Below are 381,919 nucleotides of genomic sequence, written 5' to 3'. Positions count from 1 at the left end.
TAAATAGGCTTTCGCTTTGTCATTACCGCGCAGATACAGCACGGCGATTTCACCGAAGGCCCACTTCAGGTGGGCATTGCCAATTTTATTACCTTGAGTGCCATAGCTTTTACCTGCCGATTCGGCTTTGCATTTAATCAACCGGCTATAGGATGCAAAGTCCTGTACCGTGCTAAAGCGTGCGATGTCGCCGACTTCATAGAGGATCGTCAGCGCCAGAATTCGACAAAGAGCGGGCATGCAAATCAATTCCACAATAGTACGGATGTTGTGTAGTATAAAATCTCATTGGGTCTTCTCCTTTTTGGTTTCGTCGCCTTCCAGCTTAGCCAAATTGGTAAAGCTGGGGGAGAAGGCTCAATGATTATCAAACGCTTCAAGAGGGACTTCCAACGCGTGGCATTTTTATTATGCGTTGGTTTCGGTGGCTTCAGTATTATGCGGAAACTTGGTAGTCGCGTTGTCAGCCCCTTAAGCGGGCGTTGCCGTTTGAAAACTTGCCATGCTCAGAGTGATAGAATAGTATCACTTTAGTGTTTCTTTGGAGCAGCTCAAATGAAAGTAGAACTTGTGACGTCACTAAAACGGCAGGCCACTAAGATCCTTGCCGATCTTCATGATACGAAAGAGCCAGTATTGATAACTGAGCACGGAAAGCCGTCAGCTTACCTTATTGATGTAGACGATTATGAATTTATGCAAAATCGTTTAGCGATCCTCGAAGGCATTGCTCGTGGCGAGCGAGCTTTAGCGGATGGCAAAGTGGTCAGCCATCAAGATGCTAAGGACAGAATGTCAAAATGGTTGAAATAATTTGGACGGAGCCGGCTCTATCCGATCTGAATGATATTGCTGAATACATCGCACTTGAAAATGTCGTGGCTGCTAAACAACTGGTGCAAACCGTTTTTACAAAAGTTGAACGTTTGGCCGATTTTCCAGAGTCTGGGCGCGTCCCACCAGAACTAGAACACCTTAATTATCGTGAAGTAGTTGTAAATCCATGTCGTGTTTTCTACAAGTATGATGATGAAAAGGTTCGTATTCTTTTTGTTATGCGTGCGGAGCGAGATTTGCGTCGGTTAATGCTAACGAAACAGTAGGTTTGGTAAAAACGGCTAACGCATATGAGCCCACTCGGAGTCAATAGGTAAAACCGCTCTTCTGGCCGCGGTAGCGGCCAGGCCTTTGTCCATCAGCAAGATAGACTGCTTCATCTGTCATCATGGTTGCAGGCGATAGCCTGCAACAAACACATATCGGGGCTCTCTTATCTCATGCTCAATGAGTGCCTGCTCATTTCAGCTGGCCGGCCCAGAAAAGATAGGGTTTAGTTTTCATCTGTCCCGAATTGAAGCTGGGATAATCACATAAACATAAATGACAGGACTGCCGCGCCCAATATCAGATAAAAACAAATTATAATAGCTAACCAAATCAAACTGGCCTTAGCAAAATTTGCTTTACTGCGCTTTGTACCACCACCAAAAGCCCACACAAAAAGCAGAACGATTCCGACTATCGGAATCATTAACAAAAAAATTGTCAGCATCCAATCGCCAGTACTAACTTCATCATTGTTGATGAATTGGTTACTAGCTGCTTGCAGACTTTGATTTTCCATGGGTAGTTCCTTGTTGTTATTATCACATCTACAGAATATGTAACTTGCTATAGCAAGATTACGGTTCTGTCAAACCATACAAACGCTAACCAACTGTGTCAAACAGTATTTCTTGCGAATCTGCAGTCTAAATTCGGGTGGAAAATAAAATAGGCAAAGCTATGGGCAGGACGCTTTGAATCGTGCCTGATGCAGCAAGAGTACTATAGACTAACGCCGTAACCGGGCATTCATTCGCTAACCTTCGGGGCCAGCTCCCTAAGGTGAGGCAAACGCCAAGCCTTACAAGCAGCCAGCAGTAAAAAACAACCACTGACCAGCACGGAACTTGTTATACTGCCATCTTGTCTATACAGCAATAAGTGACCCAGCAACGCAGCTTTAGCGTAAAGTCACTACTACATACATAGACCCAATTTTCAGGCCAAGGAGGCCCTATGATTAAACGTAAAAAACCAGTGCAACTACGCAAACGACGCATTGTAAACGTCAGCTCTACCCGTCGTCGTATCAACCGCAGTATTGAAACCTTAAAGATGCATCGCCGCCGCCGCAACTTCCAGGCACAAAGCAATGCCCTTCAATCCGGCTCACCAGCCTGCTGCGACGCCTGATCCGCAGCCTGCTGCCGGGCTGCTTTTTTTTCCTGCCTTCTTTTTTGAAAAAACGCCGATAGCTGGGCGCTGCACGCTTCTGCCAGCACACCGCCAGTTACCTCCAACTGATGATTGAGCTGTGGATGACGCACCAAATCCATCACGGAGCCAGCAGCACCGGTCTTGTAATCGCTGGCCCCAAACACCAGGCGCTTGATACGGCTATGTACCAGCATGCCAGCGCACATGCTGCAGGGCTCCAGCGTGACGTACAGGGTGGTATCGAGCAGCCGATAATTGCCAAGGGCAGTAGCCGCCTCACGCACGGCCTGCATTTCGGCATGGGCAGAAGGATCGCTTTGGCTGATCATCTGATTCCAGCCTTCACCCAGAATCTGTCCATCCTGCACCAGCACAGCCCCTACCGGCACCTCACCTTGTTGCTCGGCACGCTCAGCCAGCAGCATCGCATGCCGCATCCAGTCTTCGTCGGTCATCTTTGTTTACATTTTGCGGTGATTTTACGCTTTAGTTTATCATCAGCAGGTGGTAAAACAGACTAAAATATTGCGATATCGACGAACTCACACTAACGCAAAGTGTAGCAGGACATTGATTTTATTATATTTTCAGTTCTGGTATCTTTTTTGCTTTACTTGTAAGTATACAGATTCGTCGAATTAAACAACATGGAGCAACACAGATGGGACCTTTTGAAATTGCAGCCATTGCCATCATTGGCGGCCTGGCTTACTCGGCCTATGAAACCTACAGCAAAAACAAACACCGCACCAACAAAGCCGATGTACAAGCATTGGAAGACGAAATTAAGCGGCTGAAAGAGCGGGTCAGCACGTTAGAAAGCATTGTTACCGACAAATCCTACCAATTAAAAGAGCAAATCAACCGGCTATAACGCCGGTTTGCTGCGCTGGTAGCGGTTTAAAATGGTATCCAGTTCGGCAGCGAATGCTTTGCGATCGCTTTGACTTAAGCTGGCCGGCCCACCGGTATGAATGCCGCTGCTGCGCATGGTGTCCATAAAATCACGCATGGTCAGCTTTTGCGCGATGGTGTCCTGCCGGTACAACTCGCCACGCGGATTCAGCGCCTGCCCCTGTTTTGCCAGCACTTCAGCGGCCAGTGGAATATCGCCGGTGATCACCAGATCGCCAGGCGAGACCCGCCGCACAATTTCATTGTCGGCCACATCAAAGCCCTGCTCTACCCGCAACGAACGAATATAAGGCGACGCCGGTACCCGCAGCGATTGATTGGCCACCAGCGTCAGCTGGATTTTGGTGCGCTCCGCCGCCCGGTACAAAATATCTTTAATGACCGCAGGGCAAGCGTCGGCATCGACCCAAATCTGCATGGTTACTCCTCGTTTAGGCACATCAGTGCTGGCTAATTTGACAGCACGGACTGGCTGATGCAGCATTTTAGCTCAATTTGCCTTGCTACAGGAAATCCAGGTGCCAACCCCATCGCTGGAGCAATTGTATCAACAACAGGCCCGGCAGGTGCTGGCCACCTTAATCCGCTTGCTCGGCGAGTTTGAGCTGGCCGAAGAAGCCACGCAGGAGGCATTTTATGCCGCCATGCAGCAATGGCCGACCGACGGCTGGCCGGATAACCCTGTAGCCTGGCTGATTACCACCGGCAGGCGCAAGGGCATCGACCAGATCCGCCGCCGCCAGACCGCCCGCCAGTTTGCCGCGGCCCAGCAGCCCTTGCTGGAGGAAGCAGAGCCTAAGCTGGAAAGTAACGATATCCAGGACGACCAATTGCGGCTGATGTTCACCTGCTGCCACCCGGCGTTATCTGCCGATGCCAGGCTGGCGTTAACCTTGCGAGAGCTGTGCGGCCTGACCACCGAGCAAGTGGCCGCGGCTTTGCTGCAACAACCAACCACCCTGGCGCAGCGGATTGTGCGGGCCAAACAGAAAATTAAAGCCGCCGCCATCCCCTATGAAATTCCAACCGCCAAAGAACTGCCAGCCCGGCTGCAGTCGGTGTTGCAGGTGATTTACCTGATTTTTAATGAAGGTTACTCCAGCAGCAGCGGCGATCAGCTGCTCGATAGCCGGCTGGCCGATGAAGCCATCCGGCTCGGCCGTCAGTTGGCCCAGTTGTTGCCAGAGCCGGAGGTGCATGGCCTGTTGGCACTGATGCTGCTGCAACATGCCCGGCAGCATGCGCGGCAAGATAGCCATGGCGACTTGATTACGTTGGAGCAGCAGGATCGATCGCTTTGGTTAGAGCCGCTGATCAGCGAAGGTCTGCATTGGTTGCAACTGGCTTTACGCCAAGGTCCGGCTGGCATCTATGGCTTGCAGGCAGCCATTGCCGCAGTGCATGCCGAAGCAAAAAGCTTTGCCAGCACCGACTGGCAACAAATTCAGGGACTGTACCAGTTGCTGTATCAGCAATGGCCCTCCCCGGTGGTGGCGTTAAACCGGGCGGTCGCCATCGCCATGTGTCAGGGGCCTGAGGCTGGTCTGCGCGAACTCGACGCCCTGAGCAGCCACAAAGCCATCCAGAATTACCATCTGTACCATGCCGCCCAAGCCGACTTGCACCGCCGTGCCGGCCACATGGCGGCTGCCCGCACCGCCTATCAGCGTGCCCTGGCCCTGGTGCAGCAGGAACCTGAACGGCGCTTTTTGCAGCAACAACTCAAAACCCTGACGGACGAATAATTTTTTGCATCGCCTGTCGAAATCGGTGGTATCGGCACGACTTAGGGGTAAGTCCACCACTTAAAGCCTGACAGGAGTTGTTATGCACTACATCATTATCCGCAAAGCCGATACCGCCACCGAGCGTGGCGAGCTGCCCTCCAATGACGTCTTAAGCGCCATGGCCGATTACAACAACCATTTGCTAAAAGCCGGCGTCTTTGTCTCCGGCCAGGGGCTGCGCCCGAGCAGCGAAGGCTGTCGTCTGCATATCCAGCCAGAGGATGTCGTGCTAAGCGACGGCCCCTTTACTGAAAGCAAGGAGCTGATCGCCGGTTTTACCGTTATTAAAGCCAATAGCCTGGAAGAAGCACGGGCCTGGGCCAGCCAATGGCCAAAAGAAGACGCAGGTGCCCAACTGGAAGTGCGCCGCTTTTTCGAGCTCAGCGATTTTGAGCCTGGCAGCGGCCTGGCCAAGCATCAACAGATGGCAGCACAGATGGAGCGCCTGCCAGTAAGCATGGCCAGCTACTTAACCTTCCCCGGCACCTGCCGGGAGGCCATGCAGCGCTATGCCGAGCTGCTGGGTGGTGAAATCGAGCTGTTGCTGCCGTTTAAAGACAGCCCGATGGCAGGCGATGTGCCTGTCGACTGGCAAGACAACATCATGCACGCCCGGCTCAACATCGGCGGACGCATCCTGATGGGCTCGGATGCGACCCCTGGCCAGTACCAGGCCCCCCAGGGGATCTCCGTCCAGCTGGAATTTGATACGGTAGCAAAAGCACAAACGCTGTTTCAGGCACTGGCACAAAGCGGCCAGGTATTAATGCCATTCGGCCCGACCTTCTGGGCCAAAGGCTTTGGCATGCTGACCGATCGCTTTGGCATCGGCTGGATCATCAATTGCGACCAAGGAGACTAAGATGAACTACCTGGCACTGGTGTATTACCAGGAGCAACAAATCGAAGCCATGACCGAACAGGAGTGGCATGACTTAAACCAAAAGTGCATTCGCTGCGTGGAAGGACTGAGCCAAAGCGGCCACTTTATCGCCGGCCAGGCGCTGCAGCCTACCCGCCAGGCCACCACGATACGGGTGCGCGATGGTGAAACCCTGATCACCGATGGCCCTTTTGCTGAAACCAAAGAGCAACTGGCGGGCTTTTATTTGCTGGAAGCCCGGGATCTGAATGAAGCCATTCAACTGGCCAGCAAGATCCCGCCGGCACAACTTGGCAGTGTGGAGATCCGACCCATCCGCCAACTCCCCCCTAAAGATGAAGGAGCTTTGTCATGAACTACGTAGATGGTTTTGCTGCAGCAATCCCTGCAGCCAATAAAGAACAGTACATTCAACACGCCCGTGCGGCTGCCCAGGTCTTCAAAGAACACGGCGCTTTGAGACTGGTGGAGTGCTGGGGCGATGATGTGCCGGAAGGGGTGCTGACATCTTTTCCCAAAGCCGTGCAATGCAAAGAGGACGAAGTGGTGGCCTTTTCCTGGATCCTCTGGCCTTCCAAGGAAGTACGCAACAGCGCCATGCCAAAAGTGATGGCCGACCCACGGCTGCAGCAAGACACCAATCCGATGCCCTTTGACGGCAAACGGCTGATTTACGGTGGCTTTCAAATGGTGGTGGATGAGTAATAAGACCAGGCCAGCCTTGGCTGGCCTACCCTAACCAGACTAGACCTTCACTTTGTAACCAGTTTTAAAAATCCAGCCAATCACCAGCAAAAAGCTCAGCATAAACAGCAGAATCATGCTTAAACTAACAACCACATTCACATCCGATACGCCGTAAAAACTCCAGCGAAAACCACTGACCAGATAGACCACCGGATTAAACAAGGTGACCTTCTGCCAGAACTCCGGCAGCATGCTGATGGAGTAAAAGGTACCTCCTAAAAAGGCCAACGGGGTTACCACCATCAACGGCACCACCTGCAGCTTTTCAAAGCCATCGGCCAGCAAGCCAATAATAAAACCAAGCAAACTAAAGGTAATGCAGGTGAGCAGCAAAAACAGCAGCATCCAGCCAGGGTGCATAATGCTGTAATCGACAAAAAACCGGGCGGTCAGCAGAATAATGCCGCCTAAGATCATCGATTTGGTGGCAGCCGCTCCGACATAGCCGAGCACAATTTCCACCGCCGATACCGGCGCTGACAGCACTTCATAAATCGACCCCGACCATTTGGGCATGTAAATACCAAACGAAGCGTTCGAGGTGCTTTCAGTCAGTACCGTCAGCATAATCAGGCCAGGAATAATGAAGGCGCCATAGCTCACCCCATCGATCGACACCATGGCCGAGCCAATGGCCGCGCCAAACACAATGAAATAGAGCGACGTTGAAAGCACCGGGGAGGCAATGCTTTGCAAGGGCGTACGCCAGGTGCGTGCCAGCTCAGATAAATAAATGGCTTTCACCGCATACCAATTCATAGCGCTTCCTCCAATAAACTGACAAAAATTTGCTCCAGCGTGCGTTGTTTGGTGTGGACATCTCTTAGCTCCAACCGGGCCCGCTCGATGGCGCCGAGCATTTCGGTGACATGGTTGTGATCGCTGCCCCCATCGTAGGTGTAGGTCAGCATCAGGCCATCTTCCGATAAATCCAGCTGGTAGGCCGCCAGGCTATCGGGTACTTGCGGCAACGGCTGTTGCAGTTGCAGCATCAGCTGTTTTTGCCCAAGCCGGGTCATCAGTTGCTGTTTTTCTTCCACCAGCAGCACCTCGCCACGGCTGATAATGCCGATCCGATCGGCTATCTCTTCGGCTTCCTCAATGTAGTGGGTGGTTAGAATGATGGTCACCCCCTGCTGGCGCAGCTGTTCTACCAAACGCCACATATCGCGCCGCAGCTCCACATCCACCCCTGCGGTTGGCTCATCCAGAAACAGTACCTCCGGCTCGTGCGCCAGCGCCTTGGCAATCAGCAAACGCCGCTTCATGCCACCGGACAGTTCCATCACCTTGCTGTCGCGCTTCTCCCACAGCGACAGTGACTGCAGCACCGATTGCAGATAGGCATCGTTGCGGGCTTTGCCGAACATACCCCGGCTGAACACCACCGAATTCCAGACGGTTTCAAACATGCTGACCACCAGCTCCTGCGGCACCAGACCAATGCGTTGCCGGCTTTGCCGGTAGTCTTTGATCACATCAAATCCCGCGACCCGCACCGAGCCGGAGCCCGGATTGACCAAACCACAAATGATGCTGATTAAAGTGGTTTTGCCCGCGCCATTCGGCCCCAGTAAAGCCAGGATTTCTCCCTGTTTGATCTGCAGATTTACGTCTTTCAGTGCTTGATGGCCAGATTTGTAGGCCTTATTGAGGTTCTCTACCTCGACAATGTAGTGACTCACGCTGCTTCCTTTTTCGTCATGGTGGATGGTATTTACTCAGTCGTTTGGACGCTAAGCCATTCGACAAGGGTGGCGAATGGCTCAGCATCGCACTGTAAAACCTCAAGTTAGATTGAGGTCAAGCACTTTTTACTACTTAAGACGCTGAACGGAACTGCCTAGCGCTGTTATCGCGGTGGGATCCTGGCGTAAAAACTAATGGCGATGCGATTCCAGCCATTTATCTCTATCGTCAGCGCCGTCAGACTGGCCAGCTCTTCGGCAGAAAACTGCTGGTTTGCCTGTTGATAGACAGCTTCAGAGACTTCCTTTGCATCGGCCAGCAAGGTCAGGCTTTCCGCCCAGTTCAATGCGGCTTGTTCCCGCATGCTAAATAACTCTGTTTCACGCCAGGCAGCCAGCAAGTCCAGACGCAACTGGGCTTCACCTTCCTTTCTGGCTTCTGCTGCATGCAGCTGCATGCAAAAAGCACAGCCATTGAGCTGGGACACCCTCAGCTTAACCAGATGCACCAGGGGGGCTTCCAGCGCCTGGGCCGCCGCTTCACCCAGCGCCAGCAGGCTTTTCATCAGCTGTGGTTGCAGTTGATACAGTTGTGCGGTTGATAACCGGCTTGCAGATGCAGACATAGCATGTTCTCCTTAGTTTTTTATGCCGCTGCAGCTTAGCCCGTCTGACTTAGTCAGCCTTGTATAATTGCGACAACTTACGCTGCCGGTACTGACCAGGGCTTTGACCGCTGTACCGGCGAAACTGATGGACAAAATGGGCCTGGTCGTAATAGCCCAGCCCCACAGCGATATCGGTTAGGTTCTGCTCTGGGCAGCTCCTGAGCAGATAGCGCGCTCGCTTTAGCCGCTGCCATTGGTAAAACTGGCCGGGTGATACCCCCACTTGCAGCTGGAACTGGCGCTCCAACGTGCGGCGCCCTACCCCTTGTTGTTGCAGCAAGCTGCGAATTTCCTGCTGCGCTTGCAAGCCGGCCTGCTGCCAAAGTTGCACCACGCCAATCTGCGGTGCCCGGAGCCGCCATTGCTGCAAGAAAAAGCGATCCAGTGCCGACGCATAATGAGGAGTACTTTCTGCCAGTTGGGCACACAAAGTGGCAAAGACTGGCTCCTTGGTGAGCCAGGCACTGCTTTGCTGCCCAAGCTCCTGCATGGAAAAGCCAAATAAAGCGTAAAAACCACCGGGGGTGAAGCGGATCCCAAAACACTCACCAGGCTGCCAGGCTGGACGGCTCTGCGCTGTGTGATAACTTAAAGCACAAGCCTGAATGCTGCCTTGCTGCAGCGGCAAAGTCAGTGTTGTGCCGCCATCCGGATAGATGCGGTGCAATTGTGGCCCGCTTTGGGGGTGCAACAGGTAATAACACTCCAGCCAGGGACGAAGAGGAATTGCTGGCAACCAGCTGCGCCAGCCAAGTTGGGCTTGTTGTGCCTGACTAAATCCAAATGGATGAAAGGACATTGCGCGCTCCCGGGTGAATAAAGCAGCGAGGTGCTTTCAAACAACGCTGACGAAAATCTTAGCACAGGCAGACAAGACACAGTTGTTACGGCTTGTTACCCAATTGCAAACTTTTCCAACGCTGCACAATACGAGGCGGCAGCCAGTACCAGCTGAGCAACAGCAACAGAAAGAACAGCGAGTAGCCCAGGGTAAAGATCCAGCCGGGTGCATCGTAGTAAATCAGGTTGGAGACCCAGTACTCGATGAAGGAAACATCAAAACCTTCTTGCCCGGCTGCCCGGCGCAAGTCAACCTCCCAGTAGGTCAGCGGGCAATAACGGCCGCGCAGGCTTTGCACCAGCACTACGGCCACCACCGCCAGTTGCATCAGGCGAAAAGTACTATTGCGCACCCAGCCCCAGCCGCGCCAACCGCCGATCAAAGTGAGCAGCAAGCCGCCCAGCACAAAAAGCACGATCAAGCCGTGCACCACCAGGACAATATCTACCAGCAAGGCCGGGGCTGGCACCCGTTCATACCAGGGGTTCATTGGATAAAGTGTATCACAACAGTACTAAAATCCGTCCGAAGCCAACACAGCTGCGACCAGTGTCGGCTAAGCACAGTGTCTGTGCTAGTATACTTGGCGATGCAAAATAATACCTATACCAAGATCAACCAAGGAGACAAACCTGTGAGAAAACTAGGTATCCTGCTGCTGTGCTGGTTGCTGCCGCTGTCGGCAGTGTTAGCTGAGCAAAAACTACTCAGTGCCGAGCTCATCTGGGAGCTGAAGCGAATTGGTGCCCCGGTGATTTCGCCCAAGGGTGAGCACATTGTTGCACCAGTGACCAGTTTTGATGTGCCGGCCGATCAAGGCAACACCCAACTGTGGTGGTTCGCTGCTGATGGCTCCAGCAAGCGACCCATTACCGCTGAAGGCTTGCGTGTTAGCGAAGCCACCTTTTCACCGGATGGCAGCACCCTGGCCTTTATCAGCCAACGCCATAAAGACGATGCCGGCCAGATTTACCTGCTGCCAATGAATCGTCCGGGTGAGGCCCAGCGCCTGACCGAAGTACCCACTGGTGTTTATGGCATCAAATGGGTTGGCCAGCATCTGTATTTCATCAGCCGTATCTTTCCGGAGCAGAGCTGGGATGAAATAAGCGCTCAGCTTAAAGCCGATAAAGACAATAAAACCTCGGCCCGTCAGTGGAATGCGCTGCCTTACTCGCATTTTGACCACTGGCTGGATGAGCGCCGTCAGGCCCATGTGTTTCGTATTCCTGCCGCCGGTGGCGAAGTAGAAGCCATCACCCAACCGCTGGGAATTGAGTTACCACGCTCCAGCCAGGGATCGGGCAGCTACGACATTGACCCATCCGAGCGTTACATCGCCTTTACCGCCAACGGCTGGGACAACCAGGTCGATGCCAAAATCGATATTTTCCTGGCCCGGATTGGCGGCAGCGAAGCCGAAAACCTGACCGCTGGCAACGAAGCACCGGATGCCAACCCGCAGTTTAGCCCGGATGGCAAAACCCTGGCCTTTGCCCGCCAGCGCATTCACGGTTTTTATGCCGATACTGCCAACCTGGTGTTGCTGGATCTGGCCCGTCGCAATGAGCGCGAAATTACCACCAACTGGGATCGCTCGGTGTCCAACTTCAGCTGGACTCATGACAGCCGTGGTTTCTATGCCGCCATTGATGATGCCGGTACCTCACGGATTTACCACATCAATGCCCGTAATGGTAATGTCCGCGCTGTGACGGCAGCTACCAACTTTGGTCGTCCGGCCATAGCCAGCAATGGTACCTTGGTGGCCACCAACGAAAGCTTCCTGTACCCGGCACGCCTGGTGCGGATCAACCCACGCAACGGCAACCTGACCCGACTGGACAGCTTTAACGATGAGGTGCTGGCCGATGTCGATATGGGTACCTATGAGTCCGTCACTTACCAGGGCCACAACGGTCAAGACATTCAAATGTGGGTGCATTACCCGCCTGGTTTTGACCGCAGCAAAAAATACCCGCTGTTTTTGCTGATCCACGGTGGTCCGCACAACGCCATTACCGATGGTTTCCATTACCGCTGGAATGCCCAGACGTTCTCTTCCTGGGGCTATGTCACCGCCTGGCCTAACTTCCACGGCTCCAGCGGCTTTGGCCAGGACTTTGCCGACAGCATCAACCCGGATTGGAAAACAGCCCCACTGTACGATGTACTGCGCGCTGCCGACTGGTTCAAAGAAAAAGACTGGATCGACAACGAGCGTATGGTGGCCGGTGGCGCCAGCTATGGCGGTTACTTAAGCTCCATCATTCTGGGCCAGGAGCATCCGTTTAATGCGCTGCTGATCCATGCTGCGGTCTACAACATGTACTCACAGATGTCGGCCGACTTTGCCGTGCACTCCACCCGCTTTGGCCATTACTGGGACAACCCGGAGATTTACAAGTCCATTTCACCGCACTACTTTGCCGGTAACTTCAACACCCCCACCCTGGTGATCCACGGTCAGCTTGACTATCGTGTGCCGGTGGGTCAGGGCTTTGAGTTGTTCCGTACCCTGCAAAGCCGTGGTGTCGAGTCGCGGATGATCTACTTCCCGGATGAAAACCACTGGATCTTAAAGCCAAACAATTCCATTTACTGGTACAATCAGGTCAAAGACTGGATGACGCGTTTTGCCGAGCCAGGCCCGCGTTAATGCGATATAAGTAATGAAGGCGGCCTGGTGCCGCCTTTTTTACAGAGACAGGGCTAAAAACCATGCAACTAAAAACCATCAATAAAGAGCGCTACCGCAGCCGTCTGCACCGTATTATGCTAGCCAGTATTCTGGCACTGGCGGGCATTAGCCTGGGCAGCTCGACCTTGCTAATTCAGCTCTTTTCAGAGCCTGGTGCTGGCAACTTCTGGCTCAATGCCACTGGTGTGCTGATTGGCTGCCTGGTGGTTGGAGCTGCGCTAAAGCAGCTAAAGAGCCACCCTTACTTTTTTGAAGTCGCCTACATCTGGGATCTGAAACACGAACTGAATCTAATCCAACGCAAGCTAAAACACATTAGCAGAGCGGCAGACCAGCTTGATCCTACAGCCTTGACCATACTGGCTTTCAGTTACGCTGGCTCTCGGCTGATTTGGCAGTTGGATGATAATACGCTGGTATTATCGGAGCTGAATCAGACCGACAATGCGCTGCAACAACAAATAGCAGAAGCGGGCCTGCAGATTGAGCCCTCGCATTATCAGCGGCAGATGCTGGATAAATTTTGAGCTGCCAGGCCTTGTTATCACTGGAAGGTTTTCAGATACAGTTGCTCTACTTCAGCTCTGGCCCAAGGTGTCTTACGTAAGAATTTCAGGCTGGACTTTACCGATGGATCTTGCTTAAAGCAGTTGATCCGTACATAGCTTGCCAACTGTTCCCAGCCGTAATGCTCAACCAGCCGCACTAAGATGCTTTCTAAAGTAAGTCCATGCAGTGGATTATTGGCTTGTGTTGTATTCATACCCTGTGTCCTCGATTGCAAAAACTGGCTGCATGGTACAGCAAGGGAGCCTGAGCTGCCATCAACCATTGAGTGCATGCATCAGCAATAGCGCATTAACCGGGATCTTCGCCAGGAAAGCAAACTAACGCGGCTTATCCTCTGGCCGGCCGAAATGCTGCCCTAGCAGTGCGAACACCAAACCTATTGCCAGCCCAATCAAGTTCCAGGGATAAGGATCCCCGGCAAAGTAATCACCCAGTATAGTGCCCATGATAAAACCGATAAAACTTGCAACCATTCTATGGCGACGCAGTCGCCACTTTTGCCGGTTGGCCTGTTTACGTGCCAACTGCTGACGCTTACTCTTCAGCAGTGCCTCAGCAGCAACCTCCGCTTGTTCACGGCTAAGCACCCAAGACCTCCATATTAAAACATCCAAAATTACAATGACTTAAGTCGATACTTGGCACATACATGAATGCTGATACAGACCAAAACATAGTGCTATGCCTGATGCACTTTCAGTGTGGACCATTGCAGCTTTAACCCCACCAAATAACCAGCAGCAAGGACTAAACAGATGCCCGAACTAACCAGCCAAAACATCAGGCTATTGTCAGGAAACTGTGGCATCAGCACTACAAAACCAAGGCCTCGCATCAGCAGTACAGCACCTATCAACAGCAAACCAGTGCGCAGCAGCGGTAAACGACGAATGACGCCAGCTCCGGAAAGCGCATAAGCGCTCCAAATCAGTAATACCAACACAATACCGGAGGTAACTACCGCGGGTTGCCAATGGCCGGCCTCTGCCATAAGTGCCATTTGCTCGCCGGCACCGAAAAATCGGTACCAGTCACCACCAAATACAATACACCCCAGATGCGCAAGTGCAGCCAAAAATGAGCCTGCAGCCGCCATAAGCAGCCAATAGTTTGTTGCTTTCAAGATTAAGTTCCTTTTATACATCGCTGCTAAGTCAGCGTGCTTTATTATCCAGAGTCACGGGTTTCACCACCCTGATAGTACGCCCATTGGCAAACCAGCTCTACCAGAACCTAAGCTCCAATTCTGGGACATCTATTTGTCGCCTTCTAAGACATTAATTCGCTCACCAGACGATGCTTCCAGCACAATGACTCTATCAAGGTACCATTCACCCGCAGCTCTGGTGGCATAGGCATACACTGTGCCAGAGGATTCAGGCCCTCTTATGTTATATTCCAGTGAGGCCGAACCGTCCGGGCCGCTGATATTCACACTGCCTAGTACAAACCAGCTGGGGCTGACCGGCTCCCCGAATACAGCAATGACTTGCGGATGGGCAGACACCGACTTGAGCGAAAGCTCGTATGCGTCGCCTTTCAACATATTCATCACGAACAGGATCACTGCACCTATAAAAGCCAGCAAAGCCATACCACCTGCCAGGCCAAGCCCAACCCACAGAAATGTTTTCTTCATAGTATTAAACGTACATCCCTTTGCAAAACCAGTGCGCAATGATTAAATCGCTCAGCGAAACTCGCTGACAATACAAACACCTTTGCAGTTAAAACTCACTCAGGCGCATTACTTTCAAAAACGAGATAATTTACACACCGAGCAATTCATTGCTAAGTAACCAATTTAACTGACTTTTTACGTATGAACAAGCTGTAACTTTTACTCTCTAAATTTACCTTTATTAAACCATCTTATGCTGTACAGATAAAAAAACCCCGGTATCCGTACCGGGGTTTGAGGTATTAGCTACTAAGGCTTATTCCCATTCAATGGTCGCCGGTGGCTTGCCGCTGATGTCGTAGACTACGCGGGAGATGCCGTCGATTTCATTGATGATGCGGTTAGACACCTTGCCCAGCATATCGTATGGCAGGTGAGCCCAATGGGCGGTCATAAAGTCGATGGTTTCGACCGCACGCAGTGAAATCACCCAGTCGTACTTGCGGGCATCGCCCATTACCCCGACCGAGCGCACCGGCAGGAATACGGCAAAGGCCTGGCTGACTTTGTGGTACAGGTCCGCTTTATGCAGCTCTTCGATAAAAATGGCATCGGCGCGGCGCAGCAAGTCGCAGTACTCTTTTTTCACTTCGCCAAGCACCCGCACACCAAGGCCTGGCCCCGGGAACGGGTGGCGGTACAGCATGTCGTACGGCAAACCCAGCTCTAAGCCGATTTTGCGCACTTCGTCTTTAAACAGCTCGCGTAGTGGCTCGACCAGGCCCATTTTCATATGCTCTGGCAGGCCGCCAACATTGTGGTGCGATTTAATCACATGGGCTTTGCCGGTGGCCGAACCTGCCGACTCAATTACATCCGGATAGATGGTGCCTTGCGCCAGCCAGCGGGCATTTTTCAGTTTCTGCGACTCTTCGTCGAACACATCGACAAAGACCCGGCCAATGGTTTTGCGCTTTTGCTCCGGATCGTTCTGGCCGGCCAGCGCATCCAGGAAGCGATCTTCAGCGCTGACATGGACGATGTTCAGACCAAAGTGGTTGCCAAACATATCCATCACCTGCTTGGCTTCGTTTAAGCGCAGCAGACCGTTATCGACAAAAACGCAGGTCAGTTGTGCGCCGATAGCACGGTGCAGCAACATGGCGGTGACCGAGCTGTCGACACCACCGGATAAACCCAGAATCACTTCGTCCTCGCCAACCTGCTCACGAATGCGCAGGATGGCATCTTCGATAATGGATGCAGGGGTCCAGAGTTTTTCGCAGCAGCAGATATCGACCACGAAATGCTCCAGCATCCGCAGGCCCTGACGGGTGTGAGTCACTTCCGGGTGGAACTGCACGCCGTAAAACTGACGTGCTTCATCGACCATACCAGCATGCGGGCAGGTATCGGTGCGGGCCACGGTTTCAAAACCTGGTGGAATTTCGATAACTTTATCGCCATGGCTCATCCAGACATCCACCAATGCGGTATTGCTGGCACTGATGTGATCTTCGATGTTGGCAAATAAGCGGTTTTTAGCAATCACTTCCACCTGAGCATAGCCAAACTCACGCATATCGGAGCAGGATACTTTACCGCCCAGTTGCTCGGCCATGGTTTGCATGCCGTAGCAGATGCCAAGCACAGGCACGCCTGCCTCGAATACATACTGTGGTGCCCGCGGCGAATCAGCAGCAGCCACACTCTCCGGGCCACCGGATAAAATGATACCGGTTGGGTTGAAGTCGCGGATTTGCTCCTCGGTAACGTCCCAGGCCCAGAGTTCACAGTAAACCCCAATCTCGCGGATGCGACGAGCAATCAGCTGGGTGTACTGAGATCCGAAATCCAGGATCAGAATGCGGTGCAGATGAATGTTTTTGCTCATAGTGACCTTTTTAAATCCAATCGTTGTGAAAGCAAACGGCTGGCAAGTGCCAGCCGCTGTGAAACGCAGCCTTTACCCCATGCGGTAATTCGGCGCTTCCTTGGTAATTTGCACATCGTGCACATGCGACTCGCCCATACCGGCAGAGGTCACTTTGACAAATTGTGGCTTGGTGCGCAGCACCTCAATGGACTCACTGCCCGTCAGCCCCATGGCCGAGCGCAGACCGCCCATTTGCTGGTGAATGATGTTCTCGATCGGGCCTTTGTACGCCACCCGGCCTTCAATGCCTTCCGGCACCAGCTTTTCGGCATTATCGCTGCCCTGGAAATAACGGTCGGACGAGCCATGTCGTTGCGCCATGGCCCCCAGCGAACCCATACCACGGTAGGATTTGTAATAACGGCCCTGATACAGCTCCACTTCGCCCGGCGACTCTTCGGTACCGGCAAACATGGAGCCCACCATCACGCAATGGGCACCAGCCACCAGGGCTTTAGCGACATCGCCGGAGAAACGGATACCGCCATCGGCAATGATTTTTACCTTGGTGCCCTTCACCCCTTCGACTGCATCGGCAATTGCTGTGATTTGTGGTACACCACAGCCGGTCACAATACGGGTGGTACAAATCGAGCCAGGGCCGATGCCTACTTTGACGGCATTAGCACCGGCTTCCGCCAGCGCTTTGGCGCCTTCAGTAGTCGCGACGTTGCCCGCAACAATTTGCAAGTCCGGGTACTGAGCACGGGTTTGTTTCACCCGGTCAATCACCCCCTGCGAATGGCCATGCGAAGTATCAATCAGCAGAATATCGACGCCAGCTTCGACCAAAGCGGCGATGCGCTCGTCGGTGCCGGCCCCCACGCCAACCGCAGCACCCACCCGCAACCGGCCCAATTCGTCTTTACAGGCATTTGGCTTGCTGGCGGCTTTGTAGTAATCCCGCACCGTGATTAGGCCTTTTAATTTAAAGGCATCGTCCACCACCAGCACTTTTTCAATGCGGTGCTGGTGCATTAACTTAAAGGCTTCTTCACGGGAAGCATTTTCGTTCACTGTCACCAGGCGATCTTTCGGTGTCATCAGTTCAGAAACTTTGGTGCCGGCACTGGCTTCAAAGCTCATATCACGGCCGGTGACAATACCGACCAGATTGTGGTTGGCATCCACCACCGGGAAACCTGAAAAACCATGTTGCTGCGCCAGCGCCTGCACTTCACGGACTGTCATTTGCGGCGATACCGTGACCGGATCAGACACCACACCGCTTTCGTATTTTTTTACCCGGCGAACATGCGACGCCTGCTCTTCAATGGTCATGTTTTTGTGGATAAAACCAAGGCCGCCTTCTTGTGCCAGTGCAATGGCCAAACGGGCTTCGGTCACGGTATCCATCGAAGCGGACACCATCGGAATGTTCAGATGAATGCTGTCGGTCAGCTGAGTGCGTAAATCGGCAGTATGGGGTAGTACGGTGGAGTGCGCCGGAACCAGTAACACGTCGTCAAAGGTAAGGGCTTCTTTCATGATCCTGAGCATCGCAACAATCTCGCTTCTTGGGAAAAACCAAAGGAATGTTGCGGCGCAATTTTAGCGCTTTTTCGCCTTCGGAACAAACGATTTTTTACTTTTGTGGTAGAGTAAGCCACTTCTGCCGGGAAACTTCTGATATCAGCATGCAAAACAAAGACATTTACACCGTATCCCGCTTAAACAGCGAAGTCCGCATGGTGCTGGAGCAACAATTTCAGCGCATCTGGCTGCAAGGAGAAGTGTCTAACTTTGTCGCTGCAGCCTCTGGTCACTGGTATTTTTCATTAAAAGACAGCGGTGCCCAGGTCAAAGTGGCGATGTTTCGCCAAAACAATCGCATGGCCAGCATCAAACCGCAAAATGGCCAGCAGGTACTGATCAAGGCCCGCATCAGTGTGTACGAACCACGGGGCGAGTACCAGTTGCTGGCCGAGTTGCTGGAAGATGCCGGCAGTGGTGCCCTGCAATTGCAGTTTGAACAAGTCAAAGCACGCTTACTGGCCGAGGGCCTGCTGGCCAGTGAACGCAAGCGGCCGTTGCCGGCCATGATTCAGCGCTTAGGCGTAGTGACCTCGCCGACCGGTGCGGCCATCCGCGATATTCTGACGGTGCTCAAACGCCGGGCGCCAGGCATGCAGGTGATTATTTACCCTAGCCTGGTGCAGGGCAGCAGTGCGGTCGCTCAGCTGTGTCAGGCGCTTAGCCTGGCCTATCAGCGCAACGAGGTGGATGCCATTATTATTGGCCGTGGCGGCGGTTCGCTGGAAGATCTCTGGTGTTTTAACGACGAACAACTGGCCCGGCTGATTGCAAAAAGCCCGGTGCCTATTGTCAGCGCCGTTGGCCATGAGATTGATGTCACCATCAGTGATTTTGTCGCCGATATCCGCGCCGCCACGCCATCGGCCGCCGCTGAGCTGGTTTCCAGCGATCAGCTGCATCTGCTGGAGCGGGTGCAGCGGCTGCAGCGGGCTTTGCTGCAGGCGCAGCGCCAGCAGCTGCAGCGCTTTGCGCCCAAAGTAGCACAACTGACCCAGCGACTGCAGGCCAGACACCCTTCGAGGCAACTGCAACAGCAACAACAGCGGCTGGACGAGCTTGGCAGCCAACTGCTGCGCCGGTTACAGCAGCGCTTGCAGCAATTCAAGCAGCAACAGGCCAGCCTGAGCCGTCAGCTCAGTGCACTGTCACCGGCCAAAAAGCTGCAGCAGCATCAACAACAACTGAACCAGCAGCAGCGGTTATTGCACCGGGCCATGCAGCAACAACTGCAGCAACATCAGCAACGCTGGCAATTGCTCCTTGCCCGGCTGGATACCGTCAGTCCATTGGCTACTCTGGCACGGGGCTACAGCATCAGTTTTGATGAACAAAATAAAGTGCTGACCGATAGCAACCAGTTAAAAAAAGGCCAGTCGGTTCGCACCAAACTGGCCCAGGGAGCTTTTGTCGCAGAAGTGACTGCTATCGAACGCTAACCGTTACTGACCTGCTGCGCCGACCGCAGGAGTCCCAAACAAGCGTCGCTTTAGTGCCCTGAAGGGGCGTTTCACATCTTCCAGAATTAAGTACAGGCAAGGTACCAGTACCAGGGTGATTAAGGTAGCAAAGAGCACCGCAAAGCTTAAGGACACCGCCATCGGAATGACAAACTGTGCCTGCAGGCTGGTTTCAAACATAATCGGTACCAGACCAAAGAAGGTGGTCAGGGAGGTCAGTAAAATAGCCCGAAAACGCATTTTACCAGCCCGCATCACCGAGTCGGCCACCGATAAGCCTTCCCGTCGCGACTGGTTGACGTAATCAGTGAGTACCAGGCTGTCGTTGATCACCACCCCGGCAGCCGCAATCATGCCAAAGAAAGAAAACAGCGACAGATTCATACCCAGCACAAAGTGCGCCAGTACAGCACCTATCATGCCGAACGGGATCACTGACATCACAATCAATGGCTGACTGTAGCTTTTTAGCGGAATGGCCAGCAAGATATAGACCATCAGTAAGCCAGCAATCATGTACAGGAACATCTGATCGCGCTGACGTTGCTGCTCTTCAATCTGACCACCCAGCTCGGTACGCACCCCAGGGAAACGCTCCAGCAGCTCCGGCATCACTTCAGCGCGAACCAGCCGCACTACTTCAGAGGTGGTGACCTGAGCCTGATCGACATTGGCGGATACCCGCACCGTACGGAAACCATTCTCGCGGTTTATACGGGAGATGCCGGGAGTTTCTACCAGCTCGGCTACATCACCTAGCAGCACAAAATCACCGGATGGCAAGCGAACTTTGCTGTAATCCAGCGCGCCGATTTGCTCACGTTGCAAACGAGGGTAACGCACCATCACCCGCACTTCGTCACCATCACGGATCATCCGCTGCGCTTCCAGACCATAAAAGCCGGAACCTACCTGGCTGGCTACATCAGCCGGTGTTAACCCCAACTGGTACGCTACCGGTTTTAGCTGTAAATTCAATTCCTTGCCGGCAGAGTCAATAGTAGAACTTAAATCAAACACACCGGGAATTTTGGCCAGATCAGCAATCAGGGCAAGGCCTGCCTGGTTCAGTTGATCAATATCACGGCCAAACAAACGATACTCCAGATTATTTTGCCCGCCCATACTCATCACATCATCCTGCACCCGGATCAAACGGACACCGGGCAATTCCGGCATAGCTTCACGCCAGCGTCTGGATAAGGTGAAGGCGTTGAATGGCCGATCATCTTCAGCCACCAGCGTCACCACTACCTGGCCACTGGTTTGACTGTTTAAAAAGGCAAACACATCACTGATTAATGGCTGACCGGTTTCTTCCCGTACCCGCTCTTCCTGCTGGTAAATCATGGCTTCAATCGCCAGCAGGCTTTCCAGCGTTTGCTGCTCAGAGGCATTTTGATGCATCTCAAAACTAATGGTTGGGTAATCGTGTGGCACCGGTGGCATCATCACCACCCGCAGATGATTAGAAGCCATCAAGGCAATGCTGGCCATCAATAAGACCAAAAAGGCTGCCAGCGTTGCATAGCGTTGATTGATGCAGCGCTGTAAAAATGGCTGGTAACGCTGCTCAATAAACTGCTGGAAGTTTTGCTGGAAACGGCTGCGCCAGTGTTCTTTTGCCAACGGCTTAATTTTGCTGTGTGCCAGGTGAGCCGGCAAAATCAGCTTGGATTCGATCAAGCTGAAAATCAGACAGAGCACCACCACGATGGAAATATTACGAAATTCATTCGCTTCAATACCCTGCCCAAACATAAAGGGGGCAAACACTGCGATGGTGGTCAAGACACCAAAGGTCGCCGGTGTGGCTACCCGGCGGGCCCCACGTACGATGTTATCGACACTGTGGCCCTTTTGTTCTGTCTCGTGATAAGCACTCTCCCCTATCACAATGGCATCATCGACCACTATCCCCAGCACCATGATAAAGGCAAACAAGGTAACGATGTTGATGGTAACGCCAGCAAATGGCATCATCCAAATGGCGCCTAAGAAAGCAATGGGTAGGCCCAGCATCACCCAGAACGCCACTTTTACCCGCAAGAACAGCATCAGCATCAAAAACACCAACACCGAGCCTTGCAACAGATTGCTCCACATCATGTTCAGGCGGCCATTCAGGTAATAGGTCATATCGACCAGCGCATCCAACTGATAACCATCCGGCAACTGCTCATTTTTATAGGCCAGATATTGATGCACACTGCGGGCAACATCCGGTAAGGATTGGGTACTGGATGCTTCTACCTGTAAAAAGGCCGCATTACGGCCATTGCTGCGCATGTAATTGACCCGTTCTTCAAAGCCATCATGAATGCTGGCAATATCGCCGAGCAAGACCCGCTCTCCCTGAGGGCCCAGAATAACCGGAATACGGGCAAACTCATCTGCCCGGTAAGCGCGCTGCTCCGAGCGGATAGTGATCATGCCGGATTCACTGCGGATCATACCGGCCGACAAATTATCGGAGTAGTTACGAATGGCGCGGCTCACATCCTGCAAACTGAGGTTATAGCGTTGCAGTGTTTCCGGCGCGATTTCCACTGCCACTTCCCAGGCTGGCATGGTGTTAAAGTTGACAAAGTTGATTTGTTCCAGCAACAACAGTTCGTTTTGGATCTCCCGACCCATGGCTTTTAACTCCAGCGAGTCCTCACTGCCGGTCAATACCAACTCAACCGCCTGCTGACGCCACTCGAGCTGATAAATCGTTAAGGGCTCCATACCAGCCGGGAAAGTGCCGATGGAATCGACCCGCAGCTTGATTTGATCCAAACGACTGCTGATATCTTCACCGACCTCCAGCTCAATACTTAGACGGCCACCACCACGCCAGGCAAAGCTGCGCACGCGTTTAATGCCTTCAATATCCTGCAAGGCTTCTTCAATCTTAATCAGGATCCCTTCTTCAATTTCCTGTGGTGCTGCACCGCGAAAAGTGGTGTTAATATGAACATAGTTCACTTCCACTTGCGGAAACATCTGCCGTTGAATGCTGTTGTAGGTGACAAAACCCATCACCAGAATAAACACCATCATCAGATTGGCAGCTACCGGATTGTTGGCGAACCAGGAAATAATGCCTCTTTTCGGATCGATGTGGTCCATGCCTTACTCCACCTTCGCCAGTTCGCTGCCATCGCTTTCAGTGCGCACCTGCATGCCTGGCTGAGGAAAACTGGGAGCCAGCAACACCAGCTTGTCACCGGCTTGCAGGCCTTGCTCAATCAGCACACTTTTGCCTTCCTGCCGCACGACTTGGATGGGTTGACGCCGCAAGGTACTGTCTTCGTTCAGCAGCCAAACATGTTGGTTTTGCACCGCATCCTGCGGCACTTCAAACACATCCTGCTGCGTGCGACCAGCTAGTATGACCTCAACGTACTGGCCAAAGCGCAGCATCGGCTGATCAAGATTCAGGCTGTACGGGTTTTCCACTTCTACCACCAGATGGCCCATTCTGGTTTGACCATGGATCACCCCCAAATCACGCACCACCTCTGCCTGACGATAATGACCATCAAACTGCACCTGGGCAGGTATACCTGCCACCGGCTGAGGTAAAAAACGTGTGTCAAAGCCAGCAATAGGCACGTGGATTTCAGCCTGTTCCACACTGTAAATTTCACCCAGAGCCGTGGCTGCCGACACAACCTGACCCAAACCAACACTGCGATTAATCACCAATGCATCGTAAGGAGCAACAATTTGAGTCCGCTCCAAGTCACGCTGGGCTTTTTGTAACGCTGCCAGCGCTGATTTCACTCCCGCTTCCGCGCTATGCAACTGTGGCTTGCGCAGCCCCAGGGCTGAAACCTCTCCAGGCGATAGATGGCGCAGCTCCTGTTCAGCTACCCGCGCCAGGGCTTTTTCCTGCTCCAGTGCTGCATGGGCGGCTGCCACAGCAGCCTCTGCTGACAGCATGGCAGCCTGGTAATCGGCAGCATCCAGTTGCGCCATGACTTCCCCTTTGGCTATGACGCCACCAGCAACAAAATTGGGGTGAATGCGAATAACGCGACCAGAGACTTCGGGGGTTAAACGGGTTTTTTCTTTGGGTTGCACTTCGCCAAAGACCCGAACTTCAAAGCGATGTGCCCGGGGTTGCAAAGTCTGAGTATGCACCAAAGGTGCTTGCGCCCTGCTGGTATCGGCTTCAAGAGACTTTGGAGCCGTACTGACAATAGCCACGACCACAAAAATGCCAAGCAACAACACACCCACCGCAATGGCAGCTTTCAACCAAGCGCTCATCATAGCTTCCTTTATTCGAGCAAAAATTACCCTTTAAAGTAGCAGATGCAGCCGGGTGGGGATAATTAAGAAGTGTTAACTTTTATGTAGACTGAAACACTTTGTTGCAACTGCCTGAGTTGCAACAAAGTCTGGCGGGAAAAAATGCTAGCTTTTTTTCAGCTTCTGCCGGGCTTTGAGCAACCGATCCCGTTTGTATTGCTGATTCGGCGTCATACTGACCCGCTTTTTCTCTGTCGCAAAAGGATTATCGCCTTCACGGAACTCTATGCGAATAGGCGTACCCATGATTTGCAAAGCTTTGCGGTAGTAGTTCATCAGATAACGTTTGTAGGAATCTGGCAAGGCACTGACCTGATTGCCATGGATCACTACGATCGGTGGGTTATACCCTCCGGCATGGGCATACTTGAGCTTGACACGGCGGCCATTCACCAGAGGCGGCTGGTGATCATCCTGCGCCATTTTCATAATCTGGGTCAAAATGGAGGTATTGATCCGCTTGGTGGCCGATTGGTAGGCTTCTTCTACCGACTCAAACAGGTTACCCACCCCCGAACCATGCAAGGCTGAGATAAAATGCAAACGGGCAAAATCAATAAAACCAAGCCGGCGATCCAGCTCACGCTTCACTTCATCCTTAACGCCTTCGTTTAAGCCATCCCATTTATTCACCGCAATTACTAGCGAGCGCCCGGCATTGAGTGCAAAGCCCAGCAAACTAAGATCTTGATCCGCAATACCCTGACGGGCATCCAGTACCAGCAGTACCACATTGGCCTCTTCAATGGCCTGCAGTGTTTTAATCACCGAAAACTTTTCGACTTTATCGTCAATCTTACCGCGCCGCCGCACCCCGGCCGTATCAATCAAAATATAATCACGCTCGTTACGCTGCATCGGAATATAGATGGAGTCACGGGTGGTACCTGGCATGTCGAACACCACCACCCGCTCCTCGCCCAGGATCCGGTTGGTCAGGGTGGATTTACCAACATTAGGCCGACCAATAATGGCCAGCTTGATTGGCTTGTCTTCCAACGCCTCGGCTTCAGCCGCCAACTGCTCATCGTCTGACACTGGATCGGCCAGTTCAGTTCCATCCTGCTCAGGCGCTTCAGGCAACTCAAGCAGTGGGCGTAACGCTTCGTTTAATAGCACCGATAAACCACGACCATGGGCTGCTGCAATCGGCCAGACCTGACCCAGGCCCAGGCTGTAAAACTCAGCAATGGCACTGTCGGCATCCAGACCATCGGTTTTATTAGCAACCAGAAATACCTGTTTTTGTGCTTTACGCAAATAATCCGCAATGCCAATATCCCCGGCAGTAAGGCCAGCTCTTGCATCCAGCATAAAAAGCACCACATCAGCCTCGTCAATCGCCCGCAGCGATTGATCAGCCATTTCCACTTCGATGCCTTCGGCATCGCCATCGATACCGCCGGTGTCCACCACGATAAAGGACAATTCTTCGAACTCGACAGAGCCGTATTTCCGATCACGGGTCAGACCAGGAAAGTCAGCGACCAGCGCATCCCGTGTACGGGTTAAACGATTGAATAAGGTTGATTTACCAACATTGGCACGACCAACCAGAGCGACGACCGGTAACATGAGCTCACCTCAAAATAAAAATAACAGGCTCACTAGAGCCTGTTATAGCTTAACGCATAACATTCGGTTTGGTACTGCTTTAGGGTTGCTGCAATACCACCAGCTCGCCATTGCGACTTTGCAGCACCAAATAATTCCCATTGGTTACAGGTGCCACATAAAAACCTGAACGATGGAATTGATGGCGCGCCACCATATCGCCAGTGCGCCGATCCAACCAGTGCAAGTAACCTTTGCTGTCACCAAACACCAGATAATCGCCAAAAATGGTTGGTGCTGTCAGGAAATGACGCTCCAGTGCATTCTGTGACCACAGCTCCTGGCCATTACGGCGATCCACTGCATAGACACGGCCAACAGAGTCTACGATATACAACACCGTATCAGCCAGTGCCATATTGCGGAAGCTGGCATAGTCACGTTTCCACAGAGTGCGCCCTGAGTTAAGTTCCATTGCCAACAGTTCGCCGTTGTATGCAATGGCATAAATGGTGTTGCCCACAACAATGGGTCTGGCATCCACATCCACCAGGCGGGCCAGATCAGTGGCGCCTTGCGGGGTTGCCACCACTTCTTCCCAGGCTGGTAAACCATGCTCAGAAATCAACACACCCACTTTGCCTGCGCCAGAACCAAACACCACCCCACCTGGCACGATCACCGGCTCGGCAACACCACGAATGGTTAGAGCCGGCAACTCTTGCTCGTACGCCCAACGACGGGAGCCGTCGGCCGGATTCAGTGCGACGATCGTTCCGGAGCCTGTGTTGACCACAATCATGCCATCTCCGGCCGCAGGGGCAGCCAGCACTTCACCAGGCACTTTACTTAACCAGCGCCGCTCTCCTGTTGCCGGATCAAGGGCAATAACTTCTCCATTTTCGGTACCAAACAACAGATGGCCAAAGCCGTGTGACAAGCCTCCGGATACCCGAGCGGTGTCTTTCGAACGGTATGCCAGTAAGCGCCAAAACCCAATCACGCTGTCGCTACGGGTATCGTAAGTCCATACTCGGTTACCGGTTTCCAGTTCAAACGCTGTGATCACACCGGTCCGGCTTGCCGCGAACAACTTGCCATCCAATATCAGCGGCCGCAAACTCGAATCAAAATGCTGTACACCATCTGCTGCAGTATGATCCCACAGCAGCACAGGTTGAAACTGGTTGGTGACAGCCGGCAAAACCAACTTTTCTTTTTTGGATGAACAACCTGCAACCAATGTCAACAGCACGGTCAGGACACAAAGAGTCCGCATCGAAATACAATTCACAGCATGCCCTCGACTTGGATATGAGCCAATTCATCCAGCTTGATTTTCAGCAGTTGGTTGGCTTCAGCACCAACCGTACTTTTCGCCAACTGGTAGGCTTGCTTTGCGGCTGACGCATCGCCCTGAGCCAGGAAGATATCTCCCTTTAACTCTTGCTGTTGCAGTTGGAAGCTCTCTGGCATGGCCGTTTGTAACTGAGCCAGTGCCTGGCTGTATTGCTGTTGCTGCAGATGAACCCGCGCTAAACGCAGCCTGGCAATAGCATCAATAACCGGGTCTCCGGTCTGCGTGATCACCCAGGCCAGTTGTTGCTCGGCAAGACTGTAATCTCCCGACAGCACAGCATCACGGGCCTTCAACATTGCAGCAAAAGTAGCATAGGCCGTCTTTTCATGGTTGCTAATGTAACGCTCTGCATCATCATACCAGGCTTCCGTTTGCTGCTCTTGTGCGACCAACAATTGCTCAAAGCCTGCCGACGCCTGCTCCGCCTGACTCAATTGCTGTCCTTGATAATAGCGAAAGCCATAAAGCCCGCCCAAGCCCAGGATGGTACCAGCTACAATGGTCATGCCGTACTCTTTCCAAAATCGCTTGATCGCTTCAACCTGTTGTTCTTCACTGCTGTAAACGTCCATAACTGCTCCGTTATTCTTTCGCTAAATCGTTTGCAAAAAGCCAACCAGCTCGGTTAGCGCAATACGTTGCTGTGGCCGCTCTTGCCGCAGCCACTTAAGGGTAATGCTGTTTGAAGCCAGCTCATCACTGCCAAGCACTAAAGCCAGCTCAGCCCCTGATTTATCTGCTTTCTTAAATTGTTTTTTCATGGCTCCACCACCACAATGCTGCATAATGCGTCGCTGTGGAAAAGCGGTGCGTAGCTGTTCGGCAATCGGAACCATAGCAAGTTCCGTAGCCGGATCGGTTGCCATCAAATACCAGTCGGCTTGCGCTGGTGCGACTGGCGCCAAATCCAGTGTTTGCAGCAACAATACCAGTCGTTCAATACCCAGAGCAAACCCGACGGCAGGACAGGATTTCCCTCCTAACTGCTCAACCAGGCCATCGTAGCGCCCACCAGCACAGACAGTGCCTTGTGCTCCTAGACTATCCGTTACCCATTCAAACACAGTTTTGTTGTAATAATCCAGCCCCCGCACCAGTCGTGGATTCAGCTCATAACGCACACCAGCCGCAGTCAATCGTTGTTGTACTTCAGCAAAATGTTCGACCGACTCCGAATCCAGATAGTCAGCCAGCTTTGGAGCTGCCGCCAACAGCTCTGCAAGTGCAGGATTTTTACTATCCAGAATGCGCAATGGATTGCTGTGCAGACGACGCTTACTGTCCTCATCCAGCAATTCCAGATGTCCGGATAAATAATCCACCAGTGCTGTCCGATAACGTTGCCGTGCTTCCGGGCTACCCAGTGTATTGAGCTGCAAGCGCACATGCTGCGTTAAGCCAAGCTGCTGCCAAAGTCTGGCGCTGAGCAGGATCACTTCCGCATCCATATCTGCCGTTGCTACCCCAAAAGACTCCAGACCAAACTGATGAAACTGCCGGTAACGGCCTTTTTGTGGCCGCTCATGCCGAAACATCGGGCCCATGTACCAAAGACGCTGTTCTTGGTTATACAGCAGTCCATGCTCGTTACCAGCCCGAACACAACAAGCAGTCCCTTCAGGCCGTAACGTCAGACTATCGCCATTTCGGTCGCTAAAGGTATACATTTCTTTTTCGACAATATCGGTCACTTCACCGATGGAGCGTTTAAACAGCTCCGTCATTTCGACGATAGGAAAACGGATTTCCTGATACCCATAACTGGTCACAGTCTGGCGTAGCAATTGCTCCAGATACTGCCATAGTCCACTATCTTGCGGCAGACAATCATTCATGCCACGAATGGCTTGTACTTGTTTCGACACAATCTTCCACTCGGATTGACTAAAAAATAGAGGCGATTATAGGAGCTTCAGCAGCAAACACCAAGCTTTCCCGAAGCTTTCTCACTGTTCCAACTGCGTGACCGCGATCTGCTGCTGTTTTCGCAACAAATAATCCCGCACCTGCTGTTCCAGTTGCTCTGCGATATGTGCATTGTGCAATCGCAGCTTCTGCCGCTCACCATTGATGTAAAAACCACTCATTCGATTGGCACCGGCTACGGCCAGATCGGATACCAGGGCTTCTCCCGGGCCATTGACCACACAACCAATGACAGACACCGTCAACGGCTCTACCACATCTTCCAGCCGTTGCTCCAGCTCATTCATGGTTTTGATCACATCGAATTCCTGCCGTGAACAACTGGGACAGGCAATGAAATTAATGCCCCGTGAGCGGATCCGCAATGATTTTAAAATATCAAAACCTACTTTTACTTCTTCCACCGGATCGGCGGCTAACGACACACGCAAGGTGTCACCGATGCCCTCAGACAACAGCATACCAAGACCAATTGCTGATTTCACGGCTCCGGCACGGGCACCACCAGCTTCAGTGATTCCCAAATGCAGGGGCTGTTTTATCTGCTGGGCCAGCAAGCGGTAGGCACCGACAGCCAGAAATACATCCGATGCTTTGACGCTGACTTTAAACTGTTCAAAGTTTAACCGGTCCAGAATATCAACATGCCGCATGGCTGATTCCACCAAAGCCGCAGCAGTAGGCTCACCGTATTTTTGCTGAATATCCGCTTCCAAAGAGCCGCCATTAACACCAATGCGAATAGGAATATTGTGATCTCTGGCACAATCTACCACAGCCCGGATCCGATCTTCCCGGCCAATATTGCCTGGATTAATCCGCAGACAATCCACACCGTACTCTGCTACCTTCAACGCAATGCGGTAATCAAAATGAATATCCGCAATCAACGGGATGGGGGATTGCTGTTTAATCAATCGAAATGCTTCTGCGGCTTCCATCGTCGGTACAGACACCCGGACAATATCAGCCCCGGCAGCCGCAATCGCATTAATCTGCGCTACAGTTGCGGCCACATCGGTGGTTTTGGTATTGGTCATCGACTGAACAGCAATAGGAGCATCTCCCCCCACAGCAACAGAACCAACATGAATTTGGGTACTTTTACGACGCTTAATCGGATTTTCTGCAAACATAATTTATTCTTGTATCGGAACGGAAAATTTCGCAACCCGGCCACTGGCAAAACCGGACAAATCAACAGGCTCATGATCGAGCTCTATCTCAACCACGGTAGGGTTCCCTAAAGTCACAGTAAAAGGCGCTTTGCCTTGTACCTGCATCAGATAACCTGCCCGCTTGGTACCAAAGGCTACTCTGGAGCCATTATCATCCACCACATCAATCCAGCAATCATCGGCAAAACGCATCGTTAACTGATTGCTCGACAGCACAGTCTCAGCGACCGGCTGCGTGCTTATCACGCTTACCTCTGCCGGCACTTCAGAGCTACTTTCAGGAGCAAAGACTTCATCATCCTCAGGCCCGGTGTCAAGCATGGACTCCTGATATTCTACCTGTTCAGGCCCGGTATCGGCTTCACTGAATGTTAACTCTGAAAGTTGCGCTGCTGTGCTGACGGGTGACGTGTTGGCTGTTACCTCATCACTCAGCCAATGAGTTTGCCACCACCAAAGCAACAGCAGCCCAATCAGCACAGCTCCCACCAGATAAGTGAGCAGCATAAAACGATTTTCAGTCGCCTCTTTTTCGGTACGGTTTGAAAAGCTGTGCATAGCTCTGGTTTCGGCTTGTTGCCCACCATGATGACGCTCGTACGCACTTAACACATCCTGCTCGGAAATCTTCAGTAGCCTGGCGTAAGAGCGTAAGTAGCCCCGAATAAAGGTTGGCAGCAGATTGGCGTCGTATTGATCCCTCTCCATGCTTTCGATCAGCGACAGTTTAAGGTTCAGCTGACTGGCAGCTTCTTTCACTGACCATTGCTTGCGCTCACGAGCCAGGCGTAATAACTCACCTGCCCGGACCTGTTGTACTTCTGTTGAGGTGCTTTCAGTTGTCATGGTTGAGATCAGCCGGGTTTATCAAATAGATGTGTTGTCCTACGTAAACCCGACTTTCCTTAGTCAAATTATTCCAATGCAATAACTGGGCAAGGCGCACATTGTAATGCATTGAGATACTAAAAAGTGTATCTCCGCGCTCTACCACATGAAAATCCGGCCGCTCCACAGCAACAACCTCCGTCACCGGCGCTGGCGCAGGTTCTGCCAGCCAAATTTTCTGACCAGTTCGAATGGTAGCTGCCGGCGACAGTTGGTTCCATAACTGCAGCTTTTCCAGCCGAATATTATACTGCATGGAAATAGCAAACAGCGACTCACCTTGTTGCACTAAATGATACGCCACTCCGTCGGATGAGTACTCTTGCATCGCTTGGTCGTCGTCCCGCTGTGCTGTTGGCAGACTGTGGAGATCTTTTGGCTCCGAGTCATGGACAGCAGACCTGGCAAGGAGTTCATTGACTGGGTCATGCCCATTAATGGCTGGCGCACTCTCGTTTTCTTTTGCTGGTATCGTGGCATCACTCAGAGCTTCTGATGGCTCAAACAGCTGCAACGATCGGGTTAAACTTGTGAGCTCAAAGGCTGCGGTTTCAGCTATCGAATGCTGCATGGAAGACATCTCCGATAGCACATCGGGTTGCGGCTCAGGTTGCAGCCTGGTCACCGATGGTTCTGTAACCCTTGGCTGAGTGCCCGAAAATGACGATAAAGAATCAGCAATCAGACTGGTTTCGTTGCTTGTGACAGCAACAGAAGACGCAGCGGCTTGCGGTGACAGAGACACTGACGATGCCCCCTCTGTAGCCTGAGTTGCCGTTTGCTCCCGCCGTACAATACGGATCTGAGGCTGCGACACCGGCGCTTCTGCAACCACAGCAGCAGGTATTTCTACCGATGACAGCAGGTAGGTCTTGTATCGCTCACGGAGCTGTTCAAACTCAGTATCCTGTACCCGCCCCTCGCGAAGTAAACGGGCAGCCCGGCTATCCGGATAAACCTGCAACAACAGCTCACGGGCATTCTTTTGTGTTTCACTGTCCAATTCTTTATCGGCCAGTAGAAAACTCAATAACGCCGTATCGGCCGAAACATGACCAAGACGCTGAATGCGGGTAAGATGCTGACGGGCACGTTGATGCCTTCCCATGGCGTAATCGAGCGCGGCCAGGTTTAGCAAGCTACTGATACGGTTACTACTGTGGAGTACAGCAGACTCCAGATAGTGTTGCGCACGACTGAAATTATTTTGCTGCAACTGACATAACGCCAGATTTTCATAACTTTCCGAAACGCGTATATAACCCGGCCGACGAATGGCCGTTAGCAAGAGTACTTCCGCCTCATCGTACTTTTCTTGTTGGCACAAAAAAGCACCGTAATTGTTGTAGGTATCCGGGTTATCGGCATCACGTGCCAAAGCCTGTTTGTAAGCAGCCTCTGCTTGTTCTGCCTCATTTACGCTTTGATAGTAGTAAGCAAGCGCATTGTAAACTTCAGGCAGGTTAGGCGCCAGGATCCTGGCACGCTCCAGATTGAAGATTGCTTGGGCATTTTCTCCGCGCTGCAAGTAATTAAGACCCAGCGACATTCGGGTTCGTGCGGCTTCGGTGTTATCAACCTGTCGTTGCTGCACGGGTCGCTCTGAGCCGACATAAGTACTCTCAGATACACAAGCTGATAATACCAATGCACTCACAACGAACATGCTAACCGACAGTTTCTGCATAACTTTTACCCTGAGCAAAGCCCTTACGATGTCATTCTGACGGAAATTGATTGCCCTTTCATTTGTTTTTTCAACAGGCGCTTGGTGCGATCAACTACATCACCGACCAACTGCCCACAAGCGGCATCAATATCATCGCCTCTGGTTTTACGTACCATGACGGTAAAACCATGTTGTTGCAAGACTTTATTAAAACGATCAATGCGTGAATTGCTCGATCGTGCATAAGGAGAGCCTGGGTAAGGATTAAAGGGGATCAGATTGATCTTAGCCGGTGTATCCCGCAACGCATGAGCCAACTCATGGGCCTGCTCCATGCTGTCGTTAATGCCTTCCAGCATCACATATTCTACCGTGACTTTATCATTGGCCTTGGACCACTCTACATAACGCCGGGATGAGGCCAGAAAATCTTCCATCGGGTATTTCTTATTGACCGGTACCAACTCGTTACGCAGCTGATTATTGGGGGCGTGCAGTGAGATAGCCAGAGCCACATCAATTTTCCCCAGCATGGCATCCAAGGCAGGCACAACGCCTGAAGTACTCAGCGTGACACGGCGTTTGGACAGACCAAAGCCATAGTCTTCCATCATCAGCTCCATCGCCGGGATTACATTGTTCATATTGAGCAACGGCTCCCCCATGCCCATCATCACCACATTGGTCACCGGCTTTTCTCCGGTATCACCATAGCTGCCAATCAACTGGCCAACCCGCCACACCTGGCCAATGATTTCAGCCACAGTCAGGTTACGATTAAAGCCTTGTTGAGCCGTTGAGCAAAATGAGCAGTCCAGCGCACAACCAACCTGGGAGGAGACACAAAGTGTACGGCGATCCTTTTCCGGGATCCAAACGGTTTCGACTTCCTGACCACCATCCAGCCGCATCACAAACTTAATGGTTCCATCGTTGCTGTCCTGACGACTGGCTACTTCCGGAGCACGGATTTCAGCACACTGCTTTAATTTCTCCCGCAGCACCTTGTTCACATTGGTCATTTTGTCGAAATCATCGACACAGTAATGATAGATCCATTTCATCACCTGATCGGCACGAAATGGTTTTTCGCCCAAATCAGCAAAAAACGACTTCATTTGCTCGCGGGTTAAATTCAGCAAATTTGTTTTTGCAATGAATGTTGTCATGCTATCAATTCCTGTCTAACCATGGCGTTTACTGTGTTCACCAAAGACGCAACAAGGGGGCCAGGCCCCCTTGATTCAGTACTGCTTTAACCGATTAACGGGTACGTGAGCAGACTTCTGCATCGGTGAAGAAATAAGCGATTTCACGAGCAGCAGACTCGGCAGCATCTGAGCCATGAACCGCATTTTCGTCGATGCTATCGGCGTAGTCAGCACGCAAAGTTCCAGCCAAAGCATCTTTCGGATTGGTTGCACCCATGATTTCACGGTTTTTACGCACCGCATCTTCACCTTCCAATACTTGCACCATCACTGGGCCTGAGGTCATAAATGCAACCAGGGCGCCAAAGAAAGGACGCTCTTTGTGCTCGGCATAGAAACCTTCTGCCTGCTCTTTGCTCAAGTGTAGCATTTTCGATGCCACAATACGTAATCCTGCTGCTTCAAAGCGCTGGTAAATAGCACCGATCAGATTTTTAGCAACAGCATCCGGCTTTACAATAGAGAAAGTACGTTCTAAGGCCATGAAAGGACTCCTTGAGTAAATGGGTTAAATTTTAAAGGCGCGAAATTATACGTGATTCAGCAGAGAAAACCTATTTTCCGTAGAAAAAACTTTTCTGCTGACATAAAAAAAGCTTCCGGTGTTGGAAGCTTTGTTATGTCGTGAATGCAACTCAGAAAGTAGCAACCACTTTCACACTATCATCCACATCAGCAGCGGCAATATAACCGATAGCCGATGGATCGGCAGCTACTGCAGCTTTCATCGCTGCGGCTGTGGGATGCTCAGCGGGAGGCGTTCCTTTACCGGTAAACACCAAGCGGGACCAGTAGGCTTTTAACTGAGCCGATGAGCGATTCAATACCTTGGTATCAAAACTATCCCGTGCTGGTAAACCTTCTGCCAAATTCATCGGCGTGGCCCGACTGCCATCACTGAAGGTGCTACCCCGCCCCAGAAACAGCCGATTCAACTCAGCCTGATCAACACTGGCGTTATTGGATGGATGCACTATTACCGCAATGTCTGCAAACAAGGCACCCGAGAACAGCATCAATGCGCCACATACCGCTTTTAATAATGTCATAGTATTCTCCCCTTAGAAGACCAGATCCACACCAAAAGTAATGGATTTGCTGTCACCTGCCACCTCCCAGAATGGTTCACTTTTATCTTTGACATCATCGTATTGGAATTTAAAAGCGGCATTGGAGTGAAAATCCCAGCGCAGCCCTAAGCTGGTGGTATTGTGCTTTTCGTTTGCACTGTCAAAATCGGCGTACGAAATGTAAGGGGTAAACTGATTGATACGATACCCCGCAGAAACCATATAGGTGTCAAACTTCCCTCCATCCAGATCGAGCCGGTTCAGCTCAGATAAAAAAATCCAGCTGCCAAAATCCATATTCACTGAGACCCCGGCAAATTTTCCGCGCCTTGTTAAGGAATCTCCCCAGGTCACCCGTTCAACCACGCCATCAATGGTACGGTAACGTTCATTAATATAGGTCATGTATGTAAGGCGGATATCCAGCCAGTCTCTATTCAGGTTCAACACCCCACCTACTATGTTTTTCCAGATCTCACGGGTAGGTTGCCTTGGCGGAAAGTATTCTGATAGTAATTTATTCTGGCTATCATCCTCCCGGCCAGTATAAATATTGCCGCTAATGTCCCAATCACCGACAAAATAGTTAAACATGGCGTTCACGCCGGTGTAGTTAAAAATTTGCCAGGTGTAATTATCGGCCGGCGGTCGGATCCATAAATAGGCATAGCCCACATCAAAAAAATCCGAGTAATAATACAAAGGTAAGCGTTTTTTACCGGCTTGCAGTGTCCAGTGATCATTCAAATCATAGGATAAATAAGCCCATTCAAAGCGGGCATCAAAGTCATCGGCCCCCCTGGCAACCACCTGAGCAGTAGCCGATAAACCGTCGGTTAGATTCGCTCTGAACTGCAAACCAAAGCGGGTGTCGGGCTTAAAGCTCCAATCTTTCTCGTACACACCAACCAAGGGATAATTCGCTAGAAAAGAAGGGGGAATGCCCTCACTTTCCACACCAGTTCCGCTTAAAACCCGTCCTCCAATCACGGAAGCGTAACCAGACACATCAACATTGGCATAAGCGACCGGCTGTAACAGCAGTAACCCGGTTGCAGTGGCTATTAGTGTTTTCTTCATGGTGCTCTCCTGTGCCAACTAATCAAGTTGAATCGCAATACGAACCCGTTCATCCGCTGCTGATGCAGGGACATAGCCTATGATGCTGGGATTGGTGGCCACCAGTTTCAGCACCTCTTCGTGTGAATCCACTTCTTGTGGCGGTGTGCCTTTACCGGTAAACACCAGCTTTGACCAATAAGCCTTGAGCTGTGCAGAACTGCGGCTTAAAGCGCGTTGGTCAAAACTTTCCCTTGCCAACATGCCTTCCGCCAGATTAATGGGCACCGCCGACTCACCATTCGGGAAGGTTCTGGCCCGCCCCAGATAAAGCCTTGATACATCCTCTGTGGTTAAATCGGTAGCATTCGCCGGGTGAACGACAATAGCCAGTGACTCAGCCAGCACTGATGCGCTAAGCGCCAGACTGGCGACCATTATAGAAATGCATCTAAAGTTCATAGTCCGCTCCTTAAAACACAATGTCGACACCAACAGCAAAAGCGTCATTGCGGTTGTCGGTGAGGGTATTTTTTTCGTTGCTGTACTGTGCTTTCAATGCTGCTGCCGGATGGAAATCGTAGCGCAAGCCAAGATTCCAGGTTTTAGTATCTACCGACTGACTTTCCACCACGGCAATCAAGGGTTGTAATAATTGCGGCGGCAGTACAGTGGTGTATGGCTGGTATATTGCTGATTTGCTGCGGTGATCTTCCCGCTCAAAGGAGACAAAGGGGGTGATGCTGTCAAAGCGATAGCCCAATGACAGGTAGTAATTTTCACGCTTGGCAAAGAAAGAGTTTTTAACATTGATTCGATTGTACTCAGAAATCAGTACCCAATCGCCCTGATCCAGAGTAATCCCGAGACCAATAAACTCACTTTGATCGTCATTAAAATCAAGTGCAGCAACCAGGCCAGGTAAACCGGCTTGTGTTAACCCAGTAAATAGTGGTGCAAGTGCCGGGGCATCGATGCTGACTTTCCCGCTTAAGTAGGCAGTCCGCACCGACCACCAGCCTCGCTCCAGCTCCCAGGTCACACCGGCAATGTTTTTGATATCCGCACTCGCTGGGTTACCAGCCAGACTGATATCGCCACTGTAGGAGCCAAGCAACAGTTGCAAGGTGGAATCAAACTCCCCCAGATGCGCCGTATGATAGAGCGACAGCCCTTCAAGATTATTAAAGCCCAGACCATAGACGCCTTGAGGTACACGCAGCCAATCGTAGGCAAACCCTACATCCATAAAGTCGGAATACCGGTAAAAAGGGGTACGCAACCGGCCAGCATTAATCCGCATACTTTCGGTCAATTCATAGGTTAAAAAAGCCCACTCAAAGCGGGCATCAAAATCATTACTACCACGTCCCATCACCTGAGCGGTGACGGATAGCTTGTCACCCAGATCGGAGCGGACCTGAATAGCAAATAAGCTTTCATTTTTAAAATCAATCGTATCGGTATAACCATACAGGGTTTTGTCACTACCAGTGGACGTACCCGCTTTGATGGAGGCAAAGCCATTGATTTGGATATCAGCCAGGCAGGTCATGCTGACGGTAAGGGATAAAGCACTGAGTACGAGCAAAGGTTTTCTCATGGATTCCTCTCCGAAAAAAATAATGGTTTTTACGGGGAACTTTTTTAGCCTAGTTGAACGTAGAGAAAATGCCAGTGACCACGCAACAAAAAAGCCAGAGCAAATCAATGCTCTGGCTCATTTTTAGGGAATTAAGTAAGTGCTTATTGAGTAAGCCACTCCACTGAGTTTACATCGCGGCCATCTTGGTACATATCCCAGAGTGGGGACGTCGCTCTTAGCCGGGTTGTGGCTTCTTTGACAACCTTAACGGTATGCGCGATATCTGCCTCGGTAGTAAAACGGCCAATGCTAAAACGTATGGAGCTATGAGCCAGTACATCACTCAGGCCAAGCGCCCTGAGCACATACGAAGGCTCCAGACTGGCCGAAGTACAGGCCGAACCTGATGAGACGGCGATGTCTTTTAACGCCATAATCAACGACTCGCCTTCTACATAGTTAAAGCTGATGTTGCTGATCCCCGGCACACGAGGAGCATCATCGCCATTTAAAAATACCTGCTCAATATCTTTCAAACCATGCAACAACTGCTGACACAAGGCATCACAGCGCTGACGCTCTGCCGCCATTTCTGCTTTGGCAATACGAAAAGCTTCGCCCATACCCACCAGTTGATGAGTCGCCAGAGTACCAGAGCGCATGCCCCGCTCATGACCACCACCATGGGTTTGCGCTTCTAACCAGATACGTGGCTTGCGCCGAACGTACAGAGCTCCCACCCCCTTCGGACCATACACTTTATGGGCAGAAAACGACATCAGGTCCACTTTTAACAGCTGCAAATCAATAGCCACTTTACCAGCAGCCTGTGCGGCATCCACATGGAACACGATGCCTTTTTCCCGGCACAGCTCACCGATAGCCGGAATATCCTGAATCACACCAATCTCATTGTTCACGAACATCACGCTGATCAAGATGGTGTCGGGCCGGATCGCCGCTTGCAGCGCCGCAAGATCCAGCATACCGTTCGCAGCCACATCCAGATAAGTGACCTCGTAACCTTGCCGCTCCAAGGCTTGCATGGTGTCCAGCACGGCTTTATGCTCGGTTTTCACGGTAATTAAGTGCTTGCCTTTCTTATGGTAGAAACCAGCGATCCCTTTAATAGCCAGGTTATTGGATTCAGTAGCACCCGAAGTCCAGACAATTTCCCGCGGATCGGCATTGACCAACTCAGCAACCTGACTGCGGGCCAGTTCAACCGCTTCTTCTGCTTGCCAGCCAAAACGGTGTGAACGTGATGCCGGATTGCCATACTGGCCATCCATGGTCAAATACTGCATCATTTTGTCAGCCACCCGCTTATCTACAGGGGTTGTTGCCGCATAATCCAAATAAATGGGTAGCTTCATCGTTGGCTCCGGTTAGGCTGCCTACAGCTGGCAACTTACTTCAATACTGTTTACCGAGGATGCTTTACCAGGCTTATCCTGGCGTTGCGCCACTCCTTGCACATCACTTTGCTCAACCAGCTCGGCCAGCGAAATGCTGGCCAGAAAATCTTCAATACGCTGACTGAGATCACTCCACAAACTGTGTGTCAGGCAACGCACACCGCTCTGGCAATCCGATTTTCCCTGGCAACGAGTCGCATCAATGGATTCATCAACCGCACTAATCACTTCAGCCACCGCAATGCTAGCAGCCTCACGTCCCAGTTGGTAACCACCTCCGGGCCCGCGCACACTGCTGACTAGACCACGCTTGCGCAAACGGGCAAACAGCTGCTCCAGATAGGACAGCGAAATGCCCTGCCGCTCAGAAATATCGGCCAAGGACACAGGCCCACCGCTATGATGCAAAGCCACATCAAGCATGGCAGTTACTGCGTAGCGTCCCTTTGATGTCAATCTCATGCTAACCCCCGAATGGCTATGCCATCACCCTCTGCGTTGATAGCTGACATTGTACATTCCCGACTATTTTAGTCAAGTATAAGACCCAGTAGCTTAGTCAGGTATTCCTACAGCATTAACGCTGGTTCTGGTCGGTGTTCCCAATGCGCTTTTGTACCGAGGTCAAAATACCCCGCAAAATATTGTACTCGGCCTCTTCCGGCCTGGCACGATTGAACAAGCGTCGCAACTTCGTCATTACCAGACCTGGGTGTTGCCGAATAATAAATCCCGTTTGATCCAATGTTTGCTGCAGATGCTGATAAAAGTTTTCCATTTGGCTTGAGCTGGGGTAAGCCGTATCATCACTTGCTTCCACCTGACTTTGCGCAGCCAGAGCCGCAACCCGCACTTCGTAAGCAACAATCTGGACAGCCATCGCCAGGTTCAGTGAGCTGTACTCAGGATTAGCCGGAATGCAGACGTGGTAATTGCACAACTGCAACTCATCATTGCTTAAGCCACTGCTTTCCCGGCCAAATACCAGAGCCACCGAATGGGTGGCAGCTTCTTTCACCGCCAACTCAGCACAGGCCCTTGGTTCCAGCATTGGCCAGGACAACGTTCGGGAGCGAGCACTGGCTCCTACGACTAAACCACAATCGGCCACAGCTGACCCTAAAGCATCAAACTGCTCCGCCTGGCTTAACAGCTCGCTGGCGCCGGCTGACAGCGCATACGCATGGCCATCCAGTTCAGCTTTTGGCTGCACCAAACAAAGCCGGCTCAGGCCCATGGTTTTCATCGCCCTGGCTACAGAGCCAATGTTGCCACTATGGGTGGTTCCCACCAGTACAATTTTAATGTGTTCGAGCATAAGATACCTTTTTTGCCAAGGCGCATTCTACCACAGCCTGTCTCCGCTACGACAGCATCTACGCCAGCAGGTGGTCACTGTGGCTACGAGTGATAGAGCAATGGAAGTCCGGGTTGCTATTTTAACAGTTGCTGAAAGCGCTGTTAATCGCTGCTTTTTTTGCCGGCCTTTGCTACACTAACGGCCCAAGGCGGTGTGCGTGGTGTCCGGCCCATTGGGGTATGGGCGCACCGGGTAAACAACAACGCAACAAGACTTGAAAGGATACCTCATGACTCCTACTCAAAAAAAATCTATCTGCTGGGCTTTACCGGCCCTGCTGCTCAGCATCTCATTATCAGCTTCTGAAACAGCTATCCAGGCAGCAGTCGATCACCCAAGCCGAACCCCAGCCAACACCCTGCGCGATCAATACCGCAATCCAGTCAGTACCCTGGCTTTTTTCGAAGTGCAGCCAGACAGTACTGTCGTTGAAATCTCACCCGGCGCCGGCTGGTACACCGAAATCCTGGCCCCGCTGCTACACGAGCGGGGCACATTGTACGCGGCTCACTTTCCGGCCAACAGCAGTTCCGAGTATGCCCAACGTACGCTGGCCAGCTTTCAGCAAAAAATGGCCGCTCACCCCATTTACAGCAAAGTAGAGCTTACCGAGTTTGCAGCCAGCGCAGGCGTGCAAGTTGCTCCGGATGGCAGTGCCGATGTGGTACTCACCTTTCGCAACCTGCACAACTGGTACATGCAAGGCGGTGACGATGCCATGCGCATTGCCTTCAACCATTTTTACCGGGCATTAAAACCAGGTGGAGTCCTGGGTGTGGTTGAGCACCGTTTACCCGAAGCTCAGCTTGATAGTGACTGGACGCGAAGTGGTTATTTCCCGCAAAGCCTGGCCATTGAGCTGGCCGAGCAAGCCGGCTTTGTGTTTGAAGCCAGCAGTGACATCAATGCCAACCCAAAGGATACCGCGGATCACCCTCGCGGCGTCTGGACCCTGCCACCAAGCCTGCGTCTTGGCGAACAAGACAGAGATCGCTATCTGGCCATCGGTGAAAGCGACCGAATGACTTTGAAATTTCGTAAACCTCAACAGTAATAATCGGACAATTGAATGAACGTACTGGTAGTCGGCGGCGGTGGCCGCGAACATGCACTGGCCTGGAAAGCGGCCCAATCCCCTCTGGTCACAAAGGTTTTTGTGGCACCCGGCAATGCCGGTACGGCGCTGGAGCCCGCTTTACATAATGTTGCCATTGCAGCGGATGATGTACCCGCTTTACTGGCTTTTGCCAAAGAACAACAGGTTGCACTGACCATTGTTGGGCCAGAAGCCCCACTGGCCAAAGGCATTGTCGATGCGTTTCGTGCTGACGGTCTGGCCATCTTTGGCCCAACGCAGGCAGCAGCGCAACTGGAAAGCTCCAAAGCCTTTGCCAAAGACTTTCTGGCCCGCCACCAGATCCCAACCGCTGCCTACCAGACTTTCACCGAAATAGCCCCGGCCAAAGCCTATGTGCAACAACTTGGCACCCCTATCGTAATTAAAGCTGATGGCTTAGCGGCTGGTAAAGGCGTCATTATTGCCCAAACCGAGACAGAAGCTTTTGCCGCCATCGATGATATGCTGGCTGGTAACAAGTTTGGTGATGCTGGCAGCCGGGTGGTGGTCGAAGAGTTTCTGACCGGTGAAGAAGCCTCTTTTATTGTGATGGTGGATGGTAGCCATGCGCTGCCCTTTGCCTCATCGCAGGATCACAAAGCCAGAGATGAAGGCGACCAAGGGCCTAATACTGGGGGCATGGGTGCCTATTCCCCTGCCCCAGTGGTCACAGCCGCAGTGCATGATTGGGTAATGCAGCAAGTGATTGAACCGACAGTGCGCGGTATGGCCGCAGAAGGCAATGTATTTACTGGCTTTTTGTATGCAGGCCTGATGATAGCAGCAGATGGCACAGCCAAAGTTCTGGAATTCAATTGCCGCTTTGGTGATCCAGAAACCCAGCCCATCATGATGCGGCTTGAATCTGATCTGGTCGCTCTTTGTCAGGCCGCAGTAGAAGGCAAGCTGGCACAAAACGACATTCAATTTAGTTCCGATGCAGCTGTTGGCGTGGTGTTAGCCGCTGGTGGTTACCCGGACAACTATGCCAAGGGTGCAGAAATTCACGGCCTTGAGGGAGCGGATTCAGCCAAAGCCAAGGTGTTCCATGCAGGTACCGAACTCAAAGATGGCAAGGTTGTGACCAATGGTGGCCGGGTGCTGTGCGCTACCGCTTTGGGTGAAAATGTCACTACAGCCCAGCAAGCAGCTTATCAACTGGTGCAGCAAATCAGTTGGCAGGACATGTTCTGCCGCAAAGACATTGGCTACCGTGCAGTCAATCGCGAATCCGCTGGTAACAAATAGCATCTACCACCAACAACTCAAACCCGCTTTGGCGGGTTTTTTCTAGCCAGGAAGACAGGACTTGTTATGCACAAGATCGGGTATTTTTTCTGCATTTTAGCTGCCGGCTTCACGCTCAATGGTTGTCAACAGCAGCAACCGCTTTCTTGCGACAGCTCGGTGACACCGATAACAGCCATTCAGGGTACCGCTGAACACAGCCCTAAACTTGGCCAAACCCTGCTGACTCAGGGGGTGTTAACTGCTTACATTTACCCTGGCTCAGCCCGGGCAGGTTGGCTGCTGCAACAACCAGGCGAGCCTGCGCTGCAACCCAGCTCGCAAGCAATTTTTTTGCCCGATGATGGCCACCTGGCCGAACTGAAGCCTGGCCAATTACTGGCGGTGCAAGGACGGGTAGCTGAAGTAGAGCAGTTAACCAGCCTGATTGATGTGCAATTTCAAAGCTGTGGTCAAAGCCAGACCACTCCTTTGGCTGTGACCTTACCTTTGCCTGAGCATCTGAGCTGGGAGTCACTGGAAGGCATGTGGCTATCCTTCGAGCAACCATTGGTGGTAAACAGTACTTTTGGGCTAGGGCGTCATGGCGAGCTGACCCTGGCCGACAAGCGCTTATGGAGCCCCACCCAGATCCACCTGCCCGGTGACGCAGCACAGGCTCACGCAGTTTTGCAAGATAGACGAACTTTAGTGCTGGACGACGGTAGCCTGCAACAAAATCCAGAACCCCTGCCTTACCCGCCAACGGGCTTGCATGCTGCACAAAGCTTGCGGCTGGGTGATACACTCACTCAGGTAGAGGGCGTGCTGTTTCAGGATCAACGCGGCTACCGGCTGGTCCCTACCCGCCAACCTGATTGGCAGCCACAAAACCTCCGACCCGAACCACCAGCAGCACGACAAGCAAATGAACTGAGAGTCGCCAGCTTCAATGTCTTGAACTTCTTTACCGGAGCCGATCAGGATCCGTCCTTTCCAACCCGGCGTGGTGCCAGCAGCCAGGCAGAGTTTGAACGCCAAACGGCGAAGCTGACGGCTGCCATCCTGGCAATGGATGCTGACATCATTGGCTTGATTGAACTGGAAAATAACGGCTATGGGGCAGGCAGCGCCATTGCTACCTTGGTATCGGCGTTAAATGCCGTGACCGAGCGGCCTTATGCGATGGTGGAAACCGCACAGCAACCCGGCAACGATGTCATTAAGGTCGGCTTGATTTACCGGCCCGATGCGGTGCAGCAAGCCGGTACTGCGGCAACCCAGCCACAAGCTCCCTTTCATCAACTGCACCGGGCACCCGTCGCCCAAAGCTTTATGGATCTGAGCTCTAGGCAAGTGCTGACCGTCAGTGTCAACCATTTTAAATCCAAAGGCGGCTGTCCACGGCAGGAGCACCCACAATTTGACCTGATGCGCGATCAAGGCGATGGCCAGGCATGCTGGAATGCTGCCCGGCTGGAAGCAGCAAGCGCTTTGCACAACTGGCTACAACAACAGCCGACCGGGGTGGAGACCCCCTACCAGTTATTGATGGGAGATCTCAATGCCTACCGGATGGAAGACCCGGTTCGCCTGCTGGAGCAACAGGGCTGGCAGTATCTGGATGCCAAAGCGGATCAGCCGTCCTACTCCTTTGTCTTTCGCGGCAAAAGTGGCTCGCTCGATCACGCCCTTGCCAGCCAGGCTTTTGCCAGCCTGGAACCTACAGTGACACACTGGGCGATTAACGCTGATGAACCTGTATTGTTTGAATACAGCCTGCAATACAAGAGCCAGGCGCAACAGCAAAGCTTGTATGCACCCGATCCATATCGCTCATCGGATCATGATCCCATCATCATCACGGTTCGTTTTAACAAGTAGGCCTGAGCCTGCTGGGATAACCTTATCCCGGCAGGCTAACCTCCCCAGACAGCCAGGCCAGCCATCGTAAAAGCAGCAACCATGCCAAGTAGCCATACCAGTGAGCGCATGCTGGAAAAATCGTACCAGTAACACACTAAATACAGTAACCGGCTCAGCACAAAAAGCCACCCAAGGCCAAGCACCCAGGCCCCCGTCTGGCCACTTAAACCGACTGCCAGAACAGCACAACCATAGATCACCAAAGCTTCAAAACTATTGTAATGCGCCGCATTGGCGCGCTGACCAAAGCCAGTCAGCCTGGCTTGCTGCTGGCGCGGATTATGGTTATCGTAGCCCTCAGGCTCACGATTCATCGCCAACACCAAAGGCGCTTTAGCCAGGTAAGGCAGCAGCATCACGATAAATAAGGTGAGCAATAAACTGGACATAGCTTGACTCCCGCATTTGAAAAACAAGGACTTAAACATGCTGGCACGTGCCACGATGGCCAAATGGCTGGAACCATCCACTGAACACGACAAGCGCTACCTGTGGGTGGATATTGCGCTGATCCTGCTGATTGGTTTAAACATTATTGCGCTGATCCTGCAATCCATCGAAAGCCTGGATCAAGCCTACCATGCTTACTTTTTTTACTTCGAGCTTTTTTCCATCACAGTCTTTACGCTGGAATACGGCACCCGGATCTGGAGCATTGTCGATGCGCCGGAGTACCAGCAGCAAGCCGGCAGCAACTGGCAAAAGCGCTGGCGTTACATCGGCTCACCAATGGCCATCATCGACTTGCTGGCCATACTGCCATTTTACCTTGGCTTCTTTATCCAGCTCGACTTACGCTACCTGCGGGTATTCCGCTTGCTACGGGTGTTCAAACTCACCCGCTACTCACGCGCCATGCAATTATTAATGAATGTGTTTAAAGAAGAGCGTTTTTCACTCTTTGCCGCTTTTGCCGTGCTCTTTATCATTATGCTGGTGGCAGCCTGCGCCATGTATTCGCTGGAAAAAGACATCCAGCCCGAACATTTTAGCTCCATCCCCCAAGCCATGTGGTGGGCCCTGGTGACGTTAACTACCGTCGGTTACGGCGATGTCACTCCGGTGACCGACCTCGGCAAATTGTTTGGTGGCCTGATTACCATTGTTGGTATTGGCATGGTGGCCTTGCCGGCCGGCATTCTGGCCTCCGGTTTTTCCGAGCAGCTATCACGTCGTCGCCAGTTTTACCAACTGGCATTGGATCAAGCTTACCAAGATGGTGTTTTGCTACCTGATGCAGCGCCCATGCTGGAAAAGCTGCGCTCAGAGCTGGGTGTCAGCCACACTGAAGCCCGTATTATGCAGCAATTGATGGAAAAGCGTTATCAGGCGATGCATGCGGCGGATAGGGATTAAATGAAAGCAACTTGCCTGAAAGCGACAGGTCTTATAAGGTATGGATCCAATACCATAGGGTGGGCTTGTAGTGTCCGATAAAAATCCAATCATTGCCATTACCGGCTCCTCGGGTGCAGGTACCAGCACCACCAGCAATGCCTTTCAGCATATTTTCCGCACCCTGGGCGTTGATGCGGCCTTTATTGAAGGCGATTGTTTTCACCGCTACAGCCGCCCCGAAATGGATTTGGCGGTGCGTAAAGCGATGGAGCAAGGCAAGCACATCAGCTACTTTGGGCCGGAAGCCAACGATTTTGGCGCGCTGGAAGACTTTTTTGCCAGCTACGGCAGCAATGGCAGTGGCCGCTACCGCAAATACCTGCATACCTTTGAAGAGGCAGTGCCATACAACCAGTTGCCTGGTACTTTTACCCCCTGGCAGGAGCTACGCCCCAATACCGATTTGCTGTTTTACGAAGGCCTGCATGGCGGTGTCGTCACCGACCAGCACAACGTGGCCCAGCATGTCGACTTGCTGATTGGCATGGTGCCAATAGTGAACCTGGAGTGGATCCAGAAAATCATCCGCGATACCCATGACCGTGGTCACAGTCGTGAAGCGGTGATGTCGAGCATAGTGCGCAGCATGGATGATTACATCAACTTTATAACGCCGCAATTCTCCCGCACCCACATCAACTTCCAGCGGGTGCCTACCGTGGATACCTCCAACCCTTTTAGCGCCAAAGACATCCCTTCATTGGATGAAAGCTTTGTAGTGGTTCGTTTTCGCGGCATCAAGCATGTGGATTTTCCCTACTACCTGCAGATGATCCACGGCTCTTTTATGTCGCGGGTTAATACGCTGGTGGTGCCAGGTGGCAAAATGGGTCTGGCGATGGAGCTCATCTTAACGCCATTGATTGAAAATCTGATGAAAAAGCGCGCCAACACCCGCGGGCAGTTGGATTGGTTGGGACGTTGAACAAAAAAACCGCTCAGCTGAGCGGTTTTTTTAAAGCATGAAACCAAGTATCACTTCACATCCGGCAAGTTGCGGCCATAGAAGATTTCACGGATTTCCTTAAAGACCTTTTTACTGATTTCAGTCACTTGCTCTTTGCTCATCGAATCGGTGCCAACCCCAAACAGGTAGTTGTCCAGATCGCCTTCTTTGAGCATCATCTTAGTATGAAACAGGTTTTCCTGGTACACATTCACATCAATCATTTGAAACGCATTCTTGGTTTCTTCATCCATAAAGTTCTGGATGGAGCTGATCGGGTGATCGATGTAGTGCTTGGTACCACTGACATCACGGGTAAAACCACGCACCCGGTAGTCTATGGTGACCACATCGGATTCAAAGCTGTGGATCAGGAAGTTCAGCGCTTTTAATGGCGAAATAATGCCACAGGTCGATACCTCGATATCGGCACGAAAGGTGCAAATACCATCGTGTGGATGCACTTCCGGGTAGGTATGCACACAAATATGGCTTTTATCCAGGTGCGCCACCACGGTCTCCGGCAAGGGGCCCGGGTTCTCCGAGTTATCCGGGTTTTCCAGCACTGGCTCTTCACTTACCAGTATAGTCACACTGGCACCTTGCGGATCGTAATCCTGGCGGGCAATGTTCAGTACATTGGCGCCGATGATATCTACTACTTCACACAGAATATCGGTTAAACGGTCGGCATTGTACTGCTCGTCGATGTACTCAATGTACTCTTGGCGGTGCTGTTCCGTTTTGGCGTAACAGATATCGTAGATGCTAAAGCTTAAGCTTTTGGTCAAATTATTAAAGCCATGCAGCTTTATTTTCTCAAACGGATTGATCACTTAGTGTGCTCTCCACTCCTGTTGCTCTGCGGCACCAGTTGTTTGATGACAGGAAGTTAGTCGGCGCTGGCCAACCCTTCCGCGGCTTTTACACTGTAGGAATGCGAGACCTGGACACTTTTAGCCAGCATCAGCGACACCGAACAGTACTTATCGGCGGATAGCTCTACCGCCCTGGCCACCTGCTTTTCATTGAGGGACACACCGGTGACCTCAAAATGCAGATGCATTTTGGTAAAAACCCGTGGAATGCTGTCAGCCCGCTCTGCGGTTAGCTTTACTTCACAATGCAGCACCTGCTGCCGGGCTTTTTGTAAAATACTGACTACATCTACCGAAGAACAGGCTCCGGCTGACATCAGCAACATCTCCATAGGGCTTGGTGCCGTACTTTGCTCTTTATTGGCATCAAACACCACCTGGTGACCGCTGCCGGACTGACCGACAAAAGTCATCGAGTCCAGCCATTTTACGGATGCTTCCATCGCAAAAAACCTCGGTATGATCACAAAGGGGGCATATTCTAGCGAAAACTTTGCCAAGCCGCCAGAGTATGACTAAAGGGAATTGCGCTAATCAAGCAGATCAACGACCGCATTATCGAACAGGTTCTTAATCAACAAAGCAACTTCGCTAATAATTTCAGCTTGTTCCTCAGTCACGGGCTTCTCCAGTACGCTGGACAGCACTTCCTGAAAGTCGTACATAATGCCATCGACCTCCCGGATAATGACACTGCGGTGGTTCACTTCCAGCTCAGTGTGTTGAGTACAAAGCTGAATAATTTGCTCCGCGATGCACTCTTCTAAAAACTCCCCCACACTTTTGTTGCCTGCGGCCGGCGTGCCTGATTGCTCAAACAACGACAGGTTTTCTGCCAGAAACTGGATCAAGTGTTCGTAGCCGGGTTTATCGATCACCATGGTCGTGATACTGCCTTAAAGAGTGCTGTAGTTGCCTAACAGTTAAGCAAAATTTGGCCCAGAAAACAAATCGGGGCTTAAGCCCCGATCAAATTTATCGTTGTCTTTATTCTTTTGGCTTAGAACTTCAGGCCTGGCGACAACTGCTCAGGCAGCTGCACTTTATCCAGCTCGACCGAAGCAACCGGGTAAGCGCAATAATCAGCCGCATAATAAGCACTGGCACGATGGTTGCCACTTTTACCAATGCCACCAAAAGGTGCTGCTGAACTGGCGCCGGTAATAGGACGGTTCCAGTTGACGATACCAGCACGAATACGACGGAAAAAGTGCTCATACAATTCTGCACTGTCACTAAGCAAACCGGCCGATAGGCCAAAACTGGTCCGGTTAGCCGCATCAATAGCCGCATCAAAATCAGTAAAGCGGAACACTTTCAATAATGGGCCAAAATGCTCATCATCCGGAAAATCCTGAATGTTGCTGCAATCGATGATGCCCGGAGACACCAGGCCAGTATCTGCTTGCAGATGCTTCATCTCCAGCAGCGAGCGCCCGCCCATTTTTTGCAGCTGGCTTTGTACATCCAACATGCCTTTGGCGGCTGCCACCGAAATCATCGACCCCATAAATGGCTGCTCGTCATCGTCGTACAAACCGACCTTGATGTTGGCGGTGACATCCAGCAAACGGGCCAAAATACGATCGCCCTGCTCGGTCGCCGGCAAAAACAGTTTGCGGGCGCAGGTACAACGCTGGCCAGAGGAGATAAACGCCGACTGGACGATATCGTGTACAGCAGCATCAATATCCGCCACATCCTGCACCAACAATGGGTTGTTGCCGCCCATCTCCAGTGCCAGAATTTTTTCCGGCCGACCTGCAAATTGCTGATGCAAAATATGGCCGGTACGGGAGCTACCGGTAAAGAACAAGCCATCGATATCGTCATGGCTGGCTAACGCTTTGCCGGTTTCCACTTCACCTTGCAGCAAACTCAGCACACCAGCCGGCAAGCCAGCCTGTTGCCACAACTTCACTGTTAACTCGGCTACCTTGGGTGTCAGCTCACTTGGTTTGAACAGCACGGTATTACCAGCCAGCAAGGCCGGTACGATATGACCATTGGGTAAGTGGCCTGGGAAGTTGTAAGGGCCAAACACCGCCACTACGCCATGCGGCTTGTGCCGCAGGAAAGCTTTGCCTTGTGGCATGGGGTTTTCTTTGCTGCCGGTACGCTCCTGGTAAGCACGCACTGAGATGTCAATTTTGCCGATCATGGCCGCCACTTCAGTGCGGGTTTCCCACAAGGGTTTACCCGTTTCTTCCGCGATACAAGCTGCCAGCACTTCCTTTTTTGCGGTCAGTTGCTCACCAAAAGCTTTCACAAAGCCTAAACGCTCGTCAAAGCTGAGCTGACCCCAGCTGTACTGGGCTGCACGGGCTGAAGCGACTGCAGCGTTAACCTGAGCAACGGACGCCGCCTTTCCCTGCCATAGTTGTTGGTTCTTAGCTGGATCAATGGATACAAACGAATGGCCTTCGCCCTCCAGCCACTCCCCCTGAATAAATTGTACAGGACTTGTCATACTACTCCCCTTAATTAGTTCCATCCCCAAACTGATGTTGCAGGATGACAGGACTTAAATCCTGGTTAAACGAACCCAGTCGCCAGCTTGCACCAGCAACCCTTCGGCACAGGATGCAGGCAGCACCACTTCATCGCTGTCTTCTGGCACGGATAACTCCAGCCAGGTGGCGCGGAAACTCTGCAGCTTGGTGTTGCATACCATATAGGGCTGACCTTTGCTCACGTCACCAATACGCACCTGCCGCTTTTCACTATCACGCGCCGAACGGATATGCTCCAGATTGGCCTCGACGGTTGGGCCTGCATCGAAAATATCAACATAGCCGCGATGTGAGAACCCCTCCGACTGCAGCAATGAAATAGCCGGCCGGGTTTTTCCATGTACCTGCCCAATCACCGCTTGCGCTTCTTTACTCAGCAAGCTGACATAAATTGGATACTTTGGCATCAATTCAGCAATAAAGACTTTCTGTCCAATGCCGGTCAGATAATCTGCTGTCGGGAAGTCTACTGAAAAAAAGTGTTCCTGTAACCACTGCCAGAATGGTGAGTTGCCATTTTCATCAGAAACCCCGCGCATTTCGGCAATAATCCGATCCGAGAAACGCTCACTGAATTCTTTTAAAAATAAAAAGCGGAACTTGGACAGCAACTTGCCGTTGTTTTTCTGACGGCAATTTTCCCGTAAAAACAAGGTACAAAGTTCACTGGCACCCGTGTAGTCGTTGCACAAAGTGAGAATATCCACCGTTTTGTAGACATTCAGTGAGCGTGAGCTGTGCACCACCTTGCCCAGATGATAGTGGTAGAAAGCATCATCCAGCCCTACCGCAGCTTCCAGCGCGCTGGTGCCCATCACCTGACCAGTTTGGGTATCTTCCAGTACAAACAGATAGCCTTCATCGCCAGGCGATGTCACGGCTTTTTGAAACGATCGTTCTGAGCGGCTGATTTTACGCATCAGCAGCTCATCATTCACCGGTAAGGAGGTAAAGCCATGGCCAGACTCCACGGCAATGTCGTACAGTGCTGCGTAGTCATCGGCACGGATTGGGCGAATCACAATCATTGTCGCTTTCTCCAGTTGCATCCCCCAGGCTTTGCAGCAACTAGCAACAGTGCCGTTTGCAAGCCAGCGGGATTGAGATAAAAGAGGCAGCCAGGCCGCCTCAGTGCTTCATTTACGACGCTGTAGCGCCTTATTGCTTTTATAGGTTAAGCCGCACTTACCACTTGAGCGACGGCTTTTTCAAAACATTCCATGCCAGCCAGAATATCCTGCTCGGTAATCACCAGCGATGGTGCAAAGCGCACCACATTCACACCAGCAACCAACACCATCAGGCCATGCTCGGCTGCTGCCAGCAAGAAGTCACGTGCCCGCCCCTGGTAGCGCTCATTCAGCACAGCGCCAAGCAACATGCCCTGCCCGCGTACCTCACTGAATACCTGATACTGCTCGTTAATAGCAGCCAGTCGCTGCCGGAACAGCTGCTCTTTGGCCAAGACCCCTGCCAGTACGGCTGGTGTATTGACGGTATCCAGCACCGCTTCAGCTACGGCACACGCCAAAGGGTTACCACCATAGGTGCTGCCGTGCGTTCCTACTTTCAAATGCTGAGCAATTTCGCTGGTGGTTAGCATGGCACCTATCGGGAAGCCACCCCCCAGGGATTTAGCAGTGGTCAGAATATCCGGTTGTACTTGATAGTTCATATAGGCATACAACTGGCCGGTACGACCTACACCGGTTTGTACTTCATCCATCACCAGTAAGGCCTGGTGCTGATCACACAAAGCCCGCAGGCCTTGCAAGAACTCCTGAGTGGCAGGAATAATTCCTCCCTCCCCCTGAATGGGTTCCAGCACCACGGCGCAGGTGCGCTCACTGATCAAAGCTTTAACGCTGTCGAGGTTATTAAACTCGGCATGCAGCACAGCACCAGGCTTGGGGCCAAAACCATCGGAGTAACTGGCCTGACCGCCAACAGTGACAGTAAAGAAAGTACGGCCATGAAAACTTTTACTAAAGGAGATGATGTCTTGTTTGTGTTCGCCATGCACATCCAGTGCCCAGCGACGCGCCAGCTTGAAGGCAGCCTCATTGGCTTCGGCACCGGAGTTGGCAAAATACACTTTTTCAGCAAAGGTATGCTGTACCAGCTTAGCCGCCAACCGCAGTGCAGGCTCGTTGGTCAGCACATTGCTCAGGTGCCATAGCTTGTCGGCCTGATCTTTTAACGCCGAGACTAAAGCAGGGTGGCAATGGCCTAAGCTGCTCACCGCAATGCCTCCGGCAAAATCGACGTACTCACGGCCGTCCTGATCCCATACGCGGGAGCCCTGGCCTTTGACCGGGATCATAGCGGCAGGCGCGTAGTTTGGCACCATAACTTCATCAAACAGACTGCGTGTGACCTGAATTTGTTCTGCCATTTCTCGATTACCTCTTTATGCTGTCGGCTTGGAGCAGGCGTCTGCGGCGCCTGCATCCCTTGTCGGATTGCAGCATTATTGCAGAATATTTCAGCGCTGTCTGCACTTCAAAAGTCAGCAAAGCCAATAAAAACAAGGGCTGCAGATAGATTTGCACGGGGAATGAATAAGTACGCAGCGGCTATTCAGCGAAAATTCAGCCAGCAACCGGAACAGCCAAGCAGGCGTCCTTGCTGGCTGCAAAGCTGCTGACAAAGCAACCAGTCCATCAAGGTTGCATGTTTATCGGAAAAAAAATTATCCATCCATATCGAGTTTCAGTAAATTGGTTTGCAACAACAGCTGTAAAGCATCTTTGCTCATCCCTACCGATTTAAGCATGCTTTGCATTTCGTCTGCACTGAGTCGATTGCGCTTTTTTAATTGTTGCCATTGCACAAAGGTTTGCGCTTGTTGCACCACCCTGGCCATTGGCGAAGCGCCACTATAACCAACTCCTTCTGCCAGCTGATCCAGGGTTTGGCACAGCGGCAACCGCTGTAAGCCCCATAGTGAGGTTAAATCTGCACTTAACACTGCCGCATGGGCGGTAAACTGTTCACTAAGAAACTCTGCCTCTGGCTCCAGTACATCCAGTGCATCAATCAGCCCTATATCACGTGCTTCTCTGGCTTTAAGCAGTTCCTCGCGCTTTACCTGCTGGTAGGTTTTTAAGTAGCTCCGGACCACCGCAACATGACCCAGCGTATGGAACAAGCCGCTACAAAAAGCAGTGTATCTGTGCTCACGGTACAAATCTGCCAGCGCCCTGGCGGCATTGGCAGTGGCCAGGCTGTATTCCCAGAGGACCGTTTTCAAACCATGGAATGGCTCCGTCGAATGCGGCATGCAGCGTTTCATGCCATACAGCGGGATGAGCAACTGCAGTGCCTCCAGACCAAGAAAGCGCAATCCTGTCTTCACATCTTTGATCAACGCACCTGACGCCGTCCGGTTACGATACTTCGGCTGATTAATAAGCTTCAGCAAGTCTTCTACCAACCAGGGGACTTTTTTAATCGCCGGATCCAGCTGATTCAATGTCACCGCCTTGGCACTTAATAAATCCAGCAGCGCGTAATATGCTGGCGTTAATTCAAACAAGCTTGCTTTCACGTCATCCAGCGAGGTAAGACGCTCAGCCAGCAAGTCAGCCACCTGATCATGCAGGTGCGCCTGAGCAAACTCACCAAATTGAGCTTTGGCTTTGGCATCGGCTAATCGCGCCTGGCGTGCTGCAGCTTCTACTGCAAGTAAGGTGCGCTCCTGAACCGGCAGTTGCTGCCGATGGAGGTGTTGTTGACGTTTTTCAGGATCAACGCCTATCAGGACATCAAAAAAGCGTAATGTAACGTCGGGTCCTACCGTTGGAGCATTCATCACTGAATTCAGGCCTTGTACTTTAATTTAGGAAAACATTATTTGCATACTGCTTAGGCTGACTGCAGCTGTCAAGCTTGATTATCAAGCTGTTTATTTTGCAGCAAAAACTGCTGCAGCAATGCCAAACCTGCATCCGATAAGATGGCTTCAGGATGAAACTGCACACCATATAACGGCAAATCACGATGCTGTAACGCCATCAATTCACCAGCCTGTACTTCTGTCGCTTCCGTCCAGGCCAACGGCATCAGGCTGCTGGGTATACTGGCACTATCCACCAACAGGGAATGATACCGGGTAATGCTAAGCGGATTTGGTAAGCCCCGGAAAATCGACTGATTGTTATGCCGGATCCAGGAGTTTTTTCCATGCATCACCTGACGCGCCCGCACCACGTTAGCCCCAAACGCCTGAGCTATCGTCTGATGCCCCAGGCACACCCCCAGTATCGGTATGTTACCGGCAAAGTGCTGCACCGCAGCCAACGAAATCCCCGCCTGCTCCGGTGTACCGGGCCCGGGTGAAATCACCAGATAATCCGGCGCCAGCTGTGCAATACCAGCCAAATCAATGGCGTCGTTCCGCCGCACTACCACCTGCTGGCCCAGTTGCTGGAAATACTGCACCAGATTCCAGGTAAAGGAATCGTAGTTGTCGATCATTAGCAGCATAACACATCCGCGTTAAGTGGCTTGCTGCCTTTCGCTCCAGGTCAAGTGGCACAAGCATACTAAAGAATGGCCGCTATTCTATGCAAGCACCCGGTTTCGGCCAAGCGATTTTGCCTGATAAAGTTTTCCATCCGCTTGGGCCAGCATGGACTCCGCATCGTCAAACCCTTCGCTACTGCAAGCAATACCGGCTGAAAAGCTGCATGCAAAGTCTTGTGCACTGCTGTGAAAAACGATGGTATTAAAGCTGTCTAAGATGCTCTGCATCAGCTGCAAAGCATCCTCAGATGCACACTCCGGCAACACCAGCAGAAATTCTTCACCGCCGTATCGCCCAGCCTTATCCGTGCGCCGAATACGCTTTTGCAGCAAGGTAGCCAGGGTGGTAATCACCAGGTCGCCCATGGCATGACCAAAGCGATCGTTCACGCTTTTAAAATGATCAATATCCACCATTACCAGACAAAAGGTGTTGCCACTGCGTTTGGCGCGCTGGTACTCCAGCACCGCCGCTTCTTTGATGGCACTGTGTTTCATTAAACCGGTGAGGCTGTCTTTAACAATCAGGTTTTTCAGCTCCCGACTGCGTCGCAGGCGCACCTGTACCGCCTTGACCAGCTGTGCATCACTTATGGGTTTGGTTAAAAAGTCATCGGCACCAAAGGCCATGGCTTTCAGTTGCTGCGCTTTATCCTGCTCGGCCGACAAGTAAACGATGGGCAAGCTTTTCAATGTATCGTATTGGCGGATCACGCCGGCGAGCTCAGGCCCGCTGTAGGTTGGCATATGCAAATCCAACAACACCAGATCAGGCTGATACTGCAGAATATCGGCAATGATGTTTTCAGGGTTCGTCAAAATTTGACAATCAATACCGGCCGTTTGCAGGGTCAGCACAAAGTGCTCCGCCAAAAGGACATCATCGTCCATAACACAGACACGACCGCCTGACTCAGCCTGCTGCTCCGCTAAGTCCGAAATTCGCCCCAACATGGCAGGCACATCCAGCGGTGAGACATAAAATGCCTGCGCCTGATACCGCGCCGCCTGCGCCCGCAGCGAAAAGTTATCTTGGTCGCTGAACAGCATCCAGGGGATCTGCCTATCTTGCAACACCTTTAACAGTTGCTGTTGCTCGAACAGCTGGCTTACCCCATCATTCAGGCTGGCAGAGCAGTACAACAAGGCTGGAGTCTGGTTGGTCAAGCTTTGCAAACAATCCTGATAGGAAGTAAACACCTGCAGCGGATAGTCAAAGGCGCTCAGTTGGCTCGTCAATTCAGCGGCGAGGTTGTGATCATCAAGTAGCAACCATATCTGCTCAGGCGCCGGCCTGGCGATGGCCTGACTTTCTGAGACACCGCCCCCTGCCGCCAGCACATGTTGCATTTGATGATGAAAGGCAGCCACAGCCTTCTCAAGCCCGGATAACCGAGCTGCCTCAAGCCTTTGTTCTTGCTGAATACTCAGCGCCAGCTGCTCAACCTCTCGTGCCAGCTGGCCCAGCTCCGGCAGGTGAAAGGTTCCGCAAGATCCACTGAGCTGGTGGCTGATAGCAATCAGCTCTGTGAAAGCAGTATGCTCACCTGCAGCCAGCTTCTGATATTGCTCCAGCATCAACGCTGTCTTTGACGGTAACGTCTCAAAAAAGCGCTGCTGCAAGGCAGCAAAACGCTGTTGGTGTTTATCGTTTTTATCCACGGAACTCACAGCTACTCCCTACAACCAAGCTCAAGACACAAGTGAAAACCAGATACAAAAACGAGCCCCTTGCTGGTAACCGGTATCGAGCGAAATACGCCCTCCCATGCCCTCGACCAACTCTTTGCACAAGGCTAAACCTAAACCTGTGCCGCCTTTTTCTCTGGCGCTGCTGGCATCGGCCTGAGAAAAGCGCTCAAACAAATGGTCATGAAATGCCAGCGGAATGCCCGGCCCCTGATCCTGAATAGCAATCTCAAGCCCAGAGCCAGCAAGTCTGGCTTGAACGGTCACCACCCCTTGCTGTGGCGAATACTTCATCGCATTGGACAGCAGATTGGCCAGAATTTGCTGCAAGCGGTGCTCATCCAGCACCACTTTAGCCTGATCTGCCGGCGGCGTTATATCCAGCTTCAGCTGCAATCCAGCTTTTTCGAGAAAGGTCGAGTGATCCGAGATGGCTTGCTGCAATAAGGGCAAGATCGGCTGTGTTTTCAGCTCAAAATTCATTTTACCGGCAATCAGTTTTTCAATGTCCAGTAAATCGTTAATGAGGTGCTGCAAGCGGCTGCTGTTGCTGCTAGCGACCTGCAGCAGCTTTTGTCCTTTTTCAGTCATGGAACTGCTTTGGGTTGCCAACAACAGCTTTAAAGCACCATTGATGGAGGTCAGCGGCGTTCGCAGCTCATGGCTGACGGTGGAAATAAACTCATCTTTCATCTGTTGCAAGCGCATGCGCTCGGTGACATCCTGCACCGAGCCAATCATCATCAACTCTAGATTATCAGTACCTGGCAGCATTTGCGCCAATTCATGCACCCAACGGATTTCACCATCCGGGCGGATAATGCGGTGCACCACATCGTGCAAACCGGTAAACTTGGCTTTTTCCTCACTGGCCTCGACCAAAGGCAAATCGTCCGGATGCACAGTGCTTTTAAACAAAGCCACACTGGGATCGGTGCAGCTAGCATCAAAACCAAAGACATCATAAATCATTGGCGACCACCACAAATAACCGGTTTTAAGAGATGCCTGCCAATAGCCAATTTGTGCCTGCTGGCTGGATAGCTCCAGCCGTTGCTGCGCTAGGTGCAGCTGCTCGTTGGCCTGCTCCAGTGCCAGATAATGCTGCTTGGTTTCGGTAATATCGTAAATGTACCCATGCCAGAGCACACTGCCATCCGGCATGGGTTCTGGCATCGCCCGACCAGATACCCAGGCCATCCGGCCATTTTCTCTTTGAATGCGGTATTCGTGCTGCCACAGCGACAACTCCCGGGCAGAGCGTTCAATGCTAGCAGCCAATGCAGGCAAGTCGTCTGGTTCGATAACAGCAAACACCTTGCTGGCATCCTCTTTCACCTCATCCGGCATCACCCCATAAATCAGCTTTAAATGGCTGCTGGCATAGGGAAATGCCATTCGCCCATCCGGCCATTGCTGGAACTGATACACCACACCCGGCAGTTGCTCAGTTAACTTCAGCAACTGACGTTTCAATGCTTTTTCGCTGGTCACATCCAGAATAAACCCATCCAGGTAACGCAGGCTGCCGTCATCAAGGTACTCGCCCATGCCGCGTTCTTCAACATAGCGAATGCTGCCATCTTTGTGGATAACCCGGTAATGCAGCAACCAACTGGTTTTTTCGGCAACGGCTTTGGCTATGGCCTGCTCCAGGTAATCGTTGTCATCCGGGTGGATGACACTGGCATAGCTACGCACCTTGTTTTGGATAAAGTCACTGGCCGGGTAGCCGGATAGCGGATCGATGCTGCCGCTCATGTACACCATGGTCCAGTGTTCATCGGCCAGACAGCGGTAGGTGATACCCGGAATATTGGCGACCAGGGTCTGGAATTGATCGCGGCTTTGTTGCAAGGCTTCTCTGACTTGCATCTCTTGGGTCAAATCTACATGACTACCTACCATTCGGATCGGCTTGTTGTCCTCTGACCACTCAATCACTTTACCAAGACAACGAACCCAAACGGTAGAGCCATTTTTATGCCGATAGCGCACCACATTATCAAAGGGTTTCTCCCCTTGGCTCGCTATATGCTGCTCAAAAGAAATCAGAACTTTGGTCAGGTCATCCGGAAAAATAATTTTCTGCCATGCTTCTGGTGAGTTTTCCATTTCATCATCATGATACCCAAACATCATTTTGAAGGATGGGCTAAGATACTCGGTGTTGTCCTGGATGTGCCAATCCCAATATCCAGCCATGGTTTGTTCAAGAATATGCTCATACAGGCTTCGCTGCTCAGACAGCTCCACCTCGGCCTGGTCTTGCAAGCGATCCTGGATCTCCTGCTGCACGGCATTGGCAAACTCACGCAAAATGGCTTGCTCGCCTGCATCCAGGGTGCGGGGTTTGGCGTCAATCAGACACAAAGTGCCAATAGCCTGCCCGTCGACCTGCAGCGGTGCCCCGGCATAAAAACGAATGTGAGGCGCGCCTGTCACCAGAGGGTTATCGGCAAAGCGGGGATCCAGGCTGGCATCTGTTACCTGGAAAATATCCGTCCCCAAAATAGAGTGACCACAAAAAGAGATGTCCCGGCCGGTTTCGCAGGCGTCCAACCCCTGTTTCGACTTAAACCATTGCCGGTCTGCATCCACCAACGAAATCAACACAATCTCTGTTTGCAAACACTGCTGCACCAGCCGGGTCAAACGATCAAAGCGGGGCTCGCCTGGGGTATCCAGCAGCCCGGTGTGCTGCAAGGACTGCAAGCGCTCGGCTTCGCATTCAGGTATCATTGGTGGCTGCATGCAGTCAATGCTCCTAAGCCTGGCTGGCTTGATGATAGAGCGCGCGCAAGGTATCGCCAAGCTCCATCGGTTCAAAGGGTTTTTCCACCACCGCAATCGCCCCTGCCTCCAGGTACTGCTGTTTTTCCGCTTGCTGTATTTTGGCTGTCATAAATACCACAGGGGTAGAGACCAACGATGGCAGCTTACGTAGCTCTGCCAATGTTTGCAGACCATCCATTTTGGGCATCATCACATCCAGCAAAACCAACTCTGGCCCAAAGGCTTCGGCTTGCTCCAGCGCTGACTGACCGCCATCACAACTGAGTAGCTCGAAGCCTGCCACATCCACCAGCGCCATTTCTGCTACCATGCGAATGGACTCATCGTCTTCAACATGCATGATACGGGTTAAGGTCATTGCACTCTCCTTCTTATCTGCACTAGCCACTGGGTGCACCGCTTATTCATTACTGAGTATAGCTTTGATACGCTTTACCAACTCGGCTGGCTCTACTTTGGATTTAGCGAAGGTCGCCTCCACCTTGCCATGCTGATGTACCGATAAGTCTTGTGCCGAGAAAACCACCACAGGAATATCGCCTTGCAATGTCTGCACCTCAGGCAATAGATCCCAGCCTAGCCCATCTGGTAAGCCAATATCCAGCAATAGCAGATCAAACCGGTGCTGGCGCAGCAGTATTCGTGCTTTATTCAGGCTTGAGGCTCGGTAGTAGCGGCAATTGGTTTCCAGGTGAGCTTGCACTATGGTGGTAATATCATCGTCATCTTCGACATGCAAGACTCTGGCATCCTGTTGCCAGGGGGTACTTTCGAGCAACTGGGTTAGCTTTACCATTAGCACCTCTTGCTGCACCGGTTTCTCCAGCCAGTCTATAGCCTGTGCCATACTAGCCAGCTGTAACTTCCCCTCTTGCAGATAAGCAGAAATAATCAGTACCGGCAGGTCGCGGGTTGCCAGGTTATCACGCAAGCGCAAAAAGAAATCACTGCCATGTTCGTTTTGCAGCCTAAGATCCAAAGTCAGTAAACGATAATGGTGTTTTGCTAGCAACTGCCAGGCAGTGGCAGTATCCGGCGCCCAGTCGGCTTCAAAGCCTTCTTGCTGCAACATGGCAGAGAGCATTGTAGCAATATCGGCATCGTCTTCGACTACCAGCACTTTTTCCAGACCGCTGTGCTCACTATCAATTTTTGCAAGTGGCAACTCAAACCAGAAACAAGCCCCTTGCCCGGGCACACTTTCCACACCAATGCTACCACCCGACTGATGAATGATTTCCCGGCAAATAGCAAGCCCCAGGCCTGTGCCACCTTGTTGTTTGGTCGTGCCGTTGTTCAGTTGCGAGAAGCGCTGAAATAACGAGCTGATTTCCTCCTGACTCAGTCCTGGTCCTTCGTCCTGAATGCCAATCCGCACTTTATCCTTGGCAGTCTCTGCCTGAATAAGAACCTGACTACCGGCTGGCGAAAACTTCACTGCATTAGAAATAAGATTAGCCAGCACTTGCTGGATCCGGGATGGATCGGCATGAATAGTTGCAGTCGTTGCATTGACCAGCAACAACTGAATTTGATGCTTATCGGCATAGGGCTTGTTTTGCTCCATCGCATCCTGCAACAAAGTCTGCAGCGGGATAATTTCCGGAAAAAAGGCAACTTTACCGGCCGCCAGCTTTTCCATATCCAGCAAGTCGTTCACCAGCAAGGTCAGTCGCTTGCTGTTGCGCTCGGCAATGCTGAGCATCTTACGGCTTTTCTCGGTCAGCTCACCGGCTGCTCCGGCCAGCACCAGTGATAAAGAGCCTGCAATGGAGGTGAGTGGCGTGCGAAGCTCGTGACTCACCGTAGCAATAAACTCATCTTTCATTTTATCGAGCTTGTTGCGCTCAGTCAGATCCATCACTATGGTCCAAATCATCGACTCGCCTGCCGGGTTTTCAAAGCGCACGCCGTTGAGCTCAATATCAATTAAATGCCCATCCTTGTGACGGTACTGTTTGCGATAAGGCCCATAGCGGCCTTTACTTTGCAAAGATTCCAGTTGCTTTTTCTCAGCATTCGCGTAAATTTCAGGCGTTAGATCCCAATAACTTAACGCGGCCAACTCTTGCTGATTGTAGCCAACCAGTTGCTCCATCGCGTGGTTGGCCTCGATAAAAGCACCATCCGCCATGCGATTAAGTAAAATAGGCAGGGGGGACAGGCTAAACAATGCTTTTAAACGCTGCTCAGACCAGCGCAGTGCCTGCTGTTGTTTTTGCAACGAGTGCGCGGTGGCTTTTTGTAATCGTTTGACCAGAAAAAACAGCGCCAGTACACTGATGACAATGGCTCCAAGCCAAAGACCCCAAATTTGTCTGTTTTGCGCTTGGTGCGCTGCAATCATGGCGCTGATATCCTGCCAGCTCACCAACACCACAGCGGCAGACTCCTCCATCTGCTGGCCATAACTGTGCCAGGGCACCAGGCTCAGTGCATAGTGGTGTTTATTGTGCATTAAATGCAGCGACTGCGGACTCGCTACCCGAGAAGGAAAAAGCTGCTGCTGCAACCAGCCGGACATACGGTTGCCACTTTCAACATCAATCAACCAATCCGAATGCTCACCGAACATCGGAAAAACAAACTGCTCACCTAAACGGGCACTGACCAGCACCGAAATACCGACCTCATGCCCACCCGTCAAGCCCAACTGGTGCTGACGTTGACCAATCAAATCATTTAATGCAAAGCCGGTTTCCATGCTGGCAATCACACTACCATCACTGGATTTAATGGGGAGTACAGCACGTACGCCCAGGCCAAAACGACCTACCTCCAGCCCTGCCATGGCCTGCCCTTGCTGCTGAACCTCAAGCACCATCGGCCGGATATCCGCCAGGCTGTCGCTGTGGTGCTGAGGTTGGTGCACCCGCAATAACGAGACAACATCAGGTACCAGATGAAACTGCAATTGCCGAATGGCAAAGGGCTGCAGGGCCTGCCAGCTGGGCGCGAGTTCAGCCATCAGCTGACTACGGATATCATCAAAGCTGGCCGGGTCCTGTTGCTGCTGGTAGCGCTCAGCCGCTTCAGCCACCAATGTACGCACCGTGCTGTTGGCGTACACCAGATCGGCGGCAATCAGGGCATCTTGCTGCAACTGAAATTGCAGTTGCTGCATCGACTGCACCTGCAATTGATGCACCCTATCCAGATCGGCCATCAACACAGCGTCACGCTGCTGCTGCGCCAACCAGGCGGCAGAAAGCATAATGATGATGAGCAACAGGGCGATACTGAACAACCAGAAATTGGTATGGCGGGTGCTAAGCATCAACTGTAAGTTCCCTGAAAAGAAGCGCTTTTTTAGCAGTTTAGACCATTGAGCAGCGCTTAGCCAACTTGTAGCCAGCAAACACTGCAATCATCCAAGTGAGCAACGACAGCCCCCCATAACTGACTGCCAACCCGGGGTAACCTGCTTGCTGCAACCACAGGCATTCCAAACTAAACACCGAAAAGGTGGTAAAGCCACCGCACAAGCCGGCCAGCACAAACTGCTTTTGCGCTTCACTGACTTGCCAGGTGCCCTGCTCACTTACCATGGTGGCATAAAAACCCATGGCCATGGAGCCGACGCAATTGGCCAACAAGGTCGCCCAGGGCCAGAGTGTTTCCGGCTGGTACAGTCCCACAGACAGCAGCAAGCGCAGGCTGGCCCCAAGCCCCGAGCCCAGCCCAACCAGCAAGTAGATGTGTGGACGAATGCTCACCCTTGCCCCCAGTAAAAACCAAAGGCGACCGCGATAATGCCTAGCAGCAGGGTCAGCATAACATTGGCCATGGCTCGGGCTGTTCTACCCGAATGCCAGAAGCTGAAGCTTTGCCAGCTAAAACTTGAAACAGTGGTGTAAGCGCCTAAGAAGCCAATACCAACAATCAGCCAGAGGGAGGAGTTGGCCCCGGCCAGCAACAGTGCTACCAGGTAGCCAATAGCAAAGGCCCCGCTGACATTCACCGCCAGGGTGCCCCAGGGCAAAGCCATACCAAGCCAGCGACTCAGCTGATTGCTGAGCCAAAAACGCAACATGCCGCCACCGGCCGCTGCCAGGAAAAACAATAAGCCCTCTAAAGCAGTCAGCGACAGTGGCGTATTCACTCAAGCACTCATTAAGGTAAGACAAAGCCGACGGCGTCGTACACTTTGCGTAAGGTATCGGCAGCACGATGCCGCGCTTGCTCAGCCCCCTGATGCAGTACTTGATGCATCAGATTTTGATCGGCCCGGATTTCTTTAAAACGCTGCTGCAAGGGTTCAAGCAAGGCGACCACGGCATCAGCCACATCGGTTTTTAAGTGGCCATACATCTTGCCTTCGTAGTCGGCTTCCAGCTCAGCCACCGTTTTGCCGGTGACGCCACTTAAAATACTCAGCAAATTGGCAACCCCGGGCTTAGCCTCCAGATCAAAAGTCACCCGTGGTGGATCGTCCGAGTCAGTCACGGCCCGCTTGATTTTTTTGGCAATGACTTTGGGATCTTCCAATAAACCAATAAAGTTTTGCGGGTTGTCGTCGGATTTTGACATTTTTTTCGTCGGATCCTGCAAACTCATTACCCGGGCTGCGACTTTAGGAATGAAAGGCTCAGGCACCGTAAACACATCCCCATGCACCGCATTAAAGCGCATTGCCACATCACGAGCCAACTCCAGGTGTTGCTTTTGGTCCTGACCAACCGGAATTTGATTGGCCTGGTACAGTAAAATATCGGCTGCCATTAGTACCGGATAGGTAAAGAGGCCGGCATTGATGTTGTTGTTGTGGCGCTCGGATTTATCTTTAAATTGTGTCATCCGCCCCAATTCACCAAACTGGGTGTAGCAATTGAGCACCCAGGCCAGTTGGCTGTGCTCAGCAACATGGGACTGCATAAAGATACTGGAGCGCTCAGGATCAATACCACAGGCCAAATACAACGCCAGACTATCCAGGGAAGCATTTCTAAGTGCTGTAGGGTCTTGCCGCACGGTAATGGCATGCAAATCGACGATGCAATACAAGCAGTTGTAATCGTCCTGCATCTGATCCCATTGCCGCAGTGCGCCCAGGTAATTGCCTATGGTCAGTTGTCCTGAGGGTTGCGCTCCACTTAGCACAATCGGCTTGCTTGTCATAAATCTTTCCGTCTTAAGAGAGTAAAAATATTGCTGGAGTATAACCGCTTCGCATAGTGCGACGCAGCAGGAAACAACGTTTTAGCTGACTTTAGCCAACTCTGCCCGCATCGCATCAATGGTATCGCGGTAGCTGCTGCTGTTAAAAATGGCTGAACCGGCGACAAACATATCAGCACCAGCCGCCGCAATCTCAGCAATGTTGTCGGTTTTGACGCCCCCATCGACTTCCAGCCGGATGGGCCGACCTGATTGTTCGATCAACTGCCTAACCTGTTTTAGCTTGTGCAAGGTAGAAGGAATAAAGCTTTGTCCACCAAAACCGGGATTCACCGACATCAGTAAGATCAAATCAACTTTATCCAGCAGATAATCCAGCACCGAAAGTGGTGTAGCCGGGTTGAGCACCACCCCAGCCTCACAGCCATGTTGTTTAATCAACTGCACAGTGCGGTCAACATGACGGCTGGCTTCCGGGTGGAAGCTGATGATACTGGCTCCGGCCTCCGCAAATTGCGGTACCAGTGCATCCACCGGCTCTACCATTAAATGCACATCAATCGGTGCTTTGATGCCATAATCCCGCAATGCCTGGCATAGCATAGGACCAAAAGTCAGATTAGGCACATAGTGATTGTCCATCACATCAAAATGCACCACATCAGCACCAGCGGCCAACACCAGATCCACATCCTCACCTAAACGGGCGAAATCGGCAGATAAAATAGAGGGCGCAATTAAATAAGGTTGCATGACTGAGTTCTCCCACCAGTTAAGAGTGGCTACTTTACTGAATTTACATCTGAAAAGCACTCGCCTTCATTGCACAAAAAGCAGGCAGCACTGCACCAGCACAGCCCATTTAGCCTAAGTTCAAAACCGCAAACTAATCTCAAAACATTGATTTTAAAAATTAAAACTTAGTGGCACGTATTTTGGAATCTGGGTGTGATAACCAAAACATAAGGACAACTACCATGAAGAAAACAATGTTAGCCAGCGCACTGGTCTTGGCTCTGGGCAGCCTGCCGGCGGCTCAGGCGGATGAAGTTGGTATTAGCGCTGAAGTCAGCGGTATGACCAAATACGTATTCCGGGGTTACAAACTCACCAATCACTTTCATATTCAAGGTTCCATCGAAGCGGACTACAAAGGTTTTTACGCTGGTTTTTGGGGTACGACCGACCAGGAGGTTGGTTCGGAAACCAATCTGTATCTTGGGTACGGTTTTGATGTCAGCGAGAGTCTGGCACTGGATTTTGGGGTACTGCAATACCGCTTCGATGGCATTGATGAAGATTACCTGGAATACCATATCGGCCTCGACTTTGGTTTTGCAGGGCTGGTTTTCTACTACGACGAATTTGATAATATCTACATTGAAGCCAGTACCGAGTTTGCCTTGAACGACCAATGGAGTATTGGTTTGCATGCCGGCTGGGAAGACTCGGACGAGTCCCTGTACGATATCGGCATCAGCCTGAATTACGCCATTACTGATACCTTAACTGCCTCGGCCTTTGCTACCAAAAAAGAAAGTGGTGATCGGGCTGTGTTCTTTGGTCTGACAGCCTCATTCTGAGCAACAGATCAACACAAAAGTAAATAACTTGTATCCCGGACGAATTTTTGCTATGGTATGCCCCATAGTTAGGATGCTCCGGGATTTTCACTGATGAAAGGACTTTTACAGCATAAAACACGCACTTTAGTGCTGGCAGCTGCGCTGTTGGCAGCGGCTGGTTTTAGCTTATTGCACTCTCATCATCCAGCCTTGACTTGCCAGAATACTGCGGAGTGCCAACAGCAATTCAACTGGCTTAGCTGGTTACAAGGCCAGAGCCGTTCCGCACAGTTCCACTTTGTCGATTTGCTGGAGCTACTGGACCGTATGCTCCCAGCCAGCCATGACAGCAAATAGTCCAGCTTCCTGGAGGCAAGTTCTGAAGGCCGTTGCAGGCGCTTTTATCGGTGTTCAATCTGAGCAACAACGTCAACAGGATTTTGCCGCCCGCAGTCCTTTGCCTTATATTCTGGTAGGTGTCGTCATGGCGGTGTTATTCGTTATTACCGTGCTGCTTGTCGTATCCTGGGTACTACGCTGACTACCTTGGGATCTGCTATAGCGGCAGCCTGATACAAAGCAAATATTTCCGCAACTTTTTTCCTGCTATGCCCTTTTTGGCTAATAGAGCGACCCACCTGAATAGGATGCAACTGCGCCTGCTGATATATTTTGCGAGTCAGGGTGGTGTCATGGTTACTAATCAACACGGTGACCCCCTGCAAGCAAGCAACTTCAGCCAAATTCGCCAGCTGAGCTTGATCGTCCAGGTTAAACCCTTCCCGCGCATAGCTGGTGAAGCTGGCGGTTTTACTAAGGGGCACATAAGGTGGGTCGCAATAAACCACTGAACCAGGCGACAAGTCTGCAAAGACTTGCTGGTAACTGCTGCAACTGAAAGTTGCCAGTTGGGCTTTTTCTGCAAAGAAATTCAGCTCAGCTTCCGGAAAGTAGGGTTTCTTATAACTGCCGAAAGGCACATTAAACATGCCTTTCATATTGTAGCGGCATAAACCATTGTAACCATGGCGATTGAGGTACAAAAAAAGCACAGCTCGCTCATAGCTATCGGTACTTTGATTAAAACGTTGCCGGATACTCAGATAGCTCTCTTTCTGGTTGCTTGACTCCACAAAGCAAGCCCGTGCATCGGCAATGTATTGCTCGGTTTGGTCCCGTACAATACCATACAGGCTGATCAAATCCTGATTGATGTCATTTAGCTGATAGCGCGCGTAATTGGTATTCAGGAATACGGAGCCTGCACCGACAAATGGTTCGACCAACGTGTCGCCTTCAGGTAAAAAGCGGCTCAGCGACTCCACCAGGTTGTACTTACCACCTGCCCATTTCAGAAATGCCCGTTGCTTGGTTTTCATTCGAAGCGGTTACCTTGCATTTGCTGAAAGTCTTCAATTTCTTGCCAGATCTGCGCTATCGTCTTAATAAACGGAGTTTCAGCCTGGATGGCCGCAGGAAGGGTCGCACGTATGGCCCGCGCTTCGCTGGCTGCGGCATAGGAAGCAAGCACCAAAACCCACTGCGGTAGCTGATTGGTCGACTGACGCTGATAAATCATGACCGGCAATTCAGGATAGCTTAGCTGCATACGCTCTGCCGCCGCAACGCTGGCAAAGACACCCAACTGCAGCGCATAATGGGCTTTGTCCATCGAAAGCAGCTCTGCTTCATCATGTAAAAAGGATGACCGCCGGGTTTCAGCGTCCGTCAAGGCCACATCAACTGGCGCATCCAACTCGGGAGTAACGATGGGCAGGTTTATCTCCAGAGAAACATCCACTTCAGCCTCAACCGCATCAAGCCCTAACTCTGCCGCCGGCATCTCAAGCATAGAAACCGCCCCGGACTGTTCTGAGTGTTCAGGGCCGGAAGATAAACCAGGCTGAGTTTGCGCTGTCGGGTCAGGCGATGAGGTAGATTGTGCCTGCTGTACCGGGCTCCACGCTGAAACCGGTGACCGCAGCTGATTATCCGCCTCGACAACCTGATGTTCATCGGCTTGGTACAGCCACCAAAAAACCAGCCCTCCGGTACAAAGCAGCAATGCCAGCACCAATGCAAGGGTACTATAGATTTGTGCCGGGCTTCGGGGGAGCACGGAGCTCTGCTGGTTTGCAGCTATGCGATCAGGTTCCAGCAACAGGTGCAAATTACCAGCCGCAGCCTGTAAGCGCTGTGCAGCCGGTATACTGCGTAGCATATCTGCGGGAAGCAAGGACTCGGCTTCCGCGACAGTGATTGCCGGAATGGCCAAATTTAAATCGGCCTCAGGCAGCACCTCAGGGCCTGTGGTAATAATGTGCACTGGATGGGCACGCAGCAACGACAGGCAGGCTGCCGGCAAAGGACCCTGACCATCCAGGATCCACAACAATGGTTGAGGTTGAGGTTGCTCGAGCTGCTGCATCAGCGTCCCCTCATGATCACTCAAACCAAACCATTGCTGCAGTAAAAGCTGCTGACACTGGCTGGTAGACATATCGGGTTGAGCCGAAAAGTAGGCCAGGTTCATCGAATCAGAGAACAGCTCAGCCAGAACCAATCCTAAGGTAGTCTTGCCGGTACCGGCAGCACCCACCAGATGAATATGCTGAAACCCATTAAACTCGATTTGGAATAATACCCGCTCTAACAGTTCTCGCTGCGAGGGCAAGATGGTGGCATGAGCTTGCAACTTGGTTGCCAGAGTAGATGGTAGCATTCAGGCGAAAACACTCACTAATTCAGTATCATCCACATCATCAATGACTTCACTATAGCCAAAGGATGTCGGCAGTACAAATCGCATCTTACCCGCCCGTACTTTTTTATCGGTTTTCATGTAAGGCAAAAAGTGCTCAATCATCATACCTTCCGGCGGAGCCACCGGTAACGAACAGCGTTGTAACAACTGTTTAATGCGTAAAACCTCGGCCTCAGTCAGCCAGCCGCGATGCTGCGACAGCTGTGCAGCCATTACCATACCGGCTGCAACAGCTTCACCATGCAGCCAGTTGCCATAGCCAAGCCATGCCTCAATAGCATGCCCAAAGGTATGACCAAGATTAAGCAGAGCCCTGTTGCCCTGCTCTGTTTCATCGGCAGCAACAATTGATGCTTTCATCTGACAACAATGACGGATCACGGCAGCCAAAGCATCTGGCTCCAGTTGTTGCAGCGCTGCACTGTGCTGCTCCAGATAAGCAAAAAAAGCGGCATCCGCAATCAGTGCGTACTTGATCACTTCAGCCATACCTGCTGCAAACTCTCTGGCAGGCAAGGTAGTGAGCACTAAGGTATCAATCAACACCTGCTGTGGCTGCTTAAAGGCGCCAATCATGTTCTTACCAAGCGGGTGATTGACGGCCGTTTTTCCGCCAACAGATGAGTCAACTTGCGCCAGCAAAGTCGTTGGGATCTGCAGAAAGTCCACCCCTCGCTGGTAACTGGCAGCAACAAAGCCGGTGATATCGCCAACGACACCACCGCCCAGAGCCACCAATAAACCATCACGCGGGAATTTTTGCTGCAGCAGGAAGCTGAGAATGCGCTCGTATTGTTCCAGTGTTTTATAAGCTTCGCCGTCCGGCAACAAAAAATGCTGCAACTGACTATGCGCAAACAGCTGGCTGGCCTGATCCAGGTACAACGGAGCCACGGTATCATTGCTAATAATCACGACATGTGAGTAGTGGTTTAACAGCCGTTGCGGCTGTTGCAATAAACCCGGGCCAATATCTATCGGGTAGCTGCGTTCACCCAGTTCGACCTGAACACGATGCATAAGCAGCTCCCCTTACAATACGAAATCAGAAACCCAGTTGCTCAACTATTTGGCTGGCAACAGCACGTGCGCTTTGCTCATCCGTACGAACCGTCAGATCAGCAATCTCCTCATACAACGGGTTGCGCTCTGCCGCTAAACGGGTCAATACCTCTTCAGAATCCTCTTCCGTTTGCAGCAAAGGACGACGCTTATCACGTTGAGTACGAGCGACCTGCTTCTCGATCGGAGTTTCCAGATAGACCACAATACCACGTGCAGAAAGGCGATTGCGGGTTTCTTTGCTGGAAACAGAACCACCACCGGTAGCCAAAACGATACCCTGCATTTCGGTCAGATCCTGGATAACGTTTTCCTCACGTACCCGGAAGCCCGCTTCGCCTTCCAGGTCAAATACCCAGGCGATATCGGCACCAGTTCTGCGTTCGATTTCCTGATCAGAGTCATAGAAATCCAGATGCAGCATGTCTGCCAGATGACGGCCAATTGTGCTTTTACCAGCACCCATAGGACCTACAAGGAAAATATTACGTTTTTCTGCCATATGTCGTCGTGCTAATTCGTTATCTTGGTGAATTAAAAGTCAGGAACAAAGGCTCCCACGGAGAATTGAAGCGCTGAATTATGTCAGCAATGGCGTTGGCTTGGCAAGCTTATTTAAAAAATATTAGTACTCTGGCTTACAGCTAACGGAAACAGGCCGGCAATTGCCGGCCTGTGTATAACATAACGGTTCCTTGTCATAGGCTGGTGGAGTTAACCTCACCGCAACTTGAGCAAACTCAAGCTTAGCATCAACTCTAAAACTCCCGGTTTTAAATTTAAACGTCGATAAACTGGGAGATTCAGAACAAGGCACATAAAAATAAATCATATTATGCCAATAACTCAAACACCAACACAGCAGTTAAAGATAGCGAATCCGCCTGAAATTGCCATTGGTCTGGACTACAACCCATCCATTAGGAATAGGCGAACCTAAATATATAGTTTGTTCATCACCTCGACGTGCCCCCGCTAGATTCATAATAGTCCTTGTACTACCAATCACATTTGTAAGAACCCAGTCATTTGGGATTGGTGACCCAATAGTGACGTTCATCGTATGCCGATATCCATATCCATTCGTGTTTTGAATATTCCTAAAAGAGCCGGCTAGTGATGTGATAACCCAACCAGCTGGCATCGGGGAACCATTTAACACACGCCTTGTTGCACCTGTTGGCGCACCGGTAAGAAATTCAATATTATTGAAGCTGCCTGAGTTATTAAGAATGACCCAGCCATCAGGAATAGGTGAACCAATGATCACCCGAAGTGAGTTCCCATAGCTAGCTCCATTAGCATTCGAAATGATCCGCTCACTGGGCCCCCCTTGGGTGAGAACCCATCCCTCTGGTATTGGTGAATTTGTACTGACTCTGAAGGTATGAAAAGTCGGAGCTCCAACTGCATAAGTCAAAACCCTAGGGTTTTCTCGAGTTATAATCCAGCCTGTAGGAATTGGAGAGCTTACTATGACTGATACGGTCTGATTAAAAGTAGCTCCAGCTACACACATTAAAGTCCAGCTGTTATGAAATTCATTTGTAATTACCCAGCCAGCGGGAACAGGAGAATACTTTGCAACACTGACAGTTTGACCAAAACATGTCTGTTGCGCTTCGATAAGTCCTGCTGGGAGTTTTTCTGTTGCTTGTAACTCATACATTGGAGCTATCAAGAGCAAAGCGGATAAATACCATGCACAATGTTTCATATTAATCACCTCAACAAAAAGCAAACACAAAGCTACCACAAAAAACATCAATCACACAATCTTTAATTTACTGAAGGGTGACGATTGAAAAATTAAAATTAGGCTGCCGTTCAAAGTTGTAAACAACGAAGCAGTTATTATTTTGTGAGTGATTGTGGAAGTACTGATCGAAGAGCAGCCCTTTTACTGTAATAAAAGCGCAGTATGGCGCAGCTGAGCTGAACCATGACCCCCTGTCATTGCCATAAACAAATGGTTTATTGGGGCATATGTGCCCAACAACACATAGGTGACACATGCTGTATTTAATGCAAGAGACAGCTCTCACGACCATAAACAAACAGGCCGGCAATTGCCGGCCTGTGCTTACTTCGCAATGGCTAAGACTTAGACATTACAATCCATCCGTTAAGATCCTGGGCGTAACAAAAATCAACAGCTCAGTTTTTTCATTAAACTCACTGGTATTCTTGAATAAACGTCCAATATAGGGGATATCACCAAACAGAGGGACTTTAGAGATAGCAGAAATAGCTTGTTGCTGATAAATCCCACCTAGCACTATGGTCTCACCGTTATCAACCAGCACCTGAGTTTGAATGCGCTGAGTATCGATGGCGGTCGCAGGGCCAATGGGCGTCTGCACGGTATCGCCACGTGTATCCTGAGTAATAATCAAATCAAGAATAATGCGATTGTCCGGAGTAATCTGCGGAGTAACCTCCAGGCTTAGTACCGCTTTTTTGAAGGTCACGGTAGTAGCACCACTGGAAGAAGCCTGCACATACGGAATCTCCGTGCCTTGCTCAATACGCGCCATTTTCTGGTTGGAAGTTGTTACCCGCGGGCTGGCAATAATCTCGGCTTTATTTTCTTGCTCCAACGCAGATAGCTCCAGATCAAGAATGGTGCCATCCGATAGTTTTGCAACATGAAAAGCAATATTACCCGCTGGATTGGTGACTGGTAAATTGACATTCCAGCGTTGATCCAAAGCAGGGATCACCCCTCCTGCAATGGCATTGGCACCAGCTGCGGTTCCAGAAGTGCCTTTGGTGCGTTGCTGATCAGAGAATCCCCAGCGGATCCCCAAATCTTCTTTTACATTGTCTTTGACTGTTACCATCCGCGATTCAATCAATACCTGCCGAACAGGGATATCGAGTCGCTCAACCAAGCGACGTGCATTCTCGATGGAGCGACTGGTATCCCGGATTAAAATAGTGTTGGTACGATCGTCCACCGTCACAGCGCCCCGCTCAGTCAGCAAGCTGGTATCCTGATTGCGCAATAGTGAGGCAATATCAGTGGCTTTAGCATAGTTAATGACTAAGAAGTCGGAGTACAAAGGTTCCAGATTTTCAACATCAATCCGCGCTTGCATCTCTCTGGCTTCACGGCTTGCCAACTCATCAGTCGGCGCTACCATCAGGATATTGCCATCCATCCGTTTATCCAGCCCCCGCACTCGTAACACAATATCCAGTGCCTGATCCCAGGGCACGCCATCCAGTCGTAAAGTCACATTGCCAGTCACTGAGTCGCTGGTGACCAGGTTAAACCCATTGTAATCGGCTATTATCTGCAGCACTGTTCTAACCGGAATATCCTGAAAGTTCAGTGAAATAGGCTGCCCCTGATAGTCACGGCTACCCAAAATACTGCGCTGCGTCTCATCGCGCTGCACATCCAGGGTAAAAATATTATCGATTTGTTGATAGCTGTGGGTAAAAGCGTGCGTAGGCTCAATCACCAGACGACTGATGCCATCTTCGTAAAAGGTTTCAATTTGGCGCACTATGGTGCCAAAGTCCATCACATCCAAAATGTACAGCATGTCTTCCGGAATGCTGGTGTTATGAAAATCCACATGCAACTTGCCCGCTTTTTCCTGTACATTGACAGCCGCAGCATTATTGCGCAAAAAGACCAGCACCCGGCCTTCCCCACGCTCACCACGACGAAAATCAATGGCCTGTACCGCGTTAAGCGATTGCACCTGAATTTCATTCCGATAGCCAGGAGCTCTGACCGCATTGTGAGTACTCAAATGCAGGTAAAAACTGCTGCCATCCTGTCGTGTTTTATATGGGTTTAACTGCTCCAGATACACCACAACCCGGCTGCCCTGCTCATCGGTATAAGCATTGATATTTCGAATTCCGGCACGGTTCACTTCAATCTGTGACAGGCTGCGATCAACCTCAATGCCGGCAAAGCTCAATTCAATTCGTGCCGGTTGGCTCAATACCTGGATCTCAGGTTCGCTCCTGAGCCGATCATCAAACACAAACTCCAGCTCAGTCTCACCACTCATCAGAGGGCTGTAACGCACATCATGCAATAATGGCCTGGCACTGGCTGGCAGACTAACTAACAGCAACAGCACCGCAGCTTGGTACATGGCGTATTTGACATGGTTTTTCATTGTTTTCGTCATCTTATCCATCATGCATTACACACCTGTTAATGAGCAGACCCTGCCATCTGCAATATGGTTGTTCTTTCTTGCCAGCAGCCGGTGCCATCAGGGATAAGCTCCAGCAATTCTATCTGGGCAGGCGTCACAGAGAGTACACGTCCATGATGCAAACCAAGATAATGATTGACCGTAATCCGGTGCAAGGTCTGATCGCCCGCCTGAATCAATGCCCAAAGCTGGCTGCTATCTCCTAATGTGCCGCGCATCACCAAGTTATCCAGCGCAAAGCTTTCCAAAGGCTCTCGCGAGCGATTAGGATCCGGGTGCGGGCAATCCTGTACTTGGACAAAACGTTCCTGCAACGCTTCCCGTCTTGGCATAGCAAAAGGGCTTCTTGCCTGACTGCCCTGGTAAGCAATATGGCGAAACTCTTTCATCTCAGGTAAAGGCTCAACCCGGGTGCGGGTATTGGCTTTTACTTCCGCCTCAAATTCATGGATATCGGCCATGTCGTTAAAGCAAGCTGTCAACAGCAACATCAAAGGAACCAGCCCAATCCACCTCATTGGTCTGCCTCCTTGTAACGATAGGTTTTCGCAACCACGTTAAAGCGCAGCTTGCCATTTTGCTCTGCTGCAATGGTAAAGTCATGCAAACTGACAATACGGGGCAAACGGGCAACTTCACTGACAAAGTTACCAAACTGGTGGTAGTCCCCAATCACATCAATACGAATAGGCAGCTCAGTATAAAACTCTTTTTCAATCTCAGGCATCCAGTTTATCCGCACAAAGCTTAAGCCACTCGTGGTACCAACGTAAGTAATATCATCCAGCAGGCCCGGAGTTTCATGAGTCGCCGGCAACTGCTTTAATAAAAACGAAAAGCTTCGCTCCATTTCGGCCATTTGCTGCTTGTAGGGCTCAAGATTGACGGCTGAAGCATACTTGGTACGGTACTCCTGGCGTAGCTGAAGCTCCTGGCGCTGAGCTGCATTGAGCGCTTCGATTTTATTACTTACCATCAGATAATAACTTAAAGCAGCAATGGCTAACGCAACGACCACAGCAAAAATCAATTTCACTACTGGCGGCCAAGTGCCCATATTATCTAATGTAAGTTCATTCACATCCACTTCGGAGAAATCAAAATTCCAGTTCATTTTCATGGAGTTTCTCCTTGCATCATGTCAAAGCCCTTCACCTGCATATGCATTCTGAAATCACTGAGCAGTTGGTTGCTGCGACCTGTTTCGATGAACTCCAGTAAAGGCTCAGATAAAAGCTCCGAGTCTTCGACTTGCCGGATCATATTGGCCAGCCGGTTATTGGACTCGCTTCTGCCATTAATAAGCAATGAGCTGCCTTTTTTCTCCAGGCTAACCAGATACACACCAGAGGGAACCACACGGACAATTTCATCCATAATCTGGGTACCCAAATTACGACTGCCCTGTAACTGAGCAATCAGCGCCATCCGTTGCTGCAGGCTGGTCTTGGTTTCATTCAAATCTCTGATTTCAGTAATTTGTCGATTCAGCTTGGTGATTTCTGCCTGCAAATATTGATTGCGCTGATGCTGGCTATCTAAACGCGCACTGTAGATAGAGCTGATAGCAAATACCAATATAAAACTGAATAGCGCAACAGCAGTGATCAGCGTAAGATACTGCTTTTGTTGCTCTTTGCGTGCCGCTTCACGCCAAGGCAGAAGATTTATATGTGCCATGGCGAAAAGCTCCTTAATGCTAAACCGGTGGCCACCATCATCTGAGCGCCCTGCGACGCCATTAATTCTGGGTCCAATGCGCTTGAAATCGTCATGCCAGCAAAAGGTTTTGCAATCACCGTATGAATGCCTAACTCATCGGTCAGTAACTTATCAATACCCTCCAACAAGGCCGTACCACCGGAGATAATCAGGTAATCCACACTTTCTTTGCCGCTGGTGGTTAGGTACATTTGCACCCCGCGCCGCACTTGCTGAAGCAGCATAGTCTGAAAAGGTGCCAGCACTTCGAAGGTGTAATTGGGTGGTAAATCACCGCTGACTTTTGCCAGCTCTGCTTCCTCGTAACTTTTGTTGTAGTAAGAGAGAATGCTGCGGGTATACTGCTCACCACCAAACACCTGATCGCGGGTATAAAGGGTTTTTCCTTTTTCAATAATGGAAAGCAATGTCATGGTGGCACCAATGTCGACCATAGCAACCACTTTCTGTTTGGCATCATCAGGCAACTGGGCCATACAGAGCTCAGCTGAACGGCTAAGCGCGTAACTTTCTACATCAATCACTTTACCGGTAAAACCACCTAGCTCCAAGGCCGCTACCCGACTTTCAACACTTTCGGTACGGGCAGCACTCAGCAACACATTGACTTTGGATGGGTCTGACTCGTTAATATCCAGCTTTTCAAAATCCAGACTGACTTCATTCAGGGGGTATGGGATCAGACTATCCGCCTCTACTTCAATCTGGCTTTCAAGTTCAGCATCCGTTAAGGCGACATCCATAAAAATGACTTTGCTGATAACGGTGGAACCGGAAACGGCTGCGGCGGCAAATTTAACAGCACGGGGAATTTTTTTACGAATTTTATTCAGGACATTGCCAACAGCCTCAATATCCTGAATTTCACGCTCAGAAATAGCACCTTTGGCCATTGGCTCAATAGCAAAGGCCTCAAGATGAAACTGCTCTTGCTGTTTACTAAGTAACACGGCTTTCACCGAATGAGAGCCGATATCAATACCGACCATCATGGGAGATTGCTTTGTGAAGAGTGGTTTTATCATAGCAAAAGGCAACCGTAGTTATTACAATTGTTATTGTTATACTTTGTAGCTTAGATCTTTTTTTAAGGAATAAAAAGAGTTTATTCAAAAAGAAACAACTATATACTAGTACTCTTTTGTAGTTTTTGGCAGTTGTATGTAGAGGCGGATGGGTGTCCTGGCTAAAAAAAATTCTGGTTTTGTGCCTGATTGGGCTTTTGCTGGCAATATTTAGCATTGCAGCGGCGTACTGGTATGTCAAAGATGATCTGCCGGATGTTCGTCTGCTCCAAGACGTTCGGCTGCAGACTCCGATGCGGGTGTTCACTGCCGACGGCGAATTGATGTCGCAATTTGGCGAACAACGTCGTATCCCATTGACGCTTGAACAGATGCCACCGCAATTGATTCAGGCTTTTCTTGCCACCGAAGACAGCCGCTTTTACGAACACCCAGGTTTTGATGTGATTGGTATGATGCGTGCTGCTCTGGTGGTTGCCAGTACCCGGGACGCCTCTCAGGGTGCCAGTACCATTACTCAGCAGTTAGCAAGAAACTTTTTCCTGACGCGGGAAAAGAAAATTATCCGCAAAATTAAAGAAATTTTCCTTGCCGTTAAAATTGAGCAGGTACTTAGCAAAGACGAAATTTTGGAGCTCTACCTCAACAAAATCGAGCTGGGTCACCGTGCCTTTGGGGTCGGCGCTGCCGCTCAGGTGTATTTTGGTAAAAGTGTGGATGAACTAAGCCTGGACGAAATCGCTATTATTGCCGGCCTGCCACAGGCCCCTTCGGTATTAAACCCGGTGCGCTCACCTGCCAATGCCCGTAACCGCCGCAATATCGTACTTGGTCGGATGCTGACCATGAACTACATTAGCGAGCAGGAATACCAGGCTGCAGTGCAAGCTCCGGTAACCAGCCGCCGCCATGGTGCGCAAATTACCGCTTCAGCCCCTTACATTGCCGAAATGGTTCGACAGCAAGTGGTCGATATGTACGGCGAAGATTTTGCTTACAGTGCAGGCCTGCAAGTCTACACCACCATTCATAAACCTATTCAGGATGCGGCCCGTCGCTCGTTGCAGCAGAACCTGTACGATTACGATGAACGACATGGCTATCGTGGCCCCGAAGCTGAACTTTGGTCTGCCGAGGCCGGCGACTCGGATCCTGCCTGGTCAACGGATGAGATCCTTAGCTACCTGGCCAGCCAGCAGAGCCTGGAAGATTTACATCATGCGGTGGTACTAGCGGTTGAGGAGCAAGATGCTACCGTAATTTTGGCCGATGGTCAGCAGCAAACACTAAGCTGGGACGCTTTGAAATGGGCCCGACGCTTTATTAATGATCAGCGCCAGGGCCATGCTCCCAAACTGGCAGCAGATATATTGCAACCAGGCATGCACATCCGGGTACGCCACAATGGTGACTACTGGCAGCTCAGCCAACTCCCTGAGGCCAGCAGTGCTCTGGTATCGCTGGACCCAGCCACTGGCGCTATTCAAGCCTTGGTTGGCGGCTTTAGCTTTGCTCAAAGCCAGTTCAACCGCGCCACTCAAGCCAAACGTCAGGTTGGTTCCACCATCAAACCATTTATTTATTCTGCTGCCCTGGAGCATGGCTATACTTTGGCATCCATTGTCAATGATGCTCCTATTCACCACTGGGATCAGGGCGCTGGTATTGCCTGGCGGCCGCGAAATTCTCCGGCAGTGTACGATGGTCCGATACGGGTGCGGGAAGCCCTGGCAAAATCCAAAAACGTGGTGTCTGTGCGGTTACTCCGGGGCGTGGGCATAGATGCCTCTATTCAACACCTGCGCAATTTTGGCTTTGCTGAAACGGATTTACCACGCAATGAAACCTTGTCGCTGGGCTCTGCCTCACTGACGCCCCTGGAATTAACGGCCGGTTATGCTGTTTTTGCCAATGGTGGCTTTTTAGTTGATCCCTACGTTATTGATCGGATTTATAACGAGCAAGGGGAGCTGATTTATCAGCATCAACCTAAAGTGGCTTGCAAAGAGTGCCAGGAAAACTCAACGGAACCCCAATCAGAGCTGGATGCAGAAGCTCAATTAGCCCAACTCTTTGCCAACCTGGAGCCAAACCCGACAGAAAAACAACCGGCTGGGCTAAAGCAGGCACCACGAGTGCTGTCTGAACAGAATGCCTTTTTAATTCGCGAAGCCCTCAAATCCAGCGTTTGGGGTGGGGGTAACTGGAATCGTGGCACTGGTTGGAATGGCACCGCCTGGCGGGTTCAGAGCTTGCAGCGGCGTGATATTTCCGGCAAAACCGGTACCACCAATGATTCCAAAGATACCTGGTTTGCCGGCTTTAACAGCCAACTGGTGGGCGTTGCCTGGGTTGGTTTCGACGATGCCAATCGCAGTCTGGGCCGGGCGACCTGGAATGCAAACCTGGGGCGTGATCAGAGCAGTGGTGTTGAAGCTGGTGCCCGCACGGCCCTGCCGGCCTGGCTGGAGTTTATGCGGGTTGCCATGCAGGATATACCGGTAGATCAGCCTGAAACACCATCTGGCATCTCATCGGTGCGCATCGACTTGGAAAGCGGTTTGTTAAGCAGGGCCAATGATCACACCAGCAGCTTTGAGTTTTTCCTGCGTGGCACCGAGCCAAGCCAATACGCCCAGCCCGGCGCTCCGGCCTTCTCCTTTGATGACGATGAGCCGGCCACTGAGCTGCTGGAGCTGTTTGATTAACCCTTTGCTTGAACTTTCCCCGCTTAAATAAAACGGCCAGCAAGATGCTGGCCTTTTTATTTAAGCGGGGAGAGAACTTTATTACTGAGCTGCCAACCAGGCTTTGGCCTGTGCCAAAGCTGGCAGTACCTGCTCCGGGCTGGTGCCCCCAAGCGCATTGCGACGCGCCATACCGGCTTCTAAAGTGAGCGCCGGATAGACATCCTCGCTAATGACGGCGCTTACCTTTTGCATCTCAGCCAGTGACAGTTGCTCCAGCGGCAGTTGCTGCTTGGAGGCAATCAGCACCAACTGACCTGATAAGTGATGTGCATCACGAAACGGGATCCCTTTGCTTACCAGATAGTCGGCCAGATCGGTGGCGTTGCTGTAGCCAAGCTCAGCTGCCTGACGGCAAACATCCACTTTCACGCTTAAATGCGGCAGCACAGTCGCCAACACCTGCAAGGATTGTTGCCACTGCTGCATCAAGTCAAAGAAGCCCTGTTTGTCTTCCTGCATGTCTTTGTTGTAGGCCAGCGGCAAGCCCTTCAGCACATGCAAAATAGCCACCAGCTGGCCCAGAATGCGGCCACTTTTGCCGCGTAGCAGTTCGAATACATCCGGATTCTTTTTCTGCGGCATCAGCGATGAACCACTGCTGATGGCATCGCCCAACTTGAAAAAGCCAGCTTCACCCGAGCAAAAGAAGATCACATCTTCCGACAAACGCGAAACATGGGTCATGCACAAACTGGCCGCAGCAGACAGCTCCACCACAAAGTCGCGATCAGACACTGCATCCAGGCTGTTGGCTGCGGCTGCATCAAAGCCCAATTGCTGTGCCAGCCAGCTGCGATCCACCGGTACTCCAGTGCCTGCCAAAGCACCGGCACCAAGCGGGCAGACATTCAGGCGCTTACTGGCATCGTCCAAACGACCGAGATCACGTTTCAACATCTCCACATAGGCCAGCGCCCAATGCGCAACCATCACTGGCTGGGCGCGCTGCAAATGGGTATAGCCTGGCATGACAGCAGTACCAGCTGCATCGGCAAAGTTCAGCAGTGCCTGAATACTGCCAAGCAAACTGCTGCGTACCGCTGCTGCAGCGGCCCTGGTCCATAACCGCAGATCAGTTGCAACCAAATCATTGCGGCTGCGGCCGGTATGCAATTTACGGGCAACGGCGCCAAGGCGTTCGGTCAGTTGGCTTTCTACCCAGCTATGAATGTCTTCCTCACCGCTTTCAACTGGCAAACGGGGATCCTGCAGCAGCTCCTCTGCCAGTTGTTGCAACGCCTGTTGCAACTGCTGAGCTTCCTCCGCCGCAATCAGGCCGGCTTCAGCCAGACCGGCCGCCCAGACTTTGGATGCTGCGATATCCTGTTGTGCCAACTGGTAGTCAAAGCTGATAGAGTCATTAAAGGCTTTGAATTCATCCAGGGTTGCCTCGGTAAAACGCCCGCCCCACATCGCCATAATCAGGACTCCTGTGTTGTTTTATCAGCCGCATGCATGGCGCGAATACGGCTGGCCAGACTGTACAGACGAATAAAACCGGCCGCGTCCTGCTGGTTATACACTTCATCATCTTCAAAGGTGGCGAAAGCTTCCGAGTAGAGGCTGTTAACAGAGCGGCGCTTGGCAACGGTGGCACGGCCTTTATAGAGTTTGACTACCACATCTCCGGTCAGATCCTGCGCCAGACTGGTTGCAGCCGCCAATAAAGCATCTTTGAGCGGGGTGAACCAGCGGCCATCGTACACCAACTGAGCAAACTTCAGGCCAATCTCTTCGCGGTAGTTCAACGCCGTACGATCATACACCAGCGCCTCAAGTCCCTGTAAAGCTGCCAGTAAAATGGTGCCCCCTGGAGTTTCATAGCAACCGCGGGACTTCATGCCAACCAAACGGTTTTCGACGATATCAATCCGCCCGACACCGTGCTCGGCACCAATGGCATTTAGTAAGGTTAATGCTTCTACCGGTGCCAGTACCTGGCCATTTACACTGCGCAGTTCACCGGCCACAAAAGACAATTCTACATAGGCGGGCTGATCGGGTGCCTGCTCTGGCGATTTGGTCCAGGTCCACACTTGCTCACTTGGCTCACACCAGGGGTCTTCCAGCTCGCCACCCTCATGCGAAATATGCCAGAGATTGGCATCCCGGCTGTAGATTTTGGTGGCAGACGAGGTGGTTGGGATCTTCTTTTCAGCCAGATAATCCAATAACGACTGGCGCGAACTGAACTCCCACTCACGCCAGGGAGCAATCACTTTGAGTTGTGGCGCCAGCGCCGCAAAAGCACTTTCAAAACGAACCTGATCATTGCCTTTGCCGGTACAGCCATGGCTAAGGGCATCGGCACCCACTTTTAATGCCAATTCAACCTGAGCCCTGGCAATTACCGGCCGTGCCATCGAGGTACCAAGCAGGTACTGGCCTTCATACACAGCACCGGTTTTTAGTGTTGGATAGACCACCTCATGCATCAGTTGCTCACGTAAGTCCACCACATAACAACTGGAAGCACCGGAGGCAATGGCTTTTTCTTCCACCCCGGCCAGCTCTTCATCGCCCTGACCAACATTAGCAACAAAAGCCACCACTTCGCAGCCATAATTGTCTTTTAACCAAGGCACGATGGCCGAAGTATCCAAACCACCTGAGTAGGCCAACACGACTTTTTTTACACTCATCTCGCACCTCATGCTAAAAGTTGAACCAGCACCGCATTTTGCGCGTGCATTCTGTTTTCTGCTTGCTGTAATACCAGAGCTGCTTTGCTGTCCAGCAGTTCACTGGTCACCTCCTGCCCGCGATGGGCTGGCAGGCAGTGCATCAAATACTTACTACCTAAACGCTCCAAGACCGCACTGCTTAATTGGTAATCACCAAAGCGACGCAATTGCTCTGCTGCATCCATTGAATCGCCCATCGACACCCAGGTGTCGGTATAAATAGCCTGACAGCCGTGCGCCTCGGATACATGATGGCTCAAGTGCAGCGAAGCGCCAGTTTTTGCCGCTATCGCCTGGGCCTGTTGCAACACATGGCCATCCGGACCATGATTAGGTGGGGTGATCACCACCAAGCTCATACCAGAGAGCGCGGCTCCCAGCATCAGCGAATGACAAACATTGTTCCCATCCCCGACATAAGCCAATTTCACCTGTTGTAAATCACCAAAGGTTTCATGCAGCGTCAGCAAATCTGCCAGCGCCTGACACGGATGATACAAATCACTGAGTGCATTAATCACGGGCAAGCCGCTGCTGGCGGCCAGCTTCTCCAGTGTACTTTGCGTAAACACCCGAGCAACGATAGCGTCGGTCCAGCACGCCAGATTACGGCCAAAATCTTCCACGGTTTCACGTTGGCCTAAAGCACCGTTTTGTTGATCCAGATAGATGCTATGACCTCCGAGTTTCTGAATGCCAACATCAAAGCTCACCCGGGTGCGCAGCGATGGCTTCTCAAACAGCAAGGCGATACTCTTGCCGGCCAGAGCCTGCTGATACATTGCGGGTTGATGCTTGATTTGCAGTGCTAATTGCAACAACTGGTGCAATTGCTCTGGCTGCAGTTCATGCAACGACAGTAATTGGTGGAATGATTTCATAGCTTTACTCGCGTCATGTCGTATTAAACTGAAGGGTGAATGCAGGTGCCTACTGCCTGGCCTGCCAACAGGGCCAGCAATAAATCCGGTTGCTGCCAACCAGCCACCACGATACTGCGCTGAAGCGCCTGGGCGGTTTCCAGCGCGGCATCCAGCTTCACTTTCATGCCCCCCTGAATCACACCGGCAGCAACCAGACTGGCTGCCTCTGTCGCATGCAAATCTGCAATCAGGCTGCCATCGGCCTGTAAAATGCCCGGAACATCCGTTAATAACAATAGATCTCCCTGCAGCAACTGGCAAAGTGCAGCCGCAGCCAAGTCGGCATTGATATTCAGCAGTTCACCATCAAGATGGCCAATGGAACTAAGCACCGGGGTGAAGTCTTGCGCCAGCAGCACTTGCAATAACTCTGGTTTGCCTGGCAAGGCCTTAGCAACTGCTCCCAGCCGAGCGATACGCTCAAAACAACAGCTGCCACCGGCTCCCAGAGTAAGACCCACCGGCTTTAAGGCAGCACCATCAGCCAGGGCCACCAGCTCCGCATTCACAGCGCCTGCCAGAGCGCCAGCGATCACCGGCATCTGCTCTTTTGGCGACAGCCGCTGACCATCGATTTTTTCGGTCACAAAGCCAAACGTTTGCAACCAGCTTTCAACCTGGGCTCCGCCACCATGCACCAGCAGCAATGGCCGCTGCTGCTTGATGTGCTGGCAAACCGTTAACAAGGCAGAGATAGCGGCAGGCTCCTGCAACAAGCGACCGCCCAGCTTAACAACAAGTGGCCGAGACTTAGTCACGATAACCTCCTCCCTGCAAACCGGCTTGCTCCGGATAGCCATACTTTAGGTTGGCCAATTGCACTGCCTGGGCAGCAGCCCCTTTAAGCAAATTATCGATAGCAGAAACCACCAACAGTTGCTCCCCATCTTGCTGCCAGTGCAGATCGCAAAAACAAGTCCCCGCTACATCGGCTACATTCGGCGGCCGAGACAATAAGCGTACCATTGGTTTGTGCTGGTAATACTGCTGATAGACTGCATCAACCTCTGCTTTGTGGATGCCAGCTTTTAAACGGACACTGATGGTCGTCAAAATACCACGCTTAAAATTGCCCAGGTGCGGCGTAAACACCACTGGGCAGCCCAGCGTCTGCTCGATCTCCGGCCGGTGCCTGTGCTTAAAAAAGCCGTAAGGAGCCAAGCCTACTTCGCAAAAAGAAGTCCCCAGCGCTGCCTTTCGACCTGCGCCAGACACACCACTGATTGCATTAATCACCGGCACAGCGCCCTCTGCCAGTAACCCTGCTTGTACCAATGGCAATAAAGCCAGGCTGGAAGCCGTAGGATAACAGCCGGCAACAGCGAATAAAGATTGTTCCAGCTCAGATGCGCTGATCCACTCTGCCAGACCATAAGGTGCTTGCGCTAATAACAGCGGATGCTGATGGCTGTAGCCATAAAACTCCGGGTACAAGGCCGCGTCTTTTAAGCGAAAAGCACCGGATAGATCGAACACTACCAGACCGGCAGCCAGCAATTGCGGCGCCAGCGCTTCACTGGCCTCGTGCGGCAGCGCTAAAAAAGCAATATCGGCTCGTGTGGCAAGATCGGTCAGCTCTTCCGGTTGCCAGGGCAATACCGTAAGCTCCAACAGTCCGCTATAACGCGGGTACAGCGAAGCAAAAGATTCCGGTTCACGGTTTGCTGATGCATAAGCAGCCACCAACTCGATAGCGGGATGCTGACTGAGTAACTGCACCAGCTCCGCACCACTGTAACCAGCAGCACCCAGCACAATAGCACGCTTTTTCGACAGGACAACAGATTGAGATTGCGACATCGACGACTTTCCTCAGACGGATAAGTCGCTAGTCTACGCAGAGGAACCGCAAAAAACAAGAATTATTATGCTGATTTTATGAATTTATATCCAAAAAAGGCCAGGATAAACGGTTAGTCTGCCGGTAGCATTTTACCGGCAGATGACAAAAATACAGCTCGCTTCAGACACCTTCTTTGACCAGCGGACGCACGCCCAGCAGATGACAAATAGCATAGCTGAGTTCACTGCGGTTTAGGGTATAAAAGTGAAAATGATCCACCCCTTCCCGGCTCAGTACCTTGACCATTTCCATCGCAATATTGGCCGCCACCAGGTTACGGGTCGTCGCATCCTGCTCTAACCCTTCATAGGCTTTGTGCATCCAGCCAGGAACCGCCACATTGGTTAGTGCTGCAAATTTGATCAGCTGCTGAAAATTGGTCACCGGCAAAATACCAGGGATGATGTCGACATCAATGCCAATGGCAGCACAACGGTCACGGTAACGCAGAAATTTTTCTACATCAAAAAAGAACTGCGTGATGGCTCGGGAAGCACCGGCATCCACTTTGCGCTTTAAATTCAGTAGATCAAACTGGGTATTGGGGGCTTCAGGATGTACTTCTGGATAAGCCGCCACCGAAATATCGAAATCAGCCACTGAACGCAGGATCTCCACCAAATCGGCAGCATAAAGAGCCGGCTTTTCAACCGTTCCTGGCGGTAAGTCGCCCCGAAGTGCAACGATATGGCGGATGCCGTTGTCCCAGTAATCACGGGCAATTTGCTTTAATTCATCGACACTGGCATCTACGCAGGTAAGATGCGGCGCAGCAATGAGGCCTGTGCGTTGCTTGATGGATTTTATGATGTCGTGGGTGCGATCACGCTCCCCCGAATTGGCACCATAGGTTACGGACACAAAGCTGGGTGCCAATGGCGCTAAACGCTCAATCGACTGCCAGAGCGTTTGCTCCATCTGTTCAGTTTTCGGCGGAAAAAACTCAAAACTGACTTTTGCTTTGCCTTGCACATCGTGCAGGTTGCGGTTAATGGCTTCTAGAAATTGAGCATTAGCAAATGACATTTACGACGACCTCTGCAAATTGGCGGCAGATTGAGTAAGCAACTGATGTGCCAGCTGAGCAAGATCAGCATGGACGCCACCCGCGGTAACAGTGCGACCTGCACCAGGGCCTTTGATCACCAGAGGCAATTCCTGATACCAGTCGGATTCAATAACAAAAACATTATCACATGGCTGAATAGCCGCCAGAGGGTCACTGGCCGCTACGCTCACCAGCCGAACCCTGGCCTGCACGCCAGAATCACGGATGCTCAGCTCACCAATAAAGCGCAGCTGCAACTGATCCGCCCTGGCTTGCTGCAGATGCTGGGCCATTAAGGCATCAAAATCCGCGCGTTGCTGCCAAAACGCGTCCCAGCTATCCCCTGCCAGCGCGACGGGCAGCAAGGGCTCCAGTTCGATATCAGCCAGATCCAACGAACAACCCAGCTCACGCGCCAGTACCAATAATTTGCGTTGTACATCACGGCCGGACAAATCTTCACGTGGATCCGGCTCGGTATACCCCAGCTCTTTGGCTTGCAGCAACAACTCAGAAAATGCAGTGCTGCCATCATACTGACACAACAACCAGGACAAGGTGCCAGAGAAAATGCCACTAATGCGCCATACCGTATCGCCTGCCGCCTGCAAATCATGCAGGGCACGCTGCACCGGCAAGCCCGCACCTACGGTGGTGTTGCTAAGCCAGCTGAGCTTCTCTGCAGTCAGTTGGGCTAAAATGGCCTGATACTGGGTTTGAGGCAAAGTAACGCCTTGCTTATTGGCACTGATAATATGACAACCCGCAGCAATAAAGTCCGGGTATTGCTCAGCCAAAGTCATGCTTGGCGTTAAGTCAATCAATACCTTGGGAGCAGGTAACTGTGCAATTTGCGCCAGCAAACGCTGCTGATGCAAGGGCTCGGCCTGTTGCAACAACGCTGGCAGCTCCGTGGCGGCAACCGGCTGCAATACCATTTGACGTGAATTAAACACCGCAGCTAACTGCAAACCATGCTGGTGCTGGCAGCGGGCCTGATGCCCGGGCAGTAAGCGCAGAAACTCAGAACCCACATTGCCGGTACCCGCGACAATCAACTGAATATCTGTCCGCGGCTGGGTACAGCATTGATGAAGATCGGCAAAACTCACGGCAGATAACTCCTGTTCAAACAGCCAAACGGCCAGTTCTTTACTTTGGTAACTGTGGACCGGCTGCAACCGCTGAAGGCAAGCCGCTACATCGGCTGGCAAGACCTCCTGCTGAACAGGGGCCGGTTTCAGCCAGGCGACAGCATAGTAAGGCGTGGTGTCATGCACAGCATGCACCTGACGCTCAGCCAGCAATTGCACAGCTTGCTCCGCGACCTTAGCTGGCAACAGCCACAGATGAGCATCCGGCAACTGCGGCAAGGCAATCACGGGCTGTTGTAACTCATTGGCCAACCAGTTGGCATCGTACCCATTGAGCTCATGCATGCTAAGTAACACCATGCTGCTCAGATCGGTGACAAAACTAGCCTGGCAGCTTTCAGCAGGCACAATCTGACAACCTGAACGATGGGGCTCAAAGCTGGAGCGCACCTGCAACTGGGTGTCGCTGTTTTGCAATGGTGCCAGAGTACGGGCATGCAGTACCGGGTTGCCCAACTGGGCCAGCAGACAGGCCTGGCGCCAGCTGACCCGATGATAAGGAACCGCGGCCGATAGCCGGCGGGGGTCGCCGCTGTAAATTGCATCCACATCGGTCCAGATATGCACCTGTGCTGCCTGCACCAAACGGCCTAGAATGGTGGCTGAGTAGTCACTGCCATTGCGGCCGAGCGTCAGGCTTTTCCCGGCAGGATCACGCGCAATAAAGCCTGTTACTACCTGAATCCCCTCACAACGCACCGCTTGCAATCGTTGCTCCGATTCATCCCAACGAATTTGGTGCCGATCGACGGTTAAAAAGTCCCGGCTGTCCAACCAGTCGGCTGTAAGACCATACTGCCGCAGTAAGCGGCTAAGCAACAAAGCAGACAGAGACTCCCCCAGAGCCAGCACATCCGCGTCCTGACCGGCAATCACCAACGCAGGCAACAGTTGCAACCACTGCTGCAGTTGCTGCAAGACATCACTCTGGCGCTGCTCAGTCAGAACCTGACGAACCAAGGCCGTTAAATGTTCTGCCAGTGCAGCCACAGCCTGTTCAAGTAACTCCGGCTGCTGAGCAAGCTCCAGCAACTGATACAATTGATCGGTGGTTTTGCCGGGTGCAGAAACCACTACCCAGCACCCACTTATCGGGTGTTGCTGTGTCTGTTGCTGCCGTATAATGCTGGCTACAGCATGAAAACGGTTGGCATCGGCCAAACTGGTGCCACCGAACTTATGTACCTGGCTACCCTGTGGCCAGCTCTGGGCTGATAAAGCTTGATTCGTCATAATCTCACCATAATGCGTTCAGTGCCGGACTCAGCCGGCATGACTGCGATAACGCTGTGTTGTCCCCCACTGCCGAGCTGTCAGCCGCTTTGTCATCGCTTGCTGTAGCCTGACTGGCTCGTGCCAGGGCGCTAAAACCCTGAGCCAAATCCGCCAGCAAGTCTTCGATCGCTTCTATGCCAACAGACAAGCGCAACAGGGTTGGGCCTATGCCCGCTGTTTTTTGGGCTTCCGCACTCATCGATGCATGCGTCATGCTTCCCGGATGGCAAATCAGGCTTTCAATACCCCCCAAAGATTGGGCCAGGGTAAAACAATGCAGTGCATCCAGAAAATGCTGCAACAAGCCTGGCTCAACCGCCAAATCAAAGCTAAGCATGGCTCCAAAGCCTTGCTGTTGTGCTTTCGCTATGGCATGGCCCGGATGATCCTCCAGGCCTGGATAATAGACTTTGCTGACTAACGGCTGCTGCTGTAAAAAAGCCACGATACATTCGGCATTGATTTGATGCTGTTGCATCCGTGGTGCCAGGGTTCGTAAGCCACGCAGCGTCATATAGGCGTCAAAAGCTGCTCCGGTAATGCCAAGACAATTGGCCCACCACTTAAGTTCATCGCCAGTGGCCTGATCGGCGCAAATCAAAGCACCGGCCACCACATCGCTATGACCATTGATGTATTTGGTGGTGGAGTGCACCACCAGATCAGCTCCCAGCGCCAAAGGTTGCTGCAAGACCGGTGATAAGAAGGTGTTATCTACCACCACTTTGGCACCAAGCGCTTTGGCCAGGTGACACACCGCAGAAATATCTGTAATTTGCAGCAAAGGATTGCTGGGCGTTTCCAGCCAGATCATCGCCGGCCTGGCCGCACGGATCTGTTCTGCCCAATCCGCTTGCTGAAAATTCACAATCACCAGCTTAAAGCTCTGCTTACGCTCAGCCAGATTAGTAAAGAGACGATAACTACCACCATAGCAATCGTGTGGGATCACCAGGGTATCAGCCGGTGTTAACAGCTGCAGAGCCAACAGGCAAGCCGACATCCCAGTGTTGGTGACAATGGCTTTGGCTCCCCCTTCTAACGCTGCCAACGCCTCTGCCAGCACGTCACGGGTTGGGTTGTTGGAGCGGCTATAGTCGTATGGCCCGGCCTGGCCCAAAGCCTTTAACCGATAGGTTGTGGTCAGATAGAGTGGTGGCGTCACTGCTTCGTGGGCAGGATCCTGAGCAATACCAGCTCGTGCGGCAATGGTAGCAAAGTGACCGTGGCTCATAACATGGCTCCCGCAACTATTTAGATGTTTAGACGTCTAAAAGTATAACCAGATAAATGGCGATGTCAAAACTTTTCTCTGCTAAGATAAAGCAAATTGCCAGCTGGCTATTTGACTGGAACAGCAAAAGAGTTAAAATTTCGGCACTTGCTGACACCAGCCATCAAGATGGATCCATTGCACTGGTGATCAAGCCCCCGATTACGACAACTACAAGGTATTGTTATGGCTAAATGGAATGGTGAATACATTCACCCCTATGCGGAACACGGTAAAAAATCCGAACAAGTCAAAAAGATTACGGTGTCCATTCCGCTGAATGTATTAAAAGTTTTAACCGATGAGCGCACCCGCCGCCAGGTCAATAACCTGCGCCATGCCACCAATAGCGAATTGCTGTGCGAAGCTTTTTTACATGCCTTCACTGGCCAGCCACTGCCAGGCGATGACGACCTGCGTAAAGACAGCCCGCATCAGATCCCACAAGAAGTGCGTGATATTCTAACCAGCATGGGCAAGCCAATCCCGGAAATCATCGAAGCTGAAGACGCTGAAGATTAATGCCGCTTACCAGCCATAAAAAACCGCAGCCCAAGCTGCGGTTTTTTTATGAAAATCTACCTACAATAAAACAGTTAAGGCACCAGTCTTGCGACACCGGAGGCGACAGCTGCCTCGGATACGGCTTTGGAAACCCGATCCAGCAGGCGTGGGTCCATCGGTTTTGGGATGATGTACTCAGGGCCAAACTCCAGGGCTGTAACCTCGGCAGCTTTTAGTACCGCCTCTGGTACGGGCTCTTTTGCTATGTTGCGAATAGCATGCACCGCTGCAATCTTCATCTCATCATTGATGACACTGGCCCGGACATCCAAAGCGCCACGGAAAATAAACGGAAAGCAAAGTACATTGTTCACCTGGTTCGGGTAATCTGAGCGCCCTGTCGCCATGATGATATCGCTGCGGCTGGCATGAGCCAGTTCAGGCTTAATCTCCGGATCCGGGTTAGAGCAGGCAAAAATCACCGGCTTATCTGCCATCAGTTTCAAGGCTTCAGCTGGCAGTACATCCGGGCCGGATACCCCGACAAACACATCGGCGCCTTCGAGTGCATCTTCCAGTGTGCGCTTGTCGGTATTATTGGCAAACAGCTTTTTGTACTCGTTCAGATCATCCCGGCGGGTATGGATCACCCCTTTGGTATCCAGCATGTAGATGTATTCACGCTTTGCCCCACATTTGATCAGCAGCTCCATGCAGGCAATGGCGGCAGCACCAGCGCCCATGCAAACGATGGTAGCATCACCGATATCTTTCCCCTGAATTTCCAACGCATTCAGCATGCCAGCAGCGGTGACAATGGCGGTACCGTGTTGATCGTCGTGAAACACCGGAATATTGCAGCGCTTAATCAGCTCTTTTTCAATTTCAAAGCACTCCGGAGCCTTGATATCTTCCAGGTTGATGCCACCAAAGGTGTCAGCTATGTTGGCCACGGTATTGATAAACTCTTCGGTGGTGCGGTGGCTCACTTCAATATCAATGGAATCAAGGTTAGCAAAACGTTTGAATAACAGGGCCTTCCCTTCCATCACTGGCTTGGATGCCATCGGGCCAAGATTACCCAGCCCCAGGATGGCCGAGCCATTGGAAATTACCGCAACCAGATTACCCTTGGCGGTGTACTTGTAAACATCGTCCGGGGTCTCGGCAATGCAGCGCACTGGTTCAGCTACTCCCGGACTGTAAGCGAGCGCCAGGTCGCGCACGGTTTCGGCCGGTTTGCTGATTTCGATACTGATTTTGCCAGGTGTCGGCTCGGCGTGATACTTCAGTGCTTGTGCTTTAAAATCGGACATGATGTTTTCCTGAATAGATTTGTAGGGTGCAGTTTGGTCACGGAGCATGACCATTCGTGACGGGCTTCTTGCTTGACACTGCATTGTTATTTTATCTGTTGAGCGCTTGGAAAAGAATCCTTGTTCCGCACCTCGTACCAGTTGCCATGCCTACCAAAGATTAGTGCATTTACTCTGGAAGTAAAGCCGTCTGGAATGATTTATAGCAAGTTTTTTTAGTCACGCCAAGCAGCAACGTAAAAGTGCCAGTCAAGCTATAACGATGGATGCAACAGAGGTGAATGATGATGCAGCAGCTAAAGGAGAAAGCCAGAATCAAGCAGCTTTGGATTCTGGCTGTATTGCATAAAATTTTTTCTGCGGCTTACGACTGACCTTCTTCTACCCGGAAAAAGCGAATCGCTAAAGGGTAATTTTTGACAATGCCGTCCTTTGCCCGCAGTGCCCCCATAATCGCAAAGACGATATTGCACACCACCAAAGCAATCATCAATGGAATACCTATTAATACCACCATCAACAACAAGGAAACAAAACCATATATGACCGCGCTGATGATCCAGTTAAATACCACCTTGCCCTGCTGGTCAATGTACTGATCTTCCTTGCGCGTTAACCACATCACCAAAGGCACAACCCAGCCCAGCAATGGCAGAATAAAAGCACAAAGCTGAGCCAGGTGCATCAACATGCTGTAACTGCGAACATCATTGAAATCCAGGCCAGCCGAGGCGGCAGCAGCTGGCTGGTTCAGTATTTTTTCTTTTTGCTGTTGGAACTCTTCTTCAGTAATCACTCCCTGAGCTTTTAGCTCATTGAGTTTTTCCAGTTTGTCCAAATCCATGTTGCTTCCCCCATTAAGATTCGCAACTTACTATAAACGAATGAAAATCCAAAAGTACAGCACTAAAAAAAAGTTAACGCTCCCAGTAAGCTTCTTCCAGGCTATCTTCCCGCTCCGGTAAACCTTTACTTAGCCTGGAGGCATACTGCACCAGAATTTCATAACTAACGCGGTTGGCGTACTTGCAGATTTGCGCAAAGGACGAATAGGCCAGATAAGGTTGCTCATGTTTGCTCGACATTGGCTGCAGCTGACGGTGATGATGATTGGCCGCCATATCATGCAATACCGCCGCTAAAGCACCATCACCGGCGCCATTGGTGTTGGCGATGCGCTCCGGTCCGCCAAGGTAAGGATCGATATGCGAATACACTTTCAGGGGTTGGCGGCAGTCCCGCCGTAACATCGGCCGGCTGAATTCGTAACGGTTAAAATCGGCCAGGCTGCCTGATTTAATCGGATGGCTGGTTTCCCGCTTGAACGTCTCATCGGTATAGCCACAGAGATACAGGCCATCTGCTCCTGCCGTAATCAGCACCATATCGACCCACTCCAGTATGGCCTCTGCCGCCAATAACGGATCCGCCAGGCCAGTCAGCGCTTCAGCCTCCTGCTCATTCATGGCCAGGATCTGTACATGCTGCTCTGCAGTATGCTGAATCGTTGTCCGCAGCTCTTCAACCAGATGCCGCGTTCCCAGGCTCATTACCACAGGAACCTGCTTGTCATTCGCCAGTTGCAGGGTATGCTGCATTGCATCAATAATCGGCTGGCCGCTAGCGCGCAGAGGGTATGCACTGAGCACCAGCGCAGAGGCATTGCTTACCAGTTGGGCTGGTATGCCTGCCGCCGTAAGCTGATCCATATCCCCCGGATCAATCACAAAGGTGCGCTCACCATCCGGCGTGATCAAAGTAATGCCCCGGCCAATGTCGCCCTGCACCCCCTGCAAATGATTTAAATCCACCTTACTGCTGGTATGACACAGATAATGGTAGGCGGGTGACCCCAGAGTAATATTGGCAGACATCACACCAAGCAACACGGATTTATCATCCGCCAGTACCGAGTAGTTGTGCACGGTATTGCCAATGGTGCCGCCGGCAAAATGATCGGATATTGCGCCAGAGCTAAGTAATTGCTGGTAGATCGTATTGGCTTTGGCATGCTCTACCAGATTGGACAATCCTTTGCCAATACCATGCTGCTGCAGGAAAGCATCTTCCACTTTGGCGACGACATCGACAATGACCTGATCCAGACCAATCACATAGGTATCCCGCCCCGGCACAACCTCGAAACGAGGTAACTCTGGTTTAGGTGCCGACACCGGAAAATAGTGTTTTATCTTACGATGACCAGGGAACTTCATATGTGTACCAGCCTTTGCCGCGAAAAAAGGGGCGACAGTGTACTTGATTGTTCAGCTTCAGGCTACTTCGTCGCGCAGGAAAACCAGCTCATTGTTGCTGGATCCTTCAGCACTGTAGTAATAACCAGCACTGTTAAAGGCTTTTAATTGCTCAGCCGAGCGAATACGCTGCTCAATAACATAACGCGCCATCAAACCTCTGGCTTTTTTGGCATAAAAACTGATTACTTTATACTGGCCATTTTTCCAATCTTTAAATTGCACATTCAGCACCCTGGCCTGCAAGGCTTTTGGCCGCACTGCCTTAAAGTACTCCTGTGAAGCCAGATTCAGCAGCAGATCCGAGCCTAACTCAGCCAACTGCTGGTTCAACTGTGCGGTAATTCGCTCTTGCCAGAAGGCATAGAGTGTTTCTCCAGCAGCTGTTTTTAATCGGGTGCCCATCTCCAGCCGGTAGGCCTGCATCAGATCAAGGGGGCGTAATACCCCATAAAGGCCACTTAAGATACGTAAATGCTGCTGAGCATAGCGTAAATCATCAGGCGACAAGCTGCTGGCATCCAGCCCCTGGTAAACATCGCCATTAAAAGCAAACACAGCCGGGCTGGCATTGTCTGCGGTAAATGGCAACTGCCAATCAGCAAAACGGGCGGCGTTGAGCCCGGCCAGCTTATCGCTCAATTTCATCAGCCTGGCAATATCTACCGGCGTTAATTGCCGGCATACATCAATCAATTGCTCAGCATCGGCTAACATCGCAGGTTGTGTTAGCGTATCTACAGGCGCTTTGCGCTGCATGGCCAGGTCTTTGGCTGGAGAAATTACCATTAACATCATTTAAGCTTCCACTAGTGATTCAGTGCCAGTTTCAGGCTGATCGTTCTGACGAATCGTCCTGAACCGGCAGGGTATAATGAACGGAGAGTTTCTGGTACAACGCATCGAATCGGCGTTGACCGGCAGCCTCCAGCTCACTTTGTTGTAAAGTCCGGCACACCAACTGCAGCATAGGCTGTACTTTGGCCGCCGGCGGCAAGCTGGCCAGACTTTGCCATAAACTCAAGGCCAGATTGCTGTTGCCTGGCATAAACAAAAAAGCTTGCCACAGCCGGCTTACTGCATGCTGAAATGATTGCTGGCGGTAGTATTGCTGGCCTTGCTGCATCCAGCCACGTACGTCCTGGCACAACTGTGCAAGTTGCTGCTGCCAGAACTCGCTGCTGGCCGCCTCAACAGCAGCCACCAGATCTGAGCCATAACGGCGCTGCGGTAGTTGCGCAGCCAGAATATCGGCAGCTTTGCTATCTCCCAGCGCCAGGGCCAGTAAAGCAAAGTCAACCACTGCTGCCACCGGCAACTGTTGCCAGTTCAATGACGCCAGCTCAGTATACAATGCTCTTGCTATGAGCACATCACCCTGCAGTATCGCTATACGGGCTTGCAACAGCTGCAGTTCAGGCTGTAAATTGTCGCTCTGAAAACGTTTTGGAATAGCTTGCAGGCACTCTTCTGCCTTACTGAGTAATAAAGCTGGTTGCGCGGGTTTGCTGTGCTGCAGCTTCCACAACAACAACCGGGCTGGATTCAGGTAATGCTGTGGTGAGTCCAGCGCACTGTAGCGAAACTGCTGAGCAACTTTTTGCCACAACCGAATAGCGTCATCCCACTGCAACGAGATAGCCGTAATCGTTGCGAACACCCTTGCCGCATCAACGCTTTGTGGCAATACCCGTGTCAACTCTTGACTCAGGCTCAATGCCTGCTCTGGCTGTTGTTTCAGAGTCAGCCGGATCAGCCAGTCCAATGCTTCAGGCCTGGTTTCTTCTGTTTTGCTTAACTCTAACAGTTGCGCCTGTGCTGCAGCGATTTGTCCATGTTGCAACCAGGCGATCGCCTGCCCTAAGGCAGCCCAACTAAATGCCCGGGTTTGCAACAACTGCTGATACAAGGTGGCAGCCAATTCTGCCTGCCCGTTGAGCAACAACAGTTCCGCTTTTAATCGCAGCGCATAGAGGGCATGCTGTGGAGCATCCTTCACCACCCGATCGCACTCTAACAGTGCTTGCGGGACCGATGCATTGAGTGCCTGAAACACCTTACGCACAGCCATGCGCTGTTGAATGGCCCGCGCCAGTCGTTTTTCCAGCGTCAGGTAGGTAAAAGGCTTCTGAATGTAACAATCGGGTTGCCGCTCAATAAGACCAAACAATGGTTGTCGCATTGACTCGGCACTGGTCAGCACCACGCAACATCCTGGTTTGAGTTGCTCCCGCTTTTTTAACGCTTCAAACAATTGATACCCATTCAAGCCATCTCCTAACTGAAAGTCGGCTAGAATAAAGTCAAAGCTGTATAGCTCCGCTTTTTCCAGCGCTGCCTGAGCATCCGGAACGGCGGTAATGTGTTCGAAACCAATCTGCTGTAGCATACCCCGAATGGATGCGCGGATTGGCTCGCAATCATCGACCAGCAAAATACGCTTTGTTTGATAAAAACTGCTTTGGAAAATCATGGACATCCTGTGGTAAGTTTCCAGGCACGGGTAAGGATTGTTACCCTGTCACGGCACTATAGTAATAACAGCTGGTCTGCGCAATCGCTTTTGCCGCTGAAGTACGGCTAACAACGCAGGGAACGCAACAGCGTGTTGTAATTTTCCTACATTAATTTATGATAAACGCTGAAAAAAGAATTTTTCGGCCAAAATGATGGTAATAAAACAATATGAGTACGCTACTTGAACAGCTAAAAGCCGTAACCACCGTTGTGGCAGACACTGGCGATTTAGAGTCCATCGCGCAGTTTACACCGGTCGATGCCACCACCAACCCATCCTTATTGCTCAATGCCAGCCAGCAAGCTGCCAGCCAGGAGCTACTTGCCAGCGCCATCCGCTATGCCAAAGCCAAGTGTACGGATACAGCGGGTCAGGTGCAACTGGCCTGCGACAAGTTTGCCGTTGAGGTCGGCACAGCAATCAGTAAACTGGTCCCTGGCCGGGTCTCCACCGAAGTAGACGCCCGGCTGTCGTTTGACAGCCAAGCCACCATAGATAAAGCCAGGCAATGCTTAGCGCTTTACCGTGAAAATGGCATCGGGCCTGAGCGGGTGCTCATTAAAATAGCATCAACCTGGGAAGGTATTCAGGCCGCACGGGTACTGGAGCAAGAAGGTATCCAATGCAACCTGACCCTGTTATTTCATCAAGCCCAGGCCATCGCTTGCGCTGAAGCAGGTGTGTTTCTGATCTCACCTTTTGTTGGCCGTATTCTGGACTGGTACAAAGCAGCAACCGGCATGGATTACACCGCAGAAACAGATCCTGGCGTGCTATCGGTTCGCGACATTTACCACTATTACAAGTTGCATGGCTATAACACCATCGTCATGGGCGCGAGCTTCCGCAACACTGGGGAAGTACTGGCTTTGGCAGGCTGCGATCGTTTGACCATCAGCCCGGCACTATTAAAAGAGCTGGAGCAACAACAAGGCGAGCTTAAGATTCACTTAAAAGATGATGGTAAGCGTCAACAACCACCGACGCCTTTGTCTGAAGCAGCCTTCCGCTGGGCCTTGAATGAAGATGCCATGGCTACTGAAAAATTAGCCGAAGGGATCCGGAAGTTTGCTGCCGACCAGCGTAAACTGGAACAACTGGTGCAGCACCAATTAACTCAGTAACTATATCAGAAGGATTGAATTATGAGCGCCCCCTGGTCTGCCCTGCAGCAATTAGCATCCGAGCCTTTTTCTTTGCGGCAGGCATTTCAGCACGATCCTGAACGAGCCAGCCGTTATCGCTTATCTGCCTGTGGTATTGAGCTGGATTATTCAAAAAACCTGATCGATGCCAAGCGCTGGCAAAGCCTGCTGGCTTTAGCGCAGACAAGTGATATTGCTGCCTTGCGCGATCGCATGGTTTCCGGCGAGTCCATCAATCATACCGAGCAGCGTAGCGTTGGCCATATGCGCTTACGCTTGCCTGATGCAGCCTTATCGGAGCTAAAAGACCCGACACTGGCAGCTGAGATCCGCCAGTGCCGTCAGCAGATGACAGCGCTGGTCAGTCAATTGCACCAACAACGGTACCTGGGCTATACCGGCAAACCCATCCGTGATGTGATCTGGGTTGGTATTGGTGGCTCATTATTAGGCCCGCAAATGGCTTGTGAAGCCCTTAGCCCCTATCATCAAAGCCCGGTAAAACTACACTTTGCCGGTAACATTGATGGCGCTGTCGTCCATGATATTTGCCGTCAGCTAGAGCCGGACACTTGCCTGGTGGTGGTCGCCTCCAAGTCGTTTGGTACCGAGGAGACCCGTGAGAATGCGTTGAGCTTGCGGCAATGGTTCCTCGACAAGGGCGCCGATCAGGCAGCCATTGCCCGCCACTTTTGGGCAACCAGCTCCAATATCCAGGCTGCCGCTGATTTTGGCATAGTGCCTGAACACATTCTTCCGATGTGGGACTGGGTGGGTGGCCGTTACTCCATTTGGTCGGCCATTGGCCTGCCTTTAGCACTGTTGCTCGGTAATGAGCAATTTGAAGACTTCCTGGCCGGTGCTCATGCCATGGACCAGCACTTTTTGCAGGCCGATTTTGCCAGCAATATGCCCGTAACCCTGGCGTTGCTCGGGATCTGGTACATCAATGGCATGGGCTGCCAAAGCCAGGCGTTGCTACCGTACAACCATTACCTGCGCCTGCTGCCTTCCTATGTGCAACAATTGGATATGGAGAGCAATGGCAAGCAGGTGGATCATCAGGGGCATACTCTGCCATATGCCACAGCACCTGTCATTTGGGGGGATGCCGGAACCAACGGTCAACATGCTTACCACCAATTGCTGCATCAAAGCCAGTTAACCATACCTGCCGATTTTATTCTTGCTGCCAAACCGAAGCATGCGCTGGCTGATCACCATCTGCGCCTGGCTGCCCACTGTTTTGCGCAAACTCAGGCCTTAATGCAAGGGAAAACCATTGAAGAAGCCAAGGATGAGTGCCTGGCCCAAGGCATGACAGAACAGCAGGCCAGCAAGCTGGCACCACACAAGGCTTCACCGGGCAACAAACCGAGTAATACCTTACTGTTACCTGAACTTTCGCCATATTACCTGGGCGCTTTGCTGGCCTTGTATGAGCATAAAGTGTTTTGTCAGGGCGCCATCTGGCAACTGAACTCCTTTGATCAGTGGGGGGTAGAGTTAGGTAAACAGCTCTCAGGCCCGATTTATCAGGCGCTCAATGGCAAAGCAGCCCAGTTCGATAGCTCGACCGCTGGCTTACTCGCCAGCCTGCAGAGACATCTGACCAGCTAATAAAATGCAGAAAATGTCATCATACTGTCACTCTGGTGCTTTATTTTTAACGCTGTCTATGGTACACCTTTGTTGAAAATAACAACAACATCAGAGAGGCAGCTGAATGGAAAGCTTCGAAGACTTACTGAATATGTTGGAACGACCCGCGCAAAAAGCGCGCGGTGCCGGGAAGCGCAAATGGCGGGAAATTGAAGCCATGAAAGAGCGGCAGCGATTGAAGCGCGAACTAGCCGACATGGACTGGACCATTGAACCTGAGCTGGATGACATCGAGTTATTTTAATAAAAACGCCCACATCGCACGATGTGGGCGTTTTTATTTATAGCCTGCTGTTACCACTCTACCTGCATGGGCAACTGCCAATCTATTGGCTGCTGTCCATGTGCCTGCAACGCTTGGTTGGTTTGTACAAAGTGATTGCAGCCAAAAAAGCCACGGTAAGCCGATAACGGTGACGGATGCGGTGCCGTTAACACGGTATGCTGCTGACGCTGTATCAATGCCGATTTGCGAATAGCATGAGATCCCCACAGCAAAAACACCACATGCCGGGCCCGAGCACTGATGGTTGCAATCACCTGATCAGTAAACTGCTCCCAGCCCAGGTCCCGATGTGAATTGGCCTGATTCGCCACCACAGTCAGCGCCGTGTTCAGCAACAAAACGCCTTGCTCTGCCCATGCTTTCAGGTAGCCATGTGTTGGGATTTGATAGTCCGGATACTCCAGCGCCAGCTCTTTGTACATATTCCGTAACGATGGCGGCACGGCCACCCCGGGACGAACTGAAAATGCCAACCCATGCGCCTGATTCGGACCATGGTAAGGATCTTGCCCCAGGATCACAACTTTCAAATCACGAAAGGGCGTCAGCTTAAAAGCACTGAATACGTCTTTTTCCGGTGGATAAATCACCTGACCGGCAGCACGTGCCTGCTGCACTTGCTGTATGATCTGTTGAAAATAGGGCTGATTTTTCTCAGCCCCTATCACATCAGCCCACTCAGGCATTGGCTGTCACCTCGTTTAGTAATCGCTCCAAAGCTGCAAAATCTGCCGACAGCTCCAGGCTCAGACTTGGCTCCGCCTGACACTTTGCCAGCACAGGCGGTAAGGCTATGGGGCAGCCCAGAATATTTTCCACCTGCTCTTTAAACTTGGCCGGATGCGCTGTTCCCAGAAAAATACCGATTTCACCAGGCTGCAACGAACGCTTCAGTGCTTTGTAAGCCACCGCAGCATGCGGCTCACTGATGTAACCATCAGCAGCCAGCTGGCGCATTCCTAATTGAGTATCGTCTTCATCCACGGCTACGGCTTCGAGCTCCTCACGCCGGATCATACCTTGCTCCAGCAAGGCTTCAACCCGGGGCCAATTGTTTGGCGCGCTGATATCCATGGCATTAGACAAGGTTGCCTGAGTGGTTTTTGGCAACCACTGACCGTCCCGCCAGTACCGGGGGACCGTATCGTTGATGTTGGTAGCAGCCACCATACGCTTAAATGGCAGCCCCATGGCTTTCGCAATCAGGCCTGCCGTCACATTGCCAAAATTACCACTGGGGACCGCGAAGACCACATCCTGACGCCGCTCTGCCGGCACCTGTGCCAGGGCTTCGAAGTAGTAACAGACCTGCGCTAACAAGCGACTGATGTTGATCGAGTTGGCAGAGTTGATATTCAGCCGCTGTACCAGTTCCTTGTGATCGAATACCTGTTTTACCAGCGCCTGACACTGATCAAAGTCCCCTTCAATCGCAACACTGGTGATATTCTCCCCCAGAGTAGAGAACAGCTTTTCCTGCAAACTGCTGATTTTTCCCTTCGGGTACAAAATCACCACCTGCACACCTGGCTGACGATAAAAAGCCTGCGCTACCGCAGCACCGGTATCACCGGATGTTGCCGTCACTATGGTTACTTTTTGCTGTTGCTGCGCTTTTGCCAATGCCTGCGCCATAAAACGGCCACCAAAGTCTTTAAATGCCAGGGTCGGACCATGAAACAGCTCGAGACAATAGAGTTCCTCTTTCACCAACTGCAAAGGCGCCGGGAAAGTGAATGCCTGTTGCACCATGTGCTGGATTTCGTCCGGTGAAAGCTCATCACCGAACAAAGCTTGCATGATGTGACTGCTGCGCTCGACCAGAGGGAGCTCCAACAAAGCCTCACAATCCAGTGTTGGCCACTCGGTTGGGAAAAACAGTCCTTGTTGCTGACCAAGGCCAGTTCGCACGGCCTGTAAAAAGCTCACTTGCTCGCTGGCAACTTTCAAATTAACTAACTGCATTGCGTTGGATCCTTCAGTGTGCGGGCGCCTTGCGGCGCAAGTCGACAAATATGCGTCATTGCATCCTGATTCTTTTCATAATGAGCCGCCAGATAAGCGGCAGCCTGCTCTGCTATCTGCTCTGACGAACAAAGGGCAAATACCGTTGGACCAGCGCCGGATATCCCCAGATGTGCTACACCAAGCCCGGTTAATGCCTGTCGTAATGCTGGCAACTCCGGCATCAATAAAGCGCGGGCAGGCTCGGCCACCACATCCTGCAAGGCTGCCAGTGCCTCGGCTTCATCCTGAACGTACATTGCCGAAATAAAACGGCTGAGCCCAGCTGCAAAGTCGATGCAGGTGGCAAGTGGCAACTGCGGTGGAATGGCCTCTCTCGCTGCTTTGGTCGACAAGGTGGTACCAGGATAACAAAGCACTACCCGCCAATGGTCAAACCAGGGTAAAGCTCGACTCAGGCGGCTACTGCCCGGTAGCATCAGTTGCAGCCCGCCAAGGTATGATGGCGCTACATTGTCATAATGCACCGAACCACTGACACCACCTTCGGCCTCGGCCATGAGCTGTAATAAATCAGGCTTAGACAATGGTTCGCCAAAATAATGATTAAAAGCGTAGCAGGCCACTACTATAGAGCAGGCACTGGAACCAAGTCCACTGCCAACCGGCAACTCTTTATGTAAGTGCAGCTCCAGCCCCGGCAGCTCTTTACCTAATCGCTGTTGAAACAACTGATAACAACGCAAAATAAGGTTGTGGTCGGTATCTGTTGGCAGTTGATGGTGATAACGGCCACTGAGGCTAAGGTGGCTCTGAGCACACTCGGCACGAATTTCCAGCACATCCCCCAGCAATTGCCCATTGACAGGCTCAAAAGCAGCCCCTAATAAATCAAAGCCCACGCTGAAATTGCCGGTCGAAGCCGGTGCATAATAATACTGTGTCATGCGATGTAGCTCCGTCTTAAACTTCTTGCTGCCAGGACAACGTACGTAAAATGTCGCTGAACACCCCAGCCGAAGTCACCGCTGCACCAGCCCCATAACCACGCAGCACAAAGGGGATCGGTTGGTAGTAGCGGCTATGAATTGCCAGGGCATTCTCGCCATCTTTCACTTTAGCCAGAGGATGATCATCAGTCAGGGCTTTGATAGCGACCTGGCACTTGCCATCCCGGATTTCACCGACATAACGCAGTACCTTGCCTTCAGCCTGAGCCACCGCAACCCGTTTGGCAAAGCTGGCATCCGCCTGCGGCAGCCGGGCCAGAAAGTCATCAATGGAACCAGAGGCATCAAAATCAGCCGGCAACACGGACTCCACCGCTACCTGATCCAATTCCAGCTCTAGCCCCGATTCACGCGCCATGATCAGTAACTTACGCGCTACATCCATGCCGGATAAGTCATCACGCGGATCAGGCTCCGTAAAGCCCATCGCCTTCGCTTTCATGGTCACTTCTGACAAGCTCAGTCCCTGCTCCAGCATGCCAAAAATATACGACAAAGAGCCGGACAAAATACCTTCAAAGGCCAGTAACTCATCACCGGCATTCAGTAATCCCTGCAAGGTATCTATCACCGGCAGACCAGCTCCAACGGTGGTTTCATATAAAAAACGTCGCCGGTGTTGTTGTGCCGTCTGGCGTAACTGACGGTAGTAGCCCATGCTGGCAGTATTGGCTTTTTTATTGGGGGTAACCACATGAAAGCCGGCTGCCAGAAAATCTGCATATTGCCCGGAGATGGCTTCTGCACTGGTGCAATCTACCAATACAGGATTGATCAAGTGCTGCTCCTGCACAAACTGACAAAGTGCCTGCAATGAAAATTTCTGCTTGCTGCCAGCAAGCTGTGTTTGCCAGCCGCTTAAGTCGACCCCATCCGGCTGCAGCAACAACTGCTGGCTGTTGGCGATCCCATAGACTTTTAGCTTGACATGGCGTTGCTGAAGAAAAGCCTGTTGCCGCTTGATTTGTGCCAACAGTTCAGCGCCCACCACACCACAGCCAACAATAAACACGTCAATGCTGGGAATATGACTGAAAAAGTTTTCATGACACACTTTCACCGCATCCTGACAGGATGATTGCGCCACTACCGCCGAAATAGAACGCTCACTGCTGTCCTGCGCGATAGCGACCACGTTGACTCTGGCTTGTGCCAGCGAGGCAAAGAACTTGGCGGCAACCCCTTTATGCTGGCGCATACCGTCACCAACCAGACTGACAATGGCCATATCAGCGGCGATATCCAAAGGCCGCAACAGGCTGTTTTGCAGCTCCAGCTCAAATTCACTTTCCAGCGCTTTTTGCGCTGCCGTCAGATGCAGTTGCGGCACACAGAAGCTGATGCTGAATTCTGATGAGGACTGCGTGATTAGATTCACGGATATATTCGCTCTGGCCATGGTGGCAAAGACCCGACTGGCCATCCCCACCACCCCTTTCAACCCGGGGCCTGACACAGTGATCAGGGCTAAGTGTTGCAAGCTGGAAATGCCTTTTACCAGAGACTCGCCATCGCCCTGACTGGCGATGCAGGTACCCGCTGCTGTTGGATTCAGTGTGTTTTTGATGTAGCAAGGGATACCATAACGGGCCAATGGGCCAATGGTTTTGGGGTGCAGTACCTTGGCACCAAAATAAGACAACTCCATGGCTTCATCGTATGAGAGACGCTCAATCAGCTGCGTTTGTTTCACCTGACGGGGATCGGCACTGTACACCCCATCGACATCGGTCCAAATTTCACAGGCTTTGGCCTGAATACTGGCCGCAACAATTGCTGCCGAGTAGTCAGAGCCGTTGCGCCCAAGCAAACAGGTTTCCCCTTGTGCATTGCTGGATACGAAGCCAGCCAGCAGATATACCTGCGCCGGCTGAGCGGCCATGGCAGCTTTTAAAGCCAACTCAGAGCCTTTAATATCAGCCGTGGCATTCAGATAATCACCTTCACTGCGTACACAGTCAACGGCTGATAACAAAGCCACTTTAATGCCTTGTCCCTGCAATAAAGCCTGCATCAATACCACACTGAACTGCTCACCTAAACCCAGTAATTGTGCTTTGATGTGATCGGGGCAATGGCGCAGCAATTGGACTCCCTGCAGTCGCTGCGTGAGCATGCTTAATTGCTCTGCTATTACAGCATGCACCGGGCTGAGCACTGCATGTCCAACCACAGCTTCAGCTTCATTAAGTAATTGTTGATAGCGCTGTTGCAGACTAAGCAGCAAGTCCTGATAGTCTGCCCCCATGTACGCCAGATCGGTCAGCTCCACCAACAGATTGGTCACGCCCTGAGGTGCAGATAAGACCAGACACAGCTCAGTCTGCTGAGCAGTCTCCGCCACAATGGCTGCCACCCCCTGAAAGCGCGCTACTGAGGCCAGCGAAGACCCACCAAATTTAAGCACTCGCATGTTTTACTCCTGAATCATTCCACTTGTTGGTCTCTATTCATACTTGGTTGCAGCAACGGGTCTTAGCGCCCTTAAACAAAAAAACCCGTGACGGGTGAGGTCACGGGTTTTTTGGCGACAAAGCACCACCGACCTCCTACCCCGACAGGGTGGTGGTAATAATAATGGTGGTGGTGAGTGTCAGTAATTTTTTCATAGAGCCCATAATGCCCAGACTTTCAGACGTCTGTCAATAGTAAATCACCAGGGGTAACAGCTTACTTTTGCCGGTACTCTGGCATCGCTTGCTGATAACAAGTACTGCGATTACGTCCCTGACGCTTTGAGCTGTACAAAGCAACATCGGCACAACGTAGTAAATCCTGAGGCTCCTGCAGCTCTTGCTGCCCCAACTCGGCCACCCCCAGGCTGATGGTGGCACGAATGATATTCTGGTTAAACAACAACTGATGTTCTGCCACTCGCTGGCATATCCGTTCGGCTACCTCTGCCGCTCCTTGCAAAGCAGTATTTGGCAGGATGATACCAAACTCTTCGCCACCATAACGCCCCAAAAAATCCGACTCACGCAGCAAGCTTTGAATGTAGGCAGCCAACTCGATCAGCACAAAGTCTCCCCCGAGATGGCCATAGTGATCATTCAGTAACTTGAATTTATCCAGATCAAATAAAATAAGTGATAAAGGCTGATGGTAGCGTTTGGCACGCAGAAACTCAGACTGCAGCAACTGCTCCCAGTAGCTACGGTTGTAAACCTTGGTTAAACCGTCAAAGCGATTGGCTTGCTGCAAAATATGCATGTTCCGTTGCAACTCTTGCTGATAAATACTGACATCAGTCGCGTCCTCAATCAACAGACAGACATAGGTCTCGCCTGTTTTTGGGTGATTGAGTGGCAACATGGAACAGTTTTGTATCATGTAATCACTGCCACTACTCACTGGCCGCATGTGGGGTAATTTGAGCACATAGGGACGCTGCTCCCAGGAGCTAAAACTTGGCGCATTCAAAGCTACTACGCTATCCAGCTTCCGTTTCAACCAGGCTTCCGGCAGATCCGTGAACACATTGAACACAGACTGATTGCGCACTTCGGACAGGGGAACGCCAAGCCGTCGCTCAATAAACTGGTTGTAAAAGCTGATGCAATAATCCGTCGTTAATACCAGCACGCCACTGTTTAACTGGTTGAGAATTGGCATTGCCAGCCAATGGGTGTCCATCCGTTCTCCTCGCTCAGCCATAGTCTTGCAAAATAGCGTCCAGTTGCTGCTGCAAAGCCAGCAAGGCTGTTCCGGGGATCAGCAAAATCATATCGCACTGAAACGCATAGTCAGTGACCTGATAGTGAATATTGACTTGAAGTGCCACCTTCCAGCGTTTTGCCAGTTGATTTACCTGCTCAGATAAATCGCTGTTATGGCAGTGCAGTTGCAGGGGAGCGCTGTAAGACAAACTACTGCCAAGCTGACGGGCCAGGCCATTTAAAAACGTAGTCGTCAGAATAGCACTGATGTCACTGAGCATTTCGGCCTCATTTGCATCCTGATGCTGATAGCCCAAAATAGTCGCCAATTGCTGGGTACTGTCCAGATTATAGAGCAACATGGCCTCACCCTGGATACCTGCTCCCCCGATAAACCCTTGGCTGATCAGATGCATGGTTTTATCTGCATAGAGTTGACTAAGCTGAACAGGTGCCTCACTGGCACGAATCACCTGGATAGCAGGTACCTGCAAATGCACCAGCGTATTCAAGTGACGCGCCAGTTGGTTGCTGGCCTGGCCCATCGCAACATTCATCAACTCTTGCAACGCGTCTTGTTGCTCGGCCGACAGCATCGCCATCAAATTAACCCATAATTTTGCAAGATGGTTGCCAGCTTATCGCTACTTACCGGCTTGTGAATAAATGCCAAAGCCCCCAGCTCTAACACCCGCCTTTGCATTTCGGGCTGAATATCCGCTGAGATAACAATAACAAAACATTTCAGTTGTCGAGCCTTGATTTCCTCCAGCACACCAATGCCATCCAGCTCCGGCATGGTCAGATCCAGAAAAACCAGGCCAATCTCCTGGGAACTCAATACCTCCAGCGCTTCCCGGCCATTGGCTGCGGTTAAAATTTCAGCATCAAACTCTGCCGGTAAACTCTTTTTTACCTGTTTACGAGCCAGCACAGAATCATCACAAATCAACGCAGTTAAGCTCATGCAGTAAGATCTCTATTATTTTCTATACTTTGTAGTGTTAAATGGAGCGATTGACTATATCAGAAGCTAAATTCAATGCAAGCCAGTGGCGACTCTGCTAATTTATACCCAAACAACCGCAAACAGCGAGAAACCAATGTAGGTGTTCGCGGCAAATAATTTTGAAAAATAAGCTATATTCAAATGGCTAGCCACATGCATTGTCACCAGACACCGCTCTGGCAGCAAGCCTGCCACAATCGGCCAATGATCAGAGTACGAAGCCACACCAGGGAAGTAACCTATGCAGCACTGTTATAAAAGGGCGACATAATGCATCAACGAAGTTTATCCAGAACTCTGCTGACCAAAGTATTGTCGGTTTATTTTATTCTGACTTTTATCGTTACCCTGGCACAGATCGGCGCGGAATACTTCAATACCAAGCGATATATCAACAGTGAACTTGCAACCTTACAACAAACTTTCTCCGGCAGCCTGACCCGGGCCATCTGGGAGCTCAATACGCAACAGGCGCTGGTCATTGCCGATGGTCTGCTCGCTATCCCTGCCGTCGAAGGCATTATAGTGCGGGATGATACCGGCACAGTGATTACACAGCTGGGCAGGCACGTTGATATCAGTCAGCGCCATGGTTCGGAGTTGGTTCGCGAAGGCATTCAATTAACAGAGCAGCAATCAGGGCTCTTTGGTTACACCTTTCCACTCATCTTTGAGTTTTCTGGCCGGGCAACTCAAGTAGGCGATGTTACGCTTTTCTCCAGCCGGGCTATCGTGATTGATCGCATCAAAATAGGTATTTTCTTCCTGATAGGGAATGCCATGCTCAAAACTACCTTTCTGATTATGTTATTCCTGGTAGCCTTTCGAAATTATCTGACAGAACCATTGAATGAGCTAACACAGCAAATTGAAACCCTGGAAATGGATCACCTCGAAGGCATCCGCATTGCTTCCAACCAAAGCAAAAGGAGCACGGAACTAAGTGTCATGGCCACAGCCTTTAACCGTCTGATCCGCCGGGTACAAGATTATAAATCAGAGCTTGAGAGTACCCAAAAAGAACTGCTGCTAAGTAATGAGAAACTGGATCAACATAATTTAGTGCTGGAACAGGAAGTAGCACGCAAGACCTCAGGCCTGAGCAAGGCGATGATGGATTTACAACAACAAAAGCAACAGTTAGAAATCAAGCAGCAAAGCTTAAAAGAAGAAATAGAGCGCCGCCGCCATATTGAGGACGCGCTGCGTAATAAACAATCCGAACTGGAAAGTCTGGTGGATGATTTAAAGCAGACACAGGATCGGTTAGTCCAATCGGAAAAAATGGCCGCACTGGGTGGTCTGGTAGCCGGTATCACCCACGAAGTAAATACCCCGGTGGGTATTGGCGTGACTGCAACCAGCTTTTTATCTGAGAAAATTCAGGCGTTGCAAAAAGCGTATCAGGACAAAACCTTGTCGCCTAGAAATCTGGAACAATTTATTGCCGAAGCCAGTGAAACAGCCTGCCTGCTGGAATCCAATTTGAACCGCGCTTCTGATCTTATCGCCAGCTTTAAACAAATCGCCGTCGACCAGACCAGTGAAGCCATCCGTACCATCCAGTTAAGCACTTACTTACAGGAAATCATTCGTTCTTTATTGCCACACTTCAAAAAAACCAAGCATCAGATCGAAGTTAACTGCCCCAAGGATTTACAACTAACCTGTCCGGCAGGCGCCATCTCGCAGATTTTTACCAATTTACTGATGAACTCACTGATCCATGGTTTTGAGGATATGGAGCAAGGGGAGATACGCATTACCGTTCTGGATGAAGGTGACGATATTGATATTCGATTCAGTGACAATGGCAAAGGCCTGAACGATGAACAGCTGGAAAAACTATTTCATCCATTTTTTACCACCAAACGCGGAGCTGGCGGCAGTGGCTTAGGAACCCATATCACCTACAACCTGGTACGACAAACCCTGAAGGGAAGTATTGATGTCAACAGCGAGCCAGGGAAAGGTCTGCACTACCATATCCGCTTTCCTAAAAAGCTCGATACTTAACCAAACCGCAGCCGGCAGGTTTCATCCTGGCTGCGACACAGGCTATACTGACTGCTTTGTGGTAGTTCAGAGTATGCTATGTGGTTTAAAAATCTTCGCGTCTATCAATTAAGTTCCCCCTTATCCCTGGAGTTACCGGCTCTTGAGCAAGCGTTGGCAGAGTTCAGCTTTACACCTTGCAGCGGCCAGCAACAATCCAGCCAGGGTTTTACCTTCCCATTTGAATCAGCTCAAAGCTATTGCTACCAGAATCAGCATTATCTGTTTTTTGCGGTCAAACGCCAGGATAAAATCTTGCCTGCAGCCGTGGTACAAGAAGAGATGCAACCCAGACTGGCAGCATTGGAAGCTGAAAAAGCCCGGGCTCTGAGCCGTAAAGAAAAAGACAGTGTAAAAGAGGATGTTACTTTTGAGCTGCTGCCTCGTGCTTTTAGTAAAAGCCAGGTCGTGCTGGCTTGCTTTGATCAAAGCAAACAACGCATTCTGATCAATACCAGCAGCAGTAGCCGGGCCGAAGATGTCCTGGCCCTGCTGCGCAAAGCAATCGGCTCCTTACCAGCACTGCCCTGGCTGGATCCATACCACCTGGGCAGTTGCCTGCAGCAATGGCTGCAAGCAGAGCAGTTGCCACACTCTTTTCAACTGGGTAATGAGGTAGAGCTTAAAGCTCCGGATGAAGAAGGAGCCAAAGTACGCTTTAGCAACCACCTGCTGACAACTGAAGAGGTGTTAAGTCATTTGGAAGACAAACAGGTTACCCGCCTCGAACTGCAGCAGGAAGAAGGGCTCAGCCTAAAAATCTGTGACGACGGCAGCCTGAAAAGTATCCGTTACCACGACAGCATTAGTGGTAAAAATGACGAGCTCGGTTGGGAAGATGCAGACGTACGATTGGCAGCCGATACCTTACTGATGGCGTCTACCTTAACAGCCATGCTGGACCAGATTGCCCAGGTTGTCAGCAGCAAGCAAGGCTAAACTGCCAGCCCCACATAGCCACTGCATCAGGAAAAAATTGAGCGTACATCCTGATAGACAGTGGCAATGGCGGGCTCTTGCATAAAATCGGCATCCGGTAATATACCTTGCTGAATGTAGTGATCCAGCAGCTTATGTTGTAACTCTGGTCGCGGATAGCCCCCCTGAGCAATGGTCGCGATTCGTACAAAGTCGATATAATCCGGCTGAGCTGAGATAGTTGCCTGCTGCCAGCCAGTGATCACGCCTTGGTAGGTGTCATCAAAGCCCCAGGCTTTCATGATCGCCAAACCAATGTGCGGTGACAGCTTTAGCATTAAATGTTTTAGAAACCCTGGATGGCCAAATACATCCTGATGTCTTTCAGCTTCCGCCAGAATTGGCAGCAAACCAATGTGGTGCAATAAAGCCGCCAATGTCATTACATCCAGGCTTAAACGGCATTGCTTTTGCTGCATCCGATAATAACTCAAACAAGCTACAGCAATACTGGTAACCTGGACAGTATCCCGCCAGGCTTTATCGAGCATGCTCTGAATATGGCTACTTTGGCTAATAAATAACTGCTCCATGGCCATGGCTGTAGCAATGGTTTTGATCTGGCTTAGGCCAATACGTGTCACGGCCTGATTCAATGTAGCGACTTTGATCGCGCGCCCCAAAAATGCACTGTTGGCTACCCGAATCACACGGGTGGCCAGTGCTGGATCCAAGCTGATAACTTCCGCCATGGCTGCCAAACTAACCTCCGGGCAATCAGCAATGTTGCGCACCCGAAGTGCTATTTCAGGCAAGGTAGGCAACAACAAGGTGTCAGTATGCAGCTTTTCAATCAGGATACTGGCCAGGGCATGTTCAGTGGACATAACGACCTCACTTGGGCAATGGATTGTGTTAGCACCATCTTGGCAGGCTAAGCAACCAAAGCGTAATCTGTTGTTGCAACTGTTCATCCGTATATGGTTGCATCTTTGCTACTCCCCACACTGGCGCAGGCCAGGCGGCATCGGTCCGGAAGCGGGCAATATGATGAATATGCAATTGCGGGACTAGATTTCCCAGGGCAGCAATATTTAATTTATCAGGTCGAAAGGTCTCTTGCAGCCACAGGCTCAACTGCCGGCTTTCCTGCTGGTACTGCAGGTAGTCGTGCTCCGGCAGATCAGTCAACTCTTTAAGTCCATTGCGTCGTGGTACCAGCAAAAACCAGGGGTATTGCTGATCGTTTATAACCCGTAACTGGCACAAAGGCCAATCAACGATAAAACAACTGTCTTGCTGCAAAGGACTAGCCAACAGAAAGCCTTGTGGCTCAGACATTGCTTAACTCCTCCAATAAAATAACCTGCATCTGCTGCACAAGGCGAAGACAGCTCTCCGCCGCTTGCTGTTGGGCCATAAGCTCCAACTCAGATGCCAGCTCGGTTAGGTTGGCAAAACCCATGCTGCCGGCACTGCCTTTTAAGCTGTGCGCTTCAAATGCCAATTTTGTCCAGTCAGACTCCAGACATGCAGTTTCCAGTATCGCGATGAGCTCTGGTAGCTTGCTACGGAAACTCTCCTGCAACGCCTGAATCGCCGGATCCTCCGCCAGCCTCCGCTCAAACTCCTGGTAGGAGTCACTTGCTTTTGTATCACAGCGATACGTTTGTATTAGCTGCAAAAACTGTTTTTGATTAATGGGTTTGGATAATACCGCCTGGCAACCCGACCGCTTATAACGCTCAATATCCTCGCTCATAACATTGGCCGTGACAGCAATAATGGGCGTTTGAATACCAGCATGACGAATAAGCTCTGTGGCCTCCTCCCCCCCCATTTCCGGCATTTGCATATCCATAAAAATTAAATCAAAGTCCTGGCTCAGTACCTGCTCAACTGCCTGGTAGCCATTTTCTACCATCACATAAGTGGCTTGTACCTGTTGCAGCAGCAAGCCAAGCAACAACTGATTGTCCGCATTATCTTCTGCCACCAGAATATGCAATGGACACTGATCATGCACCAAAGGCTCAAGCTTGGTAGTTAGCGGGGGCTGGTATTCATTGACCAGCTGCACATCCATACCGCTGCAATCCAACTCAATCTCAAAGTTACTGCCGATCCCTTTAACGCTATCAACCCGGATATCCCCCCCCATCTGCTGGATCAACTTCTTCGAAATACACAGACCAAGGCCAGTACCACCAAAATGGCGTGTCACGGTGGAGTCTGCCTGAACAAAGGGCTGAAATAGCCTGGATAGTTCGCCAGCAGCAATACCAATACCGGTATCTTTGACCGCAATCCTGAGCTTCTGTGTCATTAACTCAAAGTCTACCCGAATGATGATCTTGCCTTGCTGAGTAAACTTGACTGCGTTGCTGGTAAGATTCAGCAGCACCTGACGAAACCGAACCTCATCGGTCACCAGGAACTCGGGCAGTGGGTAGCGCAATTGCAGCTCGCAATCCAGATCCTTGGCGTTAGCCTGTGTCAGCGTAAGCTGATAGACATCATCAATAATTTCGAGGCAATGAAAGCGCTCTGCCATCAGTTCCAGTTTATCCGCCTCAATCTTTGACAAATCAAGAATATCATTAATCAGATTTAATAAGTGCTGGCTGCTTTTCAATACCCGCAGTTGATAGTCCTGGATCCGCTGCAGGTTGTCTTCCTGCACACTCTGCTCACTGAAGCCGATAATTGCAGTCAAAGGTGTACGTATTTCATGGCTCATATTGGCCAGAAATACGCTTTTTAACCGACTTGCCTGTTCAGCAGTTTCCCGGGCAATAATGAGTTCGTGGTTAGCGGCAGCTAAATCATCGTTGGCACGCGCCAAGTCCTGTGTGCGTTTTAATACTTTCTCTTCCAATTGCTGCTTGTAGGCACGCTCACGCTCACGGTAGACCCGGAGTTGCCGCACCATCACATTAAAAGCGGCAAACATATCTCCCAACTCGTCCTGCTTTTGCACCGGTAATAAAGTCGATAAATCGCCCCGACCAACAGCCGTTTTGGCTAAGGTTAACTGCCGGATAGGTGCAAACACATGACGGATCAACAGCCAGTAGATGCTAAAAGGCAGCAGCAGTATGATAAACAGCAATAAGCCTGCAATCACCCAGGGAAATTTAACTCTATCGGCCATCAACTCATGTTGATTTATCCCTAATAAAAGCTGGAAGCCCCCAGGCAGCTCTGCACCTGACAGCAACATCCGCTGCCCCAGTAAATTGCCATGAATCATTTCAGCTTGTTGCATGCTCTGTTGAATGGTACGAAAGTGGCTTGGCGCAAAAGTGCTACCAATCAGTTGGGTACGATCAGAAAAAGCAATAATTGCGGCAGGGCTTATTATCAAAGAAATACTGCCAGGTGTTAGTTGCTGAGCTAAGATCCTGGTAAGTTCCAATGGCTCCAGGCTCAATACCAGATAACCCCATAGCTGCCTCGAATCCACAGCAGATTGCTGACTCAAATAGACCTTACGGGCCAGATAAAGCCGTTGTTGGTTGGTTTCAGGCTCGATAGCAAAAAAAAAGCTTTCATCGCGGATCATGCTTTGCAATCGGGTTAGATGCCTTTGCCGCCCGCTGCTCTGCTGTTTGATCCGCTCATCCGCCGACAGCATTAACTCCGTCATGCCATTCAGCCGCAACAGCTTAATCGAATACCCAGACTGCGGTTGCCGCTGCAGAAACTCTTGCCACTCTTGCAATAAAGGTTGATCACTGTTGCCTGACTGGCCGATATACTCTTGCAAGGCCTTGCTATGAATAAGCTCAGTCATGCGGTGACTCAGCGCTTGCAAATCATTGCTAATCGCCAACTGCTGTTGATGAAGAAAGGTAGATGCTTGTAAATTTGCCTGCTGCCAATAATACGATTGGCTGTATTTGATCGCAAGCACACCAAAAAAAAGAGCTGGCAATAACAGCAAAGGGATCAGGTAAACCAGAAGTGTTTGTCGTAATCTCATTGCCAGGTAGTCTACCGCTACTAGTGTCCTTGTCAGTAAATAGCATACTCAGCATTGCCGGGCAGAACAAGCTTTGTGCAGCACCAGGCTACACAAAGCCAAGCTAGCGGTGTCTTTAACTACTGAGGGTACTGGCAAGCAAAGCCAGTATAGGGGCTGCAGAGGGTTTACCGTGGATCCAGTCCCCCCCATCAACACCACTACCGGCAATGTCCAGATGCAGATAGGGTATGGGTTTAGCCTGATGCTGGCCGTGCGCTGACAAACCTGAAGCCTCCACCAAAAATGCCATCGGGAACTGGTGTCCCCGCACCGTGACCGATGAAGCCGCATTGTTACAGCTCAAAACATCTTCGGCAGCAGATTTGGCCTGAATAAACTGAAAGTCCTCACGCCGGCTACGGGAAATTTCGCAAGGATCACCCCAGATATCTCCCTGCTGTTGCAGGGTCGAAGCCAACTGCAGTAAACGGGCGGGCCCATTCTCAACCAGGGCGGTATAAGGCCCGACTGCACGGGCTGCATGACCGGTTAAGGTGGCAATCGAAAAGATCTGTGGTGTCACTTCATTCAGTGCCTGTTCCCGCAAATGCGACAGCAAATCGGCCAGCACCAGACGTCCTTCAGCGTCGGTATTGCCAATGCGGACCCGCACCCCGGCATGACTGGTAAGTACCTCATCCGGCACAAAAGCATCGGAGCCAATGCTATTACGCACGGCACCAATTTCGGCCACCACCTTGATGCCTTGTGGCTTTAAACCGGCAATCGCCAGCATAAAGCCAGCCACAGCAGCACCACCACCTTTATCCCGGCTCATGCCTGCCATACTGCCGCCCACTTTAAGATCAGCGCCACCGGTGTCGTACACCAGGCCTTTACCTGCCAACAGTAATGTTTGTGCCACAGCCCCGTCCGGGTTGTAGCTCAGACGGATCACAGCAGGGTGATGACGCTTCACAGCCAGCGAGCTGCGTGCGACAGCCATCATCAGCGGATAGTCCCGTTGCAAAGTGGCTATATCCGTCACCACTTCCACCTGCACAGCACTGCCTGCAAAGGCTTCCTGACAGTAGGCGGCAAAGTTGAGTGCACTCATCCGCTCTGGTTCAGTACCGGCCAGATCACGGGCCAACCTTCTGCCTGCTTCAATCGCCATCAACTCCTCTGCCTGCTCAGCAGCAATGCCACACAAACCAATGCGCTGAACCGGTTCAAGCTTTTCTTCCCCCACCACTTCACGACCTTCCAACGGTTGCCATAAGGCCTGGCACATTGCCAGGTAGCTGACAGCCGCGGCTTGTTGGTACAAAGGACTTTGCTGTGGTTCAACCCAAAGCAGTGGCGCTTTCGCCCCCATGTCTTTGGCAACTTGTATTGCTTGTTTGGCTGCATCGGCATAACTGCGGACATCATCGTAGTCACGATCCAAAGTCCCAATAGGCGCCAAAATCAATCGCTGGCCAGGCACCAGGCTACAGGGGAGGCTTGCCAGCTGTTGGCCTATGCGTTGATCGACTTGAGCGGCCGTCTGGAGCACTACGGCCAAAGTACTAAGCTCTGGGTGATTAAAGTCGCTGGCAAGCACTATCAGTGCATCGAACTCTGTTTCAGTTAGCGCGGATTGCAGTGATGCTACCGCGGTGAGGTGTGGATAAGACATAATGGCTTCCATCGTGATAAAAAGTCATTATTTCTGAAAACAAAAAGCAGAACAAGCCAAATGCAGCCTTTGTGGCAGTACAACTGGCAGTTCTGCTTTACGATAACAAGCTCAAATAATTTTATTGTCTTGCCAGAACTGTTCTTTCTTCATTCTGGCCTGGCGTTTCTCACAAGGATTGTCGCAGTCACAGGCTTTCTCAACCCCAATAGCACCCAGCCCACCACAGCTGCCGCTGATGGTTTTGCGTTGAACCAGATACCCTACGGCCATAGCAACGACTACCAGCAACAAAATAACAAAAGTCAGTAAAAAAGTACTCATCGTGACGTCGCTCCACCTGACTGCACAAAAGATTCAAACGTATCGCTGACACGTTCAACAAAGCCATCATCCGTCTTCACAATCAGTATCGCAGCCAGACCAATGCGGTTGGCAAAAGCCAATGCCTCATCAGCATCCATAATCAGCAATGCTGTGGAATAACCATCCGCCACCATACAGGACTCGTGCAATACGGTACTGGATACCACCCGTCCCTGCGTAGGTCTGCCGGTTCGTGGATCCAATATATGTGAATAACGCACCCCATCCTGCTCGAAGTAGTTGCGGTAATCACCCGCCGTGGCCAATGCCAAATCACCAGGCTCAATAATGCGTTGTACCGCCCGCCCATCAGCATCGGGCTTTTCAATGGCAATGCGCCAAGGCGTGCCATCGGGCTTTGGACCACGCGCGCGGATCTCACCACCAACCTCAACCAGATACGCAGCAAAGCCTTTGCTATCCAGTAAATCAGCTACTCTGTCAACGCCATACCCTTTCGCTATGGTGGAAAGGTCCACCGAAACACGGGGGTCGGCTTTACTAAGCCAAAGCCCATCCAGAGTCAACTTATCAATGCCAACATAAGGCAGTATAGCCTGATACTGCTCACTCTCAGGTGCTCTGGTAATACGGCCTTCAGCACCAAAGCCCCAGAGCTCAACCAGAGGGCGGATAGTAACATCCAGCAAGCCCCCGGTTTCCAGGCCAACACGGATCGACTCGGCTATGACCTCGGCTGTAGGCTCTGACAATAAAAATGGCTGCGTACTATGCCAGCGGTTAAAGCGCATCAGTTCCGAGTCTGGAATATAAGTCGACATCAGTTGATTGACTAACTCCAACTCGGCATCGATCTCCACTTGCAAAGCGGCATAATCAACATCTTGCTCACCTGCAAAAATTGACACCACATAATAGGTACCCATGGTTTGACCATGCAAACGCTCAGGTGTTATCCGGCTGTCAGTTTGAACAGGGCTGCAAGAAACGAAAATGGCCAGCCCGATAAGGGCCAGCCAGAGTTTGTAGTGTACTTTCAACATAAGAAAGAATTAACCACCGAAGTCATCAAGCATGATGTTGTCGTCTTCAACACCCAAATCTTTCAGCATGTTGATCACGGCTTTGTTCATCATTGGCGGACCACACATGTAAAACTCACAATCTTCTGGTGCTTTGTGGTTCTTCAGGTAGTTCTCGTACAAGACATTGTGGATAAAGCCGGTGTAGCCTTCCCAGTTGTCTTCCGGTTGTGGATCCGATAAGGCCACATGCCAGGTAAAATTGTCGTTCTCGGCAGCCAGCATATCGAAATCTTCCACATAGAACATTTCACGGCTGGAACGAGCGCCATACCAGAACGACATTTTACGCTTGGATTTCAGGCGACGCAGCTGGTCAAAGATGTGCGAACGCATCGGTGCCATACCTGCACCACCACCGACGAATACCATTTCTGCTTCGGTTTCTTTGGCAAAGAACTCACCAAACGGACCAGAAATCGTCACTTTATCGCCTTCTTTCAGACTCCAGATAAAGGAAGACATCTTACCGCAAGGCAGGGACAGGTTGTTTGGTGGCGGTGTAGCTATCCGCACGTTCAACATGATAATGCCTTCTTCTTCCGGGTAGTTCGCCATGGAATAGGCACGGATGGTTTCATCATCCACTTTGGATTCCAGGCTAAAGAAGTTAAAGCGGTCCCAATCGCCACGATATTCTTCTGGAATATCGAAGTCTTTGTACTTCACATGATGCGGTGGTGCTTCAATCTGAATGTAACCACCGGCACGGAAAGGTACCGATTCACCATCAGGAATGCGCAGTACCAGCTCTTTGATAAAGGTCGCTTTGTTGTCATTGGAGATGACTTCGCAATCCCATTTACGGATGCCGAAAACTTCATCTTCCACTTCGATTTCCATGTCACCTTTCACTGCAACCTGACAGGACAACCGACAACCTTCACGGGCTTCTTTTTTAGTAATGTGATCCAGTTCCGTTGGCAGAATTTCACCACCACCTGAGTGGACATGAACAGTACACTGCCCACAGGAACCACCACCACCACAAGCTGATGACAGGAAAATGCCTTTATCAGCCAGAACCCCCAGCAGTTTACTGCCAGGCTTGGTTTTGATGGCTTTTTCCGGATCACCATTGATCAGAATAGTGACTTCACCACTGGCAACCAGTTTGGATTTGGCGGCTAGAATGATGAAAACCAGGGCCACTACGACCACTGTAAACATCACTACGCCAAGAATTATCTCTTGCATCGTGTTTTCCTTCTACTGCTTACAATGAAACGCCGGAGAACGACATAAAGCCAAGACCCATCAGACCTACAATCAGGAACGTAGAGCCAAGGCCACGAATGCCGTGAGGCATATCAGCGTATTTCAGTTTCTCACGCACAGCGGCCAGCAAGGTAATCGCCAGCGCCCAGCCAACACCACTGCCCAGACCAAAAACCACGCTTTCTGCAAAGTTGTAATCCCGCTCTACCATGAAAGCAACACCACCGAAGATGGCGCAGTTTACTGTGATTAAAGGCAGGAAGATCCCCAGCGCGTTGTAAAGTGCCGGGAAAAACTTATCCAGTGTCATTTCCAGGATTTGCACCATGGCCGCGATAACGCCAATGTAAGTGATGAAACCCAGGAAGCTAAGATCAGCATCCGGGAAACCAGCCCAGGCTAAAGCACCAGGTGCCAACAGATTGTGGTATACCACGTTGTTGATTGGTACGGCTAAGCCTAGTACCACGATCACCGCGACACCCAAGCCAAAGGCAGTAGTGACTTTCTTGGACACTGCCAGGAAAGTACACATGCCAAGGAAAAACGCCAACGCCAGGTTTTCAATAAAGACAGCGCGGACAAATAAACCTAAATAATGTTCTAAACCCACTTGTCAGCTCCTTATGCCTGCTCAACCTGCTCTGGACGGAAAGTCCGCAGCACCCAAATAAAGAAGGCAATAATGATGAAAGCACTAGGTGCCAACAACAACATACCCATTGGCTGGTACCAGCCGCCTTCGCTTACCAGAGGCAGAATTTCCACACCAAACACTGAGCCGGCACCACCAAGTTCGCGGATAAAAGCAACCACCAGCAAGACCAGGCTGTAACCCAAGGCATTACCAAGGCCGTCCAGGAAACTCATGCCAGGCGAGCTTTTCATTGCATAGGCTTCAGCACGCCCCATCACAATACAGTTGGTAATAATCAGACCAACAAATACCGACAGCTCTTTGGATACATCGTAAGCAAAGGCTTTTAGCAATTGGTCAACGATAATTACCAGGGAGGCAATGATGGTCATTTGCACAATGATCCGTACGCTGGACGGAATGTGATTACGGATAATCGAAATAAACAAGTTCGATAACGTCAGTACAAAGGTCAGTGCAAAGCACATCACCAGTGCTGTGGCCATCTGTGTTGTAACCGCCAGTGCAGAACAGACACCCAGCACCTGCAGTGCAATAGGGTTATTTGCAAAGACTGGGCCAAACAGGACGGTTTTAATTTCTTTTGCATTAGCCATTATTCAATGCTCCCTGATGAACTTTGCTCAGGAAAGGACCAAAGCCTTTCTCACCCATCCAGAAGGTAAAGGTATTTTGCACACCATTGGCCGTCAGGGTTGCGCCAGATAAGCCATCAATTTCATGGTTTGGATCTGAAGCATTGCCAGGACGCACAACGGTCAAAGCCAAGTTGCCTTGCTCATCAAACAGCTTTTTACCCTCAAACTGCCCAATCCAGCGTGGATTTTCAATTTCACCACCCAGGCCAGGTGTTTCACCCTGCTCGTAGTAGTTCATACCAATAATGGTATTGCCGTCTGTTTCCAGTGCGATAAAAGCATGCATGGTGGACCACAGACCATAGCCATGAACTGGCAACACAATGGATTTCAGCTCATTTGCATCATCACTTACCAGATAAACCGGTGCATAATGCGGCGCGCGGCGGATAGAAGCTACATCCTGCTGCTTGCTAAGCTGTGTGCTGAGTTCAGGATCTCGCCACGAAGCGCGGTAATCAAACTGCATCGGATCTTTCGTTGTGAACTCACCAGTTTCTAGATTAACAATCCGCGTTTCAACTCTATCCTTAAACAGCTGCTGGATTTGAGCGGTAGTTTCGCCACCTTTTAACACTTTGGCACTGCGCAAAATATTAGTCTGCGCATCCAACAACATATTGGCCTGCTGCAAAGGGCGCAGCTGCACTGCCGCTGTGGAAACCACAAAAGCACACACCAGGCATAAGGATATGACGACGATCAGTGTTTTGCTGATGGTATCGTTTTTACTAGACATTGCGTGCCAGCCTCCGTTTGATATTGGCCTGAGCCACGAAGAAATCAAATAATGGCGCGAACAGGTTCGCAAACAGGATCGCCAGCATCATGCCTTCCGGATACGCCGGGTTTACCACACGAATCATCACCACCATAAAGCCAATCAGAATACCGTAAGCCCATTTGCCCTGATTGGTGAATGATGCAGACACCGGATCGGTTGCCATAAAGAACATGCCGATTGCAAAGCCGCCAATCACTAAGTGCCAGTGCCAAGGCATGGCAAACAAGTGATTACTCTCTGAGCCAATGGCATTGAATAGCAAGGCAGTCAACACCATACCAACCATAACACCCAGCACAATACGCCAGGAGGCAATACGGAAGTAGATCAACGCCAAGCCACCAATCAATAGCGCCAGCGTCGAGGTTTCGCCGACAGAACCCGGAATAAAGCCATAGAAGGAATCCCACCACAGCTGCATATCACTGTAATCAAGGGTAGCATTTTGTCCCTGGCTGAGCAGAGTTGCTCCTGAATAACCATCGGCCACAGTCCAAACCGCATCACCGGAAATCTGCGCCGGATAGGCGAAGAACAGGAACGCTCGGCCAGCCAGCGCCGGGTTCAGGAAGTTACGGCCAGTACCACCAAAGACTTCTTTCGCAACCACCACACCAAAGGTAATACCCAGGGCCGCTTGCCACAGCGGAATGGTTGCAGGCAGGATCAGCGCAAACAAGATAGAAGTAACGAAGAAGCCTTCATTCACCTCGTGCTTACGCACCGAGGCAAACAGCACTTCCCAGAAACCACCCACCACAAAAACCGTGGCGTAAATTGGCAGGAACCAGCAAGCACCGTAGAGCATCTTCATGCCCCAACCAGAACTTTCCGTCAGACTACCACCAAGTAGATGGAAGATAGCGACCTGCCAGGTATCCGGCGTGCCAAAACCTTCCGCCAATGCTGCAACAGCCTGGTGTCCAACATTGAACATGCCAAAGAACAGGGCTGGAAACAAAGCCAGCCAAACAAAGATCATAATTCGCTTCAGGTCAATGCTATCGCGAACATGGGTCTTATTTTTGGTGACATAGCCCGGCGTATAAAGGACAGTAGCAATGGCCTCGTACAGCGCATACCACTTCTCGTATTTGCCGCCTTTTTCAAACTGCGGTTCAATGCGTTCTAAATAATGCTTTAAACTCATGATTAGCCTTCCTTCTGGATCGTCATCAGGCAGCTACGCAGAATGGAACCGTAGTCATACTTGCCTGGGCACACAAAGGTACACAGTGCCAAGTCTTCTTCGTCCAGTTCAAGGCAGCCAAGTGCCTGGGCACTGTCGGTATCACCGGAGCACAGATCACGCAACAACAAAGTGGGCAGAATATCCAATGGCATGACCCGCTCGTAATTACCGATCGGTACCATGGCACGGGCTGAGCCGTTGGTGGTAGTGGTCATGTTAAACAGCTTTTTAGAGCTCAGATGTCCTAAATAAGCACGGGTAACGGAAAACTTCTCGCTGCCCGGAGCAATCCAGCCTAAAAAGTGTTTCTCGCTGCCATCAGCTAACACCGACACTTGACTGTGGAAACGGCCCAGATAACCGTGCACACCATGCGCGGTAGTACCGGCCAGTACCGATCCTGAAATAATACGGTGTTCACCATCGGTAAGTTCACCGGCGGTCAATTCCTCGACAGAAGCACCCAGCACTGTTTTCAACAAGCGTGGAGATTTCACTACAGGACCGGCTAATGAAATAACACGTTCAGCAGGCAAATCGCCACTGGTAAACAACTTACCAATCGCAATCACATCCTGGTAACCAATGTGCCAGACCACTTTCTGAATGGAAGCACCTTCCAGAAAGTGAATGTGAGTCCCTGGCAAACCAGCAGGATGCGGCCCGGCGAACTCAGCAACCTCTACGCCTGTCACTGACGACACATCAGCACCTGCCTTTTTGCACAAGTACACTTTGCCATCGGTTAAATGCCGCAACACTGTCAGGCCATGCTGAAAGGAACTAGCCTGCGCCTTGATCACCACAGCAGGATCGGCAGCCAGCGGATGCGTATCCATCGCGGTGACAAAGATCGCTTTTGCGGTACTATCAATGGCTGGTGTCTGGCTAAATGGCCGGGTACGGAATGCAACCCATAAACCGGACTCAACCAGGTTTTTACGCACCTGTTCTGAGCTAAGGCTTACCAGTTGCTCTGGACTGTATTTCTCGAATTGCACAGCATCACTGCCCTGCACTTCAATCACTACAGACTGCAATACCCGTTTAGCACCACGGTTGATTTCAACCACTTTGCCCGCAGCCGGAGCCGTAAAAATAACACCAGGGGTTTTCTTGTCTTCAAACAAGCCCTGGCCTTTTTTTACGGTATCACCAACTTCGACCAACATGGTCGGACGCATACCATGAAACTCTTCGCCGAGCACGGCGACGCGTTTTATAGCAGGCCCGTCGGTTATCTCTTGTTTAGGACTGCCCGCGAGGGGAATGTCCAAGCCTTTTTTGAGTTTTATCATACGTACTTGCACTACTAGTTTGGGAAGAAACAGGTTTAGTTATTTCAGCTGCAGGCCTCGCAGCGCACCCGGCAGTTAGGGAACTTCCACGAAAATGGTGGCTCCTAAGTCGGATACACGTAGTAAAGGCGCGGATTTTACCATCAAACGCTACAGCTATCTATGTGATCCTAAAAATTTATCACGCTCGCATCCAATGCATTCTAGTCTAGTCAATTTGCGCAATTTTTCACCAAAATCCTGTTATTTTACTTGGTTAGACATGGCATCGCCATGCCAACTTTGGTCGTACTCACATTGCACACTGCGAACACAGCTGTAAAAAAGCCACCCGCAGGTGGCTGATACCAGGTATTAATCAAGCAATTGCTGCAAAGGTACTTCCGGGTTTACATCGGCTTCGTAATCCACCCCATCCACACCAAAACCAAACAGCTGTAAGAAGTCTTGATGGTAGCCGGCATAATCGGTCAGGGTATCAATGTTATCGGTCTCTACCTGCTGCCACAGAGCTTTTACTTCCGCTTGCACATGCTCAGCCAGTTCCTTAGCGTCCTGACGCAAGCGGCCAGCTTCATCCAACTGCGGTGAAGTTGCATACAATCCCTGACGGAACAAAGCATCAATTTGCTCAATACAGCCCTCATGGCTACCCTCTGCCTTCATCACCCGGTACAGCAAGGAGATATAGAGCGGCATAATCGGAATGGCAGAACTGGCCTGAGTCACCACCGCTTTGAGCGAGGCAACATAGGCTTTGCCTTTCTTATCGGCCAGCTTAGCTGTCAAAGCCGCTGCGGCACGATCCAGATCCTCTTTCGCTTTCCCGATGGTGGCCTTGCCATAAATAGGCCAGGTCAGTTCCTTGCCGATATAGGTATAAGCGACTGTCTGGCAGTTCTCGGCCAGCACACCTGCTGCATTCAATTGATCCAGCCAGCGCTCCCAGTCTTCCCCCCCCATCACTTTGACCGTATTGAAAATTTCATCGTCGTTGGCTGGCTCAACACTGACTTCTTCTATCACTCGCTTGCTGGTATTGAGGTTTTTTTCTGTGTAGGCTTTACCGATAGGTTTCAGTACCGAGCTGTATATTTCACCGGATACCGGATCTTTGCGCCGAGGGGCTGCCAAACTGTACACCACCAAATCAATTTTGCCCATTTCCTGCCGGATCACATCAATGGTTGTGGCTTTCAGTTCATCAGTAAAAGCATCCCCATTGATGTGCTTGCACCACAGGCCCGCTTTGCTGGCTTCCTGCTCGAAAGCAGCGGTGTTGTACCAGCCAGCCGAGGCTGTTTTGCTGGCCGTTGGTTCCTTTTCAAAGAAAATCCCCAGGGTTTTGGCACCCGAGCCAAAAGCTGCTGCAATACGAGATGCCAGACCATAGCCAGTAGAAGCGCCAATCACCAGCACATTTTTAGGCCCATTGCTGATAGCACCCTGCTGCTGTACGTACTCGATTTGTTGTTTTACATGGGCTGCACAGCCGGTTGGGTGGGCATTGGTACAGATAAAACCACGGATTTTTGGTTGAATTACCATCATTCAGTCCTGTTATTCAGTGAGGAAATTGCGACTAGTGTAAGACTTTAGCAGACAAAGCTGGTCGGATCAGGCAATTTTAACAGGCTGGCTGCCAGGTAGCGAGAAAAGCCCGACTACTATCGCTGCCACCCAAGCATGGAATACTCAGGTGGCAGCGAGCAGAGGTCAGACTGGGACTTTTTTCTCTCCTCCCATGCATTTGGGCGATGCCGGAGGTTTTTCTGCATAGTATTCATACCATTCACCTGGAGTGTAGGTATGCAGAGCCAAAGCGTGGATATCTTGTGCCAATTCTTCAGCAACAATAGCATTGACGGAACGATGGCGCTGTAATAAACGCATACCATCAAACTGAGGGGTCACAATCACCACTTTGAAATGAGATTCTGAACCGGGCGGTACATTGTGCATGTGGCTCTCATTGGTTACTTCCAACACCACAGGATCAAATGCATCCAGTAATTTCTGCTCAATACGCGTGTGGATTAACATAGACTTCATCCTTTATTGGTCCTTCTCTTTTACTCTAGTTAAGTCCACCGGACTTGCCAGTGCCTTTTTACTGTCAAGCATTTTGTTGACAGCTAACCGGCTGGTGGCTCATGAAAAAATAAATTGGTCTAAACAAAGGGCACAATATAACGAAACGTCAAATTTAGTCGTCCAGCCGTTAGACGGCTTTGTTTAGGAATTCGGTGTAGCCAGTATTGCTGGGTGCTGCCGGACATGAACAAGAGATCCCCATGCCCCAGTTCCAGTTGCAACTGCCAGGGTTGATAGCGATGCTTTAAATCAAAACGCCGGGCCTGCCCCAGGCTTAGCGAAGCAATACCGGGTTCAGGCCCCAGCTCAGGCTCATTATCGGCATGCCATCCCATATGGTCAGTCCCCGCTCGGTACCAGTTTAGCAACACCGAGTTAAAGGGCCGCTCCAACTGCTGTGATAGTTGCTGTTGCCACATGGCAACCAGGGGGTGCCATGGTTCTGGTGCAAAGGAGGTTCCTGAATAACGATAGTGGGCAGTGCTGTCCCCCATCCAGACCTGACGTCTCGGGATCGGATGTTCACGGCCAAATAGCCGGATAGAGGGCTGCTGCCATGCCAGCTGCTGCACCAGTTGCTGATAACCGGCACAAGCCTCAGGCTCTGCCAACCAGCCGCGCCAAAGCAGCAAATGAGCATCAGGTAGTTGCCAGCACTCTGGCTTGAGCTGCCTATCCACACGTGTCAAAATAGCTGTCACTCTTTTTAAGCTGAATTTGCATGAATACGCATTTTACGTTGGCAGAAATCCATCTGCAATTAAAGCGCTGGCCAGCCGAGACTAATTTCATCAATCTGCAAGCCTGGGATGCTGTGGATGAGCTGCTACTGACTGAAGCATTCCGTCAATTGGAAATGCTATCAGTTTCTGAGCGAAGCGCTTTGCCGGTGCTACTGCTGAACGATCAGTTTGGTGCTTTAACCTGTGCCCTGATTGCTCGGTACCCGGAATTAACCTTGGTACACAGCAGCGACTCCTATATCAGCCAACAAGCCTGCCTGGCTAATCTCCAACTAAACCAGCTAGCTACCAAGCAGTTAACTTTTATAGATAGCCTGGCACCACTGCCAGACTCTGCAGCACTCACCCTGTTAAGGGTTCCGCGCGATCACGGTTTTCTCGGCTTTCAGCTGCAGCAATTAGCCCCACTTATCACCAACAGCCAACAACTGATTGTGGCGGCCAGGGCCCGTGATATCCATAAAAACCTGCTGCAATTATTCAGCCAGCATATCGGGCCTAGCAAGGCCTCACTAGCTATTCGAAAGTGCCGCTACCTGCACTGCCAACCCGCAGCAGTACAACAAAAACCGCAATCATTATGGCCAAAGATCTGGCCATTGACAGGCACAGGCCTGCAACTGGTCAATCATGCTAATGTGTTCAGCGGAGAAAAGCTTGATGTTGGTGCCCGCTTCTTTTTACAACACCTGCCAGAGACCCAGGCCGGCGAACAACTGGTCGATTTAGGTTGTGGCAATGGAGTGCTGGGTTTATCGGCACTGGCGGCTAACACTGAGCTCGTTGTCACCTTTTGTGATGAGTCTGCTATGGCAGTAGCTTCAGCACAGCAAAGCGTGCAACTCAGCCTGCCGAAGCTGCTGCCGAATTGCACTTTTTTACAGGATGATGGTCTGAGCAAACTGGCCGATCAGAGTATGAATTGGGTGCTATGCAATCCACCGTTCCACCAACAGGATACAGTGACAACCCATCTGGCCCGCCAAATGTTCACGGATGCATTTCGGGCACTAAAACCCGGCGGTAAACTGCGGATCGTAGCGAACCGCCACCTACCTTATGCACAAGAGCTAACACAGCTGTTTGGTGGGGTACGTTGTCTGGCCAGTCACCCCAAGTTTGTTATTCTTGAATCGGAGCGAAGAAGATGAAGTTGCCATTAATCGTGCTGTTGGGGTTGGTGTTGTCTGGTTGTGCCAGCCCACTCCGCCCTTTGTTTGTCAGTCCGGGTATTGAAACGACACCTCAGTTGCACTTAAATGCAACCAGCTTCCATTGGCAATTGCAGGATAAGCGCGCTAAACCGGCGATGCTAAGCATCCAAAAAGCAGAGCAGACAGTCAGCCTACAAAACAAAACCGATTGGCGTAACACGCTGCAACAACAACTGCGACAACATTTTATAGCCGCCGGAGCTCGGCTGGATCCAGCAGCACAAACAACCTTGCAATTTAATGTGCTGACCCTGGAGGCCAAAGCGAAACAACACCCACTCGATCATGAAGTCCATTCCGAGGTAGTCATTGAGGTTGCCATCAGCTCAAAAGCCGGGCATTACCGCAAGCGCTTTCATGGCAACAGTAGTTATACTGCACCATTTAAAGTAGATCCGGCCTCAGTCGAACGAGAACTGAGCCAACTGACAGAACGGGTGCTGCAGGATATCCTCTCGGATATACACTGGCAGCAGTATTTAAGGAGACATGCATGAAAACTCTTGTGATTAGCTTATTTGCAGGACTGTTCTGGCTCAGCCAAGCGGCAACAGCAGGTGAAAGCTTGCAACCGGACAACCTCTTTCCCAAGGTGATACTGCACACCTCGTTAGGGGATATTACCGTGGAACTGGATCGCAGCAGAGCACCAATCGCTGTCAATAATTTTTTAAGTTATGTCAAAACCCAGCGCTACAACAACACAGTTTTTCACCGCCTGATTCGTGACTTTGTGCTGCAAGGCGGTGGTTATAATCAAGATTTTGAGCCTATTACTACGCTTGATGCTATTTTTAACGAATCCGGCAATGGCCTGCGTAATGAGATGGGTACCATTGCCATGGCCCGCACCAGCAATCCACATAGCGCTACCAGCCAGTTTTATTTCAACTTATCCGACAACGATAATCTGAACCCGGGTGCCCGCTGGGGCTATACCGTTTTTGGCCGCGTCATGGCTGGTATGGATGCGTTGCAGCAGGCGAATGCGTGGGAAACAGCACAACATAAAGTTACTGGCTGGCCAGATGTGCCAGTGGAGCCCATTGTGCTGCATCGCATCAGCCTGGTTCCTGAAGGCTAAATAAAACAGCGGCTATTTTTCCCGACAGCAGCATACCGGCCAGCTATACTTGCAATAGCAGCAATCTATTTTGCAAGCATCACAAGTACAGAGGTCGGTGTATGCTGGAACAATTTATAGAACTCAAGACGCGCCAACTGATATTTTACACCGCCCGCTACTTTCGGGGCAGGATCCCATATCAGGAGCTACATCTCTTTATCTGGGACACACTGGAAGAGTGGGCGCAGTTTGGCATTCAATTAAAAACACCACAAAATCATCAGGAGCAGGTATTCTGGCATCTGCTGCATCAGTTGGAGTTTTGGCCAGAGCAACAACTAAAAACCGATCAGGTACTGCAGCAAAACATTCAACACTGCCTTAGCTATCTGCGTGGCAAAGGCAATATACCTTTGGATTGTGTTGGAATTCGTCCCTGACCTTTATAATGGCAACAGCTTGACCCTCTCTACGAGCAAGGTAAGCTAGTATCTTAGTAACCCAGAAAAGTGAGCCTGTTTTGTCTCTAATATCCTCTTTCGCATCCGCTGCTCAGCTGTACTGCCAACGCCGGGTTGCCATCATTTTCTTACTTGGCTTTTCTTCCGCTTTGCCCATGATGCTGGTTTTTGGCGTCTTGTCTTTTTGGCTACGGGAAGCGGAAGTATCGCGTGCTGAAATCGGTTACTTCAGTTGGGTCGCTCTGGCCTATAGTATTAAATGGCTTTGGTCGCCGCTGGCTGATCACCTGGCATTGCCCAAACTGCATCGATGGCTGGGTAGACGACGAAGCTGGTTGCTGCTGTCACAAACATTGGTAATGCTTGCAATTTTTGGCATGGCCAGCAGCGATCCTCAACAAAACCTAGCAATGATGGCAGGCTTTGCGGTGCTTCTTGCTTTTGCTTCGGCCACTCAAGATATCAATGTGGATGCCTTTCGCATCGAAAGTGGTCCCAAAGAGGTCCAGGCCGCTCTGGCGGCGGCCTATCTGACCGGCTACCGGCTCGCCATGATTTTTGCCTCTGCCGGCACCCTGTGGCTAGCTGCTGTATTTTCCGGTGGTAGCCGTGATTATCAGTTGCATGGCTGGCAACAAGCTTATGGGGTGATGGCTCTTTGTATGCTCTTAGGTATTCTGGCCACCTTCTTCAGCAAAGAGCCAAGCAGCCAACTCATTCAGGCGCAGCGCAGTGAAGGCAGCCCGCTGCATCGTTTCGCTCTCTGGTTACAACAAGCTGCTGTGGCACCTTTTATCGACTTTTTCCAGCGTTATAAATGGCAAGCTTTGCTTATCCTGGCGCTGATTGCCTGCTATCGATTATCCGATATCGTCATGGGTGTGATGGCAAATGCATTTTACGTGGATATGGGGTTCAGCAAAGAGGAAGTTGCCACTGTTTCTAAAGTTTATGGCGTGATCATGACCCTGTTAGGTGCTGCACTCGGAGGCTACCTGATCACCCGTTTCGGCATTCTCCGCATTCTTTTACTTGGTGCTATCCTCAGTGCGGTGACCAATGTATTGTTTTCTGTACTCAGCCATATTGGCCATGATCTTGTGTGGCTTACGGTGGTGATCTCAGCAGACAACCTCAGTGCAGGCATCGCCACCAGTGCTTTTATTGCCTATTTGTCGTCACTGGTAAACCTGGCCTTCACGGCAACCCAATACGCCATGTTTAGCTCACTGATGTTATTGTTACCAAAGTTTACCGGTGGATTTGCAGGTGTGTGGGTGGATATGATGGGATACAGTCAATTTTTTATCTTCTCGGCCTTACTGGGCGCTCCTGCTGTGCTACTTATTTTGCTTATCCAGAAAAAAACTGTCTTTGCGGAGCCTGTCTTGCAATCTGCATCGGATAAGCCTGCGTCATGAAAAAAGGGATACCGGCTGGTATCCCTTTGTAATTGAATAGCTTGTTAATTCAAAGCCTGTTTCAACCCTTCTGCAGGATCAACATCCAATGCCTGGCAGTAGCGAATAAATTCAACCACATCCAGCCGACGCTCCTGATTTTCCACCTTACCAATAAAGGAATGCGGAGTTCCCAGCAATTCAGACAAACTGCGCATTGTATGCCCTTTTTCCTGGCGCTGACGCTTTAACCAAACACAAAGCCGCTTATTCTCTTCAGAAATAACGCTTTTACCACCTTTCATTTTATGATGTACTCCCAGCGTTTAAGACGCTTTTATTATGAAGTCCTGAGGATTTATGCCCACATTCATGACGTCGGCAGAAACCAAGCGTCATGAAAACACCCCCATTAAAGCATAGGATGCGACAAGCGTACAGTTACAGGAGTTAAAAAACAGGGTTTGCCTTGACAGTTTGAGCAGTAACCGTTAGGAAAAACCTATAATAGGGAAAGCATCCACCTGATGAGCAACATAGTCATATGTGAATTCGTCAGCGAGGTTGTTTTCTTCTATACTGGCAATCAATGAACACATGAAGTCTGGGAGTATCATGATTCGGTTGATTTTTTTGCTGCCCTTACTGATGTTTGCAGCCTGGTTTTGGTTTTTGCAAAGCCAGGGGCTTAGCATGCAGCAAGGCAAGAAAGGTTTTATTTATATTGCCATTTTTAATCTGGCGATTGGCGTTTTGCTAGCAGGGATCATCTGGCTAACACAGCGGTAAATAACATCTTTACCGCTTATCAGCATTAAACAGAGAAAGATGAACCACAGCCACAAGTTGTCGTAGCATTCGGGTTACTGACAATAAAACGGCTGCCCTGCAAACCATCGGTGTAGTCGACAGTTCCTCCCATCAGGTACTGCAGACTCATTGGATCTACCACCATGCTGACCCCCTGCTTTTCCAGCACGAAATCCCCTTCATTCACTTTTTCGTCGAAGGTAAAACCATACTGAAAGCCTGAGCAGCCCCCACCTGTGATATAGACACGCAGTTTCAGTTCCGGATTTTCTTCTTCAGTTACCAGCGCCAGTACTTTTTCGGCGGCAGCATCGGTAAATTCCAGTGGTACCTGAAAATCTGACATACATACTCCAAGAGCAAAACTAAGGTGCGAATTATCCAATACCTGACTGTTTTATTCAAGTATTGTACAAATACCAGGATGAAGGAAAAAATTTCTGCTTTTACACCAGTCTGTTACACTATAGGAAGTTGAGTCCAATGCCGCCTTACAATGAAACGATGGTCCCAGAGCCTGCAATGGCTGCACCAAACATTGCCTGGCTTGCGCAAACAACTTGCCCTGCCACAAACTTCGTTGCAACTCTGCCTGCTAGGAGCACTAGGGGGCTTACTGGCTGCAGTGCTGATTGTGTTATTTCGGCTGGCAATCATAGCACTGCAAAGTCTTTATCTGGATAAATTCGACGATTTCTCAACTGCAGCCCAGGAACTTCGCTGGCTATTGCCTTTTATCGGTGCTTTTTGTATCGGCCTGATTGCGTTACTCACTGGCTATAAGCATTATCGGCTGGGCATTCCATTTGTGATTCACCGTATGAAAACCATGTACGGCCTGATGCCATTTCGTAACACCTTTAATCAGTTTTTCGGCGGTGTGGCCGCTCTGGCCAGTGGTTTTTCCGTTGGACGGGAAGGCCCATCGGTACACCTTGGTGCTTATGGTGCCAGCTTTGTTGGCAAGAAATTAAAGCTGCCCTACAACAGCATTCGCACCCTGGTTGGTTGTGGTATTGCCGCTGGTATTGCCGCCTCGTTTAATACCCCGCTGGCCGCTGTGATCTTCGTAATGGAAGTAGTGCTCCGGGAATACCGTATCCATGTGTTTATCCCAGTTATGCTGGCCGCTGTAGTGGGTGCACTGATCACCCGGCAGGTCTTTGGCATGGAGCGCGAGCTGGCCATTTTACAAATCAGCACTCTGCCTGGCTGGCATTTCCCCTACCTCATCTTGTGTGGTGTGCTTATTGGTATGGTCGCTTTTGTGTTTAACACCAATATGATGCGTATTATCCGCTGGTTTAAAAACTGGCCCTTACCAGTCCGTTTATTACTGGCAGCAACTATCACAGCCGCCGTAGGCATGTTGATACCGCAAGCCATGGGTGCTGAAACCGGTGCCATTCAATACGCCGTGGAAGCACCAACCGATGTGCAACTGTTACTGGCGCTCTTTGTCGGCAAAATGATTTTAACCATTTTTGCCCTTGGTCTTGGCGTTCCTGGCGGTGTAGTTGGTCCTATCTTCGGTATCGGTATCGTCTTTGGCACTTTGCTGGCGCTGCTTCCCGGCCTACTGCATGGCCACAGTGATCATGCCGGTACCTATGCCGTGCTTGGGATGGCAGGTTTGATGGCGGCCTGCCTGCATGCCCCACTGGCAGCTTTGGTGGCTGTGATGGAGCTGGCTTCCAACCCGGATATTATCTTGCCTGCCATGCTGGTGATTGCGACTGCTTATGTCACCGGGGTGCAGTTCTGTCACACCAAATCGCTGTTTTTGATGCAGTTGGATTTCCTGCAATTGCCTTATAAAGTATCGCCGGCGGCTGATCTGCTGCAAAAAGTTGGCGTACTGGCGCAGCTTGATCATCGTTACCACTTGATGATTGAGGCCGATGAAGCAAGCACTCGCCAGCAACTGGATCGCTTAGCGGCCGATGAACTGCTGCTGCTTAAAAGCACGAAGGATGACGAACCTCAGTATCAATTGGCCAGTTACGATGTTAGCTTGTCACTGACAGGACAGGATGCTATCCACTATCTGCCGGTGCCGGTAGTTAGCCAGCAAGCCACCATGGCTGAAGTACACCACTTGCTGGAAGCAAGTCGTGAAGGGGCCGTTTGCGTTATCGACGATACCCGGCAACACCCAGAGCCTGTAGGTTTGGTACGCTGGGATCAGGTCCAAAGCTTATTGGTAAAACAGAATAACTTACTATGACATTACTACTGATTTATAAAGCGCTGCACCTGATTTTTATGGTGGCCTGGTTTGCCGGTATCTTTTACCTGCCGCGGCTTTTTGTCTACCATGCCGAAACCAACAACCCGGATATTCAGGCGCAATTCAAAGTGATGGAGCGTCGCTTGCTGTTTTTTGTGACGCCCTTTGCCATCCTGACGCTGGTGTTTGGTCTCTTACTGATCCAGGCTTACGGCATGGACTGGTTTCGTGCCAGCCGCTGGCTGCATTACAAGTTGCTGCTGGTGACCATCCTCTATGGCTACCATGGCTACTGCTTTAAATTGCTGGCCGATTTTAAAGCTGACCGGAATAACCGCACAGGTCGTTTTTACCGCTGGTTTAATGAAATGCCGGTGCTGATTTTGTTCGCCACCATCTTACTGGCGGTGCTAAAGCCTTAGATTCAGCTTAGTAACCAAAGCAGCAGCACCACGGCCAGCAAGGTGCTGCTGCCAAGCGGTAACAACGCGTGTTGGTTGAGCCAGCGGTTGGCACGACGCTCCTGCCGCCGCCACTTTGGCAGTTGCAGCCCAAACTCACGATTGCTTTTGGTCTGATAGCAGGATTTTAACCACAAAGACCAGCCCAGCGCCGGGCTAAGTGGATCCTGCCAGCCTGTTGGAAGCGGCCGGCCTTGTTTTAGCCAATACCCGTACAACAAAGCTGCCAATACGACTGGCCAAAGCGCAGCGAACAAAGCGCCAGGCTGTAGCGCCTGCCACCAGAGCGGCTGCAGCGCTGTCAGCCACCAGGGCATGCTCAGCGAAGCCAGCGCCAGTAGCAGCCAGCCAAGGCTGGCAGTGACCGGCAGTCTTGGATTTGCTGGCTGATGCTGCTGACGCAACAACACCAATAAATGCCAGGCCAACAAGGCCGTGCTAAACGCCCCCAAGATCAGTACAGCAGGCAGCAGCGGCCAATCCACAAAACTGCTCTGCCCGAGCCCTTCCTTTAAACCATACTTGACCGCAGCACCGGAGCTCAGTGGTAACGCAGTAAGGCTGACTAACGGCCATAGCAGCGCCAGCCAGTGCCAGCCCTGCAACCGGTAGCTGCTCACAGCCCCTGACGCCAGGAATAATGCCGATTTCAGCAAGGCATGATGACAGCCATACCACACCAGCAACCAGGCCGCCTGAACCTGGTAATCGGCCGGGCTACTCCAGTACAACACCAGTGCTAATAGTAAATAGCCCATCTGGCTGACCGAAGAATAGGCCAGTACCACCTTGGGTTTGCGATGCAGCAATGCCAGCCAGGCACCGAACAAAGCCGAACTAAAGCACAGCACCAGCAACCAGGGCAGCCAGTGCATTAACAGCGCATCACCAGCCGGAATAAACTGCCAGAGCCCAAACAAACCGGCTTTGATCATGGCGCCGGATAACACCGCACTGGCTGGTGCCGGTGCCGCCGGGTGCGCTTGTGGTAACCAGATATGCAGCGGGAAAAACCCGGCTTTCAAACCAAAACCCAGCAACAGCAGCGCCAGAGTGAGCGGTGTTAATGCAGCGGAGCTTAAGTCCGCTATCACCAAGGCCCCCCCGGCAGCATCCACCCGCAACAACAAAGCCGCAAACAGCAACAGCTCACCTAAGATAGCCAACTGCAGGTACAAACGTCCGGCGCGCCGGGCTGCACTTTGACCACTGTGGATCACCAGGCCATAAGCCGACAGACTCATCAGGGCAAAGCCGAGATAGAAACCCAGCACATCCTGCGCAAGTAACAGCAGCAGGTTGCCAGCCATGGCAAGACTAAAGCTGCTCCAGTACAGAGTTTTGCGCTTGCTGATGGTACTAAGGCTATACAGACCGGCACAGAGCCAAAGCAGCAAGGTAAAGCCAAACCAGAGTGCCACAGGCCCCTGCGGCATCGAAAAGTCGGCTCCAGGCCATAGCAAGGCTTGTAGCTCAGTCATAACTAAACTCCCGCTCCACAATCAGCTTGCTCCAGCTGAGCGGGCTAATCTCAGTACCTGCGAGCAGTCCCATCAGCACAATCAACAATGCCGTGACCACAGGTGGCAACAGCAGCATCCAGTGAGTTTCAAAACGCTTTGACAGCGGCTTCGGAGCTGGAAAGTTGCCGGTAGGAAGGCACCAGATGCGATAAATCAGCGGCAGAAAATACATCGCATTGAGCGCACTGGAGGTCAGCAGCACCAACAGTACCAGCGGATACCCCGCCTCCAACGCGCCGCTGGCCAGATACCACTTGCTGATCATGCCAGCGGTTGCCGGTAGCCCTATCATACCGCAGGCCCCCAGCGTAAAAGCCATGCTGCTAAGCGGCATGCGCCGCCCTACGCCATTTAGCTCACGAATTTTATGAATGCCCAAAGTTTCGGCAAAGTTACCGGCACAGAAAAACAGTGTGATTTTCATCACGCCCTGATGCACCAGATGCACCAGGCCGCCCACAGCCGCTACCGGCCCGAGCATCGCCACACCCAGCGTGACATAAGACACCTGACTGACGGTCGAGTACGCCAACCGACGCTTGAGATCCTGCTGCTGCAAAGCGCGCCAGGAGCCATATAAAATAGTGGCAGAGGCCAGCAACACCAGTGGCCAGGTTAGATCCAGCTGCTGCATCACCTCGACGCCAAAGACATCGTACACCACCCGCACAATGCCAAAAGCACCGGCCTTGACCACAGCGACCGCATGCAGCAGGGCACTGACCGGCGCAGGTGCTACCATGGCCTCAGGCAGCCAGCCATGCAAGGGCAACAAGGCTGCTTTTACCCCAAGCCCAGTGATCAGCAACACAAAGGCCAGCATCAACAAGCCACTGTGCTCAGCCAGTAAAGGGCTTAAATACCCCCCAGGCATAAATACCGGGCTACCAGTCAGGCTATGCAATAATGCAGCCCCCAGCATCAGCACCACGCCACCACTGATGGTGTAGGCCAGGTAACGCCTGCCAGCTCGAAGCGACGCTACCGTGCCGCGATGCACCACCAACGGGAAGGTGGCCAAGGTCAGTAGCTCGTAAAACAGCACAAAACTGATCAGATTGCCCGACAACGCCAGCCCGACGGTAGCACTGACGCACAAACTAAAGTAACCAAAGAAACGCGAACGCAGTGGTGAACCTTCCAGGTAACCAATGGCATACAAGGTCGTCACCAGCCAAAGCACCGAGGACAAGAGCACAAACTGCAGCGATAATGCATCGCCATGCAGGATAAAAGATCCACCGGGTAAAAACGGCAACTCAAAGTAATAATCTTCGCCGGCTTTGACCCCTTGCCACATCCAGGCCACCAACAGCAGTTTCACCAGCACACCGCCCAGGTTCAGCGCGGTGCGCAGGGCAAAACGATGCTCCGCCAGGCTAAAAATCAATAGGCCTGGCAACAACGAGCTCAGCACAATCAACAGCGGCAACCAGCTATTCCAGTCCATCTCAGCCTCCCAGCCAGCTCAGCAGTGACCCACTGGCAAAAGCCAGCATCCAGACCAGCAAGGCAGGCAACAGTGCCAACCACTGCGGCAACAAGGCAGGGGCAAAATCTGGACTGACCGGCCTGGCCCGGTTAAAAGCCAGCACCACCAAACGAAAGATATAAGCCGCAGAAAGCAAGGTACCGGCCAGAATAACCGGCAACAGCCACCACAATTGGCTGTGGTGCCATAGCGGCAGCAGCATGTGCCATTTCGCCACAAAGCCACCACTTGGTGGCAGACCAATCAGACTACCGCCCGCCACCGCCACGGCAAACATGGCCAACGGCATGGTCTGGCTCGCACCGCGGAAGGTGCTAAGCCGTTTACCACCCAACCGCAGCTGCATTTCCCCCACAGCCAAGAAGGTGGATGTTTTGGCCAGGGCATGCGCCAGTACAAAGAGAAAGAGTGCCTGGGTAAAGGCCGGATCGTTAAGCTGCAGTATCAAGCCAAGTGCCAGCAAACCATAGCCCAACTGGGCCACGGTCGAATAAGCCACCATCACCTTGGCGTAAGGGGTCCGAAGCGCCGACCAACCACCGGCCAACAGTGCCATACTGCCAGTGAGCAGGAACAGCCAGCTGCCAGTGACAGCCAGCTCAGGGCCGGCCAACTGACTCCAGATCATATAGAGCATAAAGAGCGGCCCTTTCACCACCAGCGCCGACAACAACGCACTGACCGGAGCCGGAGCAGCCGCATGGGCGTCGGGTAGCCAGATATGCAGAGGCCATAGCGCTGCTTTGAGCATCAGGCCTGCCGTGATCAACCAGAGCGCCAGCCGATGATCGACCGGCTGCTCGCTGATTGCAACAGCAAGTTGCGGTACATCCAACCAGCCATAGTGACCATAGAGCAGGGCAACGCCGAGTAAATAGCATAGTGAGGCAGCCAGCGACAACAGCAGATAGCGCATGGCGGCTTGCAACGCCTTTTTGCCACTGAGTAACACCAGAGCCACGGCCGCCAGCCCAAGCAACTCCAGTGTGACATACCAGTTAAACAAATCGACCGACAAGAACAAGGACGATAACGCCGCCTGCAACAAGGCAGACAACGGCCAGAAATCGGCCGATAAGCCAGCATCGCGCCACTGACTTAGGCTGTAACTGGCGACCAGGCTATGGATCAGCGCCGTCATCAACAACAGCAGCGCCGAGAGTTCATTCAACTGCCAGCGAATGGCAAGGCCCGTCTGCCAGCCACCCAGCTGCATTGTAGCAGGTCCTGCAGTCACCACCTGCCACAGAGCGGCAGCTGCCAACAACAAACTAAGCAAGCCACTTAGCCAAACCAGCCCAGCGGCCTGACGACGCCAGCACAAGGCCAGTACAGCCGCAAGCAATGGCAGTAACACAGCCGCCAGCGCGAAGCTCATGCTGACTCCGACAACGTTCGGGCCACCAGGGCCAGGGCAAAAGCGGTAGCACTCACAGCCACCACCAGTCCGGTCAGTACCAGCGCATGCAAGACGCCATCCGCCGGCTCGGTGCGGGCAGACAGCGTCACCATGACCAGAAAAACGGCGGCGCCCATCAGGTTCAGCGCAATAATCCGCCTTAGCAATTCAGGACCACGAATCAGGCCATAGCAACCAATGCCCCAGAGCGCTGCCGCTATCAACAGATACCAATGCACCAGACTCATGCGGTCAACTCCTTCCGCTCACCGACCACCAACAAGGTCAGGGTCAGGCCAATAGCCAGGGTGGCACACAGTTCAATCAGCAAAATCAGTCCTTTGGCGAGTGGCAGTGGCCAACGCAGCCACTGCACTGCTTGCTCTGGCTGCCAATTCAGCCACACACTGAGCAAGCCAGCCAGCAAAAACGCCAGTACACCAGCTAAAATCAAGGCCCGCACCCACCACATATCGAAACGAAGCGCCGGCAGTTGACCATTTAGCCGCAGCACTACCAGCGCAGCGGCCAGCAAAGCACCGGCCTGAAAAGCGCCACCAGGCGCAGTGGCGCCACGCCAGAGCACAAAAAAAGCCACCAGCACCAACAACGGTAACAGGCGAATACTCCACTGTCTGGCTAAAGGCCAGTGCTGCAATGCGGCCGGCTCTGGCGCTGCCACTAAGCGGCTGCCAAGCAATGCCAACAGCAACACCAGCAATTCCAGTAAGGTATCCCAGGCGCGAAAGTTCAGCAGCACCGCCGTAACCAGATGCTCGGTACCACTGCTACCCAACTGCTCCAGCGCTGCCGGCAACTGACTGTGTGCTGGTTGCAGCGGCAGTTGCCACAGGGTCCAGCCAAGCACTGCGCTCATCGCTATACACAGCACCAAAGCAGGTAGTCGCTCCATCCTGCTGATGCGTACCGGTGGTGTGATTGATTTTGGCTGCCTCGCTAAGGCTGAAAACAACAAAGCACCGGTCAGGCCAGCGCCTATGGCCGCCTCTGCCAGTGCCAAATCGGCGGCTCCCAATCGGGCCCAGGCCAGAGCCAGCATCAAACCAAACACCACATAAAGCATGACCGCCGCAGCCAACTGCCGGGCCAGTATCGTCGCCAGCGCCAACACCAGCAGCAAGACACCAAGCAAAGCATCGAACCAGAAATCACCGCTCATTCTGCCGGCTCCTCTTGGTCCGTTGTCTGCTCTCGGCCATACTGACCAAGCAACTGACAGGAAATGGTGCCAGATAGCATCACCAGCCCCCAGATCAGCAGCATCAATAAAAATCGTTGCCAATCTTGCTGCAGCACACCAAGACCAAGCACGATAAAACCCAGCCCCAGCGTATCGGCTTTCGTCACCGCATGCAGCCGACAAAAAACATCCGGAAAACGCAGTACCCCAAGGCTACCTGCCAGAAAAAACAGCAACCCCAGGATCAACAACACAGCACCCAGCCAGGCCATCATTTGCGCTGCTCCTGCTTTAACCGCTGCACAAAAGCAGCTGGCACCACAGCAGCCAGTAACGCAATGATCAAAGCCACCTCCAGCAAGGCAGGCTGTGCCAACGCTTGAGATAACAACAGTAAAATGGCCACCCCTCCGCTGCCCAACAACTGAATGGCCAAAAGACGATTGACCAGATCAGGTCCGCGCCAGACACGCCACAGTCCCAATAGCACCGTCAGTAAAATCGCAGCAGCCATTGCCATCAACATAGTGGTTGCTCCGCAGCCAGCAACAGGCTTAACCGCTGCTCCAACCTGGCAACGCTCTGCTGCCAGTCATTATTGTCAGTTAACAGATGCAACTCCAGCCAGGCAGTCTCCACCCTGCTCTCACCGGACAAACAACTGCGGCAGACAGTGGTTCCGGGCAATAAACTAATCAGGCATGCCAGCATCCGCTGGGAACTTGTTTGTTGCAGGCGAACGGGATAACGCTGCCAATTAGGTGTAATAGCTGATATAGGTTGTAGTGCACGCCAGGCAACATCAAAGCCACCCCGCCACATTTCTATCAGAAAATAGCCGGTAAAAGCTGGCAGATGACGCCATCGTAATCGGAGTAAAGGGGCGGGCCAGCGCTCCGATAACCAAAGCAGCAGTGGCAATATCATGGCAAAAAACCACCAACCTTCACCGCCGCCTAACACAAACCAGAGCAATGCATAGAGCACAGCACGGCACGCCAGACGCTGTAGGCGACTGGCCAAGGCGGAACTTGCTGGCTGTGCTGATGCTGGCTGCATAACGGTCCTTAAAACGATTGCTTTAGCTTTACTGTTTGAAATAAAAAACAAAACATCATTTATACTATGGGCAAACCCTTAAAAATTCAAACCACCCACACCAAAGTGACTGCAACTGCATTCGCCTTTCCCCCATGCTATGACGTATAATCTGCAGCCAGCAGCAGACTGTCCGGCAAACCTGCATTGCCGCAGTCACCCTTCAACCCGTCAAGTCACAGGCAGCAGCATATGAGCTTTAAAGGCCAGCATATTCTTTCCGTCAGTCAGTTTGACCGCGATCGCATTCAACAGGTGTTTCAGGTAGCCCGTGGCATGGAGCCCTATGCCAGCCGGAAAAAGCGTACCAAGGTGCTGGACGGTGCTATTTTGGGCAATTTATTTTTTGAACCCAGCACCCGGACCCGGGTTAGTTTTGGCTGTGCTTTTAATTTGCTGGGTGGTGAAGTGCGGGAAACCACCGGCATGGAAAGCTCGGCATTGGCCAAAGGCGAGTCACTGTATGATACCGCCCGGGTGCTTAGCAGCTACAGCGATGTGATTGCGATGCGTCACCCGCAGTCCGGCTCGGTGGCTGAATTTGCCGAAGGCAGCCGTGTGCCGGTGTTAAATGGTGGCGATGGTGCCAATGAGCACCCAACCCAGGCCCTGCTCGACCTCTTTACCATCGAAAAAGAACTGGCCGCCAGTGGCCAGAGCATTGATGGCATGCACATTGCGATGGTGGGCGATCTCAAATTTGGCCGCACCGTGCACTCACTGGCCAAACTATTGTGCCTGTACAAAAACATTCGTTTCACCTTGATTTCCCCGACCGAGCTGGCGATGCCTGATAGCGTGGTTAGTGCCATCGAAAATGCTGGTCACAGCATTGAATTCAGCGATGCACTGGAAGGCAAGCTGGCCGCCGATATTGTCTACCAAACCCGGGTGCAGGAAGAGCGCTTTGCCAGCAAAGACGAAGCCAATTTGTACCGTGGCAAGTTCCGGCTGAATCAGGATATTTACACCAGGCATTGCAAATCCAACACCGTCATTATGCATCCGCTGCCACGCGACTCGCGGCTGGATGCCAATGAGCTTGATAACGATCTGAATCTGAACCCTAATCTGGCCATTTTCCGCCAGGCCGATAATGGCGTGGTGATCCGGATGGCGCTTTTTGCCTTAACACTCGGTGTTGAACACATGGTTAGCAAGTACGAGTGCGATGTACCCTGGTACAGCAACAAATCCTCCCTTTCTCCGCTTTAATGTCCAAGGACCCAGCATGAACAACTCAAAGCAATTGTTTGAACGCGCCCAACACACCATTCCCGGCGGTGTTAACTCACCGGTACGGGCTTTTAAAAGTGTGGGCGGCACCCCGGTTTTTATTGAAAAAGCCGATGGTCCCTATATTTTTGATGTCGATGGCAAACGTTACATCGATTACATTGGCTCCTGGGGCCCAATGTTACTAGGCCACAATCACCCGGCCATTCGCCAGGCAGTGCAGCAGGCGGCTGAAAATGGTTTAAGCTTCGGCGCGCCCTGTCCGGCAGAAGTCGACATGGCCGAGCTGGTCAGTCAATTAGTGCCCAGCATGGAGATGGTCCGTTTTGTCAGCTCTGGCACCGAAGCCACCATGAGCGCCATCCGACTGGCACGTGGCTATACCGGCCGCGATACCATTTTAAAATTTGAAGGCTGCTACCACGGCCATGCCGACTCCTTGCTGGTCAAAGCCGGCTCTGGCGCTTTGACGCTGGGGGTACCCAACTCACCCGGTGTTCCTGCCGACTTTGCCAAATATACCCTCACCGCTGAGTTTAATAATTTACCGCAGCTTGAAGCCATTTTTGCCGAGCGTGGACAAGACATCGCCTGCATCATCGTCGAGCCGGTGGCAGGCAATATGAACTGCATTCCACCAGCACCAGGCTTTTTAGAAGGCTTAAGAGCGCTGTGCGATCAGTACGGCAGCGTGCTGATTTTTGATGAAGTCATGACGGGCTTCCGGGTAGCCTTAGGGGGGGCTCAGGCGGTGTATGGCGTGCAACCGGATTTAACTACTTTAGGTAAAATCATCGGTGGCGGCATGCCCGTGGGTGCTTTTGGCGGCAAGCGCGCCATTATGCAACACATAGCACCAACCGGGCCGGTGTATCAAGCGGGGACTTTATCGGGTAACCCGCTGGCCATGGCTGCCGGTTTGGCTGCCCTTAACGCCATCCGCCAGCCGGGGGTGTATGAAGCGTTGACGGAGAAAACCAGCCAGTTGATCGCCGGTATCAAGGCCGCCGCCGACAAACATGGCGTGCCCTTGGCGACCACTCAGGTTGGCGGCATGTTTGGCCTGTTTTTTACCAAAGAGCAAGCCATCAGTAATTTCGCTCAGGCCACCCAGTGCAATATCGAAGCGTTCAAGCAGTTCTTTCATCTGATGCTGAACGAAGGTGTTTACCTGGCACCTTCAGCCTATGAGGCAGGCTTCTTATCACTGGCGCACAGCGAGGCCGATCTGGCCGCGACCATAGCTGCAGCCGATCGCAGCTTTGCCAAACTAGCAGCGAGCTAAGGCGCTCGCTCTGGCAGCAAGCGGACAATATCGCTGTCTTGCTGCCGGTTTTGTTGCAAAAGCCAGTTTCGTCCAGACTTATCGCTATAGATGGCGGTAGGGTTTTGCGCTGCTGGCAATAAGAATTGCTCCAACTGCCCATGCCAGTGCCAAACAACCAAAAGCATCCTGGAGCTATCCAGCCAGGCAATGCCCTGGTCATTGGTTAACCAAAGGCCTGCCTGGCTGATATCGACCGGAAAACCTGGCAGTTCAAGTGACCTCAGCCCCCCCTCTTGATGCCATAACTGCAACAAAGGTGAGCTGTCCCGCCGTAACACCAGCCCATCCTCAGCGCAGCGCACATCAATGACATCATCCAACAGGTGCTCTACACTGTTTGAAGCCATGCGGTACAGTTGCCACCCCTGTTCACCAAACTCTGTCCAGTACAGCTGTTGCCTGCAGACTTCAATCTGAGCCGGCTTAATTCCATGAGGCAATAAGGTATGCAAATTGCCAGTTGTAACATCAACCTGGAACAATTGATTATTGATGAGAGCCAACAACTGCTGACGATACCAAAGTAACTGCTGAACTTGTTGAGCTTCGGTAAGTTGGGTTAGCTGTTGGAGCTGCTGACGTCTGGCCAGCCAGATTTGCTCATGGCCAGAGCGTTTCGACACAAAAGCAGTTTGTTGCTCGGAAATTGCAGCCAAGCGCTCACTTCGATTGGAAGCAAACCAACGTTGCAGCGACAAATCTGTATCACCAACCGCTAGTTGCCATAAGTCACTAACTGGCTCAGCACCTGCCACTGCCAGGACCTGCTCATTCGCAAAAACAACATCCGTCAAATCGGCAGACAAAGGTCCCAAGGAATCACCAGGTTTGCCACTGGCTGCGACTTTCTGCAAAGGCTGCTGCGGCAAGCCTAACCAAAGCTGTCTTTGATCTTTAAAGAGTTCAGTGAATACTTGCGGGTAATGCGCCAGTACAACCCAACTGCCATCATCTGGCTGGATCTGGATTAATTTTGTCTGCGAAAAACTCACCTGTACCAAAGCATACAAATACTGCTGATGCCGCACCAACCGATGAACTTGCAAGGCCTTGATAGGCTCTGACAATACGGCCTCTTTCGTATAACGGGCCTGTGCAGTATCCCGGCTACGCCACAGCTGGAATTGCGCCTGATGCCCTGGTTGAAGATCCAGCCAGTACAAGACGTTATCCACCACAGCTAAACCATGACGGATCCAGCGTTCACAGGGCATAAACCCGTCAGGCTCTCCAAAGTCAGGAAAGACCTGTTGTTGATAAATAACACACTTTGCATCCGTCACTGCACTGAAAAAAATACTGTCGTTGCGCCAAGCTGCTTTTCCTAAGGCATTATAACTGTATGGTGAATAAAGCAGACTGCTGCGCTGCTCAGACTGAATCACCCAGCGCCAATTCTTCTGATCAACAGGCTGATGCTGGTACAACAAAAAACTGTGCTGTGGATGCCATTTTGGCAGTTGCTCGCGTCCATTCAATGCACTTACTGGCTCTAAGCGGGTATACACTGTCTGGCCAGCCCCAAGCGTCAAGTAAGTGAGGCCATACGCGATTATGCCGCAACTCAGCAGCAAGGAGAGCACCGCAACCAACAGAAAATTACGATGGCGCGGCCGGCCTGCTTCTGCAAATCTATCGTCGTTCGAGTAGATAGTGTCCAGCCGATACCCCGCACCAGAGCGCCTCGCCCGCGAGCTGGTCAGCGGCTCCACATCAGCCAACCAACAATAGCCTTTTTTGGGAATGGTAGAAATAAACTGTGGTGACTGGGTGGTATCTGCCAACTCTTTACGCAAAGCACCCACAGCCCGCATCACTGCAGCATCGGTGCCTTCACCGGCGGGCCAGACATCAGCGATCAACTGGTTTTTGGATAACAACTGGCCAGGATGCAGTAAAAAATAATTCAGCAGCTTTTGCAGCCGAGGCTCCAGCGTGATGGCTTCTGATTCATCCGCAGCCGCAAGCCAAAGCTTGCCAAGAGTGGCGCGGTAGTGCCAGGGTCCAAATTGAACCAGCGGTTCCAGATTTGACAAAACTATCCGTCCTTACGCATGGGTATGGACGGATTATAACGGAAACCGGCAAAATTTCAGGTACCTAATTGTTACAGAGTTATGCAACAGCGGCAGATCCGGCAGGCTGATCAGGATCTTTGCACACTGGGAACCACAAGCAAGCATAGAGTGAGTCTTGATCAAACTCATTCACAGCAGGCTCTTCCAACTGAACAGGCTGCTTATAATCAGGATCTTTGCAGACAGGGAACCACAAACATGCAAGCATTGTATCTGCTTCAGGTTGTGCAAACTTAACCAGATCAATATGACTGGCGATAGTAGAAGTACCTAGGATGACAGTAGCGGCAGCAATAGTAGTTAATAGGTGTTTCATGGGTAAGCCCTCAGTAGTAATTGATGATCCAACACCTTCAGGCTGACAGAAAAAACATGAAATAACTCGATGAAATTCTTATAAAAAACCTATAAATTTTGCTGCTTTACAGAAATTTCGGCAATATCCGTGTCTCCTCCCGCCATGGATGGCACATAAAAGTAACGGCCATCGGCACTTAAACTAAATTGATCAAAATACAGTGTGTCTACAGTTGTTGCTGGCTGTATTTCAGTATTGGAGAAATCCAGGTAATACAACTGATATTTGTTGTCCTCCAGATAACTGGAGAAATAAAGCCCCTGATTGGTAATAATAAAGCGCAGCGGTAATCGCCCTGGTTCGGCTAACTCCAGCTTTATTGCCGGCTCAGCATCTACTGCCAGAAAATAACCATGATCCACACTGTTACGCCAGAACTGATAACGTCCATTTGGGCTTTCCAGATAGAGTTCACGCTCTGGGTGAAAGAGTTGTACCGGAAGCGAGGCATTCAGATCGGCTTGCATCATTTGCCATTGCCCTTGCCTTGCCACCGCAAAAAAAACGTGCTGGCCATCCCTGCTCCAACTGGGGTTAGCAATGGTATCAAAGCCTTTCGTTGGTATACGTCGGGGTTCAGCTCCTTCAGCAAGTATCCATAACTGCTGGCTAATCAAGGCCAACAGGTTACGCCCGTCGGGTGAAAAACGTAAATCACTGAAACGTTCATTTTCGGTAAAGTGCGTCAGTTGCTCCTGACTACCATCGGCTTTAAATAACCAGACCTGGGATACACCAGAGCGACGTGACACCACAGCCACTGGACCATCCTGTAAAGGGCTGGCCTCGGCAAAGGATTCGCTACGGTTGGAGCTAAAAACAATTTGACGACTTTGCTCCGCTTGGGGGCGAATAACTTCATTAGGCACTTTGACAATATTTAGCTGCGAAAAAGCACCGACGCTTGCCAGTAGCCTGCCTGAAGCACTGATTTGAAGTTCGCGTGCATTATTATCGGTATAGGCCAGCAAACGGGTCTGGCCAGTCGCAACATCCACAGCCCCTAACGAAGCCCGTCCGGTTGGATAAATAATCTCCTGATCGTTTAAACTCCAATCTATGTTGCCTGGCAAAAAATCCTGCAAGCGAACCAACATTCGGGTAGAGCGGCTGGATAAATCCAATACCCAGAGCTCAGCCGAGCCGGAGGCATAGCGCAAAAACGCCAACCGGCTACCATCACGTGAAAAGCGTGCCGCGTAATCACCAAAACCAGAAGCGGGCGGTGCTGTTAATATCTGGGGCTGCCCCCCCTGCACCGGGTACAACACCAGTGCCATCTGTCCCTGCCCTTCTTCTCTGGATGGGTACACCAGAAAGCGGCCATCGGGGGACCAGCTCAGCCGTGCTGAGATAGATTGAGCTCCACATCGGGTGAGCAACTCATCGGCAAGGACCTGATCACGTCCGGCAGTTAAGGTGAGTAAGCGAATTTCACATAAACGGCCGGATAACACTCTTTGATAAGCCAACTGCATCCCATCCGGGCTCCAGGCAGCGCCAAAGCTACTGTATGGTGCATCGGTTAAAGTGGTAACCTGATGATTTTGTAAGTTCTGTATTTTTAGCTTCACTACATTATCGCTTGGACTACTGGCATAACTAAAAGCCAACAGCTTTTCATCCGGAGAAATGCTGTGATAAAACTCAATGCCATCAAGAAAAGTCACCGGCTCGTAGCGCCATAACGGTGTTGCCGCCAGTTCATCATGCTCTGGATTGCTTGCCCACCAAAAATAGCCTGCCAGCAACAACGGCAATAAGATAAAACCAGCAAGATAGATGCGCGCCCGCCAGGCTGCGTAGGTGTTTGTCGGCGGTGATGCCTGTTGTGCAGCGGGCCTGGCTGCTGCATGGCTGCTTATTAATGGCTCTGCAGAGACTTGTTCAATAGCTGCCACCAATCGATAACCACGCTTAGGCACAGTTTCGATGTAGGTTGGTGTGCGGCTATCATCACCCAATGCCACGCGTAAAACCCGAATCACCCGGGTAATGCGACCATCCGATACTGCCCGAATACCCCAGACCTTTTCCAGTAGCTCGTCCTTGCTGACCAGTTCACCGGCATGCACCATCAGATAATTCATCACATTCTGACAAAGATTATCCAGTTCGGCTGTTTCCAGTAACTGACCAGTGGCATCCAGTTTCACCAGTTTATCGCGCTCTGGTAAGTACCACCAGTCGCCAACTTTCATTCGATGTTCTGGTTTTATTGACATGGTCGGTTCACAAACTCTCTGCTGCTAACGTCAAAGTTGAAGCAACATTATCAGCTGAAAACTCTAAGAATAACAAGTATCTTACACAATCAGTATCATCACGGCCTCCAGCCCCTTGTAAATCAGGGGCTCGCAGCCTTCTGCAAGCGATAAAAGTGCCGGGTGAGCTGCAAAGCCCCGGAACCTCCTGTCAAACCAGTAGAGATATTATCATCCCGCCCCAGCCATACTGTGATCACATTAGCGTCATCCATAGCCACAAACCAGCTATCACGGTAATCACTGGAAGTACCGGTTTTCCCGGCCAGATGCGGAAAATGTTGCCCCAACGAGCGGGCGGTCCCCCGTTGCACGCTTTGCTGCATCGCATCGTACAGTAACGAGGTAGCCTCTTCACTGTAGCGCCTGATCGGTGCTGGCTGGTGTTGATACAACACAGTGCCTTGCTGGTCGGTTACCACCGCAATACTGGCCAACGTTTGATGTACGCCATGATTGGCCAGTGTTTGATAAAGTTGTGTGACTTCCAGCGGCGATAGCTCAATGGCGCCTAGCAGAGCCGCCGGGTGCAAGGTAATACGGCGCTGCAGGCCCAGCCTGCTAAGGGCAGCCGCGACTTGCGGCATGCCAAGTTGCAGACCCAACCGTACCATGGGCACATTGTAGGAGTACACCAGGGTATCCAGTAAGGTCACTTCACCACGAAACGTCTGATCAAAGTTCTGTGGCTGCCAATCCTGTTGATTGCTGCGCAGTTGAATGGGCGCATCCAGCAAAGTAGTCTGTAAATCAAAACGCTCCGGCTGCGCCAGGGCTTCGATCGCAATCACCGGCTTAATCAGGCTGCCGATTTGCCGTCTGGCATCAAGCGCTCTGTTGTAACCGGCGTAGCGCGGATCGCGCCCTCCCACCATGGCTGTTAAGCCTCCTTGCTGGTAATTTGCCAGCACCACCGCCGTTTCAATGGCAGGATCCAATCCCTGCATCCTGCTGGCAACCGCTTGTTCTGCCTGTTGCTGCAGCACAGGGTCAAAATACGTGAAGATCCGCAAACCACTTTGTTGCAGGGTTTTATCCTGCAACTGACTGCGAAGCTCCTGCCGCACCTTCGCTAAGTAAGCAGGATAACGATCCGACTGGTGCTGACCGCGGGCTACTAAAGCTATCGGCTCTTCCAAAGCCTCACGATAGGCTTGCTGATCCAGCATATGCTGTTCGAACATCAACCGCAGCACCAGATCGCGCCTCCGCTGTGCCCGCTCCGGATTGCGCCTGGGATCGTAAAAAGACGGCCCTTTGATCAAACCAACCAGGAGTGCGGTTTCGGCCGCTGTCAGTTCATTCAGCGGTTTGGCAAAATAAAAGCGACTGCCCAGACCAAAGCCATGCACCGGATGGGCAAAGTTCTGCCCGATGTACACTTCGTTGATGTAGGCTTCTAAGATCTCATCTTTACTGAAACGCAGCTCCAGAATCAGTGCCATCAGGGCTTCATTGATTTTGCGCCATAAGGTTCTGTCCTGGGTCAGGTACATGTTCTTCGCCAACTGCTGGGTTAAGGTGGAGCCGCCCTGCACCGTACGCCCAGCCGTCAGATTTACCAAAAAAGCACGCAGAATAGCCAGTGGAGCCACACCGCGATGGCGGTAAAAATCACGATCTTCCACCAGCAGCAGCGTATCACGCAACAAAGGTGAGACTTGCTCCAGCCGCAGTAGCTCACGATCTTCCTGCTGTGCAGAAATCAGGTGCTCAATCAACGGGGCTTCCAACCGGGCTATGCCAGGCGCTGCTGCATTTGCCGGGCTCGACCACTGAATACGCTCGATCCGCTGCTGGCGGAACTGCACCACAAAGCGCTCGGCTGGCGCATAGCCATCGGCGAAATAAAATTCACGCCGGTAAATATCCACCGCTTGATTGGCTAGGCGGAACTGGCCCGGGCCAGTGATTTCTGACACCCGACGGTACTGCAGTAGCTCCAGCTCCTGTACCAGAGCACCCAGGGTCAGTGGCTGTCCTTGCTGCAGTTGCAGGCTGCGGCCAAATACCTGGGCCGGTACCTGCCACTTCTGGCCCTGGAAACTTTGGGTTACTTTGCTGTCCAGATACAGCAAGTAAATAGCTGCTACGGCAAGCAGGGCCAGGCCCAGCTTTAACAAGGTCCAGCCCAGATAGCGCAGCATCTTTGCTGGCGGTGGTAACTTCTGCTTCAGAGCATTCATTTTTTGGCTGCTAGCTTTTTGGGAACTGGTTTTTTTTGGACTTGGCCGCGTCATAAACTCATCGCTTTGGTGGTTCTGGTGGTGGGCATCGCTTGCGCCGGATCCTCCGGCCAGTAATGTTTTGGATAGCGCCCTTTCATTTCTTTACGCACTTCCCGGTACGCATTTTGCCAAAAGCTGGCCAAATCGGCGGTACGCTGCAAAGGCCGACGCGCTGGGGATAATAACTCCAGTGTCAGTGGCAGCTTGCCATTGGCCAGTACCGGCGTTTGCAACTGACCAAAGACTTCCTGCATGCGCACGGCAACCAAAGGTCCACCATCGGCCAGATAATCAATCGCCAGGCGACTGCCGGTCGGTGCCTGCCAATGGGTTGGCACAAAGCTGGCCAATTGCTGCTGCGCCGTATAATCCAGCCGGCTTTGCAGCGCTTGCAGCACTGGTAGCTGCTTGAGTTGCTGCAGGCTCTGACAATCTTGCAGCCAGGGCCCCAGCCATTCATCCAGATTGGCCAGCAACTCATCCGCTTGCCAGCCCGGCGCGCCATGCTCGGGGGCCAGTTGCTGCCAAAGACGAAGCCGAGCCAGCCATTGCTCACTGGCTGCACTCCAGGGCAATACCGCTAAACCACGCTGTTGGATGTAATCCAGCCAGGCCTCACGTCGCTGCTCGCTGCTCAATGCCTGCGGCGCAGGTTTGCGCTCTATAATGCAGGCACCAAAACGGCGTTGCTGCTCGCTGATGAAGCGGCCGCTTTGTGCATCAAAGGCACTGTGCAACTGCCAGTTGAGCTCATCGGCAAAGTACTGTTGCAAGGTCTGCAGAGACAAGCGCTCTGCCTGGCGAATAAGCAGGCCCTGGCTAGTAAGCTGTATACTTGCCACCAGCAGCAAAGGCTCTGTGGCTAAAGCATGCTCTGGCGGCAGCACCGCCCCGGCGCCATTGGCCAGCAAATAGCCTTTACCGCGCTTGACCGCCACCCGATCCGGATAGGCAAAGCACAACAACGGCACCAGTAAGTCCTGGGGCAGAGCGCCGCCAGGCTGACCTTTAAGCTGGCGGCACCACTGCTCTGCCTGCAGATAAGCCGCCGATTTTTTTTGCTGTTGCAGCCGCTGTAACTGCCCCCAAAGCGGGCTATCGTCCCGGCTTTGTTCCAGCAGCACAGCCAATAGCGCCGCCAACCAGAGTGCGCGCTGCTCACCTTGTCGCTCCAGCTCTTCAGCCCGGCACATCATGGCCGCCAGCCGTGGCTCGGTGCCGAGGCTAAGCATACGCTGTCCCAGTGGCGTGATTTTAAGAGCGCCTGATAAAGCACCCAGTTGTTGCAATAGGGCCTCCGCCACTGCCAGATGCGCCTTAGGCGGCGGGTCCAGCCAAAATAACTCATCAGCTTGCACACCCCAACCGGCCAGCTCCAGCCGCAATGCTGTCAGCTCGGCTTCCAGTACATCCGGCGGGGTAAAACTGGCGCGGCGCTGCCACTGGCTCTCGCTATCCAGCCGTACGCAAAGGCCGGGCGATAATCGCCCGGCCCGGCCGGCCCGCTGAATGGCCGAGGCTTTGCTAATGGCTGCGGTTTCCAGTTTCATCACCCCATGTTTCGGATAAAAACGCACCTTGCGGTACAGGCCACTGTCCACCACCAGACGGATGCCATCGATGGTTAAACTGGTTTCCGCGACATTGGTGGCCAGCACCACTTTGCGCTGACCTTGCGGGCAAGCGGCAATCGCCGCCTGCTGCTGTTGCAGCGTTAAACTGCCAAGCAGTGGGTGAACCTGCACTGAATCCGGCAGGCCTTGCTGCAGCAACCAGTCATGCGCTAACCGGATCTCGGCTTGGCCTGGCAAAAACGCCAACAAGCTTCCTTCTTCCTGCTGCAGCAATTGAAAGCAAAGCCGTGCCAGTTGCTGCCAGATAGGCTGGCGATCCGGGGTCTGGTAGCGAATGCTGACCGGATAACTGCGGCCTTCACTTTGTAGCACGGGCGCATTCAGTGCTTTGGCCAACTGCCCGGTATCCAGCGTGGCTGACATGATTAACAGCTTTAGATCCTCACGCAGTTGCTGCGCTTCCAAGCTGAGCGCCAGCGCCAGATCGGCCTGCAAGGAGCGTTCGTGAAATTCATCAAAAATGACCAAGTCCCAAGCGGTTAGCTCAGGATCCTGCTGAATAAAGCGGGTCAGCAGACCTTCGGTCACGATCAATAAGCGGGTGGCAGGACTGCTTTTGCATTCTAACCGGACCTGATAACCAACCGTTTGACCAACGGCTTCGCCCAGTTGCGATGCCATGTAACTGGCAATACTTTTCGCAGCCAGCCGCCGTGGCTCCAGCAACAAAATGTTTTTACCGCTAAACTCAGGTTGCTGCAACAGATAAAGCGGCAGCCAGGTAGACTTGCCGGCACCCGGCGGCGCCGACAGGATCACCCGCTGCTGCTGACGCAGTGCAGTCACAAGTTCACCGGCTATAGCAGCAACAGGGAGTTCCATCGCAGTTCGGGTCTCATCGGGGTTAGGGTCTCATCGGGGTTAGGGTCCCTGCCACTCGCTGTGACAGGGACATCTTAAAGCGCTGGCTGACAGCACTCAGGCTTTACCGGCTTCCTGACGCAGGGTTTCTGCAATGGCGCGGATCCCCATACCGGTGGCACCGGCAGCCCACAGGCCGGTATTGCTGCTGTTAAAGGCAGCGGCTAAATCAAAGTGCAACCAGCCTTTGCCACCTTCGGGTACAAAACGGCTTAAAAAACCGGCTGCATTGCTGGCACCACCAGTGCCACCGCCTTTCATCGGCCGGCTGTTGGCGGTATCGGCATAAGGCGACGGGCACTGTCCCTGATGCCAGGGAGCCAGTGGCAAGGGCCAGGTTGGCTCCTGTACCTGCTCCGCATAACCAAGCGCCCGCTGCTGCAGAGCAGTATCGAGGGCAAAAAGTGCATTGTAATCATTACCCAGCGCCACCATAGCGGCTCCGGTCAAGGTAGCGGCATCAATAATTAAAGGAGCACCGGTCTCAGAGGCGTACAAGAGGCCATCGGCCAGCACCAGACGACCTTCCGCATCGGTGTTCAGAATCTCCACCGTGGTGCCATTTTTATAGGTCAGAATATCGCCCAGTTTGTAAGCATGACCGCTGATCAGATTTTCCGCGCAGCACAGCACCAACTGCACCCGGCGCGACAAGCCTTTTTGAATAGCCAGGCCGAGCGCCGCCGCGACCGTTGCCGCCCCACCCATATCGCATTTCATATAGGACATCGACTCGCTGGGTTTGATGGAATAACCACCACTGTCAAAGGTAATGCCTTTGCCAACCAGCACAGCATCAACAGGTGCATCGACCTTGCCGGTCGGATTGTAATCCAGTACCAGCATCACCGGCGGTCGCTCACTGCCACGGCCAACGCCATGAATACCAACCCAGCCTTCAGCCAGCAACTCATCGCCGCGAATGATGCGATGGCTAATCGCATCCGGGGCCAGCGGCGTTAAAAATGCGATGGCTTCATTGGCCAGAGCTTCAGGCGATAATTGCTCCGGTGTTTGATTGGTAACCTGACGGGCCCAACCAAAACAACTGGCCAGTTGCTGCAATTGGGTAGCATCCGCGCCTTGCCATTGCACGCCGGTCAGTTTTTTTGCCGAGGTAAAGCCCAGATAAAAAGCCCACTGCAGCTCCAGTGTCCAGCCTTCACCGCTTAGCTCTACCTGTTCAACACCCAGGCCATCAAGCTGGCGGGCGGCTTTTTGAATGCTTCGGGCCGGGAATTTGGCATCCAGATGAATCTGAAAACCTTCAGCCGTTGGCGTCAGGCTGACTTTTTTGCCCCACTTCTCAGCAGCGGCATCGGGTTGCAACGTAACACGAATCATATCCGTCATAAAAACTATCCTGTATCAGCGGAAGGGATAAAGTAACCAAGATTGTACCATGCTGCGACCAAAAGTCAGATCCATCAACATCGGTCCAGTTTCGGCAACGAAAACAGATGACGGGCGGATGTTCACTCTGTATACTTCTGCGTCTTTAATTTGCGATGTGCCTGATATTCTGTTATGAATATCCGCCATTTTTGCTTGGCTGTATTGTACAGGAGATGACTATGCCAGAGGGCAAAGCAAACAAACCGTTGGGGCTGCTCGCCTTAGCCGGAGTGGAGCCTTATCAGGAGGCTGTGGGCGAAGAGTACATGAACTCCAAGCAACGGGAGCATTTTCGGAAAATTCTGGATGCCTGGCGTCAGCAGTTGCGCGAAGAAGTGGATCGTACCAAGACCCACATGGCCGACGAAGCCGCCAACTTTCCGGATCCGGTTGACCGTGCTGCTCAGGAAGAAGAGTTCAGTCTGGAACTGCGCGCCCGCGATCGTGAGCGCAAGCTGCTGAAGAAAATTGAGAAAACACTGCAAAAAATCGAAGACGACGATTTTGGCTACTGCGACACCTGCGGTATTGAAATCGGTATCAAACGGCTGGAAGCGCGCCCAACCGCCGATATGTGCATCGATTGCAAAACCTTAGCAGAAATCAAGGAAAAGCAACTCGGCGGCTAAGATGCCAACGCTTGCCTCTCCTCCTGTGGGCCGGTTTGCTCCATCCCCGTCCGGCCCGCTGCATTTTGGTTCACTGGTAGCAGCACTTGCCAGTTACCTGCAGGTTAAATCCAATCAGGGTCAGTGGCTGGTTCGGATGGAAGATATTGATGAGCCACGCAGCCAGGCTGGTGCCGCCGACAGCATTTTGCGCAGTCTGGAGCAGTTTGGTTTGCTGTGGGATGGTCCTATCTGGTACCAAAGCCAGCGCAAGGCCCGTTATCAGGCAGTTTTTGACCAGCTGTACCAGCAGGGTTTGCTCTATGGCTGTGATTGCCCGCGCAAAGCCATTGCTGCCAAGGGTGGCCTCTACAATGGCCATTGCCGTCAGCGCCAGCTTCATCCCAAACATCCAAAACCACTGGCCTGGCGCTTGTGCGGCTCCTCGATAGCTACTGAGTTTGACGATCTGGTGCTGGGTAAACAGCGACTGGAACCGCAGTTTTGCCAGGAAGACTACATCATCAAACGCCGGGATGGCCTCTTTGCCTACCAGTTGGTGGTGGTGGTCGATGATATGGATCAGGGCGTGACAGAAGTGATCCGTGGCGCTGATTTACTCAACATGACCACGCGCCAGCAACGGTTGTTTGCCCAGCTTGGCGCCGCAGCCCCCGTTTATGGCCATATCCCACTGGCCAGCAGCAGCCCTGGCCATAAGCTCAGTAAGCAAAATCATGCGCCGGCACTGGATGCCAGCCAGGCGGTGCCCTTATTGCTGCAGGCCCTGCAGTATCTGGGGCAGCCGACACCCGCTGAGCTGGAATCCGCTTCCGTAGCTGAGCTGATTGCCTTTGCCGTCAATCACTGGCGCTTGGAACAGGTGCCCAAACAGACAGAAATCCTGCTCAATTGATAGAGTTGATGCGTTTTTATTGCACGGTTTGGAAAAAAATGCGGTAAAATAACAGCCTAAATGACTCAATGCTGCCAAGGCAGCCTTTAACACGATTCAGGAGCTTGCCATTATTTCCCGTGTGCTCGATTTTTGCCGGCGCAATCTGCGCAAAGGCGCAAAAGCTGAAAAACAAGCTGCTTTGGTCACCCATAGCGTTTTGCCTCCGCTTAAGCGGCTTAGCCGCGACCAACACCCGATTTCCCGCAAGCAAATCAGCCCCAATGCGCTGAAAGTATTGTACCGCTTAAAAGATGCCGGCTTTGAAGCCTATTTGGTTGGTGGTTGCATTCGCGACTTGATGCTGGGGCTGGAACCTAAAGATTTTGATGTGGCCACCAATGCCAAACCGGAAGAAGTCCGGCAGGTGTTTCGCAATTGCCGGCTGATTGGCCGGCGTTTCCGACTAGCGCATGTATTGTTTGGCCGCGAGGTGATTGAAGTTGCGACCTTCCGTGGTCATCACAGCCAGCCGGATGAAAATGAAGAAGGCCAGCATCAGTTGTCCAAAGCCAGCGAAGAAGGCCTGATCCTGCGTGATAATGTCTACGGCACCATCGAAGAAGATGCCGAGCGCCGCGATTTCACCATCAATGCGCTGTACTACTCGATCAACCACTTTGAAGTGCTGGATTTCGCCAATGGCATCGAGGCCATTGCCGAGCGTAAAATTGAGCTGATTGGCGACCCGGAAACCCGTTACCGGGAAGATCCGGTACGGATCCTGCGTGCCATCCGTTTTGCCACCAAACTCAATATGCAGATAGCGCCAGCGACCGCCGAGCCTATTCCGCAGCTGGCGTCCTTGCTAAAAAGCATACCACCAGCCCGTTTATTTGAAGAGTTCCTGAAACTATTTATGGCCGGCAAGGCCTTCGACAACTTTATGCTGATGAAGCAATACGGCATCATCAAGCAATTGCTGCCATCCTTGCACAAAGCCATTGCCCAGGAGCCAGAAGGCAAAGTCTTCCAGTTGGTTAGCCAGGCGCTGCAGGATACCGATCAACGGGTGGCCGATGATAAACCGGTCACCCCGGCATTCCTATTTGCCGCCTTCTTGTGGTATCCGGTCGAGATCCGCAGCCAAACCCTGCAGCTGGAAAGCGGCCTGCCACCGGTGGATGCACTTAATATTGCCATGGCTGAGATCTTAAGTGACTTGCAGCAACGCATTGCGCTGCCAAAACGCTTTAGCCTGGTGACTCGGGATATCTGGTCGCTACAAAGCCGGTTGGCCCGTAGTCGCGGCAAGCGGGCACTGACTTTACTGCAACTGCCAAAATTCCGTGCCGGTTACGATTTCCTGCTGCTGCGGGCCAAAGCCGAAGGCGGCGACTTGCAACAACATGCCGACTGGTGGCAACGTTTTCAGCAGGAAAACGAGAGCGGCCAGCAGCAAATGCTGCAACAAGCCGGCCCCGCCGCTGGCGAGAACAAACCGCGGCGCCGTCGCAATTACAAACGCAAGCGCAGCAGTCAGCCGAAACCATGAATGCTTTGGGTAAGCAACGTTGCTTTATTGGCCTGGGTGCCAATCTTAACAACCCTATGGGTCAGGTTCGTGCGGCCATCAGCGCGCTGGCTGGCGTGCCGGACAGTACCCTTGGCCGGGTATCCTCGCTTTATGGCTCCAAGCCCATGGGGCCGCAGGATCAGCCCGATTATGTCAATGCGGTGGCTGAACTCTATACGGAGCTGTCCCCATTGCAGTTGCTGGATGCCTTGCAGCAGATTGAACAGCAGCAAGGCCGGGTTCGCAAAGACGAGCGTTGGGGGCCCCGCACGCTGGACTTGGATCTGTTACTCTATGGCAATGAACAATGGCAATGCGAACGTCTGACGGTACCCCATTACGGCCTGGCCGAACGCGAGTTTGTGCTCTACCCTTTGCAGGAGATAGCCGCCGACTTGCAGTTACCGGATGGCCGCAGCATTAACAGCTTGTGTCAACAGGTACCGCACCGTGGGTTAGCGGTGGTGGCTCCGGCCCCCTGTTAAAACAGACTTGCAGCGCACCCCGCTTTATGACAAGGTGCGCAGCGGATTGATTGAAAGAGGTCAGAGCAGATAAATGGCTAAAATTACCACCGCCGTACTGCAAAAAATGAAACAGCAAGGCGATAAAATTACCTCCTTAACCGCCTACGATGCCAGCTTTGCCAAGCTGTTTGCCGATGAAGGCGTTGAAGTGCTGTTGATTGGCGACTCACTGGGTATGGTGCTGCAAGGCCATCGTGACACCCTGCCGGTCACGGTGCAGGACATCGCTTACCATACCCGCTGTGTGCGCGCTGGTGCACCCGATGCCTTTGTCATTGCCGATCTGCCCTTTATGAGTTACGCCAGCACCGAGCAGGCCTTTGCTTCCGTTACCCCGCTGATGCAGGCCGGTGCCAATATGGTCAAACTCGAAGGCGGTGACTTTTTACTGCCTACCGTCAAAGCCCTGACCGAGCGCGGTGTGCCGGTGTGTGGTCACTTGGGTTTAACGCCGCAATCGGTGCACATATTCGGTGGTTACAAGGTGCAAGGCCGCAGCAACGAGCAAGCCGATGCCATGCTGCGTCAAGCCAAAGCACTGCAAGAGGCCGGAGCACAGTTGCTGGTCCTTGAATGCATCCCGGTCGAGCTGGCCAATCGCATTACCGCAGCACTTAGTATTCCGGTGATTGGTATTGGTGCAGGCTCAGGTACCGATGGTCAGGTGCTGGTGATGCACGACTTGCTTGGTATCAGCAGTGGCTACATACCAAAATTTTCGAAAAATTTTTTGCAGCAAACCGGTGAAATCCGCTCAGCCATCCGCCAGTTCGTGGCCGATGTCAAAAGCCAAAGCTTCCCAGCTGCCGAGCATACTTTCCAATAAACTATGAAGATCCTAACCACCATCGACAGCCTGCGGGCTGAGATTGCCAGCTGGCGTAAGGCTGGTGAGCGCATCGCCTTTGTCCCCACCATGGGCAACCTCCATCAGGGCCATTTGCGCCTGGTCGAAGTAGCGAAACAGCATGCTGAGCGGGTCATCGTTAGTATTTTCGTCAATCCAATGCAGTTTGGGGCCAATGAAGACCTGGACAGCTACCCACGTACGCTGGACGACGACTGCCAGGCACTGCAGCAGCTGCAGACCGATGCGGTCTTTACCCCAACACCAGAGCTGATTTACCCGCGCGGCTTAAGCGAGCAAACCTTTGTTGAAGTCCCCAAACTGGGCGATCATCACTGCGGTGCCAGCCGGCCCGGGCACTTCCGTGGTGTGTCCACTGTGGTCTGCAAGCTGTTTAATCTGGTGCAACCGGATATCGCCTGCTTTGGGCAAAAAGATTACCAGCAACTGGCGATTATCCGTCAGATGGTGGAGGATTTGTCCTTTCCTATCAAGATTATTGGTGTGCCAACCGAGCGCGCAGCCGATGGTTTGGCGCTGAGCTCCCGCAATGGCTATCTAAGCGCAGAGCAACGCGCTCAGGCGCCGGTTATGCAACAGGTGCTGCAACAGGTGGCAACACGGATCAAAACGACCGATGCCGATTTTCGCAGCATCGAAACCGCGGCCAAGGCCCAGCTTAAAGCCGCCGGCTTTCAACCGGACTACCTGACCATCAGCGATCGCAGCAGCTTATTGCCAGCGGAACACCGGCAGCAACCCCTGGTGATCCTGGCCGCCGCCTGGCTCGGCAAAACCAAACTGCTGGACAATCTGGAGGTGTAAGTGGCTGAGTACTGCCTGGTGATGACAACCTGCCCTAATCAGCAGGAAGCCGATCAAATCACCGCAGCACTGCTGCAGCAACAGCTGGCGGCCTGCATTCAGCAGCAAGCCGTCAGCAGTCACTACGTCTGGCAAGGAAAGCTGGAACAAAGCAGCGAGATTCTGCTGCTGATCAAAACCACCCGCCACTGCTACCCGGCGCTGCAAGCCGAAATCTGTAAGCTGCACAGCTATGATACCCCAGAGATAATCCAACTGCCGATAGAAGCTGGCTTTGCCGATTACTTACAGTGGGTAAAAGATAGCTGCCGCTAAGTTTCCAATTGCGCCCAGCTCTAAATCTACTTATGCTGAGCAATTGACAAAATTGTTACCACTGGATGGTTGTCGATGGAATTGTTGTTGGTGCTGTTATCCTTGGGTCTGTTGGCAGGCTCGGTCTTTGGCTGGGTGGCTTTTATTCAATTACAGACGGTTCGCCGGCAGTTGCAGCAGTTAATACAGCAACTTAAAAATCAGCCGGCCAGCGGGCAAGCGCTATCCGCTACTCCAACTGCGGCACCATCATCCCAACCACAGCCAACCGTTCACAACACTGCCATCCAACCAGCTTCGCCAGCAGCAGCCATACCAGGCAAGCCAGCAACCGAAGCATCGGTTACCAAAGCTGCAGTCAGCCCCACAATCACAAAAGCTGCCAGCGCTACGCCAGCGTCAGGCAACAACCAATGGCTGGCAACAAGCCTGAACTGGCTGGAGCAACAATTAATTCAACGCGGTATGGTCTGGCTGGGTGGCATTGCCATGGCGCTGGGGGGCGTGTTTCTGGTGCGTCATTCGCTCGATGCCGGCTGGTTTACCGCTGAGCTGCGTTTAATTGCTGCAGCCTTGCTTGGCTTTGCCTTAATAGCACTCAGCGAATGGCTGCACCAGCAAGACCAAAGGCGCTCCAGTCTGCAGCACTATGCACCAGCCGCGTTGGCTGGCGCTGGTTTTATTACGTTGTACGCCTGTATTTTAACGGCGGCGCAGTATTATCAGTTGCTGCCGCTGTGGCTGGCTTTTGTGCTGCTGGCCGGGGTGGCCTTGGCTGCCAGCTGGTTTGCTTTGCGCCAGGGGCCGGTGTTGGCGGTGCTTGGCATTGTCGGTGCCTACGCAGTGCCTGCTCTGGTCGCACAGGACACCGGTAATACCATTGCCCTACTGCTCTATATTGCCCTGGTCACCGTCTCATCCGTGCTGGTGGAACAGCGGGTCAAGCGCCCCTGGCTCTGGTATTTGCCGATGGCAGGCCATGGCTTCTGGCTGGCGGTTAGCTTTGTTGCGGCCACCAGCAGTACCCTCTGGTTCAGCTGGCTGGTGCTGGGGCTCAGCTTTGCACTGCTGGTATGGTGGCCGCAACTGGGGTATCGCGCACGCAGCCTGCAACTGGCTCACTTGCCTTTGGCCGAGTGGCTGCCGCTGCGCCGTGAAGATGTATTGGGCGGCCTTTTACTGCTACTGGCACTCTTGGTGCTGTTATTGACCTCGGCAGCGGTGAATTTCAGTGCCCTGTTGCTGCTGATGCTGCTGTTGTCTGCCGCCGCCTTTAGTCATAGCCGGACGGACTTTTGGCTGTGGAGTACATTGCTGCTGGCATCAGGCTATCTGCTGCGCCAGCCGGTGCATGCGCTGGTGGATACCACTCTGCCACTTCTGCTAAGCCCGGAGCTTCTGCCAGCACAGATCTTAGTGCTGTGGTGTAGTATCCTCCCCTTACTGGGTGGCAGTCTGCGCGCAGATCGTTTGCACTGGCACAGTGTGCTGGCCGTGGCACCGGTGCTGATGCTGGGTATCAGTTATGCTATTGCTGCCCCGGAGGTGCAAGCGCAGCTGCAACCACTATGGTTGGGGTATGCAGCTGTGCTAAGCATTGTGCAAGCCCTGCTTGGCCGCCGCAGCAGGCTGCCGCTGCGGGCTTTTATCCATAGTGCCGGCGCCAATTTTGCGCTGACCTTCTGTTTGGTGTTGCTGCTCAGCACAGCAGCGCTCACCATCGCCATCGCAGTGCAGTTGGTGCTAATCACCCTACTGAGTCGCAAGCAGCAATTACCGGTCCCGCTTTGGCTGATCAAACTGCTGGTTGGTCTGCTGCTGCTGCGCCTGACCGGCGCCGCCGTGCTCGATAGCTATCAGCAACTGACCCTGCTGGGGCTGCACTGGTCCTTTGTGCTCTACCCGGTGGTGCTGATGTGCTTTGTTGTAGCGCGCATCCTGTGGCAAAACAACGAACTGATCCCCTGGCTGGAAGGGGCCTGTCTGCATGTGCTGGTGCTCTTTGTGACGGTGCAAACCCAGTACTGGCTGGCTGCAGGCTCACCGCTTTCTGTGTTGTTTGAGCCTGCCAGCTTATCCCCCCTGACACTGGCTGTACATGCTTGCAACTGGTTGCTACTGGCCAACCTTTATTTGTGGCGTAGTAGTCTGGCCGGCTCTTTGCAGCAACTGTATCAAATTGCAGCTATGGTGTTGCTGGGTTTTGCTGCCTTAACACATGGCTATCTGAGCCTGGATGCCAACCCCCTGATTACCAATGCTGCCTTAGGTAACTGGCCTTTGTGGAATCAGTTGTTGCCGCTGTGGGGCATACCTGCCCTGCTATGCTTCCAGGCCGCCCGCCTGGTTCCAGCCGAGCTGCGAAAGCTGATGCTGGTGGTGGCCACCGGCTGTGCACTGCTGTTTATCAGCGCCAGCATCCGGCATTTCTGGCAAGACGGCAGCATTGGCATCGAGCTCTCGACCTCAATGGCCGAGCATTTCAGCTATTCCCTGGTGTATTTGCTGCTGGCTATTGCCACAGTGCTCAGCGCCCAAAGAATGCGCTGGCATCAGATCCGCAAAGCAGGCTTTGTGTTGCTCAGTCTGGTGACGCTGAAGGTGTTCCTGTTCGATCTGGCGGGTTTGTCCGGTGTGCTACGTGCACTGTCCTTTATTGGTCTTGGCTTTAGTCTGGTGCTGCTTAGCTGGTGGTTTCAGCGCAGCAGCGCCGCGCTTAGCGAAACTGAGGCTCAATCCATTCAGGGCTAACAGGGAATGGGATGGATCCGAGACTGCAGCCGATCATGCAACACGGCTGCCGGTCTTTAATCTTTGCTGTACTTGCCTGCAGGCTCACGCACTTTGCTGGCAACCACATCGGTTAAACCGCCGGAAACATACTTATGAAGTACGCTGGCAACCAGGGTCTGATAGGGCATGCCTTCTTGCAACGCCCTGCGTTGAATCGCTTCTAAATCCCGGGCAGAAATACGGATATTGATACGCTTGTCTTTTCGAACCGTACGCTCTGCCGCAGCAGACAATTCCGCTCGCCGTTCGGGCGTCAAAACCGACTTGAAGTCGTCACTTTCAAGGTCGAGCAACAGCTCGGCGTCGTCTTGATCCAGTTTTAGGTGGCTCATTTGGCCCTCCTTAGCTACTGCTTCGTGGCTTTGCGACTGGGATAGGTTGCACTCAACCTAATCAGCTTTTATCTGAAAGTCTTTGGGTAAATTTCGCCAGTGCTCTTTTAGCTGACGCTGGTGCTCGCCATTCATTGGCAGATCCTTGATGGCTTCTGGCCACAAGGCTCTAGCCTTTGTTATCACATCATCCAGGTGTGGTTTGATAGCCCGCCATGGGATCCCTGCTCGGTCTGCCCACCATTGAAAATTCGCCAGAGAAACGTCGTACCAGGCTTTGGTTTTGCCTAAATTAAGCGCAAACTGCTTTTCACCATCCATATAAACACTGGTGGTTAGGATATCGTAGGCCGGGGAAAGCCTTGGCGTGACTTGATCGCTATAGAGCAAGCTCCAGTTTTTCAGATGCGCATCACCATTAGCAAGCAGAATATTCACCAACAATCGTCTGGCAAACTGTTGTGTATCAGCCAGTCCGTCGCCGGAAAAGTCATAAAGAATCTTGCCGATTTGCTCATAACTTGCCGAGTTGTATTTTTCGTGAGGATACTTCACCAATACCTGGGCGAAATCTTCCATGTGAATACGCCGATCCTGCTCGCGGTCAAAACGCTTGATCGCAAAAGCCAGCTTTTCCCCCGGCAGGTTTATTTGCGGCAGATTATCCAGTTTATTCAGTTCAACCAGTTTGGTTTCAGGGATATGAATACCAACCAATGCTGCTAATTGCATCGCTGTATACTCGTTCAAGGGGACATCTTTGTGTCGGGTCGATGGAGTCTTTACAATCCAATCCCCCAGAATATCTCCATTGGCAAGCGTGTATCGCCCGTCCCTTTCCTTCATGGAAAACTTCATCTGAACCCCGGCCAGCGAAAACTTGTTTTCCTTTGCGCTGAGGTCAAATTTTACCGCTCTTACCTTACCATGCGCATTAAGCACCGTCGCTGGCACCTCTTCTGGCTCCATAGGCTCAGCAACTAAAGCACCAGGCAAATCGGCTCCCAAATAGGTAAGGAGCTGGAACTCCTGATCGGTATGAACCTTAAATCCTTGCGCAATCAACTCCCGCAGAGCTCCTTCTGGTAGCAAATTAGACAGGGTAGGATGCAACCTTTGGTTTCTCAACCAGGGTTCTGACATCAACTTTTCAGCTTTAGGAAAAACGGGGTGGGTAATCAAGCTAAATGTTGGTCGATGAATATCGTGCTTAAACGACTCAGCAAAACTTAAACTATTTCTGCCGCCCTGATAACCAACCAAGTAGCCTACCAAGCGGTTATGCAAGCTCAGCCTGAGTACCTTGACCTCCTCTGCTTGACTGGCGTTCACTGGCCATCCCTCAATATATCCTGCCATGGGTCATCAGCGAGACTTTTCTTGATCTGCTCGTGCTCTGGTGTTGAAGTGCTTAGACCAAATGCTGAAGGCTCTTGCTCCAACACCGCCAGTACGGCACTTAGCTTATCTTTTGGGATCAGCAGAAGCTCACTGTTCAAGCCCTTCGCGATTAGCTCCAACGTATCCAACCTGGGGTTTCCCTTGGATTCGAGTCGTTGGTATTGCTGGCGTGATATACCAACACGCAGCAGCATATCGTTCTGCTTAAGACCAAGCGTTACCCGGCGCTGCTTTATCTGCTGAAGTAAAGATGCCATCTAAGTAGTCATATAAGTTGCTTTTACACTATAAGAAACATATTAGTTGCCAAAAACAAAAAAAGCAACGAATAAGTTGCTTTTTAGGGTCAACAAAAATGGCCACAAGAGTGGCAATCACCCGCTATCTTTGCAATAGCTGCTCCAGCACATGCTGCAGAATGCCGCCGCTGCGGAAGTACTGCAGCTCGTTGTCGGTGTCGATGCGGCATTTGACCTGAAAGCGTTTTACTTTGCCATCGGCCCGTTTGGCTTCGACGGTGAGCAACTGGCCAACCGCCAGATCGTCGCCCAGCTCTGGCAGGCTGAAGCGCTCTTCACCGGTCAGTTGCAACACCTCAACGTTTTCGCCGTCGCTAAACTGCAGCGGCAGCACGCCCATGCCCACCAGATTGGAGCGGTGAATGCGCTCAAAGCTCTCAGCGATGACAGCTTTTACCCCGAGCAAACGGGTACCTTTGGCCGCCCAGTCGCGGCTGGAGCCGGTGCCATATTCCTTGCCGGCAAGAACAATCAACGGTTGTTTGTCATGCTGGTAGCGCATGGCCGCATCGTAAATCGCCAGTTGCTCGCCGGATGGAAAGTGTTTGGTCTCGCCACCTTCCACCCCCAGCAGCAACTGATTGCGGATGCGGATATTGGCAAAGGTGCCGCGCATCATCACCTCATGGTTGCCGCGGCGCGAGCCATAGGAGTTAAAATCCGCCTCAGCCACCCCCTGCTCACTCAGATAACGGCCGGCCGGCGAACTGGCTTTGATGGCCCCGGCCGGGGAAATATGATCAGTGGTGATGGTGTCGCCAAAGAGCGCCAGCACATAGGCATCGGTGATCGGCTCAATCTGCACCTTTTCACCAAAATCAGCAAAAAATGGCGGCTGCTGAATGTAGGTCGAGCGGTTATCCCAATGGTAGGTGCGTCCTTCAGTCACCGGCAATTCTTTCCAATGAGTATCGCCGCTAAACACATCGGCGTATTGTTTGCGGAACATAGCGCCATCCACCAGAGCCACCGCCTCGGCGATTTCTTTTTGGCTCGGCCAGATGTCTTTTAAATAAACCGGGCCATTTTTACCCTGCCCAATCGGATCCTCCGCCAAATCGATCAGCATGGTGCCGGCCAGGGCATAGGCCACTACCAAAGGCGGCGATCCCAGCCAGTTGGCTTTGACCTGCGGGTGAATACGGCCTTCAAAGTTGCGGTTGCCGGACAGCACCGAAGCCACGGTCAGATTGCCCTGTTCGACGGCATCGCTGATGGCATCCGGCAAAGGGCCGGAGTTGCCGATGCAGGTGGTGCAGCCATAGCCGACCAGGTGAAAGCCCAACTGCTCCAGCGATTTGGTTAAGCCGGCTTTATCCAGGTAATCGGTCACCACCTTGGAGCCCGGCGCTAAGGATGTTTTCACCCAGGGTTTTACCTCTAAGCCATGCTCAATGGCTTTTTTGGCAACCAAACCAGCGGCCATCATCACACTGGGGTTAGAGGTATTGGTGCAGGAGGTAATGGCGGCAATCACCAGATCACCGTGCTTCAGCGCATGCTCCATGCCGTCTATGGCAACCGCAGCCTGTTTGTTCTTCAGTTGCTCGATTTCCAGTTGCATCACCCCTTTGATATCAGGCAGGGCAACTTTATCCTGCGGCCGCTTTGGCCCCGCCAGCGCTGGTTTTACCGTGGCAAGATCCAGCTCCAGCACAGCACTGAAGACCGGCTCCTTGCTAACATCGTGCCACAAGCCCTGCGCCTGGCAGTAGGCTTTCACCAGGGCAATCTGCTGCTCGGAGCGGCCGGACAGCTCTAGATACTTCAGCGTTTCTTCATCCACCGGGAAGAAACCGCAGGTGGCACCAAACTCCGGAGACATATTGGCGATGGTGGCGCGATCGGCCAGCGGCAGGTGCGCCAAGCCCTCGCCAAAAAACTCGACAAATTTCCCCACCACCCCCTTGGCCCGCAGCATCTGAGTAACGGTGAGCACCAGATCAGTAGCCGTCGTGCCTTCCGGCATCTTGCCGGTGAGTTTAAAACCAACCACTTCCGGCAGCAGCATCGACACCGGCTGCCCCAGCATGGCGGCTTCGGCTTCAATGCCGCCCACGCCCCAGCCGAGCACGCCCAGGCCATTGATCATGGTGGTGTGGGAGTCGGTGCCCACCAGCGTATCCGGGTAGACCCAGGTATCGCCGTCTTTGTCTTCGGTCCAGGCCACTTTGGCCAGGTATTCCAGATTAACCTGGTGGCAAATGCCGGTGCCAGGCGGCACCACCCGGAAATTGCGAAAGGCTTTCTGGCCCCAGCGTAAAAAGGCATAGCGCTCGCGGTTGCGCTCGACCTCCAGCGCCACGTTATCGGCAAAAGCGTTCGCATTGGCGAACTTGTCCACCATCACCGAGTGATCGATCACCAGGTCCACCGCCGATAATGGGTTGATCAGTTCCGGATCGCCACCAGCTTTGGTCACCGCATCGCGCATTGAAGCCAAATCCACCACAGCAGGCACCCCGGTAAAATCCTGCATCAATACCCGGGCTGGCCGGTACTGAATTTCCCGACTGGAACTTTTATCCTGTAGCCAGGCCGGCATTGCCGTCAGATCATCGTACTGCACCGTCACCCCATCCTGATGGCGCAGCAGGTTTTCCAGCAGAACTTTCAACGACAAAGGCAACCGGCTGATATCCCCCAGGGTTTCAGTGGCTTTAGCCAGCGAGCAGTAATGGTACTCTTTGCCCGCTACGGTAAGACGGGCATCGCATTGGATTTTTTTTGAAGTCATCATGGTGCTCCTGCATCGTTGTTGTCATCAGCTTAGCGGACAGACGGCCAAGCAGCCACCTTGGCTCCGCTGCATACAGAATTCTCACTGCAGTAGGAAAGCATGGGGTCAGTTCCAGTATTGTTCAACCGTAATATGACCTGGCGTACGGCGCAGATTTTTGCGCAGGCCCAAGATTTCCAGCTCGGCCCGTACTGCTTTAATCATCTCCGGATTACCGCACAGCATCACTTGGCTGGTTAAATCAAATTGCGCCGCAGCAGCCTGTTGCAACTGCCGGTTTTGAATCAGCTGCGGTAAGCGCGCTTGCAGCGCATCGGGGTGTGATTCCCGGGTGACCACCGGCTGATAATGAAATTGGTCGGAGTAGTGCTGCTGCCAACTGGCGATCCGCTCACGATAGACCAGATCCTGCACCTGCCGTACGCCATGCACCAACACGATGCGTCCAAAGCGCTGCCAGGGCTCGTTGGTGGCCAGCATGGACAAATAAGGCCCGATGCCGGTACCGGTAGCAATCAGCCAGAGCGTATCGCCTGCGGGCACCTCATCCAGGGTAAAGAAGCCGGTTGCAGGCTGACTTACCCAAAGCCGGTCACCGGCTTGCAGTGCATGCAACCTTGGCGACACCTTGCCATCGGCTACCGGTGTCAGTAGAAAGTCCAGCTGAGAATCGCCAGGGGCATTGACCAGTGAATAAGCACGTTGCAGGCGCCCTTCTGCCGTTTCCACCGCCAGCCGGACAAACTGGCCGGCGATAAAATCAAAGCCGGGTACATTCACCCGCAAGCTGCATAAATCTGAGTGCCAGGCGTAATTCTCTGTGACTTCAGCCTCTACCCACTGCGCCATCAATGCCTCCTGTACTTGAGAATACCAGCTCAAAATAGCCGGTTAAATCAATCCACTACTTGGCAATAGCAATTTCTCCAGGGTTTATGTGTTAAGCTTGGGCTGGATCAAGAGCTGTCACGATTCATTGCTATACTCTAGCAGAATCATTCAGGAGGGATCTGTGTTTAAAATTTTCTTTGGTGTTGCCCGGTTACCGTTTTTAACTCTGACCGTCCTTTGCATCGCACTGGCTGCGGCTGGCAGCTGGTATCAGCAGGGTAGCTTCTCCATTGGCTTGCTGCTGTTGGTGCTGTTGATGGCACTGGCAGCACATATCAGCGTGAATGCCTTTAACGAATACTTTGATTTTCGCTCCGGGCTGGATTTTCTGACCCGACGCACGCCTTTTAGTGGCGGCAGCGGCACTCTGGTCGCAGCGCCAGAGCAAGCTCAGCTCGCGCTCTGGCTGGCGATTGGCAGTTTGCTACTGGTCAGTACCATTGGCCTTACGCTCAGTGCACTGATCGATTGGCGTCTGTTGTTGCTGGGTCTACCCGGGGTTTTGCTTATCTACAGCTACACCGATTACATCAACAAATCACCACTGCTTTGCCTGCTGGCACCTGGTATTGGCTTTGGTGCTTTGATGACACTCGGCGCTTACTGGGTGCTGACCGGCCAGCCCGATGCGCTGGCCTTAAGTTTATCAGCCTTGCTGGCACTGCTGATTAGCAACTTGTTGTTGCTGAATCAATTTCCGGATATCGAAGCCGATCGCCAGGTTGGCCGCCGTCATCTGCCCATTGTGTTGGGCCAGGCCAAAGCCGCCCGGGTGTTCAGTGCTTTGCTGCTGGCGTGTTATCTGCTGCTCGGCATTGCCGCCTGGCAAGGCTGGCTGCCTGCTGCCGCTTTACTGGGCCTGCTATCACTCCCATTGGCAGTACGTGTGATCCGATCGCTGCATCATGCGATCAATACAAGCCACCACAGTCAGGGCAAAGGCCAGGATCAACTGGCAGCCGTGCTCGGACACAATGTGCTGTTAACCCATGCCCTGCCCGCTCTGGTGTTATTGGGACTGGTGCTGGCGAAACTGCAAGGGGTAGCCTGATGCCTGAAATTGTCAAAACACTCAGCACCGATGTGCTGGTTGTCGGCGGTGGTGGTGCTGGCCTGCGCAGTGCTATCGCTGCCAGCGCAGCCAACCCTAAGCTGTCGGTGACCCTGCTGTCCAAGGTATACCCGATGCGCTCGCATACCGTAGCCGCCGAAGGCGGTGCTGCAGCGGTAACACTGGGCCACGACAGCCTGCAAGCACACTTTGACGATACCGTGGCTGGCAGCGACTGGCTGGCCGAGCAAGGGGTGGTGGATTATTTTGTCAAACACGCCTTTGAAGAGCTGGTGCAGCTGGAGCACTGGGGCTGCCCCTGGAGCCGGCAACAAAGCGGTGAGGTGCAGGTGCGGCGCTTTGGCGGCATGAAAACCGAGCGCACCTGGTTTGCCGCCGATAAAACCGGCTTTCATATCCTGCACACCCTGTTTCAAACCTCGCTGAAGTACCCACAAATTAACCGGCTGGATGAGTACTTTCTGCTGGATTTGTTGGTGCATGAACAGCGCTGCTATGGCGTGCTGGCGATTGAGATTGCCAGCGGCGAACTGGTGCAAATTAAAGCTGCCAGCGTGATTCTGGCCACCGGCGGCGCTGGCCGGGTCTATCAGTTTAATACCAATGGCGGCATTGTCACCGGCGATGGCATGGCGCTGGCCTACCGTCATGGCGTGGCACTGCGCGATATGGAGTTTGTGCAGTACCACCCAACCGGCTTACCGGGTTCCGGCATCCTGATCACCGAGGCCTGCCGGGGCGAAGGTGGCATCCTGCTAAATAAAGAGGGCTACCGCTACTTGCAGGATTATGGCCTGGGGCCGGAAACACCGCTGGGCAAGCCGCAGAATAAAACCATGGAGCTGGGGCCTCGCGACAAGTTATCTCAGGCTTTCTGGCACGAGCAGCAACAAGGCCGCACCATTTCACACCCGCAAGGCGAAGTAGTGCATTTGGATCTACGCCACTTGGGTCAGCGCTACCTGCTGGAGCGACTGCCTTTTATCTGCGAGCTGGCCAAAGCCTATGTCAATGTCGATCCGGTTAAAAGCCCTATTCCGATCCGCCCGGCGGTGCATTACACCATGGGCGGTATTTTAACCGATGCGAACTGCGCCACCAGCATTGCAGGTCTTTATGCGGTTGGCGAATGCGCCTCAATCGGGCTGCATGGTGCCAACCGGCTGGGCTCCAACTCTTTGACCGAACTGCTGGTGTTTGGCAAGGTAGCAGGGCGTGAAGCCGCCCGGGTTGCCAGTGAGCCACATCCGGCTGCTACAGACGCCTTAATCAGCAAACTGACTGAACAGGCTGTTAGCCCCTTGAAAAGACTACACAGCGGCAACGGCACCGAACGCTGGCACGAACTGCGCCAGCAACTGGCTGAAAGCATGGAGCAAGGCTGTGGTATTTATCGCTGCGAAGCTGGCCTGCAACAGACACTCAGCACCTTAGGGCAGCTGCAACACCGCTACCAGCAATTGCGCCTTGGAGATACCGGCAAAGCCTTTAATACCGAGCGGCTGCATGCACTTGAGCTTGGTTTTGGCCTGGATGTGGCCGAAGCCATGTGTCAGGCAGCGCTTGAGCGCAAAGAGTCGCGGGGTGCCCATCAGCGTCAGGAGCCAGGCCTTACCAACCGCAACGATCAGGACTTTCTGCGCCACAGTCTGGCCTTTTATCAAGCTGGCTCCGGAGCCCGCATTGAATGGCAGACAGTGGATACCAGTTTATCGCCACCGGCTGAGCGCCGCTATGGCGGTCAACCACAAACGGACAAGCCACCCAAGGAGAGCTGTTAATGCCAACCCTAGCGATCCGGTTGCAACGCTACCAGCCAGAGCAGGACAACGCCCCCCACTGGCAAGATTTTCGTGTCGAGTACGACGACAGTACCTCGGTGCTGGATGCGCTGGAGCAAATCAAAGCCGGGCAGGACAGCAGCTTAAGCTACCGCTGGTCGTGCCGGATGGCGATTTGTGGCTCCTGCGGTGTGATGGTCAATGGCGTACCCAAGCTTGGCTGCAAAACCTTTTTGCGCGATTACCCCAAAGGCCTGCAACTGGCTCCACTGGGTAATTTCCCGGTGGAAAAAGATCTGATCGTGGACATGTCGCGCTTTTTGGACCATTTAACCGCCATAAAGCCCTACCTGATTGCCGAGGCAGCGCCACCAGGCCAACCCCACCGGCAAACACCGGCCCAGCTGGCGCGCTATAAGCAGTTTTCCAACTGCATCAACTGTGGTCTTTGCTATGCTGCCTGCCCGCAGTTTGGCTTAAAGCCGGATTTTTTGGGCCCGGCCGCCATTGCGCTGGCGCATCGCTACAATCTGGACAGTCGCGATAGCGGCAAGGCTGAGCGCATGGCGCAACTAAACAGCGACAACGGCGTCTGGGGCTGTACTTTTGTTGGTTACTGCTCGACCGTTTGCCCTAAGGGCGTGGATCCTGCTGCGGCCGTGAATCAGGGCAAGATCGCCTCGACACTGGATGGGGTGATTCAGTGGTTCAAGCCGGCTAAGGAGCAAAGCAAATGAGCCGAAAACCCTATCAGCCAACGATGCCGGCCAGCTGGTGGTTAAAGCATCCGGCCTACCGCTTTTACATGCTGCGTGAAGCTACCGTACTGCCACTGCTGTTTTTTGTCGCCAGCCTGCTGTATGGCCTCTATGCACTGGGGCAAGGCGAAGCCAGCTGGCTGCAGTACCTTAGCTGGTTGCAACAGCCTTGGGTCATCGCACTGAATAGCCTGGCGCTGGTGGCCAGCTTGTTTCATGCCTGGACTTTCTTTGTGCTCTTTCCACAAGTGATGCCGCTGCGCCTTGGCAGCCGCACCTTGCCCGCCTGGCTGATGGTAAGTGCCCAGTGGGCCGGGGTGTTGCTGGTTTTCGTGGCGCTGTGGTGGCTGTTAGGAGGTTTGGATGCGCACCAATAAGCAAGACCCCCCTCAGACAACCCCACGCCGCTCGGATGAGCCTATCTGGTGGTCGCTGTTTAGTGCCGGTGGTGTTTGCGTGGCGATGCTGGTCCCGGCCATCGCCTTGCTGGTGCTGCTGGGCATCCCGCTTGGGCTTGTCAGTGCAGAGCAGCTCAGCTATCAGCGGCTGCATGCGCTGGTGTTTCATCCGCTGGGGCTGGGGGTGGTGCTGGGGGCCTTGGTGCTGCCACTGTTTCATGCCATGCATCGCATTCACCACGGCTTGCACGATCTGAAGCTGGCCCATGGCCAACTGGCTAAATGGCTGTGTTATGGCTGTGCAATCGTGTTGAGTACAGTGGCGATAGCACTCTGGCTACTCAGCGCCTTTTAAGATAGTCGGTGCTGTCTTAGCAGGCCTCAGCTACTACCAGCATTCCGCGGCCAATCGGGATAACTCAAACCACTCGGCTACTTCAGGGGGCATCTGTATTTCAATGTGTTCTGACTGACCACGCTGGCTGCGGTGAAAACGCCACTCAGCTTTCAGAGCCGCCAGTTGTTCTTCTGCCTGCTGAACTTCGTCCTCCGAGAATGCTAAATGCGCTAACCAGGAACCAGAACCCGCGGACATCTGCTGCAACACAGGAGTTACCCAGAGATCGAATTTTTTCTGAGCCAGCGCAGCAATCAGCAGCTCTCGATGTTGACTGAAGTATGGCTCAGGTAAGACACCATCCTCAGAATAAGTAAGCTCCAGCTGATTTGCCTCATCCAGAAAAAGCAATGCATTGATGGTGAAGGTGGTTGGCATATCCGCCAATGCTGCCTGATACAACCAAAACCGGGCCTGATGTCGATCCGGTTCTCGTTCTGGTTGTTGCTCAGAATCGGTCAGTTCAACGCCCGGCTCGCCATAATAAAGAGCCAAAGCACGCATCGCCAAGACATTGCCAGCCTGCGCTTCAAGCAACATACCAGCTTCGCCCATTTGCCAGAAAAAGTCTTCACTCCAGTTATTAAACATCAGGTCCTGCTGAAACCAGGTGTCCAGCTCAGAGCGTCCAGGGTGCGCATGTAACTCTTCCACGCCAGGGCAATGCAGTGACTCTGCAGCGCTTTGGTCTGCTGTTTCAGGCGGGCTAACATTCTCGTGCCATTCACGATCAGTCCGAGCGCCAGCCCACTCCGGCGACACCTCAGAGTCAAGCTGAGACAGTGTAGAAACAGCTGGGGAAGTTTGTGTAACAGCGAGTGACGGCTCTGAAAGTGGGGCTGGTACTCTTTGCTGCTGCGAAAGCTCCTGGCGACTTTGCAGCCACCAGAACACCAGCAACAGTGCAGCGCCCAGCAGCCAGAGTACTTTCTTCACCCACGTCTCCATGCATTCATCGTTACAGAACAGTCGCCTTTAAGCCGCCAGCTCTTTCACCCACTGCATCAGCTTGGGGTATACCTGCCGGCTTTGGCGGGCAATCTCAGTTTGCTCCTGCAGGATATCGTGCAGAATATCCCGGGTAGTCAGCGGGTTGGCAAGTACTACCCGGAATACGATCATTTCCTGACGCTGGTACTGCTCCGGTGTTAAGCGGGTACGGGACACAAAGGATTTGCCCTGCTCACGTTGCCGCTTTTGGATAAATTTAGTCAGGCTATTTAGCAGCTCGTTGATTTTTTCACGCTGCTCCGGGCTGGCTTTCTGCAAAGCCAGCTGGACTTCGGCTGGCACGTAACGATACGTCAACAGACACAGCTCAGGTTCGCTGATCAATTCGAACTCGTTATGTGCCTCAATCAACTCTGCAAAGTAACGAGCTTTTTCCAAACTGCGATTGATCAAAATTTCGTAACCATCGCGGCCAATGACCTGCAAACAGGCATGCACCAGCATTGCCATGCCGGGACGGGAGCCTTCCAACGTTTGGCTACCCAAATCTTTGGAGCCTTTACGCAAAATGTATTCGGCGTGGTGCTCAATCGCATGAGCGCTGGATGGGTCTTTAAACACCACCATGCCGGCGCCCATCGGCACATACATCTGTTTATGGGCATCGATGGTGACCGAGTCGGCCCGTTCAATGCCGCTTAGCAAGTGCCGGTATTTCTCCGACAACAAGGTTGCTCCACCCCAGGCTGCATCGACATGGAAACAACATTGCAGCTCTTGCGCCAAATCAGCCAGTTGATGCAAGGGATCGATGTTGCCAGTCTCGGTAGTACCAGCCACGCCAATCACCGCCAGCACCCGGATATTTTTGGCTTGCAGCTCGGCGCAAATGCGGCGCATCTCGGCCATATCGACCTTGTTGTTGCCATCGGTTTTAACTGCAATCAAATCATCACGGCCAAGGCCCAGCACATCGGTGGCCTTGCCCAGTGAATAATGGCCGCGCTCGGAGATCAACACCGCCAAACCATCGTAACCATAGTGCTTCATCGCACGGAACAAGCCTTCACGGGCGATGCCTCTAAAGTCGCCATCTGGTCCCAATAAGCGGTTTCGGGCAATCCACAAAGCGCTGATGTTGGCGATGGTGCCACCCGAGCAAAAAGCCCCCAGCGCGTGATTGGCGCTGTGCATCCACTTGCTGTAAAAACCAGCCTCTTGCTGATACACCAGGTGGTGCATCATGCCCAGCACCTGACGCTCCAACGGCGTAAAAGCTTTGGAGGTTTCAATTTTGACCAGGTTCTGATTCAGCCCCACCATCATTTTCGACAGTGGCAGCACAAAATACGGCAGGGCCGAAGTCATATGGCCAATAAAACTGGGCGAAGCAGTGTGCACCGAATGCGCCACCAGCTTTTCCATCATGGCATCGGCATAATCAGAAACAAATTGTGGCGCCAACGGGATCTGAAAATCCTGGAAGTCACGCTCGATTTGCCACAGCGGTTTTTCCACCGCCACAATGCTTTCGCGCAGGAATCCGGCCAGATTCTGCGATATATTCTGCTCAATTTTGCTGAGCGTGGAATCCGGCGCTTCCGGCACGGTAAAAATCCGCCAGAGTGCTTCTTCCGATGCTGTCGCCTGCCGTTTACTCACATCTATCCTGCTCGTTGACCCCGGCTCTTTGGCCGGTAAGGGTGCTACAAAAAAGGGCATTTACTTTACTGCATGCCATGCGAAAAGTCTGCAAAAAACTGCAAAGCCCGGCTGGCAAGGTTGTCATATAGCCAGCCTCCGTCGCATCAACACTAACTACGTAAACCAATGCCTTTGTTGATTAAGTACATCGCATAACTAAACAGTAGCACAATCAACAGCAACAGCAGGCCAAAGGCCAGCCACAAACTGATATCACTGATGCCTAAAAAACCAAAGCGAAAGGCGTTAACCATATAGACCACTGGATTGAGCGCCGCCACCTGCTGCCAGAAACCAGGCAGCAATTGCAACGAATAAAAGACTCCGCCCAGATACGTCAGTGGCGTCAGCACAAAGGTTGGGATAATGCTGATATCATCAAAGGTCTTGGCATAGACCGCATTGATCAGGCCCCCCAGGGCAAACACCATCGAAGTCAGCAGCACTGTCAGCACAATGATACCAATGTTGTGCAACTGCACAGGGACAAAGAGCAAAGACACCAGGGTGACAATCAGGCCTACCAGAATACCGCGCGCCATGCCACCACCGACATAGCCCAGCACAATGATGTAATTGGGCACCGGTGCAACCAGCAGTTCTTCGACATTACGCTGAAACTTGGCACTGAAAAACGAGGACGCGACGTTGGCGTAAGAGCTGGTGATCACCGACATCATAATCAGGCCAGGGACAATAAACTCCATGTAGCTGAAGCCGCCCATCTCGCCGATGCGTGAGCCAATCAGGCTGCCAAAAATGACAAAATACAGCGTCATGGTAATGGCTGGTGGTACCAGGGTTTGCACCCAAATCCGAAGAAAACGGTTGGTTTCTTTATTTAAAATACTTTTCAGTGCTACCAGGTAGTTGGCTTTGGAAAAGGTCTGCTGACTCATGCGCTTTGCTCTCCCCGCCCTTGCTCGACCAATGTCACAAACAGCTCCTCCAGCCGGTTGGCTTTGTTACGCATCGACAGTACCTTGACCTGTTGCTCGGTTAAGCGACTAAAGATATCGTTTAATCCGGCTGATTTTTCCACATCCACTTCCAGGCTGTGATCATCCAGCAGCCGGTAATGAAAACCATCCAGCTTCAATTCAGCCGGGTTGGTGTCGACATCCAGCACAAAGGTTTCCTGGCTTAGCTTGCTGAGCAAGGCTTTGATGCCGGTGTTTTCAATGATCTGGCCCTGATCGATGATGGCGATGTTACGGCACAGCATCTCGGCCTCTTCCAGATAATGAGTGGTCAGAATAATGGTGACGCCCTGCTGGTTGATGCGACGCAAAAACTCCCACATCGAGCGGCGCAGCTCAATATCTACCCCGGCGGTCGGTTCATCCAGGATCAACAGTTTGGGCTCGTGCATCAAAGCGCGGGCAATCATCAGCCGGCGCTTCATGCCACCGGATAGCTCCCGTGCCCGGCTGTTGCGCTTGTCCCAAAGCCCTAACTGACTCAGGTATTTTTCGGCGCGAACTAAGGCCAACTTTTTTGGCACCCCATAGTAACCAGCCTGATTCACCACAATTTGCAGCACGGTTTCAAACTGGTTGAAGTTAAACTCCTGCGGCACCAAGCCCAGCTGGCTTTTCGCCAGCTCTAACTGCTGGTCGATATTGTGGCCAAATACCTCGACAGTGCCACCGCTCTTATTTACCAGCGAACTGATCACGCCAATGGTGGTACTTTTACCGGCGCCATTGGGGCCAAGTAACGCAAAGAAATCCCCCTGCTTTACTTCCAGGTCAATGCCTTTGAGCGCCTCTACCTTGTTTTTGTAGGTCTTGCTTAGTTGCTTAATATTCAGTGCCAGTGTCAATGCGCTTCTCCCTGATAGCCCCAACGGGCCAACAGTTGTTGTTCCAGCCCCAGATGGTCCAGCATTCTGGCCACCATAAAGTCCACCAGATCGTCAATCGAGCTTGGGTTGTGATAAAAGCCGGGTGCGGCAGGCATAATGGTTACGCCGAGCCGGGCCAGCTTAAGCATATGCTCCAGATGAATGGCATTGAGCGGGCTTTCCCGTGGTACCAGAATCAGCTGACCACGTTCTTTTAGCACCACATCGGCGGCACGCTCAATCAGATTCTCACTGGCACCGTTGGCGATCGCTGCCAGGGTGCCGGTTGAGCAGGGACAGACCACCATCTGCTTAGGCGCCGCCGACCCCGAGGCTACCGGTGAAAACCAGTCGTCTTTGCCATAGACCTTGAGTAAATGGGGTGAGCACTTCAGCAATTCAACCAATTGCGCCTGGCATTTTTCCGGTGCTGCCGATAGCTTAGTGCCATGCTCGGTGGCAAAAACGACCCGGGCTGCGCTGGAAATCAGCAAATGGACCTGCACCTGCTGTTGCAGCAAACACTGCAACAAGCGCCAGCCATAAGGTGCCCCGCTGGCACCGGTAAAGGCCAGAGTAATTTGCTGTATGGGTTTATCCGACATGCTCTGCTTCCCTTAATTCGATGGCCTTACGCAGCCGCTGATGCAAACCGCCAAAGCCGCCATTGCTCATGATCAGCAGCTGATCGCCACTGCTAAGCTCCGCCAGTACCGCCTGCTCTAACAAACCTAGCTCATCAAACAGCCGGGCTTTTTCGCCCAAAACTGCCGCCACTTGCTGCATGCCATCGGCGGCGCCTTTGGCCTGAAAAATAAACACCTGATCGGCAGCAGCCAACGCGGTTGGCAACGCCTGTTGATGCACCCCACGTTTCATGGTGTTGGAGCGCGCTTCCAGTACGGCCAGAATACGGTTTTGGCCCACTTTAGCACGCAGTGCCTGCAAGGTCGTTTGAATGGCTGTGGGGTGATGGGCAAAATCATCGTACAAGCGCACCCCACCCGCCTCGGTAAGCAGCTCCAGCCGTCGTTTCGGTGCCTGAAAAATGCACAGTGCCTCGATAGCAACGCTGACCGGCACTCCAACATGGCGGGCAGCTGCAATGGCCATCATGGCGTTATCGACATTGTGCTGGCCCAGTAAGTCCCAGTGCACTTCACCTTGCAACTCACCTTGCAGCCACACCGAAAAAGCCGAACCATCAGCTTTCAGTAACCGGCTTTGCCACTGTGCTTCGGTCGCTGAACCTGCACTGGCCTGAGCCGCATAGCTGTGCCGCTCACTCCAGTAGCCCTCCGCCAGCATCTGTTCGATAGCAGGTTGTTGCGCTGGTGTCAGGATCAAACCACTGGCAGGCACCGTTCGGATCAGATGATGAAACTGGCGCTGAATGGCGGCTAAATCGGGGAAGATATCCGCATGATCGTACTCCAGGTTGTTGATCACCAAAGTACGGGGCCGGTAATGGACAAACTTGGAGCGCTTATCAAAAAATGCCGTGTCGTACTCGTCGGCTTCAATCACAAAAAACGGACTCTGACCAAGCCGGGCCGAGACCTCAAACTGAGGCGGCACTCCGCCAATCAAAAAACCAGGCTTTAAGCTGGCCTGCTCTAAAATCCAGGCCAGCATGCTGCTGCCAGTGGTCTTGCCATGGGTGCCAGCCACAGCCAGCACCCAGCGCTGTTGCAGCACCTGTTCCGATAGCCACTGGGCACCGGAGGTGTAAGGCAATTGCCGATCCAGTACCGCTTCGACACAAGGGTTGCCGCGGGACAAGGCATTGCCAATAATCACCAGGTCAGGGGCAGGGTCGAGCTGAGCCGGTTCAAACCCACTGGTCAGTGTTATGTCAAGTGCTTCCAACTGAGTGCTCATCGGTGGATACACATTGCTATCAGAGCCCGTCACCCGGTGACCTAAGGCTTTGGCCAGGGCCGCGATGCCGCCCATAAAAGTGCCACAAATTCCCAGAATGTGAATATGCATGCTATCAACTCATAATGCAGGTGACGCCCATTGTAACAAAACTGCGGCTGGCTGCGATTGAAACTGCAATTTTGGCAAAAATTCTTTAAACTAGCGGGTAAAAATACCAGTACCTCACCTACACAGTAAAAAAAGGAATTCCCATGCGCCGTATCTCTCCGGTCCTGCAGCAAGATGGTGTCGATAGCGACCTGATTTCCCTGATAAAAACCATTCTGGCGGCCTGCCGCGAAATATCCTTTCGGGTCAGTCAGGGCGAATTGGCCGGGGTGCTTGGCTCCACCTTGTCGGAAAACGTGCAGGGTGAAACACAGAAAAAGCTGGATGTGATTGCCAATGAATTGCTGAAAGAAGTGATTCTGGAAACCGGCGTGGTCAAAGCCATCAGCTCGGAAGAAGAAGACGATATTGTCGCCGGCAACCCCAGGGGCCGCTACCTGGTGACCTTTGATCCGCTGGATGGCTCCTCCAATACCGATATCAACAGCCTGATTGGCACTATTTTCTCCATTTTACCGGCACCAGTCGATAAAGAAGCCGACGATGCCAGCATGTTCCTGCAACCAGGAACCGCTCAGGTCGCTGCCGGTTATGTGCTCTATGGCCCTTCTACCATGCTGGCACTGACCACCGGCAAGGGCACCCGCATGTATACGCTGGATAAAACCTACGGCGGCTTTTTGCTGACAGAAGATAAGGTCACCCTGCCGAAATACACCTCGGAGTTTGCCATCAATATGTCGAACCAGCGTTTTTGGCAGGCACCGATGCAAGGCTACATTCAGGATTTGCTGCTGGGCAAAGAAGGTCCGCGTGGCAAGAATTACAACATGCGCTGGATTGCTGCCATGGTGGGTGATGTGCATCGCATTTTGTGCCGCGGCGGCATTTTTGCCTACCCGGCCGACAACAAGGATGCCAACAAGCCGTATAAATTACGACTGATGTACGAAGCCAACCCGATGAGCCTGCTGATTGAACAAGCCGGCGGCCTTAGCATCACTGGCACCGAACGTATTCTGGAAATTCAGCCGGACGACATCCACCAGCGGGTGGCAGTCATTTTAGGCTCGCGCCATGAGGTGGAGACCTGTTTGGCCTACCATCAAAAGGCACTTTCGACCAATTGAGGATAGCCATTTCGATGGCTGTCGCTATAATAGCCGACATTTCATTCACTATAGGATAGCACCATGAGCTTAAGCGATGTAGCAGCAGGTAAGAACCTGCCAGATGAAATCAATGTCATCATTGAAATTCCGGCCAATGCCGACCCGATCAAGTACGAAGTAGATAAAGATACCGGTACTGTCTGGGTAGACCGTTTTATGGCAACGCCTATGTTTTATCCGTGCAACTACGGCTTTGTCAATCAGACTCTGTCGCTGGATGGTGACCCGGTCGATGTGCTGGTACCCACCCCATATCCACTGGTACCAGGTGCTGTGATCAAATGCCGCCCGGTTGGCGTGCTGAATATGTCGGATGAGTCTGGTGAAGATGCCAAAGTCATTGCAGTCCCGGTGAGTAAGCTGACCAAGCTGTACGACCATATCCAGGACATCAACGATGTGCCGGAGCTGCTGAAGCAGCAAATTCAACACTTCTTTGAGCGCTACAAAGAGCTGGAGCCGGGTAAGTGGGTCAAAGTGACTGGCTGGGCCGATGCGGCCGCTGCCAAAGCTGAGATCCTCACTTCTTTTGAGCGTGCGAATAAAGCATAAGCCTTTCCCTGGCAGAGAGTCACTGCGACCTCTGCCAATCACCTGCCAATCTGCTACGACAAACTTTTATTCATTTTTTCCGGCTTTCATGCCACGTAACGCATCTTTCTGACTATACTGATAAAAGCACAAAAACAGCCCACCCGAAGTCTGAAGAGGCGAATACTCTATGGAATTTTTGAAACAGCTCTCAATCGCCAAGAAAATCTACTTAATACCGCTGATCGGTACCATCAGTTTCTTAATTTATCTGGCACTGGCTACCAACACCGCTCAAAATAACGCCCGCACTCTTGAAAACACCCGTGATGTACAATTCCCGGTGTTGCAGGCAGCAGAAAACAGCCTGGTGTTGCTGGAGCGGATCAGTGAGTCACTGGCCAGCGCCGTCACCACAGGGGATGAAGACTCATTGCTAGTGGCCCAGCAATTTTCCGGGCAATTAACGCAAAGCTTGCAGCGTATTGGCCAACTTGATCAACGCTTTGCTCAGGAGCTTCGTGCCATCAGTCAAAGCTTTGATAGTTACTATCGGGCGGCTTATACCATTTCGGAAGAAATGGTTAACAACACTGCTGACTTCACCACTCTGGCAGAGCGCAGTGAGCGAATGAATGAAAGCTATGAGCAGACGCTGCAATTATTATCCAGTTTTCGCGATGTCAAAGAAGCAGACTTTACTGCTGCCATTGATGCGGCCAGTCAGCAAGCGTCCCGCTTAATCATGGTAGGTATTTTCATGGGCCTTATCACCACTGTGGTCCTATTTGGTACCGCCATTCCTATAGTGTTGGCCATTCGCAATAACCTGAACAGCATCATTGCCTCCCTGCGGGATTTGGCCAAAGAGGATGGTGACCTTACGGTGCGCATTACCATACAAAGCAAGGATGAGCTTGGCGATCTCGGCTACTGGTTTAATACTTTTATGGAAAAACTGCAGGGCATTGTGAAAGATGTCGTCAACACTGCGCTGCCGCTTTCATCACTGGCTAAAGACCTTAATGCACTGACCGACGATACGAATAAAACCATTCAGGTGCAACAACAAGCAGCTAACCAGGCCCGACAAGCTGTCGATCAGATGAACCATAGCGTCATGTCTGGCGCCAGTAGTGCTAATGAAGCCTCGCATGCAGCCAATGACTCCGGCGAAGCCGCTAATCGTGGACAGACAACCGTGACCCAGACAGTAGACAACATAAAGCTGCTTGCTGGTAATGTGCAAGAAGCTTCCACCGTTATTACCCAGCTGGAAAACGATGCCAACAAAGTAGGGGCCGTATTGGATGTTATCAAAGGCATTGCTGAGCAAACCAACTTGCTGGCACTGAATGCGGCCATTGAAGCAGCCAGAGCCGGTGAGCAAGGCAGAGGGTTTGCAGTAGTCGCGGATGAAGTCCGTACGCTGGCATCCCGGACCCAGGCATCTACCGAACAAATTCAAAAGACCATTGAGCAATTGCAAAGTGCAGCACGCTCAGCAGTGCAAAAGATGGATCAAAGCACCAGCCAGGCAGATGAAAGTGTCGCATCAGCCAATCAGGCTGGGGAAGCATTAAGCCTGATAACCCAGAGCATTCATCAGATCCGCTTGATGAATCAACAGATTGCAGATGCAACCAAAGAGCAACAGCAAATGGCAACCACCATTGTGAATCACGTGGATGATATTTATACCCATACCGAGCACAGCGCAGCCAGTACCAACAACATCGCAAAAGCCAGTAGTGAGCTGGCAAGTCTGGCTCAAAGCTTAGAGCAGGTGGCGCGACAGTTCAGGGTATAAGTGAGCGCACAAAAAAGCCGGCAAAGCTCTCTGCTCTGCCGGCTTTTTACTAAGTACCTCATTGCTTTTGTTGTGCAATAAAAGCCTGCAGTTCATCCTTAGCCATTGGCTTAGCATACAAAAAACCCTGCACTTCATCACAGCCCATGGCTAAAATAGCCCGCTCCTGAGCAAGGGTCTCCACACCTTCAGCAATAGTGTGCAAGCCTAAGCGTTTTCCTAAGTTTACGATGGTCTCGGCAATCGCTGCGCCATTGCTTTTTTCAATGTCATTGACAAAAGTCCGGTCAATTTTAATCCGATCCAAGGGGAGTTGCTGTAAGTAACTCAGTGAGGAAAAACCAATACCAAAGTCATCAATTGCTACTTTAATACCAAAACTTTGCAGCTCTTTAAGTGCTGAAATCACGACTTTCGGATCGTCCATGACCACCGACTCAGTAATTTCCAGCTCCAATAACTCAGGCCGGACCTGGAGCTCATTGACACAATGGATCACCGACTCAACAAAGTGCGGACTACGGAATTGTGGCATGGAGACATTAACCGCTATACGCAGCCCTTTGTAGCCCAGCCGCTCTAATTCTTTTAACTGCAGACAAGCCTGCTGCAGCACCCAGGCACCAATTTCAACAATAAGGCCGGAATACTCGGCCAAAGGAATAAACACGGCTGGCGAAACAAAGCCTCCACCTTGTTGTGGCCAACGTAGCAGCGCTTCCATACCAATAACTTTGCGGCTTTTCAGACAAATTTGTGGCTGATACCACAACTGCAAACGATTTTGAGCAAAGTCTTGCCGCAAGGTGCGCAGTAAAGCAAGACGCTCTGCAGTTTCATCCTCCATCTGCTGCTGGTAGAACTCATAATTACGGCTAATGCTTTTCTTCGCCCGATTTAGCGCAATATAGACATGCTTTAAAATCGTTAAGCCTTGCTCACTACTTTCGGTTAAGCGGCAAAAGCCATAGGTTGCATCCACCTGTAAGCTGTGTTCAGAAGCTTGAAACGGCTCCAGAAAGAGTACATCCAGCGCCTCTGGTGTCAGTACTTTCTCCGACCCAATCATGCCAAACACATCGGCGCCAATTCGTCCAATTTGTGCATCGTTGCCAAATTCCTGCACCAACCGCTGTGTAATAGCAATTAATAACTCATTACCAACTTCTTGCCCTAAACCATCATTCACATCGGAAAAATGATTAATATCAATCAGCACTGCCACACTGTCTTTGGCCCCCAACTTACGTGTTTCGGCTAACAGGGCAGTAAATTCGTTTCGGTTTGGGGTTTTAGTCAGGGGATCTATATAGGCGGCATGGCGTAATTGCTGGAATAAGGTGACATTTTCATAGCCAACAGAAATATTGCTCAGAAAAACTTCCATCAGTTGGCGATCAAAGTCTTCAATCGGCCGGTTGGTTTCCAGGTACACCGCCGCACAATGGTGTTCTGCTCCCAGATACAGGGTAGTGTCTTTCTCGGTAAAAATGTTTTTTTTATCCTGCAGACAAGTATTGATTTGCTGAATAATACGCTTGTTGTTTATCCGCTCCAACCGACACTTAATAAAAGGCGCATAGTGCCCTGCGGCGCCCAGTACGTAGATGGTATCAGCATTGCTGCCATCATCTTCAATTTGAGCGCAGAGCACCCCTTCGGCATCTAAGCCAATCAAAGAAGCAATTTGAGTAACCACGCCTTCAGAAAATTCATGCAGTGAATGCTGCTCTAGCAAGTTGGCACCCGCATTAATAATTTTCTGCAGGCCGACACGATTTTGATTGATGGTTCGAATTTGCTGGTACGAACGTAACGAAGCGATAATGGTGGTTACCAACTTACTGCGAGTCAGCTCTGTCTTGGTTTTGTAATCATTGATGTCGTACTCTTTGATCACACTTTCTTCAGGCGCATAACCCGGCTGGCCCGTTCGAAGAATAATACGGGTATCCTCCAGACCAAGCTCGTCCCGAATTTGTTCCACCACTTTTAAGCCGGCATCATCGGTTTCCATCACCACATCCAACAACACCAGGGCAATGTTGTCGTGTCGGCGCAGAAACTCAATGGCTTCTTTCCCTGAGTACGCATGATGAAAGACCAGGCGCTTGCCTTCCAACACCACATCAGACAGTGCTAATTTGGTTACCGTATGGATTTCATCATCGTCATCCACAATAAGGAGATGCCATTCACCCGTTGGATGATCCTGTGCATCTGCTTCCTCGGCATCATCCGCCAGGAACAGAAAATCATCTTGGTTTGCTTCTGATGCCATGCAAAGTCCTTATTTACCACATTCGAGCTGTTATCGAGCACTGATAACCATACCACGTCTTACTAATAATATACTCAGATCCATTAATCGCAATGTCTTACAGCCTGTTTCATTATAAATATCACGGAATTAATGCCGGATCCTCTGCTTAGGGCCTGCAAAGAACACTTTGCATCCCAACCCCTTAAACACTTGCATAATATTGACTCAACTGCGAGTATCAACAGTATGCGAGCTTGCCACAATCTTTAGATAAATGACTAAAGTAACTCCTTCAAAAACAACAAATGAACTGGCTGCGGTACAACCAGCAACTGGTTCATCCAAGCCCAGGCAGGCCACTCAACAAAAAAACCGCCCAGCCAAACGAAAACAACCGTTCTCAATGAAGTACCAGCGCCTTGCGGCTTATGCCGGTGTACAACTGAGCCAGCAAACCGGTATCGATCATTTACCTTTGCAACAACGTCTGCAAAGGCGTCTGCGAATGCAGCAAGAGCGGCAGCAATTAAACCTTGAGCGTATTATCGCATTAAGCGCAGACTATGCACCTGAATACGTTGTAGACAGAGAAGTAGATCCGGATTGGTTTCATCATTACTGTGAGCTGGCGCTCAATATCGCAAATCGTAATATGCAACAGATATGGGCAAAAATTCTGGCATGTGAAATTGCAGAGCCAGGTCAGTTCTCATTGAAAACCCTGTACATGCTAAAACAGATGAGTCACAAAGAAGCCCTGGCTTTGCAGCAAGCAGCAAGCCTGTGCAGCCGAAACAGTGCCGAAGGCTCGGGTCGTATTTATTTCGGTGTTTTCCAGCGCCCTTCCTTGTATCAGCTGTTAACCGGACGGGGTCAGGCTCTGCTTAATCTCAGCCAATTTAAACTCAGCTATCCGGATATTCTTAGCCTGATGGATACGGGGTTATTGCATCATGCCGAGATTGAAAGTGGTGAGCTGGCAAAAGGGGACAGCTTTCAGCTAACAATCCAGCAGCAGCATATGCAATGTGTGGCCCGAAAAAGTGGCTTGGTGCTGCAATATTACAAATTCAGTCCGTTGGGCGACGAGTTACTGCCTCTGCTTAGCCTGCAACCTCAACCCCATTACCTTGATGCCTTGCAGCAACTGTTAAGCCGTTACTTTACCATTACTGAGTGTCCGCTTGGCGCTGACACCAGTTCATAAGCAGAGCTATTTTTTCAGCATCCAGAGGCTTAATCAGTACATCATCCATACCGGCTTGCTTAAATTGCTCAATTTCGTCTGGTAGTGCATGAGCGGTAAAAGCAAGGATAGGGATCTGCTGAAAAGCTGGCAACTGACGTAATTGCCGGGTAACTTCCATGCCGGACATATCTGGCAGCTGAATGTCCATTAGAATCAGCTCAAACTCGCTCTGTTGGCACTGCTGAAGCGCATCCTGGCCATTGATTGCTGCCGACAACTCAATCGAAGTAGAAGCCAGCATCGCTTGAATAAAGGCTTGGTTTGTCGCATTATCGTCCACCACCAAAAGCCGGAACGGGTTTGCCTGGGTTGGCGGCAGGCTTTGGCGGGCACGTAGCAACTCGACAGCACTCACTGGCATGGCCAAAACATAGCCTGGCCGCTTAGCATGCCAGTACGCGAAATGCGAAGCACTACTTAGCCCGATGGTATTGCTTGCCTTTAGCCAGGCAAGCCATTGCTCGGTGTGGGCAGAGTCAGGCTCTGGTAATAGCAGCACCTTAAGGCTATGTGGTTGATTCGTAATATCTTGCCATTCTGACAGATTCTGACAATGCACCAATTGTCGACTCAGGCATTTGAGGCTTTGCAATTGCGGGGTTACTGATGGCACAGGCTCAGACAAGACATAGAGCTTATCTTCACTATTGACTGGGCTGCAAGTATGATAAACGCAAGGTATTGTAAGCTGTATCGAACTGCCCAGTTCATCCAGCGAAGAAACGGTCAACTCTGCCTGCAGCAAGCTACGGGCACGAAGGAATAGCTGGGTATCAGTTAAAAACGCTGCTTGCTCTGCTTGAATGCTACTCTCTAACTGCTGGCAAATTGCTGCAGGTAACGACTCCCCCCGCAACACCAAGCGAAAGTGCAATAAGTTTTCAGTCGGACGCAACTGCCATTGCATACTTAACTGGCTATGCAGCGTATGTTGGCAACATAACCTCACTAAAGCCCGACAGCAGAGTGCAAGCGCTGCTGAAACGCAATCCAGCTCAAACTCAAAAGCAAGCAGGTCTTCTTCCAGCGTTAAGAGCTGTTCAGGACGCACAGAGTCTCGCCAGCCGGGCGCTTGTGCTGCAATCCAGTCTGCCAGCATGATCCGCTGCTTTGTTGCAGTGAGTTCTTCACTACTGACCAGGTCGGCCAGCATCGGACTTTGCCAGGGAGCAGGTGTCAACAGCAACTGACGCAATAACAGCGCATGGTTTTGTTGCAACTGAGTCAGTGTGTTTTTCAGTTGCTGCTGCTGTTGCTCATAGCGCTGAGATTGCTCTGTAAAGCTTAGCTCCAACTCCCTGGCCTGCAGTTGCTGCTCAGACAACAGTGCCAGCTTGTTTTCTTGTGCCAGTTGCTTTTGCTCTATAGAGTCTGTCAGTTGGTACAAGGTTTCCGCAAAAGGCTGCTGCCGGCTTAAAGGCAGCAAAGACTCACCGGCTAACCAACGCATTGCAGCCTGCTCAGTGTCACTCAAGCCTTGCTGCAACTGATGTCGCTGACGGTTGGCATGCAGCCACAACCCCAGCAGCAAACAGGGCAGCCCTAACCAAATCACAAGTTGCCATAGCCACAAAGACCATGGAAATGGTGGACTACCAGCTTCGAGCAGCAAGTATCCCTCGATACGCTGCTCAACACGAATTGGCAGGCTGGATAACACTCGGTCCTGATGCAACCAATGCAGTTGATGCTGCTCTGCAAACCAACTGGCATCAGGCTGTTCTAGCAAAGGATTTAATCCTGTCGAGCTGATCACCGCTTGTTCATTGTCGAACATAGTGATGGACACCACAGGAAAAGATGCCTGGTGTTGAGCGACCGAGTAAAGCATATTAATATCCTGCTCCCCTCCATCCAGCAACAACAGAGTCGTCGCCTTTGCCAGTAGCTGATTCATCCTTTGCAATTGCTGTTGAAAATCCAGACGAACTTGCTGATGTATCTGATAAAAAGATAAAGAGGCGGTAAAGAGCACCACAGACAGCAACCCCATGCCGAGTAATCTATTCATCCAGCCCTCTACCCATGACAATACCGCTTTATCCGGCTCTTAAAAGTTGACGGCAAAGCCGACAAAAACCCCCGAGTAATCCATATTGGTCGACACTCCCTGCATATTATCCAGCTCCACCTTGCTGGAACGGTACCCCAAGCGAACACCAGCATCCATCAGCATCATATCGACCAACTGAAATGCCAGGCCAGCCGAAATATCACGCACCTGATGCCGGCCGGAGGTCACACCATTTGCCTCAGCAAACAGCTGCCAACCAGTACCCGGCAAGGTAAGACGTGCAGCCGTATAAAGCATAGGGATACTGCCCTTGATCGACTGCTCACCGCTAAGCCCAGCCTGATTATGTGCTTTAGCATCACCATGAACACGCTTAACCATAGCCCCAAAATCCAGCTCAAACAAACTGTTATCCAGTAGCTCGTAGTACAAGATCGCATCCAGGTGTGATACATCCAGTGTTGAATTCAGCTGAGATCCTACCGCAAAGCTTTGCCCGCCCAGCGCATAGGTTTGTGCCAACTCTGCTCTACCTGAGTGCTTCAGGTTTTGGTAACGAACCGCCAGATTTGGCAACAAAGGAATAGGATGTTCCAGCGCCATGCCCAGGCTGAGTTGGTTTTTACTACGAAAATCAAAGGGGCTGCTGGCCCCGGTTTGCCCAAAAGAACCATCAGCACTGGCTTGCCAGCTATCCAGCTGTACTTTAACGGCAAAAAAATCGGCATAGGCTGGTGCGCTCAGTAGCGCAGGAAGCAGTATAAACATCGCATGTTTTGCTTTCATCAAGAGTCCCTTAACGACGTGGTGGTAACACTAATCTGGCATCAACCTGTAATTGAGTGCCATCATCGAACTGCAGTTGCAATGTCACCAATTCATTTTCTTCCAGGGATGTTGTCGGTTCGAACAACATTAAATGCAAGCCCCCGGGTTGTAATACGGTCTCCCCCGCTGCCGCGATATCAATTGCATCCACCTGAACCATTCGCATCATGCCATCTACGTGGGTATGGGTATGGAGTTCGATCCGGTTAAAAGCATCCGACTGCACTGCGACCAGCTGCCGCATTTGGGTGCTGTTATTACGTAGGGTCAGGTAGCCAGCCGTGACTGTCCGGCCAGGCATAGGTACCCGCACCAGAACATCATCCGCCTCAATAGAAACAGGCTGCGTTGCAATGGCTGGATGTAGTAAAAGAAGTAAACAGCTGAGGAATAACAAACCTAGTACTTTCATAGCACCCTCTTTATTATGAAATACAGAGGACTACAGCATATCCTTTCTGTTGCCGGGGTACTAGTCTTCGCACAACACAAGCGAAGAAAAAGTCAGAACACTAGCATGCATTAGAAGCCTAAGTTGGCACTACCGGTTAAGCCCGTACTGCAATTGTGGGCTTAACCTTCCGCCTTGGGTAGTAACCAGGAGCATACAGCAACCAGTGGCAGCATGCTCACTACCGGTATTAATAGCAACAAGAGCAACTCGTCAATAAATAGCATTATTCAGCAGCCTCTTGCTTGTTTGTTTCGGACGACAACTCTACTTTTTCTGCAACTTGTGGAGCGGCCTGCTCAATCATTTGCTGCAAACTCTGTTTGACTGAGCGACTTAGCTGCTCTTGCAACTCTACCGCTTGTTTTTGCAGTAAATCTGTCATCAACTGACTGATATTGATCTCATTGGCTTGGGCCGGTACAAAAGCAGTGGCACAAAAAACAACAGCGGCAGTTAGCATCATTTTGGGGTTCATGGTCGTTCTCCTTGATTGTTTGGTCACTATGACAATCAAGGTATTTCAAGCGCTGTGCCAAGTTTTGGATACTGATATTTATCCATAAAAATCAATCCATTACAATCGACCATGACTTTTTTACTGATGATGAACCAGTTGCACTATTCATGATTAGCGAATATGACCACTGAATTAGTCAAATTCACCACAGAATGGGAAGAATGTAACAGCCCGCTCAACGGCGCACTTGTGCCAATGCGGATAACAGCAATTCAGGTCCCGATTCTGGCAAGTGACCTCGCTCCGATAAAGTACGTCGCCACTGCCTGGCACCAGGCACGCCCTGAAATAGCCCTAACATATGGCGGGCAATCTGCCAAAAACGAGCCCCCTGCTGCATGTGCTGTTCAATGTAAGGAATCATCTGCTCCACCACCTCAAAGGGCGTTTTAACAAAAGCAGCCTCACCATAGAGCTGTTCATCAACCTGACTGAGCAGCCAGGGGTTGGTGTAGACCTCACGGCCCACCATCACGCCATCCAAATCAGTCAGTTGCTGCTGGCAAGCCTCGATGCTTTTTAGGCCGCCATTGAGCGAAAAGCTTAAATGCGGGTAGTCCCGCTTTAATTGATGCACCCGAGGGTAATCGAGCGGTGGGATCTCGCGGTTTTCTTTCGGGCTTAAGCCTTTTAACCAGGCTTTGCGGGCATGAATAATAAAATGTTCGCAACCAGCCGCTGCACATTGTTCTATCAGGGTAGTTAAAAACTCGTAGCTGTCCTGCTCGTCAATACCAATACGGGTTTTTACCGTCACCGGAATATCGGCCCGCAGCTTCATTTCTGCTACACAAGACGCTACCAGCTCCGGACGCGCCATCAGACAAGCGCCAAACATGCCGTTTTGAACACGATCCGATGGGCAACCAACATTGATATTGACCTCATCGTAGCCACGCTCGGCAGCCATTCTGGCACAGTGCGCCATATCCGCAGGGTCCGAGCCGCCCAGTTGCAACACCAGTGGGTGTTCCTGCTCGTTGTAAGCCAGATAATCGCCTTTGCCATGAATAATAGCGCCCGTAGTGACCATTTCGGTGTAAAGTACCGCCCGCTGCGACAACAAGCGGTGAAAATAGCGGCAATGCCGGTCTGTCCAATCTAACATCGGGGCAATGGAAAAGGTGTGATCAATGGCGGTAGTCAAAACAATCTCTCAGACAACAACACAGCTGACTATTTTACCACTGAACGGCGCACTGAAGCGAGTACACCAAAGCACCAGCATGACGAAAACATGCTGCGCAGGAAAATATCAGATTTTTATCGGAACCAATTTACCCGGTACTGGTGTACAGTAGTGCTGTTGTCATGTTCTAACCAAGCTACGGAGTATTTATGGAGATCAGTAATAACCCGTCGTTACAGACGCTGCAAAACCCGACTAACAGCACCAAAGTAGAAACACAACAGAATGCTGCCGTCATCCAACAACAGCCTGCAACCCAGAGCGATAGAGTGACCTTGTCTGCAGAAGCGCTGCAAAAGCTGTCTGCAGAAGCCAAAAGTACTGATTCAGGTGGTCAGCAAGCACAACCACTTGGACACGGCTGGGGTAATGAACCACCCGCGAAAAGCGGATAACTTAAGGAGAATACATGGGGTCTTTTATCACTGGTGCAGCCAGCTATTTTTGGCTATTTTGTGTGATTTCATTGATATTAGCCATGTTTTTAACTGCTGGAAAGTCATCACGATTCACACTACTGATCTGGGTTATAGCAGTTCTAGTTATGGATAAATTAGCCCCTATGATTTTGCAGATGTCAGATCAATACTTGGCCAGAAACTTGTGGTATCTGACTTGGATTGTGATTGATACTATAGCATTAGCTGTGATTGTAATTACCCATTCATCTAATAAGTGGGTGGTCGAACCCTTAACTAAATACATTGCGCTGTGCATGGTTGCTTCAGCTTCATTACAAGCAGCACGTTATTTTGATCGTATTATCTTCCAGACCGATCTGCTTGCTAGTATTTACAAATATGGAGTTCCAGCCATCAATATTGCGGTTGTGCTGGCAGTTGGGCTTTGGATTTTCTCATTGCTATCTTATAAAATTAAGGAAGCTTATCAATGTTAGCACTTATTGTTTCAACAACAATTATGTGCAGTGTGACTGCCTGTTTTTACCTTTATCGGCAACTTAGCTGCAAACAAGCAATTCTCTCAACAATAGAAATGGATGTCGCGCAGGCCATGCTACCCAGATCGCATAAGCTCTGCGAACGGGCCTGTGAAATTGATATCATCCCAGATGTGACTGCTCGTACTCAGGCCGACGAACAGTTTCGCGATGATGTCCACCAATACATGGCAGACTTTGAAGAAGAAGTAGCGGCACGTTTAAAAGGTAACGCTAACCTAGCCATCAAGTCCTATGGTGGTATTCGCATCAACCCATAATAAAGCTAAGGGGGCTCTGGCCCCTGCTGCTTTTCACAATCAGACAATACCTCAGCCGTTTAAACCATCACTGCTCATAACTGCTTGTATACCTGGCAGCTTAACCCTTTGCTTTTAACCCTGCACTTTGTCATGAAATTGCCAGATGCAACTTTAGCCCACTATGTTAAACTGAATGAAGTAATCTACAGGAGCCTGTAATGTCGGTTGAAGTTCTGGTTGATAAAGCGCGTTTGGTCTGCATGCAAAAAGGCAGTCGTTTTACAGCTATCCGCGAGAAAGTATTTCGTCTGTTGGCAAAAACAGAAAGCGGTGTTGGCGCCTATGAGCTGCTGGAAGAGCTAAAACAAACCGAGCCGGGAGCTAAACCAGCCACCATCTACCGGGCACTGGACTTCCTGACTGAGCAGGGCTTTATTCACAAGATTGAATCCAGCAATGCGTTTATGCTGTGCCAGCATTTTGATCATCAACACCCGGCGCAATTGCTGATTTGCGAGCAGTGTGGCCATGTCACTGAACTGCACTCGCACAGCCTGGATCACGCTTTTACCGAGCAAGCTGCTAAAGAAGGCTTTCGTATCCGCCGACAAACGATAGAAGCACACGGTATTTGTCATCGTTGCCAGGCAAACCATTAGTCCTGTATTCCCGTATACGGAAACTTGTGTATTGGCTAAACTCTATTACGCTTAATCAGTAACTTGTTGTGAATTATCTAAATTAACCAGACAGGCCTATTTTCCATGAATGTTGAATTCGTTAATCCTTTTCTATCGTCCCTGGTCAATGTGCTGGGCACCATGGCCAACACTAAAATAGTCCCAGGCCAACCACGGCTTAAAAAAGATGAAGTGGCGCGGGGTGATGTTTCCGGTCTCATTGGTATGGTTGGTAATGAAACCAAAGGCTCTTTTTCTATTACCTTTGAAGAGTCACTGGCATTGGAGATTATGTTCCGCATGCTTGGCGAGCGGCCAGCAAAAATCAACGAAGAAGTGACCGATATGGTGGGCGAAATCACCAATATGGTGACAGGTGGTGCCAAACGGATCCTGGGTGAGAAAGGCTATGAGTTTTCGATGGCCACACCGGTGGTGGTTTCAGGCCGTGAACACACCATTACCCATAAATGCGATGGCCCCAAAATTTTAATGCCCTTTACTTCTGATTTTGGCAAGGTACATATTGAAGTCAGCTTCGATAATATGGGCGGTTAATTACCGCCCATATAACTAAAATCTACCCTTGGGGTGATATTGCACAGCAACTCATAAGGAATGGTCCCGACCAGGGCCGCAATTTCCTCCACCGGCAAGCCCTGCCCCCACAGCACCACCTGCTCACCAGGCCTGATCATGACATCGCCGATATCGACAGTGAGCATATCCATTGAGACCCGCCCAACCACCGGAAAGCGACGGCCTTGCATTAGCACAGGAGTACCATTGGGTACGTTACGCGGATAACCATCGCCATAGCCTATCGCCACCACAGCCAGCCGGGTTGCTTGCTGCGCCTGCCAGGCCGAGCCATAGCCAACGGTTTCACCAGCCGCCACATCGCGCACGGCAATCACCCGGCTACACAGCGTCATCACCGGCTGCAAGTCATGTTCAGCGCCTTGCTTGCCCAGCAAAGGCGACACGCCGTACAGCATCAGCCCAGGGCGAACCCAGTCGCCATGGCTGTGCGGCCAACCAAGCACTGCAGCAGAGTTTGCCAGTGAGACCTCTCCACTGAGTCCCTGTGTCCAATGGTGAAAACGCTGCAGCTGCTCTGTGGTATCCGGACAGGCCAGATCATCTGCACAGGCAAAGTGCGACATCAGCCGGATACCAGGTGAGCAGTTCGGGCTTTGTGATAAGAGCTGATGCGCAGCCTGGTAGTGTTCTGGCGGCAAGCCTAGCCGGTGCATGCCGGTATCCATTTTCAGCCAGACCCGGATCGGTGCATCCAGTTCGGCGGCCAGAATGGCGTCGATTTGCTCTTGCTGGTGCACCACCACCTGCAAATTGCTGGCAACGATTTGTGGCAACTCGTCGGCATCAAAAAATCCTTCCAGCAGCACAATGGGTTTCACAATACCACCGGCCCGAAGCGCCAGCGCTTCATCAAGCCGGGCCACACCAAAAGCATCGGCCTGTTGCAACTGCTCAGCAACGTTGAGCATGCCATGGCCATAAGCATTGGCTTTTAGCACCGCCAATACCTTGCAGCCTGAAGCAACCTCACGCACCCGCGCCAGGTTGTGTTTTAACGCCGATACATCAATCCGAGCGACCGGTTTACGCAGCATGCTTAATCCTCGTCGAAGCGGTAACTGCCGGCATAGTTATCAAAGCGGGAATACTGGCCGTGGAAAGTGAGCCGCACCCGGCCAATAGGCCCGTTTCGCTGCTTACCGATAATAATTTCGGCCGAGCCTTTATCTGCACTGTCTTCGTTGTACACCTCATCCCGGTATATAAACATAATGAGGTCGGCATCCTGCTCAATAGAGCCGGACTCCCGTAAATCCGAGTTCACCGGCCGTTTATCCGCCCGTTGCTCAAGACTTCGGTTCAACTGGGATAACGCCACCACCGGAACTTTCAGCTCTTTGGCCAGCGCTTTTAGGGAGCGGGAAATTTCGGCAATCTCCAGAGTCCGGTTTTCACTTAGCCCTGGTACCGTCATCAATTGCAGGTAGTCGACCATGATCATGCTCAGACCACCATGCTCGCGCGCCACCCGCCGGGCACGGGAGCGCACTTCGGTCGGTGTCAGGCCGGATGCATCGTCGATGTACATCTTGCCTTTGGTGTTCAGCAGTTCAATGGCTGAGGACAGCCGTGCCCAGTCTTCATCTTCCAGTTGACCGGTTCGAATGCGGGTTTGGTTTATACGGCCTACCGAGGCCAGCATCCGCATCATAATTTGTTCAGAGGGCATCTCCAGGCTGAAAATCAATACCGGCTTATCGCTGGTGATGGCCGCATGCTCACACAGGTTCATTGCAAAGGTGGTTTTTCCCATCGATGGACGGGCTGCAACGATGATGAGATCAGATGGCTGTAAGCCACTGGTCATTTTATCCAGGTCGACGTAGCCGGTCGACACCCCGGTCACCCCATCGTGTGGCTTACTGAACAGCTCATCAATTTTCTCAATGGTTTTACTAAGAATATCGTGGATCGGCTCAGGCCCTTCGTTGGCATTGGCCCGCTGCTCGGCAATTTTAAACACCCGGGTTTCGGCAAAATCCAGCAATTCGGCGCTGGTACGTCCCTGGGGATCATAGCCGGCATCGGCAATATCGTGCGCCACGCCTATCATGTCACGGATCACCGCCCGCTCACGCACGATGTCGGCGTAGGCCAGGATATTGGCAGCACTGGGCGTATTTTTGGCGATTTCGCCCAAATAAGCAAAGCCGCCAACATCGTCCAGTTGCTGATTTTGTTCCAGTGCCTGCGACACTGTAATCAGGTCCATCGGCTGGTTTTGTTCGGCCAGCTTGGTTAAGGCATTAAAGATCATCCGGTGTGCACGCAGGTAGAAATCCTGCTCCACCACTTTTTCCGCCACCCGATCCCAGGCTTCGTTATCCAGCATCAGACCACCCAGCACCGACTGCTCGGCTTCGATGGAGTGAGGTGGCATTTTTATCGCAGCAACCTGCTTATCTTTTTGCTTTTGCATAATTCCAAAATACGATGAAGTGACCTTGCCATCCTACCCCGAGGTGCAGCGAATAAAAAGCAAGGCAGGAAAAATTAGCCATAAAAAAAGGCAGCCCCGAAGAGACTGCCTGTTTTTTCAAACCAGACGGCTTAGGCTTCAGCAACAACAACCAGTTTCACGGTTGCAGTGACTTCAGCATGCAGCTGCAGGTCGATGTCGAACTCGCCAGTCTCGCGCAGCGTGCCGTGTGGCAGCTTCACTTCAGACTTAGCAACCGCTACACCAGCTTCGGTGATAGCGTCAGCGATATCGCGGGTACCGATAGAGCCGAACAGCTTGCCTTCATCACCGGCTTTCGAAGCGATGGTCACTTCTTCCAGCGCAGCAATTTGCTCAGCACGCTTTTGCGCAGCGGCCAGACCTTCAGCCAATTTGGCTTCCAGCTCTGCACGACGCAGTTCGAATTTTTCGATGTTAGCTTTGTTTGCAGGAACAGCTTTACCCTGTGGGAACAGGAAGTTACGTGCGTAACCGGCTTTCACTGCGACCTGGTCACCCAGACTACCCAGGTTAGCGACCTTGTCTAATAGAATAATGTTCATTGGGATACCTCTTCAGTATTCGGTTAAACCAGGCGATTAGCTGTGTGAATCGCTGTAAGGCAGCAAAGACAGGTAGCGAGCGCGCTTAATAGCACGAGCCAGCTGACGTTGATACTTCGCACTGGTACCCGTAATACGGCTGGGTACAATTTTGCCACTTTCAGTGACGTAGTTTTTCAGAGTAGCGATATCTTTGTAATCGATCTCTTTAACGCCTTCTGCAGAAAAACGGCAGAATTTACGGCGACGAAAATAACGTGACATAACACGATCTCCTAACGAATTTGTTCAATGTGTTGGGCATGCAACACCAGTTTAGCCTGGCCGTTGCGCTGCTGATGCCGGTTTAAAAAGCCCTGCACCCGCACCATATCTCCCAACAATAAATGCTGAGTTTGTTGTACCAAATCCCCACTGCAGACCACCTGAAGGCGAACATAGCATTGGCGATTTAATCCGGCTTCCTGTTGTTGGCTGCGATGCTCTAGCACCAGGCTCAACTGCGGGATACCGGCCGGACTTTCACTGCGCGCAGGCTGACGGCAAATTTGCCCAGCACACACCAGCAAATTGTCCATGACCCCTTACTCTTCTGACGCTGCAGCCTGATGCTCAGAATCACGAGGAGCACGCTCACGGCGCTCTTCACGAACCTTAGCCATTGGTGACGGCTCAACCACGGCACCATTGGTACGCATGATCATGTTACGCAGCACAGCATCGTTGAAACGGAACGTTGTTTCCAGATCGTCGATCACGTTCTGTGGAGCTTCCACATTCATCAGCACGTAATGCGCTTTGTGCAGTTTTTCGATTGGGTAAGCCAGTTGACGGCGGCCCCAGTCTTCCAAACGGTGAACAGTACCACCAGCTTCAGTGATAGAGCCAGTGTAACGCTCGATCATGCCAGGGACTTGCTCGCTCTGATCCGGGTGGACCATAAAAATAATTTCGTAATGACGCATTGCAGCTCCTTACGGTTAATTAGCCTCGATCAGGCTCGGCCGGACCTGCATGGAGGCAAGGAACATTGGTGTTGGCCGAAGGGCGCGAATTATAGCGGGGAATGCCATCAAACACAAGTACAAGACCTGTGCTGATGACGGAATCAACTACGACAATAGGCGCTGCCGCACTGCTTCAAACAAGCAAATGCCAGCGGCTACCGACACATTCAGACTGGAGACACTGCCATGCATCGGGATTTTCACCAGCGCATCGCAGGTTTCGCGGGTTAAACGACGTAGTCCATCGCCTTCTGCACCCAGCACAATAGCCAACGGACCAGTCAGTTCAGTCTGGTACAGGGTTTGCTCGGTTTCACCGGCAGTACCAATCACCCAAACACCGGCTTCCTGCAGTTGGCGCAGGGCTCGGGCCAGGTTGGTCACCGCAATAAAGGGCACAGTTTCTGCTGCCCCACAGGCCACTTTGCGCACTACGGGGGTGAGTTTAACCGAGCGATCTTTGGGCACCACCACGGCATGCACGCCAGCAGCATCGGCGCTGCGTAGAATAGCGCCTAAATTGTGCGGGTCCGTGACACCATCCAGCACCAGCAACAAAGGAGCCGCTTGTTGCTCAACAATGGCCATTAAATCAGCATCGCTGCCAGCCTGCGCCAACCGCACTTTGGCGACAATGCCCTGATGCTGGCCCTGCACCAGGTTATCGAGCGTTTTGCGGTGACAAAACTGCACCGCAATACCCTGCTGGCGCAGCTGCTGCACCAGCGGATGCATCCGTTTATCATCCCGCTCTTTGCTGACAAAGACTTCCAGCACATCCTGAGGAGAGCGCTCTACGATGGCTTGCACAGCGTGCAATCCAAAGACAAAATCATTGCTCATCGCTGCCATCCTCAACAGTTAATTCCATCCCCAGGTTGCTGACGCCTTGCTCGGCAACCCAAAGCTTCAGCTTTTTTACCTGCTCCCAATCAAACTGACGAATTTCAGACACCCAATCAATCAATTCTGCCAGGCACTCCATTTCGTACTGCATCAAGGGGTGTTTGCGGACATGTTGCTTCAACTCAGCTTCACTGGTGATATCCAGCTCAGCCGATTCATGCTCGATCAGTCGGGCAACTGAAGCCTGGGAAATTTTCGCCACATTGATAATATCGGCACTGTCACGTTGCTCTATACCAGTCAACAAGGTTTCCAGCGCTGTAGCGGTATCCACTGCCGGATAAACGCCAAAACAATCGTAGTGATTCACTTCCGGGATCACCTCGGCCAACTCATCTGTTAGGCGAGCAAAATTAATCTTGGCTTTTTTAACGGCCAGCCATTCCCAGACCAAGTCCAGGCTATGACGAACCAATGTGCTATTGCCAAAGTTCATCAGCTCGGCAAACAGCTGGTAATTGGGCAGCATTCGCTCCATCAGCGTAGCCGCAACTGCTACTTGCTGGTACAAACCAAGCTCCCGCAAGCGTTGAAAATTATTTGCTTTCATCTTTATCCCGACCACAGGCCCAACATAACTCGAACCCTGCAGCATTGTCTTCCCCGCACGGGCAGCACCAATCTGCGCCACCCGATTGCCGGGTTTGCTGCAAGATCTGTTGCGCCTGTGCAACATGACGTGGCGCCACCCACAATCCAACCTGAACATCGGTAGGTGCAAGCTCTCCGACGGCACCGAGCAACAGCTGCCCCTGATAATGCGCTGCTATTTGATAGCTGGCTAATAAACCAACCAGCAGAGCCGCCTCAAACTCGGAGGCGGCATGATACACCAGTTGCCAATCGGGCTCACGCATCCACCGGCCTTTTTTAAGTGCTTTGTTGCAATTGTTTCTGCGCGTACTCGAACTTCAATTTGTACTCTATCAGTTGCTCTTGCAGCGCGTTCAATTGCTCTTGCTGGTTTTGCTGGCTGTGTTCTAATTCCTGACGCAACTCCCGAATGGTTTCGCGCGAATTGTCTGCCTGCTCCAATTGTTTCTGTTCATGCACTTCCAGCCGTTTCTGCGTATGCAGTAGTTGCTCTTTGGTTTTATCAAAGCGTTGCTGCAACTCTTGTTGCTGGAGCAAATGCTGCTGCATCTGTTGCTGCAGCTGGTCATTGTGCTGTTCTAACCTTTGTCGCTGTTGCTGGCTGGCCTGAAGTTCGGGCTGCAATGCTGTCAACTGCTGTTGCAACTGCAGCTTTTCTGCAGCGACTTGCTCAGCCTGTTCCGTCGCTTGCTGGTGTTGTAACTGAAGCTGGTCATATTGCTTCTTCAGGTCTTGCAACTCCTGTTGCACTTTTGCCAGCGCCTGCAGCTTTTCTTTTTGCGCTTCCGCTTGCGCATCTTGCTGTGTCTGCAACTCCGCATAGGCCTTACGCAACTGCTCAAACTGCTGTGTCATTTCAGCCAGTGCCTGCTCAACCGGAGCCTGTTTATTCTGAAGTTGTTGTAGCTCGGACTGAGTTTGTTGCAGCAGCCTAGTGTGCCGTTCCTGCTCTGATTTCAGCGCTTTTTCCTGGTCAGCCGATGCTTGCTCTGCCTGCTGCCGCAGTTTTTTTTCTTCCGCCAGTTGCTGACGTAAAGCTTTTACATCCTCTTTGCTGTGTTGCAGTTGCGCTTGCTCTGCCACTTGCTGATGTTTAAATTCATCCAACTGCTTTTTTAGCTGCTGTTCCTGGCTAATGCTGTGCTGCCGGGCTTCAAACGCCTGCTGCAATTCCTTTAACTGCTGCTCAAGCTGCTTTTTTTGCTGAATAGCCTGATCCAGTTGCTGTTGGGATTTCTTGAGTGTTTCCAGTTGGGCCGGATCCTCGGGGATGGCCATATCCAACTGCTGCCTGGCCTGTTGCCAATCTTTAAACAGCTTCTGATAGGCCTGCTCCTGCTCAATAAGGCGCTGTTGCCATTGCTTCTGACTGCTTTGCTTTAATTGGTCGCTGAGCCGCTGCAACTGCTGTCGCTGCTGCTGCACCAACTGAGCTGAAAAATCTGCCAGTAGCTTGCTTAAGTCTGTCTCCATGGTACCAAGCAAAGTTTCAAGTTGCGTATCTGGCTGGACTGCAGGTGCTTGTTGCTTTTGTTTTATTGCCATATTCAAACCAAGATGCCTTCTTTACTACACAAAAAAACTCTGTTGCTGGTCGGCCAGACAGAGCGATCGCATTGCGTTAAAATTCGACTAAGTGTAATCCTTTCAGGCAAAATATGCGAATCTGCCAACAGAGAGTATTCAGCGATGACTTTGACGACACCAGCACTACTTTTTCCGGCCATTTCGCTCTTATTGCTGGCTTACACCAACCGCTTTTTAGTCTTAGCACAACTGATCCGGGAGCTGAATGAGCGGGAAGGAGAGCAAGTACGCAAGTTGGTGGTTCGACAGATTGCCAATCTAAAAAAACGCATTGTGCTTATACGCTCAATGCAAGCTTACGGTGTGCTTAGCTTTTTGCTCTGTACCTTGTCGATGTTCTTTCTGTTTCTGCAGTGGGAGCTGGCCGGTCAGCTTAGCTTTGCAGCCAGTTTAGTTGCTTTACTTCTTAGCCTCGCCTTATCTTTGTATGAAATTCAGATTTCCTGCGATGCGATCAACATTGAGCTGGAGTCGATGCAAGACAGAAAAGAGCATTAAACCGCAGCGGCCTCGGCCAGTTGTTCAAGCTGTAAACGTAAGTCAGTACAGTCAGCATTCACATCCAGTTGCTGCAATGAAAGTGTCAGATCGGCTACTTTAAAGCCGAATTTATGCAAGCTGGTGCGGTTAATGATCTGCTGCGGTGTCACCAGATACATCCAGTCCCGTACCTGCACATCCATGGTATCCCCCTGGTATGGGATCTGCAGCCTATATTCCCAATACAATGAGTTGCCGGCCAGTTGACCCGAGGCCTCCCCTACCACATCATGCGCCCGGCCACTGACCCGTCCATCGGCATGCAGCTGCAACTGCCAATGCCTGTAATCAACCCGGCCATCACTGAAATAGAACACTTCGTACAAATCTCCGCGGTTTTGCTGCCAGACACCGCACAAATCGGCATGAAAACGTAAAGTCTGACGACCACGCCAATCCTGCAACACACCATAGGCACGGCCAGAGCCCTGGAAAAACTGCTCCAACCGTAACTCGGGCAACTCTGCCCGATAGTCCAGCACCGACCGGCTACAAGCAGACAACAACGTCAATGACAGTAGCACACACCCTAGTCGCTTCATCCTATTCTCCTCTGTATCCCCTATCCCCCTTGATACGATAAGGAAGCAACTTTGGCTCAATCAGTGATTTTTTTTATCCTCAGAACAAGTTTTCTTTGTTAGACAGCCCTGAACTAGCACAGTATAAGAGCGCATCCAGTTGAAGGAGCGCATTATGCTGCCGGCAGAACCCCTGTTACAGACGCAACCTGACTTGCCAGAACAAGATCCGGCCTGGCTGCATCACTTCGAGCAAGAAGGCTGGGTGCTGCTACCCAACTATTTGGCCCCAGAGCTAGCTCAGGCGTTGCTGCAGGAAGTGCAACAACAAACCGAGCTTACTCCTGCAGCCATAGGCCGGGGCCAACAACGGCAGCATGCCAGTGATATCCGGCGCGATAAAACCAGTTGGTTGAATGGGAACAGCGTGGCACAGCAGCGTTATATGCTGGAACTTAATAGCATTCAGACCCTTCTAAACCGGCATTTTTTCCTTGGGTTAACTGGTTACGAATGCCATTTTGCCCATTATCAAGCAGGTGACTTTTACCGCACCCATCTGGATGCCTTTAACCAACAAGCCAGCCGACGGGTGACCAGTGTCTGTTACCTGAATGATGTTGAGGCCGGAGGAGAGCTGGTGCTGTACAATGAACAACACACAGCCTTGATGCAGCTACCACCGCGCCAGGGGAGCTTAGTGCTGTTTGAAAGCTGTCGCTTTCCACACGAAGTATTACCCACCAGGCAGGATCGCTACAGTATTGCGGGCTGGTTTCGCTGTGATCGCATGCCTCTTTAAACAGGCTCTGCAATTAAGCCAGCAGCAGTAAATCCGCGACGATGCCAACAAAGACCACCAGACCTACGTAATGATTGTGTAAAAAGGCCTGAAAACACCGAGCGCGGCTTTGTCTTGCCAGCTTTAATTGGTAGGCAAACAGTGGCAGGCACAGCAATAAAGCCAGCTGATACAGCCAGCCAAGGCCCGCCAACTGACCGACATACCACAGCAACGCCAGAGTTGCCCCCTGCAACAACAAAATGGCGCTGAAGCCATGGCGGCCAAAAAGGATGGCTGTCGACTTGATCCCCACCTGCTCATCATCCGGCTGATCCACCATCGCATAATAAGTATCGTAGGCCACAGTCCAGCATAAATTTGCCAGATAAAGCCACCAGACCTGTGCCGGTAACTGCAACTGAATCGCCATAAAAGCCATCGGCATACCCCAGCTAAAAGCAGCACCCAGCACCAGCTGCGGCAAGTGGGTATAGCGCTTCATAAAGGGATAAAGTGAAGCAAGGACAACGGCACCAAGAGATAACAGGGCTGTTTGCCAATTTAGAAACAACAACAAGGTTGCAGCCAGCAGCAACAGTACAATAAAGAGTTGCAGGGCTTCAGCAGAGGTGACCTTGCCAGCTGCCAGCGGCCGGAGCCGGGTACGCGTGACCGCACCATCGAAGTTTCGATCGGCGTAATCATTGATCACACAACCGGCCGACCGCATCAGCACCACCCCAAGGGTAAACACCAACCACAGCGACAACGGCGGCATTCCCTCGGCTGCCAGCCAAAGCGCCCACCAGGTAGGCCACAGCAGCAAATAAATGCCAATAGGTTTATCCAGCCGCATCAGCTGTCGGTAGTAAGGCCAGTTGGTACGGCGTAATTGCCAGCTCATAAGCGGTAAATCCCCGGCAAAAAAGCCTCCACCACTTGCAAAGGATACTCCGCCAGCCGAAACACCGAACGTCGTGCCCATATCCTTGCTTCCGGGCATGCCACCCCAAGGGCCAACTGACGGCTATCAAGCTTAGCCAACTGAATGGGGCCACGGGTAATGGCCGGATGACGGAAAATAAACTCACCCAGCGGCTGCTCTCCCAGCTGCGCCAGGGGTTCAATCGCCGCCAGTGTCGATGCCGGCAACCAGCTTTGTGCATAAATCATCGGTTGCTCATCACAAAGTAGCATCACTTCCCGCAGTATCGCAGTCCCTGTACAGGACAGCTCCTTATGCAACAATGACGGCAGTGCCAGCTGCTGCTCACTCAGTAATTGCAAGCGAAACAGATGGCAACGACTTTTCAACCGGGCCGTCAATGAGTCGGTTTCCAGCAACCAGGAGCTTTGCTCTGTTGACAGCTCCTCAGTCTGAGGGAGCTGCCAGTTGGCATGCAATAAATAGTTCGCAGTGGGTATTGGCATAGCACTCGTATCGTCATAAAAGCCGGCGCATGATACCAAGTTCATACTCAGATTTCAGTAATTCTGCATCTTGCCGATAGACGATAGAACAGAAACTGCTATGATCTGAGCAACAGCGACATCAGACCGGACTCTGGTCTGTTTCATCGGGGATGAGAAACTTATGAAGTACACCGCACTTTTTCTGGCCAGCTTACTGCTCTCATGCACCCTATACACAGCGCCAGCTCAGGCACAACGTGGTGAGCAGGATATTGTCTATTATGGTTTCGATCCAGACATAGTCACCAACTATGTCACCTCTGGTCGCCGCTCACTGGGCTATATCCGGGTTACCATCGAGCTGATGGTGGCGGATCGCAGCCACCTGGCGGATATTGAACACCACGAGCCGCTGATCCTGAATACCATTATCCGGATTTTTAACCAGCAGCACGAAGACAAAATCAAATCCCTGACCGGCCGCGAAGAAATTCGCCAAACCATCCTGCAGGAGTTGCAAGTTGTGCTAAAGCGCGAAACCGGCAAAGACATGCTGCATGATTTGCTCTTTACCAAGTACTTGTATCAGTAACCGCTGGTTAGATAGCAGCCCGAACTACTCAGGCCGGGCTGCTTTATGACGCAACAACCAGGCCCAGCCACAACCAGCCAGCAAGCCGCCCAGGTGTGCCCAGTTGGCCATTGATACCCAGAGTACATCCAGAAAACCAAGCAACATCCAAATCAGCATAAAAGCCACCATGCCCTTTTCCAGATACAACCCCTGTGCCGGGTTCAAGCGGCCTGCCCACCAGAAATAGCCAAACAGCGCATAAACGACACCAGACAAACCGCCAAAATGTGGCCCAACCAACAGATATTCCGCCACATTAGCAATCAAGGCACTGCTAAGGGCCAGCGAAACCAATTGCCCAGTCCCTAAACGGCGTTCAAACTGCCCAGCCAGCAGCCACCACCACATCAAATTAAACACCAGGTGCGTTAGTGAAAAGTGCAGCAAGGCCGGACTGAACCAGCGCCAGCTTTCCTGCACATTAATGGCAGCAAACTGTACAAAAATCCCTAAAGCTGCAGATGCCTGTTGTGGTGCAACTTGCTGCCAGCCATACACCAGCAGAGCCAGCAATAAAACCAGTACGGTAAAAGGTCCACTGACGTCTTTAAACTGCAAGCCAGACCACAACTGCCCCCCGCCAAAACCAGACACCGTTTGGCTGCGCTGCCAGGCAGCTGCATCATAACGGGGGTGGCCAGGATTATGTAAAAACTCTTGCAAAGCCTGGTTTACCGGTTGCAACTGGCTTTCATCCACATAAATAGCCGCCCGCTGTGCATCTTCCACAACTGCCTGCACCGACCAGCCTTGAGTCACACAATAATCAGCAAAAACTCTGGCCGCCTTTACTGAGTTCAGCTCACCCAGTTTAACCATGGCCGGATTGCACCGGATGATGCTGTTGCCACAACGCCATACCACCATCCATGCTATACACCTCGGCAAAGCCTTGCTGTGCCAGATACTGAGCCGCTCCCTGGCTGGAGTTACCGTGGTAACACACCACCACCACCGGCCTTGCAACCCCCACTTGTTGTATAAACTGCGGTAAACTAGCTGAGGTCAGGTGCCAGGCGCCTTCGATATGACCATTGCGGTAACTTTGCTCATCGCGGATATCGGCTATGCACACTTGCTTTTGTTGCAAACGTTCAGCCGTTTCCTCCACCGTGATATGTTTAAATTCAGACATACAAACTCCTGTTGCTGCTTGCATGCAGTATACCATGGCAAGTTCCATTCAGAGACAGCCGCATATTGACTAAAAACGCAGAATATCGTTTTTTTATCACTTTTTGGCTGGTAAGACTGGACAAAGGGTTAAAGGAAAGTTAACACTACACTCAGCAAAATTTTAGCTTTCGCTTTGGACGAGGACCCATCATGACATCTTTGATTGTATTTGCAGTCATCCTGATCCTGCTTTTCTTTGTGATCAGTATTTTTAATACCTTAGTTAAACTGAAAAACCGCTATCAGAATGCGTTTGCTCAAATAGAAGTGCAACTAAAGCGCCGCTACGATCTGATCCCAAATTTGGTTGAAACCGCCAAAGCCTACATGTCGCATGAGCGGGACACCTTAGAAGCAGTGATCAATGCCCGTAACGCCGCGGCGGCTGGCTTAAAAGTTGCCGCCAATAACCCAGGCGATGCCGCAGCCATGAGCCAACTGGCTGGAGCCGAATCCATGCTGCAAGGTGCCATGAGCCGTTTAAATGTGGTGATGGAAGCTTACCCGGATTTAAAAGCCAACCAAAACATGATGCAAGTCTCCGAAGAGCTAACCAGCACAGAAAACCGGGTTGCCTTTGCCCGGCAAGCATTCAATGACGCAGTTACCAGCTACAACAGCTACAAACAAAGCTTTCCGCAAGTGGTATTGGCACCCAGTTTTGGCCATGGCGTGGATGCCAAGCTGCTTGAGTTTGAAGACTCTCAGGCCATACAGGCTGCACCGAAAGTCAGCTTTTAAAACCAGATGGCCAGTAACTTTTTCAGCCAGCAAGATCTGGCCAGACGCAATACCCGCCTCTTGATTGCCCTCTTTACAGTGGCTGTGTTGTTATTGCTGATATTAACCAATCTGTTGGTAGCGCTGACGTTTGGTTTTGCCGATACTGAAGCCATCCAATCCGGCTTGCAGCGCGGCCTGTTTCAACCCGAGCTATTGCTATGGACCAGCCTAGTAGTGCTTGGTGCCATTGGCTGCGCGATGCTGTTCAAATGGATGCAGCTACGTAAGGGCGGCCGTGTGGTTGCCGAATCATTGGGCGGACAGCGGGTTGCACCCGATACCGCTGATCCCAGGCAGCGCCAACTCCTCAATGTGGTTGAAGAAATGGCGCTGGCGGCCAATCTGCCGGTTCCTACGGTGTATATTTTGCCGGAGAGAGGTATCAATGCTTTTGCAGCCGGCTACAGCCCGGCCGATGCCGTGATAGGTGTGACCCAAGGCTGCCTGGAACAATTAAGCCGCGATGAACTGCAAGGGGTGATTGCCCATGAGTTCAGCCATATTCTTAATGGCGATATGCGGATGAATATCAAAATGATTGCCGTGCTCAACGGCATTTTATTTGTTGGTCATGTTGGCTATCTGTTGCTACGCGGTAGCCGGGGTGCCCATATCGCCGCCCGCAGCAGCCGCAACAACAAAGGTGGTGGCGGAGCTGCCGCTATTTTGCTGCTTGGGTTAGGTTTTACCATTCTTGGCTATCTGGGCGCCTTCTTTGGCAACCTCATCAAGTCGGCAGTCAGCCGCCAACGTGAATACCTGGCAGATGCCTCTGCCGTCCAGTTTACCCGTAATCCAGCCGGCATTGCCGGAGCCCTGAAACAAATTGCAGCCAGCTCCCGAGGTACCAAAATTAGCAATCACAATGCGGATGAAAATAGCCACCTGTTCTTTGGTGAAGCTATCAGCCGCTGGGCCAGTATTTTTGCCACCCATCCGCCCCTCACCGATCGGATCAAGCGGCTGGAGCCCGGCTGGAATGGCAAGCTGCCCGTAGCACGCAGTGAAGATGCCAACCAGGTACAGCCTGCCCAGGAAAATGAAACAACAGATACCAGCAAAGCCAGCAGCCCAGGCCAACGTTTACTGGCCGCCTTACCTGTATTACTGCTGCAAAGTGCGCATCAACCATTGCAAGCCGAGCCGCTATTGCTGGCTTTACTTATCAGTGACGACGAAACCAGCCGTCAAAAGCAGTTGCTCTGTATTCGTGAGCAGGGCTCAGTTGCCCTGTTGCAGGATGTGGATCCTTTACTTAGCCAGATTGAGCCCTTAACCGAGCGGCAAAAGCTGATGCTGGCCCAGTTAAGTATTCCTAGCCTGAAAACCCTGACCAGCATTCGGTTTGAACGCTTTGAGCAATTGCTGACTCAGTTGATAGAAGCTGATGGTGAATTGCACCTGCTGGAATGGGCCATCGCACAATTGGTCGATCACATAGTCGCCAGTCAGTTCCGCAGCAGCGAGGTACTGCGCCACACCTCGGTCACCAGGTTTGCTGATATCACCCCGGCAGCGCTGCAGTTGCTCAGCCTGGTCGCCAATGCTACCAGTCAGGATAGTGCCGGCTGCCAGCAGAGCTTTCAGGCTGGCCTGGCCAGCTTGCAACTGCCAGCGGATACTGCGCAACCGGATAGCAGTTACCGGGCCGTCCAGGCTCAGCTGCCTAAACTGATGGCCGCCAGCCCTAAGGTAAAAGAGCAACTTTGGCAAGGGATACAGGCCTCTGCACTCTCAGATGGTCAATTATCGGAGCAGCAACAGGTGCAATTGTTAGCGCTATCCCTGTTGCTGGAAATCCCCTACCAGCCGGATCTGCCAAGCTAAGATGGCCGAGGATTCAGACAACACAGCAATTAGCACTTTAGCTCTGACGTTTCGTTCGGTACAATAGCGTTTTGTTTCTGTACAGGGGCATTGATGTCTGAGCGGCGCTTTTTTCTGGTTTACGATCCATCCTTTGACGACATGGATGCCGAAGGCTGCCCGGCCTATGGCTACGTCATGCTATTTAATGAGCAGGATGTGGCCAGTTATCAGAGTGGCGAAAATCCAGACTCAGCCGCAGTATCCATGCTATTCACCGACCATAAAGATGGCCAGATCAGTGCCGACTTACTGGGCTGGGCTCATCTGGAAGCCGACATTTTCCAGCAATTGCCGTTGGGGCACTTTCTTGGCTTGATGGAGCAGGCCGCTCAGGTGGCCATTCATGCCTATCGTCAGGTTGGCCAGGTACCAGAGCAGTTGGTAAGCAGCCAGGACAGCAACGATGAGTATTTGCAGTTCGAAGTGCACTTCAGTGGTGATGAACAAAATGACCCGGATGCAGAGTGGCAGCTAGCCCGCAGCCTTATTAGCGGCCGACCCTACCTCGATTCTTAAACAAGCTATATTGGCAAAGCCTCCGGACTTTGCTTTAATACTGGCAGCATTCCCTTTTAAGGTTGGAGAATTCAGGATGGTTCAGCCATTGGATATGAACGCCGTCGAACAGGCGCTGCAAGGCTTTACCATACCCCCTCAACCCGATGTATTGTTGCATATTCAGCAACTGATCCAACAACCAGAGCCAAATATTCAGCGGCTGGCTACTCTGATTAATATGGATATTGGCTTAGCTGGTTTTACCCTGAAGGTGGTCAATTCGGCTTATTTTGGCTTACGCAGCAAAATTACTTCCATAGAGCACGCTTGTAAGTTCCTTGGGTTAAACCGGGTTGTTAAATTGATACGCAGTGTTTTACTCCGTTTCACCCTGGAGCAGGGCCAGCAGAAAGATCCTTTCTCGCAAAAACTCTGGAGCAACGCCCTGCTGGTTGCCAACAGTGCTGCCAGCCTGGCCCGGCACCTGCAATGGCCACAGGAGTTGTGCGACGATTGCTACACGCTGGGTTTATTTCGTAATGCCGGTATTGCCCTGATTACGGCCCAGGCTCCAAACTACGCCGACTTAGTTAAAGTGGGCGTACTAGCCGGCCAGAGCTACAGCGAGGCCGAAGAACACCGCTTTCACACCTGCCATGAAATTTTGGGCTATTTGATTGCTCAATCCTGGGGGCTGCCCGCTGAGCTGTGCAATGTCATCGCTTATCACCATAGCCCGGCCTTGATTTTAGAATCGGACAACGAGTTGGAGCAACGGCTGTTTGCCATCTTGAAGCTGGCCGAGCATATGAGTGGCGAGAGCCGGGTATTGCTTGATATAAACCTGGACCCGGAGTGGGAGCAGTTTGCACCACCAATACTTGATGTATTGCAGCTGGAGCTGTTCCAACTTCCTGAACTAGCCGAAGTGCTGCGGCAAAATGAGCTAACGACCATCTACACAGGCTAAGCAGCATGGCCCATCAAAAGCTGCATTTGCCTGAAAAAATCTGCCCCGTCTGTCAGCGTACTTTTGCCTGGCGTAAAAAATGGCAACAGTGCTGGGATGAAGTAAAATACTGTTCTGAGCGCTGTCGCCGACAACGCAAATCGGTTGAGGAAAGACACCATGGCTAAAGCCTGTGCCCTGCATATTTTGGTCAAAACCAAAGCGGAAGCAGAAAAGCTGAAGCAACAACTGGCGAAAGGCGCCGATTTTGGCCTGCTTGCCAAGAAGCACTCACTCTGCCCTTCCGGCAAAAAGGGCGGGGATTTGGGCGAGTTCCGCCCGGGCCAGATGGTACGAGCTTTCGATGAGGTGGTATTTAAAAAAGCCGTGCTGGAAGTGCACGGCCCTGTCAAAACTCAGTTTGGCTTTCACTTAATTAAAACACTGTACCGCAGTTAGCCGTTGCTTTCGGCAAACCTGATAGCCGATTGCACGCAGGCCGGGTTGCCTTCTTCCAGCAAAGACTCGGCAAAAAACCATTCTTTAAAAACCTGCCATTGCTCATTAATCGGGCTTTGGCACTGGCCATTGGCCTGTTCACCAAAAATGTCATTGGAGCACTGTGGCGTATCTGGCAAAGCTCCGCGGTAGGCATAGGCATAGACCACCTGGCACTGCGGACTCACATAGGTTGTGAATACCACCAACCAGCCTTGCTGATAACGTACCACACTAAAACTGGGGATATTCTGGGCCACAGCTGTAGCAATAATCTCTGGTGCCTCAGCCTGTTCCAGCAGCACCAGCTCCCCTTCTTGCCGCTGACGGATTTGCAAGCGCTCACCTCGTCGCCAGGCGAAACCATCGAACACGGTTGCATCAGCAGCATCCGTTAAAGCATTCAGCCCACGCAAATCACGGCGAACCTCCTGGCGAATGGTCCGCTCAACCTGCTCTGCCTCCGTCAGCGACTGTATAGGCTCACAGGCGCTCATCAACAGCAACAACCCCATCCCCAGTAAAGCCTGGCTTCCTGATTTCATGCCTGTCCTTTATCCTTTCATGCACACAGTAGTGGCATTTTACTGTATTCCTGCCAGAGCTTTCACTATAATCTGCCGCCCACTTCCCAAACTGAGCCTGTGATGCAGATTGTGTTGGCGCCGATGGAAGGCGTTGTTGATCATCTGATGCGCGATATGCTAACCCGGATTGGCGGCTTTGATCTGTGCATCACCGAATTTGTTCGGGTGGTTGATCAGCGCTTGCCGGCGCGGGTATTCCACCGGCTTTGCCCCGAACTGGCGCAGGGCGGCAAAACACCAGCCGGTGTACCGGTGCGGGTGCAACTTCTGGGGCAAGAGCCACACTGGCTGGCCGAGAATGCTGCCAGGGCAGTACAGCTGGGTTCACCCGGTATTGATTTGAATTTTGGCTGCCCGGCCAAAGCGGTGAATAAAAGCCGCGGTGGTGCCGTGCTGTTAAAAGAAACCGAGCAGCTGTACCAGATCGTCAAGGCGGTACGCCAGGCTGTTCCCGCTGAGTACCCGGTCAGTGCCAAAATCCGGCTGGGTTACGACGACACAGCCCTGACACTGGACAATGCCAGCGCCATCGAAGCCGCTGGTGCTTCGGTGCTGACCGTGCATGCCCGCACCAAAAGCGATGGCTACAAACCACCGGCTTACTGGCCCTGGATAGGCCGGATCCGACAGCGGATCGCCATACCGGTCATTGCCAATGGCGAAATCTGGACACCCGACCAGGCCAGGCAATGCCAACAGGAAGCCGCTACGCAGGATATTATGCTGGGCCGAGGCGCTCTGGCGCTACCTAATCTGGCACAATGCATCCGCAGTGGCCAAGCCGCCATGCCCTGGCCAGAGGTGCTGCAGTTACTAATGCGGTACTCAGAATTTGAAGTGATCGGCGATAAAGGCAAATACTACAGTAACCGCATCAAACAATGGTTCAGCTACTTAAAGCTACAGTATCCAGAGGCAGCAGAGTTATTTAGCCAACTGCGGCTGCTCAAACGCAATGAGGAGATCCTGCGACTGCTGCAACACCAGCTGAGTTTATACCGCTAACTTACAGGCCACGGCACATAGCAATTCACTACTGCCACCCAGCAACTATAATTAACGCAGAGCACTTCTAATATGCGCATAATACATGCACAATATGCGCATTAAATGAATTAAGGTATCATTATGAATATTACCCTTGGCCCCGAATTTGAAAAACGGATCAATGAAAAAGTGGCTTCAGGTCTGTATACCTCCGCTAGCGAGGTAATCAGAGATGGCCTGCGCCTGTTGTTTGAAAAGGATATGTCCAAACAACAGCAGTTGGAAATCCTGAAGCAAGAGGTCGCTAAAGGTTTCCAGCAACTCTCGACAGGAACAACCTCTGACCGAAACGCACTGGATATACTTTCTCAGGTTAACAAGGATATGAATGGCTAACTACAAGCTATCAGAGCTTGCAGATGAAGATATTCAGGAAATAGCTGCTAAGACTCTGACGACCTGGGGCTTCAAGCAAACCAGAATCTATCTAGAAACCCTGCATAAAGCCATGTTGATGCTGGCGGATACCCCCTCCTTAGGGAAATCACGGGAAGAATTATTTACCAAAGCAAAGAGTTTTCCTGTCGGTAAGCATATTGTTTTTTATAAACGCTGCTCTGACGGGATTGAAGTAGCAGAGTCTTACATCAACATATGGATCATCTGACTCAGTTTGATGAGTGAACTCCTGGAGAATTATAACTTACTCAACGATGACAACTTCAAAGTGCACCCAATCAGGGTTGTTTGATATCAGCAAAAAAATAGAAATCGCTGCAGCCATGCACAATACGCTTTTGACTAATGCATTAGCATTAAGCTTTTTATGTATCCATAAGTCAGTCATGAATCGCAAAAATAATCCTGCTGCCGCAATAAAAACAAACATTGCTGTTATTATTGCAATAATACCCAACACATTTTGCACCATCCCCATTTCTAACAAACCCAGCTATCGCACTCAAAAGTTATCAATTATAACTATCACCATCCCCCGCATACGGACAACTTGGGCCGGGCAAGGAGGCAGCATCCTGAATATTATCTAAGAAAATTTGTATCTCTTGGTCTGTAACAAGATCACCATGAAATGCCTTAGTAAACTCAAAAAGTTCTTTGTGTCCGTTAGTACATTGAAACTTTGCGCTTAACTGACCATTGTATCGACTGAGCAAAGCAACCAACTGCGGATCAAGCAACATAAACGCAAAGTCTAAAAAGCTAACCCCTTCAGCTGTAGTAGAATTCGCATCCATACCAGTTTCCAACAACAACGCTACAAGCTCGTACTGTTTGCGAGACATTGCAATTATAAAAACTTTTTCTGCAAGAGCAGTGTTAGTCTGAATGATGCTTGGATCTTCAGAAAGTAGACTCTTTAAAGCAACATAGTCATCTAAAAAAGTCGCCGCGAGCAAGCGATTAGCTCCTGGTTCGGAAGCCATCAAAATCGAATCAGCAGTGAAGTACTCCGCAATCTCAGCTGTATCTATTGATTTAAAGAAAAGCCTATCTCCCTCGTAGTAATGAGGCGGGATCAATAATGGATACCTCCCATTCTGAGGCAAGCCCCTTGTATCATAAAAAGTTCCGGTGCATGGGTCTGAGTATTTATTTTGTGTAGTGTCATACACCACCAATCAAGGGGTCAGAGTTGTTGAAACTTCAAGTTTTGTCTTTTTAAAGGTTTCGGACTTCCTATCACCACCATGAGTACTTATTGTTATGCGTTGGCCCAGTTGCTGCTCGATCTGCTGCTTGAAGCGCCCTTCACCTAATACCCAGGATTTTTGCAAAGCATCCCTGATCTCCTTGAGTGAATACTCTGGAATATGGTGCTTGAATAATGACTGATAAGCCGTCTTTCTTGTCTCACCATCCTGACCTAAGGACAGATAGGCTGGGTGCGCTGTTAATAGCTCAATGGTCCGACTCAAGGCATTATGCTGATAGCTCGACCATGGGTATGCTGCCGGATGCTCCGTCATCCCAGCACGCACGGGATTAAGTTCAATATACCGACTGACCAGCAAAAAATAATGTTCACTATCCACCAATGACGATTGTAGCGACCCTCCCACAAAGTGCCACTTCGTCCGTGAGTCGAATTTACATAACGAACATAGTAACGGCCTAACGACTGCATCAACTGGCTAATACCGCTGGCTGTTTCAGGCGTCATCAGTAGATGCACATGGTTCGTCATTAATACATAGGCATGCACCGCCACCTTGTACTGGCGACTGTATTCTTTCAGTTTATCCAGGTAAACCGTGTAATCCTGCTCCATAAAGAAGCAAACCTGGCGATTATTACCACGCTGCACCACATGCTGCGGTATATCAGGAAGATTTAATCGTGGACGGCGTGCCATAGCCTACACCTGTCGTAAAATAGTCAAAACGAATTAAGAGCATAGATTATTTTGAAGATTCAACAACTCTGACCCCTTGATCCTGACCCCTTGATCCGGGTGTTTTTTACCCATCCTCGGCATGCAAACGATGTAAACCACGTCACGGTGGTGGTGCTTTATCACTTCTTCTCAAATGAGCAATATGATCAAGTGCAAAGGCAGATAGACAACTGAAAAAAGCCAACACTACCGACAAGACAAAGAAGCCCCAAACTATTGTTATGCATGTAACGGCAATAAAAATATAAGTGTAACGTACCTTACCTACTAGCAACCGAGAGACAAAGAAGGCCAGGAGTCCAATAGCTATAGCGGCTAACCAAGCAAGTCGCTGGTACCCAGCAAAGCACTCAGCACCACTCTTTGTATGGATTTGTTCATATAAAGAATCTAAGTTCTTTTTCTCTGCCGCAGACAAATACCCTTTTTGCGAAGCAGCTTCTAAATAAGCTGTATAGTCAACCCAGCACGGGCTAACATAGAACTTATCTAACGCTGCATAAGAGAAATAACTGATAGATATAATTAACAAAATTAGAAGAGTTTCTCTTACAAACTTCATTTCCCAAACACCCCTCTAGTACCGTGCGGACAATGAAAGAAGCAACCTCGGATGTCAGTTATTGGACGAGGATTTGATGCAGGCCGCAATGGTTGCCAAACCGGCTCAGCGTTTGTTGGCGACCAAGGCCCCTTATGTATTGGAATCGAGTGGCCATTCTCGACTTTATAGCGCACAAATCTTGATTCTTCTTGATACAAGCCAAACACTTCGCGATTTTCATAATGCAAGTCTACAGCTAAAAACCTTAGTGATTTCCGTGCAACTTTTGCAAGCTCCCCTATACCATCAAGGCTTTCCCATCCTGAGGCGGTTGTTTGGATTTCAGTTATATGAATGCCTTGATCATTAAACACGGGTTGGAAACGGGTCTCTTCTACCGTTGCAAAAGAAGTCCATCTATCAAGTAACTTTTTCCTCTCCGCTTGAAAATGCGCTTCATCATTAAACCCTCTGGAGAACGCAGCGGTAATCGCACCATTGGCAAATTTTCCGCCAGCCAGGCTTGACGCTGTGCCACCGACCACAGCCGCACTCACAATTCTTTTGGCCCGATTCGCAGTATCAAAATAACTGCCTGACACCGTATCACCGATCCTACCACCAATTTGATCGATCGCAGGGGCCCCAAACTGCGCAAAACCAGCAGATGCAAAACCATGGCCAAACTTACCACCCGAGAGAACACTGCTAATGCCCCCAGCTACACCATGCGCAACGGTTTTACCAAGATGAGCCCCGCTACCAAAGCTTCCCCCAGGCATCGCCGAGCCAATACCGTAAAACATCCCGGCAGAGAACGCACCTACTAAAGCACCTTTTAAGCTGCCTGTGGCAATGTAGCCAGATAATGCACCTGTGGCAATCGTAGCCCAAAGTCCCGTTCCCCAAGGTGCAACGATGGTGAGACCAACAGCTACAATCGTTCGCCAATGCTTCTTAATCGACTTAAAAATATACCCACTAGGATCGGTATAACTCAGCGGGTTATTCAGCACATAACTGTAGCGGTTAAAGTTCTGGCTGTTGCTCGGGCTTTGTACGAACGGGTCGGCTTGCAAGAATCGTCCTATGTGCGCATCGTATATCCGCCCGCCCATCTGCACAATACCGGCATGGTCGACTTGCTGATGGCCGGTAAAGCCCTGGTGGGTGATGGCGAGTAGCGTGGACAGGTTTAGCGCAATGCTTTGGCCGCCTTGGGTAAACACTGCCCGCCTTTTCCCGAATGCATCAAAACTCAGCTTTTCAATCAACTGCCCGATGGCATTGGTGATGACATCGACACTGCCTAGATGGTCGGTGTAGACGTACCGTGTGGTGATGCTGTCACCGCTGCGCTCAACAATGGCATTGCCTAAGTTTCTGCGATAGCGCCGCTCACCGCCTTCCATTATCAGCTCGGTACCACCTTGCTGAATGATGGTGCTGGTTTTGCCCTGCTCGGTGCTGTGACGCCGTACCTGATTGCGACTGCCATCGTAAGTAAAGCGGGTTTCACCGGCGCTGCGGCCACTGGCGGCCTCGGTGCCCTCACTTCGAATGTAACTTGCCTTACCGATGGCGTTGTAGTCGATGCGCCGCACAGCGGTGGTGCTACTGCCGCTGTACTGATGGGTCTGGTTGCCCATGGCGTCATAGCAATAGCTATTTCTCCCTCTGACGCTATAACTCACAGGCAAGGGTGGTCGCTGTAAACGATACAGCGCCTGAGCACCATCTTACCAACCCCAAAAACACCGAGCCTACAATAAAAAAACAAAAATCCAACCAGGTAAAAATTGTTGCTTTATTGTTCACTTGGTAATAAATTATCCATGCATAATTACACTGATAAAGGGAAGTCTTATGGGAAGTTTTTTGCGCATTGGTCGGGCATGCTTGCTGATGCTATCTACCGTAATTTTAGTTGCTTGCGGCGGCTCTGATTCTGGGTCGACCTCACCACCTCAGGTAAAAACACAGCCAGATCCATTCAGCTTTACTGCCCAATCAGATGTAGAGCCGGGTACAATGATCACCTCAAACAGTATTACTGTCTCTGGTATCAATACCGCCACAACTATCAGTATTCAAAATGGTGAATACTCAATTAACAATGCTGACTTTACCTCCAATTCAGCAACAGTGAATAACGCTGCACAAATCCGGGTACGGCATCAGGCATCTGGTCAGTTTGCAACCAGCCAAAGCACTACTTTGGTTATTGGCGGTGTGAGCGCTAACTTTGTTACCACGACTCGTAGCCAGTCTCCTCCAGTTGGAAATGACACCCCACCTGAGGCGACCGTCATTTTTCCCTGGAGTCAGTCCAAAACATCTGCAGGAGTTATTACTGTTCGTGGTACTGCCACCAGCCGGAATGGTATTAGCCAACTTAATGTAAACGGTATTCCTGCATCCATCCAAAATCCAGCAGTGCTGGCTCAGCGTGTAAGCAGCAAAAGCGTTAGTACTCAAAGTGATGATGTTGATGGTGCAGAAACCTACGACTGGACGGCAGAGATTCAAATAGAAGCTTACACGGATGTGGAGCTGGTAGTATCTGTCAGTGATTTATCCGGTAATCAGGATGATGAAGCAGCTAAAGTGCGAACCAATACTCAACAAGCTCCGCGCTACATTGCTTACGATGCTGTCAATCAACGTTATATTGGTATGATGGACAACCGTGATGTAGTTGCAATTGATGCAGCGGATCTTAGTGTCGAGGTGATTAGAACGGTAGGAGAAGTCTCTCAATTTGTGTTGGCACCCGATGGTTCACGGTTATTCTACAGCCGCTTTATGAATGATACTCTGTTTCTGATTGAGCTGGATCTTAACAATGGTGAAATCGGCCCTATTGTTAGCTATCAGCCGCAACTAACTGAGGGCACAATGATCACCCATGTGCGTACTCAGATCAATTTCAACAACCAAATTGCTTATATCTCACTGGGTCTCAGCGAGCCCAATACAGATTTCTTTACCGACAAACTGTATCGAGTAGACATGCAAGCTGAGACCATGTATTTGCTGTCTAGAAGTCAGGTTGATGATCTTCTTTTCCTGCCGCTTAGTGAAATCATTTGGCATAATAATAGCCTAATGGGGTTATCCATCAATGGTCTCTTGATTGAAGTTGAACCCGTAACCGGTGATCGCAATCAAATTTTTTCCCTGTCGAACTCACCATTCAAACTAGCGGCTGGCGCAACGGATAATGAGCTCTTCATCGCTGGGTTTACTAATATTTCCAAACTCACACTTTTGGAGCGTGAAGTAACCATCATTTCGGAAGAAAGCCCATCTTCGCAGTTTCCCACCTCCCAGATTTCCGACGTGGTTCTGCAGGACAGCGCAACTTTGCTGGTTGCGGATTCCAGCTTTGAAGTAGTACTGAAGGTTGATACCAGTAGTGGAGAACGTTCATCGCTGTTAAGTTCTGGCATTGGCTCTGGCAGAGGTTTGCTATCACCACAGTTTATGACTCTTGCCAACACTGCCGATACTCTCTACGTTCTGGACGATGGCCAAAATGCAGCCGAGTCGCTATTTGCAATAGACCTGAGTACTGGCAACAGAACACAACTGATTGAAATCGATCGGGAGTTCAATACCTACCCCAGCGGGCTTTTCTACAATGCCACTAATGATACGCTATTAGTTGGCCTAAGCGATGCCATTTGGTCTGTCTCCTTGAGCGATAACAGTAAAACGGTCATCAGTGATGCTGAAACAGGCGCAGGGAGCCCTATTGCCCCATTGAATGGTGGAGATTTCGATACAGTAACGCAAACACTGTACATGGCCCAAGCCCCATTAGAAAACGCTATTTTGCAAATTGATGCTATCAGCGGTGATCGAAGTTTACTGCAGTTTGATGGCAGCGCAGGACCAGCAGGCATCATTACCGGCCTCAATGCTATTGCCTTGGATGCAGGCGCCAATCAGCTGTACCTTGCAAGCCAGAGTCAAAGCAGCATTTATCGGCTGGATCTGGAAACTCTGGAAACGGTGTTACTACTGGATAGCTGTGAAAATAGCATCGGGCAGAATGTGCTTGATATTGATACATCAGGCATATCCAAGATCAATTTCGACGCGACAGCCAATCGGCTATTGATTCTGGCCAGCCAAATCGCCAGCTACGATTTCGTCACCGGCCAATGTCAAATTATTGGACACAGCTCTGAGTATTTCAACGCACTGCCGCTGGACAATGGTACATTCTTAACCCTTGGTCAGGCTGCACTAAAACAACTTGATCCGGTAACACAAAAGCAAGTGATCTTGTCGAAATAACTGCCTGCCAGGCTGGCTAGTTTAGCCAGCCTGGCTTTTTTAAAGCCATTAGCGTTGAGCATTACCTGCTACGAGCTACAACCGCGCCGAAAACCCCTTTACTTTACCAGCTAAGTCGCTACAATAGCGGCCGCACTTTTGTGTAAGTTTTAACCGCTCTTTTTCCAATAAGGTAATCGCTATGCATCCGATGTTGAACATCGCCATCCGTGCTGCCCGCAGTGCTGGAACACTTATCGCCCGCTCTTGTGAGCAACTGGATATTGTCAAATCGACGGAGAAATCCAGCAACGACTTTGTCACCAACATCGACCGTGAAGCCGAGCAACTGATTGTGCAAACCTTGCGCAAATCCTTCCCAGGCCACAGTGTGGTTGGTGAAGAGCTGGGCGTGCAGGGACCGGCAGACAGCGATCACCAATGGATCATCGACCCACTCGATGGCACTTCCAATTTTATCCGCGGCATCCCGCATGTAGCGATTTCCATTGCGTTAAAAGTTCAGGGTAAGCTTGAGCAGGCCGTGATCTACGATCCGCTGCGTGACGAGCTCTTTACCGCTTCCCGTGGCCGTGGGGCCCAACTGAATGGCCGCCGGATCCGCGTTGGCAACCGGCCTGAGCTGGCAGGTGCCATGCTTGGTACTGGCTTCCCCTTTAAGCAAAAGCAATTGCTGCCGGTATACAGCAGCGTGTTTAACAGCCTGTTTCCGTTGGTTGCTGATATGCGCCGTGCTGGGTCGGCCGCTTTGGATTTGGCCTATGTCGCCGCAGGCCGTTTAGACGGTTTCTGGGAAATTGGTTTAAAACCATGGGACATCGCCGCCGGTGAGCTGATTGTGCGCGAAGCAGGTGGCATGGTGACTGATTTTGCCGGCGGCAACAACCAACTGAAAAGTGGTAATGTAGTCGCTGCCAGCCCGAAAGTGCTGCAGGGTATGCTAAAAACCATGCGGCCACACCTGACCGAAGATTTGATGCGCTAAGCAAGGTTTGCTATCAAACCCGGCCTGGCCGGGTTTTTTATTGGCCACTGTTTTACGGCTGCATTTTTTTACGGTAGCTCAACAGGCAACCCTTGTTCTTTCCAGGCACGGTAACCACCGGCCAGGCTAAATACCTGCTGGTACCCCATCTGTTGCAGCGCCTGCGCTGCTAATGCCGAGCGGTAACCGCCACCGCAATACAAAATAATCACCTGCTGCTTATCTTGCACGGTTTGCTCAATATCCCGTTCGATAATGCCTTTGCCAAGATGCATGGCCCCAGGCAAATGCCCTTGCTGCCATTCGTGATCTTCCCGGGTGTCTATCAACACATAGGGGGTAGTGCGCTGTTGCAGGCTCGCAATGTCCATTTCCTTGATAACGGCTTTGGCGGCGTTGACCAATGCGAGAAAAGCTGGGGAGTGCGGCATAACAAGCTCCATAAAAAATGCCAGTCAGAAGACTGGCATTGTGGAAGGTTCGGCCTTTTATAGCAAGGGCTCGGTATTTTCGCCTTCTTTTTCTACCGGTGGTGGCATCAGATCTTCACGGCTAATGCCCAGCAACAACGACATGGAGCTGGCAATATAAACCGACGAATAAGTTCCGATAATCACGCCGAATAACAAGGCGGTAGCAAAACCATGGATCAAGGCACCGCCTTTGAAAAACAGTACCAGCAAAACCAGAATAGTCGTTAAAGAGGTAATGATGGTACGACTCATGGTTCCGGTCAGGGATTCGTTCACCACCTCGACCGGCTCGCTGTCGCGGATACGGCGAAAGCCTTCACGGATCCGATCACAGACTACAATGGTATCGTTCAGCGAGTAGCCAATCACGGCGAGTACTGCGGCCAGCACGGTCAAGTCAAACTCCAGGCCGAATAACGCAAAAAGGCCAAGGGTAATAATCACATCGTGTGCCAAAGCAACCACGGCACCTAACGCAAAGCGCCACTCAAAGCGAAAAGCGACATAGATCAGAATGCAAATCAGGGCTGCCAGGGTAGCAAGGCCACCCTGCTCTTTTAGCTCAGCACCCACACTTGGACCGACAAACTCAATTCGGCGCATATCTACGCTACCGCTTTCGTTGTCGGCCAGTAAGCTCAGAACCTGCTCGCCCAACGTTACCTGCTCGATATCATCGCGTGGACCAATGCGGATCAAGACTTCACGGCTGGAACCAAAGTACTGTACCACTGCGTCCGGGTAACCGGCTTCAGCCAGCACAGAGCGCACTGCAGACAAGTCTGCATCTCGCTCGTAACCAACTTCGATCACGGTACCACCGGTGAAGTCCAGCCCCCAGTTCATGCCCTTGGTGGCCATAATGCCAAGTGAAGCAATGATCAAAATACCGGATAAAATCAGGGCCGGCATTTTCAACTTCATAAAGTTGATGGTGTTGTTAAAGTTAATTGCGATCATCATGGCCCCCTTAAATTGGCAACTTCTGCAGGCGACGTCCGCCCCAGATCATGTTGACCAGCAAACGTGTACCGACAATGGCGGTAAACATCGAGGTGACGATACCGATCATCAGCGTCACGGCAAAGCCTTTGATTGGGCCGGTACCTACCCCGAACAGAATCAAAGCAGCAATCAAGGTAGTGACGTTGGCATCGGCGATGGTAGAAAGCGCTCTGTCGTAGCCATGATGAATGGCCTGCTGCACACTGCGGCCATCGCGCAATTCTTCGCGTATCCGCTCAAAAATCAACACATTGGCATCGACCGCCATACCTACGGTAAGCACAATACCTGCCATGCCCGGCAGAGTTAGCGTTGCCCCCGGGATCATCGACATCACACCAACGATCAACACCAGGTTGGCGACCAAAGCAGCATTGGCAACCAGGCCGAAGGCTTTGTAATACAGCACCATAAATACCAGCACGGCTGCCAGACCCAACATAATGGCGGTTTGGCCCAGTTCAATATTTTCCAGGCCCAGGCTTGGACCTATGGTACGCTCTTCAATGATTTGTGTTGGTGCCAGCAAAGCACCAGCCCGCAACAGCAAAGCCAGATTGTGCGCTTCACCCGGATTAGCAATACCGGTGATGCGGAAGCTGCGGCCCAGTCGCGCCTGAATGGTAGCCACGTTGATCACTTCCTCTACTTTTTCCAGTACAGGGTTGCCATCCGGGCCAATTTCTTCAGTTGGCTTGTATTCAATAAAGACGGTCGCCATGCCGCGACCTATCGCATCACGGGTGGCCTGGGAGAACATATTGCCGCCTTGGGCATCCAGTGAAATATTGACCTGCGGCCGGCCGTACTCATCAAAGCTGGAGTTAGCGCCGGTAATACGATCACCGGTGAGCATGATCCGGCGTTGCAACACAACCGGACGACCATCCCGATCATAGTACAGCTCTGCACTTGGAGGAATGCGCCCGGCCAATGCATCATTCAGGTCAACATTCTCATCCACCAGCCGGAATTCCAGCGTGGCAGTAGCCCCCAAGATCTCTTTCGCACGAGCGGTATCCTGCACACCAGGCAATTGCACGATGATGCGCTCGCCCTGCCGCTGTACCAGCGGCTCGGCTACCCCAATTTCATTCACCCGATTGCGGATGATGGTGATGTTCTGTTGCAGTGCATAATCACGGATTTCAGCAATTTTACTGTCACTCATCCGCACTTGCAGACTGAATTCCACAGGGCCAGCGCTCACTTCCAAATCGCGGTCCTGGCTAATCAGACGACGGGCAGCCGCTAAATCCTCAGCATTACGCAGCTGCACCAGCACAGTGCCGGTATCGGTATCGGCCTGAACATTGCCAAAGCGAATACGGGCTTCACGCATATCGGTACGGAAAATCTGCGCTAAATCGTTCAGCTGTTTGTCAATGGCCGCCTGCATGTCGATGGCCATTAAAAAATGCACACCGCCGCGTAAATCCAGACCCAGATTCATCGGGCTGGCGCCAATGGCTCTAAGCCAGGCTGGCGTGGTAGGTGCCATATTCAGTGCAGTAACGTAGCTATTGCCAAGACTGCGACTGACCAGCTCACGGGCACGCAATTGATCTTCCGTATTGAAGAAGCGAGCCAGTAGCTGGCCATCCTGCAACGCGATATCTTTCAGTGCAATATTTTCTTCTTCAAAACGCTGTTGCAACAACACCAAACTGCCTTGCTGCACCTCGCCACCACGGGTGGCGCTCACTTGAATGGCGGGATCTTCCGGGTATAAGTTCGGCAGGGCATACAAGGTGCCGACCAACAGCACCAAGACGACCAACAGATAACGCCATACTGGGTTATGATTTAACACTCAACTGTCCTTTTGCATCGATTGCAGTTCAGATTACAGCGATTTCAGGGTGCCCTTTGGCAATACTGCCGACACAGACGCTTTTTGTACCGTGACTTCGGTGCTGTCATTCAGTGCCAGCACGATAAAGTCTTTTTCTTCGGAGATTTTGCTGATACGGCCAACCAGACCGCCCTGAGTCAACACCTCGTCCCCTTTCCCCAATGCACCCATCAGATTCTTATGTTCTTTCACCCGCTTGGCTTGTGGCCGGTAGATCAAAAAATAAAAAATCAAACCAAAGGCCAATAACATGATGACCAGTTCCATACCACCGCCACCTTGTGCACTGCCACCTGTCGCATGTGCATTTGCAATAAACAGACTCATAACTATCCCCTTAAATAAACGTAATCAATCAAGCGCTGGTACATCTATACCTCGGGCGGCATAGAAGTCAGCAACAAATTGGTTCAAAGTACCAGTGGCAATGGCTTCACGCAATCCCTGCATTAACTTCTGGTAAAAATGCAGATTATGGATGGTGTTCAGACGAGCGCCCTGTATTTCATTGCAACGATCCAGATGATGTAGATAGGCTCTGGAATAATTTTTACAAGTGTAGCAATCACAATTTTTATCCAAAGGCGCCGTATCGGCCTTGTGCTTGGCATTGCGAATTTTTACCACACCATCACTAACAAACAAATGACCATTGCGGGCATTGCGGGTTGGCATCACGCAATCGAACATATCGATGCCACGGCGCACCGCTTCAACAATATCTTCCGGCTTACCCACGCCCATCAAGTAACGCGGCTTGTGCGCCGGCATTTGATCGGTGGTGTGGTTTAAAATGTTGATCATGTCTTCTTTGGGCTCACCCACCGATAAACCACCAATGGCGTAGCCATCAAAACCAATGGCTTCCAACCCTTGCAAAGATACATCACGCAGCCCGGGGTACATACCCCCCTGAATGATACCAAACAAGGCCGAGGGGTTCTCACCATGGGCTGCTTTACTGCGGGCTGCCCAGCGCAACGACAATTCCATCGATTTTTTGGCTTGCTGCTCAGTGGCTGGATACGGCGTGCATTCGTCGAAAATCATCACAATATCAGAGCCCAGAGCCTGTTGCACTTCCATCGAGCGCTCCGGTGTCAGCATGATTTTCTCGCCATTCAGAGGTGAGCGAAACAGCACCCCTTCTTCAGTAATTTTGCGCAATTCTCCCAGGCTAAATACCTGAAAACCGCCTGAATCCGTCAGTATGGGTTTGTGCCAGTGCATAAAATCATGCAAGTCGCCATGCAGCTTGATAATATCGGTACCAGGGCGAAGCATTAGGTGGAAGGTGTTACCAAGACAAATTTGCGCCCCGGTTTGTTCCAGTTCTTCCGGTGTCATGCCCTTAACGGTGCCATAGGTGCCCACCGGCATAAAAGCAGGCGTATCGACCACGCCCCGCTCAAACATCATCTGACCTCGACGGGCCTTGCCGTCAGTCGCTAACAATTCAAATTTCACAGCTTACCTCGTACACCGGAAAAACAGTCCGGCTTTGCCGGCGCTATCATACCCTGTCCGGCAGCAAAATGCGATGCAAGGCATCCTGCCTTGGCCGCGTTTTAGCTAATAAACATGGCATCGCCATAGGAATAAAAACGGTATTGCTGCTGCACTGCCATCCGGTATGCATGCATCACATAGTCACGTGTGCTAAAGGCCGATACCAGCATAATCAAGGTCGACTCAGGCAAGTGGAAGTTGGTGATCAGAGCATCCACCAGCTGAAATTGATAACCAGGGTAAATAAAGATCTGGGTATCGCCCTGAAAGGGTGCCAATGGCTGCTGCTGGCTTAAAGCATGCTGCGCCGTACTCTCCAGCGCCCGCACCGAGGTAGTCCCTACCGCGATCACTTTATTACCACGTGCTTTGCAGGCCTGCACCGCATCAATCACACTTTGCTCAACCTCAATGTACTCTGCATGCATCTGATGCTTGCTGACATCCTCTACCCGTACCGGCTGAAAGGTACCGGCCCCAACATGCAAGGTAATAAAAGCAAACTCAACGCCTTTGGCTGTCAGTGTATCCAGTAGAGGCTGGTCAAAGTGCAAACCGGCGGTTGGTGCGGCCACAGCCCCGGGTTTCTGGTGATAAACGGTTTGATAGCGTGCTTTGTCTTCCTCGCTGTCAGGCCGATCAATATAGGGTGGCAGCGGCATATGGCCCAGTCGCTCTAGCATGGTAAGCACCTTGTCAGTGCCGTGTAGTTCCAGCTCAAACAACTCGCCCTGGCGCTGTACCATGGTCACTTTGGCATCGTTTTCCAAAATCAGTTCAGTGCCTGGTTTGGGCGATTTACTGGCCCGGACATGCGCCAGAAAACGTTGCTCATCCAAAATTCGCTCAACCAAAACTTCGACCTTGCCGCCAGAGGCTTTTTGGCCAAACAGCCGGGCCGGAATCACCTTGGTGTTGTTAAAGACCAACAGATCACCAGGCTTCAACTGTTCAGCGATATCGCGAAACACCCGATGTGTTAAGGTGCCGTTCTGCCGATCCATACACAGCAAACGGCTGGCAGAGCGCTCGGCCTGCGGATAACGGGCAATCAGCTCATCCGGCAGTTCAAAATGAAAATCAGATACCTGCATAGAACCTCCAGGCCCTCTATGAAAACTAAGGCGGCTAGTCTAATAACAGCCTGTGCTTTGAACAAGAAAAATCCGCCCCGGTATCGCTTGAAAAGGTCTACACTTGGGTAGGGAGGCACCGATGATGACTCAATTCCGCCTGATCTTGCATCTGTTGCTACTGCTAAGTTGCCTTAGCCATCTTCGTGCCGGGGAACTGGCTGCTCCAGAGCCAGGCTTGCAGCAAGCAAAGATCCTGATCGCCACTGATCTTTGGGCTGGTTTCACCGAGCCTGATGGTCGGGGGGCTTACCAGCATTTGTTGGTGCTTATTTTTCCCCATCACACTGAGCTGGCATTTCACTACACCAGTTACAGCAGGGCGGTTGCTATGGTAGAGCAGCAACAAGCGGATATGGTGATTGGAGTTGGCCGTAACGATAGCAGGCAAGTCCTGTTGTCTGATTGGCCTTTTGATGTGGATCAGATAGCCATGCTGTATCTTGCAGGACAGTTGCAACTGGATGAAAGCAGCCAGTTAAGTCAGCTGCAACTGGCTACTCAGCGTGGCTACAATTACAATCTGGTGCTCAATATCGACACTGTCAGTTATGAAGTAAACAGCATTCAAACTGGCGTCAGCATGGTAAAAAATCGGCGGGTGGATGCTTTTCTGGTAGAAAAAACGGAGTTAAAAAACAAGCTCAGTGCAGAGGATTTAGCCGGGCTGGAGCTGCGTTTTTTGAAGGGGGAACCAATTTTTATGGGCTTTGCCGACAATACCAGGGGACTGGAGCTCAAACGCTGGTGGGATCAGCAGTATCAACAGCTGTACCTCAACGGTCAACTGGAGCTACTGTACCTGCAATACCCGGACTTTATCTTACCCGAGCTGGCACTGAAGCCAGCCCGCACTAACGAACCGTAACTTTCTTCTGCAATACCTGCCGAATTAATTCGGCCAGTAAGCGGTAACTATGCAGCTTGCTGGAGGTTGCCCGCCAGGCTACGCCGATATCACGGCTGGCCAGTCCTACTGCCGGGCGCTGGCATACCAGTTCAGTTCCTTGCAGTAAGCCGGCATTGATCGCCAGCTGCGGCATAAAGGTCACCCCTAATTTGTTATTTACCATCTGAGTTAACGTATGCAGACTGGTGGCAAAAAACGGGTTCACTTTGCGGTTATCTTCCAGTTCGCAGGCTTTGACGGCATGGCCAGTCAAACAGTGCTCCCGCTCGAGGAGAAAAATACTTTCATCCGGCCATTGGCTGATGTCCTGTTCGAAACCTGCCGCTTGCCAATCGCGGTGCAACACCAGTTGAAAAGGATCCTGCGCCAGTACTTCGGTATGAAAAGCCCCGGTTTCGTAGGGCAATGCCAACAGCACCATATCCAGACGGCCTTCGGCCAGTGCATGCAAGGAATTATCGCTGGTATCTTCCCGCAATAATAACTGCAACTCGGGAAATTGCTGGCGGCACTCAGCCATAATATCGCTCAGCACAAAAGGAGCAATGGTCGGAATACAGCCAAGCCGGAATGGGCCAGACATCGGCTTGCCCTGGCTTTGTGCAAACAAACTAAGCTCTTCACATTGTTCAATGATACCTCGGGCCTGGCGCACAATATCTTCACCCAGGGGGGTAAAAATAAAGGTTTTGTGATCCCGCTCCAGCAGTTGCGCATTGAGGGTTTCTTCCATATTGGCAATGGCAGCACTCAAGGTTGACTGACCAATAAAGCAGGCTTCTGCTGCCCGCCCAAAATGCTGATGTTCATGCAATGCTAACAGATACTGCATTTGCTTGATGCTGGGTAACCGCTTCATGTTACTCCCCTCTGGTTTTCAGCCTGATTATATCAGGATGCTCACTGAACGCACGGCATTTAACCCCCGCACCCTAGCAACAATTATACCTTATAAAGGAACTAGAGTAAGCCTTTTAGGTTATCACTCACCCTAACAACGCAGCTAAAATTCCCCTTTAATGAAACAAACCATTACAGCTGTGAATTAATAATTGAACACAAGCACGCATTGTTATAAGTTAATTAGGTAACACTATTAAAGGTTAATGTGCTGATTCAGCCTAACCCTTATGTTCCCTTGGATGTCGCTTCACTTTGAGTCTGTCCTGCCGTCTGCTTCTCATTGAAGGTGCTACAAACACAATGATAATAATCACCTCAGGAGGGTGAACTTATGCCTAAATCAACAACTACTTTTGTCAACCCTAAAAGCAGCTTGCTTGCGCTGGCGGTATCCGCCGCGCTGGCAGCACCGCTTGCGGTGCAGGCCGTTGACAATGAGCCAAGCAGTGATCGTTTCATCATTCACTACAAGTCTGAGCATTTGTCCCAACAAAATGTCGCCCTGCGCCCAGGTCAAAGCCATCAGCAAGCCGCCTTGCAAGTCTCCGCCAATGCGCTCGAACGGCTTGGAGGAAAAACCAAACTGATTCTTGGCCCACAACGGGCAATTGCCGCTGAACTGCCACCTGCTGTTTTGAAACGCTTGCAAGCGGATCCATCCATTGAGTTGATCGAGCCAGATTTGGTGCGTTATCCGATGGCACAACAGATCCCATATGGTTACACCATGGTGCAGGCCGATCAGGTCTCCGATCAATTTGCCAGCAATCAGACCGTCTGTGTTATCGACTCTGGCCTGGATCTCCCCCATGAAGATTTCCTCAGCAGCAATATCACCGGCACCAATGATCCGGGCACCGGTAACTGGTTTGAAGCCGGAGGCCCACACGGCACCCATGTTGCAGGTACTATTGCAGCACTGAACAACGATGTTGGTATTGTGGGTGTGCTTCCCAATGGCGAAGTTAAACTGCATATCGTTAAAGTCTTTAACGCCGGTGGCTGGGGCTACTCATCATCGCTGGTCAACGCTATCAATGTTTGTGCCGATAATGGCTCCACTGTGGTTAATATGAGCTTAGGGGGTGCAGGATCCAGTGTCGCTGAGCGTAATGCACTGCAAAGTATTTATGATAATGGCGTTTTATTGGTTGCTGCTGCAGGCAATGCCGGTAATACCTCTTTGTCTTACCCGGCTTCGTACGACTCGGTCATTTCCGTAGCAGCCGTCGATGACACCAAAACCCTGGCCAGTTTTTCACAGCGCAATGCGCAGGTTGAACTGGCAGGCCCTGGTGTGGATGTACGCTCTACCTATCCGGAAGGGACCGGCATGGAATCCATGCTGTCGGTCAATGGTGTTGCTTTTAATCCAAACCCTATCGACAACGCAGGTTCTGGCAGCATCACGGCTGAGATCGCCAGTTGCGGTCTGGGCTTAACCACCTGCGATGATATGGTTGGCAAGGTTTGCCTGATTGCACGTGGCGAAGTCTCTTTTGCACAAAAAGTAGAGTCTTGCCAGGATGGTGGTGGTGTAGCCGCCATTATCTACAACAATGAGCCGGGCAACTTCAGCGGAACTCTGGGTGATAATCCAACCACTACCATTCCTGCTGTGAGCTTATCGCAGGAAGAAGGCACCACGCTACTTGGTCAATTGGGTGATGATGCCAACCTGATCTCTGGTGCCAGCAATTATGGCCTGATGAGTGGCACCTCGATGGCATCGCCTCATGTCGCCGGGGTTGCAGCACTGGTGTGGAGTCACTTCCCACAATGCAGCAATGCCGAAATCCGCGCGGCGCTGGCTGCCTCTGCTGAGGATTTAGGAGCCCCAGGCCGTGACAACTCCTACGGCTGGGGTCTGGTGCAGGCCAAAGACGCTGTTGACTATCTGGCCACCCATGGCTGTGAAGGTGCTGACGAGCCGGATGATCCGGTGGATCCAGATCCGGAGCCAGGTACCGAGCTGGAAAATGGTGTTCCAGTGACCGGTCTTGCCGGTGCCAGCGGTGAACAACTGTCCTTTACCATGCAACTGCCTGCCGATGCCAGCGACTTATCCTTTGTGATGTCAGGCGGTACTGGTGATGCCGATTTGTATGTCAAATTCGGATCAGAGCCAACCCTAAGCGACTACGATTGCCGGCCATTCCGCTTTGGCAACGAAGAACGTTGTGATTTTGCCACACCGCAAGAAGGCACCTGGCATGTGATGATCAATGGCTATACCGCCTTTAGTGGTGTCAGCCTGGTGGGTAGCTTCACAGCCCCGGATGAACCGGATGTACCGGATGCCGGTGGCTATGTTGTGAACGACATCAGCATCGACCGCCGGACCTGGGATTACTACAGTGTGGATGTACCCGCCGGAGCCAGCAGCCTGGTGGTAGAAATTTCCGGTGGCCGTGGTGATGCCGATCTGCATGTGCGTTATGGCGCTGTACCAACAGCAACACAATTCGACTGCAAACCGGGTGTGAATGGCAACAATGAAATCTGCACCTTCAGCAATCCGACCGAAGGCAGCTGGCACATTGGCCTGCATGCATTCCGTGCGGTCAGTGGTATGAAGCTGGAAGTTCGTTACGAGTAAAGTAGCCGTCTTTCTGCAATAAAAAACGCCGCTCATTGAGCGGCGTTTTTGTTTTTGTAGCTAACGACCTGAATTACGCCTTGCGTGCCTGGGCCTGGCCATCAATCCGCATCGCTTTTAACCGGCGACCCGATGCCGATTCGTTGACATTGAGCACGTGATCACCGATCCGCTCCAAACGATTCAACATATCGATAAAGATTACACCTGCACGCGGCGCATAATCACCACTTTCCAGCCGGGTGTAATGATTATTACGGTATTCATCACGTAGCCTGTCAATCTTATCTTCCAACGCAATCGCATCTTTCAGGCTCACACTAGCCGGCTCTTTCGCCACATTATCTTTCATAGCTGAAATAGCATGCTGCAGTGCCGTCATCATCACAGCCATTTCCTTGCTGGCATCTTCCGGCCAGGTGGAGTTGGTTTCCACCATCCGTTCCGACAATTTAGAGACCTGATAATAAATATCCGCAATCCGCTCCATATCGTTGATCATGGTTTGCATAAAGCGAATGCGCTCGGTCATCCAGTGTTCCAGGTTGGTATGCTCACTAACCCGTACCAGATAATCGGAAATTTCCACTTCCAACTGATCGGTGGCATCCTCGTATTTCTGGATTTTTTCCATCAGCTTTTCACGGTTGCTGCCAGGCTCAAACAGCAACTCATTGACCGATTCGTGCATTTTTTCAATCACACCGGCAAATTGCTGAATTTCTTTTTGCGCCTGGGCGACCGACAAGCCCGGTGAGGTCATCACACCGGCACTGATATAACGCAGGTGAAATTCTTCGTCTTCACCACCACGGTCTGGCTGAATGTATTCGACAAAGCGGATTAAATAGGGCACAAAAGCAAACAGCAGCACCACGTTAAGCACGTTAAAGGTGGTATGAAACAAGGAGAGCGCCAGGGTAGCATTGGCACGGGCCTCCTGGCTGCTGTCCATCACCGACACAGCATTGCCGGTAAAATATTGCACCGCTGTATCCATCAGACTGAGCATCGGGAAGATGATTGCCATCATCCAAATCACCCCGACAATATTAAAAAAGAAATGGAAGCGCGCCGCTCGTTTGGCATGCACGTTGCCGACCAAAGCGGCAATATTTGCCGTGACAGTAGTACCGATGTTCTCACCCAAAATCATTGCCGCTGCAATCGGAAAGGAGATCCAGCCTTCAAACAACATCACCAGGGTAATGGCTGTGGCTGCCGAGGACGATTGAGTGAGCAGGGTCAGGATGGCCCCGACCACCACAAACAACAGCAACGACAGATAGCCGTAATCGGTAAAAGCATCTAAAAAAGCAAACATCGCCGGGTTGTTGTTGATATCCGGCACCGCGTCTTTAATAAAGTTAAGACCGATAAAGAGGATACCAAAGCCAACCATCGCCTCGGCAATATTGCGTAGCCGGCTGTTGCTGGAGAACAAAAAGGCAAAAAACACCCCGATGACGGCAACCGCGATCGGGGTGATCTGAAACTTAAAGCCAAACAGCGCCACCATCCAGGCAGTAATGGTAGTACCGATATTGGCCCCCATAATGACACCGGTCGATTGCACAAAGGTGAGCAGGCCGGCATTGACAAAACTCACAGCCATCACGGTGGTGGTGGTGGAGGATTGGGTGATGGCGGTGGTGCCAAAACCAGTCAGAACACCGGTGAAACGATTGCGGGTCATGCCGCTTAAGATGCCTTTCAGCCGGTTGCCTGCAATTTTTTGCAAACCTTCGCTGAAAATCTTCATACCAAAAATAAAAATCCCCAGTGAACCGATCAGCTGGAGAAAATCAAACAGTGTATAACTCATGCGTTTTTGCCCTGAATAGCCCAGTGTAATCAGCCTTGGCCGCTCACTGCTGGTCATATTTTATGCATTGGTGCAATTAAGGCGGCATTATAGCCCCGATATTTGTGCAATAAAAATGAAATATTTCATCGGAGCGTGGTTTAACTGCGGGCATTGCGTTCCAATTCAGATTCATTGCTGTGCCGCACCACTTTCCCCTTCACCAGATAAATGATGTATTCCGACAGGTTTTTGCACCGATCACCGATACGTTCCAGTGAGCGGGCAGACCAGAGTACATTCATCACTTTGGGGATAGAGCGCGGATCTTCAATCATATAGGTCATCAACTGGCGGGTAATGGCCTCGTATTCACGGTCTACCCGCTTGTCTTCTTTGTAGACGCTAAGCGCAGCTTCGATATCCATCCGCGCAAATGCATCCAGCACATCGTGCAACATTTGCCAGACATGGCGGCCCAGATTGTCCAGGTTCACCAACAGATCCTGCTGCTGGGTGTTAAAAGACTCCAGCGCTACTTTGGCGATGCGGCGGGTTTCATCGCCAATCCGCTCCAGATCGGCAATGGTTTTTAAAATCGTCATCACCAATCGCAGATCACTGGCAGCCGGCTGGCGCTTGGCAATGATACGGGTGCATTCGTGGTCAATTTTCAGCTCCCAGTCATTGACCTGACGATCGTTATCAATCACCCGTTGTGCTTTGTCGCTATCGGCATTGGCGATCGCCTGCAACGCCTGATGCAGCTGTTGCTCCACCAGGCCTCCCATCGCCATCACATGGTTACGGATTTGCTCAATTTCTTCATTGAACTGACTGGAGATATGACGGGATAAATGCAAAGTATCCAACGGGTGCTCCTTAGCCGAAACGGCCGGTGATGTAATCTTCAGTATGCTGCGACGTAGGCTGGGTAAAGATGGTATGAGTCTCCCCCCACTCCACCAGCCGGCCCTGATTTAAGAATGCCGTGAAATCCGAAATGCGCGCCGCCTGTTGCATGTTGTGCGTAACAATCACCACAGTATAGCTGGCCTTGAGCTCGTAAATCAGCTCTTCGATTTTTAAAGTGGAAATCGGGTCCAGCGCCGAAGCAGGTTCATCCAGCAACAAAACCTCCGGCTGCAAAGCGATCGCTCTGGCGATCACCAGCCGTTGCTGTTGGCCGGTGGATAAGCTTAACGCCGTTTGATGCAACCGCTGCTTCACTTCACTCCAAAGCCCCACCTGCTTTAAAGCCGACTCGACCTGCTCATCCAACCGCCGGTGACTGCGCTCTCCTTGCAGGCGAAGACCAAAAGCAACATTGTCATACACCGATTTAGGAAAAGGGTTGGGTTTTTGAAACACCATCCCAACCCGACAACGTAGCCGGGCCAGATCAGTATCCACCCGGTAAATGCTTTGCCCGTCCAGTTGCACATCCCCTTCGCTGCGACATTCCAGCATCAACTCGTTCATGCGGTTCATCGCGCGCAGCAAACTGGACTTGCCGCAACCAGATGGGCCAATCAGGGCTGTCACCCGGTTGGCCGGGATCTGCAGCGCAATCCTATCCAACACCTGCTGCTGTGAAAACCACAAGGAAAAGTTATCAACCACTAGTTTGCTCTGCATGGTTCCCCTAATCAATCAAACGGTACTTTCTGCGCAGTTGTTGCCGCAGTAAAAAAGCACTCAGATTCAGCAATAAAATCAATGTCAACAATACCAACCCTATGGTAAATACCAAGGAGATGGCAACCTCGGTATCCGGGTTTTGAAAACCGGCATCGTACAGATGATAGCCAAGGTGCATGAATTTTCGTTCCAGGTGAATGTAAGGAAACTGACCGTCAATCGGCAATTGGGGCGCCGATTTCACCACCCCGACCAACATCAACGGAGCCACTTCCCCGGCCGCTCTTGCCACGGCCAGGATCAGCCCGGTCAGCATGGCTGGCGCCGCCTGCGGCACCACAACTTTCCAGATGGTTTCAGCCTGAGTAGCCCCAAGCGCAAAACTGCCAAGACGCTGAGCCTGCGGCAACTTAGCCAGCCCCTCTTCAGTAGCGACAATGACCACCGGCAAAGTTAACAGTGCCAGTGTTAAGGCAGCCCAAAACAGCCCAGGTGTACCAAAGGTTGGGGCAGGTAACTGGTCGGGATAAAACAAGCGGTCCAGGCTACCTCCCAGCACATAGACAAAAAACGCCAGACCAAAGACCCCCATCACCACCGAAGGGATACCGGCCAGGTTATAAACACTGGTCCGAATCCATTGGGTAAGCCAGTTTTTACCTGCATACTCATGCAAATAAATGGCCGCAAGTATGCCAAAAGGTGTTACCAGCACGGCCATTAGCAACACCATGACCAGGGTGCCGAAAATGGCTGGGAAGATGCCACCTGTCCCTGGATTCTGGTTAGGTGCCGCTGTTAAAAAGTGCCGCCACTCCTGCAGGTACAGCTGGAGCTTTTGCCACCAGGATAGTTGATTCGGCAACCAATGAGCCCGTACCTGCTCCCACGGCAGGGCAACTTGCTCCCCAGTGCCGGTTTGCAGCCAGAATGCATCTGCAGTGCGCTGGGGCTGCCGCCAGGCATACAGAGTCCGGCCATCGTACATCTGCACCAGTACCGCTTCTGCTGGCCGCTCAGGCAGCAGCTCAGTCGCCGTGATTAGCAGATAACGCCCCGCCGGGCTGCTATCCCTTGCCTGGAGACTATCGCCCCTATCGACCAACCAAAGCGTCCTGTCCATCCCGTCAGTTGCATCCTGGCGACGCATCAAGCGCCCAAGTTCAGGTTCAGTCTGCTCCGTCAGTTGAAACTGCACCAAAGGTGCTGGCCACAAATGCTGCAGGCCTTTGCTGGTAATAAGCAAAAGCAGGGCCATAAAAAGCCCCAGGCACAGTAACAAAGCCGAAGCGCTCAACCAAACCCAGGGACTGCCTTGTTGCCACCATTGCCGCATGCTGCCTCCTAAAGCTGCTGATAACGCTGGCGGATCCGCTGCCGCAGCACAGATACCAGGGTGTTGATGAAAAATGTCAGCACCAGCAACAACAAAGCGGCCAGCAGCAAGACTTTAAAGTGACTGGAACTTACCGCAGCTTCCGGCATCTCTAAAGACAGACTGGCGGTCAGGCTTCGCATACCGGTAAAAGGATCAAAGCCGAGTAATGGCGTATTGCCGGTGGCCATAATCAGGATCATGGTTTCCCCCAAAGCCCGGCCAAGCCCCAGCAATACAGCAGCCAAAATACCAGGAGCAGCCACCGGCAGCACCATGCTGCTCAGTGCCTGCCAACGGCTGGCGCCAAGCGCCAGAACCCCCTGGGCCAGTGATGGTGGCACTTGCGATACCACATCTTCGGTCAGGCTAAAAATACTCGGGATCACCGCCAGGCCCATGGCCATACCAATGATCAGCGCATTGCGCTGCTGATAATCGATGCCGCGTTCGCCGAGCCAGAGCAACAAAGAACCATCAAACCACCACTGCTCAAGCCAGGGGGTGCCAATGTAGGTAAGCCAGACAGCAAGCAGCAGCGGTATAAGCAGGACAAACCAGCCTGGCTGCTCAGCCTGTTGCTGGCGCTGTTGCCGCCAGCAGTACCAGACAGCGCTGCTCAGAAGCACCAGCGAAGGCACCAGCAGCAGCAACATGAAAAACAGCAGCAACTGTTGCTCCAGCCAGGGGGCCAACAGAAAAGCTGCAATAAAGCCCAGGATCACCGTTGGCATCGACTCCAGCATTTCCATGCTGGCCTTGACCCGATAGCGCCATCGCTCCGGCAAATAACAAGCAGTGTATACAGCGGCCAGGATCGCCAGCGGCGTGGCAAATAACATGGCGTACCATGCTGCCTTCAGGGTACCAATGGTTAACGGCACCAGCGATAACTTGGGACTGGCATCATCGGCCGCTGCGGCTGTTTGCCACACATAAGCCGGCTCACGACGCCCTTCATAATGCACTGGTAACCACAACTGAGTAAAAGACACAGACGGATGTTGCCACTGTATCTGATACCAGTTGCTGGTACCGGACTGCCAATCCAGCCGTAGCCACTGCCGATCATCGCTGAGCTGCAGGTGCTGCAACCTATCTGACGGCAAGCGAAGTTCAGCCAGCAAGCGGGCTGAGTCCACCTGATGCAGCTGCAACAGCCCGGGATGCAGGCTAAAAAAGCTGCTTGACGATACGGGGATCAAAGCCAGCAAAGGCGTGTCGCTTACTGAGATCCCAGGGCGGGCAATCAGTTGCTGATGCAATCGAAACCAGGATTGCACCTGAGCGGAACCATCGGCCAACAGCAAAGTACGACTGCCCGGCAGCAACACGGCATCGCTGAGCGGGGCCATCGTCAGTTGCTCGCGCAGCTGCAGCTGCCAGCTTTCATCCTGCTGCAGGTACCAGCGAATCGCGCCATCCCGCTGTAGCACCACTCGCTCTTGCAGGCCATTATCCAAATGCAGCTCGGCTTGCTGCCCGGTATCAGCCTGATACAGGCTATGCCATTCAGGTTCGGCATCTGGCGACGCTACAGGGCTGATGCTGCCGGCTTGAAACAAGGGCCAGACTTGCCAAATCAAAAACAGGAAAATAAAAGCGAAAGCCAGCAAAATACCATAGCCAACCAGAGTAACAGACCAACGGCTTATCTTGTCAAAGTAGTGCCTAGCTTGCATTTTGCTTCACTCCCAACTGTTGCAGTAACAACGAGCGTTGCTCAGTTGGCAAGGCTTCATAACCATGCTCCACCGCTAATTGTTGACCACTATCTGAGAGCACCATACGCAAAAAAGCCAGCTCCGCCATGCCGGCAGCTGTGTCAGGATGGTAGTTCAGATAAATATACAAGCTTCGTTGCAATTCGATGACGTCATGCTGTTCATTCAGCAACTGCAAACGCCGGACCGCCGTACTCTGATGGCGGGCTCCGGCAATACCAAGGCCATTTTCCGCCAAAGCGACCGCCTGGATCACCGCTGCTGCGCCAGGCAATTCGTGCAGCTCAGGCCGAAAATCACCATGACAGAGCAACTGCTGCTTTAGAAATCCATAGGTACCGGATGCTGAATTACGACCAAACAAGGCTACCGTACGCTGGCTAAGCGGGCCTGTCAGACCAAGATCCCGCCAGTAGCGCAAAGCTTTAGCCGACTGGCATTGTGGTTCCACTGAAAACAATTGCTCAAGCTCAGACAGCCGGATAGCTCGCAACGGATTGCTTCGATGGACAAACACGGCCAGGGTTTCCAATGCCACCGGGATGGCCAATGGCGGGTAGCCGTGTACCCGCTCGAACCGCTGCCGTTCGGTTGCCGTCATTAAACGGCTCATCGGCCCCAGGCTGGCCGTAGACTCAGTAAGAGCAACCGCCGCTGTGGCTGAACCACCAGCCTGGATCTGCACATTCAGCTCAGGATACTGCCGCATAAAATGCAGCGACCAGACCTGCATTAAACTGTTCAGGCTATCGGAGCCGGTGGTGGTGAGGTTGCCTCTCAAGGGCGTCGTTGTTTCATCGCCAGGCAAGGCTGCAGGACTTGCCTGCACAGCCAAGATCCAAACCCCAACGACCAGCGCCAGCATTCGATTGAACAAACACATCTCCTTACAAAAAGTCTCTGGCAGCAAGGTGGGAAAACAGGCGTCATAGTAGCACTGAACCCTATCGCAGCAAAAGCAGCTAGCAGCATCCGAAAAACAGAGCTGAAGCTGACCTGGAAAAATTTATCGCATTTAACTTTATTCCTACTGCTGGATGGCTACACTAAGTAACAGGAACCTTGTTCCCATAATAATGATTATTTAAACCGCCCCAACAGTCGTTAACAAAAGGAATCGCTATGAAGCAGTTAGTCCTGACCGTCATAGGACGCGATAAATCCGGCCTGGTAGAGCAGTTGGCTACTGTGGTCAATCAATACAAAGGCAACTGGATGGCCAGTAACCTAAGCCACTTAGCCGGTTACTTTGCCGGCATTGTGCAACTGGAAGTTGCTGAAGCCGATGTAGCCGAGCTGACCTCAGCTTTGAGTGCCATTACCGATCTGGATATTCATATTCACCATGGCATTGACAGCGATGGACAAAACAAACAGTTGCTAAGGTTCGTGATTACCGGTAATGATCGTCCAGGTATTGTCCGTGAGCTATCCTCAGTGATTAAACACAAAGGCACCAATATCATTCACTTTGAAAGCTCAAAGCAAAGTGCACCCAACTGGGGCTCGCCCTTGTTCAATGCTATTGCCACCGTCGAACTGGCACCAGGCTTAAGCAGGGACGAGGTCATAGCAGCGTTGGAAGCCATCGCCACCGATGTAGTGGTGGATGTAGAAATCGCGGACTAATATTTTTTACAGCGGCTACGGCCGCTTCATCCAATTGTCATAAAAATGCCATAGAGTAAATGCTTCAGCTGTCAGGAGTGCTGCTATGGAAAACCCACAAAGTGTCTCTGAAACCCTATCTGTCCCCATGATACCGCGCGAGCTAAGCTGGCTGTCTTTTAACGGCCGGGTATTGCAGGAAGCCGCCGATACCCGCAACCCGCCAATTGAGCGGCTGCGCTTTTTGGGGATCTACTCCAACAATATGGATGAGTTTTTCCGGGTACGGGTAGCCGATGTCAAGCGCCGGATCCTGCTAAAGAAATACCAGGCCAGCCCAGATGAAGATGCCGAGCAATTGCTGCAAGACATTCAACAAAAAGTGCTTGAGCAAGGCGAGCAATTCACCCAGATTTACAAAGATATTCAGTTGGAGATGCGCAAGCACAGCATTGAGCTGATTGATCATAACCGACTGACAGAGCCACAAATCGACTGGTTGCGTAACTATTTTCGCAGTGAAGTAAAAAAACACATTTCACCCATTATTCTTAGCAATGAAGAGCATCGGCTGGCCCGCTCACTGGAAGACAACACCACCTATTTGTTTGTCGAGATGAGTGGTCAGGGCAAGCCCGAGTACGCCATTGTGGAAGTACCAACCCGTGAACTGTCGCGCTTTGTCGAGCTGCCGCTGGAGCTGAATACCCGTAAGAAAAACGGCCATTACCGCCGTCAGTTGCTACTACTGGATGATATCCTGCTGCTGTGCCTGGCCGATTTATTCAGTGGTTTCTTTGAGTTTGAGCAGATCCAGGGCTACTCGCTGAAAATGACCCGCGATGCCGAGTACAACATCAGCGATACGCTGGATCAAAGCTTGCTGGATAAAATGTCCAAAGGGATCCGCCAACGCTTAAAATCGGAACCGGTGCGGCTGGTGTACGACAAAGAGATGCCGGAAGATATGCTGAAAGTGCTGCGCAAACAGCTCGGCACCAGCTCAATGGACTCGCTGATTGCCGGCGGTCGTTACCGCAATTTCAAGGATTTTATCGGCTTTCCAAACATGGGTCACCACAGCCTGGAGTTTGCGCCCTTACCGCCACTGCCAAGCCCGGAGTTTGAACAGCATGCCACCAGCTTCGATGCCATCCGCGCCAGCGATATCCTGCTGCATTACCCCTATCAGGATTTTGGTTACTTTACCGAGTGGATCCGTCAGGCTTCGTTCGATCCCAAAGTCAGCAGCATTAAACTGACCATGTACCGGGTGGCCAAAAACTCCCGGGTGATCAGTTCGCTGGTCGATGCGGTGCGCAATGGTAAGAAAGTGGTGGTAGTGGTAGAGCTGAAAGCGCGCTTTGATGAAGAAAACAACATCAACTGGTCCCGTAAAATGACCGAGGCCGGCATCCATGTGGTGTTTGGCCTGACTACACTGAAAATTCACTCCAAACTCTGTTTAATCACCCGGCTAGAGCGGGGTAAGGCCGTGCGTTATGCCCATATCGGCACCGGCAATTTCAATGAAAAAACCGCCCGTATCTACACCGATATGAGCTTGTTCAGCTGCCATCCGGAGCTGACAGCCGAAGTCGACCAGGTGTTCGAGTTTATTGAGTACAGCTACCGCCCTTACCAATTTAACCACTTGATTGTCTCACCAACCTGGAGCCGGCCACGGCTGATTGCCTTGATTGAGCGGGAAATTGGTTTCGCCACCTCGGGACGCAAAGCCGAGATTATTCTGAAAGTGAATAATCTGGTGGATAAGGAGATCATCGCGCTGCTGTATCAGGCCAGTCAGGCCGGGGTAAAAATCCGCATGATCATCCGCGGTATGTGCTCGCTGATCCCAGGTGTGCCTGGTCTTAGTCAGAACATTAAAGTGATCAGTGTGCTGGATCGTTTTCTTGAACACAGCCGGGTCTATGTCTTCCATAATGGCGGCGAAACCGAGGTGTATATTTCGTCTGCCGACTGGATGACCCGCAATATCGATCATCGGGTTGAGGTGGGTGTGCCGGTGTATGATTTACGCTTAAAGCAGCAAATCCTTGACATCCTGCACATCCAGCTAAAAGATAACGTCAAAGGCCGGCTGCTGGATGCCAGCCAAAGCAACAGCTATGTGAAGCGTGGTAATAAGCGCAACATCCGCTCACAACAAGCTACTTACGACTATCTGGCTGCCCTGCAGCAGGACCCCACAAGGATACCCGATTGAGTCAAACCGATACTTCAGTAACCAGCAGCGGCCTGATGGCCGCGGTGGATTTAGGCTCCAACAGCTTCCATCTGGTGATTGCCCGCGACTTGCATGGCGATTTGCAATTGTTGCACCGCGAAAAACAAAAAGTGCAGCTGGCCGAAGGCTTAAACAACGATCTCATCCTCAGTGAAGAAGCGATGGAGCGCGGTCTGTCGGTATTGCGGCAGTTTGCTGATACCTTATCCGGCATACCAGCCGATGCAGTGCGGGTCATCGCCACCTACACCCTGCGCCGGGCCAGCAACAGCCAGACTTTTTTACGCCGGGCCCGCAGCCTTTTCCCCTACCCGATTGAAATCATCTCCGGTCAGGAAGAAGCCCGTTACATTTATCAGGGCGTGGCGCACTTTGAACATGCTGCCGAGCACCGGCTGGTGATGGACATAGGCGGTGGCAGTACCGAGTTTGCACTCGGGCAGGGTTTTGAAGTGCTGCGCCTTAGTAGCCGCAATATGGGCTGTGTCAGTTACGGCAAAGAGTTTTTTGCCGGCGGCAAACTTTCGGCCAAACGCTTTTCCCGTGCTATTCTGCAGGCCGAGCAGGAGCTTGAGTCCATCGCCAGTGCCTTTAAAAAAACCGGCTGGCAGCAGGCACTTGGCACCTCCGGCTCGGTGAAAGTACTGCGCGATATTGTGCAGCAGCAGCTGCAAAGCGATGGGGTACTGCGTCTTAACGAACTGTTGCAATTAAAACAATTGTTGATTCAGGCAGGCCATATCCAGGCGCTGGAGCTGGCAGGTCTGAGTGATGATCGCAGAGCTCTGCTGGCACCGGCACTGTGCATTGCCATCGCTGCTTTTCAGATGCTGGATATTCAGGAAATGCAGTACTGCGAAGCGGCGCTGCGCGAAGGTGTGTTGAACGAAATGCGTCAGCGCCGTTATCAACAGGATATTCGCCAGAGCACCATTGCCAGTTTGCAACAACGTTATCAGGTGGATGTGCCGCACAGCGAGCGGCTGCAGCGCACCGCAACTGATTTACTGGCACAAGCCGCCAACAGCTGGCAAATCCCAGCCGAAGCCCAGCAGTTGCTGCTCTGGGCCTGCCAGGTGGTGGAAATTGGCCTGCAAATCAATTCATCCGGCATCCAAAAGCACTCGGCCTATATTTTGCAACATGCCAACCTGCCTGGTTTTAACCAGGAGCAACAGCAACTACTGGCCTTTTTGGTTCGTTACCACCGCAGCAAACTAAAGGGCCTGAGCCTGCCCACATTGTACCTCTACCCGCCGCATCAGTTGATGCGTCTGCTGGTGCTGCTGCGCCTTTGTGTACTGCTGAACCAAAAACGCCGCGATGACTGGTTGCCCACCCTTACTATTGAAGCCAGCGAGCATGCCCTCGCCCTTGACTTACCCGCCGACTGGTTACAGCTGCAGCCGCTGCTACAGGCCGATTTGCAGCAAGAGGCCAGTTGGCTGGCTAAGGCCGGCTTTCATTTTCAACCACCGCAGCAACCCGAGGAGCCTGATGATGCCTGATGGGGATCCCACAGCAACAGCGGCCATCGCGAGCAGACGTTGCCCCTGGCTCGATTGCAGCAAAGCAGATTATGTGGCTTACCATGATGACGAATGGGGAGTACCGCTGTTTGATGATCAAAAATTGTTTGAGTTTATTACGCTGGAGGCTGCTCAGGCCGGGTTGAGCTGGTATACGGTTTTGAAAAAGCGACCGCATTACCGTCAGGTCTTTGCCGGCTTTGCTGCCGAGCAAGTAGCGCGTTTTGACCAGCAGCAGATTGAGCAGTTGCTGCAGGACCCGGGCATTATCCGCAACCGCTTAAAGGTAGAAGCAGCGGTGAACAATGCCCGCTGTTTTTTGGCCATTCAGGAAGCCTTTGGCAGTTTTGCCGCTTACCAGTGGCGCTTTGTCGATGGCAGACCGCAGGTCAGCAACATCCGTGGGCCAGAGGATTACCGCGCTACCAGCAAAGCCTCCGATGCGATGAGCAAAGATTTAAAACAGCGTGGTTTTAAGTTTGTCGGCTCCACCATCATTTACGCCCATATGCAGGCCTGCGGTATGGTGAACGATCACAGCCTGAACTGCTTTCGCCGCCAGCAGATTATCGACAGCTATCCGGCGCTTGGGCTTGGCTAACCCAGCGTCAACGATACAAAAATACTGGTAAAACTTCCAGCAGACGATACCAGAAACAAACCTTTCGCAGTGTTTCTTTGGAAATCAGGAGCCCTTTATGATCGACGATATCCGCTGGAAGCAACGCCTACAAAACTGGAATCGGGCTTTGGCACAGCTGACCAAATTTATGCAGCGTGATGCGTTGAACGAACTGGAAGAGCAAGGGCTGATTCAAAGCTTTGAATACAACCATGAACTTGCCTGGAAGACCCAGAAAGACTTTTTGCAGGATCAGGGTTTTACTGAGTTATTCTGTTCAAAGAATGTGGCGAAAAAAGCCTTTGAAATAGGCCTGATTACCAACGGTGAACTGTGGCTGGATATGATAAAAAGCCGCAACCTGTCCTCACATACTTATAACGAAGCTGTTACCCGCCAAATTGTTGATGCCATCGTGTACCAGTACTATGCAGAACTGACTGAGCTAAACGCTAAAATGAACCAATTAGCGGAAAAAGATCAATGTTAACCGAGAAATCCGGCCTCTCGCCACGCACCATCGACGCCATTAAAACAGTTCTGGCGCAATTTCCTGCTGTCCGCTCTGCCGTTCTTTACGGCTCGCGCGCCAAGGGCACTTACCGGCCAGGCTCAGATATCGATCTTACATTACACACGACAGCTAACACGCCTGAAAATTTATTGCTTCAAGTCATATCCGCGCTGGACGAGCTGGATAGCCCTTACAGCTTTGATCTGTCGCTGTATCAGCATCTCGATAACGCGGCACTAAAAGAGCATATTCAGCGGGTGGGTATTGAGCTTTACAACGCCGCCAGCACAGCAGAAGTCAATTGTGAGGAACAGACCCACCGAGATGAAGTGGATCTTGACTATATCTTGAATTTGCTAAGCCAGTTGCAAACAAACCAGGCTAAAGCTGGTGCATCAGCCAGCAATGACAGCAATGACAGCAGCAAACAACAGCTACTTAGCCTGCTGGCGAAAGAGACGAAGTTAGGTAGTAAACGCGAGCTGATAGAAAAATTTATCGCCGACTATATGCCGGAATCATCACCGCAGCAGGATATCCGGGATAGCTTTACCGGCTTTTTGCAACAAGAAAAACGTGTCGCTATCCATCGCTTATGTAAGCGTGAGATGCTGGATACAGAAGCAGTGTCCCAACTCCTTGAACAGTACAGCTCTACCGGCAAAGCCCCATTGCCTGAACAGGTATTTGCTGCCCTGAGTTACCGGCCAAAATTACTTGAGCGAAAGCAAATTTACCAGCGCATACTGCATGATTTCAAAGGAATTATTCAACGCTTTGAAGGTATCCGGTAGCCAGTTAAATGTCATCCTCCGCCGCCAGGCTAAAAGAAAAACTACTGCCAGCACCGGGCTCACTGAAAATCAACAAGCGGCTGTTGTGGCGCGATAGCACGTGTTTCACAATGGCCAGCCCCAGGCCACTGCCGCCGGTGGCCCGGCTTCTGGCCTGATCCACCCGGTAAAAACGTTCGGTTAAGCGTTTGACATGCTTGGGGGCTATACCCTCACCATTATCATTGACTGAAAACACCGCCTTATTGTGCTGCCGCTGCCAGCTCACTTTGATCTCACCACCCGGCGGAGTGTACTTGATGGCATTGGTAATCAGGTTGGAAAAAGCTGAACGCAGCTCATCGGCACTGCCCTTGACCACCAACTGCTCGTCAATATGAAATTCAATACTATGCTGCTTGTCCCGGTTCAGCGACTGCGCTTCTTGCTCTAAGTAATGCAGCAGCTCCGGCACCTGCACCACCTGTTCGTGTTGCACCGGGCCTGAAGCCTCGATGCGTGATAAAGCCAACAATTGTTGCACCAGCGCCTGCATTCGTAGCGTTTGATCCAGCATCACCGGATGAATTTTTTGCCACATGGCTTCATCCGGCAATTGGCCGGGCTCCAACATTTCCAGATAGCCCTGCACTACGGTCAATGGGGTACGCAGTTCGTGCGAAACGTTGGCAACAAAGTCTTTGCGAATTTGCTCCAGCTGTTTCAGCTGGGTGATATCGCGCACAATCAACAGGTACTGATGGTCGCCATAAGGCACAAAACGGAACTCCAGCACCAGCTCCTGGGCGTGGTGAGCCGTCAGCACCAGGGCTTCTTTAAACTGCTGGCGATGCAGGTAATTTTGAAACTCTGGGTGGCGTACCAGGTTGTCGATCCGCTGCCCTTCGTCCTGCGGCCAACGCAAGCCAATTAACAACTGTGCCAATCGGTTGCACCATAAAATGGTCCACTCATCGGAGAGAAGCACGATGGCCTCGGGCAAGGCTTCGGCACCATCGCGAAACTGCCGAACGATGGCACGCATTTGCTTTTGCTTGTAGCGGGCTTTACGTTGCTGATAGTAAATACCATCGAAAATCTGCTGCCAGCTCCAGCGCCCTTCTGGCGGTGTCAGTTTGCGGTCACGCCACAGCCAGCGGTCCACTTTAAACAAATGCAGGTAATGCCAGCTTAAAAGCCCAAGAGCCGCCAGCAGCATGGCCTCAGTAGCCAGACTCCAGATGCTGCCAATCAGGGCAGAGAGCAGAAATAAGCAAGCGACCCGGAACAGGATCGCTCGTTTGGATAATAAAAGGCGCATGCGTGCTGCTTACCTGCCTTATTTTAAGGAGAAACGATAACCCGAACCGCGTACCGTCTGGATTAAACGATCATGACCAGCGGGAGAAATAGCTTTACGCAGCCGGCGGATATGAACATCCACGGTTCTGTCTTCCACATACACATTAGTGCCCCAGACATGATCCAGCAACTGCTCACGGCTGTATACCCGCTCAGGATGTGTCATAAAAAAGTGCAACAGGCGAAACTCAGTCGGCCCCATATCCAAGGCTTCTTCCTTCGCACTAACCCGGTGCGACACCGGATCCAGCTTTAAGCCCTGCACTTCAATCACATCATCCAGGCTGGTCGGTGAGACCCGGCGGATCACCGCTTTAATCCTCGCCATTAGCTCTTTTGGCGAAAATGGCTTGGTGACGTAATCATCAGCACCGACTTCCAACCCTTTGACCTTGTCTTCTTCTTCCCCACGGGCGGTGATCATAATAATAGGAATTTGCCGGGTTAATTCGTGTTGCTTCATTTTTTTTGCAATCTGAATACCACTGCCACCTGGCAGCATCCAGTCCAGCAACACCAGATCGGGATAGGGCTCTATCAAGGAGTCCATCGCCTGATCGACATCTTCTGCTGTAGCTGTCTGATAACCATTTTGTTCCAGCACGAAACACAGCATATCGCGGATTGGTGCTTCATCTTCTACCACCAGTACACGTCGTGACATAGCCTTTCCTATCTGCTAACTATCTGAGTACAGACATTATCTCCCGCAATTATGACAGATTTATGAAAAAAACCGAGCAAGTTAAGAGTTTGACTGAAAAATACATATAACAACAACATCTAAGAAACAAAAAAGGCCCTCATCAAGAGGGCCAAAACAGGGTAACACAGGGAAAAATCAAACTTAGAAGTTGTAAATCATACCCAACGAGAAACCTGCGCTGTTTTCACCGGCAATAGGTGTCAAGCGAGTATCACGACCGCCGCTGGCGATGGTGAAAGCAGCCGCATCATCGTTCGAGGTTAAGCCATAGACCGCGTACATGGTCAGGGCACGACCGAAGTTGCGATCAACACCAACCGCAATCATGTTGGCACCGGAATCAGCTAAATCATTTTTTCCGGCCTGATAGAACTGACCACGCAGGGTGTAATCTTCAATTTTGTAGCTGGCACCCACACCCCAGACATTGCGATTGCCATTTTCCAGGTTACGCGCTGCTTGATAAAGCGCTGCAACTTTGAACTCTTTGCTGACGTCGTAGCTCACACCCAAGCGCAGTGCATTCGGGTTATCACCAGCGGCATTTTCATAGCTTTCGTAAGCGGCCGCTGCGTACAAGCCATTGGCGTTGTAGGTTAGTGAGGTGCTGTACGACTCGCGTTCATTCTCTACGGTGGAACCGGTGTTGTTGTGTGGCGTGTATTGTAAGTCAAAAGTAAAGCCGTTCATGGCCGGGCTGCGGTAATGCACGCCATTGCGGAAACGATTGTCGAAGTTCGCGCCGGCAGCACCGGTGGGTACGTTGGTAATGTTACGAGCATCACCAACACGGTCACCAAACATATCGGTACGGCCGCGAACCACTTTCAGTGGGGTGTCGAAGAAACCAACACGCACCAAGCCGAAGTCACCGCGCAAACCCAAGAATGAGTCACGAGTCGCGAAACTGCCATTGCCTTCGTCGAAGCGAATGTTTTGTTCTAACTGCATCACCGCCGTCAAGCCTTCAGCGACTTCGGTGCTGGCAGCAAAACGCAACCGGCTGGAGTTGCTGGACACATTCAATCCACTGTCCACGCCATTGTCTAAGTGATCCAGCGACAAATGTGCCCGACCAGAAATTTTGACATTAATATCACTGGCCATCGCAGGCATTGCAAAGGCAGAAACGACAGCGGCAGCGAGTAAAGATGTTTTGATGGTTTTCATTCGGAACTCTCCAGACCTTATTATGGGTGTCTACTTGTGTTTGCTGGCGCTATTATCAAAGCTGGAGATGACACTAAAATGTCTTTTCAATGACAGTTTAATGACAAAAGGACCCAAAGGTCCTTTTGTTGCAGAAAGCTGGCAGAGCAGCCAACTTTAGGTACGGCCGTTATCGACCACGGCTTCCACTTCTTCTTCAGTTAAATGGCTGACGTTCTGGCCTTTGGCAATAAAAATGCTGAACTCACAGATGTTCTGGGCGTGATCACCGATCCGTTCCAGCGCCCGGGCTACCCAAATCAAGTGCAAGCCGCGGGTGATTTGGCGGGTATCTTCCAGCATGTAGGTCAGGTTATGGCGTAAAATGCGACCATAATCGTGATCGATAAGTTTATCTTGTTTCAACACCGCCAGGGCAAGTGCCGCATCCATTTCTTTGAATGACTGCAACGACTGCTGCAACATCTGCAACACCTTATCGCCCATCATTTCAATGTCTTCCAGCTGCGCTTCGGTCGGACGTTGGCAGTCTTCATCCAGTAGCTGCTTCGCAATGTGCTCGGCCTGGTCACCGATGCGTTCGACGTCGTTGATGCTTTTTAGCACCCCGACAATTAAACGCAAATCACGGGCCGCTGGCTGGCGGCGGGCTATGATTTCCAGGCAGTGTTCTTCGATGCCAATTTCATGCGTATTGACGGTGCGATCGGTCTGAATCACCTGCAGAGCTAAATCGCGATCGCCTTTGATAAAGGCTTTAATGGCATCGCGCAGCTGCTGCTCTACCAAGGCGCCCATGGTCAGCAGGCGGTCGACCGCTTCGTTCAATTCATCGTCGTACGACTGAGAGTAATGTCCGGTAATTTTATTCATCATCAATGTCCTCTGATCCCGCCTGCTTAGCCGTAACGGCCGGTAATGTAGTCTTCAGTCCGCTTGTTTTGCGGGTTGGTAAAGACCTCGTTGGTCGGCCCTACTTCCACCAGTTCTCCCAGATGGAAAAAGGCGGTGCGATCCGACACCCGGGCCGCCTGCTGCATATTGTGCGTGACCATTACTATGGTGAAATTGGTTTTCAGCTCATCGATCAGCTCTTCAATAATCGAAGTGGCGATGGGATCCAGCGCCGAACAGGGCTCATCCATCAGAATGACTTCCGGGCTGACCGCTATGGTACGGGCAATGCACAGCCGCTGTTGCTGACCACCGGATAAACCGGTACCTGGCTGTGCTAACCGATCTTTTACTTCATTCCACAGGCCGGCTTTACGCAAGCTGGATTCAACAATGTCATCGAGATCGGATTTTTTGCTCGCCAGACCATGCAATTTCGGGCCATAGGCGATGTTGTCGTAAATCGATTTTGGGAACGGGTTTGGCTTTTGAAACACCATGCCGACCTGAGCACGCAGCTGCACCACGTCCAACCGTGGGTCATACATGTTCTGGCCATCCAGTTCAATCAGGCCGGTTACCCGGCAACTGTCGATGGTGTCGTTCATCCGGTTCAGGCAGCGCAAAAAGGTCGACTTGCCGCAGCCGGATGGGCCGATAAAGGCCAATACCTCGTTTTTCGCAACGTCCATGTCGATGCCTTTGATGGCTTCGCTCGCGCCATAAAAGACTTTGACATCGCGGGCTTTCATCTTCAATTCGGTTTGTGCATTCATCGCCGGGCCTGCTGTTAAGTTCGGTTGTTCTGTAAGTACGCTTGCATTGCGTTGATCTGTCATATCGCGTGTCATGGTTACCACCGCCGTTCAAATTTTTTCCGTAGCCAGATGGCAAGGCCATTCAGACTGATCATCATGGTCAGCAGCACGATAATGGCGGCTGAGGTTCGGGCTTCAAAGAAGTTACGCAATTCATTGCCCTGCCAGAGGAAAATCTGTACCGGCAAGGCAGTTGACTGCTCAAAAGGAGTAGCCGGCACACTGGCCACGAAGGATTTCATACCAATCAGCAGCAGCGGTGCAGCCTCACCCAGCGCCTGGGCAACCCCCAGGATCGACGCCGTCAAAATGCCGGGGATGGCCAGCGGCAGCACATGATGGAAAATGGTCTGCATCTTGGACGCGCCCAGGCCAAGCGCCGCCTGGCGGATCGAAGGAGGAATGGCTTTCAGCGTTGAGCGGGTGGCAATAATCACCGTCGGCAATGTCATCAGGGACAGCACCAAACCACCCACCACAGGCGCTGACATTGGCAAATTAAACCAGCCAATAAAGACCGCAGCCCCCAACAAACCAAAGACGATGGAAGGCACTGCCGCCAGGTTGTTGATGTTCACTTCCACCAAATCAGTGATTTTGTTGCGCGGCGCAAACTCCTCCAGGTAGATGGCTGCTGCCACGCCCATCGGCACAGCCAACAGCATCACAATCAGCATCATAAAGAGTGAGCCCATAAAAGCGCCGGCCAAACCGGCCGAGGCCAGTGAACTACGCGAGTCCGGGTTCATAAAAAGGGCAAAGCTGAAGCGGTTTTGAATCACGCCGGAGGCATAAAGCTCATCGGCCCACTGTCGCACTATCGGAGCCAGCTGCTGCTGATGATCCGGCAAGCTGCGATCAATGTTGCCTTTGAGCCAAACATCGACGTTGGCATCGGTCAACAAATTAAGCCGCTTGGTCTGGCCAATGATGGACGGGTCGTCAATCACCATATCGCGCAGCGCAAAACGCTCGCCGGAAGTCACCATACGAAGCACCTGCCGGCGGTGCTGGTCGGCATCCGGCAGTACCTGCATCAAGGCATCGGAAATAATGCGGTTGAAGTTGATCATGCCCACTTCACTGCGCCAGGCCAGATCGCGCTCACGGAAAGCATTGTCGCTCTCGCCACGCTGCTGCACCGGCTTGTCGCTGATTTGGATAATGGCCGGATCAAAATGAATGTCCAGCGTGATGCTGGCCTGCCAAAATGCCGGTAAGCCTTTGGAAAAAATATTGATAAATAGCAGCGCTACCAATGCCAGGCTGATCATCACAGCCGTTAAACCGGTAAAGCGGAACATGGTTTCCTGCCGGTGCCGGCGCGCCAGCGAAGCCGCTACTTTTTGCTGCACAGCACTTTTTGCTGGCTGTGCCGGAGCCTTTTCAGTCAAAGTCGTCATGGCTTACTCGTACTGTTCACGGTATTTACGGACAATCACCAGGGCTACCACATTCAGCAGCAGGGTGATCACGAACAAGGTTAAGCCCAGCGCAAAGGCCACCAGCGACTGCGGGCTGGAGAAATCGTTGTCGCCGGTTAACTGGTTAACAATGGTCACGGTCATGGTGGAGACCGCTTCAAACGGATTGGCGGTTAATGAAGGGCTATTGCCTGCCGCCAACACCACAATCATGGTCTCGCCAATCGCCCGACTGGCTGCCAGCAAAATGGCACCAACAATGCCCGGCAAAGCCGCCGGCAATACCACCTTACGGATGGTTTCCGATTTGGTCGCGCCAAGACCCAGGGAGCCATCACGCAAGGATTTCGGTACCTGGGTGATAATGTCATCCGACAGCGACGAGATAAAAGGGATGATCATAATGCCCATCACCACCCCAGCGGTCAGTGCTGAAGTGGCGCGGATATCGAGCCCCAGTGTCTCGCCCATCTCAGATAAAAATGGCCCGACCGTAACCAGCGCAAAGAAGCCGTAGACAATGGTCGGAATACCAGCCAGCACTTCGATAATCGGCTTGGCGGTGGCGCGTAGCTTGGGTGATGCATACTCCGCCAGGTAAATCGCTGCCAACAGCCCCAACGGAATCGCCACCAGCATAGCAATGCAGGCAATCATAAAGGTACCAGCCAGCAGCGGCAGCATACCAAAGCTGCCCTGATCGCCGGTCAAGGAACCTTCCCCTACCCCTGAGGTAGAAAAACGCGGGTTCCAGGTGGTGCCAAAGAAAAAGTCCATCGGGCTGACAAAAGAGAAGAAGCGCAGCGACTCACCCACCATTGACAGCACAATGCCGATGGTAGTCAGAATGGCCACGGTCGAACACAGCACCAAAGCGGTTTTCACCACTTTCTCAATCTGGTTGCGCGCCCGGTGCAGCGGTGTAATGGTGCGGTAGCTGTACAACATACCGGCCGTCGCCACCGCCGCCATCAGCGCCAGCATCAGGCCATTGCTGAGCTGACGGGTATCGCGTAAAAAGGCTGCTGCCTGCAATTCCCAGTCGGCCGCTTCACTGACTACGCCAAAGTTGGCCGCAAGATTACCGATGCGGCGCAATGCTACCCGCAGCTCTTGTGGATCCTGGGTGATGGCGTCCGGTAATTGCGCCGTTAGCAGTTGCTGAATGGCCCAGGGCGAGCCCCAGCTCCACAGCAAAAAGACGAAAAAGGCCGGTAAAACCGCCCAAAGCCCCACCATCATGCCGTAATGATGCGGCCTGGAATGCATTCTCTGGGTAGGGTGTTGTCCGGCAACCTGTCGGGTTCTTACCAGACCTAGCTGATAGGCGATGGCCATTAAGGCCAACAGCGCCATCATCAGGGTGAGATTACTCATGCGAGCTCCATGTTACAGCAACAAATTTCAGCTGCAGGCAGTGTAAAAGATGAAGATGACAGAAATATGACAAAGCCACCTGCAAGAGGTGGCTTTGTGGCTATCTAAATAAAGGCTCTTATTGTGCTTTTAAAGCAGTACGGCTGCGGATGGTTTGCTGCACTTCGGCACGCTCATTGTCCGCCAATGGGATCAGACCGGCTTCTTCCAGCGGGCTGCCAAAACCAGCGTTGCCTTCAGACACGAAGAATTCAGCAAATTCCTGCAGACCTGGGATCACACCGATGTGCTCGCCTTTGACGTAGAAGAAAAGTGGGCGTGAAACCGGGTAAGTGCCAGCGATGATGTTGTCGATGGTGGGTACTACGCCAGATACCGTTGCGACCTTGATACGGTCACGGTTTGACTCGTAGAAGCTCAGACCAAAAACACCGATGGCATCACGCTGTGCTTGCAAACGGGCCAGAGTTTCGGTGTAGTCACCGGCGATTTCGATGATACGACCATCGGTACGCATCGCCAGACAGAAGTTGTTACGCTCTGAACGGTCCATCGACTGCACTTCAGAGAAGGTGTTGCAGCCAGCCAGGATCACGTTTTCTTCGTACACTTCACGGGTACCGTGGTTGGAGCCCGGGATGGCCAGAATGATTTCCTGATTTGGCAGCGAGCTGTCAATCTGGTTCCAACGGGTGTAAGGGTTGGCAACCATACGGCCATTTTGTGGCACTTGCGCCGCTTGCGCCAGGAAGACATGCTCAGGCTTCAAGTGGAAGTCGCCGGCATCAATGCGTGAGGCAAAAACGATACCGTCGTAACCGATTTTCACTTCAATCACCTGGTTCACGCCGTTCTGATGGCAGTTGGCCAGCTCGTTCGGGCGGATTGGACGTGATGAGTTTGCCACGTCGATGGTATTGGCACCCACGCCCTGACAGAACTGACGCAGACCACCGCCTGAGCCGCCAGAGCCAACCACAGGGGTACGGAACTGGGCGAAGTTGTTGCCGAACTCTTCCGCAGCAATGGAAGAAAATGGCAGTACTGTAGAGGAACCAGCTACCTGAATGGTATCGCGGGCCGCCTGAACATTAAAAGCTAAAGTTAACGCAGCAGCAGTCAGAGCTACCTTGGTCAGTTGATTCAGTTTCATCGTTATTTCCTCGTCGGTCAATTTGGTTGTAAGTTGACGTTGCACAGTCTGCATTGGCAATATGTCAGGAATATGACAATGCCATTTTTTTCACGCTTTAAATTTCTGCCAACCGACCGCCAATTGTTCAACCAACTGAGCCAGTATGACCTTTTAATGACAGTGATTGCCCCTGTCATCAAACTGTCATTTGACATTCGAATTTTCATATATATGATTCAGTGCATATTCAACCTGAGGATTTGCGTATGCACCAGCGCCCCAGCATCATTTTTATTTGCACCGAAAACTCTGCCCGTTCGCAACTGGCTGAAGCTTATTTTCGAGCCCAGGCCGGTGATCGCTTTCAGGTATACAGTGCAGGAACACAACCAGGTACCATCGACTCGAGAGTGTTCACAACGTTGCAGGCACGCGATATTTCCAGTGAAGGGCTGCGCAGCAAATCTTTAGCCGAATACCGCGGACAGCAATTTGATTACGCCGTACTGCTGTGTGATAAAGCCCGGCAAGAGTGTGTGCATCAATTGCAGGCCAAGGAAGTCCTTAGCTGGGATTTTGAAGATCCAAAGCCGAAAAAGGGCCAAAAGCCTTTTGATGTTGCGCTCAACGAGCTGTCGGAACGGATAAAATTTTTCCTGCTGTTTCAGCAGGCCCCATCAGCCTGAGGTATCTGCATGCATGCTTTACAACTGTTTAAAGCGCTGTCTGACGATACCCGTCTGCGCATTGTGCTGTTGATCCTGCAGGAGCAAGAACTCTGTGTCTGTGAACTAACCTGTGCACTGGATTTACCGCAACCAAAAATTTCACGGCATCTGGCGCTGCTGCGCCAGATGGAACTGCTAACCGACCGGCGTCAGGGCCAGTGGGTTTATTACCGTTTGTCTGAAACGCTACCAAACTGGGTAACACAAGTACTGCATACCACCCTGCAACAACAGGACTACCTGCACCCTACCCTGCAACGACTCAATAAAATGGGTTCACGACCAGAGCGAACAAACCAATGCTGTTAATGCTAGACCATCAGGGAGCGACCAATGGGTAGCTTTGAACGTTATCTATCGGTTTGGGTTGGTCTCTGCATCCTTGCAGGCGTGCTGCTGGGTAATCTGGTCCCATCGATGTTTGCTGGCATTGCCAGCCTTGAAATTGCCAATGTTAATCTGGTGGTGGGTGTCTTTATCTGGGTGATGATTTACCCGATGATGGTGCAAATTGATTTTGCTTCCATCAAAGATGTCGGCAAAAAGCCCAAAGGTCTGGTGCTAACGCTGGTGATGAACTGGCTGATCAAACCCTTTACCATGGCAGCGCTTGGCTGGTTGTTTTTCAAAGTCTTTTTTGCCGGCTGGGTGGATCCACAATCAGCCAATGAATACATTGCTGGCATGATTTTACTGGGTGTAGCGCCTTGTACTGCTATGGTCTTTGTCTGGAGCCAGCTGACCAAAGGCGATGCCAACTACACGCTGGTACAGGTGTCGGTGAACGACATCATTATGGTGTTTGCTTTTGCCCCGCTGGCCGCCTTGCTGCTGGGTGTTAGTGATATTCATGTGCCCTGGCAAACCTTATTCATATCGGTTGGCTTGTATGTCGTATTACCACTGATTGCTGGCGTTCTGACCCGGCGCTATTTAGAGCAAACGGGCAAGCCCCAGCAGCTGCAGCAATTTTTAGCCCGCTTAAAGCCCTGGTCAATGATTGGCTTGCTGGCAACCGTGGTCTTGTTGTTTGGTTTTCAGGCGCAGACCATTTTCAGCCAACCCATGATCATCGGCCTGATTGCCATCCCACTGTTGCTGCAAACCTATGGCATCTTTGCCATCGCCTATGGCGCTGCCAAGTGGCTGAAGCTACCGCACAATGTAGCCGCACCGGCCTGCATGATCAGCACCTCCAATTTTTTTGAACTGGCCGTCGCGGTTGCCATCTCATTGTTTGGGCTGCACTCCGGTGCCGCACTGGCCACTGTGGTGGGCGTATTGGTTGAAGTACCAGTGATGTTATCGCTGGTGTATTTTGCCAATAAAACCCGACACTGGTTTCCCAAAGCTGAATCTTCCACCGAATCTAAGGAATCATCATGACCATCAAAGTAGGTATTAACGGTTTTGGCCGGATTGGCCGTCTAGCACTGCGCGCAGCCTTCGACTGGCCTGAGTTTGAATTTGTCCGCATTAATGACCCGGCCGCCGATGCCGCTACCTATGCCCACCTGCTGAACTTTGACTCCGTGCACGGCATTTGGCAGCACAATACCACTACCGATGGCGAAGCCATGCTGATCAATGGGCAACGCATTGCCGTCAGCAGCAACAAAGCCATCAGCGATACCGATTGGTCAGATTGCGATCTGGTGATTGAAGCGTCTGGCAAAATGAAAACCCTTGCTGCGCTACAGGCTTATCTGGATCAGGGCGTCAAACGCGTGGTGGTCAGTGCACCTGTGAAAGAAGCCGGGGCATTGAATGTGGTAATGGGCGTCAATCATCAATTATTCGACCCAGCTAAACATCGTATTGTCACGGCTGCATCCTGTACCACTAACTGCCTGGCTCCGGTGGTAAAAGTGATCCATCAATCGCTGGGCATTAAGCATGGGTCCATCACCACCATCCATGATTTAACCAATACCCAAAGCATTATGGATACACCGCACAAAGATCTGCGCCGCGCCCGCGCCTGTGGCAGCAGCCTGATCCCAACCACCACCGGCTCGGCTACGGCCATTATCGAGATTTTCCCCGAGTTAAAAGGTCGCTTAAACGGCCATGCGGTGCGGGTGCCACTGACCAATGCCTCCTTAACCGACTGCGTGTTTGAAGTGGAGCGTGCCACCACAGCCGAGGAAGTCAACCAGTTGCTAAAAGCGGCCGCCGCAGGCGAGCTAAAGGACATTCTGGGCTACGAAGAGCGGCCATTGGTATCCATTGATTACAAAACCGATCCGCGCTCCAGCATCATTGATGCCTTATCCACCATGGTGATTAACGGCACCCAGGTGAAGATCTACGCCTGGTACGACAATGAATGGGGCTACGCCAACCGCACGGTAGAGCTGGCCAAAATGGTTGGCCTGAGCGATCAGGCCAACAGCAAGGTCGGAGCCTGATACCATGCTGAGCCAGCTTAGCCCACACATTCGCCAGTATTTGGTGGTCACCGGTAACTATTGGGCCTTTACCCTGACCGATGGCGCTTTGCGCATGCTGGTGGTGCTGTATTTTTACAGCCTGGGCTATGATGGTCTCAGCATTGCCATGTTGTTTTTGTTTTACGAGTTTTTCGGCGTGGTCACCAATCTGGTAGGCGGCTGGCTGGGCGCCCGCATTGGCCTGAACAAAACCATGAACATCGGCCTTTTGCTGCAAATCCTGGCGTTGTCGATGCTGCTGGTACCTGCCGAGTACCTGCTGGTGCCCTGGGTGATGGCGGCGCAGGCATTGTCGGGCATAGCCAAAGATCTGAACAAGATGAGTGCCAAAAGCAGCATCAAGTTGCTGGTGGCCGATGCCGAGCAAAGCACCCTATACAAGTGGGTGGCCATTTTAACCGGCTCGAAAAATGCGCTGAAAGGCGTCGGCTTTTTTATCGGTGGTTTGCTGCTGGCGCTGATTGGCTTTTGGTGGGCCATTTTTACCATGGCCGCCCTACTCAGCCTGATCTGGTTGCTCAGCATCAAACTGCTGAAACGCGACCTTGGCAAAAGCAAAGCCAAACCCAAGTTTCGTGACATGCTGTCGAAAAGCCGTGCCATCAACCTGCTGTCGGCTGCCCGGATGTGTTTGTTCGCAGCACGGGATGTCTGGTTTGTGGTGGCGCTGCCGCTGTTTTTGGCCAGTCAGTTTGACTGGGATCACTGGCAGGTCGGTGGCTTTTTAGCGCTCTGGGTGATTGGCTATGGTTTTGTGCAAAGCCAGGCACCACACCTGACCGGCAAAGCCAACAACCGCACGCCGGATGGCAAGCAAGCGGTGCTCTGGGCGCTGCTGCTGTGCGGTCTGCCAGCTGCCATTGCCCTTAGCATTGAACTGAACTGGCAGGTCGGCCCGATGCTGATTGGCGGCCTGCTGCTGTTTGGCGCTGTATTTGCCATCAACTCCTCCTTGCACAGCTATTTAATTGTCAGCTACGCCGGCCGTGATGGCGTCTCGCTCGATGTCGGCTTTTACTACATGGCCAATGCCATGGGCCGTTTAATCGGTACTGTGTTATCCGGCTGGCTCTACCTGCACGCGGGCCTTGAGGCCTGTCTCTGGGTGTCCAGCGCATTCTTAGTCGCCACGGTGTTGATTTCGCTGGCGCTGCCGAAGCACCACAGCGCATTATCCTCAGGCTAACCCCGCATCAATTGATGCCGATACAAGGCCCGTACCAGATCCTGCTTGCAGTGCAGCACCAAGAGTACATAAAGATGCTCGCCTTGTTGGCGATACAGCAACCGGTGGTCCTGATCCAGCCGCTCGCGCAGCATCAGGCCATAATCGGCCAGCAGGGGGTTAAAGCGATAACGATCCGGGGCGGCTAAAATGGCCTCTACATTCTGCTGCAAATACGCATCCACCCAGGTGGCAGCGGCCTCAGGGCCTTTAAATTCTGCCTGCCAGGATTCGATATCCTGCAAACAGCGCAGGGCTGTGCGGGTAAACTGCAGTTGCATGCTAGCGCCTGGCCGCGCGCAGCTGTTGTAAGGCTTGCTCCGGGCTAAAGGTTTCCCCCTGCCGGATATCCTGCTCCGCCATCATAGCTAAGCGCAGCAGCGCCATTGCCTGTCGTTCACGTTCTTGTGCGGCCAACTCTTCAGCGCGCTCAGCGGCCGTCTGGATAAACAGCTCCGCCACGCCATTGCGCGTCACGTAGCAGCCACCACGAAAGGTATCCGGCGCCCCCAACGCTTCACGCGCACTTTTTTGCGACATGGTGTTGGCGCTGTACTTTGCGGTTGTTTCACTCACCTGGGAACCCTCATGCTGTTACTGATAGTAAGCTTAATGCAACCAGCAACAAGGATCAAATTAAGGACAAATTTTACCCCTTGCTATTCGCCGATGAGCGACTAAAATACTGTATATATGAACAGTTACTTTGGTGAGCAATCGGATGGCAGCGGCAAGCTTTCGCAGTGAACAAGGGTTGGAGTGGCTGGGCGCACCCGATGCTGCCAGCGGCCGCGCCTTGCCGATGTACTTAAATACGGTAGCGGCAGGTTTTCCTTCGCCGGCGCAGGATTATCTGGAAGGCTGTCTGGATCTGCATGAGCTGTTGATCCGCCACCCCACAGCGACCTTTTTTGTCCGCGTCCGGGGCGATTCAATGCGCGGTGCTGCTATTTTTGATGGCGATATCTTACTGGTCGACCGCGCTTTGCAGGCGCAGCATCAGGATATTGTCATTGCCAGCGTCAATGGCGATATGACGGTCAAACGCTTGTTGCTCAAACCCGAACCCATGCTGCAGGCCGCCAACCCCAAGTACCCACCGATCCGGCTGGACGATGGCCTGGATTTTGAAGTGTTCGGCGTGGTCAGCAGCGTTATTCATCAACTAAAACGCTAACCGATGCCGGTATCTATCAATACAACACGCAGCTTTGCGCTGGTCGACTGCAACAACTTTTACGCTTCCTGTGAGCGACTGTTCCGGCCGGATTTAAAGCAGCGGCCACTGGTAGTACTATCCAATAATGATGGCTGCATTATTGCCCGCTGCGCGCTGGCCAAGCAGCTTGCTATCCCGATGGGCGCGCCCTTTCATCAGGTCAAAGCCCTGTTAAAACAGCAGCAGGTGGCGGTGTTTTCATCCAACTACGCGCTTTATGGCGATCTGTCGAGCCGGGTGATGCAAACCCTGGAACAACTGGCCCCCAAAGTGGAGATTTACTCCATCGATGAGGCTTTTCTGGAGCTATCTGGCCTCGATTTTTGCCAGAACCTGCATGACTTCGGCCAGCACATCCGTACCACCATCAAACAGCAATTGGGCTTGCCGGTTTGTGTCGGCATCGGCCCCAGCAAAACCCTGGCCAAGCTGGCCAATTACGCCGCCAAGAAATACCCGCAGTTTGAGGGGGTGCTGGACCTGACTGAACCGCATAAGCGACTGCATATTCTGGCCAGAACGCCGGTGCATGAAGTTTGGGGTGTTGGCCGCAAGCTGGCCGAACGACTGCAGGCCATGAATATTGATACCGCCCTGCAGCTGGCACGGGCCTGCCCACAACAAATGCGCAAGAAATTCTCGGTGGTGCTGGCCCGCACCGTCAATGAGCTGAACGGCCTTGCCTGTTTGGCGCTGGATGAGGTGCAAGAGCCCAAACAGCAGATTATCAGCAGCCGCAGCTTTGGCCAGCGTGTTACCGACAAAGGGGCCATGCAGCAGGCGATTACACTGTACCTCAGCCGGGCTGCCGAAAAGCTGCGGGCCCAACAAAGCCTGGCGCGTCGGCTCAGTCTCTTTATTCGCAGCAGTCGCTTTGAGCAAAAATCACCCTTTTTCGGTGATCAGGCCAGCCTGGAACTGGCTACCCCCAGCAGCGACAGCCGGGTATTGCAACAGGCGGCGATGCAGCTGCTGGACCAAGTCTGGCGCCAGGGCCCGGCCTATGCCAAGGCGGGTATAGTGCTAAGCGATCTCTGCGCCATGCAAGGGCTGCAAACCCAGCTATTTGCACCGCCTCCTTCGGAGCGCAGCCAACGCTTAATGGCCGCCATCGACCAACTGAACCAAAAACACCGCGGCAGCGTATTTATCGCGCGTCAAGGCAAAGACGGTGACTGGCAAATGCAACGTCGCTTTCTATCCCCTGCTTACACCACCCGCTGGGATCAGCTGCCCGAAGTGCGCTAAATTTTGTTTTGCATTCAGAGTAGCTGCTACACTCATTGAAGATAACTAACCTACTTATTCATGCTTCAAGCTGTCAGGAGCTTTTTATGCCCAAGTTTCGTCAACAAGCGTTCCAAATCGCGCTCTACGTCAACTGCGGTTTGCTATTGCTAGCCTTTCTACTGGCTTTTTTGCACAACACCTGGTTGTTGGCTTTACTTATCGGCGTACCCGCTGTGGCCATTCCCTTTTGGTTACAACAAAGCCTGGGCGATCATCCGTTATCCCGCATCAGCTACGGCATCAGCTTTATGCTGTTTTGTGCGCTGCATATTCAGCAGAGCATTGGCATGACCGAAGTGCACTTTGGTATTTTTGTACTGCTGGCCGTGCTGATTGCCTTTCGGGATTGGCTGGTGATTCTGGTAGCAGCAGGCGTCATCGCCGTGCATCATTTGCTGTTTATGTGGTTGCAAAGTAGTGGTCAGCCGATCTATCTGGTACCGGATTCAGATGCAACCTTCACCATCGTGATGATCCACGCTGCTTACGTGGTGGTCGAAGCCGTTGTCTTGATGTTGATTTGCCGCTACAGCTACAAAGAAGCTCAAATTGGTCAGTTCTTTATGACCAGCTCGCAGCAGATGCTCAATACCGATGGGCAAATTGTTTTGAGCACCCCGGCACCGGCGGTTAACTCAAGGTTGGTCGGACGATTTATCAAAGTGGTTAGCACCATTGAACAAACCGTAGGCACTATAGATAAAGTAGCAAAACAGCTGGATCAAGAGTCCGATGAGTTATTGCAGCAAGGCTGTTCGCTGGCCGATCGGATGACACAAAAGATGAAAGAAGTTGAGCGTATCGCTTCCGCCACCGAGCAAATGTCGGCCAGTATTCAGGAGCTGGCTGAACTGGCTAATCAGGTGGTATCCCTGGCACATGACTCGGATCAGGCGGCAGGCTCAGGCCAGGCGTCCATTACCACCACCATAGAAACCATACAGGCGCTGGCTGATAACCTGGTAGCTTCCCGCCAAAAAGTGCATGGCATGGCAGAGTCCACCCAGGAGATTAAAGGGGTACTGGATGTAATCCAGGGCATTGCCGAGCAAACCAACCTGCTAGCGCTCAATGCCGCCATAGAGGCTGCCCGTGCTGGCGAACAAGGTCGTGGTTTTGCCGTGGTCGCCGACGAAGTGCGCACCCTGGCATCCAGAACTAATAGCTCGGCCGGTGAAATCAAAGGCATGATTGAGCGGATGGTGCAAAGCAGCCAGCAATCGGTTGAGGCGGTCGATCAATGTCTGAACCAACTGGAGCAAACCAAAGCAAGTGCCAGTGACAGTGGTGAACAACTACGTGCCATCTTGCAGCAGGTGCAAAGTGTGCTTCAATCGGCAGAGATCATGTCGACCACCTTAAGCCAGCAAGGTCAGGCCAGCCAGGAAATTGCCGAGTCGGCGCAGGAATTAAGCTCCATGGCGATTGAGCAGCAACAACAGGGTCAAGCTGTAGTCGATGTGGCCCAAGGCGTAAAATCCGCCTCCGATACCCTGGCCATTGAAATGAAACGGTTTAGTCATTGAGATGAAAGTTGCATTGAGTTCGCTGATGCTACTAGGCTGGTTGCTGCTAAGTGGTTACCTGCTGTGGCAGGATCAGCATAGTGTGGTAGGCGTTTTTGATCCGGAGCAGCGCTGGCAGCAACAAGACACAGAAGGCCTTATTCTCACCAGCTTGGTCACAGCATCGGGCGGGAACTCTATGCAACTGCTGCATGTAATCGACCCTGCTTGCCGCTGCCATCGTCAGCAGCAACAACACCAGCAAGCACTGCAGCAAAGCTTTGCAGAGATCCCGCACTACACCCTGAGTATTGCTGAGGCCCGGCAGTTGGGATTAAGCATACCAGCAGCGCCAATGGCCATTTTACTGAACGGTGAGGAACTGGTGTACGCCGGTCCGTACTCGGTCGGGCCCATTTGCGGCTCTGGCGATGGCTGGATAGAGCGATTACTCCGCGGTGAAGTCCAGCTGGCTGGCGGCTGGCTGAATGGCGAAAGCAGCAGCTGTCGCTGCTTACAGTCGGTCTAAGGCGTCGTCCGAATCAAAGCCAGAATAATACCGCCACCAAGCTGGCAGCCAGGCAGTAGTACAGCATCGGCAGCAGAGTATAACGGATAATATCACCTTCACGGCCACTTAAATTAACCACGCTGGCGGCGGCTACCACATTGACCACACAGATCATATTGCCCGCATTGGCACCTAGCAGTTGTAGCCCCAGCACCAGAGTCTCCGGCAAGGCCGCTTCGCTAGCTACCGTTTGTTGAAAGGACGCAAACATCATATTGGAAAAGGTCGCCGAGCCGGCCAAAAAAGATCCCAAAGCGCCAATTAAAGGTGCAACCCAGATCCAGTAATCGGCCAGATGCAATGCAGCGACCTGCGCCAATTCAAACGGCATGGCTGCCAAGCCTGCATCATTAACACCGGATTGTAAAAATATCCGCACCATCGGCACCGAGGCCATCAGGGCAATGGTCGCAGGACCAAGCCGGGCCAAACTATCACGTACGGCTGGTTGCACCATACGCCAGCGGCTTTGCTGTTTTGGATTCTGGTGCAGCCAGAGTGTCAGCAGCGCCACCGCTAAAAAGAAACTGCCAGGCAAGTACAAAGGTGCCAGGCTGGCGCTGATGTCGGTGCCCAGGATATTGGCCCAACGCCATTCCAGACGGCGCAACCAGCCTTGCAGCGGTAGCTGTGGTATCCGGCTTAGCACCAATAACAAGGCAACCAGCACATAGGGTAACCAGGCACGCCACAGCGGCATCGCAAGCTTCATGGTCAGCGCCTGACGCTGCAAAGCTTCGCTTTGGGCTTTGTCTTCTGCCGAGAAATACCAGGGCTGTTTGGGTAACAGAATACGATAACGTGCCAGGGTACTCATCAGCGCTAAGCCGGTTAAGGCGCCGACAATGGATGGAAATTCTGGCCCCAGCAGCCAGGCCACCCCATAAGCGGGCACGGTAAAGGCCAGGCCACCCAACAGGGCAAAAGGGGCCAGCTGCAAAGCCGGCCACCAGCTTTTTTCTTCACTGAAAAAACGGGTCAAGATCAAACAAAGCATCAGTGGCAGCAAGGAGGCGACCAACACATCAATGCCGATGGCGGTCAACGCAATAGCTTGCAGCGCCTCCGGGCTAGCCCCTGCCATACCCTGCGCAATGCCCACCAGCACCGGGGTACCGACTGCACCAAAGGACACGCTGCTTGAATCGGCTATCAGCGCCAACACCACCGCTGCCAGCGGCGAAAAACCAAGGGCCACCAGCAAAGGGGCCGCAATGGCTGCCGGGGTACCAAAACCGGCAGCGCCTTCTAAAAAGCTGACAAAAAGCCAGCCAATTAAAATGGTTTGCACCCGCCGGTCTGGTGAGAGTTTGGCAAAGCCGGCCCGAATTGCATCGAGACCACCGCTATAGCGCAATACATTCAGTAGCAAGATAGCGCCAAACACAATCCATAAAATACTGATGGCAATAACGCCGCCTTCCAGCATGGCAGCCAACAACTGCTTCAGCGGCAACTGCCAGACCCAAAGTGCCAGCAGCGCCGACACCAGTAAACTGAGTGGCATAGCACGGGTCGCCGGCAAACGCAGCACCACCAGCAGCACAAAGACGCTGAGCACCGGCATCAGGGCGGTCAGCCATTGCAGGGTGGTCATTTAACTGCCCTTAACTAATAAAGCCATAATGCTGCGCCACCCGGTCAAAATACTGCAGGCAGGTTTTGGCGTACTGGCGCTTTTCCACATAGCTGCCGGGGAAGAAGTTCTTCTTAAAGCCGTAGGCCACCATGTCTTTTAGCCGCTTGATCGGAATATCAAAGTGATCGAGCGCCAGCTGGTATTCATTACTTAAGGTGGTATTGGACACCAGACGGTTGTCGGTGCAAATCACCGTTGCCATCCGGTTTTTCAGCATCTCGGCAAACGGATGCTGGCGGATATCGGCGATGGCCGGGTTGGTTTGCAAGTTGCTGGTTAAGCATACTTCAATCGCAATGCGTTTATCGGCCATAAAGGACGCCAGCCGCTGGCTGTAAGCCTCAGGATCAGCAATAGCCGGGTCCTGAATACGCTCTGGTAAAAACAACGAATAACCATGACCAATCCGATCAGCATGGCACTCAGTAATGGCTTCAAACACACTCTCGGCACCATAGGCCTCACCGGCATGCACGGTTTTGAGAAGAAAGTGCTGATGGGCGTAATCGTACACTTCTTTAAACTTGCTGGCCGGATAACCCGATTCCTGTCCAGCCAAATCCAGCCCGACAATAGGAATGCCTTCATCATCACGCAGCCGCACACTGGCCCGTACCAGTTCCATCGCCGCCAGTTTAATCACTTGCATCGGCTCAAAATCCCGCATCAGCTGAAACAGCTGGTCGTAATAAGGCGAAAAGCCTTTGGCCGCGACCATCCGCATGGCGCAGTTGATAATACCGTAGCGAAACGGTGGCTTGCCCTGCTCCAGCACAGCGGCCGAGCTGTTGTACTCCAATTCAGCCTGCTGCAAGCCTGCATTGACCGCCCGCATCACAGTATCAAAATCCAGCCCTTTGCTTAAATCCATCAACAGCTGCGGTGCAAAACGCACTTCGATGTAATTAACCCCTTCGGCCAGATTGTCCAGCGCCAACTCGTACGCGGCCTGAGTTAAATGATCGGCATCACGCAGCACGGCGCAGGTGTATTGGAAACCGCGCAGGTATTCGCCCAGATTCTGATAGGCCGGTTTAAACACCTGGGCCTGCATCCCCTCTACCGTATCGGCTGGCAGCGGTACTTTCAGGGTTTTGGCCATAGCAAGCAGTGTATCAAGCCGTAAACTGCCATCTAAGTGCAGATGCAGATCGGCTTTGGGCATAGCACGGATAAAATCGATGGAATAGCGGGGCATAAAGATGTCCTTCAGCAATGCATCTTGCTAGTGTAGCCTGAAACCGATGCTTGCTGAAGATAAAAGGCCAGCGCTGAACGCAACTGGCCTGTTTTCACGCAACAAAAAACCTATTGCATCGCTACCCAGGCAGCACACCAACCTTCGTTGGCCACCAGCTTTCCCGGGAAAATAGCACAAGGCCGCCAATCGGCTTCTTCACCCTGGATCAGGTTGCAGTTGTGGCAGTATTGACCTTCCACTTCCGACTTATGGGTATAGCGCATGGCCTTAGCCAGCGGGTCGTCCAATTTGACTTGTTCCGCAGCAATTGCCCGTAAGCTGATGCTACCGAGCGTCATACCGATCAAGCCACCGGCGGATAGCTTGAGAAACTGACGACGTTTTTCATTGGTCTTTGACATGGTTAATCTCCTGCATAGTGTATGATTATTTTTTTATTGTTGATGTATTTTACTGCGCAAAATCCGAACTGGTTTTGATGCTGCGCAACAAATTACTCCGAACGAGATTCACCATAGAGCTTAGTCGTTCTACCTATGAACACCAAACCAGCATTGAGACTTACCTCAGGCCGCTCTACAATGAAGATCCCCGTTCCCTTTGGAGTTACCCCTTGCAGGTTGATCACAGTTATGCTCGCTTACCCGATGTCTTGTTCCAACCATGGCAGGCTAGCCCGGTGGCAAACCCTCACTGGCTGGCATTCAACCAACTGCTGGCTGCAGAACTTGCTTTGCCTGAAAATGAGGGGCAAACCGAGCAAGGCTTGCAGCAATTTGCAGGTAACGCTATGCCCAGTTGGGCAAAACCGTTGGTGCAAGCCTATGCTGGTCACCAGTTTGGCCAATACAATCCACAACTTGGCGATGGCCGGGCACTGTTGCTGGCCGAGGTGATGGCGCAGGATAGCAAACGTTATGATGTGCAATTAAAAGGCGCCGGCCCCACCCCTTTTTCCCGTGGCGGTGATGGCCGCTCCGCCATCGGCCCGGTGATCCGCGAGTACCTGGTCAGCGAAGCCATGCAGGTGCTGGGCGTGCCCACCACCCGGGCATTGGCTGCCGTTGCTACCGGCCAGAAAGTCTACCGGGACGAGCCTGTACCGGGTGCTGTTTTAACCCGGGTCGCCAGCAGCCATATTCGTATAGGCACCTTTCAGTACATTGCAGCTTTGGGCAATCCTGACTATGTGCGCCAGTTCACCGATTATGTGATTGACCGGCACTACCCTGACTGCAGGCAACAGGAAAACCCTTACCTCGCCTTCCTCGGGCAGGTGGTGACCAAGCAAGCCACCCTAATCGCCCACTGGATGCGACTGGGCTTTATTCACGGCGTGATGAATACCGACAACACCAGCATTTGTGGCGAAACCATCGACTATGGCCCCTGTGCTTTTATCGATCAGTACCAGGCCGATAAGGTCTTTAGCTCGATTGACCGGCGCGGCCGCTACGCCTACAACAATCAGCCACCAATAGCGCTGTGGAATCTGGCCCGGCTGGCCGAGTGCCTGCTGCCACTGATTGACGCCAATGAAAAAGTCGCGGTGGAATTAGCCACTGAAACCTTACAGCAATTTCAGCCGCAGTATGAAGCGCAGTGGCTGTCGCAGATGGCGGCCAAAATCGGCATCGCCGAGCCTGACCCGGCTGACAAAGCCTTACTGGATGATTACCTGCACTTGCTGGAGCAGCAGCAGGTCGACTTTACCTTGGGTTTTCGCTACCTGAGTGATGAGCTGCGCACAGAAACCGATAGCAAAGCCCGTGAGCTTTTCGCCCATAGCGACGCCTTTTCCGAATGGCGCGAGCGCTGGCTAACACGACTGGCCCAGCAGCCACTCAGTCATAGCGACATCGCAGCGCAGATGGATGGCGTCAATCCGCTGCTGATCCCACGCAATCACTTAATTGCCAAAGCCATCGAGCAGGCACAGGATCATAGCGACTTGCGTTTTTTCCAGCGCCTGCAACAGGCCTGGCAAACGCCTTTTGCCAACACCAGCGAGGCGGATTTAATCGCCCCGCCCAAGCCCGAAGAAGTGGTGCACCGGACTTTTTGTGGCACTTGAGATAACAAGCCAATAAAAAAACCTGCCAGGGCTTGCACCACTGGCAGGTTTTTTTATTGCTCAGCCTATCTTACTGGCCTTTAATTTCACTACGGCCTTTGTAGATGGCTTTATCGCCCAGCTCCTGCTCGATACGCAGCAGCTGGTTGTACTTGGCAACGCGATCTGAGCGGCACAGTGAACCGGTTTTGATTTGACCGGCCGCGGTACCTACGGCCAGATCGGCGATAAAGGCATCTTCAGTTTCACCGCTACGGTGTGAAATCACCACGGTAAAGCCGGCGTCTTTGGCCATTTTAATCGCCTGCAGGGTTTCGGTCAGTGAGCCAATCTGGTTGAACTTGATCAGAATGGAGTTGCCGATGCCTTCTTCAATACCACGGGTCAGGATCTTGGTGTTGGTGACAAACAAATCATCACCGACCAGCTGTACCTGATTGCCAATTTTCTGGGTTAAGTCTTTCCAGCCGTCCCAGTCGCTTTCATCCAGGCCATCTTCAATCGAGACAATTGGGTATTTCTGGGTTAAGTCGGCCAGGAAATCGTTAAAACCATACGAGTCAAAACTTTTGCCTTCACCTGACAGCACGTACATGTTGTCTTTGTAGAACTCAGAAGCAGCACAATCCAGCGCCAGGGTGATGTCTTTGTTCATCTCGTAGCCGGCTGCTTTAACGGCTTCAACGATGACCGCCAGCGCTTCTTCGTTCGATTTCAGATCCGGGGCAAAACCCCCTTCATCACCGACGGCGGTGTTCAGGCCGCGCTGCTGCAGCTCTTTTTTCAGCTGGTGGAAAATCTCAGCGCCCATGCGCAGGCCTTCGCTGAAGCTTTTGGCACCGACCGGCTGGATCATAAATTCCTGAATATCGACGTTGTTGTCGGCATGCTCACCACCGTTGATGATGTTCATCATCGGCACCGGCATCGAGTACTGGCCTGGGGTGCCGTTTAAATCGGCAATGTGCTGGTACAGTGGGATTTGTTTATCGGCTGCTGCAGCACGCGCCACCGCCAGTGATACCGCCAGAATGGCGTTGGCGCCCAGCTTGCTTTTGCTCTCGGTACCGTCCAGCTCGATCATGATGCGATCAATTTCAGCTTGCTGCTGTGCATCTTGTCCTACCAAGGCAGCTTTGATTGGGCCAGCGATGTTGGCTACCGCTTGCTGCACGCCTTTGCCCAGGTAACGGCTTTTATCGCCATCACGCAGCTCCAGCGCTTCACGCGAACCGGTCGAGGCACCGGATGGGGCACAGCCACGGCCGATAATGCCGCTGGTTAAAATCACATCCGCTTCCACGGTCGGGTTGCCACGCGAGTCGATGATTTCACGGGCAATGATGTTGGCAATCGTAGACATAGTAATTTCCCTGTAGATAAAACAACAAAGCCGCACTCAAAGAGCGCGGCCCGGATTTGTTAGACGCGTTGTTGCTTTTGGTGCTGGTGGCTGGCCGCCACAAAGCCCTCAAACAGTGGATGTCCATCCCTGGGTGTGGAGCAAAATTCCGGATGGAACTGGCTGGCCACAAACCATGGGTGGGTAGGGATTTCTATTATTTCCACCAGTTGGTTGTCGGCAGATAGCCCGGATACCACCAGGCCTGCTTCTTTGAGTTGAGGTAAAAAATGGTTGTTCACTTCGTAGCGATGACGATGGCGCTCCTGGATCACATCCTTGCCGTAAATCGCCCGCGCTTTGGTGCCTTTTACCAGATTACAGGCCTGGCTGCCCAGACGCATGGTGCCGCCTAAGTCGGAGTCTTCACTGCGGGTTTCCACAGCGCCGTCTGCATCCAGCCATTCGGTAATCAAGCCCACCACCGGATGGGTGCTGGCTTTGTTAAATTCGCTTGAGTGTGCATCGACCATACCTGCAACATGGCGGGCGTATTCAATCAGTGCCACCTGCATGCCAAGACAAATACCCAGGTAAGGCACGTTGTTTTCGCGGGCGTACTGAGCAGCTTTGATTTTGCCTTCCACGCCACGCTCACCAAAACCACCCGGCACCAGAATGCCATCCAGCCCGGCAAGAATAGCCGTGCCTTTGCTTTCAACATCTTGCGAGTCAATGTACTTGATGGTGACGGTTAAACGGTTTTTCAGGCCAGCATGTCCCAGCGCTTCATTCACTGATTTGTAGGCATCCGGCAGCTCCACGTACTTACCGACCATGCCAATGGTAACTTCACCAGTCGGGTTGGACTCCTGGTACAACACCTGCTCCCACTCGGCCAGATCGGCTTCTTTGCAGTCGATGTGAAAACGGCGCACAATCAAATCGTCCAGTCCCTGCGATTTCAACAAGGCTGGGATCTGATAAATGCTGGAGACATCTTTTAAGCTGATCACCGCTTTTTCTTCCACATTGGTGAACAGGGCAATTTTCGCCCGCTCATTCGATGGAATGGCCCGATCGGAGCGGCAGACCAGAATATCCGGCTGGATACCGATGGAGCGCAGCTCTTTCACGGAATGCTGAGTTGGCTTGGTTTTGATCTCACCAGCAGTACCCAGGTACGGCACCAGCGTCAGGTGCATAAACAAGGTGCGCTCACGGCCCACTTCGGTCGCCAATTGACGGATGGCTTCTAAAAACGGTAAGGATTCGATATCGCCGACAGTGCCACCAATTTCAACAATGGCAATGTCGTGGCCTTCGCCACCGGCAATAATGCGGGCTTTGATTTCGTTGGTAATGTGCGGGATCACCTGAATGGTGGCACCCAGATAATCACCCCGGCGCTCGCGGCGAAGTACATCGGCGTAGACAGCACCTTGGGTGAAATTGTTGCGCTTGGACATCTTGGTACGGATAAAGCGCTCGTAGTGGCCTAAATCCAGGTCGGTCTCGGCACCGTCTTCAGTCACATAGACTTCACCGTGCTGGATCGGGCTCATGGTGCCTGGGTCCAGGTTGATGTATGGGTCCAGTTTCAGGATAGTGACGCTTAAACCGCGCGCTTCCAATATGGCCGCCAGCGATGCTGCTGCGATGCCTTTACCCAGGGAGGAAACCACCCCGCCCGTCACAAAAATATACCGTGTAGTCATGAGACCCCTAGACGACGTTAATGAAAGCGAAGATAACCAATGGCCCCAAACATCAGCAACGACAAAATCACCCACAGCATGGGTGTTGCTTACGATGGAAATTTGGTATCAGGACGGGAGGAAAGTATAGCAAAGTAAAGCCAAGTGCTCAATGCTGTTGCAGGGAAAATCGGCAAGCCTGCAACAGCAAGTTTGTTTTGGATTATCGTGCTTGCCGTTTCACCTTATCCCAGAGCCCATCCATTTCGGCTAAATCGCTTTGCTGTGGGGTTTTACCCAGCTTGGCCAACTCTTCTTCCACCGCCCGAAAACGGCGTTCGAACTTACTGTTGGCCTGACGCAGCACGCCTTCGGGTTCCAGCTTGTGCTTTCGAATCACATTGACCAGGGCAAATAATAAATCGCCGAGCTCTTCCGCCAGCTCCGGACTGTCCGCTGGCAGCTCTTCGACTTCGGCTACTTCTTCTTTGACTTTGTCCCAGGCACCATTGATATCGCTCCAGTCAAAACCAACATTGGCGCAGCGTTTTTGCAGTTTGTAAGCGCGGCTTAATGCCGGCATGGCAGCTGGAATGTTATCCAGCACGCTGTGCTGACCGCAGGCTTTACGCTCCTCGCTTTTCAGTGTTTCCCAGTTTTGCAGCACCTGGTCCGCATCATCAGCTGTAGTGTCAGCAAACACATGCGGATGACGCCTTACCAGCTTGTCGCAGATGGCCTGCACGCAGTCATTGAATTGAAAGCGGCCTTCCTCTTCGGCCATGCGGGCGTAAAACACCGTTTGAAACAGCAAATCGCCCAGTTCGTCTTTGAGTTCATCATAGCTTTGCCGCTCAATGGCATCGGCCACTTCGTAGGCCTCTTCCAAGGTGTACGGCACAATGCTGCTAAAGGTTTGCTTAATATCCCAGGGGCAACCATGCTCCGGGTCCCGCAATCTGGCCATAATAGCCAGCAAATCATCCATTTGGTACGACATGGTTTGGCTTCCGTTAATTTTGATGACAGCGGCGGGCTTCCAGCACGTCCGGTACCTGGCTGACTTTGCTGAGCAACTTGTTCAGTGAGTCCTGGTTGTACAGCTCCAGCGTCATGTTGATCACCACGCTCTGCTCTTTGATATTGGAGTGACTGTTCATCTGGGTGACATTGGCTTTCTCATTGGCCAGAATGCTGGTGATATCGCGCAGCAGGCCATTGCGATCATGCGCCAGTATGCGAATATCAACCGCATAGCCGGAGGCATACTGATCGCCCCAGGTCGCATCCACCACCCGCTCCGGATGCTGCGACTCCATCAGTTTGAATTGTTCGCAATCATCCCGATGCACTGCGATACCACGGCCCTGCGTGATGTAACCAATGATGGCATCGCCCGGCAACGGCTGGCAGCAACCAGCCATGTGGGTCAGCAGATTGCCCACACCCTGAACCACCACATCGCTCTGTACTCTGGGCGCACTGGGTTTTTGCTTTAGCCGTGGATCAATTTCCGGCTCATTGGTTTTTGGCTGCTGACTTTGCAGATAATGCACCACCTGCGTCAGCTTGATATCGCCACCACCGATGCCCACCAGCAGTTCGTCCATGCTGTTGACATTAAAACGCTGTAACACCTTGGCCGGATGCTCCATCGGCAGATTCAGCTTGGCCAGTTCACTATCGAGCAAATCGCGGCCGGCGGCCAGGTTTTTGTCTTTGTCTTGCTGGCGAAACCAGTACTGTACTTTGGAGCGGGCCCGGCTCGACTTTAAATAACCTAAGTGCGGATTTAACCAATCCCGGCTGGGGTTTTGTTCGCGGCCAGTCAGGATTTCGACCTGATCGCCGGTTTTTAACTGGTAGGTAAAAGGCACAATACGGCCGGAAATTTTGGCACCGATGCAGCGGTGACCTACGCTGGAGTGCACGTAATAGGCAAAGTCCAGCGGCGTTGACCCCAGCGGTAAATCGACGATATCGCCTTTGGGGGTAAACACATAGACCCGGTCTTCGGTCACCTGATTGCGCAGCTCTTCGGCCAGATCGGCGCTGTCGACCAGTTCCTCCTGCCATTGCAGGAGTTTACGCAGCCAACCGATTTTTTCATCGTAGCCTTCGCGGCCATGCTGCGAGCCTTCTTTGTATTTCCAGTGTGCGGCGACCCCCAATTCAGCATCTTCGTGCATCTGGCGGGTACGGATTTGGATCTCTACCGCCCGGCCCTGTGGGCCAATCACCACGGTATGAATGGATTGGTAGCCGTTTTGTTTCGGGGTGGCGATGTAATCATCGAACTCGGTCGGTAAATGCCGCCAGGAAGTATGCACCAAACCAAGTGCGGCATAGCAATCCTGCACCCGCTCAGTGATGATACGTACCGCCCGGATATCATACAACTGATCGAAAGCCAGCTGTTTTTTCTGCATTTTTTTCCAGATGCTAAAAATATGCTTGGGCCTGCCATAGACTTCAGCTTTGAGCTCGGCATCGGCAATTTTGCGCTCAATCTGGGCGACAAAATCCTGCATAAACTGCTCGCGATCAAGCCGCTTTTCTTCCAGCAAACTGGCGATTTGTTTGTACAGCTGTGGGTGCAGGTAGCGAAAGGCTAAATCCTCCAACTCCCACTTGATTTGACCAATGCCTAAACGGTTGGCCAGAGGGGCAAAAATAGCATTGGTTTCCTTGGCAGCCAGCACCCGGGTTTCTTCATCGGCATTTTTGACATTGCGCAGCTCGCAAATCTGGCTGGCTAGCTTGATCACCACCGCCCGCACATCTTCCACCATCGCCAGCAACATGCGGCGTAAATTATCCGCTTGCTGGGGTTGCAGTGTCTGATTGGTGCCAAGGGGAATGCTGCGAATGGCTTCCATCTGCTTCACCGCCAGCAACATCGGCAGTACAGCGGGCGGGAAATTATCTTCAATGCTTTCCGCAGACAATAAGCCAGCATCAAACAGCGGGAACAACAAGGCGGCTAGTAATGCATCTTTATCCATCCGAAGCTCAGACAGAATTTCTACCATCTCCCAACCATCGCGCAGTTCGGGCTGTTCGGTAGCCAGGCCTTGTTGCAATAGCCATGACTCGGCAGCCAGCAGTGCATCAATTTTCTTTTCCGATAGCTTAAGCGCCGTTAAACGGCTTAGCAGTTCAGTGCTATCGGTTCGGTGCACATGGCGTACGGTAACCATGGTTTTCCCCTTGTCGTGTCATACGTATATCAGTCAGGCTCTGACGACTGGGTAGCGCACACAGACACGCCGTAAACCCATCCATGGGGGCTGCGTTTTGCCATCCATGGCAAAACGCGCCTGCTTAGCGTACCCAGTCATCAGAGCTACTCACCGAGCGTAATAGCTCTCTTAGTTAAACCTGCTCAAACAACGCCATCAGTTCCAGATGGCGAGTTTGCGGAAACATCTCCACCGCTTTCAACCGTGTTAGCTGATAACCCTGTTGCAGCAACTGGCTGGCATCACGGGCGAGTGTTTCCGGGTTGCAGGACACATACAAAATTTTGCCAGCCCCGGTACGCCCCAGTTGCTCGATGCTGCCAGCAGCACCAGCCCGGGCCGGATCTAACAGGATCTTATCGAATCGCTGTTGGCTCCAGCCACTCTGCGGCCAGGGCAAATGCAAATCGGCCTGTTCAAACTGCACATTGCTAAGACCGTTGTTCGCCGCATTGGTTGCAGCGCGCGCCACCATAGTCAACAGGCCTTCGACACCAGTCACTGTCGCAGCCTGTTGCGCCAACGGCAGGCTGAAGTTACCCATGCCACAATACAAATCCAGCACCCGATCCTGCGACTGAATCGCGAGCCAGTCAAGTGCCGTATCCACCATTTGTTGATTCACCACAGCGTTGACCTGAATAAAGTCATCCGGTTGAAAACTGAGTGTTAGCTGCTGTGATGGCAACGAGTAACGCAGCAGGCCATCTGGATGCTGCCAGGGCGTAAACTGGCCGGACTCAGCCTCTCCCAGCCAGCGCGCTTCCGGCCAGCTGGCGCAAAGCAATTCAATATCATTTGCTGGAAGTGGCTCGGTATGACGCACCACCACAGTAGCGACACCATCGGCGTCAATTAAATCAAGATGCGTTATGCAGCGCCCTTGTTGCAAGCGTTTCAGTACCGGCGACAGCTTTTTGAACACCGGCTGCAGTACCGGACTAAGCACAGCGCATTGCATCAATGGTTGAATACGAAAGTCACCTTGCTGTCGAAACCCCAATTGAAACTGTTTCTTACTTTGCTGATACCAGACCCCCAAGCGGGCTTTACGACGATAACCAAAATCGGGACCTGTGATAGCGCTCTCCCAGGGTAGTTGCTCGAGCCCGGTCTGATGACACAACAATTGCTCGACCGCTTGCTGTTTCCAACGCAATTGCGCTGCGGTTGTTGCATGCTGCAACTGGCAACCACCACAGTCCTGGAAGTGAGGGCAAGGGGCCTGCTGACGCTCCGCCGCTGGTGTTAGTACCTTTTGCAGCTCCGCTTTACTGAAGCTTTTCTTCTGCGCATTTAACTTTACCTGCACCAACTCTCCAGGCAGAGCCCCCGGCACAAACACAATACGGCCATCCTGGCGGGCGATGCCTTGTCCAAGGTGATCCAACGCCGAAATCGTCAGGCGCTGGGACGATTTTACAGCTGAGTTTTTTTTTGCTTGATAAATGATGGCCATAGCCAAAGACCCTTGTAGGCATTTTCAGACGGTTGTGTCATGATGCTCGTATCAATGACCTATTGTAGCAAGCCGCTTCTGCCATGACGACTCTTGCGCTGCATCACCGCATTCTGTTGCTGATTGTTGCACCCACATTCTTTATCAGTGTTTCGCTGGGCTGGTATTTTACCCAGGCCCGTACCCAGGATGTACGACACTTTCTGGAGCAGCAAGCCAGCAATATTGCCGAGCCACTGGCATTGGCCAGTACTGAAGCCCTGGCAAATCGCAATCAGCAAGCACTGCGACAATTATTGGATATCAGCCATCGCAAAAATTCACCCCTGGTGAAAAGCATCGCTGTGTTCGATACACAGCACCAGCTCTTTGCTACCAGCAATCACTTCCCACATATTTCACGGTTGCAACTCACCACCTACTCCCCCCCCTTGCAATTTACCGAGCTGGAATCAGCCCCGGACTGGCTCATCATCCGCACCCCTATCTGGTTGAATGCGGAGCAGGGTGTGCAAAGTGAGTTACTAGGCTACCTTGCTGTGCAACTGCAACGCGACTCGCTAAGATTAGCCCGTCAATCATCCATGTTATCTTCCATCATTGCGGTCCTGGTGGCCTTGCTGCTCAGTGCCATTCTCGGCTGGTTGGCCAGTCGAACCCTCACCCGCCCCATTCAGGCCATGCTGCAGTTACTGCAACAACATCAACACTTACTGACTCAAGACCCCGACGCTCCCACCGCCAGCCATGAAATGGAGCAACTGGCACAGGGCCTCCACAGCCTGATACTCTGCTGTCAAAGCCTGCAAGATGATATGCAGTACCAGATAGAGCAAGTAACGGCCGATCTTGAACAAAGCATGGAGCAATTAGAAGTCCAGAGTATTGAGCTGGAACTGGGTAAGCGTAAAGCCATGGAGGAAAACCGACAAAAAACCGAGTTTCTTGCCAAAATGAGCCATGAACTCCGCACCCCTTTAAATGGCGTGCTAGGTTTTACCCGGCAACTGTTAAAGACTCAGCTCAGCGCCAGCCAGTATGACTACCTGCAAACCATCCAAAAGTCCGCCAATAGCCTGCTGGTGCTGGTGAACGATGTGCTCGACTTTGCCCGGCTGGAAGAAGGCCGGATGCCGCTTAACCCACAACCTGTATCATTACGCGAGTTACTGGATGATGCGACCGAATTGCTGGCAGCCCAGGCCTTTGAGAAACATCTTGAGCTAGCCTTAATCATCGATCCCAGTTGTCCGGATGATGTGGTGGTCGATGCTACGCGGCTGACGCAGGTACTGATGAATGTTGCCGGCAATGCCATCAAGTTTACTGAGCGCGGTAGCGTGGTGATCCGGGTTCGCGCCAGCATTCTTTCCGAGCATCAGCTAAGTTTGCACCTTTCCGTACAGGATACCGGGATAGGGTTAACCGAAGAACAGTTGCAACAGGTCTTTCGCAGCGCCGGTAACCACAAGGTGAACTCAGGCAAGTACACGGGCGCAGGTCTGGGCTTGATGATTTCTCAGAAGCTAGTCCATGCAATGAACGGCCACATAGGGGTCGAAAGCCAATGGGGCAAAGGTGCCACTTTCTGGTTTACTCTGGAGTGCAAACGTCACCCCACCACGGTCGCGGAACCGCTGCCAGTCCATCTACTGGATGGAAAGCGGCTGCTTTACTTTGAGCCACAGCAATACTCACGCGAGGCTGGCCTTCACTTACTGCATAGCTGGGGCTTGCATGTGACGCCTTGCGCCACTCAGGCGCAATTGCAGCAAGCGCTGGCTCATCAACAACACTATGATCTGGCGCTGCTCGGGCGCACGCTATCACTGCATCAGCTCAACCAAATTCAAGAGCTGGTACAACGGGTGAAGCCACATTGCGATCACTGCTTCTTGCTGGTCAACACCCTGTCACCTCATCTTAGGGAAGCCATCCAGCTATCGGGAGCAGATGCGTGTTTATCCAAGCCGGTGCATCACCGTAAACTGGCCATGGTGCTGGCGCACCCCTACGCAGAGCCGGTAACAAAACACTCAGTTGCTTTAAAAGCGGCAAAAAGCAATGCACGCGTGCTGGTAGTGGATGACAACGAAGCCAACCTGAAGTTGATTCACACCTTACTCTCAGAACTGGTTGTCAGTGTAGATAGTGCCATGAACGGTGCCGAGGCCTGGCACAAAACTACCCGCCATCTGTACGATATGATTTTTATGGACATTAATATGCCGGTGATGGATGGCATCGAAGCCTGCCAGAAAATCCAGCAAAGCTCTTTGAATGAGCAAACGCCGGTTATTGCGGTCACTGCCCATGCAATCGCAGGAGAGCGAGAACGTCTGCTGCAGCTTGGTTTCGCTGATTTTCTTAGCAAACCGCTGGATGAACACATGCTGCAACTGACCTTGCAGGAACACCTGAAGCTCAGCAAGCCGGCCCAGCCAGCCAGGCCAGAGCTGGTGATCCCGCACAGCAATTACATCGACTGGTCACTGTCCCTCCAACGGGCCGGGGGCAAAGCAGATCTTGCCTTGGAAATGCTGCAAATGCTGTGCAGGTCCTTACCCGAATCCTACCAGTTGATCCAACAAGCATGGCAGGCACAGGATACAGAGCAGTTGTTGCAGCACGTCCATAAATTGCATGGTGCCACTTGTTACAGCGGTGTACCACAACTTAAGCAACTGACAGAACAGCTTGAGACACAGCTTAAGCGCGGCCAAAGCCTGGCACAACTCGAGCCGGAGATGCTGGAGCTGTCCGATGTGGTGGAAGGGTTATTGCAGGATATTTCTGGCCAGGATTGGCAGCAACTGATAGGCCCCTCGCAGCAGCCTGCTTAAATCAGCGCTCCAGAATCACAGTGGCGCAGGCATAGTCCTGCTCGTCACTGATACTCAGCCAGCAATTCGTGATCTGGCGTTGTTGCAATAATTGCTCGCTAAAGCCAGTGCAACGTAATAATGGCGCACCCAGCTCATCGTGATCGATCTGAAACTGTTGCCAGGAAACACCGCGACCAATGCCAGTCCCTAATGCTTTTGCCGCGGCTTCTTTGGCAGCAAATCGTTTTGCCAGGAACCGTGCCGGCTGAGTATGAGCCAGATAATCGGCCAACTCCACTGGTGTTAATACACGCTCTGCCAACGCAGGGCCTCGGGCCAGGCTTCGCTCAATCCGGCTGATTTGTACAATATCGGTGCCAAGCCCGGCAATAGCCATCAGCGACGCGCCTCCAGCATCAGTTGTTTCATATCGGCCACCGCTGCGTGCAAACCGCTAAACACTGCCCGGGCCACAATGGCATGGCCAATATTCAGCTCGTACATTTCAGGTATTGCCGCAATAGGCTGCACATTATGGTAATGCAAGCCATGGCCGGCATTGACAACCAAACCTTTACTATGGGCATAACGGGCAGCCTGCTCGATCCGTGCCAGCTCTTGCTGTTGTTGCTGCCCACTGCATTCAGCATAACGGCCGGTATGCAACTCTATGTAAGGAGCCCCTGCGGCAAGTACCGCATCAATCTGACTGACATCCGGATCAATAAACAAGGACACCAGTATGCCTGCATCACCAAGCCGCTGACAGGCTGAGCGTACCTTATCCAACTGGCCGGCAACATCCAAGCCACCTTCCGTAGTTAACTCTTCGCGCTTTTCCGGTACCAGACAACTGAAGTACGGTTTAACATCCAACGCAATGGCCAGCATTTCTTCAGTCACGGCCATTTCAAAATTCAACCGGGTACTGATGGTTTGTTGCAACAGATAAACATCACGATCAACAATGTGGCGGCGGTCTTCCCGCAAGTGCACAGTAATGCCATCAGCGCCGGCTTGCTCAGCCACCAGGGCAGCATGCACCGGCTCAGGGTACTGGGTACCACGTGCCTGCCGCAATGTTGCCACATGGTCGATGTTCACACCCAAATGAATTTTAGACATCACAGTCTCCTAAAGCGAAGGGTCACCTGCCGGCGCCGTTGATTGAAAAAGCGCCCGGCTTTGCAAAGGTTTATCGCCAAGCCAGGGCTGCAGTAATAACCGACTAATTTGCTTGGCTGCTAACCGGCAATCGGCCGCAGCCCAATCACCCTGACCAATCCTTAGCAGCACATGGCCCTGCCAGCCCCGGCCATCCGGCTGCCAGCCCTGCTCATGCTGCCAGAGATAGCACTGCTCACTCAGCAAGGGCAAGCCATCGGCATCAAGCTGCCAGTCCACCGGCTGCCCCAACTCGGACAATAAGCTGAACTCAAACTGCCGCAATGCCGGCTCAAGCAAGCTGGCTTGATGCTGCGCAAGCGTTAACTGTTGCAAAGCCTGTTGATACAACAAAAAAAGTTGCTCACTGGCCAGGTTGTCTGGCCAAATGCGGCAAATCAGTTCATTGAGATAAAAAGCACTGAATAAAGCCAGCCCTTGCAGTTGCAGGCCAGGTCCTTGCTCTTCCAGTTTTAACACTGTTTTTAATTCAGAGCGGCCACCCAGTTGCAGTGTTAATAATTGAAATGGTTGCAGTGGCTGCCGCTGTTTGCCAGTGCGTTTTCTTACCACTGCCGACAATCGCCCTAGCTCCGGCAGTAACAGCTGCAAGATCACTTTGTGCTCAGCCAAAGGTCGGCGATGCAGAATATAGGCGGAGTGCCATTGATCCTGGCAGTTAGTTTTCGCCATACCCCAGGCTGCGCAAAGCGCGCTCATCATCTGCCCAGCCAGACTTGACCTTCACCCAGATCTGCAAGAACACCTGCTGCTCTAACAAACGCTCCATATCTTTCCGTGCTTCGGTGGCTATCGTTTTAACGCGCTCACCTTTATTGCCGATCACCATCCGTTTTTGGCTTTCCCGCTCAACCAATACCAAAGCAGCAATATGGTAGAGCTTTTCTTCCCACTTAAAACGCTCAATCTCTACTGTCACCGAGTAAGGCAGCTCATCACCCAAAAAGCGCATCAACTTCTCGCGCACTATTTCTGCCGCCATAAAGCGCATGGAGCGATCGGTGACATAGTCTTCCGGAAAAAAGAATTCGCAAGCCGGTAGCTGCCGCTGCACCAAAGCGCGAAGTTCAGCCACATTTTTCCCATTTTTGGCCGAGACAGGTACAATCTCAAGAAAATTCAATTGCTGACCCAACCACTGCAGTTGCTGCATCAGCTTTTCTTTATCAGCCACCTGGTCGGTCTTGTTCACCACCAGAATCACATCTTTCTTAGCGGCAATCAGCCGGTTCAACACCATTTGATCGTCATCCGTCCAACGGGTACCTTCAACCACAAAGAGCACCAGTTCAACATCCAGAATAGAGCTGGCTGCGGCCCGGTTCATCAGACGATTAATGGCCCGCTTTTCTTCGATATGCAGACCAGGGGTATCGACATAGACTGTTTGCACATCATCGCGGGTATCAATGCCAAGAATACGGTGCCGGGTGGTTTGTGGTTTACGTGAAGTAATACTGACTTTTTGGCCTATCAGCTCATTGAGCAGCGTAGACTTGCCAACATTAGGGCGGCCAACAATAGCAACCAAACCCGCACGGGTTGCTGGCTGGCTGGTGTCAATCTCAGTGTTCATCTTGGATCCGCTCCAGCATTTTATAGGCAGCATCTTGCTCAGCTTTACGTCGCGAACTGCCGCTGGCAACAACAGCTGCGCGGCCCTCGATACTACAACTGACGGTGAATTGCTGATTATGCGCCTCACCCTCGGTGTGCTCGACCTGGTACACCGGCAATGCTAACCGACGTCCCTGCAGATATTCCTGCAACCTGGTTTTGGAATCTTTTTGCTGCTGCGGGGTTATCTGCTGCAAGCGACTGGAAAACCAGTACAAGATCCGTTCTTTGCACACGTCCAGGCCCGCATCCAGATAGATAGCGCCTAAAATAGCTTCAAAGGCATCGGCCAGTATCGACTCACGGCGATGCCCACCGCTTTTCATTTCTCCAGGACCCAGTCGCAGGTAATCGGCTATCGACAGCTCAGTAGCAATCTCTGCCAGCGTCACTCCTTTTACCAGACTGGCACGCATGCGGGTTAACTCACCTTCTTTCGCATTGGGGAAATGCTGGTACAGTGCTTCAGCAATCACCATGCTTAAAATAGCATCGCCCAAAAACTCCAGGCGCTCATTGTGCCGCCCTTTGCAACTGCGGTGTGTTAAAGCTTGCTGCAACAGCTCAGGCTGAGAAAAATCATAGCCTAACATGGGTATGAGCCGGCTTAACGGGTTTTGTTGCCTTATCATCTACTGAATACGTCCTATACGCTCGAAACGAACCCCACTGGGTACCCAGCGTGGTAGCACCCGATCCGGATTATCACTGAACTCAAAGCTCATCCAGATAAAGACAGCTTTGCCTACCAGCAACTCTTCGGCAACAAAGCCCCATTCACGGCTGTCCTGGCTGTTATCCCGGTTATCACCGACGGCAAAGTAATGGCCTTCAGGCACCACCCATTCATCAATAGCTGTACCACTTTGACGATAATAACGTTGCTTTTGCTCTGCCAGTGCCGGGGTCTGTAAAATGCTGTAGCTGCGATCACCCAGCCGCTCAGTGTATTGCTTTTGTGGCAAACCTTGTTGCGTAAACTCACTGTCACCGGCAAAGGTGTAGCGCACCTGCTCCAGGCCAGGGCAATTGCCTTGCAGCTCCTCCGGACAGGCACGTTGAATGAAAAACTGCTTATCACGATAAATCACCCGGTCACCAGGCAAGCCGATCACACGCTTAATATAATCCAGCCTCGGATTGTTCGGGAACTTAAAAACAGCGATATCACCATGCTGTGGCAAGCTGTTGCGGTACAGGTTCTTACGAAATACCGGATCCTTCACATCGTAGGCAAATTTTTGTACCAAAATAAAATCGCCCACCAACAGGGTAGGCATCATCGAGCCTGAAGGGATCTGGAAAGGCTCAAATAAAAATGAGCGCAGTACCGTAATAATCGCCAGGATAGGAAACACAGAGCGGGCAGTTTCTGTCAGCCACGGCTCCTTGGTAAGGCGGGCTATGGTTTCTTCCGGCAATTTACCACCAGCGGCAGCAACCGCCGTTTCCACTTGCTGGCGGCGTTTTGGCGCAAACAAACGTGCATCCAATAACCAAATCAAGCCACTGGTCACCGTAGCGAGCACTAAAAAAATTGCAAAGTATCCTGCCATAACATCCTATCCTGTGTTATTTGTCCATCCGCAATACGGCCAGGAAGGCTTCTTGTGGTACTTCCACATTGCCTACCTGCTTCATCCGTTTTTTGCCTTCTTTTTGTTTTTGCAGTAGCTTTTTCTTACGACTAACATCACCACCATAACACTTGGCAATCACGTTTTTACGCAATTGTTTTACCGTGGTACGGGCAATAATGTGGTTCCCGATCGCCGCCTGAATGGCAATATCAAACATCTGGCGCGGGATCAGCTCTTTAAGTTTATCCGCCAGCGAACGGCCACGATTTTGCGCAAAATCACGATGGCAAATCATCGCCAAGGCATCGACGCGTTCGCCATTAATTAGCACATCCACCCGTACCATATCAGACTCCTGGAAATGCTTGAAACTGTAATCCAGCGACGCATAGCCCCGGCTGGTTGATTTCAAACGGTCGAAGAAGTCCATGACCACTTCCGCCATTGGCAGTTCGTACACCACCGCCACCTGACGACCATGGTAGGTCATGTTGATCTGAGTGCCGCGTTTTTCCACACAAAGCGTAATGACGTTGCCAAGGTACTCTTGTGGCACCAGAATATGGGCCTCGACAATGGGCTCGCGGATTTCAGCGATGTCATTGACCGCTGGCAAGACACTGGGATTATCCACCATCACGGTGTCCCCGGACTTGGTAATGACTTCATAAATAACGGTCGGGGCAGTGGTGATCAGATCCAGATCATACTCCCGTTCCAGCCGCTCCTGAATGATTTCCATATGCAGCATGCCAAGGAAACCAATGCGAAAACCAAAGCCCAAGGCACTGGAGCTTTCCGGCTCGTAAAACAGTGAGGAGTCATTCAGACTAAGCTTGGCCAGCGCATCACGAAAATCCTCGTAATCGTCCGATGAAATAGGGAAGACACCAGCATACACCTGTGGCTTAACCCGCTTGAAGCCCGGCAAAGGCGCCGTTGCTGAGTTTTTCGCCAGCGTCAGGGTATCCCCTACCGGTGCCCCTTTAATTTCTTTGATACCGGCAATCACAAAGCCAACTTCGCCGGTTTTCAATACCTGAGTTTCAGTAGCCTTGGGGCTGAAAATACCGATTTTATCGACATCGTACACCTGCCCTGTCGACATCACCTTAATTTTGTCTTTTTTGCTGATTTGACCATGCTTAACACGGACCAAAGACACAACGCCCTGGTAAGGATCGAACCAGGAATCAATAATCAGGGCTTGTGTAGCAGCCTCGGGCTCACCCTCTGGAGCTGGTATTTTAAGTACAATGGCTTCCAGCACATCTTCAATACCGAGGCCGGTTTTAGCCGAGCACTGCACGGCATCGATGGCTTCAATCCCAATGATGTCTTCGACTTCTGCACTTACCCGCTCTGGATCAGCTTGTGGTAAGTCAATTTTGTTCAGTACCGGCAGCACTTCCAGATCCATCTCAATGGCGGTATAGCAATTCGCCACTGTTTGCGCTTCTACCCCCTGGCCTGCATCCACGACCAACAGAGCACCTTCGCAAGCTGCCAGTGAGCGACTGACTTCGTAACTAAAATCGACATGCCCGGGCGTATCAATAAAGTTCAGTTGATATGTCTCGCCATCCCGTGCCTTGTAATGCAAGGTGACGCTTTGCGCTTTAATGGTAATGCCACGCTCGCGTTCCAGATCCATCGAGTCCAGTACTTGTTGTTGCATTTCACGGTCAGACAAACCACCGCAATGCTGGATCAGTCGGTCCGACAAGGTGGACTTACCGTGATCAATATGAGCGATGATGGAAAAGTTACGGATATGACTGAGTTTTGGCATAATGTCTCAAATTGTTCAAACGCTGCGCCCTGCTCTGCTGATGCAGTTGTTGTACGGCAGCAGATGGCATGATTGGATTATCGGCGAATTGTACTCGATCCTGCGACGGCTGGCTATGTGATCTTCGACCGGGCTGTTTCAGTGCTTACCGGGGTCACTGCCAGCTCTGGCAATACCTCCAACAACACTACAGCATCCTGCTCCAGCTTTTTTGCCAACCTGGCTGCCAGTCGAAAACCACTCCAAAGTAGCACCACAGCCAGGCCAATGAGCCAGCCCTCATGCAGCAAAGGCTGCCACCAACTAATAACGGCAACCCCCACTAACAACAATAATAACGGTACCAGGTACAAGCTGAACGCAGCCAACAACAAACGTTGCTCAGTAGTACCAATGCGTACCTTTTGTCCCGGCAGGAGTGTCTCGCTGGTCACAATAAAAAAATGACTACGTCTGGGCGTGAAGGTTTTGGTGACAATGCCGGTGCCGCACTGCTCGCTGGCATGACATGACTGACAGGTGCTGACAGGGGTAGTTTCCAGCCAGGCACCGGTGGTCTCTAACTGACGCACAGTAGCGATTTGCTCAATCATAACGGACCGCATCAGCTATCTGACGCGCAATATCCAGAGTGACAGGCCCAATAACGGTGACATCAAAATGTTCAGCTGATTGCACATAGATGGTAGTGGCACCATCACGGTAAGCTTGCGGTGGTTGTTGATTAGGTTGCTGTACAAACACAGAGACCTGATGCAAGCCGTCACTAAGTAGCCAGTATTGCAGTAGAGGCATCCCCAGGCGAGGCAAACCAGGAGTATCTTCAGCCAGTTTAAAGCCAGATGGCAACCAAGCCAATGTAATGTCACTGGTATCCGCTTTGCTGTCTGTCACTTGCAATTGTGACCTATCCGGTATTGGCAAAGACAATTCCAGTAAAGCATTCAGAGCCTCAGGAAGTTGAGGACTTAACTGCAAATGGGTAACTTGCCAACGCTCCAGCACCTGGTGCCGTTCAGCTACCGTATCAATCCGCAGTGGAAACCCCGTCTCTACATCCAGCCATAGCCAGTAACTTAAACGGCCGGGGTGGTAGGCAGTTAACCGAAGCAACTGAGCAGATCGACCTCCCATTTGGCTGACACTGCCGGATACGGGATCATACAGCTGTTGCAGGTCCTCGACCGATTGATACAACAGTGAAGGTAATTCTTTAATGTAAGAGCTTAACGTAATAAGGGCTGGTTTTTCAGGCGTTAAGTAGTAAACCACCTTCCCTTTACGCAAGATATCGATACCGTCCACATCCAATGGCACCAGCTGCTCAAGGGATTGCTGTTCAGACAGACCATGCATCCAACGGAAGCTGGTGATTTGCTCCCCCTTGAATACCACGTAAGAAGCATCAAAATTCCTGGTCTGAACAGCCTGTTGGCTGCGTTCAAACAACTGCCACCCTTTTGACTCTGCCAGGACGCTTCCGGAAGAAATCGCGCTGGCAGTCAGCATTAGCAACAAAAACCATCGCATCAGTATTGTCCGTCAGACTCCGGTTCCACAACCGGCGCTTGCTGCTCAGATAACAGCGCTGAGTGCTCCAGGATTCGAACTTGCTGATGGTGGGCATTAAGCAGCTCTTGCAAACGACGCTGCTGCTCCAACATGGCTTGATGTGCATGTTGTTCCAAACGGGCATCCACCGTGGTTTGGCTTAGACTAACAGGGGTAGCAAAGCCCGCGACGGGCTGAGTATGCAACACGGGCAATGGCGTCATGAACTCCTGCTCCTGTGGCAACTGATAATGCTGCACACCTACCACCGCCATCAAAGCCACGCTGGCAGCAATTGCGGTTTGCGCTGTCGGCTTGAACCACTCAGCATTGGCGGCAGCCTGGAATCGCCGGCCGAGCCGTTGCAGAATAGAGCCATGCGGTTGCAGTTGATGTACCGGTTCTTGCTGCAACCTGGCAGCAAACTGGGCGGAAAAGTCCGTATGGATTTGTTGAGGAAGCTCTTGCCTGATAGCAGCACCAATCAGTTGATAGCGCTCAAACTGTTGCTGCAACTCCTCATCGCGTAATAGCTCCGTTAGCTGCTGCTCGGTCAGCTTTTGCTGATCAATAGCAGCCGATAGCCAGTCCGTCGGAAAGTTTGCATGCGACTCAGCCGGATTGAACGGCTGCATTTGCTCGGCAGACTGCCAGTGCTGTTGTTTTGACGACATAGTCATTCCTGTCATTCACTCATGCTTAGCTTAGCAAAGGTTTAAGCTGTAAGTCTATGGCTTCACGAGCACGGAAAATCCGGCTGCGTACTGTACCAATGGGACACCCCATCACATCGGCAATCTCTTCGTAACTCAGGCCATCCAGCTCACGCAAGGTAATGGCGGTTCGCAACTCATCCGGCAAGCTTTCAATGGTGTCAAATACCACCTGCCGTATTTCGTCGGAAAGCAATAGCTTTTCCGGTGAATCCTGCTCTTTTAACGCATCACTGCCATCAAAGTACTCCGCATCTTCTGCGTCAACATCGCTGGCAGGTGGTTTGCGCGACGATGCCACCAGGTAATTCTTAGCACTGTTCACGGCAATCCGATAAAGCCAGGTGTAAAAAGCACTGTCACCACGAAAACCTGGTAAAGCCCGGTAAGCTTTTATAAAAGCTTCCTGCGCTACATCAGCCACATCTCCATGGTTAGAGACATAGCGTGAGATTAAGTTCGTTATTCGATGCTGATATTTTTTTACCAGTAAATTAAAGGCAGCCTGGTCTCCCTGCTGCACACGCTGGACAATCTGCCAATCCAATTCTTGCTCGCTCATCCGAGCTTATCCCCTGTAACCCATTCTACTACTATCGTTTTTTGTAACTGGCGCTCGTCTGGCGTACTGGTTAGGACAAAAGGTGTCATAAATAGTTCTGCCCCTTGCAGGAAAAAAGTTACAATAAGCTTATGTCATCGCTATCATGAACGCGAGTCCAATTCCGGCAGCAGTGTATCTTATGACAGAGCAAAAAGAATACCCATGTGATGTACTTATTATTGGCAGTGGTGCTGCGGGGCTATCGCTGGCTTTGCAATTGGCTGATCATGCGAAAGTGTTGGTCCTTAGCAAAGGCGCCTTGCGTGAAGGATCTACCTTGTACGCCCAGGGTGGTATAGCCGCCGTGTTTGATGAAAATGACAGCATCGCCAGTCACGTCAGCGATACCTTAGTTGCTGGCGCCGGCCTTTGTGATAAAAATGCAGTGCAATTTACCGCCGAACATGCCAAAGAAGCCATGCAATGGCTGATCCAGCAAGGCGTACCTTTTGACCAATACCAGGATGATGATGGCAAGCTAAAGTACCACTTAACCCGTGAGGGGGGCCATAGCCATCGCCGTATTTTGCATGCTGCCGATGCCACTGGCAAAGCGGTACAAATCACGCTAGTTGATCAAGTGCGTCAACATCCGAATATCCGGCTGCTGGAGCATTATCATGCCATCGATCTGATTACCAATGACGATAAAAGTCGCTGTCTGGGTGCCTATATCTGGAGTCAACAGGTTCGTCAGGTAGAGGTTGTGCCCGCTCGTTTTGTTGCTCTGGCGACAGGTGGTGCCAGTAAAGTGTACCTGTATACCAGCAACCCGGATGTAGCCAGTGGCGACGGGATTGCCATGGCCTGGCGGGCGGGCTGCCGGGTAGCCAATATGGAATTTAATCAATTTCACCCAACCAGCTTGTACCACCCGGATGCGCCCAACTTTTTAATTACTGAAGCCATGCGTGGTGAGGGCGCTTACCTGAAACGACCGGATGGCAGCCGCTTTATGCCAGACTTTGACCCTCGCGCAGAATTAGCACCACGGGATGTTGTCGCCCGCGCCATTGATTATGAGATGAAGCGGCTGGGCGCCAACTGTGTTTACCTTGATATCAGCCATCAACCAGCCGATTTCATTCTGGAGCACTTCCCCACCATTTATGCCAAGTGTTTAAGTGTAGGACTGGATATCACCAAAGAGCCCATCCCGGTTGTACCAGCAGCGCATTACACCTGCGGCGGCGTCATGGTGAACCTGAACAGCCAGACCGATATTGCCAACCTCTACGCCATCGGGGAGGTTGCCTACACTGGCCTGCATGGTGCCAACCGCATGGCCAGTAACTCCCTATTGGAGTGCGTGGTATTTGCTCAGGCGGCTGCGCGTCATATCTTGCAAGAGCTCCCGGCCACTGCTTTACCCGAAAACCTGCCGCAATGGGATGAAAGCCGCGTCAGCGACTCCGACGAGGAAGTAGTAATTACCCACAACTGGCATGAACTCAGACTCTTTATGTGGGATTATGTAGGCATAGTCCGCACCGACAAACGGCTGGAACGTGCTTTGCACCGGGCAGAATTACTAAAACAGGAAATTCAGGAGTACTACAGTCATTTTAAGGTCAGCAACAATTTACTTGAGCTGCGCAATCTGGTGGTAGTGGCAGAACTTATTATCCGCAGTGCCCTGCAACGCAAAGAAAGCCGTGGGCTGCATTATAACCTGGATTATCCACACACCCTGGATGATGCCAAAAGCAGCCCGACCATCTTAACCCCGAGGCCATCTTAATTCACGCTGGCCTGCAGCCAGCGGCACTGCCGGATGACTCTGGCGATGGCACGGAAATCAGCATCGCTGCACTGATCTGCCAGTACCCAGCACCTGTGAGTACGGCCTTGAGGGCTGGCCTTATCGGGTGCACTTTGCCAGCACAACAGAATGGCCCAGGGCGACAGTAGACTGTGAGCAGTCAAAACCCCAGCCGGCCGGCAAGCTGGCAGCCAGCGTACTTCTCCAGCTTCCCCCAGTATCAAAGTGACAGACGGCTCAGGCCGGTGCCAGCTTTGCCACCAGCACCAGGCAAAAGCAAATAGCGTGCACAAAAAAAGCAACAACCAGTGACCAGCCAATGGCAGTTGTATGCTGAGTAATAGAGCAAAGCCGAGCAGGCCAAGCCTGGCACCACGGCGCCAACGCGATGGCGTCAGGCTTAAACTAGACGCGTACACGGTCCAGAATCACGCCAACCAAACGTTGCAAGTCAGCATCCTCACTCTTGGCATGCCCCATAAACCAGGCAAAGAGATCCGGGTCATCACAAGCCAGTAATCGCTCAAAGGTCTGTTTATCCGCCAAGCTAAGCGCATCGTAGCCCTCCTCGACGAAGGGCGCGAGCAACACATCCAGCTCCAACATGCCACGCCGGCAAGCCCAACGTAAACGTGGTTTGATCATTAAGTCCGACATTCACACAATCCTCATCCGAACGCTTTAAGCTGGATTATACCTAAAAACAACAAGACCGATATGACTCGTCACAGTAAGTCACCAAGAAAATTTATCGCCTTCGGGGTTGAGCTTTGCGCAGATTTGCCCAATGATCTGTGTTATGTAATTTTATAAAAGAAACGTCAGGTTATGCAATCAAGCTGGATCCAGGCTGAACAATTAGCTCATTTATCCAATCAGACAGGCCCTGTCTGCATGAGCCCTTTACCCGGCTTTGATGTGCTGCGCATCCATGGCCCCGATGCAGAAAAGTATCTGCAAAGTCAGACCACTTGCGATCTACGCCGTTTAACCGATGGCAATTTTTTGCGTGGCGCGCACTGTGATGCCAAGGGTAAAATGTGGTCCATTTTTCATCTGCTGCAGCAAAGCAGCAATGACTTACTGGTCGTTGCTTATCGTGATGAACTGGTGACTTCCCTGGCGCAATGGCAAAAGTTTGGCGTTTTTTCTAAAGTCAGTTTCGAACCTGGCCAACAGGAGTGGGCTGTCTTTGGTATCACTGGCAACCAGACAGCAGTTACAGAACTGCTGCAACAACTGGGTTTTCCCGCTTTACAACCTGGTTTGCGTCAGCAACAAGCAGGCTGCCACTTACTGGCATTGGCTGAAGATCATTACCTGCTGCTATGCGATCACAGCCAGGCCCATCAATGGCTGTCAGACAGCGCCTTGCCTTTGAGTGCGCCAACTCGTTGGTTACTGGCTCATATTCAACATGGTTTAAGCTATTTGGAGCAGGAAAGTATCGGCCAGTACGTCCCACAAATGCTAAACTTACAAGCTCAGGATGCCATCAGTTTCGACAAAGGCTGCTACCTTGGCCAGGAAATGGTCGCACGAATGAAATATCTGGGTAAAAATAAGCGTGCTACATATATTCTATCGGCCCCTGCCAACGGCACACCAGTCGCTGGCAGTGAGATAGAGATGCAATTAGAAACCAACTGGCGCCGGGCTGGCCAGGTCATCAATGCCGTCAATATCAATCAACAACTTTGGTTGCTGGCGGTACTACCCAATGATACAACAGCGAACACTCGCTTACGGTTGGCTGCAGAGCCTGATACCTTGCTTGAGTTGCAACCGTTGCCATACACCCTTCAATAATTGAGGTCTTCATGTCTATTTCGCAAAACAAAGTCGTCGCCATGCATTACAAAGTCACTGATCCGCAAGGCACGGAGCTGGACTCATCCTTTGGTGGTGATCCACTGATTTTCCTGTATGGCCACGGCTCCTTAATCCCCGGACTGGAAAAAGCACTGGCTGGCAAAACAGCTGGTGATACCTTTAATGCCACCATCGAAGCTGCAGACGCTTACGGTGAACGTCATGACCAACTGGTACAATCGGTGCCAAGCTCGATGTTTGAAGGCATGGAAGTAGAAGTCGGCATGCGTTTCCGTGCCGCAGGCCCGGACGGTCGTGAGCACTCAGTGATTATTGTTGAAGTAGGTGATGAAGAGGTCGTGGTAGACGGCAACCATCCTCTTTCTGGCATCGATCTGACCTTTGATGTGGAAGTGCTGCAAGTGCGCGAAGCCACCGCCGATGAAATCGCCCATGGCCATGCCCATGGTATCGATGGTACTGCAGGCCATTGAAATTCAGCAAAAGCCACTCCTCTGTGAGTGGCTTTTCCGCCTCAAACCGTTACAAAGCTTGACAGATTGGTCGATTCACCTTATTTTTACTTCTTTTCGCCGCTAACCCAAATAGCCAGCAGGCCGTATGAAAGATCAACTGCTCATTTCTATTTCCAGTGTGCATGGCTCGCGCCAATACACCATAGGTAAATTGCTTCGTCGCTATTTTGTGATCATTGTGATGCTGTTAGGGGCTCTGACATTGGCCACCGCGATCTTTGTCAATTACCTGTTGAATCAGGTCGATAAACACCATCAGCAGCAACTGAGCCTGGAGCAGCATACCCAGCAACTGCTGGCAGACATCACCAGCCTTGAAAGCCACAGAGCCAATCTGGAAGAGGAACTGGCGGTTCGCAGCGATGAAATTTATATGGCAACCAGCCGGCTTGGAGAAATTGAGCAAGCTCTGGGGCTGGAGCAGGATAGCAGTCAGAATTTAGACCAACGGCTGGACACCGCTACGATAAACTCTGCGGTTCGTAGCACCATGCTGCAAATGATCCCCAGCGGCTCTCCGCTGGAGTTTCGTTACCGCTCATCTCGCTTTGGCAATCGTACCCATCCGATCCATGGCAATCAACGTCATCACCGGGGTGTCGATTTAGCCGCCAACCGGGGTACTCCTATCTATGCCCCGGCGGATGGAGTGGTTGAAAGTGTCCGTCCCAGCAATGGCGGTTATGGCAATATGCTAAAAATACGCCACGCCTTTGGCTTTGCTACCCTTTATGCGCATTTACACGAGTTTAAAGTGACAGCCGGTACCTTTGTTGAAAAAGGTCAGTTGATTGCCACAGTAGGAAATACCGGGGCCTCGACAGCACCCCACCTTCATTACGAAGTGCACTTTCTTGAGCGGCCCATCAATCCTCAAGCCTTTATGGATTGGGATACCAGCAACTTTGATCATGTATTTACACAGGAAAGGAGCATTCAATGGGATTCTTTAGTCAGCATGCTGGAAACAAAAGTAAGCAATCAGCTGCTACTGTCATCGCACAAGGCAGCTCCTTCCACGGAAGTTTCCGACTAACCTGCGATATTCATATCGATGGTTATATGGAAGGAAAAATCAATACCGAAAAAACCCTGGTAATCAGCCGCTCTGGCCGGGTGAAAGGTGAAATCATTGCCGACAAGGTCATTATCAATGGCTTGTTTGAAGGTGAGTGTTATGCCAATCACGTAGAAATATTACCCGATGGTAAAGCACAAGGCTGTATTCATAGCGATGAGCTTAGCATTGAGCGCGGAGGTCAGTTTATTGGTGAAAGTCAGCCGACAGCGGAAGATCAAGTGGTGAAACTGCAAAAAAGTGAGCCCAAGCCAGAGCTGGCTGATCAAGCCTCTAAACAAGACAATGCCGCCAGCTAAACCTGGCTATACGCCAAAAAAAACCGTGCCAAGCTGGCACGGTTTTTTGCTTAAAACAGCTTAAGCGTTTTGTACAAAGTCTTCGCCCAGCTTGATATCACCTTGCAGGGTTGGCAACATATCATCCATGGCTTTTTGCTCAAAGCCACTCAAGCTACCGATTGGCAGCAAACGCTCCACGCCATTCTTGCCCAGCACCAAAGGCTGCGCAAAGAAACGGGCATGAGTACCTTCGCCTTCAACATAAGCGTACTCAGTCACTTCTTCACCCTGTAAACCTTTGACTAAAGACACGCAGAAACGGGCAGCCGCCTGGCCCATGGACAGTGTCGCAGATCCGCCGCCAGCTTTTGCTTCTACTACTTCGGTGCCAGCATTCTGAATGCGGTGTGTCAAAGAGGCTACTTCGTCATCACTGAAGCTTACGCCTGCTACCTGTGACAATAACGGTAGAATAGTGGTCCCGCTGTGGCCGCCAATCACCGGTACTGTGATCTCTGCCGGATTTTTACCCTTCAATTCGGCAACAAAGGTCTCAGCACGGATCACATCCAGGGTAGTGACACCAAATAAACGACGAGCATCATAAGTGCCGGCTTTTTTGAATACTTCAGCAGCAATAGCAACGGTAGTATTCACTGGGTTGGTGATCACGCCAACCAGAGCTTTCGGGCACTGCTCAACAATAGCTTCAGCCAGAGTTTTCACTACATTGGCGTTGACATTAAACAGATCGGAGCGGTCCATGCCAGGCTTACGTGGCATTCCAGCGGGGATCATCACCACGTCCGCACCTTTCAGTGCAGTTGCCAGGTCCTCTTTACCATAGCCTTTTACCTGAACAGCGGTTGGGATATGGCTTAAATCGACAGCGACACCCGGAGTGACTGGAGCCAAATCGTACAAGGCCAATTCAGTCCCTGCCGGTAAATCCAGTTTTAATAACAACGACAACGCCTGGCCAATCCCACCGGCCGCACCTAACACAGCTACTTTCATTGGTAATCCCCTTGTTCAGTTGGTACACACAGGCATAAATATGCATGCAATGAATAAAATCCCGAGCATTTTACCCCATTTTGCGGTAATTTACTGCACAGACTTTAGTAATAGAGTAACTTGATCAGATTAGCCCAGCCGTACAGAAAAGTGACCATTATGACCAAGCAATTAAAACAAGAAGCCCTGATCCAGGCATTTAAAAACTTGCTGAAAGAAGAGCGCTTTGGCTCGCAAGGGGACATCGTGGATGCGTTAAAAGCATTGGGCTTTGACAACGTGAGTCAGTCCAAAGTATCCCGTATGCTCAGTAAATATGGTGCTGTTCGCACCAGGAATGCCAAGCAGGAAATGGTATACAGCTTACCACCCGAGCTAGGCGTACCTACCACCAAAAGCCCGCTGCGCCAGTTGGTGCTGGATATTGAACACAATGATGTGATGATCATCATTCGGACCAGCCCTGGCGCTGCACAGCTCATTGCCCGTTTGCTTGACTCTGTCGGTAGAGCTGAGGGCGTACTCGGCACCATTGCTGGTGATGACACCATTTTTATCGCACCAATCAGTGTGAAAAATATCAACTTTACGCTGGAAAAAGTCACTGAATTGTTTGAAAAAGTGTGAGCCACCGCCCTGCAAGCAGGGCGGGTTTAGCGGCGTTCATACTGTTCCAGAAAGCTTACCGAGGGTGCAAAAAAAGCAGCTCCCAAATCGGCCTGACAGTAATCCAGTAAACGATCATACCCATCCGCCTGCAACTCCCCTACGCCCAGTCGTTGACGGATAAAGGTTTCGAATGCTGTACTGTCGGAGCTGTAAGAAAGCCATAGCAGTCCCTGCTGTTTTAAATCCGCGAATGGCATATTTTGCGTCAATAAAGGGAGCGGCTGATTGCGGTTTTTATCCTGGAAAAAACACAGGCTATGACAATCTGCTTCCAGTTGCACCAACGGCAACCATTGTCCATCCGACTTGTTGCGCCCGATAATGGCCTGCTGCGCCGATACCGGCAGCAATTGCCAACGTTTCAGATCGTGCCGGAATCGCTGCAAGTGCAAATAGCTACCTGCTGCAAATTGCGGCTCCTGCGCGGTAGTCAGCAAAGCCAGCTCGCGTCGCTTTCGGCCCCGTACAGCTTCCGGTGCATCGATAAACCCCGTTAAATCGCGCCCATCCAAATAACGAAAACCACGCATCTGCTCCACCAGTTCAACAGCTGGAGCCAACAGCTGATACAACTGCTGCGCCACAAGATAGTTCACATCCTGCCGGTCGGAGCGAATTTGCAACAGCAAATCAAAAGCACTGGCTGGCATCAGCAACTCAGACGATTCCAGCACAGGAAAAGGCAGCAAACCCGCAGGTCGGGCTTCCGGATACAAAGTATCCCAATAGCTTGCACCTATCGCGACCACACCGGTCAGCATGGCTTCGGAAAAATGATCAGCCAGTTGGCTTACTAGTGCAGGGATTTGTGCCAGTTGCTGACGTAAAAAAACCTCCTGGCCATCGATGGCGTTTAACAACAAAAAATCACCATGCAAATTGGCTTCGGCACAAACTCCAAGCTGCTCTCTTGCCATGCGTGCTGTACTCCTTTCATCCTTTATCGTTTAATTTGTCCTGACCGGAGTGACCTTGAATAGTCAAATGACCGGCTCTTGTGTGAGATATATCTCACAAACTAGTGCGCCAAAGCGGCAAAAGATGCCATCCCCAGGTTGCGCACTCAACTTAACTGCATGTTTTATAAAAGATAAGCAAGAAAAAGTTACTTTTACAATAATATGACAGCAAAGTTTTTTTCCTACCCTCGGTAGCTGCCCTCCTCAGTTCAGCGCATACTAATCATGTCAGCGGATGACAAGTTCAGGATGAACAAAGCGCCACAGGATGTCACTTATTATATGCAATTTTAAGTGAATAGCGATCCACAGGATGTGTAAGGATGATTCAGGACCGGTTCAGGACGAACCTGCATGATAAGGAATACATGCCGCACAGGAAGCAGGTCAGGACGACCACAGGACTCACTCAGGATGAGTGACATTGGCAAAGCAGCTAATGGCAGGATGCACAGGACACGCAACGGACAGCAAGTGACTTTCGGATAAAGTCAGTCAAGGGAGCAGGCAGGACGCCACGATCGACAGGATTTCGATTGACTAGCGCAGATGGAACCAGAGGAACGAAGCAGGACCGCTCAGGATGAGTGTGAAGCAGCAGGAAGCCGCTTCTAAGGACAACAGGACACGGCAGGAAGCCAGGCAGGGAACCTTCAGGATGAAGGCACAGGAAGCCAGGCAGGGACAGCAACAGCAGGATGCTGAGCACAAGACGCAAGACGGCCGCTAGTAGTAGTGCGGCCGTTTTCTTTTGTGGTCGTTTCGTTTATCCCCAATAAAAAATCCCGCTGCCCTTACCAAGCTGCAGCGAGATGATCTCATTGCTTTCATAGAGTTTTGGTGGCTCGAACCCTCAGGTTCCTGCTAATCCGGTTTTACCTGTTGATAAGACAGAATCAGCCATGCGCCGGGAGACGCCACCGACATCTCCCGGTTCTGTTACTTTACTGAAGAGACAAATTCCGGGTAGGCTTCCACACCACACTCACTGCGATCCACCCCTTCGTACTCAGCTTGTTCACTGACACGAATGCCCATCACTTGTTTCAAAATGGCCCACACAATCAAACTGGTAGCGAACACCCAGACAAATATAGTGGCGGCACCAATTAGCTGGCCACTGAAGCTGCTGCCCTCATTGGTTAATGGCACCAGCAGCAAGCCAAACAAGCCAACAACACCATGCACTGAGATAGCACCAACCGGATCGTCAATTTTCAGCTTATCCATACCGATAATGGCTCCCACCACAATGCAGCCTGCGATAGCACCAAACAGAGTCGCCTGCAGTGGGGTTGGGGTGGAAGGTTCTGCTGTAATGGCCACCAGACCTGCCAGCGCACCGTTCAGTACCATGGTCAAATCAGCTTTACGGAATAGGATCACGGACAATATCAGCGCACCAATAGCACCAGCAGCTGCGGCCGCATTGGTGTTCACAAAAACCACCGCCACTTCGTTGGCATTGGCCATATCGCCCAGCTTTAATACCGAGCCACCGTTAAAGCCAAACCAGCCCATCCACAGGATCAAAGTACCGAGCGTAGCCAGAGGCATATTGGCCCCGGGAATTGCATGGGTTTTGCCATCGGCGGTGTACTTGCCTTTACGGGCTCCCAGCAATAACACACCAGCCAGGGCTGCAGAAGCACCGGCCATATGCACAATGCCAGAGCCAGCAAAATCGGAAAAGCCCAAGGCTTCTAGTTCGTACAAACCAAACACCGCCTGCTCCCCCCAGGTCCAGCTTCCTTGCACCGGGTAAATCACTCCAGTCAGTACCACTGCAAACACCAGGAAAGCCCAGAGTTTCATACGCTCAGCCACAGCACCTGAGACAATCGACATCGCCGTAGCAACAAACACAACCTGGAAGAAGAAGTCGGACGCACCGGCGTAAATAGAGTCACCACTGAAGCCATCTTCGCGGCCGGCAAACTCAGCCAGAGTGGCATCCACATCCAACTCCGTAATGCCACTTAAAAAGAAACCACCCTGATACATCAGCTGATAGCCGCAAATCAAATACATAATGCAGGCAATGGAGTACAGCGCGACGTTTTTGGTCAGAATTTCGGTGGTGTTCTTTGAGCGTACCATGCCGGCTTCCAACATGGAGAAACCAGCAGCCATCCACATCACCAGCACACCACACATCAGAAAGTAGAAGGTGTCCATGGCAAATTGTAAGTGATAAATTTGTTCTTGCATGCTGTTTCTCCCTAGATGGCGTCGGCGTCGGTTTCACCGGTACGGATCCGTACCACCTGCGACAGCTCAAACACAAAGATCTTACCGTCACCGATGCGTCCGGTGCAGGCGGCTTTTTCAATAGCAGCGATCAGGCGATCGACATGTTCATCCAGCGTGGCAATCTCCAGTTTGACCTTAGGTAGAAAATCCACCTGGTATTCTGCCCCACGGTAAAGTTCGGTATGCCCTTTTTGCCGACCGAAGCCTTTCACTTCAGTGACCGTTAAGCCTTCCACACCAATCTCCGCGATGGCTTCGCGAACATCGTCCAGCTTAAAGGGCTTGATGATGGCACATACAAGCTTCATAGATGTTTCCTTCTGGGTTTATCGTTATGATTGCCATCTCTATAAGGAAATCGTGTGCCAATTTTTCAAGAGATTGAATATCAATGAATAATTTGATTTGAAACGTTGTAGACATAAAAAAACGCACCAGATAGGTGCGTTTATTCCCAGCAAAAGTGCAGCTTTAGTAGGCGCCGTTGCGTTTCGCTTGCTGGCCGGCCACAAATACCTGCCATTGTTCTATCAGGGCAATCAAATCCACCAAACCACATTCAGCCTGGAGATTATCTTCATCCAGTGTCAATTCACTGCCAGCTAATTTATCCGGCAAGGGTTCATGCTCCTGCTCCAGTAAAGAGTGATGGCAAACCAACACATCACCATCTTCGACAAACAGCGACCAGTTTTTTCCCTGGTGTTGCCAACTGCAATGCTGATCCAGGGTATGCAGCTCACGCAGCAACAAATGATAGCCAGCCTGGTCCAGCACAAACTCATCCAGCAAAAAACGTGCAATCGCATCCTGCTCGGATGGCAACTGCAAATTGAAATTACCTGTGTCGCGGCTGTAATAAAACTCGTAATCCACAGTGCTTACCTCCTGCTGTCGATTATAGCTCAAAGCAAGGCGCTATGCTGGATGCCGGGCCACTCAATGCACTTATTTATCTGCTGTGCATTGGTAACAAGAGGGCTGCCGGGGGCAACTGGTACCGCGTGAACAAATAAGTTGTGCAGGCTTCTCCAAACTGCGGCTTATCCAGTTAATATTCAGAATGTTGGCAACGCTGATCAGCGGGCTTCGTACCGAGTTGGGGATCCTGGCGCCACCTCCCTCGGCGATACACAGTGCCTTCATATCGGCCGCCAGACTATCCGCATCCAGGCCTTGAGCTTCCAGTGCCGGATTAAGATCAATCCCGGCGCAAAGCACATGCGCATTACCGGCCAGATCCGTAACCCGCACCGATTCACAGCAGTAGATGCGCGGCCGGCCATGCACATCCAGCAGCGACAGTTGTGCCGAGCTGCCCTCACCCGGCACATCAAACATACGAAAAACAGCCCAGTGCTGGCATGGGTCCTCCACTGCCCGCATATTGCCCCAGGGTAGTGGAATGCCATTGCCCCGATACACCGCTTTTAACTTCCCCGGCGTATAAGCATCAAAGTAATGCCAATGCGGATAGCTGGATACCGCCGTCATCCGCCGCATTGCGACCGAAGCCGATACCTCAGCCAACTTATGACTGCTGATTTCATAACCATGGCGGTCCAGCAACTGGCGAAAAGGTACTTTCGGGCACAACAATGCGCCGGCAAAAAAACTGGATTCAAAATCACGCCAGGCATGCAGAATATCTTCCGGCGACACCCGGTCGGTGACCATAGCACCGGAGCTGTGCGCGCCCCCAACCGACATCGCACTTTTCACGCCATCTTTGTTGTGCAACACGGCATGGCCAATATGTACCGCCAGCTCGTATTTGAGCCGGGTTGGGTACTGCTGCAACAACCGGTTCAGTTTTAATATTTTAGGGGGTTCGAACCAGGAGGTAGGCACATTGTTGCTGCGCACGCCCAGTTCATCCAGTACCTCTGCCGGCGCTTCATCAAACCAGCTGAGCTGCAATCCCTGAGCCTTTGCCAACTGTAGCAAATCATCCACACTGAGCGGCATGCGCTTTAAACCAATCTCCTCTGCGGCCCGCTCCAGCTCCGGAAAATGATTTTGATGATGCTCCTGGTGTGCCCGGATCAACAGCTGGGCAAACTGGCGTGAGCTGGTCCCGGTTTGCGATAACATTTCCGGCAAAGCAATTTGCAGGATATCTGGTGAGAATAAAAAACCCGGTTCCAGTGGCATACCATGAATGCCACCACGGCTGCCTTTATTCGGAATAATATCTTCTTGCTGCTCCTCACCATCTAAAAACCAATCCAGTGGTTTTTGAAACACCTCGGCAATCACTTCCAGCATCTCAACACTGGGCACTCGCTTACCCCGCTCAATCATCGATAAATAGGAGACCGAAGGCGCGTACTCCGGGCTCACCCGGATACAGCGCGTAGACAAGTCCTCCATAGTTAAGTGATTTCGCTTACGCAAGTTTCGTATTTTTGTCCCCAAAAAATGGGACTTCCGCAGTAAGGATTTATTGGCTTTCATTTTGTAAAATTCACACTGTAAAATTTTTATTGTCAAATTACTCTTAAAATTAGCCTAGACTAAAAATCGAGCAAGGGCAATAACTCCCTGCCGGTACCCGACAGCACCAGTGGCATGAACCACGGGCAAACCATACGGATAGAGAGTGAGGAATTGACAATGAATACGATGACACAAGCCGCTACCGCCAAACGCGATGTTCAACCGCTGATCCAACAAGAGATCAGCCAGATCCATCAATTGAACGAGCACCATGTGCAGCAAGTCATGGCGTATTCCAAAGGCCTGCTGGATAAATTATTTCCATTGACGGAAGGCTCGCACCGCGATGTCTGCCAGTACGAAGTCTACTATCAGCATTTGCTGGCATTCTTCGCCGATGGCCGCAAAGCGGGCTTGCAACAACCTGGTCAGTTTGTCGCCTTGTGCGGCCGCAAAAGCGCACCGGATGCCATTGTATTGATGCAGGATGGCCGCCACGTCGAAATCAGCCTGGGCCACTGCGAACACAGTGATGCTGCCGGCATCAATGATATTCAGATTGAATTGCCCGAGCAGCAAGCCTGGTTTAGCCTGGTGCATGGCTGCCAGTTGGCTGCCGAGCCAAAACAATTCACCGCACCGGATGGTGAGGACTATCAGATTGGTTGAGTACCAGTCAGTCATCCGGCAAATCAAGCTGAAACTCCGCGCGCAGAGCCCTGTAATCAGGGCTTTGCACAAAGTCGATTAACGCCTGATTAAAAGCCTGCATTTGGGCCAAGCTAAGTGCGCTATGCCGACTAAAAGCAAAATAAATATCCACTACCGCAAGAAAAGGCAACAGAATTTCCAGCGGTGGACTTTGCTGCTGCATCAGGGGAGCACGACTGACCGTTAAATAGGAAGCAATGCCAAGTTGCAGCCGGCCATGTGACAGCAAGTTCAGTAATAAGGTATCGGACTCCACCATGGTGACAGCATTCAATGGCAATGCATCCAGTACCTGACCATAGGAAAACCCCCGCACCAGTGCTAGCTCATTGTCGGCCAGCTCAGCCATATTATCGCTGAGTGATACCTTACAAACCCTGTAACAAACTAATACGATCCCATCTTGCAGGTAACTGATATCACTGAACAGGAACCGTTCCGATCGGCTGTCGCTGTGATACATGACCAGCACCAGATCAGCCCGCCCCATCTCCAGATGATGTACGACCCGATTCCAGGGAAGGCGCTGCCAGTTCAGTGAAAGTTGCAATTGCGCACTCAGCGCCTGCAACACTCGGACTGAAAAGCCATCCATCTCACCATCAAAATTCTGATAATAAAAAGGAGGGTAATCTTCTGCAGCGATTGCAACGCGAAGCGTACCAGCCGGGGGAGTAACGCCGGTCCCGGCAAATACCTTCGCTGTAAAAAGGGGGGTGGAGAAAAAGAGCAATACACAAAACAGGTAAGTACGGTACCCAAGTACCATACGCCGGGGCCAGTAATACCCACTCAGTCCGGCAACCATCACCTGCATCCTTGTCGCAGTACACTCTTCTAATCATAGCCAAATGTTAACAAAGCGAAAGATTAGAAGTGACTAATCAAAGGTTCTTTTAGAGGCTTTTCTTCTAAATAAGCCTCGCTCACGCCACAATTATTGCAACAGCTGTAAAGCATCAGGCACAAAAGGCCGGCCTCTGGCATTCACCGCCGTACCAATCACCAAAGCTTCCAGCATCACTTTCTGATCGCGACTGCGGATCACCTGCTGCCGAAAACCAAAACGCAGTTTTGAAATGGGTTCATAAGCGACTGTAACAGCAAAGTGATCGCCACTTTGCAGCGGTGCTTTGTAATCCAGTTCCGAGCGTACCACCACCAGATTCACCTGCTGGCGGGCCAGCTCGGCGAAATCAATGCCTTTGCTTTGCAAAAACTCATGGCGGGCATGCTCCAGGTAGTTGAAATAGACCCCATTATTGACAATGCCCTGCATATCGCACTCGTAGTCACGTACTTTAAAGTCAACAGAAAACACCGGCTGCTCTCCAGATGCTGATGGCCGTAATAAGATGGCTTAGTTTACCAAGGAATGGCGGTTAAGTGGTCAGCTATCTGGCAGCATTCAGCGATGTGGCTCGTCCGGATCGTGCCAATGGGCTTTTTCGCGATCTGTTTTACGTCGTTTAAAAAGAGAACCGTTTCGTTCCGTCCATTCGCTGTATTTGCGGTGCACCCCGCGGCGCATCGCTGCCGAGGAGTTTTCCAATACATCTATCCCAACCAGCACAGCCACCACCAATAAAGACAACTTAATGGCTGCTGCATCCTGACCAATCCCAATGCAAACACCCACAGCGGCCAACATCCAGATGGTGGCCGCTGATGTCACGCCCAACACCATGCCATCGCGGGTCAGCATCACACCTGCGCCCAGGAAACCTACCCCGGTAATCACCTGGCCGATAATACGGGATGGATCAGTTACTTCAGTATTGGTCGACACCGAGGCGGCAATAAACACATAAGTGCCAAGCACAATCAAAATTGAGGTGCGAATACCAGCCGGCTTGCCGCGCAATTGCCGCTCTAGGCCAATCACAAAACCACAAAACAATGCCGTGGCTATTTCCTGCCAGGCCAGTGGGCTGAGATCTAGCAGTTCAGTCAACTCCATCATTGAGGCCCTTCCTGCAGCTTCAGCGTTATCGCTGCACCGTCGACCTTGCCACAATCATGCAGTGGCTGAATGCTGGCAATCGCCAACAATGGAATAGTCTGCTCACCGCTTTCTGTTTCACACAAAAGGTATTCCTGCTCGGCAGTATTGCGGGTTCCTGCGGCTCTTATTGTCCGCGTGGTACCATCCTGCAAATTCAGCAACAGCAGCTGTTTGCGCAAGCAAAAAATTTCTACCCAATCGTGCTGATCGCAGTCGATAATCATGATAGTTTCCAAAGTGATGAGACTGATCTGAGTGTAGCTGAGTTGCGAGCAAAGTGGATAGCAGGATTTAACTTGGTCACCACCATCAGCTAAGCTACACTGTCCACAAGCCATAGATTGAGGCCACTCCATTCCATTGGATATAGAGCCACTGACCAGAGCCATTGAACGCCTGCAGGAAGGCTTGCTGCGCTACCAGCAGGATATTCGTGATATCCAGATCCGTGATGGCTTGGTACAACGCTTTGAATTTACCTACGAAATCAGCCATAAAACTCTGAAGCGCTATCTGGAGTTTAGCTCGCCGTCCCCAGAGCAGTTCGATCGAATGCCTTTTGCCGATCTCATCCGTACTGCCAACGAGCAGGGCCTGTTGCAAGGCAACTGGCCAGCCTGGCGGACTTACCGAGATATGTGCGCCAAAACCAGCCATACCTACGATGAAGACATTGCCCTGCAAGTGGTGGCCGGGATCCCTGACTTTCTGGCGGAATCACGGTTTTTGGCCACGCAACTGCAACAACGCTTAGCTCATGAATAAACCTGAGCGTTTGCAAGTCAGTGAACCGGAATGGCAACACATTGCTGCTATATTGCAGCAGTATCTGTCGCAATATCCGGTGTGGGCTTTTGGCTCCAGAGTGCAGGGCAAGGCCAAACCCTATTCCGATCTGGATCTGGCCATCATCACTAAACAACCGCTTCCCCTGAGTCAGCTGGCCGAGGTGGCCGAAGCCTTCAGCGAGTCTGATCTTCCCTGGAAAGTAGATTTGGTCGATTGGGCCAGTACCTCGCCCGATTTCAAGCGCATTATTGCAGCGCAAAAGCTCGTTATACAGCCTTAAAGACAAGGATAGTTATGCTTACCCTACCCCATTCACACCGCCTTAATTTTACCCTGCTTGGCATGCAAGACGCGGAGCTGTTGTACGAAGTGGATCAGGACGAAGAAGTGATGCGCTACCTCAATGGCGGCAAGCGCAGCAGCATGGCCAATATTGAACAGACCATGCTAACCCGCATGGCGAAGTACCTCGATCCAGCACTTGGTTTTGGCATCTGGCAGGTGCGTCGGCTAAGTGATCAGGCCTATTTAGGTTGGGTGCTGATCCGGCTAACGTTGACTTCAACAAGCCCTAGTTTAAAGCTGCAAGAACATGCTTCGGATCCCGCTCAATAGCGCGCAGCAAAGCCTTAGCCGGGCCGGTTGGCTCTCGTCGGCCTTGCTCCCAATTGCGCAAGGTACCTAGTTGCACATTAATCAAACTTGCGAAAGCTGCTTGCGTTAACTGTGTTTTTTGCCGGATTTCTTTTACCTTCAGGGCAGTCACATAGTATTCCCGTGATGGTTGGCGCTCACCTCGCGCAATTTCATCCATTTGCTGCACACTTTCCAGCAGTTGGTTAAACAGATTGTCGTTCATATCACCACCTCTCAACTATATTTTTCAATAACTTCAGTTGTTTATCTGTTAGATTATCCTGCTCATTTTTCGGGTAAATTAGCAATAAACGAATCTGGTTATCCGGCTGCAAAAAATAGTAGATCACCCGGACACCGCCACTTTTCCCTTGGCTATCACGTCCCCAGCGTATTTTACGCAAACCACCACTATTTTTTATGAGTTTGCCACTGTCTGGATTGTTCGCCAAATGCTGCTGGAACACCCGATACTCATCATCAGACATCAGCTGCTTCAGTAACCGGGTAAACACTGCTGTTTCTACAAAGATCACAATGCATCCTTTCATGTACGTCAATGGCGTACTTTTATACAAGTATGCGACACAGATGGCGAAGCGTCAATCACAAACAACAAAGGCCGCAAATGCGGCCTTTATCTATTGATTTACGGAAGAAAAATTACTTTTTCTTCTTTGCCTTTGGGTTTGGCAAATCGGTGATCGAGCCTTCGTAGATCTCGGCGGCCAGGCCGATGGACTCGTTCAGCGTTGGGTGGGCATGCACGGTCAGGGCGATGTCTTCAGCATCGGCGCCCATCTCAATGGCCAGGCCGATTTCACCCAGCATTTCACCGGCATTGATACCAACGATGGCGCCACCAATAATGCGGTGACTTTCTTTATCGAAAATCAGCTTGGTGAAGCCTTCGGTGCGGGCAGAAGCGATGGCGCGGCCTGAAGCTGCCCATGGGAAGGTCGCTGCTTCGTAATTGATGCCCTGCTCTTTGGCTTCTTTCTCGGTCACACCTACCCAGGCCATTTCCGGATCGGTGTAAGCCACTGAAGGAATGCCGCGTGGGTCGCAGTAATGCTTCATACCAGAAATCACTTCTGCAGCCACATGACCTTCGTGCACCGCTTTGTGCGCCAGCATTGGCTGGCCAATCACGTCACCGATGGCGTGGATGTGCTTGACGTTAGTACGCAGCTGCTTATCGACATTGATAAAGCCACGCTCGTCCACGTTCACGCCGGCTTTGGCCGCATCCAGCAGGTTGCCGTTTGGCTTACGGCCAACTGCCACCAGAATTTTGTCGTAACGAACCGCTTTTTCTGGTGCGTTTTTGCCTTCAAAGGTCACGTACAGGCCGTCTTTCTTCGCTTCCACGCCCACCACTTTGGTCGACAGCATGATGGTGAAGTTTTTGCTGTTGAACTTGGTGTAAGCTTTGACGATATCGGCATCGGCTGCTGGCACCAGTTGGTCGGCAAATTCAACCACTGATACTTTGGAGCCCAGAGCCCGGTACACAGTACCCATTTCCAGGCCAATGATACCGCCACCCAGCACCAGCATTTCGCCAGGAATGTCTTTTAATTCCAGCGCGCCGGTCGAGTCGATGATGCGGTCGTCGTCTTTTGGAATAAACGGCAGCGATACTGGCTCAGAGCCGGCAGCAATCACAGCATGCTCAAAGGTAATGGTGGTATCGCCCACCTGCAGGGTGTTGGCACCGGTGAACTTGCCGTAACCATTGACGACGTTGACTTTACGCATCTTCGCCATGCCATCCAGACCTTTGGTCAGTTGACCAACCACTTTGTCTTTCCAGGCACGGATTTTATCCAGATCAATCTCCGGCGCACCAAAAGTTACGCCGTGGGATGCCATTTCTTTGGCATCGTCGATCACTTTGGCAACGTGCAACAAGGCTTTGGAAGGGATACAACCCACGTTCAGACAAACACCGCCCAGGGTGCTGCGGGCTTCTACCAGGGTTACGTCCAGGCCTAAGTCGGCAGCACGGAATGCTGCAGAATAGCCACCAGGGCCTGCGCCCAATACCACGACCTGCGTTTTGATCTCTTTGCTCATCGTTATACCTTTCACCTTGTGAACCATAGTGGCAGCGCGCGTACTAAGTGGTTGCTTACAACCGCGCAGGCTGCCGACGAAAAATGTGGCTGAATTTTAGCATTCAGCCTGAATGATGTCTTGTAACTTTTCAGCGCAGCAACAAAACTTTGCTGGCTAATAACGACCTTAGAGTTGACTTAGGGAGTTGACCGGGTAGCGTACGCGGCCACACCGTTCTCTGCCAGTGCAGCTGATTGGGTACGCTAAACAGACGCTTTTTGCCAGGGATGGCAAAACGCAGCCCCCATGGATGGGTTCACGGCGTGTCTGTGTGCGCTACCCGATCAGCAGCACCTACACCTAAGCTATCTCTGCCAGTGCTGCTGACTGGGTACGCTAAACAGACGCTTTTTGCCAGGGATGGCAAAACGCAGCCCCCACGGATGGGTTCACGGCGTGTCTGTGTGCGCTACCCAATCAGTAGCACCTACACCTAAGCTATCCTTACCCGAAACTACATAATAATCTGACGAATATCCGCCAGATAGCTCGCCAAAGTGGCAGTAAAGCGTGCCGCCAGCGCGCCGTCAATCACCCTATGGTCGTAGGAGACCGACAACGGCAGCATCAGCTTAGGCTCGAACTCCTTGCCGTTCCACTTCGGTTTGATCTCCGATTTGGAAACCCCCAAAATGGCAACCTCAGGCGCATTCACAATCGGGGTAAAGGCCGTGCCACCAATGCCGCCCAGGCTGGAAATGGTAAAGCAGCCGCCCTGCATATCGGACGAGGTCAGCTTGCCATCCCGCGCTTTAGCAGAAATCTCCATCAGCTCTTTCGACAGTTCAATCACGCCCTTAGTGTTGACATCCCGTACCACCGGCACCACCAGGCCATTCGGCGTATCGACCGCAATGCCCAGATGGACGTATTTTTTCAGGATCAGGCTCTGGCCATCTTCCGATAACGAGGAGTTAAAGGTTGGGAATTCTTCCAACGCCTTGGCCACCGCTTTCATAATAAACACCAGCGGGGTGTACTTCACGCCCAGCTTTTTCTTCTCGGCCAGCGCATTTTGCTCTTTGCGGAAATCTTCCAGTCCGGTGATATCGGCTTCGTCGAACTGGGTGACATGCGGAATACGCACCCAGTTGCGATGCAGGTTGGCACCGGAAATCTTCTGAATACGGCTTAGCGGCTTTTCCTCAATCTCACCAAAGCGGGCAAAATCCACTTTCGGCCAGGCCAGGACATCCATGCCAGCGCCGGAGCTTGCCTTGCCGGATTCCGCCTGCTTCACCAGCTCTTTGACGTAGTTTTGCACATCTTCGCGCAGCACCCGGTTTTTGCGACCGGTGCCTTTGACTTTAGCCAGGTTCACGCCAAACTCGCGTGCTAAGCGCCGAACTACCGGGGAGGCATGGGCATAGGCTGCATTTTCAACAAACTCGTCCTTGCCGGCTGCTTTGCTGTCGCTGGCAGCAGGCTTGCTGTCTGAGCTTGCTGTGCTGTCCGACTTGGCCGGCTGCTCCGTTTTGGCATCGGCCTTGCTCTCAGCTTTTTTCTCGCTTTGGGCTGGCTTGCTGGCCTTGCTGCCAGAACCTGCCACTTCAAACACCATGATTAGACTACCGGTTTTGACTTTATCACCGGTGGTTACCTTGATCGCTTTGACCGTACCGGCAAAAGGTGCCGGTACTTCCATCGAGGCTTTATCGCCTTCCACCGTCAGCAGAGACTGCTCGGCTTCGACGCTGTCGCCAACACTGACCATGATTTCCGTGACTTCAACTTCATCGCCACCGATATCCGGTACTTCTACCTCTTTCTCTTCGCTACCTGCCGCCTCATCGTCTGAAGCATCATCAGCGCTATCCTTGGCAGCCGTATCCGATGTGGCCGCTTCGTCTTTGTCTGCAGTGTCGGTCTTTTCGCCATCTGCCGCTTCAAATACCATAATCAGGCTACCGGTTTTCACTTTATCGCCGGTGTTCACTTTAATGGCTTTGACCACGCCGCCTTCGCTAGCCGGTACTTCCATCGAGGCTTTGTCGCCTTCTACCGTCAACAGAGACTGCTCTGGCTCCACCGTATCACCAACGCTGACCAGAATTTCAGTCACTTCAACTTCATCGGCGCCAATGTCCGGCACATGAATTTCAATACTCATTGGTCATCCTCTTAGGCGTACAGTGGGTTGATTTTATCGCTGTCGATGTCGAATTTTTTGATGGCGTCAGCCACCACCGACTTCTTCAGCGTGCCTTTTTTCGCCAGCTCATTCAGCGCAGCCACTACGATATAGCCCGCGTTCACTTCAAAGTGACGGCGCAGGTTTTCGCGACTGTCGGAGCGACCAAAACCATCGGTGCCCAGCACCTTGTACGAGTCGGCCGGCACAAAGGCCCGCACCTGTTCAGCGTAGCTCTTCATGTAATCGGTCGCAGCAATGGCCGGCGCGCTGTTCATCACCGTAGCGATGTACGGCACTTTCTCCTCGGCTTCCGGGTGCAGCATATTAAAGCGCTCACAATCCTGACCATCCCTTGCCAGCTCGTTGAACGAGGTGACGGAATAGACATTGGAACCAATGCTGTATTCTTCACTAAGAATTTGCGCCGCCTTGCGTACTTCGTTCAGGATGGTGCCTGAACCCAGCAGTTGCACTTGCGCCTTGTCGCCGGTTAAGCTTTCCAGCTTATAAATACCGCGGCGAATGCCCTCTTCCACACCTTCTGGCATGGCACCATGGTGGTAGTTCTCGTTCATCACCGTGATGTAGTAGTAGATGTTTTCCTGCTCCGGGCCGTACATGCGGCGAATACCATCCTGAATGATCACCGCCAGCTCGTAAGCGTAGGTGGGATCATAGGAAATGCAGTTCGGTACGGTACCGGCCTGAATATGGCTGTGGCCGTCTTCATGCTGCAAACCTTCGCCATTCAGCGTAGTACGGCCGGCGGTCGCCCCCAACAGGAAACCACGCGCCTGCTGATCTCCGGCCAGCCAGGCCATATCGCCGACCCGCTGGAAACCAAACATCGAGTAGTAGATGTAAAACGGAATCATCGGCAAATCGTTGGTGCTGTACGAGGTTGCTGCCGCCACCCAGGACGACATCGCACCCAGCTCATTGATGCCTTCCTGCAACACCTGGCCCGACACATCTTCTTTGTAGTAGGACACCACCGAGCGATCTTCCGGCGTATAGCCCTGGCCGCGCGGGTTGTAAATCCCAATCTGACGGAACAAGCCTTCCATCCCAAAGGTACGGGCTTCATCGGCAATAATCGGCACAATCTGCTTGCCGATGTGCTTGTCTTTTAACAGGATATTCAGTGCACGGACAAAACCCATGGTGGTAGAGATATCGCGTTTTTGCTCTTCCAAAAGCGGCTCGAACGCACTGAGTTCTGGCAGGGTCAGCTCAGCGCTAAAGCGTGGTAAACGCACCGGGGTATAGCCATGCAGCGCTTTGCGGCGCTCGTGCAGGTAACGATGCTCTGGCGTGCCCTCTTCCAGCGTGATGTACGGCAGTGCATCGACCTCGTCTTCACTGATAAAGTCTTCCAGCTTCAAGCGCTTGCGAATTTGCTTCACATGCGTCATATCCATTTTCTTCACCTGGTGAGCAATGTTCTTGCCCTCAGCCGCTTCACCCATACCGTAACCTTTCACGGTTTTGGCCAAAATCACGGTTGGTTTATCGCTGCACTCCTGCGCCGCTTTAAAGGCTGCATACAACTTTGATGGCTCGTGACCACCGCGTTTTAACGCGAAGATTTCTTCATCGGTCATGTCCGCAACCAGGGCCGCCGTTTCAGGATAACGGCCAAAGAAATGCTTACGCACATAAGCACCATCTTTGGATTTGTAGGTCTGGTAATCGCCATCGACGGTTTCGTTCATCAGCTCCAGCAATTTGCCGGTGGTGTCTTTGGCCAGCAACTTGTCCCAGCCACTGCCCCAGACCACTTTGATCACGTTCCAGCCAGCGCCACGGAACAGGCCTTCCAGCTCCTGAATGATTTTGCCATTGCCCATCACCGGGCCATCCAGCCGCTGCAGGTTGCAGTTAACAAGGAAGCAAAGGTTACCAAGGCCCTCACGCGCAGCAAAAGAAATAGCACCACGGGATTCCGGCTCGTCCATCTCACCGTCACCCAGGAAGGCATAAACGCGCTGCTGGCTGGTATCTTTTAAACCACGACCGTTTAAGTACTTTAAGAAACGCGCCTGATAAATGGCGGCAATCGGGCCCAGGCCCATCGATACCGTTGGGAACTGCCAGAACTCTGGCATCAGTTTCGGGTGCGGGTAGCTCGATAAACCCTTGCCACCTACTTCCTGCCGGAAGTTATCCAACTGCTCAGCCGTTAAGCGGCCTTCGACAAAGGCTCGGGCATAAATACCAGGAGAGATATGGCCCTGATAAAACACCAAATCGCCGCCGTCTTTGTCGTTTGGCGCACGGAAAAAGTGGTTGAAACAGGTTTCGTAAAACGCTGCCGAGGACTGGAAAGACGCCATATGGCCGCCCAGCTCCAGATCTTTTTTCGAGGCCCGCAATACGATCATGATGGCATTCCAGCGGATCACCGAACGAATGCGCCGTTCCAGATTGACATCGCCAGGGTAAGCAGGCTCATCCTGTGGCGGAATGGTATTGATGTAGTTGGTGGTGACGCCGGTAGGCATGTCCACCCCTTCCAGCCGGGCTTGCTCCAGCACCTGCTCCAGCAAAAACTGGGCACGTTCAACACCTTCTTCACGGACCACTGACTCCAGTGCTTGCAGCCACTCTTTGGTTTCGAGTGCGTCGATGTCCACTTGACTGACTTCAGACATATCGGGATTCCTTTGGTTGTTCACAGTTCAGGATTGCATCCTGTGTTAATGTGCATCGCCCTGTTGCGAACGGCGCAATGAACGCTCCAACCGGGAGCGCTCTTTGCCCACTTCAAGCAGAGCTTCTTCGATATAGGCCAGGTGCCGGTGGCTTGCCTGACGTGCTTTTTCCGGTTCGCCCTGAACAATGGCCTCCATCAGGTGTTCCCGATGGGCGTTCAGTTGCGCCTTGATTTCTGGTTTTTGCTGAATAGTAGCGAGGTTGGCATGAATATTTTGCTCAACCAAAGGCGTCATACCACGCACCAGGTGCAGCAACACCACATTGTGTGACGCTTCCGCCACCGCCTGGTGGAAAGCGCTCACTGCATAGGACTCGGCCGCTAAATCGGCATTGGCTTGCGCCTGGCAAATGCTTTGGTAGCGCTGCTCGATTTGCGCGAAATCTGCAGCTGTACCGCGCAGCGCTGCATAGTAGGCGCATATGCCTTCTAAGGCGTGGCGAAACTCCAGCAAATCAAACTGCGACTCCGGATGGCGGGCAATCAGCTCAAACAAAGGGTCGGTCAGCCCAACCGCCAAATTATCGCAGACATAAGTCCCTCCACCCTGACGCCGCTTGACCAGCCCCTTGGCTTCTAATTTTTGGATCGCCTCACGCAGCGACGGCCGCGATACTTCAAACTGCAACGCCAGCTCACGCTCTGGCGGCAGCTTTTGCCCGGGCGTAAAACTGCCCTCCAGCAGCATGTGTTCCAACTGCTCGACAATGCGATCTGATAACTTGGCTGGTTTAATAATCAAAAGCGCTATCCACAGTCTAAATTGCACCAACGGTGTAAATTGGTAAGACCAATTAGCCGATAGGGTGGTTAAGGTATCAGTTTCTACCTGACAAGTAAATAAAGCAGAAGAAGGTTGCAGATGCAAACCACCAAAAAAGTTAGAGCTAAGGCTCTAACCAAACCGTGATTAATGGGAACAAACAGAATTGGTATGACCAGATTAAGTGACGGCAGATACAACAAAGCCGCTACAACAGAGCGGCTTTGCTTGTAGAGCCAATGAATAGAGTGAAAAAGCTTAGCCTAACCAGCCCGCCAGTGTCAGGATAGCAGTCAAAGCCAGAAAGAACAAAATATTACGTTTGGCCAACTGCACCATGGTTGCCGTTTCCTCCGCCGTATTGAGTATGCTTTCATCAATCGGCTCGGCTGCAGTGGCAACATCCAGCACCACCTGCTCGTTTGGGCTGGTGAAGTCCAGGAAATACCCCAGCAAGGCACTGGAAGCACGGGAAAAATAGCCCACCAGCGCAAAACCAATGCCAAACAAACGAGCTGGAAACCAATCCGCAATATGCATCAGCCGCTGGTAAGCTGGCGTGCCTTCATGCTCTTGTTGCAGCAAGGCCTCCAACTGCAGCATCTGTGGATCCTCGCTGTAGCTGGGCTGGTTCAACTGGCGCAAAATGACGTAGGTAATAATACCAAAAGCGCCAAATGGTAAAAACCAGAACAACACAGCCGCATAATAACGGAAATTCAGCCAAATCAGACTTTGGCCGTAACTGGCATCGTCTGATTGCAAACCGCTGTGTTGACGAATTTGCTGCATCGCAAGAAAAGCGGCTTCATCATCATTACGGTCTTGCGCATTTAGAAACTGCTTGTACAGCTGACGATAATGCCAGCAGCCGATGGCCAGCAACAACAACAGCGTATTAACCAGGGTAGTCAGCAACCACAGATCGATCAGACGCAGCAATAACCAAACCAGAAAACCTGGTAGCAAGATCCAGGCATATTGCCCAATCGGATGCTTCGCGATCTCGGCCAGCTTGCTGCCAGCTGTCAGTGAAAACCAGCTTTTAGCGTAGCGACTGCCCTGCCATAGCTCACTGCGGGCAGCCAACCGTTCAATGATCAGGGCCAGTAACATACTAACTAACGTCATAAAGTGCTCTCCTGTAATGCCGCCCGGTAACGCAGCCAGTCAAATGCCGGTCCGGGATCCGTTTTACGCGCCGGGGCTATGTGCTGATGCCCAACAATACGCGCTAACGTGATGCCCGGGTACTGCCGCATCAACCAGAGTGTTAAGCGTGTTAAGCTCTGGTACTGTGCATCAGTATACGGCAAATCATCGGTGCCTTCTAACTCAATACCTATCGAAAAATCGTTGCATTGTTTCCGGCCATCAAAGCTGCTGATGCCGGCATGCCAGGCGCGCTTATCAAAGGGCACGTATTGCCAGATTTGACCATCACGCCAAATTACACAGTGGGCTGAGACCCGCAAATGCGCAATTTCAGCAAAAAAAGGGTGAGCCGATGCGTCCAACTGGCCGAGAAAAAAATCATCGATATAACGCTTTGCCACCCCGGCAGGAACAAATTGGCCCGGAGGTAAACTAATGTTATGTATCACCAGCAAACAAATACGATTACCGTCCGGCCGTTGATCGCAGTGCGGCGACTGGCGTACAAGATCCACTGGCGCTTGCAACATAATTTTCCTGTTGGCATTGGCTACTTTGGCCGTATCATAGCACTGCACAACAGCAGGCTCTATAAAAAGAGAAGCAAATGACAGATAAGCAACCAACTGAATCGACAGAATTTATCGGTAAAAGCTTTACCGTGATTGCCTGGCTTCTGCTGCTTGGCCTGCTGGTCTGGTGGTTTCAGGGTTACTTGCACCATCAGAACAACCCAAATCAGCAATTGCACAGCATTCAGGGCGTACAGGGCGAAACACGCACGACCTTGGTGCGTAACCGCTCCGGCCATTATGTTGGTACCGCTCTGATCAATGGTCTGCCCGCCGATTTTATGCTCGATACCGGTGCTACCACAGTGGCTGTTTCCGAACAAGCTGCGCGCCGGCTTGGCCTGCGCAAAGGACAGCGTATTCAGGTGATGACCGCCAATGGCATTGCCGATGCCTGGCGCAGCCAGATTGATGAACTGCAATTGGGCGATATCCGGCTGCATCAGGTAGACGCCAGCATAGTGCCCAATCTGGGAGGTACCGAGATTTTATTAGGCATGAGCGCCCTGAACCAGTTAGAATTCAATCAACAAGCCAACCAACTGACTCTGATACAACGTTGATCCTATGTTGATGACCATTACCGCTGAACTGCAACACCATATACGCGCTTCTGTTGCCACTGCCCTGGCTGAAGATTTAGGCAACTTACCGGTTGAACAAGGTGATATTACCGCCAGCCTGATCCCGGCCAGCCAGCATGCCAGTGCCACCATTATTAGCCGGGAAGCAGCCATTATTTGTGGCGTTGCCTGGGTGAATGAAGTGTTCCAGCAGCTAGACCCCGGCGTACAACTGGACTGGCAGGTAAAGGACGGCGACAGCGTCGCTCCCAACCAACTGCTCTGTCGCCTGCAGGGCAATGCCCGCAGCCTGCTGACCGGCGAGCGCAGTGCATTGAATTTTTTGCAAAGCTTAAGTGGCACCGCCACCACCACCGATCTCTATGTACAACAACTGGCAGGCAGCCGCACCCAATTGCTTGATACCCGAAAAACCATCCCTGGCCTGCGGCTGGCACAAAAATACGCCGTGTTGTGTGGCGGTGGTCAAAACCACCGTATCGGCCTGTTCGACGCGTTTTTGATTAAAGAAAACCACATTGCCGCTGCCGGTGGCATCGATAAAGCAGTGGCTCAGGCCCGCAGCAATTTCCCAGGTAAGCCGGTGGAAGTAGAAGTGGAAAGCCTGGCAGAGCTGCAGCAGGCTTTAACAGCCGGTGCCGATATTATTATGCTGGATAACTTTAGCCTGGCTGATATTCAGCAAGCCGTTGCCATCAATCAGCAGCGAGCCAAACTGGAAGTCTCCGGCAATATCACCAGCGAGCGGTTGCGCGAGCTGGCCGCCACCGGGGTAGATTTTATTTCCTCCGGCGCTTTAACCAAGCATGTGCAGGCCATTGATTTATCGATGCGGTTGCAGATTGATCGAATCGAACGTTTCGACCATAATTAATGCAAACTCAGAGTAAAGGCTCAAGCAATGGAATCCATAACGGCGAATGAAGCAAAAACACACTTTGGCTCCCTGCTGCTCAAAGCTCAAGCCAGCCCGGTTGGCATTAATAAAAATGGTAAAGCCGTTGCAGTTATGATCTCTGCTGAAGAGTTTGAAAACATCAATGCACTAAAACTAGAGCTACTGAAACTTCGAGCTGCCAGTATCGATGAAACCCAGACGATTGATGGAGCCCACTTTATGAAGCAACTGCTGGCCGGTGACCTTGATTGAGCGGATTTGAGCTTACACCTGATGCAACAGCTGATATCCGCCGAATAAGGCAATACAGTCTGTTGCAATGGGGGAAGCTGCAGACAAATAAATACCTCACGCAGCTTACAAACAGCTTCTTCATGCTTGCAGAGCATCCAAAACTTGGTAGCCACCGCCCGGATGTGCGACAGGATGCTTACAGCTTTCCTTGTCAAAGCCATATTATTTACTACATCAGTAAAACCGAAAAAATTATAGTTTTTGCAGTCCTTCACAAGCATATGGCTCCCGCCCAGCACTTATCCGAACGCAGCATACCACCAAAAAACTGACATGGAACTGTCGGCTTCTGTTACACTCAAACAGGTACTCACCATAACCCTGAACACAAGCCATGCAGCAATCAGAGCAACCGCGTACCGGGCGGGTGGTGTACTGGCAGGATGTGAAAGGCTTCGGATTTCTGTTCTGTCAGCAAAGCCAACAAAAGCTGTTTTTTCATATCCGTGACTTTGTCACCAAATCCGCTCGCCCGAAGCTAGGTGACGAAGTGCAATTTTGCCTGGGTACCGACAAACGCGGCCGCCCGATTGCCATTCAGCTGCAATTTACCGAAGCCGACAAACAACAACCCCAACCAAACAAAACCAGTCAAAGCATTGATTTGGGCTATGCCGAAGATGTGTCGCTGTATTTTCGTAGTGGCTTTTTAATGCTGCTGGTCATTGCCTTGCTGTTTGGCAGCCTGCCCTTTGTGTTGCCTATTTTGTACCTCGAAGCCAGCCTCTTTACCTATTGGTTGTACCAGCAAGACAAAGCCGCTGCCATCAGTGGCCAGGTGCAACGCCTGCCGGAAGAAAGCCTGCAACTCTATAGTTTGATCGGTGGCTGGCCCGGTGCCTTGCTGGCACAAAAGAAACTGGCGCATAAACGCCGTAAGTTTCGTTTTCAGCGCGAGTTCTGGCTGGTGGTGCTCGGCAATGCCCTGCTGATCGCCTGGCTACTAAGCCAACATGGCCAGGAATTTATCGGCCGGCTGGCGTTGTTTGGTTCATAAAAACGTCAGCTTTTAAGCTGTAACAGGGTTATCTGTTGATGCAAAGCAGGTAAGTCTTGCTCGATGGTTTTCCAGACTATTTCAAAGTCAATTTTGAAATAACCATGCGCCAGCGCATTTCTCATTTGGTAGGCATAAGCCAGCGGAAGATCGGGATGTGCCTGGGTAAATTCAGGAAAATGCTTTTCAATATTGCGGCTGGCCTCCCCAATCACTTCAAGATTACGAATCACCGCATCCTGAACAAGCTCACTGTCAAGAAAGCTTAGTTCATCCATATCCTCGGTGTAGCTTTCAATTCGTTGAATGGCTTCAGTGATATGACCAAGATAACCGTCAAGTCTGGTCAATTTGCCACTCATACAGGGATTGCTTCCGAAAGCACTTCAGCACGAAAGGTTTCAGGCAAAGCAGCAGGAGTTACCACATCCACTGGCACTTGCAGCAACTGCAGCAATTCATGCCGAATAGCCCCAATGTCGAATAAAGTGGTGTCTGGTGTCGGGTCAACCAGAATGTCCAGATCGCTCAAGTCGGTATCATCACCACGCACCACAGAACCAAAAACCCGTGCATTTTTAGTGTTATGGGCAGCAATAATGGCGCGAATCTCAGCTCTGTGCGAAGCCAATGCTATGGATGGTCTCATTATCACCTCACTGTATTCATTCAGTGCATGAAGTAATCATATATTGCAGTGTACATACTGACAGACACCAGCACCCGTAAGTAGTCACCTTAAGCATTATACCATGACTTTTGTGGTACTTGGGTAGCCGCTTCAATTTGTCATTTGAAGCAGGCTCAGCGCACAAACTGAGAAGAAAAAATGTGGACCCCTTGATTACAGTTGGAAGCATGCAGGGCAGAACGTTTGCAAACAACTCTGCTGGCAGGGCTTTAGGAGCTAGAATCTGCCTGGATGATGGGAAGCTGGCGCCAGCTTTATAACGATACAGAACACATACCGCGATGCCAGGGCGGTAAAATGGCATAAAGCCCCCCTTTTATGGCTAGTTTCCCGAAAACAGATCCTCCGACGACTAGTACTTTACTACTAAATAAAGCTGCCTAAATTAGCAACAAAAGCAATAAAAATTAGTTCTATATCAATGAAGTAAAAAAAATTTACAGAAATAATTCTCCGTACCTTGCGAAATTTGAAATTTGCCTCAGAATAACAAGTAGCCTATCGGGCTGTTAACAACTCAGGAGTTTACCCATGAAAGCAATCAAACAAACCCAACAGGGTTTTACTTTAATCGAACTGATGATCGTTGTTGCGATTATCGGTATTTTGGCGGCTGTGGCTATTCCACAGTATCAAAGCTACACTGCCTCATCTCAGGTTTCCCGTGTGATGTCTGAAACCGGTGCTCTTAGAACCGCGGTAGAAAACTGTATATTAAATGGACGCACTGCTCTTGGTACCGCTGCCGGTGAATGTGATGTTGGTGTGACCACATCTAACCTGTTAGATACTGGTACACCAGTTATTTCAGATCCATTGGTAGCAGCCACAACTATTGTAGCAACTTTTGGTGGCAATGCAGCCTTAGCGATTGCAACTGAAACGCTTACATGGACTCGTGATGCTGATGGGTCATGGGCATGTACCACCACAGTGGATGCGAAATTCAGACCAAACGGTTGTAATTAATATTTATTTACTGCGCTTGCGGCAAAATTAAACTGCCCAGCCCGTATCAGAGACCAGCTTAATGCTGGTCTTTATTTTTTTAATATCGGGGTCAGTAATATCGGAGTCAGAACAAAATTTCTTGCGTATCAAACTGCTGAACAAATTCCCTTACTACACCATCCAAAGAAAAGACTTACCATTTTGACAGGGGTTCCATGAATGCTAAATTGTACTAACTATTCATAAGTAAGGGGGGCGGCATGGCCAGAACAACCAGCGTGAGCATCGGTTCCCAATTGGACGATTTTGTTGGAAAACTTATTGCAACCGGCCGCTATGGCTCGGCCAGTGAGGTGATGCGTACTGCGCTTCGCTTGCTGGAACAACAGGAAAATCAGTTGGCTGCACTGCGCCATGCGCTAGCGGCGGGTGAGCAAAGCGGCGAGTCGGAGCTGTCGTTAACAGATATTGCTTCTGAAATTAAACCAACCTTCGGGGCAGCTCCCTAATGCCCTTATAAAACTGACCACACTGCTCCTGAGTGAAAGAGCACTCACGCTTGTAAACCCACGCAGGAAGGGGTATGGTGCCCTTGTTCCTTTTTTGGTTTTGCTAAACGGAGTATCACCTTGTTAGCGAACATGCCAACAACCAACGTTAGTCCCCTCACCGCCTGCCAGCTTTAAGCCGGGCGCGCCTGGTTGCGCCCGGGCAGAAATACCCTTTTTTTACTTTGTTGTATTCACGTCTGTCTTTACGGAGGCATTGTGTTGCACCCTATTACCTATGTTGCTCAAACGGATCCAACGCTGGATGTATTGCTAAAGGCGCACTGGCTACCCCGCCAGCTATACAGCCGCGTGCTATTACCGCCAAAGTCAGCCCCAGCTACTCACTTGAACAGGCATGGACGGCATAGCTGTCTGATGCCGGGTGACCATGCCGAGCTGTTCGATATTTCCAGCGGATCCCAACTCTGGATCACACTCAGCCAGGCTAAGCCAGGCAAAGACGCTCACCGGACTTGCGTTGAGCTGGATTCACCTCTTGGCCGTGCCCTACTGAACAAAAAAGCGGGTGAACTGGTTGCAGTCACGCTAGGCCGCAGCCAATTGCATTTTATGGTGCTGCAGATTACCAAAGCCCAAACGCCCTAATTACTAACAAGTCCAGGAGGTTATGGCCATGCAGTATTTTCGTTCGCAGCACAGTACACAACTGGTAAAAGCGCATTCGACAATCTGGCTGCTGCGACCAGCATGCTCGATGCATTACAGCGAAGGAAATTTCCCATGAGTAAAGAAAAAACGAAGAAAAAGCCACAACATAACCTGAAAGAAAAGCGACGCCTGAAAAAGGAAAAGCGCACTCAGGAATAAAGGACCCGGCCGCAGGGGCTGAATAGCCCCTGCAACCAAGCCCATTTAGACATCCAGACATTTAGATTGACACAATGCGTGCAGCATGCTTTGATAAGTGATAGCTCCAATACCCCTTGTATACTGCTAATAATTGCATTGAAAATAAGGATGACTGCGATGAAACGAGAAACCATAGCGCTGCATCATGGCTACCAGCCAGATAATCAAAACTCGGTGGCGGTGCCCATTCACCAAACCAGTTCCTTTAGCTTTGACAGTGCCCAGCATGCGGCGGATTTATTCGATTTAAAAGAAACCGGTAATATCTACTCACGCATCATGAACCCAACTTGCGCGGTGCTGGAACAACGCATTGCAGCGCTGGAAGGCGGCATCGGCGCTTTGGCCGTGGCATCAGGCATGGCAGCCATTACCTATGCCATTCAAACCATCGCCGAAACCGGTGATAATATTATTTCCATCAGCGAACTCTATGGTGGCACTTACAACCTGTTTGCTCATACCCTGCCACGTCAGGGCATCGAGGTACGTTTTGCCGATAAAGACGATTACCAGACCATAGAGCAACTGATTGATGAACGGACCAAGGCCGTGTACTGCGAAAGCATTGGCAACCCGTCCGGCAGCATTGTTGATATTGAAAAACTGGCCGAACTGGCTCACCGCCATGGTTTGCCTTTGATTGTGGACAATACGGTAGCAACGCCTTTTTTATGGCGTCCGATTGAGCAGGGTGCCGATATCGTAGTGCATTCTGCTACCAAGTACATTGGCGGTCATGGCACCACCATTGGTGGCCTGATTGTCGACTCGGGCAAGTTTCCCTGGGCTCAGCATGCCAAGCGCTTCCCGTTGCTCAATGAGCCGGATGTGTCTTACCATGGGGTGAGCTATACCCGGGATGTAGGCGAAGCAGCCTTTATAGCCAGAGCCCGTGTCGTGCCGCTGCGGAATATGGGAGCAGCCTTAAGTGCTCAGGCAGCCTGGAATCTGTTGCAGGGGCTTGAGACATTGGCGCTGCGGATAGAGCGCATCAACCAAAACAGTCTGGCTGTGGCGCACTGGCTGTTGCAACAGCCCCAAGTAAGCTGGGTAAAGTACGCTGGGCTGCCAGAACACAAAGATCATGCTTTGGCACAAAAGTACATGCAGGGCCAGGCTTCGGGGATTTTAAGCTTTGGCATCCAAGGTGGCCGCGAAGCCGGTGCCCGTTTCTACGATGCGCTGCAGCTGATCCTGCGGTTGGTCAATATCGGCGATGCCAAAAGCTGCTCAGCAATACCGGCGGCCACCACCCACCGCCAACTGAACGATGCCGAGCTGGCCGCGGCAGGTGTATCGGCCGATATGGTGCGCTTATCCATAGGTATTGAGCATATTGATGACTTGCTTGCCGATTTAAGCCAGGCACTGCAGGCAGCTTCGCACTAAACACCCTGCTTATCCCCCAAAGATCGACGGTACGCGCACAGCTTGCCGTTCGATCTATTAACATTATCAGCTAAGCTTACTTAGAGTAAAACCTCATACCGGAGCTTTAGCATGACCATTAAGTGGATGTTTCGAATTGGTTTGGGTGCAGCATTGGTCTCCACCTTAGTATTGCTGCTGATTGTGCTGGCACTACGCAGCACCATGCTGCAAACGCAGCAACTGCAGGATTATCGTTACCAGGCCTACCAGTTGGGTCAACTCTCCTCACAAAACTCCAGTCGCCTGACCATGCATGCCAGGCAATACATTGCCACACTGGATCCCCGTTATCGGCAGGCATACAATGAACTGGTTGCTCAAATTCAGGGGCAGAGTGCCGGAGGCGATGGCCGCCGCCTGAGTTATATCGAGCGCTTGCGCGAGATGAACTTCACCGCAGAAGAATTGCAACTGTTGCAAAGATCTAATCAGCTCTCAATGGCATTAGTGGCAACCGAAGAGCGTGCTTTTGAGTTGGTAAAGCAGCTGACAGGACAAAACCCTGCAACTTTGCAAGCAAACGACATGGCACACTGGGTACAGGCGCACCAGTTGCTCAATGACCAAGCCTATATGACCGAAGTGGCCGCCATCATGCAACCGGTAACCGAGTTTGAGCGCAGGCTGGAACAACGAACCGCAGAAGCTGTGCATCAGGTGCAACAGCGCTTAGCCGTTATCGTCGCTATCAGTCTGCTCGCCGTGCTTATCATCTCAATCATGCTGGCAGTCTGCTATTGGTTGATTGAACGACGTGTCATTCAGCCAACCGATCGCTTGCTAAAGCAGGTCACAGTAATCAGTGAAGGTGATTTATCCCAGCCCATACTGGCATCCGGCAAAAATGACGAGATAGGCAAGCTCACCCAGGCATTTTGCCGGATGAGTGAACAATTGAACCAACTGCTGCATCAAATTTCGCTGCAAGCCAGCCAGGCCCACAGCTCTGCTTCAGAACTGACCGAGGTAGCAAAACAAACTGCTACCATTAATGAACAACAACAAGCCACGATTCAAATCATCTCTTCATCGGTGTATCAAAATACCGAAGCAGTGCGCGAAGTTGCCAGCAACTGCTCGCTGGCGGCTCAGGATGCTTCCAATGCCGATCAACAAACAGCTGAAGGCCAGCAAGTTGTCAAAGCAAGCATTGAAGCCGTCACCAGCCTGTCTGAAATTCTGCAAGCATCCAATCGTGATCTCGCTGAGCTGGAAAACTCGGTACAGCAGGTCGCTTCGATTCTGGATGTCATCAACAACATTGCCGAGCAAACCAATTTGCTGGCATTAAATGCGGCGATTGAAGCTGCCAGAGCTGGAGAGCAAGGCCGGGGATTTGCGGTAGTTGCCGATGAAGTTCGTACCCTGGCACAACGCACACAGAGCTCTACCACTGAAATCCGTGAACGTATTGAGGCACTGCAAAAAGTCACTGCCAGCGTTGGCCAGCGCACCCGCCAAAGTGATGCTGAGGTGCAACTTGCCGTCGATAAAGCCAGCGATGTGGCTGATACCCTGCAGAGCATTCAACAGCTGATGAAGGGTATTCATGATATGACCACCACCATAGCAGCAGCCACAGAGCAGCAGTCCAAAGTATCGGATGATATTTCGGAGCGCTTGATCGGCTTTCAGGACACTACCAATCAGAGCTCTGAACAAGGAAAACAGGTAGCTTCACAAGCCCAGCGTTTGATGGAGCTGGCAACAGATCTGAATCAAACGGTTGGACGCTTTAGGTTGCGCGCTAGCAATTAAAAAGGCGACTAAGGCGGGTGCCGGCCGTTTGTGTTCCCGACGGCAATGGCAACGATACAGTAAAAACTTGAATAACCAGACAATATTGGCATAATCAGGGATAGTTTCTAAGCATGATGGCCGGTACCTAACACTATGGCAGTTTCAGCGAATTCATCGCTTTTTAAGCGCCTGGCGCAACAAGGTCTGATTAATAACACATCAGCTACTGAGTTGCTGGGGCGTAAAGGCGGCCAGTACAAAACACTGCCAGAGTTTTTACTGGCCGAGAAGCTGCTGTCTGCCCGCGATCTCGCCGAACACGCCGCCGCTCTTACCCAGCACTCACGCCTGGATCTAAGCTTTTTTGATGCCGACACTATCCCCAAAGAGCTGCTGAATGAAAAGCTGATTCGTAAATACCAGATTTTACCACTATCCCGCGCCGGACGAAGCTTGCACATTGCGGTAGCCGACCCGACGAATCTTGCCCCTATTGAAGATTTTGAATTTAATAGCGGCTTGCACGCCGAGTTGGTCGTGGTGCAATACGATCAATTGCAGCAACTGATTGATAAGTTATTTGATAATGGCTTTGAGCAAAGTGGTGGTGGCGATTGGGATCTCAGCAGCCTGCAAAGCGAAGATGAAGACGAAGAGGATACCGCGGTACAGCCTGACAAAGACGATCAGCCCATTGTCGCCTTTATCAACAAGATGCTGCTGGATGCTATCCGTAAAGGTGCCTCCGATCTGCACTTTGAGCCCTACGAAAAGATGTACCGCATCCGTTTTCGCATCGATGGGATCTTGCATGAGGTTGCCTCACCACCGATAGCACTGGCCAACCGGCTGTCAGCCCGTTTGAAAGTTATGTCCCGGTTGGATATTGCAGAAAAAAGGGTGCCTCAGGACGGCCGTATTAAGCTGAAAATTTCCGGCAAAAAATCCATCGACTTTCGGGTCAGCACCCTACCCACCATCTGGGGAGAAAAGGTGGTGATGCGTATTCTGGACTCCGACAGCGCCATGCTGGGCATTGATATACTGGGCTACGAAGAAGCACAAAAAAAGCTCTATATGGATGCGCTGGCCCAACCTCAGGGCATGATATTGGTCACAGGACCTACCGGTAGTGGTAAAACTGTTTCTTTGTACACTGGCCTGAATATTCTGAACACCGAAGGCTGCAATATTTCCACCGCGGAAGATCCGGTCGAGATCAACCTGCCCGGTATCAATCAGGTGCAGGTCAATCCACGTGCAGGTTTAACCTTCCCTTCCGCGCTAAAAGCCTTTTTACGTCAAGATCCGGATGTGATTATGGTGGGGGAAATCCGCGACCTGGAAACGGCAGAAATTGCAATTAAAGCAGCACAAACAGGTCACCTGGTACTCTCCACGCTACACACCAACTCGGCTCCGGAAACCTTAACCCGCTTACTGAATATGGGTGTTCCTGCCTACAACGTCGCCAGCTCAGTCAGCCTGATCATTGCTCAGCGACTGGCCCGTCGGCTATGCAACCATTGCAAGGCCGAAGAAAAACTGCCCGACGCCGAGTTGTTGCAACAAGGCTTTCGGCCAGAACAACTGCCAGGCTTAAAGCTGTTTAAACCCGTTGGCTGCGATCACTGCACCAATGGCTACAAAGGCAGGGTAGGTATTTACGAGGTAATGCCGGTGAGCCCAAAAATAGCAGAAATTATTATGGAAGGTGGCACCTCGCTGGATATAGCAGCACAGGCAGATAAGGAAGCGGTCAATAACTTACGGCAGTCCGGCCTTATTAAAGCAGCATCGGGTTTGACCAGCCTGGCCGAAGTAAACCGGGTAACCAAGGGCTAGTTGAATGTTGAATGTTGAATGTTGAATGTTGAATGTTGAATGTTGAGTGTTGAGTGTTGAGTGTTGAGTGTTGAGTGTTTAATGCTGGATGCTGAAAGGCACGGTTAAAAAGATAAGATTACGTTGCATGCACACTACCGGTGCTGTGCAACTCACATAGGATACAGACCATGGCTCAGGCCCAAAAATACAAAATCAAAGAGCTTGAAACGTATCGTTGGAAAGGTTTAAACAGGCGCGGAAAAAAAGCAGATGGCGAAATCAAAGGCGGCTCCAGTCAGGAAGTCAAAGCCTTACTGCGCCAGCAAGGCATTACCCCCTCCCAGGTAAAGCGCAAACCCAAGCCTCTTATCAACACCGAAAAGAAAGTAAGCGCTGCCGATATCGCTGTGGTAACCCGTCAAATTGCGACCATGTTGGGCGCTGGTGTGCCTCTGGTTCAGACCATCGATCTGATTGCCAGCGGTGCCGATAAAGCCAGCTTACGCACTTTGATGCAGAAAATCTCGGTGAAAGTACAAGCCGGCTTGCCTTTATCGGACGTATTGCGCGAGCAGCCCAAGTATTTCGATGAGCTGTATTGTGATCTGGTAAAGTCGGGTGAGCAATCCGGTGCTTTGGATGCCATTTTTGATCGTATCGCCCTATACAAAGAAAAAGCCGAAGCCCTGAAATCTAAAATTAAAAAAGCGATGTTTTACCCCATTGCGGTATTGGTTATCGCCGCTATTGTCACCTCAATCCTGCTGATCTTTGTCGTGCCGCAATTTGCGGAAATCTTTGCCGGGTTTGGTGCCGAGTTGCCTGCCTTTACCTTGTTTGTTCTGGGTATTTCCGATCTGATGCAGGCATACTGGTGGGTGGTGCTGGCGGCTATTGTGGTAACCGGCTACCTGATTAAACAAGCTTACAACAAAAATCTGAAAGCACGCACCGCCATGGATGCTCTGCTGTTAAAAGCTCCGGTGTTTGGTGCTATTTTAAATAAAGCCGCAGTCGCCCGCTTTGCCCGTACTCTGTCGACCACGTTTGCCGCTGGTGTGCCACTGATTGACGCCCTGGAATCTGCCGCCGGCGCAGCAGGCAACGAAATTTACCGCAACGCTATTCTGGAAGTGCGCGCTGAAGTGACTGCCGGTAATCAGATGCAATTTGCCATGAAAAACACCAAGCAATTCCCAGAGATGGTGGTACAAATGGTGGCCATTGGTGAAGAGTCTGGCGCGCTGGATAGCATGTTAAGCAAGGTTGCCAATATTTATGAGCAGGAAGTAGACGATGCCGTCGATGGCCTGACCGCTCTGCTAGAGCCGATGATTATGGCCGTGCTCGGCGTGGTGATTGGCGGCTTGATCATCGCCATGTATTTGCCAATTTTCCAACTGGGAAGTATTGTCTAATGGCTGGCTTTATAGAAGTATTGCACCAAGCGCCCTGGTTTTTCTACACCCTGGTGTTGCTGCTCGCTTTGCTGGTAGGCAGTTTTTTGAATGTGGTCATTTACCGGCTGCCAAAAATGATGGAGCTGAGCTGGCAACAAGACTATCAGGCGTATTTTCAACCGGATGCAGCCCACGCCAATGCACAGCGCTATAACCTGGCAGTACCCCGCTCTGCTTGCCCCAGTTGCCAGGCTCCCATTGCAGCCTGGGATAATATTCCTATACTAAGCTGGCTTTGGCTCAAAGGCCGCTGTCGTCATTGCGGCACAAGGATTTCAGCGCGCTATCCATTGGTAGAAGGACTCACCGGCCTGCTTTCTGTGGTCCTGGCCTGGCAATTTGGGCCAACGCTTGAAACCTTTGTGTATTTGCTGGTGCTGTGGTCTTTAATTGCACTTAGCTTTATTGATCTGGATACCATGCTGTTACCGGATCAAATCACCCTGCCCTTGCTCTGGCTGGCACTGCTGTTTAGCCTGAGTAGTTACGGGCCATCCCCTGCCGATGCCATTATTGGTGCTGCGGCTGGTTATCTTAGCCTTTGGTCGGTGTACTGGGCCTTTAAACTACTCACTGGCAAAGAAGGCATGGGGTATGGTGACTTTAAACTACTGGCAGTCTTTGGCGCTTTGCTGGGCTGGCAGCAATTACCGCTCATTATTTTGCTGTCATCAGCCGTTGGTGCTGTGTTTGGCTCTGTCCTGCTGCTGGTGCAAGGCAAGGACAAAAGTACCCCTATCCCCTTTGGTCCCTACATTGCGGTGGCAGGCTTTATAGCCATGCTCTATGGTCAGCAGCTCACCCAGTGGTATCTGCAGGTACTGGTATTTTGAACAAAGCTCAGCTCCCCCTGGTAATAGGCCTGACAGGTGGCATTGGCTCGGGCAAAAGCACAGTGGCCGCTGGCTTTGCCAGCAAAGGCATTGTTCAGGTAGATGCAGATCTGGTTGCCCGACAACTGGTGCAGCCGGGCACACCAGCCTTAGAACAAATTACAGCCCACTTTGGCCATGACATCCTGCAATCGGATGGCCAGCTGGACCGACAAGCGCTACGCGCTATTGTGTTTAGCCAGCCCTCGGCAAAAGCCTGGCTGGATGCGTTGCTACACCCGCTGATCCGTCAACACATGCAACAACAGCTGGCCGCAGCCCAGTCGCCCTATGTATTGTTTATTGCGCCTTTGCTGCTGGAGAATCAGCTGGAGTCCTACATCGACAGGCTACTGGTGGTCGATCTACCAGAGCAACTGCAATTGCAGCGAACTTTATCGCGTGACGGGGGGTCTGAACAACAAGTGGGGTCCATTATGGCCGCACAGGTTAGTCGCGCACAGCGACTGTCAGCTGCCGATGATGTGATTGATAACAGCGGCAAGCCCGAACAATTGACCGCACAAATAGAAAAGCTGCATCAGCGGTATCTTCAACTGGCACAGCAAAAGCGCAACAGGTAACGACAAACACCATGACTGACGTATTGTATGAACATCCATTAAATGAAAAAGTACGGACCTATTTGCGCATTGAACACCTCTGCCATCAGGTGCAATCCCACACCAGCCTGAAGGATCCTGCCCAGCAGCACGCTTTTTTCACCAGTTTTTTTGCTTTGCTTGATTTGATGGAGCGGAATGATGTACGTACCGATTTGGTAAAAGATATCGAACGGTGCGAACAAGCACTGGTCAGCTGGTCCAAACATCCGTCCGTATCCAACGATGCCTTGCAGCACATGCTGCAAAAAGCCGTGCGTCTGCAAAGCGAACTGAATCGCAGCAGCAAGCTATGCAGTCAGTTTAAAGAGGATGCTTTTCTAAGCCCATTAAGACAGCGCTTTTCCATACCCGGAGGGGCCTGCTTCTTTGATGTACCACAACTGCACTACTGGTGTCATTTGCCTGCAGAGCAACAACAGCAGGCGCTGACAAAATGGATGGAGCAACTGGCACTCACCGTCCAGAGCATTGATTTTGTGTTGACCTTTGTTCGGGAACGGGGTCAGTTCCAGGACTTCGAAGCAGAAAATGGCTTTTTACAGAGTGTGACCGATCAATACGAGTTATTGCGGGTGAAGTACGACAATACGCTCGGAGTGTACCCAACCATCAGCGGTAACAAATACCGTTTTGCCATTCGCTTTATGCAACTCAGTGATGCCAGTGGACGCTTTGCGGCAGAAAAAACCATCCCCTTTGCCATGGCATGCTGTTAAAATGGCAGGCTGAATCAGCCAACCGACGGAAACCTGAGCAATGAGCAAACCCGTGGTCCAATGCCCGACCTGCACTACCGAGGTGGTGTTTGCACCTGAGTCCCGCTTCCGCCCCTTTTGCAGTGAGCGTTGCAAACTGATAGATTTAGGCGACTGGGCGGCAGAAAATCATCGGATCCCCGACAAAAGCCCGGTAGCTCCAGAGTTAGGTGAAGCCTACCTGGCAGAACTCGAAGCCGAGTTGATGGGGCAAGACAACGAGTTCTTTCGCAACTAAGAGTGCTATTAAGGAGCACTCAATAACTGCCTGACCCGCTCAACAATAGGTTGGTTGGCATCCGGGAAACGTAGCGCAGCCAGCTCGCTGACAGCGAACCAGGCAACCTGCTGTCCTTCCATACCTTTCGGCTCGCCGCTGAATGACTCGACCAGCCATATATCCAGCAGTACGTCTCGCTCCGGGTACTGGTGGTGCACCTCCATCAAGGGTTTCGCCTGGTGCAACTCAATCGACAGCTCTTCAAACAGCTCTCGTTTTAATGCAGCCAATGTAGACTCCCCGGGCTCCAGCTTTCCACCAGGGAACTCCCACTTATCGCCTTGATGCTGATGGCTGGCGCGGTGACCAAGTAACACACGCCCCTGCCGGGTGATCACCCCAACCGCCACATGAAGAAAAGGGGCTCCAGGCCCCTTCTTTGTTGCAGTGCCTGGCATCAGTTCAGCTTACCATGGCACTGTTTGTATTTTTTGCCCGAACCACAGGGGCAAGGATCATTACGGCCAACTTTGACACCATCACGCACAACAGGTCCAGCCGCCTGGGCAGGTGCCTCACCTCCCACCTGTTCGGCTTCAGCATGCTGGTACTCATGCGGTACCGCATCCGCCTTACGACGCTGCTCTTCTACCGCATCAACATCTTCAGCAGCCCGCACCTGAACACGGCTCAACACACTGACGACATCCACTTTCAGGTTATCGAGCATTTGCGAGAACAGCTCAAACGACTCACGCTTGTACTCTTGCTTTGGATTTTTCTGGGCATAACCACGTAAGTTTATCGCCTGACGCAAATGGTCCATCGCCGCCAGGTGCTCTTTCCAGTGCGTATCCAGGCTTTGCAGCATGATGGCCTTTTCAAACTGACGCAGCACTTGCGGCCCTACCATCTGCTCCTTGTTGCTGTAGGCTTGCTCTACTTCCTGCTGAATGCGTTCGCGCAGTTTTTCTTCATACAATTTGTTGTCATCTGCCAACCACTGTGTAATAGGCAACTCGATGGAGAAGTCTGCTTTTAACCGTTGCTCCAGTGCTGGTACATCCCATAATTCATCCAGCGATTGTGGTGGGATGTACTGGCTGATCACGGAGTCCACCACATCGGTACGAATCGCCTGGATGGTATCGGAAATATCCTCTGCATCCATCAGCTCATTACGCTGCTCATACACCACTTTACGCTGGTCATTGGCAACATCGTCAAATTCCAACAACTGTTTACGAATATCAAAGTTACGGGCTTCTACTTTCCGCTGCGCATTTTCTATGGCCCGGCTCACCCACGGGTGTTCAATCGCCTCACCCTCTTTCATCCCCAACTTGCGCATCATGCCAGCCATGCGATCGGAGGCAAAGATACGCATTAACTGATCTTCCAGCGAAAGATAAAAACGCGAAGAACCCGGATCGCCCTGACGACCTGAACGTCCCCGCAGCTGATTATCAATACGGCGTGACTCATGACGCTCAGTAGCAATGATATGCAAACCACCGGCGGCAATGACCGCATCGTGCCGCTGTTGCCAGTCAGCAGTTAGTTTCTCCAGTTGCTGTTCTGTCGGATTTTCCAGTGCCGCCAGTTCTGCCTGCAAGTTGCCGCCTAACACAATATCGGTACCACGGCCTGCCATATTGGTGGCAATGGTGACGGTGCCAGGTTGCCCGGCCTGAGCAATGATTTGTGCTTCATTGGCATGGAACTTGGCATTCAACACCTGATGTTTTATCTTGGCTTTATTGAGCAAGCCCGATAAGTATTCCGAGCTTTCAATGGAAGCAGTACCCACCAAAACCGGGCGACCGGCATCGCGGCTTTGCTTAATGTCTTCAATAATGGCCTGATATTTATCTACCGCCGTTAAATACACCAGATCCGGCATATCCTGCCGAACCATAGGTCGGTTGGTTGGGATCACAATGGTTTCCAACCCATAGATTTGCTGGAATTCAAATGCTTCGGTATCGGCAGTACCCGTCATACCCGCTAATTTATCGTACAAACGGAAATAATTCTGGAAGGTAATGGATGCCAGTGTCTGGTTTTCATTATGAATCTTGACACCCTCTTTGGCTTCCACCGCCTGATGCAGGCCCTCAGACCAGCGCCGGCCTTCCATGGTACGGCCGGTGTGCTCATCGACGATAATGACTTCGCCGTTTTTCACCACATAATCCACATCTTTCTTAAACAGATTGTGTGCGCGTAAAGCGGCATACACATGGTGCAGCAGGGTGATGTTGGCGGCTGAGAACAAATGGTCATCCGGCTGGATCAAACCATGCTCTTTCAGCATCTCTTCCACCCGGATTTGCCCCAACTCAGTCAGGTACACCTGACGCGCTTTTTCATCGATGGTGAAGTGGCCATCACCTTCCACCCCTTCTTCGTCTTCCTTTTCCTGCTTTTGCAGCTGAGGCACCAGGGTATTGATTTTTTTATACAGCTCGGAACTGTCTTCAGCAGGCCCGGAAATAATCAGTGGGGTACGGGCTTCATCGATCAGAATGGAGTCGACTTCATCAATAATGGCAAAAGCCAGTTTACGCTGTACCCGCTCTTTGGCAGAAAAGGCCATGTTATCGCGCAGGTAATCAAAGCCAAACTCGTTGTTGGTACCATAGGTGATGTCTGCAGCATAAGCCTGTTGCTTTTCTTGCGGGTGCATGCCAGGGACATTCACGCCTACAGTCAGGCCAAGGAACTCAAACAAGGGGCCATTGGTGGCCGCATCACGCCGCGCCAGATAATCGTTCACGGTAATAACATGGACCGCTTCACCACTTAGTGCATTCAGGTAAGCTGGCAGGGTCGCCGTTAAGGTTTTGCCTTCCCCTGTACGCATTTCTGCGATACGGCCCTGGTGCAACACCATGCCACCTATCAGCTGGACATCGAAATGGCGCATTTTAAACACACGCTTACTGGCTTCACGTACCGTGGCAAAGGCGGGAGCCAACACATCGTCCAAGGTAGCGCCGGCAGCAACCTGTTGTTTTAATTCTGCGGTTTTGTCTTTTAACTCAGCATCGGAAAGCGCTTCAAACTGGGCTTCCAGCGCATTGATCTCATCAACTTTTTTTTGCAGTTTCTTTAAGAAACGGTCATTGCGACTGCCGATCAACTTGGTGAACAATTTTCCAAACATGTTTTGGTTACCATTTAATTCGATTTAAATTTTTTATCAGCGGGTGACATTACCCATCTCTGCACCGGATGTCCAATCAACTTTCACTGCCGCAATGCGCCGGATACTGGAACATTCAGCTGATATGGAGTTGGCCTGGGCTGGTTTCAAGCGTAGGCAGTAAAAAGTGAAGCATGCTACACTAACAACCAGTCGTCTGGCAGATACCGTTATGGCCCGTTACTCACAAAAACCCGCGCACCTAAACAACCTGCTTGATAGCTTGCCTTTATTGCAGCATCAACAAGGCTTTCATCAACTGCAGCAGTTCAATCAACTGCTGACTGAGTTGCTGCAACACCCAGAGCATGGCTGTCAGGTTGCCCGCATCCATCAGGGACGGGCGGTTATATTGTGCCAATCGGCCGCCTGGGCTACCCGGGTCAAAATGCAACGCGACGCCATTTTAGACAATTTTCGCCAAAAAATCTTGCCTGAATTGGCCGGACTGGACATTGAAATCACCCCCAAGGCCAGGATCACCCCCCCGCTGCCGAAAAAAACAGTCGCCAGACAACCTGATGTAAGTGATGCCAGCTCGCGTCTGCAACAATTGGCCGATGCCAGCTCTGGTTTGCTGAAAGAAAAAATTGAACAGCTCATTCGTCGAAAAGGTCGATAATACGCCCATGCTGCGGCTATGCAGTAATCAGCCATGCAGGCATTAAAAAACCAGCCGAGGCTGGTTTTTTTGATGAAGCGGTAATTTAAGCCAACTGCGGTGCCAAATAAGAGATAGGCATCTCGGCATCGTCTTCGAAAGTAACGAATTCCCAGCTGGCTTCATCTGCCAGCATGGCGCACAGCAACTTGTTATTCAGCGCATGGCCCGTTTTGTAAGCACTGAACTCACCCAGAATGCTGTAGCCGGCCATATACAAGTCACCTATAGCATCCAGTACCTTGTGCTTAATGAATTCATCATCGTAACGCAGGCCATCCTGATTCAAAACCCGGAATTCATCCAGCACCACGGCATTATCAAAGCTGCCACCTAACGCCAGATTGTTGGCACGCAGGTATTCAATGTCCTGCATAAAGCCAAAAGTCCGGGCACGGCTGATGTCTTTGATAAAGCTGGCGGCAGAAAAGTCCATCTGCAAACGTTGCTGGGTGCCGGCAATCACCGGGTGATCAAAGTCGATAGCCACATCCAGCTTAAAGCCGTTGTGCGGCTTAAACTCAGCCCACTTGTCACCATCTTCTATCCGAACCGGCCGCTTAATACGGATAAATTTTTTCGGCTGCTTCTGCTCACTGATGCCAGCTTCCAGCAACAAATAAATGAATGGATTGGCGCTGCCATCCATGATCGGCACTTCGGCAGCATCGACTTCGACAATCAGGTTATCGATACCAAGCCCGGCTACCGCAGCCATTAAGTGCTCGGTAGTAGACAAACGCACGCCATCGTCATTGATCAGACAAGTACAAAGCACCGTATCCCCAACCATTTCAGGATTGAGTTTAAAGTCTACAATCGGATCCAGGTCAACCCGCCGGAATATGATCCCGGTGTGATCAGGCGCAGGCCGGAGAGTGAGCGTGACCTTTTCACCCTTGTGCAGGCCAACCCCAACCGACTGGACAGTTTGTGCAATAGTACGTTGTCTGATCATAGTCGTTTCCAGTTCAAAAAATGAACAACCCAAAGCGGGCGCGCAGCATAGCATATGTTAACATAGTATGCCAAGCGAAACTGAAGCTGCGATGAACTCAATCGCCTGATTCAGTTGCACCCATCCACTTTAGTCGCCGTTTAGTCGGCTTGTTTACGCAAAAATGCCGGAATATCGAAGATATCCTGTGCAGGCTTTTGCTCTACCCGCTGCTCGGCCTGCACTTTAGGCTGGGTAACGACTTCAGCTTGCATTTGCTGAGCCGTATTGCCACCTGCAGTGCGATATACCGGTGCAGACACTTCCTGACGCTGGTTTGCCACCAGGCTGATATCTGGCCGGCGCGCCGCACCTATACCTGTGGCAACAACAGTGACCCGAAGTTCCTCAGACATATTCGGATCGATCACTGCACCAACCACCACAGTGGCGTTTTCCGAAGCAAAGGCTTTCACTGCATTACCTACAGTTTCGAACTCTTCAATGCTGATATCCAAACCTGCAGTAATGTTGACAAGAATGCCTTTTGCACCAGACAAGTCGATATCTTCCAGCAAAGGGCTGGAAATTGCCTGCTCGGCGGCTTCTTCGGCCCGATCAGAGCCTGAAGCAGTACCGGTGCCCATCATGGCGGTGCCCATTTCAGACATAACAGTTCGCACATCAGCAAAGTCGACGTTGATAAGACCTGGACGGGTGATCAGTTCAGCAATGCCCTGGACAGCGCCAAGCAGTACGTTATTCGCTGCTTTGAACGCATCCAGCAAACTGGTACCTTTGCCTAACACTTTGAGCAGTTTGTCGTTAGGAATGGTGATCAGGGAGTCGACATGCCGGCTGAGTTCCAGGATACCGTCTTCGGCAAACGCAGTACGCTTTTTCCCTTCAAACGGAAAAGGTTTGGTAACCACTGCAACGGTCAAAATGCCCAGCTCTTTTGCCACTTCAGCAACTACAGGTGCTGCACCGGTGCCGGTACCTCCCCCCATGCCAGCGGCAATAAAGACCATATCAGCCCCCTGGATGGACTTTTTGATGGTTTCCCGGTCTTCTTCAGCAGAGCGGCGACCAATATCCGGATTAGCACCCGCACCCAGGCCTTTGGTAACAGCAGCGCCCAGTTGCAAAGTGACATTTGCCGATGAGTTACGCAATGCCTGCGCATCTGTATTGGCAGCAATAAACTCCACCCCTTCAATGTTGCTGGCAACCATATACTCCACGGCATTACCGCCGCCACCACCAACACCCACGACTTTAATTACAGCTTCTTCGCTGTGACTATCCATTAATTCAAACATTGCTCTCTCTCCGTTTTTCGCTTTTCGTTCAGTTGCGGCTCTGAGTCAGGAGCTGCAACCGGCGGATCCATAGTTGGCTTCATCGCTGAAGCCGCCTGACAGCCGAAGCTGCCGTTAAAATTCACCCTTAAACCAGCTGGTTAGTTTTTTGACTAACCCGCTGACCGTATCTTTCGGACTGCTGGCTGCCTTGCCCTGTTCCTGACTTTCCAGCCCGTACAGCAACAGACCAACCACACTGGCATAAGCCGGGTCCTGCACATAGTCTTTCAAACCTGTCACCTGCATGGGGTGCCCCAGCCGAACTGGCATCTGAAACACATCCTCGGCAAACTCGACCGCGCCTTCAATTTTGGCTGCACCACCAGTCAGTACCACCCCAGCTGCAATTTGCTCTTCCAGCCCACTGCTGCGGATTTCTTCCAGCACCAGCTCAAACAGTTCCTGATAACGAGGCTCGATCACCTCGGCCAGGGTTTGACGCGACATGCTGCGAGCCGGCCTGCCACCAACACTGGGTACTTCGATATTCTCTTCCTTTCCAACCATGCTGCGCAGTGCGCAACCGTATTGGACTTTAATTTCCTCGGCATGGCTTATCGGGGTGCGAAAAATCTTGGCGATATCGCTGGTCACCTGATTGCCTGCAACGGGCACCACAGCGGTATGCCGGACTGCCCCGTTGGTGTAAACAGAAATATCGATGGTGCCCCCACCCATATCCACCACACAGACTCCCAGCTCTTTTTCATCCTCGGTTAATACCGAGTAACTGGAGGCAAGCGCAGAAAAAATCAGCTGATCGACTTTCAACCCGCAGCGCTCGGCACACTTTTCAATGTTTTTCGCCATATCATTGGCACAGGTAATAATGTGTGCCCGCGCTTCCATTCGTACCCCGGACATACCAACCGGGCTTTTAATTCCTTCCTGCATATCCACAGAAAACTCTTGGGGCAACACATGCAGCATGCGACGCTCGGCCGAAATCGGCACCGATTTGGCCGCATGGATCACGCTGGCCACATCTTCCGCTGTCACTTCGGTATCGCCAATCGGCACCATGCCACTTTCGTTCTGGCAACGAATGTGCTTGCCACTGATCCCCAGATAGACCGAAGAAACCTGGCAGTCAGCCATTAATTCAGCTTCATTGATGGCCCGCTGCACAGATTGCATCACCAGATTCAGGTCATTCACCCCGCCACGATCCATGCCGCGGGTGGTATGGGTACCCACTCCGACAATGCTCAGCTTGTTATCTGGCGTGACTTCACCAACCACGGCTTTGCATTGCGCAGTACCAATGTCCAGTGCCACTATCATTTCCCGATCCACCGACTTCGTCATGCTTCTCTCTTCTGTTCTGTTGTGCTGTAGCGTACGGCTACCCCTGTGTCGTACCGCAAGTCCACCTCGGCAATATCTGCATCGCTGTGCTCAAGCAGCACCGGGTACAGCTCCAGAAAACGCTGTACTCGTGGTACTGTATGCTGACGCCCAAGCTTTAGCCGGATGTCATTATTTAACTCGATTTGCCAGGCAAAGCGTTCTGATAACTCCAGTCGCCCGGCACTGAGCTGGTGCAAATTAAGCAACTGCTCAATGTAACGGAACATGGTCAGGGCATCCTGCTCGCTGCCAGTGGGGCCTGTTAGCTCCGGTAATACGGCAACCAATTGGTCCAGTGGTGCCTGAAAAAGCTCACCATGCTGGTTGATTAGTTGTTGGTCATTCCAGATTGCCACCGGTTGTTGTTCTGTGACCACCACCACCAGTGTATCCGGCCATTGTTTGCGCACGGCTGCCTGATACACCCAGGGCTGCTGCAACAGGAACTGCTGCACCTGCTCCACATCCACCCGAAAAATATTACCGACATAATGATCATGCAGCAGTTGCTGCAAGCGGGTGGGCTCAATATGTCTAAAATCGCCAAATAAGCGGACCTGAGCAATCGGCGTAGTTTGCTGCTGCTCTATGTAGCGCTGCAACTGCCAACCACCCCAACCAAGCGCCAACAAGGCCAGCACAAAAAAAGCCAACCCGGCAAAGAATGCCCGGCGGTCTTGCTGGTTGTTAGCGCTGCTGCTCATACTTGATCCTGCCTGGTTTGCGCCAGCACCTGCAGCACCAGCTCACTAAAACTCAGACCAGCGGCTTTCGCCGCCATAGGTACCAGCGACTTCTCTGTCATGCCCGGCACCGTATTTACTTCCAATACATAAGGCTGGCCCTGCTGATCCAACATAAAGTCAACCCGTCCCCAGCCCGAAGCGCCTACCGCAGTAAAGGCTTGCCAGGCCAGTTGCTGTACCCGTGCAGTTAAGGCTGCATCAATCGGTGCCGGACACAGATACTCGGTGGTATCGGCCTGGTACTTGGCTTGATAATCATAAAAAGTATGTGGCGTCCGCATCTCAATGATGGGCAGTACCTGTTCACCCAATACCGCCACTGTCAGCTCACGGCCCTGGATCCAACGCTCTACCAGCACATCCTGATCAAAACGCAATGCTTCAGCCACCGCCGTTTGCAAATCAGCCACCTTGTCGGCCATGCTCATGCCGATGCTGGAGCCTTCATTGGCCGGTTTGACCATCACTTTACCACCGAGCTCCGCCAGTAAAGCTGTGGTTGCCTCTGGTACTGAACGCAGCACCCGAAAATCGGCCGTAGCAATGCCCTGTGCCTGAAACAACCACTTGCAACGAATCTTGTCCATTGCCAACGCCGACCCCAGTACCTTGCTGCCCGTATAAGGTAAGCCCAGTTGTTCCAAGGCTCCCTGCATACTGCCGTCTTCGCCTCCGCGGCCATGCAACACAATAAAAACCCGGTCAGGTTTGCTGGCGGCAAGCTCAGCCAATGGCTGCGACTTGGGATCAAAGGCATAGGCGTCAACACCATTTTGCTGCAAGGCTTTAAGGACAGCAGTACCGGAACGGAGGGAAACCTCCCGCTCGGCCGAGCCACCACCAAATAACACCGCTACACGTCCGAACTGGCTCATTCGGTACCCCCAGCCTGCTTTAATGCAGCGCAATTCAGCTTTTTCTCAGACAGCTGACGCGCCAAAGCGCCAATATTGCCGGCTCCTTGCGTTAACAGCACATCGCCATCTTTCAACACATCCGCCAGCACTGTGCCCAGCTCTTGTGGTGGTGCAACATAGATCGGATCGACCTGGCCACGGGCGCGAATGGAGCGACACAGGCTTTTGCTGTCTGCGCCGGGGATAGGCGCCTCACCAGCTGCATACACATCCAGCAACAGCAGTTGATCCACTGCGGATAAAACCTGGGTAAAGTCCTCATACAGATCACGGGTACGGCTGTAACGATGTGGCTGATAGGCCATCACCAGCCGACGATCAGGCCAGGCATTACGTGCTGCCGCTATGGTGGCAGCGACTTCGGTTGGATGATGACCATAGTCATCCACCATCAACACCTTGCCCTGACCAGTATCAAACTCGCCATACTGCTGAAAACGCCGGCCAATACCAGCAAAATTATGTAAGGCCGCCAGAATGGCTTGTTCTTCAATGCCTTCGTCCTGTGCCAGCGCAAAGGCAGCGGTTGCATTCAGCGCATTGTGCTGCCCTGGTAAATTCAGTTCAATCTGCCACTGCCGCTGCGCAGGATCAGTAATCACAAACTGACTACGGGCACCTATCTGACCAAACTGACTAATGCGATAATCCGCATCCTCGCTAAAACCATAGGTCAGCACCGGGCGCCCTATGGCCGGCAATAGTTCCCGGATCACGCTATCATCCAGGCACGCCACCACCACGCCATAAAATGGCTGGTTGTGGCAGAATTCCACGTAGGTAGCTTTTAACTTTTCAAAATCGCCACCATAGGTATCCATATGATCCGGTTCAATATTGGTGATCACTGCCGCCATCGGTTGCAAATGCAGGAAAGAAGCATCGCTTTCATCTGCTTCAGCAATCAGATAAGGCCCGGTACCCAGCCTGGCATTACTGCCGGCCGAGTTCAGTAAGCCGCCAATCACAAAGGTTGGATCCGTGCCGGCTTCGGCGAAGATCGAGGCCAGCAAACTGGTGGTGGTGGTTTTACCATGGGTTCCGGCAATGGCAATGCCATGACGAAACCGCATCAACTCGGCCAGCATTTCAGCCCGGCGGATCACCGGAATACGCTGGCTCAGCGCCGCTGCCACTTCCGGATTGTCTTTGGCGATAGCACTGGAGACTACCACCACACTTACGCCCTGAATATGGTCTGCACTGTGGCCAAAGCGCACATCAGCCCCCAACGAAATTAACCGCTCTACCACAGTATTGGGTGCAATGTCGGAGCCACTGATGCTGTAGCCTTCGTTCAGTAACACTTCGGCAATTCCACCCATGCCCGCACCGCCAATGCCGACAAAGTGAATGCGACCAATACGGCGCATAGCCTGACTGTGCTTTGGTAATACTGCTTTGTTCATACCCGAGCTCCCAGTTGTTGTTCACAGGCTGCAGCCAACTGCTGTGCTGCATCGTTTAAAGCACACTGCCGGGCACGAACCGCCAGCTGTTGTAACTGTGTTTTCTCTGCAATCACCGGCCGCAGTAACTCCGTCAGTTGTCCTTGTTCCAGTTGCTGCTGTGGCAATAACCAGGCGGCTTGCTGTGCAACCAGCCAGTTGGCATTGGCCGTTTGATGATCATCAATGGCATGCGGTAAAGGCACAAAGACCGCCGCAACCCCGGCACAGGCAACTTCGCTAACCGTCAGGGCACCAGACCGGCAAATCACCAAATCAGCCCAGTGGTAGGCTGCGGCCATATCGTCAATAAAGGCGTACGACTGCCCCTGAAACTGCTCGGAATGCAGTTGTTGATACTGCTGCTGCACCTGCTGCTGCATCGCGGCGCCCGTTTGATGCCGGACCAGAATGGTCGTTGGCCCTGCCAACTGCGCCAGTTGCTCCGGTACCCTTTGATTTAACACTTGCGCTCCCAGGCTGCCACCCAGTACCAGCACCCGCAGCTCTGGATGTGATTCACTTTTCTCTTTATTTGAAATCAATGCTTTACGCACTGGGTTACCGACCAGCTGCTGCTTGGGATGGCCTGCAAATGCCTGCGGAAATGCCACCAACACCCGAGCCGCCAAGCGCGCCAGCCAACGGTTGGTGGTGCCAGCGACCGCGTTTTGTTCATGGATAAACAATGGTTTGCGCGCTAACCAGGCGGCAATGCCACCGGGACCACTGGCGTAACCGCCAAAGCCAACCACCAGATCCGGCTGCAGCTGTTGCAGCAATTGCCGGGCCTGCCAGATAGCCCGCAGCAGCATCCAGGGAGCAGTAAGCAATTGCAGGATGCTTTTGCCCCGTATTCCTCGTACCCGAATACTGTGAAATGGCCAGCCCAGCTTTGGCACTAAGTCGGCTTCCATTCGATCCGCAGTGCCTAGCCAATGGATGTGCCAACCACGTCCGGCCAATTCTTCGGCCAGTGCCTGTGCCGGGAAGATATGGCCGCCGGTGCCGCCAGCCATCAGCAATACGGTAGGCGCTCTGACTGTCATCCGCTGCGCCCTCCCCGGTTTATCGCTTGCTTGCCTTCCATTCGAACTTCAAAATCAATTCGCAGCACCAAAGCGGCAGCCATCAGCATAATGATTAAGCTGCTGCCGCCAGAGCTGACAAAAGGCAACGTCAGCCCTTTGGTTGGTAACACCCCACTGGCCACACCGATATTGACTGCGGTTTGAAAACCGAACCAGATGGCCAATGCCAAAGCCAGGAAACCGTGGAAATGCAACTGCTTGAGCATGGCTTGGCGCCCAATCCACAGTGTTCTCGCTACCAATAAGAACAGCAGCCCCAGCACGGCAAAGACACCGAGAAAGCCGATTTCTTCAGCGATAATGGCAAAAATAAAATCGTTGTGCGCTTCAGGTAAGTATTCCAGCTTTTGAATGCTGTTCCCCAGCCCTTGGCCACTGAAGCCACCCCGGCCAAATGCCATCAGTGACTGGGTTAGCTGGTAACCACTGCCAAAAGGATCTGCCCAGGGATCCAGAAAAGCTGTAACCCGGCGCCATCGGTATTCACTGTAGACAATCAGCACCAGTACAGCGCAGCCACCCGTCAGCATCAGGACAATAAATTGCCACAGCTTGGCACCGGCTAAAAACAGCAACACCAATGCAGTCGCAAACATAACAATCACGGTTCCCATATCAGGCTGCAACAATAACAGCACCGACAGCACCAGCAATACCAGCATGGGTTTACCAAAGCCTTTCAGGTTGTCACGCACTTCTTCATGCCGCCGCACCAGATAACTGGCCAGGTATACAAAAAAGAACAATTTGGCAGGCTCCGCCGCCTGGATGCCGATAGGCCCCAATGCCAGCCAGCGCGTGGCACCATTGACGGTGCGGCCAAACAGCAGCACGGCAACTAAGCCTGCAACCGCCAATGCCAACAACAGCAAGTTACTCTGGTGCCACCAATGCACCGGTACATTCAACACCGCAACCGCCATGGCTGTGCCAATACCCAGGAAAATAAGGTGGCGGTAAGTAAAGTGCATGGGGTTACCAAACAGCCGCTCAGCCACAGGGACTGAAGCACTGGTGACCATAACCACTCCAATCGCCAGCAGCACCAGTAACAGCATTAAATAGAAGCTGTCGTAATCACGGGGCTCATCCTGCCCTAACAACATGCTTTGCAGTTTTGGCCACAGTGGCAAAGTCAGGGCTTTCATCGGGCCACCTCCTTCGCCAACTGAGCAAAAAGCTCTCCACGCTGTTGGTAATTATCGAACATATCCAGGCTGGCACAGGCCGGAGATAACAAAACGACATCGCCTGGCTTGGCCAGACTGGCCGCTTGTTTGACTGCTTCGGCCATATCTTTGACCTGGAAGCTGCCCGTCTTTAACGCTGCGATAGCCGGACCATCCTGGCCAAAGGTAATTAGCTGATCAACCTGCTGCAAACCGGCAGTAAGCTCAGACATCTGTTGGCCTTTGCCATCGCCACCAGCCAGTAAGATCAACTGGCCCTGAATGTCTGGACGTAAGCCTTCCAGCGCAGCCAGAGTGGCACCAATATTGGTGGCTTTGGAATCATTGATCCAACGAATATCATCCTTGCTCTGCACCAGTTGGCACCGATGTGCCAGACCACGGAATTGGCTAAGCTCATGCCGGATACTGGCAAAATCCGCCCCGGCGGCCAAACTGAGCGCAGCCGCAGTAAGCGCATTGTATTGATTATGGCGTCCAACCAGCGGCAACTGACTGACCGGCATTAATTCACTGCCTGCCAACATCAAATAATAACGCCCCGCCCGGGCCATAATGCCATAACCGTCAGCGGCCTCCGGTGCATCCAGCCCGAGACTGTGCTGCTCATTGACCGAGCTCTTCGGGTTGGTGTTTGCATCGGCTCTGTTGTAAAACGCTTGCTGCGATCCCTGATACACCCGTTGTTTCGATGCACAGTAAGCTTGCATAGAGGCATAACGATCCAGGTGATCGGCCGAGACATTCAGGATGGTGCTGGCAATGCTACGCAAGCTCGTGGTGGTATCCAACTGGAAACTGGACAGCTCCAACACAAACATCTCACTATCTGGTTGCTGGATGGCATCCAGCACAGGCAAACCAATATTGCCAGCTGCAATGGCCTTGATACCGCTGTATTGCAGGATGGCTTCGACCATCCGGGTAACCGTCGACTTGCCATTGGAGCCGGTTATTGCGATCACGGGTTTGTCATTGCAGCGGGCAAACAACTCCACATCGCCAATCACTTCCACCCCTTGCGCCACCGCAAACCGAATCGCTGAATGCCGCAAGTCCAGCCCGGGGCTGACAATCAATACATCCATTTGTGCCAGTCTGTTCGCATCCAGTTCGCCCAGATACAAGCCATCGGTTTTATCTAACGGCAAATCCGTCAAACCACTGGGTTTACGACGTGTATCCATCAACACTGGCCGTATACCATGCTGCAGCAAAAAACGCACCGTGGCCTGACCCGACAGGCCCAGACCAACTACAGCGATACGTTGTTGTCGCCACTTGCTCAGCATTCAGTGTTACCTCAGTTTCAGGGTTGCTAGCCCTACCAGCACAAACATGACGGATAGAATCCAAAAGCGCACGATGACCCGGGGTTCAGGCCAACCCTTTAACTCATAATGGTGATGAATAGGCGCCATCCGGAAAATACGCTGGCCCCTTAATTTGTAGGAACCCACCTGCAGGATCACCGACAGGGTTTCCATCACAAAGACACCGCCCATAATAAACAGAATCAATTCTTGCCGAACCAGGATGGCAATCACCCCCAACACAGCACCCAGTGCCAGCGAGCCGACATCGCCCATAAAAACCTGCGCCGGGTAAGTGTTAAACCACAGAAACCCTAAACCTGCGCCAATCAAGGCCGAGCAAAGTACCACCAGCTCACTGGTATGGGCTAAATAGGGAATATTCAGGTACTCCGAAAACACCACGTTACCGCTGGCATAAGCGATCACGGCAAAAGCGGCGGCCACCATAATCACTGGCACTATGGCCAAGCCATCCAGGCCATCGGTCAGGTTGACCGCATTGCTGGTACCTACAATCACAAAGTAACTCAGCAACAAAAAAAGCAGCCCTAGCTGCGGCATCACATCTTTGAAAAATGGTACCAATAACGCCGTTTCGGCAGGCTGTTCGGCAGTCAGGTACAGGAACAGGGCCGTCATAATGGCAAACACCGATTGCCAGAAGTACTTCCAGCGGGCAATTAACCCTTGCGGATCTTTGCGGATCACTTTGCGGTAATCGTCAATAAAACCGATACCACCAAAGCTCACCAGAACAAAGAGCACCACCCACACGTATTTGTTGCTTAGGTTGGCCCACAGCAAAGTGCTAATCAGCACAGAACCAAGGATTAACAAGCCCCCCATGGTTGGAGTACCTTGTTTGGAAAAGTGGCTCTCTGGCCCATCATTCCGAACCATTTGACCAATTTGCATCGCTTGCAAGCGGGCGATTAATTTAGGGCCGAAGTACACACTCAGGAGCAGGGCCGTTAAAATGCCCAGAATCGAGCGAAACGTCAGATAACTAAAGACGTTAAAGAAAGTCATGTACTGAGTAAGGTACTCGGCGAGCCACACTAGCATTGGGGGGTCTCCTGCTGACAACGTTCTAGCAAGTCTTGCACCACCAGCTCCATATTGGCGCTTCGTGAACCTTTCACCAGGATGGTAGTGGCTTGCTGGGCTAAATAAGGAATCAGTCGCTCAACCAATGTCTGGCGCGCACTGAAATGATGCCCCTGACCATTGAAACAGTCACTGGCGCTCTGTGATAGCACGCCCAGCGTGAACAATAGATTAACCCCTTGCTCCTTTGCGTATTTTCCAACCTGTTCGTGGTACAAACGCGCATCAGTGCCCAACTCTGCCATATCCCCCAACACCAACACCCGTTGGCCGCTGTAGCTGACCAAAAGGTCAATAGCTGCTTTGACAGCCCCGACACTGGCGTTGTAACTGTCATCGATAATCCGCAGGTTATCCCGCACCTCAATCACCTGAGTACGGCCTTTGATGCTGGTGAGCTGGGCTAAGCCAAGCTGCACATCCTGTAAACTGGCTCCAAGCGCCATAGCCCCTGCTGCCGCTGCTAATGCATTGGCCACATGATGCACTCCTGGAACAGTCAACTGAATAAAGCTCCGACCAGCCGGACAAATCAGCTCAAAGCCAGCATTACCATGGCTATCCAACTGCACATGGGCAGCCTGGTAATCTGCCTCACCAGTCACACTAAAAGTAAGCACCCGCTGCTTCGCCAAACGACTTTGCCAATACATGGTGAATTCACTATCGGCTGGAATAACGGCTACCTGCCCAGGCTTTAACGCGCTGAAAATTTCGCCTTTGGCCCGGGCGACGCCTTGCAGATCTCCAAATCCTTCCAGATGTGCTTCAGCCACATTGGTGATAATAGCCACATCCGGTTGAACCAGTGCGCTGGTATAGGCGATCTCGCCCTGATGATTGGCACCCAGCTCGAACACGCCAAAATGATGCTCAGGACCAAGCCGCAGCAAGGTCAGTGGTACCCCAATGGCATTGTTAAAATTGCCGGCGGTGGCCAGCACCTTACCGCGTCGTGCCAGGATAGCGGCCAGCATTTCTTTCACCGTGGTTTTACCGGCGCTGCCTGTCACGGCCACAGAAGCCAACGGCACTTGCTGTTTCACCCAGGCCCCCAACTTACCCAGAGCAATGGTTGTATCCGGCACCACAACTTGCGGTATAGCCACCGGCAAAGGGCTATGCACCAGGGCAGCCACGGCCCCTTTTTCAGCAACCTCGGCAACAAATGCTTCGCCATCAAAGGAAGCTCCACGCAAGGCGACAAACAAATCACCTGCCGTTATTTGACGACTGTCTGTGCTGACAGAGGCAATTGCCACCTCAGCACCAACCAGGATGCCACCGGTGATGGTGGCCAAGGTTTGTGTATTCAGCGCGATCATAAGCCCATCTCCCGCTGCAACTGAGCAATAAAAGCACGTTCATCGTAGTCGCGGAACTCATCCCCGATTTGCTGGTAACTTTCATGGCCCTTGCCCGCCAGCAAAATGATATCGCCTGCTTGCGCTTCAGTAAGCGCCAATTTAATCGCTAACTCGCGATCAGGTTCGATTTGATAGCAAGCCCCTTCCGACATGCCAGCGGCTATCTGCTGACAAATTTGCACCATATCCTCATGGCGGGGGTTGTCTGATGTGATCACGACCCGGTCGGCGTATTGTTCAGCCACCCGTCCCATCAATGGACGCTTGCCTTGATCACGATCGCCGCCGCAGCCGAAAACACACCACAAATGCCCTTTGCAATGTGAGCGCAGGGCTTGCAGTGCCAACTGCAGTGCATCCGGGGTATGGGCGTAGTCAACGACCAAAGTGATAGGGTGAGGAAAATCGAACTGCTCCATCCGACCAGGGATGGCTTGCAAAAAATGACCGGCCTGAACCAGCTCAGCTAATGGCAGGCCCTGCAGCCACAAAGCAGCAATGGCCGTTACTGCATTGGCTACGTTGAAATCCCCCATCAGCGGCAATTGCAGTGTTAGCTCCTGCGCGCCATTTTGCAAGCGACAGCGAAATCCACCTGCCACCGCTTCAAGCTGATGGTAGCCAAGATACCGATCGTGCCCGATGCAATCCTCAAGCTGGCCTACGGCGCAATAGGGCACCTGCAACTGGGCAGCCAGGCTGGCACCAAAAGAGTCGGATACATTCACAACAGCCTGACGGCAATAATCGGATGTGAACAAACGGGCTTTGGCGGCACCATAGGCAGCCATGCTGCCATGATAATCCAGATGATCACGACTCAGGTTGGTAAATAGTGCAACATCGAACTGCAAGCCAGTGATCCGCTGTTGTACTATCGCATGGGATGAAACTTCCATCGCCACTAAGCTGCAATGATCCTGCCGCAGACTGGCCAGGATTTTCTGCAACTCCACCTGATGTGGCGTGGTATTCGGCAACGGAGTCAAATTGCCTGGACGGCCATATCCCAGAGTACCAATCACGGCTGAGCGCTGATGCAGCTGCTGTGCCAGTTGCTGCACAAAGCAAGCAGTACTGGACTTGCCATTGGTCCCCGTGACAGCAATCAAATGCAAACTGGCTGCTGGCTTTTGATAAAATTGACTGGCCAATGCCTGCACTTGGGTGGGTAAATCCCTGATTAGTAATACCTTGGAATGTTCTGCAAACTCAGCAGGCAACTCGTCGGTCAGGATAAGTTCTGCACCTCGCGCAAGCGCTTGAGCAATAAAATGATTACCATGTTGTTGATGACCTGGCAGTGCAATAAATACATCGCCCGGACCAACCTTACGGCTATCAATTTGCAAATCGTTTAAGGCAACTTCTGGCAGATGTGCTGCCAGAGCACCCAGCCAACGGCCAGCAGTGTTAACCTGCATCCGGACCTCCCTGGCGTTTTGAAATCCGCACCCCTTCAGCATCTGGTGTGATGTTTTTCAGTCGCAGTACCGAGTTCATAATATTTGCGAAAACTGGTGCGGCAATTTCTCCGCCATGGTAATAGTCGCTGGCAGGCTCATTCAGCACCACGACAGTGGCAAAGCGTGGATTGGAAATGGGAGCGACACCAGCAAATGAAGCCACGTAATCATCGCCGTAGCCGCCAGCTACGGCTTTGCGTGTGGTGCCGGTTTTACCACCTACCCGATAGCCATCAACCCGCCCCCGGGTAGCCGTACCACCAGGCTCTACCACGGCCTCCATCATTTCCAGCATGGCCTGAGCATAGCTTTCTGATAGCACCCGCTCGCCAGGCAAACCTTGCTCGGATTTAAGAATGGTTAGTGGTCGTAAGATGCCGCCATTGCCAATGGTGGCATACATCCGGGCCAGCTGTACGGCAGTCACCGACAGGTTGTAGCCAAAAGACAGGCTGGCCAGCTCGTGTTCTGACCAGCGGCTACGGTGGCTCAACATACCAGAACTCTCGCCGGTCAGGTTCAAACCGGTATCGACGCCAAGTCCCATCGAAAAGTATAAGTCCAGCAGATGCTGATGTGGCATCGACAAGGCCAAGCGGGTAACACCAATATTGCTGGATTTTTGCATGATGCCGGTTAAATCCAGCTTGCCATTGTTGCTGCCAACATCACGCACCCAACTGCCACCAACCCGCAACATGCCCGGCGCGGTATCAATCACCGTGTTCAAATCGGCACTGCCAAACTCCAGTGCAGCCAGGATCGGCAATGGCTTGATGGTAGAGCCAGGCTCAAACATATCGGTAATGGCGCGATTACGGAAATGGTGTACCGGGGTATTGCGGCGATTATTTGGGTTGTAGGATGGGCTGTTGGCCATTGCCAGCACTTCACCGCTGTGTACATCCACAATTACCACAGAGCCTGAAGTTGCACCATAAGTAAGCACGGCTTTTTTCAACTCGCGGTACGCCACACTTTGGAGACGCTGATCGATACTTAACTGCAGGTTACGCGGCGGCTGTGCATCTTCGCGTTCCAGGACCTCTATATCACGTCCTTTGGCATCCCGCCGTACCAGCGTGCGGCCCGCCGTACCGGTTAACAGTGTGTTGTACCGACGTTCAATCCCCTCCACACCCACATCATCAATATCGGTAAATCCGATCAGATGCGCAGTGACTTCACCCGCCGGATAAAAACGACGTGACTCCTGACGGAAATAGACACCAGGCACATTTAAACGCCGGATATAATCTACCGCAGCCGGGCTAACCTGGCGCTGCAGATAAACAAAGCGGCGACGGCTGTCGTTGCCTATGCGGCTATTAAGCTGTTCGGCCGTCATATTCAAACCTTCCGCCAAAGCTTCCCAACGGCGGAGATCCTGCTGAGAGCCACGCTCCAGCACCACTTTAGGATCGGCCCAGATTGCCTGTACCGGCACACTGACAGCCAGCTCTTCGCCATGGCGATCTAAAATCATGCCACGCAATACGCTATTGGAGGTCACCCGTAAACTGCGCAAATCTCCCTGAGTGACCAGCATCTCAGGCTCCAGTACCTGCAAATAAGCCGCACGGGCCACCAGCACCACAAAGACAGTAGACAATGCCAACATCACAAACACAAAACGCCAGCCAACAATGCCTGGTGCCTGATTCCGCTTCGCGTGTGTTTTTTGTGCGGCTCTGCTCATGGTAAGGTCACCACCACTTCACGCTCGCCACTTGGACGAAGCATGTTCAAACGTGCACTGGCAATATCTTCAACCCGGCTGTGCTCCGACAAAGCACGTTGCTCCAACAGCAAGTTACGCCACTCGACATCGAGCGCATCCCGTTGTTGATACAATTGATTTTGTGCATTCACCAGCAAGCGGTTGCTGTGTGACAGCTGCACCACGGCCAAGGCAGTGAACACACAGGCAGCAAGCAATAGCACCGGCCAGCGAAAACGTCGCCAGTCGGTAAGAATCACCTGAGTTAAGCGGATCTGACTCATGCCGGCACCTCCGCGGTTTTCTCTGCGACCCGCAGCACAGCACTGCGTGCTCTGGGGTTCGCTGCCTGCTCTGCCGCGGTCGGCATAATCGCTTTACTGGCCAGCTTTAGCGGCAAATGCTGCTTAAGCTGCGCATCGGTTAGTGGCAGGCCTCGCGGCACAGGTGCAGCTTTGCTGTGTTGACGCATAAACTGCTTCACCAAGCGATCTTCCAGCGAGTGAAAGCTAATTACTGCCAGACGGCCACCTGGCTTTAACACCTTCAGTGCCGCATCCAGCGCTTGCTTGACTTGCTCCAGCTCACTGTTGATGTAAATACGGATGCCCTGAAAGCTTCGGGTGGCCGGATGTTTTTTTTCTTTTGGACTTTTCGGCACCACAGCGGCTATCAATTCAGCCAGTTGCCGGGTACGGGTCAGTGGCGCTTCGGTGCGGGCTGCAACAATGGCATTGGCAATTTTCCAGGCAAATTTTTCTTCACCATAGGCCTTAAGCACAAAACTAATGGCTTCCACATCAGCACTGGCCAACCATTCTGCTGCTGACAGACCGGCATCGGGGTCCATCCGCATATCCAATGGCCCATCGCGCATAAAGCTAAAGCCTCGTTCAGCGTCATCCAATTGTGGGGAGGAGACGCCAAGATCCAACAGGATACCGTCCAATTGGCCATAAATATTTTGTTGCTGGCAGATCAGTTCCAGCGCCGCAAAAGGGCTGCGGCTAATGTGAAAGCGGGGATCGGCTTGCAGTGGGGCTGCAGCGTCAATAGCGGCGGGATCGCGATCAATCGCATATAAACGGCCCTCGGCAGAGAGCCTGGCAAGAATTTGGCGACTGTGTCCACCACGGCCAAAAGTCCCGTCCAGGTAGATCCCGTCCGGTTGAATGGCGAGTCCGTCAATTGCTTCCTGCAATAATACGGAGGTATGAGGGCTGGCAGTCATTTACAGTGCAAAGTCCTGTAATCGTTCAGAAAGTTCAGTTTCAGCCGGCATGTCCCGCTCCAGCGCCATGTCCTGTTCCACACGGTCTAACCAGGCGGCTTCATCCCAGATCTCGAATTTATTCAATTGGCCAACCAGACGAATGTTTTTCTCCAGGCTGGCATGACTGCGCAGCGGCGCAGGCAACAAAATACGGCCATTCTTATCCATGTCGCACTCGGAGGCATGGCCTAACAGCAAACGCTTTAAGCGCAATTCCTGCGCATTAAAGCTGGATAAACGCTTTAGTTTCTCTTCAATGTCTTCCCACTCAGCTAAGGGGTACAACATCAGGCAGGGATCTTTGTGATCGATGGTGCAAATCAGTTGGCCGGAACACTCGGACAGCAGAAAGTCGCGGTAGCGCGCTGGTAGCGCGATCCGGCCTTTGGTGTCCATTGTCAGTGTAAACGAGCCACGAAGCATAGTTGTGTCCTGAGATCAACGACTGATCCATCGCGATCCACAATTATCCACAAATCCCCACAATGCTACAGTTTAGGGCCGTGATCCGACCATTGTCAAGGTAAAAGCGGTGCATATTTAACAGGAAAGATCCAGCAAAAATGCAGGCTGCAGCAAAATGCCTGATTCTGTGGAGGAAAGTGGGAGTGAAAGTAAGAGCAACGCGGCAGAGCGGCTTTGAACCAATTAAAGCGGTCACAAAAGAACAGCAAACAAAAAAAGAAGTGAGTTGGCCAATAAGCCGGGTTCTGTACCTTGTTTCCAAGGTGGCAACCATTCCTCTAGGATGCATGTCGCCATGCACCTCAAGCAACCTACCCGCCCCCAGTACGGGCCGTACCATCGGGGGCCTATTTGGTCTTGCTCCGAGTGGAGTTTACCGTGCCACGAACTGTTGCCAGTCGCGCGGTGCGCTCTTACCGCACCCTTTCACCCTTACCTGATCCCGCAAGCGGGCCATCGGCGGTCTGCTCTCTGTTGCACTGGTCGTCGGCTCACGCCGCCCAGGCGTTACCTGGCACTCTGCCCTGTGGAGCCCGGACTTTCCTCCCCTTGCACATGCAAGCAGCGATTGCCCTGGCCAACTCGGCGCGCAGTATACGTTAAATGCAGCCAAAGCGCAGGTATTATTTTGGGCGGGGTTTTGCGAATAAGGTGATCACGAATTTTCCGTTTGCATTCGCTGACGGCCAGCGGCTTTGATGGCAGCAAGATCAAGTGGCTTGGGTGTCCCGCTGGACTCACCTTCAGCAAGGGCCTGCCTCAGCATTAAAAGACGCTGTTGAGCCTGTTGATCCCTTCGGATAAGATCGCGAATGTACTCGCTATCATTGCCAAAGTGCCCACTTTCAATTTGGCTTTTCACCCAGTTGTCTTGCTGTTCAGTCAGTGTGATGGTTTTCCGGTGCATGCTCATGGCTGCTGCTCCTGATACATGGAACCTATGATATTATCATGCTCCTTCAGCGCGCCAAATCAAGGCCGGCGCTGCTTCAGCTCAGGTTCACTTTTCCAAAGCCGAGTAAATTTTGCCTTTTTCCCGCTTGCCTACCGACAGCACATACACAAAGAGCTCATCGCCTACGACTTCATAAGCCAACCGATAACCAACAGAGCGAAGTTTTATTTTGTACACAGAGTCATAGCCACTTAACTTATCTGCCGGCACTCTGGGGTTTTCCAGTCGTTCAGCCAGCTTTTTCTTGAATTGGCTCTTGATTGGTGCAGCCAGCTTTTCCCATTCTTTCAGTGCGACCGGAAGAAATCGCAGCTTATAAGTCATCCAGCGACACCGTTACGGCTTGCTCTTTGTCACCACGACGCGCTTCAACAAGCTTCGCCAGCTCATAGTCGTCGAGCCTATCCATCAGAGCCTCGTAAGTCTCCGCCGGAACCAGGTAAGCGGCAGGTTTGTTGTGATTAAGCACAGCTATCGGTGAGCCACTTGCCTGAGCAAGCAAAGCTGAAGGGTTTTTCTTTAACTCTGAAATACTGACAGAAAGATTTGCTAATACCTGATGCATAAAGTGACCTCTATTTAGGTCTATAGTTAGATCATAATTTAGCATAGGTTGTAGCAAGACGCTACGAGCTTGAATGCGCTCAGGGGTGCGCTGTCAGCTTTTGGCAACTTTACTGCCGCACATTTCCCATCACCAAGATGATTTACACGGTAATTATCCCAGAAAATAACCGGCTTTAAACCTGACGTCTTGAATAGCGCCAGCAACAGGTTAACCGATGAATGTCTGGTACCCCTGCTGTCTGCAAGGATGCTGAAATCAGCAGGCACTCATTGAGCATGGGATAAGAGAGCCTCGATAGGTGTTTGTTGCAGACTATCGCTTTGCTAATGGGCTGCCGCAGCAAAGCGTAGGCAGCTCCATGGAGGCCACGCTTTTAGCGGGAACGAAATTAAGCAACTTGTTAGGCCTAATCTTCATCTACTGCAAAAAACAAAATGCTGTTATTTGTGGTTTCACAATATAGCAAAGCCTCAAAAGTACTATCGGTAACAGGGTTCCAAGAGCCAACTCCACTGACATCGTCGTCACAAAAACAGTTTGAATAGAACTTTACTGGTTCATCTAGGGAGCTTAAAAACTCATGTGCCAAACTGCGAGCCTGCTCAATTGGCATAATTACAGCGTGATATGCCAAAGTTTGATGGAGAATTGCAGACAACAATGTTTGTGCTTGGTGTGCGTCGATAGATTTTGCAGCCGCTAAAAATTCTATGTAGCTACAATCTAACCCATCAACTAACGGAATAATTTCAGCAAAGCCATAAGAGCTTTCAACACGATAGATGCATGCATACGGCTCAATAAGCTCTTGAATCTTTAGGATAATCGTTGAGCTAGTCATAGATGCCTAACACCCCGCGCATGCGCGCGAACTTGTGAGCGTCGCAAGGGCCGCAGGCCATGAATGACGCAGTTTGTTATGTGATGTTCCAACTATGCGCTACAATGTATAACATTGCAATACACTCTGGAGTAATTAGCATGAAAAGCGAAATGCTTAGCACACGCATAGATCATGACACAAAAGTTGCTTTTACCAAGATTTGCGATGATGTCGGGCTAAGCCCGTCTCAGGCTCTTAAGCTTTTTGCCCGTGCAGTTATCAATCATGGAGGTATACCTTTTGAGCTTAAGGCCCGTCAACCAAATGGGACAACTGCTGCTGCAATGAAAGAGTTGGTTGAAGGCAAAGGCAAACAAAGCCCATCTGTCAATGATATGTTCAACGAGCTGACCGAGGGCAAGGTTCCAAATGCTCATTCTTGAATATTCAACACAATTCAAGAAAGATTTTAAAAAAGTCACTAAAATGCCTATTCCCGATATTCTCGAAGTGGGGAATATTATTTCCCACTTACAACGCGGTGATACCCTAGCACCCAAAAATGTTGATCATCCCCTAACGGGTAACTGGAACGGCTTTCGCGATTGCCACATTAAGCCTGATCTTGTACTGATCTATAGAGTCAACAACGACACGCTACAACTTGCACGTATTGGCTCACACAGCGAACTTTTCTAGCTGCTGCATGCATCGCATAACGCAAAGCTTTAGGTGACGGCCGCGAAGCGGTTAGCATCCCAGCGACCTAAGGGAGCGAATGGTGCGCCTTGTTAGAGTTACTTGGCATCGGTACGCATTTTAAGCATATAATAAACCGCTCTGGGGGTACGATATTCAATATCTTCAATAACTAAACTTATTAGCTCTGCCATTTCAGAATCTGAGTATTCTGTGAGCGGTTCCTTCCAAGGAAATGTAACACCTCTTCTTTGCCCTACATTCATCGCAGCTGTGGTAAAAAAACTTGGTGTGGTTCGTGTTTCAGCATCAAACACCTTGTAATCTATGTAGTTATGAAGTGTAACTTCACCTCTAGCCATCCCTGCTGTTCGAGAAATGCCAATACCACCCATTGATCCAGCACCATTATCAATTGCGTTGTACCCCCTTGTTACAACCAAAAGATAATTAACATTGTTGTTTTTTGCTATTTCAAAAAAAATTTCTGATGCATTTTTTACGTCAAACTTTATATATTTATCATTTATCTTATATTTTTCAATAAGTTGACCTTTATCAAAAATCAAATCGACAACTTCAATAGGGTTCTGGTTGTCTAATTTATGTTCTATTGTTTCCTTAAGTACCCGTGTTATCTCAAGATCGAAATCTATATAGTCTTGGTCAACCAATTTTTCGCTATTACCAAAAACTGTAAACCCTAGCTGGGCATAAGAAAAATCACTACCTACAAAAGATACAATTCCTATCTTTTCTATCTTTTCGATTTGCTCATTTTTCATAGGTTTTGCTATTATCGTGCAGCCACTTAATAAGATCACAAACGTAATCATCAGTACCTGTTTCAAGCCCATACAATTCTCCGTTGTTTGATGAGTAACTTTAACACCCCGCGCATGCGCGCGAACTTGTGAGCGTTGCAGGGGCCGCAGGCCCTGCATGACGCGGATTGTTATGCCGCATTAAAACTCATTATCATGGGCTGCACGTATAAACCTGAGCCCGCTCTTAGTTCTTCCAATTGACCCACTGTAATGAACCCACGTGTGCGGTACAAACCAACGGCGGCAGTATTACTAGCAGTTACTGACAACGCAATTGATGAACATTTTTCATTCAAAGCCCATGCCTTTATCTCGTCCAGCAACTTACTGGCAACCCCTTTACCTCTGGCCTCAGGTAAAACCCACATTTGGTATATGTGGGTAGTTTTTAAATCAGACTTATGAATTAATCCCCACGCTAGTCCCAACACGTGACCATCGCTTTCGGCTATTAAAGGCAAAGCAACTGCGACGTCTGAATTTGGTTGAAATCGCGAAAACCAATCAGAATCAGACAATAAAGACTCTTGTTCATAAGTTGCACCAAATGAGTCTGGTGATTCCTTAAGGGAGCAGAGCCTTATCATCTTGTATAGTTGCCAATCTTCCGACTCAAGGATGCGTATCTTGAATTTACTCATTCGTTGGCCTTGCTACAACGCCCGCCACAAACGCGAGCAACTTGTTGCGAGTCGAGCGCCCAAAGGGCGCGTTTTTGATGGCGATTGTTATACGTTTTCACCGTCAACTTCCAAAAACTTGCCAGAAACGATCTGTCCTTTAACTTTATTACAGTAAAGTTTATAAAACGGATAGCCAAGCAATGTATTCAGTATAAAACCTAATGTTGATATAAATGGTAATTTGATAACTACAGCTAAAGAATCAATACCAACGGCTTGAAACATTGATAGCAATAACAAAAGTAGACTTAAAACAAGACCACTACCAAAGCCCAAAATAGCAGCAATTTTGATGACTGAAGAAAAATCTAACTCGCTTCGAAATTTGCGTTTCATCTAATCTCACTTAATTGCGAACGTATAACACTTATTGGGCGGACAGCACCGTACCTAAACACGGAGTTGCCCGCGTTTGTAAAATTTATGTATTTAAATCTACCTGCATTTTTGTCTGGTGGCAATCACTTGCAGAGATTGATTTGATACGTCATTAGCAAACCCGGATGCCTCCGTCTAAGCCCTGACAGCCCTAAGCAGTGCCCATCCTGAAAGATGGGCACTGGCGCGGCGTATGGATACGCCGCCAGGTTTATTGCGTGCTAGCGCTCTGGATATGTGAAGAAGGTGAAAATAACAGTGTTGATTTGGCAGGCCAGAATCAGGCCTGGGCCTGCTTCTGGATGAAAACCAGGCCCCTTACTTTTGCTGCAAACTAAGGCCATGCTGATACAACGCATTTTTCTTCAGGCCGTGGATCTCGGCTGTCAGGGCGGCGGCTTTTTTCAGTGGCAGCTCTGCCATTAACAGCTTAAGAGTGTGCAGCGCGGCTTCGCTGATTTCGCTTTCGGTTTTCGCCGTTGGCGCTATCATCAGCACCATTTCACCCTGGCAGCGCTTGGCATCCTCCTGCAACCACTGCAAAATGTCTTCGGCGGTGCCACGGGCAAAGTGCTCGAAGGTTTTGGTCAGCTCCTTGGCCAGCACCAGTTCGCGCTCGTGGCCGAACACTTGCTGCACATCCTGCAGTGTATCCTGAATGCGCCGCGCTGTTTCATAACAGACCAAAGTGCCTACCCCGGCAGGAATAGCCTGCAGCTGATTCAGCCGCTGCTGTTGTTTGGCGGCCAAAAAGCCAATAAACAGGAATTGGTCGGTCGGCAAGCCGGCGGCCGATAGCGCAGCAATCAGTGCGCAGGCACCCGGTACCGGCACGACCTGCACTCCGGCCTGTTGGCAGTGACGCACCAGGCTGTAGCCAGGATCGCTGATCAAAGGGGTACCAGCATCGGAAATCAGCGCAATGCTTTGCCCTTGCTGCAACTTTTCCAGTAAAGAGGCTGCCCGCTGTTTTTCGTTGTGATCGTGCAGCGCCAGCAGCTTGCTTTGAATGCCATAATGCTGCAACAAGCGGGAGGAGTGCCGGGTATCCTCGGCCGCTATCCAATCGACCCTTGCCAGAATATCCAGCGCCCGCTGGCTGATATCGGCCAAATTGCCGATTGGGGTTGCTACAATGTACAGTTGTCCGGTTTCAGTAGTCATCTGATCGCTTTTGTTTGAGCTTATGAGTAGGACTCAGTAAGATAGTGCCAACATTTGACTATGGTACTGTGCATTGTGATTAGCAGCAAACAAAAGCCATACCTCGCGCTTGGCCTGATGGTAGCCATTGTTACCGGCTGTGCTCAGCAACCTGCTCCAAAGAGCCCTGCCCCCATTGTGGATAGCAGCAGCACTGTTGAGTTACCACCGGATGACAGCGAGCATTCGTCCCAATACTGGCTGCAACAAGCGGCCAGGGAGTCCGTAAGCCGTCAGCCGGCGTTGTTGTTAAAAGCAGCATCGGCTGCTCTTAAAGAGGCCGATCCTACCCTAACCTTGTCGATAACCAGGGAGCTTGCGGTTCAGCCCGAGCCATGGTTGCAACGCCAGTTGTCAGCCCTGGAGTTGCAGGCCTGGCTGCAACTGGAACAGTATCAAACCGCTTTAAGTATCGTTGAGCAAACCAACCTTGGGCAACTTGATGAGGATGCCCGCATTGCCTTTAGTCTGGCCGCAGCCCGTTTGTTTAAACAGCTGAACCAGCCCGGTAAAGCCGCCTTTTGGTTGTTGCAATGGGATGAGTTAACGGCGTTGCAACAGCACTCCGGAGACGAATGGCAACGGCTGTGGCGGTTGCTTAGCCAATTGGACCCAGTGCAGTTGAATCAATTGCGGGTTGATGCAGGGCCTCGCACACTGGCCTGGCTGCAGCTGACCCGTTCGGTGCAGCAGCAACTGGAACAATCCGGCGATCTGACCCGAACATTGCATCAGTGGCAAAGAAATTATGCCTATATGCCGGATGTGTCCGAATTACCCACGGCCATAGGGCAATTAACCGAACTGGTTCCCTACCAGCCTAAGCGGATTGCGGTATTGTTACCCATTCACGGTCAGCTCAGACAGCATGCGCAATCCATTCAAAATGGCATTCTGGCTGCCGCATCCAATCAACCCGAACTGGAGCTTTTTTTCCTGGATAGCATGCAAGGCACTGAGCTGCTTTCTCAGGAGCTGCAAGCACTGAATATCGATTTTGTTATTGGCCCCTTGCAACGCAGCCAGGTCGATAGTATTCAACAAGATGCCAATTGGTTATGGCCGACATTGTTCTTAAACCAGAGTAGTCAACAGCAGTCACTGAACGACGAACACTATTTTTTTAGTCTGAGTCTGGAAGACGAAGGCAGTCAGTTGGCGGAGTTCTTTCAGCGCAGGAACTTCAACCGGCCAGTTGTGATTTATGCGCAAAACCCCGGCAGCGAGCGCCTGGCGCGTCACTTTAGCCGGCAATGGCAGCAATATGGTCATTCCAGCCCCGAGCTTTATAGCTTTCAATCCCGTGATGAGCTGGAGCCGGTGATCGCCCGCTTACTGGATCTGGAGCAAAGCCGCCAACGGGTACGTCAGATTAGTCAATTGATTCCGGGCACCGTGGAGTCAGAGCCGCATAGCCGACTGGATATTGATGCCATCTATCTGATTGCGGATCCAACTCAAACCAGGCTGATCAAGCCGTTTCTGGATGTATCCGTCAGCCCAACGGCTCCGAGCTTGCCAATCTACGCCAGCTCACGTAGCCACAGCATTCAGGCCGATCGCAGCGATCATCGGGACTTGGCCGGCCTTACTTTGACGGACATGCCCTGGATGCTATCGGACCAACAGAGCCAGGCACTACGGGCAGAGTTTGATCAGTTGTTTCCGGAGCAGGACGAAAACCTGCAACGTTTGTTTGCGATGGGGTATGACGCACTGCTCTTAATCCCACAGCTCCAGCAACAACGGGCCTTTCCGGCGCTGCGCTATCGTGGTCTGACAGGGACACTTGGCCTGACCGAGACACAAACGATACGGCGGGAGCTCAATTGGGCACGTTACAGCCAACGAGAGCTGCAGCTGATACAGGAGCCCTAAGCCATGGCCAATACGCTTGGTGTGCTGTATGAACAATTGGCAGAACACTATTTGCAACAACGAGGCCTGAGCTCAGTAACCCGCAACTACAACACCAAACTGGGTGAGCTTGATCTGGTGATGCGACAGGGGGAGCAACTGGTGTTTGTTGAAGTCAAATACCGCGCATCCAATAGCTATGGCGGGGCCAGTGCAGCCATTAGTTACCGGCAACAGCAAAAACTGCTGCGCACCGCACAACTTTATTTGCAACGCAGCAAACACACAGGGCCATGCCGCTTTGATGTGCTAACCATCAGTGGTACCGAGCCCTACCAGTTTAACTGGATCCAAAATGCGATTCAGGCAAACTAACAGGGCGGGTGCCCTCATAGAAACAGCCAGAACAGGATCTTAGATGCAAGACAAAATTCGCCAGCTCTTTAGCGAAAACATTCAAACTATGATCGCCACCAGTGAAGCACTGGCAGGCCCCATAGAGCAAGCAGCCTTTCGGATTGTCAGTAGTTTGATTGAGGGCGGTAAAGTGATGTGCTGTGGCGATGGCGCCAGTGCCAGTCTGGCACAGCACTTTGCCCAGTTGCTGCTGGATCAATACGAAACTGAGCGCCCTTGCCTGCCGGCTATGGCACTGCATCAGGATTTGGCAGCCATGCATGCCGGCTCTGGCCAAAATTGCGATTACTACGCCCGCCAGGTCAAGGCATTGGGCCAAAAAGGCGATATTCTGCTGGTTATTTCTTTGCGAGGCACCGAACAAAGCCTGATCAAAGCGGTCGAAGCAGCACTCACCTGCGATATGAGCGTGGTCGCTCTGACCGTCGAAGGGGCAGATGAGTTATCAGGTTTACTGAATGCCCAGGATACCGAGCTACGGGTTCCCGCCCACCGTCATGCCAGGGTGTTCGAGTGTTATGCCTTTTTGCTGCATTGTCTGTGCGAACTGATTGAATTAAACCTTTTCCCACAACAGGGGGAGCTATGAATAAGAACCAGCTTTGGATGCTGTTACTCACGGTAGGTATTTTGCAAGGCTGCGCTGCGGCTGTGGTAGCAGGCGGTGGTGCTGCCGTAGTGGCGGCGCAAGACAGACGTACCCTTGGTTACCAAATTGATGACAAAGGCATCAGTTTGCGTGCCCGTCAGCTGTTTACGGAAGAAGAGCTCAACAAACAAGGTCGAATCAATGTAGTCAGCTACAATGGCGTGGTCCTGCTCACCGGCCAGGTAAAAAGTGAGCAAGCCAGGCAACGCGCCGGCCAAATCAGCCGGGATTTGTCCAGTGTACGGGATGTGCACAATCAAATCCGGGTAGGCAACACCATTTCATTATCCACTCGCAGCCGCGACAGCTGGATCAGCACCCGGGTAAAATCAATGTTCTTATCCGACAGTGCCATCAGTGGCTTGAATATTAAAGTCGTCACCGAAGATGGCGAAGTCTTTCTGATGGGGCTGGTAACACCAGCAGAAGCCGACAAGGCCGTGGAAATTGCCCGTCATGTTGACGGCGTTAACCGGGTGGTACGTGCTTTCGAAATACAGTAATCCATGCAACCACCGGGTAACTGCTGCGGAGCCAGCGGCTAACACTCGCGCAGTGCGTGCAGTACTTTGGAGTGGAATTCCCGATGTTTCATAATCAGCATCACCACCACTGTCGCCGCCATAAAGAACACAGGATCAATAAACCAGGCCAGTGCCGCCAGTGAAAAGTACATGGCGCGCAGGCCATAATTAAAGGAGTGGCCGGCCTGGTCAATCACCTTGGCGGCGCGCAGTGCATAGGCTTTGCGATCGCTCTCTTCCATACTGCGGCCATCTGGTGCCGCACCAATCAGCACGCCGCCAAAGCCATACTGGCGTAGCGACCAGGTAAACTGGAAAAAAGCGAACACATACATCAGCGCAATGCACAGCAACTTTAGCTGCAAAGACACTTCCGCCTGTGAACTCCAGGGCAAAATATTGCGCAGCACCAGGCTGATTTTATCGGCCGAAGCCAGTGCCGTTAATAAGCCCGCCAGCACCAACAAGGTGCTGGAAGCAAAAAAGCTGACGTTACGCTCCAGAGTCGAGATCAAACCCACGTCAGCCATTTTATTGTCACGGCTTAGCATCTGCTGCATCCAATCGTTGCGCTTGCGCCTTAGCTCAAACGACAGGCAACTGACTGTTTTTGCCCGCCGTTTGGCATAGAGCGTGTAGCCAACCCAAATGACTAAAAACCATAGGATTGCTATCAGATCCAACCAGCCCGCCATACATTCCCCTTCACTTTCAGCCTGAAGCAGTTATACCACAAGCCGCGGCCTGGCAGAAAGATCAGAAACGCAGCTGCAACCCAACCGTCAGATTCCGACCAGCCAGGGGCGCATCTTCTTTAATAAAAGAACTGTGCACAAAAGCCAGCTGATTGGTCAGATTCTGTGCTTTGGCAAAGGCCATCAGCTCCCATTGTTGCCAGCTGAAATGGTAATTCAGCGCGGCTTCGACCAGGGTGTAGCTGTCGGTCGGCGTTTCATTGGCAGCAACCTTGCTTTGTCGGCCATGATGCATTACCCCGAGCTGAGCACTCCAGGCATCAGCAGTGTATTGGTACTCCGCCCCCAGTCGGAACGGCGGGATCCGCGGCAGATCGCCGCCATCTTTGAGCCGGGCCCGCACCAGATCGCCCATCAGGCTTAGTTGATGATCCGGCGCCAGTTGCCAGCGCACACTGGCTTCGGCACCATGCAAGCGGGCATCGTCCTGCCGGTATTGGTAGGCATCAAAGCCGGCAATCTCAAAGCCCAGATTGCTTAAATAGGCGAAATCATCAATCTGGTTGTAAAACAGGTTGAACTGATACTGCACGCTATCCAGCTGACCACGCACCCCGAAATCGACGTTGTTGGCTTTTTCTGCTTTGGATAAGCTGGCATCACTGAGGATTTCGGTCTGACCATTGCTGTGGGTGACCCGGTAAGCCGTACCAATATCGTACGAACGGGTGCCAACATGGATGCCATTGGCATAGAGTTCATTGGCGGCAGGTGCACGCTGTGCCTGGCTGAAGGCTGCCGTCAGCTGATGGTCATCATTAAGCTGATACACCGCACCCAGCGACCAGCTGAACAAATGAAAGGGATCACGAATATCGCGTACGCCAACGACATCTTCCACTTCAGTGGCATTTTGCGTTAGGCGCTCATAGCGGCTACCAAACTCAAACTTGAGGTCGCCAAAGCTTTTTTCCTGCAGCACAAAAAGTGCATGGCTGTCGGTATCGGTGTTGGGGGTAAAGGCTTCATCACCCAGCGCTTGGTAATCACGCACCGAGCCATGGTAGCCAACAATGCCGCGCCAGCCACTGTCAAGCAAGTAAGTGCCCGTGACACGCAGCTCCCATTGCTTGCTGGTAAACTCGGTTTCCGCTACGCCGTCGTCGTATTCAGCATGATCGTAATCGGTAAAAGCCAAATCCGCCGTGACCAGTTCCCAACTGGCGTGCTGTGGCCGGTACTCAGCCGCCAGTGCCAGCCGCTGCTGGTTCAGTTTAATCAATTCGCCATCGTCGTCATCCAGCGGGTCTTGTGGCCCTTCCGGCAAGCCGTATTCACTGCTGATGTAACCATAGCTGATACCGACAAAGCCCCAGTCGGCGACATGGCTGGAGCCCAGATTGAGCACCTGATGCTCCGACCAGGAATTGTCCAGCCGCTTGCTGCGAAAGCCTTCATCGCTTTGATACTCCGGCACCCGGTAGTCATTGCCCTTGCGGTAATAACCGTCGGCATGAAACGCCAGGCTCTCGGCTGCGCTGTCATGGGCAAAGGCCAGCGAACGCTCGGCAGCAGCGCTGTTCAAACGCCCTTGCAACACCGTTTCCGGCTGTGCCAGGGCGCTACGGGGAATACGGTTATCCACCACATTAATGACACCACCAATGGCGCCACTGCCATACAGCAAGGTCGCTGGGCCACGCAGCACTTCAATTTGCTGGGCCGTGATGGCATCGGCGGTAATGGTGTGATCCGGCCCTTCGCGCGAGACATCGCCGGTGCTCATGCCATTGTGGATCACCTGCACCCGCGGGCCATCCAAACCACGGATCACCGGGCTGGATGCCACAGGGCCAAAGTAGTTGCCGTGCACCCCAGGTTCGAACTTTAAGGTTTCACCGATGCTGGCTTCGGTACGGCGTAGCAACTCATCGCCGCTTAGCACCGAGACTGGTCCTGCCATTTCTACCACATCACGGCGTAAGCCAGAAGCCCGCACTTCAATGCGCTCCAGCCGGGCGTCATCCCGGTCATCATCCAAAGACACTTCACCTGCACTCAGCACAGCAGGCAACGCCAACGCAACAGCGCAGGCCAACGGGGACAGTTTTAGCATCTGCAACTCCACTACAAACTTTTAAAAATCGGGGCATGCTAAAGCATGCAACGCCCTATCGCAACAAAACTGCGGCCAGCAGGCATGCCCTAACGACAAAATGTGATACTATCACACTTTGTCGTTGGAGCAGGAACCAATCATGATGCAAACAGAGTTGCCGGACATCACCCGGCAAGCCTTGCAGCAAGCCAGCAGTAAGCTGGATGAAGTAGGTATGCAGCAGCTGGATTTGCTGCTGCAGGTATCCGATGGCGGGGATGCCATGGTGCAACAGGTAAAAGCCAGCATTGGCATTAATCTGCCAAGAACCGATGCGCGCGGCATCCATATGTCGCGCCTGTACCGTTTACTGAATGACTTTGCCGATAAGCAGCTGTGCACTCCAGCCAATCTTAAACAACTGCTGCAGCAATTGCTGCACAGTCATCAGGATTGCCACAGCGATCAGGTGCTACTGGAGCTCTCTTTTGATCGCCTCTGCAAGCGCCCGGCGCTGGTGACGCCAGATCTTGCCGGTTGGCGCCGTTATCCGATCAAGTTGAAAGCCAGCCTGAGCCCTAAAGGCTTTCAGCTAAAGCTAACCGTGGCCGTGCAGTATTCATCGACCTGCCCCTGCTCGGCCGCCTTAAGCCGGCAATTGCTGCAACAAAAGTTTCTGGCCGATTTTAGCGATGAAGTCCTGCCCAAAGCCAACGTAGCCGACTGGCTGCTGCAGCACGGCAGCTATGCTACGCCACACAGTCAGCGCAGTGTCGCCAGCATTGAGCTATCGCTGACAGCTGGCACCAGCGGCTTTCCAATCAGTGCCGTTATTGAACAGGCCGAAACGGCTTTGGCCACCCCGGTGCAAACGGCGGTCAAACGTGCCGATGAGCAGGAATTTGCCCGGTTAAATGGTGCCAATCTGATGTTTGTTGAAGATGCCGCGCGCCGCCTTGCTGCCAGCTTAGGTCCACAGTACCCCGATGTTTGCATTGAGGTACAGCATTTGGAAAGCCTGCACCCGCACGATGCTTATGCCCGAATTCATGCTTCCAGGGAGCCATAATATGAACGCAACCGATTGGTTAACTCGCATCCAGCACAAAGACGCCGATTTGCTGATCCAGGGTGCAGAGGTGATGACCCCAGCGGGACTGCAGCAAACCGATGTCGCTGTGATTGCCGGGCGCATTGCCGCCATTGGTGGTAGCGGCTGGCAGGCCAAACGCCAGCTGGATGCCCAAGGCCTGCACCTGTTGCCCGGTGCAATCGATACCCAGGTGCACTTTCGTGAGCCGGGGCTCACCCACAAAGAAGACATCCATCATGGCAGCAAAGGCGCGGTACTGGGTGGCATCACCGGCTTCTTTGAAATGCCCAATACCAATCCGCTGACGCTCTCTGCTAACTGCTTGCAGCAAAAGCTCAGCATCGCCGCAGAGCAGAGCTACTGCAATTATGCTTTTTACATCGGCGGTAGTGCCGCCAACCTGGGCCAGCTGGCAGCACTTGAGCAATTGCCGGGCTGTGCTGGCATCAAGGTTTTCATGGGCAGCTCTTTTGGCGACTTGTTGGCCGAGCAAGATGAGCTGCTGCTGAAAATATTGCAGGATGGCCGGCGCCGGGTCGCCATTCATGCCGAAGATGAAGCCCGGTTGCGTGAGCGCAAAGCCCTGACCGCCGGCGAAGTTGAAAACCACCCGCTGTGGCGCGATGCTCAAAGTGCCCTGCTGGCAACCCAACGCATTATCGCTCTGGCCGAACAAGCCAACCGGCCGCTGCACATTCTGCATATTTCCACCGCCGATGAAATGGCCTATCTGGCAGCCTTTAAAGATCGCGTCACGGTAGAGACCACCCCGCATCATTTGTCGCTGGTGGCACCGGATTGCTACCAGCGTCTCGGCAGTCTGGCCCAAATGAACCCGCCGGTTCGCGATAGCAAGCACCAGCAAGGCCTGTGGCAGGGCATCACCGATGGCACGGTCGATATTCTGGGCAGCGATCATGCGCCCCATACCCTGGAGGAAAAGTCCCGCCCCTACCCGGACTCCCCCAGTGGCATGACCGGAGTGCAAACCCTGCTGCCGGTGATGCTGAATCATGTCGCCGCCGGTAAGCTCAGTTTGCAGCGGCTGGTCGATTTAACCAGCAGCAACCCGGCACGAATTTTTGGCCTGACAGGCAAAGGCCGCATCGCCGTTGGCTACGATGCCGATTTTACCCTGGTGGACCTAAACGCCCAGCGCACCATCGACAACAGCTGGATCGCCAGCAAAGCCGGTTGGACACCCTATCACGGCGAACAAGTCACCGGCTGGCCCATCGCGACCATCATTGCCGGTCGTTTGGTGATGCACAGCGATGAAGTGCTGGGGCCGCCGCAAGGTAAACCTTTTGTATTTGCCGATAGCCATCACACTAAGGAATCACAATGAACAAACACCCCCTACTGATGTTGGCACTGCTAGGCCTGACTCTCAGCGCTTGCAGTAAAGCACCTGAACCTGCTGCCAGCACGGCCCTGCCTGATTTCCAGTCCGAAGCACTGGCTCAGCATATCCGCACCCTGGCCAGCGATGAGTTTCAGGGCCGCCAGCCGGGCACCGAAGGCGAAACCCGCACGGTGCATTACCTGGTCGAACACTTCCGGCAACTGGGTTTGCAACCCGGTCATGCCGGTAGCTATACCCAGGCCGTGCCCTACATGCAAGTCACCAATATCGGCAATCCAAAGGTGCAGCTAAGCGGCAGCCCAAGCGGCTGGCAACCTGAGATAGGCAGCGATTTGGTGATCAGCTCCCGTACCGGTCAAACGCAAGTAACGCTTGAACCCAGCGATATTGTCTTTGCGGGTTATGGCGTTGAAGCCCCGGAATATCAGTGGCATGACTACGCGGCTTTTGATGCCACTGGTAAAACCGTGATTGTGCTGGTGAACGACCCTGGCTTTGCCAGCCAGGATCCGGCTTTATTTAAAGGCCCGGAAATGACCTACTACGGCCGCTGGACCTACAAGTTCGAAGAGTGTGCCCGGCAACAAGCAGCGGCCTGCCTGATTGTGCATGACACCGAAGCTGCCGGTTATGGCTTTGCTGTGGCGCAAAACATGATGCAGCGAGCCCAGTTTGATTTAACCGACAACACCAGTGAGAAGACCCCCGTTATTGGCTGGCTGTCCAGCACGGGCGCAGAACAGCTGTTTGCCAGTGCCGGACTGAATTTTCAGGCTTTAAAAACTGCGGCCCACCAACCAGGCTTTCAGGCAGTACCACTAACCGGCCATCAACTCAGTGCCAGCATTGAGCTGGACGTTCAAACCGGTCGTTCCGACAATGTGCTTGCCAGCATCCCCGGCACCAGCCGTGCTGATGAGTGGATAGTGGTCACCGCCCACTGGGACCATCTGGGAGCCATTGCCTCAGAAAGTGGCGAACTGGCCATTTACAATGGCGCTATTGATAATGCCGGTGGCGTGGCAGCTTTGCTGGAAATCGCAGCGAAAGCCCAGCAACAAGGCGGCTTTGAACGCTCGGTATTGTTCCTGGTGGTGACGCTGGAAGAGTCTGGCTTGCTGGGCACCAAGCATTATGCCGCCAATCCGACTGTACCGTTGGCCAATATCGTCGCCAACATCAATATCGATGCGCTGTTGCCGGTGCCGGCAACCCGAGATGTCTGGATCATTGGTTTGGGCCAGTCGGAGCTGGATGACGTCGTTCGCCGCCAGGCCCAGCGTCAGGGCCGGGTTGTAGCCGGCAATCCGGAAGTGGAAAAAGGCTTTTTCTACCGCTCTGATCAGTTTGCCTTTGCCCAGGTCGGTGTCCCAGGCTTGTTTATGGGGCCAGGCACCGACAGCCTGTCAGGCGGCACTGGCGTTGGTGAAGCGGCTTTGCAAGCCACCCAAAGCCGCTACCATACGCCGGACGATACCTTCAGTGAAGATTGGGACTTTGGTGCTCTATTGCAAGATACCCAATTGCATTACGGCGTGCTGGAAGAGCTGGCCAACTCAGGCCAATGGCCCAACTGGTCACCCCAGAGTGAATTTTATCAGCTTGGCCAGCAGCGGCGGCTGCCATAACACCATTCACAGATCGCTGATGATGCGCCTGACACAGCCTTAGGTTGTCAGGTGCTTGCTTGTATCGCCGGCTGATTGGGCTTTACAGAGCTAGCCAGCATGCTACTATTGCAATGTTATACCATCACACTTTTGAGGTCCTTATGGCCACCACAACCTCTACGCCTTTACCTGTTACCGTGCTGTCCGGCTTTTTGGGTGCCGGCAAAACCACGCTGCTGAATCAGATCCTGCACAACCGCGATGGCCTGCGCACTGCCGTTATGGCTCATGATTGGAGTAAGATCAATATCAAGGTAGACGCCCAGGCATGAGTACCATTGCCCGCATTCGGCCAGAGCCTGTCACACAAACCAACCCAGCCAACTCTTTTGCCAGACAGCAACTAGGTTCAGAGCGTGACAGCCTGCTGGCGATTTTCGAGCCCGATGTCAATTTGGCGATCTGGCAGCGTGTATTTGCACCTGCCATAGACTCGTACTGCAAAGTGCTACTGGACCAACTGACATTGCCGCTGCAACGTATGCTGCCCATCGATGATATTGCCAATGCCTTGACGGATGTTCTGCCGACAGGCAGTGGCAAAGCCGACTTTATTGCCGATATCCAGCTGCTGGCAGACATCTTTGGCTGTCTGATGGACTGTCCGCAGCTTGGGCTGCGCCTGCGGGTGCTCGATAAACCGATGTGCCCCAAATTTCATACCGACCATCTGCTGTGCCGGCTGGTCTGCACCTACAGCGGCCCTGCGACCGAGTGGCATGGCGGACCCATTGCCCGGCCTGAAACCACCATACAATTGCAAACTGCCGATGTGGCGCTGCTCAAAGGCAGTGGCTGGGAAGACAGCCAGTGTTATGCCATCAGTCACCGCTCACCGGCCAGTTCTGGTAAACGTCTGCTGCTGACCCTCGATCCTGTGTGGTAACAAGAAAGCTAACGCAAAGCTCTGCCGTGTCACAGCCTTGTCATATCGTGAATTTAACATGCATTTTCATCTGTCTTGCCAACAAGGAAAGTGCTATGAAGTCTCCGATGATCAAGTCTCTACTCGCAATCTGCATTAGCTCAGCTTTTCTCAGTCAGCCTGTGCTCGCTACCCCTTTTACCATCAAAGACGGTGAGATGGTGACAGGTCGCCAGACGTTAACAGGGAATGAAACAGGAACTATTGGTATCGGTGCTACCTTGCAGCAGCCAGGAAATCAGACGATTAGGTGGTCAGCCGCCCAGGAAGGTACTGTAAGCATTGATAATCGTGGCCAGGTGCTTGCTACAAATGGGGCCAGAGCCATCGACACCCAAGGCAATACAACATCAGCCAATTACCATATTGAGCTGTATAATCGTGAGCATGCGCTGATAGACAGTGACAACGATGCTTTCCGGTTGACCTTCAGTTCCGGGATCCTCGGCTCCGTCCACATCGACAATGCCGGTACCATGCGATCCAATGAAGGCCAGGTGCTGGACTTTGCCGGCATGCAGCAAGGCGAGCTGTTGCTGAATAACCGGGGTAGGATGCACTCGGTGCAGCACGATGCCATTCGAACCGGCAATCTGACCACAGTGGCCATCAACAACTCCGGTACCATCAGCAGTCAGGGCCAGGGGCGCCGGGGTATTGATATTAATGGTGATGGTGGTGAGCGGTTTATCGACATTCACAACAGCGCCAGTGGCGTGATTCAGGCGCAAAACGACGCCATTCGGGTCAATTACGATCTCACCGGCGGCAACTTACTGCTGGTGAATGATGGCCTTATCGAAACCACTGGCCTTGGTGATGACTCCGGTCAAGCGCTTGATTTTAACTCAGTCACAGGAACGGCTGTCCATGCCATCATCCGCAACAATGCCGGTGCCATCATCCAAAGTGCCGATGCAGATGCTGTGCGCCCAGGCGGCCATGGCAAGGTGTTTAATGCCGGTTTGATTCGTGCCGGCGGAGCTGGTGTGGTTGAGGGCGCTGAGAGCACCTCGGCCGATGGCATTGATTTTCAGCAGCACGATGGCCAGGTGTTTAATCTGGCAGGTGGTCGTATCGAGGGAGCTCGCCATGGCATCACCGGCAATGGCTTTATTGAAGTGGTCAATCAGGCCGACGGTACCATTATTGGCTGGAATGGCTCAGGCGTGAACCTGGACGGCAATGGCAGGGTACTGAACTACGGTGTGATTTCAGGCCGCTATAATCCGCAGCTTAGCGAAGGGGATGGCGATGGTATTGATATCGACTTTATCGGCGATATTGAAAACTATGGCTGGATTGAAGGCATTGGCGCAGCTGGGGTAAAAAATGGCGATCCTAATCGGGCAGATGGCATTGCCATGGGGGGTGGTCGTATCATCAACCACAGTGGGGCGACCATTTACAGCAGCGATCGGGGGATCCTGATAGATGACAGCGATGGCGGAGCGGCCTTTGGTGCCACCCTGCTAGTCAATGCCGGTACCATTGATGCGCTGAATGAAGGGGTGCAGTTGCGTGGCGACTGGGACGATACCCTGATTAACAAAGGTAGCATCATCAGCCGGAATCAGGGGGTTGCTATCGATATGGGGGGTGGGAATGACCGCCTGGAGCTGCATGCTGGCAGCATGATTCAGGGAAGCATTCTGGGCGGTACTGGCCAGAATCAGTTGATCCTTACCGGGGACGGTCATGGCTTTTTTGGTCATATTGAGCAATTCCAGTCCTGGCAAGTGCAGCAAGGCATTTGGCAGATGGCGGCCGATCTTCAAATCAACGCTGGGGATATTCTCGCTATCGACTCCAATGCGCAGCTAGATGTGCAGGGCAATGCCCTACTGGATGGAGAGCTTAGCTTGAGTCTGAGCAATTTGGCTGCAACTAGCATGCTGGCAATTGATGGCGATTTGGCCTTTGGTGCTGATAGCTGGCTGACGTTGGATCTCTCCAACTGGTTACCCAGCCTGGACGATGTCTGGAGTTTATTCAGCGCACAAAGCGTAACGGGGTTCGACCAACATAGAGTCAGCTTCACGGGCCTTAGCCAGTTACCGCAGTATCAATTTATCACTGGCTGGCAAAACGGGTATTATCAGGTTGGTATTCGTTTTAACCAGCAGGCCACTGTCTCTGAGCCTGCGAGCTTTGGCGGTCTGCTGGCCGGTCTTTTTGCTCTTGGGGCTCTGCGACGCACTCAAGCGAAAAAGCGTAAGCACTTGCAACCCTGTTGCTGATGAACGCAGAGTGATCAATGAATTTAACCCGATATTCATGATCCAAACCGATAAAGCCCATATACTGCCTGATAGTGCAGTGAATGGGCTATATCGATGTATTTACGCAAACTGATCGTATCGCTCTGTATTCTGGTGGGTATTAGCCTGCTGCTGTCGGGTATTGGTTTTTGGGCGCAGCAAAACTCAGAATTTCATACCAAGCGCAACCGCATTGCCAACCAGATGCTGACCGAGTTTATTTCGCTGCGGGCCGATAAACAACGGCTGAAAGTCTGGCTGGCCGAGTACCTGCTGACCGAGGATGCCAATACCGGCTTCCGTGATACTCTGTTCGGCCGTATGCAACAGCAGTTGCAGACTCTGGATCAACTGGCCATTCGCGATCAACTTTACAGCACCAATGAATCCGACTTGCAGCTTATTATGCAGCAGGTCAAAGTCATTTCCTTGCTGCAATCCAATTTGCACACGCTGGAACATGCACTGAAAACCCGCGAAATTGCCGCCTACCAGGATGATCTGGAGCGCTGGCGTACCCTGATTAGCTTGTTTGATAAGTTTCAGGACACCGATCTGTCTGAATTGTTACAGCAGGCCATTGCCGATCAAAAGCAGCGGGCCAGCAGTACCGAAGCGGATGCGCTCTCTGCCGTGCAACAGGTGCAGCTCACCATGCTGCTGATCAGCCTGCTTGGTTTGCTGTTTGCCATTGTGATTGGCTGGCATTTATCCCGGGCCTTGAGCCAGCCATTGCAGCGGCTGCTGGATGGCACCAAGCAGTTGCAGCAAGGCAACTTTGCCCACCGCATTCAGGAGCAGGGGCCAACCGAATTTGCCGAACTGGCACGGCAATTTAACCTGATGTCAGGCTACATTGAAGATTTTGCCCGCCAGGAGAAACAAAGCCAGCTAGCGACTGAGCAACGGGTTCAGGCCCGTACCGCTGAATTGCAGCAAGCACTGGCCCAACTGCATGAAACCGAGCACCGGCAAAAGCAATTGCTGGCGGATATCAGCCATGAGCTGCGCACCCCAGCCACCAGCATTCAGGGCGAAGCCGAAATCAGCCTGCGCGGCAAGGACAAAGACAGCGCTGAATACAAAGAAGCCTTTGGCCGTATTCTGGCCGCCAGCCAGCAATTAAGCCGGCGGATTGAGGATTTGTTGCTGCTGGCCAGAGGTGAAGAGCGCTTACTGCAAGTGCACTTGCAGCGCATCAGCGTGCTGGATTTTCAGGCTTTGGCCACGGCTACGGTGCAACAGCAGCTGAATAGCGGCTACCAGTTAACGCTGAACACGCCAGCGGAGTTACCGGCCGACGCCTGGTTGCTGCTCGATGCAGACAAATTTGCCAGTGTGCTGCGGATTATTACCGACAATGCCCAGCAGTATGCCGCCAGTACCCCAGAGCTGCAGCTTAGCCTGGCACTGAGTGACAATGAACTGCAATTGGAGCTAGCCGATCAGGGCATTGGCATCAGCGCAGAAGAACAGGATCGCTTGTTTCAGCGTCACTTTCGCGGGATCGCGGCCCGAAGCGCCCGACCCGATGGTCTGGGGATAGGTCTTTGCATTGCCAAAGCCATTATGGAAGTGCAGGATGGCACCATTGAACTGCATCCCAATCAGCCCCGAGGCACCCGAGTATGCCTTAAGCTGCCACTTTTTAGCGGAACCCAGCATGAAAATACTGATTATTGAAGACGATGAGAAAGTTGGCAGCTTTTTATCACGAGGCTTAAAAGCCGAGGGCTACCTGACTCAGCTATTGCAGGACGGCTTGCATGCACTGGAGATGGTGCGGCAGTTCGAACCGGATGTGATTGTGCTGGATCGTATGCTGCCGCAACTGGATGGCCTGACCTTGTGCCAGCAAATCCGCAGCCAGCAAATTCAGGCGCGTATTCTGATTTTATCGGCTCTATCCGAAGTTGATGAGCGTGTGCGGGGTCTGCGGGCCGGTGCCGATGACTATCTGGGCAAGCCGTTTCACTTTGAAGAGCTGTTAGCCCGGATTGAAGCCCTGGCGAAACGGGATGTCAGTAGTCTGCATCAACGTCAGTTGCAGGTGGCCGATCTGGTGCTGGATTTAGACAGCATGCAAGCTCAACGCGCAGGCAGAGCACTGCAGTTAACGGCCAAGGAACTCGGTATTCTGGAGTTGCTGATGAGCAACAGCGGCAAAGTCTATAGCCGGGAACGGATTCTGACCAATGTCTGGGGGCTGAATGAAGACCCGCTCACCAACATAGTGGACGTGTATATGGCGCGGCTACGCAAAAAAATTGATGAATCCCATGCAGTCAAGCTGCTGCATACCCGTCGCGGTTTGGGGTATTGCCTGCAGCCGGAATAAAAAAGGCTGGCCGCAGAGGAGAGATGGCCAGCCAAACTGGGTTGGGATGAACAACACTTACAGAAACAATAACCAGATTACTTACTAAATCACGTTAACCTGGCAATGGCATCCTTGCCATTGCTCCCCTACTCGTTCCCTTAATTAGCGCTAAACGGCAATGACGAGTGATGCAGTACGATGCGAAGTGCGCCTTGCTCGTCTTTTTTGAAGCCCCAGGTTTTGTCCACGGTAGTGACGGCACCACTGGCATCGGTCAGCATCACATGGCCCATGGTCAGTGCCAGGTCGCCATTGATGTACACCGCCGCGTTGTTAAACTGATAACCGGTCCATCCTTTCAGCGCAAAGCCACTGTCATCGGGAAATGTGCTGTTGCCGCCAACAAAATAGGCCAAAGCCCCCTCATAACTGGTACGAAAGGTTTGTTCGCCACTGGCCAACGTAGGCTTAAACAATACAGCGCCATGGCCATAGCCATAAGCCGCGTCCAGCACCGAGCGAGCTTTTTGCTCCGCCTTATCACGGCCGCTTTCGCTGTAGGCGGAGCTGATGGCAATTAGTGCCTGTCCCCAGGCCTGTTGGGCAGCTTTGACCTCGGCTTCGGTGATGTTGTTATTGACCACCGGCGCTGCAGCCACTTGCAAAGCAGCCAGGCTGAGCACAGTGCCAGAAATGATGGATACAATTCGAATCGACATAGGTTTTCCTTTTCAGTGAAGGGTGCAGTCACACCGGACACGCACTACTTTACTGCTGAGGCATGAAGGGAAAACCTGCAACTGGATGAACAGAACACAGCGAATAGATTAAAACAAGATGAACAACGCCAATACAGCGGTTAAGGGCGGCGTTTTAGCAACTTACGCTGCAAAGTACGGCGATGCATGCCCAGCACCCGGGCGGTTTGCGAGATATTGCCATCCTGTTCGGTCAGTACCCGCTGGATATGCTCCCATTCCAGCTGATCAGGGCTGAGCAGACTCGACGCTGTCTGGTTGTCGGGGGGGGCAGCTGCCTGCAGGCCTGCCTCCGCAGGCAAATTCCGGCCGCAAAGTACTTGGCGTAACTGCTGAAAATCAACCGGCTTGGTCAGATAGTCGTCGGCACCTAATTTCACGGCCTGAACTGCATTGGCGATGCTGCCATAGCCGGTTAGCAGCACAATCCGGCAGTTGGGAAGCGCTGTACGCAGCGGCTCGACAAAACTCAGGCCAGACTGGCTGGCAAAACGCAAATCCAGCAGATAGGCATCGGCTTGCTCGGCAATCAGTTGGGCGCTGGTGCAGGGCTCGGCAAAAGTCACCACGCTGGCACCGGTTTGCTCAAAACGCCGTGCCAGGGTGCGCAGCAGCACGGCATCGTCATCGACCAGCACCAGCTTGATGCGCTGCGACTCATTCATACCGGATTCCTTGGCAGCTCAATGCAGGTGAGCCCGCCATCGGCCAGATTACTGCGGACGACCTTACCGCCTAATCGCTCGATGCTGGCATTGGCCAGAAACTGACCGATGCCAAGGCCCTGACTACTAAGCTGTGGCAAATGCCCCAGCTCCTGCAAGCGTTGCTCGGAAAAGCCCTCGCCATAATCGCGGATGCGGATGCTGCAGCCTTGTTCGCTGAGCTGGCAAGCAATTGAGAGCTTGGGTTGTTGCCTCGCCAGGCTGGCATCAGCGGCGTTATCCAGAATATTCAGCAAGGCCGCCGCCAGGCTTTGCGGCTCGGCCAGTAAAAAATCAGTGGCATCACTGTCAAACTGACAGTCGGCTTCAATATCGGGCCGGCTGGCCAGCCAACGCTGTACCGTTTGCCCGGTCAGTTGCAATACCGGTTCGGCTTGCTGCGGCTGGCGCAGACTGCCGGCATCCTGACGCAGCTGCTGCACCAGATGCTGACAACGCTGCAGTTGTTGTTGCAAGTCCTGCCACTGTTCAGCCTGAGTGGCGTCGACCTGAAGCTCGTCGGCAATCAATGCCATGGTTTGGATCGGCGTGGCTAAATCATGGGCGGCATTAGCAGCAAAGGTGGCCAGAGCCAACATCTGCTCCTGTCGCAGCTGTTGTTGCTGCAACTGGTTCAGCACTCTGGCTTGCTTGCGAATTTGCCGGGCCTGAGCACTGATAAACCAGCTGATCAAACCGGCAGAAAGTGCAAAGGCCCACCACATTTGCAGTAGATGCTGATCAAAACTACCATGTCCAACGCCATGTCCAGTGCCATGATGCGCATGCGCTGGGGTGGCTGCGTTTTCCGGCTGCAGCTCCAACCAGGGGCCGGCAGTTGACAGCGCACTGAGATCACCCAGCTGCAGCAACAAGGTATACGACAGAACTGCAATTAACGCCACCAGATAACACAAACGGCCAGGCAACAGCACCGAAGCCATTGCCACCGGCAACAGCAACAGTGCGACCAGGCCATTGCTGACCCCACCGCTTAACAGCAGCATACAGCACAACAACACAATATCTGCCAATGCATAGAGCGCATACAAGCGCATGCTGTAATGGCTGGCATTGGGTAGTACAGGCAGCAATAGATTGGAAGCAGCAAAAAGGGCCAGTAAGAGCAACAGCAAAGGCCAGGAGCTAACCGGGTAATGCAGCAACCAGGCAGCCAGCATCGCCAGTGCAATAAAGCCAATCACCCCCCAACGAAAGCGGGCCAACTGACGCAATTGGTGCTGCGGTTCAAGAACAGTCAGGGAAAGCATGACACACAGGTTCCACAAAAAAGACGGCTGCCAGGCAGCCGTTGCAAAATGTCATCACAGACTATCGCACTGCAGTGGAAAAGTCTGTACTAAGAATACCTGCTGCCTCTCCAAAGCACCATGCGACATAGTGTCGCAGCTGATCGCATCGCAATTAAGAGTTCGCAGTTAAGGGAATACCATGAGTCGTATCGCAGCCAACATGAGTAACAGGACGTCAGGGCAACAAACTGTATGCAATCAGCAGTTGCTGAGCGCTTTGTTTTTGCCGTAAAAAAGCCATCACAAAAGCGGTATCCTTATCGGCATCGTAGCGATAGAGGATTTTGTATTTATCGACCGTGATTTGTCGGTAGTCGGTCACCCCCAACCGCTCCAGCTCATAGCAAAGTGGAAACTGCAACGGCCCAGGGCCCATTTGCCCTAGGTCTAACCGCTCTTTACAGTACCCAAGCAATTGCTCTGCCAATGACAGCGCTTGCTCGGCACCCAGAAATTCGGTCATATAGCGGGTTAGCATCAACAAGGTCTGGTGCGCCAGTCGGGTCACCACCAGTTGCGTCATTCTGACGCTCCGCTCAGCGCTTGGCGCAACTGCTGCAGGCTTTCATCCAGCGTTAAGGTATGACCATCACGGATATCGCGCTCGGCCAGGTTCATCAACTTTAGCAAGGCAATGCCTTCATCCCGCAGGCGGGCGCTGGCTTCAGACTCTATCCGATACACCGCTTTACCGCCTTGCGTCACCACAATCGGCTCTTCGAGTTCCAGCTTGGCAGCATGCTGTTTGATGTAACTGATGGTTTCAATACGCATTGCAAATCCGGCCATAGGCTCTAAGTAGTCTTTTAATGGACTATTTATAGCCTATTACCTGGCTCTGAGCAAGATTAACGCCGTCTAAGCCGCATCGCAAAACCCATGCCGGCCAGCAGCAACACCAGTGCCATCATGCCAACCACCACCCTATCGCGGCCATCGCGCCCCAGCCAGGGCTGCAAAATGCCCCATTTGTGCACAAAGGAAAAGCTGTAGCGTTCAAAACGGCTGCTGCGGCTTTGTTGTTCCACCAACTGACCGCTGGCACTGTCGACAAAAATCCGTCCCTTCGCATAATCGAGCTGCCAGACCGGCAGGCGCTTGTTGCGAAAATCGTAATCCGGCCCAAAACGCTGCACCAGCTGTTGTCCGGATATCGCTTCGGGGGTTAGCCCAATAAAGCGCTCCGCCAATAGCTGCGCATAGGAAGCATCGTCCAGCGCCGGTGCATCCGACAGCAGCGGAATAAAGAGCGCCCCGCGCTCTGATGCCTGACCGGCAAAGCGGCTGTGGCGATCGGCCTGCTGTGCGGCATTGTGCAGTGATAAGCGCCAGTACCAGTGCGAAGCGGGCCCCTGTACCAGACTGGCACTGTTTAGCACAGCATCGGTCGGCAACACGCCTGCCGGCAGCTGCCAATGCTCTGGTAATGGCTGAGCGCTGCTGGCCGTTAAGCCCAGTGTCTCGGGCTTTACGTACTTGTAGGCAAAATGGTAGATGCCAGTCAGCAAATACAGCGTCACCGGCAGCAATAATCCCCAGGACAACAGATAATGCCAGCGGCGCAGGCCGCGACGTTTTGCCTTAAACGGCAGTCGAAGCAACAGCCAGCCACCAGTCAGCACCAGCAACAAGGCACTGCCCAGCAACAGCGTCATCACCAGGGCTTTGATGATGGGCACCCCATCCAGCCATTGCCAGCTGTGAAACTGGCGAAACAGCGCCTGCAAGTTAGTTTTATAGCGATTGGTGATGCCCGCCAGGCTCAGAGTTTCGGTATGCACATACAGGCTAAGCCCGGAGTAAAATTCAACCTGCCAGACCGGCAATAAGCGATTGACCGACGGGTAGGCGCTGTCAAACTCGGTTTGCAACCGGCTGCTGCGCACCTGGCTTTCATCCAAACCGCTGTAATGACTGGCCAGCCAGATCGCCATTTGCTGATCGCTGATGGCACTATCTTCATCATGCAAGCTCAGGTACTGGCGTGGGCTTTGCAAATCCGGGGTCAGCTGCAACAGCACCTGCTGCTGATAGGGCACCAGCTTCACCAGCGACTGAGCGGGCAGATTGGCTTGCTGCAACCGCTGCATGGCTTGGTTCAGCTCGGCTTCGCTCAAACTGAGTGTCGGCGGTCGCATAGTAACGGCCTGCGGGCCGGTCCAACTCATAATGGGATGCGACACCCCGGTTAGCGCAAACAGCAGCAAAGTGATGCCACCCAGCCAGAGCAGTACACGGTGCCAGCGCACCAACTGACTGGTACGTATTGCGTTTGATGTGGTCATGGCTACATCCTCACTCTATACAGCCTAAAATTGCCAGGTCGCCGACACAAAAACGCTGCGCGGCATGCCGGGCCGGTAGTCGATGTCGGTCGAGCCTACCTGGTTGCTGGTCAGGCTGGAATAGGTCTTATCAGTCAGGTTCATTAGCCGAATGGCCAGCTGCCAGTGTTCGCCAATTTGATAGCGCGCCCGCAGGTTGAACAGATCATGCCCAGGGTAGGTATTGGTGTTGGTCTCATCGGTGTAGTAGCGACCAACCTGCTGCCATTCCAGCTCCAGCCAGAGCCCCTCAATGCTGAGTGGCTGGTAACTCAGGCTGCTTTGCCAAAGCTGACGCGGCGCTTTGCCCACCTCAAAGCCAGCAAAGTTGCGGGTTTCGTTGATAGCAGGCACACAGGCCGGCGGAAAGCAGCTGAATAAATACTGAAAATCACGGTACTTTTGCCGGGTAAAGGTGCCACTGAGGTTCCACGTCCAGGCGTCGCTGAGTTGCCAGCTGGCCATCAGCTCCAGCCCCCGATGCGAGGTTTGGCCGGCATTGATCACCTTGCGGGTGTTGCCATCAATGTAATTCACCACATCGTCTTTGATTTGCAAATCGTAGACACTGGCATCCAGTCGCAGCCCATCCAGCTGCGCCCGCCAGCCTAATTCATGGTTGATGGCAGTGACCGGTTTTAGCTCAGTGGTATCCTGACTGGAACCCGGGCGAAACACCTGCCCGACCGAAGGCACCCGAAAGGCATGCCGGCGATTGGCATACAGCTGCTGATTCGAGGCCAGCTTGTAAACAACGCCGAACTTGGGACTCAGCTGCTGGTAGCGAATACGCTGCGACTCAGGCCGAAGCCAGGTAGTACGCCCTACTTGCTGTGGCACCGACGGATCCAGCCGATCGGTGTAATCGACTTCAAACCAGTCATACCGCGCGCCCAGGCTCAGGATCCATTGCTCGGAGGCAAACCATTGCAACTGCGCATAGGGCGAGATGCTGGTTTGATCCGCATCGTAGTGGTAATTGGTTCGCCCGGTTTGCTGGTAATCAACAAAAATATCCTCTTGCATCACGATGCTGATTTGCTGCTCGCGGAAGGTGGCAGGTGTCACGTCCAGATCCAACCCGGCTGTCCAGTTGAAGTCCGCTGACGCCTGCTGCGAGAACTGTGTCAGTAGCCCATAGGAGGAAAAACGGGTGGATTGCAGCACCGGATCATAGGTCAGCATCCAACTGGGCATCAGATCCGAGCGGTTGTTGCGGTAAAAGGGTGTCAACATCCATTCGCTGCGATCGGACAGCTGATAACGCAGTTCCGTCGATAACCGAAACGCCTGCACATCGCGCGCGCCCATATCGCCATGAAAGCGGTTTTTGCGCGGATTACTGGTAAAATCAGCCTGGTTTAAGCCCGAGGTGCCACTTTGGTCAATGCTGCCAAAACTGGCCAGGGTTTTAAGTTGCAGCTGCGGTGTGAGGTCACTGTCCAGCCGCAGACTACTGGAAAAACGCTGATAATCGGCTTCTTCCCGAAAGCCATCGCTTTGGGTGCGATTCAGTTGCAGCCGGGCCCGGTGCTGTGCATTCATGGCGCCGCTCACGGCCATCAGGCCACGTTGCCAGCCGTCGCTGCCAAGCTCGGCTTGCAGCCGGCCACTGAGCTGATCGGTCGGCTCTGGGGTCAGAATATTAAAAATGCCGCCAATGGCATCGCTGCCATAGAGCGCAGAGCCCGGCCCCTTGGTCACTTCCACCCGGCCGGAATTTGGCATATCAATTTCATACAACCCATTGTGGTTAAAAAAGCCGGTTGGCCGGGTTGGCAGGCCATCTTCCAAAAACAGGTAAACCCCGCCGGTGGTGATAGGCTGGCGAATAGCGGTCATATGGCCTTCACCACCCAAGTCATTCACATGCACTCCGGATACCCGGTTTAACAGCTCAGCCGGATGACCTGGACTGACATTCTGGATACTGTCTTCGCCCAACACAGCGACCGATTCAGCCAGATTGGTCAGTGCCTGCGCCTGACGGCTGCTGGTCACTACCATCACTTCAACGCCATCCGGTGCAGCCGCTCCCTTGGTAGGCATGTCTGAGGCAGCTGTACTCATGGCCATAAGTGCCAGGCAAACATTAGAAATCATGAATAAACCTTTGAATTGATTTGATTTACTCTACCAGAGGCAAGCTGCTGCGGGGATGCGACATAATGTCGCAGTACTGCTCAGGTTAAATAGAGGTAAATCTGGTCAAAACAGTGTGGCCTGACTAGACTAAGCAAGATGCTTATCCCAAAGTAACCATGGAGATGGAATCAATGCGCTTTTCGCTGAATACAATAAGTAGCCTGCTGCTAGCCGCCAGCCTGACCTTCGCTATCACCAGCCAGCAGGCAGAGGCTTGCACCCGGGTGATGTACAAGGGTCCGGAACAGACCATTCTGACCGGTCGCAGCATGGATTTTTCCATGCCAATACCAGCCAATCTCTGGGTCTTTCCGCGCGGCATCGAGCGACAGGGCGAAGTGGGTGCTAACTCGGTGCACTGGACTGCCAAATACGGCAGCCTGGCGGTCAGCTCCTGGAATATTGCCACTTCGGATGGCATGAACGAAAAAGGCCTGGTGGCCAATATGCTGTGGCTGGTGGAGTCCGAATACCCAACTTTTAGCCCACAAGGTGATAAGCCCGGTCTGGCCATTTCGCTGTGGGCGCAGTATGCGTTGGATAACTTCGCGACCGTCGCCGAAGCAGTAGCAGCCCTTAGCCGGGAAGACTTTGTGGTAGTGACCGATGTGATCCCAGGCACCGATAGAATGACCACCATCCACTTATCGTTGTCGGATCCAAGCGGCGATAATGCCATTTTCGAGTACATCGAAGGCCAGCTGGTAATCCATCATGACCCATCCTACGTGGTGATGACCAATGATCCGCCGTACCAGCAGCAACTGGCCATTCAAAAGTACTGGGACAGCATTCCGGGCAATCAGTTTTTACCGGGTACGGTGAAAGCCCCGGATCGTTTTGTGCGGGCGCACTACTACATCCACAGCATTCCGCAAACCAGCGATCCTCACATTGCTACCGCCAGCGTCTTTAGTGTGATCCGCAATACCTCGGTGCCCTATGGTTATCAGATTGAAGGCTACCCGAATTTATCCACCACCCAATGGCGGGTGGTGGCCGATCACAAGCATTTGCGTTATTTCTTTGAAACCGCACTGACGCCCAATACCTTTTGGGTCGATCTGACGAAACTGGATTTTAGCGAAAATGCCCCGGTTAAAGTGCTGCGCGCCGATGCCAACCAGGTGTATGCCGGTGAAACCTCGGCCAAATTTGCAGAGGCCAAACCTTTTCAGTTTCATGGGCTGACCTTCTGATCTGCTCCAATCAAAGCTGGCTGTGCAGGCTGCAGCCGGCTTTAATGCCCCTCCAACAGCACAAAGCCCAACATCAAGCCAATACCAGCGAACAAGGCCAGATGCTGTGACAGCAGCCGTTGTTGCCATAAGCCTTTTAGCAATGGATAGAGATCGATCAAGGCAATGTACAAGAAACCACCTGCTGTGATGGCCAATAGCGCTGCCAGTGGCAATACCAGCCACTGGCCTGCCAGATAGAGCAACAAAGCACCGGCAAACACCGGTAGGCTACACAGCGCATTTAACGCAATGGCGCGCTTAAAGCTGGCACCGCCATGCAGCAGGATGGCCACATCCGACAATTCCTTCGGCAGTTCATGCCATACCACCGCCAGCGTGGTGGCCCAGCCCAGCGCCGGATCGACCAGAAAGCTGGCGCCTATCAGAATGCCATCGACCGCATTGTGCAGGCCATCGCCCAGCAGATTCATCCGGGCATAGGCCGGCAGTTTTTCTTCCTGCGTTGGCAGCTCATGCCTGTGCCAGTGCAATCCCTGCTCCAGCCCATGGAACAACAAGAAGCCAAGCAGGACTGCCAGCATCACCGGGTGCGATGAGGCTGAGCGCTCTAACGCTTCCGGGATCAGATGCAAAAAAGCACTACCCAGTAAGACACCAATAGCCAGGCACAACAACAAAGGCTGTAGCCACTTCAGCCAGGGGCGTGCCAGCAGCAACAATACCCCCCAAACACTGCTACCAACACCACCAAGGATGCGGCCAACATCAATTGCCACAACATAGCAACTCCTAAAGTGTGATATTATCACAGTGAGTCTAGCGCACTTTAACCTTGCCGCGCTTTAAAACGCGGATTGCTTTTGCAAATAACAAAGACTTTGCCGCGCCGCTTGACGATCTGACAGTCCGGGTGGCGATTTTTAGCCGACTTCAACGACGACAACACTTTCATCAGGCATCTCCTTTAGTTGCCAAAAAACGACCAAACTTCTTGCCGAAGTTTGCCATCCGGCCTTCGCTGCTGATTTGCTTCTGCTTGCCGGTGTAAAAGGGGTGCGAGGCGCTGGACACATCCAGCGGCACATATGGATAGGTGTTGCCGTCACTCCAGGTTTTGGTGCGCTCGGTTTGAATGGTGGAGCCTACCAAAAAATAGGCATCGGCTGCCATATCGTGAAACAGTACCTGACGGTACTCAGGATGGATATTGGGTTTCATGCGATTTCCTAGTGTTCAACAATAGAGACCGCATTTTATTGCGAATGATTCTTAACTTCAATTAATTTGTGATAGTATCACAAATTAATTTATTATCCCAGTGCGGTATCCAGCACCAGCATCAACACAAAGCCCAACATCAAACCATTGGTGGCGGCCATTTCATGACCCTGACGGTGCGACTCCGGGATCATTTCATGGCTAATCACAAACAACATCGCACCTGCCGCCATCGCCAGGCCCCAGGGCAGCAGCATCGGGTTGGTCATCACGATGGCGCCGGTCACCGCCATGATGGGCTCCACCAAGCCAGATAACATACCAACGCTCAAGGCCACCAACCGGCTGTAACCTACAGCAAGTAACGCCATGGCCACCACAAAGCCTTCCGGTACATTTTGCAAAGAGATACCGGTCGCCAGCGCCGAAGCGCCTACTGCATCGCCACTGGCATAAGCGACACCAATGGCCAGTCCTTCCGGAATATTGTGCAGAATAATAGCGATTACGAACAACCAGCTACGCTTTAATGCCAATGCCTGATGGCCTTCAGCTCCTTTAATAAAGTGTTCATGCGGCACACTGCGTTCCAGTGCCAGCATCAGCAAAGCCCCCATCAGAATAGCTGCAGCCACTTGCAATGGCCCTTGCCAGCTTTGAGTACTGCTTTCAAACAGCGCCAGTGCTGGCACAATCAGCGAAAAAATACTGGCTGCCAACATGACCCCGCCCCCAAAACCCAACATAGCTGCATGCAAACGGGCGGAGAGACGACGGGAGAACAAGGCTGGAATAGCACCTAAGGCGGTGGCTGCCGCCGCCGCCATACCGGCATAGAATGCATAACGAACATGTTCCTGCTGCTCCATAAGAACAGCCATTTGCTGCAAGCCATAACCAGCACCTAACAATAAAATAGCCCAACCCAGCAGTTTCCTTGGGTTTAGTTTGCTAAATTTGGCCAGGCTGGCAGTGTTCATTGCTCTCTCCGAAAAGTCATTCACTTTATTATAGGATGAAAAAGCGGCTCAGGATCAAAATCAAATGAGAATTGTTCTCAATTTAAATCGATGATGGCGTTCGCTTTAATGGATTAAGATGAGCCATATAAATTGATTTAAACCTAGAACATTGCCTGGGCTGTTTACTCATGCGCGGTAAAGCGTCTGGCAACTTCCGACCAGTGGATTACCTGATAAAAGGCGTCAATGTACTCGGGTCTTTTATTCTGGTACTTCAAATAATAAGCATGCTCCCATACATCCAACCCCAGAATAGGGATCTGCCCATCCATCCAGGGGCTGTCCTGATTGGCAGTGCTGGTCACTTCCAACCGGCCAAGATCATTGATCACCAACCAGGCCCAGCCACTGCCAAAACGACTGAGTGCTGCCTGGGTAAACTGTTGTTTGAAAATATGAAAGCCATCAAAATCGCATTGAATC

386 protein-coding genes, 1 other RNA gene and 2 pseudogenes (1 of these 389 running past the window's edge) are annotated in these 381,919 nt (G+C 51.9%); 134 read left to right on the top strand and 255 right to left on the bottom strand.

Annotated elements, in window-relative coordinates:
* Positions 1-228 (bottom strand): annotated as a pseudogene (locus tag QWF21_RS04415) (IS110 family transposase); the annotation flags it as partial.
* 327 nt (positions 229-555) lie between these two features.
* Between QWF21_RS04415 and QWF21_RS04410 the strand changes: the two are divergent.
* Positions 556-813 (top strand): type II toxin-antitoxin system Phd/YefM family antitoxin, encoded by a 258-nt coding sequence (locus QWF21_RS04410; protein ID WP_000861987.1) that lies wholly within the window; start codon positions 556-558, stop codon positions 811-813.
* A complete protein-coding gene (locus tag QWF21_RS04405) occupies positions 801-1,103 on the top strand; it encodes a type II toxin-antitoxin system RelE/ParE family toxin (RefSeq protein WP_000229324.1) in 303 nt (100 codons plus the stop codon). The genes QWF21_RS04410 and QWF21_RS04405 overlap by 13 nt, the downstream gene beginning before the upstream one ends.
* Before the next feature lie 263 nt (positions 1,104-1,366).
* Here the strand turns inward: QWF21_RS04405 and QWF21_RS04400 are convergent, their stop codons facing one another.
* A complete protein-coding gene (locus QWF21_RS04400; RefSeq protein ID WP_330086823.1) occupies positions 1,367-1,624 on the bottom strand; it encodes a hypothetical protein in 258 nt (85 codons plus the stop codon).
* A gap of 437 nt (positions 1,625-2,061) precedes the next feature.
* On the opposite strand from QWF21_RS04400, the gene QWF21_RS04395 reads away from it, so the two are divergent.
* Positions 2,062-2,238 carry a hypothetical protein gene (locus tag QWF21_RS04395; RefSeq protein WP_330086822.1) on the top strand — a complete coding sequence of 59 codons (177 nt, stop codon included), beginning with the start codon at positions 2,062-2,064 and terminating at the stop codon, positions 2,236-2,238.
* Here QWF21_RS04395 and tadA read toward each other — a convergent pair.
* Positions 2,205-2,717, bottom strand: coding sequence for a tRNA adenosine(34) deaminase TadA (gene tadA / locus QWF21_RS04390; RefSeq protein ID WP_330086821.1), 513 nt, complete (start codon positions 2,715-2,717; stop codon positions 2,205-2,207). The two genes, QWF21_RS04395 and tadA, sit on opposite strands and share 34 nt — an antisense overlap.
* A gap of 206 nt (positions 2,718-2,923) precedes the next feature.
* Between tadA and QWF21_RS04385 the strand changes: the two genes are divergently transcribed.
* Complete coding sequence (locus QWF21_RS04385; RefSeq protein ID WP_091345439.1) at positions 2,924-3,136, top strand: hypothetical protein; 213 nt, start codon at positions 2,924-2,926, stop codon at positions 3,134-3,136.
* Here QWF21_RS04385 and QWF21_RS04380 read toward each other — a convergent pair.
* On the bottom strand, positions 3,131-3,595 hold the full coding sequence (locus QWF21_RS04380) for a YaiI/YqxD family protein (RefSeq protein WP_330086820.1): 465 nt from the start codon (positions 3,593-3,595) through the stop codon (positions 3,131-3,133). The two genes, QWF21_RS04385 and QWF21_RS04380, sit on opposite strands and share 6 nt — an antisense overlap.
* Positions 3,596-3,689: 94 nt before the next feature.
* On the opposite strand from QWF21_RS04380, the gene QWF21_RS04375 reads away from it, so the two are divergent.
* From QWF21_RS04375 to QWF21_RS04360, 4 genes are all read left to right on the top strand, one after another.
* Complete coding sequence (locus tag QWF21_RS04375) at positions 3,690-4,922, top strand: RNA polymerase sigma factor (RefSeq protein ID WP_407935258.1); 1,233 nt, start codon at positions 3,690-3,692, stop codon at positions 4,920-4,922.
* Between the two features lie 82 nt (positions 4,923-5,004).
* Positions 5,005-5,826, top strand: a complete 822-nt coding sequence (locus QWF21_RS04370) for a YciI family protein (protein WP_330086818.1) — start codon at positions 5,005-5,007, stop codon at positions 5,824-5,826.
* Position 5,827: 1 nt separating this feature from the next.
* Entirely contained in the window at positions 5,828-6,202 is a 375-nt protein-coding gene (locus QWF21_RS04365; protein ID WP_330086817.1) for a YciI family protein, read from the top strand.
* On the top strand, positions 6,199-6,552 hold the full coding sequence (locus tag QWF21_RS04360) for a DUF1428 domain-containing protein (RefSeq protein WP_330086816.1): 354 nt from the start codon (positions 6,199-6,201) through the stop codon (positions 6,550-6,552). Before QWF21_RS04365 ends, QWF21_RS04360 begins: the two co-directional genes overlap by 4 nt.
* A gap of 39 nt (positions 6,553-6,591) precedes the next feature.
* On the opposite strand, the gene QWF21_RS04355 is transcribed toward QWF21_RS04360, so the two are convergent.
* The 5 genes from QWF21_RS04355 to QWF21_RS04335 form a co-directional block, all read right to left on the bottom strand.
* Complete coding sequence (locus QWF21_RS04355; protein WP_330086815.1) at positions 6,592-7,353, bottom strand: ABC transporter permease; 762 nt, start codon at positions 7,351-7,353, stop codon at positions 6,592-6,594.
* The gene (locus tag QWF21_RS04350; protein WP_330086814.1) at positions 7,350-8,279 is read right to left on the bottom strand and encodes an ABC transporter ATP-binding protein; all 930 of its coding nucleotides are present in this window, start codon (positions 8,277-8,279) and stop codon (positions 7,350-7,352) included. Before QWF21_RS04350 ends, QWF21_RS04355 begins: the two co-directional genes overlap by 4 nt.
* Positions 8,280-8,446: 167 nt before the next feature.
* Positions 8,447-8,908, bottom strand: a complete 462-nt coding sequence (locus QWF21_RS04345) for a carboxymuconolactone decarboxylase family protein (RefSeq protein ID WP_330086813.1) — start codon at positions 8,906-8,908, stop codon at positions 8,447-8,449.
* A 49-nt stretch (positions 8,909-8,957) separates the two neighbouring features.
* Positions 8,958-9,749 (bottom strand): AraC family transcriptional regulator, encoded by a 792-nt coding sequence (locus QWF21_RS04340; RefSeq protein ID WP_330086812.1) that lies wholly within the window; start codon positions 9,747-9,749, stop codon positions 8,958-8,960.
* Positions 9,750-9,834: 85 nt separating this feature from the next.
* Positions 9,835-10,281 carry a DUF2784 family protein gene (locus QWF21_RS04335; RefSeq protein ID WP_330086811.1) on the bottom strand — a complete coding sequence of 149 codons (447 nt, stop codon included), beginning with the start codon at positions 10,279-10,281 and terminating at the stop codon, positions 9,835-9,837.
* A 144-nt stretch (positions 10,282-10,425) separates the two neighbouring features.
* On the opposite strand from QWF21_RS04335, the gene QWF21_RS04330 reads away from it, so the two are divergent.
* Together QWF21_RS04330 and QWF21_RS04325 are read left to right on the top strand one after the other, a co-directional pair.
* Positions 10,426-12,450, top strand: a complete 2,025-nt coding sequence (locus QWF21_RS04330) for a S9 family peptidase (protein WP_330086810.1) — start codon at positions 10,426-10,428, stop codon at positions 12,448-12,450.
* 62 nt (positions 12,451-12,512) lie between these two features.
* A complete protein-coding gene (locus QWF21_RS04325) occupies positions 12,513-13,019 on the top strand; it encodes a DUF3087 family protein (protein ID WP_330086809.1) in 507 nt (168 codons plus the stop codon).
* Positions 13,020-13,036: 17 nt separating this feature from the next.
* Here QWF21_RS04325 and QWF21_RS04320 read toward each other — a convergent pair whose 3' ends face one another.
* From QWF21_RS04320 to guaB, 6 genes are all read right to left on the bottom strand, one after another.
* A complete protein-coding gene (locus tag QWF21_RS04320; protein ID WP_330086808.1) occupies positions 13,037-13,255 on the bottom strand; it encodes a VF530 family protein in 219 nt (72 codons plus the stop codon).
* A gap of 124 nt (positions 13,256-13,379) precedes the next feature.
* Positions 13,380-13,649, bottom strand: a complete 270-nt coding sequence (locus QWF21_RS04315; RefSeq protein ID WP_330086807.1) for a hypothetical protein — start codon at positions 13,647-13,649, stop codon at positions 13,380-13,382.
* A gap of 92 nt (positions 13,650-13,741) precedes the next feature.
* Positions 13,742-14,188 carry a hypothetical protein gene (locus QWF21_RS04310; protein WP_330086838.1) on the bottom strand — a complete coding sequence of 149 codons (447 nt, stop codon included), beginning with the start codon at positions 14,186-14,188 and terminating at the stop codon, positions 13,742-13,744.
* A 129-nt stretch (positions 14,189-14,317) separates the two neighbouring features.
* The gene (locus QWF21_RS04305; protein WP_330086806.1) at positions 14,318-14,701 is read right to left on the bottom strand and encodes a cytochrome c oxidase assembly factor Coa1 family protein; all 384 of its coding nucleotides are present in this window, start codon (positions 14,699-14,701) and stop codon (positions 14,318-14,320) included.
* Positions 14,702-14,999: 298 nt separating this feature from the next.
* Positions 15,000-16,577: a glutamine-hydrolyzing GMP synthase gene (gene guaA / locus QWF21_RS04300; protein ID WP_330086805.1), complete on the bottom strand. Its 1,578-nt coding sequence runs from the start codon at positions 16,575-16,577 to the stop codon at positions 15,000-15,002.
* Positions 16,578-16,649: 72 nt separating this feature from the next.
* The gene (gene guaB, locus QWF21_RS04295; protein ID WP_330086804.1) at positions 16,650-18,119 is read right to left on the bottom strand and encodes an IMP dehydrogenase; all 1,470 of its coding nucleotides are present in this window, start codon (positions 18,117-18,119) and stop codon (positions 16,650-16,652) included.
* A 137-nt stretch (positions 18,120-18,256) separates the two neighbouring features.
* Between guaB and xseA the strand changes: the two genes are divergently transcribed.
* On the top strand, positions 18,257-19,591 hold the full coding sequence (xseA, locus tag QWF21_RS04290) for an exodeoxyribonuclease VII large subunit (RefSeq protein ID WP_330086803.1): 1,335 nt from the start codon (positions 18,257-18,259) through the stop codon (positions 19,589-19,591).
* A gap of 3 nt (positions 19,592-19,594) precedes the next feature.
* On the opposite strand, the gene QWF21_RS04285 is transcribed toward xseA, so the two are convergent.
* The 18 genes from QWF21_RS04285 to trmJ form a co-directional block, all read right to left on the bottom strand.
* Positions 19,595-22,726 (bottom strand): efflux RND transporter permease subunit, encoded by a 3,132-nt coding sequence (locus QWF21_RS04285; RefSeq protein ID WP_330086802.1) that lies wholly within the window; start codon positions 22,724-22,726, stop codon positions 19,595-19,597.
* Between the two features lie 3 nt (positions 22,727-22,729).
* Positions 22,730-23,872 (bottom strand): efflux RND transporter periplasmic adaptor subunit, encoded by a 1,143-nt coding sequence (locus QWF21_RS04280; protein ID WP_330086801.1) that lies wholly within the window; start codon positions 23,870-23,872, stop codon positions 22,730-22,732.
* Positions 23,873-24,019: 147 nt separating this feature from the next.
* Positions 24,020-25,489, bottom strand: a complete 1,470-nt coding sequence (der, locus tag QWF21_RS04275; protein WP_330086800.1) for a ribosome biogenesis GTPase Der — start codon at positions 25,487-25,489, stop codon at positions 24,020-24,022.
* A 79-nt stretch (positions 25,490-25,568) separates the two neighbouring features.
* Positions 25,569-26,747, bottom strand: a complete 1,179-nt coding sequence (bamB, locus tag QWF21_RS04270) for an outer membrane protein assembly factor BamB (protein ID WP_330086799.1) — start codon at positions 26,745-26,747, stop codon at positions 25,569-25,571.
* Positions 26,748-26,758: 11 nt separating this feature from the next.
* Positions 26,759-27,400: a YfgM family protein gene (locus QWF21_RS04265; protein WP_330086798.1), complete on the bottom strand. Its 642-nt coding sequence runs from the start codon at positions 27,398-27,400 to the stop codon at positions 26,759-26,761.
* A 21-nt stretch (positions 27,401-27,421) separates the two neighbouring features.
* Entirely contained in the window at positions 27,422-28,693 is a 1,272-nt protein-coding gene (gene hisS / locus QWF21_RS04260) for a histidine--tRNA ligase (protein ID WP_330086797.1), read from the bottom strand.
* Positions 28,694-28,774: 81 nt separating this feature from the next.
* Positions 28,775-29,890, bottom strand: coding sequence for a flavodoxin-dependent (E)-4-hydroxy-3-methylbut-2-enyl-diphosphate synthase (gene ispG / locus QWF21_RS04255; RefSeq protein ID WP_330086796.1), 1,116 nt, complete (start codon positions 29,888-29,890; stop codon positions 28,775-28,777).
* Between the two features lie 3 nt (positions 29,891-29,893).
* A complete protein-coding gene (locus QWF21_RS04250; RefSeq protein ID WP_330086795.1) occupies positions 29,894-30,778 on the bottom strand; it encodes a RodZ domain-containing protein in 885 nt (294 codons plus the stop codon).
* On the bottom strand, positions 30,768-32,507 hold the full coding sequence (gene pilW, locus QWF21_RS04245; RefSeq protein WP_330086794.1) for a type IV pilus biogenesis/stability protein PilW: 1,740 nt from the start codon (positions 32,505-32,507) through the stop codon (positions 30,768-30,770). Before pilW ends, QWF21_RS04250 begins: the two co-directional genes overlap by 11 nt.
* Before the next feature lie 23 nt (positions 32,508-32,530).
* Positions 32,531-33,658 (bottom strand): bifunctional tRNA (adenosine(37)-C2)-methyltransferase TrmG/ribosomal RNA large subunit methyltransferase RlmN, encoded by a 1,128-nt coding sequence (locus QWF21_RS04240; protein WP_330086793.1) that lies wholly within the window; start codon positions 33,656-33,658, stop codon positions 32,531-32,533.
* Positions 33,659-33,752: 94 nt separating this feature from the next.
* Positions 33,753-34,184 carry a nucleoside-diphosphate kinase gene (ndk, locus tag QWF21_RS04235; RefSeq protein WP_330086792.1) on the bottom strand — a complete coding sequence of 144 codons (432 nt, stop codon included), beginning with the start codon at positions 34,182-34,184 and terminating at the stop codon, positions 33,753-33,755.
* Positions 34,185-34,335: 151 nt separating this feature from the next.
* Positions 34,336-34,749: a type 2 periplasmic-binding domain-containing protein gene (locus tag QWF21_RS04230; protein ID WP_330086791.1), complete on the bottom strand. Its 414-nt coding sequence runs from the start codon at positions 34,747-34,749 to the stop codon at positions 34,336-34,338.
* A gap of 12 nt (positions 34,750-34,761) precedes the next feature.
* Positions 34,762-35,850: a porin gene (locus QWF21_RS04225; protein WP_330086790.1), complete on the bottom strand. Its 1,089-nt coding sequence runs from the start codon at positions 35,848-35,850 to the stop codon at positions 34,762-34,764.
* Between the two features lie 18 nt (positions 35,851-35,868).
* Positions 35,869-36,291, bottom strand: coding sequence for a type 2 periplasmic-binding domain-containing protein (locus tag QWF21_RS04220; protein WP_330086789.1), 423 nt, complete (start codon positions 36,289-36,291; stop codon positions 35,869-35,871).
* A gap of 10 nt (positions 36,292-36,301) precedes the next feature.
* Positions 36,302-37,432 carry a porin gene (locus QWF21_RS04215; protein ID WP_330086788.1) on the bottom strand — a complete coding sequence of 377 codons (1,131 nt, stop codon included), beginning with the start codon at positions 37,430-37,432 and terminating at the stop codon, positions 36,302-36,304.
* Between the two features lie 143 nt (positions 37,433-37,575).
* A complete protein-coding gene (locus QWF21_RS04210; RefSeq protein WP_330086787.1) occupies positions 37,576-38,790 on the bottom strand; it encodes an IscS subfamily cysteine desulfurase in 1,215 nt (404 codons plus the stop codon).
* A gap of 21 nt (positions 38,791-38,811) precedes the next feature.
* Positions 38,812-39,294: a Fe-S cluster assembly transcriptional regulator IscR gene (gene iscR, locus QWF21_RS04205; RefSeq protein WP_330086786.1), complete on the bottom strand. Its 483-nt coding sequence runs from the start codon at positions 39,292-39,294 to the stop codon at positions 38,812-38,814.
* A gap of 115 nt (positions 39,295-39,409) precedes the next feature.
* Positions 39,410-40,150 (bottom strand): tRNA (cytosine(32)/uridine(32)-2'-O)-methyltransferase TrmJ, encoded by a 741-nt coding sequence (gene trmJ, locus QWF21_RS04200; protein ID WP_330086785.1) that lies wholly within the window; start codon positions 40,148-40,150, stop codon positions 39,410-39,412.
* A gap of 271 nt (positions 40,151-40,421) precedes the next feature.
* Here trmJ and QWF21_RS04195 point away from each other — a divergent pair, with 271 nt between their 5' ends.
* The 3 genes from QWF21_RS04195 to QWF21_RS04185 all read left to right on the top strand — a co-directional run bounded on the left by QWF21_RS04195 (position 40,422) and on the right by QWF21_RS04185 (position 44,420).
* Positions 40,422-41,246 (top strand): class I SAM-dependent methyltransferase, encoded by an 825-nt coding sequence (locus tag QWF21_RS04195; protein ID WP_330086784.1) that lies wholly within the window; start codon positions 40,422-40,424, stop codon positions 41,244-41,246.
* 15 nt (positions 41,247-41,261) lie between these two features.
* Positions 41,262-42,557 carry a phosphoribosylamine--glycine ligase gene (gene purD, locus QWF21_RS04190; RefSeq protein WP_330086783.1) on the top strand — a complete coding sequence of 432 codons (1,296 nt, stop codon included), beginning with the start codon at positions 41,262-41,264 and terminating at the stop codon, positions 42,555-42,557.
* Between the two features lie 66 nt (positions 42,558-42,623).
* Positions 42,624-44,420, top strand: coding sequence for an ExeM/NucH family extracellular endonuclease (locus QWF21_RS04185; RefSeq protein ID WP_330086782.1), 1,797 nt, complete (start codon positions 42,624-42,626; stop codon positions 44,418-44,420).
* A gap of 35 nt (positions 44,421-44,455) precedes the next feature.
* Here QWF21_RS04185 and QWF21_RS04180 read toward each other — a convergent pair whose 3' ends face one another.
* On the bottom strand, positions 44,456-44,851 hold the full coding sequence (locus tag QWF21_RS04180; RefSeq protein ID WP_330086781.1) for an MAPEG family protein: 396 nt from the start codon (positions 44,849-44,851) through the stop codon (positions 44,456-44,458).
* A gap of 37 nt (positions 44,852-44,888) precedes the next feature.
* On the opposite strand from QWF21_RS04180, the gene QWF21_RS04175 reads away from it, so the two are divergent.
* A complete protein-coding gene (locus QWF21_RS04175) occupies positions 44,889-45,818 on the top strand; it encodes an ion transporter (protein ID WP_330086780.1) in 930 nt (309 codons plus the stop codon).
* Positions 45,819-45,888: 70 nt separating this feature from the next.
* Positions 45,889-46,785 carry a phosphoribulokinase gene (locus QWF21_RS04170; RefSeq protein WP_305944086.1) on the top strand — a complete coding sequence of 299 codons (897 nt, stop codon included), beginning with the start codon at positions 45,889-45,891 and terminating at the stop codon, positions 46,783-46,785.
* A 50-nt stretch (positions 46,786-46,835) separates the two neighbouring features.
* Here QWF21_RS04170 and speD read toward each other — a convergent pair whose 3' ends face one another.
* From speD to rpe, 16 genes are all read right to left on the bottom strand, one after another.
* The gene (gene speD, locus QWF21_RS04165; protein WP_330086779.1) at positions 46,836-47,642 is read right to left on the bottom strand and encodes an adenosylmethionine decarboxylase; all 807 of its coding nucleotides are present in this window, start codon (positions 47,640-47,642) and stop codon (positions 46,836-46,838) included.
* A gap of 56 nt (positions 47,643-47,698) precedes the next feature.
* Positions 47,699-48,127: an OsmC family protein gene (locus tag QWF21_RS04160; protein ID WP_330086778.1), complete on the bottom strand. Its 429-nt coding sequence runs from the start codon at positions 48,125-48,127 to the stop codon at positions 47,699-47,701.
* Between the two features lie 87 nt (positions 48,128-48,214).
* Positions 48,215-48,565 carry a DUF3802 family protein gene (locus tag QWF21_RS04155; RefSeq protein WP_330086777.1) on the bottom strand — a complete coding sequence of 117 codons (351 nt, stop codon included), beginning with the start codon at positions 48,563-48,565 and terminating at the stop codon, positions 48,215-48,217.
* Between the two features lie 119 nt (positions 48,566-48,684).
* Entirely contained in the window at positions 48,685-50,154 is a 1,470-nt protein-coding gene (gene astD / locus QWF21_RS04150) for a succinylglutamate-semialdehyde dehydrogenase (protein ID WP_330086776.1), read from the bottom strand.
* A 54-nt stretch (positions 50,155-50,208) separates the two neighbouring features.
* Complete coding sequence (astA, locus tag QWF21_RS04145; protein WP_330086775.1) at positions 50,209-51,225, bottom strand: arginine N-succinyltransferase; 1,017 nt, start codon at positions 51,223-51,225, stop codon at positions 50,209-50,211.
* A gap of 146 nt (positions 51,226-51,371) precedes the next feature.
* The gene (locus QWF21_RS04140; protein WP_330086774.1) at positions 51,372-52,592 is read right to left on the bottom strand and encodes an aspartate aminotransferase family protein; all 1,221 of its coding nucleotides are present in this window, start codon (positions 52,590-52,592) and stop codon (positions 51,372-51,374) included.
* Positions 52,593-52,889: 297 nt separating this feature from the next.
* Positions 52,890-54,011 carry an HDOD domain-containing protein gene (locus tag QWF21_RS04135; RefSeq protein WP_330086773.1) on the bottom strand — a complete coding sequence of 374 codons (1,122 nt, stop codon included), beginning with the start codon at positions 54,009-54,011 and terminating at the stop codon, positions 52,890-52,892.
* 71 nt (positions 54,012-54,082) lie between these two features.
* Complete coding sequence (locus QWF21_RS04130; RefSeq protein WP_330086772.1) at positions 54,083-54,685, bottom strand: anthranilate synthase component II; 603 nt, start codon at positions 54,683-54,685, stop codon at positions 54,083-54,085.
* A gap of 78 nt (positions 54,686-54,763) precedes the next feature.
* Positions 54,764-56,395: a diguanylate cyclase gene (locus QWF21_RS04125; protein WP_330086771.1), complete on the bottom strand. Its 1,632-nt coding sequence runs from the start codon at positions 56,393-56,395 to the stop codon at positions 54,764-54,766.
* Between the two features lie 21 nt (positions 56,396-56,416).
* On the bottom strand, positions 56,417-59,167 hold the full coding sequence (locus QWF21_RS04120; protein WP_330086770.1) for a PAS domain-containing protein: 2,751 nt from the start codon (positions 59,165-59,167) through the stop codon (positions 56,417-56,419).
* Positions 59,168-59,180: 13 nt separating this feature from the next.
* Positions 59,181-59,567 (bottom strand): response regulator, encoded by a 387-nt coding sequence (locus QWF21_RS04115; RefSeq protein WP_330086769.1) that lies wholly within the window; start codon positions 59,565-59,567, stop codon positions 59,181-59,183.
* Positions 59,568-59,609: 42 nt separating this feature from the next.
* The gene (locus tag QWF21_RS04110; protein ID WP_330086837.1) at positions 59,610-62,486 is read right to left on the bottom strand and encodes an ATP-binding protein; all 2,877 of its coding nucleotides are present in this window, start codon (positions 62,484-62,486) and stop codon (positions 59,610-59,612) included.
* A 40-nt stretch (positions 62,487-62,526) separates the two neighbouring features.
* Positions 62,527-62,925: a fluoride efflux transporter FluC gene (locus QWF21_RS04105; RefSeq protein ID WP_330086768.1), complete on the bottom strand. Its 399-nt coding sequence runs from the start codon at positions 62,923-62,925 to the stop codon at positions 62,527-62,529.
* Complete coding sequence (crcB, locus tag QWF21_RS04100) at positions 62,922-63,311, bottom strand: fluoride efflux transporter CrcB (RefSeq protein WP_330086767.1); 390 nt, start codon at positions 63,309-63,311, stop codon at positions 62,922-62,924. The genes QWF21_RS04105 and crcB overlap by 4 nt, the downstream gene beginning before the upstream one ends.
* 11 nt (positions 63,312-63,322) lie before the next feature.
* Positions 63,323-64,327, bottom strand: coding sequence for a tryptophan--tRNA ligase (gene trpS, locus QWF21_RS04095; protein ID WP_330086766.1), 1,005 nt, complete (start codon positions 64,325-64,327; stop codon positions 63,323-63,325).
* 81 nt (positions 64,328-64,408) lie between these two features.
* Positions 64,409-65,080 (bottom strand): ribulose-phosphate 3-epimerase, encoded by a 672-nt coding sequence (gene rpe, locus QWF21_RS04090; protein ID WP_330086765.1) that lies wholly within the window; start codon positions 65,078-65,080, stop codon positions 64,409-64,411.
* A gap of 224 nt (positions 65,081-65,304) precedes the next feature.
* Between rpe and QWF21_RS04085 the strand changes: the two genes are divergently transcribed.
* The 3 genes from QWF21_RS04085 (at position 65,305) to QWF21_RS04075 (ending at position 66,433) form a co-directional block, all read left to right on the top strand.
* A complete protein-coding gene (locus QWF21_RS04085) occupies positions 65,305-65,910 on the top strand; it encodes a TorF family putative porin (protein WP_330086764.1) in 606 nt (201 codons plus the stop codon).
* A 93-nt stretch (positions 65,911-66,003) separates the two neighbouring features.
* On the top strand, positions 66,004-66,249 hold the full coding sequence (locus QWF21_RS04080) for a hypothetical protein (protein WP_330086763.1): 246 nt from the start codon (positions 66,004-66,006) through the stop codon (positions 66,247-66,249).
* Entirely contained in the window at positions 66,236-66,433 is a 198-nt protein-coding gene (locus QWF21_RS04075) for a DUF2970 domain-containing protein (RefSeq protein WP_330086762.1), read from the top strand. Before QWF21_RS04080 ends, QWF21_RS04075 begins: the two co-directional genes overlap by 14 nt.
* On the opposite strand, the gene QWF21_RS04070 is transcribed toward QWF21_RS04075, so the two are convergent.
* The 10 genes from QWF21_RS04070 to QWF21_RS04025 form a co-directional block, all read right to left on the bottom strand.
* The gene (locus tag QWF21_RS04070; protein WP_330086761.1) at positions 66,396-67,271 is read right to left on the bottom strand and encodes a Dam family site-specific DNA-(adenine-N6)-methyltransferase; all 876 of its coding nucleotides are present in this window, start codon (positions 67,269-67,271) and stop codon (positions 66,396-66,398) included. The two genes, QWF21_RS04075 and QWF21_RS04070, sit on opposite strands and share 38 nt — an antisense overlap.
* On the bottom strand, positions 67,268-68,614 hold the full coding sequence (locus tag QWF21_RS04065) for an SPOR domain-containing protein (protein WP_330086760.1): 1,347 nt from the start codon (positions 68,612-68,614) through the stop codon (positions 67,268-67,270). The genes QWF21_RS04070 and QWF21_RS04065 overlap by 4 nt, the downstream gene beginning before the upstream one ends.
* Positions 68,615-69,676: a 3-dehydroquinate synthase gene (gene aroB / locus QWF21_RS04060; RefSeq protein ID WP_330086759.1), complete on the bottom strand. Its 1,062-nt coding sequence runs from the start codon at positions 69,674-69,676 to the stop codon at positions 68,615-68,617. It lies immediately after the preceding gene.
* A gap of 25 nt (positions 69,677-69,701) precedes the next feature.
* Complete coding sequence (gene aroK / locus QWF21_RS04055) at positions 69,702-70,220, bottom strand: shikimate kinase AroK (protein ID WP_330086758.1); 519 nt, start codon at positions 70,218-70,220, stop codon at positions 69,702-69,704.
* Between the two features lie 363 nt (positions 70,221-70,583).
* Positions 70,584-71,483 (bottom strand): hypothetical protein, encoded by a 900-nt coding sequence (locus QWF21_RS04050; RefSeq protein ID WP_330086757.1) that lies wholly within the window; start codon positions 71,481-71,483, stop codon positions 70,584-70,586.
* Between the two features lie 346 nt (positions 71,484-71,829).
* On the bottom strand, positions 71,830-73,884 hold the full coding sequence (gene pilQ / locus QWF21_RS04045; protein WP_407935257.1) for a type IV pilus secretin PilQ: 2,055 nt from the start codon (positions 73,882-73,884) through the stop codon (positions 71,830-71,832).
* A gap of 17 nt (positions 73,885-73,901) precedes the next feature.
* Entirely contained in the window at positions 73,902-74,423 is a 522-nt protein-coding gene (locus QWF21_RS04040) for a pilus assembly protein PilP (protein ID WP_330086755.1), read from the bottom strand.
* Positions 74,420-75,019 (bottom strand): type IV pilus inner membrane component PilO, encoded by a 600-nt coding sequence (locus tag QWF21_RS04035; RefSeq protein ID WP_330086836.1) that lies wholly within the window; start codon positions 75,017-75,019, stop codon positions 74,420-74,422. The genes QWF21_RS04040 and QWF21_RS04035 overlap by 4 nt, the downstream gene beginning before the upstream one ends.
* Before the next feature lie 2 nt (positions 75,020-75,021).
* Positions 75,022-75,585, bottom strand: a complete 564-nt coding sequence (locus QWF21_RS04030) for a PilN domain-containing protein (RefSeq protein ID WP_330086754.1) — start codon at positions 75,583-75,585, stop codon at positions 75,022-75,024.
* On the bottom strand, positions 75,573-76,652 hold the full coding sequence (locus QWF21_RS04025; RefSeq protein WP_330086753.1) for a pilus assembly protein PilM: 1,080 nt from the start codon (positions 76,650-76,652) through the stop codon (positions 75,573-75,575). The genes QWF21_RS04030 and QWF21_RS04025 overlap by 13 nt, the downstream gene beginning before the upstream one ends.
* A 152-nt stretch (positions 76,653-76,804) precedes the next feature.
* On the opposite strand from QWF21_RS04025, the gene QWF21_RS04020 reads away from it, so the two are divergent.
* Entirely contained in the window at positions 76,805-79,360 is a 2,556-nt protein-coding gene (locus QWF21_RS04020) for a penicillin-binding protein 1A (protein ID WP_330086752.1), read from the top strand.
* 81 nt (positions 79,361-79,441) lie between these two features.
* Here the strand turns inward: QWF21_RS04020 and argH are convergent, their stop codons facing one another.
* The 8 genes from argH to metB form a co-directional block, all read right to left on the bottom strand.
* The gene (argH, locus tag QWF21_RS04015) at positions 79,442-80,821 is read right to left on the bottom strand and encodes an argininosuccinate lyase (protein ID WP_330086751.1); all 1,380 of its coding nucleotides are present in this window, start codon (positions 80,819-80,821) and stop codon (positions 79,442-79,444) included.
* Positions 80,822-80,823: 2 nt separating this feature from the next.
* A complete protein-coding gene (locus QWF21_RS04010; protein ID WP_330086750.1) occupies positions 80,824-82,044 on the bottom strand; it encodes an argininosuccinate synthase in 1,221 nt (406 codons plus the stop codon).
* Positions 82,045-82,052: 8 nt separating this feature from the next.
* Complete coding sequence (locus QWF21_RS04005) at positions 82,053-82,967, bottom strand: ornithine carbamoyltransferase (RefSeq protein ID WP_330086749.1); 915 nt, start codon at positions 82,965-82,967, stop codon at positions 82,053-82,055.
* Positions 82,968-82,990: 23 nt separating this feature from the next.
* Complete coding sequence (argB, locus tag QWF21_RS04000) at positions 82,991-83,767, bottom strand: acetylglutamate kinase (protein ID WP_330086748.1); 777 nt, start codon at positions 83,765-83,767, stop codon at positions 82,991-82,993.
* Positions 83,760-84,809, bottom strand: a complete 1,050-nt coding sequence (argC, locus tag QWF21_RS03995; RefSeq protein ID WP_330086747.1) for an N-acetyl-gamma-glutamyl-phosphate reductase — start codon at positions 84,807-84,809, stop codon at positions 83,760-83,762. Before argC ends, argB begins: the two co-directional genes overlap by 8 nt.
* A 163-nt stretch (positions 84,810-84,972) precedes the next feature.
* On the bottom strand, positions 84,973-85,878 hold the full coding sequence (gene metF / locus QWF21_RS03990) for a methylenetetrahydrofolate reductase (RefSeq protein WP_330086746.1): 906 nt from the start codon (positions 85,876-85,878) through the stop codon (positions 84,973-84,975).
* Positions 85,879-88,287: a bifunctional aspartate kinase/homoserine dehydrogenase II gene (metL, locus tag QWF21_RS03985; RefSeq protein WP_330086745.1), complete on the bottom strand. Its 2,409-nt coding sequence runs from the start codon at positions 88,285-88,287 to the stop codon at positions 85,879-85,881.
* Positions 88,288-88,291: 4 nt separating this feature from the next.
* Complete coding sequence (metB, locus tag QWF21_RS03980) at positions 88,292-89,563, bottom strand: cystathionine gamma-synthase (protein WP_330086744.1); 1,272 nt, start codon at positions 89,561-89,563, stop codon at positions 88,292-88,294.
* A 225-nt stretch (positions 89,564-89,788) separates the two neighbouring features.
* Between metB and metJ the strand changes: the two genes are divergently transcribed.
* Positions 89,789-90,124: a met regulon transcriptional regulator MetJ gene (gene metJ, locus QWF21_RS03975; protein WP_330086743.1), complete on the top strand. Its 336-nt coding sequence runs from the start codon at positions 89,789-89,791 to the stop codon at positions 90,122-90,124.
* Between the two features lie 74 nt (positions 90,125-90,198).
* On the opposite strand, the gene QWF21_RS03970 is transcribed toward metJ, so the two are convergent.
* The 5 genes from QWF21_RS03970 to QWF21_RS03950 all read right to left on the bottom strand — a co-directional run bounded on the left by QWF21_RS03970 (position 90,199) and on the right by QWF21_RS03950 (position 96,156).
* Positions 90,199-91,422 (bottom strand): malic enzyme-like NAD(P)-binding protein, encoded by a 1,224-nt coding sequence (locus QWF21_RS03970; protein WP_330086742.1) that lies wholly within the window; start codon positions 91,420-91,422, stop codon positions 90,199-90,201.
* Between the two features lie 364 nt (positions 91,423-91,786).
* Positions 91,787-92,266 (bottom strand): DUF4870 domain-containing protein, encoded by a 480-nt coding sequence (locus QWF21_RS03965; RefSeq protein WP_330086741.1) that lies wholly within the window; start codon positions 92,264-92,266, stop codon positions 91,787-91,789.
* A 73-nt stretch (positions 92,267-92,339) separates the two neighbouring features.
* On the bottom strand, positions 92,340-93,638 hold the full coding sequence (locus QWF21_RS03960; RefSeq protein ID WP_330086740.1) for an inosine/guanosine kinase: 1,299 nt from the start codon (positions 93,636-93,638) through the stop codon (positions 92,340-92,342).
* Between the two features lie 57 nt (positions 93,639-93,695).
* Positions 93,696-94,472 (bottom strand): peroxide stress protein YaaA, encoded by a 777-nt coding sequence (gene yaaA / locus QWF21_RS03955; RefSeq protein WP_330086835.1) that lies wholly within the window; start codon positions 94,470-94,472, stop codon positions 93,696-93,698.
* A gap of 34 nt (positions 94,473-94,506) precedes the next feature.
* Positions 94,507-96,156 (bottom strand): response regulator, encoded by a 1,650-nt coding sequence (locus QWF21_RS03950; RefSeq protein ID WP_330086739.1) that lies wholly within the window; start codon positions 96,154-96,156, stop codon positions 94,507-94,509.
* A 206-nt stretch (positions 96,157-96,362) separates the two neighbouring features.
* Between QWF21_RS03950 and tal the strand changes: the two genes are divergently transcribed.
* The 3 genes from tal (at position 96,363) to QWF21_RS03935 (ending at position 99,246) form a co-directional block, all read left to right on the top strand.
* Positions 96,363-97,319 (top strand): transaldolase, encoded by a 957-nt coding sequence (gene tal, locus QWF21_RS03945; protein ID WP_330086738.1) that lies wholly within the window; start codon positions 96,363-96,365, stop codon positions 97,317-97,319.
* A gap of 21 nt (positions 97,320-97,340) precedes the next feature.
* Entirely contained in the window at positions 97,341-98,960 is a 1,620-nt protein-coding gene (gene pgi / locus QWF21_RS03940; protein ID WP_330086737.1) for a glucose-6-phosphate isomerase, read from the top strand.
* Between the two features lie 106 nt (positions 98,961-99,066).
* Positions 99,067-99,246 carry a DUF3545 family protein gene (locus QWF21_RS03935; RefSeq protein WP_330086736.1) on the top strand — a complete coding sequence of 60 codons (180 nt, stop codon included), beginning with the start codon at positions 99,067-99,069 and terminating at the stop codon, positions 99,244-99,246.
* Positions 99,247-99,296: 50 nt separating this feature from the next.
* On the opposite strand, the gene ung is transcribed toward QWF21_RS03935, so the two are convergent.
* The 7 genes from ung to QWF21_RS03900 form a co-directional block, all read right to left on the bottom strand.
* A complete protein-coding gene (gene ung / locus QWF21_RS03930) occupies positions 99,297-99,974 on the bottom strand; it encodes a uracil-DNA glycosylase (protein ID WP_330086735.1) in 678 nt (225 codons plus the stop codon).
* On the bottom strand, positions 99,967-101,253 hold the full coding sequence (gene thrC, locus QWF21_RS03925) for a threonine synthase (RefSeq protein ID WP_330086734.1): 1,287 nt from the start codon (positions 101,251-101,253) through the stop codon (positions 99,967-99,969). Before thrC ends, ung begins: the two co-directional genes overlap by 8 nt.
* Positions 101,244-102,200, bottom strand: a complete 957-nt coding sequence (gene thrB / locus QWF21_RS03920; RefSeq protein ID WP_330086733.1) for a homoserine kinase — start codon at positions 102,198-102,200, stop codon at positions 101,244-101,246. Before thrB ends, thrC begins: the two co-directional genes overlap by 10 nt.
* Before the next feature lie 16 nt (positions 102,201-102,216).
* Positions 102,217-104,676, bottom strand: coding sequence for a bifunctional aspartate kinase/homoserine dehydrogenase I (gene thrA / locus QWF21_RS03915; RefSeq protein WP_330086732.1), 2,460 nt, complete (start codon positions 104,674-104,676; stop codon positions 102,217-102,219).
* Between the two features lie 257 nt (positions 104,677-104,933).
* On the bottom strand, positions 104,934-105,899 hold the full coding sequence (locus tag QWF21_RS03910) for a sensor domain-containing diguanylate cyclase (RefSeq protein WP_330086731.1): 966 nt from the start codon (positions 105,897-105,899) through the stop codon (positions 104,934-104,936).
* 13 nt (positions 105,900-105,912) lie between these two features.
* Positions 105,913-106,524, bottom strand: a complete 612-nt coding sequence (locus QWF21_RS03905) for a chemotaxis protein CheC (RefSeq protein WP_330086730.1) — start codon at positions 106,522-106,524, stop codon at positions 105,913-105,915.
* Positions 106,524-106,889, bottom strand: coding sequence for a response regulator (locus tag QWF21_RS03900; RefSeq protein WP_330086729.1), 366 nt, complete (start codon positions 106,887-106,889; stop codon positions 106,524-106,526). Before QWF21_RS03900 ends, QWF21_RS03905 begins: the two co-directional genes overlap by 1 nt.
* A gap of 312 nt (positions 106,890-107,201) precedes the next feature.
* Here QWF21_RS03900 and QWF21_RS03895 point away from each other — a divergent pair, with 312 nt between their 5' ends.
* Together QWF21_RS03895 and QWF21_RS03890 are read left to right on the top strand one after the other, a co-directional pair.
* Entirely contained in the window at positions 107,202-108,947 is a 1,746-nt protein-coding gene (locus QWF21_RS03895; RefSeq protein ID WP_330086728.1) for an ATP-binding protein, read from the top strand.
* Between the two features lie 78 nt (positions 108,948-109,025).
* Entirely contained in the window at positions 109,026-109,925 is a 900-nt protein-coding gene (locus tag QWF21_RS03890) for a recombination-associated protein RdgC (protein WP_330086727.1), read from the top strand.
* Between the two features lie 26 nt (positions 109,926-109,951).
* Here the strand turns inward: QWF21_RS03890 and QWF21_RS03885 are convergent, their stop codons facing one another.
* From QWF21_RS03885 to QWF21_RS03815, 15 genes are all read right to left on the bottom strand, one after another.
* The gene (locus tag QWF21_RS03885) at positions 109,952-110,791 is read right to left on the bottom strand and encodes an HDOD domain-containing protein (RefSeq protein WP_330086726.1); all 840 of its coding nucleotides are present in this window, start codon (positions 110,789-110,791) and stop codon (positions 109,952-109,954) included.
* Between the two features lie 28 nt (positions 110,792-110,819).
* The gene (locus QWF21_RS03880) at positions 110,820-111,245 is read right to left on the bottom strand and encodes an HIT domain-containing protein (RefSeq protein ID WP_330086725.1); all 426 of its coding nucleotides are present in this window, start codon (positions 111,243-111,245) and stop codon (positions 110,820-110,822) included.
* Positions 111,238-113,889: an ATP-binding protein gene (locus tag QWF21_RS03875; RefSeq protein ID WP_330086724.1), complete on the bottom strand. Its 2,652-nt coding sequence runs from the start codon at positions 113,887-113,889 to the stop codon at positions 111,238-111,240. Before QWF21_RS03875 ends, QWF21_RS03880 begins: the two co-directional genes overlap by 8 nt.
* 115 nt (positions 113,890-114,004) lie before the next feature.
* A complete protein-coding gene (locus QWF21_RS03870; protein WP_330086723.1) occupies positions 114,005-115,552 on the bottom strand; it encodes a M17 family metallopeptidase in 1,548 nt (515 codons plus the stop codon).
* 111 nt (positions 115,553-115,663) lie between these two features.
* Entirely contained in the window at positions 115,664-115,876 is a 213-nt protein-coding gene (nqrM, locus tag QWF21_RS03865) for a (Na+)-NQR maturation NqrM (protein ID WP_330086722.1), read from the bottom strand.
* Positions 115,873-116,922 (bottom strand): FAD:protein FMN transferase, encoded by a 1,050-nt coding sequence (locus QWF21_RS03860; RefSeq protein ID WP_330086721.1) that lies wholly within the window; start codon positions 116,920-116,922, stop codon positions 115,873-115,875. The genes nqrM and QWF21_RS03860 overlap by 4 nt, the downstream gene beginning before the upstream one ends.
* Positions 116,923-116,931: 9 nt before the next feature.
* Positions 116,932-118,158 (bottom strand): NADH:ubiquinone reductase (Na(+)-transporting) subunit F, encoded by a 1,227-nt coding sequence (nqrF, locus tag QWF21_RS03855; RefSeq protein WP_330086720.1) that lies wholly within the window; start codon positions 118,156-118,158, stop codon positions 116,932-116,934.
* Between the two features lie 19 nt (positions 118,159-118,177).
* Entirely contained in the window at positions 118,178-118,792 is a 615-nt protein-coding gene (gene nqrE, locus QWF21_RS03850; RefSeq protein WP_330086719.1) for an NADH:ubiquinone reductase (Na(+)-transporting) subunit E, read from the bottom strand.
* 11 nt (positions 118,793-118,803) lie between these two features.
* On the bottom strand, positions 118,804-119,433 hold the full coding sequence (locus QWF21_RS03845) for an NADH:ubiquinone reductase (Na(+)-transporting) subunit D (protein ID WP_330086718.1): 630 nt from the start codon (positions 119,431-119,433) through the stop codon (positions 118,804-118,806).
* Complete coding sequence (locus QWF21_RS03840) at positions 119,426-120,214, bottom strand: Na(+)-translocating NADH-quinone reductase subunit C (RefSeq protein WP_330086717.1); 789 nt, start codon at positions 120,212-120,214, stop codon at positions 119,426-119,428. Before QWF21_RS03840 ends, QWF21_RS03845 begins: the two co-directional genes overlap by 8 nt.
* Complete coding sequence (locus tag QWF21_RS03835) at positions 120,207-121,409, bottom strand: NADH:ubiquinone reductase (Na(+)-transporting) subunit B (RefSeq protein ID WP_330086716.1); 1,203 nt, start codon at positions 121,407-121,409, stop codon at positions 120,207-120,209. Before QWF21_RS03835 ends, QWF21_RS03840 begins: the two co-directional genes overlap by 8 nt.
* Positions 121,410-121,411: 2 nt before the next feature.
* Entirely contained in the window at positions 121,412-122,749 is a 1,338-nt protein-coding gene (locus QWF21_RS03830; RefSeq protein WP_330086715.1) for a Na(+)-translocating NADH-quinone reductase subunit A, read from the bottom strand.
* Between the two features lie 354 nt (positions 122,750-123,103).
* Entirely contained in the window at positions 123,104-124,297 is a 1,194-nt protein-coding gene (gene fabV, locus QWF21_RS03825; RefSeq protein WP_330086714.1) for an enoyl-ACP reductase FabV, read from the bottom strand.
* Positions 124,298-124,465: 168 nt separating this feature from the next.
* Complete coding sequence (locus QWF21_RS03820) at positions 124,466-124,792, bottom strand: BolA family protein (protein ID WP_330086834.1); 327 nt, start codon at positions 124,790-124,792, stop codon at positions 124,466-124,468.
* A gap of 128 nt (positions 124,793-124,920) precedes the next feature.
* Entirely contained in the window at positions 124,921-125,523 is a 603-nt protein-coding gene (locus QWF21_RS03815) for an alpha-ketoglutarate-dependent dioxygenase AlkB family protein (protein ID WP_330086833.1), read from the bottom strand.
* Between the two features lie 41 nt (positions 125,524-125,564).
* Here QWF21_RS03815 and QWF21_RS03810 point away from each other — a divergent pair, with 41 nt between their 5' ends.
* The 5 genes from QWF21_RS03810 to QWF21_RS03790 all read left to right on the top strand — a co-directional run bounded on the left by QWF21_RS03810 (position 125,565) and on the right by QWF21_RS03790 (position 129,748).
* A complete protein-coding gene (locus QWF21_RS03810; RefSeq protein ID WP_330086713.1) occupies positions 125,565-126,737 on the top strand; it encodes a methyltransferase in 1,173 nt (390 codons plus the stop codon).
* On the top strand, positions 126,734-127,297 hold the full coding sequence (locus QWF21_RS03805) for a YajG family lipoprotein (RefSeq protein WP_330086712.1): 564 nt from the start codon (positions 126,734-126,736) through the stop codon (positions 127,295-127,297). The genes QWF21_RS03810 and QWF21_RS03805 overlap by 4 nt, the downstream gene beginning before the upstream one ends.
* Positions 127,294-127,884, top strand: coding sequence for a peptidylprolyl isomerase (locus QWF21_RS03800; RefSeq protein ID WP_330086711.1), 591 nt, complete (start codon positions 127,294-127,296; stop codon positions 127,882-127,884). Before QWF21_RS03805 ends, QWF21_RS03800 begins: the two co-directional genes overlap by 4 nt.
* A 101-nt stretch (positions 127,885-127,985) precedes the next feature.
* Positions 127,986-128,306 (top strand): hypothetical protein, encoded by a 321-nt coding sequence (locus tag QWF21_RS03795; RefSeq protein WP_330086710.1) that lies wholly within the window; start codon positions 127,986-127,988, stop codon positions 128,304-128,306.
* An 80-nt stretch (positions 128,307-128,386) separates the two neighbouring features.
* Positions 128,387-129,748, top strand: a complete 1,362-nt coding sequence (locus tag QWF21_RS03790; RefSeq protein ID WP_330086709.1) for an AmpG family muropeptide MFS transporter — start codon at positions 128,387-128,389, stop codon at positions 129,746-129,748.
* Between the two features lie 44 nt (positions 129,749-129,792).
* Here QWF21_RS03790 and QWF21_RS03785 read toward each other — a convergent pair whose 3' ends face one another.
* A complete protein-coding gene (locus QWF21_RS03785) occupies positions 129,793-130,032 on the bottom strand; it encodes a helix-turn-helix domain-containing protein (RefSeq protein WP_330086708.1) in 240 nt (79 codons plus the stop codon).
* 310 nt (positions 130,033-130,342) lie between these two features.
* Between QWF21_RS03785 and QWF21_RS03780 the strand changes: the two genes are divergently transcribed.
* A complete protein-coding gene (locus QWF21_RS03780) occupies positions 130,343-130,516 on the top strand; it encodes a hypothetical protein (RefSeq protein ID WP_330086707.1) in 174 nt (57 codons plus the stop codon).
* A gap of 25 nt (positions 130,517-130,541) precedes the next feature.
* Here the strand turns inward: QWF21_RS03780 and erpA are convergent, their stop codons facing one another.
* A complete protein-coding gene (gene erpA, locus QWF21_RS03775) occupies positions 130,542-130,883 on the bottom strand; it encodes an iron-sulfur cluster insertion protein ErpA (protein ID WP_330086706.1) in 342 nt (113 codons plus the stop codon).
* Positions 130,884-131,033: 150 nt separating this feature from the next.
* On the opposite strand from erpA, the gene QWF21_RS03770 reads away from it, so the two are divergent.
* Positions 131,034-132,764 (top strand): chloride channel protein, encoded by a 1,731-nt coding sequence (locus QWF21_RS03770; protein WP_330086705.1) that lies wholly within the window; start codon positions 131,034-131,036, stop codon positions 132,762-132,764.
* Positions 132,761-133,189 carry a CopD family protein gene (locus QWF21_RS03765; protein ID WP_330086704.1) on the top strand — a complete coding sequence of 143 codons (429 nt, stop codon included), beginning with the start codon at positions 132,761-132,763 and terminating at the stop codon, positions 133,187-133,189. The genes QWF21_RS03770 and QWF21_RS03765 overlap by 4 nt, the downstream gene beginning before the upstream one ends.
* A 2-nt stretch (positions 133,190-133,191) precedes the next feature.
* Here the strand turns inward: QWF21_RS03765 and QWF21_RS03760 are convergent, their stop codons facing one another.
* From QWF21_RS03760 to QWF21_RS03725, 8 genes are read right to left on the bottom strand one after another with little or no spacing between them, the layout of a single operon-like run.
* Positions 133,192-134,709, bottom strand: a complete 1,518-nt coding sequence (locus tag QWF21_RS03760) for a proton-conducting transporter transmembrane domain-containing protein (protein WP_330086703.1) — start codon at positions 134,707-134,709, stop codon at positions 133,192-133,194.
* The gene (locus QWF21_RS03755; protein ID WP_330086702.1) at positions 134,702-136,201 is read right to left on the bottom strand and encodes a complex I subunit 5 family protein; all 1,500 of its coding nucleotides are present in this window, start codon (positions 136,199-136,201) and stop codon (positions 134,702-134,704) included. The genes QWF21_RS03760 and QWF21_RS03755 overlap by 8 nt, the downstream gene beginning before the upstream one ends.
* 1 nt (position 136,202) lies before the next feature.
* Positions 136,203-137,621, bottom strand: a complete 1,419-nt coding sequence (locus QWF21_RS03750; protein WP_330086701.1) for a complex I subunit 5 family protein — start codon at positions 137,619-137,621, stop codon at positions 136,203-136,205.
* Positions 137,618-137,890: an NADH-quinone oxidoreductase subunit K gene (locus QWF21_RS03745; protein WP_330086700.1), complete on the bottom strand. Its 273-nt coding sequence runs from the start codon at positions 137,888-137,890 to the stop codon at positions 137,618-137,620. The genes QWF21_RS03750 and QWF21_RS03745 overlap by 4 nt, the downstream gene beginning before the upstream one ends.
* Entirely contained in the window at positions 137,887-138,822 is a 936-nt protein-coding gene (locus tag QWF21_RS03740) for a hydrogenase subunit MbhD domain-containing protein (RefSeq protein ID WP_330086699.1), read from the bottom strand. Before QWF21_RS03740 ends, QWF21_RS03745 begins: the two co-directional genes overlap by 4 nt.
* Positions 138,819-139,118: a monovalent cation/H(+) antiporter subunit G gene (mnhG, locus tag QWF21_RS03735; protein ID WP_330086698.1), complete on the bottom strand. Its 300-nt coding sequence runs from the start codon at positions 139,116-139,118 to the stop codon at positions 138,819-138,821. Before mnhG ends, QWF21_RS03740 begins: the two co-directional genes overlap by 4 nt.
* Positions 139,115-139,369, bottom strand: coding sequence for a monovalent cation/H+ antiporter complex subunit F (locus QWF21_RS03730; protein WP_330086697.1), 255 nt, complete (start codon positions 139,367-139,369; stop codon positions 139,115-139,117). Before QWF21_RS03730 ends, mnhG begins: the two co-directional genes overlap by 4 nt.
* Complete coding sequence (locus tag QWF21_RS03725; protein ID WP_330086696.1) at positions 139,363-139,902, bottom strand: Na+/H+ antiporter subunit E; 540 nt, start codon at positions 139,900-139,902, stop codon at positions 139,363-139,365. Before QWF21_RS03725 ends, QWF21_RS03730 begins: the two co-directional genes overlap by 7 nt.
* 231 nt (positions 139,903-140,133) lie before the next feature.
* Between QWF21_RS03725 and QWF21_RS03720 the strand changes: the two genes are divergently transcribed.
* Both QWF21_RS03720 and hemL read left to right on the top strand, forming a co-directional pair.
* Entirely contained in the window at positions 140,134-141,156 is a 1,023-nt protein-coding gene (locus tag QWF21_RS03720) for an aspartate carbamoyltransferase (protein WP_330086695.1), read from the top strand.
* 16 nt (positions 141,157-141,172) lie between these two features.
* Positions 141,173-142,462, top strand: a complete 1,290-nt coding sequence (gene hemL, locus QWF21_RS03715; protein WP_330086694.1) for a glutamate-1-semialdehyde 2,1-aminomutase — start codon at positions 141,173-141,175, stop codon at positions 142,460-142,462.
* On the opposite strand, the gene QWF21_RS03710 is transcribed toward hemL, so the two are convergent.
* The 6 genes from QWF21_RS03710 to pepB all read right to left on the bottom strand — a co-directional run bounded on the left by QWF21_RS03710 (position 142,459) and on the right by pepB (position 153,280).
* Complete coding sequence (locus QWF21_RS03710) at positions 142,459-144,540, bottom strand: winged helix-turn-helix domain-containing protein (protein ID WP_330086693.1); 2,082 nt, start codon at positions 144,538-144,540, stop codon at positions 142,459-142,461. The genes hemL and QWF21_RS03710 overlap by 4 nt on opposite strands.
* 79 nt (positions 144,541-144,619) lie before the next feature.
* Positions 144,620-144,898 carry a hypothetical protein gene (locus QWF21_RS03705; RefSeq protein WP_330086692.1) on the bottom strand — a complete coding sequence of 93 codons (279 nt, stop codon included), beginning with the start codon at positions 144,896-144,898 and terminating at the stop codon, positions 144,620-144,622.
* 89 nt (positions 144,899-144,987) lie between these two features.
* Entirely contained in the window at positions 144,988-147,165 is a 2,178-nt protein-coding gene (locus QWF21_RS03700) for a winged helix-turn-helix domain-containing protein (protein WP_330086691.1), read from the bottom strand.
* Positions 147,166-147,287: 122 nt separating this feature from the next.
* Positions 147,288-149,390: a penicillin-binding protein 1B gene (mrcB, locus tag QWF21_RS03695; protein WP_330086690.1), complete on the bottom strand. Its 2,103-nt coding sequence runs from the start codon at positions 149,388-149,390 to the stop codon at positions 147,288-147,290.
* A 50-nt stretch (positions 149,391-149,440) separates the two neighbouring features.
* Entirely contained in the window at positions 149,441-151,888 is a 2,448-nt protein-coding gene (gene hrpB / locus QWF21_RS03690) for an ATP-dependent helicase HrpB (protein ID WP_330086689.1), read from the bottom strand.
* Between the two features lie 96 nt (positions 151,889-151,984).
* Positions 151,985-153,280: an aminopeptidase PepB gene (gene pepB / locus QWF21_RS03685; RefSeq protein ID WP_330086688.1), complete on the bottom strand. Its 1,296-nt coding sequence runs from the start codon at positions 153,278-153,280 to the stop codon at positions 151,985-151,987.
* Positions 153,281-153,501: 221 nt separating this feature from the next.
* On the opposite strand from pepB, the gene dksA reads away from it, so the two are divergent.
* From dksA to QWF21_RS03645, 8 genes are all read left to right on the top strand, one after another.
* Positions 153,502-153,951: an RNA polymerase-binding protein DksA gene (gene dksA, locus QWF21_RS03680; RefSeq protein WP_330086687.1), complete on the top strand. Its 450-nt coding sequence runs from the start codon at positions 153,502-153,504 to the stop codon at positions 153,949-153,951.
* 1 nt (position 153,952) lies between these two features.
* Entirely contained in the window at positions 153,953-154,846 is an 894-nt protein-coding gene (gene gluQRS, locus QWF21_RS03675) for a tRNA glutamyl-Q(34) synthetase GluQRS (RefSeq protein ID WP_330086686.1), read from the top strand.
* Between the two features lie 121 nt (positions 154,847-154,967).
* On the top strand, positions 154,968-156,380 hold the full coding sequence (pcnB, locus tag QWF21_RS03670; protein WP_330086685.1) for a polynucleotide adenylyltransferase PcnB: 1,413 nt from the start codon (positions 154,968-154,970) through the stop codon (positions 156,378-156,380).
* Positions 156,377-156,886, top strand: coding sequence for a 2-amino-4-hydroxy-6-hydroxymethyldihydropteridine diphosphokinase (gene folK / locus QWF21_RS03665; protein WP_330086684.1), 510 nt, complete (start codon positions 156,377-156,379; stop codon positions 156,884-156,886). Before pcnB ends, folK begins: the two co-directional genes overlap by 4 nt.
* A gap of 73 nt (positions 156,887-156,959) precedes the next feature.
* Positions 156,960-157,754, top strand: a complete 795-nt coding sequence (panB, locus tag QWF21_RS03660) for a 3-methyl-2-oxobutanoate hydroxymethyltransferase (RefSeq protein ID WP_330086683.1) — start codon at positions 156,960-156,962, stop codon at positions 157,752-157,754.
* Positions 157,755-157,757: 3 nt separating this feature from the next.
* Positions 157,758-158,600, top strand: coding sequence for a pantoate--beta-alanine ligase (panC, locus tag QWF21_RS03655; RefSeq protein WP_330086682.1), 843 nt, complete (start codon positions 157,758-157,760; stop codon positions 158,598-158,600).
* Entirely contained in the window at positions 158,601-158,915 is a 315-nt protein-coding gene (gene cutA / locus QWF21_RS03650; protein ID WP_330086681.1) for a divalent-cation tolerance protein CutA, read from the top strand. It abuts the gene before it with no gap.
* 75 nt (positions 158,916-158,990) lie between these two features.
* A complete protein-coding gene (locus QWF21_RS03645; protein WP_330086680.1) occupies positions 158,991-161,666 on the top strand; it encodes a DUF2339 domain-containing protein in 2,676 nt (891 codons plus the stop codon).
* Between the two features lie 56 nt (positions 161,667-161,722).
* On the opposite strand, the gene QWF21_RS03640 is transcribed toward QWF21_RS03645, so the two are convergent.
* The 5 genes from QWF21_RS03640 to QWF21_RS03620 form a co-directional block, all read right to left on the bottom strand.
* Positions 161,723-162,040, bottom strand: a complete 318-nt coding sequence (locus QWF21_RS03640; RefSeq protein WP_330086679.1) for a hypothetical protein — start codon at positions 162,038-162,040, stop codon at positions 161,723-161,725.
* Positions 162,041-162,097: 57 nt separating this feature from the next.
* Positions 162,098-163,372 carry a type II toxin-antitoxin system HipA family toxin gene (locus tag QWF21_RS03635; RefSeq protein ID WP_330086678.1) on the bottom strand — a complete coding sequence of 425 codons (1,275 nt, stop codon included), beginning with the start codon at positions 163,370-163,372 and terminating at the stop codon, positions 162,098-162,100.
* Complete coding sequence (locus tag QWF21_RS03630) at positions 163,369-163,698, bottom strand: helix-turn-helix transcriptional regulator (protein WP_330086677.1); 330 nt, start codon at positions 163,696-163,698, stop codon at positions 163,369-163,371. The genes QWF21_RS03635 and QWF21_RS03630 overlap by 4 nt, the downstream gene beginning before the upstream one ends.
* Positions 163,699-163,822: 124 nt before the next feature.
* Positions 163,823-166,480, bottom strand: a complete 2,658-nt coding sequence (gene acnA / locus QWF21_RS03625; RefSeq protein ID WP_330086676.1) for an aconitate hydratase AcnA — start codon at positions 166,478-166,480, stop codon at positions 163,823-163,825.
* A 105-nt stretch (positions 166,481-166,585) separates the two neighbouring features.
* Positions 166,586-167,329 (bottom strand): ferredoxin--NADP reductase, encoded by a 744-nt coding sequence (locus tag QWF21_RS03620; protein ID WP_330086675.1) that lies wholly within the window; start codon positions 167,327-167,329, stop codon positions 166,586-166,588.
* Positions 167,330-167,492: 163 nt separating this feature from the next.
* On the opposite strand from QWF21_RS03620, the gene QWF21_RS03615 reads away from it, so the two are divergent.
* Genes QWF21_RS03615 through frdD form a run of 5 tightly spaced genes read left to right on the top strand, consistent with a single transcriptional unit; the run spans position 167,493 to position 171,735 of the window.
* On the top strand, positions 167,493-168,422 hold the full coding sequence (locus tag QWF21_RS03615) for a prenyltransferase (RefSeq protein ID WP_330086674.1): 930 nt from the start codon (positions 167,493-167,495) through the stop codon (positions 168,420-168,422).
* Positions 168,422-170,224, top strand: a complete 1,803-nt coding sequence (gene frdA / locus QWF21_RS03610) for a fumarate reductase (quinol) flavoprotein subunit (protein WP_330086673.1) — start codon at positions 168,422-168,424, stop codon at positions 170,222-170,224. Before QWF21_RS03615 ends, frdA begins: the two co-directional genes overlap by 1 nt.
* Positions 170,224-170,961 (top strand): succinate dehydrogenase/fumarate reductase iron-sulfur subunit, encoded by a 738-nt coding sequence (locus tag QWF21_RS03605; protein ID WP_330086672.1) that lies wholly within the window; start codon positions 170,224-170,226, stop codon positions 170,959-170,961. Before frdA ends, QWF21_RS03605 begins: the two co-directional genes overlap by 1 nt.
* On the top strand, positions 170,958-171,359 hold the full coding sequence (locus tag QWF21_RS03600) for a fumarate reductase subunit C (RefSeq protein WP_330086671.1): 402 nt from the start codon (positions 170,958-170,960) through the stop codon (positions 171,357-171,359). The genes QWF21_RS03605 and QWF21_RS03600 overlap by 4 nt, the downstream gene beginning before the upstream one ends.
* Entirely contained in the window at positions 171,346-171,735 is a 390-nt protein-coding gene (frdD, locus tag QWF21_RS03595) for a fumarate reductase subunit FrdD (RefSeq protein WP_330086670.1), read from the top strand. Before QWF21_RS03600 ends, frdD begins: the two co-directional genes overlap by 14 nt.
* Positions 171,736-171,768: 33 nt before the next feature.
* Here the strand turns inward: frdD and QWF21_RS03590 are convergent, their stop codons facing one another.
* From QWF21_RS03590 to mpl, 6 genes are all read right to left on the bottom strand, one after another.
* Positions 171,769-172,713, bottom strand: a complete 945-nt coding sequence (locus QWF21_RS03590; protein ID WP_330086669.1) for a hypothetical protein — start codon at positions 172,711-172,713, stop codon at positions 171,769-171,771.
* A gap of 39 nt (positions 172,714-172,752) precedes the next feature.
* Positions 172,753-174,450, bottom strand: coding sequence for a pyridoxal-dependent aspartate 1-decarboxylase PanP (gene panP, locus QWF21_RS03585; protein WP_330086668.1), 1,698 nt, complete (start codon positions 174,448-174,450; stop codon positions 172,753-172,755).
* A gap of 92 nt (positions 174,451-174,542) precedes the next feature.
* The gene (locus tag QWF21_RS03580; protein ID WP_330086667.1) at positions 174,543-175,331 is read right to left on the bottom strand and encodes an ABC transporter permease; all 789 of its coding nucleotides are present in this window, start codon (positions 175,329-175,331) and stop codon (positions 174,543-174,545) included.
* On the bottom strand, positions 175,328-176,257 hold the full coding sequence (locus QWF21_RS03575; protein WP_330086666.1) for an ABC transporter ATP-binding protein: 930 nt from the start codon (positions 176,255-176,257) through the stop codon (positions 175,328-175,330). Before QWF21_RS03575 ends, QWF21_RS03580 begins: the two co-directional genes overlap by 4 nt.
* Entirely contained in the window at positions 176,254-176,883 is a 630-nt protein-coding gene (locus tag QWF21_RS03570) for a flavin prenyltransferase UbiX (protein ID WP_330086665.1), read from the bottom strand. The genes QWF21_RS03575 and QWF21_RS03570 overlap by 4 nt, the downstream gene beginning before the upstream one ends.
* Positions 176,873-178,270: a UDP-N-acetylmuramate:L-alanyl-gamma-D-glutamyl-meso-diaminopimelate ligase gene (gene mpl, locus QWF21_RS03565; RefSeq protein ID WP_330086664.1), complete on the bottom strand. Its 1,398-nt coding sequence runs from the start codon at positions 178,268-178,270 to the stop codon at positions 176,873-176,875. The genes QWF21_RS03570 and mpl overlap by 11 nt, the downstream gene beginning before the upstream one ends.
* Before the next feature lie 143 nt (positions 178,271-178,413).
* Between mpl and QWF21_RS03560 the strand changes: the two genes are divergently transcribed.
* From QWF21_RS03560 to QWF21_RS03550, 3 genes are all read left to right on the top strand, one after another.
* Positions 178,414-179,400, top strand: coding sequence for a class 1 fructose-bisphosphatase (locus QWF21_RS03560; RefSeq protein ID WP_330086663.1), 987 nt, complete (start codon positions 178,414-178,416; stop codon positions 179,398-179,400).
* A gap of 63 nt (positions 179,401-179,463) precedes the next feature.
* Positions 179,464-179,994, top strand: coding sequence for an inorganic diphosphatase (ppa, locus tag QWF21_RS03555; RefSeq protein ID WP_330086662.1), 531 nt, complete (start codon positions 179,464-179,466; stop codon positions 179,992-179,994).
* A gap of 169 nt (positions 179,995-180,163) precedes the next feature.
* Positions 180,164-181,783: a methyl-accepting chemotaxis protein gene (locus tag QWF21_RS03550; RefSeq protein ID WP_330086661.1), complete on the top strand. Its 1,620-nt coding sequence runs from the start codon at positions 180,164-180,166 to the stop codon at positions 181,781-181,783.
* A gap of 58 nt (positions 181,784-181,841) precedes the next feature.
* On the opposite strand, the gene QWF21_RS03545 is transcribed toward QWF21_RS03550, so the two are convergent.
* Positions 181,842-184,064 carry a bifunctional diguanylate cyclase/phosphodiesterase gene (locus tag QWF21_RS03545; RefSeq protein ID WP_330086660.1) on the bottom strand — a complete coding sequence of 741 codons (2,223 nt, stop codon included), beginning with the start codon at positions 184,062-184,064 and terminating at the stop codon, positions 181,842-181,844.
* Positions 184,065-184,449: 385 nt separating this feature from the next.
* Between QWF21_RS03545 and QWF21_RS03540 the strand changes: the two genes are divergently transcribed.
* Entirely contained in the window at positions 184,450-185,253 is an 804-nt protein-coding gene (locus tag QWF21_RS03540; protein WP_330086659.1) for a TIGR03899 family protein, read from the top strand.
* Here QWF21_RS03540 and QWF21_RS03535 read toward each other — a convergent pair.
* The 5 genes from QWF21_RS03535 to dusA all read right to left on the bottom strand — a co-directional run bounded on the left by QWF21_RS03535 (position 185,216) and on the right by dusA (position 190,255).
* On the bottom strand, positions 185,216-187,306 hold the full coding sequence (locus QWF21_RS03535; protein ID WP_330086658.1) for a response regulator: 2,091 nt from the start codon (positions 187,304-187,306) through the stop codon (positions 185,216-185,218). The two genes, QWF21_RS03540 and QWF21_RS03535, sit on opposite strands and share 38 nt — an antisense overlap.
* Positions 187,307-187,345: 39 nt before the next feature.
* The gene (locus QWF21_RS03530) at positions 187,346-188,095 is read right to left on the bottom strand and encodes a TIGR04219 family outer membrane beta-barrel protein (RefSeq protein ID WP_330086657.1); all 750 of its coding nucleotides are present in this window, start codon (positions 188,093-188,095) and stop codon (positions 187,346-187,348) included.
* 10 nt (positions 188,096-188,105) lie between these two features.
* Positions 188,106-188,549: a copper chaperone PCu(A)C gene (locus tag QWF21_RS03525; protein ID WP_330086656.1), complete on the bottom strand. Its 444-nt coding sequence runs from the start codon at positions 188,547-188,549 to the stop codon at positions 188,106-188,108.
* Positions 188,550-188,814: 265 nt separating this feature from the next.
* Positions 188,815-189,066 carry a hypothetical protein gene (locus QWF21_RS03520; RefSeq protein ID WP_330086655.1) on the bottom strand — a complete coding sequence of 84 codons (252 nt, stop codon included), beginning with the start codon at positions 189,064-189,066 and terminating at the stop codon, positions 188,815-188,817.
* Positions 189,067-189,283: 217 nt separating this feature from the next.
* Positions 189,284-190,255, bottom strand: coding sequence for a tRNA dihydrouridine(20/20a) synthase DusA (dusA, locus tag QWF21_RS03515; RefSeq protein ID WP_330086654.1), 972 nt, complete (start codon positions 190,253-190,255; stop codon positions 189,284-189,286).
* A 191-nt stretch (positions 190,256-190,446) separates the two neighbouring features.
* Here dusA and QWF21_RS03510 point away from each other — a divergent pair, with 191 nt between their 5' ends.
* From QWF21_RS03510 to QWF21_RS03490, 5 genes are all read left to right on the top strand, one after another.
* Positions 190,447-190,692, top strand: coding sequence for a hypothetical protein (locus QWF21_RS03510; RefSeq protein WP_330086653.1), 246 nt, complete (start codon positions 190,447-190,449; stop codon positions 190,690-190,692).
* A 14-nt stretch (positions 190,693-190,706) separates the two neighbouring features.
* Entirely contained in the window at positions 190,707-191,195 is a 489-nt protein-coding gene (locus QWF21_RS03505; RefSeq protein WP_330086652.1) for a hypothetical protein, read from the top strand.
* Positions 191,189-191,518, top strand: coding sequence for a hypothetical protein (locus QWF21_RS03500; protein WP_330086651.1), 330 nt, complete (start codon positions 191,189-191,191; stop codon positions 191,516-191,518). Before QWF21_RS03505 ends, QWF21_RS03500 begins: the two co-directional genes overlap by 7 nt.
* 200 nt (positions 191,519-191,718) lie before the next feature.
* A complete protein-coding gene (locus QWF21_RS03495; RefSeq protein ID WP_330086650.1) occupies positions 191,719-192,159 on the top strand; it encodes a transcriptional repressor in 441 nt (146 codons plus the stop codon).
* A gap of 105 nt (positions 192,160-192,264) precedes the next feature.
* Entirely contained in the window at positions 192,265-192,738 is a 474-nt protein-coding gene (locus tag QWF21_RS03490) for a chemotaxis protein CheX (protein WP_330086649.1), read from the top strand.
* Here the strand turns inward: QWF21_RS03490 and alr are convergent.
* The 10 genes from alr to QWF21_RS03440 form a co-directional block, all read right to left on the bottom strand.
* On the bottom strand, positions 192,735-193,817 hold the full coding sequence (gene alr, locus QWF21_RS03485; protein ID WP_330086648.1) for an alanine racemase: 1,083 nt from the start codon (positions 193,815-193,817) through the stop codon (positions 192,735-192,737). The two genes, QWF21_RS03490 and alr, sit on opposite strands and share 4 nt — an antisense overlap.
* A 2-nt stretch (positions 193,818-193,819) precedes the next feature.
* A complete protein-coding gene (gene dnaB, locus QWF21_RS03480) occupies positions 193,820-195,202 on the bottom strand; it encodes a replicative DNA helicase (protein WP_330086647.1) in 1,383 nt (460 codons plus the stop codon).
* 131 nt (positions 195,203-195,333) lie between these two features.
* Complete coding sequence (gene rplI, locus QWF21_RS03475) at positions 195,334-195,786, bottom strand: 50S ribosomal protein L9 (protein WP_330086646.1); 453 nt, start codon at positions 195,784-195,786, stop codon at positions 195,334-195,336.
* Positions 195,787-195,822: 36 nt separating this feature from the next.
* Positions 195,823-196,050, bottom strand: coding sequence for a 30S ribosomal protein S18 (rpsR, locus tag QWF21_RS03470; protein ID WP_091343326.1), 228 nt, complete (start codon positions 196,048-196,050; stop codon positions 195,823-195,825).
* Positions 196,051-196,061: 11 nt separating this feature from the next.
* Positions 196,062-196,364 (bottom strand): primosomal replication protein N, encoded by a 303-nt coding sequence (gene priB, locus QWF21_RS03465; protein ID WP_330086645.1) that lies wholly within the window; start codon positions 196,362-196,364, stop codon positions 196,062-196,064.
* A 6-nt stretch (positions 196,365-196,370) separates the two neighbouring features.
* Entirely contained in the window at positions 196,371-196,751 is a 381-nt protein-coding gene (gene rpsF / locus QWF21_RS03460) for a 30S ribosomal protein S6 (protein ID WP_091343369.1), read from the bottom strand.
* Positions 196,752-196,898: 147 nt separating this feature from the next.
* Positions 196,899-197,636 carry a 23S rRNA (guanosine(2251)-2'-O)-methyltransferase RlmB gene (gene rlmB, locus QWF21_RS03455; RefSeq protein WP_330086644.1) on the bottom strand — a complete coding sequence of 246 codons (738 nt, stop codon included), beginning with the start codon at positions 197,634-197,636 and terminating at the stop codon, positions 196,899-196,901.
* Positions 197,626-198,249 carry a YjaG family protein gene (locus QWF21_RS03450; protein WP_330086643.1) on the bottom strand — a complete coding sequence of 208 codons (624 nt, stop codon included), beginning with the start codon at positions 198,247-198,249 and terminating at the stop codon, positions 197,626-197,628. The genes rlmB and QWF21_RS03450 overlap by 11 nt, the downstream gene beginning before the upstream one ends.
* Complete coding sequence (locus tag QWF21_RS03445) at positions 198,236-198,556, bottom strand: putative signal transducing protein (protein WP_330086642.1); 321 nt, start codon at positions 198,554-198,556, stop codon at positions 198,236-198,238. Before QWF21_RS03445 ends, QWF21_RS03450 begins: the two co-directional genes overlap by 14 nt.
* A gap of 13 nt (positions 198,557-198,569) precedes the next feature.
* Entirely contained in the window at positions 198,570-199,838 is a 1,269-nt protein-coding gene (locus QWF21_RS03440; RefSeq protein WP_330086641.1) for a coiled-coil domain-containing protein, read from the bottom strand.
* 144 nt (positions 199,839-199,982) lie between these two features.
* Here QWF21_RS03440 and QWF21_RS03435 point away from each other — a divergent pair, with 144 nt between their 5' ends.
* Positions 199,983-200,378 (top strand): DUF2721 domain-containing protein, encoded by a 396-nt coding sequence (locus QWF21_RS03435; protein ID WP_330086640.1) that lies wholly within the window; start codon positions 199,983-199,985, stop codon positions 200,376-200,378.
* Here QWF21_RS03435 and QWF21_RS03430 read toward each other — a convergent pair.
* Positions 200,375-200,962: a DUF3833 family protein gene (locus tag QWF21_RS03430; protein WP_330086639.1), complete on the bottom strand. Its 588-nt coding sequence runs from the start codon at positions 200,960-200,962 to the stop codon at positions 200,375-200,377. The two genes, QWF21_RS03435 and QWF21_RS03430, sit on opposite strands and share 4 nt — an antisense overlap.
* A gap of 154 nt (positions 200,963-201,116) precedes the next feature.
* Here QWF21_RS03430 and QWF21_RS03425 point away from each other — a divergent pair, with 154 nt between their 5' ends.
* Positions 201,117-201,743: a 2OG-Fe(II) oxygenase gene (locus tag QWF21_RS03425; protein WP_330086638.1), complete on the top strand. Its 627-nt coding sequence runs from the start codon at positions 201,117-201,119 to the stop codon at positions 201,741-201,743.
* 13 nt (positions 201,744-201,756) lie between these two features.
* Here the strand turns inward: QWF21_RS03425 and ubiA are convergent, their stop codons facing one another.
* Both ubiA and QWF21_RS03415 read right to left on the bottom strand, forming a co-directional pair.
* The gene (gene ubiA / locus QWF21_RS03420) at positions 201,757-202,629 is read right to left on the bottom strand and encodes a 4-hydroxybenzoate octaprenyltransferase (RefSeq protein ID WP_330086637.1); all 873 of its coding nucleotides are present in this window, start codon (positions 202,627-202,629) and stop codon (positions 201,757-201,759) included.
* Positions 202,626-203,156, bottom strand: coding sequence for a chorismate--pyruvate lyase family protein (locus QWF21_RS03415; RefSeq protein ID WP_330086636.1), 531 nt, complete (start codon positions 203,154-203,156; stop codon positions 202,626-202,628). The genes ubiA and QWF21_RS03415 overlap by 4 nt, the downstream gene beginning before the upstream one ends.
* 163 nt (positions 203,157-203,319) lie before the next feature.
* On the opposite strand from QWF21_RS03415, the gene QWF21_RS03410 reads away from it, so the two are divergent.
* Positions 203,320-203,730 (top strand): flagellar basal body-associated protein FliL, encoded by a 411-nt coding sequence (locus QWF21_RS03410; RefSeq protein WP_330086635.1) that lies wholly within the window; start codon positions 203,320-203,322, stop codon positions 203,728-203,730.
* A 24-nt stretch (positions 203,731-203,754) separates the two neighbouring features.
* Here QWF21_RS03410 and glpG read toward each other — a convergent pair whose 3' ends face one another.
* Both glpG and glpE read right to left on the bottom strand, forming a co-directional pair.
* A complete protein-coding gene (glpG, locus tag QWF21_RS03405; protein ID WP_330086634.1) occupies positions 203,755-204,591 on the bottom strand; it encodes a rhomboid family intramembrane serine protease GlpG in 837 nt (278 codons plus the stop codon).
* A complete protein-coding gene (gene glpE, locus QWF21_RS03400; protein ID WP_330086633.1) occupies positions 204,584-204,907 on the bottom strand; it encodes a thiosulfate sulfurtransferase GlpE in 324 nt (107 codons plus the stop codon). The genes glpG and glpE overlap by 8 nt, the downstream gene beginning before the upstream one ends.
* 191 nt (positions 204,908-205,098) lie before the next feature.
* On the opposite strand from glpE, the gene QWF21_RS03395 reads away from it, so the two are divergent.
* The 6 genes from QWF21_RS03395 (at position 205,099) to ppiC (ending at position 209,506) form a co-directional block, all read left to right on the top strand.
* Positions 205,099-205,689, top strand: coding sequence for a LemA family protein (locus tag QWF21_RS03395; RefSeq protein ID WP_330086632.1), 591 nt, complete (start codon positions 205,099-205,101; stop codon positions 205,687-205,689).
* Positions 205,690-205,695: 6 nt separating this feature from the next.
* Complete coding sequence (locus QWF21_RS03390) at positions 205,696-207,558, top strand: M48 family metallopeptidase (protein ID WP_330086631.1); 1,863 nt, start codon at positions 205,696-205,698, stop codon at positions 207,556-207,558.
* Positions 207,559-207,651: 93 nt separating this feature from the next.
* Complete coding sequence (locus QWF21_RS03385; protein WP_330086630.1) at positions 207,652-208,116, top strand: hypothetical protein; 465 nt, start codon at positions 207,652-207,654, stop codon at positions 208,114-208,116.
* A gap of 76 nt (positions 208,117-208,192) precedes the next feature.
* Positions 208,193-209,068: an HDOD domain-containing protein gene (locus QWF21_RS03380; protein ID WP_330086629.1), complete on the top strand. Its 876-nt coding sequence runs from the start codon at positions 208,193-208,195 to the stop codon at positions 209,066-209,068.
* A gap of 5 nt (positions 209,069-209,073) precedes the next feature.
* A complete protein-coding gene (locus tag QWF21_RS03375) occupies positions 209,074-209,235 on the top strand; it encodes a DUF2256 domain-containing protein (protein ID WP_330086628.1) in 162 nt (53 codons plus the stop codon).
* Positions 209,228-209,506 (top strand): peptidylprolyl isomerase PpiC, encoded by a 279-nt coding sequence (gene ppiC / locus QWF21_RS03370; RefSeq protein ID WP_330086627.1) that lies wholly within the window; start codon positions 209,228-209,230, stop codon positions 209,504-209,506. Before QWF21_RS03375 ends, ppiC begins: the two co-directional genes overlap by 8 nt.
* Here ppiC and QWF21_RS03365 read toward each other — a convergent pair.
* On the bottom strand, positions 209,503-210,090 hold the full coding sequence (locus tag QWF21_RS03365) for a hypothetical protein (RefSeq protein ID WP_330086626.1): 588 nt from the start codon (positions 210,088-210,090) through the stop codon (positions 209,503-209,505). The genes ppiC and QWF21_RS03365 overlap by 4 nt on opposite strands.
* 102 nt (positions 210,091-210,192) lie before the next feature.
* Between QWF21_RS03365 and dusC the strand changes: the two genes are divergently transcribed.
* From dusC to QWF21_RS03350, 3 genes are all read left to right on the top strand, one after another.
* Positions 210,193-211,137 carry a tRNA dihydrouridine(16) synthase DusC gene (gene dusC, locus QWF21_RS03360; protein WP_330086625.1) on the top strand — a complete coding sequence of 315 codons (945 nt, stop codon included), beginning with the start codon at positions 210,193-210,195 and terminating at the stop codon, positions 211,135-211,137.
* Positions 211,138-211,260: 123 nt separating this feature from the next.
* Positions 211,261-211,515 (top strand): type II toxin-antitoxin system ParD family antitoxin, encoded by a 255-nt coding sequence (locus tag QWF21_RS03355; RefSeq protein ID WP_330086624.1) that lies wholly within the window; start codon positions 211,261-211,263, stop codon positions 211,513-211,515.
* The gene (locus tag QWF21_RS03350; RefSeq protein ID WP_330086623.1) at positions 211,508-211,786 is read left to right on the top strand and encodes a type II toxin-antitoxin system RelE/ParE family toxin; all 279 of its coding nucleotides are present in this window, start codon (positions 211,508-211,510) and stop codon (positions 211,784-211,786) included. Before QWF21_RS03355 ends, QWF21_RS03350 begins: the two co-directional genes overlap by 8 nt.
* Positions 211,787-211,822: 36 nt before the next feature.
* On the opposite strand, the gene QWF21_RS03345 is transcribed toward QWF21_RS03350, so the two are convergent.
* The 6 genes from QWF21_RS03345 to QWF21_RS03320 all read right to left on the bottom strand — a co-directional run bounded on the left by QWF21_RS03345 (position 211,823) and on the right by QWF21_RS03320 (position 215,683).
* The gene (locus QWF21_RS03345) at positions 211,823-212,038 is read right to left on the bottom strand and encodes a hypothetical protein (RefSeq protein ID WP_330086622.1); all 216 of its coding nucleotides are present in this window, start codon (positions 212,036-212,038) and stop codon (positions 211,823-211,825) included.
* 52 nt (positions 212,039-212,090) lie between these two features.
* The gene (locus tag QWF21_RS03340) at positions 212,091-212,660 is read right to left on the bottom strand and encodes a hypothetical protein (RefSeq protein ID WP_330086621.1); all 570 of its coding nucleotides are present in this window, start codon (positions 212,658-212,660) and stop codon (positions 212,091-212,093) included.
* Between the two features lie 99 nt (positions 212,661-212,759).
* Entirely contained in the window at positions 212,760-213,056 is a 297-nt protein-coding gene (locus QWF21_RS03335; RefSeq protein ID WP_330086620.1) for a hypothetical protein, read from the bottom strand.
* A gap of 47 nt (positions 213,057-213,103) precedes the next feature.
* Complete coding sequence (locus QWF21_RS03330; protein ID WP_330086619.1) at positions 213,104-213,493, bottom strand: transposase; 390 nt, start codon at positions 213,491-213,493, stop codon at positions 213,104-213,106.
* A 142-nt stretch (positions 213,494-213,635) separates the two neighbouring features.
* A complete protein-coding gene (locus tag QWF21_RS03325; protein WP_330086618.1) occupies positions 213,636-214,097 on the bottom strand; it encodes a hypothetical protein in 462 nt (153 codons plus the stop codon).
* A complete protein-coding gene (locus QWF21_RS03320) occupies positions 214,094-215,683 on the bottom strand; it encodes an RHS repeat-associated core domain-containing protein (RefSeq protein WP_330086617.1) in 1,590 nt (529 codons plus the stop codon). Before QWF21_RS03320 ends, QWF21_RS03325 begins: the two co-directional genes overlap by 4 nt.
* 262 nt (positions 215,684-215,945) lie before the next feature.
* Between QWF21_RS03320 and QWF21_RS03315 the strand changes: the two genes are divergently transcribed.
* Both QWF21_RS03315 and suhB read left to right on the top strand, forming a co-directional pair.
* Positions 215,946-218,384: a hypothetical protein gene (locus tag QWF21_RS03315; RefSeq protein WP_330086616.1), complete on the top strand. Its 2,439-nt coding sequence runs from the start codon at positions 215,946-215,948 to the stop codon at positions 218,382-218,384.
* A gap of 181 nt (positions 218,385-218,565) precedes the next feature.
* A complete protein-coding gene (gene suhB / locus QWF21_RS03310; protein ID WP_330086615.1) occupies positions 218,566-219,369 on the top strand; it encodes an inositol-1-monophosphatase in 804 nt (267 codons plus the stop codon).
* Between the two features lie 68 nt (positions 219,370-219,437).
* Here suhB and QWF21_RS03305 read toward each other — a convergent pair whose 3' ends face one another.
* From QWF21_RS03305 to queA, 6 genes are all read right to left on the bottom strand, one after another.
* Positions 219,438-219,800, bottom strand: coding sequence for a rhodanese-like domain-containing protein (locus tag QWF21_RS03305; protein ID WP_330086614.1), 363 nt, complete (start codon positions 219,798-219,800; stop codon positions 219,438-219,440).
* A 57-nt stretch (positions 219,801-219,857) separates the two neighbouring features.
* Positions 219,858-220,802, bottom strand: coding sequence for a protein translocase subunit SecF (secF, locus tag QWF21_RS03300; protein WP_330086832.1), 945 nt, complete (start codon positions 220,800-220,802; stop codon positions 219,858-219,860).
* A gap of 10 nt (positions 220,803-220,812) precedes the next feature.
* Entirely contained in the window at positions 220,813-222,660 is a 1,848-nt protein-coding gene (secD, locus tag QWF21_RS03295) for a protein translocase subunit SecD (RefSeq protein WP_330086613.1), read from the bottom strand.
* 33 nt (positions 222,661-222,693) lie between these two features.
* Positions 222,694-223,029, bottom strand: coding sequence for a preprotein translocase subunit YajC (yajC, locus tag QWF21_RS03290; protein ID WP_091343433.1), 336 nt, complete (start codon positions 223,027-223,029; stop codon positions 222,694-222,696).
* Between the two features lie 24 nt (positions 223,030-223,053).
* The gene (tgt, locus tag QWF21_RS03285) at positions 223,054-224,169 is read right to left on the bottom strand and encodes a tRNA guanosine(34) transglycosylase Tgt (RefSeq protein WP_330086612.1); all 1,116 of its coding nucleotides are present in this window, start codon (positions 224,167-224,169) and stop codon (positions 223,054-223,056) included.
* A gap of 101 nt (positions 224,170-224,270) precedes the next feature.
* Positions 224,271-225,305, bottom strand: a complete 1,035-nt coding sequence (gene queA / locus QWF21_RS03280) for a tRNA preQ1(34) S-adenosylmethionine ribosyltransferase-isomerase QueA (protein WP_330086611.1) — start codon at positions 225,303-225,305, stop codon at positions 224,271-224,273.
* A 121-nt stretch (positions 225,306-225,426) separates the two neighbouring features.
* On the opposite strand from queA, the gene QWF21_RS03275 reads away from it, so the two are divergent.
* The gene (locus QWF21_RS03275; protein ID WP_330086610.1) at positions 225,427-226,212 is read left to right on the top strand and encodes a substrate-binding periplasmic protein; all 786 of its coding nucleotides are present in this window, start codon (positions 225,427-225,429) and stop codon (positions 226,210-226,212) included.
* Here QWF21_RS03275 and QWF21_RS03270 read toward each other — a convergent pair.
* Entirely contained in the window at positions 226,199-227,113 is a 915-nt protein-coding gene (locus QWF21_RS03270; RefSeq protein ID WP_330086609.1) for a hydrogen peroxide-inducible genes activator, read from the bottom strand. The genes QWF21_RS03275 and QWF21_RS03270 overlap by 14 nt on opposite strands.
* Before the next feature lie 375 nt (positions 227,114-227,488).
* Here QWF21_RS03270 and QWF21_RS03265 point away from each other — a divergent pair, with 375 nt between their 5' ends.
* Entirely contained in the window at positions 227,489-229,756 is a 2,268-nt protein-coding gene (locus QWF21_RS03265) for a S8 family serine peptidase (protein ID WP_330086608.1), read from the top strand.
* A 73-nt stretch (positions 229,757-229,829) separates the two neighbouring features.
* Here the strand turns inward: QWF21_RS03265 and QWF21_RS03260 are convergent, their stop codons facing one another.
* The 6 genes from QWF21_RS03260 to QWF21_RS03235 form a co-directional block, all read right to left on the bottom strand.
* Positions 229,830-231,581 carry a Na/Pi cotransporter family protein gene (locus QWF21_RS03260; RefSeq protein WP_330086607.1) on the bottom strand — a complete coding sequence of 584 codons (1,752 nt, stop codon included), beginning with the start codon at positions 231,579-231,581 and terminating at the stop codon, positions 229,830-229,832.
* Between the two features lie 140 nt (positions 231,582-231,721).
* Entirely contained in the window at positions 231,722-232,432 is a 711-nt protein-coding gene (gene phoU, locus QWF21_RS03255) for a phosphate signaling complex protein PhoU (protein ID WP_330086606.1), read from the bottom strand.
* A 10-nt stretch (positions 232,433-232,442) separates the two neighbouring features.
* Positions 232,443-233,198, bottom strand: coding sequence for a phosphate ABC transporter ATP-binding protein PstB (gene pstB / locus QWF21_RS03250; RefSeq protein WP_330086605.1), 756 nt, complete (start codon positions 233,196-233,198; stop codon positions 232,443-232,445).
* Positions 233,199-233,205: 7 nt separating this feature from the next.
* Positions 233,206-234,537 carry a phosphate ABC transporter permease PstA gene (gene pstA, locus QWF21_RS03245; RefSeq protein WP_330086604.1) on the bottom strand — a complete coding sequence of 444 codons (1,332 nt, stop codon included), beginning with the start codon at positions 234,535-234,537 and terminating at the stop codon, positions 233,206-233,208.
* A gap of 8 nt (positions 234,538-234,545) precedes the next feature.
* Positions 234,546-236,258 carry an ABC transporter permease subunit gene (locus tag QWF21_RS03240; protein ID WP_330086603.1) on the bottom strand — a complete coding sequence of 571 codons (1,713 nt, stop codon included), beginning with the start codon at positions 236,256-236,258 and terminating at the stop codon, positions 234,546-234,548.
* The gene (locus QWF21_RS03235) at positions 236,248-237,177 is read right to left on the bottom strand and encodes a PstS family phosphate ABC transporter substrate-binding protein (protein ID WP_330086602.1); all 930 of its coding nucleotides are present in this window, start codon (positions 237,175-237,177) and stop codon (positions 236,248-236,250) included. The genes QWF21_RS03240 and QWF21_RS03235 overlap by 11 nt, the downstream gene beginning before the upstream one ends.
* Before the next feature lie 245 nt (positions 237,178-237,422).
* Here QWF21_RS03235 and QWF21_RS03230 point away from each other — a divergent pair, with 245 nt between their 5' ends.
* The 6 genes from QWF21_RS03230 (at position 237,423) to QWF21_RS03205 (ending at position 243,618) form a co-directional block, all read left to right on the top strand.
* Positions 237,423-237,929: a glycine cleavage system protein R gene (locus QWF21_RS03230; protein ID WP_330086601.1), complete on the top strand. Its 507-nt coding sequence runs from the start codon at positions 237,423-237,425 to the stop codon at positions 237,927-237,929.
* Positions 237,930-238,014: 85 nt separating this feature from the next.
* Entirely contained in the window at positions 238,015-240,138 is a 2,124-nt protein-coding gene (gene ppk1 / locus QWF21_RS03225) for a polyphosphate kinase 1 (protein WP_330086600.1), read from the top strand.
* Positions 240,135-241,667: a Ppx/GppA phosphatase family protein gene (locus QWF21_RS03220; RefSeq protein WP_330086599.1), complete on the top strand. Its 1,533-nt coding sequence runs from the start codon at positions 240,135-240,137 to the stop codon at positions 241,665-241,667. Before ppk1 ends, QWF21_RS03220 begins: the two co-directional genes overlap by 4 nt.
* Complete coding sequence (locus QWF21_RS03215; protein WP_330086598.1) at positions 241,657-242,289, top strand: DNA-3-methyladenine glycosylase I; 633 nt, start codon at positions 241,657-241,659, stop codon at positions 242,287-242,289. The genes QWF21_RS03220 and QWF21_RS03215 overlap by 11 nt, the downstream gene beginning before the upstream one ends.
* A gap of 97 nt (positions 242,290-242,386) precedes the next feature.
* Positions 242,387-242,800 (top strand): nucleotidyltransferase substrate binding protein, encoded by a 414-nt coding sequence (locus QWF21_RS03210; protein ID WP_330086597.1) that lies wholly within the window; start codon positions 242,387-242,389, stop codon positions 242,798-242,800.
* Complete coding sequence (locus QWF21_RS03205) at positions 242,794-243,618, top strand: type I restriction endonuclease subunit R, EcoR124 family (protein ID WP_330086596.1); 825 nt, start codon at positions 242,794-242,796, stop codon at positions 243,616-243,618. Before QWF21_RS03210 ends, QWF21_RS03205 begins: the two co-directional genes overlap by 7 nt.
* A gap of 4 nt (positions 243,619-243,622) precedes the next feature.
* Here the strand turns inward: QWF21_RS03205 and phoR are convergent, their stop codons facing one another.
* The 8 genes from phoR to QWF21_RS03165 all read right to left on the bottom strand — a co-directional run bounded on the left by phoR (position 243,623) and on the right by QWF21_RS03165 (position 252,501).
* Positions 243,623-244,918 (bottom strand): phosphate regulon sensor histidine kinase PhoR, encoded by a 1,296-nt coding sequence (phoR, locus tag QWF21_RS03200; protein WP_330086595.1) that lies wholly within the window; start codon positions 244,916-244,918, stop codon positions 243,623-243,625.
* Positions 244,919-244,936: 18 nt separating this feature from the next.
* Positions 244,937-245,623, bottom strand: a complete 687-nt coding sequence (phoB, locus tag QWF21_RS03195) for a phosphate regulon transcriptional regulator PhoB (protein ID WP_330086594.1) — start codon at positions 245,621-245,623, stop codon at positions 244,937-244,939.
* Positions 245,624-245,806: 183 nt separating this feature from the next.
* On the bottom strand, positions 245,807-246,835 hold the full coding sequence (locus QWF21_RS03190) for a porin (RefSeq protein ID WP_330086593.1): 1,029 nt from the start codon (positions 246,833-246,835) through the stop codon (positions 245,807-245,809).
* Positions 246,836-246,991: 156 nt separating this feature from the next.
* Positions 246,992-247,711 (bottom strand): phosphate signaling complex protein PhoU, encoded by a 720-nt coding sequence (gene phoU / locus QWF21_RS03185; protein WP_330086592.1) that lies wholly within the window; start codon positions 247,709-247,711, stop codon positions 246,992-246,994.
* A gap of 23 nt (positions 247,712-247,734) precedes the next feature.
* A complete protein-coding gene (pstB, locus tag QWF21_RS03180; protein ID WP_245785740.1) occupies positions 247,735-248,505 on the bottom strand; it encodes a phosphate ABC transporter ATP-binding protein PstB in 771 nt (256 codons plus the stop codon).
* A gap of 77 nt (positions 248,506-248,582) precedes the next feature.
* Positions 248,583-249,950, bottom strand: coding sequence for a phosphate ABC transporter permease PstA (gene pstA / locus QWF21_RS03175; RefSeq protein ID WP_330086591.1), 1,368 nt, complete (start codon positions 249,948-249,950; stop codon positions 248,583-248,585).
* A 3-nt stretch (positions 249,951-249,953) separates the two neighbouring features.
* Entirely contained in the window at positions 249,954-251,348 is a 1,395-nt protein-coding gene (gene pstC, locus QWF21_RS03170) for a phosphate ABC transporter permease subunit PstC (protein WP_330086590.1), read from the bottom strand.
* 118 nt (positions 251,349-251,466) lie between these two features.
* Complete coding sequence (locus tag QWF21_RS03165) at positions 251,467-252,501, bottom strand: substrate-binding domain-containing protein (RefSeq protein WP_330086589.1); 1,035 nt, start codon at positions 252,499-252,501, stop codon at positions 251,467-251,469.
* A 248-nt stretch (positions 252,502-252,749) separates the two neighbouring features.
* Between QWF21_RS03165 and QWF21_RS03160 the strand changes: the two genes are divergently transcribed.
* Genes QWF21_RS03160 through arsJ form a run of 5 tightly spaced genes read left to right on the top strand, consistent with a single transcriptional unit; the run spans position 252,750 to position 256,850 of the window.
* Positions 252,750-253,169 (top strand): arsenate reductase ArsC, encoded by a 420-nt coding sequence (locus tag QWF21_RS03160; protein WP_330086588.1) that lies wholly within the window; start codon positions 252,750-252,752, stop codon positions 253,167-253,169.
* Positions 253,170-253,178: 9 nt separating this feature from the next.
* Positions 253,179-253,520, top strand: coding sequence for a metalloregulator ArsR/SmtB family transcription factor (locus QWF21_RS03155; RefSeq protein WP_330086587.1), 342 nt, complete (start codon positions 253,179-253,181; stop codon positions 253,518-253,520).
* Positions 253,521-253,544: 24 nt separating this feature from the next.
* Positions 253,545-254,597 carry an ACR3 family arsenite efflux transporter gene (arsB, locus tag QWF21_RS03150; RefSeq protein WP_330086586.1) on the top strand — a complete coding sequence of 351 codons (1,053 nt, stop codon included), beginning with the start codon at positions 253,545-253,547 and terminating at the stop codon, positions 254,595-254,597.
* Entirely contained in the window at positions 254,594-255,622 is a 1,029-nt protein-coding gene (locus QWF21_RS03145; RefSeq protein ID WP_330086585.1) for an ArsJ-associated glyceraldehyde-3-phosphate dehydrogenase, read from the top strand. Before arsB ends, QWF21_RS03145 begins: the two co-directional genes overlap by 4 nt.
* A gap of 4 nt (positions 255,623-255,626) precedes the next feature.
* Positions 255,627-256,850: an organoarsenical effux MFS transporter ArsJ gene (gene arsJ, locus QWF21_RS03140; RefSeq protein ID WP_330086584.1), complete on the top strand. Its 1,224-nt coding sequence runs from the start codon at positions 255,627-255,629 to the stop codon at positions 256,848-256,850.
* Here the strand turns inward: arsJ and QWF21_RS03135 are convergent.
* Together QWF21_RS03135 and QWF21_RS03130 are read right to left on the bottom strand one after the other, a co-directional pair.
* A complete protein-coding gene (locus QWF21_RS03135) occupies positions 256,847-257,170 on the bottom strand; it encodes a type II toxin-antitoxin system RelE/ParE family toxin (protein WP_330086583.1) in 324 nt (107 codons plus the stop codon). The two genes, arsJ and QWF21_RS03135, sit on opposite strands and share 4 nt — an antisense overlap.
* A gap of 1 nt (position 257,171) precedes the next feature.
* The gene (locus QWF21_RS03130) at positions 257,172-257,429 is read right to left on the bottom strand and encodes a hypothetical protein (protein WP_330086831.1); all 258 of its coding nucleotides are present in this window, start codon (positions 257,427-257,429) and stop codon (positions 257,172-257,174) included.
* 181 nt (positions 257,430-257,610) lie between these two features.
* Here QWF21_RS03130 and QWF21_RS03125 point away from each other — a divergent pair, with 181 nt between their 5' ends.
* The 4 genes from QWF21_RS03125 to QWF21_RS03110 all read left to right on the top strand — a co-directional run bounded on the left by QWF21_RS03125 (position 257,611) and on the right by QWF21_RS03110 (position 261,432).
* The gene (locus tag QWF21_RS03125; RefSeq protein ID WP_330086582.1) at positions 257,611-258,066 is read left to right on the top strand and encodes a LexA family protein; all 456 of its coding nucleotides are present in this window, start codon (positions 257,611-257,613) and stop codon (positions 258,064-258,066) included.
* A gap of 3 nt (positions 258,067-258,069) precedes the next feature.
* Entirely contained in the window at positions 258,070-259,356 is a 1,287-nt protein-coding gene (gene umuC / locus QWF21_RS03120) for a translesion error-prone DNA polymerase V subunit UmuC (RefSeq protein ID WP_330086581.1), read from the top strand.
* 86 nt (positions 259,357-259,442) lie between these two features.
* On the top strand, positions 259,443-260,924 hold the full coding sequence (locus tag QWF21_RS03115) for a methyl-accepting chemotaxis protein (protein ID WP_330086580.1): 1,482 nt from the start codon (positions 259,443-259,445) through the stop codon (positions 260,922-260,924).
* Between the two features lie 25 nt (positions 260,925-260,949).
* Positions 260,950-261,432, top strand: a complete 483-nt coding sequence (locus QWF21_RS03110; protein WP_330086579.1) for a DUF6436 domain-containing protein — start codon at positions 260,950-260,952, stop codon at positions 261,430-261,432.
* 13 nt (positions 261,433-261,445) lie between these two features.
* Here the strand turns inward: QWF21_RS03110 and QWF21_RS03105 are convergent, their stop codons facing one another.
* The 3 genes from QWF21_RS03105 to QWF21_RS03095 form a co-directional block, all read right to left on the bottom strand.
* The gene (locus QWF21_RS03105) at positions 261,446-263,071 is read right to left on the bottom strand and encodes an L-lactate permease (RefSeq protein ID WP_330086578.1); all 1,626 of its coding nucleotides are present in this window, start codon (positions 263,069-263,071) and stop codon (positions 261,446-261,448) included.
* Between the two features lie 10 nt (positions 263,072-263,081).
* Positions 263,082-264,311: an adenosine deaminase family protein gene (locus tag QWF21_RS03100; RefSeq protein ID WP_330086577.1), complete on the bottom strand. Its 1,230-nt coding sequence runs from the start codon at positions 264,309-264,311 to the stop codon at positions 263,082-263,084.
* A gap of 110 nt (positions 264,312-264,421) precedes the next feature.
* The gene (locus QWF21_RS03095) at positions 264,422-264,715 is read right to left on the bottom strand and encodes a high-potential iron-sulfur protein (protein WP_330086576.1); all 294 of its coding nucleotides are present in this window, start codon (positions 264,713-264,715) and stop codon (positions 264,422-264,424) included.
* 77 nt (positions 264,716-264,792) lie between these two features.
* Here QWF21_RS03095 and QWF21_RS03090 point away from each other — a divergent pair, with 77 nt between their 5' ends.
* Complete coding sequence (locus QWF21_RS03090; RefSeq protein WP_330086575.1) at positions 264,793-266,388, top strand: protein adenylyltransferase SelO; 1,596 nt, start codon at positions 264,793-264,795, stop codon at positions 266,386-266,388.
* A gap of 70 nt (positions 266,389-266,458) precedes the next feature.
* Here the strand turns inward: QWF21_RS03090 and eno are convergent, their stop codons facing one another.
* The 5 genes from eno to rlmD all read right to left on the bottom strand — a co-directional run bounded on the left by eno (position 266,459) and on the right by rlmD (position 274,128).
* On the bottom strand, positions 266,459-267,751 hold the full coding sequence (eno, locus tag QWF21_RS03085) for a phosphopyruvate hydratase (protein WP_330086574.1): 1,293 nt from the start codon (positions 267,749-267,751) through the stop codon (positions 266,459-266,461).
* 59 nt (positions 267,752-267,810) lie between these two features.
* Complete coding sequence (locus QWF21_RS03080; protein ID WP_330086573.1) at positions 267,811-269,448, bottom strand: CTP synthase; 1,638 nt, start codon at positions 269,446-269,448, stop codon at positions 267,811-267,813.
* Positions 269,449-269,650: 202 nt separating this feature from the next.
* Complete coding sequence (gene mazG / locus QWF21_RS03075) at positions 269,651-270,427, bottom strand: nucleoside triphosphate pyrophosphohydrolase (RefSeq protein ID WP_330086572.1); 777 nt, start codon at positions 270,425-270,427, stop codon at positions 269,651-269,653.
* Between the two features lie 13 nt (positions 270,428-270,440).
* On the bottom strand, positions 270,441-272,627 hold the full coding sequence (relA, locus tag QWF21_RS03070) for a GTP diphosphokinase (protein WP_330086571.1): 2,187 nt from the start codon (positions 272,625-272,627) through the stop codon (positions 270,441-270,443).
* Positions 272,628-272,802: 175 nt separating this feature from the next.
* Positions 272,803-274,128, bottom strand: coding sequence for a 23S rRNA (uracil(1939)-C(5))-methyltransferase RlmD (gene rlmD / locus QWF21_RS03065; protein WP_330086570.1), 1,326 nt, complete (start codon positions 274,126-274,128; stop codon positions 272,803-272,805).
* A gap of 83 nt (positions 274,129-274,211) precedes the next feature.
* On the opposite strand from rlmD, the gene barA reads away from it, so the two are divergent.
* Entirely contained in the window at positions 274,212-276,971 is a 2,760-nt protein-coding gene (barA, locus tag QWF21_RS03060) for a two-component sensor histidine kinase BarA (RefSeq protein ID WP_330086569.1), read from the top strand.
* Position 276,972: 1 nt separating this feature from the next.
* Here the strand turns inward: barA and acpS are convergent, their stop codons facing one another.
* The 11 genes from acpS to rpoE form a co-directional block, all read right to left on the bottom strand.
* Positions 276,973-277,350: a holo-ACP synthase gene (acpS, locus tag QWF21_RS03055; protein ID WP_330086568.1), complete on the bottom strand. Its 378-nt coding sequence runs from the start codon at positions 277,348-277,350 to the stop codon at positions 276,973-276,975.
* A complete protein-coding gene (pdxJ, locus tag QWF21_RS03050) occupies positions 277,350-278,078 on the bottom strand; it encodes a pyridoxine 5'-phosphate synthase (protein ID WP_330086567.1) in 729 nt (242 codons plus the stop codon). The genes acpS and pdxJ overlap by 1 nt, the downstream gene beginning before the upstream one ends.
* Before the next feature lie 9 nt (positions 278,079-278,087).
* Positions 278,088-278,810 (bottom strand): DNA repair protein RecO, encoded by a 723-nt coding sequence (recO, locus tag QWF21_RS03045; protein ID WP_330086566.1) that lies wholly within the window; start codon positions 278,808-278,810, stop codon positions 278,088-278,090.
* Positions 278,797-279,714, bottom strand: a complete 918-nt coding sequence (era, locus tag QWF21_RS03040; protein WP_330086565.1) for a GTPase Era — start codon at positions 279,712-279,714, stop codon at positions 278,797-278,799. The genes recO and era overlap by 14 nt, the downstream gene beginning before the upstream one ends.
* Positions 279,704-280,348 carry a ribonuclease III gene (gene rnc / locus QWF21_RS03035; RefSeq protein WP_330086564.1) on the bottom strand — a complete coding sequence of 215 codons (645 nt, stop codon included), beginning with the start codon at positions 280,346-280,348 and terminating at the stop codon, positions 279,704-279,706. The genes era and rnc overlap by 11 nt, the downstream gene beginning before the upstream one ends.
* A 39-nt stretch (positions 280,349-280,387) precedes the next feature.
* A complete protein-coding gene (gene lepB, locus QWF21_RS03030; RefSeq protein ID WP_330086563.1) occupies positions 280,388-281,311 on the bottom strand; it encodes a signal peptidase I in 924 nt (307 codons plus the stop codon).
* Positions 281,312-281,327: 16 nt separating this feature from the next.
* Positions 281,328-283,127 carry a translation elongation factor 4 gene (lepA, locus tag QWF21_RS03025; protein ID WP_330086562.1) on the bottom strand — a complete coding sequence of 600 codons (1,800 nt, stop codon included), beginning with the start codon at positions 283,125-283,127 and terminating at the stop codon, positions 281,328-281,330.
* 113 nt (positions 283,128-283,240) lie between these two features.
* Positions 283,241-283,720 carry a SoxR reducing system RseC family protein gene (locus tag QWF21_RS03020; RefSeq protein ID WP_330086561.1) on the bottom strand — a complete coding sequence of 160 codons (480 nt, stop codon included), beginning with the start codon at positions 283,718-283,720 and terminating at the stop codon, positions 283,241-283,243.
* Positions 283,713-284,657, bottom strand: a complete 945-nt coding sequence (locus QWF21_RS03015; protein ID WP_330086560.1) for a MucB/RseB C-terminal domain-containing protein — start codon at positions 284,655-284,657, stop codon at positions 283,713-283,715. The genes QWF21_RS03020 and QWF21_RS03015 overlap by 8 nt, the downstream gene beginning before the upstream one ends.
* The gene (locus QWF21_RS03010) at positions 284,657-285,352 is read right to left on the bottom strand and encodes a sigma-E factor negative regulatory protein (protein WP_330086559.1); all 696 of its coding nucleotides are present in this window, start codon (positions 285,350-285,352) and stop codon (positions 284,657-284,659) included. The genes QWF21_RS03015 and QWF21_RS03010 overlap by 1 nt, the downstream gene beginning before the upstream one ends.
* 25 nt (positions 285,353-285,377) lie before the next feature.
* Positions 285,378-285,953: an RNA polymerase sigma factor RpoE gene (gene rpoE, locus QWF21_RS03005; protein WP_330086558.1), complete on the bottom strand. Its 576-nt coding sequence runs from the start codon at positions 285,951-285,953 to the stop codon at positions 285,378-285,380.
* Positions 285,954-286,134: 181 nt separating this feature from the next.
* Between rpoE and nadB the strand changes: the two genes are divergently transcribed.
* Entirely contained in the window at positions 286,135-287,736 is a 1,602-nt protein-coding gene (gene nadB, locus QWF21_RS03000) for an L-aspartate oxidase (protein ID WP_330086557.1), read from the top strand.
* On the opposite strand, the gene QWF21_RS02995 is transcribed toward nadB, so the two are convergent.
* Entirely contained in the window at positions 287,733-288,176 is a 444-nt protein-coding gene (locus QWF21_RS02995) for a protein YgfX (RefSeq protein WP_330086556.1), read from the bottom strand. The two genes, nadB and QWF21_RS02995, sit on opposite strands and share 4 nt — an antisense overlap.
* Complete coding sequence (locus tag QWF21_RS02990; protein ID WP_330086555.1) at positions 288,163-288,414, bottom strand: FAD assembly factor SdhE; 252 nt, start codon at positions 288,412-288,414, stop codon at positions 288,163-288,165. The genes QWF21_RS02995 and QWF21_RS02990 overlap by 14 nt, the downstream gene beginning before the upstream one ends.
* Before the next feature lie 171 nt (positions 288,415-288,585).
* Here QWF21_RS02990 and ygfZ point away from each other — a divergent pair, with 171 nt between their 5' ends.
* The 4 genes from ygfZ (at position 288,586) to QWF21_RS02970 (ending at position 291,482) form a co-directional block, all read left to right on the top strand.
* Complete coding sequence (gene ygfZ, locus QWF21_RS02985; protein ID WP_330086554.1) at positions 288,586-289,566, top strand: tRNA-modifying protein YgfZ; 981 nt, start codon at positions 288,586-288,588, stop codon at positions 289,564-289,566.
* An 11-nt stretch (positions 289,567-289,577) separates the two neighbouring features.
* Positions 289,578-290,063, top strand: coding sequence for an FKBP-type peptidyl-prolyl cis-trans isomerase (locus tag QWF21_RS02980; protein ID WP_330086553.1), 486 nt, complete (start codon positions 289,578-289,580; stop codon positions 290,061-290,063).
* A 127-nt stretch (positions 290,064-290,190) separates the two neighbouring features.
* Positions 290,191-291,141, top strand: a complete 951-nt coding sequence (locus QWF21_RS02975; protein ID WP_330086552.1) for a M23 family metallopeptidase — start codon at positions 290,191-290,193, stop codon at positions 291,139-291,141.
* The gene (locus QWF21_RS02970) at positions 291,102-291,482 is read left to right on the top strand and encodes a bactofilin family protein (protein ID WP_330086830.1); all 381 of its coding nucleotides are present in this window, start codon (positions 291,102-291,104) and stop codon (positions 291,480-291,482) included. Before QWF21_RS02975 ends, QWF21_RS02970 begins: the two co-directional genes overlap by 40 nt.
* A gap of 60 nt (positions 291,483-291,542) precedes the next feature.
* Here the strand turns inward: QWF21_RS02970 and mdh are convergent, their stop codons facing one another.
* On the bottom strand, positions 291,543-292,481 hold the full coding sequence (gene mdh / locus QWF21_RS02965; protein WP_330086551.1) for a malate dehydrogenase: 939 nt from the start codon (positions 292,479-292,481) through the stop codon (positions 291,543-291,545).
* A gap of 159 nt (positions 292,482-292,640) precedes the next feature.
* Between mdh and argR the strand changes: the two genes are divergently transcribed.
* Positions 292,641-293,108: a transcriptional regulator ArgR gene (argR, locus tag QWF21_RS02960; RefSeq protein ID WP_330086550.1), complete on the top strand. Its 468-nt coding sequence runs from the start codon at positions 292,641-292,643 to the stop codon at positions 293,106-293,108.
* Between the two features lie 26 nt (positions 293,109-293,134).
* Here the strand turns inward: argR and QWF21_RS02955 are convergent, their stop codons facing one another.
* Entirely contained in the window at positions 293,135-294,067 is a 933-nt protein-coding gene (locus QWF21_RS02955; protein ID WP_330086549.1) for a Dyp-type peroxidase, read from the bottom strand.
* A gap of 625 nt (positions 294,068-294,692) precedes the next feature.
* Here QWF21_RS02955 and QWF21_RS02950 point away from each other — a divergent pair.
* On the top strand, positions 294,693-294,839 hold the full coding sequence (locus QWF21_RS02950) for a hypothetical protein (RefSeq protein ID WP_330086548.1): 147 nt from the start codon (positions 294,693-294,695) through the stop codon (positions 294,837-294,839).
* 209 nt (positions 294,840-295,048) lie between these two features.
* Here the strand turns inward: QWF21_RS02950 and QWF21_RS02945 are convergent, their stop codons facing one another.
* From QWF21_RS02945 to QWF21_RS02930, 4 genes are all read right to left on the bottom strand, one after another.
* Positions 295,049-296,320: an ammonium transporter gene (locus QWF21_RS02945; RefSeq protein ID WP_330086547.1), complete on the bottom strand. Its 1,272-nt coding sequence runs from the start codon at positions 296,318-296,320 to the stop codon at positions 295,049-295,051.
* Positions 296,321-296,331: 11 nt separating this feature from the next.
* Positions 296,332-296,670, bottom strand: coding sequence for a P-II family nitrogen regulator (gene glnK, locus QWF21_RS02940; RefSeq protein WP_091343543.1), 339 nt, complete (start codon positions 296,668-296,670; stop codon positions 296,332-296,334).
* Positions 296,671-296,833: 163 nt separating this feature from the next.
* Positions 296,834-297,238: a YacL family protein gene (locus tag QWF21_RS02935; protein WP_330086546.1), complete on the bottom strand. Its 405-nt coding sequence runs from the start codon at positions 297,236-297,238 to the stop codon at positions 296,834-296,836.
* A 72-nt stretch (positions 297,239-297,310) separates the two neighbouring features.
* A complete protein-coding gene (locus QWF21_RS02930; protein WP_330086545.1) occupies positions 297,311-298,819 on the bottom strand; it encodes a DUF3612 domain-containing protein in 1,509 nt (502 codons plus the stop codon).
* Between the two features lie 159 nt (positions 298,820-298,978).
* Between QWF21_RS02930 and QWF21_RS02925 the strand changes: the two genes are divergently transcribed.
* Positions 298,979-299,470: an aldolase/citrate lyase/malate synthase family protein gene (locus tag QWF21_RS02925; protein ID WP_330086544.1), complete on the top strand. Its 492-nt coding sequence runs from the start codon at positions 298,979-298,981 to the stop codon at positions 299,468-299,470.
* 7 nt (positions 299,471-299,477) lie between these two features.
* On the opposite strand, the gene QWF21_RS02920 is transcribed toward QWF21_RS02925, so the two are convergent.
* From QWF21_RS02920 to QWF21_RS02905, 4 genes are all read right to left on the bottom strand, one after another.
* Positions 299,478-300,320: a substrate-binding periplasmic protein gene (locus QWF21_RS02920; protein WP_330086543.1), complete on the bottom strand. Its 843-nt coding sequence runs from the start codon at positions 300,318-300,320 to the stop codon at positions 299,478-299,480.
* 129 nt (positions 300,321-300,449) lie between these two features.
* The gene (locus QWF21_RS02915) at positions 300,450-300,833 is read right to left on the bottom strand and encodes an acyl-CoA thioesterase (protein ID WP_330086542.1); all 384 of its coding nucleotides are present in this window, start codon (positions 300,831-300,833) and stop codon (positions 300,450-300,452) included.
* 87 nt (positions 300,834-300,920) lie between these two features.
* Positions 300,921-301,472, bottom strand: a complete 552-nt coding sequence (locus QWF21_RS02910; protein ID WP_407935256.1) for an MgtC/SapB family protein — start codon at positions 301,470-301,472, stop codon at positions 300,921-300,923.
* Positions 301,472-301,741, bottom strand: a complete 270-nt coding sequence (locus QWF21_RS02905; RefSeq protein ID WP_330086540.1) for a Rho-binding antiterminator — start codon at positions 301,739-301,741, stop codon at positions 301,472-301,474. The genes QWF21_RS02910 and QWF21_RS02905 overlap by 1 nt, the downstream gene beginning before the upstream one ends.
* A 130-nt stretch (positions 301,742-301,871) precedes the next feature.
* Here QWF21_RS02905 and QWF21_RS02900 point away from each other — a divergent pair, with 130 nt between their 5' ends.
* The 3 genes from QWF21_RS02900 to QWF21_RS02890 are packed head-to-tail and all read left to right on the top strand — an operon-like array spanning position 301,872 to position 302,921.
* Positions 301,872-302,282 carry a nucleotidyltransferase substrate binding protein gene (locus QWF21_RS02900; RefSeq protein WP_330086829.1) on the top strand — a complete coding sequence of 137 codons (411 nt, stop codon included), beginning with the start codon at positions 301,872-301,874 and terminating at the stop codon, positions 302,280-302,282.
* Positions 302,275-302,586 carry a nucleotidyltransferase family protein gene (locus tag QWF21_RS02895; protein ID WP_330086539.1) on the top strand — a complete coding sequence of 104 codons (312 nt, stop codon included), beginning with the start codon at positions 302,275-302,277 and terminating at the stop codon, positions 302,584-302,586. The genes QWF21_RS02900 and QWF21_RS02895 overlap by 8 nt, the downstream gene beginning before the upstream one ends.
* Before the next feature lie 14 nt (positions 302,587-302,600).
* On the top strand, positions 302,601-302,921 hold the full coding sequence (locus tag QWF21_RS02890; protein WP_330086538.1) for a GNAT family protein: 321 nt from the start codon (positions 302,601-302,603) through the stop codon (positions 302,919-302,921).
* Here QWF21_RS02890 and QWF21_RS02885 read toward each other — a convergent pair.
* The 8 genes from QWF21_RS02885 to ampD form a co-directional block, all read right to left on the bottom strand.
* Positions 302,878-303,165, bottom strand: coding sequence for a helix-turn-helix domain-containing protein (locus QWF21_RS02885; protein WP_330086537.1), 288 nt, complete (start codon positions 303,163-303,165; stop codon positions 302,878-302,880). The genes QWF21_RS02890 and QWF21_RS02885 overlap by 44 nt on opposite strands.
* 1 nt (position 303,166) lies before the next feature.
* Positions 303,167-303,478 carry a type II toxin-antitoxin system RelE/ParE family toxin gene (locus QWF21_RS02880; RefSeq protein WP_330086536.1) on the bottom strand — a complete coding sequence of 104 codons (312 nt, stop codon included), beginning with the start codon at positions 303,476-303,478 and terminating at the stop codon, positions 303,167-303,169.
* Positions 303,479-303,605: 127 nt separating this feature from the next.
* Complete coding sequence (gene lpdA, locus QWF21_RS02875; RefSeq protein ID WP_330086535.1) at positions 303,606-305,021, bottom strand: dihydrolipoyl dehydrogenase; 1,416 nt, start codon at positions 305,019-305,021, stop codon at positions 303,606-303,608.
* A gap of 496 nt (positions 305,022-305,517) precedes the next feature.
* Positions 305,518-307,173, bottom strand: coding sequence for a pyruvate dehydrogenase complex dihydrolipoyllysine-residue acetyltransferase (gene aceF / locus QWF21_RS02870; RefSeq protein ID WP_330086534.1), 1,656 nt, complete (start codon positions 307,171-307,173; stop codon positions 305,518-305,520).
* 11 nt (positions 307,174-307,184) lie between these two features.
* Positions 307,185-309,851: a pyruvate dehydrogenase (acetyl-transferring), homodimeric type gene (aceE, locus tag QWF21_RS02865; RefSeq protein WP_330086533.1), complete on the bottom strand. Its 2,667-nt coding sequence runs from the start codon at positions 309,849-309,851 to the stop codon at positions 307,185-307,187.
* Between the two features lie 45 nt (positions 309,852-309,896).
* Entirely contained in the window at positions 309,897-310,601 is a 705-nt protein-coding gene (gene pdhR, locus QWF21_RS02860; RefSeq protein ID WP_407935255.1) for a pyruvate dehydrogenase complex transcriptional repressor PdhR, read from the bottom strand.
* 333 nt (positions 310,602-310,934) lie between these two features.
* Positions 310,935-311,807 carry a regulatory signaling modulator protein AmpE gene (gene ampE / locus QWF21_RS02855; protein ID WP_330086532.1) on the bottom strand — a complete coding sequence of 291 codons (873 nt, stop codon included), beginning with the start codon at positions 311,805-311,807 and terminating at the stop codon, positions 310,935-310,937.
* Positions 311,804-312,361, bottom strand: coding sequence for a 1,6-anhydro-N-acetylmuramyl-L-alanine amidase AmpD (ampD, locus tag QWF21_RS02850; RefSeq protein WP_330086531.1), 558 nt, complete (start codon positions 312,359-312,361; stop codon positions 311,804-311,806). Before ampD ends, ampE begins: the two co-directional genes overlap by 4 nt.
* Before the next feature lie 77 nt (positions 312,362-312,438).
* Between ampD and QWF21_RS02845 the strand changes: the two genes are divergently transcribed.
* From QWF21_RS02845 to QWF21_RS02825, 5 genes are all read left to right on the top strand, one after another.
* Positions 312,439-312,966 (top strand): retropepsin-like aspartic protease family protein, encoded by a 528-nt coding sequence (locus tag QWF21_RS02845; RefSeq protein WP_330086530.1) that lies wholly within the window; start codon positions 312,439-312,441, stop codon positions 312,964-312,966.
* A 4-nt stretch (positions 312,967-312,970) separates the two neighbouring features.
* Positions 312,971-313,861, top strand: coding sequence for a carboxylating nicotinate-nucleotide diphosphorylase (nadC, locus tag QWF21_RS02840; RefSeq protein WP_407935254.1), 891 nt, complete (start codon positions 312,971-312,973; stop codon positions 313,859-313,861).
* 27 nt (positions 313,862-313,888) lie between these two features.
* Positions 313,889-314,137 carry a type II toxin-antitoxin system Phd/YefM family antitoxin gene (locus QWF21_RS02835; RefSeq protein ID WP_330086529.1) on the top strand — a complete coding sequence of 83 codons (249 nt, stop codon included), beginning with the start codon at positions 313,889-313,891 and terminating at the stop codon, positions 314,135-314,137.
* Positions 314,134-314,451: a type II toxin-antitoxin system RelE/ParE family toxin gene (locus tag QWF21_RS02830; RefSeq protein ID WP_330086528.1), complete on the top strand. Its 318-nt coding sequence runs from the start codon at positions 314,134-314,136 to the stop codon at positions 314,449-314,451. Before QWF21_RS02835 ends, QWF21_RS02830 begins: the two co-directional genes overlap by 4 nt.
* Positions 314,452-314,513: 62 nt before the next feature.
* Positions 314,514-315,176, top strand: a complete 663-nt coding sequence (locus QWF21_RS02825; protein ID WP_330086527.1) for a cold shock and DUF1294 domain-containing protein — start codon at positions 314,514-314,516, stop codon at positions 315,174-315,176.
* Between the two features lie 5 nt (positions 315,177-315,181).
* Here QWF21_RS02825 and QWF21_RS02820 read toward each other — a convergent pair whose 3' ends face one another.
* Positions 315,182-315,538, bottom strand: a complete 357-nt coding sequence (locus QWF21_RS02820) for a HepT-like ribonuclease domain-containing protein (RefSeq protein WP_330086526.1) — start codon at positions 315,536-315,538, stop codon at positions 315,182-315,184.
* On the bottom strand, positions 315,535-315,825 hold the full coding sequence (locus QWF21_RS02815; protein WP_330086525.1) for a nucleotidyltransferase family protein: 291 nt from the start codon (positions 315,823-315,825) through the stop codon (positions 315,535-315,537). The genes QWF21_RS02820 and QWF21_RS02815 overlap by 4 nt, the downstream gene beginning before the upstream one ends.
* 573 nt (positions 315,826-316,398) lie before the next feature.
* On the opposite strand from QWF21_RS02815, the gene QWF21_RS02810 reads away from it, so the two are divergent.
* The 11 genes from QWF21_RS02810 to yacG all read left to right on the top strand — a co-directional run bounded on the left by QWF21_RS02810 (position 316,399) and on the right by yacG (position 327,191).
* Positions 316,399-316,836: a pilin gene (locus QWF21_RS02810; RefSeq protein WP_330086524.1), complete on the top strand. Its 438-nt coding sequence runs from the start codon at positions 316,399-316,401 to the stop codon at positions 316,834-316,836.
* A gap of 242 nt (positions 316,837-317,078) precedes the next feature.
* Positions 317,079-317,327 carry a type II toxin-antitoxin system ParD family antitoxin gene (locus QWF21_RS02805; protein ID WP_330086523.1) on the top strand — a complete coding sequence of 83 codons (249 nt, stop codon included), beginning with the start codon at positions 317,079-317,081 and terminating at the stop codon, positions 317,325-317,327.
* Positions 317,328-317,585: 258 nt separating this feature from the next.
* Entirely contained in the window at positions 317,586-317,975 is a 390-nt protein-coding gene (locus QWF21_RS02800) for a GreA/GreB family elongation factor (protein WP_330086522.1), read from the top strand.
* A gap of 381 nt (positions 317,976-318,356) precedes the next feature.
* Positions 318,357-319,631: an O-acetylhomoserine aminocarboxypropyltransferase/cysteine synthase family protein gene (locus tag QWF21_RS02795; RefSeq protein WP_330086521.1), complete on the top strand. Its 1,275-nt coding sequence runs from the start codon at positions 318,357-318,359 to the stop codon at positions 319,629-319,631.
* A 111-nt stretch (positions 319,632-319,742) separates the two neighbouring features.
* Complete coding sequence (locus QWF21_RS02790; protein ID WP_330086520.1) at positions 319,743-321,431, top strand: methyl-accepting chemotaxis protein; 1,689 nt, start codon at positions 319,743-319,745, stop codon at positions 321,429-321,431.
* A 135-nt stretch (positions 321,432-321,566) separates the two neighbouring features.
* Entirely contained in the window at positions 321,567-323,258 is a 1,692-nt protein-coding gene (gene pilB, locus QWF21_RS02785; protein WP_330086519.1) for a type IV-A pilus assembly ATPase PilB, read from the top strand.
* A 170-nt stretch (positions 323,259-323,428) separates the two neighbouring features.
* Entirely contained in the window at positions 323,429-324,658 is a 1,230-nt protein-coding gene (locus QWF21_RS02780; RefSeq protein WP_330086518.1) for a type II secretion system F family protein, read from the top strand.
* A complete protein-coding gene (locus QWF21_RS02775; protein ID WP_330086517.1) occupies positions 324,658-325,533 on the top strand; it encodes a prepilin peptidase in 876 nt (291 codons plus the stop codon). Before QWF21_RS02780 ends, QWF21_RS02775 begins: the two co-directional genes overlap by 1 nt.
* Positions 325,530-326,156, top strand: coding sequence for a dephospho-CoA kinase (coaE, locus tag QWF21_RS02770; RefSeq protein WP_330086516.1), 627 nt, complete (start codon positions 325,530-325,532; stop codon positions 326,154-326,156). The genes QWF21_RS02775 and coaE overlap by 4 nt, the downstream gene beginning before the upstream one ends.
* Positions 326,157-326,167: 11 nt before the next feature.
* The gene (gene zapD, locus QWF21_RS02765; RefSeq protein WP_330086515.1) at positions 326,168-326,914 is read left to right on the top strand and encodes a cell division protein ZapD; all 747 of its coding nucleotides are present in this window, start codon (positions 326,168-326,170) and stop codon (positions 326,912-326,914) included.
* Between the two features lie 40 nt (positions 326,915-326,954).
* Positions 326,955-327,191, top strand: coding sequence for a DNA gyrase inhibitor YacG (yacG, locus tag QWF21_RS02760; protein WP_330086514.1), 237 nt, complete (start codon positions 326,955-326,957; stop codon positions 327,189-327,191).
* Positions 327,192-327,199: 8 nt separating this feature from the next.
* On the opposite strand, the gene mutT is transcribed toward yacG, so the two are convergent.
* Positions 327,200-327,631, bottom strand: a complete 432-nt coding sequence (mutT, locus tag QWF21_RS02755) for an 8-oxo-dGTP diphosphatase MutT (protein ID WP_330086513.1) — start codon at positions 327,629-327,631, stop codon at positions 327,200-327,202.
* Positions 327,631-330,342, bottom strand: a complete 2,712-nt coding sequence (secA, locus tag QWF21_RS02750) for a preprotein translocase subunit SecA (protein WP_330086512.1) — start codon at positions 330,340-330,342, stop codon at positions 327,631-327,633. The genes mutT and secA overlap by 1 nt, the downstream gene beginning before the upstream one ends.
* A 166-nt stretch (positions 330,343-330,508) precedes the next feature.
* Here secA and QWF21_RS02745 point away from each other — a divergent pair, with 166 nt between their 5' ends.
* Positions 330,509-331,003: a DciA family protein gene (locus QWF21_RS02745; protein ID WP_330086511.1), complete on the top strand. Its 495-nt coding sequence runs from the start codon at positions 330,509-330,511 to the stop codon at positions 331,001-331,003.
* 85 nt (positions 331,004-331,088) lie between these two features.
* Here the strand turns inward: QWF21_RS02745 and lpxC are convergent, their stop codons facing one another.
* From lpxC to QWF21_RS02640, 21 genes are all read right to left on the bottom strand, one after another.
* Positions 331,089-332,000 carry a UDP-3-O-acyl-N-acetylglucosamine deacetylase gene (lpxC, locus tag QWF21_RS02740; protein ID WP_330086510.1) on the bottom strand — a complete coding sequence of 304 codons (912 nt, stop codon included), beginning with the start codon at positions 331,998-332,000 and terminating at the stop codon, positions 331,089-331,091.
* Positions 332,001-332,140: 140 nt separating this feature from the next.
* Complete coding sequence (gene ftsZ / locus QWF21_RS02735; RefSeq protein ID WP_330086509.1) at positions 332,141-333,301, bottom strand: cell division protein FtsZ; 1,161 nt, start codon at positions 333,299-333,301, stop codon at positions 332,141-332,143.
* Between the two features lie 114 nt (positions 333,302-333,415).
* Complete coding sequence (ftsA, locus tag QWF21_RS02730; RefSeq protein ID WP_330086508.1) at positions 333,416-334,651, bottom strand: cell division protein FtsA; 1,236 nt, start codon at positions 334,649-334,651, stop codon at positions 333,416-333,418.
* Positions 334,648-335,397 carry a cell division protein FtsQ/DivIB gene (locus QWF21_RS02725; RefSeq protein ID WP_330086507.1) on the bottom strand — a complete coding sequence of 250 codons (750 nt, stop codon included), beginning with the start codon at positions 335,395-335,397 and terminating at the stop codon, positions 334,648-334,650. Before QWF21_RS02725 ends, ftsA begins: the two co-directional genes overlap by 4 nt.
* On the bottom strand, positions 335,394-336,314 hold the full coding sequence (locus QWF21_RS02720; RefSeq protein WP_330086506.1) for a D-alanine--D-alanine ligase: 921 nt from the start codon (positions 336,312-336,314) through the stop codon (positions 335,394-335,396). The genes QWF21_RS02725 and QWF21_RS02720 overlap by 4 nt, the downstream gene beginning before the upstream one ends.
* On the bottom strand, positions 336,311-337,765 hold the full coding sequence (gene murC / locus QWF21_RS02715) for a UDP-N-acetylmuramate--L-alanine ligase (RefSeq protein WP_330086505.1): 1,455 nt from the start codon (positions 337,763-337,765) through the stop codon (positions 336,311-336,313). Before murC ends, QWF21_RS02720 begins: the two co-directional genes overlap by 4 nt.
* On the bottom strand, positions 337,762-338,853 hold the full coding sequence (gene murG / locus QWF21_RS02710) for an undecaprenyldiphospho-muramoylpentapeptide beta-N-acetylglucosaminyltransferase (RefSeq protein ID WP_330086504.1): 1,092 nt from the start codon (positions 338,851-338,853) through the stop codon (positions 337,762-337,764). Before murG ends, murC begins: the two co-directional genes overlap by 4 nt.
* Positions 338,850-340,043: a putative lipid II flippase FtsW gene (gene ftsW / locus QWF21_RS02705; RefSeq protein ID WP_330086503.1), complete on the bottom strand. Its 1,194-nt coding sequence runs from the start codon at positions 340,041-340,043 to the stop codon at positions 338,850-338,852. The genes murG and ftsW overlap by 4 nt, the downstream gene beginning before the upstream one ends.
* On the bottom strand, positions 340,040-341,377 hold the full coding sequence (murD, locus tag QWF21_RS02700; RefSeq protein ID WP_330086502.1) for a UDP-N-acetylmuramoyl-L-alanine--D-glutamate ligase: 1,338 nt from the start codon (positions 341,375-341,377) through the stop codon (positions 340,040-340,042). Before murD ends, ftsW begins: the two co-directional genes overlap by 4 nt.
* A gap of 6 nt (positions 341,378-341,383) precedes the next feature.
* On the bottom strand, positions 341,384-342,466 hold the full coding sequence (gene mraY, locus QWF21_RS02695; RefSeq protein ID WP_330086501.1) for a phospho-N-acetylmuramoyl-pentapeptide-transferase: 1,083 nt from the start codon (positions 342,464-342,466) through the stop codon (positions 341,384-341,386).
* On the bottom strand, positions 342,460-343,833 hold the full coding sequence (locus QWF21_RS02690; protein WP_330086500.1) for a UDP-N-acetylmuramoyl-tripeptide--D-alanyl-D-alanine ligase: 1,374 nt from the start codon (positions 343,831-343,833) through the stop codon (positions 342,460-342,462). Before QWF21_RS02690 ends, mraY begins: the two co-directional genes overlap by 7 nt.
* Positions 343,830-345,299 (bottom strand): UDP-N-acetylmuramoyl-L-alanyl-D-glutamate--2,6-diaminopimelate ligase, encoded by a 1,470-nt coding sequence (locus QWF21_RS02685; protein WP_330086499.1) that lies wholly within the window; start codon positions 345,297-345,299, stop codon positions 343,830-343,832. Before QWF21_RS02685 ends, QWF21_RS02690 begins: the two co-directional genes overlap by 4 nt.
* Positions 345,289-347,040, bottom strand: a complete 1,752-nt coding sequence (locus QWF21_RS02680) for a penicillin-binding transpeptidase domain-containing protein (protein ID WP_330086498.1) — start codon at positions 347,038-347,040, stop codon at positions 345,289-345,291. The genes QWF21_RS02685 and QWF21_RS02680 overlap by 11 nt, the downstream gene beginning before the upstream one ends.
* Positions 347,037-347,345: a cell division protein FtsL gene (gene ftsL, locus QWF21_RS02675; RefSeq protein WP_330086497.1), complete on the bottom strand. Its 309-nt coding sequence runs from the start codon at positions 347,343-347,345 to the stop codon at positions 347,037-347,039. Before ftsL ends, QWF21_RS02680 begins: the two co-directional genes overlap by 4 nt.
* A complete protein-coding gene (gene rsmH / locus QWF21_RS02670) occupies positions 347,342-348,292 on the bottom strand; it encodes a 16S rRNA (cytosine(1402)-N(4))-methyltransferase RsmH (protein ID WP_330086496.1) in 951 nt (316 codons plus the stop codon). Before rsmH ends, ftsL begins: the two co-directional genes overlap by 4 nt.
* Positions 348,293-348,757 (bottom strand): division/cell wall cluster transcriptional repressor MraZ, encoded by a 465-nt coding sequence (gene mraZ, locus QWF21_RS02665; RefSeq protein ID WP_091343630.1) that lies wholly within the window; start codon positions 348,755-348,757, stop codon positions 348,293-348,295.
* Between the two features lie 260 nt (positions 348,758-349,017).
* Positions 349,018-349,384, bottom strand: an RNA gene (gene rnpB / locus QWF21_RS02660) — RNase P RNA component class A.
* 70 nt (positions 349,385-349,454) lie between these two features.
* Positions 349,455-349,712, bottom strand: coding sequence for a type II toxin-antitoxin system ParD family antitoxin (locus QWF21_RS02655; RefSeq protein ID WP_330086495.1), 258 nt, complete (start codon positions 349,710-349,712; stop codon positions 349,455-349,457).
* A gap of 87 nt (positions 349,713-349,799) precedes the next feature.
* Positions 349,800-350,078 carry a type II toxin-antitoxin system RelE family toxin gene (locus QWF21_RS02650; protein ID WP_330086494.1) on the bottom strand — a complete coding sequence of 93 codons (279 nt, stop codon included), beginning with the start codon at positions 350,076-350,078 and terminating at the stop codon, positions 349,800-349,802.
* Positions 350,068-350,319 (bottom strand): type II toxin-antitoxin system Phd/YefM family antitoxin, encoded by a 252-nt coding sequence (locus tag QWF21_RS02645; protein WP_330086493.1) that lies wholly within the window; start codon positions 350,317-350,319, stop codon positions 350,068-350,070. Before QWF21_RS02645 ends, QWF21_RS02650 begins: the two co-directional genes overlap by 11 nt.
* Before the next feature lie 409 nt (positions 350,320-350,728).
* Positions 350,729-351,163 carry a hypothetical protein gene (locus QWF21_RS02640; protein ID WP_330086492.1) on the bottom strand — a complete coding sequence of 145 codons (435 nt, stop codon included), beginning with the start codon at positions 351,161-351,163 and terminating at the stop codon, positions 350,729-350,731.
* Positions 351,164-351,303: 140 nt separating this feature from the next.
* On the opposite strand from QWF21_RS02640, the gene QWF21_RS02635 reads away from it, so the two are divergent.
* Positions 351,304-351,588, top strand: coding sequence for a type II toxin-antitoxin system RelB/DinJ family antitoxin (locus tag QWF21_RS02635; protein ID WP_330086491.1), 285 nt, complete (start codon positions 351,304-351,306; stop codon positions 351,586-351,588).
* Positions 351,575-351,844, top strand: a complete 270-nt coding sequence (locus tag QWF21_RS02630) for a type II toxin-antitoxin system RelE/ParE family toxin (protein WP_330086490.1) — start codon at positions 351,575-351,577, stop codon at positions 351,842-351,844. The genes QWF21_RS02635 and QWF21_RS02630 overlap by 14 nt, the downstream gene beginning before the upstream one ends.
* 98 nt (positions 351,845-351,942) lie before the next feature.
* Here QWF21_RS02630 and QWF21_RS02625 read toward each other — a convergent pair whose 3' ends face one another.
* The 4 genes from QWF21_RS02625 to rsmI form a co-directional block, all read right to left on the bottom strand.
* A complete protein-coding gene (locus QWF21_RS02625; protein ID WP_330086489.1) occupies positions 351,943-352,701 on the bottom strand; it encodes a hypothetical protein in 759 nt (252 codons plus the stop codon).
* Positions 352,702-352,799: 98 nt separating this feature from the next.
* Positions 352,800-353,312: a GNAT family N-acetyltransferase gene (locus QWF21_RS02620; RefSeq protein WP_330086488.1), complete on the bottom strand. Its 513-nt coding sequence runs from the start codon at positions 353,310-353,312 to the stop codon at positions 352,800-352,802.
* A gap of 87 nt (positions 353,313-353,399) precedes the next feature.
* Positions 353,400-353,690: a hypothetical protein gene (locus QWF21_RS02615; RefSeq protein WP_330086487.1), complete on the bottom strand. Its 291-nt coding sequence runs from the start codon at positions 353,688-353,690 to the stop codon at positions 353,400-353,402.
* A 360-nt stretch (positions 353,691-354,050) separates the two neighbouring features.
* On the bottom strand, positions 354,051-354,896 hold the full coding sequence (rsmI, locus tag QWF21_RS02610) for a 16S rRNA (cytidine(1402)-2'-O)-methyltransferase (RefSeq protein ID WP_330086486.1): 846 nt from the start codon (positions 354,894-354,896) through the stop codon (positions 354,051-354,053).
* Between the two features lie 60 nt (positions 354,897-354,956).
* Between rsmI and QWF21_RS02605 the strand changes: the two genes are divergently transcribed.
* The 4 genes from QWF21_RS02605 to dolP are packed head-to-tail and all read left to right on the top strand — an operon-like array spanning position 354,957 to position 358,361.
* Positions 354,957-356,813 carry a penicillin-binding protein activator gene (locus tag QWF21_RS02605; RefSeq protein WP_330086485.1) on the top strand — a complete coding sequence of 619 codons (1,857 nt, stop codon included), beginning with the start codon at positions 354,957-354,959 and terminating at the stop codon, positions 356,811-356,813.
* A gap of 3 nt (positions 356,814-356,816) precedes the next feature.
* Positions 356,817-357,167: a YraN family protein gene (locus QWF21_RS02600; protein WP_330086484.1), complete on the top strand. Its 351-nt coding sequence runs from the start codon at positions 356,817-356,819 to the stop codon at positions 357,165-357,167.
* Between the two features lie 43 nt (positions 357,168-357,210).
* Positions 357,211-357,798: an SIS domain-containing protein gene (locus QWF21_RS02595; protein WP_330086483.1), complete on the top strand. Its 588-nt coding sequence runs from the start codon at positions 357,211-357,213 to the stop codon at positions 357,796-357,798.
* Entirely contained in the window at positions 357,795-358,361 is a 567-nt protein-coding gene (gene dolP, locus QWF21_RS02590; protein WP_330086482.1) for a division/outer membrane stress-associated lipid-binding lipoprotein, read from the top strand. Before QWF21_RS02595 ends, dolP begins: the two co-directional genes overlap by 4 nt.
* 38 nt (positions 358,362-358,399) lie before the next feature.
* Here the strand turns inward: dolP and QWF21_RS02585 are convergent, their stop codons facing one another.
* Together QWF21_RS02585 and QWF21_RS02580 are read right to left on the bottom strand one after the other, a co-directional pair.
* Entirely contained in the window at positions 358,400-359,077 is a 678-nt protein-coding gene (locus QWF21_RS02585; protein WP_330086481.1) for a DUF599 domain-containing protein, read from the bottom strand.
* Between the two features lie 61 nt (positions 359,078-359,138).
* A complete protein-coding gene (locus QWF21_RS02580; protein WP_330086480.1) occupies positions 359,139-361,193 on the bottom strand; it encodes a TonB-dependent receptor in 2,055 nt (684 codons plus the stop codon).
* 142 nt (positions 361,194-361,335) lie between these two features.
* On the opposite strand from QWF21_RS02580, the gene folE2 reads away from it, so the two are divergent.
* The 8 genes and pseudogenes from folE2 to QWF21_RS02540 all read left to right on the top strand — a co-directional run bounded on the left by folE2 (position 361,336) and on the right by QWF21_RS02540 (position 370,828).
* Positions 361,336-362,244, top strand: a complete 909-nt coding sequence (folE2, locus tag QWF21_RS02575; protein ID WP_330086479.1) for a GTP cyclohydrolase FolE2 — start codon at positions 361,336-361,338, stop codon at positions 362,242-362,244.
* 1 nt (position 362,245) lies between these two features.
* Positions 362,246-363,616 carry a dihydroorotase gene (locus tag QWF21_RS02570; protein ID WP_330086478.1) on the top strand — a complete coding sequence of 457 codons (1,371 nt, stop codon included), beginning with the start codon at positions 362,246-362,248 and terminating at the stop codon, positions 363,614-363,616.
* The gene (locus QWF21_RS02565) at positions 363,613-365,262 is read left to right on the top strand and encodes a M28 family peptidase (RefSeq protein WP_330086477.1); all 1,650 of its coding nucleotides are present in this window, start codon (positions 363,613-363,615) and stop codon (positions 365,260-365,262) included. Before QWF21_RS02570 ends, QWF21_RS02565 begins: the two co-directional genes overlap by 4 nt.
* A 143-nt stretch (positions 365,263-365,405) precedes the next feature.
* A pseudogene (locus QWF21_RS02560) lies at positions 365,406-365,555 on the top strand (GTP-binding protein); the annotation flags it as partial.
* Between the two features lie 17 nt (positions 365,556-365,572).
* On the top strand, positions 365,573-366,190 hold the full coding sequence (locus QWF21_RS02555) for a DUF1826 domain-containing protein (protein WP_330086476.1): 618 nt from the start codon (positions 365,573-365,575) through the stop codon (positions 366,188-366,190).
* Positions 366,191-366,285: 95 nt separating this feature from the next.
* The gene (locus QWF21_RS02550; protein ID WP_330086475.1) at positions 366,286-368,469 is read left to right on the top strand and encodes an autotransporter outer membrane beta-barrel domain-containing protein; all 2,184 of its coding nucleotides are present in this window, start codon (positions 366,286-366,288) and stop codon (positions 368,467-368,469) included.
* A gap of 96 nt (positions 368,470-368,565) precedes the next feature.
* Positions 368,566-370,173, top strand: coding sequence for a sensor histidine kinase (locus tag QWF21_RS02545; RefSeq protein WP_330086474.1), 1,608 nt, complete (start codon positions 368,566-368,568; stop codon positions 370,171-370,173).
* Positions 370,154-370,828, top strand: coding sequence for a response regulator transcription factor (locus tag QWF21_RS02540; protein WP_330086473.1), 675 nt, complete (start codon positions 370,154-370,156; stop codon positions 370,826-370,828). Before QWF21_RS02545 ends, QWF21_RS02540 begins: the two co-directional genes overlap by 20 nt.
* A gap of 140 nt (positions 370,829-370,968) precedes the next feature.
* Here the strand turns inward: QWF21_RS02540 and QWF21_RS02535 are convergent, their stop codons facing one another.
* The 7 genes from QWF21_RS02535 to QWF21_RS02505 form a co-directional block, all read right to left on the bottom strand.
* Positions 370,969-371,529, bottom strand: a complete 561-nt coding sequence (locus QWF21_RS02535) for a phosphoribosyl-AMP cyclohydrolase (RefSeq protein WP_330086472.1) — start codon at positions 371,527-371,529, stop codon at positions 370,969-370,971.
* A 140-nt stretch (positions 371,530-371,669) separates the two neighbouring features.
* Positions 371,670-372,233 carry a response regulator transcription factor gene (locus QWF21_RS02530; RefSeq protein ID WP_330086471.1) on the bottom strand — a complete coding sequence of 188 codons (564 nt, stop codon included), beginning with the start codon at positions 372,231-372,233 and terminating at the stop codon, positions 371,670-371,672.
* Entirely contained in the window at positions 372,230-373,543 is a 1,314-nt protein-coding gene (locus tag QWF21_RS02525) for an ATP-binding protein (protein ID WP_330086470.1), read from the bottom strand. Before QWF21_RS02525 ends, QWF21_RS02530 begins: the two co-directional genes overlap by 4 nt.
* Positions 373,544-373,760: 217 nt before the next feature.
* Positions 373,761-374,108 (bottom strand): type II toxin-antitoxin system RelE/ParE family toxin, encoded by a 348-nt coding sequence (locus tag QWF21_RS02520; protein ID WP_330086469.1) that lies wholly within the window; start codon positions 374,106-374,108, stop codon positions 373,761-373,763.
* A complete protein-coding gene (locus tag QWF21_RS02515; protein WP_330086468.1) occupies positions 374,105-374,359 on the bottom strand; it encodes a type II toxin-antitoxin system Phd/YefM family antitoxin in 255 nt (84 codons plus the stop codon). Before QWF21_RS02515 ends, QWF21_RS02520 begins: the two co-directional genes overlap by 4 nt.
* A gap of 74 nt (positions 374,360-374,433) precedes the next feature.
* The gene (locus QWF21_RS02510) at positions 374,434-375,870 is read right to left on the bottom strand and encodes a hypothetical protein (RefSeq protein WP_330086467.1); all 1,437 of its coding nucleotides are present in this window, start codon (positions 375,868-375,870) and stop codon (positions 374,434-374,436) included.
* Positions 375,871-375,894: 24 nt separating this feature from the next.
* The gene (locus tag QWF21_RS02505) at positions 375,895-378,012 is read right to left on the bottom strand and encodes a TonB-dependent receptor (RefSeq protein WP_330086466.1); all 2,118 of its coding nucleotides are present in this window, start codon (positions 378,010-378,012) and stop codon (positions 375,895-375,897) included.
* A gap of 173 nt (positions 378,013-378,185) precedes the next feature.
* Here QWF21_RS02505 and QWF21_RS02500 point away from each other — a divergent pair, with 173 nt between their 5' ends.
* Positions 378,186-379,253, top strand: a complete 1,068-nt coding sequence (locus tag QWF21_RS02500) for a linear amide C-N hydrolase (protein ID WP_330086465.1) — start codon at positions 378,186-378,188, stop codon at positions 379,251-379,253.
* Positions 379,254-379,294: 41 nt separating this feature from the next.
* On the opposite strand, the gene QWF21_RS02495 is transcribed toward QWF21_RS02500, so the two are convergent.
* The 5 genes from QWF21_RS02495 to QWF21_RS02475 all read right to left on the bottom strand — a co-directional run.
* Positions 379,295-380,032, bottom strand: a complete 738-nt coding sequence (locus tag QWF21_RS02495) for a ZIP family metal transporter (protein ID WP_330086464.1) — start codon at positions 380,030-380,032, stop codon at positions 379,295-379,297.
* A 50-nt stretch (positions 380,033-380,082) separates the two neighbouring features.
* Positions 380,083-380,208, bottom strand: coding sequence for a type B 50S ribosomal protein L36 (ykgO, locus tag QWF21_RS02490; protein ID WP_330086463.1), 126 nt, complete (start codon positions 380,206-380,208; stop codon positions 380,083-380,085).
* Entirely contained in the window at positions 380,208-380,474 is a 267-nt protein-coding gene (locus QWF21_RS02485) for a type B 50S ribosomal protein L31 (RefSeq protein WP_330086462.1), read from the bottom strand. The genes ykgO and QWF21_RS02485 overlap by 1 nt, the downstream gene beginning before the upstream one ends.
* A gap of 92 nt (positions 380,475-380,566) precedes the next feature.
* A complete protein-coding gene (locus QWF21_RS02480) occupies positions 380,567-381,454 on the bottom strand; it encodes a ZIP family metal transporter (RefSeq protein WP_330086461.1) in 888 nt (295 codons plus the stop codon).
* 164 nt (positions 381,455-381,618) lie between these two features.
* Positions 381,619-381,919, bottom strand: partial view of a superoxide dismutase gene (locus tag QWF21_RS02475; protein WP_330086460.1) — the final stretch only. It continues 308 nt past the right edge of the window; 301 of the gene's 609 nt are visible here — the last part of the coding sequence; the start codon falls outside the window, past its right edge; it ends in the stop codon at positions 381,619-381,621.

This window comes from Alkalimonas mucilaginosa, from assembly GCF_036327005.1.
Taxonomy (GTDB): domain Bacteria; phylum Pseudomonadota; class Gammaproteobacteria; order Enterobacterales; family Alteromonadaceae; genus Alkalimonas; species Alkalimonas mucilaginosa.
Note: the sequence above shows the minus strand (reverse complement) of the source record. Positions and strands in the feature narration are given on the sequence as shown.

Coding starts and splice junctions, on each gene's coding strand:
- QWF21_RS04410 (WP_000861987.1), top strand. CDS start 556: ATGAAAGTAGAACTTGTGACGTCACTAAAACGGCAGGCCACTAAGATC.
- QWF21_RS04405 (WP_000229324.1), top strand. CDS start 801: ATGGTTGAAATAATTTGGACGGAGCCGGCTCTATCCGATCTGAATGAT.
- QWF21_RS04400 (WP_330086823.1), bottom strand. CDS start 1,624: ATGGAAAATCAAAGTCTGCAAGCAGCTAGTAACCAATTCATCAACAAT.
- QWF21_RS04395 (WP_330086822.1), top strand. CDS start 2,062: ATGATTAAACGTAAAAAACCAGTGCAACTACGCAAACGACGCATTGTA.
- tadA (WP_330086821.1), bottom strand. CDS start 2,717: ATGACCGACGAAGACTGGATGCGGCATGCGATGCTGCTGGCTGAGCGT.
- QWF21_RS04385 (WP_091345439.1), top strand. CDS start 2,924: ATGGGACCTTTTGAAATTGCAGCCATTGCCATCATTGGCGGCCTGGCT.
- QWF21_RS04380 (WP_330086820.1), bottom strand. CDS start 3,595: ATGCAGATTTGGGTCGATGCCGACGCTTGCCCTGCGGTCATTAAAGAT.
- QWF21_RS04370 (WP_330086818.1), top strand. CDS start 5,005: ATGCACTACATCATTATCCGCAAAGCCGATACCGCCACCGAGCGTGGC.
- QWF21_RS04365 (WP_330086817.1), top strand. CDS start 5,828: ATGAACTACCTGGCACTGGTGTATTACCAGGAGCAACAAATCGAAGCC.
- QWF21_RS04360 (WP_330086816.1), top strand. CDS start 6,199: ATGAACTACGTAGATGGTTTTGCTGCAGCAATCCCTGCAGCCAATAAA.
- QWF21_RS04355 (WP_330086815.1), bottom strand. CDS start 7,353: ATGAATTGGTATGCGGTGAAAGCCATTTATTTATCTGAGCTGGCACGC.
- QWF21_RS04345 (WP_330086813.1), bottom strand. CDS start 8,908: ATGTCTGCATCTGCAAGCCGGTTATCAACCGCACAACTGTATCAACTG.
- QWF21_RS04340 (WP_330086812.1), bottom strand. CDS start 9,749: ATGTCCTTTCATCCATTTGGATTTAGTCAGGCACAACAAGCCCAACTT.
- QWF21_RS04335 (WP_330086811.1), bottom strand. CDS start 10,281: ATGAACCCCTGGTATGAACGGGTGCCAGCCCCGGCCTTGCTGGTAGAT.
- QWF21_RS04325 (WP_330086809.1), top strand. CDS start 12,513: ATGCAACTAAAAACCATCAATAAAGAGCGCTACCGCAGCCGTCTGCAC.
- QWF21_RS04320 (WP_330086808.1), bottom strand. CDS start 13,255: ATGAATACAACACAAGCCAATAATCCACTGCATGGACTTACTTTAGAA.
- QWF21_RS04305 (WP_330086806.1), bottom strand. CDS start 14,701: ATGAAGAAAACATTTCTGTGGGTTGGGCTTGGCCTGGCAGGTGGTATG.
- guaA (WP_330086805.1), bottom strand. CDS start 16,577: ATGAGCAAAAACATTCATCTGCACCGCATTCTGATCCTGGATTTCGGA.
- guaB (WP_330086804.1), bottom strand. CDS start 18,119: ATGCTCAGGATCATGAAAGAAGCCCTTACCTTTGACGACGTGTTACTG.
- xseA (WP_330086803.1), top strand. CDS start 18,257: ATGCAAAACAAAGACATTTACACCGTATCCCGCTTAAACAGCGAAGTC.
- QWF21_RS04285 (WP_330086802.1), bottom strand. CDS start 22,726: ATGGACCACATCGATCCGAAAAGAGGCATTATTTCCTGGTTCGCCAAC.
- QWF21_RS04280 (WP_330086801.1), bottom strand. CDS start 23,872: ATGAGCGCTTGGTTGAAAGCTGCCATTGCGGTGGGTGTGTTGTTGCTT.
- der (WP_330086800.1), bottom strand. CDS start 25,489: ATGTTACCGGTCGTCGCTCTGGTTGGTCGTGCCAATGTTGGTAAATCA.
- bamB (WP_330086799.1), bottom strand. CDS start 26,747: ATGCGGACTCTTTGTGTCCTGACCGTGCTGTTGACATTGGTTGCAGGT.
- QWF21_RS04265 (WP_330086798.1), bottom strand. CDS start 27,400: ATGGACGTTTACAGCAGTGAAGAACAACAGGTTGAAGCGATCAAGCGA.
- ispG (WP_330086796.1), bottom strand. CDS start 29,890: ATGTTTGCAGAAAATCCGATTAAGCGTCGTAAAAGTACCCAAATTCAT.
- QWF21_RS04250 (WP_330086795.1), bottom strand. CDS start 30,778: ATGACAACTGAAAGCACCTCAACAGAAGTACAACAGGTCCGGGCAGGT.
- pilW (WP_330086794.1), bottom strand. CDS start 32,507: ATGCAGAAACTGTCGGTTAGCATGTTCGTTGTGAGTGCATTGGTATTA.
- QWF21_RS04240 (WP_330086793.1), bottom strand. CDS start 33,658: ATGACAACATTCATTGCAAAAACAAATTTGCTGAATTTAACCCGCGAG.
- ndk (WP_330086792.1), bottom strand. CDS start 34,184: ATGGCCTTAGAACGTACTTTCTCTATTGTAAAGCCGGATGCTGTTGCT.
- QWF21_RS04230 (WP_330086791.1), bottom strand. CDS start 34,749: ATGACATTATTAAAAGCGGTATGTGGCGCATTGATGCTGTTCTCGGGT.
- QWF21_RS04225 (WP_330086790.1), bottom strand. CDS start 35,850: ATGAAGAAAACACTAATAGCCACTGCAACCGGGTTACTGCTGTTACAG.
- QWF21_RS04220 (WP_330086789.1), bottom strand. CDS start 36,291: ATGAACTTTAGATGCATTTCTATAATGGTCGCCAGTCTGGCGCTTAGC.
- QWF21_RS04215 (WP_330086788.1), bottom strand. CDS start 37,432: ATGAGAAAACCTTTGCTCGTACTCAGTGCTTTATCCCTTACCGTCAGC.
- QWF21_RS04210 (WP_330086787.1), bottom strand. CDS start 38,790: ATGAAGCTACCCATTTATTTGGATTATGCGGCAACAACCCCTGTAGAT.
- iscR (WP_330086786.1), bottom strand. CDS start 39,294: ATGAGATTGACATCAAAGGGACGCTACGCAGTAACTGCCATGCTTGAT.
- trmJ (WP_330086785.1), bottom strand. CDS start 40,150: ATGCTCGAACACATTAAAATTGTACTGGTGGGAACCACCCATAGTGGC.
- QWF21_RS04195 (WP_330086784.1), top strand. CDS start 40,422: ATGACTCCTACTCAAAAAAAATCTATCTGCTGGGCTTTACCGGCCCTG.
- purD (WP_330086783.1), top strand. CDS start 41,262: ATGAACGTACTGGTAGTCGGCGGCGGTGGCCGCGAACATGCACTGGCC.
- QWF21_RS04185 (WP_330086782.1), top strand. CDS start 42,624: ATGCACAAGATCGGGTATTTTTTCTGCATTTTAGCTGCCGGCTTCACG.
- QWF21_RS04180 (WP_330086781.1), bottom strand. CDS start 44,851: ATGTCCAGTTTATTGCTCACCTTATTTATCGTGATGCTGCTGCCTTAC.
- QWF21_RS04175 (WP_330086780.1), top strand. CDS start 44,889: ATGCTGGCACGTGCCACGATGGCCAAATGGCTGGAACCATCCACTGAA.
- QWF21_RS04160 (WP_330086778.1), bottom strand. CDS start 48,127: ATGGAAGCATCCGTAAAATGGCTGGACTCGATGACTTTTGTCGGTCAG.
- QWF21_RS04155 (WP_330086777.1), bottom strand. CDS start 48,565: ATGGTGATCGATAAACCCGGCTACGAACACTTGATCCAGTTTCTGGCA.
- astD (WP_330086776.1), bottom strand. CDS start 50,154: ATGACAAGTCCTGTACAATTTATTCAGGGGGAGTGGCTGGAGGGCGAA.
- astA (WP_330086775.1), bottom strand. CDS start 51,225: ATGATTGTGATTCGCCCAATCCGTGCCGATGACTACGCAGCACTGTAC.
- QWF21_RS04140 (WP_330086774.1), bottom strand. CDS start 52,592: ATGGCAGAACAAATTCAGGTCACACGCAGTCTGTTTGATGAAGTTATG.
- QWF21_RS04135 (WP_330086773.1), bottom strand. CDS start 54,011: ATGAATGCTCCAACGGTAGGACCCGACGTTACATTACGCTTTTTTGAT.
- QWF21_RS04130 (WP_330086772.1), bottom strand. CDS start 54,685: ATGCTGCTAATGATCGACAACTACGATTCCTTTACCTGGAATCTGGTG.
- QWF21_RS04120 (WP_330086770.1), bottom strand. CDS start 59,167: ATGCAGCCACCAATGATACCTGAATGCGAAGCCGAGCGCTTGCAGTCC.
- QWF21_RS04115 (WP_330086769.1), bottom strand. CDS start 59,567: ATGACCTTAACCCGTATCATGCATGTTGAAGACGATGAGTCCATTCGC.
- QWF21_RS04110 (WP_330086837.1), bottom strand. CDS start 62,486: ATGCTTAGCACCCGCCATACCAATTTCTGGTTGTTCAGTATCGCCCTG.
- trpS (WP_330086766.1), bottom strand. CDS start 64,327: ATGACAAGCAAGCCGATTGTGCTAAGTGGAGCGCAACCCTCAGGACAA.
- rpe (WP_330086765.1), bottom strand. CDS start 65,080: ATGCAACCTTATTTAATTGCGCCCTCTATTTTATCTGCCGATTTCGCC.
- QWF21_RS04085 (WP_330086764.1), top strand. CDS start 65,305: ATGAAGAAAACAATGTTAGCCAGCGCACTGGTCTTGGCTCTGGGCAGC.
- QWF21_RS04080 (WP_330086763.1), top strand. CDS start 66,004: ATGAAAGGACTTTTACAGCATAAAACACGCACTTTAGTGCTGGCAGCT.
- QWF21_RS04075 (WP_330086762.1), top strand. CDS start 66,236: ATGACAGCAAATAGTCCAGCTTCCTGGAGGCAAGTTCTGAAGGCCGTT.
- QWF21_RS04070 (WP_330086761.1), bottom strand. CDS start 67,271: ATGAAAACCAAGCAACGGGCATTTCTGAAATGGGCAGGTGGTAAGTAC.
- QWF21_RS04065 (WP_330086760.1), bottom strand. CDS start 68,614: ATGCTACCATCTACTCTGGCAACCAAGTTGCAAGCTCATGCCACCATC.
- aroB (WP_330086759.1), bottom strand. CDS start 69,676: ATGCATCGTGTTCAGGTCGAACTGGGTGAACGCAGCTACCCGATAGAT.
- aroK (WP_330086758.1), bottom strand. CDS start 70,220: ATGGCAGAAAAACGTAATATTTTCCTTGTAGGTCCTATGGGTGCTGGT.
- QWF21_RS04050 (WP_330086757.1), bottom strand. CDS start 71,483: ATGTTTTTTGTGGTAGCTTTGTGTTTGCTTTTTGTTGAGGTGATTAAT.
- pilQ (WP_407935257.1), bottom strand. CDS start 73,884: ATGGATAAGATGACGAAAACAATGAAAAACCATGTCAAATACGCCATG.
- QWF21_RS04040 (WP_330086755.1), bottom strand. CDS start 74,423: ATGAGGTGGATTGGGCTGGTTCCTTTGATGTTGCTGTTGACAGCTTGC.
- QWF21_RS04035 (WP_330086836.1), bottom strand. CDS start 75,019: ATGAACTGGAATTTTGATTTCTCCGAAGTGGATGTGAATGAACTTACA.
- QWF21_RS04030 (WP_330086754.1), bottom strand. CDS start 75,585: ATGGCACATATAAATCTTCTGCCTTGGCGTGAAGCGGCACGCAAAGAG.
- QWF21_RS04025 (WP_330086753.1), bottom strand. CDS start 76,652: ATGATAAAACCACTCTTCACAAAGCAATCTCCCATGATGGTCGGTATT.
- argH (WP_330086751.1), bottom strand. CDS start 80,821: ATGGCGATGTGGGGCGGGCGTTTTACCGAGGCAACCCTGGATGAATTC.
- QWF21_RS04010 (WP_330086750.1), bottom strand. CDS start 82,044: ATGAGTGTAAAAAAAGTCGTGTTGGCCTACTCAGGTGGTTTGGATACT.
- QWF21_RS04005 (WP_330086749.1), bottom strand. CDS start 82,967: ATGAAATCATTCCACCAATTACTGTCGTTGCATGAACTGCAGCCAGAG.
- argC (WP_330086747.1), bottom strand. CDS start 84,809: ATGTCGCAATCTCAATCTGTTGTCCTGTCGAAAAAGCGTGCTATTGTG.
- metF (WP_330086746.1), bottom strand. CDS start 85,878: ATGTCATTTGCTAATGCTCAATTTCTAGAAGCCATTAACCGCAACCTG.
- metL (WP_330086745.1), bottom strand. CDS start 88,287: ATGACGAATCAAGCTTTATCAGCCCAGAGCTGGCCACAGGGTAGCCAG.
- metB (WP_330086744.1), bottom strand. CDS start 89,563: ATGAGCCACGGTCACTTTGCTACCATTGCCGCACGAGCTGGTATTGCT.
- metJ (WP_330086743.1), top strand. CDS start 89,789: ATGGCTAAATGGAATGGTGAATACATTCACCCCTATGCGGAACACGGT.
- QWF21_RS03970 (WP_330086742.1), bottom strand. CDS start 91,422: ATGTCCGATTTTAAAGCACAAGCACTGAAGTATCACGCCGAGCCGACA.
- QWF21_RS03965 (WP_330086741.1), bottom strand. CDS start 92,266: ATGGATTTGGACAAACTGGAAAAACTCAATGAGCTAAAAGCTCAGGGA.
- QWF21_RS03960 (WP_330086740.1), bottom strand. CDS start 93,638: ATGAAGTTCCCTGGTCATCGTAAGATAAAACACTATTTTCCGGTGTCG.
- yaaA (WP_330086835.1), bottom strand. CDS start 94,472: ATGTTAATGGTAATTTCTCCAGCCAAAGACCTGGCCATGCAGCGCAAA.
- QWF21_RS03950 (WP_330086739.1), bottom strand. CDS start 96,156: ATGTCCATGATTTTCCAAAGCAGTTTTTATCAAACAAAGCGTATTTTG.
- tal (WP_330086738.1), top strand. CDS start 96,363: ATGAGTACGCTACTTGAACAGCTAAAAGCCGTAACCACCGTTGTGGCA.
- pgi (WP_330086737.1), top strand. CDS start 97,341: ATGAGCGCCCCCTGGTCTGCCCTGCAGCAATTAGCATCCGAGCCTTTT.
- QWF21_RS03935 (WP_330086736.1), top strand. CDS start 99,067: ATGGAAAGCTTCGAAGACTTACTGAATATGTTGGAACGACCCGCGCAA.
- ung (WP_330086735.1), bottom strand. CDS start 99,974: ATGCCTGAGTGGGCTGATGTGATAGGGGCTGAGAAAAATCAGCCCTAT.
- thrC (WP_330086734.1), bottom strand. CDS start 101,253: ATGCAGTTAGTTAATTTGAAAGTTGCCAGCGAGCAAGTGAGCTTTTTA.
- thrB (WP_330086733.1), bottom strand. CDS start 102,200: ATGACACAGTATTATTATGCACCGGCTTCGACCGGCAATTTCAGCGTG.
- thrA (WP_330086732.1), bottom strand. CDS start 104,676: ATGCGAGTGCTTAAATTTGGTGGGTCTTCGCTGGCCTCAGTAGCGCGC.
- QWF21_RS03910 (WP_330086731.1), bottom strand. CDS start 105,899: ATGGACACCCATTGGCTGGCAATGCCAATTCTCAACCAGTTAAACAGT.
- QWF21_RS03905 (WP_330086730.1), bottom strand. CDS start 106,524: ATGGCGATGCTGTCGGCCGAGCAACAAGACGCGTTGCAAGAGTTGATG.
- QWF21_RS03900 (WP_330086729.1), bottom strand. CDS start 106,889: ATGAGCTTAACTGCGTTGATTTGTGATGATTCTGTGCTGGCTCGTAAA.
- QWF21_RS03895 (WP_330086728.1), top strand. CDS start 107,202: ATGCATCAACGAAGTTTATCCAGAACTCTGCTGACCAAAGTATTGTCG.
- QWF21_RS03890 (WP_330086727.1), top strand. CDS start 109,026: ATGTGGTTTAAAAATCTTCGCGTCTATCAATTAAGTTCCCCCTTATCC.
- QWF21_RS03885 (WP_330086726.1), bottom strand. CDS start 110,791: ATGTCCACTGAACATGCCCTGGCCAGTATCCTGATTGAAAAGCTGCAT.
- QWF21_RS03880 (WP_330086725.1), bottom strand. CDS start 111,245: ATGTCTGAGCCACAAGGCTTTCTGTTGGCTAGTCCTTTGCAGCAAGAC.
- QWF21_RS03875 (WP_330086724.1), bottom strand. CDS start 113,889: ATGAGATTACGACAAACACTTCTGGTTTACCTGATCCCTTTGCTGTTA.
- QWF21_RS03870 (WP_330086723.1), bottom strand. CDS start 115,552: ATGTCTTATCCACACCTCACCGCGGTAGCATCACTGCAATCCGCGCTA.
- nqrM (WP_330086722.1), bottom strand. CDS start 115,876: ATGAGTACTTTTTTACTGACTTTTGTTATTTTGTTGCTGGTAGTCGTT.
- QWF21_RS03860 (WP_330086721.1), bottom strand. CDS start 116,922: ATGTTGAAAGTACACTACAAACTCTGGCTGGCCCTTATCGGGCTGGCC.
- nqrF (WP_330086720.1), bottom strand. CDS start 118,158: ATGCAAGAGATAATTCTTGGCGTAGTGATGTTTACAGTGGTCGTAGTG.
- QWF21_RS03845 (WP_330086718.1), bottom strand. CDS start 119,433: ATGGCTAATGCAAAAGAAATTAAAACCGTCCTGTTTGGCCCAGTCTTT.
- QWF21_RS03840 (WP_330086717.1), bottom strand. CDS start 120,214: ATGTCTAGTAAAAACGATACCATCAGCAAAACACTGATCGTCGTCATA.
- QWF21_RS03835 (WP_330086716.1), bottom strand. CDS start 121,409: ATGAGTTTAAAGCATTATTTAGAACGCATTGAACCGCAGTTTGAAAAA.
- QWF21_RS03830 (WP_330086715.1), bottom strand. CDS start 122,749: ATGATAAAACTCAAAAAAGGCTTGGACATTCCCCTCGCGGGCAGTCCT.
- fabV (WP_330086714.1), bottom strand. CDS start 124,297: ATGGTAATTCAACCAAAAATCCGTGGTTTTATCTGTACCAATGCCCAC.
- QWF21_RS03820 (WP_330086834.1), bottom strand. CDS start 124,792: ATGTTAATCCACACGCGTATTGAGCAGAAATTACTGGATGCATTTGAT.
- QWF21_RS03810 (WP_330086713.1), top strand. CDS start 125,565: ATGAATACGCATTTTACGTTGGCAGAAATCCATCTGCAATTAAAGCGC.
- QWF21_RS03805 (WP_330086712.1), top strand. CDS start 126,734: ATGAAGTTGCCATTAATCGTGCTGTTGGGGTTGGTGTTGTCTGGTTGT.
- QWF21_RS03800 (WP_330086711.1), top strand. CDS start 127,294: ATGAAAACTCTTGTGATTAGCTTATTTGCAGGACTGTTCTGGCTCAGC.
- QWF21_RS03795 (WP_330086710.1), top strand. CDS start 127,986: ATGCTGGAACAATTTATAGAACTCAAGACGCGCCAACTGATATTTTAC.
- QWF21_RS03785 (WP_330086708.1), bottom strand. CDS start 130,032: ATGAAAGGTGGTAAAAGCGTTATTTCTGAAGAGAATAAGCGGCTTTGT.
- QWF21_RS03780 (WP_330086707.1), top strand. CDS start 130,343: ATGATTCGGTTGATTTTTTTGCTGCCCTTACTGATGTTTGCAGCCTGG.
- erpA (WP_330086706.1), bottom strand. CDS start 130,883: ATGTCAGATTTTCAGGTACCACTGGAATTTACCGATGCTGCCGCCGAA.
- QWF21_RS03770 (WP_330086705.1), top strand. CDS start 131,034: ATGAAACGATGGTCCCAGAGCCTGCAATGGCTGCACCAAACATTGCCT.
- QWF21_RS03765 (WP_330086704.1), top strand. CDS start 132,761: ATGACATTACTACTGATTTATAAAGCGCTGCACCTGATTTTTATGGTG.
- QWF21_RS03760 (WP_330086703.1), bottom strand. CDS start 134,709: ATGACTGAGCTACAAGCCTTGCTATGGCCTGGAGCCGACTTTTCGATG.
- QWF21_RS03755 (WP_330086702.1), bottom strand. CDS start 136,201: ATGGACTGGAATAGCTGGTTGCCGCTGTTGATTGTGCTGAGCTCGTTG.
- QWF21_RS03750 (WP_330086701.1), bottom strand. CDS start 137,621: ATGAGCTTCGCGCTGGCGGCTGTGTTACTGCCATTGCTTGCGGCTGTA.
- QWF21_RS03745 (WP_330086700.1), bottom strand. CDS start 137,890: ATGAGTCTGGTGCATTGGTATCTGTTGATAGCGGCAGCGCTCTGGGGC.
- QWF21_RS03740 (WP_330086699.1), bottom strand. CDS start 138,822: ATGAGCGGTGATTTCTGGTTCGATGCTTTGCTTGGTGTCTTGCTGCTG.
- mnhG (WP_330086698.1), bottom strand. CDS start 139,118: ATGATGGCCTGGCTGGGTGCTGTGTTGTTGATCCTGGGGTTGCTGTTT.
- QWF21_RS03730 (WP_330086697.1), bottom strand. CDS start 139,369: ATGTTGATGGCAATGGCTGCTGCGATTTTACTGACGGTGCTATTGGGA.
- QWF21_RS03725 (WP_330086696.1), bottom strand. CDS start 139,902: ATGCAGCCAGCATCAGCACAGCCAGCAAGTTCCGCCTTGGCCAGTCGC.
- QWF21_RS03720 (WP_330086695.1), top strand. CDS start 140,134: ATGAGCTTTAAAGGCCAGCATATTCTTTCCGTCAGTCAGTTTGACCGC.
- hemL (WP_330086694.1), top strand. CDS start 141,173: ATGAACAACTCAAAGCAATTGTTTGAACGCGCCCAACACACCATTCCC.
- QWF21_RS03705 (WP_330086692.1), bottom strand. CDS start 144,898: ATGAAACACCTATTAACTACTATTGCTGCCGCTACTGTCATCCTAGGT.
- QWF21_RS03700 (WP_330086691.1), bottom strand. CDS start 147,165: ATGTCAATAAAACCAGAACATCGAATGAAAGTTGGCGACTGGTGGTAC.
- mrcB (WP_330086690.1), bottom strand. CDS start 149,390: ATGAATGCTCTGAAGCAGAAGTTACCACCGCCAGCAAAGATGCTGCGC.
- hrpB (WP_330086689.1), bottom strand. CDS start 151,888: ATGGAACTCCCTGTTGCTGCTATAGCCGGTGAACTTGTGACTGCACTG.
- pepB (WP_330086688.1), bottom strand. CDS start 153,280: ATGACGGATATGATTCGTGTTACGTTGCAACCCGATGCCGCTGCTGAG.
- dksA (WP_330086687.1), top strand. CDS start 153,502: ATGCCAGAGGGCAAAGCAAACAAACCGTTGGGGCTGCTCGCCTTAGCC.
- gluQRS (WP_330086686.1), top strand. CDS start 153,953: ATGCCAACGCTTGCCTCTCCTCCTGTGGGCCGGTTTGCTCCATCCCCG.
- folK (WP_330086684.1), top strand. CDS start 156,377: ATGAATGCTTTGGGTAAGCAACGTTGCTTTATTGGCCTGGGTGCCAAT.
- panB (WP_330086683.1), top strand. CDS start 156,960: ATGGCTAAAATTACCACCGCCGTACTGCAAAAAATGAAACAGCAAGGC.
- panC (WP_330086682.1), top strand. CDS start 157,758: ATGAAGATCCTAACCACCATCGACAGCCTGCGGGCTGAGATTGCCAGC.
- QWF21_RS03645 (WP_330086680.1), top strand. CDS start 158,991: ATGGAATTGTTGTTGGTGCTGTTATCCTTGGGTCTGTTGGCAGGCTCG.
- QWF21_RS03640 (WP_330086679.1), bottom strand. CDS start 162,040: ATGAGCCACCTAAAACTGGATCAAGACGACGCCGAGCTGTTGCTCGAC.
- QWF21_RS03630 (WP_330086677.1), bottom strand. CDS start 163,698: ATGGCATCTTTACTTCAGCAGATAAAGCAGCGCCGGGTAACGCTTGGT.
- acnA (WP_330086676.1), bottom strand. CDS start 166,480: ATGATGACTTCAAAAAAAATCCAATGCGATGCCCGTCTTACCGTAGCG.
- QWF21_RS03620 (WP_330086675.1), bottom strand. CDS start 167,329: ATGGCGCAGTGGGTAGAGGCTGAAGTCACAGAGAATTACGCCTGGCAC.
- frdA (WP_330086673.1), top strand. CDS start 168,422: ATGCCTGAAATTGTCAAAACACTCAGCACCGATGTGCTGGTTGTCGGC.
- QWF21_RS03605 (WP_330086672.1), top strand. CDS start 170,224: ATGCCAACCCTAGCGATCCGGTTGCAACGCTACCAGCCAGAGCAGGAC.
- QWF21_RS03600 (WP_330086671.1), top strand. CDS start 170,958: ATGAGCCGAAAACCCTATCAGCCAACGATGCCGGCCAGCTGGTGGTTA.
- frdD (WP_330086670.1), top strand. CDS start 171,346: ATGCGCACCAATAAGCAAGACCCCCCTCAGACAACCCCACGCCGCTCG.
- panP (WP_330086668.1), bottom strand. CDS start 174,450: ATGCCCTTTTTTGTAGCACCCTTACCGGCCAAAGAGCCGGGGTCAACG.
- QWF21_RS03580 (WP_330086667.1), bottom strand. CDS start 175,331: ATGAGTCAGCAGACCTTTTCCAAAGCCAACTACCTGGTAGCACTGAAA.
- QWF21_RS03570 (WP_330086665.1), bottom strand. CDS start 176,883: ATGTCGGATAAACCCATACAGCAAATTACTCTGGCCTTTACCGGTGCC.
- mpl (WP_330086664.1), bottom strand. CDS start 178,270: ATGCATATTCACATTCTGGGAATTTGTGGCACTTTTATGGGCGGCATC.
- QWF21_RS03560 (WP_330086663.1), top strand. CDS start 178,414: ATGCGCCGTATCTCTCCGGTCCTGCAGCAAGATGGTGTCGATAGCGAC.
- ppa (WP_330086662.1), top strand. CDS start 179,464: ATGAGCTTAAGCGATGTAGCAGCAGGTAAGAACCTGCCAGATGAAATC.
- QWF21_RS03550 (WP_330086661.1), top strand. CDS start 180,164: ATGGAATTTTTGAAACAGCTCTCAATCGCCAAGAAAATCTACTTAATA.
- QWF21_RS03545 (WP_330086660.1), bottom strand. CDS start 184,064: ATGGCATCAGAAGCAAACCAAGATGATTTTCTGTTCCTGGCGGATGAT.
- QWF21_RS03540 (WP_330086659.1), top strand. CDS start 184,450: ATGAAGTACCAGCGCCTTGCGGCTTATGCCGGTGTACAACTGAGCCAG.
- QWF21_RS03535 (WP_330086658.1), bottom strand. CDS start 187,306: ATGAATAGATTACTCGGCATGGGGTTGCTGTCTGTGGTGCTCTTTACC.
- QWF21_RS03530 (WP_330086657.1), bottom strand. CDS start 188,095: ATGAAAGCAAAACATGCGATGTTTATACTGCTTCCTGCGCTACTGAGC.
- QWF21_RS03525 (WP_330086656.1), bottom strand. CDS start 188,549: ATGAAAGTACTAGGTTTGTTATTCCTCAGCTGTTTACTTCTTTTACTA.
- QWF21_RS03520 (WP_330086655.1), bottom strand. CDS start 189,066: ATGAACCCCAAAATGATGCTAACTGCCGCTGTTGTTTTTTGTGCCACT.
- QWF21_RS03510 (WP_330086653.1), top strand. CDS start 190,447: ATGGAGATCAGTAATAACCCGTCGTTACAGACGCTGCAAAACCCGACT.
- QWF21_RS03505 (WP_330086652.1), top strand. CDS start 190,707: ATGGGGTCTTTTATCACTGGTGCAGCCAGCTATTTTTGGCTATTTTGT.
- QWF21_RS03500 (WP_330086651.1), top strand. CDS start 191,189: ATGTTAGCACTTATTGTTTCAACAACAATTATGTGCAGTGTGACTGCC.
- QWF21_RS03495 (WP_330086650.1), top strand. CDS start 191,719: ATGTCGGTTGAAGTTCTGGTTGATAAAGCGCGTTTGGTCTGCATGCAA.
- QWF21_RS03490 (WP_330086649.1), top strand. CDS start 192,265: ATGAATGTTGAATTCGTTAATCCTTTTCTATCGTCCCTGGTCAATGTG.
- alr (WP_330086648.1), bottom strand. CDS start 193,817: ATGCTGCGTAAACCGGTCGCTCGGATTGATGTATCGGCGTTAAAACAC.
- dnaB (WP_330086647.1), bottom strand. CDS start 195,202: ATGCAAAAGCAAAAAGATAAGCAGGTTGCTGCGATAAAAATGCCACCT.
- rplI (WP_330086646.1), bottom strand. CDS start 195,786: ATGAACATTATTCTATTAGACAAGGTCGCTAACCTGGGTAGTCTGGGT.
- rpsR (WP_091343326.1), bottom strand. CDS start 196,050: ATGTCACGTTATTTTCGTCGCCGTAAATTCTGCCGTTTTTCTGCAGAA.
- priB (WP_330086645.1), bottom strand. CDS start 196,364: ATGGACAATTTGCTGGTGTGTGCTGGGCAAATTTGCCGTCAGCCTGCG.
- rpsF (WP_091343369.1), bottom strand. CDS start 196,751: ATGCGTCATTACGAAATTATTTTTATGGTCCACCCGGATCAGAGCGAG.
- rlmB (WP_330086644.1), bottom strand. CDS start 197,636: ATGAGCAATGATTTTGTCTTTGGATTGCACGCTGTGCAAGCCATCGTA.
- QWF21_RS03450 (WP_330086643.1), bottom strand. CDS start 198,249: ATGAAAGCAAATAATTTTCAACGCTTGCGGGAGCTTGGTTTGTACCAG.
- QWF21_RS03445 (WP_330086642.1), bottom strand. CDS start 198,556: ATGCGTGAGCCCGATTGGCAACTGGTGTATCATGCCGCCTCCGAGTTT.
- QWF21_RS03440 (WP_330086641.1), bottom strand. CDS start 199,838: ATGGCAATAAAACAAAAGCAACAAGCACCTGCAGTCCAGCCAGATACG.
- QWF21_RS03435 (WP_330086640.1), top strand. CDS start 199,983: ATGACTTTGACGACACCAGCACTACTTTTTCCGGCCATTTCGCTCTTA.
- QWF21_RS03430 (WP_330086639.1), bottom strand. CDS start 200,962: ATGAAGCGACTAGGGTGTGTGCTACTGTCATTGACGTTGTTGTCTGCT.
- QWF21_RS03425 (WP_330086638.1), top strand. CDS start 201,117: ATGCTGCCGGCAGAACCCCTGTTACAGACGCAACCTGACTTGCCAGAA.
- ubiA (WP_330086637.1), bottom strand. CDS start 202,629: ATGAGCTGGCAATTACGCCGTACCAACTGGCCTTACTACCGACAGCTG.
- QWF21_RS03415 (WP_330086636.1), bottom strand. CDS start 203,156: ATGCCAATACCCACTGCGAACTATTTATTGCATGCCAACTGGCAGCTC.
- QWF21_RS03410 (WP_330086635.1), top strand. CDS start 203,320: ATGAAGTACACCGCACTTTTTCTGGCCAGCTTACTGCTCTCATGCACC.
- glpG (WP_330086634.1), bottom strand. CDS start 204,591: ATGGTTAAACTGGGTGAGCTGAACTCAGTAAAGGCGGCCAGAGTTTTT.
- glpE (WP_330086633.1), bottom strand. CDS start 204,907: ATGTCTGAATTTAAACATATCACGGTGGAGGAAACGGCTGAACGTTTG.
- QWF21_RS03395 (WP_330086632.1), top strand. CDS start 205,099: ATGACATCTTTGATTGTATTTGCAGTCATCCTGATCCTGCTTTTCTTT.
- QWF21_RS03390 (WP_330086631.1), top strand. CDS start 205,696: ATGGCCAGTAACTTTTTCAGCCAGCAAGATCTGGCCAGACGCAATACC.
- QWF21_RS03385 (WP_330086630.1), top strand. CDS start 207,652: ATGTCTGAGCGGCGCTTTTTTCTGGTTTACGATCCATCCTTTGACGAC.
- QWF21_RS03380 (WP_330086629.1), top strand. CDS start 208,193: ATGGTTCAGCCATTGGATATGAACGCCGTCGAACAGGCGCTGCAAGGC.
- QWF21_RS03375 (WP_330086628.1), top strand. CDS start 209,074: ATGGCCCATCAAAAGCTGCATTTGCCTGAAAAAATCTGCCCCGTCTGT.
- ppiC (WP_330086627.1), top strand. CDS start 209,228: ATGGCTAAAGCCTGTGCCCTGCATATTTTGGTCAAAACCAAAGCGGAA.
- QWF21_RS03365 (WP_330086626.1), bottom strand. CDS start 210,090: ATGAAATCAGGAAGCCAGGCTTTACTGGGGATGGGGTTGTTGCTGTTG.
- dusC (WP_330086625.1), top strand. CDS start 210,193: ATGCAGATTGTGTTGGCGCCGATGGAAGGCGTTGTTGATCATCTGATG.
- QWF21_RS03355 (WP_330086624.1), top strand. CDS start 211,261: ATGAATATTACCCTTGGCCCCGAATTTGAAAAACGGATCAATGAAAAA.
- QWF21_RS03350 (WP_330086623.1), top strand. CDS start 211,508: ATGGCTAACTACAAGCTATCAGAGCTTGCAGATGAAGATATTCAGGAA.
- QWF21_RS03330 (WP_330086619.1), bottom strand. CDS start 213,493: ATGGCACGCCGTCCACGATTAAATCTTCCTGATATACCGCAGCATGTG.
- QWF21_RS03325 (WP_330086618.1), bottom strand. CDS start 214,097: ATGAAGTTTGTAAGAGAAACTCTTCTAATTTTGTTAATTATATCTATC.
- QWF21_RS03315 (WP_330086616.1), top strand. CDS start 215,946: ATGGGAAGTTTTTTGCGCATTGGTCGGGCATGCTTGCTGATGCTATCT.
- suhB (WP_330086615.1), top strand. CDS start 218,566: ATGCATCCGATGTTGAACATCGCCATCCGTGCTGCCCGCAGTGCTGGA.
- QWF21_RS03305 (WP_330086614.1), bottom strand. CDS start 219,800: ATGCCGCACTCCCCAGCTTTTCTCGCATTGGTCAACGCCGCCAAAGCC.
- secF (WP_330086832.1), bottom strand. CDS start 220,802: ATGATCGCAATTAACTTTAACAACACCATCAACTTTATGAAGTTGAAA.
- yajC (WP_091343433.1), bottom strand. CDS start 223,029: ATGAGTCTGTTTATTGCAAATGCACATGCGACAGGTGGCAGTGCACAA.
- queA (WP_330086611.1), bottom strand. CDS start 225,305: ATGCAGGTATCTGATTTTCATTTTGAACTGCCGGATGAGCTGATTGCC.
- QWF21_RS03275 (WP_330086610.1), top strand. CDS start 225,427: ATGATGACTCAATTCCGCCTGATCTTGCATCTGTTGCTACTGCTAAGT.
- QWF21_RS03270 (WP_330086609.1), bottom strand. CDS start 227,113: ATGAAGCGGTTACCCAGCATCAAGCAAATGCAGTATCTGTTAGCATTG.
- QWF21_RS03265 (WP_330086608.1), top strand. CDS start 227,489: ATGCCTAAATCAACAACTACTTTTGTCAACCCTAAAAGCAGCTTGCTT.
- QWF21_RS03260 (WP_330086607.1), bottom strand. CDS start 231,581: ATGAGTTATACACTGTTTGATTTTCTCCAGCTGATCGGTTCACTGGGG.
- pstB (WP_330086605.1), bottom strand. CDS start 233,198: ATGCAGAGCAAACTAGTGGTTGATAACTTTTCCTTGTGGTTTTCACAG.
- pstA (WP_330086604.1), bottom strand. CDS start 234,537: ATGCGGCAATGGTGGCAACAAGGCAGTCCCTGGGTTTGGTTGAGCGCT.
- QWF21_RS03240 (WP_330086603.1), bottom strand. CDS start 236,258: ATGCAAGCTAGGCACTACTTTGACAAGATAAGCCGTTGGTCTGTTACT.
- QWF21_RS03230 (WP_330086601.1), top strand. CDS start 237,423: ATGAAGCAGTTAGTCCTGACCGTCATAGGACGCGATAAATCCGGCCTG.
- ppk1 (WP_330086600.1), top strand. CDS start 238,015: ATGGAAAACCCACAAAGTGTCTCTGAAACCCTATCTGTCCCCATGATA.
- QWF21_RS03215 (WP_330086598.1), top strand. CDS start 241,657: ATGATGCCTGATGGGGATCCCACAGCAACAGCGGCCATCGCGAGCAGA.
- QWF21_RS03210 (WP_330086597.1), top strand. CDS start 242,387: ATGATCGACGATATCCGCTGGAAGCAACGCCTACAAAACTGGAATCGG.
- QWF21_RS03205 (WP_330086596.1), top strand. CDS start 242,794: ATGTTAACCGAGAAATCCGGCCTCTCGCCACGCACCATCGACGCCATT.
- phoR (WP_330086595.1), bottom strand. CDS start 244,918: ATGCGCCTTTTATTATCCAAACGAGCGATCCTGTTCCGGGTCGCTTGC.
- phoB (WP_330086594.1), bottom strand. CDS start 245,623: ATGTCACGACGTGTACTGGTGGTAGAAGATGAAGCACCAATCCGCGAT.
- QWF21_RS03190 (WP_330086593.1), bottom strand. CDS start 246,835: ATGAAAACCATCAAAACATCTTTACTCGCTGCCGCTGTCGTTTCTGCC.
- phoU (WP_330086592.1), bottom strand. CDS start 247,711: ATGATGAATAAAATTACCGGACATTACTCTCAGTCGTACGACGATGAA.
- pstB (WP_245785740.1), bottom strand. CDS start 248,505: ATGAATGCACAAACCGAATTGAAGATGAAAGCCCGCGATGTCAAAGTC.
- pstA (WP_330086591.1), bottom strand. CDS start 249,950: ATGACGACTTTGACTGAAAAGGCTCCGGCACAGCCAGCAAAAAGTGCT.
- pstC (WP_330086590.1), bottom strand. CDS start 251,348: ATGAGTAATCTCACCCTGATGATGGCGCTGTTGGCCTTAATGGCCATC.
- QWF21_RS03165 (WP_330086589.1), bottom strand. CDS start 252,501: ATGAAACTGAATCAACTGACCAAGGTAGCTCTGACTGCTGCTGCGTTA.
- QWF21_RS03160 (WP_330086588.1), top strand. CDS start 252,750: ATGCACCAGCGCCCCAGCATCATTTTTATTTGCACCGAAAACTCTGCC.
- QWF21_RS03155 (WP_330086587.1), top strand. CDS start 253,179: ATGCATGCTTTACAACTGTTTAAAGCGCTGTCTGACGATACCCGTCTG.
- arsB (WP_330086586.1), top strand. CDS start 253,545: ATGGGTAGCTTTGAACGTTATCTATCGGTTTGGGTTGGTCTCTGCATC.
- QWF21_RS03145 (WP_330086585.1), top strand. CDS start 254,594: ATGACCATCAAAGTAGGTATTAACGGTTTTGGCCGGATTGGCCGTCTA.
- arsJ (WP_330086584.1), top strand. CDS start 255,627: ATGCTGAGCCAGCTTAGCCCACACATTCGCCAGTATTTGGTGGTCACC.
- QWF21_RS03135 (WP_330086583.1), bottom strand. CDS start 257,170: ATGCAACTGCAGTTTACCCGCACAGCCCTGCGCTGTTTGCAGGATATC.
- QWF21_RS03130 (WP_330086831.1), bottom strand. CDS start 257,429: ATGTCGCAAAAAAGTGCGCGTGAAGCGTTGGGGGCGCCGGATACCTTT.
- QWF21_RS03125 (WP_330086582.1), top strand. CDS start 257,611: ATGGCAGCGGCAAGCTTTCGCAGTGAACAAGGGTTGGAGTGGCTGGGC.
- umuC (WP_330086581.1), top strand. CDS start 258,070: ATGCCGGTATCTATCAATACAACACGCAGCTTTGCGCTGGTCGACTGC.
- QWF21_RS03115 (WP_330086580.1), top strand. CDS start 259,443: ATGCCCAAGTTTCGTCAACAAGCGTTCCAAATCGCGCTCTACGTCAAC.
- QWF21_RS03110 (WP_330086579.1), top strand. CDS start 260,950: ATGCTACTAGGCTGGTTGCTGCTAAGTGGTTACCTGCTGTGGCAGGAT.
- QWF21_RS03105 (WP_330086578.1), bottom strand. CDS start 263,071: ATGACCACCCTGCAATGGCTGACCGCCCTGATGCCGGTGCTCAGCGTC.
- QWF21_RS03100 (WP_330086577.1), bottom strand. CDS start 264,311: ATGCCCCGCTATTCCATCGATTTTATCCGTGCTATGCCCAAAGCCGAT.
- QWF21_RS03095 (WP_330086576.1), bottom strand. CDS start 264,715: ATGTCAAAGACCAATGAAAAACGTCGTCAGTTTCTCAAGCTATCCGCC.
- QWF21_RS03090 (WP_330086575.1), top strand. CDS start 264,793: ATGCTGCGCAACAAATTACTCCGAACGAGATTCACCATAGAGCTTAGT.
- eno (WP_330086574.1), bottom strand. CDS start 267,751: ATGTCTACGATTGCCAACATCATTGCCCGTGAAATCATCGACTCGCGT.
- QWF21_RS03080 (WP_330086573.1), bottom strand. CDS start 269,448: ATGACTACACGGTATATTTTTGTGACGGGCGGGGTGGTTTCCTCCCTG.
- mazG (WP_330086572.1), bottom strand. CDS start 270,427: ATGTCGTACCAAATGGATGATTTGCTGGCTATTATGGCCAGATTGCGG.
- relA (WP_330086571.1), bottom strand. CDS start 272,627: ATGGTTACCGTACGCCATGTGCACCGAACCGATAGCACTGAACTGCTA.
- rlmD (WP_330086570.1), bottom strand. CDS start 274,128: ATGGCCATCATTTATCAAGCAAAAAAAAACTCAGCTGTAAAATCGTCC.
- barA (WP_330086569.1), top strand. CDS start 274,212: ATGACGACTCTTGCGCTGCATCACCGCATTCTGTTGCTGATTGTTGCA.
- acpS (WP_330086568.1), bottom strand. CDS start 277,350: ATGGCTATTGCCGGGCTTGGCACCGATATTGTACAAATCAGCCGGATT.
- pdxJ (WP_330086567.1), bottom strand. CDS start 278,078: ATGTCTAAAATTCATTTGGGTGTGAACATCGACCATGTGGCAACATTG.
- recO (WP_330086566.1), bottom strand. CDS start 278,810: ATGGCGAAAACTAACTGCCAGGATCAATGGCACTCCGCCTATATTCTG.
- era (WP_330086565.1), bottom strand. CDS start 279,714: ATGAACACTGAGATTGACACCAGCCAGCCAGCAACCCGTGCGGGTTTG.
- rnc (WP_330086564.1), bottom strand. CDS start 280,348: ATGTTAGGCTATGATTTTTCTCAGCCTGAGCTGTTGCAGCAAGCTTTA.
- lepB (WP_330086563.1), bottom strand. CDS start 281,311: ATGGCAGGATACTTTGCAATTTTTTTAGTGCTCGCTACGGTGACCAGT.
- lepA (WP_330086562.1), bottom strand. CDS start 283,127: ATGCCAAAACTCAGTCATATCCGTAACTTTTCCATCATCGCTCATATT.
- QWF21_RS03020 (WP_330086561.1), bottom strand. CDS start 283,720: ATGATTGAGCAAATCGCTACTGTGCGTCAGTTAGAGACCACCGGTGCC.
- QWF21_RS03015 (WP_330086560.1), bottom strand. CDS start 284,657: ATGCGATGGTTTTTGTTGCTAATGCTGACTGCCAGCGCGATTTCTTCC.
- QWF21_RS03010 (WP_330086559.1), bottom strand. CDS start 285,352: ATGTCGTCAAAACAACAGCACTGGCAGTCTGCCGAGCAAATGCAGCCG.
- rpoE (WP_330086558.1), bottom strand. CDS start 285,953: ATGAGCGAGCAAGAATTGGATTGGCAGATTGTCCAGCGTGTGCAGCAG.
- nadB (WP_330086557.1), top strand. CDS start 286,135: ATGACAGAGCAAAAAGAATACCCATGTGATGTACTTATTATTGGCAGT.
- QWF21_RS02990 (WP_330086555.1), bottom strand. CDS start 288,414: ATGTCGGACTTAATGATCAAACCACGTTTACGTTGGGCTTGCCGGCGT.
- ygfZ (WP_330086554.1), top strand. CDS start 288,586: ATGCAATCAAGCTGGATCCAGGCTGAACAATTAGCTCATTTATCCAAT.
- QWF21_RS02980 (WP_330086553.1), top strand. CDS start 289,578: ATGTCTATTTCGCAAAACAAAGTCGTCGCCATGCATTACAAAGTCACT.
- QWF21_RS02975 (WP_330086552.1), top strand. CDS start 290,191: ATGAAAGATCAACTGCTCATTTCTATTTCCAGTGTGCATGGCTCGCGC.
- mdh (WP_330086551.1), bottom strand. CDS start 292,481: ATGAAAGTAGCTGTGTTAGGTGCGGCCGGTGGGATTGGCCAGGCGTTG.
- argR (WP_330086550.1), top strand. CDS start 292,641: ATGACCAAGCAATTAAAACAAGAAGCCCTGATCCAGGCATTTAAAAAC.
- QWF21_RS02955 (WP_330086549.1), bottom strand. CDS start 294,067: ATGGCAAGAGAGCAGCTTGGAGTTTGTGCCGAAGCCAATTTGCATGGT.
- QWF21_RS02950 (WP_330086548.1), top strand. CDS start 294,693: ATGAGTGTGAAGCAGCAGGAAGCCGCTTCTAAGGACAACAGGACACGG.
- QWF21_RS02945 (WP_330086547.1), bottom strand. CDS start 296,320: ATGCAAGAACAAATTTATCACTTACAATTTGCCATGGACACCTTCTAC.
- glnK (WP_091343543.1), bottom strand. CDS start 296,670: ATGAAGCTTGTATGTGCCATCATCAAGCCCTTTAAGCTGGACGATGTT.
- QWF21_RS02930 (WP_330086545.1), bottom strand. CDS start 298,819: ATGAAAGCCAATAAATCCTTACTGCGGAAGTCCCATTTTTTGGGGACA.
- QWF21_RS02925 (WP_330086544.1), top strand. CDS start 298,979: ATGAATACGATGACACAAGCCGCTACCGCCAAACGCGATGTTCAACCG.
- QWF21_RS02920 (WP_330086543.1), bottom strand. CDS start 300,320: ATGGTTGCCGGACTGAGTGGGTATTACTGGCCCCGGCGTATGGTACTT.
- QWF21_RS02910 (WP_407935256.1), bottom strand. CDS start 301,472: ATGGAGTTGACTGAACTGCTAGATCTCAGCCCACTGGCCTGGCAGGAA.
- QWF21_RS02905 (WP_330086540.1), bottom strand. CDS start 301,741: ATGATTATCGACTGCGATCAGCACGATTGGGTAGAAATTTTTTGCTTG.
- QWF21_RS02895 (WP_330086539.1), top strand. CDS start 302,275: ATGAATAAACCTGAGCGTTTGCAAGTCAGTGAACCGGAATGGCAACAC.
- QWF21_RS02890 (WP_330086538.1), top strand. CDS start 302,601: ATGCTTACCCTACCCCATTCACACCGCCTTAATTTTACCCTGCTTGGC.
- QWF21_RS02885 (WP_330086537.1), bottom strand. CDS start 303,165: ATGAACGACAATCTGTTTAACCAACTGCTGGAAAGTGTGCAGCAAATG.
- lpdA (WP_330086535.1), bottom strand. CDS start 305,021: ATGAGCAAAGAGATCAAAACGCAGGTCGTGGTATTGGGCGCAGGCCCT.
- aceF (WP_330086534.1), bottom strand. CDS start 307,173: ATGAGTATTGAAATTCATGTGCCGGACATTGGCGCCGATGAAGTTGAA.
- aceE (WP_330086533.1), bottom strand. CDS start 309,851: ATGTCTGAAGTCAGTCAAGTGGACATCGACGCACTCGAAACCAAAGAG.
- pdhR (WP_407935255.1), bottom strand. CDS start 310,601: ATGCTGCTGGAGGGCAGTTTTACGCCCGGGCAAAAGCTGCCGCCAGAG.
- ampE (WP_330086532.1), bottom strand. CDS start 311,807: ATGACGTTAGTTAGTATGTTACTGGCCCTGATCATTGAACGGTTGGCT.
- ampD (WP_330086531.1), bottom strand. CDS start 312,361: ATGTTGCAAGCGCCAGTGGATCTTGTACGCCAGTCGCCGCACTGCGAT.
- QWF21_RS02845 (WP_330086530.1), top strand. CDS start 312,439: ATGACAGATAAGCAACCAACTGAATCGACAGAATTTATCGGTAAAAGC.
- nadC (WP_407935254.1), top strand. CDS start 312,971: ATGTTGATGACCATTACCGCTGAACTGCAACACCATATACGCGCTTCT.
- QWF21_RS02835 (WP_330086529.1), top strand. CDS start 313,889: ATGGAATCCATAACGGCGAATGAAGCAAAAACACACTTTGGCTCCCTG.
- QWF21_RS02825 (WP_330086527.1), top strand. CDS start 314,514: ATGCAGCAATCAGAGCAACCGCGTACCGGGCGGGTGGTGTACTGGCAG.
- QWF21_RS02820 (WP_330086526.1), bottom strand. CDS start 315,538: ATGAGTGGCAAATTGACCAGACTTGACGGTTATCTTGGTCATATCACT.
- QWF21_RS02815 (WP_330086525.1), bottom strand. CDS start 315,825: ATGAGACCATCCATAGCATTGGCTTCGCACAGAGCTGAGATTCGCGCC.
- QWF21_RS02810 (WP_330086524.1), top strand. CDS start 316,399: ATGAAAGCAATCAAACAAACCCAACAGGGTTTTACTTTAATCGAACTG.
- QWF21_RS02805 (WP_330086523.1), top strand. CDS start 317,079: ATGGCCAGAACAACCAGCGTGAGCATCGGTTCCCAATTGGACGATTTT.
- QWF21_RS02795 (WP_330086521.1), top strand. CDS start 318,357: ATGAAACGAGAAACCATAGCGCTGCATCATGGCTACCAGCCAGATAAT.
- QWF21_RS02790 (WP_330086520.1), top strand. CDS start 319,743: ATGACCATTAAGTGGATGTTTCGAATTGGTTTGGGTGCAGCATTGGTC.
- pilB (WP_330086519.1), top strand. CDS start 321,567: ATGGCAGTTTCAGCGAATTCATCGCTTTTTAAGCGCCTGGCGCAACAA.
- QWF21_RS02780 (WP_330086518.1), top strand. CDS start 323,429: ATGGCTCAGGCCCAAAAATACAAAATCAAAGAGCTTGAAACGTATCGT.
- QWF21_RS02775 (WP_330086517.1), top strand. CDS start 324,658: ATGGCTGGCTTTATAGAAGTATTGCACCAAGCGCCCTGGTTTTTCTAC.
- zapD (WP_330086515.1), top strand. CDS start 326,168: ATGACTGACGTATTGTATGAACATCCATTAAATGAAAAAGTACGGACC.
- yacG (WP_330086514.1), top strand. CDS start 326,955: ATGAGCAAACCCGTGGTCCAATGCCCGACCTGCACTACCGAGGTGGTG.
- mutT (WP_330086513.1), bottom strand. CDS start 327,631: ATGCCAGGCACTGCAACAAAGAAGGGGCCTGGAGCCCCTTTTCTTCAT.
- secA (WP_330086512.1), bottom strand. CDS start 330,342: ATGTTTGGAAAATTGTTCACCAAGTTGATCGGCAGTCGCAATGACCGT.
- lpxC (WP_330086510.1), bottom strand. CDS start 332,000: ATGATCAGACAACGTACTATTGCACAAACTGTCCAGTCGGTTGGGGTT.
- ftsZ (WP_330086509.1), bottom strand. CDS start 333,301: ATGTTTGAATTAATGGATAGTCACAGCGAAGAAGCTGTAATTAAAGTC.
- ftsA (WP_330086508.1), bottom strand. CDS start 334,651: ATGACGAAGTCGGTGGATCGGGAAATGATAGTGGCACTGGACATTGGT.
- QWF21_RS02725 (WP_330086507.1), bottom strand. CDS start 335,397: ATGAGCAGCAGCGCTAACAACCAGCAAGACCGCCGGGCATTCTTTGCC.
- QWF21_RS02720 (WP_330086506.1), bottom strand. CDS start 336,314: ATGAGCCAGTTCGGACGTGTAGCGGTGTTATTTGGTGGTGGCTCGGCC.
- murC (WP_330086505.1), bottom strand. CDS start 337,765: ATGAACAAAGCAGTATTACCAAAGCACAGTCAGGCTATGCGCCGTATT.
- murG (WP_330086504.1), bottom strand. CDS start 338,853: ATGACAGTCAGAGCGCCTACCGTATTGCTGATGGCTGGCGGCACCGGC.
- ftsW (WP_330086503.1), bottom strand. CDS start 340,043: ATGAAAGCCCTGACTTTGCCACTGTGGCCAAAACTGCAAAGCATGTTG.
- murD (WP_330086502.1), bottom strand. CDS start 341,377: ATGCTGAGCAAGTGGCGACAACAACGTATCGCTGTAGTTGGTCTGGGC.
- mraY (WP_330086501.1), bottom strand. CDS start 342,466: ATGCTAGTGTGGCTCGCCGAGTACCTTACTCAGTACATGACTTTCTTT.
- QWF21_RS02690 (WP_330086500.1), bottom strand. CDS start 343,833: ATGATCGCGCTGAATACACAAACCTTGGCCACCATCACCGGTGGCATC.
- QWF21_RS02685 (WP_330086499.1), bottom strand. CDS start 345,299: ATGCAGGTTAACACTGCTGGCCGTTGGCTGGGTGCTCTGGCAGCACAT.
- QWF21_RS02680 (WP_330086498.1), bottom strand. CDS start 347,040: ATGAGCAGAGCCGCACAAAAAACACACGCGAAGCGGAATCAGGCACCA.
- ftsL (WP_330086497.1), bottom strand. CDS start 347,345: ATGAGTCAGATCCGCTTAACTCAGGTGATTCTTACCGACTGGCGACGT.
- rsmH (WP_330086496.1), bottom strand. CDS start 348,292: ATGACTGCCAGCCCTCATACCTCCGTATTATTGCAGGAAGCAATTGAC.
- mraZ (WP_091343630.1), bottom strand. CDS start 348,757: ATGCTTCGTGGCTCGTTTACACTGACAATGGACACCAAAGGCCGGATC.
- QWF21_RS02655 (WP_330086495.1), bottom strand. CDS start 349,712: ATGAGCATGCACCGGAAAACCATCACACTGACTGAACAGCAAGACAAC.
- QWF21_RS02650 (WP_330086494.1), bottom strand. CDS start 350,078: ATGACTTATAAGCTGCGATTTCTTCCGGTCGCACTGAAAGAATGGGAA.
- QWF21_RS02645 (WP_330086493.1), bottom strand. CDS start 350,319: ATGCATCAGGTATTAGCAAATCTTTCTGTCAGTATTTCAGAGTTAAAG.
- QWF21_RS02640 (WP_330086492.1), bottom strand. CDS start 351,163: ATGACTAGCTCAACGATTATCCTAAAGATTCAAGAGCTTATTGAGCCG.
- QWF21_RS02635 (WP_330086491.1), top strand. CDS start 351,304: ATGAAAAGCGAAATGCTTAGCACACGCATAGATCATGACACAAAAGTT.
- QWF21_RS02630 (WP_330086490.1), top strand. CDS start 351,575: ATGCTCATTCTTGAATATTCAACACAATTCAAGAAAGATTTTAAAAAA.
- QWF21_RS02625 (WP_330086489.1), bottom strand. CDS start 352,701: ATGGGCTTGAAACAGGTACTGATGATTACGTTTGTGATCTTATTAAGT.
- QWF21_RS02620 (WP_330086488.1), bottom strand. CDS start 353,312: ATGAGTAAATTCAAGATACGCATCCTTGAGTCGGAAGATTGGCAACTA.
- QWF21_RS02615 (WP_330086487.1), bottom strand. CDS start 353,690: ATGAAACGCAAATTTCGAAGCGAGTTAGATTTTTCTTCAGTCATCAAA.
- rsmI (WP_330086486.1), bottom strand. CDS start 354,896: ATGACTACTGAAACCGGACAACTGTACATTGTAGCAACCCCAATCGGC.
- QWF21_RS02605 (WP_330086485.1), top strand. CDS start 354,957: ATGGTACTGTGCATTGTGATTAGCAGCAAACAAAAGCCATACCTCGCG.
- QWF21_RS02600 (WP_330086484.1), top strand. CDS start 356,817: ATGGCCAATACGCTTGGTGTGCTGTATGAACAATTGGCAGAACACTAT.
- QWF21_RS02595 (WP_330086483.1), top strand. CDS start 357,211: ATGCAAGACAAAATTCGCCAGCTCTTTAGCGAAAACATTCAAACTATG.
- dolP (WP_330086482.1), top strand. CDS start 357,795: ATGAATAAGAACCAGCTTTGGATGCTGTTACTCACGGTAGGTATTTTG.
- QWF21_RS02585 (WP_330086481.1), bottom strand. CDS start 359,077: ATGGCGGGCTGGTTGGATCTGATAGCAATCCTATGGTTTTTAGTCATT.
- QWF21_RS02580 (WP_330086480.1), bottom strand. CDS start 361,193: ATGCTAAAACTGTCCCCGTTGGCCTGCGCTGTTGCGTTGGCGTTGCCT.
- folE2 (WP_330086479.1), top strand. CDS start 361,336: ATGATGCAAACAGAGTTGCCGGACATCACCCGGCAAGCCTTGCAGCAA.
- QWF21_RS02570 (WP_330086478.1), top strand. CDS start 362,246: ATGAACGCAACCGATTGGTTAACTCGCATCCAGCACAAAGACGCCGAT.
- QWF21_RS02565 (WP_330086477.1), top strand. CDS start 363,613: ATGAACAAACACCCCCTACTGATGTTGGCACTGCTAGGCCTGACTCTC.
- QWF21_RS02555 (WP_330086476.1), top strand. CDS start 365,573: ATGAGTACCATTGCCCGCATTCGGCCAGAGCCTGTCACACAAACCAAC.
- QWF21_RS02550 (WP_330086475.1), top strand. CDS start 366,286: ATGAAGTCTCCGATGATCAAGTCTCTACTCGCAATCTGCATTAGCTCA.
- QWF21_RS02545 (WP_330086474.1), top strand. CDS start 368,566: ATGTATTTACGCAAACTGATCGTATCGCTCTGTATTCTGGTGGGTATT.
- QWF21_RS02540 (WP_330086473.1), top strand. CDS start 370,154: ATGAAAATACTGATTATTGAAGACGATGAGAAAGTTGGCAGCTTTTTA.
- QWF21_RS02535 (WP_330086472.1), bottom strand. CDS start 371,529: ATGTCGATTCGAATTGTATCCATCATTTCTGGCACTGTGCTCAGCCTG.
- QWF21_RS02530 (WP_330086471.1), bottom strand. CDS start 372,233: ATGAATGAGTCGCAGCGCATCAAGCTGGTGCTGGTCGATGACGATGCC.
- QWF21_RS02525 (WP_330086470.1), bottom strand. CDS start 373,543: ATGCTTTCCCTGACTGTTCTTGAACCGCAGCACCAATTGCGTCAGTTG.
- QWF21_RS02520 (WP_330086469.1), bottom strand. CDS start 374,108: ATGACGCAACTGGTGGTGACCCGACTGGCGCACCAGACCTTGTTGATG.
- QWF21_RS02515 (WP_330086468.1), bottom strand. CDS start 374,359: ATGCGTATTGAAACCATCAGTTACATCAAACAGCATGCTGCCAAGCTG.
- QWF21_RS02510 (WP_330086467.1), bottom strand. CDS start 375,870: ATGACCACATCAAACGCAATACGTACCAGTCAGTTGGTGCGCTGGCAC.
- QWF21_RS02505 (WP_330086466.1), bottom strand. CDS start 378,012: ATGATTTCTAATGTTTGCCTGGCACTTATGGCCATGAGTACAGCTGCC.
- QWF21_RS02500 (WP_330086465.1), top strand. CDS start 378,186: ATGCGCTTTTCGCTGAATACAATAAGTAGCCTGCTGCTAGCCGCCAGC.
- ykgO (WP_330086463.1), bottom strand. CDS start 380,208: ATGAAAGTGTTGTCGTCGTTGAAGTCGGCTAAAAATCGCCACCCGGAC.
- QWF21_RS02485 (WP_330086462.1), bottom strand. CDS start 380,474: ATGAAACCCAATATCCATCCTGAGTACCGTCAGGTACTGTTTCACGAT.
- QWF21_RS02480 (WP_330086461.1), bottom strand. CDS start 381,454: ATGAACACTGCCAGCCTGGCCAAATTTAGCAAACTAAACCCAAGGAAA.